Genomic DNA, 442,747 nt, shown 5'->3' with positions numbered 1-442,747 from the left:
ATTGTCGTTGCCCAGCCGGTCCAGCAGCGCGAACAGGTCCGCCGACCGCACTGCCATCAGCCCCGAATTGCACAGGGTGACCGCGCGCTCCTCGGGCGAAGCGTCCTTATACTCCACGATCTTCTCGATGCGCCCATCGCCATCGACGATCACCCGGCCATAGGCGGCCGCATCGGCGGGGCGGAAGCCAAGCACCACCACGCTGGGCGCGTCGGACTCGTGCAGCCGGCCGACCATCCGGCGCATCGTCTCCTCGGTCACCAGCGGCACATCGCCATAGAGGACCAGCACGTCGCCATCGAAGCCCGTCAATGCCTCGCGCGCCTGCATGACGGCATGGCCCGTGCCGAGCTGTTCGGCCTGCTGCGCGCTGACCACGCCATGCGGCGCCACCGCGGCCTCGACCTGCTCGCGGCGCGCGCCGACCACCACCACCGCCCGCTCGGGCGACAGGCTGGCGACGGTATCGATCAGGTGTAGCAGCATCGGTCGCCCGGCGATCGGGTGCAGAACCTTGTGCAGATCCGACTTCATCCGGGTGCCGCTGCCCGCGGCAAGGATGACGGCGGCGATGGGTGATGTGGTCATGGTCGAAATCGGCCTCCCGTCACGCGGCCCTGCCACGATCATCTTGCTATTTCCATAGCGCGGCGGGCATTTGGCGCGACATGACCAATTTCCCCTTCGACATTGTCGGCTTCGATCTCGACGGCACGCTGTTCGACACCAGCGCCGACCTCGCCGCCGCGACCAATCATGCGCTCGCGCTGGCAGGCCGGCCTCTGCTTTCCCTCGATACGGTCAAGTCGATGCTGGGCCGAGGCGCCAAGCATATGCTCGAACAGGGGCTCGAGGCTTCGGGCGGATATGATCCCGATACGATGGCGCGGGTCTATCCCGCGCTGCTCGAATTCTATGATGCCAATCTGACGCGCGGCACCGTCGCGTTCCCCGGATTGATGGCCGCGCTCGACGATCTCGACTCGCGCGGCGTGAAGATCGCGATCGTCACCAACAAGTTCGAACGCTTCGCGGTAAAGCTGGTCGCCGAGCTTGGACTCGATCATCGTTTCGCCTGCGTGATCGGCGGCGACACGATGGGCAAGGGCAACGCCAAACCCTCCGCCGCGCCGATCCGTGAAATGATCGCGCGCTGTGGCGGCGGGCGTGCGGCGTTCGTCGGCGATTCGATCTACGACATCCAGGCGGCGAAGAATGCGGGCATTCCGAACATCGCCGTCAGCTTCGGCTTCCTGATGCAGCCGGTCGAGGAGCTCGGCGCCGATGCGGTGATCGACGGCTATGACGAGCTGGTCCCTACGCTCATCCGGCTGGGCGATACCCTTTCCGCCACTTCGTCCACAAATGCCGCAACAGCATGAGCGGCGGCATGCGCAGCCAGTGGCCACGCAGGTAGAAGGCAAGCTCGGTCAGCTTGCGCGTCGGGCGGCCCCAGCCGTCGCGAGCGAGCAAACGGCGGACGTAGAGGCGATCCGCCAGCGTCAGTTCCGCGCCTTCGCCGAACAGGTGATCCGAAAGGCGTAGCGCCCGCTCCACCTCATGCGTCAGGCCATGCAACGCGGCGCAGGCGGCAAGCTTCAGCTCGAACTCGGTGTTCCCGAACTCCTCGGTCAGGCAGCGGATATCCCACAGGTTGCGCAAGCCGCCCTGCAGATCGCCGTCGGCGAACAGGTGCGCGGCAGCATGGACCAGCATTCCCTCGGGCGGCAGCACGAACAGCCCGTTCTCCAGCGCCAAGCGGCTGTCGATCAGCGCCGCCGCATCGGGCGTGATCCGCGCGGTGAGCGGGAGGATCGTGTGGTGGACGTCGATCATCCGGTCGCGCTCGCGGTGGATCAACGGCGGCAGCTCGTGCATCCAGCGGCGGTAATAGTCGTCGTCATAGGGATCGGGCTTCACCCATTCCCAGCCCGCCGCGATCAGCGCCGCCTCGGCCTCCTCGATCCGCTCGCGCGGGACGAGGATGTCGAGATCGCCGATCTGCCGCCCCTGCCCCGCCGACAGCCCCGCCGCGACGAACGCCGTCCCTTTGAGCAGCACCACGGGCATGCCGGTCGGGGCGAGCGCGCGCCGTGCCATCTCGGCTTCCCACAGTGCGACCAGTCGCCCCTGTTCGACCGTGGCGCGCGCGTCCTCCAGCACGCGCCGCGCCGCGCCCGGCATCGCCAGTCCCTCGGCGCGCCAGGCCAATGTGCCGATCAGCTGCTCCGCGCGCGCCGCTGCCAGCAATGCGGTCCAGCCGCTCGCGTCCAGCGCCTCGACCGAGGCCGGATCGCGCAGTGCCCGTGCGAGCAGCGCCCCGCTCATGCGAGCTCGCTCCACAGCCGCTCGACCGTCGCGATCGCGGTCTTCGTGTCGGGATAGTCGATCGCCCGCGCCGGCACGCCGCGCACCAGCCCCGTCAGCGCGTCGAACCCGGCCTCGCCCAGCGCAACATAGTTGGTCGATGCCTGGGTCAGGCGCACGAAGCATTCGCTCGGGAATACCTCACGCTCGGCGGCCTCGAAGCCGAAGGAGGGAAAGAGCAGCAAAGCGGGCTTGGCGGGTTCCGCCATCGCCGCGATCGATCGCGCGTCGGGCACCAGATGCCGGATCGTCCCCTTGGGTGTCCCCTCCAGCAACGGGCCCCAGCGCCCGCCGCTGGCTTCGCGTTCCATCACCGGAATCGCGTCGTTCTTGAGGCTGATGAGGCGCGGAAAGCCGTGTATCATGCCGGTGGCGGGGTCGAGCAAGGCGAACTCGTCGCCCAGCAGCCGCCAGCCGCGCGTCATCAGCAATGCCGCCAGCGTCGACTTGCCCGCACCCGACTCCCCGGTCATCAGCAGTGCCTTGCCGCCGCGCTCGACCGCCGAGGCGTGGAGGAGCAGATAGCGCCGCTGGCCCAGCGCCATCTGCAGGTTCATCGCCATCTCCGCCGCAAGCAGCCCCTGCGCCAATGGCAGCGGCGCCGCGTCGGGGATGACGAAATCGCCACCGATCTGCACCGACGGCCGCAACCAGCGCCGCCAGAAGCGCGCGGCGAACAGGCGGACGTTGAAGTCGGGGATGCCGTCCTGCGGCTGCGGGTAATCGTGGTAGAGGTCGTCCAGAAGCGCAACCGGCTCACGCCAGTCGCTGCCCACCCGGAATCCCACCGGACCGATGCGAAGCTGCGTCGAATGGCGCATCAGGCGGCCTCGACCAGACCTGCCGCGACCAGCTCGTCGAGCCGCGCCGCCAGCGCATCGCGATCCGGGTCGATCAGATCATGGGCCGCCGCGAGCGCCGCCAGCGTCTCATCCAGGGTCAGCGACGTGCTGCCCAGCACCTCGATCAACTCAGGCACCGGCGAATCCACCACATGTGTAATCCCGGAGGCGCGGTGATAGACCAGCGTCAGGACATCGAGTGGAACGATCCGGAGCGTCGCGGCGGGCGCGGCGCGATAGCGGGTCATGCTTGGGTCGCTCAGCATTGCCGAGCGGGCCGGCACCGCTACTCAGCATCGCTGAACAGACTCCTAGCCGCGCGGCATCTGGAGCGATGCGAAACAGGTGAAGCCGCTCGTCCCGCGCTGCAGGCGGCGGATATAGTTGGTATAGGCGCGGCTCTGGTCATAGCTCGTGCCCGGCAGGATCCCGCCGTTCATCGCCTTCTTGACCTCTTCGCCCCGGAAGGCGCGGACGGCGGGCGGAAACGCGCCCTTGGTTCCCGGCGGCACGACCTTGCCGTTGGAGTCGATATAGCTGCCCGCGCGGCCGGGATCGGGCACCGGAATCTCGCAGTTGAGCACCGACCCCGCGGTCTGCGCCAGCGCCGGCTTGATCGAGACGATCGCCGAAGCACTCGCAGCGCCCAGCATCAGCGCGCGGCGGCTGGGCCGCGAGGGCTCACCTGCGCCCGGCCCGCTATCCTGGGAATGTTCGTCGGCCATGCTCTACTCCCTGCCACATCTGCCTTTCACAAAGGTGAATCGGGCGCAAGCACCGAAGCGGTGGCGAAGTGTCCCGGATGTGGGCTAGAGCCGCGATATGTTTGGGCTTTCCCCATCCCGCACCGTCCTTGCGCTGGCGGCAGTGCTCGTCACAGCGTTCGCCGTCTGGCTCGCGGCGGGAATCGAGGCGGGCGGCATCGCGCTGATCGGTGCCGCGGTTGCCGCCGCGATCGCCGCCCCGCCCGCCGAATATGCTGCATCAGGGCTGCATCCGCCCGCGCCCGCCGACGACAGCATCGCGGATGCGATCGAGGCGATCTTCGAGCCCGTGCTGCTGATCTCCGACAATCGCGTGATCGCCGCCAACCAGGCCGCGCGCACCTTGCTCGGCGCGCATATATTGGGCGAGGACGTCCGCGTCGCGATCCGCCACCCCGCCGCCGCCGAACGCCTGCTCAATCCCGAGGATGCGTCCGGCACCCCGATCCAGCTGGTCGGTCTCGGCGCGCGCGATCAGCATTGGGAGATGCGCGTACGCACCCTGCCGGGCGGGCATCGCATCGTGCACCTGGGCGATCGCACCGGCAGTCACGCCGCCGACCGCATCCGCGTCGATTTCGTCGCCAATGCCAGCCACGAGCTGCGCACGCCGCTCGCCTCGATCCTCGGCTTCATCGAGACGCTCGAGGACGCCGCCGACGATCCCGAGACGCGCACCCGTTTCCTGCGGGTCATGGACAATGAGGCGCGCCGGATGCAGCGGCTGATCGACGACCTCATGTCGCTCTCACGGATCGAGGCGGAAAAATATCGCGCGCCCGACGATTCGGTCGACCTGCCCGAGCTGATCGACGAGGTGCATGGCGAGCTCGCCGCGCTGTCCCCCGATCGCGCCGGGGATATCGTCATCCATGGCGAGCCCGTCCCGTCCGTCCGCGCCGACCGCGTCCAGCTTTCCCAGCTGCTTCACAACATCATCGGCAATGCGATGAAATATGGGCGGCCCGGCACACCGGTTTCGGTGTCGCTCCGCGGTGCCGGCGAATCGATGGTACGCCTGTCGGTCACCGACGAGAGCGAAGGGATCGCCCCCGAACATCTCCCCCGCCTGACCGAGCGTTTCTACCGTGTCGATTCGAGCCGGAGCCGCGCCGCGGGCGGCACCGGACTCGGCCTCGCGATCGTCAAGCATATCGTCGAACGCCACCGCGGGCGGCTCGACATTGTCAGCACCGTCGGCGCCGGCACGACGGTGACGATTCTTCTGCCAACCGCGCCGCATCCGGGGTCGTTGTCATCATAACGTAACGCAACTGCAACACAGGCCGCGGCGGAACGGGACCGGCCGCCCGCCAGCGAATCGCTTCGGCCGAGGGGATATCAGATGCGCAGCTTCACTCTGATCGCGCTTACCGCGCTGGCACTTGCCGGCTGCGACCGCCAGGCCACCCGGGATCAGATCAAGGTGGTGGGCTCCTCCACCGTTTATCCCTTCACCACCGCGGTTGCCGAAGCCTTCGTCAACAAGAGCACCCAGGCCAAGGCCCCGGTGATCGAACAGGGCGGCACCGGCGCCGGCATGAAGCTGTTCTGCGGCGGCATCGGCGTCGCGCATCCGGACATCGTCAACGCATCGCGCCGGATGAAGAAGTCCGAGCTGGAGCTGTGCCAGAAGAACGGCGTCACCGAGATCATGGAGATCCAGATCGGCAATGACGGCATCGCGCTGGCCGAATCGAACGCCGGCCCCAAGCTCGCGCTGACCCGCAAGGACATCTATCTGGCGCTCGCCGCCAACCCGATGGGCAAGCCCAACACGGCCAAGACCTGGAAGGACGTCAACGCGTCGCTCCCGGCGATCCCGATCAAGGTGCTCGGCCCGCCCTCGACTTCAGGTACGCGCGACGCGTTCGCCGAGCTGATCCTTGAGAAGGGCTGCGAGGAAGCCAATCCCGAGGCCAAGGCGCTCAAGGATTCGGACAAGAACAAGTTCGAGAATCTCTGCCTGCTGATCCGCAGCGACGCCGCCTATGTGGACTCGGGCGAGAACGACAATTTGATCGTCCAGAAGCTGTCGACCGATCCCAACGCCCTCGGCATCTTCGGCTATTCCTATCTCGAGGAAAACGCCCAGCGCCTGCACGGCGTGCCGATCGACGGCGTGACCCCGACCTATGAGACGATCGCCGGCAACACCTATCCGGGTGCCCGCGCGCTCTACATCTACGTCAAGAAGCAGCATCTGAAGGCGGTACCGGGGCTCAAGGAATTCCTGACCCAGTATTCGCAGATGTGGGCGCCGGACGGTCCGCTGGTGAAGCGCGGCCTGATCGCCAGCCCGCAGGCTGCGCGCGACGCCGCGACCAAGGCGATCGACAGCGAGACGGTGCTCGACGCCGCGACGCTGAAGTAAGGCCGGACCCAGCCCCGTGAACCCCTACGCGCTTCTCTTCCTCGTCGCAGGGCTGGGCGTCATCGCCTGGCTCACCGGCCGTGCGCGCGCCGCACGGTTCGGTGCGGCCAGCAAGCACCGGCTCCATTCACTGCCCGGCCAGCACGGCCTCTACGTGGCAATGTGGACCGTCATCCCGGCGCTGATCTTCGTGATCGCCTGGTCGGTTATCACCCCCAGCCTTGCAACCGATGCGGTGCTGAAGGCGCCGCAGGCATCGGGCCTGCCGATGTTCGGGTACGAGCGCGACGCGATCCTCAACGAGGTGCGCGCGCGGGCCGCGGGCGGCAATTACGGCTTCTACCCGCTCGCCGAGCAGCTCGCCCCGGTCTATCTCCAGGCGAGCCGCTTCTATGGCTGGCTCGGGACCGGCATCGCGATCCTGCTCGCCTTCGCCGCCGGCGCCTTCGCCTATACCCGCGTGAAGGCGGATTTCCGTGCCCGCACCCGCGTCGAGCGCACGGTGATGCTCGCGCTGCTGGTCGCGTCGCTGATCGCGATCCTGACCACGCTGGGCATCTTCCTGTCGCTGCTGTTCGAATCGCTGCGCTTCTTCTCGATGGTCCCGGTCACCGACTTCCTGTTCGGGACGCTGTGGAGCCCGCAGGTGATCGACCCGGCCGATCCGGGTGCGACGCTGGGCGCGGTCCCGCTGTTCTGGGGCACCTTCTTCATCGGCGCGGTGATCGCGATGCTGGTCGCCATCCCCTTCGGGCTGATGAGCGCGATCTACCTGACCCAGTACGCCCGCCCCGCGGTGCGCCAGTGGATGAAACCGCTGCTTGAGATCCTCGCCGGCGTGCCGACCGTGGTTTACGGCTATTTTGCCGCGCTGACCGTCGGCCCGGCGATCCGCGACCTCGCCGTCTCGCTGGGCTTTACCTACGCTTCGTCCGAGAGCGCGCTGTCGGCGGGCCTCGTCATGGGCGTGATGATCATCCCGTTCGTCTCCTCGATGGCCGACGATTCGATCGCCGCCGTGCCCCGCGCGATGCGCGACGGCAGCCTGGCGATGGGCGCGACGACCAGCGAGACGATCCGCCGCGTGCTGCTTCCCGCCGCGCTGCCCGGCGTGGTCGCGGGCGTGCTGCTCGCAGTCAGCCGTGCGATCGGCGAGACGATGATCGTGGTGATGGCCGCCAGCGGCGCCGCCAACATCACGCTCAACCCGTTCGAGAGCGCGACCACCGTCACCAAGCAGATCGTCGACCTGCTGACCGGCGAGGCCGAGTTCGACAGCCCCAAGACCCTGGCCGCCTTCGCGCTGGGTCTGACGCTGTTCATGATCACCTTCCTCCTCAACATCGTCGCCCTGCGCGTCGTGAAGAAGTATCGCGAAGCCTATGAGTGAGCTTGTGAGCCCCCTCTCCGACCGTGCACCCACGGACTGGAAGACGGATGCGATGCAGAAGCGCATCCGCAAGCGCTATCGCGCCGAACGCCGGTTCCGGCTGATCGGCATGAGCGCGGTCGTCATCTCGGCGGCGTTCCTGTTCTTCCTGCTCGCGACGATGATCGGCAACGGTGCCGCCGGCTTCATGCGGACCGAAGTCTCGCTGCCGATCGACTTCAAGTCGGCGCCGCTGGAGGTCGACCGGGCCCAACTCGGCACCCGCGGTGCGGACCTCGCGCTCGCCGGTGCGGGGCTGGAGAATCGCGTACAGACCGCGGCCACCGCAGCGTTCGGCGCGAAGGGCGAGGACCTGATCGCCGAGAACGCCTGGACCGCCGTGCGCGACGCGATCAAGGAAGATCCCAATCTGCTCAGCCAGAGCACGCATATCTGGGTGCCGGCATCGAGCGAGCTCGATGCGGCCGCGGACGGCGGTGGCGAGCCGGAGTTCCGCACGATCGTCCAGCAGCTGCGCGAGCGCGGCGCGCTGCAGAGCGGATTCAACGCCGCCTTCCTCAGCCGCGCCGACTCGACCGATCCCACCGCGGTGGGCATCTGGGGCGCGCTCAAGGGCTCGATGCTGACGATGCTGGTGACGCTGCTGATCGCCTTCCCGATCGGCGTGCTCTCGGCCGTCTATCTGGAGGAATATGCCCCCAAGAACCGCTGGACCGACCTGATCGAGGTATCGATCAACAACCTCGCGGCGGTGCCCTCGATCATCTTCGGCCTGCTTGGCCTTGCCGTATTCCTCGGCACACTCGGCCTGCCGCGCTCGGCGCCGCTGGTGGGCGGCCTGACGCTGGCGCTGATGATCATGCCCGTGATCGTCATCGCCGGGCGCAACGCGATCAAGGCGGTGCCGCCGTCGATCCGCGACGCCGCGCTCGGCATCGGCGCGAGCCGGGTGCAGGTGGTGTTCCACCACGTCCTCCCGCTCGCGCTGCCCGGCATCCTGACCGGCACGATCATCGGCATGGCGCGTGCGCTGGGTGAGACCGCACCGCTGCTGCTGATCGGCATGCGCGCCTTCATCGTCACACCGCCTGGCGGCGTGTTCGATCCCGCCACCGTGCTGCCCGTCCAGATCTTTCTCTGGTCGGACGAGGTCAGCCGCGGCTTCATCGAGAAGACCAGCGCAGCGATCATCGTGCTACTGGCTTTCCTGCTCGCGATGAACGCCCTCGCCATCTATCTTCGCAACAAGTTCGAGACCCGCTGGTGATGACCTCAGTTATGACCCAAACCGACCTCGCAGAAACCGCCGATACCAGCGCCGCTCCGGCGCAACCGGCTGAACACTCCAAGATGGCGGCGCGCGGCGTCAACGTCTTCTATGGGGAGAAACAGGCGATCCGCGACGTCTCGATCGACGTCGACATGGAGAATGTCACGGCCTTTATCGGCCCGTCGGGCTGCGGCAAGTCGACCTTCCTGCGTACGCTCAACCGCATGAACGACACCGTCGCCAGCGCGCGGGTCGAGGGCGAGATCACGCTGGATGGCGAGAATATCTACGACAAGTCGATGGACGTGGTGCAGCTGCGCGCGCGCGTCGGCATGGTGTTCCAGAAGCCCAACCCCTTCCCCAAGTCGATCTACGAGAATGTCGCCTACGGCCCGCGCATCCATGGCCTCGCGCGCGCCAAGGGCGACATGGACCAGATCGTCGAGCGCTCGCTCCGGCGCGCAGGCCTCTGGGAAGAGGTCAAGGATCGCCTGGCCGACAGCGGCACCGCGCTGTCGGGCGGCCAGCAGCAGCGCCTGTGCATCGCGCGCGCCATCGCGGTCGATCCCGAAGTGATCCTGATGGACGAGCCCTGCTCGGCGCTCGACCCGATCGCCACGGCGAAGATCGAGGAGCTGATCCACGAGCTGCGCGGCCGCTACGCGATCGTGATCGTCACCCACAACATGCAGCAGGCGGCGCGCGTTTCGCAGCGTACGGCCTTCTTCCATCTCGGCACGCTCGTCGAATATGGCGAGACCGATCAGATCTTCACCGCCCCGCGTCAGGAGCGGACCAAGGACTATATCACCGGAAGGTACGGCTAATGGCGACCGGTCACGAACATACCGTCAAGGCGTTCGACGAGGACATCAAGCATCTGCGCGCGCTGATCTCGCAGATGGGCGGCCTCGCCGAAGAGGCGATCACCGACGCAATGACTGCGCTCCAGCGCAACGACACCGTGCTCGCCAAGGAAGTCCGCGCCAAGGACAAGGCGATCGACGCGATCGAGTCCGAGGTCGAGAAGCTCGCAGTGCGCGTGATCGCGCTGCGTGCGCCGATGGCCGACGACCTGCGCGAGGTGGTCGCCGCGCTCAAGATCGCCGCGGTGATCGAGCGGATCGGCGACTATGCCAAGAACATCGCCAAGCGCGTGCCGATGGTCCATACGCCCGACACCGGCCGGATCGAGGCGATCTCGCTGCTGCCTGCGATGGCGCAGATGGCTGGCGATATGGTGCACGACGTGCTCGACGCCTTCGCCTCACGCGATGCCGAAGCCGCGATCCGCGTGTCGGAGCGCGACAATCGCCTCGACGATTTCTATGACAGCATCTTCCGCACGCTGGTGACCTATATGGTCGAGAATCCGCGCACGGTGAGCGAGGTCGCGCACCTGCTGTTCGTCGCCAAGAATATCGAACGGATCGGCGACCACGCCACCAACGTCGCCGAGATGGTATATTTCGCTGCAACCGGGCAATATCTGGCCGATCGCGATACGGATACCGCGGAGAATTGATATGAGCCGCGCACGCATGCTGCTGGTCGAGGACGATGCAGCGCTCGCCGAACTCCTCACCTACCACTTCAAGCGCGAGGATTTCGACGTCCGCCACACGCCCGATGGCGAGGAAGCCTTGCTGCTCGCCAAGGAAAGCGCGCCCGACATCGTCCTGCTCGACTGGATGGTCGAGAGCCTGTCGGGGATCGAGGTGTGCCGCCGCCTGCGCCGGATGAGCGAGACGGCCAATGTCCCGATCATCATGCTCACGGCGCGCGGCGAAGAAGAGGACCGCGTCCGCGGGCTCGAGACCGGCGCCGACGACTATGTCACCAAGCCCTTCTCCCCGCGCGAGTTGGTCGCGCGCGTCGGCGCAGTGCTGCGCCGCGTGCGCCCGGCGCTGGCGGGCGAGGCGCTGACCTATTCGGACATCGAGATGGATACGGTCGGCCACAAGGTGCGCCGCGGCGGCGACGTCGTGCCGCTCGGCCCAACCGAGTTCCGCCTGCTCAAGCATTTCCTCGAGCATCCGGGCTGGGTCTTCTCGCGCGAACGGCTGCTCGACGCAGTGTGGGGCCACGACAGCGATATCGAGAGCCGCACCGTCGATGTGCACATCCGCCGCCTGCGCAAGGCGATCAATACCGGCAACCGTCCGGATATCATCCGCACGGTGCGTTCGGCCGGATACGCGCTCGACGCGGGATAGATTTCCGCCCTGACGCGTTGGCGGGACGAGCAAAATGCTCTGACCCGACCCAACGTCAGGAGAGAAATCATGAAGCTCCTCGCTGTTGCCGCGGCTGCCGCGGCGTTTGCGATGCCCGGTGGCATCGCGCTGGCCCAGGATACGGCACCCGCATCTACAGCGCCCGAAGCCGCTCCCCCCGCGGATCCCGTCGGGGGCTATCAGCCTTCGACGCCCGCAATTCAGGGCGACACCAGCAGCGGCCAGAAGCCGGTCTTCCAGCCCAATCCGCAGACGCCGACCCAGGCCTTCCCGCCCCCGCCGCCGCTGCAGAAATATCCGCTGTGCAAGAAAGGCCAGACCGACAATTGCCGCCAGCGCGGCGGCTGATGCCGAGGGCGCGGCGGTCCGCCGCCGCGCTCATCGTCAGCGGGGCTTCACGATCCAGTTCCGCTTGGAGAGCCGTAGCATCGGCACGCCGCAATAGGCGCATTTGCTTTCATAGGTGTCCCCGAGCGGGCGAACAGCCGACTCGGAGCGCGCGTGCTTCCCTCTGAGGCAATTCGACCAGCCCCTCAACCACTTGACCATTGATCCCCCCGCCAGTTGGCCGGAATAACATGGCTCAAAGCGGCCAATCCCGTCGAGTGCCATTTAGCACTTGTGTGCCGTTCACCCTCTTTCCGAGTCTCTTGCGAAAGTGACGCGCGCGCGCCACTAGCCGTACGAAGATTCGAGGAGAGGGTATGGCGATCAGGTTCGATGGGCGCGTAGCGATCGTGACGGGTGCCGGCGGCGGCCTGGGCCGCGCCTATGCGCTTGAGCTGGCACGGCGCGGCGCGAGGGTGGTCGTCAACGATCTTGGCGGCACGCGCGACGGCAGCGGCCATTCCGATGCAGCGGCAAAGGTCGTCGAAGAGATCGAAGCGCTGGGCGGCGAAGCCATGGCCAATGGCGGCAGCGTCACCGACTATGCCCAGATGGAAGCCATGGTCGCCGAAGCGAAGGCAAGATGGGGCGGCGTCCATATCCTGATCAACAATGCCGGCGTCCTGCGCGACAAGAGCTTCGCGAACATGGAGCCGGAGGACTTCCGTTTCGTCGTGGACGTCCATCTCAATGGTTCGGCCAACGTCACCAAGGCGGTCTGGGTGACGATGCGCGACCAGGCCTATGGCCGCATCCTGATGACCGCATCCTCGACCGGCCTCTACGGCAATTTCGGCCAAGCCAATTACGGGGCGGCGAAGCTCGGGCTCGCGGGCCTTGCCAAGACGCTCTACCTGGAGGGCGCGAAGTACGATATCCGCGTCAACACCATTGCCCCCACCGCTGGAACGCGGATGACCGAGGATATCTTCCCCGAAGCCGCCTTCCAGGCCTTCACGCCCGAAAGCGTCGCGCCTGCAGCCCTCTTCCTGGTGAGCGAGGATGCGCCGACCAACATGATCGTCGGTGCGGGCGCCGGCGTGTTTCAGGCCGCCTATATCACCCTGACCCCGGGCGCCCGGCTTCAGGGCGAGGAGTTGACGCCCGAGGGCGTCGCCGCCAACTGGAGCACGATCACGGACCGGATGGGCGAAATCGTCCCGAAGTCCGGCGGCGAGCAGGCGATGACGATCATGGCCAAGCTTCAGCGCTGATCCGGGCGGGAATCGGCGGAGAATCACCCTCCGTTCGCTGCCGGAACGATCCCGCGAAGCACCCGAACGGCCGGATTCCGGCCGTTCGGGTGCTTCGTTCCGCCCGAAACTACTCAAAATGACACGACTTCCCGCCCAATCGCGCAAAATGAGTAGCTGACACGTTGCGCATATTCTGAATTGCGCCTTCACTTCTCCTGAATTGGGGGATTTCAAGGCGTTGGTGCGTTGTGACTTCACTGCTGGAGAGGCGCCGAACCATGGCGTTTGAGCCAGCCCAACAGCATCAGGCTGCGGCGCCGCTGCAGGGACCGCTGTTCGAGGGATTGCTGGCGGAGTTCGCGGCGTCCGCCATGTCAGCCAGCATCGCAGCACTCGGGGCACCCAATCGTGCGCTGATCTTCGCGGCCGCGGCGCGCGCGTGCGGACCGTTCGATTCCGGACCCGGGCGATCCTATCCGGTCAGCGTCAACGCGCTCGCCGCATCGCTCACGCGCCCGTTCGAGACGATCCGCCGGCAGGCGAACCAGTTGATCGATGATGGTCTGCTGATCCGCGGCGAGACCGGCCTGTCCGTCCCGCTGCAGGTGATCTGCGACCCCCGGGTCGCGCTGATGGCGGATGGCTGCCACGATCTGCTCGTCCGGCTGGTCGAAGATGTCCGGGCCGCCAATCTGATGCTGCCCGAACCGCGGCCCGACACACCCTATGACCCGCGCGCCGGGATCGGGATCGCCTTCGACCTGCTGCTCGCGACGATCGAATGCCACCATCACCGCCGCGAGAACTGGACGCGGCTGGCGCTGATCTTCGCGATCGAATGGTCAAATCGCCGCTTCGCGCACGCCGCCGGACCCTATCTGGCGCCGGTCAAGCCAAGCACGGTCGCGCGTATCCTGGGCCTTCCCTACGCCACCGTCTCGCGCAACATCGAGGGGCTGGTCGCGACCGGGAAGCTGCGCCGCGTGCCTGAGGGGCTGGTGATCGCCCCCGATCTTGTCACAGCGCCCGCGGCGACCGACGCGAGGCTGGCGCTCGCCAATCGCGCGCGCCAGCTGCTCGGCCGTCTGGGTCAGGTCGGTTTTCCGCTCGACCAGCCGGCGCGCGCCTATATCGGCGCCCGGCCGGCGCTTCCCGCGCTTGGCTGAAACCGCTTCCGGGTTGCCAGCGCAACGAATCCCTCATTGCGCGGGCGGGCACCGACGGCTTACAGGCGCCTGACGCCGCCCGTTCCGGTAGCGGCCCCGACAGGATCGCCCGACACACTCCATGGCCGCTCACCCCTTCGCCATCCGCAACTATCGCGTCTACTGGATCTCCCGCCTCGCCTCGACGCTGGCGGGCCTGTCGATGGTCGTGGTGATCGGCTGGCAGGTCTATGACCTCGCGCGCGAGACGATGGGGATCAAGCAGGCCGCGCTCCAGCTCGGCCTTGTCGGCCTGGCCCAGTTCCTGCCGCTGCTCGTCCTCACCCTGTTCACCGGATGGGTCGCCGACCGGCTCGACCGCCGCTGGATCATCCGCGCAGCGATCGGACTCGAGGTCTTCTGCGCGCTGAGCCTTGCCTGGCTGACCTGGACCCACACCGTCACGCTGCCCGCGCTGTTCGGCGTCGCCGCGCTGCTCGGCGTCGCGCGCGCCTTCCTCGCTCCGGCGCAGCAGGCACTCGCACCCAATCTCGTCCCCGCCGCGTCGCTGCCCACCGCGATCGCGCTGAGCGCGCTCGCCTGGCAGGTGGGATCGATCGCGGGACCCGCGATGGGCGGTTATCTCTACGCCGCCGCGCCTGCCCTGCCCTACGCTGTTTCGGGCGGCCTGTTCCTGATCTCGCTGCTGATGATGTTCCTGGTGACGCCGGTTCCGCGCAGCCAGATCGCGCGCACCGGCAGCCCGCTGCGGCAGATGCTCGACGGGCTTCACTATGTCCGCCAGAACCGGCTTGTCCTCGGCGCGATCTCGCTCGACATGTTCGCGGTCCTGCTCGGCGGGGCGACGGCGATGCTGCCCATCTATGCCCGCGATATCCTGATGATCGGCGCCGACGGACTCGGCCATCTGCGCGCGGCGCCCGCGGTCGGCGCCGTCGCGGTCGGCCTCGTCCTTTCCTGGCGGCCGCTCAAGACCAATGTCGGCGTGAAGATGCTGTGGTCGGTGATCGGCTTCGGCGCGGCGACGGTGGTGTTCGGCTGGGCCGGCCCGCTGATGAGTGGCTGGTGGGGACCCTCCATGATCGGGAGCGATTTCGCCCCGGCGGTGATCGTCTCGCTCGTGGCGCTCGCGGCTTTGGGCGCGTTCGACATGATCTCGGTCTATGTCCGCTCCTCGCTGATCCAGCTCTATACACCCGACGCGATGCGTGGCCGAGTCGGCTCGGTCTCGACGCTGTTCATTTCCAGCTCGAATGAGCTGGGCGAGGCGCGGTCGGGCTTTCTCGCCGCAGCCATCGGCCCGGTGGTCGCGACGGTGGGCGGCGGCTTCCTGGCCATCTTGGTAACTGCGTATTGGGCGCGTATCTTCCCCGAATTGCGGCGGGCACGAACCTTCGACCCGCCGGTACACCTTGCGGAGCCTATTCCTGAGGAGACGAAAACGTGAAGGCCAACACCATCCTCGAGACGATCGGCAATACGCCGCACATCCGCATCCAGCGCCTGTTCCCGGGCGCCGAGGTGTGGGTAAAGTCCGAACGCTCCAACCCCGGCGGATCGATCAAGGACCGCATCGCGCTGTCGATGATCGAGGCGGCGGAAGCCGATGGCAGCCTGCAGCCCGGCGGCACGATCGTCGAGCCGACCAGCGGCAACACCGGCGTCGGCCTGGCGATGGTCGCCGCGGTCAAGGGCTACAAGCTGATTCTGGTGATGCCCGAGAGCATGAGCATCGAGCGCCGCCGCCTGATGCTGGCCTATGGCGCTACCTTCGATCTCACCCCGCGTGAGAAGGGCATGAAGGGAGCGATCGAGCGCGCGGTCGAGATCGTCGAATCGACCCCAGGCGCATGGATGCCGCAGCAGTTCGAGAACCCGGCGAACGTCGACGTCCATGTGAAGACCACCGCGCAGGAAATCCTCAAGGACTTCGCCGATGCACCGGTCGATGTGATCATCACCGGCGTCGGCACCGGCGGCCATATCACCGGCGTTGCGGAGACGCTCAAGAAGAGCTGGCCGAACCTCAAGGTCTATGCGGTCGAGCCCGAGCTTTCGCCGGTCATCTCGGGCGGCCAGCCTGGCCCGCACCCGATCCAGGGCATCGGCGCGGGCTTCGTGCCCAAGAACCTGCACACCGACTCGATCGACGGCGCGATCCAGGTCGATGCCGGCGACGCCAAGGACTATGCCCGTCGCGCCGCGCGCGAAGAGGGGCTGCTGGTCGGCATCAGCTCGGGCGCGACGCTGGCGGCGATCGCCAAGAAGCTGCCCGACCTGCCCGCCGGATCGCGCGTGCTGGGCTTCAACTACGACACCGGCGAGCGCTATCTCAGCGTTCCCGATTTCCTGCCCGAAAGCTGATCGAAGCGCCGGAGCGGCGGCACGCGCCGCCGCTCCGGATGCGGGCCGATGGTTCCAACTTCGTCACGCGTGCGTTATGGGCGGCGGCTCTTCGCTGCCAGAGGATAGCGCACGCCCGTGACCGACTCCGTTTCCCCCGCCGAAGCTGGACGCATCGCGCCCGGCCTGTGGGTTGCGCTCGCGCTCACCGCGCTCGCGGCGATTCTGGCACCGCTGCTGATCGTGCTCAACGCGCCGCACATCGTGGTCAAGGATGATCGCGTCACCCTGGCCGAGGTCCGCAAGCCCAAGCGCGTCGTTCCCCAGGCCGAATTGCCGGCGGTCGAACCGGTCCGCCTCGCGGAACTGCCGATGGACGAAGCACGGCGCTTCAATGCGAGCATCCCCTTTGCCACTGGCCCGAACCCGGCCGCGCGTCCCTTTTTCCTGAGCGGAGCCGCCGACGATCAGGCGCGCGCCGTGGACTGCCTCGCCGCTGCGACCTGGTACGAGGCCGGCGACGATGCCGTCGGCCAGCGTGCGGTGGCACAGGTGGTGATCAACCGCATGCGTCACCCCGCCTTTCCCAAATCCGTGTGCGGCGTCGTCTTTCAGGGGCAGGAACGAAGCATCGGCTGCCAGTTCACCTTCACCTGCGACGGCGCGATGGGCCGCACGCCGTCAGCCGCGGCGTGGAGCCGAGCGCGCGATATCGCCCGGCAAGCGCTGGCCGGATATGTCTATACAAAAGTAGGCCACTCGACCCATTACCACACCGATTGGGTGGTGCCTTACTGGAGCTCGAGCCTCGACAAGGTCGCGGAGGTCAATACGCACCTGTTCTTCCGCTGGACCGGGTGGTGGGGTACGCCGCCCGCCTTCCGCCTCTCCTATGCGGGTGCCGAGCCGGTGATCGCCAAGATGGCGCGTCTCTCGCCCTTCCACTCCACGGGCGGAGATCCCGCCGCACTGGCGGTCGAGGGCGTTGCCGTCCCGATCGATCCGGCGGCGATCCCCGAATCCGCGATCCCGCAGCCGGTGACGGGAGAGGCCAAGAACGTCTTCCACGCGGCGCTCGATCGCAATATGGGCGCCGACGCCTTCGCGGCGCTCGCGATCCGCACCTGTGGCGAGCGGCCCTTCTGCAAGTTCCTGGGCTGGACCGATCACGGCAAGGTACCGTCCGCCGGCGCCGCGCCCAATCCCGGACAGATCGAAGCGATGTCGTTCAGCTATCTGCGCGATCAGACGCAGGGCTTCGGCAAGGCGCTGTGGAACTGCAACGAGTTCAAGCGGCCGAGCCCGGTGCAGTGCATGCGCCGCATGCCCATGCCGCCCGCAGCCGTTCCCTCACCCCTGCCGGAGACCGACCCCAAGCGCGTTGCCGCACCCGAGGGTCTGACGGGTGTCCGCCGCAAGAGCGATGTCGTACCGCCGGTCATCACCGTGCCCGCGGCGCAGGCGACACCCGCAGCGCGCTAGCCGATCCGTTCAACCAGTCCCATCGCGAGCGCCTGTGCGTCGCCGCGGTTCAGATCGACGACATCGGGCGCCCCCCCGCCGCCCGCGCCTGCGGTATCGACAAGCACGCTCGCCACCCCCAGCCACCGCTGGATCAGCCCGGCACGCAGCGTGACGACCTGTATATTCTCGAACGGGACGATCCAGTCGCGCTGGGCGATCACGCCGCGCATCACCTGCAGGCTGGCGTCACGCAACGCATAGCGATGAAAGCGACGCTGGAGGAGCGCCGCCCCGGCCATCGGAATGAGCAGCAACGTCCCCAGCCAGGCAAGCGGGGTCACCGCGAGCGCCAGCACCAGGACGAGCACCGGCCAGGGCAGCGCGAACAGCACGCAGCGGATCACATGCCCCGCCGCGACCGGACGGAGCGGAAGACGCTCGAACTGCGGCAGGCCCGCGGTCTCGACGATCCGCGCCACCTCATGATCGCGCGCGAGCGGCGCCATCGCCTGACGCCCGCTGGGATCGTTGCTGCCGCCAAGCGTCTGGAAGCTGAGCGCATTCCAGCCCAGCGCCCCGCGCAGCGGGCCGCGCTGGACCATGGCGAGCTGGATGCGGCGCATCGCCACCACCACTTCACTGCGCGTCAGCAGGCCCCGGGTGCGGCGGAACCGCCCGCCACCGGCCCGAAGCGTGAAGCCATAATCCCGGAGCAGGGTACGGATGACCCCACTGACGACGCCCAGAGCCAAGGCAGCCGCGGCCACGGCAAGCGCGGCGGCGATGCTGAAGCGCGCCTGCACCTCATCCTTCGCGACCTCGGCCCAGTCGCGCGCGCGGTCGATGCCGAAATCGATGAACTGATCGAAGAATTGGAGCACACCGAACAGCGCCGCAATCCAGACCAGCGAGAAGCTGAACGCGCCGAGCAGCAGCACCCTGGGGAGCGGCATCCGGAAGATGACCGGAAGCGCTGCCGCATCTGCGGCTTCGACGGGGATGTCACCCGATTCGGGTGATGCCGTCGGGGTGCGATGGCCACGCAGCGCGGCGCGCAAGCGCTGCGCCTCGGCAAGCGAGACGCTGTCGAGCACCGCCTCGTCCTTCTCGCCGCTGCCCGTTTCCACTTTCACCTCGGCTAGGCCGAACAGGCGGGCGAGCGGTTTGCGCTCGATCGACACGTCCTGAATCCGGGCGAGCGGGATCGAGCGGCGGCTGCGGTTGAGCAAACCGCGCTCAATGATCAGCTCGTGCTCGGCAACCGTGTAGGTGAAACGCCGCCAGCCGACCCAGGTGATAACCAGCATCACGATGCCGAGCACTGCAGCTGCAAGCAGGATCCAGCCGATGCTGCGCCCGGACGTGTAGCCCGCAATCGCCGGAAGCCCGATCACCGTCTGCGGCGCGCGGCGCAGGAAATCGATGGCGATCGTGCCGGGATGGACGCGCTTCGGCCCGAGGTCTCCCGACTCGTTCACGCTATCGTTCAGGCTGGTGCTCACCAGGGGTCGCTCGACAGATGCTCGCGGATCGCGTCGCGGATCCCTTCCGCGGTCTCGCGCGAGATGCCGGGCAGATCGACCTCGCTGTTCGCAGTACCTGCAGTGTGCAGTACCAGCGTCGCTACGCCGAACAGCCGCTGGACCGGCCCCTGCGTCACGTCGATATGCTGGACGCGCGCGGCCGGAACGATGGTGTGGGATCGCACCAGCCAGCCCGAGGCGACGTGAAGCTCCTTGCCTGTCCAGGCCCAGCCCCACCGCGCCCAGCGCCGCGGCGCGAGCAGGATCATCCAGATGCCGAGCAACGCGATCGCGAGCGGTGCGGCCCAGACCGGCAGCCATTCCCAGCTGTTCGACAGCGCCCAGCCGGGGATGGCCGTGGCAATTGCCACCCCGCCGAAGCCGACTGCGCCGGTCAGGCGCATCACGTTGATCTGACCGCGCTCGAGCGGCTGGAGCGGTATATCGGGGAGCAGCATGCCCCCGGTTATGGCGCGCTTCCAGTCACGCTCAAGCCGAAACGATCACGCCGCGCGGAACATCTCGGGCGGGAGTGCCATGATGGCCTCCGAGCCGCCCTCGATCTTGCGGCGCAGCGCGCCCGCGTCGGGCATGATCCGCTCCGCATAGAAGCGCGCGGTGACGAGCTTGGCTTCGAGGAACGCCTTGTCCTCCGCTTCGCCCGAGGCGAGCGCGGTGACGGCGGCGTCGGCCATGCGCAGCCACATCAGGCCGATCGCGACGATGCCGGTGAGCTGCATATAGCTGTACGCGCCGGCGCCGACCTGATTGGGGTTCTGCATGCCATTGGCCATGAACCACATGGTCGCGGCCTGGAGCTGGCCATTCGCCTTTTCCAGCGCCTCGGCGAAGCTCGCCAGCTCGGGGTTTCCCTTCGCGGCGGCGACTTCCTCGCCGACCACCTTGAAGAAGGTCTGGATCGCACGGCCGCCATTCTGGGCGAGCTTGCGCCCGACCAGGTCCATCGCCTGCACGCCGTTGGTGCCCTCATAGATCATCGCGATGCGGGCATCGCGGACATATTGTTCCATGCCCCATTCGGCGATGTAGCCATGGCCGCCATAGACCTGCTGCGCGTCGGTCGCGATCTTGTAACCGGCATCGGTGCCGACGCCCTTGATTACCGGGGTGAGCAGGCCGACGAGATCGTCGGCGAGCTGGCGCTCCTCCTCGGTCGCGGCGAGATGGGCGAGATCGACCTGGAGGCCGCCCCACAGGCACAGCGCGCGCAGGCCCTCGGTCATCGCCTTGGCTTCCATCAGCATGCGGCGGACGTCGGGATGGACGAACAGCGTGTCGGCCTTTTCCTCCGGGTCCTGCGCACCAGTGAGCGCGCGGCCCTGGCGGCGGTCGCCGGCGTACTGGACGGCGTTCTGGTACGCGACTTCGCCGATGCCGAGACCTTGAAGCCCGACACCGAGGCGAGCGGCGTTCATCATGATGAACATCGCGGCGAGGCCCTTCATCTCCTCGCCGACCAGCCAGCCGGTGGCGCCATCATAGTTCATGACGCAAGTCGAGTTGCCGTGGATGCCCATCTTGTGCTCGATCGAGCCACAGGAGACCGCGTTGCGATCGCCGAGGCTGCCATCGTCGTTGACGAGGATCTTGGGCACCACGAACAGCGAGATACCCTTGCTGCTCTCCGGCGCGCCCGGCGTCTTGGCCAGCACGAGATGGATGATGTTGCTGGTGAGGTCATGCTCACCGGCCGAAATGAAGATCTTGGTGCCGGTGATCGACCAGCTGCCATCGGCATTGGGTTCGGCGCGGGTCTTGATGAGACCGAGATCGGTGCCGCACTGCGGCTCGGTCAGGTTCATCGTGCCGCCCCATTCGCCCGAGATCATCTTGGGCAGATACTTGGCCTGCTGCTCCGGCGACCCCTTGACCAGCAGCGACGAGATCGCGCCATGGGTCAGGCCCGGATACATGGCGAAGGCCATGTTCGAGCTGATCATGAATTCCTGGAACGCGGTCGAGACGACGTGGGGCATCCCCTGCCCGCCGAATTCCTCGGGTGCGGACAGCGTGCCCCAGCCGCTCTCGACGAACTGGTTATAGGCTTCCTTGAAGCCGTCGGGCGTGGTGACGCTGCCGTCGGGATTGCGCTTGCAGCCCTGCTGGTCGCCCGAATGGTTGAGCGGGAACAGCACTTCGGCGACGAACTTGCCGCCCTCCTCCAGCACCGCGCTGACCACATCGGGGGTCGCGGCGGCGAAGCCGGGCAGATTGGCGTAGCGATCGATCTTGAGAACCTGATCGAGCACGAAACGGGTGTCGCGCACGGGCGGCGTATATTGCGGCATCTCTCTGTCCCTGTCTTTTGCTTAGCGGTCTATTTCGCGGGTTGCGCGCGGCCTTCGAGGACCGCGACGAAATCTTCGAGCTCGACGATATGCGCGTCGATATCGACCTTCTGGCGCTCGAGCAGCTCGATGCGCGCGCGGCACTTGTCGAGCGTCACCTGATGCTGGGTCTTTCGGTCGTCGCCGACGTCGTAGAGGTCGATCATCTCACGGATCTCGGCGAGACTGAAGCCGACGCGCTTGCCGCGCAGGATCCAGGCGAGCCGCGCGCGATCGCGATGCGAGTAGATGCGGGCAAGGCCGCGTCGCTCGGGCGCGATCAGCCCCTCGTCCTCGTAGAAGCGCAGCGCCCGCGCCGTGACCTCGAACTCGGCGCACAGGTCCGAGATCGAGAAGCTCTCCTTGTCGGGCCGGGCTTCGGTCGGTGCGAAGCTGGCCACCGTCTTAATGGTCGTTGCCATGAACCGGGTTTTACGCCGACCTTACGTTAACGTCAATCTCCGCAAAGCCGCTTTCCTTCGGGACTGCGCAATGCACGCGCTTCGGCCGCCGAAGCGCTGAGCCGCTCGACCGACAAGGCTGCGAAGGAGGCACGCGGGCCGCAGAATTTCGCGCAGTCGGGCGGGACGGTGGCAGGGAAACGGATATGCTCGCCATCAAAGCGGGCGTCGAAGCTGCAGGTAAGGCCATTCTTGCCGGTCAGCGTCACCGACAGGGCCTCCCCTGCCCGCGAAACGGTACCGGTGCCGGTACAGGACAGACCGTCGCCATAATCGACGAAGGCGCCGATGCGGTAGCTGTCGCGGTCGCGAACCACACAAACCCGATCGGTATCGCGCGCATAGAGACCGGTAAGGTCGCTGTCGTCAGGATCGCTCACCAGCCCGCGCTCGATCGCGGCGGATTCGAGGTCCTTCGGAGCCGCGGCCTGATCGCTTCCACCGCCCGAGCAGGCAGCGAGGAGACCGCAGAGAACCGCGACCGCGGCCCTCATGCGTCGCGCACCAGCGCGCCATTCTCGATGCGGCGGAAAAAGCAGCTGCGTTCACCGGTGTGACAGGCGGGGCCGGCAGGTTCCACCTTGAGCCACAGCGCATCCTGATCGCAATCGATCCGCGCCTCGACCACGCGCAGGACGTGGCCTGAGGTCTCGCCCTTCTTCCACAGGCGCTGGCGGCTGCGCGACCAGAACCACGCCTCGCCGGTTTCGAGCGTCTTCGCCAGCCCGTCAGCATTCATATGCGCCAGCATCAGCAACTCGCCGGTCGCCACGTCAGTGGCGACGGCGGTGATGAGGCCGTTGGCGTCATAGTTCGGGTTGAGGTCGAGCGTGGAATCGCGGGTGTCGGTCATGCGCGTTGTCTAGCGCGGAATTCGGGGCGCGCCACTGGATAGCCTCATCGACCACGTGCCGTTGCGGCGATCTAGGCGATGACCTAGCCTCGTCCGATGGGGCTGTTCGATTTCCTTCGGCGGAAGCGGGGTGGGCCGGAGATGAGTCGGATCGACTATCTGCTGAAGCTCTATCACGACCAACTCGAAGCACGGGAAAAGGCCTATGACGGACTCAATTTCCTCCAGCTGATCGAACGACAGCTGGACGAGGGGCAGACCGACCTGGCGATCTGGAACCTCGGGGGCCAGGTCAAGCTGTGTTTCCAGCTGGCCAATCTCTATTGGGGACAAGGCGAGATAGCGCGGGCCGAGGCCTATCTGCGCCAGACGCTGGAGCGGCATGACCGGATGGTCCGCGCCTGTGCGGATCTGGGGATGGCGCGGCCATCCTATCCGGAGCTGCAATTCGCCAAATGCGCCGCGCGCCTGCTGGGTATCGAGGTCGAAGACCTGAAGCGCGCCGAGGCATTCGATCCGGGCTATGAGCCCTGGTTCAAGGACGTGTTGATGAGCCTTTGCATCGGCACGCACGCGTTCGATGCGTCGGAATGGCAGGCGAACTTCGATCTATGGACGCGCAGGCGGTTTGCGAAATACCGGATCGCGGAGTTCGATTTCTATCTGACTGCGCTGACCGGCGGGTTTGCGAGCACCGAAGCGATGTTCGATGCCCACCGCCGGCTGGTGGCCGGGCGGGCGAAACGCAATACCATGGATTGGGGGCTGCTCGACGGCTACCAGGACAGTGAGCTGGTCATCGACCATCTGTTTGCCGCGGTACTGAAGCGGATCGGGTGGGAGGGACAGTATCGGCATAGCTGGCCGCTGAGTGATGCGCCGGACGCCCCTGCCCTCACCACGCGGCAACCCGATGCGTTTGTGACGACGATCGCGGCGGAGGCGCCTGTCGCCGACGATACCGGGATCATCGCCGACGCCGCGGCGGCGCGGCGCTTCATCGACCAGCATGTGGCGAACCAGCGCGATGAGGAAGGCACGCCGGTCGACGCCACCCGCCCCGCGAAGGAGCGCGGCAAGGTAGCGGCGGCGTTGAAGGCGCTTGGCTGGGCGGCGGATGCCGCGAGCCTGGAGCTGATGCGCGCCTATCGGATAAGCGACGTGCTGAACGATAGCGCGGGCGGCCTGCGTCTATGCGACCCGGTGAGCCGGGATCCGGTGCCGCTTGCGGAATGGTCGCGCGTGATGCGCGACGACTTCGGGATGCACCCCGACTTCATCGCGATCGTCGAGAGCGAGGAGCGCAGCGACTATCTCGACCCGCAGGGCGGCTGGTATGTCCGGTGGCAGGCGGACGGCAATATCTACATGGTTCAGCGCGATAGCTGGGACCGGCCGGAGATCGCCACGCGCGATGCGCGAATGGGGCTGACCCGATGGCCGTCCTATACGAGCTTCGTCGCCTGGTGGGTGGCGGAACATGTGCGGGGGCCAAGGTAACGGGCAAAGGAAACGGCCGCGAAGGAGGTCCCTTCACGGCCGTTCTTTGCGAGGCAATGACTGCCCCTCCCCCGAAGGGGAGGAGTTGAGGTTTCTGCTTACGCCTTCAGGTCGAAGCGGTCGGCGTTCATTACCTTGGTCCAGGCGGCGACGAAGTCCTTGACGAACTTCTCCTCATGCCCGGTCTCGGCATAGACTTCGGCGACTGCGCGCAGCTCCGAGTTCGAGCCGAAGACGAGATCGGCGCGGGTGGCACGCCAGGTCTCGCCGCCACTCGTTCGGTCGGTCGCCACATATTCTTCGTCGTCCGATCCATCGACCGCCTTCCAGACATTGGTCATGTCGAGCAGGTTGACGAAGAAGTCGTTGGTGAGCTGGCCCGAGCGCTTGGTGAAATGGCCATGGCCACGCTCGCCGTGATTGGCGCCGAGCACGCGCAGGCCGCCGATCAGCACGGTCATCTCCGGCACCGACAGGCCGAGCAGCGATGCGCGGTCGAGCATCAACTCCTCGGTCTTTACCGCGAGCTTCTTCGGCAGATAGTTACGGAAGGCGTCGGCCTGCGGCTCCATCACCGCGAAGCTGTCGGCATCGGTCTGTTCCTCGGTCGCGTCGCCGCGGCCGCCGGTGAAGGGAACGTTGGTCGCACCGGCCTTTTCGAGGCCGACCACGCCGCCGAGCACGATCGCATCGGCGAGCGAAAGGTTGCCGCGCAGCCCGTCGAGCGTGCCGATCACCTTGGCCAGCGCCGCCGGCTCGTTGACCTCCCAGTCCTTTTGCGGCGCGAGCCGGACGCGCGCGCCATTGGCGCCGCCACGGAAGTCGGACTTGCGGAAGGTGCTGGCCGAGGCCCAGGCGGTCTTGACCAGCTGGCTGACCGTCAGCCCGCTCGACGCGATCGCTGCCTTCACCGCCGCGACATCGACATCCGAAGGCTTGGTCCCGGCGGGGATCGGATCTTGCCAGATCAGGTCTTCGGCGGGGACTTCGGGGCCGAGGTAACGGACCTTGGGCCCCATGTCGCGGTGGGTCAGCTTGAACCATGCGCGGGCGAAGGCGTCCTTGAACGCCTCGTGATCGTTGCGGAACCGCTCGCTGATCGCGCGATAAGCCGGGTCCCGCTTCAGCGCCATGTCGGCGGTGGTCATCATGGTCGGGACCTTGATGTTCGGATCCCACGCCGCCGGCGCCTTGTCCTCCTCTTTCTGGTCGATCGGCTGCCACTGGTTGGCGCCAGCCGGCGACTGAACCAGCTCATAGTCATAGTCGAGCAGCAGGCGGAAAAAGTTCTCGCTCCACTCGCGCGGGGTGTTGGTCCACGCGCCCTCGATGCCGCTGGTGACGGCATGTTCGCCGATGCCGCCGCTTTCATGGCTGCTGACCCAGCCAAAGCCCTGTGCAGCGAGATCGCCGCCCGCGGGCGCGGCACCGAGCAGCGAGGCATCGCCATTGCCGTGCGCCTTGCCGAAGGTGTGGCCTCCGGCGGTGAGCGCAACGGTCTCTTCGTCGTTCATCGCCATGCGCGCGAAGGTTTCCTTCATGTCACGCGCCATACCGGCGTCGTCATGCGGGTTACCCTGCGGTCCCTCCGGGTTGACGTAGATCAGGCCCATCTGGATCGCGGCGAGCGGGCCTTCGAGCCCATCCAGCCCCTTGTCGGGCGCGATGCGGGTCTGGACGCCCTCATTCACCCATTTGTCTTCCGAGCCCCAATAGATGTCGCGCTCGGGCTCGAACACGTCGGCGCGGCCGCCGCCGAAGCCGAACACCGGGCCGCCCATCGATTCGATCGCGACATTGCCGGCGAGGATGAAGAGGTCGGCCCAGCTGATGTGCTTGCCGTATTTCCGCTTGATCGGCCACAGCAGGCGGCGCGCCTTGTCGAGATTGCCGTTGTCGGGCCAGCTGTCGAGCGGCGCGAAGCGCTGCTGCCCGCTATTGGCGCCGCCGCGGCCGTCGGCAGTGCGATAGGTGCCGGCAGCATGCCAGGCCATACGGATGAAGAACGGGCCGTAATGGCCATAATCGGCCGGCCACCAGGGCTGGCTGTCGGTCATCAGCGCGGTGAGATCGGCCTTGAGCGCAGCATAATCGAGCTTCTTGAAGGCTTCGGCATAGTCGAAATCGGCGCCCATCGGGTTCGACGCGCCATTGGGGTTGAGGATTTCGGTAGCCAGCATTTCAGGCCACCAGTCGCGGTTGGTGCGCCCGAGCAGGGCGCGAACGCCGCCGTTAAACGGGCAGCCGCCGCCGTCGATCGATCCGGTCTTCGCGTCCATGTGCCTGATCCCTCCTTGTGGTGTGGTTCGAGGGAGAGGCTAGGCGAACCCCCGCCGCGTCCAAAACGAGTTAAACAGGTCAGTGCGAGCGGGAAAATCGATCAATACGCCTCGTTTTGACATATTCGTTCAATGACCGCGGATCGCATCGATCAGCTCAGCCTTGGCCATCTTCGATCGGCCTTCGATGCCGATCTCCTTCGCCTGATCGTACAGCGCCTGCTTGCTGCGATTCTCGAGATGCGTGCTGTTGTGGTCGAGCGTGCCGGCGGCATGCGCATTGGCAATGCGCGCCGCCTTCTCCTTCGACGCCCCCGCTTCCCGGAGCATCTCGTACATCGCATCGTCCTTGCTCGTCGGGCCGTGATCCTTCGCCATCGCGTGTCTCCTTACCGCTCCAGCAAGCCAACGTGTTTGGAAACAAAGGGGTTCTTCAGTTGATGTTACAAAAGGGCGACAAGTGGCATTCGAGCGCCTATATGCCCGCCCATCGACCACGAATCCCCCGCGAAGGGCCGATGCTGACCACGAATCCGTTTGATGACGACAAGCTGCGCGAAGAGTGCGGCATCTTCGGCGTTTCCGGCGCCGACGGTGCGGCCGCACTCGTTGCGCTTGGCCTCCACGCGCTCCAGCACCGCGGCCAGGAGGCCGCCGGTATCACGAGCTGGGACGGCGCCCATTTCCACAGCCATCGCGCGATGGGCCATGTCGCGGGCAATTTCGACCGCGACGAGGTGATGCGCACGCTGTCCGGCAGCGTTGCCTGCGGCCATGTCCGCTACGCGACGACCGGCGATTCGGGCATGCGCAACGTCCAGCCGCTCTATGCCGAACTGGCGAGCGGCGGCTTCGCGGTGGCGCATAACGGCAACATCTCGAACGCGCTGCATGTCCGCCGCGAGCTGATCCAGCGCGGGTCGATCTTCCAGTCCACCTCGGACACCGAGACGATCATCCATCTGGTCGCGACCAGCGGCTACAAGGACCTGCTCGACCGGTTCATCGACGCGCTCAAGCAGATCGAGGGCGCCTACTCCCTGATCTGTATGACCCCCGAGGGCATGATCGCATGTCGCGACCCGCTGGGCATCCGTCCGCTGGTGATGGGCCGCCTTGGCGACGCATACATCTTCGCGTCGGAAACGGTCGCGCTCGACGTGGTCGGCGCCGAGTTCGTCCGCGAGATCGATCCGGGCGAGCTGGTGATCGTTCAGGACGGCGAGCTCCGCTCGATCCGCCCCTTCACCGCGATCGCGCCGCGCCCGTGCATCTTCGAATGGGTCTATTTCTCGCGTCCCGATTCGATCGCTCAGAACCGTTCGGTCTATGGCGTCCGCAAGGCGATCGGCGCGCAGCTGGCGATCGAATCCGGGATCGACGCCGACCTCGTCGTGCCGGTGCCCGATTCGGGCGTGCCCGCCGCGATCGGCTATGCGCAGGAATCGGGCATCCCGTTCGAGCTCGGCATTATCCGCTCGCACTATGTCGGCCGCACCTTCATCCAGCCGAGCGCCGAAGTCCGCCGTCTGGGCGTCAAGCTCAAGCACAACGCCAATCGCGACCTGATCCAGGGCAAGCGCATCGTGCTGATCGACGATTCGATCGTGCGCGGCACCACCAGCCTGAAGATCGTCGAGATGATGCGCGAAGCCGGCGCCGCCGAGGTGCATATGCGCATCGCCAGCCCGCCGACGACGCACAGCTGCTTCTACGGCGTCGATACGCCCGAGCGCTCCAAGCTGCTCGCCGCCAAGATGGACGTTGCCGGCATGGCCGAGTTCATCAAGGCCGACAGCCTCGCCTTTGTGTCGATCGACGGCCTCTACCGCGCGCTGGGTGAGACCGAGCGCGGCGCCGTGCTGCCCAAATATTGCGATGCCTGCTTCACCGGCGAGTATCCGACGCAGCTGACCGACCATAATGAGCAGGCGGTGAGCCAGCTCGCCCTTCTCGACGAACCGGCCTGAACCTCATGACCCAGCAGAACCTCGCCGGGCGCGTCGCGCTCGTCACCGGCGCGAGCCGCGGCATCGGCGCCGCCACCGCGATCGCGCTTGCCGCGCAGGGCGCGCATGTCGTGCTGACTGCGCGGACCGCCGGCGGCCTCGAGGAAGTCGAGGAAGCGATCTTCGCCGCGGGCGGCTCCGCGACGATCGCGCCGATGGATCTGCTCGAGACGGATTCGATCCCGCGCCTTGCCGCGGCGGTGGCCGAACGCTGGGGCAAGCTCGACCTGCTGGTGCTCAACGCCGCGGCGCTGGGCACGCTGTCGGCGATCGGGGCATTCGACCCCAAGGAAGTCGCCAAGACGCTGGCGCTCAACGTCAGCGCCCAGGCGGCGCTGATCGGCGCCTTCGATCCGCTGCTGCGCAAGGCCGACAATGGCCGGGTGATCGGCCTGACCTCCACCGTCGCACGTACGCCGCGGGCATTCTGGGGCCTCTATGGCGCGACCAAGGCGGCGTTCGAGAATCTCGTGCTGAGCTATGGCGAGGAAGTACGCAACCTGACCAAGGTGCGCGTCGCTCTGCTCAACCCCGGCGCGACCCGCACCAAGATGCGCGCGCGCGCCTATCCGGGCGAAGCGCCCGAGAGCGTCAAGCCGCCCGAAGTCGTGGCCGAGCGGATCGTCGCGATGCTCGCCGAGGATTTCGAGACCGGAGCGTTCGAAGCGCTCGACTGATCGGCCGGGCCCAATCGGACTCGGTTCGTCGCAATTGCAACCGGCTCGCTCTTCCGATCTGCGGATCGCTTCCTAGCTAGTGCCCGAAAGGGAGAGCAGGAATGTATTCGCCGCCAGCGACCATCGCCCCGGAGATCATCGCCTGCATCGCCGAGGGGCGCCTCCCGACCATGCGCGAATTGCGGCGTGTCGCCGAACGCATCCGCAGCGAGCTGCACAGCGCACAGAGCGTGTTCCGCTGGGGCCGGTCGATCCCGGCACGGCTCGAACGGCGCCTGATGCTGCGCGCGGCGCTGGCCGCGCTTGCCGGCACCGGCGGCCGGATTGCGCAGCCCGTCGCGATCGAGGCCTGACCCCTACCCCGCAAGGAACGCCTTCACCTCGTTCTGGAAGAAGGGCGCGTTGTCCCACATGATGAAGTGCGCTGCGTTCGGCACCCGCTTGAGCACAGCCCCCTTCAACGGCGCGTAGGATGCCTGATAATAGCCGTCCATCTGCACGTCGGTGACCGGCGCGCCCCTGGGCGTGACGTAGAGCACCAGCGTCTTCGCGGTGATCTTCGACAGTTCGGGCACCAGGTTGGTCATGATCAGCTCGCCATAGGAGCGTGCCGCAACGTCACGGTCGGACTTCATCGAATCGTCGAGCGCGCCCGCGCGCATCGTCTCGGTCGCGACCATCGACGCGATCGTCTGTTCGAGCCGCTTGGCATAGGCATCGGCCGGCGTCGTCCGCATGCTGGTCATGATCCCGTCGGCGATCGGCTTGAGCGTCTCCGGGGTGGCGTTGGGGCCGCCGAACATCGCGCCCATGAAGGGGAACATGTCGACCACCATCAGCTTCGACACGCTGGCAGGGTGGCGCGCGGCAAGCATCATGCCCATCGTCCCGCCCATCGAATGGCCGATCACGGCGACCGGCCCCAGCTTCTTCTCGGTGATATAGCGGGCGATTTCCTCGGCCACCGGTGCAGCGACATTGCCTTCGGCATTGCCGCCCTTGTCGCTGCCCGCAAAGCCATGGACCAGCACCTTGTGCCAGCGATAGCCGGGAGTCGCGGCGATCATCTCCGTCCACACGCGCGGGCTCGACGTGAGACCCGGGATGAGGATGACGTCCTTGCCCTTCCCTTCGACCGTCACCGTGATTCGGGTGGAAGCGAAGTCCTTCGCCGTGGCGGGTGCCGCCGACAGCATGGCGGTGAACAGCAGCGCGACGAACGCGAACAGGCCGCGGCGGTGAATCATGGCAGTTCCTCCCGGTTTCGGGCGAAACTATCGGGGACGAATTGGCTCGTCCATCTCGATCACAATGTCCTCGTCCACCGCGGCTTCCTCGTCCAGCTCCTCGGCGCGGAAGGTCTCGCGGTTCATCACGAAGCTGCCGTGATAGCCCGAAAAGCGCCATTCGCCGGAGACTTCGGTACCGTCGTCGCTGATCGTGCCGGCATAGGCGACCGAATGGGCAAGCGGGCCGGCGGGGTCGTACTGCTTCATGAAGCGCAGCCGGCTTCCCATGCGGTCGCCATCGACAAAGGCCCGGCGGACCTCCTCCATGCCGGTGGTATCCGGCTCGGTGATCGTCCCGCTCACATCGCCCGCCATCTCGTCCAGATGCGCGATGAAGCTGTTCTCCTCGACCCCCGCAGAGGAAGCGAAATAGCGGCCGTACCAGACGCCCGTCACATCCTGGGGGTCGTTCATTGCGCCTCCACCAGCGTCTCCAGCTCCGCCAGCGCCAGCGGCTCGGCGCAGAGATAACCCTGATAGAACTGGCAGCCTTCCTTGGCGAGCAGCTCGAGCTGCTCCTGCGTCTCCACCCCTTCGGCGACGACCGCGAGGCCCAGCGAGCGGGCCATGTCGATCACCCCGCGCACCACCACCCGGTCTCGCGCCGAACCGGTGATGTCCTGGGTCAGCTTGCGGTCGATCTTGAGATAATCGAGCGGCAGCGCCTTCAGATAGGCGAGGCTGGAATAGCCGGTCCCGAAATCGTCGATCGCGACCCGGCATCCCGCCGTACGCAGTTCGGCAAGCAGGCGCGCGGCTTCGCTCAAGTCGCCGATCAGGCCGCCCTCGGTGATCTCGACCGTGAGGCGGCTGCGCGGGAATCCGCTCGCGTCCACCCAGTCGAGGAACAGATCGGCGAAATTGCTGCGCGCGACATCGGCGGCGGTGACGTTCACCGACAGGCGCAGCCCCCGCAGCGCCGCGGGCCAGTGCGCGGCCTGGTCGAGCGCGAGCCGCTGGACATGTTCCGACAGCGCAAGTTCGAGCCCTCCGCGCGCCGCCGCTGCGAACAGCATCTCGGCGCCGATCTCGCCCGAAGCGTGGCGCCAGCGGGCAAGCGCTTCGACTCCGACGATCGTGCCCGCCGAAACCGCGACCTGCGGCTGGAAGCGCAGCTCGATCTCTCCTGCCTCCATCGCGCGGCGCAGGTCGAGCGCGAGCGTATCGACCGGGACCGTGCCCGGCGCCGCATCATTTCCGGCCAGCGCATCGCTCGCGCGGCGCAGCAGTGCGGCTGCGGTATCGCCCGCTTCGGACAGCGCCACCGCGGTCCGCGCGCCGAGCGGCGTGATCTCGTCACCGATCACGAACGGCCGCGAGAGCGCTTCCCCCACCCGCGCCGCGACCGCCGCGAGCAACTCGGGCGCAGCACCTTCGGACGCGACGACGAACTCGGGCCCCGCGATGCGCGCCGCCACGAAATGACGGCCGAGGATCTCGCGCGCGGCTTCGCCGAGCCTGCCCGACGCGGCGCGCAGCAACGCATCGCCCGCCGCGCGGCCATAGGCGGTGTTGACCATCTCGAACCGGTTGAGCGCCGCAAGGACGACACCTACTTCCTGCCCTTCGCCCAGCCGTCGCTCGATCCAGCGGCGCACCCCTGCACCGTCATGCACCCCGGCCAGCGCATCGCGCACCGCCGCACTGGCGTCGATCTCGCCCAGCCGCTCGATCAGCGCATGGATCCGGCCCGTGCGCTGGTCGTGCTGCAGATGCTCGACGACGCGGCCCGCACCCTTGAGCTCGTGCGCAAAGGCGGTCGCGGAAAGCCCGTCGCGCAGGCGGCCGAATGCAGCGCGGAGCGCCCCGCGGTCGCTCGCCTCCACCCGCCGCAGCATGGCATGCACCGAAGGCTGCTCGCCCAGCCCGAGCAGCGCAGCGAGCGCGGGCGTGACCTGGATCGAGGCCAGCGCGGGATCGTAGCGCCAGCCCAGCGGCTCGGCATCGCCGACGATCACCGGCCCTTCCCCTCCGACGCGCTCGGCATGGCGCGCGGCAAAGCGGAGCGCCTGCACGAATTCGGCTTCGCGCATCGGGCTGGCGAGAAAATGAGTGGCGCCCGCCTCGTAGAATTCGCCCAGTCGCCCGGAATCATTGCGCGACACGAGCGCGAGCAGCGCGCCGCCGGTCGCTCCGGCGACACCCGCAAGCGCGCGCACCGCCGCCAACCCCTCTTCGACTGCCCCCCTCGCATCGACCACCGCCACCGCGGCCCCGCTCGCAAGCAGCCGGCGTTCGGCCCCATCCGCACGCCGCGCCGCGACGACCCGCCAGCCCGCACCCGTGGCAAGTACGGCAAGCTCATCACGTTGACGGAACGACAGCAGAAAAACTGGCCGTTCGCGCCCTGTCATCGGCGTGGCATGCGTGGGCGCGGGGTCGGTCATCCGAATCAACCTAACCCAAGGCTTGCTGCGAAGTCATCAACGGCTTAGCTGCTTATTTCATGGCGACCGCGCCCGCCCTGATCGACCGTCACGGCCGCACGATCCGCTACCTCAGGGTATCGGTGACGGACCGGTGCGATCTGCGTTGCCGCTATTGCATGGCCGAGAAGATGTCCTTCCTCCCGCGCAGCGAGCTGCTGGCGCTTGAGGAAATCGCGCTGATCGCCGAGCGCTTCATCGCGCGGGGTGTCACCAAGATCCGGCTGACCGGTGGTGAACCGCTGGTGCGCCGCGACGCGATCGATCTGGTGCGGCGGCTCGGCCGTCACATCGGGAGCGGCCTCGACGAACTTACCATGACCACCAACGGCACCCGGCTGGCCGACCATGCGGAAATGCTGGCACAGGCCGGGGTGCGGCGGATCAACGTCAGCCTCGACAGCCGTGACCCGGACAGGTTCCGCCACATTACCCGCCACGGCGATGTCGCGCAGGTGCTGGACGGGATCGCCGCGGCGCGCGCAGTTGGCCTGTCGGTCAAGATCAACATGGTCGCGCTCAAGGGCCTCAACGATGTGGAGATCGCGCCGATGCTGGCCTGGGCGGGCGCCAATGGCATGGACCTGACGCTGATCGAGACGATGCCGCTGGGCATGATCGACGAGGATCGTGCTGACCGTTTCCTCCCGTTGACCCAGGTGTTCGACGATCTGGCGCAGCGCTTCACGCTGACCCGCGACGATCATCGCAGCGGCGGTCCGGCACGATATTGGCGGGTTGCGGAAACCGGCGCGCGGCTTGGCCTGATCTCGCCGCTCACCGGCAATTTCTGCGAAAGCTGCAATCGCGTGCGGCTGACGACCGAGGGGAAGCTGTTCACCTGCCTGGGCCATGAGGATCAGGTCGATCTGAAGACAGCGATCCGCAGCGGCGGCCTCGCCGCAGTTGACGCCGCGATCGACGATGCGCTCGCCGCCAAGCCCGCGCGCCATGATTTCAGCGTCGCGCCCGGCGCCACGCCCGCCGTACGCCGCCATATGAGCGTGACCGGCGGATGAGCACTATCCGCCGGGCGCTCGTCGCCTCCCCGACCAATCCCGCCGAGGTCGCCGCGCACGAGCTGCTTGCGGCGCATGACTGGGTGCATCCGGACGAAGCCGAGATGATCGTCGCGCTGGGCGGCGACGGTTTCATGCTCCAGACGCTGCACATGCTGCTGGAGAAGCATCGCGCCCTGCCGGTGTTTGGCATGAACCTCGGCACGATCGGCTTCCTGATGAACGAGTGGCGGCCCGACGGGCTGGATGCGCGCCTTTCCCGCGCGCGGCCGTTCAAGGTGACCCCGCTGGTGATGACCGCAACCACGGTCGAGGGGGACACGCATGTCCTGCCCGCGATCAACGAAGTGTCGCTGCTGCGCGAGACGCGCCAGACGGCGAAGCTCGAAGTGACCGTGAACGATCGCGTCGTGCTGCCCGAGCTGGTCTGCGACGGCATCCTGGTCGCCACCCCCGCGGGATCGACGGCCTACAACCTCTCGGCGCACGGGCCGATCCTGCCGCTGGGCTCGCAGATGCTCGCGCTGACGCCGATCAGCCCGTTCCGGCCGCGGCGCTGGCGCGGCGCGATCCTGCCCGAAAAGACGCGAATCTCGCTTCAGGTGCTCGATCCCGGCAAGCGCCCGGTGAGCGCAGTCGCCGATCAGCGCGAAGTCCGCGACGTCGCCCGCGTCGATATCGAGATCGACCCCAAGCGCGATCTGACGCTGTTGTTCGACCCCGAGCATGCCCTGGACGACCGGATCACGATGGAGCAGTTCATCGCCTAGGACGATCTTTCTAAAATTGTTGCCCGGCCCGCTTGCCAAGCCCGAAACCCCCTCGTATAGGCGCCCCTCGCTGGTGTTCCCTGATAGCTCAGCGGTAGAGCTCTCGACTGTTAATCGAGCGGCCGTTGGTTCGAATCCAACTCAGGGAGCCAACCTTCTGGCGTGTAGCGCCAGCCGCAGAAAACTGCGGTTTCTGGGTTCGATAGTGATGAATTTTCATTCGTCGCCTTTCTAAATCACTGTTTTTATAGAGTTATTTTTTCGACTCCGTTGCGGGGCGTGGACACCTTTGGTTCGCGAATCAGAGGATCTGCGTCCTTCCTTCTATGTATGTCGGCAGCTCGGATTGATCGAGGTGACGCGTGCCGCCAGCTCTCGCCAAACGATCCACTTACGATCGAAATTGGGCCGGTTGCGGTCTGGCAGATTCCAGGCAGCCAACTTGGGATAGCCGCCATTCCCAAGCGCATCCTCGCATTGACGGCCTCCGACTAATGCCAGTCGTCCGCGCTGAACGTCTGGTTCTGACGGCAGCGTGCAATAACCGGCAATTGTGGCCAGCCCTATCAGTGACGGAGCTGGCCACAATCGATCAGGCCGCTTCCTCAGGCTCGGGCTGCTCGTTGCCCATGATTTCTTCCAGTGTTTTCCGCATTGCGATCTCTTCCTGGAGCTTCACGAGTGCCTTGCGCTTGGGGAGGTTCAGCTTGAACCGGATCATATCGCCGATGTGGCGAATGATGTCGTTATGCTTCGGACCGAAGCGCATCAGCCCACTGGTTGCATCGTAGTTGCCGAGGTCGAGATTGATACCGGCCTCCTCGGGGGTGACGGCGTCCGCCATGCCAGGGCAGAAACTGTCTTTCTCCTCCTGAGTCATTTCGAAGTACCGCCACATCGGATTGGTGTGAGAGAAATCAATCTCACCATCTTCGATGGCGGCGAACAGCCGCTCGAGATGCTCAGAATCCTGATCCCGGCCATAGGAGAAATCGTAGACCAGCTTCGCGAGCGACTTTAGAACCGCAGGCTGCGCTGCCACCGTATTCTTCTTAGCGCCTGCAGCACCCCAGTTCGGGATTTGAGCGATCGCCTCCCAGAAGCGCGTACCGTAGGATTCCTTGGCGTTGATATCAGCCGGCGTTGCACCATTGATCGTCGTCTTATTGAGGAAGAGCAGCGCGTTGATTGCGACCAGATCTTTCCGCGCAATAACACCTTCATCCTTGGCCCAGTCGCCGGCGTTATCCGAGTCGACCACGGTGGCCGTAAGGATTTCGTTGCCAATCAGCTGTTCTTTGATGAAGCGGTTGACCGGGTTCGAATTGTCGAACTCATAGGCCAGACCACCTTCGACGGTTTTGCCCAGGTTGTTTAGATCGTGGAACAGCTGACGCTCCTGATCGATGTCGAGACCCAGATGCGCCTCAACGACAATCGAACAGTCTGAACGAGCGATCTCGAACGCCGTCGCCCATACCTTGGCTTCTTCAGCCGTCGGTTCACGCCGCGGGTCGTCGGTCGGCACGTAGAGGACCGGCTTCCGGGGGTAGCGATTGTTGTTCACGACCGACTTCAGAAACTCGAAGACCATATCCATCGCGAACCGGCGATGTTGCCCGTCGATGATCCAGAGGACGTGCTTATCTGAAAGATAGACGGTGATGACCCCGCCGTTCTTCTCGAACCGCAACCCATCGCCTCCGAACTTGCAGTTGCGGATGTTGGCGGTCACCGGCTGCATCGAGATGTAGGGCTGTGATCCGATCTCCTTCAGCAGCCGCTGGAGCGCCGCCGGAATCGCTTGGCCAGCCTTTTCGAGAGACCGCCGCGCGGTATCGAGCAGGCCCTTGAGGATGAAAATCGCCAGCTTCTTAGCGTGCGCCTCGTCGAGGCGACGCTGGGCCACGGGCTGGTCATTATACGCAGGTACCGCTGCCAGATTTTGCTTATTGGCGACTTCGGAAATCTCGTAGAATGTCGCCATGGGCACGCTGAAGATCAGCGTGCGATTGCCCATATTGGAGCCGACCAGAACGTTAAAAGGGCGACCCGTATGGTCGCCGGTATCAAGGAGCGAGTCGAGACTGTTAGTGACAGTCGCGGCGCTTTTAGTTACGTCAGTAATCATCGCTAATTCCTTCTCGTCACGGGGATGGGTAGCGGTCTGCGCGACCGGCGGTTTTCCAGACACTTCCGGTCGCGCAACACCTCAGCGAGAGTCGGAGTCAGCCGCTCTCGCCATCCGATATCCTATTGATGCTGTGCCACGGCATACTTCCTCCTTCTCGCCACGGGCGGGTTTGAGCTTCTGCCGCTTGCGGTTTTCCAGACACTTCCAGCGGCACCGCTGGGCTAACACAATAATCATCCTGGCGTCAAGATAATTTGCCCTGGCGTATATTAAAAACAGCCAGGGCGTTTATAATTTTGTTTGAGGAAGTTGGTAGCCACGCTCGGGCCGGTGCGAGGACCTGATAGCTGACGGCCACCGAGAGCTGGATCCGGCGTGAAATCAAGCTTCTCCGGAACGCACCTTAGTGATACAAAGTGGTGCACTTTACATCATGGTGGGGCATGGCACGCAGATCGATCCGAACCTCTGTAACGCTTCCAGAGCGATCGTATGCCGAGGTTCAAGCGCTGGCGGAGGCGAATGACGTGTCGACGGCCTGGGTCATCCGCCAAGCGGTTCTGCAGTATCTGTCGGACGGTAGCGGCCAGCGCGAATTGCCGCTTGCTGCGCGGAGAGGCGGCCGATGACTGCGATCGAGCGCAAAATCACGCGCCTGCGTTCCGGGCGGCCATTGCGTGTCCTCGATCTGTTTGCAGGGTGCGGTGGTTTCTCGCTGGGGTTTCAGGCAGCTGGCTGCGAGATTTCTGCAGCCATCGAATTCGATGCCGATGCCGCCCGGTCGCATGGCGCTAATTTCCATCCGGGAGATGCGCGACACAGCATCGCGCGCGACATCACAACCACGCCGGCATCGGCGCTCACCGCAAGTCTCGGGCTTGGCGACGTATCGTTGGCCTTCGACATTCTGATCGGTGGGCCACCCTGTCAGGCGTTCGCGCGCGTGGGCCGGTCCAAGCTTCGCGAAGTGGCCGAGCACCCTGAGGCGTTCCGGCATGACCCGCGCGCACGTCTCTACATCGAGTATATGCAGTATGTCGCTGACTGCATGCCGCTCGCGGTGGTGATCGAGAATGTCCCCGACATGCTGAATCATGCCGGTCACAATCTCGCCGACGAGATTTCTGAAGTGCTGACGGGCAAGGGATACAGCTGCGGCTATACGCTGCTCAATGCAGCCTACTATGGTGTGCCGCAGATGCGTGAGCGCATGTTTCTAATCGCCATCCACAACAGCCTCACTGCCGACATCAGTTTTCCCGAGCCCAGCCACTGGATTGACTTGCCGCCCGGCTATGAAGGCGCGCGCTCGGTGGCGCTGAAGCTGCTGAACGGGATGCAGCTTTTCCGCCCCAATCCCTGGTACATCCAGCCGCCGGTGGCTGCCCCTGATCTACCGGCGGCGATCACGACGCGCCAGGCGATCGAAGATCTTCCCGCGATCGATGCCCGGGCGCAGCTTCGCGAAGGCACCTTGCGGCGTGGCGCGCGCCGGTTCGATCAGGCCGTCAGCTACGCTGCCGCCGGAGTCACCGCCTATGGCACGATGATGCGGAGCTGGCCGGGTTTCGCAGGTGCCGCTGACCTCAAAGATCATGTGATCCGTTACCTGCCGCGCGACTATGCGCTGTTCGCGCGGATGTCCCCCGGCGACCAGTATCCGCAGGCCGTGAAGAAGGCCGAAGAAATGTTTCGAGAGCGTCTCGAATTGCTCAAAGCACTGGGTAAAGCGCCTGCTGCAGGCACCGACGCGTGGGAGAAGCTGCACGCATCGATCGTGCCGCCCTATGATCCTGGCAAGTTTCCAAACAAGTGGCGCAAGATGGAAGCCGATGCCCCCTCCAGGACTTTACTCGCGCACCTCGGCAAAGACGGATACAGCCACATCCATTATGACAGCGCGCAGGCGCGCACGATCTCGGTGCGCGAAGCCGCGCGGCTGCAGTCTTTTCCTGACGGCTTCGTGTTCAGCGGGACTATGAACCCGGCGTTTAAACAAATCGGCAACGCCGTGCCGCCGCTGCTCGCCAAGGCGGTCGCCCGAAGCGTTCAGGCCCAGATCATCGCGGGCATCATGCAACCGCCCGTCCGGCTGGCTGGCGGTCAACGGTGAGCGGCGGGGACACGGAGATCATTGTCGTCCGGTCCCTGGCAGGATCGGACCTGGGCCTGTTCGCAGCGCATCGCGGTGAAGCGCGCAGCAAGCAGCGCGCTATCAATATCAACGTGCCGGTCGCACAAGCCATGCTGGATGAGGCAGGTTTCAAAGCCGGTGGCGCAACACTGCAGTGCACATGCCTGTTCGGCGACATCCGCGTCGAGGGGCCACGGCTGCTCAGCAAGGTGCATAAGAACTGGCGGCTTGGCGGCAGCAAGATCGAGGGCGCGGAGTTCGGCCAGCTGGACGCCCGCGACTTCGCGCTGATCCGTTCGCTCCGGCACAATGACGGGTCGAAGCCGGTGACGATCGCCTTCTATTCGCGCAACAGCGACCGGGTCATCCATGCCGGCATCGCCGCGATCGTCGAGCGCCATCTCAACCGCAGCACGGCGATGTTTGACGAAGGCAGCGATGCCTTTGCCGGACTGTCGCGCTACTGCCCGCCAGCTACCGCCCCCACGAGCAAAGGTGCAGGAGGTCCGCCACGGCCTGCGCCGCGTCCAGCTGCGCCGGCATCAAGTCCGCGTGCGAAAACCGTGCCTCCGATGCCCCGCGACGACGCTGGCGCTCAATCCCCGCGCACGATGGAAGAGAAATTGCGCACGCCGCATATTCTGGAGCGGATGCTGCAGGTCTCCGCCGATCTTTCGGCGCCCGCGCAGCTGCGCTTCATGGACACGGTGCAACAGCTTGCCGCCGGTTTGCGCGCAGTGCTGCTTGAAACTGGCGGCATCGTCAGGCTTACGCGGGATCATCCCGCGACGTGGCACGCAGTGCGTGGCAAGCCGGTCGGGTTCGTGGACGGGGGTCTCGCGAACCTCTCAATGCTCGGCTCGGCGCCGATCGCTGCGAGGGTTGGCGGCTATGTGGTGACGCCGGGCGACACCGCACCGTCGCGCGAATCCTTCCGCATGCTCAAATATCTGATCGACGAGCTTTATGCGACGGAACAGGCTGGCGTCTTCCGCGACAGCTTTCCGGACATCGGTGCGCTGCGCGATGCGGCTCGCATCTCGATCGAGGCAGCGGGTGCGGTGCGCTTGGTTAGCGAGCGGCCCGATCTGGGCTGGGTTATGGTCCATGGTGCGCTGGTCAATCCGGTGTCGCGCTACACCGATGTCATGCGCGATGAGCAGGTCCGGCACAAATTCCCCGACTTTTCGCAAGGCGCGCTGGCCGAACTGCTGCCGCCGGACGAGCCTCAGCGAACCGGACGCGACGCCAATTTCGTGAGCGTTTATCTGCGTCAGCTTGAACTGCTGCAGCAAAGTCCGGCGATCGTCTGCGGCGTGGTCGAACGCGAAAGCTCCACGACGTCGGTGATCCGCGCGGTCCTCGACAGTCTCGACGACCACCGTCTGCGTGATTTGCTGCCGATGCCGCCGCATGAATGGAAGCAGTGGTTCAGAAACGCAGTCGACCCGTCGGATGACGATGAGTTTGAAGGCCAGCGCATCACCGACCCACTGCTGTTTCGCTGCGTGCTGGAGCCGGGAGAAGCCCTGGTCCCGGTCACTATCGACCGCAACGAAATGCGCCGAGCTCCTAAAGCGTGGCATGACAAGATCGGGCAGTATCCGCAGCCACTCGTCTCTTATCTGCAGGCGACGCCGTGGACCGCTCCGGTCCGGATCGAAATGTTTGCGCGTGATCGCGAACGTTTCACAGAGACCGCCAACCTGATTTTCCACTGCGCCCTCCTGCTGCCGCGTTATGCGTTTCCGGTCGGCCTAGATATCGTCGACAAATTCGCAAAGGTGCCCGACTGGATGAGCCGGCCCGTAAACACGCGCACCGCCGTTGTTGCTTTGCGCCGGGCGCTCGACGATCAGGATGCAAAGCTGTTCGATACGTTGCGCACCATGCTGTGCGGCTCCGGCCGGGAGTGGATGCTGCGGCCGGGCGTGATGAGATAGATCTGGGGGGATAATGGCGGACGGAGCAGAGACAGAAACAGGCACCTGGCGGCCGGTCGGAACGGTGGTGGGAAATGCCGGCACGGCGGAGTTCACCTTCATTCTACGCCAGTTCCAGGCGAAGGTCGGCGATATAGTTGCGCTCGGCATGGACGTGCCCGACGGTTCCTATGCGGCGCAGAATCGTATCTATGTCTGGGCGCGGATCACCGACATCCGCCGCTTCAATCCGTTCTTCCCGTTCGAGGCTGCGCAGGAGATCGCGGGCGAAGGCATCTCGCTTGAGGATACGGTGCTGTCGGGAACGCGCGATCAGCTCGAAGCCAGCGCGCTGATCCTGGGCGCCACCAGCGAGGGCAATCTCGCCGCGCTGTTTCCGCTGACCTATCCGGTGAAGCCGGCGTCGACAGTGTTTCATCCTCCAGCAGAATCGATCCGCGAGCTGCTGCTGGGCGAGCATACCGAAGAGCGCAAGGTCGCCATCGGCTCGCTGATCGCGCGTAGTGACGTCGAAGTAACCCTCTCGGCGCCCAAGCTTGTCGCGCGCCATCTTGCCGTCCTCGCGATGACCGGCGGTGGTAAGACCGTGGCTGCGCGGCGTATCCTGCGCGAGCTGATCGCGCATGGCTATCCGCTGGTGATCCTTGACCCGCACGGAGATTATATCGGCCTGTCCCAATGTCGCGAGGCGCTGCAAGCCGAAGCACCCGGTTGCGACATCCGGCTGTTCTTCCCCGAGCTCCTGATCCAGAAGGATGGCGAAGGACTGGTCACCCGACTCATCGCGCAGATGACGAGCGGCGTCACCGACGCGCAGGGCGACTATCTGCGCGGGCTGTACGACCGCAAGCGCGCCGACGAGGGTGAAAAGGCGCTCTCCTACATCGGCAAGCTGCTGGCGCAGACGCAGACCGATATCAGCGGCACGTCTGCGCCCACTGGCACTGGTGCCGGCAACTGGCGCGGCACAGTCGGCGCCGTCGCGCGCGGACTGCGCATCGTGCTCGACCGGTTGCAACGGATGGAGCGCACCAGCGATCAGATGCGGGCGAGCAAAAAGCTCAGCGCGCTGCCCTGGGAAGCATTGCCCAATCCGTTCAGCGCGCCGGAAAAGATCGTGCGGCCCGGTCAGGTGTCGATCTTGTACCTCGGCGGCTACGACCATATCACGCAGAATTCGATTGCGGCGATCACGCTCGAAACGCTGTTCGAGCGCCGCGCAGACCTCTCTGACAGGATCCCGCCTTTTTTCGCAGTGATCGAGGAGGCCCATACCTTCATTCCGTCATCGCGCGAGGCGACCGACGAAGCGGTTGCGCTACCCGTCATCCGGCGGATCATCACCGAGGGGCGCAAGTTCGGCACTGGGCTGATGCTGATCTCGCAACGGCCGAGCCGTCTCGACGAGACGATCATCTCGCAGTGCAATTCCTTCCTGATCCTCCGGCTCGTTAATCCGCGCGATCAGTCCTTCGTCCGTTCGGTGATGGAGAATCTCACGGAGTCAGATGCGCGCATGATTCCCGGCTTTGGGCCAGGGCAAGGCATCGTCAGCGGTCAGGTCGTGCGGTTCCCGCTGCCGGTATCGGTAAAGATGGACCGGGATCTGCTACTGGCCGAGATCGGCGACGAAGATTTCTTCGATCAGGTCGCAGGCTGGACGCCCGATCGCGCGACTGGTGTGCGCGACGCCATTGCCGAGACTGTCACACGGGTCACGTCGACGCGCCGGCGCAGCAAGCGGAGCTGAGGGCGGACACCAGCTATGGCCGATGTACTCACGCCGGCGCAGCGGCAGCTTAACATGCAGCAGATTAGATCGCGCAATACGCAACCAGAAATCTACGTACGGCGACTCCTGCACCGGCACGGTTTGCGCTTCCGGCTCCATCGTCGGGATCTGCCGGGCCAGCCAGACATCGTGTTGCCGCGCCACCGGCTCGCACTCTTCGTCCATGGCTGCTTCTGGCACGGGCACATATGCGCGCTGTTCAAGGTGCCCGCAACGCGAACAGAATTCTGGCTAGCCAAGATTGCGGCCAACACAGCGCGTGATCAGCGCGCATTCGAGGCCCTCGGTGCGCTTGGCTGGCGGCGCGGCTGCGTATGGGAATGTGCATTAAAGGGGCCTGACCGTCTCAGCGAGGAAGTGCTCGGAAACATGCTCGCCGAGCTGGTCAGAAGCCATGTGCAGACCTTCGAGGTCCGTGGTGAGGTCGCGGCCGCCGGAAGGCAGAGGAGGCGTGACACGCGGCCTCTGCAATTCCGCCGATCCAGTGACGGTGATGACTGATACCGATCGGCTGCAGATGCGCCGTCGCGCGCGAACCAAAGCACCAGGTGCTGACCGGCAATGTCAGACAGATTGCCGACATTAACGTTGCCTCGCCAGAGCATCGGGGTCCCAATGTTGATCGTTCGGCGCATTGCTCTCAATAGGATGGACGAACGGCAGGTTTCAGGCTCGCGCGGAACCAAACTGATCGACCGCATTCAGGGCGCATTGCCGTCTGGCAGGTCGTATCAGACCAGACCAGTCGCAGCGGGGAGCTTTTTAGTGAGCCATTAGCTGGTCGGAGTTCTTAGTCGAACAAGGCCGAAGCGGCTGATCTTTCCTTGCCGGCAAATGAATTGTCTCCCTACCCGGCTAGACCATAATCGTTCCACGACATCTAGCTGCTGCGCGCTTGCGTTCGATTAAGTCGGCGCTAGCCTCTTTGAGGGAGAGGCAAGATGGCGGATGAGGACGGTGAAAAGGAGCTAGGCCAGATTTCGCTTTATCTAGCGAAGGAAGGTAGACCTTTTGAAAATGTGATCGATTTCGACACGCTGGCGAAGCGGCACCAGAGCACCGAACATCAGTTCGAAGTCGACGATGCTGCCTGCAGGTTCATTTATTTCGAGACCTCCACCAAAAAAGCCAATCCACCCTGGCTCGACTTCATCAATGTCCAGATTGCCGCGACCGATCAGAAAAACTTCGCTGCCTGGAGTCACAGCGCCAATGGCATCCTCGCAATAACCCTCGATAGCCGGCTTTTCATCGCGACGTTCGGCCGCAGCGCTGGATCTCTGATCCAGCGCAAAGAGCTCCAGACAGATTTCGGCATCCGGACAGCGATGAACCTATGCGGCAATGAGGAAATTCGCCAGACGCGGACACAGAGTCACTCGCTGACCCCGACGCATATTGACCGGCAAGTCGCGCGTCCGTCGCAGAGCTTTGTGTTCGGCCTCAGCGATTCTGAGGATCTTAAGTCGATCGCCGCGCACCTCAAAGGCAATCCGCTGGTCACGCTGCAGGGCCGTGACCATCTGACTATCAAAATTATCGGTAGCGAGAAGCTTAGCTGGGACAGGCTGATCGAGCAGTGTCGCGGCTTCGCGGCAGCCTATGACAGCGAGGATTTTTCCAGCCTCTTCCCCAATTACCGCAACTTCAAGCCTGCCGATGACGAGCAGATCAAGCTGCTCGACCAGGCGCTGATTAACACGTTGCGGGCAAAGGACCTCGAGCCCGTCCAGCTGTGGATCCCAGAGCTCATCGCCGACGACGATTACAGCTTCAGCTATTCTGACAACCCCAAGCGCGACAATCGTATCTACGCCTTTCTCGATGCTGCGCAGCTGACGCGCGCAATGAATCTCGACAAGGTCACGATCAAGATGCTCCACGCCCGGCGCATCTACGCTTATTCGCATCAGGAGGACCGGGTTCTCTCGTACAAATGGTGGTCGATCTACGACTGCGTGCTCTTCGAGCATAAGCTCGACGACAGCCATTTCATCCTGAGCGGCGGGGCTTGGCGCCAGGTCGAGGGAAATTTCTATCAATCGGTCACTGACTTCGTCGCAACCCAGGTGCGAGAAGAAGTGTGCGAGCCGCTTTATGCCGGTATCTCGATTGCCGACCTGACCGCGCGCAAGAACCGCGAAGCGGTGTTCAATACCCAGGCCTGCGTGCTGCGTCCGCAGAGCATCCGCTTCGACCAAGCAAAGCTGCGAATCGGATCAAGCCGGCAGGACAAGGAATTCTGCGACATTCTCGATCTGACCGACGACGGCACGATGCGGATCATCAATTGCAAGCCGTACAAGGGATCGTCATCGATCAGCTATCTGTTCGCGCAGACCCGATTCTACTGCGACAGCTTCCTGCACGATCCGGTGTTTCTGTCGGAGATTCTCAATTTCGTCGGGAAAGCGCCGACCCCGGCCAGGGCCGACTATTTGGCTCATATCAAGGCCGACATCCGCGAAGTGGTCGGGAGCGATTATCAGGTCTGCGTCTGGCTATTGTTCGACAACAAGAAGCCCCAGCCGACTCGCGCAGGCCTCCCGTTCATGGCGCAATACGAGCTAAAGCTGATGCAGGAGCATTTGCGCAACCATTGCAAGTTCGCAGCTGTCGTTCTTCGCTTTATCCCGGTCCAGTTTGTCAATTTCGAGCGCGATGCCAAGCCGACCAAGAAGCAGAAAACCACCGGCGGTTAATTTGTGTCCACGGGCAAGTCGTTCTTGTCCGCTGTTTTGCTGAATAATAGCAGGTGCATGAACATTGAGCCCGATCCTGAAACGGGGAGGAGTTAGGATAGTCCATGGCCAAATCGCCTCGAAGGAAACCGGCCGTGATCTCTCGCTCGCGGGTAAGTGCGCTCCCTTTCTGCATTTCCGCGACAGCATGGGTTGACCTGCTTGGCTACGGGTCGATGATCGCAGACGCTGAGTTGAACCCGATCGACCCGCGCGCGAAAGCGGCGGTGACGCGGCTTCGGACTTTCCACCGGATTGTCGCCGAGCATAGCGGTCGTTACTTCAAGACCCTGGTCATCAATGACGGCGCCGTCGCGTACCGTGACCTCTCGCTGCGGGACAACGGTGTTACACATGATTTTCTCCAGCGGTCACAACAGCTGTTTGATGCCATCTCGGAAAACGAGCGGCGAAATAACTGGCCTGGCGCTAGGATGGTTGTGGGACTTGGATTCCGTGCCCGAGGCAGTAGGCGCGGAATCGACGATGTCGAACGTCGTGTCGGCATGATCCTCGCCGAACTGGCCGCTGGCAATATCGGTGCTGCCGAGGCGGTGCGCCAAGCGGCGAGTATCCAGCGCTACTCAGACGGCATCCCGCAGTTGCAGGCAAACTTTGCGTTCACCCGCTCGTACGTAGCGGACAGCGCCGGTTCGCGCGCTGGCCTCGGAGGACCCAACATGTTCGTCGATACGGCGATGTTCGAAGACGGGATTCCGCCCAGCTGGGTACATTGCGGTGTCGCCATACCGTTTCGAGAAGAGCGCTTGGCTATAGATTGTAGCTTCGTGTCTGTGACCAGTCTCACAGCACCTGGAAAGATCGGTGATCGCATCCCAGGCCTAAGAGATGGCCTCGAAATCGGCGAAGCGATTGCGCCAACGATGGCACTCCGCACACTCCTGCGGACCTCGCGCTGATCACGTAAGTCGAGAACACGTCATAAAGCGCGTCTAGCTGTGCCCTATCATGGTCACCTAAGCCGACAACCGCTTTCAGGCAACGCAGTGATCCGACTGAACGTGCGCAATTGGGGCGGAAAGCCGCCACATATTTGGACGGCTGCCCCACCCGACAGCCGCACCATATAATTGGCCTCTAAGCCGCAATCGCGCTAATCCGCCAACCCTGTCGCTCGTCGTTCGCCCTTGGGCCGTGCGTCTGGTGTAATCGCAGCGATGCATCGTACCTCGCAAGCAATCGCTTCACAGTCCGATCAGGTGATTGGATCGCCATGACGAGCTGCGAAATTTCCGAAGTGGTCTCCGGTGTCAAAACGGCACGCCAGCTAGCTCCAGCAGCGACCTCAGCAAACAGATCAAATGGCTTCGCAAATACGCCTGTCAGCGTTCCGTGCGCCCAAGTGCAACGCGACAGCAACAGTTGCAAGATCAGGCGTTTCACCTCTGGCGTGAGTGCACCAAAGCCAGTGTGTGCGGTGCGTGCCATCGACAATAGAGGGATGGCCTGTTTGGTGAGATCGTGGGCTTCAGCGCACTCAATGGCCGACGCTCGGACGACTGGATCCCCAAGGTCAACCATTCGCGACTGGCCGCATAATTGCGCCCGCAACATCTCAAACGCCGCGTCGCTCATCCTCAGCTTTGCGAGCAACGCGATGAACTCCTCCTCGAGCCGCTCCTGCCGCACATAGGGTTCAGGACATTTCTGCCGATAGCCGGAGCAGTGGTAGTAGATGTACCTGCCTTTCTTGATCTCGGCGACGAGCGAGCATCCGCAATGGCCGCATTTTACCAGCCCGCGATACACAAATTCTGGAACCGTTGAGCCGACCGGCTCGTGGCTCCGCCTGTCGAGAATATCTTGAACCGCTTCCCAAAGGGCGGTCATCACGATGGCGGGATGCTCGCCCTGATATGTTACGCCAAGCCAATCGAACGCGCCGGTGTAGATGCGATTGCGCAGGATGTTGTGGACGGTCGCAACCGCAATCGGTTGGCCCGACTTGCGATACGATAGACCAGCTAGTCGCGCTTTGGCGGTGACGGTCTTGAGCGAATACTCGCCGGTACTGAACCAATCGAACAGCCGCGACACCAGAACCGCTCGCTCCGGGTCGCATGCGATCACTCGCCGTCCGCTGTCATCGACGGTATTCAGGTAACCGATCGGCGCTCGTGTCTGCTGCGCCTTTTGCCGCATGCCCTTGCTGCTCTCTTCGCCGAGGTTGTCGATGTACGCCTTGGCCATCAGCACCTTGATGCCGTGGACGAACTTTTCCGACGAGCGGCAGTCGTCGGACATGACGACATTCTCTTTGACAAAATGCACCGCGACACCGAGCTCGTCGATCGTCGCCCAGTCCTTGATGTTGCGGTAGAGTCGGTCAGTTTTCTCGACGAGGATCGAACGAACCCGCGGGTGCTTGCGCAGATATCGCAGCATCTCGCCGAAAGCCGTGCGCCCTGCCTTCCGTGCCGTCTCGACGTCGGTGTAACGCTGGACGATCCTGATCCCGTTCTCGTTAGCGTAGTCTTCGATCAGCTCGACCTGGGCCGGGATCGAGTACCCTTCCCGCTGCTGATCCGGCGTCGATACCCGGGCGTAGAGGACAGCCTCTAACACGGCGCTATCCCTGCGAACCTCACGCCGTCCAAATCGCCTGCCGCTATTCTTACTGCTCACTGTGTGCTCCGTTAAATGGGAGCGGACCAATGAGAGCAGCGAACGGCCAATGCCACACGGTGTGGCGCGTCTAACCCGACGCCGGGCAGCCCTCCGCACTCGGCATCGGGCTGATCGGCATGCCGAGCGTCACAGCATTGGCAATCCTGACCCGATTGGAACCGGAGACCCTGTAATCCACGATGAGGCTCGTGTAGAAACGGACAGCCGCCGTCAGCAATGGTGCATACTCCGACAGCCGTTGCAATAACTCGACATTTATTCTAAACGACTTCTAATCACTTGCGCTCCGCATCCTGCTTCACGCATTCAAGGCGCAACACAGAATCTCGGATCAATTTTCGATCTTCAATTAATGACTTTCGAATTACTTCCACGAACGGGAGCCAGCGAGATTTCCTCGAAAAATCGCCACCAGACCGCGCCGCGCCGATGTGCCCCGCGCGGTTACGGGTCTGCGCTTGCCGCTCCGTTCCCGAATGATCGTTCAGCGAATGGACATTTGCCTTATGCTGTTCGTTACAACCACATATCGGCACGAGTCGCCGCAAATGATTAGGAGGAAACTCATGCGCACCAGTCAGTCCCGCCGTTCGCGGGTCGCGGCGCTTGCCCTCGCCCTGGCGTCGGCGTCCGTGCTCGCATCCTGCGCGACGCCCACACCCTATCAGCCCGCCACAGGCAGCGGCTCCTACCGCACCGGCTATTGGGACGAGCAGATCGAGAGCGACCGTTTCCGGGTCACCTTCGCGGGCAACAGCCTCACCTCCCGCGAAACCGTCGAGCGCTATCTGCTCTATCGCGCCGCGCAGCTCACCGTCGAGCGCGGCTACGACTATTTCACGCTTTCCGACCGCGATACCGAGAAGAAGACGCGGACCTATGTCGATCGGCCGTTCAGCTCCGGCCCCTGGGGCTATTGGGGGCCGTCGTGGCGCTATTACAGCCCGCGCTGGGGCTGGCGCGGCTGGAGCCCCTTCTATGGCGATCCCTTCTGGGACCGCGACATCGATGTCCGCACGGTCGATCGTTATGAGGCGAGCGCCGAGATCGTCGTCGGCCGCGGCCGCAAGCCCGACAATGTCCGCGCGTTCAGCGCGCGCGAGGTGCTCGAGAATCTCGGCCCGTCGATCAGCCAGCCGCCGCGTCCGCGCTAAGGCGAGCTGAAGGCAAAGAGAAAGGGCCGTCCGGGCGACCGGGCGGCCCTTTTCTATTGTCCGAGAATGCCGCCCCGGCTTTCGCCGGGGTAGCAGCCGTGGAGCGCCCTTACAGCGCCCCGTGGCAGTGCTTGTACTTGTTGCCCGATCCGCAAGGGCACGGGGCGTTGCGGCTGACGCGGCCCGCCCATTGCGCGGGATCCTCACCCAGCGCCTCGGCATCGGGGCGCGGTATCTGCAGCGCGGGGAGTTCGTTCGAGATCAAACCAGCGGCACCCGCATCCCAATCAGCGCTGTTGTCGATCCCGGTCAGCGGATCGATGTGCGTGGTCAGGAAGTCCGGCAGCTCGGGAAGCTCGGGCGGCGGCGAGAACTGGAACTCGGCCCAAGCCAGGGTGCGGGTCACATCCTCGCGGATGTTGCCAAGCATCCGCTCGAACATCGCAAAGGCTTCCTGCTTATACTCGTTGATCGGCGTCTTCTGCGCATAGGCGCGCAGATGGACGACCTGGCGCAGCGCATCGAGCGTACCCAGATGCTCCTTCCAGTGATGGTCCAGATTCTGGAGCAGGATCGACTTTTCGATCTGCATCCAGGTCTCGGGGTCGAGATCGTCGGACTTGGTCTTCACCCGCGTATCGGCAAGCTCGCGGACGCGGTTCTCGACGTCCTCGGGCTCGATCCCGTCCTGCTCGGCGATCCAGGTCTCGATTGGAACCTCGATGCCCAGCGTCTTCTGGACATTCTCCTTGAGGCCTTCGACGTCCCACTGCTCGGGATAGGTCTCGGCCGGACAGAAGCGGCCGACCAGGTCGTTGACCGTCTCCGCGCGCATGTCCTCGACCACGTCGCCAACCGTCTCGGCGTCCATGATGTCCGCGCGCTGCTCGTACACCACCTTGCGCTGGTCGTTCATGACGTCGTCATACTCAACGACCTGCTTGCGGATGTCGTAGTTGCGCGCCTCGACCTTCTTCTGCGCGGTCTCGATCGCCTTGGTCAGCCACTTGCTGCCGATCGCCTCGCCATCGGCGATGTTGTTGCGCATCATCTTCGCGAACAGCGTGTCCGGACCGAAGATGCGCAGCAGATCGTCGTCGAGGCTCAAATAGAAGCGCGACAGGCCGGGATCGCCCTGACGGCCCGAACGGCCGCGCAGCTGGTTGTCGATGCGGCGGCTTTCATGCCGCTCGGTGCCGAGCACGAACAGGCCGCCGGCTTCGAGCACCTTGGTCTTTTCGGCCGAGACCTCGGCCTTGATCTGCTCGATCGCCGCGTCGCGTTCCGGCCCTTCGACCATGTCCTTCAGCTCGTCCTCGACGCGGAACTCGACGTTACCGCCGAGTTGGATGTCGGTGCCGCGGCCCGCCATGTTGGTGGCGATCGTCACTGCGCCCAGACGGCCGGCCTGCGCCACGATATGCGCCTCATTCTCATGCTGGCGCGCGTTGAGCACCGAGTGATCGACGCCTTCCTTGGCGAGATATTCGGACAGCAGTTCCGACTTCTCGATCGAAACCGTGCCGACCAGCACCGGCTGGCCCTTCGCCGCATGCTCCTTGATCGAGCGGGCGATGGCGATGAACTTGTCCTGCTGGGTCTTGTAGAACTCGTCGTCCTGATCGACGCGCTGCACCGGCTTGTTGGTCGGGATGGTGACCACGTTCATCTTGTAGATGTCGAAGAACTCGGGCGCCTCGGTCGCCGCCGTGCCGGTCATGCCCGACAGCTTGGGGTACATGCGGAAATAATTCTGGAAGGTAATGCTGGCGAGCGTCTGGTTCTCCGGCTCGATGTTCACGCCTTCCTTGGCCTCGACCGCTTGGTGCAGACCGTCCGACCAGCGGCGGCCGTCCATCATGCGTCCGGTGAATTCGTCGATGATGACGACCTTCCCGTCCTTGACGATATAGTCGATGTCGCGCTTGCGCATGACGTTCGCCTGCAGCGACTGATTGAGGTGGTGCACCACCTGGGTGTTCTCGAAATCGTAGAGATTGTCCCCCTGCAGCAGCCCCGCCGTCTCGAGCATGCGCTCGACGGTCTCGGTGCCTTCCTCGGTGAGGATGACGCTCTTCTGCTTCTCGTCCTTTTCGTACAGCTTCTCATCGAGCTGCTTCACCACCGCATCGACCTGCATGTACAGCTCCGACTTGTCGTCGGTCGGGCCCGAGATGATCAGCGGCGTACGCGCTTCGTCGATCAGCACCGAGTCGACTTCGTCCACGATCGCCATCGCGAAGGGACGCTGCACCATCGATGCACGCTCATACTTCATGTTGTCGCGCAGATAGTCGAAGCCGAATTCGTTGTTCGTGCCGTAGGTGATGTCGGCATGATACGCCTCGCGGCGCTGGTGATCGGCGAGGTTGGGGACGATCACGCCCACGGTCAGGCCGAGGAACTTGTAGATCTGCCCCATCCACTCGGCGTCGCGGCGGGCGAGATAGTCGTTGACGGTGATGACGTGGACGCCCTGCGCCGGCAGCGCGTTGAGATAGGTGGCGAGCGTCGCCACCAGCGTCTTGCCCTCGCCCGTACGCATCTCGGCAATCTCGCCGCGATGGAGCACGATGCCGCCGATCATCTGGACATCGAAATGGCGCATGCCGAGCACGCGGCGCGATGCCTCACGCACCGTGGCGAAGGCCTCGGGAAGGATCGAGTCGATCTTCTCGCCATTCGCGAGCCGCTCGCGGAACTTCACGGTCTGTGCCGAGAGCTCCTCGTTCGAGAGGGCTTCGAGCGCTGGCTCGAATGCGTTGATCTTCTGAACAATGGCCCCGAGGCCTTTGACGTAACGGTCGTTGGACGAGCCGAACAGGGATTTGGCCAAACCGCCGAGCATGATGGATTCCAGTCTGATGAAATTGCGGGATGCGCGCCCGCACGGCGGACGCAAGGATTCGGTATGCGAAGAGGGCCACCCGAGGGCGGCGGTGCGGCTATTCCAGCCGGCGCTCGCTCGTCAGGCGCGCGGGACGGAGCGCCGGCGCGTCGTGAATTGCGAAGAGCGCTGCCGCAGGCTGCTGCGGCATTGCGACGGGGATGGCGGTGCGGGCCTTGGCGACGGCAGCGACGGCCTCAGCCGCGACTTCGGCGGCGCGGGTAATCGCCGTCTCGCTCTGCCGCTGCGCCGCGCGCAGGTCGCGGTCGCCGGCGAAAGCACCGGTAAGACCCGCCAGCAGTGCGGAAAGAAACAGCAGCAATTGCACGATTCTAGCCTGTAGCATCCCCATGTTGCCCGCCGCTGAACGGCAGGCCGTTGCGGACATAGGGCGGGAGTCGGCTTCCTCCAACCCCAAAAGCGCGGAATGCTATTCCGCCAGTACCCAGCGGACGGGCAGGATCGCGGGAACGGCGACCGGCTGACCGTCCACCCGCTTCGGCTCATACCGCGCCTCTGCCGCAATACGGAACGCCGCCTGATCCAGATCCGGAGACCCCGAGCTGCTGTGCACCCTGCAATCGACGAGGCGTCCCGTCACCTCCAGCGTGCATCGAAGCTGGGTCAGCCCCTGTTCCTCGCGCGCCTTCGCCGCTGCGGGATAGAAAGGCTCGACCGGCGGCATGTAGATCTGGCGCGGCGGAGTCACTTCACCCGATTGCGGGGACGCTCCCGCCAGCAGCACGGAAAGGAGGAACGGGTTCATTCCACGATCTCCCAGCGGAAGCGCAATCGTTTGTTCTGCTCGACCGCCCGGCCCTCCGCATCGAGCGCCGGATGGTAGCGTGCACGCTCGGTAATCAGCGTGCAGGTGGTGCGATCAAGCGATTGCGATCCCGAACTCTGCACAACCTTGCAGTCCGAAATCCGTCCCTTTGGCGTAACGATGAATTCGATGCCGACCGCTCCCTGCTCGTTGTTGCGGAGCGCCTCGGCAGGATAGTCGTCATTCGTCACCCACGATGCCGGATTGGAGCTGGCGCGCGCACCTGCTGCGCCGCGCGCGCTTTCAGGCGGGGGCAGAAGAGTCTCCCGTTGCGGCACCTCGGACGGCGCCCCGGCATCGCGCGATTGCGGGGCCGTCTCGCGCATCTGGGTCGACAGGAAGATCCCCCCGCTCGCGATGACCAGCGCCAGGACGATCAGGCCGGGTACCCGCGAACCGCCGCCCGGCCGTACCGGAGCGCCGGGACCGCGATCGCGCAGTTGCTCGTCCAGCCGCATTCAGCCCCCTCTTCGGCGCACCACTTCGCACCCGACGCGTGCGTCGGGATAGACGTCGAGTTTCATCGAACGCACCTTGACTTCGCGCACCCGCGGGTCGGCGGCAAGCGCCAGCTGCGCGACGTCCTCGCACAGGGTCTCCTGCAACTCGATGTGCCGCTCCGAACTCAGGGCGCGGATGCCTTCGCGCAGATAATCATAATCAACCACCGCTCCGATCCGGTCCTCGGGCACCGCATCATAGGCACAGGTCAGCCACACGCTTACCGCCACTCGCTGCGGCGCGGCGCGCTCATGATCGTGGATGCCAAGGCCGATGACGACCTCCAGCCCTTCGAGCAGGATCGTATACTCAGCCATGCGGGCGCGCTCGGCCCTCGAACATCACATCCCCCTCGCGGCGCACGAAACGCTGGCCGCAATCGACGAAGACATTCTGCCCGGTAATGCTGCGCGCGGTGAGCAGGTGCCCGACCGTGCGTGCAATGTCCGCCACGTCCACCCGTCGCTCAAGCAGATTGCGCGATGCCACCGCAGCAAACTCGACTTCGCTCTGGTCGAGGCTCGGCAGCGAGATGCCGGGCGACACCGCATTGACCCGGATGCGCGGTGCCAGTGTCATCGCCAGCAGCCGCGTCGCCTCGGCGAGGCCGGCCTTGCTCAGCGTATAGGTCAGGAAATCGGGATTGGGATTGTCGAGCTTCTGGTCGAGCAGGTTGACGATCGCGCCGTCGCCGAGGCCGGTCTGCGCCGCCATCGCCGAGGCGAGCAGCAGCGGCGCGCCGAGGTTGACGTGCATATGCCGGTCAAGCCCGGCATAGTCGGCCACCGGCAGTGCGTCCCAGGCGAAGAGCGAGGCGTTGTTGACCAGCCCATCGACCGGCCCGCCCAGCGCCTCCGCTGCGGCCTGCACCAGCCCGCGCGTTTCGGCGGCATCGGCGAGATCGGCGGTGACGAGCGCGACACCGAGTTCCGCTGCCAGCGCCTCCGCCTCGTCATGCGAGTCATGATGGTGCACGGCGACCTTGTGTCCGGCGGACACCAGATGCCGCACGATCGCCGCACCGATCCGCCGCGCGCCGCCGGTGACGAGGACGCGCACTAGGATCTAAACCCGCTTGCAACGAGGTCGAGACGGAGGCGAATTGGGCGCCAGGCTAGGAGCAAGGAGGGAGCGATGGGGTGCATCGTGACCGACGCGCGACGACGCATGGCACCCAATTCGGCCCGCCGCTGCGCGGTCGCCCGTGGCAGGCCGCCGAACAGCGTCGCTTGCTTGCGCGTAGCTTCGGCTACGCGACTGCGCAGCGCTCCTTGTCGGCGGCCTTCCACGGGCGATCTCGATCCTCGTTGCAAGCGGGTTTAGACCCTTAGTAGCCCATCAGCGCCAGCACTTCCTTGCGGCTGCGCTCATCCTCGCGGAACACGCCCATCATCCGGCTGGTGACCATGCCGACGCCGGGGGTGCGCACGCCACGCGCGGTCATGCAGGCATGGCTCGCCTCGATCACCACCGCGACGCCGCGCGGATGGAGGTGGTTCCAGATGCAGTCGGCGACCTCCGCGGTCAGCCGCTCCTGCACCTGCAGCCGCCGCGCATAGGCATGGAGCACGCGCGCGAGCTTCGAGATGCCGACGACATGATCCTGCGGCAGATAGGCGATCGACGCCTTGCCGATGATCGGCGCCATGTGATGCTCGCAATGCGACTGGAAAGGGATGTCCTTCAGCAGCACGATCTCGTCATAGCCGCCCACCTCCTCGAAGATGCGCGACAGGTGATGCGCAGGGTCTTCACCATAGCCCTGGCAATATTCCTTCCAGGCGCGCGCGACGCGCTTGGGCGTATCGATCAGCCCTTCCCGAGTCGGATCGTCGCCGGCCCAGCGCAGAATCGTGCGCACCGCCTCCGCAACCTCGTCCGGAACCGCGATCTTGGGCGGCGAAGCGACGATATCGCCGTCATCGGGCTCATCGTGATCGTGACAGCTCATCGTCCTGCAAATCCTGTGTTTTTGTGCGTGACGCTACGGCAAGCACGCCTGCCTGTGTTGCGCTTCGGCAACAACCCTGCCTGAACCGGAATAGCAAGCATTTCCGCGGGATTCCTAGCGTGATTTGACGTTGACGTAAGGATTCGGGGAACGGTAGCTTCCGCAACAACACACACAGGTGACCGACAAAGAAGCGGCACCGCCCCAGAGAGGAGGCCTTTCATGCGGAAGTTCCAACTGCTCACCGCGTCTGCCATCGCGCTGATGGCTACAACCCCCGCCTTTGCACAGGATACCGCCCCGGCCGCACCCGCCGCCGAGGAGGATGAAGTCGTCGTCGTTACCGCCACCGGCCGCGCCCAGGCGGCGCAGGATGTGCCGATCGCGGTCAGCGTCGTCGGCGCCGAGCAGCTCGAGAATGCCGGCGTCAGCGACATTCGCGGCCTGCGCCAGGTCACACCGAGCCTTCAGGTGACCACGGGCCAGTCGGCCGCAACCGGCGTGGTGCTGCGTATCCGCGGCATCGGCACTGCGGGCGACAACCCCGGCTTCGAACCGGCGGTGGGCGTGTTCATCGACGGCGTGTTCCGCGCCCGCGCCGGCGTCGCGCTGTCCGACCTGCCCCCGATCGATCGCGTCGAAGTGCTGCGCGGCCCGCAGGGGACGCTGTTCGGCCGCAACACCTCGGCCGGCGCGCTCAGCATCACAACGCAGGGCCCGTCGTTCGACCTCGGCGGCTATCTCGAGGCGAGCTACGGCAACTACAACGAAATCGAAGTCAAAGGCGGCATCACCGGCGGCGTGACCGAGCAGCTCGCGCTGCGCGTAGACGGCGGCTATCACAAGCGTGACGGCTATATCACCGATCCAAACACCGGCCGCGACTTCAACAATGTCGACCGCTGGTTCGTGCGCGGCCAGGCGAAGTTCGAGACCGCGGATGTCACCTTCCGCCTGATCGGCGACTATGCACAGACGGATGAGGCGTGCTGCGGCGCGCTCAATTCCGGATCGGGCTTCGAACTGCTTCCGTCCGGCCGAGACACCACCACCACCGGCGGCGTCCTTGGCTTCATCACCAGCAACCTGATCGAAGCGCTGGCGGGCACTCCCGCGCTGGGCGGTGCGGTTGGCCGCGACGGCATCGTCCGGCCGTTCGATCGCAAAGGGCGGCAGATGGCGACATCGCCCAACCGTGACCTGACCGAGAAGGTCAAGGAATGGGGTATTTCGGGACAGCTCGACTGGAATCTGGGCGACATCACCCTCACCTCGATCACCGCCTATCGTGACTGGCGCGCAGTGCGTAGCCAGGACATCGACTTCTCGGGCGCCGACCGCGCCTATCGCGACGGCTATCGCACGGGCATCAAGGACTTCACCCAGGAACTCCGCCTCAAGGGCAGCGCCTTCGACGGCAAGCTCGACTGGCTCGTCGGCGGCTTCTACCTCAACGAGAAGCTGAACCTGACCGATGTGGTCCGCTACGGCACCCAGGCCGACCAGTTCGTCGATGGCATCTTCAGCCAGCTGACCCGGAACGCGCTGCTGCCCAACGGCGCGCAGCTGTTCGGGACCCTGGGTGCGGGCGTGCCGTTGTTCGGGCAGGTCGCCTTTTCGCAGATGACCCCGGCGCAGCAGGCGGCGATTCTTGCAAATCCCGGCGTGCGCGACACCTTCCTCCAGCCGATCCCGCGCACGCCGAACGGCGCCGGTCAGCAGGCCGATCGCTACAAGGTGGACACCCAGGCGTTCGCGCTGTTCACGCACAACATCATCAACTTCACCGACAATCTGTCGCTGACGCTGGGTCTGCGCTACAACCGCGAGACCAAGAAGATCGACGCCAACCTCAACGCGTCGGTGCCGTCGTGCAGCTTCTGGCTCAATCCGAATTCGGCTCTGTTCCGCCAGGCGCTGATGTCGCAGGGGGCGAGCCCGTCCAACCCGCTTGGGCTGTTCAGCCTCGCCCATCTCTACACCTGCAACCCGACCATCAACTCGGAGTTCAACGGCGCGTATAACGGCAAGCGGACCGAGGACGAGTTCACCGGCACTGCGAAGCTCGCGTTCAAGCTCTCCGACAACTATCTGCTCTATGGCGGCTATGACCGCGGCTACAAGTCGGGCGGCTACAACCTCGATCGCGGCTCGTTCGACTCGCGGCTGCTCGGCGGCAATGGCGCGCAGATCAGCGATCTCGAGTTCGGCAACGAGTTGGTCGACGCATTCGAAGTCGGTTTGAAGAGCAATCCGATCCGCGGCCTCCAGATCAACCTCGCGGGCTTCTATCAGGAGTTCAAGGGTTACCAGAACAACTCGTTCGAGGGCACGCGCTTCGTCACCCGCAACTTCGCCAAGGTGATCTCGAAGGGCATCGAGCTTGAATCGGTGATCCGTCCAAGCTCGAACCTGACCTTCGCGCTCAACTACACCTTGCTCGACACCGAAGTGAAGGATCCGCTCGCCGGTTCGGACAATGGCAAGCCGCTGACCAACTCGCCGCGCAACGTGATCACCGGCGCGGTGACCTGGACCCCGCAGATCAGCGAGAATGTCGGCGCGCTGTTCCATGTCGACTGGCGTACCAACAGCGATTCGAACACGATCAACAATCCGATCGCCCGGCCGTACACCACCAATGACGGCTACAGCATCGTCAATGCGCGCGTCGGTCTGAACTTCGGCGAAGGCGGCCGGTTCGGGATCGAGGCCTATGTCGAGAATCTGTTCGACACCTATTACAACATCACCTCGTTCCCGGTCCCTGAGCAGGGCGCCAGCTTCGCGGTCTACCCCGCGCCGCCGCGCTTCTACGGCGTGAAGGCACGCGTGAAGTTCTAAGGGCCCAAACCCGACCAGCCGGGCCATTCCGGCGACTGGAGGGCGCGTCCGGGCAACCGGGCGCGCCCTTCGCCGTTATGCCCCCTGTGGAGAGAATCGGCTCGGTATGCGTCCGTGGGGAACGCGTTGCGGCGTGCAAACCGTTCGAGGGTGCGCTCAGAGGGCGAGTTCTCCACAAACAAACGCCCGTTATGGTCTTGAAAGGCCATCAAGTACGTGCATCGCGTAAAGAACCACAGTACATCGTCTTCCAGCGACAACGGTGGGAACGCAGCCCACAAGCCGTCGGCGCTGGAGCATATCTGAGCCCGGGGGCTTGTCACCGGCTCACAGAGGAGAAGAAAATATGGCGGAAAAGAAGGCATCCGGCGGGGCCCGTGGCGGCATCGCGAAGCCCGTCACCCCCTCGGCCGACCTCGCCGCGATCGTCGGCGCTGGCCCGCTGCCGCGCAGCGAGATCGTCAGCAAGATGTGGGATCACATCAAGAAGAACAATCTCCAGAACCCCGCCAACAAGCGTGAGATCCTGGCCGACGACAAGCTGAAGAAGGTCTTCGGCGGTGACAAGGCGACGATGTTCGAGCTGAACAAGCACATCGCCAAGCACGTCAGCTAATCCACGGCCGGCATTTCTGCCGGCCAGGACAGCGGAAAGCCCCCGAGGTTCGTACCTCGGGGGCTTTTTCTATGGCTCCGCGCTTGGTCCGGAAAGCCGTCGTTAAGGCGCATGCATGGAGTGTCGCGGTTGGCCCATCCGCCCCGGGAGGATCGCATGTCACGCCTTCGCCTGCTTGCCACCGGCATTGCGCTGCTCGGATTGAGCGCACCCGCCCATGCCTGCCGGCTCAGCGTCCAATTGCAGCTCGACGACGTCCAATATGCAAGCACCGTCGTGGTCGGCCGCATCGTGAACTACCGGATCATTCTAGACCGGGAATTCCGCCGGAAGATGCTGGCATCCCCCAAACTTCCGCAGGATTTGCGCAAGATCTACGAGGGGCCGACGGGCATCCTGAGCGACTATGCGCGTTTCGACATCGAGGTGGATGAGGTGCTGGCGGGCAAAGCCGGCCGAACGATCGCCGCGACCTGGGACAATTCGACATTCGGAGAGCCCAAGCAGATGCCCAGCGGCCCCTTTCTGATCGCTCTGCGGGACCCGAGCGCGCCTTTACCGCCGCTACGCGGCCCCAGCGGAACCATTCTCCCGAACCGCGATCCGCAATCGCTCACGGTGCTTCAGGCGCCGTGTGCGGGCCCATTCATCCTCGAAGCCGGCAGCGCCGATGCGCAAAAAATCCGTGCGACCCTGTCCGCCTCGCAATAGGCCTTCGCTACCAGTTGAAGCGCAGCGATCCCGTCACGGTGCGTCCGGCACCGAAATAGCAGCTGTTGTTGAACGGACACGCGCTGACGTGCCGCGTATCGAACAGGTTCGCGGCGTTCACCGCCAGGCTGAAGCCGGTCAGCGCGCTGCTCGCCTTGCCAAGGTCGTAGCCCAGCATCGCATCGACCAGCGTGAACGAGTCCGTCGTGAAACGCTCGAAGATCGCGACCCCGTTTACGACCTTATACTGGGTGGTGCCGTCGGAACCGCCGACATAGCGCACGCCAGCGCCGAGCTTCAGCCCGCCGAGCGGCCCCGTCAGTGCGGCGTTGCGGCCAAAATCATAGGAGACAAAGCCCGAGGCGAGCCATTCGGGCGTCCCGAGCTGACGGGTACCCGTGGTGGTCGGAACCGCGCCAACCGTCGCGGTTGCCGCCTGCGCCTTGGTCCCCTGGGTGATAATCGCATCGGTGTAACTGGCCGCGACGATCACATCGAGCCCGCGAACGACCTCGCCCCGCCCTTCCAGCTCGACGCCGCGCACTCGCACCTCGCCGATCTGGATCTGCGAATTCGACGGCAGGCCGTTGGCGGGCGCGCCGGGGTCCGCGACCGGCACCTTGCGCCGCCGCAGGTCATAGACTGAAGCGGTGAAGATCGCATTGGTACCCCGGGGCTGGAACTTCAGCCCCGCCTCGTACTGCCGTCCGGTCACCGGCTCGAACGGCTCGGTCCGCAAGGGGTTGGTATCCGGCACATAGCGGGTCCCGGTCTGCGGCTCGAACGATTCCGAGAAGCTGAAATAGGGTGAGAGGCCGAATTCGAACTCGTAGAGCGCGCCCAGCCGCGCCGTGAAGGCGTTCTGCGACAGGAAGCTCGCGGCACCGTTGCTGCCAGCTGCAACCCGCTTGTTGCGTGTGGTCTGGTCGTACCAGTCGAAGCGGCCGCTCGCGATCAGCTGGAGCCTGCCGATCGCGATCTGGTCCTGCAGGTAGACCCCGACCTGGGTACGCTTGCCATAGGTGTTGACGTAGCCGGACGAGAGCAGGGTCAGGTCGAAGCTGGGCATCGCGCCGCCATAGACCGGGTTGGACAGGCTGAGGTTCGGGATGCTGGTCAGCGGATTCGTCGAGACGCCCGTATTGAACTGCTGGAAATTCTCACCCGTGATGCTCTGATAGTCGATGCCGGCCAGGACATTGTGCTGCACCGGCCCGGTCGCGAACTTCGCGGCGAAGTGATTGTCGAGCGTCAGCGTGTCAAAATCCTCGTCCGCGCCGCCGCCGCCGCGGATGATCGTCGAAAAGTCGCTGTTGTTCGCCGCCGTCCGCGCGAAGCCCGCGACATAGAGCTGGCGGTAGCTCAACTGGTTATTCTGGAAGCGGAAGTTCGAACGGAAGCTGAGATTGTCGTTGAATTCGTGGCGGAAGAAGGCGGCGATCGCCTTCTGCTTGTGGTCGTAGCGCTCATAGGCGGGATCGCCGGTATTGATGTCGCGCGGCAATTCCCCGAACGGGTTGGCCAGCACCGAGCCATAGGCCGGCACGCCCGAGTAGCCGCCACCCGAAGGTGAGCGCTGATAGGTGGCGATCACGGTCAAGCTGGTCCGGTCGGTCGGCGCGAAGGTGATCATCGGGCTGACATGATAGCGTTCGCTGAACGTGCCCTGCGTCAGCCCGTCCCCCTTTTGCCAGCCGCCGACGACGCGGAACAGCAGCCGCCCCTGGCTGTCGAGCGGCTGGTTGACATCGGCCACGGCGCGCAGCGTGTCGTAATTGCCGGCCTGCAGCTCGACCCGGCCGAACGCGGTCGCCTCGGGCATCTTGCTGACGAGGTTGACCAGGCCACCCGGGGTCGAGTTGCCGTAAAGAACCGATGCCGGACCCTTGACGATGTCGATCCGCTCGACGCGGTTGAAGTCGATCTGCGGGGTCGAATAGGGCCCAGCGATCAGCCGCATCCCGTCCTGATAGACGCCCGGCGCGAAACCGCGCAGGATCAGCTGGTCATAGCGCGTGACCATGCCGCCGCGCTGGTTGGGCGAAACGCCGGCGACATAGCCCAGCGCCTGATTGATCGACTGCGCGTTGCGCAGCGTCAGTTCATCACCGTCGATCACGGTGATGCTCTGCGGGGTCTCCATCAACGGCGTGTCGGTCTTGGTGCCCGATCCGGTACCTTTGGTGTTGACGCCGGTGATGACCACAGTTTCGCCGCGGCCATCTTCCGCCTCGTCGCCCTCGTTCGCAGCAGCGAGCATCGGCATTGCCAGCGCACAGGCGACCAATGCAGACCGTGACAGGCCGTTGAACGATTTTCCGGAACGGCGAACGATCTGCATCTTGCACCCCTGCTAATGATAACGATTCGCAGGCGCGTTAGAAGCATGAATGAGATGTTGCAAGCGCGAAGGGACGCGGCAGCTCCGGCACGACGGCGCGTACCGGAGCCGGGCCGCGATCGCTCAGGCTACGCTGGGCTGGCTGACGCGCACGATCGTCAGATTGCGCTCGCGGCCGTCGCGATCGGGCCACAGGATCTGCTGCCCCTCGCGCAGCCCGATCAGCCCGGCGCCGATCGGGGTGAGGATCGAGATGCGGCCCGCGGCGATATCCGCATCCTGCGGCCAGGCGAGCGTCACGGTGCGCGCGACGCCGCTCGCCTCATCCCGATACTCGACCTCGGCCCCCATCGTCACCACGTCCTTGGGCATTGCCGTCGCACGATGGGTCCTCGCCCGCGTCGTCTCGCGCAGCAGCAGCTCGCTGACCTGCGGCATCGCGGTTTCGATATTCATGGCCAGCTCCGAAAGCCGCTCGGCCTCGGTATCGATCATATGGATTTGCGGCCGCGTCCGGGCCGCGCGCGTCGCGCTCATTGTCATTTCTCCTGAAGGCAGAACACGCCCTTCCCGATGGAAAGACGGTGCGGATCACCGATCCTTGGCCCCGAGCTCCTCGGGACATGCCGGTGGAGAGCCCGGGGCTAGACGCCCGCCAGGAGTTGTCCCGCATGGGTGCGGTATCGCCGCCGATGTTCGGAACAAGACATAGCGCGAAGATGTGCGTGCCCGTCCACGAAGTCAAACCATCCGGCGGCTGAAGAAGGAAAAATGGTGACCCCGGCGCGATTCGAACGCGCGGCCCTCAGATTAGGAATCTGATGCTCTATCCTGCTGAGCTACGGAGCCACTCGACGCCCCAATAACCAGCTTTGGCAGCGGCGGCCAACCCCGTTTACAGGGGCGGCGGATCAATTGCGCTGTTCGGGCGGCACGACCGGCAGCGGCAGCGGCGCGACGGCCACGCCCTCCTCGATCAGCGCCTTCGCCTCTTCGGCGCTGGCCTGGCCATGGATCGGCGCGTGCACCTCCTCCCCAAGATGCATCGCGCGTGCCTTGTCGGCAAAGGCCATGCCCACCCATTGCGAGCCTTCGAGCATCTTCGCCTGCGCTTCGGCGAGTGCGGCCATCAGCTGCTTTGGGTCGGGTTTTGCGGACGGTGAGGTATCGCTGCGCCGGTTGCCCTTGGCCGCGACATTGGGCGCCATCACCGCTTTGTCGATCGCGTTGTCGCCGCACATCGGGCAGACGATCAGCGATCGCGTGCGCTGGCTTTCATAGTCCGCGCTCGATCCGAACCAAGCCTCGAACACATGGCCGCCGCCGCATTTGAGGTCGAACACGATCACGCGACCACCTCCACCGGCGGGATCGCGCGGCGATGGGCCAGCGCAGGAACGCGCGAACGCACGTCGGCGACACGCGCCGGATCGATCTCGGCAAAGCCGAGGCCCGTGCCTTCGCCCATGTCGAGCAGCACTTCGCCCCAGGGGTCGATGGCAAGGCTATGGCCATAGGTCGCGCGGCCATCCTCATGCTCGCCCGTCTGCGCGGCGGCGATGACATGCACCCCCGCCTCGATCGCGCGCGCGCGCAGCAGCACATGCCAGTGCGCCTGCCCGGTCGGGCGCGTAAATGCGGCGGGCACCGCCAACAAGGTCGCGCCCGCATCGGTGAGCGCGCGGAACAGGTCCGGGAAACGCAGGTCGTAGCAGATGGCGAGGCCAAGCTTGCCCAGCGGCGTTTCGACCACCGCCGCCCCCGCGCCCGGCGCATAGGCGTCGGATTCACGCCAACGCTCGCCAGTGGGCAGGTCGACGTCGAACAGGTGCAACTTGTCGTAGCGTGCGCGGATTTCGCCGCTGCCGTCGATCACGAAGCCGCGATTGACGAAACGATCGTCCATCTCGCCCTTGAGCGCGAGCGATCCCAGATGCACCCAGACACCATGCTTCGCCGCCGCCTCACGCACCGCCGCCAGGACGCGATCCTCGCCCTCACCGACGATATTCGCCGAGGCGCGCTCGCGCTGGCGATCGAGCAATCCGGACATCTCCGGCGTAAACAGCATCGCCGCGCCGCCCGACGCCGCCCGCGCGACGCCATCCGCCAGCGTGCGGGCATTGGCGAGCGGGTCGATCCCGCTCGTCATCTGGAGGATCGCAGCCTTCATTGGCCGAGCAGCGCGTCCAGCCTGCCCTCGCGCTCCAGCACCGCCAGATCGTCCGATCCGCCGATATGCGCGCCGTCGATGAAGATCTGCGGCACGGTGGTGCGGCCATTGGCGCGCTGGACCATTTCCGCACGTTTCGGCCCGCCCATCGTCAGGTCGAATTCCTCGTAATCGGCGCCCTTGCTGTCGAGCAGCGCCTTGGCCCGCGCGCAATAGCCGCAGAACGCCTTGGTATAGATTTCGATCTTTGCCATCGCCTTCCGAGGTGAGAGCGCAGAACCCGCTTGTCAATCTTCGGCATCGGGGTCGAGCACGCGCGCCCAGCACAGCACCGTCACCCTTGCCGCGCCCGCGCGCTTGATCACCCGCACACAGGCATCGGTGGTCGCGCCGCTGGTGTGGACGTCGTCGACCAACACGACCGCCTTGCCCTTGAGCATGTCGCGCGCATTCGGAGCAGCTGCGAACGCGCCCGCCACAGCCTTTACCCGCCCGCGGGCACCAAGACCGCGCAGCACCGGAGTCGCCTTCACCCGGCCAAGCAGATCGAAAGCGACGGGTATATTCGTGCGCCGCGACAGTTCGCGCGCGATCAGCGCCGCCTGGTTGAATCCCCGCCCCCAGATACGCCAGCGGTGCAGCGGCACCGGCACAAGGAGTTCAGCCTCTTCGGGCATCAATCGCTCCATCAGCCGGGCAGCGGTCGCGGCATAGGCGGTTCGGCGGCCATATTTGAGGCGGAGCGCGAGCGTGCGTGCCGCGGGGCCATAGGCGACCGCCGCGCGCACCCCGTCATGCACGGGCGGTATGGCGAGGCACTGACCGCATTGTGCCAACGGCCCGCGATCATAATCGAAGGGGAGGTTACAGCTCGCGCACCAGGGCGGCGCGATCAGCCTTAGCCCGCCCCAGCAAGCGGCACAGAAGCGGTGGTCAGCATCGACCACCTCGCCGCAGCCCGGGCAGCGCGGCGGGATCGCCAGTGCGACAAGCTTCCGGACCGGTTCGGCTACCCCCATCATGCTCCCCCGTCCCGCTTGTCGCGCGCGGACGAAATCGGCACAAGCCGCCGCGTGACCGCAACGACTCCCCCAGAGATCTTCGACCGCGTTCGCCGTCGTGCCCGCCGCGACCGCGCCGCCCCCCGTTTCGCCGATGCCGCGTTCATCCGCGACTGGATGCTGGAAGGGATAATGGAGCGGCTCGGCGCGGTGCGCCGCGACTTCACCGACATCCTCGACCTCGGCTGTTTCGACGGCAGCTTCATGCCCCCGCCGGGCGCGCGCGCGACCCGGATCGATGCGGGCGCACGCTTCGCCGCGATGGCCGGCGGGACGCAGGGGGAAGAGGATCAGCCGCATTTCCCCGAAGCCAGCTTCGATCTCGTCATCGCCGCGGGCAGCCTCGACACGGTCAACGACCTGCCCGGCGCGCTTAGCCTGATCCGCCGGGTACTTCGCCCCGATGGCCTGTTCCTTGGCGCCTTCCTGGGCGGCTCCACCCTCTCAACCCTCCGGTCGGTCTTGCTTGAAGCCGAGGCCGAGCGGCCCGCCGCACGCGTGCATCCGCAGGTGGATGTGCGCGCCGCCGGCGATCTGCTGATGCGCGCGGGCTTCGCGCTGCCGGTCGCCGACGTCGAAACGCTCAGCGTTCGCTATGCCAGCCTGTTCGATCTGGTGCGCGACCTGCGCGGGATGGCGGGGACCAGCCTGTTGCCGTCCTCTCCGCCGCTGAGCCGCGCGACGGTTGCGCGCGCCGCCGCCGGGTTCGCCGCACGCGCCGACGCAGAGGGCCGCACCACGGAGCGGTTCGACACGATCTTCCTGACCGGCTGGGCACCCGACCCTTCTCAGCCCCAGCCGGCCCGCCGCGGTTCGGCGACGGCATCGCTGGCGGCGGCCCTGAAACCCCGGGCCTAGCGCCCGGGTCTAGATCAACGCCTCGAGCAGCCCGATCAGCGGCTTGTCGGCAGGCGGCATCTCCAGCCGGTGCAGTTCGAGCGGGCGCACCCATTTGAGGCCGGTCGCGTGGTGCGCCTGCGGCACGCCGCTCCATTTGCGCAGCGCATAGAGAAGCAGCAGCAGATGCCGGTCGCCGAGCGATTCGCTCGCAAAGGTTGCGGGGGCAAGGCAGGCGCGCTCGACGCTGATGCCCAATTCCTCCTCGAGCTCGCGGCATAGTGCCGCCTCGGGCAGCTCGCCAGGGTCGACCTTGCCGCCCGGAAACTCCCACAGCCCTGCCATCGGCTTGCCCGGCGGGCGTTGCTGAACCAGCACGCGGCCATCGCCATCCACCAGCGCGGCGGCAACGACCATCAGGAGTTCACGCGGCTTAACCTCCGAATCGGAGTGGCTAGAATCCGGCATCGACATTTCGTTAATCTTGTTTCCCTAGTTTCCAGTAATTCAACTTGAACGAGGTTGTACGGATGCGAGTGCCGACAACAGTTTCCAGCCGTCTATTGCATTGCCGCCGCGCTGCAACCGCTGTTGAATACGGCCTTATCCTTGCGCTGGTCGTTCTTGCGGTGATGGCTGCGCTCATTGGACTCGCTGACGTCACAAGCTCCATGTGGACCAACGTCAGCGATGCTGTGCAGGCCGCTCGATGATTTGACGCGACTCGGCGCGTCTAAGTCCTTTGTTAACTTCCCACCCGTAATTTCCGTCCTTGCTGGACACGGGCTTTACCCGCGGACAGCCGGGTAACTGAAGCCAAGTGAACAGGATGGAGACCGGTATGAAGACGATCCGCAAGATTTTTGGCAACAAGAAGGGCGCGACCGCCATCGAGTACGGCCTGATCGCCGCTCTGATCGCCGTCGCCGCGATTGCCGCGATGCAGGGCCTGGGCAACCAGCTCAAGACCACCTTCGGCAACGTTTCGTCGAACATGAAGGCTGGCTAAGCCTTCCGACGAACGCGAAAGACGGGGCGGCGGACTCAAGGGTCCGCCGCCCTTTTTCGTGGGCGGCTGTGCAGCAGTGGCACCGCCCGCGCGCCGAAGCTGGAGCAGGGTTCAGGCGCGGCCCATTGCAAGGAACTTCGCGCGGCGGCTCTGGCGCAGCGATTCGGGGCTCTGCCCGGCAAGTTCCTTGAGCGCCGACTCGATCGCATCCCCCAACGCATCGATCGCCGCATCGCGATCGCGGTGCGCGCCGCCCAACGGCTCCGGCACGATCGTATCGATCACCCCGAGTTCCTTGAGGTGCTGCGCGGTGACCTTCATCGCCTCTGCCGCTTCGGGGGCCTTGTCGGCGGTGCGCCACAGGATCGACGCGCAGCCTTCGGGCGAGATCACCGAATAGACGGCGTGCTCCATCATCAGCACGCGGTTACCCGCGGCGAGCGCCACCGCGCCACCCGAGCCGCCCTCGCCCAGGATCGATGCGACCAGCGGCACGCCAGCGTTTAGGCACGCTTCGGTCGAGCGGGCGATCGCTTCGGCCTGGCCGCGCTCCTCGGCCTCCATGCCGGGGAATGCGCCCGAGGTATCGACCAGGGTGATCACGGGGATGCCGAACTTGCCGGCCAGCTCGACAAGGCGAATCGCCTTGCGATAGCCTTCAGGCTTGCCCATGCCGAAATTGTGCTTGAGGCGGCTGGCGGTATCGTCGCCCTTCTCGTGCCCGATCACCATCACCCGCTGCCCGCGGAACCGGCCGAGGCCGCCCTGGATGGCCGCATCGTCGGCAAAGGCCCGGTCACCGCCAAGCGGCATGAAATCGTCGATCAGCCGCGCGACATAATGCTTGAAGTGCGGCCGCTCCGGATGGCGTGCGACCAGCGTCTTTTGCCACGGGGTGAGACGCGCATAGGCGTCGCGCAGGAATTTGTCCGACTTGGCCTGAAGCTTCGCGACTTCGCTGTCGATGTCGACCTCGCCGCCGGCTGCGGCGTCGCGGAGCTCGTCGATGCGGGCCTGAAGCTCGGCAATCGGCTTCTCGAATTCGAGGAAAGTAGCCATCGCGGCGCCCTATGCCCCCTCTTTGCTCGCGTCAACGCGCGGTTTGTCGGCAAGCGGATGCCGCTCATTGACGAGCTGTACCAGCCGGCTGCTGTCGACATGGGTATAAATCTCGGTCGTGGCGATATCGGCATGGCCGAGCATCGCCTGCAACGCGCGCAGATCAGCCCCGCCTTCGAGCAGGTGCGTGGCGAAGGCGTGGCGCAGCACGTGCGGGCTGACCCGGTCGGGCGGGATGCCCGCCTCCGCCGCGATTGCACGGATCATCTGGTAGAGACGCACCCGGCTGAGATGCGCCTTGCCCGAAGGAAACAGCCATAGGCGTTTCGCATCGACATGGTCGCGCCACGCCGCAACCGCAGCGCGCGCGCGGTCCGACAGCGGCACCAGCCGCTCGCGCCCGCCCTTTCCGCGCAGGATCAGATAGGGCTTGTCGGGCTGGACGGCATTGCGCGGCAGCGACACCAGTTCGGTCGCGCGCAAGCCCGATCCGTAGAGTAGTTCGACCAGCGCCAACAACCGCAGGTCGCGCGGGTCCTTCGGCTCGCGATCGACCCGCGCCTGGATCGCGACGAAGATCCGGTCGACATCGGCGGCGGACAGTGTCTTGGGCAGCCCCCGCCCGTTGCCCGGCCGCGGCAGCGCCGCACCCGGATCGTCGGCGCGCAGGCCTTCGTCGGCCAGAAAGGCGAAGAAACGCCGCAACGCCGCCGATTTGCGCGCGACGGTGGCTCGCGACAGGTCGCGCCATTCATGCGCGAGCGTCTCGATTCGCCCGCGATCCGCGTCTGCCAGCCCTCCCGCCAGCGCGGTCGAGGCCAGACGCAGATCGGTACCGTAGGCAGCAATGGTGTTCGCGGACGCACCCGCCTCCGCCGCCATCATCTCCAGAAAGCGCTCGATCAGCGCGCGGTCCTCGCCGGTCGCCGCGGTGCTCAAGTGCGCGTGATCGCCTCGACGGCGATCATCCGCGCATAGCCGCCCAGCCCGACACGAGTGAGCGCGCGCGTGATATGATAGAGCGCCTCGGGCGGCACCCCGGCCCACACCCGCGTCTGCATCCCCGCCGCGGCGAGCAGCACCACCGTCCCCGGCTCGCCGCGCTGCGCGGCTTCGTCGATCGCACGCGTCCAGCCATTCGATGCTTCGAAGGCGACATTCGCGCTGCGCATCAACTGCGCGCCATCGCCTTCTGAAACCCGGCCCATGCCCGCCATCGCCGCCGCATAAAGTGCCGCGTTGTCGCCACGATAGGCCCCTGCGTCCCCCGCCGAAACCGCCCTGCCCGAAGGATCGGCGAGCAGCAGCAGCGCCGCCCCCTCGCTTCCGCGTGGGGCTACGCTGCTCCAGCGCATCGCCGCGCGATCGAGGCCGGCGCTCAGCATCGACGCGATCAGCCGGTCGGCATCGTCGCGCAACGCCGCATCCGGGTGAAGGCGCGCCGCGGCACGTGCGGTGAGGATCAGGCGGCTGTAGCGTCCGCCCGCGCTCTGCGGTTCGTCCCACAGCGCGCGCATCCGCTCGACCCGGTCGGCGGGCGTCGCTGCGGTGAAGGCCGAGCGCAGGTCACGAGCGACCGCGACCTCGGTCGTCGTCGCGTCTTCCTGCTCCTCGATCTCGCCATAGAGATCCGTCAGTGCCTGGCTGGAGAACACGCCCTGCCCGGCAGCCGCCTCCGCCGCCGCGATCCGGTCGCGCCAGCCGAACATCGGCGCAGTCGCGCGCCAGTAATTCACCTGCGGTCCGACACTGCCATAGAGCTCGGCCGGCACATCGGTCGCCGACGCGACCGCCAGGCCCCAGCGCCATGCGCTGAGCTGGTCGACGGCATCCCATTCGATCGTCACCGCGCGGCGCCCCGACACCCCCATGCCGACGATCTTCTCGGCGAGAAGCAGGTCGATCGAATTGTTCATGCGGCGGCGCGCTGCATCGATCAGCGGCCCGGCCTTGTTGGGATCGCCCTCAAGCCCCGCGCACATCGCCTCGGCGAAACGCCAGTTGCGGTCGGGCGCGACACGCAGCGCGGGCACCACCATCGGGCACATGCCGCCCGGATCGGCATTGGCGAGCATCGCCTGCATGCCGATCTGGAACAACTTGGGGGTGTAGTTCCCGATATCGACCGATTGCACCACGGCACGCGCGGCATCGGCCTCGCCCATGCGGATCAGCAGCCAGGCGCGCTCGGCAGCGAAGTCGGCGCCATTGAGTCCCGCGGGGGTATCGACCCGCGACAGCAAGGCACGGCGCAGCGCGATCGACAGCCAGCGCGACGCGACCGGCGCCTCCAGCCGGCGCATCAGCGTCTGAAGGAAGCCGCCATCGGCGCGGCCAAAGGCGTTGGCGGGCAGCCCGTCGCTCGCGGGCGAGGACGGCCCGACCTGCGCCAGCGAACGCCGCGCGAATTCCGGCAATTCGTAGCGCTGGATCACCGCATAATCGATTTCGCCCGGAACGCCGGTCGGTGTCGCGCCGGGTGTGGGCAGCGGCAGCGGTACGCCGGGCAGCGGGCTCGCGACGGCGGCGGGTGTGGCGGCGGGACGCGGCGCGCCCGGCTGCGCGGGCGCAGGTGCGGGGGCCGGCGCCGGAGCGGGCGCAGGTGCCGGATCGTTGAACCCGGGCGGCAGCAGCGATTCGGGGCGATCCTGGCCCAGCGCGGGAATGCCCATGCCGGCCGCCAGCACCACGCCGAGCGCGGTCAGCCCGAAACTAGTTGGCGAGATTTTCAAGCGGCACGACCTTCTCGACGGTCACCGGCTGCTTCTCGGTGTTGCGCCCGGACAGGAAGAACAGGCCGCCGATCAAAAGTACGGCAACCACGATGATGATGACGAGCGAACGGGACATCGACCCCCTCAAGGAACGGAATTCGGTACAGGCGATCAGGCCTTTTGCCCGAGCGCGGCCCTCGCTGTATAGCCCCCGCGACCATGCTGCAAACCCATGCCCCCAATCCCTTCATCCCGTCGCGCCCGATCGTGCTGATCGGGCTGATGGGCGTGGGCAAGACCACGATCGGCCGCCGCCTTGCGCAGCGGCTGCACCTGCCCTTTGTCGATGCCGATGTGGAAATCGAATCGGCCGCGGGGATGACCATCGCCGAAATCTTCGAACGGTTCGGCGAGGCGCATTTCCGCGATGGCGAACGGCGCGTGATCGCACGGTTGGTGGACGGCACCCCCAAGGTGATCGCGACCGGTGGCGGCGCGTTCCTGAATGCCGAAACCCGCACGCTCATCCTTGACCAGGCGACGACGATCTGGCTGGACGCACCGCCGCATGTCCTGGCGGAGCGCGTTTCCAAGCGCGACCACCGCCCGCTGCTTCGTGGAAAGGATCCGCTCAAGGTGCTCACCGAACTCGCCGCTGTCCGCAATCCGGTCTATGCGCTCGCGCCATTTCATGTGGTGAGCAAGTCCGCCCCGCACGATGCGACGGTCAGCGCCATTCTGGAAGCGCTGAACGCGTGAGGCCCGATACCATGCGAACTGTCCCGGTCGCGCTCGGCGCGCGCAGCTATGAAGTGCGGATCGAAAGCGGACTGCTGGATCGGGCTGCCGTCCAGCTCGCGCCGTTCGCGCGCAAACGCCCCTTCGTGATCATCACCGATGCGAATGTCGCGCCGCACGGCGAGCGGCTCGCCGCGACCCTCGCCGCCGCGGGGCTGGCAAGCGAGACGATCATCCTCCCCCCTGGTGAGAGCACCAAGAGCTGGAGCCAGCTCGAATCGCTGCTCGACCGGCTGCTTGATCTGGGCATCGAGCGCGGCGATCATGTCATCGCGTTGGGCGGCGGCGTGATCGGCGATCTGGTCGGCTTCGCTTCGGCGATCCTCAAGCGCGGCTGCAACTTTGTGCAGATCCCCACCACGTTGCTGGCGCAGGTCGACAGCTCGGTCGGCGGCAAGACCGCGATCAACAGCCGCGCGGGCAAGAACCTGGTCGGCGCCTTCCACCAGCCTTCGGTGGTGCTGATCGACCCCGATCTGCTCGACACGCTGCCGATCCGCGAACAGCGCGCGGGTTATGCCGAGGTGGTGAAATACGGCCTGATCGACGATGCGGACTTCTTCGCCTGGTGCGAGGGCAATGGCGGCGCGTTGCTGGCCGGGGATTCCGGCGCACGCGCCTATGCCATCGCACATTCGGTCGGTGCCAAGGCGCGGATCGTTGCCGACGACGAACGCGAGACGACCGGGCGCCGCGCACTGCTCAACCTTGGCCATACGTTCGGCCATGCGCTGGAAGCGGAAACGGGCTTTTCGGACAAGCTGCTGCATGGCGAAGGCGTGGCGGCGGGGATGGCGCTCGCCTTCGCTTTCTCCGCCCGGCTGGGCCTCTGCCCGGCAACGGATGCCGAACGGGTCGCGGCGCATCTCAAGGCGAGCGGACTGCCCTATGACCTCGCCAGCGCAGGAATCACCGCCGGCGGCGCGCGGCTGGTCGAGCATATGCTGCACGACAAGAAGATGGACGCCGGCACCCTGCCCTTCCTGCTCGCGCGCGGGATCGGGGCAACCTATCTCGACAAGCAGGTCAATCTCGCCGACGTCACGGCGTTTCTGGACGAGCTGCCGCGCTAGGGTCTGAACGCTGGGCCCTGCCGATCACGCCCAGGCCTTCGGCGAGCGCATCGAACACGGCGCGGCAGGCGGGATTGCTGCGCAGATCCTCGTGCATTGCGATCCACATGCCGAAGTCGAAGCTGACCTGCGTGTCCAGCACGCGCACCAGATCGGGGTCGCGCCGCGCCACCTGGACCTGACAGAAGCCGATGCCGAACCCGGCGCGGATCGCCGCCAGCTGGGCAATGTCGCTGTCCGCGCGCAAGGCGAAAGTCGCGCGGTCGAGTTCCGGAAATTGCGCGGCGATTGCGCGAATCCGCGGCGTTCCGGTGTCGAACCCGATCAGATTGTGGCCGCTCAGCGCCGCCAGGCTGCGCGGCACCTCGCGGCCCTCCAGATAGCGGCGGTGCGCGTGCAGCCCGACTTCGACCGCCCCCGCCCGGCGCACCACCAACGCCTGCTGCACCGGCTCGACCATCCGCACGGCAATGTCGGCATGGCGCTGGAGCAAATCGTCGACCGTATTGGACAGCACCAGCTCGACATGCAGTGCCGGGTGGCGCGCCCGCAATCGCGTCAGGATCGCCGGGAGATGCTCGGTCCCGACGATCTCGCTCGCGGTGATCCGCACGGTGCCGGCGGTCGCATCGGCTTCGTGCGCAACCGCCCTGCGCAACGCCGCTGACGTCGCCTCGAGCGATTCGGCATAGGGTTTGAGCCGGAGCGCCGCGCCGGTCGGCGAGAGGCCGCGCTGGGTGCGTACGAACAGGTCGACGCCGAGCGCCGCCTCGAGCGCATCGACATGGCGGGCGATGCTCGGCTGGGTCATGCCGAGCGCGCGCGCCGCGCCGGAAAGCGATCCGGTCCGCAGCACCGCGGCGAAGCTTCGATAGAGGTCCCAGCCAGGGTCACTGTTCATCTATTTTTGTATATCAGGCTGACAATTATATACAATTTCGTTCCGAATACCGGACCGCCATCTCTGCGCCATCAACGATGGAGGTTCGGATGGAACGGAAGACGGCACTAGTACTGGGCGCAACAGGGGGTATCGGCGGCGAGGTTGCGCGGCGCCTGCTCGCCGATGGCTGGCATGTGCGCGCTCTGGCCCGCTCGCCCGGCCGCGCGGAGCCCGCGACCGCCAGCGAGTGGATCGCCGGAGACGCGATGCGCGCAGGCGACGTCGCCGCAGCGGCGGCCGGCACCGAACTGATCGTCCATGCCGTGAACCCGCCCGGCTATCGGGACTGGGATCGGCTGGTGCTGCCCATGCTCGACAACAGCATCACGGCTGCCGCGATGAACGGCGCGCGCATCCTGCTGCCCGGCACCGTGTACAATTACGGCTCCGACGCCTTTCCTTCGATCGGCGAAGAGGCACCGCAGCATCCGCTGACGCGCAAGGGGCGCATCCGCGTCGAGATGGAGCGCCGGCTGGAGGCCGCGGCCCGGGCGGGCCAGGCGCGCGTCCTGATCGTGCGCGCGGGCGATTTCTTCGGGCCGCGGGCGGGGAATAGCTGGTTCAGCCAGGGGCTGGTCGCGCCGGGCGGGCGGCCGAAGAAAATCCAGAATCCGGCACGCCGCGGCATTGGCCACCAATGGGCCTATCTCTCCGACGTCGCCGAAACGATGGTACGGCTGCTCGCGCTCCCCACGCTCGACGATTTCGCACGCTTCCATATGGACGGTCACTGGGATGCGGACGGCACGGCAATGACCATGGCTATCCAGCGTGCGCTTGGCGCGCCGGCGATACCGGTCACGCCGATGCCGTGGTGGGCGATGCGACTGGCGGCACCGTTCGTCCCGCTGCTGCGCGAACTGATCGAGATGCGCTATCTGTGGGAACGGCCCGTGCGGCTCGACAACAGCCGACTGCGGGCCGCGCTGGGCGAAGAGCCGCGTACGCCGCTCGATGTCGCGGTGCACACCACGCTTGCCGCGATGGGGTGTGTCCGGTCCTGAATGCGTCCGGGGCGGAAGGTCCAAGACCTTCCGCCCCGCCCCCATTCCGCTCTGCGGAACGCTTAGGCTTCGAGCTGGCGCATTAGGTTGCGGACGGCGGTGTCGATTTCGCTGTCGGTGCCGCGCAGTTCCTCGATACGGCGGACGGCGTGGATCACCGTGGAGTGATCGCGATTGCCGAACTTGCGGCCGATCTCGGGCAGCGAGCGCGTGGTGAGGCGCTTGGCGAGGTACATCGCGATCTGGCGCGGACGCGCGATCGCGACGGCGCGGCGCTGCGACACCAGATCGAGCTGCTTGACGTCGAAATGCGACGACACCGCCTTCTGGATCTCGTCGATCGTGATGCGGCGCTGGCTGCCGCGCAGCGCCTCGCCCAGCACCGATTCGGCGAACGCGATCGTCACCGTCTCGTCATTCAGCTGCGCATAGGCGACGAGGCGGTTGAGCGCGCCCTCAAGCTCGCGGACGCTGCTGCTGATCCGCGCGGCGAGCAGGTCGAGCACCTCTGCGGGCACCGACGCACCCGGCATGTCCTCGAGCTTGCGGGCGAGGATCGCGCGGCGCAGGCCGAGCTCGGCAGGCTTGATGTCGGCGGCGAGGCCCGCCCCCAGCCGCGATGCCAGCCGTGCCTCGATCCCCTCGAGCGCCAGCGGGCTGCGGTCGGCGGCGATGACCAGGCGCTTCCCTTCGCGCATGAACTCGTCGACGGTGTGGAAGAATTCCTCCTGCGTCGATTCCTTGCCGGCGATGAACTGGAGATCGTCGATCATCAGCAGATCGACGCCGCGCAGCCGGGCCTTGAACGCGAACGTATCCTTCTCGCGCACCGCGCGGACGAATTCGAACATGAAGCGTTCGGCAGGCATGTAGATCGCGGTCGCCTCAGGCCGTGCCTCGAGAAAGGCATGACCGATCGCATGCATCAGGTGCGTCTTGCCCTGGCCGGTCGAGCTGTGGAGGTAGAGCGGGCTGAAACGCGGCTTGCCCGGTTCGGCGAGCGCCTTGGCGGCATTGAACGCGACACGATTGGACGTGTCGACCACGAACCGGTCGAAGGTGAAGCGCGAATCGAAGCGCGGGCGCTCGCCGGCGGGCCGGGGCGCGGCAGGCGATACCGCAGCCACGGGCGCGACCGCAGCGGGCGATTCGGCCTCGGGCGCGAGTTCACGCGATTCGCGCGCCAGCGTCTCGATCGAGACGGTACGCACCTCGGGCAGCTGCGAACGGAATTCCACCAGCAGCCGTTCGGCATAATGGCTCTTCACCCAGTTCGTCATGAAGGGCGAAGGCAGGCCGAGGCGCACGGTTTCGGGATCGCTGCCCTCGATCAGCACGATGGGCTTGAGCCACTGGTCGAACAGCCGCTGACCCGCAGAAAGCCGCAGGTTTCCGCGCACGCGTGTCCAGGCCTTGGCTTGATCCATTCCTTAGACACCCCTCTCAAATTACCGCCTGCGCGCGGACAAAAGCTTCCCCGATGCGGAAAAGCCCCCTCCTCCGCACCTCGATTCCAATCAGGCAAAAGCTACCCTCAGGCGGAATCGCATCCGCGCTGATCCGAAGCCCTTCGCTGAAACCGCCTGCGAGAAACACCGCGGCGGGAGGTCGTTTTAGGGATGGTTTTCAGAGTCGATCAAGAGGGCGGGATGTAAAGAATGTGAAATATGTAGGGTTGACTCGTCTGACGCCCGGATTTCCGCGATTCAAGTCACAAGTGACTGTAATCCATCCGGAAATTCGCAACGTTACAATGGCGTGACGACGCGACTCGCGCGAATCCGCCGATTCGCAGGTCCGGCATCGATCAAGCAGTTGAACAAGCACGAAAAACCCCGCCGGATCGTTCCGGCGGGGTTTCTAAATCGCTGAAATCGCGTGAGTTCAGGCGAGCGCGGCGAGGCGCTTCGTCAGACGCGAAAACTTCCGTGCAGCGGTGTTCTTGTGCAGGACGCCCTTGGCCACGCCGCGTGCCAGTTCCGGCTGCATCGCCTTCAGCGCCGACTCGGCCGCCGACTTGTCGCCCGACTCGAGCGCGCTCTCCGCCTTCTTGACGAAGGTGCGGATGCGGCTGACACGTGCGCCGTTGACTTCGGCGCGGGCGGCGTTGCGGCGGATGCGCTTCTTGGCTTGCGGCGTGTTCGCCATGAATGTTCGTTCCTGTTTTCGATGCGAAAAGAGGCGCGGAAATCTCATCCCCACGCCGGGAAAGCGCGCCCCTTAGCGACGGTGCGCGATTCGGTCAACCTTTGGACGCATCGTCACTTCTGACATTTCGCGCAGAAGAAGGTCGATCGCCCGCTATCGACACGCCGCTGAACGGGGGCGCCGCACAGGCACGGCTCGCCCTCCCGGCCATAGACGCGCCATTGCTTCGAAAAATAGCCGAGCTCGCCATCGGGCCGCACATAGTCGCGCAGGCTCGATCCCCCCGCCTCGATCGCCGAGGCCAGCACCGCGCGAATCGCGTCGACCAGCAGCACCAGCCGCGGCGTGGCGATTCTGCCCGCGGCGCGCGCCGGCGCGATCCCGCTCATGTGCAGTGCCTCGCAGACATAGATGTTGCCGAGGCCCGCAACGATTCGCTGATCGAGCAGCAGCGCCTTGACGGGCGCGACCCGCCCTTCGAACGCGGCGGCGAGGTGCGCGGCGGTGAAATCCGGCCCTAGCGGCTCAGGCCCCATCGCCGCGAAGGTCGGCCACGCAGCGATCCCCGCCGTCGGAACCAGGTCGACCGACCCGAATCGCCGCGGATCGTTGAGCGCCAGCGAGCGCCCTTCCTCAGTCTCGAGAATCAGATGATCGTGCGCCAGCACCTCGGACGGATCGACGCGCCAGCGGCCCGACATGCCGAGATGAAAGATCATCGTGTCGCCGCGATCGGTGTCGATCAGGCCATATTTGGCGCGGCGGCCAAGCGCGGTGACGGTCGCACCGGTGAGCCGCTGGCCCAGATCCTGCGGCATCGGGCGCCGCAGATCGGGCCGCCGCATCAGCACGCGGCGGATACGCCGCCCCTCCAGCGCGGGGGCGAGACCGCGGACGGTGGTTTCGACTTCGGGAAGCTCTGGCATCGGATTGAGCTATGTTGCGTTTGCTCCGTCCACAAGCCTTGGCTAGAGCGCACGCCATGACCGACACCGTCTCCTTCGGCTATGAAGATGTCGCCCCCGAGGACAAGACCCGCCGCGTCGGCGGCGTCTTCTCCAGCGTCGCCTCCAGCTACGACCTGATGAACGACGCGATGTCGGGCGGGCTGCACCGCATCTGGAAGGACGTGTTCGTCCGCCGGGTGAAGCCGCGCGAGGGCGAAGCGATCCTCGACATGGCGGGCGGCACCGGCGACATCGCCTTCCGCATGGCCGAATCGGGCGCGGCGGTGACCGTCGCCGACATCAACCCCGACATGCTCGCCGTCGGCATCGAGCGCGCGGCCAAGCGCGGCATCGACGGCCTGGTGTGGAGCGAGGCCAATGCCGAGACGCTGCAATGGCCCGACCGGTTCTTCGACGCCTACACCATCGCCTTCGGCATCCGGAACGTCACCGATATTCCAAAGGCATTGCGTGAAGCGCATCGCGTGCTCAAGCGCGGCGGGCGCTTCTTCGTCCTCGAATTCTCGACCACCGTCTGGCCGGGCTTTTCGGATGTGTACGACGCCTATTCGCACCATGTCGTGCCCAAGCTCGGCAAGCTGCTGGCGAATGACGAGGACAGCTATCGCTACCTGATCGAATCGATCCGCCGCTTCCCGGACATGCCGACCTTCGAACGCATGATCAAAGAGGCCGGTTTCGTGCAGACGCGCGTCGAACCGATGCTGGGCGGCCTGGTCGCGATCCATAGCGGCTGGAAGATTTGACCGCTCCCGCCGTCCATCTGTGGCGCCTCCTGAAATGGGGCCGCACGCTGGCGCGCCACGGCGCGCTGCGCGGGATCGAGCGCGACCGCAACACGCCGCGCCCGGTGCGGAGACTGGCGCGGCTGGCGCGCTTCGGCGCACGCGTGCCCGAGACGCCGCGGTACGCCGACGCGTTGCAAGCGATCGGCCCGGCCGCGATCAAGCTGGGCCAGACGCTCGCCACCCGTGCCGACCTGATCGGCGAGGCCGCAGCGCACGACCTGATGCGGCTGCAGGACGCCCTGCCGCCGGTCCCCTTCCCGGTGATCCGCGAGGCAATCGAGCGCAGTTTCGAGAAGCCGGTCAGCGAACTGTTCGCCGAGATCGAGGAAGTGCCGATCGGCGCCGCGTCGATCGCGCAGGTCCATCGCGCCACCACTACCGACGGCCGCACGGTCGCGGTCAAGGTGCTGCGCCCGGGAATCGAGGCCGAGTTCGCCAAGGCGATCGAAACCTATGAATGGGCTGCCGCGCAGCTCGAGGCGCAGGGCGGCGAGGTGGCGCGGCTGCGCCCGCGCCTTGTGATCGAGACGTTCAAGCGCTGGACCGCGCGCGAGCTGGACCTGCGCCGCGAGGCGGCCTCCGCCTCCGAGCTGTCGGAGTCGATGGAGGCGGAGCCCGATTTCACCGTGCCCACGATCGACTGGCAGCGCACCACCGGCAAGGTGCTGACGCTGGAGTGGATCGACGGCATCAAGCTGTCGAACCGCGATGCGATCGTCGCCGCGGGCTATGATACCGAGAAGCTCGCCAACACGCTGGTTCGCGCGTTCCTGCGCCAGGCGATCTCGGAAGGTTTCTTCCACGCCGACATGCACCAGGGGAATCTCTTCGCGCTCCCCGGCAACCACATCGCGGCGATCGACTTCGGCATCATGGGCCGGATCGACCGCCGCGCGCGCGTCTGGCTGGCCGAGATCCTCTATGGTCTGATCACCGGCAATTACCGCCGCGTGGCCGAGATCCATTTCGAGGCGGGCTATGTCCCCGCGCACCATAATGTCGCCGAGTTCGCCACGGCGTTGCGCGCGGTGGGCGAGCCGATGCGCGGCCTGCCCGTCAAGGACATGAGCGTCGGCATGATGCTCGACAGCCTGTTCAACATCACCCGCGACTTCGACATGCAGACCCAGCCGCATCTGCTGCTGCTGCAGAAGACGATGGTGATGGTCGAGGGCGTCGCGACGCGGCTGCACCCCGACATCAATTTGTGGGATTCGGCCGCGCCGTTCGTGCGCGAATGGATCCGCACCGAGCTGGGGCCGGAGGCGTTCATCGCGGATCGCCTGTCCGAGGACATCAAGACACTGGCCCGGCTGCCCAAGCTGATCCGCAATATCGAGCGCCATTTCCCCGATCCCGGCGGCGCCCCGCCTGCGCCGCCGCTCAGGGAGATCGAGGTGGTCCGGGTCGGTGGCGGGTGGCGCTATGCGGCGGTCGCGCTGCTTGCCGGCGCGGCCGGCGTTGCAGCGACGCTACTGCTCACCTGACAGCGCCAACCGGCTGCGGTAGAAGCCCATCGCAATGATCAGCATGAAGCCGCTCTGGCTTGGCCAGCCGTCTCGCCTCGCACAGCTTTCGCAGACCCGCGCGCGCCTTGCCGCGGCGTTGCTGGCGCTGGTGCTGATCGGCTGCCTCACCAGCCTTACGGCGCCGGCGCCGCCGCCGGCCGGAGCCGGGGCGGGCGTGCAAAGCAGCGCCGACGACCAGCGCGACATCATCCTGTACGAGAGCATCGTCGATGCCATCCGTCACGGCGGCACCTATTATCCGACGGCGGCAGAGGCGCTCCGCCTCGGCAATTATCCACTCCGCCCCTTCATCACGATGCGGATGCCGGCGCTTGCCATGATTCAGGCACATCTTCCGCATGCCGCGGTGCTGGCGCTGCTCTATTCACTGGTGCTCGCCGTTGCGCTGGCCTGGTATGCGCGGTTTCGCGACGCGCTTCCCGACTGGCCCGCGCGCGCAATCGCCCTCGCCCTGCTGGCAGGAGGGCTGATGGCCTTTGTACAGGCGGACCTCTGGGCCTTTCACGAGCTATGGGCGGGCCTGCTGATTGCCCTTTCGCTGGCGCTGCGGCGCCCCGGAAAGTGGATCGAAGCGGCGGCGGTCGGCCTGCTGGCGGCGCTCATCCGGGAAACCGCGGCGCTGTACCTCGCCGTGATGGCGGTCACTGCCTGGCTCGACCGGGAGCGGCGCGAGGCATTCGGCTGGGGCGCCGTCCTCGCCATTCTCGCGATCGCGCTGATGGCCCATGCCTTTGCCGTTGCGCGCGTGGTGAGCCCGCTGGATCCGGCATCCCCCGGCTGGTCGGGCATGCTGGGCATCGGGTTCTTCATCAACGCGATCAGCGTCTCGACCGCCCTGATGCTGGCACCCGCCTGGCTCGCCGCGGTGCTTGCGGGCCTTTCCCTGTTCGGCTGGACCGTGTGGCGCGACCCGCTCGCGCTGCGTGTACTGCTCACTTTCTGCCTCTATGCCGCGATGCTCGCCCTCTTTGCGCGGACAGATACCTTCTATTGGGTCTTGCTGATCGCGCCTGTCTTCCTTGTCGGACTGGTCTTCGTCCCCGACGGGTTGCGCGACCTCATGACCCGTGCCCTCGACAGGCGGGGCGTGCGGGTGCAGAGGATCACAAGATGAAGCGCATCCTATTGATCGTCGGCGGCGGGATCGCGGCCTACAAGGCGTGCGAACTGATCCGCCTTGCGCGAAAGGCCGGGATCGGGGTCACGTGCGTGCTCACCGCAGGGGGGCAGCATTTCGTGACGCCGATGACGCTGGCCGCGCTGTCGGAAAACCAGGTGTTCACGACCTTGTGGGACCTCAAGGACGAGGCGGAGATGGGGCATATCCAGCTCAGCCGGAACGCCGACCTTGTCGTCGTCGCGCCCGCGACCGCCGACCTGCTCGCCAAGATGGCGGCGGGGCATGCCGACGATCTGGCAACCACCTTGCTGCTCGCGACCGACAAGCCGGTGCTCGCCGCTCCCGCGATGAACGTGCGGATGTGGCAGCACGCCGCGACGGTTCGCAACGTCGCGCAGCTGCGCGCGGACGGCGTCACGGTGATGGAGCCCGATGAGGGGCCGATGGCGTGCGGCGAGTACGGTCCGGGCCGCCTGCCCGAGCCGCAAGCGATCCTTGACGCGATCCTGGCTGCACTGGCGCCGGAGGCGGGACCGCTGGCGGGCAAGCATGTGCTGGTCACCGCCGGGCCCACGCATGAGCCGATCGACCCGGTGCGCTACATCGCCAACCGCTCCTCGGGGAAACAGGGGTTCGAGATCGCCGGGGCGCTGGCCGAGCTGGGCGCGCGCGTGACGCTGATTGCCGGGCCGGTGACGCTGGCGACGCCGCGCGGCGTCGATCGCGTGGACGTTGAGACCGCGCGCGAGATGGCCGCCGCAGTCGATACGGCGCTGCCCGCCGACGCCGCGGTGATGGTCGCAGCGGTCGCCGACTGGCGCACCGGCGATGCGGCCGAGCAGAAGATCAAAAAGGGCACGGACACGCCTACGCTCAGCCTGACCGAGAATCCCGACATCCTCGCCACGCTGGGCCATAGCGCAGGCCGGCCGAAGCTGGTGGTGGGGTTCGCCGCCGAAACCGAACGGGTGATCGAACACGCTACCGCGAAACGGACTCGCAAGGGCGCAGACTGGATTGTCGCCAACGATGTTTCCGGCGATGTGATGGGCGGAGATGCGAACACCGTCCACCTCGTCACCGCAGGACGCACCGAAAGCTGGGAAAGACTGTCCAAGCAGGACGTTGCGCGCCGCCTTGCGCAGCGGATCGCCGATGCGCTCTAGCCTGACCGCGCTGCTGCTCGCGCCGCTGCTGCTCGCGGGCTGCGCCTCGATGCCCCGCGGCGCCGCCGACGCACCGCTGCCCGAGCCGCCGCTGTTCACCGAAGCCGCCGGCACGGCGACGCGCGACGCCGAGACGCTGTTCGTCATCGTCCATGGCGACGGCAAGGGCGGCACCGCGATCGACCTCAGGCCCTTCGCCCAGTCGCTCGCGGCCGCCGCGCCGGGAAGCGCCGTCGTCCGGCTGCTGCGCCCGGGCTTTGCCGACGGCGCGGGCAACCAGTCGACCGGCGTTCAGGGCGACGGCAATGGCGACAATTACACCGCCGACCGCATCGCAGCGGTCGCCGACACCATCACCGCGCTGCGCGCACGCTATCGCCGCGCGCGCGTCATCGCGATCGGCGAAGGCGGCGGCGCGGCGATCGTCGCCAACATAGCAGGTCTCAAGCCCGATCTGCTCGACGGAATGGTGCTCGTCTCCTGCCCCTGCGCGCTGCCCGAATGGCGCCGCTACATGGCCGGGCGCGAGAAACCCGCCGATCCCTGGCGCGCGAAGGTCGAGAGCCTCGATCCGCTCCAGACCGCAGGCGGCATCGCCCCCGATCTGCGCGCGGCATTGGTGAGCGGCGGCGACGACCAGAAGGTGCCCGCCCGCTTCGCGCGGTCCTATGCCGAGGCGCTGACGCTACGCGGCATCGCCACCGATTTCCGCATCCTGCCGGCGCGCGGCAGCAACATCCTCGACGATCCCCAGGTGATCGAGGCGGCACGCCGCCTTGCCGCCGCCCTGCCCCGGAAACCTGCATGACCGCTGCACCGATCACGATCCAGCTCACCCGCCTGCCCCATGGCGAGGGTCTGCCGCTGCCCGCCTATGCCACCGCAGGCGCGGCGGGAATGGACGTGGTCGCCGCGGAAGATCTGATTCTTGCGCCGGGCGCGCGCCACGCCGTCGCCACCGGCTTCGCGATCGCGATCCCCGAAGGCTTTGAGGTGCAGGTGCGCCCGCGCTCGGGCCTGGCGCTCAAGAACGGCATCACCTGCCTCAACACGCCCGGCACGATCGACAGCGACTATCGCGGCGAGGTGAAGGTGATCCTCGCCAATCTGGGCGGCTATCCCTTCACGATCACGCGCGGCGAGCGGATCGCACAGCTGGTCGCGGCGCCGGTGCAGCGCGCGGTCTTTGCCGAAGTCGCATCGCTGGATGACACGGCACGCGGCGCCGGCGGGTTCGGATCGACAGGACGCTGATGCCGGAAGCGCTGCTTCCTTTCCTGCTATTTGCCGCCGGGGTGCAGGAAACCCCGGCGCCCGCGCCTGCGCCCGAGCAAAGCGCGGGGATCGACTGGACCAAGCTTCCCGACCTACCCTATCGCCAGCCCCCGCAGATGACCCCGGCGATGAACGCCTATGTCGCCGGGCAGGCACGCGTGAACAAATGCCGCCAGCGCCGGACCATCGATGGCCGCCCCGCGATGCGCGTTGAGGTGGCCGTGCTGGTCCATCCCGAAGACGGCGTCCGCACATCGATCCCCCGCGCGATCGGCTGTGCCGCGGTCGAGCAATATGCCGCGGGCCTTGTCTCCAGCTTCGCGCGCAACAACCTCGCGCCGCGCACGGCCGCCGCAGAGCAATGGTATCGCGCGACCGTGACCTTTATCTGGAAGTGATGAAGCAGAACGACGGATTCCTGGGCGACGAAGAGCTCGAGCGCTACGCCCGGCACATCATCCTCAAGGAAATCGGCGGCGCCGGGCAGATGCGGCTCAAGGCGGCGCGGGTCGCAGTGATCGGCGCAGGGGGGATCGGATCACCGGCGCTTCAATATCTCGCCGCAGCGGGCGTGGGCCGGCTGACAGTGGTCGATAACGACCGGGTCGACCTCTCCAATCTTCAGCGCCAGACTCTTTTCGGTACCGATGACGCAGGCAGCGGCAAGGGCGACGCCGCCGCCCGAGCGCTGGCACGGCTCAACCCGCACGTCGAGGTCACCGTGCACCCCGTCCGGATCGACGCCGCCAATGCCGACGTCCTGCTCGCCGGACACGATGCCGTCCTCGACGGCACCGACAATTTCGAAACCCGCCTGCTCGTCGCCGAAGCGGCGCTGCGCCACCGCATCCCGCTGGTCAGCGCCGCGGTGGGCGAGTTCGAGGGACAGCTCGGCGTGTTCCGCGGCTGGGAGGCAGACAAGCCCTGCTATCGCTGCTTCACCGGCGGCACCCCGGAAACGCCCGGCATCAACTGCGCCGAACAGGGGGTGATCGGCGCGCTGACCGGGCTGATGGGCAGCCTTGCCGCGCTCGAGACGATCCGCGTGATCGTGCCGTTCGGCGAGGACAGCGCGGGCAAGTTGCTGATCGCCGACACGCTGGCGCTGCGCTTCCGCACGCTGACCCTGCCCAAGGACCCCGGATGCCCGGCATGCGCGGGCTGACGATCATCGCCGCGACCGCGGATGCGGAGCGCTTCCGCGCCGCGCTGTCGCTCGCCTGCGCGCATGCCGCACTGGGCGGCGCCACGCGCCTCTACTGCCATGAGGCGGCGGTGGCCTTGCTGGTTCCCGGCAGCGATCCCGGCGATGCCGGACTCGGCGCCAAGGGTCTCGCCAGCCGGGCGCAGCTGATCGCCGAAGCGCGGGAGAGCGGCGTTGCATTGATCGCCTGCCAGACCGGGCTCGCCGCCGCAGGAATCGCGTTCGAGACGCTGGTGCCGGGCGTCGAGCCGGGCGGGCTCGTCTCGTTGCTCGCCGCGCTGGGCGAAGACCGGCTGGTCACGCTCTAGGCGCACCAGCCGGAGCGCAGCGTCAGTCGGCGGGGAAAGCGCGCCGCTTGCCGTCCGCCTTGTGCACGACCCCGTGGCGCATCACGAAATCGACGCGCTCCATCCGCGTCACATCCTCGAGCGGGCTGCCCGCGACGGCGATGATGTCGGCATCCTTGCCCGGCTCGATCGTGCCGATCGATGCGGACCGGCCCAGCGCTTCGGCAGCGTTGATCGTGGCGGCCCTGAGCGCCTGTGCCGGGGACATGCCGGCCTTCACCATCATCGCGAACTCCGTGGCGTTGTCGCCATGCCTGGAAACGCCGCTGTCGGTGCCGAACGCGACCTTCACCCCGGCGGCAAAGGCTTTCCGATGGCTCGCCATCGCGGCGGCGGCGGCTTCCTCGGCCTTGGGGATCGTCGCGGGCGGAAGCATCCCGGCACGCGCCTGTTGAAGCGCCGCGACCGGCGCAATCATCGTGGGGACGAGCCAGACACCCTTGGCCTTCATCGCGGCGATCGCCTCGTCATCGAGGAACGAGCCATGGTCGATCGTATCGACGCCCGCCGCGATCGCCGCCTTCGTCCCCGCGACCGCATGGCTGTGCGTCGCCACCTTGCGGCCCAGGCCGTGCGCGGTGTCGACGATCGCCTTCATCTCCTCATCGGTCATCGCGCGGCCGAGCCCGCCCGAGACGTTGGAAAGCACCCCACCAGTGGACATGTACTTGATCACCTGCGCACCCAGCGACACCTGCTGACGCACCGCACGACGGCAATCGTCAGGACCGTTGCAGGTGTTGATCACATGCTGGTGCACCGCGTCGGCGAAGGTTTCGGCAAGGCCGTTGGTCGGATCGCCATGGCCGCCCGAGACCGAGATGGGGTTGCCGGCATTGACGACCGTCGGCCCGGCGACCGTGCCGCGCTCGATCCCCTCACGCAGCGCGCGCATCCCGCGCGCATCGCCGCCCAGATCGCGCACCGTCGTGAACCCCGCCTCGAGCGTGACGCGCGCATTGTCGATCGCGAGCATCATGTTGTCGCCGTCGTCGCGGTTGAGCGCAGTCATCCGGCTGCGCGCGGGATCGCCGCCAATGCCCCAGAGATGGACGTGCATATCGACCAGCCCCGGCATCACGAACCGGTCCCTGAGGTCGATCAGCTCGGCCCCGGCGTCGGGCGTGGCGTGACCGTCGCGGACCTCCGCCACCTTGCCGTCGCGCACGACGATCGTGCTCGGCCCGCGCGGCGCCTCACCCGGTCTGGCGAGCAGCGCGCCGGCATGGATGAACTTGACCTTGGGGACCGCAGGCGCTGCCGTCTGGGCCGCGAGCGGGGTGGCGGCAAGCAGGGCGGCGGTGGCGGCAGCGATACGGCGCATTTCAGAACTCCCCTTTGTTGCGCGCGAAACTAGCGGCAACCCCGTCTGCCGCCATCATTTTTTCGAGTCGGAGGCGGTCAGCGGCAACACTTCGCGGAGCAGCGCAGCGAAGGTGCGGCCGGGCTCTTCGATCATCGGCAGATGTGCCGAATGCTCGAACCACACGACCTGCTTGCGCGGCGCGGAGAGGCGCGCAGCCCAATCGGCGGCGAGCTTCGAATCGGTCGTCGTGTCGTGGCGGCCGAGGAACAGGATCACCGGGGTTTCGACCTTGTGCAGCTTCATGAAGCTGACATCGGCGAGCCGCGGCCACAAAGTGGTGACGGTGAACAGGCTGCCGTCGATCCAGGCCTTGCGATCGGCGGGGGTATATTCGGGCGAGAGGCGCGTCGAGCGGTGGTAGAAATTCGCGTCGGCGCGATAGGCCGCGAGCGAGCCGTAGCGGATCGCATATTTGCGCCATTCGTCGGCCTGCTGGATCGTGAAGCGGTCGCCATCGGGATAGGGTGCCAGCGCCTCCACCCCCTTCACCGCTTCGGCATCGCCCCGCTTCTTCGCCTGCGCCAGCGTCCAGGCCATGCCCGCGCGCTCATTCGCACGCCAGTCGATCACCTGGCCCATCCCGATATAGGCGTGGAGCAGGTCGGGGCGCCTTTCTGCGACCGCGAGACCAACGGCGGTACCCCAGCTGTGGCCGAGCACCACGACCTTGCGCTTGCCATAGCGCTTGCGCAGGTCGTCAATCAGCTCGATCGCGTCATCGACATAGCGATCGAAGGTCAGGGTCGGGGCGAGCTTGGCGGGATCGTTGAGCGGATAGGAGCGCCCCGCGCCGCGCTGGTCCCATTGCACGACGGTGAAATAATCCTCCCAGGGCCGCTGAAAGGTCCAGGCGATCGGCATTTCCACCGCGCCGGGCCCGCCATGGATGAACAGCAGGATCGGATTGTCGCGATCCGCGCCGCGGACGTTCACCACCTGCCGGGCCCCGCCGAGCGTCAGTTCGAAAGTCTCCTGCACCCCCTTGGGAGCCACGATCCGGCCGATATCGGCGACGATCGCGCGCGCCGGCGCATAAGGATCATCGGGCTGAACGGGGGTCTGCGCGGAGGTTTGGGCGGCGGCGGGAACGGCGGCGAGCAACGGCAAGGTCAGCGGAAGAATCCAGCGCATTCATCTCTCCTGTTCATGCCGCACAAGCTAGGACCGCCCCCGGTGCCCGGCAATCCGAACCGCCCTGTTTGCTGAACGAAACATGCAGCCGCCATTCATCGATGAAGGCGCACATCCCGTCACCGGGATGGTGGGGAGAGAGAAGATGCGCGGCATCGGACGACTGACCGGAATGGGACTCTGCAGCGCGCTGGCGCTGATGGGCACGCACCCTGCGTTCGCGCAGCCGGCGACCGTGCAGCTGCGCGAACAGGCGCCCGAAGACCTGCCCGCGGTGGACGATGCCGACTATCGCTGGATCGACGATGCCGACGCGCTGCTCGACACGATCGGCGATGCGCCGCCCGATTTCACCTTCGCCTTCGACGGCGCCGACATCTGGGGCTGGCGCACCGGCACGGGCCACCAGGTCTATGGCGAGCCGATCGGCGGCGGCATCCGCTATTATTATTTCGAGCCGGGCAGCCGCGAACCCTTTCTGGTGCAGGATACGGACTTCGCCTTCGGCTATCGGCCGGGCGGGCGGCTGATCGTCGTCTATGACGCCGATGGCCGGCTGCTGTCGCGCAGCGAGGGCGACCGCGAGGCGGATCTGGCTGAGGAACTCTATCGCCGCGGGCGGGCGATCCATGCTTCGGCACAGAATGACCGCGGCTGGGAGGCCGTCGATGCGGGATATTGGGCGCAGCAAATCCCGTTCATCGTCGATCTGCGGCTGCGCTGGTCCCATGGCCGCGACCGGCATCATGGCTGGAAGCGCTGGCACGGCCGCAACGGTGCCGGGAAATGGCTCGGGCCGCTTGCGGTGGAGCGCCAGCGGCGCTGGTCCGAGAGCGACCGGTTCCGGCGCTGGCAGCGCGACGGATTCCGCGGCCCGCCGCCGCGCTTCGGCGATGGCGGGACACGACCCGTGCCGGGCGTCCGCCCGCCGCGTCCGGGCTGGACGCCCCGCCCTGGCTGGACGCCTCGGCCGGGCTGGACTCCGGGCATGAACCGGCCACAGCGCCCCGACGACCGGCCGGGCTGGGTCCGGCCGCGACCGCCGGTGACCAGCATCCCGCCCACGACCGAACCGCCCGCCAATCCGGATGCGGAGCGGCCGCAGCGCCCCAACCACCCCGGCTGGGGGTGGCGGCGGCCGCCGGTCACGGGCGCGCAGCCGGGGGCGACGGCACCCGTCAACCCGGACCGGCCGGCTCGTTCGCCCGATGCGCGCCCGCGCTGGCGCTCCGACGGCGCGCCGCGCCCCGGCGTGACTCCGCCAGACGGTGCGTCACCGCAGCCACCGCGTGTCAGACCCGAGCGTCCGAATTTCACGCGCCCGCCCGATTTCGCGCCGACCGAGCGTCCCCATTCGCCGCCGCGCGCGCAGCCCGTGGAGCGTCCGCAATTCACGCCGCGGCCCGCACCACCGCCACCGCCACCGCCACCGCCCAAGGCGCCCATGCAGCTCGAACCGGCAACCGGGGATCCGCGCTAGGTCAGGCGATCCGGCCCGTCGAGGGAATGAAGGGCAGGATACCGCGATACTGCTCCAGCGGCGGCGCGCCGGGAACCAGCGCGCCCTGGCGGAGCAGGAAGACATGGCGGATGATCTCCGCCTGCTGCTCCAGCCCATAGCGTTCGAGCCGCCAGCCGGGCTTCAGGCTGTAGGCGTAGCGGCAAAAGGGATGACGGCGCAGGGGAAGGAAGATGCCCTTCTGATGCTGCCAGATATGCGCCATCTCGTGGATGAAGAGCCCCTGGAGGTGCAGCGGCGCAGTCGCGAAGTCATCGCGATAATCGCAGCCCTTGGGGTGGAAATGGATGCAGCCCATCGGCGCCATGGTGATCGTGCGCGGCTGGAAGAAGATCCATTTGCGGTTCGCGACCTGCGCGCGATCATAATCGATCGCATCGCCGAAGATGCCGGCGGCGAGCGCGATTTCCCCGGCGGTGAGCGGGCGGCGTTCCCCGCTGCGCGAAGGCTCGGTCACCTCAGATATCTTCGTGCACCATGTCGATCTCGCGCACCCCGCGCTCGCGCCGGGCGGCATTGACCAGCTCGCGCAGTTTCTCGCGCCGCGCGCGCGCCGCCGCGACATCGCGGATCACCAGCGGCCCAGCCTTGGTCGTCTCGTCCGACGAGTTGATCGTGATCGTGCCAATATCCGCCCATTGGTTGATCAGGCTGAAGTCGATGCGCACGTCCTTGACGCGGTAGAGCTCGATCTCGTCGATCGACTTCACGAAGATGCCCTTGTGCAGGATCAGCCGGTCCCCGGTCACCTCATAGGTGGTGGCAAGGTTGGCGATCCATTTGACCAGGATGATGATCAGCCCGACGCCGATCAGGCAGAGCAGCAGCGTCCCCCACCCCGCCAGCGTGCCGCGCAGCCAGCCCCAGGTCGAAGAGCGAAAGCGGTCGATCGATTGGGACATGCGGATTCCTTGTCGCTTCGGTACGCAAGCATAACGCAAAGACGGGGCACGGACAGCCCGTGCCGGTGCGGCGGGTTCGCGCATCTGATACCGTCAACGCAAGGACACAGCGGAGGGATTTCATGCGAATCATGTCGCGGGCCGTTCTGGCCATCACCCTGGCGACCGGTGCGGTTGCCAATGCAGCGCCGGCATCGCAGCAACCGGCACCGCCACAGCAACCGGAGGCAGCCGCCCGCCCGCTGTTCGCGATCGTCTATCGCGCGGGTCCGGCGTGGAAGCCGGGCGTGCCGATGAAGGATCAGGGGCTGCGCGACCATTTCTACTATGTGAAGGCGCTGCACGAGCGCGGCGGCATCGTCTATGCGGGGGCCATGGGGCCGGACGGCGGGCTGATCATCCTCCACGCCGCCGATCAGGCCGCAGCGGAAGCCGTCATCGCGGACGATCCCGCGGTCAAGGCCGGCATCTTCACCGGCGAAGCGCGCCGCTATACCCCGCGCTTCATCGGCACGGGCGCAGCGACCGCCGCCAATCCCTGATTTCCGTCTCAGTTCCCTCCCTGACGGGAGGATTCTTTCGTGCCCAACCTAGTGTGCGCCATGATCCGTGGCGTCGCCCACGCCGCGCGCGACGGCATTCACTTCGATCGTCTTGCCGTCGGCAAAGGACAGGCGCAGCGGAAGCGTGCCGCCCGAACGCACCGAGGGTGAGATGTCGAAGAGCATGACATGCTTGCCGCCCGACTTGAATTCGACCGTGCCGCCCGCGGGAATCGCGACGTCCTTGAGCGGCGTCATCGTCATCATCCCGCCTTCGTCCTTCATCTCGTGCATTTCGGCACGGATGACCGCGGGGCTCGAGACCGCGACCAGGCTGGCAGGCTGCGCCCCGCCCTTCACGGTGAAATAGGCCGCTCCTGGGCGCCCGCTGACCACCGGGAGCTGCACCGTGGCGTCCGTGACGGTGAGTTCGGCCTGCTGGCAGCCCGCCAATACCGCGCCCGCCAAAACCCCGGCCCCGACCAGCCTGAAAACCGCCCGCATCATGCCCTCTCCTCCCGATTCGGGAACCTTGGGGGCGGTCCTATGCCCCGCCCTGTCTTGCGACAAGGCGCAGTCCACCTATATCGCCACTGGTAATAGCCGGATTGCCGATTCAGGGATCCGGTAAATGGTTGAAACTTTTAGATTAGGACACGGGGGCCAGTAAGGACTCATGGCAAAGGTTATCGGAATCGATCTCGGCACCACCAACAGCTGCGTCGCAGTGATGGAGGGCGGCAAGCCCAAGGTGATCGAGAATGCGGAAGGCGCGCGTACCACGCCTTCGATCGTCGCATTCGCCAAGGACGGCGAGCGTCTGGTCGGCCAGCCGGCGAAGCGCCAGGCGGTGACCAATGGCGACAACACCATCTTTGCGGTGAAGCGCCTGATCGGCCGCCGCTTCGACGATCCGATCACCAAGAAGGACACCGAACTGGTGCCCTACACCATCACCAAGGGCCCGAACGGCGACGCATGGGTCAAGGCCGGCGGCGAGGATTATTCGCCCAGCCAGATCAGCGCCTTCATCCTTCAGAAGATGAAGGAAACCGCCGAATCCTATCTCGGCGAGACCGTGAGCCAGGCGGTCATTACCGTCCCTGCCTACTTCAACGACGCGCAGCGCCAGGCGACCAAGGACGCCGGCAAGATCGCGGGCCTTGAAGTGCTGCGCATCATCAACGAGCCGACTGCCGCGGCGCTCGCCTACGGGCTTGAGAAGACCGACGGCAAGACGATCGCGGTCTATGACCTTGGCGGCGGCACCTTCGACATCTCGATCCTCGAGATCGGCGACGGCGTGTTCGAGGTGAAGGCCACCAATGGCGACACCTTCCTGGGCGGCGAAGACTTCGATGCCAAGATCGTCCAGTATCTGGCCGACGGCTTCAAGAAGGACGAAGGCATCGACCTGACCAAGGACAAGCTCGCGCTCCAGCGGCTCAAGGAAGCCGCCGAGAAGGCGAAGATCGAGCTGTCGTCGGCCGCGACGACCGAGGTCAACCTGCCCTTCATCACCGCTGACCAGAACGGTCCGAAGCATCTGGTCCGGACGATCACCCGCGCCGACCTGGAGAAGCTGGTCGACGATCTGATCCAGCGTACGCTGGAGCCGTGCAAGAAGGCGATGGCCGATGCCGGCGTCAAGGCGAACGCGATCGACGAGGTCGTGCTGGTCGGCGGCATGACGCGCATGCCCAAGGTGCGCGAAGTCGTGAAGTCGTTCTTCGGCAAGGAACCGCACACCGGCGTCAACCCGGACGAGGTCGTCGCGATCGGCGCCGCGATCCAGGCCGGCGTGCTGCAGGGCGACGTCAAGGACGTGCTGCTGCTCGACGTGACTCCGCTGAGCCTTGGCATCGAGACGCTGGGCGGCGTGTTCACGCGCATGATCGACCGCAACACGACGATCCCGACCAAGAAGTCGCAGACCTATTCGACCGCTGACGACAATCAGCAGGCCGTGACGATCCGCGTCTTCCAGGGTGAGCGCGAGATGGCCGCGGACAACAAGATGCTGGGCCAGTTCGACCTGGTCGGCATCCCGCCCGCCCCGCGCGGCGTGCCGCAGATCGAGGTGACGTTCGACATCGACGCCAACGGCATCGTCAACGTCAGCGCCAAGGACAAGGGCACCGGCAAGGAGCAGCAGATCCGCATCCAGGCGTCGGGCGGCCTCAGCGACGCCGACATCGACCAGATGGTCCGCGACGCCGAAACCTTTGCCGAAGAGGACAAGAAGCGCCGTGCGGGCGCGGAGGCGAAGAACAACGCCGAATCGCTCATCCACACCACCGAGCGCCAGCTCGCGGAGAATGGCGACAAGGTCGATGAGGCGCTGAAGGGCGAGATCCAGGCCGCGATCGACGAAGCCAAGGCTGCGGTCGAGGGCGGCGACGCCGACGCGATGAACGAGAAGAGCCAGGCCCTCGCGCAGGTCGCGATGAAGCTGGGTCAGGCCATCTACGAGAAGCAGCAGCAGTCCGAGGCTTCGCCTCAGGCCGATGCGGCAGATACGGCGGAGACCAAGGCGGACGGCGACGATGTCGTCGATGCCGAATTCTCCGAGGTGGACGACAACAAGGCGTAAGCTATGCTCACCCCCGCCATTTTCGAATTCCGGGAATGGCGGGGGTACGGGCGGGGGCCGAGTGAATGACCACCCAGATTGATTATTATGAGCTGCTCGAAATCGAGCGCAGCGCTGACGAAGCGACCATCAAGTCGGCCTTTCGCAAGCTCGCGATCAAATTCCACCCGGACAAGAATGGCGGGTGCAAGGATCACGAGGCGAAGTTCAAGGCGATCAACGAAGCCTATGACTGCCTGAAGGACCCGCAAAAGCGAGCCGCGTACGACCGGTTCGGCCATGCCGGGCCGAACGGAATGGGCGGCGGCGGCCAGGGGCCGGGCTTCGACGCCTTCTCCGACATTTTCGAAAGCGTGTTCGGCGAGTTCATGGGCGGCGGCCGTGGCGGCCAGCAGGCCCAGCGGCGCGGCGCGGACCTGCGCTACGACATGGAGATCAGCCTGGAAGACGCCTTCCATGGCAAGCAGACCGACATCACCGTCGATGTCTCCGGCATCTGCGATCCGTGCGGCGGCACCGGCGCGTCGCCCGGCACCATGGCCAAGACCTGCGGCACCTGCCGCGGCCATGGCAAGGTGCGCGCGCAGCAGGGCTTCTTCATGGTCGAGCGGACCTGTCCGTCGTGCCATGGCGCGGGACAGACGATCACCGATCCGTGCCGCAATTGCCGCGGCGAAGGCCGGGTCGATCGCACCGTGACGCTGGCGGTCAACGTGCCACCGGGCGTGGACGAGGGCACACGCATCCGCCTGTCCGGCCAGGGCGAGGCGGGCGCACGCGGCGCGCCTCCCGGCGATCTCTACATCTTCCTCCACATCGCGCGGCACCCGATCTTCGAGCGCGAGGGCACAACCCTCTATGCGCGCGCGCCGATCAGCTTCACCACCGCGGCGCTGGGCGGGGAGATCGAGATTCCCGGGCCGGACGGCGAGCTCCACAACATCCGCATCAACCCCGGTACGCAATCGGGCCGCGAGGTGCGCCAGCGCGGCGCCGGCATGCCGGTGCTGCAGGGCCGCGGCCGTGGCGACCTGGTCGTCAAGATCGAGGTCGAGATCCCGACCAAGCTGTCGGTGGAGCAGCGCGAGCTGCTGGAGCAGTTCCGCACACTGGAGACCGGCGAGGAATGCCCGGCATCGACCGGCTTCTTCGACAAGCTCAAAAAGGCGGTGGGCGGCTGCTGAGGCCGCCCACCGGTCTCCCCATTTCAGCCTAGAGCATCGCGGATCGCCGTTTCGACCGGCTCCGCATCGGCGCGCCATGGGTCAAGCGGCACCGCCGGGAGCAAGGGCGGCTGGGCAAGGATGCGCGGTCGCGTGCCGCGATGCGGCTGCGCGGCGTGAACCACGAACGGGTGGCACAGATAGACGCTGCCCGCCGCCCCGGTCGCCAGCACTTCACGACGGTGCGCTGACCGCGCGAAGCCGTCGGCGGCAAGGTCGCGCAGCGTCAGCCCCGCCTCCCCCGCCGGCGCGAGCTGGCGAGCGATATCGAAATGCGATCCCGCGCGGATGCGGGTGGGCGCATCGTCCTCCCCCACATCGGTGAACAGGAACAGCATCAGCAGCGCGCGGCCGCGGCTGACGACGTTGGCGCGCCAGTCGAGAAAGTCGGGCGCTTCGGTGCCGAAACTGACATCGATGTGCCAGCCATCGTCACCGGGGGGCTGCGGCAGAGGAAAGCGAAGCACGAAGGTGCCGAGCGCAGGTGGCGGCAGCCAGCGGCCTGGGCCAGCGAGCTGGTCATAGGCGGCATGCAGCATCGGCGTGTTGGCAGCCGCACGGAACACAGGCTGGCCGTACTGGCCGAGGCGGATCACCGGCGCGCGCCAGCTGGCGGGGTCGCCGGGATCGCATCCCGCGTCGCGCCACAGGATCGCGGCGGCCTGTTCGGCAAGCTCGCGCGGAAAGGCGTTGTCGATGCGGACGAAGCCGTCCGCGACGAACGCGTCGATCTGGGCCGGGGTCAGGCCCGGCGCATCGGTATTGGAAGTCATGACGAAAGTTCCTCAGGCTGAAGGGCACGCCGGACGCGTCGTCCGGCGGCGTCGCACAGGCGAAGGACCGGCGGTGCCGGTCCGTTCAGCCGAGGAGCGGAAAGCCGTGAATGGTGCGGATGAACATCGTCATGAGGCGGAAGATAGGTTCGAGTCTGCCGATGGCAAGCGGGCGGCGCGCGGATCCTCGTCGCGCGGATCGGGACCGAAGCGGTTGGGGCCGGCGGTTCCCGACCGAAACAGAAAAGCGACCACGGTCAACCAGCACGCTATACTCGCAAGCCTGCCCCACCAGGGCAGGTCGTGCAGCGCCCTCACCCCGGTCTGTGAATCGATCAGAATGAACCGGAAGCGATCGTACGAGCTCATCGCCACGAACAGCGCCAGCGCCAGCGCCCACCAGCCAGTGCGATCCTGATCGTGCATCCGCCGCGCGAACAGCGCAAAGAACGGCAGGAACACCACCAGTTTCACTACCTCTTCGGCGACTTGACGGGCCTGCCACGACGGCCTGTCCACGACCTGCGGAAACAGGAGCTCCGTCAGCCAACCCAACAGCCACGACAGAAGCAAGGCCGCGAGCAAATAGTATAAAAGCTCGGCCCGTCGCGATCGCCCCTTCAACATCGCAACGCCAGTAAGGGCCCGCCATGCGAGCTTCAGGCCATAAGTTACTTCATTCGACGCCATACGAGGAAGCTAGCAGCGAGCCTGACGATGACAAACGCACTTTGGGGCCCCGGAATATTTGATGCCGGCGCGCTAGGGGAAAGAGCCTGGCTCCAAAACGGAAAAGGGGGCCGGCGTTTCCGCCAGCCCCCCGTGTCGCCGGACTTTTCGGCCATCGCGCCCACCACAGGGGGCGGCGCGCACCTTCATGTCGGCGGCATGCTCGGCCCGCGCCGGCAAGGGTTGCGGGCTTCGCGTCCTGGTCAACGCTTGGCGGACGCCTCCCGTTGGCCATCTCCGAACGGCAAGCCATCCGGAGGAAACCACCAGCGGCAAGCCGCACAGTGGGTTGCCCGTCCGGCGGCAAGCCGCCTTGGGGCAGGTCACCGGGGCGGGTGTGACCCCGAAGGATCAGCTTCCCACCTCGATGTCCTTTGCTCCGCCTTTGCCATGCAGCATCGGCTTCGCGTTTTCGGTCATCCAGAGTTGACGGCCCCGAAGGATCATCGTGTCTCGATGGCCTCGCCCGGTCCATTCCGCCCGAAGGCGTTCCGTTCCGAACGTTTGGTCATCCGGCCTGACCTGTGCCGAAGCACCTGCCTGCCCTGACAACCCGCTCCACTCCTGCCCGAAGGCATCGGCTTCGCGTTTTGGCCGCCTGGCTTGTCCACGCTCCGGGGGAGCATTTCCTGCCCTGGCAACCCGCCTTTCGCGTGCCGAAGCATGCGAGAGACGTTTTGGACGCCTGATCCGTTTCGTTTCCATCCCACCCGCTCTCGCGAGCGGGACAGGCCGTTTCCCGGGGTGGTGTCCCCGTACCGATTCGAGCCTTTCCCGAAGGAAGATGCGCGTTTCGATCCGTTGTAAACCTCTGATTTCGCTTTGATTTCTCGCTGCGTCACCGTCTGCTTACAAGGATGATGCTGTCATCGATTCCGAGTCGCGCAAACCCGCAATCGACGCGATACGACCTGTTGATAACGTGGATAACGGGGACCGATCGGGCGATTCAGAGGGAGGGCGGTACCCAATCGGGCGGGGCCATCTCGAACCCAGCGAAATCGAAGCCGGGGACGACGATGCAGCTGACCAGCGCCCAGCCATCCCCTGCTTCCGCCGCCTGCCAGCGAGTCGCGGGGACCAATGCCTGGGGCGTGTAGCCGCGGGTCACATCGCCGCCAAGCGTGATTCTGGCCGGATTTTCGTCATTTGCATCGGCGATCAACAGATCGAGCGGCGCGCCCGCATGCCAGAGCCACAGTTCGTCCGCATCGACCCGGTGCCAGTGCGAGCGGCATCCCGCCTCGAGCAGATAGAGGATCGCGGTTCCGGGCGATCGCGCGCCCTCCCCGCCCTCTTCGGCCGGCGGTGCGCGCCAGGTCTCGCGATACCAGCCGCCTTCGGGGTGCGGGACGAGTTGAAGGGTTTCGACGACGGATTGGGCGGGGGATTTCGCTTCCTGCATCGCGGCTAAATGACACGAAATGTTACGTTCATGAAACCGGCCCGATAGACAGGGCGTTGGGGGGACAAGGTTTCAGGTAGAGATGGAGTTTTACGATGCGTAATCTGATGATGGCTCTTGGCGCTGCGTCGCTGGCAATTCCAGCCGCGGCCGTCCTGCCCGCTTCGAAGGCCGAAGCAGGCGTGCAGAAGCGGAACCATTCGTACCGCGAGTGGCGCGGCCGTGACGGCCGCCGCTATTGCCGCAAGTCCGATGGCACGACCGGCCTGGTCGTCGGCGGCGTCGCGGGTGCATTGGTCGGCCGCACGATCGATTCACGCGGCGACCGCACGGTCGGCACGCTGCTGGGCGCCGCCGCGGGTGCGGTCGCGGGCCGCGAGATCGAGCGCGCCGGCAGCAAGGGCCGCTGCCGCTAAGCCGGTCGCAGCCAAGAAAGACGGGGCGCCGAGGGAAACTTCGGCGCCCCGTTTCGTTTGAGGAACGAGTCGGGGGGCATCCCGGAAGAGGAGATGCCCGATGAGGAAATGGATGATCGCAGCGAGCGCCGCGGCAATGACCGCGATCGGCGCCTGTGCCGACTATGGCGATGGCTATGACCGCCCCGGCTATGCGGGTGGCGACGATTACTGGGACGCGCCCCGTTATTATCGCGACGGACGCTATGAGGAGCGCGATCTGGGCCGCGACGAGCGCGTCTATCGGGGCCGCGACGGCCGCTATTATTGCCGGCGCAGCGACGGATCGGCCGGGCTGATCGTCGGCGGGCTTGCCGGCGGCGTGCTGGGCAGCATCCTTGCGCCGGGCGGATCAAAGACGCTGGGCGTGATCCTGGGCGCGGCCGGCGGCGCGGCGATCGGCAGCACTGCCGATCCGGCCGGCAAGGTGCGCTGCCGCTGAATTCGAGCGGCTGACCTAATCGCGCTTTAACCCGGGCGAGTGTAGCATGCGGGGCAATGCTTCGCGTGCTCACCCTCTCCTCGCTGTTTCCCGATGCCTCGCGCCCCAATTTCGGAGTGTTCGTCGAGCGGCAGACGCTCGGCCTTGCCGCGCATCCCGATGTCGAGCTGAAGCTGATCGCGCCGCTCGGCCTGCCGCCCTGGCCGCTCAGCCGCCGCGGTCATTATGCGCCGCTCGCCGCTTTGCCCCGGCACGAAACGTGGAAGGGCGTCGAGACCTGGCGTCCGCGCTTCCTCAACCTGCCCGGCACCGGCGGGCGTTTCCATGCAGCGATGCTGACACGCGCGCTGACGCCGCTGCTGGCGCAGATCCGCGGCGAGTTTGCGTTCGACGTGATCGATGCCAGCTTCTTCTTCCCGGACGGCCCCGCTGCGGTCACGCTGGGACGGCGCTTCGGCGTCCCGGTTTCGATCAAGGCACGCGGCGCCGATATCCACCATTGGGGACATGCCCCGGCGACCGCGGCACAGGTAATCGCGGCCGGGCGCGCGGCGGACGGCATCCTCGCCGTCTCGCAGGCGATGAAGGCCGACATCGCCGCGCTGGGCATCCCGGCAGAGCGGATTCGCGTGCATCACACCGGGGTCGACCTCACCCGCTTCGCGCCGCGCGCCCAGCACGCCGAGAAGGCCAGGCTGGGCATCGATGGGCCGCTGGTAGTCTCGGTGGGTGCGCTGATCCCGCGCAAGGGGCATGATATCGTGATCGACGCAGTGGCGGCGCTGCCCGGCGTTCAGCTGCGAATCGCGGGCGAAGGACCGGAACGCCTCCGCCTTGCCGCGCAGATCGCGCGGCTGGGGCTGGACGAACGGGTGAAGCTGCTCAGCAGCGTCGCGCATGCCGAACTTCCGCCCTTGCTCGCGGCCGCGGACGTGATGGCGCTGGCCTCGTCCTCCGAGGGGCTCGCCAATGCCTGGGTCGAGGCGCTGGCGAGCGGCACGCCGATCGTCATTCCCGATGCGGGCGGCGCAGCGGAGGTCGTCACCTCACCCGATGCCGGCCGGATCGTCGCTCGCTCCGCGCCGGCCTTCACCGCTGCGATCGGCGACCTGCTTGCAGCCCCGCCAGCGCGCGATGCGGTGCGTGCGACGGCGGCCGGCTTCACCTGGGAGGCGAACACCGCGGCGCTCTACGATCATCTTTCGGGGCTGGTCGCCGCGCGATCTCAGTCGAGCGGGTAGAGCGCGGCCGCGATCCAGCGCAGTTCGGCGCGCAGCACGCCCCAGGCGCGTGCGGCGGCGCGGCTGTCCATCACCTCGATCCCGAAGGGCAGTGCCGCCTCAAGCGCGGGCGGCGGGCGGCGCAGCCGGCTTCCGGTGCCGAGCAGCAGGAATTCGGGCTGCGGGTCCAGCGCCAGCAATGGCGCGAAGGCGTCCGCGGTCAGTTCCTCCAGCGGCGGCGGGATCCAGCCCTCGGCACGGCTGGGGGTGAGCAGCAGCCCGAGATAGACATTGTCATCGACCCGGAAGCCGCCGCCCGAGAACCCCGACACCACCGGACCCTCGATCCGGGTCCGGTCGATCTTCATCAGGGCATGTCCTTGAAGCTGACGCGTTCGGCGCCTTCGACGCCCTTCGGCCCCGCGGCTTCCTTGGGCAGGAAGCTGTCGGGCCGCAGCTTGAGCCACAGCAGGATCGCCGCCGAGACATAGACCGACGAGAAGGTGCCGATCACGATGCCGAGCAGCATCGCGGCGGTGAAGCCGAAGATCACGTCCGGACCCGCCACCAGCAGGATCGTCAGCACGATACCGATGGAGAGCGAGGTCACGACGGTGCGCGACAGCGTCTCGTTGATGGAGAGGTTGAGCAGTTCCTCCATCTCCATCTTGCGGTATTTGCGCATATTCTCGCGGATACGGTCGTAGACGACGATCGTGTCGTTGAGCGAATAGCCGATGATCGTCAGCACCGCGGCGACGATGTTGAGGTCGAATTCGAGCTGGGTCAGCGCGAAGAAGCCGAGCGTCAGCGCGACGTCGTGGAATAGCGCGAACAGCGCGCCCACACCGAACTGCCATTCGAAGCGGAACCAGATGTAGAGCGCGATCGCGAGCATCGCGAGGCTGAGGCTGATCGCGCCGTTGCGGAACAGCTCTTCCGACACCTTGCCCGACACGCTCTGCGCACCGGCGACCTGCGCCCCCGGATAGTCCTTGATCAGCGCAGCGCGGATCGCGCTCGCCGCCTTGTTCGCGGCTTCCTCACCGCCTTCGGGCAGCGGGGTGCGGATCGAATATTCGGTGGTGTCGGCCACCTGCTGCACCGTCGCCTCACCCACGCCGAGCGCCTGGATGCGCTCGCCCAGCGTCGGGATATCGACATGCTGGGTGAAGGTGACGCGCGTCTGCTGGCCACCGACGAAGTCGATGCCGAGGTTGAACCCCTTGATGAAGCAGAGCGCGATCGAACCGGCGATCAGCAATACGGACAGCGCCATCGCCACGTTCCGGTATTTCAGGAACGCGATGTTGGTGTTGTCGGGAACGAGCTTTAGCGGACGCATGACCGGCGGCCCTTAAATGTTGATCGTCTTCGGGCGGTTGCGCTTCAGCCAGTCCGCAACGAGCAGACGGGTGAAGGTAACGCCGGTGAAGACCGAAGTGACGATGCCGATGGCGAGCACGACCGCGAAGCCGCGGATCGGGCCGGAGCCGAACATGAACATGATCGCCGCCGAGATGACGTTGGTGATGTTCGCGTCGAAGATGGCGCGGCTGGCTTCCTTGTAGCCGAACTCGACCGCGGGAACCGCGGCACGATTTCGGATACGCTGTTCCTCGCGGATACGCTCGTTGATCAGCACGTTGGCGTCCACCGCCGCGCCGATCGTCAGCACGAAGCCGGCGATACCGGGCAAGGTCAGCGTCGCGCCGAAAAAGGCCATCACGCCGAACACCATCACCGCGTTCACCAGCAGCGCGAGCGAGGTGTAGACCCCGAAGCGCAGATAGGTGAACAGCATGAAGATGATCAGCGCCACGGTGCCGATCACGCCGGCAAGGATGCCCTTCTGAATCGATTCCTGACCGAGCTCGGCCGAAACGGTACGCTCCTCGACCACCTTCAATGCGACGGGCAGCTTGCCTGAACGCAGCGCGATGGCGAGCTCGTTGGCGCTTTCGACGGTGAACCCGCCCGAAATCTGGCCGCGGCCGCCCAGGATCGGTTCGTTGATATTGGGTGCGGAGATCACCGATCCGTCGACGATGATCGCGAACGGCTTGCCGGTGTTCTGCTGGGTCGTCTGCGCGAAGCGGCGCCCGCCCTGGCTGTCGAAGGTGAAGCCGACCACGACCTGCTGGTTCTGGTCGAATTCCTGCTTGGCGTCGATCAGCTGATCGCCGCTGACGATCGTCTGCCGCTTGAGCGCGATCATGGGCTGCTGCCCCTCGCGCGTCGGATAGGCGACATAGGGCATGCCCTGCGGCGCGTTCGGATAGGGCATCAGCTCGCTGCCGATCGGCGCATTGCCTGCCGCGATCTGCGCGGGGTTGGCAGTGATGTCGACCAGCTTGAACTCGAGCCGTGCGGTCTTGCCAAGCAGCTGCTTGAGCGCTTCGGGATCCTTGAGACCCGGCACTTCGACGAGGATGCGGTTGCGGCCTTCGAGCACGATCGTCGGCTCGAGCGTGCCGAGCGCGTTGATGCGGCGATCGACCACTTCGCGTGCGTCGGCCATCGCCTGCTTGACCGCCTGATCGAGGCCGGCATTGGTCTGGGTGACGATGAAGCGCGTCCCGTCGCGCACCTCGATCGTCCATTCGCGCTGCCCGGTCATGCCGGCGCCGCTGCCGGTCAGCTGGAGCAGCCGCTCACGCGCCGCGTCCACCTTGGCGACGTCGCGCACCATGAAGCTGATCGTCCCGTCGCGCATCGAGATCTCGCCGATATCGATTCGCGGATCCTGGCGGCGGAACTCGGTCTCGATCTCGTCACGCTTGGCGGCAAGCCGCGTGCGGGCGAGATCGGCGACGTCCGCTTCGAGCAGGATCGAACTGCCACCGGCAAGGTCGAGGCCGAGGTTGATCGAAGGCTGCGGGATCCAGCCCGGCCAGCGTTCGCGCATATTCTCGGGCACGAAGCTCGGAATGGCGAGCAGGAAGCAGGCGGCGATCGACAGCCAGACCGCCCACACCTTCCACTTCGGGAAATCGAGCATGGGTTAGTCGTTCGCCGGCTTGCCGCCGAGCGGCTGGACTTCGACGATCGTGGCCTTGACCACCTTGACCTTCACGGTCGGTGCGATCTCGACATTGGCATAGACGTCATCGACCGACACGACCTTGCCCACCAGGCCGCCCGCGGTGACCACGGTATCGCCCTTCTTCATGTCGCCGATCGATGCCTGAAGCGTCTTCATCCGCTTTTGCTGCGGGCGAATCATCAGGAAGTAGAAGGCGATGAAGATCAGGATCAGCGGAGCGATCGACAGAAACGATCCTGCTGCGCTTGCCGGTCCTGCCGCGCTTCCTGCGGCCTGTGCATATGCTGGTGAGATGATCATGGTTCCCCGGGGCCTTGCTGCTGGCCGAAATGGTGGGGGCTGGAGGCCAGCCGTTCAAGCGGCGCGCGCTACCATGCGTGCTGCGGACGTGCAACCATTGCCGGGACTGTGGCCTGGCTGCAACGCCCCGCCGCACCGGCAGACATTGGCCCCTTGCATCGCCTGTCCGGTGCGCCTAGAGGGCCGTGCCTCGGTCGGGGCGTAGCGCAGCCTGGTAGCGCATCACACTGGGGGTGTGGGGGTCGCAGGTTCGAATCCTGTCGCCCCGACCAAATCTTCTCGAAAATCCGTAATCGCCAGCGTGCGCCAGCCAGGGGCGCTGCGCGGATCGCCGATTACCTCACTCAATCGCGGGAAGCCGTTGCGAGCTGCCGCATCTCCGTGCTGGTCACCTCAGCCCAGGGTTTCGACTGGCCGCAGCTATAGTTGATCGAAAGCGCCCCCTTCGCTGCGGGCGGAAGCTTCTCTGGCCATGGATCGGGCGCCAGGAACAACAGATAGTCCCGGTCCAGATCGGGGCCGCCGCCATCGCCATCCAGATAGAAGCCGCCGCTGTTGCGCGCAGTGAAGAGCGCGAACCTCGGCTCGAGCCCGCCCTTGTAGGTTTCCACCACCCGCAGCCGGTACAGGGTCCAGGATTCGCCCTCGTCGGACCAATGATAGTCGGCGGAAACGACCCGGGCGCGCACGACCCATCTTGAATCGCGAAATTCCTGCGCGATCGTGGTCTTCGCATAGTCGACGCCGCGATAGATGCAGAGTGCGCTGGCCGGGTTGGCCCCGAGTCCGACGCAGCCGGCAATGACGAGCGCGCGAATCATGCCGTCAGCGTAGCGCCGGCCCGACAGACTGGCGATGTCCCGCGCTCCACAGCGCGGGACATCAGCGCAGATTCATCCGGTACGCCCCGTCGGGCTGGTTCACGAACACGGCGCGGCGGCCCGTGAAGCGCTCGATCACGTCGCGCGCCGTCAGGCTGTGCTGGCTGGGCTTGACCGTCGTGAAGCTGCCTCCCCCGGCCAATGCAAAGGGAAGCAGCAACTGGTCCTGCAGGTACGGCCCGGCAAAGGCCGCCGATTCGAGATAGCCGGCCATTCGCCCCGCCGCCTTGCGCGCCACCGCTTCGGCCGGCACGCCGAGCTGGCCGAAGCCGCTGACGATTTCGGTGACATTGTCGAACGCGGCCTCGATCAGCACGATGTTGCCGGGGCCCTGGTCGTCGGGAAGCTCACGCACCGCAAAGCTTTCCTCCGGCCAGTCGAGCGCCTTGCGCGCCGCCTTGATCTCACGATTGGCGATGTCGAACGGCAATGCCGCGAACAACGCGGTCACCGACCGTTCGCGCAGCGCGCCACGCTCCACGCATTCGATCGGCGTCAGTGGCGCCGGGGTGATATCCACCTCGATCCGCCCGCCGCCGCGCGGGTAGAAGCCATGCCGCACCAGCCGCGCCTCGACCGTCGGCCCCATCCGGTTGAGGATCGGCAAAAACGTGCGCGCGATGAACTCGAACGGCGGGGCGAGCATATTGTGCGTTCCGCCCTCCAGCACGAGGCGCGAGGGCGCGTCCGCCAGCACCAGCGGCATCAGCAGCGTCTGGAGCACAAGCCCGGTGCTGCCCGCCGTCCCCACGGCGAAGCGATACTCGCCGGGCACGACCGTGCCGGGGGTGAAGGCAATTTCCGATGCGCCGACCGCCAGCCCCTCGCACGCCGCATTGCCGAGCGCGCACGCGGCCTCGACCGCGGTGACGTGCTGACGCATCAGCCCCGGCTTGGAGCGCTTGCCGCGCGCATTGATGATACGGAAGGGCTGGCCGGTGATCAGCGACAGCGCGCACGCATTGCGCACGACCTGTCCCCCGCCCTCGCCTTCCGATCCGTCGATGACGATCATTGGTTCACCAGTTCCACAAAGAGGTCCGTCGCGCGATCGACAAAGCGATCGCGCAGCTTGCGCACCGGCAGGTCGCCCGCGCGGCCGAGTTCGCCGCGGATCAGCGCGTCGATCTCGGTCAGGCGGGTGCCGTTGGCGCGCTCATTGGTCCGCGCCTTGGCCTGGACGAGCTCGCCGATCTGCTCGACCAGCCCGGCAGGCAAATCGCTCGCCGCGATCAGCGCGGGCAGGTTCATCGGCGGGCGGCGCGACGGATCGAGCCGGATCGCACGGATCGCGAGCGCCGGACGCAGGGCGTAGAAATATTTCTTCACCGGCACGTCCCCGTCGCCGTCGAGCCAGCGGTCGGCGGCGGTCGTTCCCGACTTGGCATAGTGATAGGCAAGCGCACGCGGGTTGAGCAGCGCGTCCGCCAGCGCGGCGAGCTTCGCCACGAACGGATCGTCGGTGCGATAGCGGATCGGCGATTCGATCCACTCGCTGACCACCGCGTTCGATTTGAGCAGCAGGCCGAGCGCCTTGCGCACGTCCCAGCCGTTCAGGTCGATCTCGTCGAGGATCGGCCGCTCGATCACGTCGCGGCCCGGGCGCAGCCGGAGATACCAGTCGCGCGGGCGGACATAGAGGAAACGGATGTCGTAGTCGCTGTCGGGCGAGGGAAAGCCCCAGGCGCGCGAACCAGATTCGACCGCCATCAGCACGCGCACGCCGTCCTCGCGCTCGATCGCGGACAGGCGGCGCTCGATCTCGCGGCGGACGGGGCTGGGGATGGTAGCGTTCAGGTCGGTCATTCGTAGTTCCAATAGTCTTTTGCTCCCTCGCGCATCGTCGTGGCGCGAGGTTCGGGAATGAAGAAACTCGGTCCCATGCAATCCAGATGGAGCGTGCCGATCTCAGCCTCGCAGCGGCAAATCTGATTGGGGCCGCGATAGCCCGCTGTGCTGCAACAGCCGAGTAGTCGGCTGACATCGCTCGTATCGGTCACGGCATCGGTAATGTCGTCCGGATTGATCCAATATTGTGGCGCGAAGCTGAGTGGCCGATCCTGATAATGACCCATCCAGGGCACTGCCTCATCGGAAAGATAGGCAGAGCCGGGTTCTACGATATCGGCCATGTCCGCCAGACCCTGCCACGCCGTTCGCGCCGCGTCCGGCGACAGAATGTTCAGCGGAGCAGTCAGGCGCGCGCCGCATCGATTGCAATAGAGCGATTGCACCATGGCCGGACTTTCAGTGACGGCGGCGTGAAGGGTCACCCCTTCACGCACACCACCTGCTTGAGCGTGTGGACGATCTCCACCAGATCGGCCTGAGCGGCCATCACGGCTTCGATCGGCTTGTAGGCACGCGGCGTCTCGTCGATCACGCCTTCGTCCTTGCGGCACTCCACCCCCGCGGTGTCGCGGATATGCTCGTCGAGCGTCACCAGCTTCTTCGCCTCGGTGCGCGACATCACGCGCCCCGCGCCGTGCGAGCAGCTGTCGAAGCTCTCGGCATTGCCGAGGCCGCGGACGATGAACGACTTGGCGCCCATCGATCCCGGGATGATACCCATCACGCCCTTCGCCGCACGAACCGCACCCTTTCGCGTGACCAGCACGTTTTCACCGAAATGGTTCTCGCGCTGGACATAGTTGTGGTGGCAGTTCACCGCCTCGGCCTCCGCTTCGAACGGCTTGGCGATCTGGCCCCGGAGCGCGGTGATGACGTTCGCCATCATCACGCGCCGGTTCAGCGCCGCGAAGTCCTGGGCCCAGCCGACCGCCTCGACATAGTCGTCGAAATGGTCGGTCCCTTCCGGGAAGTAGGCCAGATCCGCGTCGGGCAGGTTGATGTGCCATTTGCGCATGTCCTGCTTCGCCAGTTCGATGAAGAAGGTACCGATCGCATTGCCCACGCCGCGCGACCCCGAATGGAGCATCACCCACACCCGCGCATCTTCGTCGAGGCACAGCTCGATGAAGTGGTTGCCGGTGCCGAGCGTACCGAGATGGACCAGGTTATTGGTCTTCTCGAGCCGCGGGTATTTGTCGACGATGCGCTGGAAGCGCGCCGCGAGCGTTGCCCATGCCTCGACGATCGGTGCCGGGGGCATGCCCCACGAACCCTTGTCGCCGCGCGTCCCGCGCCCGACCGAACGGCCGTGCGGAACGGCGCGCTCGATCGCGCTGCGGATGCCCTCAAGATTGTCGGGCAGATCATGCGCCATCAGCGAGGTGCGCGCCGCCATCATGCCGCAGCCGATGTCGACGCCGACCGCCGCCGGGATCACCGCGCCCTTGGTCGGGATCACCGATCCAACCGTGGCGCCGATGCCGACATGGACGTCGGGCATTGCCGCGACATGCTTGAAGACGAACGGCATCTTCGCCGCGCGCGCGAGCTGGTCGCGCGCCTTGTCGTCCACGGGCACGCCGCGGGTCCAGCTCTTGATCGGCACGCCGCCCTCGACATGCTGGTATTCAAACGTCGTCTGCTGGGTCATCGCGACCTCCTGCTTGCTATCATGGTGCCGGCGACGAGATGTGGCGAGACGTTTTCCCTGAGCTACCGACTTGCGTCGAGGCGGAGTCGAACCGCCGTCCTCCCGCCCTGCGGCGGGTGCTCTAACCCTGTAGTCCCACCGGCATTCGCCGGCCTGGCGTTGGTACTGGCGACGAGAATGGCGGGACGTCCGGGCCGAAGCCCGGCGGGGATTCGAACCCCTCGGCCCGAAGGCCTCTACCGATGTAGTCCCGCCGGCATTCGCCAGCTTTGTTCGTGGTCACGGCGACGAAATTGACCGGACGGTTACGCGCTCTACCGCTGAGCTACGGGCCCCCATTGGTGGACCCGGCGGGATTCGAACCCGCGGCCTCGGGAATGACAGTCCATGTAGTCCGATCGGCATTCGCCGTGAGTGTTCGTTCGGGCGACGAGTGGCGGCGAGACATTCCTCATGCTCTAACCGCTGAGCTACAGGCCGAAGCCCGGCCGGATTCGAACCGGCGACCCTGAGATCCACAATGTAGTCCCGCCGGCATTCGCCGGAAAAAATTCGTCGGCCGTGGCGACGAGAGTTGGTGAGACGATGCGTCCTTAAGCTACCTCCAATGGACGGGATTCGAACCCGCATCTCCCGGGTGCCTTGCAGCGATCCTGGGCGCTTTACTCTCCGGACTATCGTGGTGGATGTAGTCCCACCAGCATTCGCCACGGCCGTTCTTCAAACCTCCACTTGCTTGACGATGCTGACCCAGTCGCGCGTCTCGCCACGGGCGAAGCGTGCGACGGTGTCGAACACCGCGTCGGAGAAGCCTCCGACATTCAGGATGTCAGCCCGTCCGGTGGCCTGGGTGGTCCCGTAGGGCTGGATATCGATGCACACGAGCTTCGCGCCCGGGTTGCGCCGCTTGATCTTGTCCCACTGGCGCATCGTCTCGGTCGTGCCGCGGCGGTTTGCGTCCACCCACGACTCATTGTCCGAAACGATCACGACCAGATCGACCGCCGCATTCTCCGACACGAGCTGCGCCAGCGGTGCCGACACATTCGTCCCGCCGCCCCCAACCGCCGCCAGCTTCGCCGCGTTGACGGCGAGACGGGCACGCGGATCGAGGTTCAGGCGAACCACGCGCTGCTCGAACGGCAGCACGCGGGCCTTCGCGTTGGTCCGCAGCATCGCCGAGGCGACCAACGCCGCGATGTCGATGCAACGTACCTTGGTCGTGGCGCCCTTGCGGACCCCGGTGACCGGCGAGCTCATCGACCCCGAGACGTCGGGGCACACGACCACGTTTCCGCGGATCGCAGGAACGTTGCGAAGCGACGTTTCCAGCGCATCCTCGAGCGCGGCCTGGACCTTGAGCGGAACGCCCTCGCCGGCCGCGTTCAGCGCCACCATCAGCTGGTAGGGCAGAACCCGCGCCTTCGTCAGCGCCTCCGGATCGGCGAGCCGTGCGGCAACCGCCTCGGTCACCCCCTTCACCCCGAACGCACCGTTGCGCGCCAGCGTGTTGAGGTTGATCCGCAGCGCCTGCCAGCCCATCCGCCCGGCCAGTTCCCCCCACTGCACATCGCGCAGCGGAAAGGCAGTCAGCCATTCGAACGGCACCGGGGGCAGCGCGATCCCGCGGGGATTGCGCTTCCAGGTCTCGAACGCAGCGATCTCAGCCGGCAACGCGGCGACATCGTACGGCTTGCCGATCAGCCAGCCATAGAAGGCGCGCCGCTCCGCATCCGCAGGCTTGGGGTGCACCATCCGCACGATATCGGCGAGCGAGGGCGAATTGCCCGTCGCGGCCGCCATCAGGTCGCGCATCGACGCCTGCTCCAGCCAGCGCTGGACCAGCCGCTTCGGACGCGAGCCGAGCGAGGTACGCCCGACCTGACCCGAGCGCAGGATCTGCACGAAGTTGCGCAGCATCCGGCCATTGTCGATCACACGCCCGAAGACGCGAACCGACAGGTCCGGATCGGCAACCGTCAGCCATGCGGCGATCAGCGCGGGCATATCCTTCATCGCGCCCGCCTTGCGGGCATAGACCGCGACCTGCGCCGCGTAGAAGGGATCGACCGCAGCAAGCGCGTCGAGCGTCTGCTTCAGCTGCTCCTCGGCGGTTGCGTAATAGGCGTCGCCAAGAGTTCCCGTGGCCGCGAGCTGCGCAAGCAGCGCCTCCGGACCATAAGCATAAGCGGGCGCGCCCTCCCGGTTGACGGCATCCGCCGCCGGCAGGAGCTTCGCGATCGCAGTGGCGAAGAGGCCCTTGTTGGCCATGACACGTCCCTTTCAAATCCGTCGCAGGTTCCGGGGCGGCCGGCCCATTCCGGCCGCCCCTGCCTTTGCGCTGTCGGCCGATTGTGCCGACGGGATCAGAATTGCAGGCGGCGTGCCAGTTTCGGGAGCGGGAACGCGAAATTCATACAAATATCTGATTTCACGTTATTTATTTTCGACGCACTGTTGCGCGATTTCATTCTCCGGGTGCGAACGAGCCGGAATAAACTATCGGTTGCGATACGAATTTATACATTTGTATAAGATCGCCATGAAACCGCTCGTCGTCATCGGCTTCCTCGGCTCGACATTGGACGCGAGCAAGTTCGGCCCTTCGCGCTGGAGCAAGTGGCGCCCCTCCGTTGCGCTGACCATGCACGAGGATCTGCGCGTCGATCGCTTCGTGATGCTGCACAGCCGCAAGCACGGACGCCTCGCCGACTATGTCGCGGAGGATATCGCGGCGGTCTCGCCCGAGACGCGGGTCGAGCAGCAGCCGATCGAGTTCAACGACCCGTGGGACTTCGAGGAAGTGTACGGCAAGCTGCTCGACTTCGCGCGGGGCTATGCCTTCGATCCCGAGGCTGAGGATTATCTGATCCACATCACCACGGGCACGCACGTCGCGCAGATCTGTCTCTTCCTGCTGACCGAGGCGCGTTATCTGCCCGGCCGCCTGCTCCAGACCCAGCCCGCGGCGAAGCTCGAGAGCGGATCGGCCCCGGGCCGCTGGACGACGATCGACCTCGACCTCTCGCGCTACGACAGCATCGCGACGCGCTTCGCCGCAGCGAGTGCCGAGAGCAGCTCGTTCCTCAAATCGGGGATCGAGACCCGCAATGCCGGGTTCAACCGGCTGATCGACGAGATCGAGCAGGTCGCAGGCCGATCGCGTGCACCGATCCTGCTCACCGGCCCGACCGGCGCGGGCAAGAGTCAGCTCGCACGCCGCATCTACGAACTGAAGCGCCTGAAGCATCAGGTGAAGGGCGCGTTCGTCGAAGTGAACTGCGCGACGCTGACCGGCGATGGCGCGATGTCGGCGCTGTTCGGGCACAAGCGCGGCGCCTTCACCGGCGCGGCGGCCGATCGTCCCGGCCTGCTCCGCACCGCCGACAAGGGCATGTTGTTCCTCGACGAGATCGGCGAACTGGGGCTCGACGAGCAGGCGATGATCCTGCGCGCGATCGAGGAGAAGCGCTTCCTGCCCGTCGGCGCCGACAGCGAGGCGAGCTCGGACTTCCAGCTGATCGCGGGCACCAACCGCGATCTCGGCCGCGCCGTGGCGGAGGGACGGTTCCGCGACGACCTGCTCGCCCGCCTAAACCTGTGGACCTTTGCCCTGCCCGGCCTCGCCGAGCGCCGCGAGGATATCGCGCCGAACCTCGACTATGAGCTCGACCGTTTCGCCGAGCGCGAAGGCGTGCGCGTCACCTTCAACAAGGAAGCGCACCAGGCCTATCTGGCCTTCGCCACCGCGCCGGGCGCGCGCTGGCCGGGCAATTTCCGCGACCTTTCGGCGAGCGTCACGCGCATGGCGACGCTCTCGCCGCAAGGGCGGATCGGGATCGACGGGGTGCGGGCCGAGATTACACGGCTGCGCAACGCCTGGGAGGGCGGGACCGCGATGCCGGACCCGCTTGCCGGACTGCTGCCCGCGGCGATGCTCGACGCGCTCGATCCGTTCGACCGCGTCCAGCTCGCCCATGTCGTCGTCACCTGCCGCACCAGCCGGTCGCTGTCCGAAGCCGGGCGCACCCTGTTCGCGGCATCGCGCGCGCGGCGCGCCTCGTCCAACGACGCCGACCGGCTGCGCAAATATCTCGCGCGCTTCGACCTCGACTGGCAGTCGCTGGCTGCGGGCGGGCCGTCTGCGAGCGTATAGCAGCCACCGGAATGCGCTGCCGTTCGTGCGGACATGTTCATTGACATCATTGTTAATTTAAAGGAGCCTTGCGACCGGAATTCCCGCCGCTCCATGCAGGGCAGCGGGCCGCAGGAGGGGTCATGGCCATCAGGGGACGCGTGCGCCTGCTGCGCAGGATCGATGCCTTGCACAGGCCCGTATCGCCGCTCGGGGAACTGGAAACGCGCTGATGCGGCGGCGGCTCCAACCTATCCCCCTCCCCGCGCCGGACTCGCTGGACGCGTCGCTGTTCGACGCGCATTTCCGGCGGCCGCTGCTGCGCTTCTTCGGGCGCCGGGTCGCAACCGCAGCCGATGCCGAAGACCTGACCCAGGACGTGTTCGTGCGATTGCTCCGCCGCGAGGATGCGCTGCGCGAACCGACGGCCGATGCCTATGTCTTCCAGATCGCAGCCAATCTGCTGCGCGACCGCGCACGGCGCGACCAGTCGCATTGCACGGGTCATCATGTCAGCATCGACGCGGGCGACTCCGCAGCCGCGACGGTCGCGAGTGCGGATTTGGCCGCGGACCGCGTATTGGTGGAGCAGGAGGAACTGCGCGCGGCGCTCGCCGCTCTGGATGAGCTTGGCGAGCGCTGCCGCGACATCTTCCTCCTCTATCGCGTCGAGCGCATGAAACAGAAGGAGATTGCAGCGCTCTATGGACTGTCGGTGCGCATGGTCGAGAAGTACATCGTGAAGGCCGCCGCGCACCTTGCCCGGCGGCGCGACCGCGCATGAGCCGCCCGGCCGACCCCGCGCCGATCGGCGACGCGCTGATCGAGACCGCTGCGCGCTGGCAGCTGCGGCTTTCCGAAGATCCGGGCGCACGCCCCGCGTTCGAGGCATGGCGGGACGCGAGTCCGGCCCACCACGCCGCCTTCGAGCAGGTTGCGCGCGGCTGGAACCTGTTCGGCGGCGATGCCGGTTCCGCGCTGCGCGTCGCCGCCGCCGAAGCCCGTACCGCGGCCGAAGCAGAACGCCGGCGCAGGCGGTTCCGGCAAGGAGCCGGCGCCTTCTCCGCGATTGCCGCATCGCTGCTATTGGCGCTGTTCGTCTGGCCGGGGTTCGGCGCGGACGATGTCTACAGGACCGGGGTCGGCGAACGGCGGATGGTGACACTGGCCGACGGATCGAAACTGACGCTCGACGGGGCGACCGCGGTGCGGGTGCGCTATGGGCGCGGCGCGCGCGAATTGTGGCTCGACCACGGGCAGGCACGCTTCGATGTGGCGAAGGACGCCGCGCGCCCCTTTTCGGTGCACGCAGCCAACCGGATCGTCACCGCGACCGGAACCGCATTCAACATCGACCTGATCCGCAGCCGCGTCGTCGTCACGATGATCGAAGGACATGTCCGGGTGACCCCGGCCGCAGACACCTCCAGCGCACGGGCAGACGTCGCGCTGAACGCCGGCGACCGGCTGGCGGCACAGGGCGCCACGGAGCGGGTCGACCGGGCCGAGGTCGCGGGCGCGACCGCCTGGCAATCGGGCCGGCTGATCTTCGCGGATGAACCGCTCGCGCTCGCCGTCGAACGCGTCAACCGCCACGCGCGGCGCAGGATCGTCCTCGCCGACAGCGCGGCGGGCTCGCTGCGGGTCAGCGGTGTCTTCAAGACCGCCGAAGCGGACCGGTTCGCCGAAGCGGTCGCCGCCTATCTGCCCGTCACACTCACCGATCAGTCGCCCGGGCAGGTGACGCTCGCCACCCGGCACGCGCCCGGCGACTGAATTTTTCGTGCCTGCGGTTCGGCTTTTCGGATCGCCTGCGTAATCCTCCTCAGCGGACCGAAAACGGCCGCAGTCATGGGGAGGACAGGATGAGGAACGCCTATCTGCGTGCCGCGGCCCGCGCCGCATTGCTGAGCGCCACGGTGCTGGTTCCGTCCGCGGTGTTGCTGACACCAGCGGCGGCACAGGCCCAGGGCGTGCGCTTCGACATTCCGGCGCGCGATCTGGGCGGCGCCCTGCGCAGCCTGGCGGTCGCTGCTGACATCCAGATCCTGTTCGACGAGGCATTGGTGCGCGGCAAGCGCTCGCCCGCGATCCGGGGGGCGTTCAGTACCGACGCCGCGCTCAACCGCATGCTCGCAGGCAGCGGCCTTGTCGCCCGGCGCGGCGCGAACGGCGTGATGATGGTCGAGCGCGCGGCGGCGCCCGTTCAGGCGCCCGGCATGGGCGGGCCGGAGCGCGCCGGAGCCGGTGAGGGCGACGCCGAGCCCGAGATCATCGTCACCGCGCAGAAGCGCGAGGAGCGCATCACCGACGTGCCGATCGCGATCACGGCGCTGTCCAAGGCGGCGCTGGACGACCGCAAGATCGAGGGTGGGGCCGAACTGCTCCGCGCAGTGCCCAATGTGAACTTCTCCAAAAGCAACTTCAGCATGTACAATTTCTCGATCCGCGGGGTCGGGACCAAGGCGATTTCGGCGGCGAGCGACCCGGCTGTCGCAGTGAGCTTCAACAACACGCCGCTGGTGCGCAACCGGCTGTTCGAAGCCGAGTTCTTCGACATGCAGCGGGTGGAAGTGCTGCGCGGGCCGCAGGGCACGCTCTATGGCCGCAACGCCACGGCGGGTGTCGTGAACCTGATCCCGGCGCTTCCCGGCCCCGACTTCGGCATGGAGGCCAAGATCGAGGTCGGCAATTTCGACACGATGCGGGCGAGCGGCATGCTCAACGTTCCGCTCAGCGACACGCTGGGCATCCGCGTCGCAGGCGCGTTCACCAGCCGCGACGGCTATGACTATAACAGCTTCACCGGGCGCCGGGTGAACGGCCGCGAGCTGTGGTCGACCCGCGTCTCGGCGCAGTGGGAACCGTCCGACCGGTTCCGCGCCAGCCTGATCTGGCAGCATTTCGAGGAGGATGACGACCGCTCGCGCACGGGCAAGCAGCTCTGCACCAACGATCCCGGTCCGGAACGCGTGGGCAATGTCGCGGTGACCGATCCGGGCCTGCGCGGACGGATGAGCCAGGGATGCCTGCCCGGCTCGCTCTACAGCGACGCCGCCTATGGCGTTCCGAACGGACGCAGCCTGGTCTATGCGATCCTCCCCGCCGAAGGGATCAGCCTCGGCAACATGCCGCGGGTGAACAACCGCCCCGGCCCGCAGGTCTTCGCGACCAATTCGAGCGATCCGTTTGCCGGCGTCACCCAGTCCCGCAACCTGCGCGAGATCTCGACCAGCTACGATCCCAAGTTCCGCGCGACCAACGATGTGTTCCAGCTCAACCTTCAGTTCGAGCCTTCGGACGGCCTGCAACTGGTGTCGCAGACCGCCTTTTCGCGCGACCGCTATTACTCGACGCAGGACTATAACCGTTTCGTCAGCAACCCGCTGTTCAACAGCTCGACCCAGCCGCTGTTCAGCGGCAGCCGCCAGCTCGATACGGTTCAGTTTCCGGGACCTACGCCGGGCGGCATCTTCTGCGACCCCCAGCTCGGCTGTTCCGATCGCATGCTCTCGGCCGATCTCAGCCGTTCGCGCAACGAACAATGGTCGCAGGAGCTGCGCCTCCAGTCGAGCTTCGCCGGCCCGGTCAACTTCAACGTCGGGGTCAACTATCTCGATTTCAAATCGCAGGACGATTACTACGTCTTCAACAACCTGTTCACGATGATCGCCGACTGGTTCTACAGCAAGGTGCCGCCTGCGAGCCACCCGAACGCCGGCCAGAACGCGCTGCTTCCCTGCGAACGCGGCTTCGAAGGTCGCGAATGCGTCTATGTCGATCGCAACCCGCTCGACCGGCTCGATGATCAGGGGCACAATTACTTCCTCAGCCGCAACGGCGTGCGCATCAAGAGCTGGGCGGCCTTTGGCGAGCTCTACTGGAACGTCGCGGACACGGTGAAGCTCACGCTCGGCGCGCGCTACACCAACGACCAGAAGGTCTCGACCCAGATCCCGAGCCAGCTGCTGCTGGGCGGCGGGACCGGGACAACATATCCGGGCACGACGACAGGCGGCCGGGTCAACAGCGGCTATCCGGCCTTGCCCGATATCGAGCAGCAATGGGGCCGGTTCACCGGCCGTGCGGTGCTCGACTGGAAGCCTGATCTCGGCTTCACCGACGATACCCTGATCTATCTCTCGGCCGCGCGCGGCTACAAGGGCGGCGGCACCAATCCGCCGCGCGTCGATTTCAACCCGGAGGTGGTGCAGTATCAGTTCCTGCCGCAGACCTTCCGGCCGGAATATGTGAACGCGTTCGAGATCGGCACGAAGAACAGCTTCGACGGCGGGCGGTTCACCTTCAACGCCACCGGATTCTTCTATGATTACAAGGACTATCAGGTCTCGCAGATCGTCGATCGCATCGCATTCAACGAGAATTTCGATGCGACGAGCTGGGGCCTGGAGTTCGAGACGGCATGGCGTCCGTCACGCGCGTTCCGGATGGACGCCAATCTCGGCTATCTGCGGACGCGGCTGAAGAAGGGCGCGCAGTCGATCGACGTGATGAACCGGACGCAGAGCAACGCCGACTGGGTCGTGCTGCGCCCGTGGATCCAGGTGCCGTCCAACTGCATTGCGCCGCGCGCGTTCGTGGAGAAGATCCTGACCGGTCCCGCAAGCTTGCGAACGATCGCGCTTGCTTCACTGTGCCAGGGATCGACCCGGATGGGCGACTTCAATCCCGCAGCGCCAAACGGGCAGACCGCCCTGACGCTGCAGGCGCTCTACGGCTTCACCTACGAACCGACGGCGCCCTACAACCCCGCGACCGTCGGCCTGAACATGAACCAGGGCGGCAGCGGCGCCCCCAATGGCGGACGCGGTTTCGCAGCGGACCTGACCGGCAACGAGCTGCCCAACGCGCCACGCTGGACCGCCAATGTCGGGGCGCAATACACCTTCTTCCTCGACGGCGGGGATTGGGAACTGACCTTCCGCGGCGACTATTACCGCCAGTCGAAGAGCTTCGCGCGTGTCTACAACACCGAGTATGACCGGCTGCGGGCGTGGGACAATCTCAACCTGGCGGTGACGCTGGCGCGGCCGGCCTCCAACCTCATCTTCCAATTCTATGTGAAGAACGTGTTCGACGACGCGCCGATCACCGACTTCTTCACCAACGCCGACGATACGGGGCTTACGACCAACGTCTTCACGCTCGATCCGCGGATCTTCGGCTTCTCGGTCCGCAAGGCCTTCTGACGGACCCACGCTCCTGGGGACCTGGGGATGGCGTTCGCGCCGTCCCCATTTTCCGCACCCTCAGGCCGGCGGGACGAGGAACATCGGCAGCATCCGCGCGACCAATGCGCGCATCGCGTCGTCGGGCTCGCCGAGCATATCGCGGACATGCGGGCCGATCACCGCATCGCCGAACGCACAGACCGCCATCATCAGCACCGCGCCGCGCACCCGTTCCTCGGTTCCCGGATCGTCGGATTGCGCGGCGATCGCCGCGACCAGATCCCGCACCGCCTGACGTACCGGCTCGAGATGCCCGACCTCGCCCGACAGGACGATCCAGGCGGCAAGCGCCCCCGCCCCGCCCTTGTCGAACGCGTCGAACACCCGGTCGGCGATTGACCGGGGCGCGGCGGCGTCGGTCTTGAGATGGGTGACGACATCATCGAGCGCGCCGGTCAGGTCATTGATCATCGACCCCATCAGCGCGGACTGAAGCCCGGCCGCCGATCCGAAATGGTGGAGAACATTGGCATGCGACATGCCGATCTCCGCCCCCACGCTCGCCAGAGTCACCGCCGCCGGACCGCCCGCGAGCAGCAGCTTGCGCGCCGCCGCCAGCCCCTCCTCGCGAACTTCGGACCCCAGCCGCTTCCGCCGCTTCTGCGCGGGCTGCGCCTGCCTGTAGTTCCGGTTCATTCCTGGCCCTCGCGCCCCCTTCCCTTTCCCTTAGCCCAACGTGTGAAATTGTCACAACTGCCACTCCACCCGCCTTCGGATTCACCGGGTTGAACGCGGAACCTGTGGGATATATAAACATTGATGTAAATGTACGAATCAAGCGTGGAGAGCCCGATGACCGCCCTCACCCCCGGCGACCTTGCGATCGTGAAGCGCGACTGGAAGTTCGGACGCGACAATCCCAACCCCCGCTGGTGGCACAGCGGCGATCCCGGCCGCACGGCCTTTTTCAACGCGCTTTCCTCGACCTTCCCGCTCGGCGAGAAGTTCTTCATGACCGCCGTCCGCCACTATCGCGACGGGACGTCCGAGCCGCTGCGCAGCCAGATCGACGACTTCATCTTCCAGGAATCGATGCACTCGCGCGAGCATGTCGTCTTCAACCGCCAGGCTGAGGATGCGGGCTACGACATCGCACCGCTGGAGGAACGGACGCGCCGCACGATCGCCTTCGCGAAACGGCGATCGCCGCTCCAGCAGCTTGCCGCGACCTGCGCGCTCGAGCATTTCACCGCGACGCTCGCGCATGATGCACTCGCCAACCCGGCACACCTCTCCGGCGTCACCAGCGAGGCCCAGCGCATGTGGCGCTGGCATGCGATCGAGGAAATCGAGCACAAGGCCGTGGCGTACGATACCTGGCTCCACGCGACACGCGACCTGACGCCGCTGCGTCGCTGGCTCAAGCGCTGTTCGGTGATGACCTTCACCACCGTCCGCTTCCATTATGTCATCTTCCGCAACACCGCCGATCTGCTCAGGCAGGACGGGATCAACGACTGGGCGACCTGGCGGCCCTTGCTCGGCTTCCTCTATGGGCGGTCAGGATTGCTTCGCGCCCTGCTCCGCGGCATCGTCGGCTATATGAAGCCGGGCTTTCATCCGTGGCAGGAGGACGACCGGGAGTTGGTCGCCACTGCGCTCGCCACCTTCGTGCCCCCGGCAACTCCGGAGATTGCCGCATGATCCGTACCGTCACGACCCTTGCCTTCCTTACCGCGATCGCCCTCCCAGCGTCGGCACGCGACCTGACCGGCATCTGGGCGACGGGAACCGAGGGCGGCCGCGTCCAGATCTACCGCTGCGGCGCGGCGTTGTGCGGCAAGGTCGTCGATGCCGCCCGGCTGCGCACCAACCCGGACCTGACCGACCAGCGCAATTCGGACCCGAAGCTGCGCAATCGCCGCCTGAAGGGGCTCGTCGTGCTGGAGGGGTTCACCGGCGGCCCCGCCGAGTGGCAGGGGGGTCCGGTCTATGATCCGGAAACGGGCAGCGGTGCGCGCAAGGGCTATCTGAAGCTGCTTCCCGACGGCAAGCTCGAACTCAAGGGCTGCGTCGCCTTCTTCTGCCGCACCAAGATCTGGACGCGAACACGCTGACGCTACAGCTTCTTTCGGATCGACAGCCGGACGACGCGGCCCAGCGGATCGATCTCGTCACGGCTGTATCCGGCGGGCACGCTGCCATCCTCGAGCGTCACCCGGCGATAGCCGTTGAAGAGGTTCTGCACCTCGAACGAGATTTTGAGGTCGTGCATCAGGCCGCCTTTCTTGGCCGTACCGGAAAGGCGGTCAGGCTCGACGAACATCGACAGGTTGAGCGTGACGGGCGGCTTGACCTCGAAGGTCTGGTTCCCGCTGGGAACGCTGGATGCGCTGTTCCAGGTCCCCGCAAGGGTCGCACCCAACCCGCGCCGGCCCGCCGTAGCCTGGAGCGTCAGATTGTGCCGGGACTGGCCGCTCTCGGTGAGCTGATCGATCACCGGAAGGCCCGCTCGGGTCAGCAGCTCGCTCGTCAGCCGCCAGCGGTGCCGCAGCGAGAAGGTGAACTGCGGCGCATTCGACGCGCCCGCGGGCTGCTTTGCCGGAAAGCGCAGCGCGATACCCGATGCGAGTTCTGAATCGGTATTCCTGGCGATGTTGATCGCCCGCGCATCGATCGTCACCAGACGGCCCTGCGCGTCGCGTGTCACGCGTTCGGGAAAGTCCGCTTCGATGGCGGGGGTCAGCTCGGGGAATCCGGAGACGCCGCCTTTGGCATCCGTCCGCCGATAGCCGATGTTCAGCGATACGCTCTGGTCGCCAAGGGGCCGCACCGTTGCGGTCAGCGCCAGACTGTCACGGCTTCCGCGCGTCAGGGCCGGATTCCCGCCGAGGATCCAGACCGGTTCGGCAATCTCGCCGCGCACATAGTCGAAGATCCGGGTGACGGTCGTCACCAATGGCCCGTCCAGCTGCTCCAGCGTCGGCGCAGTCTCGCTATGGTCGATCGAACCGCGAAGCTGGACGATCGGTACCGGCGACCAGTTGAGGTCGGCGCCGAACCGCTTGCGCAGTCCGCTCCCCGTGACCGTCTGTCCGCCAGCGGTCAGATCGACGGAAATGTCCCCGAGGAACGCAACCAGCCCCTCCCCGCGGCGCGCAATCGGCAGGCTGGCCACAAGTGCGCCGTCGATCAGATCGCGCGTCATCCGGAGGATCGTGTCCGGAACGTCGGGACTGCCGTTCAGCCGGTTCTCGGTCCGGCTCCGGCTGGCATTGAGCGAAAGGCTGGCGACGAGCGGTCCGGCCGGGAGCGTCACGACATTCCGTCTGACATTGAACCGGCCGTTGAGCGCTTCGCCGTTCGAACGCGTGCGGCGAGCAAGCAGCAAGCGGTCGCTCCAAGGCGCATAAGGGTTGAAGCCGGGTTCGGCACCGTCGACCAGCGGCTGGATCCGCGCAACATCGATTCCGCTCTCGAGAAAACTGCGCGACCAGTTGCGCGAATAGCCCGCGGAAACATTGGTCTCCCAGCCGTCGATCACGCCGCCCAAGGTCAATGCGACACTCAGCATGTCGGCATCATTGTCGCTCCGGAGCGGCCGATCGCCCGCCAATGGCCGTGTCAGCATCACGTCGCCGGCGAAGGGAGACCAGGGGCTGGCACCGGGCAGGATGATCGATGCCATCGGCAGACCGCGCAGCCTGCGGCTCGTGCTGGTGCTGGCGGCGATGTTCAGCGAACCCGCCAATGCCGCGCCCACCGGCCGGGCTACGCCGAGGTTGAACGACATGCTCCGCCGCGACGGCAGCAGATCGTCGAAATCATTCGGATCGACCGGATCGATATCCCCCGCGGTGGCCACGAAATCGGCCAGCACAGGCGCCTGCGCCGCGCCCGGCGGCGGAAACCCCGCAATGGTGACGGCCTTCCCGGCGGCAAGGCTGAGCGCCGGATCGATCTCTCCGCCGCCGATCCCGGACACATGGCCGGTGGTGTCGAAAACACCCGGGCGCGGCGGAACATTCCTCGCGCTCCTGCGCAGCGCGCTGTCATAGCCCAGCCGCGCCTGGACGTTCCAGCGCGTCGGCCCGTCGATCATCACCCGGCCGGCGGCGAGATTGCCGCCATATTGCCCGCCGCCGGTCGCCCCGTCGGCGCCGAGATCGACGGTCAGGCTCGAAAAACGCTTCTTGAGCACCAGATTGACGACGCGCCGGCCGGACGGATGACCATATTGCCCGGCCGCCTCCGGCTTCAGCACGGCGACACGATCCAATGCTTCGGTGGGATAGGCGAGCACCGAGCGATCGAACCCGGCAGGCCGGCCGTTGATGAGCAGGACCGGTTCGTCGCCATCCCCGATCACGGGCTGAAGCCGCGTCAGCAGATCCCGGATGCTGTCGGCGCCGTGGCTGGAGATTTCGTCCTCGCCGAACTCGCTCTCGGACGCCACCTTGGCGTCGCCATAGCGCTGGCCGATGATGAGGATCTCGTCCTCTTTCGATAGATCGCCCGGCGGGGCAGGTTCCTGCGAACCCACCGCCGCACGGGCGCCCCCTTTATCTGTCTGAGCCCCTGCGTCCGGAATGAGCGTCAGGGGCAATAGGATAAGCGACGCGGCGAGCCGATGCAGGGTCATGGAAGTACGCCCGCTTTCCCCAAGCTACTCTCACCCTCCGAAATGGACGCTCCCGCTCTGCGGCGGTTGATCGATCATACGGAGGTCAGAAACACCGGCACCGATCCGATGACAAGAGCGTAACCGGACGGACCGGCGCATACATCCTCCACCCGCGATAAGACGGGCGCGCGAAATCGCGCGCCCGTCCGCCTAAGAGAGAATGAATGTTCCCACATCGGCAACGCGTCGCTGCGTTACGGAACAATCGTACCGCCCGACGGGCTGCTCAGCTGAACTTCCCCGTCGATGGTGCACGGCGGACCACCGTTGACCGGCGGCATCGTGCCCGAAGCGATGGTCAGGGTCCCGGTCCCCTGATCCCACGCACCCACGAGATCGCCCGAGCAATCGCCCAGCGTGATCGTGTGCGCATAGACGTCCTCGAACGTCAGCGTTCCCGAGCTGGAGGTGCCGCTGTACTTGACCTTGCCGGCGGGGATCGGGTCGATGGTGACCGCGCCGCACAGACCGCCTGCAAGCGTGATCGTCGCGCTCACATTGGAAAGATCGGTGTGGCTGATCGACAGGCCGTCCCCGTTATTGTCCGGACCGCTCAGCACGATCGTCACTGCGCAACCCGGCAGGAAGAGCCCCTTCGAGACGTCCGCCGAACCCGTGAAGGTCCACGGTGCCGCAGGGTCGAGATAAGGGCTGGTGTGCTGTGCCGCTGCGGTCTGCGCGGCCATGAGCGCGGTGCAAGCAACGAGGCTGGAAATCAACTTATTCATATTCCTCTCCTATAGTAATATATCGAAATAGAATAAACCAATCTTGGGACTTAAGGATCAATACAACTTCAACTCCATAGGCAAACTCCCCTGTATTAAACTCACATATTCTAGAATTTCTTTGAGACGTTGAACCCTACGATCCGCGGATCGAGCGTGAATACGTTCGTCGTCAGGCCGGTATCATCGCTGTTCGTGAAGAACCCGGTGATCGGCGTGCTATCGAGCAGGTTCTTGACATAGAGCTGGAAGGACAGTCCCGATTCCGGCCGCCGCAGCGTCAGCGCGGCATTGACGTTGTCCCAGGCCCGCAGCCGGTCATATTCGGTATTGTAGACGCGGGCGTAGCTCTTCGACTGGCGGTAGTAGTCGCCGCGGAGGGTCAGTTCCCATGCGCCGCTGTCGATGAACACGGTATATTGCGCGCCGATATTGCCGGTCCAGCGCGGCGCGTTGGGCAGTTCGTTGCCTGACAGATCGGCATAGAAGCCGCGACCGCCGTTGGGCGCGCCGCTGCCGCCCTGATTGATGTTCAGGCCGACCGTGTCCGGATTATAGGGCGCGAACGGATCATAGGTGATGCCGTACAGGTTCGCGAAATTCGGCCCGCGTGTCGGAACCGCCGGATTCCAGCCGCCGACCCGGGACGCGCCGGGGCACAAAGTCGCAAGGGCGATGTCGGGGACGAGACGCCGTGTCAGCACCTGCTCGACGATCTTGCGCGGTGCGATGCAGTTGGAGGGCACCTGCAGCCACGGGCGCAGCACGACCCAGTCGGGGTCGCCCTGGGTCCGGTTCATCACGTCGATCGACTTCGATCCGTCCTTGAGCCGCGTCTTGAGATAGCCGAAATTGGCATCGACCCGGAATGCGCGCGAGGGCCGCCATGCCGCCTCGAACTCCAGGCCCCAGCTGGTCGCATCGAAATTCTCGTTGAACGCGATGCGATCGACGATCTGCGAGACCTGATAGTCCTTATAGTCATAGTAGAACGCCGTTGCGCTCAGCGTGAACCGGCCGCCGGCGAAGCTGTTCTTCGTGCCGATCTCGAACGCGTTCACATATTCCGGCCGGAAGGTCTGCGGCAGGAACTGATACTGAACCACGGCGGGGTTGAAATCGACGCGCGGCGGATTGACGCCGCCGCCCTTGTAGCCGCGCGATGCCGAGGCGTAGATCAGCGTGTCGTCGGTGAAGCTGAGGTCCGGCTTCCAGTCGAGCACGGCACGGCCGGTGAAGCGGCCCCAGGTCTGCACGATCTCCGGGAGCGCGGGGTAGCCACTGTTCACCCGGCCGCCGGTGATGTCGCCCGCCGGCGAGCCGAAGGGATTATTGGCGCCGCCGCCAAGCAGCAGCTGGCTGGGGACCTGATCGGCGCGCTTCCGGTCGCGGGTGTAACGCCCGCCGAGGGTCAGCTTCAGGTTGCTGGCGACGTTCCAGTAGAACTCCCCGAAGATACCGCCCGATTTGATCCGCACGCCGTTCTGGCTGAGGAAATAGTTATGCCCCTTGTTGTTGAGGCTATCGATCGGATTACGGTCGACATAGACGCACTCGCGCGTTTCGTCGCCAAGCTCGCAAGGCAGGAGAAACATGCCCGGGTTCTGCGCCGACGCAACCCCGCGGCTGTAGAACCAGTCCGCGAGCAACGTGAACATGTTGTTGAAGACGTAATAGTCATCCTGCGATTTGAAATCGAGATAGTTGGCCCCGATCAGGAAATTGACCGGCCCGTCAAAGCTCGATTGCAGGCGGAATTCCTGCGACCATTGCCGGTTGCGCGACCGGCTGAGATCCGCGGACACCATGCGGTCCGAACAGCCGAGCTGCGGATCGCAATAGATGCCGCCCGGCGTCGATCCGGGAAACCGCACCGAATCCACCGGCCGGGTGCCGGTATAGAGATAGGGCTGCGACGAATCCCCGAACAGCGGCACCGTCACGAAGCGGTTATAGTCCTGCGTCGAGTAGAAGCGGTCGCGCGCATAGGCCGTCTGCGACACCAGCTGCAGGCCGTCGGCCGGCTCGAATTCCAGATTGAGCTGGAACACGTCGTTCGTCGCGCGGAACTTGGGATCATAGTTGGTCGAGATTTCGCGCAGGTCGCGGGACTGGGTCACGCCGGCGAAGGGGTCCAGAACGTCGACCATGTAGACATTCCGCCGCGGCGCGCCACCGGGAGGCCGCGTCTGCCCCACCGTCAGCGTGCTGGGCAGATACAGATAGACGAGGCTGATGCCATTGGGCACGCCGAACGCCGCATCGTTGTAGAGCGACCCGGGCAGACAGCCCTGGCTCATGCGCCCGCGCAGGACCGGATCGGTGACGGCGACATTGCCGACCTGCGTGGGACCGGGATCGTTGGTGCACAGCTGCTTGCCGGTGCGCGACCGGTTGTCGTCTTCCTCGAAATGCTGCCAGATCACATTGGCGCGGAACCGGTCGCTCGGTTCCCATGCAAGCGTGGCGCGCGTCGACCAGAGGTTGCGGTCGTTGACGTGCCGCTTCGTGAAGCTGTTGTAGTCGAAGCCTTCGCGGCTGGTATAGGCTCCGGCCAGACGCACGCCGAGCGTATCGCCGAGCGGGATGTTGAGCATCGCGTTCGCGCGCATGCTGCCATAGCTTCCCGCTTCCAGACGCACCTCGGCACCAAGGTCGCGGCCAGGCAGCGCGGGGATCATGTTGACCACGCCCGCGGTGGCGTTGCGGCCATAGAGCGTGCCCTGCGGCCCGCGCAGCACTTCCACCCGCGCCATGTCGAAGAATTCGGATTCGAACAGCCGGTTGCGCACCAGCGGCGTGTTGTTGAAGCTCACCGCAACCGCGGGATCGCTCGACGCCGAAATCGACTGGGTCCCGACCCCGCGGATCGAGAAATTGTACATGCTGAAGTTGGTCTTGGAGAAATTCACGTTCGGCACTGCGCGCAGCAGTTCCGATCCGCCCTCGATCTTGCGGTCGTCCAGCGCGCTCCCCGAAAGGGCGGTGATCGCGATCGGCACGTCGGTGATCCGCTCCTCGCGCTTCTGCGCGGTCACGATAATCTCGGCATCGCCCTCGGCCGCCGGCTCCTGCTGCGCGGGCAGCACGGGCGAAGCGGATGGCGACGTGGTCACCGCCGGGCGGCTCACAGTGCTCGTGGGCGTGATCACATAAATACCGCCGTCGCGGCGATAGTTCATCCCCGTGCCCCGCAGCAGGCTGTTCAATGCCGCATCCGGAGCCGCACGCTGGCGAAGGCGCAGGCTGCGCTTGCCCCGCATCGCGCTGCCGTCGAAGATCACCTGGACGCCGGACGTCCGGGCAAAGGCGCGCAGCGCGCTGCCAAGGTCCTGCGCCGGGATATCGAAATCATAGAGTTGCTGTGCATAGGCCGGCGACGCAGTCGCACTGGCAATTAACGCCACACTCGCCAATCCGGAAAGCAGGTACGGCCTTTGCGACATATCATCTCCCCCAATTTCTGAGGGGTCGATTGATACGCCCCTCTGTTTCTAGAGACGCGGTACGGGCGGATTCGCGCCCATCTATTTTATTTTGAAGCGAGCGGCTCCTTGCCGCTTACCAGCGTGACCTTCGTCCCGTCATATCTGGCCGACAGCGGGAACAATGCGGTCATCCCCCGGACGAAGCTCTGGGTATCCCCCGCATCGAACACGCCGTTCACCAGAAGCCGGCTCGCCGCGGCATCGCCGACGACGATCGGCGTATTGGTATAGCGATTGATGCGCTCGACCGCGCGCGCCAGCGGCTCGTCCACGAAGTCGAGCCTGCCATCCTCCCACAGCAGCGAACGGTCCAATTGTGCCGGGGCGATCCTGACCTTCCCCGACACCAGGCTGGAAACCAGTTCCTGTCCAGGCACGAGCTGCTCCATCGCACCGGCCGGCGGCGGCGGTGCCGCCGCTGTCGTCGCCTTGACCGACTTGACGGCAGCCGCCCGCCCGGCCGCCGCCGGCTGCGAGACCACCGCAACCTCGCCCTCATAGAGAAGGACGCGCATCTGATCGCGCAGCAGTTCGACGCTGAACGCGGTGCCGGTCGCCACCACGGTCTGATTGCCGGCAGTCACTGTGAACGGACGCAGCGGGTCCTTTGCGACATCGAACTTCGCGCGTCCCTGCTCAAGCCGGAGCGCGCGCCGGTCGTCCGAATAGGCGACGACGACCCGGCTCGACGCATCGAGCGACATGCGCGACCCGTCCTCAAGCTGCACGACCCGCCGCTCTCCGGTACCGGTGCCGTAGACGTCAGCGCCGTCCGAGAAATACCAGAAGCCGCCGAACACACCCAGGACAACCGCTGCGGCCGCCGCAAAGCGCCGGAACCAGTTCCTGCGCCCATAGGACGACACCTCGTTGAGATCGCGGGCGCTCTCCATCGTCGTCAGCGCGCGGGCGCGCAGCGACAGGAAGCCGGGCATTTCGGCGATCGTGTCGGTACCCTTCCAGACCGCCACCATCTCGTCGAACACCTGCTGGTGGCGCGGATCGGCCCGGATCCAGCGATCGAAGGCCGCCTGCTCCTCATCGGTGAGCGCACGCTCCGCGATCCGCCAGCACCATTCGGCGGCCTGCTCCTCATAGCCCATGGCGACACCGTCGTCGTCGGTCGGCGCGGTCATGCCCGGCCTCCCATGCGGCGCGCCAGAAACACAAGGGCGCGGGAAATATGCTTTTCGACGGTACGCACATTATATCCGAAATTATCTGCGATGGTCTGCTTCTGGATGTTCTCGACCCGGTACAGGATGAAGATCTGCTGCGTCGGTTCAGGCAGCGCCTGGATGGCGGCCCACAGGATGCCGATCGTCTCACGCGATGCCGCGATGCGGTGCGGATCGATCGTGTCGATGCCGATCCCGTCCTCCTGTTCGAAGGACGCGCGATAGGCGGCGCGCACGCGGTCCCGGCGCGATCCGTCGCGCAACAGGTTGGTCGCGACGCGGAAGATGAAGGCTTCGGTCGATTCAACGGCATCGATATTGGACTGCGCGAGTCGGACAAAAACCTCCTGAGTCAGGTCCTCGGCCTCGGCGGGACTGGCGACGCGGCGCGAGAAGAATGCGACCAGCGCCGGCCGGAATTGCCGGACCAGTCGTTCCAGATCGGAAACCGCTTCTGCAGCCACGTCCCCCCCAATCTCCTACGGCCCTGTTCTATTGACGCACGTATAGCCGGATCGCGCCCAGGAATCTTCAACCTGGCGATATCGATTTGACGCTGCGGAATCCTGGCCTCGCGCCGGATATCCCGGGCCCTGTGCAATGGATGACAAGGAAGTGGCGGAGAGGGTGGGATTCGAACCCACGTTACGGTTCCCCGTAAACCGCATTTCGAGTGCGGCGCGATCGACCACTCTGCCACCTCTCCGCGAGGGGATCCGGGGGACGGCAATTGCCGGTCCGGCCAGTCGAGCGGGCGCCTCTAGACCAAAGAATCGAGCCGCACAAGCGCCCTTCCTGCACTTCTTGTGCGGCGCGCAATCCGCACTAGATTGAGCATATGACTCGCGCCCATGACTTTCTCGATCTTTCCACCGCCGGGGTTCCCGTTCCGCCGATCGCGCATGCGCGCTTCAACGTGGGCGACGTGGTGCGGCACCGGATGTTCGATTTCCGCGGCGTGATCTTCGACATCGACCCGGTCTTCGCCAACAGCGACGAATGGTATGAGGCGATTCCCGAGGACGCGCGTCCTCGCAAGGACCAGCCCTTTTACCACCTGCTCGCCGAGAATGCCGAATCGAGCTACGTCGCTTATGTCAGCCAGCAGAATCTGGTGAGCGACGACAGCGACGAACCGGTCAACCACCCGGCGATCGGCGGCCTGTTCGACGAACTGGGCGACGGGCGCTATCGGCTGAAGCGCGAACACCGGCACTGATTTGGTAACGGCGCTCACGCGCCGTTGCGGTGCCAGCCCGCTCCCCCACCCGGCCACCCACTTCAGTGTATCTTGATGGGTGGCCGGGTGGGGGAGCGGGCTGGCACCGCCTCCGGGCGCTCCAAGCGAAAAGTCCGGCACAAAGGTTGACTTGAAACAGCGATTCGCTTAGGCGCGCCCTTCCTCCCGGCGGGTTTGTCCTGCGCGGGCACAAGCATTTGGAATTGAGAAAGAGCCATGTTCGCAGTCGTGCGCACGGGCGGCAAGCAGTATCGCGTTGCCGCAGGAGACAAGATCGTCGTCGAGAAGCTCGAGGGCGAAGCCGGTTCGACGATCACCCTCGGTGACGTGCTGCTCGCTGGCGAAGGTTCGGAGCTGAAGGCCACCGACGGCCTGACCGTTTCCGCCGAGATCGTCGCGCAGGCGAAGGGCGAGAAGGTCATCGTCTTCAAGAAGCGCCGCCGGCACAACTATCGCCGCAAGAACGGCCATCGCCAGAACCACACGATCCTGAAGATCACCGCGATCGGTGCGCAGGAGAAGAAGGCGAAGGCAAAGAAGGCCGATGCGGCACCGGCGGAAGCCGCTGCCCCGGCTGCGGAAGCGTAAGGAGTAACGCGAAATGGCACATAAGAAAGCAGGCGGCTCTTCGCGTAACGGCCGTGATTCGGAATCGAAGCGCCTTGGCGTGAAGCTGTTTGGCGGCCAGCAGGCCATTGCCGGCAACATTATCGTCCGTCAGCGCGGCACTAAGTTCTATCCGGGTGTCAATGTCGGCATCGGCAAGGACCATACGCTGTTCGCGCTTACCGACGGCCGCGTGCGATTCCACGACGGCAAGCTCGGCCGCAAATTCTGTTCGGTAGACATGATTGCGGAAGCAGCCGAGTAACATTGGGTAACCAGCCGGGTTGCCCGCCAGGGCGATCCGGGTCCCCGCTTCAGGGGACCGCATAAGGGAGACGGGTCGCCCCGGTCTCCCTTTTTTCTTGCTCCCTCCCATCCAGATCGTCGCTGTTCCGTCATCAAACGGGGCCAGTGGCGACCACGCGAGGAGAGTATGATGTTCGCGAGAACGCAAAGATTGATGCTGCGGCCCGGCTGGATCGAGGACGCCCCCGAACTGGCGCGCGCGATGGGCCATCACGAGGTCGTCCGCAACCTCGGCCGTGCGCCCTGGCCCTACACGCTCGGCGACGCGCAGGCATTCCTGTCCAGCCCCGAGCGGCAGCGCAAGACCAGCTTTCTGATCTGCGCGCTCGAGGACGGCACCAGCCGGATCGTCGGCGGGATCGGCTTCGGTCCCTATGACAATGAGCCGCACGAGATGGGCTATTGGATCACCCCCGACGCCTGGGGCCGCGGCTATGCGACCGAGGCGGGGCAGGCAGTGATCGCGATGGCGCGCACCTTGCGCGTCCCGCGGCTCGCGGCCGGCCACTATATCGACAACCCCGCCTCGGGCCGGGTCCTGCGCAAGCTCGGCTTCCAGGCCACCGGCCGCGTCGTGCCCCGCTATTCGCGCGGCCGCGGCGGCGAGGTGCAGTGCGTCGAGTACGAGCACCGCCTGTCGGGCGAGGATCGCAACGACGACCCGTGCGACCGAATGGCGGCGTGAGCTAGGTGGCCGGGACTGACGATGGCGCGCTGCGCGGATGCGCGGCGCGCCATATCGCAGGCCGGTCGAAACTGCCGCGCCAGATGCCACGCTTCGCCTCCCGGGCGGCTTGCTGCTCGGCGGTATAGCCCCCTTCCCGCTCGCCATCGCCACTGACCGCCCAGCCCTGCGCGACCAGCGCGGCACCGATATCCTCGACACCCGTGACCGAGCAGATCGACACCGCCCGGCCGAAAGTGTCGGTCGCCTGCGGCTCGCAGGCCAGCCCGCCCTTCCCCGTCAGCGCGGCGAGTGCCTTGCGCGCCTCCACCCCGCAGCGCCATTCCTTGCCGTCGGGCATGCGGCACGGCTGATGGAACTCGACCGCATCGATGCCCTGGAGCCGGACAGTCCGCTCGCCGATCCGCAGGCTGTCGCCATCGATCACCTGCACCGCTGCACCTTCGGCGGTGAGCCGCTCGGGTGGCGCACGCAGCTCGGCGATCACGAACATCAGCAGAAACAAAGCTACCAGCACGGCGATCTGCCGCAGCCAGCGCCGCGGCCTCATGCCGCCGCTTCCTCCCGCGCATAGGCAGCCGATAGCTGGCGATAGGCGCGCGAATTGAACGCCGCAAAGGCGACCAGCACGCCGATCACGCCGGCAATGCTGAACACCAGCGCCATCCCGCGCTCCGGCCCGCGGCCATACCAGTCGCCGATCATCTCCGCCCCCGCGCCGGTGGTCATGAAGGGGATGAAGACGAACTGCGCGAGCGGCGCGATCATGAATGCCGTGAGCGGCGAGGCCGCCTGCTCGATCGACTGGGCGAAACCGAACACCCTGCCCTGCCGCTCGAACGGCACCACCTTCTGCAGCGTCGTCTGCTCGGCCGCCTCGGCATAGGGACCGAGGAACAGCCAGATGAAACAGCCGCCCGCGAGCAGCGCGATCGACGACTGGATCGTGAATACCGCCGCGACCGCCCAGACGATCACATTCACCAGCAGCAGCGTCCTGAGCGGATTCTTGCCAAGCCCGGTGCGCGAGATCAGCAGCCCGGAAAGGATGAAGGCGCAGGAGACGAACGCCCAGAGCAGCCCCCAATGCTCGACCTTCATCAGCGACAGGCCATAGGCATCCATCAGCGCCATGAACACGCCGCCGAGCAGGTTGTTGAACGCGGCGAAGAAGATCAGCGCGAACAGCCCCGGCACGGCACCCACGACCCTGATCGTACCGGCAAGATCGACGCGCTTGGGTTCGTCATGCGTATCCGAAGCGACCTTCTCGTCGACCTCGATGAAGGCGAGATGGAGCATCGCCAGCGCCGATAGCCCGATCGCGAACGCCAGCGTCGCGACCATCCCGCCCCAGGCGACCAGGAAACCGCTGATCGCCGAAGTGGTGAGGAAGCCGATACCCGTCACCATGCCGACCAGCCCGTTGGCCTTGTCGCGCCGATCCTCGGGCACCAGCAGGGTCACCAGCGTCGGCAGTGCGATGCTGCGCAGATTGCCCGCGATCACCCCCAGCATCACCGTGAACAGGAACACCCATAGCGGTACCGCGGCGATCTTCGACATGCTCCCCTCGGGCGCCAGCCAGTATCCGGCCAGCGACAGCGCATAGAGGAGCAGCGACGCCGCGCTCGACACCATCATCACCCGCGTCTTGCGGTGATGATCGACCAGGCTGCCGAACCAGATTGCGAGCGACGCGGTGAGGACGAGGTAGATCCCCGCGATCATGCCCGTCGCGAACACCGACTTGGTCTCGAGGAACACCCAGAAGGTCACCGCGAACCACACGGTGAAGTTGGTGATGTTCGCGACCAGATTGTTGATCAGCAGGTGATGAAAGGGCGTCATACGGTCCTCGGTTCGGCACGATGGCGGTTTCCGCGCGCCACTACCACCCCCGAGGACGGAGCCGGACACCCACCACCGTCACGCTACACGGCGGGTGTCCGGCTCCTGGGGTTCAGGGCATTGCCCTAAGGGGTCGCGGCCGAAGCCTCGCGGCGTACCGGCGTGGGCGCGCCTTCCCAGCCGCCGCCCAGCGCCTTGAACAAGGCGACCTGTGCTTCGGCCAGCGCGGCGTTGGACTGGGCGAGCGCAGCACGCGCGCCGGCGCGGTCACGCTCGGCATCGATCCGCTGGAGCAGGCTGTCGCGTCCCGCGTCGAAGCGCAGGATCGCGATTCGCGCGGCGTTGGTCGCCGCAGTATCCGCGCGGCGCAGCGCAACGTTGCGCTCGATCTCGCCCGAATAGCGCGCCAGCGCCTGCTCGACCTCGCGCAGTGCGGTCAGCACCGTGCCGTCGAACGCCGCGAGCGACCCTTCGGCGCCTGCCTCGGCCTGGCGGATCTGCGCCCGTGCCGCAGTGATGTTGGGGAAATTCCAGCTGAGCAGCGGCCCGAGCGAGAAGTTGAACGACGAGCTCTTGCCCAGATCATCCAGATTCTGTGCGCCAAGCGACACCGAACCCAGCAGACGGATCGACGGATAGAGCGAAGCGGTCGCCACGCCGACACGCGCCGTGTCCGCCGCGAGCAGCCGCTCGGCCTGGCGCACGTCCGGCCGCCGCGCGAGCAGCGCCTGGCCGTCGCCCACCGGAATCAGGTCCGAAACGCCCGGCGGAGTCGCACACGCGCTCGCATCGGTATCCAGCTCGGCCGGCGGCTTGCCGGTCAGCGTCGCCAGCGCATAGAGCGCCGCACGCCGTTCGGCCTCGAACGCCGGAACCTGCGCACGCGCATTCTCGGTCAGCACGCGCGCCTGATCGATATCGCGCGCGGTGCCGCGCCCGGCTTCGACCAGCCGCTGGGTCAGCTCGAAGGTGCGGGTCTGGAGCCGCACCGTTTCACGCGCCACCTCGGCCTGTGCCGCGAACCCGCATGCCGAAGCATAGGTCCGCGCCGTTTCCGCCGCGACCGCCACGCGTGCGCCGTCGAGCGCAGCCTGCGCCGCCTCGGTATCGCCGCGCGACGCCTCGATCGAGCGGCTCACCCGCCCGAACAGGTCGACCTCATAGGACGCGTCGAACCCAAGCCGAAAGAAGTCGTTCTCGACCCCGTCGACGCCCGGCGGCAGTCCCTGAACGCTCTCCGCGCCGGTGCGCTGGCGGGTATATTGGCCCTGCAGCGTCGTGCCCGGCAGCCGCTGGCCGCGCGATTCCGACAGGATCGCCCGCGCGCGCTTGAGGTTCGCCGAAGCCTGGCGGATGTCGGTGTTGTGCGCCAGCGCCTCCACCACCAGCCGGTCGAGCACCGGATCCTTGAACAGCCGCCACCATTCGCCCTCGACCGCGCCCGGCGTCACCTTGGTGATACCCGGATCGACGAAGGCGCCGGCCGCCGCGGGCGGCGTTTCGGGGCGTTCATAGTTCGGCCCCACCGCACAGCCCGCGAGCAGCGAGCCCGCCAGCAACGGAGCAATCAGACTGAGGCGCTTCATTCTGCGGGCTCCACTACGGGGTCTTTGGGGTCGTGGGTCGGTTTGTGGCGCATCTTGGCGAACGTCGCGCTCGCCCAGTCACCCAGCTTGCGGCAGATCACGTAGAAGGCCGGGGTGAAGAGCAGGCCGAAGATCGTCACGCCGATCATGCCGAAGAACACCGCGACACCCAGCGCCTGGCGAAGCTCCGCCGCCGCGCCGCTTGCGATCACCAGCGGCAGCACGCCGAGGATGAACGCGATCGACGTCATGACGATCGGACGCATACGCTGGTGCGCCGCATGCTTCGCGGCCTCCCACATATCCATGCCCTCTTCTTCGTTCTGGCGCGCGAACTCGACGATCAGGATCGCGTTCTTCGCGGCTAGGCCGATCAGCACGATCAGACCGATCTGGGTGAGGATGTTGTTGTCCATCTTCATCAGATTGACGCCCAGGATCGCGGCCAGAAGACACATCGGCACGATCAGGATCACCGCCAGCGGCAGCACCACGCTTTCATAGAGCGCGGCGAGCAGCAGGAAGACGAACACCACCGCCAGGCCAAAGGCCAGCACGCCGGTATTGCCCGCCTGGCGCTGTTCGAACGCCAGCTCGGTCCATTCGAAGCCCATGCCGCGCGGCAAGGTCTTCGCAGCGAGCGCCTCCATCGCATCCAGCGTCTGGCCGGTCGAATAGCCGGGCTTGGTATCGCCCTGCAGTTCGGCCGCCGGATAGAGGTTGTAGCGCACCACGCGATACGGACCGCTGTCGTTCTTGAGCGTCATCACCGAGCTCATCGGCACCATCTCGCCCGCGGCCGAGCGCGTCTTCAGCATCTGGATGTCGGACGCATCATCGCGATAGGGCGCGTCCGCCTGTGCCGTCACGCGGAAGGTCCGGCCCAGATAGTTGAAGTCGTTGACATAGGCCGAACCCAGATACGAGCCGAGCGTCGAGAAGATGTTCTGCACCGGCACGCCCATCCGCTCCGCGCGCTCGCGGTCGACATCGGCGGTCAGGCGCGGCGTACCCGTGTTGAACTGGGTAAACGCGCTGGCGACGCTTTCCTGCTGGAACGAGCCCATCATCATGGCCATCGCCGAGCCGGCCAGCGCATGATAGCCCTGCCCGCTGCGGTCCTGGATCATCATCTTGAACCCGCCGCCATTGCCGATGCCCGGCACGGGCGGCGGCGGCACGATGAACAGCGTTCCGCCCTTGATCCCGGCGAACTTGGCTTCCAGCGCCGTCTTGATGTCCTGCTGCGTCTCCTTGCGGTCGGCATGCGGCTTGAAGCCGAGGAAGATCACGCCCGCGTTCGGTGCGGTCGAGAAGCTTGCCCCGTCAAGGCCGGCAAAGCCCACCGAATAGAGCATCCCCGGCACCTTGTTGGCCATACCGATCGCCTCGCGCACCACGGCATCGGTGCGCTGGAGCGACGAGCCCGGCGGCAGCGAGACCACGCCGATCAGATAGCCCTGATCCTGCGGCGGGATGAAACCCGACGGGGTCGAGGTGAAGCGCCAGCCCGCGACGAGGATCAGCGCGACATAGATCACGCCGACCACCATCAGCATCCGCACCAGCTTCGACGTGAGCTGGCCGTATTTCTCGGACAGCCAGTTGAAGCCCTGGTTGAATTTGAGCCCTGCACGTGCGGGCAGTCCGCGCCAGCCCTGCGGAATCTCCGAATGATGGCCCTTGTGCTTGAGCACCAGCGCGCAGAGTGCGGGCGAGAGCGTCAGCGACACGAAGGCCGAGATGATCGTCGCCGAGGCGATGGTGATCGCGAACTGCTGGTAGAAGGCGCCCGAAATGCCCGGGATGAACATGGTCGGGATGAACACGCCGACGAGCACGAGGCTGATCGCGATGATCGCGCCGGACACCTCGTCCATCGTCTCGTGCGCCGCCTCGCGTGGCGACAGCCCCTTCTCCTCCATCAATCGCTCGACATTCTCGACAACCACGATCGCGTCGTCGACGACGATACCGATGGCGAGAACGAGGCCGAACAGGGACAGCGTATTCAGCGAATAGCCGAAGATGAGCAGCACCGCGAAGGCGCCGACCAGCGACACCGGGATCGCGATGATCGGGATGATCGCCGCGCGCCAGCTCTGGAGGAAGATGATGACCACCAGAACCACCAGGATCAGCGCCTCGACCAGCGTCTGCTCGACCGCGTTGATCGACTGGTCGATATACTCGGTCGGGTTGTAGTCGATCGAGTATTTCATCCCCTGCGGGAACTGCTTGGAAAGCGTCTCCAGCTCGGCCTTCACCGCGTCGGCGGTCGCCAGCGCGTTCGAACCGGGCAGCTGGAACACGCCCACGCCGACCGCGCGCTTGTCGTTCAGATAGCCGTTGAAGCTGTAATCCTGCGCGCCCAGCTCGATCCGCGCGACATCGCGCAGATGGGTCAGCTTGCCCTCGGCATCGCGCTTGATCACGATGCTGCCGAACTCGTCGGGGGTGGTCAGGCGGCCCTTGGCCTGCACGCCCAGCTCGAAGGCGGGGCTGGCATTGCCATAGGGCGGCTGGCCGACCGAACCGGCGGCGACCTGGACGTTCTGCCCGCGGACGGCGTTGACCACTTCGTCGATGGTCATGTCACGCGCGGCAGCAAGGCCGGGGTCGATCCACAGGCGCATGTTGTAGTCGCGCCCGCCGAACGCGAGCGCCTGGCCCACGCCCGGGATACGCGCGATGCGGTCCTGCACCTGCAGGGTCACGTAGTTCGAGATATACTGGATATCGAGGCTGTTGTCGGGCGAGGTGAAGAACACGACCATCAGGAAGTCGGGCGAGTTCTTGTTCACCGTGATGCCCAGACGGCGCACATCCTCGGGCAGGCGCGGCTCGGCCTGCTGGACGCGGTTCTGCACCAGCACCTGCGCCTGATCGACGTTGGTGCCCTGCTTGAACGCGATGGTGATCTGCGTCTGGCCGTTACCCGTGGACGACGACGTCATGTACATCATGTTGTCGACGCCGTTGATCGCCTGTTCGATCGGCGCGGCAACGGTCTCCGCCAGCGTTTCCGCGCTCGCGCCCGGATAGGTGGCGGTCACCACCACCGTCGGCGGGGCGATGTTCGGATATTGGGCGATCGGCAGCGCCGGATAGGCGATGGCGCCGACGATCACGATCAGGATCGAGAGCACCGCCGCGAAGATCGGCCGCTCGATGAAGAAATGCGGAAATTTCATCGCTTCGGTCCTTTAGCGGACGGTGGCCTGGCCGGATGCCGGCTCCTCGGTCGGGGCGGTCGGTGCGGCCTGCTTGGTCGCATCCGGCTTGATCTCGCCCTTCTTCGGCGTGACCGGTGCACCCGGCTGGAGCATGCCCATCCCGGCGATGATCACGCGGTCGGTCGGGGCAAGCCCGTCGCGAACGATGCGCAGCCCTTCCACCTTGGCGCCGACCTCAATGACGCGCGGGGTCGCCTTGTTGTCCTTGCTGACGACATAGACGAGACGGCGGGTCTGGTCGGTGACGATCGCCTCATCGGGGATCAGCATCGCCTTGTAGGTGCCCGAACCGAGCAGGCGCGCACGGCCGAACATGCCCGGCGTCAGGAAGCGCGTCGGATTGGGAACCTCGGCATAGGCGCGGATGGTGCCCGAATTCGGATCCACCGCACTGTCGAGGAAGCGCATCCGGCCGTTCCAGCGATACTCGGTCTCGTCGGCGAGCTGGATCTGAACCGGGTTGGCGGTGTTGCGCGAGGAACCGCGCTCGCCGCGCTGATCCTGGCGCAGATTCTTGAGGTAGAAGCTCTCGGCGCCCTCGAACTCGAAGCGGATCGGGTCGATCGAAACGATGCGGGTCAGCACCGTCTGCCCGTCGGCAACCGAGTCACCCAGGCTGACCTTGCGGTCCGACATGCGGCCGCTGAACGGCGCCCGCACGGTGGTGAAGCCGAGGTTGAGCTGCGCCGCGTTTGCGGAAGCGCGGCCAGCCGCCAGATCGGCGGCGGCGCTGCGCTCGGCAGCGATGTTGGTCTCGAGCTCTTCCTTGCTCACCGCCTGCGCGCTGGCGAGCGCGCGGCTGCGCGCCGTCACCTGGCGGGCATTGGTCAGCGCCGCGTTCGCGCGGGCGATCTGTGCCTGTGCCTGGGCAAGCTGCGCCTGATAGGGGCGCGGGTCGATCGTGAAGAGCGGCTGGCCCTGAGTCACATCCTGACCGTCGCGGAAATGGATCGCGGTGATGACACCGTTGACCCGCGCGCGGATCTCGACGTCCTGCGGAGCGACGAAGCGGCCGGTATAATCGTCCCAGTCGACGACTTCGCGCTGCAAGGGGGTTGCGACCGTTACTTCAGGCGCGGCTTGCTGCGGCGGACCTTCCCCGCCTCCGCAAGCCGAAAGCAGAGTCAGAGCCACGATGGCGATTGCAGACCGCATTATTCTTTCCCCTTTGCTGCGCCGCGGCAATTGGGGGGACGAAGCGGAGGTTTCAACCCCGCAACGGATAATTTCTGAAATTTTCCGTTCAGTAATTCGGGTATGGTCTCACGCTGCTGCCACAACGTTGGGCATAAGTGCCTCTGCATACGCGCTTTCCGCCAGCTTGATCAGCGCGCGGTCGTCATGGTTCCAGGGATGGAATCCCGGCAGGAAATAGCTCGACCAGGCCGGGATCATGCGCCGGACGATGCCGGGCGAGGCCAGCAGATATTTCGCCAGCGCCGCCTTCGCGCGCCAGCCGGTAAGACCGTCCTGCGCCATCAGGTCCAACGTTCCTTCGATCCGGTGCTTCCAGAAGGTGCCGCTGATCAGCAGCATCGTCAGCGACTTGATCTTCCAGCGCTTCCAGCGGCTCATGTTCCGGGTCGCATGCAGGAAGGTGTCGTAGGCGACACCCTTGTGCTCGATCTCCTCCAGCGCATGCCAGCGCCACAGCTCGCCGCTCTCGGCATCAGCGCCCGCCAGATGCTTCGGATTGCTCAGCAGTTCGGAGGCGATGATCGCCGTATAATGTTCCAGCGCCATCGTCGCGGCGAGCTGGACGATCGCCGGCCGTGCGCGCGCAATCTCCAGCACCTGGTCGATCCGCGCTTCGAGCCGGCTGATGTCATAGCCGTGGTCGAGCACGCGCTTGTTGAACGCGACATGCTCGCGGCTGTGCACGACTTCCTGGATCGTGAATGCCTTGATCTCGCGCGCGAGCTTCTCGCTCACGCCTTCGCGGAACGCCTTCACGCTCTCGATGAAGAAGGCCTCGCCCTTGGGGAAGGTCACCGACAGCGCATTGTAGAAGGCCGTGCCCACGACATCGCCGCCCAGCCACAACCGGTCCTGCGCCTGCCCGCGTCCGAAGCGGCGATCGCGCGGATTGATCGTCAGATCAGCGGGAGTCTTTGCGTTCGCCACCATTTTCCTCCAAGGCAGTTACGAACGAAATTATGCCTTACTTACATCAATGTCAATAATACCCCTTCCCGAACGGAAGCGCCTCACTCCGGAGGAATCACGCGACGCCGCGCTTGAGGCTGCGCGCGCGATCCTGATCGAGGCGGGGCCGCAGGCGGTGACGCTCAAGGCGGTCGCCGCGCGTATCGGCCGCACGCACGCCAACCTCCTCCACCATTTCGGCTCTGCCGCGGGGCTTCAGCGCGCGCTGATCGAGCGCATGGCGGACTTCATCACCACCACCATCCGTGAGGCGGTGTTCCGCGCACGCGAAGGCGACCATAATCCGCGCGAGGTGGTCGATTTGGCCTTCGACGCCTTTGGCCAGGGCGGCGGCGGCGCGCTGGCGAGCTGGATGATCCTGTCGGGCAACGAAGATGCGCTCGATCCGATCCTGACGGCCATCCACGATCTGGTCGAAGAGCTTTCCGAGGATCATTCCAAGGAGGAACGGCCGATCCAGGACGAGACGCTCCAGCTGGTACTGATGGCGCTGGGCGACGCCCTGCTGGGCGGACCGATGGCGCGCGCACTCAATCTCCCCCGCGAGCGCGCGCGCGAGATCGCGCGCAACGCACTCATGCACAATCAGCAGAACTGAGATGCTGCTTGCCGCCGCTGCTCTCGCCGCGCAGGCGGCTGCCCTTCCGTGCCAGCCCGGTGCCTATACCGGCCCCGACGGGCACTTCATGGTCATCATGGAGCGCTCCGATACTGCGCAGACGGGCGCGTGGCGCTGGTGGGCGGACGACGGCCGTTTCGGCCTGACCAATGACGGCGGCGTCATCTGCAACGGCGACACGCTCGACGTGAAGCGCGTCGCGTACAGGAAGGTCGCGGTCCGCCTCACACCGACGAAGTTCAGGAGCGGCGACCTGATTCTCAACGGCCTGCTCATCGAGCCTCAGGTGAAGGCCGGGGCCAAACCGCCCCTCGTCATCACCGTCCACGGCTCGGAGCGGACCCCGGCGGTCAAATTCGCCTCCTACCCCTGGGTCCTCGCCGCGCAGGGCATCTCCGCCTTCGTCTATGACAAGCGAGGCACCGGCGAATCGCAGGGCAGCTACAACCAGAATTTCCACGCCCTCGGCGCCGACGCGGCCGCCGCTTCGAAGGAAGCGAAGCGACTCGCCGCCGGCCGCTATTCGCGCTTCGGCCTGCTCGGCGGCAGCCAGGGCGGCTGGGTCGCCCCGCGCGCGGCCAATGACGCGGGCGCGGACTTCGTCGCCATCGGCTTCGGCCTGTTGATCGACCCGCTTGAGGAAGACGCCTCGCAGGTCGCCGCCGAGTTGACCGAAGCAGGCTACAACGCCGACGTCCTCAAACAGGCGCGCGAGATCACCGACGCCACCGGCAACGTCATGGCCGAGCATTTCAGGCAGGGCTATGAGCAGCTGGCAGCTGTGAGGGCACGATACGGTACCCAGCCCTGGTTCGCGAAGATCAAGGGCGAGTTCACCGGCGATATCCTTGCACTCGACGAAACGACCCTGCGCCGCGAGGGCGCCTCGAAATTCGACAATCTCGAACTCGACTGGCGCTATGATGCGATGGGGTGGATGCGCAAGGTGAAGGTTCCCCAACTCTGGGTGATCGCCGCCGAGGACCGTGAGGCTCCGCCGCAGACCACCATCGACCGGCTCCAGACGCTGCGCCGCGAAGGGCATGACATCGCCATCGTCCGCTTCCCGGATACCGATCACGGCATGGTCGAGTTCACCCAGGACGCCAAAGGCGAACGCTCCTCCACCCGCGTCACCAACGGCTATTTCCGCCTGCTCGGCGACTGGATCAAGGGCCGGACGACCCCGCCCTATGGCCGCGGCGAATTTTTGACTAAGTAAAGCGGCACCGGCCCGCTCCCCAATTCAGGTACCTCCATGCATTTTCTCGACCAGGCAAAGATCTATGTGAAATCCGGCTGGGGCGGCGGCGGCGCCGTCGGTTTCCGGCGCGAGAAATATATCGAATATGGCGGTCCCGACGGCGGCGACGGCGGCAAGGGCGGCGACATCATCTTCGAGGCGGTACCCGGCCTCAACACACTGATCGACTTTCGCTACACCCAGCATTTCCGGGCACAGCGCGGCCATGGCGGGTCGGGCAGCAACAAGACCGGCGCGGGCGGCGACGATCTCGTCATCAAGCTCCCGGTCGGCACCCAGATCCTGGCCGATGACGACGAGCGCACCCTGCTCGCCGACCTGACCAAAGCGGGCCAGCGTATCGTCTTCCTGAAGGGCGGTGACGGCGGCCGCGGCAATGCCAGCTACAAGACCAGCACCAACCGCACCCCGCGCCAGCACGGTACCGGCTGGCCGGGCGAGGAAATGTATGTCTGGCTGCGGCTCAAACTGCTGGCGGACGCGGGATTGGTGGGGCTGCCGAACGCCGGCAAGTCGACCTTCATCAACGCCGTCACCAACGCGCAGGCCAAGGTCGGCGCCTATGCCTTCACCACCACCCGCCCCCAGCTTGGCGTCGTCCGCCACAAGCAGAATGAATTCGTGATCGCCGACATTCCCGGCCTGATCGAGGGCGCGGCAGAAGGCGCCGGTATCGGCGACCGCTTCCTCGGCCATATCGAGCGGTGCAAGGTGCTGCTCCACCTTGTCGACGCGAACGATGAAGACGTCGCCACCAGCTACCGCATCGTTCGCGACGAGCTCGAAGCCTATGGCGCCGGCCTGCTCGACAAGAAGATCATCGTCGCGCTCAACAAGATCGACATGCTCGACGACGAGCTGATCGCGGCGCTCTCCGCCGAGCTGGAAGAGGCCAGCGGCGCCGAGGTAATCCCGATCAGCGGCGCCAGCGGCGTCGGCGTCGACTGGGCGCTCGACAAATTGCTCGAAGCGATCGGCCCCGACCATGCGCGCGTCACCGATGACGACGAGGGCGAGGACGAGATCGAATGGTCGCCGATCTGACCGGGCGCCAACGTCTCGATCGTCCTTGCGGCGGAAGGACCGCAGGATCGTCGGTCTCGCATGCCCTGACATTTGTCGCCCTGGCCCTTGCCTTCCCGGCCGCCGCGCAAACCGATGTCCCGGAGCAGCCGCGCGAGCCGATGCGGACGCGAATCTTCATCGGTCCGCAGATCGCACCCGCGACGCCTGGCGCATCGAAGCTCTCGCTCGGTCCGTTCTTCGACGTCGCGCGCGCCCGCGGCGACCAGCCCTTCACCTTCGAGGCGCTAGACGAAAGCGAGGGCTTCGCCATCGCGCACATCGGCGCGGTCGAGTTCGGCCCGTCATTCAGCTTCGAAAACAAGCGCAAGGCGTCCGATATCGGCATGCCGCTGCATGGCGTCGGCTTCAGCCTCGAGCTCGGCGGCTTCGCTCAGGCCTGGCTCACCGACCAGCTGCGCGTGCGCGCGGAAGCCCGCAAGGCGGTGAGCGGCCATCGCGGCTGGGTTGGCGAAGTCAGCGCAGACTATGTCCTGCGCGACCGCGACGACTGGCTGTTGTCGATCGGGCCGCGCGTGACGCTGGCCGACGCCACTTATCACCGGGCATGGTATGGCATCACGCCCGCCGACAGCGTCGCGTCCGGTCTGCCCGGCTACACCCCCGGCAGCGGCATCGAGAGCGTCGGCGCCACGATCGGCTATCTGCGACAGCTCGACCGGCATTGGGGCATCGCCGCCTATGGCAGCTATTACCGGCTGGTCGGTGACGCGGCGGCGTCGCCCTATGTGCGTACTGCCGGCTCGCGCAACCAGCCATGGCTGGGCTTCGCGCTGAGCTACAGCTTTGGCGGCAAGCACCAAGAGTAAGATTGGCGGCGGGGGCGCCGCGCGCTAAGCGCGGTTCGATGCATCTCTTCCCGCCCGCCTCCTGCCCGCGTCTCGTCGTCAAAATCGGCTCGGCCCTGCTCGTCGATCCGGAGGGCGCGATCCGGCGCGACTGGCTGGAAGGGATCGCCGCCGACATCGCCGCGCGCGTGCAGGCGGGGCAGCAGGTCGCCGTGGTCTCATCGGGTGCGATCGCGCTCGGTGCGCGGCGGCTGAAGCTCGCCAAGGGCGGCCGCGCCAGCCTCGAGGATGCACAGGCCGCCGCCGCCACCGGCCAGATCGCGCTGTCGCAGGTCTGGGCCGAAGTGCTGGCCGCCAACGGCCTCACCGCCGCGCAGATGCTGGTGACGCTCGACGATCTCGAGGATCGCCGCCGCTATCTCAACGCCGCCGCCACCCTCGGCCGGCTGCTGTCGCTCGGCGTGGTGCCGGTGATCAACGAGAATGACAGCGTCGCCACCGCCGAAATCCGCTTCGGCGACAATGACCGGCTCGCCGCACGCGTCGCGCAGGCGGCGGACGCCAGCGGCGTGGTGCTGCTCAGCGACATTGACGGGCTCTACGATCGCAACCCGGCCCTCCCCGGCGCGGTCCATATCCCGGTGGTCGACCGGATCGACGGACGGATCGAGGGCATGGCCGACCGTGGCTCGGCTTCGGGCATGGGCTCGGGCGGCATGGTCTCGAAGATCGAAGCGGCGCGCATCGCCGCCTCCGCCGGGGTCAGCCTCGCCATCGCCAGCGGCCGGATCGACCGTCCGCTCTCCGCCGATGCCCGCCACACCGTCTTCCTGCCCGAGAAGCGCACGCGTGCGCGGAAAGCGTGGCTCGCCGGACGCCTCACTGCCAAGGGCAGCATCACCGTCGATGCCGGGGCGGCGCATGCGCTGACCGAGGGTCGCAGCCTGCTCGCGATCGGCGCCACCGCGATCCGCGGCGTCTTCTTCCGCGGCGATCTGGTGACGATCGAAGGACCCAACGGCCCGATCGCGCGCGGCCTCTCCGAATATGATGCGCCTGACGCCCTGGCGATCCTCGGCACCCGCAGCGACGATCAGGCCGGAATCCTGGGCTATGCCCCCCGGTCGACGCTGGTCCACCGCAATCATATGGCACTGCTGTGACCACCGTCGCGCTCACCGGCGCCACCGGCTTCGTCGGCAAGGCGGCGGTCGCACATGCGCTCGCCCGCGGCATCCATGTCCGCGCGCTCACCCGGCGCGAGCAACCGGCGCGCGAGGGCGTCAGCTGGATCGCCGGCGATCTGGAGCATGAAGAGGCGCTCGCCCGGCTTGCCAGCGGCGCCGATGCGGTGATTCACATCGCCGGGGTGGTCAACGCGCCCACGCCCCAGGGCTTCATCCACGGCAATGTCGACGGCACCCGCCGCATGACCGCCGCCGCGGCGTCGATGGGGGTCAGGCGCTTCGTCCATGTCTCGTCGATGTCGGCGCGCGAACCGCAGCTTTCGCAATATGGCCGCTCGAAGGCGCTGGCCGAGCAGGAGGTCAGCGATTCCGGCCTCGACTGGACGATGATCCGCCCGCCCGGCGTCTATGGCCCGGGCGATATGGAGATGCGCGACATCTTCCGCATGGCGAAGTCGGGGCTCGTGCTGCTGCCGCCCGCGGGCCGCATCTCGCTGGTCCATGTCGCGGACCTGGCGCGGCTGCTCGTCACCCTCGCGCTCACCGATCCCGGCCGCCATATCTATGAGTGCGACGACGGGATCGACGGGGGCTACACGCATGGCGAGTTCGCGCGTCTTGTCGGGCAGGCGGTGGGCAAGCGCCCGCTTCCCCTTTCGGTGCCCCGTGGCCTGCTCCATCTCGCCGCCCGCGCCGATCGTTTCTTCCGCGAGGCGAATGCCAAGCTGACCCCCGACCGCGCGGCCTATCTGAGCCACCCCGACTGGACTGCGGATCCCGGCCGCCGGCCACCGGCTGCGCTGTGGGCGCCTCAGATCGAGACTCCAGCCGGGCTCAAGCAGACTGCCGACTGGTATCGGGCGGAAGGATTGCTCTGACCGGCCTTGCAATGTTGGAATTCGCCTGTTCCGATCGGCTCATTCTCCGGCTCCGCCGATTGCTTGACACGAAACGCGAAAAACATGCGTTCTTCGTCAACTTCCCCTCCGGAGGCTGTAAACCAGCCCGGCTCAGCCTCGCCCCGGCTTCACCCCGTTTCCGCCGCAATCGCTTGGCACTTGGCGGCAAGCAAATTAAGGACCGCACATGAGCGACCGTACCCAGATCTTCGAAACCGTCTCCGGCCTGATCGAACCCTTCAACAAGAAGGGCATCGACCTTGCCGATTCCACCACCTTCGCCGGCGACCTGGAGTGGGACAGCCTGACCGTCATGGACTTCGTCGCGGCGATCGAGGACGAATTCGACATCATCATCACGATGAACATGCAGGCCGAAATCGAGACCGTCGGCCAGCTCGTCGACGCCGTCCAGAAGCTCAAGGCCGCCTGACATGACTGACTCGATCGCGACCCCGGATGCCCCCGACGTGCCCGTCGGCACGCAGGGCGACCTGATGAGCAAGTTCGACGGCCTGATCGCCGAGCGTCAGGCCCTGCTCGACAGCGGCGTCACCGATCCGTTCGCGATCGTGATGGAACAAGTCAAATCGCCGACCGAGGCGGTGATCAAGGGCAAGGACACGATCCTGCTCGGCACCTACAACTATATGGGCATGACCTTCGACCCGGACGTGATCCAGGCGGGCAAGGACGCGCTCGACCAGTTCGGCAGCGGCACCAATGGCAGCCGCATGCTCAACGGCACCTTCCGCGACCATATGGAGGTCGAAGAGGCGCTGCGCGATTTCTACGGCACCACCGGCGCGATCGTCTTCTCGACCGGCTATATGGCCAATCTCGGCATGATCGCCACGCTGGCCGGCAAGGGCGACTATGTCATCCTCGACGCCGACAGCCACGCCAGCATCTATGACGGCTGCAAGCAGGGCTATGCGGAGATCGTCCGCTTCCGCCACAACAGCGTCGAGGATCTCGACAAGCGCCTTGGCCGCCTGCCACCGGAAGCGGGCAAGCTGGTGGTGCTCGAGGGCGTCTATTCGATGCTTGGCGACGTCGCCCCGCTCAAGGAAATGGTCGCGGTCGCCAAGAAGCATGGCGCAATGGTCCTCTCGGACGAGGCCCATTCAATGGGCTTCTATGGCCCGAACGGCCGCGGCGTCTATGAAGCGCAGGGATGCGAGGGCGATGTCGACTTCATCGTCGGCACCTTCTCCAAGTCGGTTGGCACGGTCGGCGGCTTCTGCGTGTCGAACCATCCGAAGTTCGAGGCGATCCGCCTCGCCTGCCGCGCCTATATCTTCACCGCGTCGCTGCCGCCCAGCGTCGTCGCGACCGCCGCGGCGTCGATCCGCAAGCTGAAGCACGCGCATAACAAGCGCCAGCATCTGTGGGAAAACGCCCGGGCGGTCCATGCCGGCCTCACCGAAATGGGGTTCAAGCTCGGCACCGAGACCTGCGACAGCGCAATCATCGCGGTGATCCTGACCGATCAGGAACAGGCGGTGATGATGTGGCAGGCGCTGCTCGACAACGGCCTGTACGTCAACATGGCACGCCCGCCCGCCACCCCGGCCGGTACCTTCCTGCTGCGTTGCTCGCTCTGCGCCGAGCATACGCCCGAGCAGGTCCAGCGCATCCTCGCGATGTTCAAGGCCGCGGGCCAGGCCGTGGGCGTCATCGGCTAGGGCTGGCCACCGCGGCATTGCGGCCCTAGCATCGCCGCCATGAGCGAAACTAGCGGACTGGCGCAGCGTATCGCCCGGCTCGACTGGCGTGCCATGCTGATGATCCTGATCGCCATCCTGGGCATCGGGGTGCTCGCGGCGCTGATCACCAACCAGCGCACCGCCGACGCCGAGCGAGACGCTGCGCTCGCCCGCCAGTCGCAAAGCTATGAGGTGATGATCCTCGCCCAGAGCCTCGCCGGCACGATCGCCAGCGCGGAGGCGACGCTCGCACGCTATGTCGTCAGCGGCGATGACAGCGTCGGCCGCGACTATGTCGCCGAGTGGCAGCGGGCCGAAGGGCAGCTCACCCTCCTCGCCCGCCGCACCCGCGACCATGATCCGGAGAAGGGCCTGATCGCCGAACTGCGCGCCGCCGTGGCCGAACGCGGCAAGGAATTGTCGCAGATCGCGCTCAACACCCGGTTCAACCGCAACCAGGCCGCCTATGCCTTTTTCGACGAAGCGCGCCGCTCGCCCGTCCTTCCGCGCATCCGCACCCTGCTTGCCCGGATCGTCGCCGCCGAGCGGCAGTTGCTCAACGAGCGCTCGCGTCGTGCCCGCACAACCTCGGCGGAGGCACAGGAGGAAACGCGCAACCTGATCCTGTTCGGCATGCTGATCGTGATCGGCGCGATGGTCCTGGGCTGGCTCAACATCCGCGCGATCCGCGAGCGCGCCGCCGTCACCGCCGAGGCGCAGGCGCAGCGCGAACGTGCGATCGAGCTTGAGGCCGCGGTCGCGGCCGCCACGGCCGGCCTTCAGGAAGAAGCCCGCGAACGCGCCGCCGCCGAAGCGCAGCTGCGCCAGGCCCAGAAGATGGAGGCGGTGGGCCAGCTCACCGGCGGCATCGCGCATGATTTCAACAACATGCTCGCGATCGTCCTGGGCGGCCTCGAGCTCGCCAAGCGCCACTTGCCCGAAGGCGCCAAACAGTCCGCACGGCATATCGACAATGCCAGCGAAGGGGCCAGCCGCGCCGCGACGCTGACCCGCCGCCTGCTCGCCTTTGCCCGCGCGGAACCGCTGACCCCGCAGGCGATCGACCCTGCCGAGTTGATCGGCGGCATGACCAACCTGCTCGAACGCACGCTGGGCGAGGGCGTCGTCGTCAAGACCTGCGCCCAGGCCACAGGCTGGCACGTCTGGGCCGACCGGCACCAGCTCGAGAATGCGTTGCTCAACCTCGCCGTGAATGCGCGCGACGCGATGGAGAGCCGCGGTACGCTGACCATCTCGACCGGGCATACGACGCTGGAGGGCGAGGCGGCCACGGAGTGCGGTCCGGGCAACTACGTCACCATCGCCGTCTCCGACACCGGCGCTGGCATGGCGCCCGAGGTGGTCGAACGCGTCTTCGAACCATTCTTCACCACCAAGCCTGTCGGCAAGGGAACGGGCCTTGGGCTCAGCCAGATCTTCGGCTTCGTCCGTCAGTCGGGCGGCGAAATCCGCATCGACTCGGCACCCGGCGAGGGCACGACCGTCACGCTCTTCCTCCCCTGCCACGGCGCCGCGGAAACCAAAGCTCCGGATACTGCATACCGGATCGGACCGCTGGCCGAACCGCATCGGGCGCTCGACATCCTGCTGGTCGAGGATGACCCGCGGGTGCTTGCCGCGACGCTCGCGGCGCTGGAGGAACTGGGTCACCGGCCCGTCGCGTGCAACGACCCGCTCGCAGCGCCGCGAATCGTCGCCGGCCTCCGGGCATTGGATCTGATCGTCAGCGACGTCATCATGCCGGGGCAGACAGGACCGGAGATGATCGCTGCGCTCGACCCGCAACTCGATGGGGTCGCGGTTCTCTACGTCACCGGCTATGCCGGCGATGCCGCCGATCCGGATCGCTTCGGCGGTCGCCCGGTGCTGCGCAAGCCCTTCACTCTCGCCGGGCTGGAGACGGCGATCGCCGACGCAGTCGCAAACGGCAATGCGGCACACGCCATAACGGCCGCGGGGTAGATTTAACCGTGCCGTACGATATAGCGTTGGACTACAGCCGGTTCGCCGGCGCCAACGCGAAGATCAGGCCGCAGACCCTCCCCGCATGACCGCCCTTGACCGGTATATGGCGCGCCTGATCGCGGTTCCGCTGATCTCGACGCTGATTATCTCTGCGATGCTGCTCGTGCTCGACCGCATGCTGAAGCTGTTCGACTTCGTCGCAACCGAAGGCGGGCCGGTCAGCGTGGTGTGGCGGATGCTCGCCAATCTGCTGCCAGAGTATCTGGGGCTCGGCATCCCGATCGGGCTGATGCTCGGCATCCTGCTCGCCTTCCGCCGCCTCGCCACCAGTTCGGAACTCGACGTGCTGCGTGCGGTGGGGATGAGCTATGGGCGAATGCTGCGCGTGCCCTTCATGTTCGCAATCGCGCTCGCCGCGCTGAACCTTGCCATCGTCGGCTTCATCCAGCCGCTCGCGCGCTACAATTACGAAGGACTGCGGTTCGAGCTGCGCACCGGCGCGCTCGGCGCATCGATCAAGGTCGGCGAATTCACCAATCTGGGCGACCGCATGACCCTGCGGATCGAGGACAGCCGCAAGGAAGGCACCGATCTTTCCGGCATCTTCGTCAGCGCGCGCACGCCGAACGGCGACAGCGTGTCCGCGACCGCGGAGAAGGGCCAGTTCCTCCGGACCGACGATCCCGACGTCATCATCTTCCGCCTGACCAAGGGCTCGCTGATCCACCAGTCGCCACGGTTCAAGGTGCCGCGCGTCCTCACCTTCGACGCGCACGATCTGCCGATCGACCTTCCCAAGTTCGAGCAGTTCCGCCAGCGCGGCGAGAACAAGCTGGAACTGACCTTGCCCCAGCTCGCCAAGATGGGCAGCGATCCCAGGACGCCCGAGGCGGAACGCGCCATCAGCCGCTCGGCCTTCCATTTCCGCGTGGTGGAAGTGGCGACGATGCTGCTGCTGCCCTTCCTCGCGCTCGCGCTCGGCGTACCGCCCAAACGGTCGACATCTGCACTCGGCGTGTTCCTGTCGATCGTGATGATCGTGACCTATCACAAGATCAACGAATATGCGCAGGGCGTCGGCGCGCGCGGCGTGGTCGATCCGATCATCGCGCTGTGGGCGCCATTCGTGATCTTCGCCGGGCTGGTGTTCTGGATGTACTATACGATCGCCTATGTGCCCGGCGGCCAGCCGATCGGCGCACTCGAGAAATTCTTCGCCAAGGCGTGGAAGGCGATCGCCAAGCGGCTGCCCGGACGGCGGCGGAAAGTGGCGAGCGCATGAACCCGATCGCCGGCTTCTTCCCGTCGCGCACCATCTCGCTCTACATGGCGCGGTCGTTCCTGATCAGCACCTTCGCCTTCCTGTTCGGACTGGTACTGATCCTGCAGACGCTCGACCTGTTGAGCGAATCCAGCCGCATTCTCGCCCATGCGGGCAATGGCGACGCACAGATCTGGCGCTATGTCGGGCTACGCACGCCGCAGATCATCGCGACCTTCCTGCCCTTTTCGGTGCTGCTGGGCACGATCATCACGCTGTCGACGCTCAACCAGAACAGCGAAGTCATTGCGATGAAGGCTTCAGGCCTGTCGGCGCATCAGGTGCTTGCGCCACTGATGATCGCGGGGCTGGCCGTCGCCGCCATCTCCTTCACCTTCAACGACCGCGTCGTCACCCGCGCCAGCGCGACGCTCGCGCAATGGAAGAAGGTCGACTACGGCGTACTGCCGATCGACAGGGGCGACCGCAGCAATGTCTGGGTCCGCGACGGCAGCCATCTGATCCATGCCCAGCAGATCAAGGGCCGCGGCGAAACCGCGCAGCTCGCCGACGTCACCGTCTATGAGCGCGACGGTACGGTGCTCAAGTCGCTGGTGCGCGCGAAGACCGGCCGCCGCGAAGGCATGGGCTGGCGTGTCGACAATGCCGAACGCTTCGACGTCGCCAGCGGCCAGCTCACCCCGCTCGGCAGCACCATCGTCGGCGAAGGCGTGCGGCCTGACCAGTTCACCCTCTCCAACGTCGATGCCGATTCGATGTCGTTCGGCGCGCTCAAGGAAGCGATCGACGACCTGAAGGCCGCGGGCCGCCCGACCAAGGCACTGGAAGGCTCGCTGTGGCACAAGCTGTCCGGACCGCTCTCTGCGGTGCTGATGCCGCTGCTCGGCGCCGTCGCCGCGTTCGGCATCGCGCGATCGGGCAAATTGTTCGTGCGCGCGGTGATGGGAATGGGCCTCGGCTTCCTCTATTTCGTCGCCGACAATTTCGCGCTGGCGATGGGCAATCTCGGCGCCTATCCGCCCTTTCTCGCCGCCTGGGCGCCCTTCCTGCTGTTCGCGATGATCGGCGAAGCAGTCCTGCTCAAGACCGAGGAATAGCCTCAACACAAAGCAAAGCGGCGGCCGGCTCGTCGCCAACCGCCGCCTCTTGCCCGCGAACCGCTTGGGAGCGGATCAGCTCGCGCGCTGCTTCATCGTGCTCGTCGCCAGCCGCCCCATCAGCCCGCGCAGCGTGGGATAGTTGGCGCCTTCATAGATCGAATCCTTCCCCAGCGCCGCCGAGATGCGGCGGTGCGCCTCGGCCAGGGCATGATAGGGGATGCTCGGCAGCAGGTGATGCAGCGCATGGAAGCGCAGCCCCACCGGCGCCCAGATATAGGGCAGGAAACCGCCGGGCACGTTGACGCTGTCGAGGAACTGCGCGGTCACGGTCAGCGGTTCGCCGTCATTCTCCCACAGATGCGCCACCAGCGTGCGCACCTGGTTGAGCACCGCGGTGGCCGAGATGACGGCAAGGAAGATCGCGAACGCCTTCAGCGGGATCACGCCGGTGGCGACCAGCGCGATCAGCGCGATCGCCCACAGGCTCGCTCCGATCTCCTGCCAGCGCCACTGCTTGGCGAACTCGCCCTCGGGCGCACGGCGCTCATAGGCCGGATTGATCTGCAGGCCCGAATAGCGACCGACGACCAGCTTCCGCAGCCTGGGCGACAGCATCGACAGCGGGCCCAGCACGCCGAAGCGCAGCAGCAGGCCGATCGGCATCAGCACCGAAACCAGCAGGAACACCGGCAGCGTCCAGGGCTTCATCAGTGCGAGCGGCAGATATTCGGGATCCTCGACCGTGCCGTATTTGGTGCGGCTGTGGTGGATGGTGTGAATGCCCTCATACATGAACGACGGCAGCATCATCGGAATGCCGAGCATCAGGTTCCAGCCGACGCGGAACCCCGGCAGCAGCGAATGCTTGAGGTGCGTGATCTCGTGGATGAACAGGCTGGCGCGATAGAGCGCGATCACCGCCAGTACGCCGCTGGCGATCGCCCAGCCGACCGAGGGCAGCAGGATCGCACCGGCGAGCGCGGCATAGCCGACCGCCGCCGAGCCGAGGAAATCGCCCCAGTAGATCAGCGGGTTCGGCGTCTGCAGGTCGCGCGTCAGATCCGCAACCGCGCGCAACATCGCGCGGTCGTCGGCGACGCCGGACAGGCGAATCTTCGCGCCCTTGGCAGGCGCATCCGCGCCGGACGCATCGAGGGTAAGCGTATTCATGGGATCGGCCATTCGCATCAGATAGTGGCCATTGCGTGGCATTTCATCGGCCCGGACGTGAAGGCGCGCGTGACGATTGACTTGGCGGGCGCAATGCGTGACCGCTTCGCAGTCATCAACGACTTGCGCATCAACGAAAGGCGCCGCGCTTGGCCAAACCTGCCCTCACCGTCCGCCCGGTCAAGACCAAGACGGACACTCGCGACTTCATCGAGCTCGCCTTTCGGCTCAATCGCGGCGATCCCAATTGGGTGCCGCCGCTGCGCAGCGAGGTCGCGGGGACCATCGATCCCAAGAAGAATGGCTGGTTCAGCCATGCCGTTGCGCAGCTGTTCCTCGCCGAGCGCGAAGGGCGGATCGTCGGGCGCATCTCCGCGCATATCGACAAGCTCGCGCTCGAAATGCCCGCCGAGCAGGGCTTCGGCCCGGGCACCGGATTCTGGGGCCTGTTCGAGGCGGAGGACGCGACGACGGCAAAGGTGCTGATCGAGACCGCCGAAGGCTGGCTGCGCAACAAGGGCATGACCCGCGCGATCGGCCCCGTCTCGCTGTCGATCTGGGAAGAGCCCGGGCTGCTGATCCAGGGGCATGATCATCCGCCCATGGTGATGATGGGGCATCACCGCCCCGCCTATCAGGGCTGGATCGAGGGCGCCGGCTATCAGCCGGTCAAGCAGCTGCTGACCTATGAACTCGACATCACCAAGGACTTCCCGCCGCTGGTCCAGCGCATCGTCGCGATGGGCGAGAAGAGCGACCGCATCCGCATCCGGAAGGTCGACAAGTCGCGCTTCGATCAGGAAGCCGCGATCATCCTCGCCATTCTCAACGATGCCTGGTCGGACAATTGGGGCTATGTGCCGCTGACCCAGCCCGAAATCGACGATGTCGGCAAGAAGCTGAAGCCGCTGGTGTTCGAGGATCTGATCCGAATCGCCGAGCTCGACGGCGAACCGGTCGCGTTCATGATCACCCTCCCCGACCTGAACGAGGCGGTCGCGCCGCTCAACGGCAATCTGTTCCCGTTCGGCTGGGCGAAGCTGCTATGGTGGCTGCGCAAGCCCAAGGCGCGCGGGATGCGCGTGCCGTTGATGGGCGTGGTCAAGAAACTTCAGGGATCACGCATGGCGAGCCAGCTCGCCTTCATGATGATCGAATATATCCGCCGCTCGGCGACTGCCAATTACGGCGCGGTTCGCGGCGAGATCGGCTGGGTTCTCGACGACAATCAGGGGATGATCGCCATCGCCGACACGATCGAGAGCAAGGTCAATCGCGTCTATCAGGTCTACGCGAAGCCGCTCTGAACAAGCCCCTCTGAACGGGGGGTTGCGGCCCGGGGCATAGGGGAACCCCGGGCCGCCCCCTCATATCGAGGATCCGTTACTTCGGATCGAGGGGATCGAAACCGTCATTGAGCCACTCGGCGCGCGTCCTGCACTCCTTGCGCGCAAGGCGCGAGCCGGTCAGCGCGGCTTCCACGCAGTAGCGCTTGTCCTTGACGGGCTTGGCGTCGGGGGCCTGGGTCGCCGCGGGGGCCGGGGTGCCGGGCTTGGTCTCGGCATGGGCGGTGGCGGCAAGGCCGACGACGAAGACGGCAGCGGTGAAACCTTTGAACATCGTACGCATGATACAGCTCCTCTTCTGCACCTGTGCGGGTCGAAGGTTGGCTGCATCCTGCCCGCTCCCGTGTTAGTGCATTATGCGTGCCAAACACTAGAAGTAAGCAAAATCAATAAGTTAGCGTGTAGCAGATGTTACGATCTGGAAATGTTTCACCGAAAACTGGTGAAAAACACCAATCAGCAGGAAATCAGCCGCGGAGACTGACCCAGGTCGGCGCGTGGTCGCTGGCTTTCTCGCGGCCGCGATAGTCCTTATCGACTGCGGCGCCCGTCAGACGGTCTGCAGCGATCGGGCTCAGCAACAGGTGATCGATGCGGAAGCCCGCGTCGCGCTGCCAGGCGCCCGCCTGATAGTCCCAGAAGGTCCAGATACCGCCCACCGGAAAGAAGGTGCGAAGCGCGTCGGTCCAGCCCTGCGCGAGCAGCGCGCGGTAGCCGTCGCGCGATTCCGGCTGCATCAGCGCATCGTCCGCCATTGCCCGGACCGAGAAGACATCGTCGTCATTGGGAATGACGTTATAATCCCCTGCCAGCACGACCGGTTTTTCCTCGGCGAGCAGCGTGCGTGCGTGCGCCGAGAGGCGTTCGATCCAGCGCAGCTTGTAATCGAACTTGGGGCCGGGCACCGGGTTGCCGTTGGGCAGATAGATCGAGGCGATCACCACGCCGTTCACCTCGGCCTCCAGATAGCGGCTATGCTCATCCTCGGGCTCTCCGTCGAGCCCGCGACGGCGCTCGACCGGGTCCGCGCCCTTCGCCAGGATCGCGACACCGTTGAACCCCTTCTGACCGTGCCAGACCGCGCCATAGCCGGCTTCGCGGATCTCCCTTTCGGGAAAGCCCTCGTCCGCCGATTTCAGCTCCTGCAGGCAGACCACATCGGGCTGCTGCTCGGTGAGATACTCGATCAGACGCGGCAGGCGCGCCTTGATGCCGTTCACATTATAGGTGACGATCTTCAAGACGGTCAGACCGAAAAGCTGGTGCCGCAGCCGCAGCCCGACGCAGCATTAGGATTGGTCACGCGGAACGCCGCGCCGCCAAGCGATTCGACGAAATCGACGCTCGCGCCACGCACCAGGTCGAGGCTGACCGGATCGACCACCAGCTGCACGCCATCGGTCTCCGCAACCGCGTCGTCTGCCTCAGACCCGCTCGCCAGTTCGAACTTGTACTGAAAGCCCGAACAGCCACCGCCTTCGACCGACAGGCGCAGGATGGCGGGTTTACCCTGCTTGGCCGCGATCGCCGCGATGCGCGCAGCGGCCGGCGGCGTCAGGCCGATCTCTGAAGAAAGTGTGGTGACCATGCGACGGAGATAGGGGAGCATGGCCCGCCCCGCAACAGGAAGGGGCCGCCCGGACATGCCGGGCGGCCCCTCTCCCCTCTCCTGTTATCTCGTGAAGCTCAGTTGCCGGTCGCGGCGGTCAACTGGACGCGCGCTGCGCGCTGCTGAATCTGATCAAGGACATTGGCGTTCTGCATGAACGGCATCGGGTTCACCGCAGCACCATCGATCCGCACTTCATAGTGAAGGTGGCTGCCCGTCGAGCGGCCGGTCGAACCCATCAGGCCGATCAGCTGACCGCGGCGGACGCGGGTGTTGGCGGCGACGAGGATCTTCGAAAGATGCCCGTAGCGGGTCTCGATGCCCTTGCCATGGTTGACAGTGATCAGGTTGCCATAGCCGCCGAAGCGGCCCGAACGGCCAATCACGCCATCGGCGGTGGCATAGATCGGCGTGCCGATCGGGCCGGGAATGTCGACGCCGGCATGCATGGCGGCGCTGCCGTGGAACGGGTCCGAACGGACGCCGAAGCTGCTGGTCAGCTTGATATTCTCGACCGGCTGCATCGACGGGATCGCGATCACCGTCTGCTCCAGAACGTCGAGCTTCTGCCAGGTCTGGAAGAGCGAGCGGAACTGCGCGTCGGCGCTACCCTCGGCAGTGGCCGCGCCCGCCGCGGCAGCGGCGGCCTCGGCAGAAACCGGCTCGTACGGGCCACCCATGCCGCCGGCGACGTAGCGCTCGGGCTTGATACCCAGGCTGCGCAGGTGACGCGCGGTGAGGTGGAGACGGACTTGCGCGGTCTTGCGCGCCTGCTCGGCGAGCTTCGCCTGACGCGCCTCGACCGCGCGCAGCGGGGCCAGCACGTCGCGGGCCATCGCGTTGGTCTCGGAAACCTGAGCCGCAGGGACCGGCGCACCGACATCCTCGGGCGAACCCTTGCCGGTCAGCACGCCGGCGATGATCTTCTGGCGCTGCTCGACACGCGCGGCGTGGAGCTGGGCTGCCTGTTTCACTGCGGCAACATCAGCTTCCATCTGCGCGACTTCGGCGCGCATCTTCGCGAGCTTCGCTTCGGGGGTCGAAGCCTCACCCGCGATGCCGCTCGCCACCACGGCGCCGAACGCCGCCTGCGAAACGCCATAGGCCGAGAAGGTGACCGTGACGGCAGCGACGCCCGCCAGGATCGCCTGGGTGCGCCCGGCGACGCTGAAACGCTTCAGGTCGCGGCCGTCATGGAAAATGAAATCACGGGTCGTGAAGAAATTGCGGAACCGCGTTACGACGTTCGCGTTGAGTGCAGTGCTGACCATGAGTCCCCGGCAACCACAGACACGCGCCAACAGCGGCACACGCCTTCGTTAAAACCAACAACCTGTCGGGAGCAGCCCCTCCGCACCTGACGGAGGTCGTTAGAACGGCCCATTCAGCTGGGGGCAAGCGCTGCGTAGTAATCGCGCGTTAAACCGGCTGTCGCACGCGCCGAGTCGTTGAATGGCGGCTTAACCGAGCCCCCGAAATAGCGTTCGAGCAGCGATCGCCACTCCGCTTGAGGGGCGATTCGACGCGCTGCGCAGGAGGATTCGAACCAGCGCGTGCCGGCCGCGACATGGCGTATTTCGTCGCTCAAAATCCGCCGCAGAATCCGCGCGCTCGGCTCGTCACCGACCGCCTCGAAGCGATCGATGGTCACCGGTGTCACGTCGAGCCCGCGCGCCTCAAGCACCATCGGCACCACCGCCAGCCGCGCGGCGGCGTCCTGTGCAGTCGCATCGGCCGCTTCCCAGAGCCCGGCATGCGCGGGCAGCGCGCCATAATGGCTGCCCAGCTGCCGCAACCGCCGGTCGAGCAGCGCGAAGTGCATCGCCTCGTCCGCGCCCACCTGCATCCAGTCGTCGGTGAACTCGCGCGGGAATTGCGCGCCGAACCGCCCGGCCATGTCGAACGCCAGGTCGATCGCAACGAACTCGATATGCGCCAGCGCATGGATCAGCGCCGTCCGTCCACGCTCCGATCCGCCGCGGCCGCGTTTGGGCATGCGGTTGAACGGCAGCAACTCGGGCTCCGCTGGCCAGGCAGGCCGATCGGGCATCGCGACGTCGAAATCATGCGCCAGCCGCCCGAGCCGCCAGTCGCGCGCCGCCTTGCGCGCCGCCGCGACCTTCGCCTTCGGGTCTGCGGTCAGCAGGACCGCGCGGGCCGCCTGCGCCACCGTCTGCATCAGCGCGCGCCCAGATCCTTCGCCGCCGCCAGCACTGCCTCGACATGACCCGGGACGCGCACCTTGCGCCATGCCTGCACCAGCTTGCCGCCGGCATCGAACAGGAAGGTCGAGCGGTCGATCCCCATATATTTGCGGCCATAGAGCGATTTTTCGACCCAACTGCCGAATGCTTCCAGCACCTTGCCGTCGGGGTCGGTCGCCAGCGTTACGGTCAGATCGTACTTGGCCGCGAACTTGCGGTGCTTGGCCGCGGTGTCGCGCGATACGCCGAGCAACTGCACGCCCAGCGCATCGAATGCGGCCTTCTCCGCGCTGAACTCCTGCGCCTCGCGCGTGCAGCCCGCGGTATCGTCCTTGGGATAGAAATAGAGCAGCAGCGGCGCACCCGCATAGCGGTCGAGCGCGAAGGGCCTGTCGTCGCTGTCGAGCAGTTCGACCGCTGGAATCCGGTCGCCGATTTCGATCGTCATGCGTGTTTCTCCGATACGGCCGCCCAGGCCTGCGCCACCTCCTGCCGATGCCGGTCGAGCGCGGCAAGCACCGCGTCCCAATCCGCCGCGCCGACTGCATGCGCGACCACAGCACGGGTTGCCGGCGCCGGCGGCTGCGCATCGGGCGCGACCAGCCGGAGTGTCACCAGCAGACGGGTGAGGAACTCGAGCGCCGCTATAAGTTCCACAGGCAACAGATCCGCAGCCGCAAGCAGCCCGATCGCCCGCCGCAGCTCAGGATCGAACCCGGTGCGTCGCACCAGCTGTTGCGTGTGGACCGCGAATTCCAGATCGACCAGCCCCCCCGGCAGCAGCTTGGCGTCGAGCGGTCCGGCGGGCGGTTTGTGCGCCGCCATGTCCGCCCGCATCTTGCGCGCCTCGGCAACGACGTCGCGTTCGGGCCGCTCGCCGTGCAGCACCGCATCGATCACCGCCTGCACCTGCGCGCGCGCCGCCGCCGATCCGAACACCGGCCGCGCGCGGGTCAGCGCCATATGCTCCCAGGTCCAGGCGTCCTCGCGCTGATATTTCGCGAATCCGTCGAGCGAGACGACCAGCGGCCCCTGCCCGCCCGAGGGCCGCAGCCGCGTATCCACCTCGTACAGCGCGCCCGCCGCGGTCGCGACCGATAGCGCCGCGATCACCCGCTGCGCCAGCCGGTTGTAATAGGTCACCGCCCCCAGCGGCTTCTCGCCATCGGACTCGGCCAGATGGTCGCCGGTGAACAGGAAGATGAGGTCGAGGTCCGAAGCATGGGTCAGCGCCCCGCCTCCGAACCGGCCCAGCGCCAGCACCACCAGTTCGCTGTCCGGCACGCGCCCGTGACGCACCGCGAACTCGTCGATCGCCGCCCGCGTCAGCACCTGAAGCGCCGCCTCGGCGACGCGCGCATAGCCCGCCGACACGTCGAGCGGATCGCTTGCCCCGGCAACGATCTGCGATCCAAGTGCGAATCGCTTCTCGCCCACCAGCCGCCGCACGCGATCCAGCAGTCGCTGATAATCGTCCCCCGCCTCACCCGCGCCCAGTTCGTCGGCGAGCATTGCAACATCGCCTACCGGCGCCAGTGCGGTCGCGTCGATCAGCCCGTCGATCAACTCCACCCGCCGCGCCAGAGCCTCGGCCAGCGTGGGCGCGTGGCTCAGGATCGTGCTGAGCAGTTCGGTCAGCCGCGGGCTGGCTTCGAGCAGGTTGAACAGGTTGAGCGCGCTCGGCAGCCGCGACAGGATCGTATCGAGCCGGGCCAGTGCCTGATCGGGATCGGGCGCCGATCCGATCGCCGCGATCAGCCGCGGCAATACCGTCTCCAGCGCCGCGCGCGCAGGGGCGCTGCGCAGCGCCGGGTAGCGCGCGTCGCGCCACCCGGCGACCAGCCGCGCCGCCGCTTCGGTATCCGCAAACCCCGCCGCTGCGCATGCCTGCTCGACGCCCGATTCATTCGCCACCTGCGCGCCGGCTTCCGGCGCATCGTCGAGCGAATCATAGACGCGGCCGACAAACTCGACATGCGGACGGAGCAGGTCGAGCAGCGCCGCACCGTCCACCAGCCCATGCAGCCGCGCGACGCGGTCGAGCCCCTCACCGTCGGGCAGCTGGTGTGTCTGGCGATCGTCGATCATCTGCACGCGATGCTCGATCGTGCGCAGCAGGATATAAGCGTCGGCGAGCTTCGCCGCGTCCTCCGCATCGATCCGCCCCGCCTCGGCAAGCGCGGCCAGCGCATCGAGCGTCGCCGGCGCGCGCAGCGCAGGGTCGCGCCCGCCATGGATCAGCTGGTGGATCTGCGCGAAGAACTCGATCTCGCGAATGCCGCCGCGCCCGCGCTTCAGGTCATAGCCGGGCCCGAAGGCCTGGCCCTGCGCATGATGGTCGCGGATGCGGCGCGAAATGCCGCGGATCTCGCGGATCGTCCCGTAATCGAGCGCGCGGCGCCAGACGAAGGGACGGATCGTCTCGAGAAACTGGCGGCCGAGACCGGTATCGCCGGCGGCGGCACGCGAACGGATAAATGCCGCACGCTCCCAGGGCAGCGCCTGCGATTCATAATAGCTGATCGCCGCCTCAACGGGCAGGACGATCGGCGTCACCTCCGGCGAAGGGCGCAGCCGCAGGTCGATGCGCACCACATAGCCGTCGGCATCGCGCGCCTGCAGCAACTCGACGACGCGCCGCCCGACACGCACCGCCGCCTCACCGGCATCTTCGCGCTCGCGGTGCGGGAAGGTGTCAGGATCGAAGATCAGGATCGGATCGATGTCCGACGAATAGTTGAGCTCGCGGCTGCCCTGCTTGCCCAGCGCGATCGCGGCGAATCCCTCTGGTGCGGCGCCCGGAACACGCTCGGCCACCGCGGCGGCGATCGCCGCATCCAGCGCATAGTCCGCAAAGTCCGACAGTGCCTGCGTCGCGGTCCGGAAATCGAGCAGCCCGGCCAGATCGCCGAGCGCCACACTCAGCGCCAGCCGCCGCCGCTCGATGCGCAACCTTTTGCCAACCGGCATCGCGGGATCATCGATCCGCACCTGCGCCAGCGGATCGGCCAGCACCTGCGGCAGGCGCGCGAGCAGTTCGGTTTCGCGCTCGATCAGGTGCGCCAGAAAGGGCGACCAGACCCGCGCCCGCTCGATCGCGTCGCGCAGCGCGCCCGCATCGCCATTCATCCCGTCCATCGCGAACCGGTCAGGCGATGAAAGCGCATGATGTCAAGCAACAAAACCGGCGATCGGTCGTTTCAATGTTCATGGTTCGTCACGCCACCCCAGAGGGCAATGCGCAGCAGCCGGCCGGCTATCGCGTGGAATTGCCGCGTCCGCACGATGCGATCGGCGTCGTTCTGCGCGATTCCTATTTGCGCGATATCGAGCTGCCCGAAGACATGGCCGTATTACTGCGCCGGATGAACGGCGCCCGGAACGGCAGGGCGCACAACGACAAAGGCTGAACCCGGGGCTGATTTCGGAAACCGGCTTCGCCCCGCCGCGATCAGCGGTCGCGGCTCAGCTGATTGACCTCATCCATGATCGTGTCGAGCGCGGTGCGCCCGTCGCTCTCGGACTCGCGGCGCGACGGAAGGTTGCCGTCATTCATCAGCGCCTCGAGCGCGACGCGACCGCGCGCCACACGGCTCTTGATCGTGCCGACCGCGACCCCGCAGATCTCGGCCGCCTCCTCATAGGCAAAGCCCCCCGCGCCCACCAGGATCAGCGCCTCGCGCTGGGGTTGAGGCAGGTGCAGCAAGGCGCGCTGCATGTCCGCCAGATCGACATGCTTGTCCTGCGCCGCCGGTGCCGCCAGCAGGCGATCCGCGACCAGATCGTCCCATTCGCCGCGGAAGCGCGCACGGCGCATCTGGCTCAGATACAGGTTGCGCAGGATGATGAAGGTCCAGGCGCGCATATTGGTGCCCGCCTGGAACCGCTTGCGTGCCGCCCATGCCTTGAGCAAAGTTTCCTGGACCAGATCGTCGGCGACGTCGCGGCTGCCCGAAAGCGACCGCCCGAACGCGCGCAGATGCGGGATTACCAGAGCGAGTTGCTTCTTGAACTCCGGATCGGAGAGCGAAACATGCTCAGCCGGCGGCGCATCGTCCTCGCCTTCCTGGTTGGTATCGGTCATTCGGGTCCGTTCGTTCTCGCCCGCCAAATGCGGCTTCGCTTCAGATAGATACGCTGGTCGCACCCGCCCCTCAACCCGCACTGTAAAGCAGGTAGACGGCGTAGATGGCGATGATCAGCACCAGCGAGACCGACAGGATATAGCGGGTCATGTGCGGCGTGGCGCCGGCACGGACACGCTCGGTGTCGATGTGCATGGGTTCGTCGGGATCGACCATGCAGCATCAACACTTGAGAACCGTTTTGGCTCCGTAAGAAATGGAACCCGCGGTCGCTCCTTAGGTCGCCGGCACCGTCGACTGATCGAAGAATAGCGCCTGGCTGATCGCTGCCTTCACGGTCGATCGCTGGAAGGGCTTGGTGATCAGGAAGGTCGGCTCGGGCCGCTCGCCGGTCAGCAGCCGCTCGGGGAAGGCGGTGATGAAGATCACCGGCACGTTGAACTGGGCAAGGATGTCCTTGACCGCATCGATGCCCGAACTGTCGTCGGCAAGCTGAATGTCGGCCAGCACCAGCCCGGGCCGGTCGTCCATCGCCAAGGCGACGGCTTCATCGCGGGTCACTGCGACTCCGGTCACTTCATGCCCCTGGTCGCGGACGATCGTCTCCAGATCCATCGCGATCAGCGGCTCGTCCTCGATGATCAGCACGCGCGCGCGGGTCTGGCTGTCGATCTCGGCCAGCGCCTCGGCGACGAGGGTATCAACCGATTCCGGCGTTTCCTCGAGCAGATAGGCGGCGTCTTCAGCCGTGAAGCCTTCCATCGCGGTCAGCAGCAGGGCCTGGCGCGAGCGCGGTGCGAGCCGGGCAAGACGCGCGCGCGCAATCGCCTCATTGTCGCTCAGCGGGTCGGCATCCTCGACACGCTCGTCGGGATGGGTCGAACCCCAGATCGCCTGGAAGGTGCGGTAGAGGCCAAGTCGCGGATCGACCTCGCGCGGAAATTCGTCCGGCGCGGCGACGATCGCTTCCAGCGTGGCGCGGACATAGCGATCGCCCTCCATCTGGCTCCCGGTAAGCGCGCGACCATAACGGCGCAGAAATGGAAGGTGGGGGGCAAGCTGCTGTCCAAGCGACATGGTCTTTTCATTCTCCTTCGGATCGCTGCCCTTGTGCTGGCGGCGATTTCGCAATGCAAGTCATGCTGCGCTGTCCGAAGAATGCCCCTCCCCGGATTTCGCATCAGCCCTATGGAACCAACGAGCCGTAAATTGGTTTCACGCGACGCATACATGTGTACTTGTGTGTACCCGGCGGCTTGCGGCCGGCGGCGTTTTTGTGCATCCGCCCATTTCCCAAGGGCTTTGAGGGGGACGAAGTGCGTTCGGCCGATCAGAAGAAAAAGGAGCCGCTTGGGCGGACTGGCGGCGGGATGGCTACACGCAAGGACCGCAATATCGGCGAGGCGCTTCGCCGCGTCTATCAGGACGCCGCCGACGAACGGATCCCCGATGATCTGCTCGATCTTCTGAGCAAGCTCGACTAAACGCATGAACCCATGGACGGGGACGAGCTGACACACCGCACGCGCGGCCGCCCCCTTGCCGCGATCGCGCGGATGCCGACCGGCGCCAAAGTTTTCCTGATTCTCAGCGCGGGCCTTCTTCCGCTCGCGCTCATCGCCTTCTTCGCATCGCTGCAGACCACCCGCCTCGCCGATCAGGAGGTCCGCGGCCGCCTGCGCCTCGCCAGCGCCGAGTCCGCACGCGCCCTTCGCAGCGAAATCGCCTGGGAACTCCGCGAACTCCGCACTGCGCTCCCTGCGATCGAGGGTGCGCCGCCGAATTGCGGGCGGCTTGCAGGCGTGTTCGAGCCGCAGGCGATGAACGGCGTGCGTTACGCGCTGCTCGATACCGACAAGCGGCTGCTGTGCGGTACGCCGCTGCCCACCGCGGGCAACCAGACGCTCGCCCGTGGCGGCTCCGCAGTGCACCTGCTCCCCGATTCGGGCGCACAGATCGAGGTGACCGGATCGACCGGCTACATCGCACGCGCCTTCTTCCCCACACAGTTCCTCGCAGCGTCGGCTGAGCCGAGCGGGATGACGCGCGACTATGGCATCACGCTGGCGAGCAACGAGACATCGCTGGCGCTGCGCCGCCTGGCCGCAAGCGGCCCGCTCGACCGGCGCGAAGTGCAACGGGTCGATCTGGGGGTTCAGGGCCTGTCGCTCGAGATGACCGTGGGCAGCGCGCCCATCACCTCATCGATGGTGATCGCGGCGCTGTCGCCCTTCCTGATGTGGCTGCTGGCGGCGGGCATCGCCTGGTTCGTCGTCGATCGCCTGCTGATCCGGCCGCTGCGCCGCCTGCGCCGTACCGTCAGCGCCTATCAGCCGGGCGAGTTGATCGACCCGGAGGCCGGCAGCGACATCCCGGCGCAGGAAATCCGCGAGCTGGGCGAAACCTTCCGCGGCCTCAGCCGCACCGTCCAGGCGCACGAACTCGATCTTGCCGAGGCGCTGACGCGGCAGACCAAGCTGACGCGCGAGGTGCACCACCGCGTCAAGAACAACCTCCAGGTCATCGCCAGCCTGATCAATTTCCACGCCCGCGGCGCGAAGTCGGGCGAGGCACTGGGCGCATATGCCTCGATCCAGCGCCGCGTCGATGCGCTGGCGGTGGTCCATCGCCACCATTATGCGGGGTTCGAGGAAACGCTCGGCATCGAGATACGCCCGGTGATCGGCGAGTTGGCGTCGAACCTGCGCGCGACCGCGCCCGAGGATTCGCGGATCGGCATCGTGCTCGACGTCGATCCCTGGCTGGTGTCGCAGGACAATGCCGTCGCAATCGCGTTCCTGATCACCGAGATCGCGGAGCTGGCGATGAATGTGAGCCATGCGGCGCAGATCCATATCGCGATGAAGGCGAGTCCGCAGGATACGGGTCAGGCAGTCCTGCAGATCGGCTCGCCCGCGCTGTCGGATAGCCCCGAATTCCACGATCTCTACGACAATCGCTACGGACGCGTAATCGCCGGGCTGGTGCGCCAACTCCGCTCGCGGCTCGATCATGACGCGGCATCGGGCGCATTCGCGCTTTCGATCGCGGTTGCAGGCCGCCACTAAAAAAATCGAAAAAAGTTTCGGGGAACGCGGAACCGGCAGGTGCCGACCGCGTTCTGCACCTCGGATAGTGACCTTTTGCCCCCCCGCTCTCGCTATCCACGAAACAGGCCCGGACGCATCCACCCTCCCCCCCCCGGTGATGCGTCCGGGCCTAATTCGTCTTCAGGGCAAAGGATTTCGGCGCTGTTGCGGAACGAAGCCAGCCGCCGCACATTGATCCCCGGCAATTCGAGATGGAGACTGAAGATGCGTAAGCTGCTTGCGATGGCGCTGGTTGGACTGGCCCTGTCGGCGTGCAACACGATCGAGGGCGTGGGCAAGGACGTCAAATCGGCGGGTGACACCGTCGCCAAGACTGCCGACGGCGCCAAGTAATCAGGCCTGAAAGCCTATTCTCCGGCGGCGGCTTCGGCCGCCGCTTCCTTTTCGCTTTCCTTTTCCCGGCGGCGGCGCGTGAACCAGATCGCGACCAGCGAGAGGAAGTAAAGCCCGCACAGCGGGATGGCGAGCAGCAGCTGCGACCCGATATCGGGCGGCGTCAGCACCGCGGCGATCGCAAACGCCGCCACCACCGAATAGCGCCAGGCGCCCTTGAGCTGCTCATAGGTGACGATGCCTGCCCGCTCGAGCAGCATCAGCAGTACCGGCAGCAGAAACGAGATGCCGAACGCGAACAGGAACTGCATCACGAAGCCGAGATATTTCTCGGCATCGGGCAAGGCGACCTGTTCGACCCCTCCGCCAAGTTCGCCCTGATATCCCAGCAGGAAGTGCAATGCGGTCGGAATCGTCACCCAATAGGCCAGTGACGCACCCGCGACGAACAGGGCCGGGGTCGCGAGCAGGAAGGGCAACAGCGCCTTCTTCTCCTTGCGGTACAGACCCGGTGCGACGAACTGCCACAGCTGAACGGCGACGATCGGAAACGCGACCATCACCGCGGCGAAGAACGCGACCTTCAGCTCGACGAAGAAGCCGCCCATGATGCTGGTGAAGACCAGCTTGTCCTGCCCCGCCTGTGCGAGCGGATGGACCAGGAAACCGTAGATCGGCTTCACGAAATAGAAACAGACCGCGAACGCCAGCACCAACGCGAGCACGCAGTAGAGCAGCCGGCGGCGCAGCTCGATCAGATGTTCGAGCAGCGGGGCTTCGGTGCCTTCGAGTTCGTTGTCGCTCACGATGCGGCCTTCTTGCGCGGCGCGCGCGGCTTGCGGGCGGGCTTGGCGGGCGCTTCCTCGATCGCGGCGTCGGCCGCCTCCGGTTTCAGCGCGGGCGGCTCGACGGTCGCAGGCGGCGCATCCTCGGGTTCGACCGCCGCGGGCGCGGTGCCTTCGGGATTGGGGTCATAGACCGGCGCGGGCAGCGCCTTTTCGGGCGGATAGTCGCGCATGATGCGCGCATTCTCTTCCGCCCATTTCTTTTCCATCTCGGCCAGTTCGGCCTCGCGGACCATATTATCGAAGCCGCTGCGGAACTGGCGCGCGACGCCACGCGCCTTGCCGACCCAGTGGCCGACGAAGCGCATCGCCTTGGGAAGATCCTTCGGCCCGATCACCAGCAGGGCGACGATCGCCACCACCAGGAATTCAGGCGCGTTGAAATCGAGCATCTATCGACCGGCCCGGAAGGCCGCGGCACGGGGCCGCGGCGTTGAACTCAACGCTCTTCCGGCGTCGAACGCGTTTCGGCCGCACTATTCTGCGGCTGCGGATCGGCGACGCGCTTGGCCTCGATCTCGGCGGGCTTGGCGGGCGTCTCTTCCTCTTCCGCCATGCCCTTCTTGAACTGCTTGATGCCCTTGGCCACGTCACCCATCATGTTCGAGAAGCGGCTGCCCCCGAACAGAAGGATCACGAGAACACCGACGATCAGCCAGTGCATCAGACTCATACCACCCATCGGAACTCTCCGTTGATTCCCGGCCCATCTAGTCTTCTTCGTCGGCGGTTACCATGGTTTCCGCACCGGAATGCGCGGCCTCGAACGCGAGATCGACCGGGTCGAGCAACCCCGCCGCACGCAGATCGTCGATTCCGGGCAAATCGCGCCGGCTGGCGAGGCCGAAATGCGTGAGGAATTCCGCCGTCGTCGCGAACATCAGCGGCCGCCCCGGCACCTCACGGCGGCCCGCCGGGCGGATCCAGCCCGCCTCCATCAGCACATCGAGCGTGCCCTTGGAAATCTGCACCCCGCGGATCGCCTCGATCTCCGCGCGCGTCACCGGCTCGTGATAGGCGATGATCGCCAGCGTCTCGATACCCGCACGGCTGAGCTTGCGGCTGTCCTCGCGGTCGCGGCGCAGGAAATTGGCGAGATCGGCGGCAGTCTGGAAATGCCAGCGCCCGCCGCGCTCGACCAGTTCGATCCCGCGTCCGGCATAATGCTCGGCCAGCGCCGCCAGCGCCGCGGCGAGATCGACCTCTTCCCCGACATAGGCGCGGATGTCGGCGATCGTCATCGGCTGCTCGGCGGCGAACAGCACCGCTTCCACCGCACGCATCGTTTCGTCGGGCCGGGTCATAGCTGCGCAGCCTTGAGATAGAGCGGCGCGAACGCCGATTTCTGCTTGAGTTCCACCCGTCCCTGCCGTGCCAGCTCGAGCGCCGCAACGAAGGACGAGGCAAGCGCCGACTTGCGGTACAACCCCTCGGCCTCAGCGGGCAGGAAGCTTTCGATCGTGCTCCAGTCGATCCGCTCTCCGACCAGCTCGGAAACGCGCGCGATCGCATCCTCCAGCGTCATCACCGGCCGCACCGCGACGACATGGAACACCGGGCGGGTACGCGCGCTGATCTGCCCATAGGCCGAAATCAGGTCATAGATTTCCGCCTGCCAGCGCGACTTGCGGACAACCTTCAGTCCCTCGGGCGCGCCACGCGGAAAGACGTCGCGGCCCATCCGGTCGCGCGCGATCAGCCGGGCGCCTGCCTCGCGCATCGCGTTGAGCCGCTCCAGCCGCAATTGCAGCCGCAGCGCCAGCTCCTCCGGACTCGGCTCGATCTCGGGATCGCGCGGGAGCAGCAGCGCCGATTTGAGATAGGCCAGCCACGCCGCCATCACGAGATAGTCGGCCGCGACCTCCAGCTTCAGCTCGCGCGCCTCGTTCACATAGGTGAGATACTGGTCGACCAGCTGGAGGATCGACAGCTGGCGCAGATCGACCTTCTGGTTGCGCGCCAGCGCGAGCAGCAGGTCGAGCGGCCCTTCCCAGCCGTCGATATCGATGGTCAGGGCTTCGGCCGCTTCGCTCATCGGACGACGCCAAAAGTCCCAAAAGTCACACTGACACGCGCGCGAGCGCCACCGAGCCGCGCGACGCCGCGTGGAAGATCAGGCGAGCGCAAGCAGCTCGTCCCGCTTGGCGATCAGCGCGTCCATCGGCGCGTCCTCCGGCCGGATGCTGGCCATTGCGCGTTCGAGCCGGGCCAGCGTCGCCGCCGACGCGTCGCCGAGCCGCCCGGCGATCTCCACCATCTCGTCCATCCGCGCCCAGCAATCGAGCGCGACATCGCAGCCCGCGGCGATCGCCGCCGCCGCCTTTTCGCCCGCCGTGCCCGACAGCGCCTTCATGTCGATATCGTCGGTCATCAACAACCCGTCGAAACCGATCCGGCCGCGGATGACATCCGCGATCACCGTCGGTGAGAGCGTCGCGGGCCGCTCCGCATCCCATGCCTCGAACACGACATGGCAGGTCATGCCCATCGGCGCGTTGGCGAGCGTGCGGAACGGCTCGATGTCGCGCTCAAGCTCAGCGTCAGACGCCTTGACCACGGGCAGCTCGTAATGGCTGTCGACCACGCCGCGGCCGTGACCGGGCATATGCTTGACCACACCGACCACCCCGCCCCGCGCCATGCCGTCGAGCATCGCGCGGCCGAGCGCCGCGACCTGCATCGGGTCCGAGCCGAAGGTGCGCTCGCCGACCGCGGGGGTCGTCTCCGGCTGGCGCACGTCGAGCAAAGGTGCGCAGTTCACATTGACCCCGACCTCGGCCAGCATCAGCGCGAGCGCATGACCATTGGCGCGCGCCGCCTCGATCGCCGAGGAGGGGGCGAGATCATAGAGCCTGTCGAATGCAGGCCCGGCGGGAAAGGCCGGCCATTCAGGCGGCTGCATCCGCGCGACACGCCCGCCCTCCTGATCGATCAGGATCGGCACATCGCCGCGGCCCGACAGGTCGCGCAGGCTGTCGGTCAGCGCCAGCATCTGCGCGCGCGTCTCGCAGTTGCGCTTGAACAAGATATAGCCGAGCGGGTCCGCGTCTCGGAAGAAGGCACGCTCGTCAGCAGTGAGCGCGGTGCCCGAGAGGCCGAAGATGACAGGCTTCATGCCGCATCCCCAACATGACAGGCGGTTGACGAAGTTGACGCATATGCGCGGTTTTTCGCGCGGGCACAGGAACGGCTAGGCATCCGCCGACTAGATCAGGCGAAGTCCAACTTTTCCAGCGGAAAGCGTTGAGCTCCTCCCCTTCAGGGGAGGTGGCAGCGCAAAGCGCTGACGGAGGGGCCGCCGCGCAGACGGCGGTTTTCAACCGCCACCCCTCCACCACCGCCTTCGGCGGCGGTCCCCCTCCCCTGAGCAAGCTCAGGGGAGGACTATTAGTTCGGCGCGAGGAAGCAGGCTTCGCCCGCCGCCTTGAGCTTGCCGCACAGCTCACTCGCCTGGCTGTTGCTGCCGGTGTTGACGCGCAGGCGGTAGACGGTCTTGCCGTTCACCTCCGCCTTCTCGACCGATTTGCCGAGCGGCGCGAGATAGTTGAACCGCTTCGACAGCCGTGCCCATGCCGCGTTCGCGCCCGCTTCGGCCGGGAAGGAGCCGAGCTGGATGATCGCGCTGCCGGCTGATGCCCCTGGCGCGCGCTGCGACGGAGCCGCCGCCTTCGCGACAGCGGGTGCCGACGGCACGCTCGCGGTGACACGGCTGGTACCCGTCACCGGGGCCGGCGCCGCCTTGGGCGCTGCCTTGCCGGCGACCGGCGCCTCGGGCACCGCGCCGACATTGATCGATCCGTTGGTGGTCGCGCCCTCGCTCGCCGCGAAGACCGTGTCGCCCGCGCCATCGACCTTCATGCCGCCGGGATCGTCGGGCTTGACCTTATAGTCGCCCTCGGCGGCGTTGATCAGCGCGCCGCTGCCGCCGCCTCCGCCGCCGGTACGCTGGAACACCCACCAGCCGCCGCCGACCGCGGCGACGATCACTGCGAGACCGGCGATCGCGGTCAGCAGCTTGCCGAGGATCGGCGGCTTCTCTTCATAGTCATCATCGGCCGTTTCCAGCCAGGGCAGCCGGTCTCCGGTCTCGAGTTCGTCCGCGACGGCCTCATCGACCGCGCTTTCCGGCTTATCCTCTCCTGCGTTCATCAGTTCAGCTCCTGAACCGCCTCCACGCCCATGATGCTGAGGCCATTGCGGATAACCTGCCCGATCGCGTCGGCAAGGGAAAGCCGTGCGCATGTTACTTGTTGATTGTCGGGCAACAGGAAGCGGCGCGACGGATCGTCATTGCCCATATTCCACAGCGAGTGGAATTCGGCCGCCAGATCATAGAGATAGAAAGCGATCCGGTGCGGCTCGCGCGCCGCTGCCGCGCCTTCGACCGTGCGCGGGAACTGGGCCGCCAGCTTCACCAGCGCGAGCTCGCGTGTATCAAGCAGGGACAGATCGGGGGTACCACAGGTGATCCCCGCCTCCGCCGCGCGCCGGTGGAGCGATGCGATTCGCGCATGGGCGTACTGGACATAGAAGACCGGATTGTCCTTCGACGCCTCGACCACCTTGGCGAAATCGAAGTCCATCTGGGCATCGGCCTTGCGGGTGAGCATGGTGAAGCGGACGACGTCCTTGCCGACTTCGCTCACCATGTCGGCAAGCGTGATGAAATTGCCCGAGCGCTTGGACATCTTCACCGGCTCGCCCGCGCGGAGCAGGCGGACCATCTGGACGAGCTTGACGTCGAAGCGGGTCTTGCCCTCGGTCAGCGCCGCGACCGCCGCGACGATCCGCTTGACCGTGCCGGCATGGTCGGCGCCCCAGATGTCGATCAGCTGGTCGGCTGCCTGCGCCTTCTGGAAATGATAAGCGAGGTCGGCGCCGAAATAGGTCCATTGCCCGTTCGACTTCTTGATCGGGCGATCCTGATCGTCGCCGAACTTGGTCGAGCGGAACAGCGGCAACTCGACCGGCTCCCAATCCTCGGGCGTCTCGCCCTTGGGGGCTTCGAGTACGCCGTCATAGACCAGGTCGTGCTTGCGCAGCCACGCCTCGGCCGCCTCGGGCTTGCCCGCGGCCTGAAGCTCAGCCTCCGAGGAGAAGAGGTCGTGATGGATGCCGAGCTGGGCGAGATCGTCCTTGATCATCACCAGCATCGACGCGACCGCTTCCTTGCGGAAGAGTGCGAGCCATTCGCTTTCAGGCTGACCGACGAATGTGTCGCCATATTCGGCAGCGAGCTTTTCACCGACGGGCTTCAGATACTCGCCGGGATACAGACCCTCGGGGATCTCGATGCTTTCGCCGAGCGCCTCGCGGTAGCGCAAATGCGCCGAGCGGGCGAGGACGTCGACCTGCCCGCCCGCGTCGTTGACATAATATTCGCGCACGACCTTGTGCCCGATCGCCTCGAGCAGGCTGGCGAGCGCGTCGCCCACCACCGCGCCGCGGCAATGGCCCATGTGCATCGGGCCAGTCGGGTTGGCCGAGACGTACTCGACGTTGACGGTGATCCCGGCACCGGTGGTCGAGCGGCCATAGGCGTCGCCGTCGGCGTTGATTGCCTGAAGCTCGTCGCGCCAGGTGGCGTCGGTGAGGCTCATATTGATGAAGCCGGGGCCGGCGACCGACACGGCCGAGACCTCGTCGAGCTTCTCCAGCTCGGCGGCGATCTTCTCGGCCAGGGCGCGCGGGTTGGTGCCCGCGGGCTTGGCGAGGACCATCGCGGCGTTGGTCGCGAGATCGCCATGGCTGGCGTCGCGCGGCGGCTCTACCGTCACCGCGCGTCGCTCCAGCCCCGCCGGCAGGTCGCCCGACGCGACGAGCGCATCGAGGGCAGCATCCAGATGGGCGGCGAAACGGGTGTAGAGCGTCATTTGCTGGTCCGATGATTGCAGGAGGCGGGCGCTCTAGCGCACCCGCACGCGTTCGTCACGCGGCGCGCGTTTCCGCAAGTCGGCGGCGGCGCGCGGTGATCGTGCCGTGCGCGCCGAAGATGATCAGCCCGGTCCAGATGAACGCGAAGCAGATCATGTGCGCGGTGGTCATCTTCTCGCCGAAGAAGGTGATGGCGAGGATGAAGCCGATCGTCGGGGCAAGATACTGGAGCAGCCCCAGCGTCGAATAGGGCAGGCGGCGCGCAGCGGCGGCGAACAGCAGCAGCGGCACCGCGGTGACCACGCCCGAAGCGATCATCAGCAGCGTCGGCGCCCAGCCGGTGCCGAAGGTCAGCCCCTGCCCGCCGCCCAGCCAGGCAAGATAGCCGAGCGCGAGCGGCGCGAGGATCAGCGTCTCGAGCGCGAGGCCCTCGAGCGCGCCGACCGGGGCAACCTTGCGGACGAGGCCGTAGAAACCGAAGGTGAAGGCGAGCGTCAGGCTGATCCAGATGCCCCCGCCCGCACCGAGCGCGAGGACGGACACGCCAGCCGCGGCAAGCGCGACCGCGACGATCTGCGCGGCGTTGAGCTTCTCGCGCAGCACGACCACGCCGATCAGGACGTTGACCAGCGGATTGAGGAAATAGCCGAGGCTCGATTCGAGCACATGGTGGTTCTGGATCGCCCAGATATAGACCAGCCAGTTGGTCGAGATCAGCAGCGAGCTGGTGGCGAGGTAGAGCATCGTGCGCGGATTGCGCAGCGCCTCAAACACCGCCGGGCCACGCCGCACCGCGACGATCACGGCGGCGAGGAACGCCACCGACCACAGCACGCGCATCGCGACCACTTCGCCGACATCCGAGCCGGCGAGCAGCCAGTAGAAGAGCGGGAGCACGCCCCAGATGCCATAGGCGCCCAGCCCCTGGATCAGCCCGGTGCGGTCGAGGCGCTCGGGCGCTGGGGCAGGATCGGCACGGGCCATGGCGGGGAAGTAGGGATGATGCTGCGCTGCGCCAAGGTATCGCGCGCGCTATTTCGCCAATCGAAACTGTTGCTTGCGAAAGCTTACTTGTCCTTGCGCGAAGCCTCGACCTCTGCCGGGGTGACGCCGAGCAGCTTTGCCCAGTCGATGCGGACCAGCGCGACCAGTGCGGCGAGCATCGTTACCTGGAGGAGAATTCCCCAGGGGCTGCTGAGCGTTTCCATGAAGGCGTCGCCGATGCTCGACTGCTGGATCTTGCGCGCGGTCCAGCCATAGAGGCTGTAGGTGATCAGCCGCCCGACGAAGAAGGCTGCGGTAAAGCCGAGCAGGGGCACGCGCGCGAGGCCGACCGCCATGAACAATTGCGCCGACGGCAAGGGCGAGAGCAGGAACAGGCCGAGCGCGAGGATGACGTTGTGGCTGCGGCGGTGGAGCGCGATCCGCGCCGCCTCCAGATTGTCGCGAAGATGCTGCGGCAGCCGCGAGGCGAAGATACGGCAGCCCCAGGCCAGCGTGAACCGCCCCAGCGACGCCGCCACCGCCGCGGTCACCACCAGCGCCCAGAGCGGCAATTGGCCGTTGAGCCCGTAGAGCACGACGATCGACCAGGTCGGCGGCGCGAAGGCCGGCAACAGGTTCAGGCCGAAGACGAGGAAGAACAGGCCCACATAGGTCATGCGCCTTGCGTGAGGCCTGACCGGCGCTCAGGCAAGCCAAAGCTTCAGGCGCGGATCAGGCCGCCGATCGGTTTCGCGGACTGGCCGGGGAACAAGGCGGGCATCGCGCGCTGCGGATCGATCCCGAAGTGCCTCGCCACCGCGCCGCCGATCACGCTGTCGAGGCCCGCGGTCGGCTTGAGATCCCGGCCTTCATAAAGCGCGGCGTCGTCCAATCCGGGCCAGTCGGCGGCGACGCGTCCGCCCTGCACCGCGCCGCCGAGCAGCCACGCGACCGAGGCAGTGCCGTGATCGGTGCCCTGGGTGCCATTGATCTTGACCGTGCGGCCGAACTCGGTCGCGACCAGCACCAAAGTCTTGCTCCAGAGCGGCCCCAGCCCGGTCTTGAGCGCGGCGATCATCTGGTCGAGGCCATTCAATTGCCCCGCAAGCCGTCCGCGCTGCTGGGCATGCGTGTCCCAACCGCCGGTCTCGATCATCGCGATCCGCGCGCCATTGTCGGGCACGAGCAATTTGGCTGCGAGCGCACCGGTCGCCGCGGCGTTGCGGCCATTGTCGGCGGCGAGATCACTGGTGAGCGCACGCGTCGCCGTCGCCTGTTGCCAGATCGCGTGGAGTTGCGGATCCTGTGCGTAGAGCATCGACACGCGCGCGAGCAGGTCGTCCGACGCATCGGGCAGGCTGGACGGGGCATAGGACGACACCTCGACACGCCCGCGCATCGCCATCGGGATCGTCGCGGCGACCGCAATCGCCTTGCGTTCGTCGTTCGGGAGCACGCCGAGCAGTCGATTGAGCCAGCCGTCCTTGAGCTGGTACGCCGCCGTCCCGCCGCTCTCGAGCACATTCTGTGCGTCGAAATGCGAGCGGTCGCGATAGGGCGAAGCCACCGCATGGACGAACATCGCCTCCTTCGCGGCATAGAGCTGGGCGACATTCTGGAGGCTGGGGTGCAGCGCGAACATCGCGTCGAGCTTCACCGCTTCGGCGAAATCCTGCGTGAGCACGCCGCGCTGCGCGGCGAAAGCCGGGTCGCCGACCGGCGCGACGGTGGCGAGACCGTCGGCGGCACCGCGCTGGATGATGAAGACGAAGCGCCTGTCGGTCGCCGCCTGGGCAAAGGCGAGACGCGGGGCGAACCCCAAGGAAAGCGCGCCAGCGGTACCGGTGGCGATGAAGTTGCGGCGTGAAAGCATGACCTATCTCCGCAGGAATTCGGGCGAGACGAGCATCAATGCGACGCTTTGTGCCGGGCTTTCGGCACGGGCGATCGCCTGGGCCGTCGTCGCGCTCAGGGCATCGGGAAAGAGCTGCGCGGCGCGGGTGCGGCCGTCGATCGTCTCGCGGGTGCGCGAGGCGAAGCGTTCGGCCGCCTCGACCCGGCGCATCACCGCGTCGGGGCCGGCCCAACTCGCGGCGATATCGTCATAGCCGGCAGGCGATCCGGGCCGCCACACCGGCTGGCCAAGCTGGTTCATCAGCCCGAGCACGGCCTGCGCGGGAACTTCCTGCGTCCCGAGCGCGCGCATCGTCGAGATCGACCATTCCCACGGCGTCTTGAACTTGACCGGCTGGGGTACCCACGCCTCGGGCGCGTCGATCAGCGCGCGATAGACGGTGGGCAGGTCGCCGCCGGATTTGAGGAAGGCGGTTTCGAGCTTGCCGACCAGCGCCGCAGGCGGCTCGTCCCCCGCGAAATGGCGCGCGAGCTTGGTCGCGAGATGCTTCGCGGTGGCGGGGTGGACCGCGAGATCGTCGAGCACCGCGGAAGCCTGCGCCTCACCCTGCTGGTCATAGCGTTTGCCGATGATCGTCCGCGGCCCCGCCTCATGGATGCGCGGCGCGAAGGCAAAGCCGCCCGCTTCCCCGCCTGCCTGTGCCAGCCGTGCGCCCTGCCCGCGCCCCAGGCCCGCGACTGTCCAGCCGGTCATCGCGCGCGCGAATTCGGTGACATCGGCCTGAGTGTAGACGGAGCGGACGCCGAGTGTGTGCAGTTCCATGATCTCGCGCGCCAGATTCTCGTTGAGGCCGAGGCGCCGCTGGCCTTGCTCGCGCTGCGCGAAACGCTGGCCGATGGGACTGTTCGGCCCGACCGATTGCGCCTGATCGAGATAGAGCAGCATCGCCGGATGCCGCTCGACCGCGTGGAGCATGTCTCGGAACCTGCCCAGCACATGCGGGCGGATCGCGTCGAACTCGAACCCGCCGGTCAGGCCGACCATGATCTGCTTGTCCGCCGACACGGCGAAATGGTTGGCCCAGAAATGCACCAGCCGCTCGACAAAGGGCGTGTCGCTCGCGACCGCGGCCTGCGCGCGAACACCCACCGCCTGCGTATAATAGTCGCGGCCACGCTGCCGCGCAGCCTGCCGCGCCTCCTGCGTCACGGCATCGGCATTCTGGCCGTCGCGCCGCGCTGCGCGCGTCTGCATCTGGACGGCATCATAGGCGGCAGCCAGATCGGCGGCGAGCGCCGGGGTACGGGGATAGACCGACACAGCGGCGGGCAGCACCGCGAACCGCTCCATCTGCTCGATCAGCATCCGGCGCGGCGCGGCGGGAGGTGCTTCATTCGCGCGCGCGCCCATGCCGAACCGGTTCAGCGCGATACTGGCTTCGGACATGGCCCTCTCCGATCGTTCGCGGCGACATTATGCGCGCTTTGTCGCAAATCTTTGCCAGCAGCGCATTTTCGTCCCGCCGGGACAACGCCCGGACGGCTGCGCCGGACGCAATCGCACATGCATCCTTCGCGATTGGCGGTTGCTGCGTCGCAACATAACCTCGCTCACAGAACATAAGGGGATGTCGATCTGGCTCTGCAAACAGGGAGAAAGATCGTGATCAAGACCTTCATCAGCGCCGCCGTCCTCCTCAGCCTGCCGGTTGCAGCCTATGCCGGCGAGCGGACCTTCACCCGCGACGGCGTGACCTATGTCTACTCCAGCGAGCAGCGCGGCGAGACCACGGTGCTGAGCGGCAAGGCACTGCCCAACGGCTCGGCCTACACGCTTACCGTCCGCGGCCGGAAGGTGACGGGCCATGTCGGCGGCACCCCGGTGTCGTTCAGCATCGCCAAGCCGCTCGTCAAGAAGGTCGAGACGGCGCAGCGCTGAGCGTGCTTTCCGGTCCGGCCATGCCGGACCGGGTTCGGCACCAGCCCGCTCCCCCACCCGGCCACCCAACGCCAGTGTATTCTATGGGTGGCTAGGTGGGGGAGCGGGCTGGTGCCGCCAGCGAAGCCTAGAACCCTTCGGGCAGGTCGATCGGGCCGACTGCCTCGCGATAGCGCGTGATCGCGTACCGGTCGGTCATGCCGGCGATGAAGTCGGCGATGTGGCGGCTGCGCCAGGGCTCGTCCGCGGGCAGGCAATCGCCCCAGCCTTCGGGCATCAGCGCCGGATCGGCGCTATAGGCCGCGAACAGCCCGGCCACGATCCCCTGCGCCGTATCCGCCGCCGCGACCTGACGCGGATGATGGTAGAGATTGGCGTACATGAAGCGCTTGAGCGTCCGCTCCGCCTCCCGCATCTCGTCCGAGAACACGGCCAGCGCGCGGCCCGCGGCACGCACCTCTTCCACGGTTTCGACGCCCGCCTCGGCAACGCGGCGCTGCGTCTCGGCGATCAGGTCGTTGACCATCGTCCCGATCTGCGCGCGGACCAGCTCGCGCATCAGCCGCTTGGTGTCCGCTCCGGGAAAGCGCGCGCGCACCGCGTCCCAGCCCTGCGCGACGAGCGGCACGTCGAGAAGCTGGTCGAGCGTCAGCAGACCGGCGCGCAGCCCGTCGTCGATATCGTGATTATCATAGGCGATATCGTCGGCGATCGCGGCCACCTGCGCTTCGAGCGAGCTGTGCGTGCCAAGCTCGAGCGGAAATGCCGCATCCGCCGCCGCCAGCGCCCAGCCGGGATGCCGCACCGGGCCGTTATGCTTGGCCAGCCCCTCCAGCGTCTCCCAGCTCAGGTTCAGCCCGTCCCAGCCGGGATAGGGGCTGTCGATCACCGTCAATGCGCGCAGCGTGTTGCCGTTGTGATCGAACCCGCCCTGCCCCGTCAGCGCGTCCTTCAGCGCATCTTCCCCGGCATGGCCGAAGGGCGGATGGCCGATGTCGTGCGCGAGGCACAACCCCTCGGTCAGATCCTCGTTCAGGCCGAGCGTGCGCGCCACCGCGCGGCCGATCTGCGCCACCTCAAGGCTGTGGGTCAGGCGGACGCGGAAATGATCGCCGTCGGGCGCCATGAACACCTGGGTCTTGTGGCGCAGGCGGCGGAAGCTGATGGAGTGGATGATGCGGTCGCGGTCGCGCTGAAAGGCGTCGCGGGGGCCGCGCGCTGTACCGCTGCCTTCACCGTGCAGCCGGCCGCGGCTCAGCGACGGATCGCTGGCATAGGGGGCCAATGGCCTCATGCGGTGCAGCGCGGCGATACGGCTCGAATCGGCATCGCCGCGCGATAGATCATTTCGCTGCGAGTTTCTCGATCTTCTGTCCCGCCTCGCTGCTCCAGGCGAAAGCGGACACGCCCTTCTTGCCGATGGTGTTGACGAAGGCCTGTGCCTCCGCCGGCGTCTTGAACGGCCCGACGAGCAACCGGTTGGTGAAGCGCAGCGGCGTCGTCCAGGGCTGGCGCCCCTTCAGTTCCACAGGCGCCTTGGCGAGCAGCCCCCGCCACGCCTTGGGCAGGTCGCTCACATTGGCGCCGCCCGCGACCTGAACCCAATGGCGCACCGGATCGGTCTTTGCCGGATCGGGCTTGGCCTTTTCCTTTGCGGCCGCCTTGCCCTTGGGCGCAGCCTTGGGGTCTCCCGGCTTCGCCGCCGCGGCCTTGGGATCGGCTGGCTTCGCACCAGGGGCCTTGGGGTCCGCAGGCTTGCCGCGCACCAGCTTGCCGGTCTCGGCCTTGGCCGTTTCGGGCTTCGGCGCTTCCGCTTTAGCCTTGACCGGCTCAGGTTTCGGTTTGGCGGGTTCGGGCCTGGGGCGTTCGACCGGCGGCCGCGGGGCCGGGGTTTCGGCCTTGGCGACCTCGACCGGCGCGGGCGGCGGGGCAGGCTCGGGCTCCGCGCGGCCGGGCATGGGCGCGACGCCGAGTTCCGACGCCGGGATCGTGATCCCCGCGATGATCCGTGCGATGACATTGTCCTCACCGCCGATACGGGGCGGCGGCGGAGCCGCTTCCGCCATTCGGGCGGGCGGCACCTCGTTTGCTGCGGGCGTTGCCGCCGCAGCAACGGCAACCGGTTCAGCCACGGGAGCAGCCGGTTCGGCCGGCTGCGCTTGCGTCTCGGCAAGCCGCTGCGCCTCGGCGAGGCGCCGGGCCTCGGCAAGCCGTTCCGCCTCCGCGAGGCGCTTCGTCTCGGCTTCGCGCGCGGCGAGCTCGACCGCAGCGCGCTCACGGGCCTGTGCCTCGGCGACGCGGCGCGCCTCCGCTTCGCGCGCTGCCAGTTGCTCTGCGGCGACGCGTTCCGCCTCGCGCTGCCTTGCCGCCAGCGCCTCACGCTCCTGCTGCGCCTTGAGATCAGCAAGGCGCTTCGCCTCACGCTCGCGCGCCAGCCGCGCCTCGGCCTGCTCGTTCGTCCGCCATCCCAGCGGTTCGCGCACGCCCGAGTTGCGCGATCTGGCATTGCGGCGATCCGCCTGGCCGGAATCGGCCTGTGGCTCGCGGCGCGGCACGTCCGCCGCCGCGACGGCGACGCCCGACTCCTGCCCCAGCCGCGACAAGGGTGGCGCAAGCTGCGCGTCGGCGATGCGCGCGGCGGTACGGCGCAACTCGCCGAAATGAACCGCGAAGGCCTTGTCGGACGCATTGAGCGTCGGCAGCCGCCGGAAGAAGGGCGCGAGCGCCGTTCCGACGCCGCCCATCATGCTGGCCGCAATCTTGTCCGCCCCGGCCGCGTCGCCGCTCATCGCCAGGATGAAGGCGCGCGCGCGCCACCCAGCGCGGTCGCTGCGGCGGAGCAGCGGGTCGAGCACGCGCATCGCCTCCCCGGTCTGCCCGCTGATCCCGAGCGAGAGCGCATAGCGCCGGATCGTCTCGTCATCGGCCGCACCGCGCATCGCCGTGCGATATTCGCGCTGCGCATGGCCCTGCGCACCGATCAGATCATAGGCGAGACCGCGATCGGACGCATAGTCGTCCATCGCCAGCCCATGACGCTCAGCCTCCGCGAACAGGCGCAGCGCTTCGCCCGGCCGCTCCATCCGCACCATCACCATCGCCTGACCGGCCAGCACGCGCGGATTGGAAGGATCGACTGCCTGCGCACGGGCGAAGAACCCGGCCGCGGCAGCGGCATCGTTGAGCCGCGCGCTCATCTCCCCCGCCGTCAGCAGGGCACGGACGTTGCGCGGGTCGCGCGCCAGCGTCCGCATCTCCTCGGCCAGCCGGTCGGCGTTGGGGGTCGGGACCGGCGCTACTTCCTGCGCGGATGCCGGTGAGGCGGCGCAGACAGCGAGCGCGATCAAGGCGGCGCCCCAGCGGAATCGGATGCAAAGGCGAGGATCACGTTTCATGCGATGTCGCCGCTACACAGGTGCGCGCCTGAACCGATACTGTCGAACCGCGGCGTCATCGTCAGGACGAGACGCCGCAGCGACGAGACGCGCAGGTCAGGTTACTGGTTGTTCTGGCGGTTGAGGAAACGCGGGATATCGAGCGAGTCCTTGGCGTCGTCATCCTTCGACGCATTGCGTGCCGCAGCCATCCGCTCGAACAGCGTGCCGCCGGTCCGCGGCTTGGGCTCTTCGGCGGCCGGAGCCGGCTCATCGTCGCCGCCACCGGTCAGCCAGCGGCGCCGGATCGTCGGCTCGGGCGGAAGATCGTCGGCAGCCGGCGTTTCGGGCACAACCGCATCCGAACCCAGCACCAGTTCGTCGGCAGCTTCCTCAGCAGGGAGCGGCGCTTCGAGCGTCAGTTCGTCCTCGGCGGCCGGCGGGGTCGCGGCAACGGCCGGATCCTCGAACGAGGCAACCGGCTCGGCGGGCGTTTCGGCAACCGGCTCGGGCTCGAACGCCGGAGCAGGCTCGGGCGCGGCGGGCGCCAGCGGGCGGCGCACCGAACCGAAGGAGAAGCTGCGCGCGGCGTCGGCCGCAGGCGCTGCGACCGCAGGCTGTACGCCATCGGCCTCTATACCGGTCGCGACGACCGAGACGCGGATCTTGCCTTCCAGCTCGGTGTTGAACGCCGAACCCCAGATGATGTTGGCGTCGTCGTCGACCAGCTCGCGGATATGGTTTGCGGCTTCGTCCACCTCGAGCAGGCGCATGTCCTCGCCGCCGGTGATCGACACGATCACGCCCTTGGCGCCGTTGAGCGACACGCCGTCGAGCAGCGGATTGGCGATCGCCTGTTGCGCCGCCTCGATCGCGCGGCTGTCGCCCGACGCTTCGCCGGTGCCCATCATCGCCTTGCCCATCTCGCTCATCACCGAACGGACGTCGGCGAAGTCGAGGTTGATGAGGCCGGGCATGACCATCAGGTCGGTGATGCCGCGCACGCCCTGCTGCAGCACCTCGTCCGCCATCTGGAACGCTTCCTTGAAGGTCGTGTTCGCATTGGCCACCAGGAAGAGGTTCTGGTTGGGGATGACGATGAGCGTATCGACGTACTTCTGAAGCTCCTCGATGCCGGCATCGGCCGACTGAGCGCGCTTCTTGCCTTCAAAGGCGAACGGCTTGGTGACGACGCCGACCGTGAGGATGCCCATGTCGCGCGCGGCCTTGGCGATCACCGGCGCTGCACCGGTGCCGGTGCCGCCGCCCATGCCGGCCGCGATGAAGCACATATGCGCGCCGTTGAGCGCCTCCTGAACCTGCTCGATCGTCTCCTCGGCAGCGGCACGGCCGATCTCGGGACGCGAACCCGCACCCAGGCCCTGGGTGATCTTCGCGCCAAGTTGGATGCGGTGCGCCGCAGTCGATGACTTGAGCGCCTGCGCGTCGGTGTTGGCGACGAGAAACTCGACGCCCTGCACTTCCGCGTTGATCATGTTGGCGATCGCGTTGCCTCCGGCTCCGCCTACGCCGATCACGGTGATCCGCGGCGTCAGCTCGTCGAGGTCGGGCGGGAGGAAATCGATGCTCATCTTACCTATTCTCCTCAGGCCCCACGCCCCACGAGTGGCGCCTGCTTAATCCCTGTTTCTGCACGATGCCGATGAGCGGTGCCAGCGTAATTCACCAGTCATCAACAACATTTATTCAGTAATTGGCCCGAAATGCGGCGATCATCCGCTGGAACATCGCCTTTGGTGTCGCACGCGTAACGAGTTGATGGTTCTGTTGCAGCGCGCGCAGGTCGACCGGATCGGCCGCCGCGAAGCTGGCAAGCCCCGCCAGCGTCGCAAAGGCCGGCCCGGCATGCGCCTCGGGCAGCGCCGAAAGTCCGCGCGGACGGCCGACACGGACCGACCGGCCAAGCGCCTGCTGTGCATAGTCGGCGATACCTTTGAGTTCAGCACCGCCGCCGGTCAGCACGATTTGCCGGCCGACGGGATCTTCGAAATTCAACTTGGCGAGTTCCTTGCCGATCTCGACCATCAACCGGTCGAGACGCTGGCGGATCACCGCGATCAGCTGCGCGCGGGTGATGCGCCCGCCTTCGGCGGTTTCCTCGTCAGCGGCGATCGGGGCGACATCGATCATGTCGTGATTGTCGCGCGGCGTCATGTTGGCGCTGCCGTAGAAGCACTTCATCCGCTCGGCCTGGCCGCGGCGCGTGCCGAAGGCGCTGGCGATATCGTCGGTGATATCGGCCGACCCGCTGGGGATCGACGACAGGCCAGTGAGCACGCCATCCTTGTAGACCGAGACATTGGTCACGCCCGCGCCGATCTCGACCAGCGCGACGCCAAGTTCGCGTTCCTCTTCGCTGAGGCACGACAGGCCCGTCGCGACCGGCGCGGCGATGATCGACTTGACCTCGAGATGCGCCGAGCGGACGCAGAGGTCGAGGTTGCGCACCGGCGCCCCCTCGGTCGAGACGACATGGATGTCGACGCCCAGCCGTTCGGCATGGAGGCCGATCGGCTGCTTGACCCCGGCGAGCCCGTCGAGCGTGTAGCGCGTCGGCTGGGCATGGAGGACCATTCGTCCGCCCGGATTGATCGACTCCCGGCCGGCACGTAGCAGATCGTCGATGTCCGACTGTTCGACGCGATGTCCGCCCAGATCGACTTCGAGCCGCAGGATGTCGGAGACGAGGCCGCCGGCCGAGAAGCTGACCCAGACATCCTCGATATTGGTGCCCGCGATCCGTTCGGCCTGCTCGACCGCCTCGCGCACCGCGATTTCGGTCGCGTGCATGTCGGCGACATAGCCGCGCTGGACGCCGCGGCTCTCGCGCTGGCCGGTGCCGAGCACCACCAGCTCGCCGCCGTCCCCCTTTTGCGCGATCAGCGCCGACACCTTGGACGAGCCGATGTCCAGTGCGGTGATCAATCCCTCGGGCGCCGTCTTTGCCATTGTCCCTACCCCCTACTCACTCACGCCTGCAGTTTCGATCTGCTTGGGCGCCGCCTGTCCCGGCATCCGCACCACCAGCCGCGAAGGATCGCGCATGTCGAACTTCAGATATCCCCGGCCGAGCAGCCGGTCCGCCCCGTCCAGCTCGGCGAACTTCTTGAGCGCCTTGGCCGCTGCCGCCTCACCCTCGGGCAGCGCCAGCCGCTCTCCGGTGTTGAACGACAGATCCCAGCGCCGGTTCCCGATCCAGGTCGCCGCCTTGACCAGCGGCTTGAGCGCGGGCGCGGCGTCGAGCAATTGCTGATAAGCGGGCTGCTGCGCATAGGCACCGTCGCCGATCACCAGAGGCAGATCGGGCATCGCCTCAGCCGAGACGGGTTCGAGCAGTACGCCCTCGCTGTCGATCAGCATCAATTGTCCCTGATGCTGCCACACCGCCGCCGCCTTGCGCTCGACGATCTGGACGACCAGCGTGTCGGGCAGGCGGCGCGAGACACGCGCGTCGGCAACCCAGCCGATCGTCATCAGCTTGCCGCGCACTTCCTCCAGATCGACCAGCGGCATAGCCTGCGACTTCGGGCCGAAGGCATAGTCGAACACGGTTTCCTTGTCGGCGCGCTTGATACCGCTCACCGCGACATCCTCGACCCGGAAGCCCGCACGACCGATCCCCTCGGCCACTGCAGTGCCGATGATGCCGGGCACGCCGAACAGCGTCGCAACCCCGAGCGCCGTCGCGATGGCGACACCGGTGATGCCCCATACGGTGATCCTGTGGAGCGTCGCCTCGCTGACCGGCAGCGCCGCGACCGCGAGGTCGAGGACGTTGGCCTGCTTCTTCTTGGGCTGCTGTGCGCGCCGCTTGGGCTTGACCGCAGGACGCCTGGCCGGGCTGGGCTTGCGGCTCATCCCGCCGCCTCCACCGCCACGGGTGCATCGGCCATCGCCTCATCCACGATCGCCTGCACCAATTGCGCATAGCTCATGCCGAGATGCTTCGCCTGTTCGGGTACCAGGCTGAGCGGGGTCATGCCCGGCTGGGTATTCACCTCAAGCAGGAACAGCCCCTCGACGCCGAGATGGTCGTCCCACCGGAAGTCCGAGCGCGACGCGCCCTTGCAGCCGAGCAGCCGGTGCGCGTCGAGCGCGAGGCGCTTGCACGCCTCGGTGATCTCGTCGGGGATCTCCGCCGGACAGATATGGTCGGTCATGCCGTCGGTATATTTGGCGTCGAAATCGTAGAAGCCGCTCTTGGGCTTGAGCTCAGTCACCAGCAGCGCCTGGTCGCCCAGCACTGCGGTGGTCAGCTCGCGCCCGCGGATGAACGGCTCGGCGAGCAGTTCGTCGAACTCCTGCCAGGGGCCGGTCGCCTGGGGCGAGATCGGGTTGCCGTAATTGCCCTCCGCCGTGACGATCGCGACGCCGACCGACGAGCCTTCGTTCACAGGCTTGAGCACATAAGGGCGCGGCAGCGGGTCATGCTCGTACAGCGCCTCGGTCCGGACGATACGCCCGCCCGGCATCGGGATGCCCTGCGGCACCAGCGCCTGCTTGGTCAGCTGCTTGTCGATCGCGATGACCGAGGTGACCATGCCGCTATGGGTGTAGCGCAGGCCCATCAGGTCGAGCATGCCCTGTACCGTGCCATCCTCGCCCGGGGTGCCGTGCAGCGCGTTGAAGACGAGATCGGGGTTGGCGGCCGTCAGCTTCGCCGCGACGTCGCGGCCCATGTCGATCCGCGTGACCCTGTGCCCGAGCGACTCCAGCGCGTCGGCGATGCCGGTGCCCGACATCAGCGACACCGGGCGTTCGGCCGACCAGCCGCCCATCAGGACCGCGATGTGGAGGGGGCTCATTGGTGGTCTCCGCCGCTGAGACCGCGGACGCTAAAGCTTCCCTTTTCGACACTTTCCTCCACCGCGACGCCCCCGAACCGGTCGAAGGCTTCAAGCATCGAGAGCTCGAGGTCGGACGCCGTGTGTCGATAGCTACGCAGGTGATCTCCCGACAAAAAGAGTCGTTTGGATTCACCGGCCAGAACTTCTCGAACCAGCGCATGGGGTAGAATGTGGTCCAGCTTTGCCCGATCTTGACTATCGCAAATGCTAGCAAAGTCAGCCGTCCACGCGCCATAGGAGGTCCAATCGGAATGACGCGCGGCGACGTCGGAAATCGACGTTCGATCGGCTACGCTGAGCAATTGCCAGAAGCGCATGCTAGATTCTTCGGATCGCGGCTGTGTAGTCACTTCGCCACTCCCACGCGCTGGATTTCCCATTCCAGCTCAATCCCTGAACTTGCCTTCACCTTGGCCCGCACTTCCTCGCCCAGCTCCTCAATATCCGCGCTGGTCGCGTCGCCGGTGTTGAGCAGGAAGTTGGTGTGCTTCTCGCTCACCTGCGCGCCGCCCTTGCGCAGGCCGCGACAGCCCGCCGCGTCGACCAGCCGCCACGCCTTGTCACCGGGCGGGTTCTTGAAGGTCGAGCCGCCGGTCTTGCTGCGCAGCGGCTGCGATTCCTCGCGCGCGGCGGCGATGCGGTCCATCTCGGCCTGGATCGCGGCGGGATCGCCGGGTTCGCCGCGAAACGTCGCGCTCACCACCACCGCGCCCTCGGGCAGCTCGGAATGGCGATAGGTATAGCCGAGCGCGTCGACCGCCAGCGTGCGCCGCTCGCCCGAGCGCAGCACCACTTCGCACTCGACCAGGATGTCCGCGGTCTCACGGCCATAGGCGCCGCCATTCATCCGCACGAAGCCGCCGACCGTGCCGGGGATCGAGCGCAGGAACTCGACGCCGGTGATGCCCGCGTCGCGCGCGCTGGAGGAAACGAGGATGCCGCTCGCCCCGCCGCCGCACTTCAGCGTCGTCGCGTCGATCCGCTCGACCTTGGCGAAGGGCTTGCCCAGCCGCACCACGACGCCGGGCACGCCGCCGTCGCGCACGATCAGGTTGGAGCCGAGCCCGAGCGCCATCACCGGCACATCGCCGTCGAGATCGCGCAGGAAGTCGGCGAGATCGTCCACATCCGCCGGCTCGAACAGCCATTGCGCGGTGCCGCCGCTCTTGAACCAGACCAGCGGCGCCAGCGGCGCATCGGCGGTGAGCTTGCCGCGGACCTTGGGGAGCAGCGCGACGCTCACTTCACCCCCCATAGTTTCGCCCATTGCTTCCAGTATTTCAGGTTCGCCTCGGCCGCCTTCTGCCCGGCCTGCTGGAGCTCGTTCACCTGCTCGCCCGCATCGAGCAGCCGCTGGGCCGCGTCGAGATGCGCCTTTTGCGCGCGGATGATTTCGCGCTGCATGTCGGTGGCGAGGGTGAACCAGTCGCTCATGCAGCGACCTTCCGCTGCGCGTTGACCGCATCGGCGAGGCCCGCGGCCCATTTGGTGATGTCACCCGCGCCGAGGCATACGATCAGGTCGCCCGGCTGCGCGATCTCGGCGACCTTCGTGGCCAGCGCCGAGGCGTCGGCAATGGTCGCCGCCGATCGATGACCACGCTCGCTGGTGCGCGCGACCAGCGCATCGGCATCGACGCCCTCGACCGGGGCCTCGCCCGCGGCATAGACCGGGCTCACGAACACCATGTCGGCGTCGTTGAACGCCTGAGCGAAGTCGTCCATCAGATTGCCGAGCCGCGAGTAGCGGTGCGGCTGGACCACGGCGATCACCCGGCCCTCGACGCTCTCGCGCGCCGCCGCCAGCACCGCGCGGATCTCGACCGGGTGGTGGCCGTAATCGTCGATCACGATCGCCGGGTTGGCGCCGTCGAAGCCGATCTCGCCGACCTTGGTGAAGCGGCGCTTAACCCCGCCGAACTTGGCGAAGCCGTTCTGGATGGTCGCGTCGTCGATGCCCATCTCGAGCGCCACGCCGATCGCGGCGAGCGCGTTCTGGACATTGTGGCGGCCGGGCATCGGCAGGTCGATGCCCTCGATCGAGCGGGTGGTGCCGTCGCGCGACCGGATGATCGCCTCGAACCGGTTGCCGCCCGGATAGGGCTGGACGTTGACGCCGCGCACATCGGCGCTGGCGGCAAATCCATAGGTCACGATCCGCCGGTCGCGCACACGCGGGATGATCGCCTGAACCTCTGGATGATCGAGGCAGAGCAGCGCCGCGCCGTAGAAGGGCACATTCTCGACGAACTCGACATAGGCGTCCTTCGCCTTGTCGAAGCTGCCATAGTGATCGAGATGTTCGGGATCGATGTTGGTGACGACCGCGATCGTGCCGTCGAGCCGCAGGAAGCTGCCGTCGCTCTCATCGGCCTCGACCACCATCCACTCGCTGTCGCCGAGGCGCGCGTTGGAGCCGTACTGGTTGATGATGCCGCCGTTGATCACGGTGGGATCGACCCCGCCTGCATCGAGCAGCGCGGCGATCATCGAGGTCGTCGTGGTCTTGCCGTGCGTCCCTGCCACCGCGACGGTGGACTTGAGGCGCATCAGCTCGGCCAGCATCTCGGCACGGCGCACCACGGGGATGCGGCGGGCATAGGCGGCCTGCACCTCGGGATTGTCGCGCTTGATCGCGGTCGAGGTGACCACCACCGCAGCGTCGCCGAGATTGTCGGCGGACTGGCCGATCGCGATCGCGATGCCGCGCTTGCGCAGCCCTTCGACCACATAGCCTTCGGCGCTGTCGCTGCCCTGAACCTTGTAGCCGAGATTGTGCATCACCTCGGCGATGCCGGACATGCCGATCCCGCCGATGCCGACAAAATGGATGGTGCCGATATCCTTGGCGACGCCCTTCATGCGCCCAAGCCTCGCAAGAGGCTTACATCACGCATACGCTGCTCCTTCGATCTGCTGGGGTTTTGCGTGGCCCTGCCCCGCCGAAGCCCAGTCAGCGTCGATCGATTCAACAAGGTCGGCCAGGTCGCGCGCCGCATCGGGACGGCCGACGCTGCGCGCGCAGGCGGCGGCATTGGCGAGGGCGTCGGGCTCCAGCCCCAGTTTCTGCATCTGCTTGGCGAGTTCCTGCGCGGTGAAGGCGCGCTGCTGGATCGTCCGCGCGCCGCCCGCCTCGCTGATCTCGCGCGCATTGGCGGTCTGGTGATCATCGGTCGCCGAAGGCAGCGGCACGAGGATCGCAGGGCGGCCCGCCGCGGTCAGCTCCGCGATGGTCGAGGCGCCCGCGCGCGCGATCACCAGATGCGCCCAGGCCAGCCGCTCGGGCAGGTCGGGCAGATAGGTGGCGATCTCGGCCGGGATGCCGTGATCGGCATATTTGCGGCGCACCTCGTCGATATCCTCGACGCGCGCCTGATGCGTCACCTGAAGCCGCCGGCGGAAATGGACGGGGAGCAGCGCGAGGCCGTCGGGCACGACCTGCGACAACACCGACGCGCCCTGGCTGCCGCCGGTGACGAGCACACGGAAGATGCTGTCCTCGTCCAGCGGGGGATAGGGCCGCAGGCGCAGGTCGAGCACGGCCTGCCGCACCGGATTGCCCACCAGATGGGTCTTGGTCTCGTAGCTCTCCTTGAGCCGTTCGACATCGGCATAGCTCGTCGCGATCGCCGAAACCTTGCCGGCGACCAGCCGGTTCACGCGGCCGAGCACGGCGTTCTGCTCATGGATCACCGCCGGCACCCGGGCCGAGAAGGCAGCCATCAGCGCGGGAAGCGAGGCATAGCCGCCGAACGCGATCACCGCCGAGGGACGGAACTCGCGATAGAGCGCGCGCGCCTGCGCCCGCCCCTTGCGCATCGCATTGGCCGCCTTGAGCCAGCCGATCGGCCCGCCGGAAAAGCGCGAGGCGGGCACTACCCGCGTCTCGATCCCGTCGAACAGGTCGGGAAAACGCACCCCGCGCTCGTCCGATACCAGCGCAACCTTGTGCCCGCGCCGCATCAGCTCGGTCGCGAGCGCTGCCGCTGGGACCATGTGCCCCCCGGTGCCGCCCGCCGCCAATACGTAACGCTTAACCGAACTCATCAACCGCTTCCCCGAACCGTGTAAGGCGAACGCTTGAGATACGGATTCCGCCGCGTGAAGGCGAGCAATAGTCCCATCCCGATCGACAGCGCGACCATCGACGAACCGCCATAGGAAATGAAGGGCAAGGTCATGCCCTTGGACGGCGCAAGGCCGGTGTTCACCGCCATGTTGATCAGCGCCTGAATCCCGAATTGGGCCGCCAGCCCCGCCGCCGCGAGCATGCGGAAATTGTCTTCCTCGTCGAGCAGCTTGATCAGCACGCGCAGGATGATCGCGAGATAGAGGATCGCGATGCCGATGCACGCGATCAGCCCGAACTCCTCGCCGACGACCGAGAAGATATAGTCGGTATGCGCCTCGGGCAGCTTGAACTTGACCGTGCCGCCGCCGGGGCCGGTGCCGGTCGCGCCGCCGCCGGTGAGCACCGCGTGCGCCATGTCGGTCTGGTAATGCTCCGCCGCCGCCTTTTCGGGATCGGGGAAGAGGAAGCTGTCGATCCGCGTGCGCGCGGTATCGTAGAAGAGATAGGCCGCGATCACGCCTGCGACGGCGCCCCCGCCCAGCACACCCATCGCCCGCGTGGAGATACCCGCGAGCATCAGCAGCACGATCCAGACCAGGCCGAACACCATCGTCTGGCCGAAATCGGGCTGCTTCATCAGCAGCGCGGCGACCAGCGCGGTCAGGACACCGGTGAGCGGGATCACAGGCAGATCCGCATCCTTCGACCGCATCGACAGCAGCCACGCCGTGGTGACGATGAAGAAGGGCTTGAGGAATTCCGACGGCTGAACACTGGCGAAGCCGATGCCGATCCAGCGCCGGGCGCCGTTGACCTCGGCACCGAAGAAGGCAGCAGCGGCGACCAGCATGATGCACACCGCAGTGCCCAGGATCGCCATGCGCCGCGCATAGGCGACCGGCAGCATCGAGACGATGAGCAGCACCGGTACTGACAGACCGACCCAGACTGCCTGGCGCCAGAAATAGTGCATCGACGCGAACTGGGTGGCACCGTCCGAATAGCGAACCGCCGAGGCGGGCGAAGCTGCGGCGACAGCGACCAGCCCGATACCGATCAGCAGAACCGCGAGCAGCAGCAGGATTCGGTCGATTTCCCAGAACCACAGGCCGAAGCTCGAATTGCTTCCGCGGCTCAATTTGTCCTCGACCCGCGCGCGCCAGCCCTTGCTGCGCACGACGGGGAGGTTGCGCCTCACATCGGTCATTGCAACGCCCCCACCGCCGCGCGGAACTGCGCGCCGCGATCCTCATAGTCCCTGAACTGGTCGAACGAGGCGCAGGCGGGCGACAGCAGCACCGTCTCGCCCGGTCTGGCCTGCGCCGCTGCGGACTTCACCGCGGCATCGAGCGTGCCGCTCTTCTCGACCGGAAACTCGCCGTCGAGCAGTCCGGCGAACAGCTCGGTCGCGTCGCCGATCGTATAGGCACGCACGACATGGCCGAAGCCGGGACGGCACGCGTCGAGATCGCCGGTCTTGGCCTGCCCGCCCAGGATCCAATGGATGCGATCAAACGCCGCCAGCGCGGGCGCCGTCGAAGTCGGGTTGGTCGCCTTGCTGTCGTTGACGTAGAGCACGCCGCCCCGCGTCGCGACCCGCTCCATGCGGTGCGGCAGGCCGGGAAAGCTGCGCAGCCCCGCCTCGATCGCGTCCTGCGAAACCCCCAGCGCCTCGCACGCAGCGATGGCGGCGAGCGCGTTCTGGGCGTTGTGCGGCCCCTGCAGCGCGGGCCAGCGCGACTGGTCCATGCAGACGCCCGGTGCGATCTTGGTCAGATCCTCAGCCCGGCCCGAGCGCGACACCTGCTTCGCAATCGCCTGCGATGCCTCGTCACCGATGCCGATGATCGCGGCATGCCCCTTGGACTGCATCGCGAACAGCCGTGCCTTGGACGCGGCATAGCCCTCGAACCCGTCATAGCGGTCGAGATGATCGGGGGTGATGTTGAGCAGGATCGCGACGTCGCAGTCGAGGGTCCGGGTCAGGTCGATCTGGTAGCTCGACAGCTCGAGCACATAGACGCCACCTTGCGGCAGCGGCGCCTGATCGAGGATCGGGAGCCCGATATTGCCGCCGAGCCGCGCGGAGATGCCCGCGGTCTCGAGGATATGGTGGATCAGCGCGGTGGTGGTCGACTTGCCATTGGTGCCGGTGATGCCGGCCACCTTGTGGGGCGGCAGCTCGGCCCGCGCCTGCGCGAACAGCTCGATATCACCGATCAGCGGCACGCCTGCGTCACGCGCCTTGGCAGCGATCGGATGGCGGTTGATCGGCACGCCGGGCGACACGGCGACGCCCGCGAAGCCGGTCAGGTCGATCTCGACCGGATCGGCGAGCTTCACGCCCTCTCCCCAGAGGGGAGAGGGTTGGGAGAGGGGCCTATCCGCAGGCGATGCGCTCGGTGAGACACCGGCCCCCTCTCCCCGGCCCTCTCCCCAGAGGGGAGAGGGAGAGAGAGCAGCCCGCGCCGCCTCGTTCGAATCCCACGCAGTGACCTCTGCCCCGGCGCTCAGCAACGCGCGCACCGTCGCCTGCCCGGACCGCGCCAGCCCCAGCACCGCAAAGCGTTTGCCGCGCCAGGCGCTGCTGGCGATCATCGCAGCTTCAGCGTCGACAGGCCCGCAAGCGCGAGCACGAAGGCGATGATCCAGAAGCGGATCACGACGGTCGGCTCGCTCCAGCCCATCTGCTCGAAATGGTGGTGGATCGGCGCCATCTTGAACACGCGCTTACCGGTGCGCTTGTACCAGAACACCTGGATGATGACGCTCATCGCCTCGACCACGAACAGGCCGCCGATGATCCCCAGCACGAGCTCGTGATGCGCGACCACGGCGATGGTGCCGAGCGCGCCGCCGAGCGCGAGGCTGCCGGTATCGCCCATGAACACCGCCGCCGGGGGCGCGTTGAACCAGAGGAAGGCCAGCCCCGCGCCGACGATCGCGCCGCAGAAGATGGCGAGATCGCCCGCGCCCGGCACATGCGGGATGCCGAGATAATTGGCGTAGATCGCATTGCCGGCGAGGTAGACGATCAGCAGGAACGCCATGCTGGCGATGATCACCGGCATGGTCGCAAGCCCGTCGAGCCCGTCGGTGAGGTTCACCGCATTGCCGAACGCCACGATCGTGAAGGCGGCGAAGACGATGTAGAAATAGCCGAGATCGACGCTGAACTGGCTGAAGAAGGGCACGTACAGCACGGTGCCGTTCTGCTGGGTGATCACCCAGGCCGCCGCGCCCGCGATCACGAACTCGCCGAGCAGGCGGACCCGCCCGGAAACGCCCGCGGTGCTCGCCTTCCTCACCTTGTCATAGTCGTCGAGGAACCCGATCATCCCGAAGCCGAGCGTGACGAACATGCACGCCCAGACATAGGGGTTGTTGAGGTCCATCCACAGGAAGACCGACAGCGCCAGGCTGGTGAGGATCATCAGCCCGCCCATGGTCGGCGTGCCGCGCTTGGCGAGGTGGCTTTGCGGCCCGTCGCTGCGGATCGGCTGCCCCTTGCCCTGGCGGACGCGCAGCCAGCCGATGAAGCGGGGGCCGATGATCAGGCCGATGATGAGCGCCGTCGCCACCGCCGCGCCGATCCGGAACGAGAGGTAGCGAACCAGATTGAGGATGCTCGGAAAGCCCAGCCATTCGGCGATCTCGTACAGCACTTGCTATGCCCTTCCGGCCAGCGCCGCGACGACCCGCGACAGCCCGACCCCGTTCGAACCCTTGATGAGAACCGCGTCGCCCGGGCGGAGCATCGTTTCGATGCGCTCACGGGCGGTCGCGGCGTCGGGCACATGGACCAATTCGATCCGCCCCTCAAGCGCGCGGGCGAGCGGCGCCATCCCTTCGCCGACAAGCAGCAACGCTTCGACGTTTGCCATGGCGATCGGTTCCGCGAGCGCAGCGTGGAAGGCGGCCGACTGGTCACCCAGCTCGCGCATCTCGCCCAGCACCGCGAGCCGCCGCGTCGCCGGTGTCGCGGCGAGCACGGCGAGCGTCGCCCGCATCGAAGCGGGGTTGGCGTTGTAGCTCTCGTCAATCACCAGCGCCTCGCCGCCAGCTACCGCGGTCTTGAAGCGCGCGCCGCGTCCCGCGAGCCCGCCCATCTCGGCGAGCGCAAGGCCGGCCTGCTCGAGATCGCCGCCCGCTGCATCGACCGCGGCCAGCACCGCCATCGCGTTCGCGACCCAGTGATCGCCCGGCTGCGACAAGGTAAAGCCCAGGGTACGGTCCGGACCGATCTGCGCGGTGACATAGGTGCCGCCCGCCTGCCCCGGAACGATCTCCAGCGCGCGGACGTCCGCGCCCTCGCCAAGGCCGAAGGTAACGATCCGCGCCGCGTGCGGCTCCGCTGCAGCGATCAGCCGGTCGCGATGCGGACTGTCGAAGGGCACGATCGCGGTTCCGCCGGGCTCGAGGCCCTGGAAGATCTCGCCCTTGGCGTCGGCGATCGCTTCCTCGCTCGCGAAGAATTCGGTGTGCGCGGGCGCGATCGTCGTCACCAGCGCGATGTGCGGGCGGACCATATGGGTAAGCGCGAGCAGCTCGCCGGCATGGTTCATGCCCATCTCGAACACGCCGAACTTCGTCTCGCGCGGCATGCGGGCGAGGCTGAGCGGAACGCCGGTATGGTTGTTGTAGCTCTTGACCGAGCGGTGCGCGAAGCCCGGTGCGATCCGCTCGAGGCACTCGAACAGCGCTTCCTTGGTCCCGGTCTTGCCGACCGATCCGGTGACGCCGATCACGATGCCGGTCATCCGCTTGCGGCTCGCCCGCGCCAGATTCTCCAGCGCGACCATCGTGTCGCCGACCAATATGTGGGGGTGCGGCGTCTGGGAGGACACGACCGCACCCGCGGCCCCGCTCGCGAAGGCCTGATCCAGGAAGTTATGCCCGTCGGTAGTCTCGCCCGACAGTGCGACGAACAGCGCGCCCGGCCCGACCTCACGGCTGTCGAACGCCACGGCATCGACTTCGAACTCGGCGGAAGCGGTGCCGCCGGTCGCGGCGGCGATTTCGGCGGAGGTCCAGAGCGTTCCGCTCACGCCGCCGCCTCCCGCGCCACGGTGACGTCGTCGAAGGGCAGCACCAGATCGCCGACGATCTGCCCCTGCTCATGCCCCTTGCCCGCGATCAGCACGATGTCCTGCGGCTCCGCCTTGCCGACCGCGAGGAAGATCGCGCCGCGCCGGTCGCCCACTTCGAGCGCGCCGGGACAGCCCTTGAGGATCTCGGCGCGGATCGCCGCGGGATCCTCGCTGCGCGGATTGTCGTCGGTGACGATGATGATGTCGGCACCCGCGGCGGCCGCCTGCCCCATCGGCTCGCGCTTGCCCGGATCGCGGTCGCCGCCCGCGCCGAAGACGAGGATCAGGCGTCCGGCGGCATGCGGCTTCAGCGCCGCGATCGCTGCTTCGAGCGCGTCGGGCGTATGGGCATAGTCGACATAGACCGGCGCGCCGGTCCGGCTGATCGCGGCGCGCTCGAGCCGTCCGCGCACCGGCTGAAGCCGTGAGAGATTGGCAAGCGTCGTCGCGACATCGCCGCCGGTCGCGATCACCAGTCCCGCGGCGATCAGCGCATTGGCGGCCTGATATCCGCCGATCAGCGGCAGGCTGACGCGATGGTCATGCCCCTCGATCGCGACCACCAGCTTCTGGTCGAGCAGGGTCGGCTCACGCGAGACCAGGCGGATCGTGCTGCCATGCTCGCCCACGGTCATCACGCGGTTGCCGCGCATCCGGGCGATGTCGATCACGCGTTCGGAATGGGGATCGTCGGCCCAGACCACGGCGGTGCCGTCAGGGTCGAGCACATCGGCGAACAGGCGCAGCTTGGCGGTGAAATAGTCCGCCATGTCCTGATGATAGTCGAGGTGATCGCGCGAAAGGTTGGTGAAGGCCGCAGCAGCCACCGGCAACCCCTCGGTGCGGTATTGCGACAGGCCATGGCTCGATGCTTCGAAGGAGAGATGCGTCACCCCCTCACGCGCCAGCCCGGCGACATTAGAGAGAAAGGTGACGACATCGGGCGTGGTGAGCCCGGTCGACACGGCTTCGTCCGCGGTGGTTACGCCCAGCGTGCCAATCGAGGCGGCGTTGAAGCCCGCCATGCGCCAGAGCTGACGGACCATCTCGACCGTCGATGTCTTGCCATTGGTGCCGGTCACCGCGACCGCAGTTTCAGGGAAGGGCGCAAAGAACTTCGCCGCGATCCGCGCGAATTCGGTGCGCGGATGATCGGTCGCGATATGGACCGCGCCCTCGACCCGTGCCTCGGGCCGCGCGATCACCGCGATCGCACCGCTCGCCACCGCCTGCGGAATGAAATCCTCGCCGTTGAAGCGCGCGCCGCGGAAGGCGCCGAACACGGTGCCGGGGGCAACCTTGCGATGATCGATCGCGAACCCGGTGACGATCGTCTCTTCGGTGCCGCCGGTCAGCTCACCCAGTCTCACTCGCCCGCTCCCGGTGCGACGATAGGGGTCGCAGCGGCGGCGCCCTTGGGCTTGTTCTTCGGCTCGGCCTTCCAAAGCAGCGGCGTCAGGTCGGAGACATTCACGTCGCGCGTCTCGTCGGGCACCACGCCGAGCATCGCGCCGGTGCGCATGATGACGCGGTTGACGACGGGGGCGGCGGTCCAGCCCGCGGTCGAGAAACCGTGAGTCTGGGCGTTTCCGACAGGCGAATCGAGCATCACCAGCACCACATAGCGCGGCGCGTCCATCGGGAAAGCCGCTGCGAAGGTCGAGACGTTCTGATTGCGCTTGTAGCCGCCCGCGCCGGGCACCTCGGCGGTGCCGGTCTTGCCGCCGACGCGATAGCCGGGCGCATCGGCCTTGCCGCCGGTGCCGTAGGTCACGACCAGGCGCAGCAGCTGACGCATCCGCGCGCTCGTCGCTTCGGAGACGACGCGGCGGCCCGCCGGCGCCTTGCCCGGCTCGATCCTGCGCAGCGTCGCCGGGCGCCACACCCCACCATTGACCAAAGCGGCATAGGCGCTGGCAAGGTGGAGCGGCGTCACCGCGATGCCATGTCCATAGGCCGTGGTCATCACCGTCGTGCGCGCCCAATATTTGGGCCAGAGCGGTGCGGCCTTGCCGCCCAGCTCGATATCCGGGCGCTGGTCGAAGCCGAGCTTGCGGAACATGCTTTCCATCCGCTGCTGACCCAGTTCGTCGGCGATGCGTGCGGTGGCGATGTTCGACGAATGGATCAGCGTCTCCGGGATGTTGAGCCAGCGCTTCTGCGCATGGTCGTCGCGGATGCGGAAGCCGCCGACCTGGAGCGGCACGGTGGCATCGTAGCGCTTGGCCATCGAGGTCGCGACGCCGCTCTCGATCGCGAACGCCATGGTCAGCGGCTTGAAGCTGGAGCCGAGCTCATAGACGCTCTGCGTCACGTTGTTGCGGAAATGCTCGGGGTTCGATCCCTTGATGTTGTTGGGATTGAACGTCGGGAGCGATGCCATCGCCATCACCTCGCCGCTCGCGACGTCGAGGATCACACCCGCCGCCCCTCTGGCCTGGAAGGTGGTCATCGCCGCGCCCAGCTCGCTCTCCAGCGCCGCCTGCGCGCGCAGGTCGAGCGAGAGCGCAACCGGCTGGCCGCGCCGCGCCGGATCGGTCAGCTGCTTGTTCAGCGCCAGCTCCATGCCGGTGACGCCGTTGCCGTCGAAGTCGAGATAGCCGAGCACATGCGCACCGAGGCTGGCCTGCGGATAGAGGCGCTGCGGCTCGCGCGCGAACTCGATCCCCGGCTCGCCCAGCGCATGCACCGCCGCGACCAGTTCAGGCACCGCGCGCCGCTGGAGGTAGGTGAAACGCGAATCGCTGCTCAGCAGCTTGGCATAGTCGCCCTCGCTCTTGCCGGGCAGCGTTGCCGCGAGCATCCGCGCCAGCTCGCCCTTGTCACCGATCACCTTGTCGGGCCGGACGCCGATCGACCAGGCGTCGATGGTGCGCGCGAGCGGCGCGCCGTTGCGGTCGACCAGATCGCCGCGGAGCGGCACCAGCATCGCGTTGACGCTGGTCGCTACCGCCGGTTCGGCGAACAGCGCGAGCAAGGTCAGCCGCCCGACGATCACCGCGATGCCCGCCGCGAACACCAGCGCCAGGATCATCAGCCGCACATGCGCGACGGCAAGGCTCGCCTGCCGGTTTCCCGGCCGCGTGCGATTGCGGGGCGCAGGGGCGACGAGGACGGTCACCGGGCGCGTCGCGCCTCGGCACGGACGCCCTTCATCAGGTCGCCAAAGCTCGAATCGCGGAGCAGGCTGCGATCAAGCGAAGCCACGGCCTGTTCCCGGGCGGTCTTGGGCGCGGGCTTGGGCGGCTTGACCGCCGCAGCCGCGACCTGCTGGCGCGCGGCGGGCGCTGCGACCGGCGCCTTCACCGCGGCCAGCTTCGGCGCGACGGCCTTTTCGGCCACCGCCTTGAGCGGCGCGGACTTGACCGGCGCGGGCGCGACAGCGGCGACGGCATCGCTCGCGGTCGGCGCGGATCCGGCGATCGCGTCGGGAACGCCCTCCGGAACCACCATCGCCGCATAGCGCTCCGCCACACCCTCGGTCTCGAGCGCGCGCATCGACGCCAGCGCGGTATCGCTGGCAAGGAACTGCTGCGGCGTGGGCGCGGTGTAGCGCATCACCTCACCGTTCCAGCGCTCGAGCTGGGCAAGGTTGGCGCGCGTGTCGAATTCGGTTTCGAGCTGGCGGATGTCCTTCTTCGCCTTGGCGATGGCGCGCTCGACCGACTCGACGTGCGTGCGCTCGGCCGCGACCATCGACGAGACGAGGTAACAGCCCGGCGCCACGATCAGCCCCGCGGCGTACCAGCCCAGTCCGTTCAATGCCTTGATCGCCATGTCCGCCTCCTCAACTCACCCACGCCGGAGCCGCGCTGCGCCGGGCGACGCGGAGCGTCGCGGACCGGGCACGCGGGTTCGCCGCAATTTCTTCCTCGCTCGGCCGCACCGCCTTGGCCGGGGTCTCGAAGCTCGGCGCACGCGCCGCAGCCACCGCCGGGCGGTGCCGCGAGCCCGCCGGCTCGCTGCCCGAGCGTTCGCGCAGGAACTTCTTGACCATCCGGTCTTCGAGGCTGTGGAAGGTCACCACCGCCAGCCGGCCGCCGGGCTTGAGCACCCGCTCCGCCGCGGCCAGCCCCTCGGCCAGCTCGTCGAGCTCGCGGTTCACATGGATGCGGATCGCCTGAAAGGTCCGGGTCGCCGGGTCCTTCTTGTCGTGCGGCTTGTAGCCCAGCGCCTTGCGGACGACGTTCGCCAGCTCGCCGGTCCGCGTCAGCGGGCGCGCGGCGACGATCGCCTTTGCGACCCGGCGCGCGCGCGGTTCCTCGCCATAATGGAACAGCACGTCGGCGATCTCCGCCTCGTCCGCCTCGTTGACGAAATCGGCGGCGGTCATCCCCTCGCCCGCCATGCGCATCGACAGCGGCCCGTCCTGCTGGAAGCTGAACCCGCGATCGGCCTGATCGAGTTGCATCGACGAGACGCCGATATCCATGGCGACGCCGTCGACCGGCGCGAGGCCCCGCGCCTCAAGTTCGCTGTCCAGCGCCGAAAAGGGCGCCTCGATCAGCACCAGCCGGCCGCCGCTGGCCGTGACGATGGATTGGCCGCCTTCGATCGCGTCCGGATCGCGGTCAAAGGCGGCCACCTCGGCTCCCCGCTCGAGGAACGCCAAACTGTAGCCACCGGCACCAAAGGTTGCATCGACGATGCGCGAACCGGGCAGAATCGCCAGCGCATCGACGGTCTCGTCGAGAAGCACCGAGACGTGCGGGCGCGTGCCGGGCAAAGCGGCGCTCACAACGTCACCTTCTTCTCTTCGAGGTGATAACGGCACGCCGCCTTCATGCTCTCGGGCAGCGAAGGATGCGCGAGCAAGGTGGCCGGATCCCAGATCTCGACCACGGGACCGACGCCATAGAAGAAGGCGTAGCCCGACTTGCGGATGCCGGCATGCTGGCACAGCATCCCCGGCATGACGAAGCGGCCCGACGGATCGAAGGCGATATTCTCGCTGGGGCCGACGCCTTCGCGCCAGATGTTCGAATCCGCACGCCCGCGATCGCCGGCATATTCCAGCGAACGCGCGTTGAGCCGCTCCATCAGGGCATCGAAGTAGGGCTCGTCATAGGCGATCAGGCAGCGGTCGCTCTCATGGCTGGAGAGGATGGCGACGCGGGCATCCTTGGTGTCGGCGGGAAAGCCACTGTTCTTCTCGAGGGTGGCGCGCAGGGTCGAGGGGATGGCGACACGACCCTTGTCGTCCACCAGCTGCAACCCCACGCCTCTGTACCCCGTTCGGTTCACTCCCGCCCTCGCTTGCGGCGGGCAAACCTTTCCCGTCCCCGGAAGCGCACGATGCCGTGCGCCCCGGACCCGATTCCGGCTGACGATAAGGTTGCCCTGTTAACCAGCGGCGTATCTTAAGCGCCAATGGTTTTCAATGCCTGAACGTGGGAATCTACGGTAATCAGCCCCACTTTCTGCCTGAAATCGGGGCCGTACCAAAGCTATTCGATCTTTGGACCCGATCTGTTCCAAACGGATCCAGCCAGACGCAGCGCGCGAAATCGCACCGTCCGCAGCGGACGGGCAGTGTTTGGAGCGCGGTGGGGCAATTTCCCGCGGGACGGCGCCGCCGAGGCAGCCTGGCCCGTCATTTGTCGGGGATGGGATAGGGCGTGATGGCGGGCGCGGGGCTTTCGGCGGTGCGCGGGGCGATGCCCAGTTCCGCGATCGGCTCGTCCTTTTCGAGGCCGGCGTCGTTGACGATCACGCCGTCGGTCATGTTGGCGACCACTTCGGGCTTCGACCCGCCGTCAGCGACGACCGGATCCTCCTTGTTCGCCGACGAGAAGATCGCGCTCGCCACGCCGATGAGCAGCAATACGGTCGCCAGGCCGGTAAGGCCGACGCGGACGCGCTGCATGCTTTGTTTGGGATCGGTCGGGAGCGACTTCATAGCGGTGTGGCATAAATGTAACGCCCTTTCCGCCTTTTGCGAAGCCCCTGTTTTACGCTTGCGTCAGGCCCCGGCGAGCCAAGGGGGCACCGGCAGCCCTTTGGACTGAAGCCAGTCACGATTGTATAGCGTTGAAAGATAACGGAATCCGGTATCGCACAAGATGGTCGCGATTCGCTTTCCGGGGCCCAGTTCACGGCCCAGACGCACCGCGCCGGCGACGTTGATGCCCGATGACAGACCCAGGCACAGCCCCTCTTCGGCCAGCAACCGCTCGACCCACTCCAGCCCTTCCTCATCAGAGATGCGGAACTGGGTATCGATCGGTGCGCCTTCGAGGTTGGCGGTAATTCGTCCCTGCCCGATCCCTTCGGCGACCGAGGTTCCTTCGGCCTTGAGCTCGCCATGCGCATAATATTCGTAGAGCGCCGCGCCGTGCGGATCGGACAGCGCGATCGTCACGCGCTCATCCTTTTCCTTGAGGCCCAGCCCGACGCCCGCGATCGTCCCGCCGGTACCGGCCGCGCAGGTGAAGCCGTCGACCCGGCCCTCCATCTGCGTCCAGATCTCCTCGGCGGTGCCGATAATATGCGCCTTGCGGTTGGCGATATTGTCGAACTGGTTGGCCCAGATCGCGTTGGGCGTCTCTTCGGCGATGCGGCGGCTGGTGTGCACGAAATGGCCGGGGTTCGAATAGGGCGCAGCGGGAACCAGGACCAGCTCGGCGCCGAGCGCACGCAGCGTGTCCATCTTCTCGCGGCTCTGCGTCTCGGGCATGACGATGATCGTCTTGTAGCCCTTGGCGTTGCCGACCAGCGCCAGCCCGATGCCGGTATTGCCCGCCGTCCCCTCGACGATCGTGCCGCCCGGCGCGAGCAGTCCGCGCGCTTCGGCATCCTGCACGATGAACAGTGCAGCGCGATCCTTCACGCTGGCACCCGGGTTGGCGAACTCGCACTTGCCATAGATGTCGCAGCCCGCCGCTGCGCTTGGTCCCTTCAGCCGCACCAGCGGGGTGTTGCCGATCAGCGCGATGGTATCGTTTGCGACTTGCATGGCGCGACCATTTGCACGGCCTGCCGTGCACGGCAAGCAAGCGATGCTTGGCGCATGGCAACATCCTGACGCACTCGCTTGACCCGCTCCCGGCCACTGACTACAACTGTAGTCATAAGGTTGGGAGAAGCCGGATGACCCGTATTGCGTATCTTGCCATCGTATCCATCGCGGCATTTGCCGCCGCGCCGGGCAGCGCACGCGAGACCGCCGAAGAACGGCTGTCCGCAGCGGTCGAGCGCGAGATGACGGCGCAGGGACCGATCGTCACCGCGGAGGACAAGGCGCTGATCGCACGGAAATGCGGCTATGGCGCGAACGAGGCGAAGAGCGACAACATCAATATCAGCAACGACACGCTGCATTGCGCTAACGGCAAACGCATCCCGATGGATGGCGAGCTGCGCGCGATGTCCAACCGCATCTCGGAGCGGGCGAACCGCCATGTCGAACGCGCGATGAAGAGCGCCAAGGTCGCGCTCGCAACGGCCGAAGTCGCGCAGGAAGCGACGGAACGTGCGTTGAAGGAAATGCGCCGGTCGCTGAAGGAGCGCTAAGCGACCCCGGCCCGCTGCAAATGCGGGCCGAGCCGCCCGCTCAGCCACAAGAAGAACATGCGATAGTCGCTGACCAGCGACCAGAGCGGATAGGTGAAGGTGGCCGGCCGGTTCTTCTCCACCCCAAAATGCGCTGCCCAGGCAAAGCCGTAGCCGGCGAGCGGGACGGCGAGAAACCACCAGCTGTTGAGCCAGAGACCGGCCGCGAGCGCGACGAAGGTCAGCGTTGTTCCGGCATAGTGCAACGCCCGCGTCTCCGCCTTCGCATGCTCGCGAAGATAATAGGGCCAGAAATCGGCATAGCGGGTGATCGCGCGCGCCATCACCGGATGCTAGGACGATGGCGTGACGCAATCAACTCCGCGCAAATCCAGCTTCCCGCCCGTCGTCGATCCCGCAGTCCGCGTCCTCATCTGCGGCAGCCTGCCAGGCGACCGGTCGCTCGCCGCGGGGCAATATTATGCGCATCCGCAGAACCAGTTCTGGCGGCTGATATCGGCAGTGGTCGATCGCGACCTCACTGCCTTCGCCTATCCCGATCGCCTTGCCGCGCTGCTCGACGCACATGTCGGGCTGTGGGACGTCGTCGCCACCGCGCACCGGCCCGGCAGCACCGACGCGGCGCTCAGCGGTATCGCCCCGAACGACATCGCCGCACTTGCGACGACCTTGCCCGATCTGCGCACCATCGCCTTCAACGGCGGCACCGCGCTGAAACACGGCCTGAAGCAGCTGGGCGCAACCCGCTACGCGACCGTCGCCCTCCCCTCGTCCAGCCCGCTGCATACCGTCGGTTTCGACCGGAAATTGCCCGCCTGGATGGAACTGCGCGATCATCTCCGTCATTGAGCGCGGGCGGCGCCCGCCGCCCTACAGGAGAGAGCCATGACCCAACCCTTCGCGATGCGCGGACTCGACCATATCGTGCTGCGCGTCGCCGATCTGCCGCGCATGCTGGCCTTCTATCACGACGTCCTCGGCTGCACCGACGAGCGCGAACAACCCGAGCTCGGCCTCTACCAGCTTCGTGCGGGCGCCTCGCTGATCGATCTGGTCACGCTCGACGGCAAGCTCGGCGCGCGAGGCGGCGCAGCGCCCGGTGCGGAGGGCCGCAACCTCGACCATTTCGCACTCGCGATCGAACCGTTCGACCGGGACGCACTTGGCGCGCATCTCGCCGCCCATAGCGTCGATATCCTTGAGGAAGGGCCGCGCTACGGCGCCGAGGGCGAAGGTCCTTCGATCTATATCCGCGACCCCGAAGGCAATGTCGTCGAGCTGAAAGGCCCGAGTGACAATTAAAGATATAAAGAAGTCTTTATATCACGCTTGACACTCGGCCCCATCGGCGCGATGCTGATGGGGTCGAAGGTGCTGCGGCCGGCTTGTCCGCGCCGGAGCTAAGATGGGAAGCCGGTGCCAGTCTTCGGACTGAATTCCGGCGCTGCCCCCGCAACTGTAAGCGGAGAGCGGCGGTCGATACGTGTCACTGGGAGGCTCGCTTCCCGGGAAGGCCAGACCGTCCGCATTGACCCGTGAGCCAGAAGACCTGCCCGCGACACGATAACGTCCACCGGCGGGGTGCCCGGTCTGGCCGCATGCGCAATGCGCGGCCGGTTCCCTACCGCCCGTGCAGACCCGCACGCGTCCGGCTTCTCCCCGCCTTCTTCGGGGTAGAAGATCAATGACCGTCACCATCGCCACACTCGGCTTTCCGCGCATCGGCCCGCGCCGTGAATTGAAGCACGCTCTCGAATCCTTCTGGTCGGGCAAGACCGGCGAAGCCGCCCTGCTCGAATCCGCAGCGGGCCTGCGTACCGCCGCCTGGGCACGCCAGACCGCGCTCGGCGCCGACTGGCTGCCGTCGAACGATTTCTCGCTCTACGACCATGTCCTCGACTTGAGCGTGATGCTCGGCGCGATCCCCGCCCGCTACGGTGCGGCGGATGGCGAGGCGACGCTCGCCACCTATTTCGCCATGGCCCGCGGCACGACCGGCAGCCACGAAGGCTGCGCCCATTCGCACAGCCTCACCGCGTGCGAGATGACCAAATGGTTCGACACCAACTACCATTATATCGTCCCGGAACTGACCGCCGGCCAGAAGCTGGCGCTCGGCCGCCTCAAGATCGTCGAGGAATATCGCGAGGCGAAGGCGCAGGGCTATGAGACCCGCCCGGTCCTGCTCGGCCCGGTCACCTGGCTCAGCCTGGTCAAGGCCAGCGGCGTCGATCCCTTCGACTATCTCGACGAGCTGCTCGGCCTTTACGGCGTGATCCTCGGCCACCTCGCCCATGCCGGCGCGGAGTGGGTGCAGATCGACGAGCCGATCCTCGTCACCGACCTGACCGAACAGCAGCGCCGCGCCTTCACCCGCGCCTATGCCCGGCTCGCGCGCGCGACGCCGCAGATCATGCTGACCACCTATTTCGGCGGGCTCGGCGACAATCTCACCCTCGCCGCCGCGCTGCCGGTCGCGGGCCTGCACATCGATCTGGTCCGCGCGCCCGAGCAGCTCGCGCCCGTGCTCAAGGCCGCACCGAAGACGCTCGCTTTGTCTCTCGGCGTGATCGACGGCCGCAACATCTGGCGCGCCGACCTCGCGGCGCTGCTCGACCGGATCGGGCCACTCGCGGCCGAGCGCGACCTGATCCTCGCGCCGTCCTGCTCGCTGCTCCACGTCCCCGTGGACCTCCGGCTGGAAACCAAGCTCGACGACGAGGTCAAGCAGTGGCTCGCCTTCGCCGTGCAGAAGGTCGAGGAACTGGCGATCCTCAAGCGCGCGCTCAACGAGGGCCGCGCTGCCGTCGCCGGGGAGCTGGAAGCGTCATCACAGGCCGCCGCCAACCGCCGCACCTCGCCGCGCATCCACGACACCGCCGTCGCCGCGCGCATCGCCGCGATCACGCCCGACATGCGCGAGCGCCGCTCCGCCCATCCGGCGCGCATCGCCGCGCAGGCGGAGGTGCTGAACCTCCCGCTCTTCCCGACCACCACGATCGGCTCCTTCCCGCAGACCGCCGAGGTCCGCCGCGCCCGCGCCGAGTATAATCGCGGCAATCTCGACGCCGCGGCGTATGAGGCGTTCCTGCGCGCCGAGACGCTGAGCGCGATCCGCTGGCAGGAGGAAGCCGGGATCGACATGCTCGTCCATGGCGAGTTCGAGCGGAACGACATGGTCCAGTATTTCGGCGAGCAGCTCGCCGGTTTCGCCTTCACGGTGAATGGCTGGGTCCAGAGCTACGGCTCGCGCTGCGTCCGTCCGCCGGTCCTCTATGGCGACGTCTCGCGCCCAAACCCGATGACCGTCGAATGGTGGCGCTATGCGCAGAGCGTCACCGACAAGCCGGTCAAGGGCATGCTCACCGGCCCGGTGACGATCCTCAACTGGAGCTTCGTCCGCGACGACCAGACGCGCGAAGCCTCGTGCCGCCAGATCGCGCTCGCGATCCGCGACGAGGTGCAGGATCTGGAGGCGGCGGGCTGCCAGGCGATCCAGATCGACGAGGCGGCGCTGCGCGAAGGCCTGCCGCTGCGCCGCAAGGACTGGCAGCATTATCTCGACTGGTCGGTCGATTGCTTCCGCCTGTCCGCCGCCGGAGTTGCCGACGCGACCCAGATCCACACCCATATGTGCTATTCGGAGTTCAACGACATCCTGCCCTCGATCGGCGCGATGGACACCGATGTGATCTCGATCGAGACCGCGCGCTCGCAGATGGAATTGCTCGAGGGCTTCGCCGCCTATGACTATCCCGCCGCGATCGGGCCGGGCGTCTATGACATCCACGCCCCGCGCGTACCGGGCGAGGAAGAGATGGTCGCGCTGATGCGGCTCGCTCAGGCGCACCTCAAGCCCGCGCAGCTCTGGGTGAACCCCGATTGCGGCCTCAAGACCCGCAAATGGGAAGAGGTCCGTCCGGCGATCGACGCGATGGTCGCCGCCGCCCGTACCCTGCGTGCCGAAGTGACGGTGGCGGCGTAAGGCGAATGTCCTCTCCCCTCGGGGGAGAGGATACCGGAGCTTGGCGCTTCAGCGCCTAGCGCAGGTTGGTGAGGGGTAAGCGGCTGCACAGCGGCCGCGCGGAGCTTCGCTCCGCACACCCCTCACCCAGCTCCGACTAAGGCCTTGCTCCGCAAGACCTAAGTCTGCGCATCCCTCTCCCCTGAAGGGGCGAGGGAAGATTGACGGAACCCCAAATGCCCCCGACCGACACCCCCATCGTCCGCCTGATCGACATGGTCTTCCCGGGCGACACCAATCACCATGGCACGCTCTTCGGCGGGGTGGCGCTCGCGCATATGGACAAGGTCGCGTTCCTCGCGGCCAGCCTCCATGGCCGCGCACCCTTCGTCACCGCCGCCTCGCAGCGGATCGACTTCGCCGCCCCGGCGCGCGCGGGCGAAATGGTCGAGGCGTCGGGCCGCATCGTCCGCGTCGGCACCAGCTCGCTCGATGTCGAGATCGCGCTGGTCGCCGAGGCGCCGGTCAGCGGCGAGCGGCGGCTGTGCACCCGCGGCGTCTTCACGCTCGTCGCGGTCAAGGGGCCGGACACCCGCCTGCCCCTCCCCCCGCTCGCAGCGGGACCGGCCCCCGAACCCGGCGTGCTGCGCATGGCCGAAATGGTGTTCCCGCCCCAGACCAACCATTACGGCACGCTCTATGGCGGCGACGCGCTCAAGATGATGGGCAAGGCCGCCTTCATCGCCGCCACCCGCCATGCCCGCGCCGTCATGGTGATGGCCGCATCCGACCGCATCGATTTCACCTCGCCGATCCGCGCGGGGGAGATGGTCGAACTGGTCTCGCGCATCCGCATGCAGGGCCGCAGCTCGGTCGCGGTCGCGGTCGAGCTCTGGGCGGAAGATCTGCTCACCGGCAACCGCCGCCAGTCCGCCGCCGCGACCTTCACGATGGTCGCGGTCGGGCCCGACGGAAGGGCGACGCCGATTCCCGGCTGACGTCGCGAACCGGTCATCGCGCTGTCACCGTCCGGTCATCGCCCCGCCGCCAATGTGAAACCGGTTACCCCTAGGCCGCGCCGGCAGCCTCGCTGCCCGTAACATCCAAAGGGGACGACCATGACCATCCGCAAGGCGCTTGCCCGCGCCAGCGTTTCCGCGCTTCTGCTCTCCGTCAGCCTGCCCGCTTTGGCGCAGGATCAGGCGACCGACGCCGCGCCCGAAGCCCAGGATGGCGAGATCATCGTCACCGGCCGCGCCGGCGCCGGCGATCGCACCAAGCTCGACACCAGCTATGCGGTCACTACGCTCTCGAACGACATGCTGCGCTCGCGCGCGCCGTCCAGCGTGACCGAAACGCTGAAGTCCGTCCCGGGCTTCTGGGTCGAGGCATCGGGCGGCGAAGGTTCGGGCAACGTCCGCGCGCGCGGCATCCCGGTCGACGGCTTCGGCTCGATCAACCTGCTCGAGGACGGCCTGCCCGTTCAGCACGATCCGGCGCTCGGCTATCTCAATGCCGACCAGGCCTTCCGCATCGACGAATCGATCGATCGGATCGAGGTCGTTCGCGGCGGTCCCTCTTCGGTCTTCTACTCGAACGCCCCGGGCGGCGTGGTTAACTACATCACCCGCCGCGCGATGACCGAGACGACGGGCAATGCCCGCCTGCTCTATGGCCCGACCGCCGATCTCTATCGCTTCGACGGCTGGGTCGGCACGCCGATCGCCGAAGGCTGGTCGGTCGATGTCGGCGGCTTCTATCGCAGCGAGCGCGGCGTGCGCGATCCGGGCTATACAGGCAACAAGGGCGGCCAGATCCGCGCCGCGGTGCATGGCGAGTTCGCCGGCGGCCGCACCTCGATCAGCTACAAGCACCTCGCCGACAATGCGATCTTCTACACCGGCATCCCGCTGACCAAGGATGCGCAGGGCGAGATCGTCGGCCTGCCCGGCTTCGACCCGCATTATGGCACCACCGCCAGCCGCCAGACCCGCCGCCTGACGCTCAAGAGCGCCACCGGCCCGGTCGATTTCCGCCAGGAGGAAGGGTCGCGCATCCGGCTCGATCAGCTGAGCTGGATCACCGACTGGGAGTTCGGCGATGGCTGGAAGCTCAGCCACAAGCTGCGCTACCGGGAGTCGAACACGGTGCGCAACGGCGTCTATCCCGCCTCGATCAGCACCGCGACGGCGTTCCTCAACACCTATCGCCCGCAGGTCCTGACCGCCTTCCCGGGTGCGACCAGCGTCCAGCTCCGCTATGTCGATGACGGCACCGCGTTCAACGTCACCGGCCAGAACGGCAATGGCGACGTCTTCATCAACGCCGCGCGTCCGGTGACGATCGAGGAGAGCGAGCTGCTCAACGACGTGCGCATTGCGCGGCGGTTCGAGGCGGCGGGCACGCACGACTTTGCGGTCGGCGTCTACTACGCGCATATCGACGAGACCTTCCGCCGCTATTCGGCCTCGACCGTTCAGGACGTGTCGAACAACAGCCGCTTGCTCAACCTCGTCGCGCTCAACGCGGCGGGCCAGGTCGTCGGGTCGCTGACCGAGAATGGCGTCGCGCGCTATGGCTCCGAATTCGCCAATGGCTATGGCTCGCAGAGCACCTTTGCCGTCTACGCCTCGGACGAATGGCAGATCACCCCGGCACTGCGCATCGACGGCGGCCTGCGGTACGAGGAAGTGACCACCCGCGGCGCGCAGGAAGGCAGCCGCACCGTCAATCTCGGCAACGCCGCGACGCTCGCCGATGACAGCGTGCTGACCGGCAACGGCGTGTTCACGCCCTTCAACCGCAAGTTCGACAAGCTCGGCTGGACGCTCGGCGCCGACTGGAAGTTCATGGACAATGCCGGCGTCTTCGCGCGCTACACCTCGGCCTTCCGCCTGCCCAGCGTCGGCAGCTTCATCACCAGCGCCACCGCCCAGCCGGTGACGCAGGGGATCGACATGTGGGAAGCGGGCCTCAAGTACAGCTCGCGCTTCCTCAGCCTCTACGCGACCGCCTTCCTCACCGATTTCGACTCCTACGGCATCGGCAATACGCGGTTCGACACAGCGACCAACGGCTATATCAGCCAGACCGTCTACACCGACACCCGCGCCTATGGCGTCGAGTTCGAGGGCGTCGTGCGCCCCGCGCCCTGGTTCGACTTCACGCTCAACGCGACCTGGCAGGAGCCGACCTTCCGCAACCTGCGCTATGCCGAGCTGGGAACAAATAATTCGACCACGCCGCCGACTCCGACGCTGATCAACCGCGACTATTCGGGCAACCAGCTGCTCCGCGTGCCGCGCCTCGCGCTGCGCGCCACCCCGGCGGTGACCCTGTTCGGCGACCGCCTGCGTGCGCAGGCCGATCTCGAGCATTACAGCAAGCGCTATGCCGATGCGGCGAACACCTCGACGCTGCCGGCCTATACCGTGGTCAACGCCAGCGTCCGCCTGAAGGTCACCGAGAATATCCAGCTCTGGGCCTATGGCGACAACCTCACCAACACCATCGGCCTGACCGAGGGCAATCCGCGCGCGGGTGAGCTGACCAGCGGCCAGGCCAACGACCTGTTGTTCATCGGCCGCCCGATCCTCGGCCGCAACTTCCGCTTCGCCGTGGACTTCAAGTTCTGATGCGCCGCCTCCTGCTCGCGGCACTTGCGTGCCTGGCCACACCCGTCGCGGCGCAGGAGGCGGACCGCACCGTCACCGGCGAGATCACCGGTGCCGATCATCAGACCTACAAGGCGATCCCGTTCGACGTCCCCGCGGGCGTCGAACGGATCACCGTCCGCCTGACCTATGACAAGGCCAACAAGACCGTCGTCGACCTTGGCGTGTTCGACCCCGAACGCTTCCGGGGCTGGAGCGGCGGCACGCGCGACCGCTTCACCTTGAGCGCAAGCGACGCCACCCCCGGCTACCTCCCCGGCGCGCTGCCCGCCGGCCGCTGGCAAGTCCAGTTCGGCGTCCCCAATGCGCGCAAGGACGCCCGCAGCGCCTGGCGCGTCGAGATCTTCTTCGACCGCGGCACTGCCCGCAACGCCAGCGCCGCCATCGCCGACGCGCCGCTGAAGGCCAGCCCCGGCTGGTATCGCGGCGACCTCCACATGCACAACGCGCATTCGGACGGCAGCTGCGACAGCCAGAGCGGCAAGCGCGTCCCCTGCCCGCTCTACCGCACCGTCGAAGTTGCAGCGCAAGCAGGCCTCGATTTCATCGCGGTCACCGATCACAATACCAGCTCGCACTTCTCGGCGCTGCGCGAGCTCCAGCCTTTCCACGACAAGCTGCTGCTGATCCCCGGCGCCGAGATCACCACCTTTGGCGGCCATGCCAATATCTTCGGCCAGTCGCGCTGGGTCGACTTCCGCGTCGGCAGCCCGAGCGTCCCCGACATCGCCGCGCTCCAGAAGGATGTCGCGGCGGCGGGCGCGATCCTCTCGGTCAATCACCCTGCCTTGCCTTCGGGCGAGGCATGCATGGGCTGCGGCTGGGTCTGGCCCGGCACCGACTGGAGCAAGGTCACCGCGATCGAGGCAATCAACGGCCTCACCACCCAGCCCCCGCTCGCCGGGCTCGATTTCTGGTACGACAAGCTCAACCGCGGTTATCGCATCACCGGCATCGGCAGCAGCGACAATCACGACCCCGCCACCGCGCGTCCGGGCAGCGCGCCGATCGGCCGCCCCGCCACCGTCGTGCATGCCCGCGACCTCTCCCAGCCCGCCATCCTCGACGGCATCCGGGCGGGCAACGTGTTCATCGATGTCGAGGGCAGCCGCGACCGGATGCTCGAGGTCGCCATCATCTCGGGCAAGACGCGCGCGGCGATGGGCGAGACCATCACCGGCCCCGCCGCCACATTATCCGTCGAAGCACGCATCACCGGCGTTGCGGCGGGCACGGCGCAGCTGATCGCCAACGGCAAGGAACATGCCCGTACACCTTCGGCACCAACCGTCAGCTTCAGCATTCCCCGCGCTGCCGCCTGCGGCTGGATCGCGGTCAACATCCTCGGCCCCGAGGATCGCAAGCTGCTGATCGGCAACCCGGTCTATATCCAGTGCAAGGCGGCGCCCCGGCGCTGAGACCGGGGCGCCGCGCTCGTCAATATTCGTCGTGCAGCCGCACCCAGCTCATCGTGCCGCCGGTCTCGTTGCGGCCCTTGGGGGCGAGGTCGAGCCAGTTCATCGCGCCCATCAGCAGCTCGGTGCCGCGATGATAGGTCGAGTAGCTGTGGAAGATCTCGCCCGCGGCGTTCTTGGCGAACACGCTGACCCCGAACATGTCGGCGCTGCGCTGGATCGTCGTCAGCCCGTAATTATAGAGCGCAGTCCCCGCCTCGCGCTCCTCTTCGGTGAACGAGACGCAGAAGTCGTAGTTGAAATCGCTCTCGCCCGACGACACCCAGGGAAAAGTCCACCCCATCCGCCCCTTCGCCGCCTCGATCTGCCCGACCGGCGCGCGGGACACCGCGGCAAAGGCGAGGTCGGCATGCTCGAAATGCTGCCGCGCCGGATCGACATGATCCATCGTGTACGAGCAGCCCGGACAGAGGTGATCCTTCCCCGGCGTCAGCATGAAGTGATAGACGGCCAGCTGGCTGCGCTCCCCGAACAGATCGCTCAGCGAGCGCAGCCCGTCCGGCCCGTCGAACACATAATCCTTCTCGACCTTGACCCAGGGCAGCCCGCGCCGCTCGACACGCAGTTCGTCGAGCGCGTGGGTCATCGCGCGTTCCTTCTCGAACAGTGCCTTGCGCGCGCTCATCCATTCCTCGCGCGATACGATCTCATGTTGCATCGTCTTGCTCCTTCTTGAGGTCAGCCGCGCCGGTTCAGCCAGGGCGGCAGGTGAAACAGGCTCATCAGCAGGTACATCGCGGTCATGCCGTCGACCGGCAGCACCGTGGCGCCCGCCGCGCACAGCGACAGCGGCGGGGCATCGGTTGCGGAGATCAGCGCCATCGCCGCGAACACCGGCGCGGCGGCCAGGCGCAGCAACTGCGCTTGCTTGTCTGGTGCCATCGGCCTTGCCATGTTCGCGTCTCCGTCGGTTCGATCCTGAACCTAGGTCCGCGCGGCGCCGGGGTGAGAGTTACAAGTGTGACGCGATTATGGACTCGCTGATCAACGCCGCCGCCCGCGCGCTCGCCACGGGCCATCCGCTCGCCGCGCTCGACCGCGTCGCGCTGCGCGAGGATCCGCCCGCGCTGGCGCTGCGCGGCATCGCGATGGCGCAGCTTGGGGACCTGGCGATTGCGCGCGACCTGCTCCGCCGCGCCGCTCGCGCCTTCGGCACGCGCGAGCCGGTCGCCCGCGCCCGCTGCATCGTCGCCGAGGCCGAGATCGCGCTGGTCTCCCGCGACCTGGGCGAGCCGGCGCAGCGGCTGGACGACGCGCGGGCGACACTCGAAGCCCATGGCGACCGCACCAACGCCGCCCATGCCGCCTATCTCAAGGCAAGGCGGCTGCTGCTGATCGGACAGCTCGACGCGGCCGCGCGCACGCTCGAAGCGATCGATCCCGCCGCACTGCCGCCCGCCTCGCGCGCCGCCGCCTGGCTCGTTGCCGCCGGCATCGCCATACGCCGCATCGAGGCCACCCCAGCACGCGCAGCACTCGACCGCGCGGCGGCGGCGGCGGAACAGGCCGGCATTCCCGGACTGACAGCCGAGGTCGAGCGCGCCACCAACAACCTCGCCGCGCCGGCCGCCCGGCTGCGCACGCCGCACGGGGAAACACAGATCGATCTCACCGGAGTCGAAGACCTGCTGGCTTCGAACACGCTGGTCGTCGATGCCTGCCGCAACGTCGTTCGTACCGGCGCGACGACCATACCGCTCAGCAACCGCCCGATCCTCTTCGCTCTCGCCCGTACGCTTGCCGAGGCGTGGCCGCGCGACGTCGCCCGCCTCGCCCTGCTTCAGCGTGCGTTCCGCGCGCGCGAGGTGGACGAGTCGCATCGCGCCCGATTGCGGGTCGAGATCGGGCGCCTGCGCGCGGAGCTCGATCCTCTCGCCGGCATCAGCGCCACTGAGGACGGCTTTGTCCTGCAGCCCCGCGGCAACCGCCCCGTCGCCATCCTGATGCCGCCTCAGGAGGAGGCGCATGCCGACATCCTCGCGTTGCTCGCCGATGGCGAGGCATGGTCGAGTTCGGCGCTCGCGCTCGCGCTCGACGTCAGCCCGCGCACCGTCCAGCGCGCGCTCGAAACGCTGGCGTCGGCGAACAAGGCCGACAGTTTCGGGCGCGGCCGCGCCTGCCGCTGGATGGCGCGGCAGGTGCCGGGTTTCCCGACAAGCTTGTTACTCCCGGCGCTTCCGGGCGGCGGATAACCGTGGCTCCGCAAACACGGAGCGACGACATGACCAAACCCTATACCGGCGGCTGCGCGTGTGGCGCGATCCGCTATTCGATCGTAGGCGAACCCGCGGCGATGAACCTCTGCCAATGCCGCACCTGCCAGCGTGAGAGCGGCACCGGCCATGGCGCGCACCTCACCTTCGCCGGTGCGGAAGTGACGCTCACCGGGACGGCGGCGCGCTGGGAAACCACCGGTATCGACGGCACCCGCAAGCAGCGCGGCTTCTGCCCGACCTGTGGCGCCCCGGTCTTCATCGCCCTACCCGACATGCCCCAGATCTTCATCACCAGCGCGGCCAGCCTCGACGATCCGTCACGCTACCGACCGGAAGTGGTGTACTGGGCCAGCAGCGGCCATGTTTGGGACACGCTCGACCCCGCGCTCATCCGGTTCGCCAGACTCCCGCCGGAACTCACACCGGCCTCGACAGGAGAAAACGCATGAAACCCGCTACAGCCGAAATCCTCCGTGAGTACGGCCCCTTTCCCGGCGACGTTGGCGGAGTCAGCTTCGACGGCGCGCAGGTGTGGTTCGCCGCCGATGGCCGGATCAACGCGCTCGATCCCGAAAGCGGGGAGATCACCGGCGCGCTCGACGTCCCTGCGGATGCCGGGACCGCATTCGACGGAAAGCATCTCTTCCAAATCGCCGAGGCGGTGATCCGCAAGGTCGATCCCGCGACGGGAGAGGTCCTTGCCACGATCCCCGCGCCGGGCAATGGCGGCGATTCAGGGCTCACCTGGGCGGAAGGGTCGCTATGGGTCGGCGAGTATCGCGCCGCCCGCATCCACCGAATCGATCCCGAAACCGGCGCGGTCCTGCGCACGATCCAGTCCGACCGCTTCGTGACCGGGGTCACCTGGGTCGATGGCGAGCTGTGGCACGCCACCTGGCAGGATGACGAAAGCGGGCTGCGCCGCATCGATCCGGGAAGCGGCAAGATACTCGAACAGCTCGACATGCCGGCAGGCACGGGCATCTCCGGCCTCGAATCCGACGGCGCCGGCCGCTTTTTCTGCGGTGGCGGCGGAAGCGGCAAGGTCCGCGCGGTGCGCCGGCCGGGCCATGCCGTCGCCTGAACCGATTTTCCTGCTTTGCTAATGCCAAAGCACGTCAATCGCCGTCGAAACCTAATGACGCCGCCCGCTATCTGAAGCGGGCGGCGCATGGTGCGCTCGCGCCACGCGGCCGGTTTCGCGCCGCAGGACTCCAACCCATGAGTGACGACCATGAATGTCGCACTTCTCCAGTTCGGGCTGCTCGCACTGGGCATCCTCAATCTCGTGCTGCTGCTCCGGCTCAGCCAGCGGCAGCGGCGTCAGGCGCGGACCCACGCCGCGCTGGTCGAGCGGCTGCTGCGCCGCCGATCGCGGCTGGCCCGCGACGACGCTTTTCCGGGCCGCTTTCGCTGACCAGCTTCTGGCGCGCCGTCGATGGCGACGTCACGCCCCGCTCCTGATCTCCACTCCATCGGAGTCACATCCATGTCGTACCGTTTCGCCCCGCCGCTCGCCGGCATGGGGTCCGCCGATCCGCGCCCCGTCAGCGCGCGCCACGCCGCCGATGCCTATGACGCCACCGGCACCGCTTATCTCCACTATGCCGACGGCTCGAGCGATCAGCCGCTCGAATTCTCCAGCCGCTACGCCTTTGCCGACCGGACCCTGTGGAACCGGATCGAGGCCAGCCTGATCGCACTCCACGCCAGCGGACGCCGCGCGATCCGCATCCTCGACATCGGCTGCGGGCCCGGCACCTGGACGATGCGCACCGCCCGCCGCGCCGCGCAACTGGGCTTCACCGCGATCGAATGCCGCGGCATCGACCCGTCGCCGGGCATGATCGCGCTGGCGCGGCAGACGGCGGCCCCAGTCGAAAGCGCCGCGATCGGCCTGAGCTTCGAAGTCACCGACCTGCACAGCGCCCTCGCGTCGGAAGACGATCACGGCGCCGATCTGGTGCTGTGCCTCTATGGCGTCTTCAACCACCTCGCCGCCCCGCTCCGAGCCTCCGCCGCGCAGGCGCTGGCGCGGGTCAATGGCGGCACGCTGATCGTCACCGCGCGCAGCGTGGGCAGCCTGCCGACCATCTATGTCGCGGGGATCGAGCAGGCGGCGCATTATGTGCAGGACAATGACGCCGACCGGATGGAGGTCGATCTGACCGACGGCACCCATCTCGCCTTTGATTCACACCTGTTCCGCGCCCGCGAACTGGCCGCGCTGTTCAGTCCGCATTGCCCGGTACGCGAGCTGACCGGCCTCGACCTGTTCCACAGCCGCTTCGCATATAATCCGGCGTGGAACCCGGCAGGCGCGAACGGCGCGGAGACCGCGGAGCGGCTCGCCCGGCTCGAACAGCTCTGCGCCGCGGACGAGGTGCTGATCGACAGCGCCGCGCACATCATGCTCGTGGCGGAGCCGCACCTCTAGCCCCTAGCACTCCCACCCAACCGTCATCCCGGCCTTGTGCCGGGATCCACCGGGAGGAAGTCGCAGGACTTGAGCCCCTTGCACAGCCATCGCCGCTCTGTGGACCCCGGCACAAGGCCGGGGTGACGGCCAGAGGGCGGCGCGTGACTCTGCTGCGCCGTTCTATTATTGTTCCGGCATGGCATCCGCGCCGCTTCTCGACCTGCCCCCGCGGCCGCTGCGCTGGCTGTATCTCGATCTCAACAGCTTCTTCGCGGCGGTCGAGCAGCAGCTGAACCCGGACCTGCGCGGCAAACCGATCATCGTCGCGCCGGTCAACAGCGACACCACCGTCGCGATCGCCGCGTCGGTTCAGGCCAAGAAATTCGGCATCGGTACCGGCACGCCGGTGTGGGAGGCGAAGCGGCTGTGCCGCGACCTGATCGTCACGCCCGGCCAGCACGAGAAATATGTCGAATTCCACAATCTGATCGTCGACGAGATCTGGAAGCATATCCCGGTCACCTCGATCGGTTCGATCGACGAGGTCGCGTGCCGCCTGCTCGACAACGAGAATGATCCCGAAACCGCGATCGCGCTGGCGAAACGGATCAAGGCCGGGATCCGCGACCATGTCGGCGAATGCCTCACCTCATCGGTCGGGATCGCACCCAACCGTCTGCTCGCCAAGCTGGCCAGCGACATGCAGAAGCCCGACGGGCTTACCGTGCTGACACAGGACATGCTGCCCCACCACCTGTTCGCGCTCAAGCTCCGCGACATCGCCGGGATCGGCGCGAAGATGGAGAAGCGCCTTGCCCAGCAGGGCATCCTCGACATCGGTCAGCTGTGCGAGCGGCGGCCGCGCGATGCGGGTTCGGCCTGGGGTGGGGTCAATGGCGACCGGCTCTGGTATCTGCTCCACGGTTTCGACCTGCCCCAAAAGCCGACTCAGAACCGCACCATCGGCCACAGCCACGTCCTCAGTCCCCGCAAGCGCGGCCTAGAGCCGACCCGCCTCACGGCCCGCCGCCTCGCGCTCAAGTCCGCCAGCCGGCTGCGGCGCAAGGGCTATGTCAGCCGGCTGCTCGTGCTCCACGCCCGGTTCGAGGACGACAAGTCGACCTGGCGCACCTCGATCAAGCTGCCTTCGACGCAGGACAGCTTCACCGTGCTCCAGGCACTCGATTCGATCTTCCCGCGGCTGGCCGAAGCGGGCCGCGCCCGCGCGCATGGGTTCGCGATCCGCATGATCGGCGTGACCCTGGCCGAAATAGCACCGCTGGAGGGCGAGCAGGAGTCGCTGTTCGCGGCGCTCGACCCGAATGATCCGCTCGCACGCGAGACCCGTACGCTCTCGCTCAGCAAGGCGATGGACAGAATCAACGAGAAGTTCGGGCGTCACGCGGTGTCGGTCGGGCCGATGGACGGCAGCCGGACCGACCGGGTGGGAACGAAAATTGCGTTCGGGCGTATCCCGGACATGGATGAATTTCACGAGTGAATCCGGAAACTTCTCTGTTGCACTGCGAAACCGGTTTACCCGCGAGATAACGTAACTCTTGACGTTAAATGCTGCATAAGCAAAAGGAGCGGCCGCTATGAAGATGCGCCTCCTCCCCGCTGCCATCGCGATCGCGCTTCTGCCGCTCGCCGCCTGCAAACCCGAACCCGAAGTCGTCTCCGACCGCGCGCCCGACCCCATGGAGACCGCGCTCAAGAACGCGCCGGCCGTCGAGCTGCCGCCGTCGATCAAGGCGTCGGTCTCGATGCGCTGCCAGCCTGGCAACGCACTGGTGTTCGCGGAGTTCTTCCAGGGCGACAAGCTGGTCAAGGTTCGCACCGACAAGACCGCGCCGTGGACCGACCTCAAGGCGCCCGAAGCCGGCCAGCCCTTCACCGCCGACGGTGGCTACAAGCTCACCGGCAACGAGAAGTCGGCCACGGTCGAGCTTCCCGGCAAGGGCTCGCTCAGCTGCAAGGGCTAATCCTTCAGCCATTCTCCAGTTCCAGGGGCCGGCGGCACAAACCGCCGGCCTTTTTTACGCCCCCGCGCATTTTTTCTCGCGGGTCATGTCACATCCGCCGCGCACCGCTCGTCATGTCCATGCAACCCCGATGAGGAGCATGACCATGACCCCGAAGCTCAATCCCTACACCGCCGCCCCTGCCGTGATGCGTCCCTGGCTCGCCGCGTCCACCGCGATCGCCGCCAGCCTCGAGCCGTCGCTGATCGAGCTGGTCAAGATCCGTGCCTCGCAGATCAACCAGTGCGCCAACTGCATCAACATGCACACCGAAGAAGCACGCGCGCAGGGCGAGACCGAAAAGCGCATCTACCTCCTCTCCGCGTGGCGCGAAGCGCCCGGCTATACCCCGCGCGAGCGTGCCGCGCTCGGCTGGGTCGACGCCTTGACGCGGCTGTCGGAAGGTCACACCCAGCGCGAAGCCTATGAAGCGCTGGCCGCCGAATTCACGCAGGAGGAGCAGGTGAAGCTGACCCTGATGATCAACATCATCAACGGATGGAACCGCCTTGCGGTCGGTTTCGACCTGTGGATCGAGCCCGCTGCCCTCAAGGCGACTCAGTCGCAGAGCGCCGCGTGACGCCGAGCGATCATGCGGGCGCAGCGGAATCCTTCGATCCGCTGCGCCCGAAGCTCATCCGCGTCGCCTACCGCATGCTCGGCTCGGTCGCCGATGCCGAGGATGCGGTGCAGGAGGCGTTCGTGCGCTGGATGGGCACCGACCGGGCGGCGGTGCGCGAGCCGGAGGCGTTCCTGCGCCGTACCGTCACCCGCCTGTGTCTCGACCAGCTCAAGTCCGCACGGCACCAGCGCGAGACCTATATCGGCCCCTGGCTGCCCGATCCGGTGATCGAGGAAGAGCCGGAAGAGGATGTTACCCTCCCCCTCATGCTCGCGCTCGAGCGCCTTTCGCCGCTCGAACGTGCGGCCTTCCTCCTCCATGACGTGTTCGGAGTCGCGTTCGAGGAAATCGCGAAGACGCTCGACCGCGACGCTGCCGCCTGCCGTCAGCTCGCCGCGCGTGCCCGTTCGCATGTCCGCGAGGCGCGCCCGCGCTTTGCGGTCGAGCAGACGCGCGGGCTCGAAATCGCCGAAGCCTTCTTCAACGCCTCACGCACCGGCGACATGACCGCGCTCGGCGCGATGCTCGCGGCGGATGTCAGCATGCATTCGGACGGCGGCGGCAAGCGTGCGGCGGCGATCCAGCTGGTGCTCGGCTTCAAGCATGTGATGAAGCTGCACAAGTCGCTCGCGGTGCTGTTCGGCAAATATGGCTCGAAGCTCGTGCGGACCGGCTTCGTCAACGGCCTGCCCGGCTTCGTGACGATGGAATCGGACGGCGAGATCCAGACCACCGCGCTGGAGATCGAGGATGGCCGCGTCGTCGCGATCTATGTCACGCGCAACCCGGACAAGCTGCGGCATCTGCACTAGAAACGCAGCCGCTCCGTCACGAACCGCACGCGTTCCGCCACACTGGCCAGCGGCAGCGGCACGAGGTCATAGCCAAGCTCCGCATAGACCCGCGCCATCATGGCCTGCGTCGCCGCGGCCTCGGCTTCGTCCTGTTTCCGCTCGGCATCCTGCGCGTAGATGGCCGGCCAGTGTGGCGCGATGAACACGGTCCGATTGTAGCGGAACGCGACCGCGGCCCGTTCGGCATGCTCAGGCACGGGCAACCCGCACAGCCGCAGATAGCCGATCACATCGGGGATACCGCGGTCGAGCAGCACCGGCCCCGGCAGCACCCGCGCCTCGCCATGCGACCGCAATTCCCAGTCCAGCATCTGCTCCGCGAAGCCCGCACGACCCGCCCAGGGCAAGGCATCGCCGCCGATCGCCACCTGATCCTGGATGATCGCCCGCCCCGCTTCGGGCATCGTCGCGACCCCCTGTTCGGCCAGCCCCGCGATCAGGCTCGACTTGCCCGATCCCGGCCCGCCGGTGACCACGAACAGATGGTCTGTCCTCATCTTGTTATCTCCTTCAGGAACATTGATGATGGCCGCGCCGGAGCGTCATCCGGCGCGTTGGATTTCTCGGGCGGAGGCAAGGCTTGGCGACGATCGCGATCTACAGCCTGAAGGGCGGTGTGGGTAAGACCACGCTTGCGGTCAACCTCGCCTGGTGCGCAGCAACCCTCTCGGCGCGCCGCACCCTGCTCTGGGATCTCGATCCGCAAGCGGCATCGACCTTCCTGCTCGGCGGCGCCAGGGGCAAGGCGCAGGCGCAAGCCGTCTTCACCAAGGATGTCGAACCTTCGAAGCTCGCCCACACCACCGATATCGGGCGGCTCGACCTGATTGGCGCCGACGCGTCGCTGCGCGGGCTCGACCTGCTGTTCCACGAGCTCGACAAGAAGAAGCGTCTCGCCAAATTGCTCGGCCAGCTCGACAAGGCCTATGACCGGATGCTGCTCGATTGCCCGCCGGGCCTCACCGAAACCAGCGAGCAGGTGATGCGCGCCGCCGACCTGATCGTCGTCCCCGTCATCCCTTCCCCGCTCTCCGAACGCGCGCTGGCCGAGGTCGAAGCCCATCTCGGCAAGGGCAAGGTGCCGCTGATGCCCGTGCACTCGATGGTCGATCGCCGCCGCAAGCTGCATGCCGAGGCGCTGGAGAAGCATCCCGGCTGGCCGGTCATCCCGATGGCGAGCATTGTCGAATCCATGGCCGCCCGCCGCGCCCCGGTCGGCGCATTCGCGGGCCGTACGACCGGCGGCAAGGCGTTCACCGATCTGTGGCAAGCGATCGAAAAGCGCCTCGCCAAACCCCAGAAATCGAAATCGCAAAGGACATGACCCGCCCGGCGCCCCGCTCCTCCGATCTCGATCCCGATCTGGTGCTGCGCGCCTATGCGATGGGCGTGTTCCCGATGGCCGAGCATCGCGACGAGGACAGCGTCTTCTGGGTCGAGCCGCGCCAGCGCGCAATCATGCCGCTCGACGGCTTCCACCTGTCGCGTTCGCTGCGCAAGACGATCGCGGGCGACCGGTTCCGCGTCACCGCCGACGCTGCGTTCGAACAGGTGATCGCGCTCTGTGCCGAATCCGCGCCGGACAGGCCCGATACCTGGATCAACCCGGCGATCGAGAAGGTGTTCGGCGAGTTGCACCGCCGCGGCTTCGCGCATTCGGTCGAAACCTGGGATGGCGACCGGCTGGTCGGCGGTCTCTACGGCCTTGCGCTCGGCCGCGCCTTCTTCGGCGAATCGATGTTCAGCCGTATGCGCGACGCGTCGAAGGTCGCGATCGCGGCACTGGTCGCACGGCTGCGTATCGGCGAGTTCGAGCTGCTCGACTGCCAGTTCATGACCGACCACCTCGCCTCGCTCGGCGCGGTGGAGGTCCCTCGCGAAACCTATCTCTCGATGCTCTCCGACGCGCTCGGCGAAGGTGCTGCCGGGCTGGCCTCGGGCGCCGCCGGGGTCGCGGCCGATTTCGGCGCGCTCGACGCCTTCGCGGCGGCGCCGTTGCCGGACGGGCCGACTTCCTCGCCGCCCGTCTCCGGGAAGGTCATCGCGCAGCTCTTGACCCAGACGTCATAGACGGGGTGCTGTACCACATTGAGCGCCGGACGCTCCTTGTAGAGCCAGCCGGAAAAGGCGCGCTTCCACTTGCCGTCGGCCTCGCGCACATCGACCTGCGCGAACGCGCCGGTATAGGGCTCGCCCTCCCATGGCGCGGTCTTCTCGCACGCACGCAGCCGCAGGATCACGTCGCCCGCGCGCACCGCCTGTCCGGGCTTCAGGCTGATATCGCGCGCGTGTCCGTTGCGCTTGTTGAGCAGGCCCAGCACCGCGACCCGCTCCGCCATCGGCGTCGCCCCCGCGGTCATCGCGGCGCTGTTCGCCGTATCGGTCGTGACCACTTCCTCGCCCGGCCCCGCCTTGGGCGCGACCTCGACCGTGTCGGCCGCGGCGGTCTTGTTCTGCGGCGCGTCTCCACCGAACCAGCCGCACCCCGCCAGCGCGAGCGGCGCCAGCACGAAAGCGGCGGGACGGATCAGATTCATCAGGCGCCGGGCGTCCAGGCTTCGTAGTCGCCGGTCGCGCCGATCCGCTTGCCGCCTGCCTCCAGCGCGCCCGCGGGGCGATAGGCCTGGGCGGTGCCGGTCAGATTCGGGACTGCGGGCATTTCCCACTGGCGGACCGGCGGCAGCGCGCGATCGGGCACATCGTCGATCTGGTGGTGCAACCAGCTGAACCATTCGGGCGGCACGCGGCTCGAATCGTTCGCGCCCTTGTAGATCACCCAGCGCCGGGTCATGCCGTGCATGTCCTTGCCGCCCTGGAAATAGCGGTTGCCGAGCGAATCCTCGCCCACCTGTTCCTTGCCGCGCAGGCCGACCCAGGTGCCGAAGGTGGAGCCGTTCCACCAGGTGAAGATGTTCGCGAAGATACCCATGAACCGCGCTTTACGCGGCAACAGCGGCGGCGGCAACGGGGGTTGGACGCGTTGCGGGATTGACCCGTCGATATACGAACCATATACGTTTCGTATATTCCAACCATAGCGAGCTGAGTGATGGGTATCGTGAAGATCGGCGAGGAGATGCACGAGGAGGTGCGCCGGGCGAGTACGGTCATGTGCCGCTCGATCAACGCGCAGGCAGAATTCTGGATGAAGATCGGGATGCTCGCCGAAGCCAATCCGGGCCTCTCGTTCAGCGAGATCGTCCGGATGCAGCTTGCGGCCGCCGATGCGCTTCCCGCGGAACGCGAGGCCGCCTGACATGGTGAAGACCCCGGACGAGCTCGCGCTGATGCGCATATCGGGCAAGCTGCTGGCCTCGGTGTTCGAGATGCTCGACGCGCAGCCGCTCGCCGGCATGTCGACGATGCAGGTCAACGATCTGGTCGAGCGCTTCATCACCGTCGACCTCGCCTCCCGCCCCGCGAGCAAGGGGCAATATGGCTTCGAATATGTGCTGAACTGCTCGATCAATCAGGTCGTCTGCCACGGCGTGCCCGATCCCGGCGCGATCATCCGCGACGGCGACATCATCAATCTCGACATCACGCTCGAAAAGAACGGCTTCATCGCCGATTCGAGCAAGACCTACATGGTCGGCAATGTCGCGCCCGCCGCGCGGCGGCTGGTGCGCGTCGCGCAGGAGGCGATGTGGAAGGGCATCGCCCAGGTCCGCCCCGGCGCGCATCTCGGCGACATCGGCTTCGCGATCGAGCGCCATGCGAAGCAGAACGGCTATTCGGTCGTGCGCGACTATTGCGGGCACGGCATCGGCCGCGAGATGCACGAGGAACCCTCCGTGCTCAATTTCGGACGGCCGGGAACGGGCATGCAACTGCGCGAGGGGATGGTCTTCACCGTCGAGCCGATGATCAACCAGGGCAGCCGCAAGGTCTCGACGCTGGACGATGAATGGACCGTCGTGACCCATGACGGAAAGCTGTCCGCCCAGTTCGAACATACCGTCGCGGTCACCGCGACCGGCGTCGAGATCCTGACCCTGCGCCGCGACGAGACGCCCCAGCTCCCGAAACCCGCCGCCGCTCGTCCAGCAGGACCAAGGCAGGGTTCAAGGGCGTGATTTTGCCTGCTCAGGCGGGTTTGCAATACACCAGGCCGCGTCGAATTCCTTATCGGCAGTCGCAAGCCATGCTTGCCGCGTGGCTTCGGGAACCGAAGTCGCACGCTCGGCTATCTTGCTGATATAGGACAGGCAGAAAGAAGACGCAGGGCTACCGCCCACACAACCATCCAATGCGCCCAGGACGGGGGCTGGAAGCCCCATAAGAGCCTCAACGCCAAGATTATCATATTCGGCGCGAAGCAGTTCGTAACGATAGTGATCCAGCGCTGAGATCAGAGCGATGTCTCCCGGTGAGAGGCGCTTGAACGAAGCTGCACCACAGGCTTGCTGGGTGAGATGGTCATCATCCGCTTCAGCGGCTGGATTGAGCCGGGTTCGATCATATAGGCGCCCCGCGACTCCCTGCACATCGTTGGCGTCCGCGGCGGTCGACCAGAATAGCGAGGACACCGCCCCAACCGCAGGCGGACCGATCATGGCACCAGCGATCAGGCAGGTTGCCGCAATGGTCACTCGCTTCACTGCACGCCCCCCAAAGTCGCTGCCCGGAAACAGCAGCCCGCCTTTCTGACGGCCGCTAGCGCCAGCTCACCTTGTCGCCCGGCGAGATGCCCAGCTCTGCCGCCTTACCCCCGAGTATCTCGAGCACCGCCGAAACCGGCTCGCCCGAGCGGACCTGGTCCTCGGACAGCGGCACCGTATTCTCCGCGATGCGCGCAATCGAGCCGTCGGGGCGGATGAAGATGATGTCGAGCGCGGTCGGCGTGTCCTTCATCCAGAAGCTCGCCTCGCGCGGGCCGCTGCCGTCGGCGGGATAGGGCGCAAACAACATGCCGCCATCGGCCGGGATGTCGGTGCGGTACATCAGGCCCTGCTGCTGCTCGGCCGGGGTGCGCGCGACATCGACCTTGAAGACGTGCTTCGTCCCGCCGCTTTCGACCGTGACGATCGCCTTCGCTGCCTGCTGAGCTGCGGCGGAAGCGTTCCCCGCCTCGCCGCCCTTGCAGCCTGAAACCAGCGCCAGTGCAGCGAGCGCCAGCAGCGGCGCACCGAAAACCGGGCCCAAAACCGGACTAGTCCGCCGGCTCCACGACGACCGCGAGCGGCCCCTTGTCGCCTTCGACGATGCGGGCACGAAGCGGCTGATCGGGTTCAACGTCATAAATCTCCGCCCGGCGAAGTGTTTCCATATGCACGAATATATCGGCGGAATCGCCCTCGCGCACCAGAAAGCCATACCCCTTGAGCCGGTTGAACCATTTGACCGTCACCGGCTCGAACGGACCGGCGGATTCGATCAGTTGCAGCCGGTCGGCACGGTCGCCGCCGCCGTTGCGGGACTTGGGCGGTTCGACCGCATCGGTCAAATCGATTGACAGGATCTCCCGCGCCTGAAGCCCGCGCTCACGCCGCACCACCGTGCATTCGACGCGCGCACCCTCAGGCAGGCTACGGCGGCCATGCGGCTGAAGCACCGAAAAATGAATAAGGATATCGCCGACCGCCGCATCATCGGCGACCAGGAATCCGAAACCACGAGTCACGTCGAACCATTTGACCGTGCCCGAATATTGCTCCCCCGAACAATCTTCGCTGTCCACGACGGCATCGCCAACAGGCAACACCGCGCTGGCCGGCACGGGCACAAATTCGTTCGACGCTCGTTGCGGGTCGATACGCATCCAGACACTTCCCCCTGACCGGCAACATTAACACAGCATTTCCGGCAGATGCGAATCCTTTGTTACTAATCCTCGCCAAGCAACGTTTCGACGCTTTCACCGGGTTTCATCCGTGCGATTTTCCAGGCCAGTTCGGGAGAATGACCGGCGCGCACCATCGCCGCCACCTGCTTGGCGCGCTTGTCCCGGTCGGCTTCCACATCGGCGAAGGGACCGATCCGGCGCTTGCGCGCAAACGCGATGGCAGTCTCGCCAGCGCGGTCCGCGACCATCGGCGCCACCGCATCCGCGTCCCGTTCCTGAACACCCGCATGGCGAAGCGCGTCGTTCACGCGCCGCGCGCCGAGTCCCCGCCGCGTCATCGCCAAAGCCTTTGATTCGGCGTAGATTCGATCGTTGACGTAGCCCAATTCGGCGAACCGTTCCGCAATCGCGACGGGGTCCGCAGGCGCGCCTTCCCACCCCCGCTCCCGCACCTTGCGCGCCAGGTAAACCGCCAGTTTTCCGCGGGTCGTCGCGAAACGCTCGACATAGCGCAGCGCCAGCCGCTCCAGCGCAGCGGGGTCGAGCGGGGGCGGAGAGCGGCGTCCAGGGCGGGTATCACAGCGCATGCGCCTTGTTTGTGCCACAGTACCAACCGAATTTGAACGCCAGTGCGTAGCAGGGCGATCCGCATTTCTGATGTGGAGCCAGAGTCAATGAATTGACCGGCGGCCTGCCACGATCAGGGGCACGGATTTAGGATATGGTTTTGGACGTCAAGAACATGGTCGATGCAGGCGGCGCAGCGCTGCTTCCGACCCCGACCGAAGATGCACTCCCCCGCCGGCTCGCGGATTTCGCGACGCTCGGCGATGCGCTCGACTATGCCGCAGAAGGGCAGCGCGGACTCAATTTCCACGATGCGCGCGGGACGCTGACCCGCCCCTATCCGTTCCGCGAGATGCGCACGGACGCGCTGGCGCAGGCGCGCCGTCTGATCGCGGCCGGCGTGAAGCCGGAGGACCGGATCGCCCTGATTGCCGAGACGGGTGCCGATTTCGCGGCGCTCTTCTTCGGCGTCATCTATGCCGGCGCCTGGCCGGTGCCGCTGCCGCTGCCCACCAGCTTCGGGGGCAGCCAGCACTATATCGACCAGCTCGCCGTCCAGCTCGACAGCTGCGATCCCAAGATGCTGTTCTACCCGGCAGAACTGTCGGCGATGGCGGGCGAGGCCGCGCGCCTCAAGGGCGTCGAGGGCATCGACTGGGAGAGCTTCACGCAGCGCGCCGCGCCCGAAGCCGAACTGCCCCAGGCGAAGACCGACGACATCGCCTATCTCCAGTACAGCAGCGGCTCGACGCGCTTCCCGCACGGCGTCGCGATCACCCACCACGCGCTGCTCAACAACCTGTCGGCGCACAGCCACGGCATGAAGCTGCAGGAAAGCGACCGCTGCGTCTCGTGGCTGCCCTGGTATCACGATATGGGCCTGGTCGGCTGCTTCCTCTCGGTCGTCGCCAATCAGGTTTCCACCGATTACCTCAAGACCGAGGATTTTGCCCGCCGCCCGCTGGCCTGGCTCGACCTCATCACCCGCAATCAGGGCACGACCCTCTCCTATTCGCCGACCTTCGGCTACGACATCTGCGCACGCCGCATGTCGAGCCAGACCAAGGCAGCCGAACGTTTCGACCTGTCGCGCTGGCGCGTCGCCGGCAATGGGGCGGACATGATCCGTCCCGACGTGATGCAGGCATTCGTCGATGCCTTTGCCGATGCGGGGTTCAAGGCCAGCGCCTTCCTGCCCAGCTACGGGCTTGCCGAAGCGACGCTGGCCGTCTCGATCATGCCCCCGGGCGAGGGGATCGTGGTCGAACTGGTCGAGGAAACCCAGCTTTCGGGCGGCGCACATGGCGCAGACCGGCCGCAGCGCTTCCGCGCGATCGTCAATTGCGGCAAGCCGGTCAAGGACATGGACGTCGAGATCCGCGAGGAGGACGGCACCCCCTTGCCCGAGCGCGCGATCGGCAAGGTCTGGTGCCGCGGCCCCAGCGTGATGGTCGGCTATTTCCGCGATCAGGCATCGACCGACGCCTGCATGCAGGACGGCTGGCTCGACACCGGCGACATGGGCTACATGTCCGACGGCTACATCTATATCGTCGGCCGGGCGAAGGACATGATCATCGTCAACGGCCGCAACCACTGGCCGCAGGACATCGAATGGGCGGTCGAACAGCTCCCGGGCTTCAAGCAGGGCGATATCGCCGCCTTCGCGATCACCACGCCGGGCGGTGAGGAAACCCCCGCCGTGCTGGTCCAGTGCCGCACCAGCGACGAAGCCGAGCGCGTCAAGCTGCGTGAGGAAATCCGCGAGCGCGTGCGCACCGTCACCGGCATGAACTGTGTGATCGAACTGATCCCGCCGCGCACGCTGCCGCGCACCAGCTCGGGCAAGCTGTCGCGTGCCAAGGCACGCAACCTCTACCTCAACGGCGAGATCAAGCCCTACAGCATCGCCGCCTGAGTTTTTTCGGAAGTCGGCGCCAGCCCGCAGCATTCACACAGACTCCGGAACGGCGGAAAAATTTCGCCGTTCCGTGCGGCACCTAACCTCTCGCTAACCCAATCCGGTTATGCGTGAGGGCGTGACGAGCCAGACGACCTCTCAATTCGCGAGACCGCGCATCGATGTGCGCGCGTTGCTCGGTTTGTATGACCCCGCGGACACCACCGACTGGGGCCCGATTCGCGCAGCGCAGATGAACGCCGGCAGTCAGCTCGCGCTGTTCATGCTGGCCGCGAACGTGGTCGGCGCCGCGCTGGTCACGCTCAATTTCGCCGCGAATTTCCCGGTGTGGAAGCTCGCAAGCTGGAGCGCACTGGTCGCCGCCGTCGGCGTGACCGTCGCGTTCCGCCGCCTGGCGGTGCGCCACCGCACCGAACGGACCGCAAGCCTCAAGGACGTGCGCGAAACCGCACTCGACGGAATCTCGCTCGGCGCGGTCTGGTCGATCGCGCCGCTGTTCTTCGGCCCCTCTGCCAATGCCGATCAGGCCGCAGCGCTCTGGATCATCCTGTCGATCCTGATGGCCGCCTCAGCGGTCGCAATGGCCGCGCTGCCGCTTGCGACGATCGCCTTTCTTGCCGTGCTCGGCGGCTCTGCCGCGATCTCGCTCGCGCTCACGACCGCACCCGCGCTCGGCGCCGCGTCGATGCTGTTCACCGCGCTGCTCATCATCGCCTGCTTCTCCCGCGGCAAGGCGCTGGTGGTGATCCGTGCGAACGAGATCGCGCTTGCCGAACGCGACGAGACCGTCAGCCTGCTGCTGCGCGAGTTCGAGGACAAGGGTTCCGACTGGCTGTGGGAGACCGACGCACAGCGCCGCGTGGTGCGTGCCAATCCGCGCTTCGCGGTCTCGCTCGGCGTCGATCCCAAGGCGATCAACGGAATGCCCTTCCTCCAGGTGCTGGCCGGCACCGCATGGGAGAGCGGCAATTTCTCGCAAGGGCTGCGCGAGATGGCCGAGCGGCTCAAGCTGCGCGAGCCGTTCCGCGACCTGCTGCTTCCCGTCTATGTCGACGGGGTCGAGCGCTGGTGGGAGATGACCGGATCGCCGCGGTTCAACGAGGAAGGCGGCTATGTCGGCTTCCGCGGCGTCGGCTCCGACGTGACCGAAGCCCGCAAGTCGGCCGACCAGATCAGCCGAATGGCGCGCTACGATCCGCTGACCGGGCTGCCCAACCGTCTGCTGATCAACGAAGCGCTGAGCGTGGCGATGGCAGAGGCCGAGAAATGGGGCTCGCGCTGCGCCTTCATGATGATCGATCTCGATCGCTTCAAGGCAGTGAACGACACGCTCGGCCATCCGGTCGGCGACCGGTTGCTGATGCGCGTATCGGAGCGGCTCAAGCAGCTGATGACGGCCAACGACGTGATTGGGCGGCTTGGGGGTGACGAGTTCGCGGTGGTTGTACGGGACGCGACCGACAGCGCCGCGGTCGAACGGCTCGCGCACACGATCATCGACGTGCTCTCGCAACCCTATGACGTCGACCAGCACACATTGTTCATCGGTGCCAGCGTCGGCCTCGCGATCGGCCCGCGCGACGGGCGGACCGCAGAGATGCTGATCCGTTCGGCCGATCTCGCGCTCTACCGCTCCAAGGACGCAGGCGGCGGCGTCTATCACGCCTATGAGCCCGAACTGCACGTCCAGGCCGAGGAACGCCGGGTGCTCGAAATGGCGCTGCGCGGCGCGCTCGAGAATGACGAGTTCCACCTTCTCTATCAGCCGGTGGTGCAGGCGGGCAGCGGCACGCTGACCGGGTTCGAGGCGCTGCTGCGCTGGACCCATCCCGAGTTCGGCAACATCTCCCCCGTCAAGTTCGTGCCGCTGGCCGAGGAAGCGCGCCTGATCGCGCCGATCGGCGAATGGGTGCTGCGCACCGCCTGCATCGAGGCGGCGAAGTGGGACGACCCGATCCGCGTCGCGGTGAATGTCAGCCCCGACCAGCTCCACAACCCGGCCTTCGCCTCGTTCGTCGCCGCCGCACTGCGCGACAGCGGGCTGCGCCCCGACCGGCTCGAGCTCGAAGTGACCGAAAGCGTGTTCATGCGTGAGGGGACCGCGGCGGTCCGCACGCTGGAGGCGATCCTCGACATGGGCGTCCGCCTCAGCCTCGACGATTTCGGCACCGGCTATTCCTCGCTCGGCTATCTCAGCCGCACCCGCTTCTCGTCGATCAAGGTCGACCGCAGCTTCGTTCAGGGCGCATCCAAGGGCAGCAAGGAAGCGATCGCGATCATCCGCGCCGTCGTCGCGCTCGCCGACAGTCTGGGCATGGCGACCACCGCCGAGGGCGTCGAGACCGAGGACGAACACCGGCTGGTCCAGGCGCTGGGCTGCACCAAGGTGCAGGGCTATTATTTCGGCCGCCCGCTCCCCGTCGTCGAAGCCCGCGGCCTCGCCATCCGTGGCGACAGCAGCGGTGCCAGCGTCGCCGCCTGAACCTCCGGCACATCATCAGAACAATGACAGCGCGACGCCGCGGCGCCCTTCGTCAGGGCTAGGCTGCCGCCGAGCGCGCGGTTTGTGAGGCAGCCGCACGGTGCCGCGCCTCAGGCACAGCCAGCCCCGCCCATGCCTCGACCCAGCCGGCCGGGTCTGCGGCGGAGGCTTGCCGCTGGATCAGCACATTGCGCCTGTAGTCGGCGATCGGCCTCGGCATCCCGACCAGATAGCCCTGGATCTTGTCACATCCCTCGGCCAGCAAGAGCTGCATCTGCGCTTCGGTCTCGACGCCCTCGGCGATGATCGACATCCCAAGCCCCTTGCCCAGCCCGATCACCGCCCGGACGATCGCGAGCGATTCACGGCTGACCGTCACCTGCTCGATGAACGACCGGTCGATCTTGACCTCGTCGAACGGGAAAGCGCGGAAATAGGCGAGCGAGGAAAAGCCGGTGCCGAAATCGTCCATTGCGATCCCGACGCCGAGCGCCTTCACCCGGCGGAGCGCCGCCAGCGTCCCGTCCGGATCGCCGACCAGCAGCCCTTCGGTTACTTCGAGGTCGAGCCGGCGCGGATCGAGCTTCGCGCTCGCCAGCGCCGACGCGATCACCTCGGTGATATTGGTCTGCGCGATCTGCGCCGGCGAGAGGTTGACCGACAGCTTGAGCGGCTGGCGCCAGCGCCCCGCCTCGCGGCAGGCGCTGCGCAGCACCCATTCGCCGATCGGCACGATCATCCCGCCATCCTCCGCAAGCGGGATGAACTCGGCGGGCGGGATCTCGCCATGTTCGGGATGGGTCCAGCGCAGCAGCGCCTCGAACCCGATCACCGCGCCGGTGACCAGGCAGGCAAAGGGCTGGTAGACGAGACTCAGCTCGCCCCGCTGAAGCGCGAACTGCAGATCGTGCTCCAGTTCCAGCCGCCGTACCAGCTGTGCGTCCATAGTGGCGTCGAAGAAGCGCATCGTGCCACGCCCATGCGCCTTGGCCCGATAGAGGGCGAGGTCCGCCTTGGTATGCAGATCCTCCGCTGTGGCCGCGTGGTCGGGGTGGATCGCTATGCCGATGCTGGCCCCGGTGCGGATCGATCGCCCCGCGACCTGCATCGGCACCGCCAGCGCATCGAGAATCCGCCGCGCGAGCGACGCCGCGCGGTGCGGCTGGTCCCCACCGGGCTGGACGATGGCGAACTCGTCGCCGCCAAGCCGCGCCAGCGCCTCGTTCCCGGTCATGCACTCCCGGATGCGCCGCGTCACCTCGACCAGCAGCGCATCGCCCGTGCCGTGACCATGGATGTCGTTGACCGCCTTGAACCGGTCGAGGTCCAGGCAGAGCAAGGCGACCGGCGCCTGCTCGGTCGAGCGGGTCAGTGCATCGGCGAGCAGATGATTGAGGCTCAGCCGGTTCGCCGCACCGGTCAGCGGGTCGTGCGCGGCGAGATGCGCGATCCGCGCCGCCGCCGCGGTCTTTTCGGACACGTCGCGCAACACCACGAAGTCGCGATCGACGCCCAGCAGCTGACCGCGCCGGAACGCCATTTCGACATCGATCCGCTCGCCGTCGCGGGCGCGCAACAGGGTGTGGAAGAAGCCAGGCCCGTACCGCTGCGGCGCATCGCCGGACAGATCAGGCAGCAGTTCCGCCAGGTTCAGCCCCTCGGGCGGGTGGACCGGATCATAGCCCGCCAGCACCCAGAAGGTACTGTTGGCATCGACGATCACATCGTTCTCCAGGATCGCCAGCGCCTCCAGCGCGCTTTCGCTGAAGCTCTTGAGGCGATCTGTCTCGTGCCGGGCGTGGCTCGCGATCCGCGCTTCGGCCATCGCCGTCACCAGCCCGACCCCCAGGATCGCCGCTGCCAGCGTCGCGATCAGCAATGCCAGCGTCCCCGATTCGATCGTGCTCGGATCGATCGTCAGCCCCGATTCGGGGTAGATCGTCACCGCCGCCATCGCACCGAAATGGATGGCGCAGATCGCCAGCACCAGCCCCAGCGCCGGCAGGATCGGGATTCGCCGCCAGCGCAGCTTGGCGAGATGGAATCCGGCATAGCTGAACACGATCCCGACCGCGACGGAGCCGGCGATCATCGCGCCGTCATAGGTAATGCGCCCGGTGGTCTGGAGCGCGGTCATCCCGGTCTTGTGCATCGCCGCGACGCCGATCGCGAATACCGCCGGCGCGGCCCAGCGCCAGATCGCGCTCCTTGCGAAGAAGGCGCGCCAGGCCAGGCTCGACGCCAGCACCCCGACGCCGATCGACAGGACCGTGCGCAACGGATCATAGGCGGTGGGCAAATGCGGCTGATAGGCGAGCATCGCGATGAAATGCGTCGCCCAGATCCCGCCGCCGGAGACGAAGCCGAGTGCCGCGAGCCAGCGCAGGCGCCGCTTCGCGCGCATCTCACCGATCTGGGCCGCGAGCAGGAACGCGGTCACCATCGACAACAGGCAGACAATCCCCGCCACAAGGACGAGTCCGAAGTCATGCTCCGTCGTCAAGCAGGAAAGCACACGCAGCACGGCCCCTCCCCAAAAGACGGAGAAATAGTATCATGTCGTTATCAAGCCATGAAGACCCGATCTGGACTAGGGGCGTAATCTTTAGCTTCGGACCCTCTTGTTCGCGCGTATAGTAAATCATCTCGAAACCAAAGATGCCCGACACACTCCAAATCGTGCGGAAGCGGCGATGCATCCGCAAGATGCAGCTCAAGGCGCGTTGCTTTTGCCGCGCGGGCTTGTCACGCTTGACCTTTCCTCCACCGGAGACCGTCATGCGCCTTGCCCTGATCGCCGCCCTGCTCGCGTCCACTGCCCCCGCGCTCGCGCATGACGATGCGCCGCAGCCGCGCGCCGAATCGTCGAAGCCGGTGCCCAGGGAAGAGCTGCTCAAGCCGCCCGCGGACGCGGTGCACTATGTGGTGGTCTCCGAAGCGGGCAAGCATGGCGACCAATGGCGCTGGCAGCTGCCCGATGGCCGCACCGCCTATCGCTGGTCGCAGGAGCTTCGCGGCTGGATCACCGAGATGGACCAGGTGAGCAGCATCGCGCCCGACGGCACGATCACAGCCCTCACCGTTCGCGGCGTGACCATGTCGGGCGACGCCGCCGAGACGTTCCGCGTCGAGAATGGGCGCGCGATCTGGAAGACCGCGACCGATTCGGGCGAGGCGCCCGCACGCGGCTGGTACATCCCCGCGGGCGGCGTCGGCATCGCCGGTGCGCCGATGATCGACAAGCTCGCGGCGGCGGGTGACGCCGGTCTTGATTTCCTGCCAAGCGGCAAGGGTCGGCTGACCTTCGGCCAGACGCTCACCATCAACGGTCCTGCCGGGCCGAAGAAGGTCCAGCTCGCCTTCATCCGGGGCATGCTGCCCTCGCCGGATCCCGTCTGGCTCGACGAGAACAAGCGATTCTTCGCCAATATCGGCCATATCTCGGTGATGCCGGCGGGCTATGAGGGCGCGCTCAGGCAGCTGCGCGACGCGCAGGACGCCGCGACCGCCGCCGAGCTCAAGGCGATCGCGCAGCGCTTCCTGACCCCGGCCGCCAAGGCACCGGTGCTGTTCGACAATGTCCGGCTGTTCGACGCCGACAAGGGCATGTTCCTCGCCGATCGCGCGGTTCTCGCCCGCGACGGCAAGATCGTTGCGATCGGTGCCGCCGGTTCGGTCAAGGCCCCCGCCGGCGCCCGCACGATCGATGGCCGCGGCAAGACGCTCGTCCCCGGCATCTGGGACAGCCACCTGCATATCGGCGACGACTGGAACGTCCTCGCCAATGTCGCCAACGGCATCACCAGCTTCCGCAGCCCTGGCACGACCTTCGACCGCGCGGTGGACGCCACCAAGCGCCGTGCCGCGGGCACGCTGCTGATGGGTGAGCCCTTCATCTCCGCGATCATCGACAAGAAGGACCCGCTCGCAGCACAGGGTGCCGAGGTGGTGAGCAGCGAGGCAGAGGCGATCGCCGCGGTCCGCCGGATCAAGGCCGCCGGCCTGTGGGGCGTCAAATTCTACACCTCGATGAATCCCGCCTGGATCGCCCCCGCGGCAGCCGAGGCCCACAAGCTCGGCTTGCACGTCCACGGCCATGTCCCGGCGACGATGAAGCCAAGCGAGGCGGTGGCCGCGGGCTATGACGAGCTGACCCATCTCAACTTCGTCGTGATGGAATCGATGCCGCGCGCAGTGATCGACAAGGCCAATACCCGCCAGCGGATGGAAGGCCCGGCGCGCTACTTCAAGGATGTCGACCTGAACGGCCCGCTGATGACCGGCTTCGTCGCCGATCTCGCGAAGCGCAAGACGATCGTCGACCCCACCATCGTCATCTTCGAGGGCTTTCTGACACAGGACGGCGGCAAGCCCCACCCCGCCTATGCGCCCTATATGGGCATCGTCTCTCCGGTGATCGAGCGTTCCGCCTTCACCAGCGGCGGCTATCCGCTGGTCGAGGGGCTGACGCGCGACGATTACCGCAAAAGCTATGCGAAGATGGTCCAGCTGGTCGGCAAGCTGCACAAGGCCGGCGTGCCGATCGTCGCCGGAACCGATGGCTGGGGCATCGAGCTGATCCGCGAGCTCGAAATCTACCAGCAGGCCGGCTTCACCCCGGCCGAGGCGTTGCAGAGCGCGACGATCGTGCCTGCGCGCATCGTCGGCGCCGACAAGCGCACCGGATCGATTGCCGTCGGCAAGGAGGCCGACATGGTCCTGGTCGATGGCGATCCCTCGACCGAGATCGGTGCGCTCCGCCGCGTCGTGACGGTAGTCAGCGACGGCTATGTCATGGACGGCGACGCACTGCGCGAGGCGGCGGGCTATAGCGGCCGGCCGAAATAGGGGCCGTGCGCCGGCGGGCGTGCAACGCCGGAATCGCTTCGGCTAGGCCGGCCTAGATCTTTCCCAGGTTCTTGCGGGCCGAAAACCGCTTCATTGCCGTCAGCGCACGCCGGACCCGTTCAGATACGGATGCGTCGCGAAACCTCACCGGACCGGTCGCGGGTGGATATCCGCGCGAACGTCCGGCCTGCCATGGCGGGTCGAGCAGCAGCGTCAGCAAGGTGAGGGACGACCTGAGGCCGGGCCGGCGCAACTGGACGATACGGCGCCGAAGCTGAAGCCCCGTCCAGACGGGACGCTTCGGCGCCGGCACCGGCGCGCCGAACAGCAGCTCGAGCGTCGCCAGCTGCACATCGAGTGCATTTCGCGGGTATCCGCGGGGGAAATATGCTGCGAGCCGCTCCCAGTCGATGCCTGCGGGTGCCCGTGCGAGTTCCACGATGTCGAGCAGATGCCTGAGATCCATCAGACCTCGCCAATAGTCGCGATCCTGCAGCTGATCGTGGAGGACGAGGATCAGCGCCTGCGACGTCGGCGACGGAAGCCAGGCGCTCGCCATGCCAAGTCTCACCTCTGAACAATCGCCGGCCAGATCGTCATAATCGAAGCCGGGATATCGCGTCTTGGTCCGGCAATGCAGATCGATCATCCCCACGTCCTGGGCGCGGCAGAGGTTCATGGGCGCGAACGGGCCGTCTTCGTGCCCGTACAATCGATAGCCGATCGCCTCGAGACGCTCCCGCGCCATCGCCATCGACCGCGCCGGAACCATGACATCGAGGTCCGACAGGATCCGCGCGCCATAGCCGGGGGTCGCCGTGCTGAGCATGGCCGCCCCCTTGAGCAGGATCGGCCGGATGCCGGCGATGTCCAGAGATGCGGCCGCCTCTTCAAGCTGCCGTTTCAGCCGGGTGTTTCGTTCCAGCGCCCGCTCCTGGATCGTTCCGAGAAATGCCTGCACCTCTTCCGGAGCGCGGTCTCCGACCCGCGCGGCGAGGACGCCGGTCACCAGCGCCTGGTTCGCGGCCGCGAGCAGGGTCGCCCAGTCGATGTCCGCCGGCACCTCGCCTGCCAGACATGCGAGCAAGGCCGCGAGCGGCTCGACGTCAATCCTCGGCACAGATCACCGCCAGAGCGTCGATCGCGGCGTCGAGATCGGAATAGATCAGGTCGAAGCAGCGTGCCCCTTCGACCAGCGCGATCAGGGCCCGCATTTCGTCGATGGTCGCGGCGCCCGCGCTGGAATGTGCCTCGCCCATGAGCTGAACGAGCGCTCCGACAGGATCGAGCGTCCGAAGTTCGGGCCCTGCACCGGCAACTCTGTGCAGGTGCACGATCCATCCGCTATCCATCCACGCGCTCCGCGGGGGCCGGGGCACAGCAAGATAGCGCACCGGGACGTCATCGAGCCGCATGTGAACCGGTAAGGCCGCGATATCCGCGCAATGGCGATCCAGAAGCGGCCACGCCCCCTTCTTGATGGCGGGCGGAAAGGGTACGCCTTGCACCCGGCCGTCAGTACCCAGCAGCGTGATGTCGTCCGACACATAGTCGAAGCCCGATCGCGAAAGCGCGACCGTGAGCGTGGTCTTCCCCGCCCCGGGCGGCCCGCTCAACAGCAAGGCTCTGTTGCGATGTCCAAGGCAGGCAGTGTGCAGCGCGATATTCGGCGGCGCCGCCGCAAGCACCTCTTCGACGAGCAGCGCCTTGACGAAGGGGGCCGTCTGGCTGGCACCGATCACCGAAGCCGGGGCCCCGTTGCGGGACACAAAGGTCAGCCCGTCCGCTTCAATGACTTCTATACGGATTGCGGGCCTGCCGGCCGGGCGGGCCAGATGCGAGAATATCGGCGATATCCGCCCGCATTGGTCGATATTCGCATAGCGGATCGCAGCATCAACGCCGGCGATATGAAGATGCTGCTCCCGGCATCGGGGGGCATCGGACGCGGAGGGGATTGCCCGCACGATATTCTGCGCTGACCATTGGCAGAGCAGGTCCAGCACGGAGCCATCCGCGACGTCGCCGTCAAATCCATGGCGTGTCAGTGCCGCCGTCAGCGCGGCGAATGTGTTCCCTTCCTGCAGCATCGATGCCAGCAGCGCCGCCGTCGGATTGAGTTTGTAGAGCTTTTCGTTGCGGGTGGAGAAGAGCAGCGGGTGCCCATCCAGCGAAAGCGGATGGACACCTTCCGAAAGCTTGAAGAGGGCCGGCTCGGAAATATCCGCCTTGGCGAATTGGGGCGAACCAGGCTCCATGTCATTTCCGATAGTCTGTAAATATATTCACGATGTCATGAAGACTTCCATGGTCAAGCTATCGATAGTTTCGGCCGTATCTTTCGATATATTCGTGTAAACGCATATCGCGAGAGTCGCATTACGACTTTCCCTCAGCTTCCCTCAATTTTCTGCGTCAGATCATAGCCAGAACAATTGTTTCAAGCATAGGAGGTAACCCCTTTTTCCGCAGGCCGGCGAAGATCAACTGGAATATATTCCAGCGGCGTTGAGGAGAGGGATTCCAGGATGGAAAATTCAGACGAAAGGCTCGCAGCAAGCGACGACGATCGTCGAGACTTTCTGAAATCGTGCGGCCGCTTCGCCTTGACGGTCCCGCCGGTGATGACCGTGCTTCTGTCGACGTCGCTCAGCTCGGCAGCAATCGCCAAATCGACCGGTGGCGGTGGCGGTGGCGGTGGTCATGGCAAGGGTCACGGCAATAACGGCGTAGGAAACGGCCCCGATCCTCAGCCGCCGGGGAATCCGCCGATCAACGATGGCCCGGGCACCGGCCCCGGCGCGCCCGGCAATCGCGGCGGTCCGAAACGGACCAGGCTGATCTGAGCCGGACCAGGGTCCCGGCGTTGCCGATGCAGCCAAGGAAGCCTGCACGGCCTTGCTGCCGGACCGCGGCCGACCCGATTCGGCTCTGATCGCCCGAACCAAAAAGGCCGGAGCTCTCGCCCCGGCCTTTCGTATTCCATGATCGTATCGGCGTCTTACTTCGACCGTTCCACCTGGTCGAAGTCCAGTTCCACCGGGGTCGCACGGCCGAAGATCGACACGCTGACCTTGACCTTCGACTTGTCGAAATCGAGTTCCTCGACCACGCCGTTGAAGCTCGCGAAGGGGCCTTCCAGCACCTTGACCGCGTCGCCGATCTCGTAATCGACCTTGATCTGCGTCTTGGGCGCGGCGGCGGCTTCCTCCTTGGTGTTGAGGATGCGCGCGGCCTCGGCCTCGCTGATCGGCTGGGGCTTGCCCGAGCTGCCGAGGAAGCCGGTGACCTTGGGCGTGTTCTTGACGAGGTGATAGACGTCGTCGTTCATCGCCAGCTTGGCGAGGACATAGCCGGGGAAGAATTTCCGCTCCGACTGCACCTTCTTGCCGCGGCGGACCTCGGTCACGGTCTCGACCGGGACCTCGACCGCCTCGACCAGCGCGTCGAGGCCCAGCCGCGTCGCGTCGGACAGGATCTGGTCCCGGACCTTGTTCTCGAAGCCCGAATAGGCGTGAATGATGTACCAGCGCGCCATTGTCGTTCCGTTCTTTGGCTCTTGTTACGCGGCGAGGCCGAGCAGGTAGTTCACGATCGCGCCGAACATGCGGTCGACGCCGAAGAAGAAGATGCCCAGCAGCGACGCCATGATGAACACCATCACGGCGGTCATGACGGTTTCCTTGCGGGTCGGCCAGACGACCTTCTTGGTCTCTGCCTGAACCTGGCGCATGAATTCGAGCGGACTGGTCTTGGCCACCTGTTGCCTCGCAAATTGGTTGCCCGGCTTCGGGACAGGTTCCGCCGCCCGGCCCCTTCTGGAGAGACCCGGCGAACACCCATCACGCTGTCGGATTGGGGCTGGTATCTAGCGACTTGGGGACGGCGGGGCAAGAGCCGTGATACCCGCATGGCGGAGCCGCGATTCGCCAACGCAAACGGGCGCCCCAAGGGAGCGCCCGCTGCCGGCATTCCCGATGGCCGGGCTAGGGGCTGTCGGGATCGTCGTCGCCGCTCGCGAGCTCGACGATGCCCCAGATCATCAACCCGGCGACGATCGCGCCGATCACATAGATTCCTGCGCCAGCCCCGCTCTGCGCGTTGCTCGCGCCGGCTGCGGTCGATCCGCGGCTGATTTCGGGTGAATTCGCCAGGCTCAGCGATTGTGCAGGCGATGCCTGCGCCGCGGCGGCCGTCGACAGCGACAGCAATGCGAGCAGAATCGAGAGTGGTTTGAGCATATCCGTCCTCCTTCTACTGGATCCGCGAAGGCCAGCGGCCCGGACACGCCGGATTGCCTTCGGATGCGATCTGTCAGGAGGAGGCTGAACCGCCCGGGCCCGGGCACGTTCCGGCCGGGGCACGTCGAACGGGGCGAATGGCGGGGGATGCGGGGCGAGCCGTTCGCCCGGGCGGCGCAGCTGGCACCGCAAAGACAAAAAAAAATGGCGGCCGAAGCCGCCATTTCCTTCAACCGTAACGGTCGACAGCGACTTAGTTGCTGTCCGAATCGTCACCGAAGATGTTGATCGCGCCGGTGATCTCAAGGATACCAACGATACCGACGATACCGAGAACGATGAACAGCGGGTTCACTGCACCGATCTGCTTGTTCGACTCCGCATCAACGGTCGCGGCACGCGCCGGAGCGTTCTTCAGGCTGAGCGACTGCGCCGCCGAAGCATGAGCGACACCGCTCAGAGCCATCGTCGAAGCTGCAACCGCAAGGGCAATCTTCTTAAACACGTTATTTCCCCTTCGATATGCGCAAAGGCAATTGCTCGCTAGGCAAGTTTTCCAGATTTCGCAAGCGCAATAATTTCCAACACCACGCAGAAAATCGCTGGAAATGTAATGGAATATTCACATTGGGTAGTATTGTGGATGCAGTTAGCGTGAACAGTATTGCCGCTCCGCCGCGCTGCGCCACACGCTAGACCAGCGCCACCACCGCAAACCCGCCGATCAGCGCCGCCAGCACGAGCCAGCCGATCAGGTTGAGCCGCTCCTCCAGAACCTTCTGCACCGGCTCGCCATATTTCTTCAGCAGGAATGCGACGAGGAAGAATCGGGCGCCGCGGGTAATGGTGCAGAGCAAAATGAAGATGCCGAGCGGATAGTGCGAAAGGCCACTGGCGATCGTCACCAGTTTGAATGGAATCGGGGTCAGCCCCTTCACCAGAATCAGCGCCGCGCCGTATTTCTGATACGCCGCGGTGAAATCCTCGAACGCGCCGTGGCGGAAGAATTCGAGTACCTGGTGCGCGAAGCCGGTGAGAAAATAGCCGATCGCATAGCCGAACAGCCCGCCCAGCACCGACGCGGCCGTACAGATCGCCGCGATCCGGTATGCCTGGTCACGCCGCGCCAGCACCATCGGCACCAGCATCACGTCGGGCGGGATCGGAAAGAAGCTCGATTCGGCGAACGACACCGTCGCGAGATAGCGGTCGGCGTGGCGGTGACCGGCAAGCCTGAGCGTCCAGTCGTACAGCGCGCGGAACATGTGGGGGAGATCCTCGGAAAGGATGGCAGGGGAGCTCGGATTCGAACCGAGGGCCTTCGGTTTTGGAGACCGACGCTCTAACCAGCTGAGCTACACCCCTGTGCGGTGCAGCGCTTTAGCCGCGCTTCCCGAACGGGGCAAGAGGCCGAATACAGCCTTTCAGCTTGCCTTTGCCGCCCTCCCCCGCTATGCGCGCCGCCTTCCAGAGCGACAGCGTTGGAAATTTGCGGGAGCCCCGGATCATGTCCGGGGCGCATGAACCGCTAAACTTGAACCGGCCGGGACGCCTCCAGAAAGAGGCGGGCCGTCCAGCTAGAGAGTGAAACATGGCTAAGAAGATTACGGGCTATATCAAGCTCCAGGTGCCTGCGGGCTCCGCCAACCCCTCGCCGCCGATCGGCCCTGCACTGGGTCAGCGCGGCGTGAACATCATGGAATTCTGCAAGGCGTTCAACGCGGCGACCGATGGCCAGGAGAAGGGTACGCCCCTCCCCACCATCATCACCGTCTATGCCGACCGCAGCTTCTCGTTCGAGACGAAGCAGCCGCCCGCGACCTACCTGATCAAGAAGGCCGTCGGCCTGAAGTCGGGTTCGAAGGAGCCGGGCAAGGTTTCGGCCGGAAAGATCAAGCGCTCGCAGCTCGCGGAAATCGCGACCGCGAAGATGAAGGATCTGAACGCAAACGATCTCGACGCGGCAACGCGGATCATCGAAGGCTCCGCCCGCGCGATGGGCCTCGAAGTGGTGGAGGGCTGATCACATGGCAAAGCTGACGAAGAAGGCGAAGGCCATGGCGACCGCGGTCGACCGCGAGAAGCTGTACGGCATCGACGAGGCGATCGCGCTGGCGCAGAAGAACGCCACCGCCAAGTTCGACGAGACGATCGAAGTCGCGCTGAACCTGGGCGTTGACCCGCGTCACGCCGACCAGATGGTCCGTGGCGTCGTCACCCTGCCCGCCGGCACCGGCAAGACCGTGCGCGTGGGCGTGTTCGCCAAGGGCGCGAAGGCTGACGAAGCCCGCGAAGCCGGTGCGGACGTGGTCGGCGCGGAAGACCTGCTCGAGATCGTTCAGGGCGGCAAGATCGAGTTCGATCGCTGCATCGCGACCCCGGACATGATGGGCCTGGTCGGCCGTCTCGGTAAGGTTCTGGGTCCGAAGGGCCTGATGCCGAACCCGAAGCTCGGCACCGTCACCATGAACGTCGCCGAAGCCGTCAAGGCCGCCAAGGGCGGTCAGGTCGAGTATCGCGTCGAAAAGGCCGGCATCATCCATTCGGGCATCGGCAAGGCGTCGTTCTCGGCCGCCGACCTGCGTTCGAACTTCGACGCGCTGGTCGATGCGGTGGTCAAGGCCAAGCCGTCGGGCGCCAAGGGCAAGTATCTGCGCAAGGTCGCGGTCTCGTCCTCGATGGGCCCGGGCGTGAAGGTCGACGTCGCCGAGGTTTCGGCGGTCTGATCTTCGGTTCGACCGAACAATGCAAAGGGGTCGGTGGCAACACCGGCCCCTTTACGTTTATGGAGCCCGGCGTGACCCACCACCCGATCCGCGTCGTTGCGCTGTACCAGTTCACCCCCTTTGCGGACCTTGAGCAGATCAAGGCGCCGCTGGCGAAGCTCTGCTGCGCGCTGGGCGTGAAGGGTACGCTGCTGCTGGCGCGTGAGGGCATCAACGGCACGATCGCCGGGACCGACGACGGGATCGGGCAGGTGCTCGCGCATATCCGTACGCTGCCCGGCTGCGCCGAGATCGAGATCAAGGAATCGCGCGCGCCGGCCATGCCGTTCCACCGGATGAAGGTGCGGCTGAAGCAGGAAATCGTGACGATGGGCCAGCCGGACATCGACCCGCTCGACACCGGCCATTATGTCGCGCCCGCGGACTGGAACGCGCTGATCGACCAGCCCGGCACGATCGTGATCGACACGCGCAACGACTATGAAGTGGCGCTGGGCAGCTTTGCCGGCGCGATCGATCCGCGCACGCGCAGCTTCCGCGACTTTCCCCACTGGTTCCAGGCGAACCGCGAGAAGCTGCTGGACGGCGAGGTTAAGCCGAAGATCGCGATGTTCTGCACCGGAGGAATCCGTTGCGAGAAATCGACCGCCTTCCTCAAGGCGGAGGGCCTCGACGAGGTCTATCACCTCAAGGGCGGCATCCTCGCCTATCTGGAGACAGTCCCGCCCGAGCAGAGCCGGTGGGAAGGCGAATGCTTCGTCTTCGACGAGCGGGTCTCGGTCGGCCACGGGCTGGCGCCGGGCGACAATCAGCTTTGCCGCGCCTGCCGCATGCCGGTGACGCCCGAGCAGCGCGGCTCACCGCTGTTTGTCGAGGGTGTCAGTTGTCCCGCTTGTCACGGCGAACGCACCGACGAGCAACGCGCGCGCTATGCCGAACGCCACCGCCAGACGAGGCTGGCCGAGGCACGCGGCGAAGCCCATGTCGGCGCGGTCCATCCGGACCAGCCGTCGCGCTAGCTCGCTTGCCCCGGACTCAGGACCGGCTCTGCACCAGCGTTTCCGCCCGCGCGTCCATCGCGCCGGGATCGCCGTCGCCCGTCAGCGCATAGGACATGTCGTTGCGCCGCCAATAGGCCACCGACTGCAGCCCCTCACGCACCGCGCTGGGCCGCCTGGGCGCATCGCTGCGCGACTTGAGCGCGAAGAGCGACATCCGCTGCCCGTCGCCCGCCGTCACCGCGACCAGCAGCGCCGGCCCCTCGTCGGTGGGAAAGAGCTGGACATCGGTCACCCGCCAGTCGGCGGGCAGCACGGGCAGGTCGATGCTGGTGCTGTTCTCGATCTCCTTGGCGTCGAGCACAGGCGCCTCGATCTGCGAGGGCATGTTGGCGCGCATCATCGCGATGCGGTGCGAGCTGACCGCATAGTCGACATAGCCGGGCGTCCCCGCGGGCCAGGCCAGCACCAGCGACGCGGCGGCCGCGAGCGAGAGGCCGCCGAAGATCGCGCCCCGACGCACGAAGCGCTTCGACGGAGCTTCCGCCAGCCGCGCCATCTGTTCGATCGCCGCGGGTAAGGCGGGACGCGAATCCTCGGCCAGCAATTGCAGCGCGGTGCGGCTGCTCAGTTCGCCCATCACCCATGCCGCGCGCGCGGGATCGTGCATCAGCTGCGATTCGATCGCGAAGCGTCGCGCGGGGTCGAGCTGGCCGTCGACATAAGCGTGAAGCTCGAACTCGGACGGTTGTTCAGCCATTTCCCCCTCCAACGATCCGCAACGGCGAAGACCCCTGTTCCCGTTGCTTCAATGCTTCGCGCGCACGCGACAGCCGCGACATCACGGTGCCGACCGGTATGTCGAGCACATCCGCCACTTCCTGATAGGTCAGCCCCTCCACCGCGGTCAGGTGAAGCACCGCACGGTGATGCTCGGGCAGGCTCGCATAGGCGCTCGCGATGCGCGACAGCCGCACGCGCTGTTCCTGCTCGAGGTCGGGATTGCGCTCGAGCGTCTCGGCGAAGCGGTCGTTGCGGCGCGCTTCGGCCGCCTCGCGGCGCTTGCCCGAGATGAAGACATTGTGGACGATCGCGAGCAGCCAGCGGCGCCGGCTGAACTCGGGCTTGAAGCTCTTCTTGCGCTCGATCGCGCGGAGGATCGCATCCTGCACGACATCGTCGGCATCCTGATCGTCACGCGTCAGCGCGCGGGCGTAGCGGCGCATCGCGATCAGGTCGCCGGGGATGTCGGCATCCGGGTTCACGCCGCCAGTTCCTGCAGCAAGCGCGGCCAGGCGTCCACCTTGCTGCCCCGGCGGGCAAGGCAGCGGCGATAATCCGCCGCGACTCCGGCAAGGACATCGTCCCAGCGATAGCGTGATGCCTCCCTGCTCGCCGCCGCGGCGATCGCGTGGCGCAACGGTGCCTCTTGCATCAGCATTCGGGCGGCGCGCGCATAGGCGGCGGGCTTGTGCGCCTCGACCAGCCAGCCGGTCCGGCCGTCCGCGATCAGCGCGGACGCGCTCGGCACATCGGCCGAGACCACCGCGAGCCCGCTCGCCATCGCCTCGAGGTTCACATTGCCGAACGCCTCGGTCACGCTGGGGTTGATCAGGATATCGGCGCTCGCCACTGCGCGGCCCAGCGCAGCACCCTCAAGGTGCCCGGCGAACACCGCGTCGGGCACCCGCTTCTCGAACCAGCCGCGCGCCGGCCCTTCGCCGACGATCAGCGGACGCACCGCCTGTCCCGATGCGCGCAGCAGATCGATCGTGTCGGCGAAGACGCCAAGACCCTTTTCCTGCACCAGCCGCCCGAAGAAGAGGGGCACCACATCGCCAGGCGCATAGCCGAATGCGGCGCGGGTCGCTTCATCGCGCAGCGACGGGTGGAAGGCGGCGGGATCGATCCCCCGCCCCCACACCGACACGCGGCCGGCGCCGTGCTTGGCAGCAAGCTCATCCGCAATCGGCAGGGTCGGCGCGAGGATGCGATCGCAATCGCCGTAGAAGCGGTCGAGATAACGTTCGAGCATGGGCCTCAGAAAGCCCATGCCGTAATAGGCGGGATAGGTCTCGAACCGCGTATGCAGGCTCGCGACCACCGGAATCCGCCGGGCTCGCGCCCATTTCTGCGCCTGCCGGCCGAGCAGGTCCGGCGCGGAAAGATGGACGATGTCGGGCGCGAAGGCTTCAAGTTCCGACCGCGTCGCGCGGGTCAGACCCAGCGCCAGCCGATATTCGGGCCGCCCCGGCAGTGCGAGCGAGCGGACCGCGCGGACATCCCCCGCGGAAGCGAATGCCGGTTTCGGCGCGCGGGGCGAGTAGACCCGGACCTCCGCCCCTTCCTTCTCGAGCAGATATGCCACCAGCCGATTGAGCGCACGGTTGGCGCCGTCGCGGACGCAATCATAGTTTCCTGAGAACAACGCCACGCGAAGCTGCGGCACGGCGGGAGAACGGGACGCTACGGGTACAAACATGCCCGGCATACGCGTGCCGGGGCATGTTTATTCCCTTCGGCGGTTCAGCGTGGCGGGGCCCGGTGCTGCCGCCGTCTGCGCAGCCACAGCATCCAGCCGGTCACGACCAGCGCGGCGGTGACGATACCGGAAACGAAGACCAGCCAGCGCCCCGCCGCACCAAACGCCTTCCCCGAATGGAGCGGATATTGCCAGGCGAAGAACTCGTCGCCCGCGCTTGTCCCATTGTCGTGGCGCGTCGCGAGGATGCGTGCATCGGCCATCGCGACATAGGTCCATAGCCGCCCCTGATCATCGCGGTCGCGCGGGTCGAAGGTGCGGACGGCATAGGCGGCATGTTCGGGCAGGACGCGCAGGCTGTGCACTTGCGACCGATCTGTCCTCACCGCCGCCATCGCCGCCTCCAGCCCCACGGCATGCGCGGGCGGTTCAACATCAGGCCAATGTTCGTGAAGCCGCTCGTTGACCGGCGACATCAGCGCCACCGCGCTGCGGCTGTCGTCGGGCCAGGCGAGGGTCAGGCCGGTGAGCGCGAGCACGAAGGTGACGGGCCAGGCCCACATGCCCGGCGCGCGATGCCAGTCGAACAACCGGCGCAGGCTGCCCGGCCGCCCCGCAACGGCGAAGGCGGAACGCCACTTCGCCGGCGCCGGCACCGCCAGCCACAGCGCGATGGCGTGATCGATCAGCCAGGCAAGCGACACCAGCCCGAAGAACCAGGTCATCCACGCGCCCGCGAGCAGATCGACATGCAGCCCGTAGAGAACGTCCATCATATGCCGCCGGTCGAGCGAGACCTTCCCGCTCTCCCGCCAGCCGAGCACACGCCCGTCGCGCGGATCGGCGAAGAGCTGGACTGGACGCGGTTTCCCCTCCCCCACCGGCGCACGGCCGAGCATCCAGATCGTGCCGCGCGGGTGCGACGGCATCAGGATATTGTTGGGCGCGAACCCCGGCAGCGCCGCTTGGGCCCGGGTGACGGCGAGGTCCATCGACGCGTGCTGCTGTGCCGCCACCGGGATCGTCCGCAGGTCCGGGTTCAACCAGCTGTCTAGCTCGTCATAGAAGGTCACCGCCGATCCGGTGACGGCCAGCAACAACAGCCACAACCCGCCGAGAATCCCGAACCAGCGATGCCAGATCCGCGCGAACGGCCGCCACCGGCGCTTTGCGGCAGGTGGCAGCGCGTCCGTCAATTCTGCCATCAGTAGCGGAACGAGACGCTGAGGCGGACATTGCGGCCGGGCTCGGGCAGGCCGCGCACGATCTCATACCCCGCAACGCCGATCTGGCTGTAGTCGCCGACGCTGGCATGCGCGCGATATTGCTTGTCGAGCAGGTTGTAGACCGCCGCCTGCAGCTCGACCAAGTCGGTGCCGAACGGGCGCCAGGTGCCCGAGAGATCGACCACGGTGTAACCGGGCTTGTCGATGAAATAGGTCTTGTTGACGAAGCCGAGCTGCTTTTCGCGGAACAGCACCTCGATATCGTTCAGATCCTCGTAGCGGGTCACCGTCGCGCGCAGGCTGAGGTCGGACGAGGGTTCGAACGCGGCGGTCACCGCCCAATTGTCGCCCACCGAATTGCCGAGCGCGATCTGCTCATAGCCCTCGATCCGCTTGTCGTTGAGGCGCGAATCATAATGGTTGTAATAGCCCTCGATCGAGAAGGGGCCGGTGCGATAGCCGGCGCGCAGCTCGAAACCCTCGGCTTTGAAGTTGCCGACATTCTCGTAATAGACCGCGTCCTGGATCGTGCCCGGCGTGCGGACCGCGCCGAGCTGGTCAAGCACCACATCGCGGATCCTGGTACGGTAATAGACCGCCGATGCGGTGATGCCGCCCCGGTCATATTTCACGCCGCCTTCGATATTCTCGACCCGCTCGGGCTTGAGGCCGGGCGCGAGCGAGATGCGGCCGGGACGCTTTTCCAGCGTGAAGCCGTCGCCGATCTCCTTGCCGCGAAACGCCTCCGCATAGCCGGCATTGAACGACAGGCCCGGCAGCACATCGAGCGTCGCGCCCGCGTTGAAGCTGACACCGTCGCTGTCGATGCCCTTGCGATAGGTGACCTGGTCGAGGTCATAGGCGTCGTAGCGCGCGCCGAAGCTCAGCAGCAGCAGTTCGACCACACGCCAGCGATCCTGGATATAGACGCCCATCAGCGCGCCCTTCTCCTCGAACCGGCCGACCGCAGGGTCCCAGGCCCAGGCCTGCCACTGGGCAGGGGTGCCGAGATACTGGCCGACGACGCGATCCGAACGATGCTCGACCCCAATCGTCACGTCATGCCCGGCGCGGCGGATGCGCGCGCGCGCGTCGAAGCCCCAACTCTCGATATCCGCGCCGTACAGGCCCCAGCGATCGGAGCGGTTCTGGGTGAATTCGGTGCGCGTCCAGTATCCGGTCGCCTCCAGATCGATGCCGACGGCCGTCTCGAAGCCATAGTTGGCGATCGCGGTCTTGCGCTTGCCCTCGACCGCGAACAGCCGGTCGTTCGCCAGCACCGGCCAGTTGGGGCGCACGCCGAAATCGCCCTCTTCGTTACGCTGCTCATAGCTCAGCGTCAGGCGATGCCCGGCGCCGAGGTCGCCGCCGATCTTGACGAAGCCAAGCTGCTGCTTGGCGGCGGTACCGCGCAGCGTGGTGCCGTTGCCGTCCTTGAAGTCCTCCCGGTCGACATGCACGTACGAGGCGAGGATGCCGATATCGCCGGTCAGCCGCGCATAGACGGTGCCCGACAGCTTGTAGCCGTCATTGCTGAACCAGCCGCCCTTGGCCATCACGCCATAGTCGCGGCCGTTGCGCAGCAGGTCGGTGGGATCGACCGTGCGGAAGCGGATCGCGCCGCCGATCGCGCCAAAGCCCGAATCCGCCTCGCCCGCGCCGGCCTGAACCTGGACGCTCTTGAGCAGTTCCGGCTCGATGCTCACGCGGCCGACATGGTGGAACAAGGTGCCGCGCTGCGGGGCGCCGTCGATCGTCACGTTGAGCATCGAATCCTCAAGCCCGCGCACATAGATCTTCTGCGCGATGCCGAGCGACCCGCCGACCGCGACCGAAGGCACGTTGCGGAACAGGTCCGACAGGTCGTTCGCCTGGATCGCCTGGATCGCCTTGCGGTCCAGATCCACGTCGGTCAGCGCGCCGACCACGACCACCACTTCGTCGCTCTCCTGCGTCCCGGCGGCTTCGGGCGCGTCCTGCGCGTAAGCCTGCGGGGCGATCGCGATCGTGGCGGCGCCGAGCAACAGCGCCGCGTAAGCGGTTTCAGTTTTCATTGGAGTTCCCTGGATCGTTTCGCCGGTGCGGTAAATGTTATTGCGACTTAATGTCAATAATAATTGGGTATATTTTGGTCTCTAGCGCCGCGAAACGCGCGCCCCTCGCCAAACCCTCCATAATGCGCTATGGGGCCGCGCTTACCCGCGCCTTGCCCATTGGCCGCGCGACCATTGTGAGCTGCATGACCTTTACCCACCTCCCCACCAGCCTCGCCGAGGCGCTGGCCGCGCGCGGCTATACCGCCCTCACCCCGGTTCAGGCCGCCGTCACCGAAGACGAGGCCAAGGGCCACGACCTGCTGGTCTCTGCCCAGACCGGTTCGGGCAAGACCGTCGCCTTCGGCCTCGCCATGGCCGACGAGCTGCTCGAGGACGGCGCCCTGCCCGTGGCCGGCCTTCCCCTCGCGCTCGTCATCGCGCCGACGCGCGAGCTGGCGCTTCAGGTCGCCAAGGAACTGAGCTGGCTCTACGCATCGGCGCGGGCGCGCGTCGTCACCTGCGTCGGCGGGATGGATGCCGCGCGCGAGCGTCGCAACCTTTCCTATGGTGCGCATATCGTGGTCGGCACGCCCGGCCGCCTGCGCGACCATGTCGAGCGCGGTGCGCTCGACCTCAGCGAAGCGCGCGTCGCGGTGCTCGACGAAGCCGACGAGATGCTCGACATGGGCTTCCGCGAAGAACTGGAAGCGCTGCTCGATGCGACCCCGGCCGAGCGCCGCACCCTGCTCTTCTCCGCGACGATGCCCAAGCCGATCGTCGCGCTCGCCCGCCGCTATCAGCGTGACGCGCACCGCATCTCGACCGTCGGCGAGGATCGCGGCCATGGCGACATCAGCTATCAGGCGATCGCTGTCGCGCCGGCCGATATCGAGCATGCCGTGATCAACCTGCTCCGCTTCCATGAGGCGGAGACCGCGATCCTGTTCTGCGCGACACGCGACAATGTCCGCCACCTCCATGCCGGGCTTACCGAGCGCGGGTTCGCCGCCGTGGCGCTGTCGGGCGAGCACAGCCAGAACGAACGCAACGCCGCGCTTCAGGCGCTGCGCGATCGCCGGGCGCGCGTCTGCGTCGCCACCGACGTCGCCGCGCGCGGCATCGATCTGCCCACCGTCACGCTCGTCATCCATGTCGAGCTGCCGCGCGATGCCGAGACGCTCCAGCACCGTTCGGGCCGCACCGGCCGCGCCGGCAAGAAGGGCACCGCCGTCCTCATCGTCCCCTATCCGCGCCGCCGCCGGGTCGAGATGACGCTGAAGCAGGCGAAGATCGCGGCCGAATGGCTGCCGGTGCCGGGCGTCGAGGATATTCGCGCCAAGGATCGCGAGCGGCTGATGACCAAGCTCACCGCCCCGATCGAGGTCGAAGACGACGACCGCGAAATCGCCGAGGCACTGCTGGCCGAGAAGACCCCGCTCGAGATCGCCGCCGCGCTCGTCCAGGCGCACCGCGCGTCGATGCCCGCGCCCGAGGAATTGATCGACCGCGCGCCCGCCGAACGCGGCGCCCCGGTCCATCGCCCGGGCTTCGAGGACGTGGTCTGGTTCAGCATGAATATCGGCCGCCGCCAGAACGCCGATCCGCGCTGGATCCTGCCGCTGATCTGCCGCCGCGGGCACATCACCAAGTCGGAGATCGGCGCGATCCGCATCGGCGCGGGCGAAACCCGCTTCCAGATCCCGAGCAAGCTTGCCGACCGCTTCGCCAAGGAAGTCACCAAGACCGCCGAGCAGGATGAGGATGGCGTGCTGATCCAGATCGCCGACGGCCCGCCCCCGCCGGGAACGCGCGGGGATCACGCCCCCCGCCATCACAAGCCGCGCGACCATAGCCGCCCCGTGCACCGTGCCCGCCCGGCCAAGCCGCATCACCGCGGCAAGCCGCCGAAGAAGTAACGCGTTCTCCCCGCGATTCCGTCATCCCGGCCTTGTGCCGGGATCCACCGGGAGGCGAGCGCTGGATTGGAAGCTCTTGCCCGGCACTCAGGGCGCCGTGGACCCCGGCACAAGGCCGGGGTGACGGAGGAGTAGCAGGAAAACCATGACTCATCCCCTCCGCATCCTGGTCGATGCCGATGCCTGTCCGGTGAAGGACGAGGTGTACAAGGTCGCATGGCGGCGCGAGGTGCCGGTGACCATCGTCGCCAACGCCTTCATCCGCATCCCCGACCACCCGCTGATCGGGCGTGAGGTGGTTTCGGACGGCTTCGACGCAGCGGACGACTGGATCGCGGAACGTGCGGCGCCGAAGACGGTGGTGATAACCGCCGACATCCTCCTCGCCGACCGCTGCCTCAAGGTTGGAGCGACCGTGCTCTCACCCAACGGCAAGCCGTTCACCACCAGCTCGATCGGTGCGGCCATCGCGACGCGCGCGATCATGGCGGACCTGCGCGCGGGCGGCGATCAGGTCGGCGGGCCACCGCCGTTCCGCAAGGAAGACCGCTCGCGCTTCCTCTCCGCACTCGACGAGGCATTGGTCCGGCTGGCCCGCTGACGGGTACCCATATTGCATTCGCGCTCGTTACGGATGCGTGATAACGTTCTCCCTCCCTTCCACGGAGGCGCGCATGACCGAAGAGCGGATCACCCACCCCGATGGCACCGGTATCAATCTCCACAGCTGGCCCGCGAACGGCACACCCAAAGGGGTGGTCGTCCTCCAGCACGGCTTCAACGCGCATGGCGCGCACCTGAGTTGGGCCGCCGAGCAGCTCAATGAAGCCGGCTATGCCTGCTATGCGGTCGATCTGCGCGGACGCGGCAAGTCGGACGGCGAACGCTTCTACGTCGACAATTTCGACAAGTATCTGTCGGACCTCCAGCTCGCCTTCGACAAGGCGCGTACCGAGCATCCCGGCCTGCCGATCTTCCTGATGGGCCACAGCGCGGGCGGGGTGATCGCGACCAGCTATGCGCTGCGCAATCAGGCCGAGTTCAAGGGACTGATCTGTCACAGCTTCGCCTTCCGTGTGCCCGCGCCGCGGCTGGTGCTCAACCTGCTGCAATGGCTGAGCGGCCCCTTCCCGCGCCTCAAGGTGCTCAAGCTCAAAAATGCCGACTTCTCGCGCGACCCCGCCTGGGTCGCGATGATGAACGCCGATCCGCTGATCCATGACGAGAACCAGCCCGCCAAGACCGTCGGCGAGATGTGGAAGGCCGACAAGGTGCTGGAGGTCTCGTTCCCGAAGATCACTCTCCCGGTGCTGATCATCCACGGGACGCAGGATCATGCGACCCTGCCCGCGGGCAGCCAGATGTTCTTCGACAATGCCGGATCGGCGGACAAGACGCTCAAGCTCTACGACGGACACTATCACGACCTGCTCGCCGACACCGGCAAGGAAGGCGTGATGGCGGACATTCGCGGCTGGATCGACGCGCGGGCCTAGGAAAGCCCCTCCCTTGGAGGGGAGGGGTTTGCTCAACTATTGACTGTAGGCTGCGGCGCAGCCAAATGCGCCGCGCAACGCCGCTCGTCTGCGACCGGCTCCATGCGCCGCCTCTTTCGGGTTTCCGGCCTGCGCATGACGTTTCGAGCCCGCGACAGACTGGAAGTCTCATGGCGTGGGTTATCCTCGGCATTGCCGTTGTTACTGAAATCATCTGGGCGCTCAGCCTCAAATGGGCGGCGAGCGCCTCGACCTGGCACGCATCGCTGGTCCCGGTGACGCTCAGCTTCGTCAATATGGCGCTGCTCGGCCTCGCGATGCGCGATCTGCCCGCGGGCACCGCCTATGCGATCTGGACCGGTCTCGGCGCCGTCGGCGTGATCCTGATGGGGATCATGATCTTCGGCGATCGCGTGTCGCCAGTGCAGGCGGGGTTCATGACATTGATTGTTATTGGAGTCGCGGGAACAAAAGCCTTCTCTCCGGCTTGAGCATCCCGGGCTGGGGACGGGTGACTTTCACGGACGCGGCCTCTATCATTGGCCTTCGGTGAAAGGATGATGCTCTCGATGTTCGGACGATCGCGGTCGCATGGTGTTGCGGCGCTGCCCCTGTTTGGCCTTGCCCTTGGTGCGCCTGCCGTCGCGCAGCAGGTGACTCCGCCCGCGACCATCCCGGCGCCCGCGCAGACCGCGCCCCAGCCGGCGCCTGTGCAGATCACACCGGTGCAGATCCCGCTGCCCGTGCTCAGCCCTGAGCAGGCGCAGCAGGTCCGCCGCCTGATCGTGCAGGGCCGGATCGCGCAGGGCCTGCGCTATTCGACCGCAGAGGCCGAAGTGCTGCCCGCCGACGATCAGGGGCTGGTGCGCGCCGCGCTGGACTATGCCCGGGCGATTCATATCGGCCGCCTCGACACCGCGGACTTCCAGGAGGACTGGGCGCTGCGCCCGGCAGCTTGGGATCCGCTCCCCGGGTTCGCCAAGGCCGCCGCCGACAACCGCATCCCCCAGTGGTTCGCGGGGCTGACGCCGCAGTACGAAGGCTATGACAACCTCCGCAAGGGCCTGGCCAGCTATCGCCGGATCGAAACCGCAGGCGGATGGGGAACCATCCCCGCCGGCCCCGACCTGTCGGTGGGATCGAGCGGCCCGCGCGTCGCGGCGCTCCGCGCCCGCCTCGCGGTCGAGGATGGCGAGCTTGCGGGCGGCGGCGACAAGTTCGACGCCGCGCTCAAGGAAGCCGTGGTCCGTGCCCAGCGCCGCTATGGCCTCGCCCCGACCGGCACCGTCTCCACCGGCACGCTGACCGCACTCAACGTCCCCGTCTCCAGCCGCATCCGCCAGATCATGGCGAACATGGAGCGGTGGCGCTGGATGCCCAAGGAGATGCCCGTCGACCGCATCCAGGTGAACATCGCCGCCGCGCAGGTCGCGGTGTTCGAGGGGGATCGCCCGGTGATGTCGATGCGCGGCGTGACCGGCAAGCCCGGCGGCGGAGAGACGCCGATGCTTCAGTCGAGCATCCATTCGGTCGTGCTCAACCCGCCGTGGAACGTCCCCGCGGGCATCGCCCAGCGCGAGCTGTTCCCCAAGGGCGCGGCCTATCTTGCCCGCAACGGGTTCAAGGTGATCGGCACCGGCGCCAACCGCCGGCTCCAGCAGTCGCCCGCGCAGTCGGCGCTCGGCCGGTACAAGTTCGACTTCAACAATCCCTTTGCCGTGTATCTGCACGACACGCCGAGCAAGGGCACCTTCTCGCGCTATGACCGGCTCGCCTCGCATGGCTGTATCCGGCTCGAGCGCCCGGCCGATCTCGCCCGGCTGCTGCTCGAAGGCAGTACGCAGTGGACGCCCGAGGCGATCGACGGCGCGCTGGAAAAGGGCGAAACGGTCCGCGCCGCGCTGCCCAACCAGGTTGCGGTCTACCTGCTCTACTGGACGGCCTATGCGAGCAGCACCGGCACGATGAACTTCCGCGGCGACCCCTATGGCTGGGACAAGACGCTCGCGACCAAGATCGAGAAGCGGAGCGCCGCCCAGGCGCTCGCGGCTCGTTGAACCGACCCACACGGAGAATTTCATGACCCGTCGCCTGCCCCTCGCCGCCGCGCTTCTCGCTGCCACGGCGCTTGCCGCCTGTTCGGGCGGTTCGGACGCACCCGATGCGCCCGTCAACGACAACGACAATGCGGCCGTCGTGATCGACGAGACGCCGGTGCAGAATTTCGCCGAGCCCGAGCCCACGCCCAGCCCGACGCCGACCCCCACACCGGTTGTCCAGGACGATCGCGCAGTCGATGAGCAGGTACAGGACGATGCCGATGCGGTCGGCATGACCGCACGCCTTCCGCGCGAACAGGGCGGCAACGAGACCGCCCCGGCGGAGTGACGCCGCCTGCTACGGTTAACGAAATCTGGCCATTTGTCATTTGATACGCTAGCGACACGTCAATCGAGTTGAGCGGAACCGGTTCCGCTCGGGGGAATTGACGTGACGTTGATGGTGGCGCTCATCGTGATGGGCGCGAGTACATCGATCGGTTCGAACGGGCTGATTGCCGAGACGCGCGTACCGCCCGGCCAGCATGACGCGGTGGTCGCCCGCACCGTGGGCGGCATGATCAGCTATACCCGCTGGCCGGAGCCGCGTCCGGTGCAGCGGCTTTGCGTCAGCGGCGCCACGACCTACACCAAGGGCTTCGGCCGCATCGGCCAGAGCGCCGGCCGGCAGGTCCAGACTCAGGTCGTTCTGCCCGGCGGCCCGACGCGCGGCTGCGATATCCTCTATTTCGGCGCAATGGCCGATGCCGACCGCCTGCGGATGCTGCGATCGATCCGCGACCAGCCGGTCCTGTCGATCGCCGAAGACGATGCGGATTGCCGCGGCGGCACCATCTTCTGCCTGCGCGTGCTGCCCGACCGCGTCGGCTTCCGGCTGAGCATCGACGCCGCGTCGCGCAGCACTGTGCGGATCGACCCGCGCGTGTTGCGGATCGCGCTGCCGGAGGATGGCGCGTGATGAGCGGTAGCATGCCCCTGCCGACGCTGCGTCGCGTGCTCGCGCGGATGCATCTGCGGGTCACCCTATTCGCGGTCGGCCTGACCGGCCTGACCGTTCTGCTCGCCGGCTTTGCAGCGATCGGTGCCTATGCCGGACAGAATCTCCACCTGATCGGCCGTTCGGCGGGGTATTCGGCTGCCCCTTCGATCGTGTTCGACGACCCCGTCTCGGCACAGCAGGCCATCGCCCCGCTGCTTGAGCCCGGCGTGGCCGGGATCGCCCTGCTCAAGCCCGACGGCACCGTGCTCGCCACCGTCGAGCGCGAGGGGCAGGATGACTCGCTCGCCCGCTGGATCGCCGACCGGTTGTTCTTCGCAGCCCCAATCGACGAACCCGTGATCCATCTCGGCAGCCGCATCGGCACCGTGCGCGTGCGCGGTGAAGGCAGCGCCGTGGCAGCCTATATCCGCGACGGCCTGCTCGGCACCCTGGTCTGCCTGGTGCTGACCGGGCTCGCGGCCTGGCTGTTGTCGCGGCGGTTGCGCGCCGACATTGTCGAGCCGCTCAACGCGATCGCCGACGCCGCCCACAGCTTCCGCCGCGAGGAAACGCTCGACCCGAAGGTGCCACCGGCGTCGATCCGCGAGGTCGAGGCATTACGGATCGATTTCAACGCGCTGATCGCCGAGCTGGGCGACTGGCGCCAGCATATGCGGCGCGAGAACGAGACGCTCAGCCACAAGGCGAGCCACGACGTGCTCACCAGCCTTCCCAACCGCGCCCTGTTCGAGCGCCGGGCCGCCGAGATGCTGGCCGAGGCACGCGCGGGCGAGGCGAGCTTCGTGCTGCTTTATGCCGACGCGGATTCGTTCAAGCCGATCAACGACCGGCACGGCCACCCCGCGGGTGACGCAGTGCTGATCGAGACCGCCACGCGAATTCGCAGCTGCCTGCGCGCGCGCGACGTCGCGGCAAGGCTGGGCGGCGACGAATTCGCCGTCCTTCTTGCCGCGCCCAGCGGAAATGACGCAGCCGAACGCGTGACGGCCGAGATCGCCGCGCGCATGGCCGAACCGTTCCGTCTGCCTTCGGGCGAGACCGTCACGATGACGCTGAGTCTCGGCGCTGCCATCTATCCGGGCGATGGTCAGGATCTGACCACGCTCATCAATCGGGCCGACGCGGCGATGTATGCCGCCAAGGGAGACCTTCGCGCCCGGCAACAGGGAGTTTGATCGTCATGCCGTCGTTCGTGCGTACCGCTCTGTTCCTCGCCCTCGCCGCGCTCACCCTTGGCGGCTGCCAGATGTCGAAGGACAAGTCCCCCTGGACCCGTGCCCAGCGCGCGGTCTTCACGGAAGAGGGCTTTGCCGAAACCAATCGCGGCTGGGAATTCAGCATCAACGACCGGCTGCTCTTCGCGACGGACGAGAGCACCGTCCTCCCCGAACAGGCCGGATCGATCCGCCGGATTTCGGGCCGCCTGCTGGGCGTCGGTATCCGCCATGCAGCGGTCGAGGGTCATGCCGACGGATCCGGCGGCGCCGAACACAATCAGCGCCTTTCCGAACGCCGCGCTGCAGCCGTCGCTGAAGTCCTGGTCGGCACCGGCTTCGACAAATCCGCGGTTACCACCGCCGGCCTTGGCGATCGCTTTCCGGTCGAGAGCAACGCCACCGCCGAGGGGCGCCGCGAAAACCGCCGCGTCGTCATCCTCATCACCGCCCCCTGATCGGGACTATGGTTGACTTTCGCGCGCCAGCCGCTATTGGCGCGCCTTCGCGTGGCCGGCTTGCCGGTCATGCGTACCGTCCGAGACAGTGGGTGACCGGGTTTGCCGGTCTTAATTTCCCGCCAAGACGGGGACACAGATTTTACCGGCTCCTTCCATGCGATCGAGTCCGGGTCAGCCAGCCGGAGCCTATCCGCGCCCTGACGATCATGCCCCTCGGACATGAGGGTTGGGCATCCGCCCTGCCCTCGGCGTAACCGGCTCCAACCCTTTGGGTTGGGGTATTTTGAGGAGACCGGCATGGATCGTGCTCAGAAGACCGAGTCCGTTGCCGAGCTGAACCGCACCTTCAACGAGGTTGCCGTGGTGGTCGTCACCCGCAACCTCGGGATGACCGTCAAGCAGTCGACGGACCTCCGCAACAAGGCGCGCGAAGCCGGCGCGAACTACAAGGTCGCGAAGAACCGCCTTGCCAAGATCGCGATCGACGGCACCGACTATTCGGTGCTCGCGGACCTGCTCGTGGGTCCGACGGCGCTTTCCACTTCGACCGACCCGGTCGCCGCCGCCAAGGTGGTTGCCGAGTTCGCCAAGACGACCGACAAGATCGAGATCGTCGGCGGCGCGATGGGAAGCATGCTGCTCGACGCGGAAGGCGTGAAGGCGCTCGCATCGCTGCCTTCGCTCGACGAACTGCGCGGCAAGATCGTCGGCCTGCTTCAGGCCCCGGCATCGAAGCTCGCAGCCGTTACCCAGGCACCGGCGGCTCAGCTCGCCCGCGTGTTCAAGGCATATGCGGAGAAGGAAGCCGCTTAAGCGCGGCGTTCTTTCGCGACTATTTTCGAACCAATCTGACCAAAGGAAATTATCATGGCTGACCTGAACGCTCTTGTTGACCAGCTCTCCGAGCTGACCGTCCTCGAAGCCGCTGAGCTCTCGAAGCTCCTCGAAGAGAAGTGGGGCGTCACCGCCGCCGCTCCTGTCGCTGTTGCCGCTGCTGGCGGCGCCGGCGCCGCTGCTCCGGCAGCCGAAGAGAAGACCGAGTTCGACGTGATCCTCACCGGCGACGGTGGCAAGAAGATCAACGTCATCAAGGAAGTCCGCGCGATCACCAACCTCGGCCTGACCGAAGCGAAGGCTCTCGTCGAGGGCGCGCCGAAGGCCGTCAAGGAAGGCGTGTCGAAGGACGAAGCCGAGAAGCTCAAGAAGCAGCTCGAGGAAGCCGGCGCGACCGTCGAGATCAAGTAATCTCGATCGGCTGCACCCGCAGTCTTCAGGAAGGGGCGGTCCGGCAACGGGCCGCCCTTTTCTGTTGGCGCGACGCCGGGTGCGGCCTAGGCATCGGGCGATGACGGACGCCGCCCCCGCCACCTCTGGTCCCGCTACGCTCGGCCTCAACAGCAACAGCGACGAGTTCGCCGCGATCGAGGAGATCGAGGCCGAGTTCGGCGTGACGATCGACTATGCCGATGCGCCCAAATGGCGCACCGTCGGCGACCTCTTCCGATCACTCATCGTGCAATTGCCCGCAAGGGAGACCGGCGATCCCGAGATCTGGGAACGGTTTGCCCGGACCCTGTCTCAGGCAACGGACACCGATCCGGAAACCATCACGCCCGACATGCGCCTTGCCGACGAAATTCAGGCATGGCGCGGCCTTGGCACGCTGTCGGCGGCACTGTGGCTGTTGCTGATCGGCATGGCGCTGGTCGTCGTCCTCGGCGCCGTGCTGCTGGCGCGCTAGGCCTTGGGCGCGTAGCGCTTCGCCGCGAGCCGTCCGAAGCCCTCGCCCGCCCGCTCGACCCAGAGTGGCCCCAGCCGATCGCTGCCCGCGGCGGGCACAGTGCCGACCATGAAGGCGTCGCGCAGCGTACGGATGGAAAGGCCCGCATACCATTTGAGCGAAATCGGGACGATCGGCACGAACATCGGCTTACCCTGTACGTTCACCACCTGCATCTGATCGCCGGGGAGCGTGACCTGGGCGGTGAGCGTGTGGAGCGTGCCGGGCGCGATGCTGAACGGCTCGGCTCCTGCCGCGATCCGCGCAGCGGCGTGGAAGTTGGCGATCTGCACATCCTGTTCGGCATTGGCGCCCAGCAGTCCCAGGACGGCGCGAATATTGTCCGCGGATTCGTGCCCGCGATTCTGGATGAACAGCTCCAGATCGAGCGTGACCAGGCCATCCCGAATCGCCGCACGCATCGGCCGGATCTCGGTCACCAGCGGCCCTTCGGGCGGCGGGACCGGGGGCAGCGCGGGCTGCGGCGCGGCGGGTGCGGCCGGGGCAACGGGAGCGGCCGACGCCGCAGGCGCCTTGCGGCTCAGTGGCGGCGGCCCGGGAGTCGGCGCAGACGCCGGAACCGGCAATAGTTCGGGCCGAGCGTCCTCAGCCTCCTGCACGCGCCGGCGGCGGCCGAACCACCAGCCTGCAACGCCGCCAAGCAGCAGCACGCCGCCAAGTGCGGGCCAAAGCCAAGCGGGCAGGCTTTCGCCAGCGGCTGTCGGAGTAGCCGTAACTGCAGGAGATGGCTGGGTCTGCACTGGCGTCGGCGACAATGCCGGTGCCGGCGTGGGGCTGGCCGCGGGCGTCGGCGTTGCTGCCGGCGCCACGGCCGCCGGCGCGCTGGTTGCTGGAGCTCGTGCAGGCACCGGAGCGGGACGACCAGTCGCGGGACGCGCGGTGCCGGTCGCCGATGGTGTCGGGATCGGAACCGGCTGAACCACGGGAGTGGCGGTGGGAGCCGGCGCCGGCGCCGGGGTCGGCGTCTGCCCGGAGGGTGGCAGGTTGAAGTCGCGCACCGGTGGCGTGATCACAGCCGGTGCCTTGCTGTCCTGCGCGGCAACCGGCGCAGCGAGAAGCATGAAGGGGGTCAGCGCGGTGGTCGCGCGAAGGGAAAACGCAGTCACGCGGCGCGCGTTAGCATGATGCACGGGCAGCGGGGCACCAAAAAATGCGTACGGCCGGGCGCAAACGAAGCCCGCTCCACCGCTCGGGGTGGAGCGGGCCGTCGCTGCGCCCTCGCCTCAGACCTTGGCGGGGACGCTGTGCAGACGCGCCTCGATATCGGCATAGACCGCCGGATCGTCCTGCAAGGCGATCGGGACGAGATGCTCGCCGCCATTGATGCGGCCGATGGTGAAAGCCGCAGCCGTCCGCCCCTCGCCGCCATCCGGCAGGCGATAGCGCGCATCGGCGACCAGCACCGGAGTGAAGCCGTCATCGCCCTCCTGTGCGGCTGCCTCGACCAGTTCGCGCGGCAGCGTTACCGCGGCGTTGAGGCGCGTGCCGTCGCCGGGCTCGATCCGCTCGGCGGGCACGACCTGCTCCGCAGGCGGGTGCATCAGCAGCCGCTCGATCTCCGAAGGAACGGCCGCGCTGTCGCCCAGCATGAACGCGCCGATACGGACATCCTCCGCAGGGAGCGCGCCCGCATTGGCAACGGTCAGCTCGAACTCGACCATCGCGCCACGGCGGCTCATCCCGGCGCGGGTGGGGCGCATTGCGAGCTCGAGCACCGGGCGGCGGCCCTGCGGCTTCGCGCCGCCCAGCACCGCATCGATATCCGCGGCATCCGGCGCGACCAGCTCGGCATTCTCCAGCGCGGGCTGCGGCGTCGCGGGGATCACCTCCGGTTCGTGGCGCGGCGCGACGAAGATCGGCGCAGCGGCCACCGGGTCGGCGACGCGCGGCGTGGAAGCCGGCTCGCTCTGTGCGACAAGCGGTTCGGGTTGATAGGCCTCGTAAGCAAGATCTTCGTCCCGGCGGCGCGGGCGCAGCAGCAGGAAGGCGGCGATCGCAGCCAGGCCCAGACCAACGGCTGCAAGGATCAGCCGGAGACTGCCGCCCCCATCGCTGGCGGGCTGCGGAGCCTCAGCCACAGTCTCGGCGGGCAGCGGCGCGGTTTCCACAGGCGGAGGAGCGACCTCAACAGGCGGCGGAGTCACCGGCGCTGCCGCAACAGGCGCCACCGGTTCCGCCGCGGGCCGCACCGGCGCCCCCGCCCGGGGGGCGGGCCGTGCAGCGCGCTGCTGTTGCCGTGCCTCGGCGCGTGCAGCCTGACGGGCGGCGGCGCGCTCGCGCTCCTCCTGCTCGACCTGGGCAAGCGCGCTGGGCGCGACCGGCGTGCGGGACTCGCCCTGCGCGGCAGGCGCGGGAGCCGCAGGAGCCGGCGCCTGCTGGCTGGGCACCAGCACGGTCGGCGGGGTCACCGCCTCCTGCGCCATTGCAGTTGTGGGAAGGGCAACGGCCGCAAGCAGCACGGCGATCGCCCGGCTATGCGCATGACGCGCTTGATTGCTGTATCGGGTCATAACGGGGGTTCAATGAATGGAACCCGCAATTCGCCGCGTCACCGCCTCACAATTGCGGCGAGCCGTTGACTGACAAGGGTCAAATGAAACCCGTTCCGACCCCAAAACAAAAACGGGAGCGGCGTGCCACCGCTCCCGTTTCACTTGTCACTTCACCTGAATACGCGATCAGGGAACCGTAACGGTCTTGAACTCGATGCCCTTCAACTCCGGAAGTTCCTGAAGCTGTGGGGTAACGACCTTCAGGTCACCCACCACCACCAGCGTCAACTTGTCGATCGGGAAGTTCTTCGCCGCTTCGCTGATCTGCGCCGGAGTCACCGCGAGCGCGGCGGGGACGTATTTGTCCATCCAGTCACGCGGCAGCCCGAGCGAATCCCGCGTCGCCAGCGAGTTGACCAGCGCCCCCGGGGTCGAGTTCTGGATCACGAACAGGCCCGCCATATACTGGCGCATGCCGGCCGCTTCCTCATCACCCGGCGGGGTCGCCTGCAGCGTGCGGATCTCGTGGAACACTTCCTTGAGCGCCGGGCCGGTCACCGCGGTCGTCACGTCCGCATTGAACGTCCACACCGCGTTGGTCGGGTAAAAGGCCAGGCTCGATCCCGGCGAATAGGTATAGCCTTTCGCCTCGCGGATATTGCGCGTGATGCGCGAGCTGAACGCCCCGCCCAGCAACGCGTTCGACACCCGCATCGGGATGTCGCCCTGGCTCCCCGCATTCGGCGCAGGATAGGCGATGCTGAAGGTCGACTGCGGCGCGCCCGGCCGGTCGATCAGCAGCACCTGCGGACCCGGCTTGGGGCTCGGCGGCAGCGACAGCCGCTCCGGACCTGCGGCCCAGCCGCCGAATGCCTTCTCGACCGCCGCTTTCACCGCCGCCGCGTCGAACTTGCCGGCGATATAGAGGTGCGAGCGCTTCGCCCCGAAGTTGGCGGCGTGCCACGCCTTGAGCTGCGCAGTGGTGTACGCCCCGAATTGCTGCGGCGTCGGCAGCACCCGGCCATAGGGGTGATCGGTGCCGTAATAGGCGCGATCGAGCGCCGCATCGGCGAGCGTCCCCGGCTGGCTCAGCGCCACCGCCAGGCGTCGGTTCCAGTTCGCCTTGACCCGTGCCAGCTCGCTATCGGGATAGCCCGGCTTCTGCGCGACATCGGCGACCAGCGCGATCGCGTCCCCGGCCCGCTCCGACAGCACGTTGAGCGTCACCGACGAGCTTTCGAGCGTCGAGTTGGTGGCGAGCCCACCGCCCATCTCGGCGGCCTTCTGCGCGATCTGTGCGCCGGTCATCCCGGCGGCGCCTTCCTTCATCATGTCCACCGCCAGCAGCGCCAGCCAGGTATTCTCACCCTCGTTGAGCGACCCGGCAGAGGTCTGGAGCGACACCACCACCTTGGGCGCGACGCCATAGGGGACCAACGTCACCTTCATTCCGTTGGCCAGCGTCAGCGTCTCCGACGCCGGAACCTTGAACGCCTTGGGCGCCGGGATCGGCGGCGGAGTGGTCGGAAGCTCCTGCGCGGCGAGCGGGCCGGCGAGCAGCGTTGCAGCCATCAGGCTTGCGATCATGCGGCACATCTTACTTGGCTCCCGCGGGCTTGGGCGCAGCGGCGGGCGCCGCGCCGGGGTCGATCGCGTAGATCGAGCGGTTGGTGGAACGCAGATACTCCTGCGCGGTCTTCTGGATCAGCGCCGGCGTCACCTTGGCGAAGCCGTCCTCGATCGAATTGACCTTCTTCGGGTCGTTGTCGAACAGCGCATACACCGCGAGCAGGTCGATCAGACCGATCCGCCCGGTGCCGTCGATCGTCGAATAGAGCGACGAGCGCATCTTGGTCCGCGCCCGCGCCAGCTCCTCGGCGGAGACCGGCTTGGTGCGCAGATTCTCGATCACGCTGTCCACCGCCGCCTTGATCTCGTCGCGGCTGCGATTGGCGTCATGCGTGAAGTTGAAGCTCCACAGCATCGGCCCCTGATAGTTGAACATGGTGCCCAGCGGGAAGTTGATCCCCCCGCCCACTTCGCCGGCGATGCCGGTCTCGGCCACCAGCTTGCGATAGAGACGGCTGTCCTGCCCCTTGACCAGCATCTGGTCGATCAGGCCCATCGCATACCATTCGGGCGTGCCGCGCGCGGGGACATGATAGCCCGCCGCCCAGCCCGGCTTGGGCGCGAGGCGATCCACGCGACTCTTGAACTTCTCGGCGGTCTGGCGCGGCTCGCTGATGTCGGGCAGCTTGACTGGCGCCGACTTGGCCATCCAGCCGAAATATTTGTCGACCATCGCGCGGGTCGCCGCATAGTCGATGTCGCCCGCGACGACGAGCACGGCGTTGCTCGGCTTGTAGAAGGCGTCGTGGAACTGGGTGGCATCGGCCACCGTCGCCGCCTCGATCTCCTTGAGGTCGCCGTAGAAATTGTGGCTGTTGTACCAGTTGGTGTTGGCCAGCATCGGCAGATCGATCCACGGCCAGGTGCTGTACGGCTGGTTGAGGACGTTGACCTTCACCTCGTTGCCGACGACGCCCTGCTGGTTCTTCAGCACCTCGTCGTTGATCACCGGGCTCGCCATGCGATCGGCCTCGAGCCACAGCATCCGCTCAAGCGCGTTCGATGGCACCACCTCGAAGTAGTTGGTGAAGTCGAACCGGGTCGATCCGTTGAGGATGCCGCCCGCATTGCTGATCGTGCTGATGTGCACACCCTTGGGCGCGTTCTTCGATCCCTGGAACAGCAGATGCTCGAACAGATGCGCGAAGCCGGTACGCTCGCGCGGCTCGATCCGGAAACCGATGCCGTAATAGACGCCGACCGTGACGGTGGGCGAGATCGTGTCCTTGGCCAGCACCACGCGGAGGCCATTGGGCAGCGTGTAATATTGCATGTCGACCGACAGCTTCTGCGGCGCCTGAGCCGCTGCGGGCGCCGCCGCCAGGCCAAGCGGCAACGCCGCCCCGGCCAGCGCAAGCGCCGCCACCCATCGCTTCATCTTCATGAGAACCCCCTGACTGATACCGTGTGTTACGATATCAGCACAGCACGTCACGTAAAGGGGCTAGATACCCCCTTTGACGACCTCGTAGCCCGCTGCCGAAAGCCGCGCGCCCAGCTCGGTAGCGCACGCATCGACCAGCGCGGGATCGGTCGCGCGGACGACGAAATTGGCCCCCGTCCGGCCTTCGCGGAAAAAGGGATAGCTGCCGATCGCGACGCCCTCGAACGCCCGCTCGGTATCGCCGAGCAGCCCGGCGATCTCGCTCTCCGCCGCCCAGCTGCCGATCGTCGCGCTCACCACCGGACGGCCACCCTCGAGGGTGCCGGTCAGCGCGTCGAGCATCCCTGCGGTAATGTGCGGCACCCCGGCAAGGATGAAGAGGTTGCCAACACGGATGCCCGGCGCCCCCGACATCCGGTTCGGGATCAGGTCGGCACCCTCGGGCACGCGCGCCATGCGCAACCGCGCCTCGGTCAGCCCGCCGCGCGTCTCGTAATAGCGCTCCATCAGCGCGCGGGCTTCGGGATGGACCACCACCGGCACGCCCAGCGCGACCGCGATCGCATCGACGGTGATGTCGTCATGCGTCGGCCCGATCCCGCCGGTGGTAAAGCAATAGTCGTATCCGGTGCGGATCGCGTTCACCGCCTCGACGATGCGGGCCTCCACATCGGGCACCACGCGCACCTCGGCGAGCTGGATGCCCTGCACGTTGAGCCAGATCGCGATCTGCGCGACATTCTTGTCCTGCGTGCGGCCCGAGAGAATCTCGTCGCCGATCACCACAAGTCCCGCAGTCCAGATACGCTCGCTCATGGCGGTGGCATAGACGGATGCAGCCGCCCCGCCTAGCGTCACCGTCATGCTTTCAACGCTCGCCGCGCTCGCTCTCGCCGCCACCGCCAGCTGCCAGACCGAGCTGGTCGTGCTCGGCACCTCGCAGGATGCCGGCACGCCCCAGATCGGCCGCAACGCCGACCCCGCCTGGCGCGATCCGAAGCTGCGCGCCTGGGCCGCCTCACTCGCCCTGATCGACCATGACCGCGGCCGCCGCTACCTGTTCGACGCGACGCCGAACCTGACCGACCAGCTCCACTGGCTCGACATGCATCACCCGAAGCGGACCCCCGGTATCGGCATCGACGGCATCTTCCTGACGCACGCGCATATGGGTCATTATACGGGCCTGATGTTCCTAGGCCGCGAAGCCGCCAACACGCGCGGCGTGCCGGTCTATGCGATGCCGCGCATGGCCGGTTTCCTTAAGGGCAACAGCCCGTGGAGCCAACTCGTCGCACTCGACAATATCGCGCTCCGCCCCCTCGCCGCCGGCACGGCGACACAGCTGCCCGGCGGCATCTCGGTGACGCCCTATCTGGTGCCTCATCGCGACGAGTTCTCCGAAACCGTCGGCTTCGTCATCAGGGGAGCCGGGCGCAGCGCGCTCTACCTACCCGACCTCGACAGCTGGGAAAAATGGGACAAGCGGCTTGAGGACGTGCTGGCGGAGGTGGACGTCGCCTATGTCGACGGCACCTTCTTCGACGACAATGAGCTGGGCGATCCGGCCCGGATGAAGAGCGTGCCGCATCCGCGCGTCGCCGACACCGCCGCGCGTCTTGCTCGGCTCGGCTCCGCCCCGACCTCGCCGCCAAGGTCCGCTTCATCCATCTGAACCACAGCAATCCCGCCCGCTTCGCCGGTTCGAAGCAGCGCCGCGCGATCGAGCGCGACGGCCTTGGCTTCGCGCGGACGGGGGAGCGCTACTGCCTCTCGCAACCAGGCGCCAAAACGCCTATATCGCGCCGATGACCGAATATGTTGCCGTAACCGAAGACACGAATTTCGCCCGCGACGGGTCGATCAAGCTCTATGGTCCCGACGGGTTCGCAGGGATGCGCGCCGCCGGTCGTCTCGCCGCCGACATCCTCGACGCGCTGGTGCCGCATGTCGTGCCCGGCGTGACGACGGAGGAGCTGGACGACATCGTCCGCAAGATGACGATCGACGGCGGCGCGGTGCCCGCGACGCTCGGCTATCGCGGCTACACGCATAGCTGCTGCATCAGCATCAACCATGTCGTCTGCCACGGCATCCCAAGCCCCAAGACGCTCAAGGACGGCGACATCGTCAATATCGACGTGACGCCCTTGCTCGACGGCTGGCACGGCGACACCAGCCGCATGTACCTGGTCGGCGACGTGCCGCTCAAGGCGAAGCGCCTGGTCGACGTCACCTATGAGTGCCTGATGATCGGCATCGAGATGGCCAAGCCCGGCAACACGATGGGCGATATCGGCCACGCCATCCAGAAATATGCCGAGAAGCACCGCTACGGCGTGGTCCGCGATTTCTGCGGCCATGGCCTTGGCCGCGTCTTCCACGACGCGCCCGAAGTGGTCCATGTCGGCCGCCCCGGCACCGGCCCGGAACTGCGCCCCGGCATGTTCTTCACGATCGAACCGATGATCAACATCGGCCGTCCCGACGTGAAGCTGCTCGACGACGGCTGGACGGCCGTGACGCGCGATCGCTCGCTCTCGGCGCAGTTCGAACATTCGATCGGCATCACCGAGGATGGGTGCGAGATCTTCACGCAGAGCCAGCGCGGCCTGCACCAGCCGCCGTATCTCTGATGGCTGAGGGCAAGTTCGAGCGGCACCGCCAGCCCTGGCGCACCGACGAGGTGCAGAAGCTGCACACGCTCGCCAAGAAGGGCATGGCGCTGAAGGCGATCGCCAAGGCGCTGACCCGCAGCGAGGAATCGGTCAAGGACCGCGCCAAGGCCGACGGCCTGTCGATCGCGAAGCTGCGCTAGGCCGCCTTCCTCCCACACACACATCCGTCACCCCGGCCTTGTGCCGGGGTCCACGGTGCCGCAAGCATTGAACCAGAGGCTCACCGCCACCGCTCGCCTCCCGGTGGATCCCGGCACAAGGCCGGGATGACGAAGGAAGCGACGTGACCACCCAACCAGCCACCTACGACGCGATCATCCTCGGCGCGGGCGCCGCCGGCCTGATGTGCGCCCTCACCGCCGGTCAGCACGGCCGCCGGGTGCTGCTGATCGATCATGCCGATCAGGTCGGGAAGAAGATCCTGATCTCCGGCGGCGGGCGGTGCAATTTCACCAATCTCGGCATCGCGCCCGACCGCTATCTCTCGGCCAACCCGCATTTCGCCAAGTCGGCGCTGCGCCGCTACACCCAGCATGACTTCATCGCCTTGGTCGATCGCTACGGCATCGCCTGGCACGAAAAGACCTTGGGCCAGCTCTTCTGCGACGGCAGCGCAAGGCAGATCGTCGCGATGCTGCTCGCCGAATGCGAGGCGGGCGGGGTCGAGATCGCGCTTGGCCATGCGGTCCGCGACGTCAGCCATGCGGATGGCCAATACCGCGTGGCGGTCGGCGACCGCGAAGCCTCTGCGCCCGCCCTCGTCATCGCCACCGGCGGACCCTCGATCCCCAAGATGGGCGCCACCGGCTTCGCCTATGATCTCGCGCGCAAATTCGGCCTCAAAGTGGTCGAACCCCGCCCCGCGCTCGTCCCGCTGACGCTCGGCGGGGACGAAGTGCTGTTCCGCGAACTCTCCGGCGTCGCGGCCCCGGTCGAGGCGCGCGCGGGCAAGGCGAAGTTCCGCGAGGCCGCCCTGTTCACCCATCGCGGCCTGTCCGGCCCGGCGATCCTCCAGATCAGCTCCTACTGGCGCCATGGCGAGCCGGTCGAGATCGACTTCCTGCCCGGTCACGGCACGGGCTGGCTCACCGACGCCAAACGCGCCCATCCGCGCTCGACGTTGCGCAAACTACTTGGCGACGCGCTCCCAAATCGACTGGCGGATACGCTCGCCGACCAGTTGGCGCTCGATACTGAACTGGCCAATACCGCCGACAAGAAGCTGGCCGAGGCCGAACGCCGCCTTGCCGCATGGCGCTTCCATCCCAACGGGACCGAGGGCTACGCCAAGGCCGAAGTGACGATCGGCGGCATCAGCACCGCCGGCCTGTCATCCCAGACGATGGAAGCGCGCGACGTCCCCGGCCTCTATGCGATCGGCGAAGGGGTCGACGTCACCGGCTGGCTCGGCGGCTATAATTTCCAATGGGCCTGGGCCAGCGGCTGGGCGGCGGGGCAGGCGATCTGACCCGCCAGCTGCGCATCATTTCTGCGTAGCAATCCAGTCGTCGACCTTCTTCTCCAGCACCGGCATCGGCAGCGCACCGGTGTCCAGCACCACGGCGTGGAAGGCGCGGGGGTCGAACTTGGGGCCTAGTGCTGATTTCGCCTTCGCCTTCGCCTTGAGGATGGTGAGTTGGCCGATCTTGTAGGCCAGCGCCTGCCCCGGCATCGCGATATAGCGCTCGACCTCGGCGATCGCGTCGGTCCTGGGCATCGGCGAGTTGGCGAGCATGTAATCGATCGCCTGCTCGCGGCTCCAGTTCTTGGCGTGGAGGCCGCTATCGACCACCAGCCGCATCGCGCGCAGCATCTCATCCGAAAGGCCGCCCATCCGCTGGTACGGCTCAACCGCGACGTCCAACTCCTTGTACAGCGTCTCGGCGTACAGCGCCCAGCCCTCGACAAAGGCGGTATTGCCGCCGAAGCGCATGAAGGCGGGGAGCTTGTCATTCTCCTGCGCCAGGCTGATCTGGAAGTGATGCCCCGGCACGGCTTCGTGCAGGTACAAAGTCTCCATGCCCCAGGTGTAGCGCACCGGCAGGTCGTGGGTGTTGTAGAAGAACACGCCGGGCCGCGACCCGTCGGGCGTGCCCTGGACATAGCTGCCCGCCGCATCGCCCTCGGCGCGGTAATCGGGCACCGGGCGGATCTCGAGCGGGGTCTTGGGGATCAGCGAGAATTGCTCGCGCACGCGCAGGTCCACGCGCTTGCCAATCGCCTCATAGCCCTCACGCAGCGCATCGGCACTCTTGGGCTGGAAGCGCGTGTCGGTGCGCAGGAAGGTGAAAAACTCCGGCAGCGTGCCGGTGAAACCGACCGCCTTCTTCTGCGCCTCCATCTCGGTGAGGATACGCTTGACCTCGGACAGGCCGAGGTTGTGGACATAGTCCGCGGTCAGCGGCAGCGTCGTGTTGCTCTCGATCGCATAATTGTACACTGCCGCGCCGCCAGGCAGCGCCGAGGTGCCGACGCTGTCGCGCGCGGCAGGCAGATACGCGTTGGCCAGGAAGTCGCGCATCTTCTTGTGCGCCGGAATGATCACGTCCCTGATCTGCGCCGCATAGGCCGCGCGCAGCCGCGCCTGGTCGGCCTCGCTCACGCCGTCGGGGAACTTCTTGACCGGCGCGTAGAAGACCGACTCCTCGACGCCCTGCGCAATCAGCTTGTCGAATTGTCCAATCATGTTGCGCACGACCAGCTTGGGCTGGACGATCTTGCGCTTCATCCCTTCGCGGAACAGCCCGATCACGCGATCATAGGTCGCGGCATATTCGGCATTGCGCTTCAGATTATTGTCATAGTCGACAACGGTCTTGAACGGCGCCGCCCCCTGCCCCGACGCGAAGTCCGGGTAGAAGGTCTGAAAGCCGGTGAAGTGATCGATCGGCAGATATTTGCTCACGCCCATGATCGCGGGCGCGAAGCCCTTGAGGCCACGTTCCTGATCGGCCTTGAAGACGTCGTAAGCGATCTTGTTGACCGGGCTCAGCTTCGTCCGGTCGATGCCCTTGAGTGCTGCCAGATCCGCCTCGGTCGCAGCCTTCTCCGCCGCGGTGTAGGCATCGGTATAATAGTTGCCGAGCCGGTCGGCATAGCGCAGGTCGCCACGGAAGATCGCCATCAGCGGCTGACGCTTGAGCATCGCCTCGTCGCTGGCGTGGAACAGCGCCGTCAGCTTCGCATCCTCGGCGCTCACGCCCGGCTGCGCGGCCGGCGCCTGCTGTGCGAGCGCGGGAGCGGAAATGGCGGCGCTTCCGGCAAGCAGGCCGGCGAGCATCAGGCGGGAAAAGCGCATAGGTAGGAAACCTCTGAACAGGTGTGATAGCGAACCGCTACACCCGCCTCCCGCGTGCGGCAAGACTGCCCCGCAATCGCGCAGAATTCCAAGACATCTGCCCAATTGTTAGGCAGTCATTAACGCGCGCGCGCCGCTGCGACGCGGAATCCCTTGGGGGAGACCCGCAGGGGATTCTGGCACGCCTCGTGCAACCCGCGCGACAAGGGGCGTTTCGCTTGATCCTTGTCTCTGCCTTCGCCAAGCATCGGCGCGGGACCAGGCAAAATCGGGGCGAACCCCGCTTGAAACGAAGGAATGACAGGCCGTGAAAAAGATCGAAGCCATCATCAAGCCGTTCAAGCTGGATGAGGTGAAGGAAGCACTGCACGAGGTAGGGGTTTCTGGAATCACCGTGACCGAAGCCAAGGGTTTCGGGCGCCAGAAGGGGCACACCGAACTGTATCGCGGCGCCGAATATGTCGTCGACTTCCTGCCCAAGGTGAAGCTGGAGGTCGTGGTCGAGGACGCGCTGACCGACCGGGTGGTCGAGGCGATCGCCACCGCGGCGCAGACCGGCCGGATCGGCGACGGCAAGATCTTCGTCACCGCAATCGAAACCGCATTGCGCATCCGCACCGGGGAGCGCGACGACAACGCGATCTGATCGGGCCATCAGGCTGGCGCGATCCAGTTGATCATACGAATTTGACGCAGCGCAAAAATTTCACGAGACATCGCTGCAACGCAACATGATTCTCCGGCAACCGCCGGTTCCGACAAGCGAGAGAAAGGGCTTGGTTCCAATGGCTAACACCGCCGCCGACATTCTGCAGATGGTCAAGGATCAGGAGATCGAGTGGATCGACCTGCGGTTCACCGACCCCAAGGGCAAGTGGCAGCACCTCACCATGGTGGCGAGCATCCTGGGCGAGGACGAGCTGACCGACGGCCTGATGTTCGACGGTTCGTCGATCGAGGGCTGGAAGGCGATCAACGAGTCCGACATGATCCTGAAGCCGGATCTGGACGCCGTCTGGACCGATCCGTTCAGCGCAACCCCGATGCTGATCCTGGTCTGCGACATCGTCGAGCCCTCGACCGGTGAACTCTATGCCCGCGACCCGCGTTCGACCGCCAAGCGTTCGGAGGCCTATCTCCAGTCGCTCGGCATCGGCGACACCGTCTATGTCGGCCCCGAAGCCGAGTTCTTCATGTTCGACGACGTCCGCTTCGAGAACACCTATTCCTCGAGCTATTACCAGCTCGACGATATCGAACTGCCGGGCAACTCGTCCAAGCAGTATGAGAGCGGCAATATGGGCCACCGCCCGCGCGCCAAGGGCGGTTACTTCCCCGTCGCGCCGGTCGACAGCGCCGTCGACATCCGCGGCGAGATGGTCTCGACCATGCTCGAAATGGGCCTGCCCTGCGACAAGCACCACCATGAGGTTGCCGCCGCGCAGCATGAGCTGGGCCTGACCTTCGGCACGCTGGTCCAGACCGCCGACCGCATGCAGATCTACAAATATGTCGTGCACCAGGTCGCGCATGCCTATGGCAAGACCGCGACCTTCATGCCCAAGCCGATCAAGGAAGATAACGGCTCGGGCATGCACACCCACATCTCGATCTGGGATCAGGGCAAGCCGCTGTTCGCGGGCAATGGCTATGCCGGCCTCAGCGAAATGTGCCTCTACTTCATCGGTGGCGTGATCAAGCACGCCAAGGCGCTCAACGCCTTCACCAACCCGTCGACCAACAGCTACAAGCGCCTGGTCCCGGGCTATGAGGCACCCGTGCTGCTCGCCTATTCGTCGCGCAACCGTTCGGCATCGTGCCGCATCCCGTACGGCGCGGGCAGCAAGGCGAAGCGCGTCGAGTTCCGCTTCCCCGACGCGCTGGCCAACCCGTATCTCTGCTATGCGGCGCTGCTGATGGCCGGCCTGGACGGCATCCAGAACAAGATCCATCCGGGCGACCCGATGGACAAGAACCTGTACGACCTGCCGCCCGAAGAGCTGGCCGAAGTGCCGACCGTATGCGGTTCGCTCCGCGAGGCGCTCGACAGCCTCGAAGCCGATATGGACTTCCTGCTCAAGGGCGACGTCTTCTCGAAGGACCAGATCGAGGCCTATGTCGAGATCAAGCGTGCCGATGTCGCGCGCTGGGAAATGACCCCCAGCCCGGTCGAGTTCGACATGTACTATTCGTCGTAAGACGAAGCCGTTCCCAAGCGCCGCCTCCGACGGGACGCGGCGCCGGACAGCGAGACGCCCGGACCTAACGGTCCGGGCGTTTTCGTTTGCGCGCTCACGCGCGTTGGCGGACCCGACGATCCGGGCGTCTTCGCGTCAGTTGTTCAGCCGCCGCAAGCCGCACCAGCCGAGCATTCCGCCGCGCGCCGCCGCCTCCAGCGCCGCACGGTCCGCGCCGTCGCGCGCCAGGATCGACATGCCGGTCTGAACGCTCAGCAGGAACGCCGCAGCACCCGCGACGTCGAAACCAGCGGGCAATTCCCCATCGGCAACCGCGCGCATCAGCCGCTCGCCAATCTCGTCGAGGCTGGCGCGGCGGCGCGCGCGCAGCTCGCGGTGCACCGGATCGTTTTCGCCATCCTCATGCTGCGCACCCAGGACGATCAGGCAACCGCGCGGATCGCCCGGCGTCGAATAGGATCGCGCCGTCGCGTGCAGGAATCCCTCGATCGCCGCATCGATCGCCGGGGTATCGCGCAACGTCCGCCAGATCTCGATGCCGTGATGCTCGGAATAATGCGCCACCGCTTCACGAAACAGCGCATCCTTGCTGCCGAACGCGGCGTAGAGGCTAGGCGCGTTGATGCCCATCGCCGCGGTCAGTTCGGCGAGCGAGGTGCCCTCATAGGTCTTGCGCCAGAACAACCGCATCGCCTGTTCGAGCGCGGCATCGCGGTCGAACCCGCGCGGCCGGCCGCGCTCCGCTCGCGCATTCTCCGTCATGCCGCCTCCTTTCTGTAGCGATCGATATAGAAAGTGGTTGACGGGGCGACAAGCCGCTCCATATTTGTATCGATCACTACAGAAATGGAGTTTTGAAATGCGATTGGAAGGAAAGCGCGCGCTGGTGACCGGCGGCAGCCGCGGGATCGGGGCCGCGATCGCGCGGCGGCTGGCGGCCGAGGGCGCAGATGTCGCGATCACCTATGCCGCCGCCGCCGATGCCGCGGCGCGCGTCGTCGCCGAGATCGAAACGCTGGGCCGCAAGGGGCTGGCGATCTTAGCGGACAATCGCGACGCCGCCGCGATCGAGGCTGCGGTGGCGCAGGCCGCCGAGGCATTTGGGGGAATCGACATCCTCGTCAACAATGCCGGCATCTTCATCGCCGCCCCGGTCGAAGACCTCAGCCTCGAGGATTTCGACGCGACGATCGCGGTCAATCTGCGCGCGCCCTTCGTCGCAGCGCGCGCGGTCCTGCCGCATATGGGCGAAGGCGGGCGGATCATCGCGATCGGCAGCAACCTGGCGCTCCAGGCGCCCTCCCCCGGCCTCACCGCCTACAACGCCAGCAAGGCCGGAATCGCGATGCTGCATCAGGCGCTTTCGCGTGACCTGGCACCGCGCGGAATCACGGTGAACACGGTGAATCCGGGGTCGACCGATACCGACATGAACCCGGCATCGGGTCCGCACGCCGCCGATCAGATCGCGCGCACCTCGCTCGGCCGGTTCGGCACGCCGGACGACATCGCATCCGCCGTCGCCTATCTCGCCTCGCCCGAGGCGCGATCGATCACCGGCACCGCGATCCTCGTCGATAGCGGCGCCAACGCGTGAGCCGCGCCACGGCCGTGCCGCTCGTCTTCGGCGCGGCCGTGGTGGTGGCGGCGGAGTTCGTCGTGATCGGCCTGCTCCCGGCCATGTCCGCGGCGCTGGCGGTGGCGCCCGCGCGAGCGGGGTGGCTCATCACCGTGTTCGCGCTCGCTTCGGCGCTGTTCGGCCCGCCGCTCGTCGCCGCAAGCGCGCGCTGGCCCGCGGCGGCGATGCTCGCAGCATCGCTGCTGCCCTTCGCCGCGAACCTGTTGCTGCTCGCTTTTCCCGGCTTCGCCTTCGCGCTCGCCCTGCGCGTGCTTCAGGGTGCGGCGCTGCCTCTGTTCATGAGCGTTGCAAGCGTTCGGCTTGGCACGGCCCTTGGCACCGGTCGCGGCGTCGCCTTGCTCTATGCCGGCGTCACGATCGGCGGCACGCTCGCCCCGCCCGCGGGCAGCTTCATCGCCGAATGGACGGGCTGGCAGGGACCGATGGCGATGATCGGCTTGCTGGCGTTGCTGGCCGCCCTGGGGTGTCTTGCCCGCGGAGGCGACGGAGAACAGGGCCGTGCGGTTGCCGCGCAGAGCCCGTGGCGATTGCTTGCCCGGCCGGCCATGCAGGCCCAGCTTCTCCTCTCCACGCTCACCTTTGCGGCGATGTTCAGCGGGTTCAGCTTCATCGCGCTGCTGCTCGGCCATGCCGGGCTGGGACGTGAATGGATCGCGGTCGCGCTGTTTGGCTTCGGCATTGCCGGACTCGGTGGCAACTGGCTCGCCGGACACCTCGCCGGCCGGGCGCTACCCGCAACCGCCGGGGTTGCGCTCGCTGTGGCGGCGATGACCGGTCTGATCGCGGCCGCGCCCGGCGGCGCGGCCCTGGCGATCGCGGTTGCCGGTTGGGGCGCCGCCCACGCGGCCGGCTTCGTCTTTTGCCAGATCCGGGTCATGGCCGCCGCACCCGAAGCGCCAGGCTTCGCAAGCTCGCTCAATATCGCGGCGGCCAATATCGGCATCGCCCTTGGCAGCTTTGCGGGTGGCCGCGCCCTCGAATTCGGCGGTGTCCGGGCGCTTGCGGGGATCGCCTGCGCGCTCGCCATCCTCGCCGTGGCAACGGCATGGTTGTGTCGCCTGAGCAACGTCATGAAACAGTCATCGTTGCGCAATCGAAGTGAAACGGGAATCGCACCTGAGTGACACGCGCTACGCCTAGGCGCCCCCTCGACTCAATCGGGGGATCCCATGAACTGCAAATCGATCGTCGCCGCGCTTGCGGGCGCCAGCCTGCCCGTGATCGCACTCTCGCTCGCCGCACCGGCCGCTGCCCAGACTGCTGAGCCGAACACCGGGGCGCAGCCCGGGAGCGAGATCGAAACGGCCGCCGACGTCGTGGTCAACGGCACCATCGCCTATCGCAACCGCACCGAAGGCGCCGAGCCCGAGCTGGTCTATGATCAGGAATTCTTCCAGCGCTTCGAGCCGCTGACCGCGGGCGATGCGCTCAAGCGCGTGCCCAGCGTCACCTTCCTGTCCGACGTGATCGAGAGCGACGGCGCCCGCCTGCGCGGCCTCGACCCGGGCTATACCCAGATCCTGATCAACGGCGAGAAGGTGCCCGGCACCAACGCCGATCGCAGCTTCTTCCTCGACCGCATCCCCGCCGAGCTGATCAAGCAGGTCGAGATCGTCCGCTCCTCGTCCGCGCGCCGCACCGGCGACGCGGTCGCGGGCACGCTCAACATCGTGCTGCGTGACGGCTATCAGCTCGACGGCGGCTATGTCCGCGGCGGCGCGCTGTTCTTCGACGATGGCGAGGTGAAGCCGAGCTTCGGCGCGGTGCTGGGGACCAAGGTCGGGCCGGGCCGCCTGCTGCTCGGCGCCAACATGCAGGGCCGCTACAACCCCAAGAAGAAGTACAGCCTGCGCTATGCGGCGCCGGGCGCCGCGCTCGTCAACCGCGAGGATCAGTCGGACGTGCGCGACGGCACCGACTATGCCTTCAACGCCAGCTACACGGTCGAAACCGACAGCACCGATTTCGAGCTGTCGGGCTTCTACGTCCGCACCGACCGCACCGAGACCGAGCGCTCGTTCGAGTATAACAGCGCGACCGGCACGCCCGGGCCGACGGTCTTCCCGCTCAACGCCGCAACCCCCGGCCTGCTGACCGACAATTCGAACATCAACGGCATCAAGCAGGACAATTTCAGCATCAACAGCAAGCTCAGCCACAAATGGAGCCTGGGCGAGACCAAGCTGAAGGTCGGCTTTGCCAAGTTCATCGACAATCAGTGGGAAACCGAGACGGAGATCGAGTTCAATCGCGCCACGCCGCGCTTCACCGGCGACCGGTTCGACACCCATGTCGTCGACAAGGAATTTTCGGCCGGACTCGAGCATGAAGCGCCGCTCGGCAACGGCATCGATCTCGTCTTCGGCGGTTTCTACCAGAACAAGGTCCGCGACACCGATATCCAGGAAGCCGACCGTCAGCGCTTCAACCTGCCGGCCACCTTCCGCACAAGCTACAGTCAGTTCCAGCTTTCGCCGGACCTGAACGCGCAGGCCTATATGAGCTTCGACCCGATCCTCGGCGGCTTCAGCAAGATCAAGGAACAGCGCAAGGACGTGTTCGGCCTGATCGAGGGCGATTCCGGCCCGGTGAAGTGGGAAGTCGGCCTGCGCTGGGAGAACACCACGGTACGCATTGACGATCTGACCGCCGCAGGCGGCGCGATCGAGCAGGATTACAACCAGCTCCTGCCCAGCGCGTCGGCCAAGATCAGCGTCGGCAATGGCGGCCGCATCACCATCTCGGGCGCGCGCACCGTCCGCCGTCCGCGCTTCGACTATATCGCCCCGATCCTCCTTGAGGCGGAGCTGGGCGACAACGACCTGCTCGGCAACCCGCAGCTGCGCCCTGAAACCGCATGGGGCGCGGACCTTGGCTTCGAGCAGCGCATCGGCTCGACCGGCGTGATCGGCGTCAATTTCTTCTACCGCGACATCAAGGATCTGGTCGAGGTGTACAACACCCAGGCCGAAGGTTCGGAAGGTCCCGGAACCTTCGTCTATCAGCCGCGCAACACCGGCGACGGCCGGGTCTACGGCGTCGAGTTCGACGTTTCGACCAGCCTCGGCTTCCTCGGCCTGCCCGACACCGGCGTCTTCGGCAACCTCTCGCTGCTCGAAAGCGACATCACCGACGAACTGGGTGAGCGCCGCTTCAACGGCCAGTCGAACATCGTCTACAATTTCGGCTTCATCCAGAACTTCCCGAGCTTCGGCGCGGCGTTCGGCGCGACCTATCGCAAACAGGGCGCGGCGATCGACCGCAATGTCGGGGAAGAGGTCCGCACCACCTATGGCGCCGATCTCGAAGTCTTCGTCGAGAAGCGTTTCGGCAAGAACTTCACGATCCGCGCGGTCGGCTCGAACCTGCTCGACAGCGAGAAGCGCGAGGCGTTCAACAAGTTCACGACGATCGATGACCAGATCGACCGCAACTTCGACGAGTATGAGCTTGAGCGCGAGAATGCTGGCCCGGTGTTCCAGGTCATGGCACGTCTGGCCTTCTGATGCTGAAGAACGCCCTGATGATCAGCCTGCTGCCGTTCGCGGCGGCAGGCTGCGCCTCGAGCACGAGCGAGGTTCCGATCGTCCCCACCACTTCGGCGGCCAGCGTCCAGGCGCGCGGCGAGACCGAAGCGGTGGGCACCGCCAATGCCGACGCCGCGGACGATCCCGCAATCTGGCGCAACCCGGCAAACCCGGCCGCCAGCCTGATCGTCGGCACCGACAAGAAGGCCGGGCTGCACGTCTATGACCTGACCGGCAAGGACCGGTTCTTCATCGACGCGGGCCGGGTCAACAATGTCGACCTCAAGGACATGGGTGACGCGGGCGTGATCGTCGCGGCGAGTGACCGCAACGATCCGCGCAATGCGAAACTGGCACTGTTCCGGCTCGACACCGACAACGCCCGGCTGATCCCGCTCGGCACCGTACCGGTCGGCGCGGGCGAAGCCTATGGCGTCTGCCTCTATCGCACCGGGGGCAAGCTCCACGCCTTCAACGTGATCAAGGACGGCACGATCCGCCAGGTCGAGCTCGACCTGTCGGGCGCCGCGCCCACGGGCAAGCTGCTCCGCACGATGAAGCTCGCGACCCAGTCCGAGGGCTGCGTCACAGACGAACGCACCCACCGCCTCTATGTCGGTGAGGAGGATGTCGGCGTATGGCGCTTCGACGCGCGCGCCGACGGTCCGGTCGCGGGCACGAAGATCGCCGCCGCGGACACCCAGAAGCTCGTCGCCGATGTCGAAGGCGTCGCCATCGCCACGGAAGGCGACGGCAATGGCGGATATCTGCTGGTCTCCAGCCAGGGCGACCATGCCTATGCGGTCTATCGCCTGTCCGACGAAGCTTTTGTCGGCCGCTTCCGCATCACCCCGGGCAAGTTCGGTTCGACCGAGGAAACCGACGGGATCGAGCTGATCACCGGCGATTTCGGCCCGGACTATCCGGGCGGCCTGTTCATCGCGCAGGACGGCTACAACCCGCCCCAGGCGCAGAACTTCAAGTTCGCCGCCTGGGCCGACATCAAGGCGGCATTGAAGCTCGACTGAGATACTGCGGGCGCGGCGGCGGGAACAAAGCCGCGCTCGCGCGTTTCGCTCCTGTCACGGCAGGAGGGAAATGATGCGGCTCTGGGTCATCGGCGCAGCGGCGCTCGCCGTGGGGTGCAGCAGCGGGGGTGGCAACACCCCGACCCCCAGCCCGACACCGCCACCCGCCAATCGCGCGCCCGCCTTCACCTCCGCGGCAACCGCATCGGTGGCCGAGAACATCGCCGCGGTCCTTACTGCGACCGCGAGCGACCCCGACGGCAATCCGCTCACCTTCTCGATCGTTGGCGGCGCCGACGCGGCGCGCTTCGCGATCACCGCCGCGGGCGCGCTTACCTTCGCCCCCGCACCCAATTTCGACCTGCCGGGTGATGCCGATGGCGACAATGTCTATCAGGTCCAGTTGCGTGTCAGCGACGGCAGTCTTTCGGCCACGCAAGACGTCACCGTAACCGTCACCAACAGCCGCGAGGGGATCGCTGTCCGCCGGGTCGGCACCGGCTTCACCCAGCCGCTCTATGTCGCGCCGATCCCCGGCTCCGCCCAGGTCTATGTGGTGGAGAAGGGCGGCGGCATCTGGCGACTCGATCCTGCCAGCGGAACGAAAACGACGGTCCGTACCGTCACGAACCTTGCAACCGACGGCGAACGCGGACTGCTCGGCCTCGTGGTCAACACCAATATGCCTGCCACCTATGGCGAAGCGCTGGTGGTCGCGACAGCGCCCGATGGCGCGGTGGAAGTACGCTCGCTCTCGCTGAGCAGCCCGGCCACCCCCTACAATGTCGTGCTGCGCACGCCGCATCCGACCAACAACAATCATAATGGCGGCTGGCTGGGCTTCGGCCCGGACGGGCATCTCTATGTCGGGATCGGCGACGGCGGCGGCGGCGGTGATCCCGACAACAATGCGCAGAACACCAATGTCCGCCTCGGCAAGATCCTGCGGCTCGCGCAAAGCGGGGGAACCTATGTCGCTGCGCCAGGCAACCCGTACATCACCAGCGGAGGCGATCCCTATGTCTTCGCGCTCGGGCTGCGCAACCCGTTCCGTGCCTCGTTCGCGCCCGACGGCCGCCTGATCATCGGCGATGTTGGTCAAGGCGCACGCGAGGAGATCGACCTGATCCGTCCCAATCAGCCCGGCCTCAATTTCGGCTGGCGCTTCCTCGAGGGCACCCAGCCGTTCAGCGGCACCGCGCCCGCCGGGCTCACGCCGCCCGTCACAGAATACAGCCACGGCACCGGCCCGCGTCAGGGACGATCGGTGATCGGCGGCTATGTCTATCGCGGCCCGGTCGCCTCGCTCGCCGGGTCTTACGTCTTCGGGGACTTCATCAGCGGTAATATCTGGAGCGTTCCCTACGCCTCGCTTGTCGCGGGCAGCACGCTCGCCTCTGCAAACTACGAACGCCGAAACCCCGACTTCGCACCCGATGCGGGGACCATCAACCAGCTCGCGTCGTTCGGCGAGGACGCGGCCGGCAACCTCTTCATCGTCGATCTCGACGGTGAGATCTTCATGGTGACCCCGAGCTGAGGTCTTGCGAGGCGGGCGGCCAGCCGCTTTAACGTGCGCCATGCTCCGCACGTTCGCACCGCTCGCCCTGATCCTCACCCTTCCCGCCGCCGCGCAGAACGGCGCGGAACAGAAGATGGCAACCACCGTCCAGGCAGAAACCGAGCGCCACGTCGCGCTGCTCGAAAAGCTGGTCAACCAGAATTCCGGTTCACTCAATATCGATGGCGTGACCAAGGTCGGCGCGATGGTCCGCGCCGAACTTGAGCCGCTGGGCTTCAAGGTCGAATGGATCGACATGAAGGAGACCGGCCGCGCCGGGCATCTGATCGCGACCCACACCGGCAACGGCAAGGGCAAGCGCCTGTTGCTGATCGGCCATCTCGACACGGTGTTCGAACCCGAATCACCCTTTCAGAAATTCGTCCGCAACGGCGACCGCGCCAGCGGCCCCGGGATCGGCGACGACAAGGGCGGGGTCGTCGTGATCATCGCCGCGCTGCGCGCAATGCAGGCCGCAGGCACGCTGAAGGGCGCGGACATCAAGATCGTCCTGACCGGCGACGAGGAGCGCACCGGGAAACCGCTGGAGGTCGCGCGCCGGGACCTGATCGCTGCGGGCAAATGGGCCGATGTCGCGCTGGAATACGAGAATCTCGCGCGTGAGGAGGGTGGCGACAAGGGCACCGTCGCCCGGCGCAGCTCGGCGAGCTGGACACTCACCACGACCGGCAAGACCGGGCATAGCAGCGGGGTGTTCGGCGCCTCGCTCGGCTATGGCGCGGCCTATGAACTGGTGCGCATCCTCGATGAATTCCGCCGGACTCTGCCCGAGCAGAATCTGACCTTCAACATCGGTACGATGGCGGCGGGCACCCCCGCGACGCTGGCGCCGAACAATTATCAGGTCAGCGCCAGCGGCAAGACCAACATCGTCGCGGAGCAGGCCGTCGCGCGTGGCGATCTGCGCGCGCTCACGCCCGAGCAGGAGGCGAAGACCCGCGCCGCGATGCAGGCGATCGTCGCGAAGAGCCTGCCCGGCACGAGCGCGAAGATCGCGTTCGAAGAATCCTATCCGCCGATGGCACCGACCGCGGGCAACCGCGCGCTGCTCGCCAAGCTCAACGCGGTCAACCGCGACTTGAGGCTCCCCGAAATGACCGAGATGGACCCGGCCAAGCGCGGCGCGGCCGACAGCGCCTTTGTTGCGGCCGATGTCGACACGCTCGCCGGGCTGGGCGTCGCGGGCGGCGGTGCGCATGCAGAGGGCGAGTGGATCGACTTGACCTCGATCCCGCTCCAGGCACTGCGCAACGCCGCGTTCCTGACCCGGCTAAGCAAAGAGAAGCGCTAAGGGATCAGCAGCGTCGCACCGATCGTTTCGCCCGCCTCGATCGCGCGGTGGGCGGCGGCGGCATCCTCCAGCGCGAACCGCTGACCGATCTCGATCCGCAGAACGCCGCTGGCGACCAGCTCGAACACCCTCGCCACACCCGCCGCGCGCTCCTCGGGGCTCGCATAATAGTCGTACAGCGTCGGGCGGGTGACGAAGAGCGATCCGTGGCGGCTCAGCGTGCCCAGATTGACACCCTCGACCGGTCCGCCGGCATTGCCGAAGCTGACGATCAGCCCGCGCCGCGCCGCGGACTTGAGCGAGGCCTCCCAAGTCGATCCGCCGACGCCGTCGAGCACGACCGGTACGCCCGCTCCGCCGGTGATCTCGCGCACGCGCCCGGCAATATCCTCGCGCTTATACTCGATCACATGATCCGCCCCGAGCGCGCGTGCCCGCTCGGCCTTCTCGGGCGAACCGGCGGTGCCGATCACCGTCGCGCCGAGATGCTTGATCCACTGCACCAGCAACTGCCCCGTGCCGCCCGCCGCAGCGTGCACCAGCACCGTCATCCCCGGCTGCACCCGCGCGGCGCGCTCGACCAGATATTCGGCGGTGCAGCCCTTGAGCATCACCGCCGCGGCGACCTCGTCCGAAATCGCATCGGGCAGCTTCGAGAGGATCTCCGCCGGAACGTTGCGTTCGCTCGCATAGGCACCGAGCCCCGGGCCATAGGTCGCCACGCGATCTCCCGGAACGAGTGACGTGACGCCCTCGCCCACCGCCTCGACCACACCCGCCGCCTCGCTGCCGAGGCCGGTTGGCAATGGCATCGGGTAGAGGCCCGAGCGGTGATAGGTATCGATGAAGTTGAGCCCCACCGCGGTTTGCCGCACCCGCACCTCTCCGGGCCCGGGCGGCGGCAGGTCGCGCGTCTCCCACTGGATCACCTCGGGTCCGCCGGTCTTCTCGATCACCGCAACACGCGCCATGCACTCGCCTCCAGTTTCAGGTTGCAACCCTTGCTCCGCATGGCCATCTAGACCGCCATACCCGATGTTTGAAAACCGGAGGCCAGGATGCGGAGCTATTTGAAGCACTATATTGGTGGCGCATGGGTCGAAAGCGAGGGCGGTACCCGTCACGACGTGATCAATCCCGCGACCGAGGCGCCGGTGACCGAAATCACGCTCGGTTCTGAGGCCGATGCCGACAAGGCGGTCGCCGCGGCCAAGGCGGCGTTCGACAGCTTTTCGCGCACCAGCGTCGAGGAGCGCGTGGCGCTGCTCGAAGCGATCCTTGCCGAGTACAAGAACCGCGCGGGCGATCTGGCCGACGCGATCGCGGCCGAGATGGGCGCGCCGATCAGCCTCGCGAAGACCGCACAGGTCGGCAGCGGCGTCGGCCATTTCATGTCGACGATCAAGGCGCTCAAGGCGTTCGAATTCTCCGAGCAGATCGGACAGAGCCTCGTCGTGCACGAGCCGATCGGCGTGGTCGCGCTGATCACGCCATGGAACTGGCCGCTCAACCAGATCGTCGCCAAGGTCGCGCCCGCGCTCGCCGCCGGTAACTGTATGGTGCTCAAGCCCAGCGAGGAAGCACCGGGCAGCGCCGCGATCTTCGCCGAGATCATGGACAAGGCCGGCGTGCCCGCGGGCGTGTTCAACCTCGTCCAGGGCGATGGCCCGGTGGTCGGCACCGCGCTCAGCCGCCACAAGCATGTCGACATGGTGAGCTTCACCGGATCGACCCGCGCGGGCATCCAGGTCGCGAAGAACGCCGCCGAGACGGTCAAGCGCGTGCATCAGGAACTGGGCGGCAAGTCGCCCAACGTCATCCTCCCCGGTGCCGACCTGCCCAAGGCGGTACAGGTCGGGCTGTTCAGCGTCATCCTGAACTCGGGGCAGAGCTGCATCGCGCCGGCACGGATGCTCGTGCACGAGAGCCAGGCGGCCGAGGCCGCGCAGATCGCGAGCGGCGTGATGAAGGCGGTCGAGACCGGCGACCCTGCGCAGGAAGGCCGCCACATCGGTCCGGTGGTCAACAAGGCGCAATGGGAGAAGATCCAGGGCCTGATCCGCAAGGGTATGGAGGAAGGCGCGAAGCTCGAGACCGGCGGCCCCGGCCGTCCCGACGGCGTCGAGACCGGTTATTTCGTCAAGCCGACCCTGTTCTCGGGCGTGCGCAACGACATGACCATCGCGCGCGAGGAGATCTTCGGTCCGGTCGTGACGATCATCCCGTACAAGGATGAGGAGGAGGCGGTCCGCATCGCCAACGACACCGACTACGGCCTTTCCGCGGTGGTGTTCGGCAGCCCTGAGGAAGTGAAGCGCGTCGCGCCCCGTCTGCGCGCGGGCATGGTCTATGTGAATGGCGGCCAGCCCGATCCCAGCCTGCCCTTTGGCGGCTACAAACAGTCGGGCAACGGCCGCGAGCACGGCAAGTTCGGCCTCGCCGAATTCATGGAAGTGAAGGCGATGGTCGGCGCGCTGGCCTGATTCAGAAAACCCTCCCCGGTCGTGCCGGGGAGGGTCTGAAATTCAGTCGAACAATTCTTCGAGGAAGCTCTTCCGGCGCTTGTGCTTGTAGCGCGGGTCATAGCCATGCCCGTAACCCTGCTGCCCATAGCCCTGCTGCGGCGGATAACCACCCTGCTGCCAGGGGCTGCCCTGCGGCGGAGGCGGCGGAGCCTGAGGCGCCTGGGGCGCTGCGGGAGCCGCTGGCGCCTCGGCAACGCCGCTGCGCTCGATGATCTTGTCGAGTTCACCGCGGTCGAGCCAGATGCCGCGGCACTGCGGGCAGTAATCGATCTCGATCCCCTGCCGGTCGCTCATGTGGAGGCCCACCTTGCACACGGGGCACAACATTCCGGCAACGGCTTCGGGGGTTCGCATCGGTTACTCCTGTGGTGATCGATGCGTTCTAGCTAGGGAGCATCGCCGTCAGCCGCAATGACGATCGGCGCGGCGATCAGTGAACCGTGCCCACCGCGCGCTGCACGCTCATCAGCACGATCAGCCGTTCGATCTGGCGCCAGCGGCAGAAATTGATGTGGTTGCCAAGGTCGCGATATCGGTCCGCCCGCGCCGCCGCCTCGAACCCCGCATCGTCTCCGAACACCGCGATCAGCTCGGCGGCGTCGGTCACATGCGCGCGATCGGCGAGATAAGGGATGGTGGACATTGCAGGCGACATAAGCGGGGGGCGCTCCAGACGATGCTGCGTGAACAAGCATCGCCTGTGCCATGGCAGACTGAGTCTTACATTCCCGCGCATCACAAAGGTAAACCACCGGAAACCATAAGCTTTTCCTCCGTACCACGCGTTCCGCATCGGGACGGTGGCGTCCCGGCGCGGGACGTGGCAAGGGAGCGGCATGGACCGCAAGCCCGCCCCCAAATCCGGCAGCAGCGCCCCCGTTGCGGGCGGCGCACTGCTCGCATTCAGCCTGATCGCCGGCGCCGTGATCGGCGTGCGCAACGGCCAGCCCTCGCTCGGCTTCATCGGCGGGCTGGGCGTCGGCCTTGCCCTGCTGCTGATCGTCGCGCTGATCGACCGGGCCCGGCGCCGCTGACCGGCGCCTAGATCTTCCCGCAGTCGCTCGGCGCGCGCTGCCCCGCAAAGCGCGCATCGATCCAGTCCAGCGTTGCCTGTGCCTCGGTCCGTGCCACCGTTGCATGCTCCCCGCCGGTGATGGAGATGTAACGAACGGCCTTGCCCGCCCGGCAGGCGCGCTGCGCAAAATCCCGCACAACGGCGGGCGCCACGATCACGTCGGCGCTTCCCGTGGCGACGAGCAGTGGCGAGGGGACAGCCGCGGGCGACACGCTGTTCTCCCGCATCAATCGGGCCCAGGGCTGGTGCTTGCTCAAGTCGAGATTGCGGATCGCGCGCTGCACCGTGACGATGCCCAGGATCGTGCCGAGCTTGGGCTTCTTGTTCGTCTCGATACAGAAATTGTCGGCAAGCCGGCTCATCACATTCTGGGTCGAACGATTGCCGAGCGCGGTCATCGGAATACCATAGTGACGCGACCAGCTCACGCCGGTGTATGCCGTCAGCAACGCCCGTGCGCGCTTGTCACTGCTTTCCATCATGTTGCGCGCCAAATCAGTGGGCGGCACGATCGCAGCGACGCCCACCAGATTGAGCTCCGGTGCATAGATTCGCGCCAGTTGCCCGGTCCACAGCGCGGCATGCCCTCCCTGCGACTCGCCCCACACGGCAAAGCGCAGACTGGTGTTGGCGCCGCGAATGTCGCGCGCCGCGCGCACCGCATCGAGCACGGACCGCCCCGTGCTGACGCCGACCAGCGCAGGGTGAACCATGTCGGAGCCGAGCCCGGGATAGTCGGGCGCAACGACGGTGTAGCCCCGTCCGATCACGTCCGCGAGCGCCGGGATCATGGTGAAGTTGGTGTCATCCTTCGACGGTGCGCAACGCTGCGCGACGCCGATCATGCCATGCGTCCAGGCGATCACCGGACCCGGCCTGGCCGCGGGCCGGGCGGGCGCGATCACCATCCCGGTCACCTCGATCGGCTGGTTGCTGTCGCTCATCGTGCGGTAACGCACCCGCCAGGCACGCATCCCGTCGGGCGCGCTGCTCACCGGTTCGGCAGAGACCAGAGTCCCGGCACGTTGTGCGGAGGCGGTGGCCGGCATGGTGAGCAGGGCCGCCGCAACGATGCTGGCCAGACTGGCGCGTGCACGATGCATGGCGTTGAAATACCACAATCGCCACCGAAACGAAAAGCGCGGCAAAGGGTGAAGTGCGCATGCACCACTCTTGCGAACGGCTACCGGCTTAGCTGGGCTGCCCTCTTGTCCCCAGCGTGCAGGCGCGCCTTCAGCCAGGTCTCGATCAGGTCGAGCGCCCTGGGCTCCGTTAGCGGGCGTCCAGGTTGAGGCTCTGCGGTCGCCGATGGTTGAAACCAGTGGTTGGTGCCCGCCACCTCGATCACGGTCGCGTCGGGATTGCGCGCGAGCGCTGCCCTCGCGGCGGGGACTTCGTTCGTGCCGATAACCGTGTCGAGCGACGCGTACAGCGCCAGCACCGGCGCGCGCAGCGTGGTGAGGGTTGCATAGGGATTGAGCCGGTAGATCGAGAGCACTTGAGGCGTTTCGAATTCGGCAATCGCGCCGTCGGCCTGCGCACGGGTAAAGCCGCCGACCATGAATGCACCTGCCAGATCTTCCCGCAACGAACCGATGCTATCCTGCCTTGCATCACTGGTACGTGCGTCCATGAAGCCTTTGGTGGCGGCCAGCAGGCCAGCGATCGCTTTCTCCTGCATGCCCGCGCTTTGCAGCTTGCTTCGCATCAACGCCAGAAAGACACCCTCGGGCGCGCCAACCGGTCCGGCGAGCATCACGACGGCGCTGATCGCCGGATCGCGGCCCGCGACCGCCAGGGCGATTCCAGCGCCATGACTCACACCACCGATTGCGATCCGCTTGCTGTCGATGTCCCGACGCGTGCGCAGATAGGCGATGGCTGCCGCCGCATCGCGTTCGATCAATGCGAAATCATCGACATACGCACCGGTCGAGTGCCCCGTGCCCCGCTTGTCATAGTCGAGCGCCGCAATGCCTTGATCGACCAGCCTGTCGGCCACCAGATCGAAGGCGCCGCGTGGGTTCGGTCCGGAACCCGCCAGGAACAGCACGACCGGATAAGGTCCAGGGCCGCGAGGGGTCCGGAGCGTGCCTGCGAGCATCACCCCCTGCCCGGATGCAATGCGGACTTCCTCCGCCCTTCCCTTCTGTCCGGTCTCGGGAACATGGATGCGGGCCGGATCGGGATCGGACTCCCTTCCGATCGCTTCTGCGGGTTGTGCGGGTAACGCGACGGTCGTCAGGACGATCGCCGCAGCGATCCGATGCAAGGTCCACTTCATCCCAAGGCCCTCCCGTTTCGAGGATCACCAAAAGCGGACGTCTTGTAAACCAGCGCTACACCAGCGCCCGGTGCAACCACACTACCCGTCCGACCACATCGATCGCGCGCACCGGAACCACCTCGCGCCCGAAAGCGGGATTGTCGCTCACCACCTCGACCTCTTCCCCCATGGCGCGCAGGCGCTTCACCGATACCAGCCCGTCACGCCGGAAGACGTAGATCGCCGGACGCACGCCCAGCGCCCTCCGCGCGCCATCGACCAGGATTTCGTCGCCGTCGCACAGGTTCGGCTCCATCGATGCGCCCTCGACCCGGATCGTCGAAGCCATGTCCGCGCGCACGCCCAGCCGCCGCAGCAGCGCGGGATCGAGCAGCAACTCGCTGCGCAATTCGGTCTCGACCAGCCGCCCGCGCCCCGCTGCGGCGCCGGCATCCACCCGCGCGACGGGCACCAGCCCCTCGACCGCAGGTCCGCCCAGCGCCGCATCGCTGAGCCCCAGATAGCGCGCCAGCTTGCGCCGGTCCGCCTCCGCGAGCAGCCGCGGCGATCCGCGTGTCACGAACTGCTGCAGATAGGCGGCGTTGCGCCCGATCAGCCGCGACAGCGCCGCCAGCGACTCCCCCCGCGCCACCGCCGCACGCTCCAGCGCCTCGCGTTGTTCGATCGATTCCATGATCCGGATATAGACGTAGGATTTTTCCTAGACAAGTTGGAAATGAGAACATTTAATGAACAACCGGAAGCGAGCGAGTCGGGAGAACAGGAGTGATCGATGGCGATTTTGGGCAAGGTGGAACGGTATCTGCGCAAGCACAGCCTGCCGGCCACCAAATTCGGGCGGCTGGCGGTGCGCGACCCGCGGCTGGTCGGCGATTTGCGCAATGGGCGGGAATTGCGCGCAAAGACGCTGGCGCGGGTCGAGGCGTTTCTCGCCGAGCCGCCTCCGCCGACGCAACCATGAGCCGCTGGCCTGATCCGGGCACGCAGCTTGAGCGTGCCCTGGTGCGAGGCGCCGCCGATGCGGGAATCGCGCTGCATGCGGAATCGGCCGGGTCGGTGCCCTGGGCCAGCGTGACCTTCACCGGTGCACGTCATCGTTTGCGGGTCGCCGCCCCCGCCTCACCCGCCCTGGATGCCTGGTTGACCGCGCTACCCGAAGCCGAGTTCCACCTGCGCGGACACCTGGTTGCCGATCTGGCCGTAGCGGCGGAAGCGCATACCGGCGGACAGACCGAAGCGACGCTCGAGATCCTGACCGTCGAGGATTGCTAGGCGCGAACCGCCATCTTGCGGAGCGCAGCAAGCGCGCCTTCCAGCCCCGAAGCAGGTGGCGCGGGCTCGGGCGCCTCGGTCGGGGCCTGCGCCACCGGCTCGACCGGAGGCGCGGGTTCCGGTTGCGGCGCCAGTTCGGCGTGCGGCGCGTTGTTCACGCGCCGGGCAATGCCGCGCTCCAGCCGGTCGAGCAGCGCATGGACGCTGGCGTCGGTCTCGGGCGCGGCGAGGCTTTCGGCCTGGACGGCGGGCTCCGGAGGGGTTGCCGGGCGAATCGGCGGAGTCAGTTCGAACGTCTCGAACCGCTCACCCTCGGCCAGCTTCACCGGCGCGCGCACGAGCGGCGCGAGTGGCGGCGGCGGCGCCAGTGGCACATCGGGAATCGCCGCCGGATCGAACGCCGAGAGCGGCTGATCGAGATCGGCGGGCAAGGGCTGTGGCGCCGGGGGCGGTGAAGCTTCGATTTGCGCCCGCGGAATCGACACCGCCGGGATCGTCTCGACCGGCGGTGCCGGCGTGCCCATCGCGATGATCGGCTCCGGCGGAAGCTCGGGCAGATCCAGGTCGCGGACCTCGATCGCTTCCGCGCGATATGCGGTCACACGATGCACATCGGCGTCGATTGTCTCCGGATCGGCTTCCGCAACGGCCCCCTTCGGCCGGAAGGGCATGCCGAGGTCGCGGTTGGCGAGCAGCGGCGCGCGTGGCGGCGCGTCGGGATGGGCGTCGGCGCGGCGAATCACCGGAGCACGCTCTCCCGGCTCCTCCACGCGGCGCGAATCGCGCCACATCAGCAGTGCGGAGAGCAGGAACCATGCGGTCAGCGCCACGGCGCCGCCTGCGAATACACCGACGCAAATTCGCGCAGTGGCGCCCAGCGGCGGCTCGGCAGCCGGGATGAATGCGGCAACGCCGCTCGTCACGACGATGTCCTGAAGCAGCGCATAGGGAATCGCCAGCGTCGCCATCGCGGCGAGCACGCCCGCGCCCCCCGCGCCGGCCAGCGCGAGATTGGGGGTCAGACGTTGAAAGAGGTCGTGCGCAACCATTTCCCGGACCGTAAGCGCTCTTCGATGATCTTTTGGTAAACAGGTTCGTAGCGTGAAATGTTTGACGACCAGTTACGCTCTTTCTCGACGAATGCCCGCCCCCGTTCGCGCTGCGCGTCCCAGCCGCCGCGATTCCCGAACACGCCTGCCACCGCCTGTGCCAGCGCGGCCGGATCGTCGGGGGGAAACAGCGTCCCGGTCTCGCCGTCGCGAATCAGCTCGCGATGCCCGCCCACGTCGGATGCAGCCACCAGCCGCCGCTGCGCCATCGCTTCCAGCGGCTTGAGCGGCGTCACCAGATCGGTCAGCCGCATATGCTTGCGCGGATAGACCAGCAGATCGATCAGCGAATAATAGCGCTCGACCTGCTCGTGCGGCACGCGGCCGACGAAATGGATCGCATCCGCCGCGCTCGACGCCTTGGCCTGCGCGCGGAGTTTCTCTTCCATCGGCCCGCCGCCGACCATCAGCAGCCGCGCCTTGGGCCGCAGCGCGACCAGCGCCGGCATCGCGGCGATCAGATCGTCCAGCCCCTCATAATCATAGAAGCTGCCGATGAAGCCGATCACCTCGGCATCGTCGAGCCCCCATTCGGTCGACAGCGCGGCATCGCGCGCCGGCGGCTCGCCGAACAGATGCAGGTCGACGCCATTGGGCGAGACCATGATCTTGCCGCCGTCGATCCCGCGCGTGACCAGATCGCGCTTCAAGCCTTCACAGATCACCGCCACGGCATCGGCGCGCCTGCAGGCATAGGTCTCCAGCCCGCGGGTCGCGCGATATTTGAGCGATCCCTCGCTCCCGGTGCCGTTGCCCACCGCCGCATCCTCCCAGAAGGCGCGGATCTCGTAGAGCAGCGGGATCCCGTGTTTCTTCGACGCGCGCATCGCCGCCAGCGGATCGATCACCGGCGAATGGGCGTGGAGGATGTCGGGGCGGAATTGCTGCACGACCTGATCGATCCGCCGCGCGAATGCGGCGATCTCGGCCACCTCGCCCAGCACGGGCGGCAGGCGCCGCATCTGCTTGGTGCGGTGGAAGTCGATTCCGTCGAGCGTCTCGAACGGCGCGTCGCCGGTGTGATAGCGCGGCCCCGTGACCCCCGCGACCGTCCAGCCGCGCTCCATCTGCGCCTTCAGGATCGCGCGGGTACGAAAGGTATAGCCGCTATGGAGTGGCAGCGAATGATCGAGGACGTGCAATATGCGCATGATAGGGGCCCCTTGCCACGCCAGCACTTAACGCCGCGTCAACCTCGTCGCGCTAGGAAAAATGCGGTTTGGGGACCAGACGCGTGAAGGGACGGCAAGGATGATCGACAGTCTGGTGCTGGGCCTGACCCACGGGCTGCTGCTGCTCACCGCCTGGCGCCTGATCCACAGCCCCGCCCTCGACGACGAAAGCGCGCCGCCGCCGAACGAGGCACCCAAGAACCGCTGGGGCCGCAAGCGTGCGTGATCTTGCCTTCATCGCATTCCTGGCGGCGATCTTCGGTCTCGGCTTCCGGCGGCCGTTCGTCTTCGTGCTGGCCTATGTCTATATCGACGTCGTCTCGCCCCAGCGAATGAGCTATTTCCTGCTCAACGCCTTCCCGATCTCGGCGATGGCGGTGGGCTTCGCGGTCCTCTCCTGGCTCGCCTTCGACGACAAGAAGGACACCCGCGTCGCCCCGCGCCAGGGCCTGATGCTCATCCTGCTCGCCTATTGCTACTGGACCACCACCAAAGCGGACTTCCCGATCGACGCGATGTACAAATGGGACTGGGTCTGGAAGGCGCTGGCCTTCGCGATCTTCCTGCCCCTCACCTTGCGCACCAAGCTGCGGATCGAGGCGCTGCTGCTGTTCATGCTGTTGTCGCTCTCGACGATCATCATCAACGGCGGGCTCAAGACCGCGCTGGGCGGCGGCGGCTACGGCCAGCTCAAGCTCTATGTCGACAATAATTCCGGGCTGTTCGAAGGCAGCATCATCTCCGCCGTCTCGATCTGCGTGATCCCGCTGATCCTGTGGTTCACCCGCCATGGCACGATCTTCCCGCCCGACTGGCGCGTGAAGACCTTCGGCTATCTGCTCATCTTCGCCTGCCTGCTGATGCCGATCGGCACCCAGGCGCGCACCGGCCTGCTCTGCGTCGGCCTGCTCGCCGTGCTGATGCTGCGCGACGTCAAGCGGCGCATGGTCTATATCGGCGGCGCGGCGGCGCTCGCGCTCGTCGCGATCCCCTTCCTCCCGACCGCGTTCAGCGAGCGGATGGGGACGATCCGCACCTACAAGGCCGACGCCTCCGCCTCGACCCGGATCGCGGTGTGGCAGTGGACGCTCGACTATGTGAAGGACCACCCGTTCGGCGGCGGGTTCGAGGCGTATCGCCAGAACGAGATCAAGTACGACAAGATCGAGATGGTCGGCGAAGGCGCCAGCGTCACCGTCGTCCGCACGCCCGAGATCGACAAGTCGCGCGCCTATCACTCGGCCTATTTCGAGATGCTGGGCGAGCAAGGCTGGCCGGGTTTCGCGCTGTGGTTGATGATCCATCTCGGTGGCATCATCCGCATGGAGGTGCTGCGCCGGCGCTACATGAAGGCGCCGCCCGATCAGGCCTGGATCTCGCCGCTCGCCACCGCGCTCCAGCACGCACACATGATCTATCTGTTCGGAGCGACCTTTGTCGGCATCGCGCTCAACCCGTTCGTCTATATGCTGGTCGGCGCGCAGATCGGCCTCGACACTTATCTTGCCCGCAAGCGTGCCGAGGAAGGCATGAAGCCGATGCACGGGCGGCGCGATTCCCCCGCGCCAGCGCCGGCATGATCGGCTAAGGCGCTCAGATGTCAGGCCTGTTTCTAGCCCGTAACGACGGTTCCGGTTTCGCCGCCAGCGCATTGGAAGCGGCACGGCGCGCGTTCGCCGCACAGGATTTCCCTGCCCCTGCCGAACACGCCCTGCCCGGCTGGTCGCTGCTGCATTTCCCGTACATCGTCGGCGGGCCGGAGGGAGTGCTGGTCCGCGGCGACGATCTCGCCGCCGCTGCGGGTACCCCCGTCATCGACGGCAAGTTCGGCGCCGCGGCGCTCGAAGCCCTGCTCGGCATGGACCCGCTCGCGCTCGACTGGAGCCGGATCGGCGGCCAGTTCGTCGCCCTGGTCCGCCGCGAAGGCCGTATTTTCCTGTTCGGCGACTATTTCTCGGCCTTCCAGCTCTTCTGCGACACCGGCGACCGGCTCTTCTCGACCTCGCTGCTCGCCGCGGCAGATGCGAAGCCGCGGCTGAGCTTCGATCCCCAGGGCGTGTACGAGCTTGCCTTCAACGTCATGCCGATCGGCGACGACACGGTATTCGCCGAACTCAAGACGCTCTCGCCGTTCGCAGTGATCGAGCTGACGCCGCAGGGCATCATCCGCCACCGCGTCGAAAAGCCGCTCCCCACCGCGCCGTCGCGCGCGCCGCTGGCCGAGCAGATCGCACGCCACCGCGCCCCGCTCGCCGCCATCGTCGGCGCGCATGTCGCGCAGTTCGGCGACCATGTCCGCAGCCCGCTATCGGGCGGACTCGATTCCCGCCTCGTCCTCGCCGCGCTGCGCGAAGCCGGCTGCCGGCCGGAACTCTATGTCTACGGCCTCCCCGGCGACGATGACGTCGAGATCGCGCAGGCGATGGGCGAAGCCTGCGGCTTCGAGGTTGCCTGGACGGACAAATATGCCGAGACCCCGCCGCCCGATGCTTTCCCCGAGCTGGTGGCGCGCAACTTCCACCAGTTCGACGGGCTCCCGACCTTCGGCAACATCTTCGACAATGGCGGGCATGGCGAGGCGCAGCGCAACCGGCACGCGGGCGGCGCGCTCGCGGTATCGGGCGGTTGCGGCGAAATCTATCGCAACTTCTTCTACCTCCCCGATCGCCGCTTCACCGCACACGACATCGCCCGTACCTTCTTCGCGCGCTTCACGCCGAGCGATGCGACGGAGACGTTCGACGCGCACGCGTTCCTCGACGGCATCGCCGCGCGGATCCGCACCGCGATCGAGCCGCCCCCAGCCTCCGGCCGCCTGGACCGTACACGGATCGAGCAGATCTATCCGCGCATCCGCTGCCGCGCGCTGTTCGGGCGCGAGATCAGCCTGGAGGGCCGTTACAGCCCATATCTGATGCCCTTCCTCGACCATCAGGTGGTGGCACAGGCGATGACGATCCCGCTCGGCCTCAAGCATGCCGGCCGGTTCGAGGCGGCGTTGCTCAACGCGATCGATCCGCAACTCGCTGCCCAGCCTTCCGCCTATGGCCACGACTTCACCGGCCTGCCCAGCCGCAAGCACCGCTTCGGCGAATGGTCGACGCGCATCCGCCCGGTCTGGGTCCGCCAGCACACCTATGCGCTGCGCCGCCGCCTCGGCCCGATGGGCGACGAGCATGGCGGGCTGTTGTCGCCCGATTACATGCAGCGGGTGATCGACCCTGAATTTCCGGCGATGCGCCGCTTCTTCCAGATGGAAAGGGTGACCGATAGCGGCCTGTGGCGCCGCATCGCCAACCTCGAATATCTGGCGGCGAAACTGGGTTCGAAGCTCGCGGGCTGATCGCTCACCCAGCCTCCAACCTCAACTCCGTCATTCCCGCGAAGGCGGGAATGACGAGATTGGGCGGGGAAGTGTAGCTACCCCAACGCCTTGCCGAACAACACAAGCAGCCGGCCCCACGCCTTCTCCGCCTGCACCTGATTATAGGCGGCGCTGTCCGGCGGGCACCAGCCGTGCATCGCACCGGCATAGACCTCGATCTCCGCCGGAAGCTTCGCGTCGGCGAAGGCCTTGCGCACCAGTTCCTTCTCGTTCGGGTTGCGCTGGTCGTCATTCTCGGCGACCGCGAACAGGAAGCTCGCCTTCATCTTCGGCACCAGCAAATGCGGGCTGTCGGGCTTGTCGGTCGCGAGGCCGCCGCCATGGAAGGATGCCCCCGCACGGATGCGGCCGGGCAGCGCCGCCGCAGTCTGCATCACCATCGGCCCGCCCATGCAATAGCCGGTGGTGCCGATACCGCGCTTGGTATTCACTTCGGGCTGCTTGTCGAGGAAGGCGACGAACGCCGCCGCATCGCGCATCACCGCGTCGGGCGTCAGCAGCTTGCGCCATTCCATCAGCCGCGCACGCACCTCAGGCTGGCTGAATGCCTCCCCCTCCTTGAGGATCGGCAGCGGCGCGGAACGGTAGAACTGGTTGACCGTCAGCACCGCATAGCCCGATTGCGCCAGCCGCTCGGCCATCTTCCGGAAAGCGGGGCGAAGGCCCATGATATCGGGCCACACCAGCACCGCGGGATGCTTGCCCGTGGCGGGCGCCACGAAATAGGCCTGCACGACCCCGTCGGGCGTCTTGATGGTAATGTCGCGATGCTTCAGCGTCTGGGCGTTGGCGGGCGCGGGCAGCATCGCCGCAAGCGCCGCTGCGCCGGTCATCCCGGTGAAATCGCGCCGCGACACCTTGCCGAAGGCGCGCGCGTTGTCGGCATCGGTCAGTTCGTCACACATCGTCCTGCTCCCCGGGAATCGCGTTATCCCGTGAGCCTAGTTCACACCGCGCGATACCACCAGACGCCGTCGCGCACCTCACGCACCGCCCGCCCCTCGACCTCCAGCCGCCGCAGATGCGCCAGCGTCTCGCCGGTGGCGAGGCCGATCATGTCGCCCTCGATCTTCCGGCGGAACATCCGCCCGAAACAGTCGACCCCACGCCGCGGCTCGGCAAGATGGGCTTCGAGGATGTCGAGCCGCTTCAGATGCTCGTCGCGCAGCGCCGCGAGCCGCACATGCAACCCGGTGAACGGCTCGCCATGGGCAGGCAGCACCAGCAGATCGCCGGGCAAGGTCATCAGCTTGCCAATCGAGGCGAGCCATTCGCCGAGCGGGTCGGCCTCAGGCTCGGTCAAGCCCAGCGAAACGTTGGAGCTGATCCGCGGCAGCACCTGGTCGCCTGCGATCAGCACGCCCTCGGCCTCGTTCCACAGACACGCATGTTCGGGGCAATGGCCCGAAGCCGTCACCACGCGCCAGCTGCCCTCGCCGATCGCGATGGTCTCACCATCGACGATGCGCCGATATGAGAGCGGCAATGGCGCGATCATCTGCCGCATCCGTCCGAAGCCGCCGGCCGAGGCTTCGGCGATCTGCTCCGCGTCCCATCCCGCCGCGCGCCAGAAGGCGATCTGCTCGTCCGGGACCGCATCGCGCGCGTCCGCGGTGAGCACCCGCAAGGTCAGCCATTCGCCGCGCGTCATCCAGAGCCGCACCTGGAATTTGCGGCACAGCCAGCCGGCCAGACCGGCGTGATCGGGATGGAAATGCGTGCAGATCACCCGCCCCACCGGCCGCTGCGCAAGCGGCTCCGCCGCGAACAACGCGCGCCAGGCTTCGACCGCTTCGCCGATATTGAGGCCGGTATCGACCACCGTGGTCGCGCCGCCGTCATCGAGCAGCCAGCAATTGATATGGTTGAGCGGTCCCGGCACCGGCAGCCGGATCCAGCGCACCCCGCGCGCAATCTCCATGGCCTCGCCGATACCCGGCACGCGTTCGCCGAACGGATAGGTCAGGCCGCGATGGCTGGTTGCGACGAAACTCTCGTCCTGAGTCAGCGAAACATCGGGAGAAATAACCGGGCGATCCATACCCGAAACATTGACGGCGCGGAACTCGCTTGTCGAGTCGCCGCGCCGTCACGATACCGGAAAATGGAAAAGCGAATCAGCTACGGAAGATGCTGTCCGGCGTCGGCTCCGCCTCGCCCGGCTCGCGCGACGCGGCATCGCGCTCGGCGCGCAGCTGCTCGATCAGCGCCTCGCGGTCGCCTTCCAGGCGGGTGTCCACCGGCGCCTCGATCCCCGCGGCCTTCGCCGCCTTCGAAACCGCAGCGTCCAGCTCGCGCTGGCTGGTCAGGCCCAGGGTCACCGGGTCCTTCGGCACGATGTTGGCGATGTTCCAGTGGCTGCGATCGCGGATCGCGGCGATGGTGTTGCGGGTGGTGCCGATCAGCTTGCCGATCGCGCCGTCCGAGATTTCCGGGTGGTTGCGGATGATCCAGGCGATGCCGTCGGGCTTGTCCTGGCGCTTCGACACCGGCGTGTAGCGCGGCCCCTTGGTGCGGCGGACCTGCTCGGGGCCCTTGCTCATCTTGAGGCGGTAGTCGGGATCGGCCTGGCCCTTCTCGATCTCCTCCATCGTCAGCTCGTGCGCGCGGACGGGATCGCGGCCGGTCAGCTTGGTCGCGGCGGTGTCGTCCGCAATCGCCTGCACCTCAAGAATGTGCAGGCCGCAGAATTCGGCGATCTGCTCGAACGAGAGCGCGGTGTTGTCGACCAGCCAGGAAGCGGTCGCGTGCGGCATGAGCGGCTGGGCCACGTCAAAGTCTCCAGAAACAATAAGGGCCGCCCTCATCGGGCGGCCGTTCATACCTGCCGATTTAGGCGCATGGGGCGCCAGAGGCAAGCGTCTTGGGGCATATCGTCCTCCGCAACCGCTCAAACCTTGCCCCTCGCGGTGCGGGACCATAGGGTTGCGCCGGGTCCGCCAACAGGCTCCCGCCACGTCAGAGAGGAATCCGCATGAAACGAGCCCTTCTTCCCCTCGCCTTCACCGCAGCGCTTGGCCTCGCCGCCTGCAGCGACAAGGCGAAGAACGAGGCCGCCGAGGCAGCCAACGCGATCGGTGCCGACGTCAACGCCACCATGTCGGCGGCGGAGCAGGACGTCAAAGCAGCGACCGAAGGCGCGCTCGGCGACGCGCAGAACACCGCGGACAGCATCGGCAACAGCATGAACGAAGGCGCGGACAAGGTCGGCAACGCCGTCCAGGCCGCAGGCGACGAACTCAAGAAATAAGCTTCGGGGCCGCCGTCGCGGCCCCGCCTGTCCCCCTGCCCGATCGAGGTTCCGTGATGCGTGCCCTGCTCCTCCTTCCGCTGGCGCTGCTCGCCGCGTGCAACTCGGCCGACGATGCCACCGGCGTCACCCGCGACGAGGCGGCACAGCTCAACGCCGCCGCCGACATGCTTGACATCAACGCAACTGATCCGGACAAATCCGAACCCGAGAAACAGTGAGGGGAGGATGAACATGCGACGGCTAGGCACAACCGATATCTCGACCCCGCCGATGGTACTCGGCGGCAACGTCTTCGGCTGGACCGCTGACCGGGAGCGCAGCTTCACGCTGCTCGACCGGTTCGCGGATGCGGGCGGCACGCTGGTCGACACCGCCGACATGTATTCCAGCTGGGTGCCCGGGCATCAGGGCGGCGAGTCCGAGGCGATCATCGGCGAGTGGCTCAAGCGTTCGGGCCGCAAGGTCCAGATCGCGACCAAGATGGGGATGCTGAGCAGCGACAGCCACGCCCGGCTCGCCCCGCACAAGATCGCGGAGGCGTGCGACGCGTCGCTCCGCCGCCTCGGCGTCGAGACGATCGACCTCTATTTCGCGCATCTCGACGATCCCGACACGCCGCAGGAAGAGGTGCTGGCGGCGTTCGGCAAGCTGATCGAAGCGGGCAAGATCCGGAACCTCGGCGCGTCCAACTTCACCGCCGCCCGGCTCAAGTCGGCACTCGATATCGCAACGCGTGAAGGCCTGCCGCACTATCATGTCTTCCAGCCCGAATATAACCTCCTCGTCCGGACAGGATTCGAAGGCGAGCGCCAGGATCTGTGCGTGACGCACAATATCGGCGTGGTCCCCTATTTCGGTCTCGCCTCGGGCTTTCTCAGCGGCAAGTATCGCAGCGCCGCGGACATCGGCGACGCCGCGCGCGCCGGCCGCATCAATCAGGCGATCGATCTGGGCGGCCTCAGGATCCTCGAGGCGATGGACGGCGTCGCCGCGGAAACCGGCGCGTCGCTTTCGCAGATCGCGCTCGCCTGGCTCGCCGCGCAGCCCGGCGTCACCGCGCCGATCGCCAGCGCCACCAGCATCGCCCAGCTCGACGAACTGATCGCCGGCTGGGACCTCGAACTCTCACAGGACCAGCTCGACCGGCTCACCGCATCTGGAGTCTAGAATGGATCATGTCGCCGCGTACCGGGAACAGGGCTATGCCATCGTCCGGGGCGTCTTTGCACCGGATGAAGTCGCGGCGATCGCTGCCGCGGTCGATCAGATCCACGCCGAGGGCGTCGCACACGGCCGCAGCTTCCGCCACGGCAATCTCTTCTACAATGTCGCGCCCGATGCCGACGGAACGCCGCTGGTCCGCATGGTCCAGTGGCCGTCCTACCACAACGCCGCGCTCAACGCCGTCCGGCTCGACCCGCGCTATCTTGCGATCCTCGAGCCGCTGATCGGCGCCGACCTCAAGCAGATCATCAACCAGCTGCACTGGAAGGCGCCGGGCTCGCTCGGCGACTTCGCCTGGCATCAGGATTCGCGCTTCCGCAAGCCGGACAGCGTCTATCGCAACCTCGGCACCTCCTACATCCAGACCGGGCTCGCGATCGATCCGCACACGCCGGAAAGCGGGGCGATGCGCTTCATCCCGCGCAGCCACGCCGCGGGGTCGCTCGATCTCGACACCTCGACCGAGGTGCTCGGCACCGAGATGAGCGACGACGCCCTCATTGCCGCGGGAATCGATCCTGCACAGGTCGTCGATCTCGTCCTCGATCCGGGCGATGTCGCGCTGTGGAACCCCTATCTGGTCCATGGCTCCGGCCGGAACCGCGCGGATCACCAGCGCCGACTCTACATCAACGGCTATGTCGCCGCAGCCGATTGCGATCGCGGCGAATGGGCGTTCCGCGACGGCAAGCCCGTTCCGCTCGGCCCCGAACCCGCGCTGGTCCACTATGAAGAGCTGCGCGAGGATCCCGACCCTCATTATGTCTAGGCAAAACCCGTCAGGCTGACGCTTCAGGCGGCCAGCCGCACCCGCCCGCCGCCGCGCGTCTTCGCGCCATAGAGTGCGACGTCGGCCCGGCGCAGCGTGTCGCCGATCACATCGTCCTCGCCCATTGCCGCCGCGCCGACGCTCACCCCGACCCGCGCCGCGACACCGTCGAGGACAAAGGGTTCGGCCGCGATCCGTTCGACGATCCGCGCGCCGAACCGCTCGATGCCTTCCGGGCTGAGCACCGGCGCCAGCAGCGCGAACTCGTCGCCGCCCAGCCGCGCGGCCTGACCATGCCGGCCCGCCAGCCGCACCAGCCGTTGCGCAACCTCGCGCAGCACCTGATCGCCCGCCTCATGCCCGTGACAGTCGTTGACCGGCTTGAACCCGTCGAGGTCGAGGTAGAAGAGCGTCCCGCCGACGCCGCTGCGCCCGGCGGCTGCGTGCATGAACCCCGCACGGTTGAGCAGCCCGGTCAGCGGATCGTGTGCTGCGCGATGGGCATGCGCTGCTTCAGCTTCCATCGTCGCGATCATCATGCCGTTGAGCCGCTTTGCCGCCTGCGACATGCTGAACAGCGCCAGCGGCGCCTGGATGGTGGTAACAAACAGCACCGGATCGCCCGCGAACGCCGCCGCAACGGCCATCGGCCCCAGCGCGGCGCTGCACACCAGCAGCACGAAGCGCGGTGCGCCGAAATAACGGATGCTCATGCCCCCGGCGATACACGCGGTGGCGATGTTGACCACGATCGCTGCGGCATAGTCGCCGCTCAACGTCGTGATCGCCGCGCCATAGCCCAGCGTCGCCGCCCACAATGCCGTCATCAGCAGATACAGATCGGTTCCGGTCGCCGCGCCACGCCGCGCCGCGCGCCTGTCGCGGTTGAGCAGCGCGATCCGCAGCCCGATCGTTCCCAGTTCCAGCCCAAGCCAGATCGCGAACAGCGGCGTCTGATGCCGCCACCAGATCGCGGCGGCGCACATCAACGTCGCCAGCGCGGCGGAATAGAAGATCGCCAGCGAACTGTAGAGCGTGCTCACCTGCGCGACGTGAATCGCCCGGCTCACCGGACGGCCGGTGCGGGTGAGCCAGTTCATCACGCGCCAGCGCGGCAAGCTGTACTTAAGGTCGCCGTCCAAACCGTCCTCCGGCTGCTTCCGTTCCGCTACGGTAACGACACGGGGTTAACGTAGCGTTCGCCACGCTGCTTTTGCGCCAAGGTCATTGCTCCCGGCGCCCCGCCCCTTAAGATGGCGCGATGCGTTTCCGTCAGCTCGAAGTCTTCCACGCCGTCTATCTTCACGGTTCGATCAGCGCCGCGGCCCGCGCGCTCGGCGTCTCGCAACCCTCGGTTTCGAAGACGCTCCACCATGCCGAGGACAGCCTCGGCATCCCGCTGTTCCAGCTCTCGCGCGGCCGATTGATCCCGACCGACGAGGCGCATGCGCTGATGCGCGAAGCAGGCGACCTGTTCGAGCGGCTCGACACGCTGCAGCAGACCGCGCGCAATCTGGCGCAGGCGGGCGGCGGCCATATCCGGCTCGGCATTGTGCCCAGTCTCGCGCTCGACGTGGTGCCGCAGGCGATGGCGCAGTTCCGCCGCGAATGGCCGCGCGTGACGTTCGAGGTGCATACCCACCACCATGACGATCTCGTCCGCTCGCTGATCGGGCGCGAGATCGATCTGGCGATCGCCTATACCCCGCCCCCGCATCCGCGGCTGACGCATCAGGTTCTGGCCGAGGGCGAGCTGGTGGTGCTGTATCCCGACGGGATGTTCGCGCCCACCGGGAGCCGCTTTCCGCTCGATCTGCTTGCCGATCGCGACGTGATCGGCGTCGCCGCCACCGGCCCGATCGGCGACGTGCTGACCCGCGCGGCGCGCGAACGCGGGCTCGTCTTCCGTGAGACCGTGTCGGTCCAGACCTTCTTCATTGCCGCGCGGCTCGCCCAACTCGAAGGCGGCGTCACCGTGATCGACGAGTTTACCGCCCGCGCCTGGGCCGCGCCGGGCTTCCGCTGGCTGCCGACCGATCCGCCCCTGCGCTTCACCATTTCCTGGACGGCGCTGGAAGAACGCCAGCCCTCGCGCGTCGCGCGGCTGTTCCTGCGCACGCTCGAGAACACTCTGGTCGAGAGCCGCCGCCAGCCATAACTCCCGGCTATGGGAAGCGGATCGATTCCGGACTTCGCACGTCGCGGCGGAGCGACCATCTTTCTGCCGCGCCGTCGCAAGGACGATGCGCGGGGGAGTAGGCAGCCTGTTTCGATCGACCATCCTGAACCGGCATGATCGATGAGCCGTCGCGAGGAGATCATCGTGCTCGGCGCCGGTGTCGTCGGCATGGCGACTGCGCTGACGCTCGCCGGGCGCGGTCACCGCGTGACGGTGGTGGACGGTGCCGGCGGCCCCGGCCTCGGCACGTCCTTCGCCAATGGCGCGCAGCTCAGCTATGCCTATACCGATGCGCTGGCGAGCCCCTCGGTGCTGCGCCAGATCCCGCGCATCCTGCTCGGCCTCGATCCGGCACTGCGGTTCCAGCCGCATCTCGACCCGGATTATCTGCGCTGGAGCATCGCCTTCCTGCGCAATTGCAGCGCGGACAGCTTCCGCCGCAACACGCTGGCCGGCCTGGCGCTCGCTGCCCGGTCCCGACTTGCGCTCGACCAGCTGACCGAACGCTACGCGCTCGAATACGGCCAGAGCGTCCCGGGCAAGATCCATATCTACCGCACCGCCGCCTCCTTCGCCGCGGCCGAAACGATGGTCGCGCTCAAGCGTGCCAACGGCATCACCCAGACGTTGCTCGATCCGGATGCCGCCGTCGCGCTCGAACCGATGCTCGCGCCGGTGCGCGACGAGATCGCCGGCGCGCTGCACACGCCCGGCGAAGCAGTCGGCGATCCGCACCGCTTCTGCACCAGCGCGCACGAAGCGCTGATCCGCGCGGGCGGCAGCTCGATGTTCGATCTTCCGGTTCAACGGATCGAGACGCAGGGCAGCCAGCCCGCGATCGTCACCCGCTGCGGCACCCGCGTCCCGGCCGATCGTATCGTCCTCGCCGCGGGCCCCGGGGCACCGCGGCTCGCGCGCAGCCTGGGCGTATACCTCCCGGTTCAGCCGATGAAGGGCTATTCGATCACCGCCCCAACGGGTGCCGCCGCACCCCATGCGAGCATCACCGACGTCGCCAATCGCGTCGTCTTCGCCCGGCTGGGCAACCGGATCCGGATCGCCGGTCTCGCCGAAGTCGGCAGACGCGATACGCGCGTCGAGCCCAATCGGCTGAAAGCATTGACCGACAGCGCACGCGCGGCGCTGCCCCAGGCGGCGGACTATGACAGGATCGAATCGAGCTGGGCGGGGTTGCGTCCGATGACCCCGGATTCGCTGCCGATCACGCGGACCATTGCCCCCGGCGTGATCGCCAATACCGGGCATGGCGGCCTTGGCTGGACCTATGCCGCGGGATCGGCGGAACGGGTCGCGCAGATCATCGAGGGAACCGCCTGACGCCGCACAGGCCCGGCGGACACTGAGAGGGAGGGAAGCGACGATGAAAACCGAATCAGCCGCAGCTCTCCCGGCCGGGTCTTCAGCTGTCGCGCCGCACATGCATCCTGTTTCGCCAAACGCCGTTGATGACCTGGGCTGGTCCCGTTCCAGCCGTCCCGACTGACCGGAGTTGCGCGATGACCGAGACGACGCCCCCCGAGCCGATCGCCCCAAGCGCCCAGCTGCGCCCGTTCCATCGCGCGCTTGGCTGGTGGTTCGGCGTTGCCCTCTGGAAGCGCATCCTCGGCGCATTGGTGCTCGGCGCGATCGCCGGGGTCGCCTGGGGACCGGGCGCCACATCCATCGCCTGGATCGGCGAGCTGTTCGTGCGGCTGATCCGCATGCTGGTCGTGCCGCTCGTCTTCCTCACCATCGCCGCAGGTGTCGCCGCGCTCGCCGATCCCAAGCGCCTCGGCAGCATCGGCGTGAAGACGCTCGCCATGTACGTCTTCACCACCACGCTCGCGGTCACCACCGGCCTGATCGTGGCGACGCTGATCGGCCCCGGCATCGGCGCGACCTTTGCCGATGCCGTGCCGCGCGCGATGGGTACCCCGCCCGATACGGCGCGGATGTTCATGGAGATCATCCCCGACAACCCGGTCAGCGCGATGGCGGACGGCAAGACGCTGTCGGTGATCTTCTTCGCGATCCTGGTCGGTGCAGGCGTGATCGCCGCGGGCAAGGGCGCCGAGCCGGTGCGCGACTTCCTCAACGGCGCGTCGGACGTGATGCTCAAGATCGTCGGGTTCGTGATGGAGACCGCGCCGTTCGGCGTCTTTGCGCTGATTGCCGTGGTGATGGGTACCAGCGGCCCGGCAAGCTTCCTCGCGATCCTCAAGCTTGCGATCTGCGTCGTCGCCGGATCGGCGGTGGTCACGCTGCTGATACATGGCGTGATCGTCGTGCGGCTGATGGCATGGCTGTCGCCTTTGCCCTTCTTCCGCGGCATTGCCGACGCGATCATGGTCGGCTTCTCGACCTCGTCCAGCTCGGCCACCCTCCCGGTCGCGATCCGCGTCGCCCAGAACAATCTCGGCATCTCCAAGCCCGTCGCCTCCACCGTCCTCCCGCTCGGCGCGACGATCGGCATGGACGGCGCCGCAATGTATGTCGCGATGCTCACCCTGTTTTCGGCACAGGCCTTCGGCCTCGACCTGACATGGGCCGACTATCTGGTGATCGCCGCCACCACCACCATCGTCGCCATGGGCGTGGCGCCGGTACCGTCGGGATCGTTGTTCGTGCTCGCCGCCGTACTCCACGCGATCGGCATCACGCCCGAGCAGACCGCGCTCGTCGTCGGCTTCGTCCTGCCCTTCGACCGGATCCTCGACATGACCCGCACCGTTCCCAACGTCACCTCCGATCTCGCCATCGCCACCGCCGTCGCGCGCTGGGAGGGCGAGATGGACGTGAACATCTACAACTCGGCCAATGACGTGTGAGCGCAAGACCGATTGCCATCTTTTCAACCACCGCATGGTTGCGGCGTTCGCGGCAAAGGGCCATCGGATCGCGATCCGATGGGCGGCGCCCGCTCAACCCTGTGACCATCATCCCCGGCGCAAAGGCGATTGAACGATGAACCTACCGATGAAACCCCTCCTCGCCGCCTTCGCGCTCGCCAGCCTCGCCGCCTGTGCGCCGCGTGCCGCGCTGCCGCCGGCGGCAGCGCCGGCTCCGGTTGCGCCGGCCGCCGCGCCCGCCAAGGAACGCCAGGCCTTTGTCGCCGCCGCGCATCCGCTGGCGGTCGAGGCCGGGCTTGAGGTGCTGCGCAAGGGCGGCTCGGCAGTCGACGCCGCGGTCGCGGTGCAGGCGATGCTGAGCCTGGTCGAGCCGCAGAGCAGCGGGCTTGGCGGCGGCGCCTTCATGGTCCGCTACGATGCGAAGACCAAGGGGATCACCGTCTATAATGGCCGCGAGACCGCACCCGCCGGTGCCACCCCCGACATGCTGCTCGGCCCCGACGGCAAGCCGCTGTCCTTCGCCACCGCAGTCGTCTCGGGCCGCGCCACCGGCGTCCCCGGCGTCGTCCGGATGCTGGCACTGGCGCAGGAAAAGCACGGCAATCTCGCCTGGAAGGATCTATTCGGCGACGTCATCCGCACCGCCGATCAGGGCTTCACCGTCACCGAACGGCTGGCCGACATGATCGCCAGCCGCGCCCCGCAGGCACGCGGCGCCGACGCGGTCGCCTATTTCCGCAATGAGCGCGGCGAGCAGATCAGGACCGGCGATACGCTCCGCAACCCCGCCTATGCCGCCTTCGTCCGCCGCCTCGCCGCGCAGGGCCCCGACGCGATGTACAAGGGCGAGACCGCCCGCCGCATCATCGCCCGGCTGCGCGAAGGCGATCTCGCCAGCACCATGACCGAGGCAGACATCGCCGGCTACAAGCCGGACGTGCGGGACGCGGTGTGCAACCCCTACCGCATCTACATCCTCTGCGCGCCGCCCCCGCCCTCCTCGGGCGTCGGCCTGCTCCAGCTGATGGCGATGATCGAACGCACCGATATCGGCACGCGCGGTCCCAATGATCCCGTCGCCTGGGTCAAATATGCCGAGGCGAGCCGCGTCATGTATGCCGATCGCGATGCTTATGTCGGCGACGTCGCGACCGTCCCGGTCAAGGGCATGCTCGACCCCACCTATGTCGCGAGCCGCGCCGCGCTGATCGGCGACCGCGCCGGCCCCGCGCCGCAGCCCGGCACGCCGCCGGGCGCCGTCACCGCACGCATCGACGCCACCAACGAAGTCGCCGGCACGTCGCACTTCATCGTCATCGACGGCGAGGGCAACGCCGTGTCGATGACCACCACGGTCGAGAGCATCTTCGGCAGCGGACGTATGGTCGACGGCTTCTTCCTCAACAACCAGATGACGGACTTCTCCTTCATCCCCGAAGGCCCCAATGCGATCGCGCCCGGCAAGCGTCCGCGCTCGTCGATGGTGCCGACGATCGTCCTCAACCCCGACCGCAGCCTCGCCGGCGCGATCGGTTCGCCCGGCGGCAATGCGATCCTCGCCTATGTGTCCAAGGCACTGCTCGGCATCGTCGAGTGGAACATGCCCGTCGCCGACGCCATCGCACTCCCCAACCTCGTCGCCCGCGGCTCCAGCTTCAACGGCGAGGAAAGCAAGTTCGCCCCCTCCATCCTCGCCGGAATGGCCGAGCGCGGCGTGGTGGTGCGCGGCGGATCGGGCGAGAATTCGGGCCTGCACGGCGTGATGCTCCGCAATGGCGGGTTCGATGGCGGCGCCGATCCGCGCCGCGACGGCGTCGCCCGCTCGATCACTTTGCCTGCGAGGAAATGACCATGCGCCACCTGCTTCCCGCCGCGGTGATGATCGCGGCCTTCGCTCTCCCCGCCGCCGCGCAGGAGGTAAAGGTCGAGGAGGTCAGCTTCCTCAGCCGTGACGGGAGGACGCAGGTGAAGGCCTATCTGTTCAAACCCGCCAACGCCCCGGGCAAGCTCCCCGCGGTCGTGATGCTCCACGGCCGCGGCGGCGCCTATTCCTCGCTCGCCAAGGGCAAATACGATGCCTCCACCCTGTCCAGCCGCCACAAGGCATGGGGAGAGCTGCTGGCGAGGAACGGCTATGCCGCGCTGATGGTCGATGATTTCGGCGCGGTCGGCTTCCCTGCCGGGTTCGCAGCGGGCACCTACAAGGACCGGCCCGCTGCGGTGGACGAGGTCGATTTCCGCCCGCTCCACGCCTATGGCGCGCTCCGCTTCCTCCAGTCGCGCGCTGATGTGATCCCCAACCGCGTCGCCTTGCTCGGCTGGTCCAACGGCGCCAGCGCCACCCTCGCAGCGATGGCCGACGACAAGCCCGGCGACATGCGCAAGATCGGTTTCGTCGCCGGTGTCGCGCTTTACCCCGGCTGCGGTCTCAAGAAGCGATTCGAGAAGGACGGCTACAAACCCTACCATCCCGTCCGCGTCTTCATGGGCAGTGCCGACGAGGAGGTATCGCCCAAGCTCTGCGAGTCGCTGGTCGAGCGCAGCAAGGCCAAGGGCAACGACATCGCACTACGCATGTTCGAGGGTGCGACCCACAGCTACGATACACCGACCAAATCGCGTCAGTCGGTCGAGGCCAATGCCATCGCCAAGGCCGCGACCGAAACCGACGTGCTGGCGTTCCTGGCGGCGAAGCTGAAGAAGTAAATTCCTCCCCGGTACGGGGAGGTGGCATCGCGCAGCGATGACGGAGGGGCCGCCGACGCAGTCGGCGGGAACGCTCTCAGCAAGCACCGCCGTCTACGCGGCGGCCCCTCCACCGCCTTCGGCGGTCCCCCTCCCCGTACCGGGGAGGAATTTAATCGCTTCGCCCTTGCCCCCATCCCCTCCGATGCGCCAAAGCACCCGGCAATGACTGCCCGCATCGACATGGGACTCGACAGCGGCGGCAACCCGGTTGCCGTCGATCTGGAAGAGCTGCTTGCGACCCGTCTGCTCGTCCAGGGCAATTCGGGCTCGGGAAAGTCGCATCTGCTGCGCCGCCTGCTCGAGGGCAGCGCAGGCTATGTCCAGCAGGTAGTGGTCGATCCGGAGGGCGACTTCGTCAGCCTCGCTGACGCCTTCGGCCATATCGCAGTCGACGCCGCCGAATACAGCCTGACCGAGCTCGGCCGCGTCGCGATGCGCGTGCGTGAGCATCGCGCGTCGGTGGTCCTCAACCTCGAAGGGCTCGAGATCGACGGCCAGATGCGCGCCGCCGCCGCCTTCCTCTCCGCCCTGTTCGATGCCCCGCGCGAGCACTGGTACCCGGTCCTCACCGTGGTCGACGAGGCACAGCTCTTCGCCCCCGCCGCCGCGGGCGAAGTCTCGGAAGAGGCGCGCCGCACCTCGCTCGCCGCGATGACCAACCTCATGTGCCGCGGCCGCAAGCGCGGGCTTGCCGGGGTCATCGCTACCCAGCGCCTCGCCAAGCTCGCCAAGAATGTCGCCGCCGAAGCCTCCAACTTCCTGATGGGCCGCACCTTCCTCGATATCGACATGGCCCGCGCCGCCGACCTGCTCGGCATGGAGCGCCGTCAGGCCGATACGATCCGCGATCTCGCCCGCGGCGAGTTCCTCGCCCTAGGCCCCGCCATCACCCGCCGCCCGATCAGCGTGAGGATCGGCGAGGTGAAGACCGGCTCAAAGGCGGTCAGCCCCAAGCTGATGCCGCTCCCCACCGCTGCGGCGGAGGACATGCGCGACATGTTGTTCGCACCCGGCGCAGAGGAGGAGGTACCACCCCCGCCGCCGCCCGCGCCGGTCCCGATGGCGGACCTGATGCGGAGTATCGCGACCCCCGCGCCCGCGCCGGTCCCCGACATGCCGGTGCTTGAAGAAGGCGAGCAGGAAGCGGTCCGCCGCGCGATTCTCGCCGAGATTGCGGGCGAAGGCGCCAATGGGGAGGGGCGCCAGCCGCTCCCGACCGTGTTCCAGGACTACACCGTCCGCTGCCGGATGCGCGGCGTCGAGCCGGGCATGGACCTCGCCGCGTTCCGCTCGGCGCTCGCGCTCGCCCGCGCGGGCATCGCCGACGCGGAGGGTTGGGATGAAGCCCTTACCCTCGCCGCCTCCTTGCCGGAAGAAATGCTGACGCCCTTTCTCGGCATCGCTCGCGCCGCCCGTGCGAACGAGGCATGCCCGTCCGACGCGCAGCTCGCCGCGCTCTACGGCACCAGCTCGCTCGGCCGTGCCAAGCGGATGATGGCGCATATCGAGGAAAAGGGGCTGATCGTCATGCGCACCGACCTGTCGGGCAAGCGGACCGTCAGCCTGCCGCATCTCGGCTGGACGACCGCGCCATCCTGGCCCGATCCGGCCAAGCCGCCGCCCGTAGGACGAACGGTGGTCCGCGCAGCCGAACGCGCGCGCCTGCTCTAGCCCCCTGGGCCGAAAAGCGAGATGCCCGCGTAGACCAGCAGGCCACAGGCGGCGATCGCTTCGATATAGCAGAACAGCCTGCGCGGCGCGCGCGGCGTCGCCGCACCTTGGGCCGCATCGTGGAACGCCCCGGCCGCGTTATGATTCAGTGTGTTGCGCATTCCACCTCCCCCCAGAGCCAGACGGATGCTGCGCTCAGGCGTCACGCGTGTCGAGTCATTGTTTCGTCACACGACAGCCTGATTGTGCCGTTTACAGGCGCTCGGCCGGCTCGCCCGCCTTCCCGGACCGCGCCGCGACCAGAAACTCGACATTCCCTTCCGGCCCCGTAATCGGACTGCGCGTCACACCCTCGACCGCCCAGCCAGCGCCTTCCAGCCAGGCCACGACTTCGCCGCAGACCCGCTCATGCACCACGGGATCGCGCACCACGCCTCCCTTGCCCACTTCGTCGCGACCGGCCTCGAATTGCGGCTTGATCAGCGCCACCACCCACGCGCCTTCGCGCACGAAGGAGAACGGGCGCTCCAGCACCTTGGCGAGGCCGATGAAGCTCGCGTCGCAGACGACGATATCCACCGGCTCCGGAATATGCGCCGCAGTCAACACCCGCGCACTGGTCTGCTCATGCACCACGACGCGCGCGTCCTGCCGCAGCTTCCAGGCGAGCTGATTGGTCCCGCTATCAACCGCATAGACGCGAACCGCCCCGCGGGTCAGCAGCACATCGGTGAACCCGCCGGTCGAGGAACCGACGTCGATCGCCACCATGCCGGCAGGATCGATCCCGAAATGGTCGAGCGCATGCGCCAGCTTGACCCCGCCGCGCGAAACCCAGGGGTGGTCGCGGCCCTTCACCTCCAGCGGCGCGTCGGGCGCGATCGGCTGGCCGGGCTTGTCCACTCGCTTGTCGCCACTGAACACCAGCCCCGCCAGGATCAGCGCCTGCGCCCGCGTCCGGCTCTCGGCCAGCCCGCGTTCGACAAGCAGTTGATCGGGACGTGTCTTGGCCATGCGCCGCGCTGTAGCGCAACGGAATCCATTTTCCTACAACGAACCATATAGGTTATCTTGAGTCGCACAACAGGAGCGATTCGAACATGACCATCGACGAACTGATCGAGGAGGTGATCGCCCGTGAGGGCGGTTATTCCAACCATCCCGCCGATCGCGGCGGACCGACGCGCTGGGGCATCACCCAGGCGGTGGCGCGCCAGCACGGCTTTGCCGGCGACATGCGCGTTTTCCCGCGGGACGAAGCCGTCGCAATCTACCGCCGTCTCTACTGGCTCCGCCCGCGTTTCGCCGAGGTTGCCGACCACGCGCCTGCCCTCGCGGCGGAGCTGTTCGACACCGGCATCAATATGGGACCAGCGGTCGCGGCGCGCTTTCTCCAGCGCGCGCTCAACGCCCTCAACCGCAATGAGAAGGACTATCCGGACATCGCGGTGGACGGCGTGACAGGCCCGGCCACCCTCGCCGCGCTCAAGGCCTTTCTCGGCCATCGCGGCGCATCCGGGGAGGCCGTGCTGATCAAGGCGGTCGAGGCGCTTCAGGGCGAACGCTACCTCACCCTCGCCGAGCGGCGCCCGGCGAACGAAGCCTTTCTCTATGGCTGGCTCGCAAACCGGATCGGTTCGTGATTCACGTCAATCGTGTCAACTTCGTCAACTTGCACAGGAACCCGGACATGAGCATCATCGAAAGCATCATCGGCCCGATTGCGGGCCTGATCGACAAGATCATCCCCGACCCCAAGGCCCGCGACGCTGCCAAGCTCGAGCTTCTCAAGCTCGAGGGCACCCAGGAAATGGAGTCGATCCGGACGCAACTCTCGGCGATCGTCGCCGAGGCGCAGTCGTCCGATCCCTGGACCAGCCGCGCACGGCCCAGCTTCCTCTACGTCATGTACGCGCTGCTGCTCTGGGCGATTCCGATGGGCCTGATCGGCGCGGTCCAGCCCGAAATGGCGAAGGGGATCGCGACCGGCATGAACGCCTATCTCGCGGGTATCCCCGAGCCGCTCTACGCGCTCTTCGGCACCGGCTATCTCGGCTACACCGCCGCGCGCCAATGGGGAAAGATCAAGGGCGTCGAAAGGTGACGCCGTTGACGGAATGAAGTGCGTTCAGCGGAACTACGTCAACTTTGTCGGGGAGCATGGAACCGCTCCCCGACAGCGTCCCGCTCAATTGGCCAGCGCTTCCAGCTTGCCCAGGTCGATCGCACTGACCAGCGCCTTCAACGTACCGATATCGGGCGCACCACCCTCGGCCTCGACCAGGAACCGGTCCTTCAGCAGCACGCCATAGCTGCCGCGGCCTTCCTTGTTCCATTTTTCCATCGTGTAACGGCCGTCGATCAGGCCCGATTTCTCATAGCCCTGATCGTTTTCCTGGCTGGTCTCGACCTTGAACGCGCTGGCCATCGCGGCGAACGCACCCGCCGCGGCGAGGTCCGCCACCTTCAGGCGCACGCTCTGGCCGTTCGCTTCATACTGCCCCTCGGCCTGCGATCCGCCCATGCCGCCCGCACTGGCGCTCGAGCTTTCGAGCGCGGTGCGCGTCCAGCCGCCCGCCGATGCGGGCAGCAGGGCTGCAAGCGCCTGCCGGTCGACCGGCGTCGCGGTCTTGGCGCGCTCCGCCACCGCCTCCATCTTCTTGGACGCCTCTTCCAGCTTGCTCAGGTCGACCTTGCCGACACCGGGCACGCTGACCTCGCCGCTCATTGTGGCCGAAGTGATCGCCCGCGGCGCCAACATGCTGGTCAATGTGCCCGTGACGACGCTGACCACGAAGAACAGCACGATCGCGACGACCACCGTCACGATCGTATAGCCCATCGCCTTGTCCTCGGGCGCCTTCATCAGCCGCGGCAGCCCCAGATAGAGGAGGTAGAGGCTGTAGAGACCCAGGATGCCGAGAATGCCCAGCGCCGGGATGATCTGGAAGATCCCGGCCAGATAGGCCGCGGTGCCGCTGTACGCAGCTACCTTCATCGCCTGCACCGGGTTCTTCTGCCCGCCGAAGCTGGGGGCCAGTGCGTCGATGATCTTGGAGAACAGCCAGGCACAGAGCAGCGCCAGCGCATAGCCGATCACTGCCCCGGTCACCGCCATGGTCACGCTCGGGCGGATGGTGATGCCGAACATCCCGCCATAACCGAAGACCAGTCCGCCGATCAGGCCCGCAACCGGCCCGATCGCTGCCAGCGGGACGACCCAGCCGGTCATCAGCCCGCTAACGGTCGCCGGCTCGGTATCGATCCGTTCCCATTCTTCCTTGGGTTTCAACAGGATGCTCTTGATACGCTCGATCAGATTGCTCGAAGTCTCGCCGGTCATGCCGTGGCCCTCCCTGTCCGTGCTGCCTCGCTATACACGAAAAATCGCGATTGAACCCGGAAGACGCACCCCCAATATGCGGCGCCATGAGTGACAAGATGACGTGGCACGGCACAACCATTCTTTCCGTGCGCCGCAACGGCCGGGTGATCATCGCCGGAGACGGCCAGGTGAGCCAGGGCAGCACCGTGATGAAGCCCAATGCGCGGAAGGTCCGCCCCCTCGGAGACGGCAAGGTGATCGCCGGCTTCGCGGGCGCGACTGCCGATGCCTTCACCCTGTTCGAGCGGCTCGAAGCCAAGCTCGAACGCCATCAGGGCCAGCTGATGCGCGCCGCGGTCGAGCTCGCCAAGGACTGGCGGACCGACAAGTATCTCCGCAACCTGGAAGCGATGCTGATCGTCGCCGACAAGGACACGACCCTCATCATCACCGGCAATGGCGACGTCCTCGAACCCGAAGCCGGGATTGCCGCGATCGGATCCGGCGGAAACTTCGCGCTCGCGGCTGCCCGCGCATTGGTGGAGTATGAGCAGGATGCCGAGACGATCTGCCGCAAGGCGATGCAGATCGCCGCGGACCTGTGCGTCTACACCAACGACCGGCTGACCATCGAATCGCTCGACACGGCCGCGTAAGGAAGCTCGCGATGCTCTATTCCCGTCTCGGCGACAGCGGCCTCATCGTCTCGCGCCTGTCGCTCGGCACCATGACCTTCACCCGCGGCAGCGGCCCCACCGCCATCGCCAAGAGTGACCTCAAGGACGCCGCGGCACTGGTCGAGCGTGCGCTGGAAGCCGGGATCAACTTCTTCGACACCGCCGACGTCTATTCGGACTTCGAGTCGGAGGAGATGCTGGGCAAGATCATCGCTGGCCGCCGCGACGATCTGGTGATCGCGACCAAGGCCGGCTGGCGCACCGGCCAGCCGCTCAACCGTTCCGGCCTCTCGGCCGCGCACCTTCACTGGTCGATCGATCACAGCCTCAAACGCCTCGGCACTGACCATGTCGATGTCTATATCGCCCACCGCGACGACGTGAACACACCGCTGGAAGAGACGCTGCAGGCGCTCGACGCGATCGTCCGCGCGGGCAAGGCGCGCTATCTCGGCGTCTCGAACTGGCCCGCATGGAAGGTCGCCGCGGCGATGGAACTGCAGCGCGCCAATGGCTGGGCGCCCTTCACCCATGCCCAGATGCTCTATTCGCTGATGCACCGCGATATCGAGCAGGAATTCCTGCCGATGGCGCGCCGCTACGGTCTTGGCATTACGCCGTGGAGCCCGCTCGGCGGCGGCTTCCTGACCGGCAAGTACACGCGCGACAATGCCGGCGGCGCCGACGACCGGCTCGCCAGCCATGACGGCCTACCGCTCGACCGGGAGATGGGCTATCGCCTGATCGAGGTGATGCGCGGCATCGCCGACGGCCATGGCGTCAGCATCGCGCAGATCGCGCTCGCCTGGCTGCTATCCAAGGATCAGGTGTCGAGCATCCTGCTCGGTGCGACCAAGATGCACCAGCTCGACGACAATCTCGCCGCGGTCAACGTCAAGCTCAGCGACGGCGAGATCGCCGCGATGGATGGCGTCAGTGCGCAGCGCCGCACCTATCCCGGCTTCTTCGTCGACCGGATCGATCAGCCGATCGCAGCAGCGCTCGCCGCGCGTCCCGGCACCAACTGACTTCATCTCAGCAAAGAAACGACATGAACGACAATCTGACCCCCAAAGCCATCGTCGCCGCGCTCGACGCGCACATCATCGGCCAGAAGGAAGCGAAGCGCGCGGTCGCCGTCGCGCTGCGCAACCGCTGGCGCCGCCAGAAGCTGCGCGCCGATCTGCGCGACGAGGTGACGCCCAAGAACATCCTGATGATCGGCCCGACCGGCTGCGGCAAGACCGAGATCAGCCGCCGCCTCGCCAAGCTCGCCGACGCGCCCTTCGTGAAGGTGGAAGCCACCAAGTTCACCGAGGTCGGCTATGTCGGCCGCGACGTCGAGCAGATCGCCCGCGACCTGGTCGAGGAAGCGATCCGGCTCGAGAAGGAGCGCCGCCGCACCGCGGTCAAGGACAAGGCCGAGGCCGCGGCGATGACGCGTCTGCTCGACGCCCTGACCGGCAAGGACAGCTCGCAGGCGACCCGCGAGGCGTTCCGCGAGCGGCTCAACCAGGGCCATCTCGACAATAACGAGATCGAGATCGAGGTCGAAGCGGCGGGCGGCATGCCGTTCGAGATCCCCGGCGCAGGCCCGCAGATGATCAATCTGTCCGAGATGATGAAGGGCTTTGGCGGCCCGCAGCTCAAGCGCCGCAAGATGAACGTCCACGCCGCCTGGGCCAAGCTGGTCGAGGAGGAAGCCGACAAGCGTCTCGATCAGGACGATGTCGCGCGCACCGCGCTGGCGGACGCTGAAGCCAATGGCATCGTCTTTCTCGACGAGATCGACAAGATCGCGGTCAGCGATGTGCGCGGCGGATCGGTCAGCCGCGAAGGCGTGCAGCGCGACCTGCTGCCCTTGATCGAGGGCACCACCGTCTCGACCAAATATGGGCCGATGAAGACCGACCATATCCTGTTCATCGCCTCGGGCGCGTTCCACGTTGCCAAGCCGAGCGACCTGCTGCCCGAGCTTCAGGGCCGTCTCCCCATCCGCGTCGAGCTCAAGGGCCTGACCGAGGATGATTTCGTGTCGATCCTTTCGGACACCAAGGCGTCGCTGCCCGAGCAGTATAAGGCGCTGATCGGCACCGAGGGCGTCGACATCAGCTTCACCGAAGACGGCATCCGCGCGATCGCGCGCATCGCGGCGGAGGTGAATGCAGAGATCGAGAATATCGGCGCCCGCCGTCTCCAGACGGTGATGGAAAAGCTGCTCGAGGAAGTGAGCTTCGACGCCGAGGATCGCGGCGGCGCATCGCTCACCGTCGACGCCGCCTATGTCGACGGCCAGCTCGCCAGCATCGCGCGCAACACCGACCTCAGCCGCTACGTGCTGTGACCTCGCTTGCCGCCGCCCAGCCCAGACGGCAGGGTGGCGGCATGCACAGGGGGATCATCACGCTCGCGGCGCTTCTGCTCGGCTGGACCGGCACCGCCGCCGCGCAGGATCGCCCGCCCTGCCGCGAGGTCGGCGACCTGCCGCACATCACGATCGACCCGCAGGCCGCGACCCAACTCGCGCAGATCGGCCTCGACCGTGCCGAGATCTTCCGCCGGATGCGCGAAACCTCGATCCCCGAGACGATGGGCTGCTGGGCGATGCCGGTGGGCAATTTCGACAGCCAGCTGGTCTCGGTCGGCATGTCGCAATGGAATTACGGCACGGGCAGCCTCCAGCCGGTGCTCAAGGCGTGGCGCGACAGCTTCCGCAGCCGTGGCCGCTTCAAGCGCGAACTGAAATCGCTCGCCCCAATCTATGGCAAGCTGTTCTTCTCAAAGAACTGCCTCGACACCCCGGTCCGCGACAGATGCCGCACCGCGATCCTCGCCGCGCACGGCCCGGACGGCAAGCTCAACCCGACCGCCCTCGCCGAGCTTACCCGCATCTTCGAACATGACGCGATGCTTCAGGTGCAGACCGACACCTATGTCACGCTGCTGCTCGAGGTCCGCGCCGAGCTGTTCCGCCTCTGGCCCACCGGCCCGGTCACGGCGCGGAAAGTCCGCTGGGCGATCGACACGCGGGTCCAGCAGAAGACCCTGCCCAATGACGAGGACGCCGCGCGCCTGCGCCGCAAGCTCGCTGCCCTCCCCGACACCGAACGCCCGGCACGGCTCAAGGCAATGCTCGCCTGGTACAAGGGGCTCAGCGAAGCGGTCGATCAGGACGGCGTGTCGCGCGACTATCAATGGAACGTCGATCAATGGACCTGCCTGATCGACACCGGCCGGGTCGACGACGAACAGTTCGAGCTGCTCCACCTCACTTACCTGCGCAGCCGCACCGCCACCGGCAATTCGGGCCGGTGGCAGGCACTGACCTTCTCCCGCCGCGCCAAGATCATTCTCGACACCGGCAGCGTCAGCGGGGTGCGTGACGGCGGCTGCGCTTCCTGAGAAAGCCCCTCCCCTTCAGGGGAGGGGTTGGGGTGGGGCCGGCATGGCTGGCGTACCGTGCGACTTCCGCTAAAGGGTCCCGCAAAACAGACATGCAGGGACATGCACATGACCGTCACGATCAAGGCCGCCGATCTGATCGACAGCGTCGCCGACGCGCTTCAGTTCATCAGCTACTATCACCCGATGGACTATATCCGCGCGCTGGGCACCGCCTATGAGGCGGAACAGTCGCCCGCCGCCAAGGACGCGATCGCGCAGATCCTGACCAACAGCCGCATGTGCGCCGAGGGGCATCGCCCGATCTGCCAGGACACCGGCATCGTCAACGTGTTCGTCAAATGGGGCATGGACTGCCGCCTCGACGACACCTCGCGCAGTCTGCAGGAAGTGATCGACGAGGGCGTGCGCCGCGCCTACCTCAACCCCGAGAACAAGCTGCGCGCCTCGGTCCTCGCCGATCCCGCCTTCACCCGCCGCAACACCCGCGACAACACGCCCTGCGTGCTGCATGTCGAGATGGTCGCGGGCGACCATGTCCATATCGATGTCGCGGCCAAGGGCGGCGGCAGCGAGAACAAGTCCAAGTTCAAAATGATGAACCCCAGCGATTCGATCGTCGACTGGGTGATCGAGATGCTGCCCCAGATGGGTGCCGGCTGGTGCCCGCCGGGGATGCTCGGCATCGGCATCGGCGGCACCGCCGAACATTGCGTGCTCCTCGCCAAGAAGGCGCTGATGGAGCAGATCGACATGGCGACGCTGAAAGAGCGTGGCCCCCAGAACGATCTGGAAGCGCTGCGCATCGAGATCTTCGACAAGGTCAATGCGCTCGGCATCGGCGCGCAGGGTCTTGGCGGCCTCGCCACCATCCTCGACGTCAAGATCATGGACGCGCCGTGCCACGCCGCGGGCAAGCCGGTGGCAATGATCCCCAATTGCGCCGCTACCCGCCACGCGCATTTCAGCCTCGACGGCTCCGGCCCGGCCTATCTCGAGGCGCCCAAGCTCGACGAATGGCCCGACGTCAACTGGACGCCGGACAAGGCCGCGATCCGCGTCGACCTCGACGCGCTCACCCCCGAAGTGGTGCAGAGCTGGAAGCAGGGCGACCGCCTGCTGCTCAACGGCAAGATGCTCACCGGCCGCGACGCCGCGCACAAGCGCATCGCCGACATGCTGGCGAAGGGCGAAGAGCTGCCCGTCGAGTTCAAAGGCCGCGTCATCTATTATGTCGGCCCGGTCGATCCGGTGGGCGAGGAAGTCGTCGGCCCGGCCGGCCCCACCACCGCGACGCGCATGGACAAGTTCATGCGCATGATGCTCGACCAGGGCCTGCTCGCCTGTGTCGGCAAGGCCGAGCGCGGCCCGGCGGCGACCGAGGCGATCCGCGACGCGAAGAGCGCCTACCTGATGGCGGTCGGCGGCGCCGCCTATCTGGTGGCGCGCGCAATCAAGGGCAGCAAGGTGGTCGGCTTCGAGGATCTCGGCATGGAAGCGATCTACGAGTTCGAGGTGCAGGACTTCCCCGTCACCGTCGCGGTCGATGCCGAAGGCAACAACGTCCACCAGCTCGCTCCGCTGGTCTGGAAGGAAAAGATCGCCAAGGAAAGGCTGCTCGAAGGCGCCTAGGCCGCGAAGGCGGCCTTGACCATCTCGCGGTAGAGCCGGACCTGCCTGCCCAGCAGTGCCGGCTCTCCGAGCGCGCGGGCAAGGATGATCGCCCCTTCGACCATCACGGTGAACCCGTCGGCCAGCGCCTCGCGGTCGATCGGACGCGGTGGCGGGCGGCTCGCCTCGGCCTCCTCAAGCCAGGCAGTGAACCGCCCGCGCCATTCCAGCACCGCGTCGGCGTTCATCCGCCGTACTTCGGCATCGAACATCTGGTCCTGATAGGTGATCGCCGCGACCAGGCAGCCGGGATGCTGGTCGGGCATCGCGTCGAGCATCTCGGCATAGAGATTGAGGAAGATCAGCAGGCTGTGCAGCGGATCGTCGCTCAGCGCCCGCGCCCGCGCGCTCATCGCGTCCATGATCTCGCGATCCTCGGCGACGAACCGGTCGAGCAGCGTGCGGGCAAGCTCGTTCTTGTCCCGGAAATGGTAGAAGAAGCCGCTCTTGGTGATCTGCGCTGCCTCGACCAGTTCCTCGATCGACGTGCTGGCAAACCCCTTCCGCACGATCGAGTCATAGGCGATGTCGAGCAGCCGCTCGCGCGTCCTCGCGCCTTTCCCCGCCGCGTCGGGCTTCGCCGACTGTACCGCCGGTACGGTTTTCTTCGTCACTGCGTCTGCCATGACTTCCCTTCCGGCGCTCAACCTCAACAAAATACAGGTAAAAAAGCGACTCGCCAAAACAGACCGCGATCCGGCTATAGTGGAGCGAACTAGAACCGTAGCAATATACCGCACAGGGGCCAGGAGCGGATATGATCGGCATCTATCACTATATCGCGTTCGGGATGTTCATCGCCTTTTGCGTGCTGGACGGGCTGGCGCGTGCCCGCGCGTTTCCGAAGGTGACACGGTGGAAGATCAAGGGCGCGGCCTTTACCGCACTCTATTTCGCCATCGCGACCTATGCCCCGCTGATGTGGGACGAATTCCTCGGCCAGTATCAGCTCTTCAACGCATCGGCGCTGCCCTGGTGGGCACAGGTCGCGATCGGCTTCTTCGTGATCGAGGCGCTGATCTATGCCTGGCATCGCACGATGCATAACGTCCAGCCGCTGTGGCGCTGGTTCCACCAGATGCACCACAGCGCCGAACGCGTGGACATCTGGGGCGCCTTCTATTTCCACCCCTTCGACATGATCGGCTGGGCGCTGCTGGGCAGCTTCGCGCTGGTGCTCGGCGTCGGGCTGACGCCGGAAGCGGCGATCGCGGTCGCGGTCCTGTCGACCTTCTGCACCATGTTCCAGCACACGAATATCAAGACGCCGCAATGGCTGGGCTATCTCGTCACCCGGCCGGAAAGCCATTCGGTGCATCATGAGCGCGGGCACCACGCCCACAATTATGGCGACATCCCGATCTTCGACATCCTGCTCGGTACCTTCCGCAATCCGAAGAGCTGGCAGGGCGAGGCCGGCTTCTTCGACGGCAGCTCGAAGCAGGTCGGCGCGATGCTGATCGGGCGCGAAATCGCCTGACTTGCATTCGCCCCGTCCTTCACGGATGGGGCGAACCGCATGATCACCTCCCCCATCTGGCTTCCCGCGACGCTGGTCGCGGCGGTGTTCCAGCCGTGGCGCACCGCGGTGCAGCGGCGGGTGAGCAAGGATCTGTCGATCAATGCCGCGGGGCTGGTCCGCTACCTCTACGGCCTGCCCTTCGCACTCGCGATGATGGCCGCCTACCAGTTCGTCCTGTTCCCCGCCGCCTTCCCGGGGCTCGGTCCATGGTTCCTGGTCTATTGCCTCGCCGGCGGCCTCGCCCAGATCGTCGCGACGAACCTGTTGCTGATGGCGTTCGACCATCGCAACTTCGTCGTCGGCACCGCCTATTCGAAGACCGAGGCGGTTCAGGGCGCGCTGCTGTCGATCGCGCTGCTCGGCGAGCGGCTCAACCTGTTGAGCTGGATCGGCATCGCATTGGGCGTCGCCGGGGTGATGATCCTCTCGGCGGACAACAAACGCATGAGCCCGGGCGAACTGATCCGCGCGCTCGGCCAGCCTGGCGCGCGCTACGGCATCGCCTCGGGCTTCTTCTTCGCGCTCACCGCCATCGCGATCCGCAGCGCCACGGTTCAGGTCGAGACCGGTGACCCTATCCGCGCCGCGCTGATCGTGCTCGCGGTCACCGTCGCGCTCCAGACGCTGATGCAGGGCGGGTTGCTCGTCCTGCGTGAGCGCGATCAGGTCGCCGCCGTGTTCCGCACCTGGCGCGTCTCGGGTCAGGTCGGGCTGCTCTCCGCGCTCGGCTCGGCCTGCTGGTTCACCGGCTTCGCCACCGCGCCGGTCGCCCTCGTCCGCGTGGTCGGCCAGATCGAGGTCGCCTTCACCATGGCGTTCGGCCATTTCTACCTCGGCGAGCGCGTGTCGCGCGGCGAGATCGCCGGCCTCATCCTCGTCACCGCCGGCGTCGTCGCCGCGCTGGCCGGCAATCTGTGACCTTGAGTTAGGGCGCCGCAATCCGCATCTTGGCGGCGATGCCCTTCGTCCGCCCGGTCCTGCGCTGGACCTCAATCCTCCTGCTCTGGACCGTGGTCGCCGCCTGCCTCGCGGTGACGATCGTCCCGCGCTACCTCGACCGCATCTACTATCACGGCCCCGACAGCGGCCATTATGACGGCGAGCGCTTCTTCAACCCCGATGGCGAGGATACGGTGCGCGTCCCCGGCAACCGCCGCGGCGGACGCGCCGGATTCCTGTGGCGTCAGGCGACCGGCGCCGACGGCCGCCCCGCATGGCCCGATCGCATCGCGGTCCACAAGGACACCCCGCCTGCCCGCGTCGATGGGGGTGCAATGCGGGCGACCTGGGTCGGCCATGCCACCGTGCTGGTGCAGGCCAATGGCCTCAACATCCTGACCGATCCGGTGTGGAGCGAGGTCGCCGGTCCCTTCGGCCTTGCCGGTCCGCGCCGCACCACGCCGCCGGGGATCGACCTCGACGCGCTCCCGAAGATCCACCTCATCGTCGTCAGCCACAATCACTACGACCATCTCGACCTGCCCACGCTCAAGAAGCTGGCGGCGCGCGACGAGCCGCTGATCGTCACCAGCCTTGGCAACGATACCATCCTGCGCTCGGCCGGAGTCACGGCACATGGGCTCGACTGGGGCGAGCGCGTCACGCTGCGTCCCGGCGTCGATGTGATCGTCAACCGCAACCATCACTGGGGCAGCCGCTGGTTCACCGATCGCAACCGCGCGCTCTGGTCCAGCTTCGTCGTGACGCTGCCCGGCGGAAACCTGTTCTTCGCGGGCGATACCGGCGCGGGCGATTACAAATGGGCCGATCAGGCCGCGTCCTATGGCCCGATCCGCCTCGCGATCATGCCGATTGGCGCCTTCCGCTTTCAGGAGGGCGAGATGCGTACCGGCAGCCATATCGGCCCGGGCGAAGCGATCAAATTGTGGAACCGCATGGGTCGCCCGGTGACACTCCCGGCGCACTGGGGCACCTTCCGCCTGTCATGGGAAGGCTATTGGACCCCGCCGCGCATGCTCCGCGCGATTCAGGCGTGTGCGGGCGAGACATCGGGCCGCTTCGCGCCGCAGTCGATCGGCCGCCCTTGGGATATCCCAGCGCTCGGAACCTCGCCGCCACCGGTGGATGACGCCCGCGTCGACGCCTGCATGAAGGACCCCGCCGTCACCGCATTGCGCTGACGACGGGGCGCTTGGGTCAGTTGACGAAGCTGGTCGTGGTCACGCGGCTCAGCACCGCGACCTTGCCGGCCGGCAGCGTGAAGTCGCCCTCATCCTTGACCGTCGCCTTGAGAATGTAGCGCCCCTTCTCAAGCAGCGCGGGCAGCGCGACCTCGCCCTTGTCGTCGGTCTTGAGCGCCAGCTGCCAGCGGCCCGGCGACACCAGCGACACGTCCTCCTTCGCCAGCGGCTTGCCGTCGCGGGTCAGGACGAAGCGGTTGCCGTTCGCGCTCACCGGCGCCAGTTCCAGCGGCATCACCGCCTTCGCCTCGCTGCGGCCCGAGCGCGCATAATAGATCACGCCGGCCTTCTTGCCGTCCTCGTCCCACGGCTTGAATACATCGTCGTCCCAGGCGCGCACATCGCCCGCGGGCAGCGCGACCTCGATATAGCCCGGACCGCGCGTCTGCGTGCCGTTGGCGCCGATCAACTTGGGCGCCTTGAGCGACGGAAAGGCGGGATCGCCGCCCGCCGGGAGCGGCAGTTCGGGCTCGCCCAGCCAGATCTGCGCCGCGCCGTTCGCGCCGCGCTCGATCCACACCTCATGCGCCTGTGCGATACTCGCGGTCCCAAGCGCCAGCGCGGCGATCAGCAGCTTCTTCATCGTCTTTCCTCCCGGTTCATTTGCGGCCCGCAGGCGCGGGGATCAGGTTGAGTGCAAGGAACACCAGTCCCGCACCCAGCATCAACAGGGCTACCCAAAGGATCGGCCCGAATACCCATCCCTGCGCGCCGATCGCGAAGGGAAAGGCGGCGGCGACCGAGGCCCACGCGCCACCGCGCATCCGCAGCACGGTCACCGCATCGGGCCGCGCGCCCAGCCGCTTGCGATGATGCTCGTCGGTCGATAGCCCGAACAGCACGAAGGCCAGCGTGGCGAGGATGAAGGCGAGCGCGGTCATTCGGCCGGCTCCAGCTGGGCAGTTTCAACCGGCTGAACCGGCGCGGCCCGGCGCCTCACCCGCGGCGCCGCCGGCTTGTGCCGCGCCACTCGCCGCGCGAGCGCAAGGAAAGCGGCACCGAACACGAGCAGCGCGATGTCGATCCCGGCCAGCATCATGTCCCCGCTCCACAGGCTGGCGATCAGCCCGCGCTGCGTCCCGAAGAGGTTATAGACGGGCAGCGCCGCCAGCAGTGCGCCGGTCAGCCCGAGCAGCGCCACCCAGTTATGCTGCGGCTTGCGCACGATCGACAGGATCAGCGCCGCGCCCCAGGCAAGGAACAGGCAATGCACCTCCCACGCCGCGCGTCCGGCCATCTCGACCGGCAGCAGCCGGTTGGCCCAGAACATCACCGCGACGCCGAGCGGGAAGCCGCCGATCGCAGCGACGTTCAATCGCTCGACCAGCTTGAACCCGAAATGCGGCCGCGCCGGATCGGGCAGCTTCTCGCGCCGCTTCACAGTCCACAACACCATCCCGCTCGCCACCATCACCGATCCGGCGACCCCGCACAGGAAATAGAGGAAGCGCAGCCAGTCGCTCGAATAGCGCCCCGCGTGCAGCCCGATCATGCTGCCCGCGGTCACCACCGCCGCGCCGGTCTCGGGCGAGCGGCGCAGCGCCTTCCCGGTCACGCCGTCATAGGTGATCTGCGGGGTGCGTATCGACAGCATCGACGATCCCGAGCGGATCACGGTCACCCGCGCCGCCGCATCGCCCGGCTCGACCACCTCGACATAGCCCGCCTTGCCGCCCAGCTGCGTCTCGGCATCGCGAACGATCGCCGTCAGGTCGACCAAAGGCGCCGGCCGCCCGGTGTGCTCGACGGGAGGCCCCTCGGGATAGAGCGCCTCGAAGAACGCCCCTTCCTTGGGGAAGGTCACCGCCGTCGCCCAGGGCAACAGCATCACCGCCAACGTGACCAGCCCGGTATAGGTGATCATCAGGTGGAAAGGCAGCGCCAGCACCGCGGTGGCGTTGTGCCCGTCGAGCCACGAGCGCTGGCCCTTGCCCCGGCGCAAGGTGAAGAAGTCGCGGAAGATCTTCTTGTGCGTGACGATGCCCGACAGGATCGCGACCAGCATCAGCAGCGCGGCGACGCTCACCAGCCAGCGCGCGTAGATCACCGGCATGTAATAGAGGTCGAAATGGAAGCGGTAGAAGAACTCGCCGCCCCGCGTCTCGCGCACTTTGGCCGGTTCGCCATCGGCACCGATCGTCACCTGATTGTCGCTGCGGCGCCGGCGACGCGTCTCGCCTTCCTTGGGCTGCGGCACCCAGAAGGCGGTCGCACCATGCGCCGTCGCGCCGGGCATGGTGATGAACCAGCTCTTGGCGTCCGGGGCCTTGTCCTCAAGGAAGCGCTGCGCCCCGGCGAGCACCTTTTCCGGCTGCTCGACCCTGGCCAGTTCGGGCCGCATCCAGCGGTTCAGCCCTTCGCGATAATAGGCGATCGTGCCAGCGGCGAACACCGCGAACAGCACCCAGCCGAGCAGCAGCCCCGACCAAGTGTGCAGGAACGCCTGCGACTGGCGAAAGCCCTTATCGCCCAAATCACTCATGCCACGCCTCCCCCGCGCGTCATTATCCAGGTGAGTGCCGCGGCCACGCCGCCCGCCACCGCCAGGACCCACAGGGCCTTCCAGCCGCTCTTCGCCGCGAACGCCCACATCGCCGCCACCGCGCAGATCGCGAAGGCGACCAGCATCCCCACCGTCGTCGCCTGTTCCGGGCGCATCGGCAGCGTCACCGACAGCGCGATCGCCCACAACGTCGCCACCGCATAGCCGACCGGCAACGCGGCGAGGATGCGCAGGACCATGTCCCCGCGCTTCCGCCACGGCGAACCCGCCGCCGCATTGCCGCGCCCGCTCATGGGTAGCTTACCCGCAACGTCGCGAACACGGTGCGCGGGCTGCCATAGTAATTGCCGCGTCCGGTGGACGAGATGCGCGCATAGTAAGTGCGATCCAGCAGGTTGTTGACGTTGACCGAAAGCGAGATCTGGTCGTTGACCTTATACCCCGCGCGCAGATCGACCACCGCATAGCTGCCCTGACGCACGATGGTCGAGAGGGTCGTCACAGTCCCCGCCGCATTGCGCACCGCCGGGTTGCCGCCCCAGGTCTCGCTGAACCAGGTCACCCCGCCGCCGATGCTCGCGCCCTGCAGCAGGCCGCCGGGAGCGGTATAGTTGGTGAACAGCTTGACCATATGCTCGGGGATGATCGGCACCAGCGGCAGCCCCTCGAACGAGGCGTTGGCGTCCTCCAGATATTTGCTCTTGGTGTAGCTGTAGCCGCCATTGACCCGCCAGCCGGGCAGCACCTCGCCCGCCACTTCGGCCTCGATACCGCGCGCGCGGACCTTGCCGATCTGGAGCACGACGGTGGGATCGTCCGGGTCGTTGAACAGGCGGCCGGTCTGCTCGATCTGGTAGCCGGCGAGCGAGAGCAGCAGCCTGTCTCCGGCCAGCGACAGCTTGGTCCCCGCCTCGAACTGCTTGCCGGTCATCGGGCTGACCGGCTGGCCGTCCGGGCGGCGGCGGCCGGCAGGCGCCGTTTGCGGCGTGAAGCTGTCGGCATAGCTGACATAGAAATTGAGATTGTCCGTCGCGTCCCAGACGATGCCCGCATAGGGCGTGAAGCGGCCCTCGATCGACTGCGGGATCTCCCGTCCCGGCGTCGGCAGCAGGGCCTGGGTGGTGGTCTCCCACCAGGTGAAGCGGCCACCACCGACCAGAGTCAGACCCTCGAGCGGTGACAGACGCAACTGGCCGTAGATGCCGTACTGCTCGGTCCTGGTGTTGCTCGCCCCCCATGCCTGGATCACGCAATTGACGGGCGCAGGCGTTACCGGCGTGCTGACATTGGGGCAGGTCGCGCCCGTCCCCTGCACCGGATAATAGACCGACGGGCCATAGGGGTTGAGCGGCGGCTCGATCGGCGAGCGCGGATTGAACACATCGATCTTCGCGTAGTTCGACAGGCGGGTGTAGTAGCTGTCATAGTCCACCGCCTGATAATCGGCGCCAACAATCAGCGTCTGGTCGCGCCCGAACAGCGGGAAGGTGCCGACCCCGTTGAAGTCGAACGCCTTGGTCGTGGCGAAGCTGTCGCCGCGATAGGCGATGTGGTTGGTCACACCGTTGTTGGGCGCACCGGTCAGCGGCGGATTGGCGGTGGTGGTGACCGCCTGATTGCCGATGTACGAATAGACATCGATCCGCTCGACATCGGTGTAGAGGCCGCTCGCACGCAGCGTCCAGCGGTCGCTGATCCGGTGCGACAGTTCGGCCCAGGCGGTCCAGGTCTCCGACCGGAAGCGATTCCAGTCGGCGCCCAGATAGGTCGAGCGATCGACGCTGAGCAGCCGCCCCTCGCTCCCGTCGGCCTTGCCCAGATAGCCGGGCAAGCCCGACTGGATCGCCGGCTTGAACCGGTCATAGCTGCCGCCGAAGGTCAGCGTGGTGTCGGGGCCGATCTCGACCTTGGCGGTCGCGAACCCGGCGACGCGGTTGCGATGCCCGACATCGAAGAACTGGTCCTGGTCCTGCACCATCGCGCCCACGCGCAGTGCGACCCCGCCGGAAAGCGGCGCAGAGATATCGAACTCGCCGCGGACATTCTGGTAGCTGCCATAGCCGATCGACGCCTTGGCCTTGAACGCGTCGAACGGGCGCTTGCGGACCAGGTTGATGCTGCCCGCCGGATTGCCCGCGCCGCTGAACAGCCCCGCGGGGCCCCGCAGCACCTCGATCCGGTCATAGAAGAACAGGTCGGGCACCACCGCTGGAAAAGCGAACGCCATCGTCGCGACGCCGTCGACCAGATAATTGTTGATCGTGAAGCCGCGCGACATGAACGACGGGTCTTCGCTGCCGACACCGGTCACGGTGATGCCTGGGGTGGCGGTGATCGCATCCTCCAGCGTGAACAGATTCTGCGCCTCGATCTGGAGGCCGTCGATCACGGTGATGGTGTTGGGCACGTCCTTGAGCGGGGTGACGGTCTTGCCAACCTCCTGGCCATAGCTCTTGCCGAGGATCACGACATCGTCGTCATTGCTGGCGGCGGGCCCGCCTTCGGCGCCCGCAGCGTCCTTCGCGTGCGCCGCCGCGGGAATCCACAGACCCGCAGCTGCGGCACTCACCAGCAACGCCCCGAACTTACGCATGATTCACAACCCCTTGAATGATTCGGGGGCGCGATAGCCGCTACGTTGTTGCGAGTCACTAGCATTAGCGTCTTTTTATTGCGAATGACCCGCAGTGTACCACGGATTACCCGTTTAGCCAGTTGCGGAAGGCCCCTCCCCTGGAGTCACCCGCGCACGCAGGCGAATCACCATCAGATAGGCGGCGGTCGCGATGATCGTCGCATCGATCATCGGCACGGTGGTGAACGTCAGCCCCAGCCGCTCCATCCCAAGCGCGACGGCCAGTGACCCCAGCCAGGTCAGCACCGCGGGCCAGCGCACCGGCGGCAGCGTCGCGATCGTCTCCGCTGCGTCACGTCCGCGAAAGGTGATGAAGGCGTCGATCACATAGATAGCGGCGATCGGCGGGATCAGGATGCCGAGGAACAGCAGGAACGGGACGAAGGAATCGATGATCCCCATCACAGCGAAGCTCCCGCCCACCGCACCGCCGATGCAGATGAACACCCATTCGCGCACCTTGGGGAAGGTCGCGCTCATCGACAGGCTGGCCGAATAGAGATTGGCCGCGTTGATCGTCCAGATCGACAGGATCAGGATCAGCAGCACCGGCAAGCCGAAGCCCAGCATCGTCACCAGCTTCATGATGTCCGTCTCACCCGTCGCCAGCGCGGGCAGCGCCGCGGCGATCAGCAGCAGCGGGGTGGCAACCGGGAAAGACAGGATCATCGACGACAGCGCCCCGCGTGCGGTGCGGATGTAGCGTGACAGGTCGGGCATCGCCGCGACGGTCAGCATATTGCCCCCGACGATCGCGGAGAGGGCAATGCCGAAGCTCATCGGTACCGGCGGCTTGGCTGCAGGCGCCAGCTCGACACCGTACCGCCGCACCGCCAGGATCGCGACCGTAGCGAGGATCACGCCGAGCAGCGGCACCGCGACCAGCGCCAGCCGGTCGAGCGCGCGAAAGCCATAGATGGTCGAGACGATCATCAGCACGCTGCCCGCGATGACAAAGGCGGTGAAGTCGCCGGGGATCGCATAGCCCTGCCCCACCAGCGCCACGATCGCGCCGGCAAAGAAGGAGACATTTACCCCGAACCAGCAGTAATGGACGATCGCGACGACGATGTTGACCAGCGCCGCCCCCCAACGCCCGAACGATCGCTGGATCAGCAGATAGGTGGTGAGCCGGGTGCGCACGCTGGTCCAGGCGGTCAGGCACGCGCCCGCACACAGGATCAGGCCCGCCAGCAACGCTGCCAGCGCCGCCGGCCAGAAGCCCAGCGCCATGCCGGTCTGCGCGCCGTTGAGGAAGCCGGGCAGCGCGATGTTGAAGCTCGCGACGATCAGCGCGACCCGCCACCCCGCGACGGTCAGATGCTCCGGAAGCGGCGCGTTTGCATATTGTCCGCCCGGCGCGCCTGAACTCATCCCTTGTCCCACCCGTTCAATGTTTCGATCGGTTGATAGGCTTCGCCGAAGCCGAATGCCGCCGGCCCGACGAATGCCAGCGCTCGTGCCTCGCGTAGCATGGCGGGCGCTGCCGCGCCGACCACCTTCACGCGCTGGCCATATTTCAGGCGCTCGGTAGTGATCGAATCCGCGGTCTCGAGGTCCATCACGGTGATCAGGTCAGGCACCAGCGCCAGCACCGCCCCGTCGCGGCGGGCGATCAGGTTTTCGTTCTGGAACTCGAGCTCCATCCGCCCCCCATTTCCGGTTTTGCCCGCGCCGAACCCCTCGATCACCACGCGGCCGACCGAAAAGCCGCCGCGCGTCTCGCGCTCCAGGTCGACGATCTTGCCGTCGAACAGCCCGCCCGCGAACGGATAGAGGCCCGACGCCGCCAACGCTGCGTAGAGCGCCTCGAACGGGTCCTCTCCCTGTTCCCGCGCCACACGGATCGCCGCGCCCGCCGCGATCGCCGCCGACACGCTCCCGCCGATCGCATGCGCCTTGGCCTGCGCGCCGGTCAGCGGATATTCGACCATGTGCGCGATCCCGCCCAGCGCCACCGACAGCGCGCGCGCCACCCGCTCATGCACCAGATTGTCGTCGGTCTCGATCACGTTGAGCGATCCGCACGCCGCAGTCAGCACCGAGGGGCAGGCCGACAGGCCGTGAATGTTGAAGATCGCCATCTGCGATTCCGGAAAGGCCCGGCCCATGCCGTCGGCATCGACCACCGGCACGCCCAGCCGCGCCGCGCTCATCAGCGGGGCAAGGCCGTTGCCCCCGCCAATCTCGATCGGCAGCACCGCATCGATCCTGCGCCCCAGCTCCTTCTCGAGCCGCGCCAGCCCGGCCAGCGCCTCGCGCCCGCTGGGCAGTTTCTCGACTGAAACGGTCGGCGCGCCGATCCAGCCGCACGGCACGACCAGCGCGTCGTCGGCAAGGCTGTCGAGCGGCACCAGATCGAACGCCGCGCCGCGCGCCAGCTCGGCCTCGCCCAGCAACAGGCTGTAATAGGGATCGCCGCCGCCGCCCGATCCCAGGAAGGCGGCGCCGCGGGCAAGATCGGCAAGCGCCGTGCGATCAATGCGCATGCTGGACCGATCGCTTGCTCGCGGTTTTGCCCTGGGGCTCGGCAAGGTCGCCGACGGCGCGCACGCGCAGCTGTGCTGCACGGCCGGGTAGGTAGCTCAAGAACACTTCGTCCACTTCCACGATCTGAATGGTCTTCGGGTCGCCGCCCGCCGCCGCGACCCGCGCGGTGACGTCGGCGCGCATCTGCTCGATGGCGGTGGCGCGGGGCGTCTGGTCATAGGCGACGATCTGCTCGACCTGTGCGCCCACCTGCGCGATCGCCGCCCCGACCGCGTTGGCCACCGCGGCATGCGGCGGACGAACCACCTTCGCCGCGCCCTTCAAATTATCGGCGATCAGGAAATTGCCGCCGCCCACCGCCAGGATGGTGACGTCGCCGCGCGTCGTCTTCATCCGGTCGACGCCGTCCTCCAGCATCGCCTGGAACCGGTCCCACACCGCCGCGACCGTCGCCGCGCTGAGCCCGGGCAGCTTGCCCGGATCGCCGAACGCGGCCTTGCCCGCCGCGACCGCGACATCGCTCGCAGTCAGCGTATCGCCGCCGAACAGCATCGCCTCCTCCGCGATACGATAGCCGACCGAATCCGGCCCCACCCGCAACGCATCCTCAGGCAGCGCCCGCGCCCCGTACAGCGCCGGGTCGAGATGCACCCGCGTCCCTCCGCCCAGCCCGATGGCGAGGATATCGGGCATACGGAAATTGGTCCGCACCCCGCCGATATCGACCGCGACCGAGGATTCGCGCGGAAAGCCGTTGGCAAGCACGCCGATATCGGTGGTGGTCCCGCCGACATCCATCACGATCCCGTCCTGCACCCCGGTCAGGAACGCCGCGCCGCGCATCGAATTGGTCGGCCCGGATCCGATCGTCAGCACCGGATGCGCCGCCGCCTGCACCGCCGAGATCAGCGTACCGTCATTCTGCGAGATGTAGAGCGGCGCAGCGATCCCCAGATCCTTGAGCGCTGCCTCGAACGCGGCGACCACCGACGCCGCCAGCGTGGACAGCGCCGCATTGAGGATTGCCGCATTCTCGCGCTCGATGAAACCGATCCGCCCGATCGCGTTCGATCGCGTCACCGCCGCCTCGGGATATACCGCACGGACGATCTCCGCGGCCTGCTCTTCCATCGTCGCGTTGACCGGGGCAAAGGCGCTGGTGATCGCCACCGCCCTGATCCCGCGCGCCTTGAGCGTCTGCGCCGCGATGCGCACCTGCTCCGCATCGAACGGGGCGATCTCGCGTCCGTCGACCTCATAGCCGCCGGGCAGCAGGAAGACGTTTCCGCCGACGCAATCCGCAAGATCGGTCGGCCAGCCGGTCAGCGGTGGCAGCGCCTCGCCCGAGGGGCTCGCAAGCCGAAGCACCCCCACCGGTTCGAGCCGTTTGCGCTCCACCAGCGCGTTGGTGAAATGGGTGGTGCCGACCATCACCGATCGCACCGCCTTTGCCGCAATCCCGCCCTGCGCCAGCACCGCGGCGATCGCCGCGGCCACGCCCGAACTGACATCGGCAGTCGTCGGCTGCTTGGTGGAGGCGAGAATTTCGCTTCCGTCCATCAGCACGGCGTCGGTGTTCGTCCCGCCCACATCGACACCAATCCGCACGCAACACTCCCGGCCTGTTGGAAAATTCTTGGCCTAAAGGGTGCGGAGCCAAGCCCTTGTCCGCAACGCGTAAAACGGGTGCCGGGCCCTGCCGAACGGGTAACGGGGGACGGTTTCCGGGTAATCATCGAACCGCCGCTTGAGCGACATGATCGTGTAACATACGCTGCCCGGGCGCACCGCGAATTGCGATGGGCAAAGGACGGAGGCCGCAACGGGAAACGCCCGATGGATGCGCTGATCCATACCAAGCTTGCGCCGCCCATGTGGATGGGCAACCAGATACGGCGCGATGAGCTGCTCGCCCGCCTCGACGCGGCGCTGGCGCGGCGGCTGACGCTCATCCAGGCCCCGGCCGGCTATGGCAAGACCAGCCTGCTCTCACAGTGGAAGGACCGGCTCGACCCCGATGCGGTACGCGTCGCCTGGCTGACGCTGGAGCGCGACGATTCCGACCTGCGCCGCCTCACCCGCTACATCGTCCGCGCGCTCGACGGCGCCGGACCGCATGACGGCGAGGAGGGCGAGCCGCTCGCCGCTGCCCTGCCCCCGCGCGCCGCAGTCTCGGCGATCGTCAACCGGCTGGCGCAGGAAAGCCGCCGGGTGGTGCTGATCCTCGACGACTTCCACCGCGCCGAAAGCCCGGAGGTCGACGCCTTTGTCCGCACGCTGATCCAGCTCGCACCCGAACATTGCCATTTCGTCATCGCCTCGCGCGACTATCCCTGGCTCGGCCAGTCGATCCTCGCCGCCGAGGAGCAGCTGGTCGAACTGACCGCCGACGACCTCAAGTTCGAGACGCACGAGGCCGAGGCGCTGCTGTCGCGCTTCCAGGGACTGGGCGAAGCGGATGTACGCAGCATCGTCGAGCGGACCGAAGGCTGGGCGATCGCGCTCCAGCTCGCTTCGCTTTCGCTCAAGCGCGGCGCCGATCACCGCCGGCTGGTCGAGGAGTTTCACGGCCCCAGCTCGGACCTCGCCCGCTACCTCTCCGAACAGGTGCTGATGACGATGCCCGCGGAAACGCAGGAGATCGTGCTGCGCACCGCATTGCTCGACCGGCTGACCGGCGATCTCGTCAACCTGCTGTGCGACCGGCAGGACGGGTGGATGATCCTCGAACGGCTTGAGGAGCAGGGCGTGTTCCTCACCCCGCTCAGCGCCGAACGGAAGGCCTATCGCTACCACCAGCTCGTCGCGGAGCATCTGCGCGACCGGCTCGCCCGGCGCGACGCGGCACAGTTCCGCGCGCTCCACCGCCGCGCCGCGATCTGGTTCGCCGAGCGCGGCGAGACCGCTGAAGCGGTCAACCACGCGATCCAGTCCGGCGACGACGCGATGCTCGCCACGATCCTCGAGGATGCGGGCGGCTGGCGCCTGATCCCGCTGGGGCATCAGGCAATGGTCGAGCGCGGCCTGGGCAAGCTCCCCGCAACACTGATCGCCGCACGTCCGCGGCTGGCGCTCGCGCGGGTCTATCTGGAGATCAAGCGCGGCGAGATGGCGACCGCGCGCGCCGATTATGACCGCTTCGTCGCCGAAGCCGAGGCTGCGAGCCTTTCCGCCGATCAATGGACCGAGATCCGCGTCGTCGGCGATGTGCTGGCGGACTATGAGAATGAGCCAGTCACGCTCGACGTCCTGCTCGAACGCGAATCGCTGCTGCGCACCCTGCCCGCCAACGACCATCTCGTCCTCGCCAACATCAGCGAGACATTGGGCGCCAAATATTTCGAGGGCGGCTGGCTGGAGCGCGCGCTGGAGCCGACGATCGCCGCGCGCGACCATTATCTGGCGATGGGCTCGCTCTACAGCGACGTCTTCACCCGCTTTCTCGAAGCGCGTATCCGTCAGGCACAGGCACGGATGAAGGATGCCGCGGCTATCCTCACCGCGACGCGCGAACAGATCGAAGCGAATTTCGGTCCGCGCTCCGACCTCGCCGCCAATTGTGCGGCGTTCGATGCCGAGTTGCTCTACGAGCAGGATCAGCCTGCCGCCGCCCTCGCGCTGCTCGACTGGGCGGTTCCGCACATGGAATTGTCCGACGGCTGGACCGACGTCTACGCCGCTGCCTATCTGACCGCCGCGCGCGCGGAAGCGTCCGAAGGCACGCTCGACGCGGCGCAGGCGATGATCGCGCGCGCGCGCCGCCTTGCCGGAAGGCGCCGACTGCGTCAGCTCGATCTGCGCGCGGCATTGTGCGAGCTCGACCTGCTGATCCAATATGGCGACGATCCGGCGGAGGCGCTTGCCGCGGCGAAGGCACTCGACCTCGATGCGCTCGCCGACCGGGACGAGGAGGATTCGACCGTCCATCGCCCGGTCGTCACCGCCGCACGCCTGTGCCGCGCCCGGATGGCGCTGACCGGCGGCGATCACGCCCCCGCGCTTGCCGACCTCCAGAAGCTCAAGCGCTGGGCCGCGCAGCACGGCGCCGGGCGATTGCTGGTCGATGCCAACATCCTGCTCGCCTATGGCCATCGCGTGGCGGGCGACACTGCGAAGGCGCGTGCCTGTTTCGACGATGCGGTCGGCACCGCGATGTTCCAGAACATCGCCCGCCCCTTCATCGACCAGCGCCGCTTCGCCGAACCGCTGCTCAACGAGACGCTGGGCGGCACCGCGCAGCTCGATCGCTTCCGCGCGCAGTTCCTCAAGGGCATCGCCCGCTCGCTGGCGGCGCGCCCCGTCGCCGGCCCCGCACCCGGCCTGCTCAGCGATGCCGAGGCGGAGATCCTCGAGCATCTCGGCTTCGGCTATTCGAACAAGGAAATCGCGCGGCTGATCGGCATGTCGCCCGACACGGTCAAATACCGGCTCAAATCAGTGTTCCGGAAGATCGGCGTGCACAAGCGCCGCGACGCCGTGCGCGTGCTCCGCGAGCGCGGGCTCATCTCCAACGGCGCGGGTCAACCGGCCGCCTGAAACGGCTTTCCCCGTTGCCGCCTGCCCGCTTACCCGTCTTGCCCTTCTCTTACCCTGATAAACGCGTGGCTCGGCGCCCGATCCGGGTTTCAATGCAGTGGGAGGATCGAACCGCGCAATTAGGGTCCAAACTCGATCAGGACGTGGAGCATGATGGCGATCTGCAGGTTCGTGGATAGGAGCGGGGGCGAAGGCGGGCCGGTTGGCCCGTCGAGGCGCCGCGACGCAGCCACGGGCCTGCAGATCGCCACCCCGCGGGGGCAGGGCGAAAAAGCCCTCCGGACTGCGTTGGTCGCTCGTCAGGTAGCGCCGCTACCTGCCTTTGCGACCGCCTTGCCGGCGAACTTTTTCGCCGCTGTCATGCCCACGTCCTGATCGAGTTTGGACCCTAAATGCGGCGAGCGATCCGGCCGGACATAAAAATTTCGGGGAAGGGTTTTTGATCATGACCAAGCGGATCGGACTTATCGGCTCCAGGCACAGGCTGCGCGGCGCGCTGCTCGCGGCATGCTGCCTCGCGGCGCTGCCCGTGGCGGCGCAGGAAGTGGAGCCCGCCGTCGAGAATGACGACGTCACCGTCATCGGTACCCGCGCGCAGACCGGTACCAAGACCGACGCCGCACTCACCGAAATCCCCCAGTCGATCAGCATCATCACCGCGCAGGAGTTCAACGATCGCGCCGCGGTCAATCTGCAGGATGTGATCCGCTACAGCGCCGGCGCGGCGAGCGAATTGAACGGCGTCGATACCCGTGGCGATTTCCTCGCGGTGCGCGGCACCGGCGCCGAGCAGTATCTCGACGGCCTCAATCGCATGCCGGGCTTCATCTATGGCGGGCGGCTTGAGATCTTCACGGTCGAGCGCGCCGAACTGCTCCGCGGCCCCTCCTCGACCCTCTATGGCGGCGGCGGCGCGGGCGGCATCCTCAACTCGGTGAGCAAGCGCCCGAAGACGGTCTTCGGCGGCGAGATCGGGCTGATGTACGGCTCGGACGACCTCAAGCAGCTCCAGTTCGACATCACCGGCCCGCTGGCCGATGGTCTCTCGGCACGCTTCGTCGGCCTGGTCCGCGACGGCAATCTCCAGCAGGAATCGCAGCAGAACGATCGCATCACCGTGATGCCCGCAATCACCTTCAAGCCCGGACCCGACACCGAAGTCACCTTCATCGGCGTCTATCAGCGCGACCGCCTCGGCAGCCAGACCTACCTGCCCACCAGCAAGACGGTGGATGCCGCCAGCGACGCGGTGCGCATCTCGAACGACTTCTATCTGGGCGAGCCGGGCTTCAACCACACCTTCGCCGACTATTATGCCGCGACGATCCTGCTGACGCACAATTTCAGCGACCGGTTCAGCTTCAACAGCCGCAACCGCTTCTTCGAGCAGGACGTCGACTATCAGGAAGTGTTCGGCTTCACCGGCTTCGGCAGCGCCTATGCCGATGCGGCACGCACCATCGCCAACCGCGCCTGGTACCTCAACCGCGCCCAGTATAACGGCTTCAACAGCGACAATAATCTGGTGCTGAGCTTCGACACCGGGCCGCTGACCCACCAGATTCTCGCCGGCTTCGACTATACCAAGTTCCGCGAGGACAAGCAGGAAGGGTTCGGGGCGGCGCCGGGGCTCAACCTCTACAACCCGGTCTATGGCGTGCCGTTCACCAGCGGCGTGGGCTGGACCACCGATACCAAGAATTCGCAGCTCGGCTTCTATTTCCAGAACCAGATCCGCGCCTGGGACCGCGTCTCGCTCGTCTTCGGCGCGCGCCACGACAAGGTCCGCTCCAACGTCAACGGTGTCCAGCTCGAGGACAACAAGGCGTGGAGTTTCCGCGGCGGCATCATCGCCGATCTGGTCAAGGGCGTGTCGCCCTATTTCAACTATTCGGAGTCCTTCCTGCCGGTGTTCGGCTCGAACTTCTTCGGCGTTCCCTATGTGCCGCGGACCGGCCGCCAATATGAAGCGGGCATCAAGTTCCAGCCCAGCTCGCGCATGTTGTTCACGGTCACCGCCTACGACATCAAGGAACAGAATGTCCTGATCGCCGATCCGAACGAGCTGCAGAACTTCATCCAGGGCGGCTCGACGCGGTCGCGCGGCATCGAGGCGGAGGCGAATGTCCGTCTGCCCGGCGACTTCAACCTCACCGCCGCATACAGCTACACCCGTGCCGAATATCTCGTGGTCGATGGCCGCAGGCGCGGCGACCGGCGCGAGAATCTGCCCGAGCATCAGGCATCGGCCTGGGCTTCCAAGGGCTTCGACCTCGGCGGCGATTTGAACGCCAAGGTCGGCGCGGGCGTGCGCTACCAGAGCGACAAGGTGAGCTTCGACCAAACCTACCGTATTGCCCCCGTCACGCTGGTCGATGCGATGATCGAGCTTGGCTACCGGGATTGGACGCTGTCGGTGAACGGCGCGAACATCTTCGACAAGAAGGTCTACACCAACTGCAGCTACACGGGCGCACCGGTCAACGAGGGCTATTGCTACATGGGCAAGGACCGCACGATCATGGCTTCGCTCCGCCGAAAATTCTGAACCACGCCTCTGCGGGCCGGCCACACGCGCCGGCCCGTTTCCTGTCAGCGTACCCGGAGAGACCATGTTGAACCTGACCCGCCCCGCCCGCCTCACCGCGCTCGCGCTGTTGATGGCGGGGACCGCGCAGGCGCGCGAGTCCGTGACCGCGGACACGATCCTGACCAATGCCCGCATCTACACTGTCGACAGGAAACAGCCCTGGGCGCAGTCGGTCGCGATCCGGGACGGCAAGATCGTCGCGGTCGGCCCCGCCGCCGCCGTCGCGAAGAGCAAAGGGCCGGCGACGAAGGTCGTCGATCTCGGCGGCCGGCTCGTCCTGCCCGCATTCGGCGACGCCCATGCCCATCCGCTGTTCGGCGCGCTGTCCAAGACGCGCTGCTCGCTCCACGACGGCAAGTCGATCGCGGACTATCAGCGCATCATCGCCAAATGCGTCGCCGACACGCCGGGGACGGGCGCCGTCTATGGCGTGGGCTGGGAGGATTCACTGTTCCCGCCCAACGGCGTGCCCAACAAGGCGATCCTCGACGCCATCTCGACCACCCGCCCGCTGATCTTCGACTCCGTCGGCGGCCACACCAACTGGGTGAACTCCAAGGCGCTCGAACTGGCCGGGATCACCAGAGACACCCCCGATCCGGTCAACGGCACGATCGACCGCGATCCCGCGACGGGCGAGCCGGTCGGCAGCCTGCAGGAATCGGCGCAAGGCCTGATCGCCAAGCTGGTCCCGCCACCGACCGATGCCGACTACCAGAATTCGATCCTCTACACCGCAAAGCTGTTCAACAGCCTCGGTATCGTCGCGTGGAACGATGCCGGGGTCGAGTTCGACGATGCCGGCGGCAGCCGCATGGTCGACGCGTACAAGGCGGTGAAGGACGCGGGCAAGCTCACCACCTATGTCTCGGTCTCGCTCAAATGGCAGAATGAGCGCGGGATGGAGCAGTTCCCCGGGCTGCTCAAGGCGGCGGAGCGCGCCAACGCGCTCGGCATCCCGACCCACACGGTCAAATTCTATGTCGACGGCGTGATCCCGCAAAAGACCGCCTATATGCTCGCCCCCTATGAGGGCGACACCCAGCGCGGCGCCCCGCAGATCGCGCCCGACATGCTCAAACAGGCCGTCACCGCGGCCGACGCAAAGGGCATGCACGCCTTCCTCCACGCGATCGGCGACGGCGGCGTGCGCATCTCGCTCGACGCGGTCGAGGCAGCGCGCAAGGCCAATGGCATGAAGCCGGTCTACCACATGGTCACGCATCTCAACGTCGTCGATCCGGCCGACCAGCTGCGCTTCGGCAAGCTTGACACCTATGCCCAGTTCCAGCCGACCTGGTCGTCCTGGTACCCCTATATGGAGCTGACACAGACCGCGATCGGCAAGAAGCGGATGCAATATATCTACCCCGCGGGCAGCATCGTCCGCGCCGGCGGCAAGCTCGCCTACGGCGCCGACTGGCCCGTCGCCACCGCCAATCCGCTGGAAGGGCTCGAGGTCGCGATCACCCGCCAGGTGGCAGGCGATGCCAAGGCGAAGCCGCTCGTGGCGAGCGAAGGCGTGAGCCTCGCCGAAGCGATCGAAAGCCACACGCTCAACGTCGCCTATGTGAATGGCATGGCGACGTTCACCGGATCGCTGGAGACCGGCAAGAACGCCGACCTCGTCGTGCTCGACCAGGACATCTTCAAGCTGCCGGTGCACCAGATCAGCAAGGCCAAGGTGCTGGTGACTTTGTTCCAGGGCAAGCCGGTGTACGGCGATCTGGGGGCGCTGAAGCGGTAACGACGCCGGTCCACCGGGTTGTGCAGGCGGAGAGGGGAATGTCCGTTACTGGGCGGCTAGCGGACATTCGCTTCACATACAGAGCCTCTCAATCGGGGCTCGTGTATGCGGTCTTTGCCAGTGCCATGATGTAGCCCCATGCACCGCTCACGATGAGGCTTCCCTGCCAGCTGCTGAACTGCCCTTGGAAGACCAGCTTCGCCAAGGCGAAAGCGCCAAACATGGCAAGGCAAATATACGCACCCTCCACGACGGCGTGGAAGGGCCTGACAACGAGCTGGATCCGACGACCGGCGAGTCTGGCCTTGCGAATGCTGCGCCGGTTTACAACCCAAAGGACGCCCGTCGCAAATACACCGGCGAGACCAAGCGGCACGGCAATGGCCGCCCATGCCGACGTCTTGCCGAACAAACCGAAGTATTCCGTTACAAGAAGGCCGATCAGAACTCCCGGAAGAACCCCGGTCCAGCCCCACATCCAGTCTCTTGTCATGCCGCCCCTCGCCCCAATTAACGGCTCGACTTAGCAGCGCTTGCCGCCCGCGAGAATGTCCGCAACGGGATCGCTACCGGGCGTAGCTATTCTCCGTCATCCCGGCCTTGTGCCGGGATCCACCGGAAGGCCAGCGCAGAACAAGAGGCTCTATCGCATCGTCCGAGGCACCGCGGATCCCGGCACAAGGCCGGGATGACGGGGCGTACTCGCAGTCAGCAGAGTATCCGCAACCATGCGCCTACTCAGCGGCCCTCACGGCCAGTTCACCGCAAACCGCAACGTCGCGGGCACAGCGCGCACCGGCACGGTCATATGCCCCTCCCCCGCGAAGATCTCCGACCGCGTGCGCAACCCGTGGGCCGACAGCGGCGCCATGCGCTGGACGAAATCCTCGGCGTCCCAACGCTCGAGGATCGCTTCCTCGCGGTCGCCGGCGACCACCAGCAACCGCGCGACCTTGGGCACGCTCCCCGCCTGCAACCGCGCCGCGAAATCGCGCTCTTCCTTCAGCGTGATCGCCTCGTGCCAGAAGATCGACGGGCTCGCCGCGATGATCGCGTGGAAGGCGCCCGGCCGCGTGTAGAGCGTGTGGAGCGCAAACAGCCCGCCCAGCGAATGGCCGAACAGCGACTGGCGCTCGGCATTGGTCTTGTAGCGCTTGCCGATCTCGCTGCGCAGCTCGCCGGTCAGGAAGTCGAGGAACCGGTCCCAGCCGCCGCTCTTCTCCTTGGCGAACTTGGCATAGGCGCCCGATGTCGTCGGCGCGCCGGTGAAGTCGTCGATCCGGCGCACGTCATAGGCTTCGTCGGTGGGATAGCCGACGCCGACCACGATCGCCTTGTCCCCCGGCGACCATTCCATCATCCGCCGCGTCTCGGCGAAGGAGGCAAACAGCGCATTGCCGTCGAGCACATAGAGCACCGGATAGCCGCCCTCCGGCGGAGCCCCCTTGGGGAAGGACACGAAGATGCGATAGGTCTGGCCGTTCGCCGCCTTCATGTCCCAGGCCGCGGTCTGCGGCATGGTATAGCCGGGCGCCGGCGCGGACTTGTCCTGCGCCAGTGCGGGCGCGGCCAGCGCCACCATTGCCAGCATCGCAAGCGTCTTCACGGCCTTCATCGCCTGTCTCCCCGTTCGGTCCTGCCCACAGGCTAACCCCGCCCGGCGGCGCCGCCAAAGCGCATGCGCGGGTAAGCCGCGCACCGGACGGGTAAGGGCTAGCCCGCGAATGCCATCGGCGGCCAGCGATCGGCCCAGGGGCTCGCGACCTCGAGCTCCTCGCCCAGCCCGAGCAGCAGCTCGTCCCCGCCATGCCCGGCCGAGAACATCGCCCCCACCGGCAACCCGCTCTCTCCCGCGAACAGAGGCAGCGAGATGCTCGGCGTCCCGGTCATGTTGTGCAGCGGCGTGTAGTTCACATAACCGAACAGCGCGTCGAACAATTCGTCCACCGGCCGCGTCGGCGCGAGGTGGCCGAGCAGCGGCGGCACGCTCGCGGTGACGGGCGAGAGCACAACGTCGAACCGCTCGTGGAAGCCGGCCAGCGCCGCCGCGGCACGATCGACCTGCGCCAGCGCCTCGGCGAGCAGCTCGGGCGTTACGCCCGCGCGCCGCCCGGCGAGGCCGAGCGTCCATGGCTCGAGCACCTCGCACGCGCGGTCGCCATAATGATCGACGGTCTCGCCGCCGAGATAGTCCCACAGCGTCGTGAAGCCCGTGCGCAGCGCCGCACGGTCGATCGGCTGCGCGACCTCCTCGACCCGATGCCCCAGCGTCTCGCACAGTGCCGCCACACGCCGGACCACTGCCTCGACCTCAGGCTCCGGCCCGGCGCCGTCCATGCCGGTCAGGTCGAGCGCGATCCGCAGCTTCCGGCCCGGCGGTACCGTGGCGCCCTTCTCAACCGGGCGCAGATGCCGCGCCGCCCAGACGGTATCGCGCATCGACCGGCCATAAAGGCTGTCCGAGCACAGGATATCGTCGACCAAATTATACGCCCGCGCGCGGACGTTCCAGCCGCGGCTCGGCTTGAAGCCGATGATCCCGCAGTTGGACGCGGGGATGCGGATCGATCCGCCGGCGTCGCTTGCGGTGGCGAAGGGCACCAGCCCTGCCGCCACTGCCGCGCCTGCGCCGCTGCTCGATCCGCCCGAGCTGCGCGACAGGTCCCACGGGTTGCGCGTCGGACCGTAGAGCAGCGCCTCGCCACTCGCGTTCAGCCCGAATTCGGGCATGGTCGACATACCCACTGGCACCATTCCCGCCCGGTCGAGCGCCTCTGCCAGCGGAAAGGCGCGGCTTGCGATCTCCCCCTTCTTCGCCCGCGACCCTGCCTCGCACAGGAACCCGGGATATTCGAGCGAAGCCTTGAGCAGATACGGCACCGCCACCATCGGCGCGTCGCGATCTACCCGTGCCGCGGCTTCGCGCGCATGGCGGAAGGCGCGCACCGCGAGCGAATTGAGTGCGCCGTCCACGGCCTCGATCCGCGCGATCGCCGCCTCGACCAGTGCCTCAGGCGGAACCTCGCCGCGCCGGACCAGATCGGCCTGGCCATGCCCGTCGAGCCGCGCGATCGCGTCGGCCTGCGCAAGCGTCATCGACATGCTCATCCCTTCCCAAAACTACTGGTCGATCTGCACTGTGCGCTGGACGATTCGTCCAGCCTGCCACCCGTTTTCCCGGCCGTGTTACCCGTCAGGCCGCCTGCGCCGCCTCGACCGCCACCGGGGCGATTAGCCCGAACAGGTCGCGCGGATCGGCGGGGTTCGTGATCAGGTCGAGCGTTTCAAACTGCCCCGTCTCCGTCGCGAGATCGCGCAGCAGCCGCAGCGCCGCAAAATCCTCGACCGCAAAGCCGACCGAATCGAACAGCGTGATCTCGTCACGCCGTGTCCGCCCCGACGCCTCGCCACGGATCACCTGCCACAGTTCGGTCACCGGGAAGTCCGCGGGCATCTGCTGGATCTCGCCCTCGATCCGGGTCTGCTCGGTCAGTTCGACGAAGACGCTGGCGCGTGCGAGGATGTCCTTCTGCAGCTCGGTCTTGCCCGGGCAGTCACCGCCAACGGCGTTCAGATGAACCCCGGCGCCGACCATATTGTCGGAGAGGATCGTCGCCTGGACCTTGTCCGCGGTCACGGTGGTGACGATGTCCGCGCCCATCACCGCGCTGCCCGGCTCCTCGCAGGCGATCACGCGTACGCCGCGCCCGGCCATGTTGCGCACGAACTTGGCGGTCGCGGCGGGATCGACGTCATAGACGCGCACCGTCTCGATCCCCAGCACCGCGCGGAACGCCGCGGCCTGGAACTCCGATTGCGCGCCAAGCCCGATGATCGCCATCGTCCTCGCCTCGGGCCGGGCGAGATGCTTCGCCGCCAGTGCCGACATCGCCGCGGTGCGCAGCGCGGTCAGGATCGTCATTTCCGACAGGAACACGGGATAGCCGGTCTCGACCTCGGCCATCAGCCCGATCGCGACCACGGTCTGCAGCCCGCGCTCGAAATTATACGGGTGCCCGTTCACATATTTGAAGCTGTAGAGCGCATCGTCCTGCGTCGGCATCAGCTCGATCACCCCGCCTGGGCTGTGGCTGGCAAGCCGCGGGATGCGCTCGAACCGGTCCCAGCGGCGGAAATCGGCCTCCAGATAATCGACCATGCGCGCCAGCACCGCGTCGATGCCAACCTGCGCCACGATCCGCCGGATCTCGCTCACGCCCACAAACTGCACCATCGCCGCCTCCCTTGGTCTCTGGCCTTGATCTCCAGCGATGCTAGAGGGCGGGCGGGTGCAGGCGACAGGCACATGCTGCGCAACTTCGTGCGCTCATTTGATCAATCTGCTCACCCGATCCGCACAGATTGCGGACCCGTCGCCGTGCATGAACTGGCCCGTGACAGGCCTGCGCAAGACGTGTGGAGAATAGGCAGATGCACGAGCTCGATGATCTCGACCGGCGGCTGATCGCCGCGCTGCGCGAAGATGCGCGGATGCCGATCACCCGACTCGCCGCGGTGCTCAAGGTTTCGCGCACGACGGCGCAGGCGCGGCTCGACCGGCTACTGGAAAGCGGCACCGTGCTCGGCTTCACCATCCGCGCGCGCCAGTCGAACGATCAGGTCCGCGCGGTGATGATGATCGAGATCGAGGGCCGATCGACCACTGCGATCATCAAGCGGCTGCGCGGCTTTCCCGAACTGGCGGCGCTGCACACCACCAATGGCGGTTGGGATCTGGTCGCGGAGATCACCGCAGCGAGCCTCGCCGATTTCGACCGCATCCTGCGCGAGGTGCGCCAGATCGAAGGCGTGCTCAACAGCGAGACGAGCCTGCTGCTCAGCAGCCTTTAGGGGCCAGGCAATCCGATTTCCCGTTCGTCCCGAGCGCAGTCGAGGGACTTGACGCAACCCTAGTGTGTCTCGACTTCGCTCGACACGAACGGCCTCGGGTTAGGCGTGTGGTTCTCCGCGCCGCGCCCGGGGCAGCAGGAACACCATCGCCGCGGCGATCAGTCCGCCCAGACCCATCGTCAGCGAGACCGCGAACAGGCTGTTCCCGCTCGCGAACAGCGCGCCTGCAACCACCGGCCCGACTGCCGATCCGCCGCGCCCCACGCCGATCACGAACCCGGTCCCGCTCGCCCGCAACGCCGCGGGATAGGTCTGCGCAAGGATCGGATAGAGCCCGACCACCCCGGCATTGATGAAGAAGGCGGCAATGGCAGCCGTCACCGACAGCCGCACCAGATCCGCCCCCGCCAGCCCGAATGCACCGATCGCGACGAACCCCGCGAGCATCGCCCCGCCGACCAGCGGTCGCAGGTTGAAGCGCTGGCTCGCCAGCCCGATCAGCACCGCCCCGCTCAGGTTCCCGACATTGGCCCAGACCAGCACCCGCCCCGCCTGTGCCGCGTCGAACCCCAGATCGACCACGATCTTGGGGATCCATTTCTGGATATAATAGAAGAACAGGATCTGCGCGAAATACGCGGCCGTCAGCAGGATCGTCACCCGCGCATAGTCGCGCTTGAAGAGCGAGGCGATCGAGGGCTTCACCCGCATTTCGGGCAGCGCGGGCAAGGCCGCCACCGCGGCATGCCCCAGTCGCTTGAGCGTCCGGTTCACCTTCTCAAGCGCCCCCGCCGGCCGCCGTGCGATCAGCGATTCGATCGATTCGGGCAGGAAGAACACCGCCAGCGGGATCATCGCCGCGCTTGCTACCCCGCCCAGCATGAACACCGACCGCCAGTCCCCGGTCGAGGCGAGCAGCGCCGATGCGACCAGCCCGCCCAGGATCGCCCCGGTCGAATAGCCCGCAATGTTGAGCGCGACGTTGAGCCCCCGCCTCCGGTCATTGGAAAACTCGGCCACCATCGCACTGGTCGAGGACAACATCCCCCCGATCCCGATCCCGGTCAGGAAGCGGATCGCCGACAGCATCTCCACCCCGTTCGCGACGGTTGCAGCGAACATCCCCGCGGTCATCACGCTCAGGCAGCCAAGGATCGTCGGCCGCCGGCCGATGCGGTCGGCGACATTGCCGATCAGCACCGATCCTACCGCCATGCCGAGCAACTCCATCGACAGCACGATGCCCAGCGTCGCCTTGTCCACCCCCCATTCGGTGGCGATCCCCGGCGCCGCGAAGCTGATCGCCAGCACGTCGAAGCCGTCCAATGCGTTGAGCGCAATGCACAAAGCCACCACCACGATCTGCAGCCGGTGCATCGGCGCTGCGGCAATCACCGCGCGCGGGTCGTTGGTCATATGCCTCTCCCGCCGGCCACGGTCCGCATTGGCCGTCCGGTCGTCTCGTTGAACCTGATCGCCTGGCCTAGCTCAGCGTCGCGAGATGCTTCGCGACGATCGCCGCCATCTCCGGCCGCCGCTCGAGGCAGCGCGACACCGGCCCCACGACCACCACCGACAGCCGCCGGTCGCTGCCCGTCAGCGGCAGCGCCACCCCGGCCAGATCGGGCGTGTATTCGGTGTTGCTCTGGTGCCAGCCCATCTGCGCCGCCTCTGCCAGCCGCGCCTCGACCGCCTCCGGCCCGACCGGGGTGGTCGGCGCATAGGCGACGAAATCGATCTTGCGGTAGAGCTTCTCGCGCTCCTCGCGCGACATCTGCGCCAGCAGCGCGCGACCCGCAGACGTCGCATGGATCGGCACGCGATCCCCGACCTTGGCGAAGTAGCGCACCAGCTGGCGCGATTCCGCGACATCGACAAAGGTCGCAAAGATCCCCGCGGGCGCGGCGATCGCCACCGTCTCGCCGGTCGCTTCCATCAAGTCGCGCGCCAGCCGCTGGAATTTGGCGGGCAGCGGCTCGGCCGCGCTCACCGCCTCGGCCAGCACCAGCCAGCGCGGGCTCGGATAATAGGCACCCCGCCCGCGCGGCTCGTAGAGATAGCCCATCGACGCCAGCGTGCCGATCAGCTTGAACGTGCTCGACCGCGGCCAGCCCAGTTCGTCGGCCATTTCCGCGGGTGTCGCCGGGCGCAGGCGGCGCGCGAAATACTCCAGCACTTCGAGCGCATTGGCAGCCTGACGGACGGTGTTCATGCCGCCCATATGACGCAAGCACGGACTCTTTGCGAGCGCGCCTGACGGCGCGGCGCGGCACCGGCCCGCTCCCCCACCCGGCCACCCATAGGATACCGGCGCTGGGTGGGCGGGTGGGGGAGCGGGCCGGTGCCGCACTTGAATGCGTAAGCATTCAACAACAACTCAGCGCGCCGTGAAGCCGCCATCGACCGGCAATGCCACGCCGGTGACGAAGCTCGCCTCGTCCGAAGCCAGCCACAATGCCGCATCGGCAATCTCCCCCGCCTGGACCAGCCGCCCCATCGGCACATTCGCGATCAGCTTGGCCTCGTTCGCCGCCGCCTCGGCCGGGTCGCCGCTGCGGCCGGTGAAGCCGGTCTTCATTGGCGTGTCGGCAAGCCCCGGACACACCACGTTGACGCGGATACCGTCCGCGGCCAGCGCCAGCGCGAGGCTCTTGGTCAGCCCGACCACGCCCCATTTCGCCGCCGAGTAGATCGGACTCATCATCGATCCGACCAGGCCCGAGACCGATGCGGTGAAGATGATCGATCCGCCCCCGCGCTTGCGCATATACGCCGCGACCTGCCCCGCCCCAAGCGCCGCAGCGGTGACGTTGAGGTCGATCGCCTTGCGATAGGCGTCGAGGTCGAGGTTCTCGACCGACGCCGGCCCCGGCATCCCGGCATGCGCCCACAGGATATCCGCCCCGCCCAGCCACTCGGCCGCCTTGTGGATGCTGCCCTTGGCGTCCTCGGGATCGAGCAGGTCGGCAGTGATGCCCTTCACCTTGTCCGCGCCGAACTCCGCGACCAGCGCATCGAGTGCCTCCGGATTGACGTCGATCGCCGCCACCTTCGCGCCCTCGCGCACAAAGCGTTCGACCCCCGCGCGGCCCATGCCCGATGCGGCAGCGGTGACGATGGCGAGCTTGCCGTTCAGACGCATGTGTACTTCCTCAGCTTACGAAGGGATCGGCGAACTTGCCGGTGGTGGAGATGATCGTGGTCTTGGTTTCGAGGAACGGGTCGAGCCCCTCGATCCCGTTCTCGCGGCCCCAGCCGCTCGCCTTCACCCCGCCGTAAGGGGTGGACCAGCGGATGTAGCGATAGGTGTTGACCCAGACCATGCCGGCCTCGATCCGCGCCGCCACGCGATGCGTGCGTCCGGTGTCGGACGACCACAGCCCGGCGGCGAGGCCATAGGGGGTCGAATTGGCGATGCTTACCGCTTCGTCCTCGCCGTCGAACGGGATGATCGCCGCGACCGGTCCGAAAATCTCCTCCTGCGCGATCCGCATATCGGCGGAGACTCCGGCGAACACCGTCGGCTCGACGAAATAGCCGCCCGCAAGCCCGTCGCGCTCGATCCGGTTGCCGCCCGCGACCAGCTCGGCGCCCTCGTCCTTGCCGATGCCGACATAGGACAAGGTCTTGTCGAGTTGCTGCGCATGCGCCTGCGGCCCCATATGCGTTGCGGGGTCGAGCGGCATGCCGACCCGCACCCGCCCCGCCCGCTCGCGGAACGCTTCCACGACGCGATCATAGACCGGCCGCTCGACCAGCACGCGGCTGCCCAGCGCGCAACTCTGCCCGCACAATGCCCAGGCCGAACCCGTCGCAGCATTCAGCGCATTCTCGATATCGGCGTCGGCAAAGATGATGTGCGGCGCCTTGCCGCCAAGCTCGAAGGTACAGCGCGTCAGCGTGTCCGCCCCGGCTTTCAGGATCGTCTTCGCCGTCGATCCCTCGCCGGTGAAGCTGATCTTGGCGACGTCGGGATGCGCGACCAGCCGTGCACCCGCGACCGTCCCGTCGCCCGGCACGACATTGACCACGCCCGGCGGAAACCCTGCCGCCTCGAACAGCTTCGCCAGCGCCAATGACGACGCCGGAGTCGATTCCGCGGGCTTGAGCACGACGGTGCACCCCGCCGCCAGCGCCGGACCCAGCTTCCACGCCGCCGCCATCATCGGGACGTTCCACGGCGTGATCGCACCGACCACGCCCACCGGATGCCGCGTGGTGAAGGCATGGACGCTGTCGTCCATCGGGATCGTCCGCCCGCCCAGCTTGTCGGCGAGCGAGGCGAACCAGTGATAATATTGGCTGTGCAGCCCGATATCGCCGCGCGACTCCCGCACCGCCCGGCCATTGTCGCGCGTCTCGATCTGCGCCAGCGCATCGACTTGGGTCGCATAGAGATCGGCGAACTTGCGCAGCAATGCTGCACGCTCCCACGGCGGCATCCGCCGCCACGGCCCCTCGAACGCCGCTTTCGCTGCCGCCACTGCGCGGTCGATATCCGCCGCCCCGCCATAGGCGACATCGCCCCAGGGCTCCCCGGTCGCCGGATCGATGCTCGGCCGCACGCCGCCATCGATCGGCGCCACCCATTCTCCGCCGATGAACAGCCTGTCGAACGCAAACCCGTCGAGCATCCCGACTCCATAAATTTCTATTTGTGGACTTATTTGTCTCTGTATATGAATTTAAGTCAAGAAGGAGAGACGGGTAATGCTGCCGCTGCTGGAGGGGATTCGGGTCATCGAGGTCGGCGCCGTGGTGCTCGGCCCCTATGCGGGGCAGATCCTCGCAGACCTTGGCGCCAAGGTGATCAAGGTCGAGCCGCTCGAAGGAGACATCGCCCGCAACGCCCATCCCTCGGGCACCGGCGGCGGCGCGCTCTTCGTGAACAACAACCGCAACAAACGGATGCTCGCACTCGACCTCAAGGCGCCCGAAGGCCGCGCCGCGCTCGCCCGGCTGATCGGCACCGCCGACGTCCTCTTCCACAATATGCGCGTCGACGCCGCCGAACGGCTCGGCCTCGGCTTCGACGCGGTCGCGGCGATCAACCCGCGCATCGTCCATTGCGCCGCGATCGGCTTCGGCCAGCGCGGCCCCTATCGCGACCGGCCGGCGTTCGACGACATCATCCAGGCGGCAAGCGGCGTCGCGGGCCTCGCCACCGCCACCGGCGGCGACCCGCGCTTCGTCCCGACGATCCTCGCCGACAAGGTCGCCGCACTCCACGCCGTCTACGGCATCCTCGCCGCGTTGGTGGCCCGCGCCAACGGCCGCGAGGGTGCAATTCAGGTCGAGGTCCCGATGTTCGAGGCGCTCGCCGCCTTCCTGCTCAACGAACATCTTGCCGGCGCGACCTTCGCGACGGACGGCGCGGTGGGCTATCCCCGCCTGCTCTCCCCTGACCGCCGCCCGTTCCGTACCGCCGATGGCTGGATCGCTGTCCTTCCCTATACCGACCGCCAGTGGCGCGCCTTCCTGTCCGAAATCGGGCGTGAGGATGTCGCGGCGAAGGACTGGTTCGCCGACCCGCGCCAGCGTCAGGCGCGCATCGGGGAGCTCTACGCGCTCGTCGCCGCCGCCCTGCCCGCGCGGACTACCGCAGCATGGATCGCGGCGCTCGAAGCCCGTGACGTCCCCTGCTCGAAGGTCAGCGGGATCGAGGATCTCCTCACCGACCCGCACCTCACTGAAATCGGCTTTTTCGACGTGCCCGCCGGCTATCCCGAAGGCATCGTCCGCACCCTGCCCCAGCCGGTGCGCTACGACGGCATCGCGGCATCACCCGATACCGCACCGCGACCGCTCGGTGCGGATAGCCGGGCGGTGCTCGCCGATTGCGGTTTCGGTGCAGATGAGATCGACCAGTTGATCGCGGCCGGAGTCGTAGGCTCCGAGTAGTGGCGGCCAAATTCCTCCCCGGTACGGGGAGGGGGACCGCCGAAGGCGGTGGAGGGGCCGCCGCGCAGACGGCGGGGAACGCTGCCACCCGCACCGCCCTCTACGGAGCGGCTCCACCTCCCCTTCAGGGGAGGAATAGTCTCCCCGCCACGAACGCCGCGCCATCGGCGATCCCCTTGCGCGCTACCGCCGCGACCGACATCGCCTCCAGAAAGCTGTGCGTCGCGCCAGGATAGACGATCGCTTCGATCTCGACCCCCGCCGCGCGCAGCCGCGCTTCCATCGCCAGCGACTGTTCGGTCAGCAGGTCGCATTCGGGGATGACCAGCAGCACCGGCGGCAGCCCGGCCAGACCGGCGAGCAGCGGACAGGCCAGCGGGTCGCTGCGCTCGCGTTCGAAATCGGTCAGGTAATTGCCGTAATAGGCCAGCGCTTCGGCGCGATCCATGATCGACCCGGGCCCGCCGAACGCCGCCTCTGCCGCATCGGAAACCGTGGTGGCGAAATAGCCATAGTTGGACAGGATCGCCTTTACCAAGCCGGTCTCGCCCCGCTCGCGCAACCGCAACGCGGTGGCGAAACTCAGGTTCGCCCCGGCCGAATCCCCGCCCATCGCCAGCCGAGCGGGGTCGATCCCAAGTTCCGCGCCATGTGCCTTGAGCCACAGCATCAACGCCTCGATCCGGTCGAGCGCTTCGGGGTATTTGTGCTCCGGCGACAACGGGTAATCGACCCCGATCACCGCGAAGCCGCCTGCCGCTGCATATTCGCGCATCAGCCGGTCATGCGTGTCGATCGAGAAGAGCGTGAACCCGCCGCCATGCAGATAGACCAAAGCCGGTGCCGGCTCGCGCACCCCCTCGGGAAAATGCACTCGTAGGTGCAGCTTGCCTGCGCCCGGATCGAACACGCGCTCGATCGTCCGCGCCATCTCCGGCCCGCCCCCGGCCCAGCGCGCCCGCACCGCCTCGCACACCGCGCGCTGCCCGGGAAAGTCGAGCGTCTCGAACGGTGGATGCTGCGCCCAGCGCGCCTTCATCTCGGCAAGGAACGCCGCGATCTCGGGATCGAGCGTCACTTGACCGGCAACCACTGCGCATCCTTGCCTTGCGCGAACCAGGGTGCGGGCAGCTTGCGCGCCACCGGCCAGAGTTCGTCGAGCGTCTCCGCGTCGAACAACTGCCCGCCGCGCATTACCAGGCTGATCGAACGCGTGTTGCGGATATCGGCCAGCGGATCACGGTCGAACACCACCAGGTCGGCATATTTACCGACCTCCAGTGTCCCCATGTCGCCCAGCCGTCCGATCGTCTCCGCCGCACCCGCGGTCGCCGCGTGCAGCACCGCCATCGGCGTCATCCCGCCCAGCGTGTGCGCCTCCATCTCGTAATGGATGCCGATCCCAGGCTCGTCGCCATGCGATCCCATGCCGACCAGCGCGCCCGCCTCCGCCAGCCGCTTCACGTCCGCCGCCAGCGCGGGCATGCGCGAGGCGTCGAGCGAGCCCCAGTCGCGATGCGCCAGCTTGTGCGCGATCGCCGCGGGCGGCCAGAAGCGCTTCACCTTGGCGTCGAGCGCGGGATCATATTTCGCGACATAGTAATGCCGGCCCGACGGCCCGCTGGTGTTGATCAGCAGGGTCGAGACATAGCTGGTCCGGGTGAGCGCATAGAGCTTGAGCACGTCCTCCTGCAGCGGCGCGATCGGCAGCGCATGCTCGTTCCCGGCATAGCCATCGAGGATCTGGGTCAGGATCAGCTTGGGGTTGTGGCTGCCCTCGGTGGTCGGAACGATGCCCTGCTCGCGCGCGGCCATCGCGATCCATTGCCGCACCGTCCGGCTCTCGCCGCGATACTGCTTGATGTTGCGCAGGCCCCAGGCTTCGCGATAGCGCCGCAGGATCGCCCGCGCCTCGTCGAGCGAGGCGATCCGCTCCTTCGAGAACAGCGCCGGCCCGGTCGAGCGCAACCGCGGCCCGACGATCAGCCCGGCATCGATCAGATCCTGATAGGCAACCTGATCGATCCCCAGGGTCGAGGGATCGAACGACGTGGTGACGCCATAGGCCAGCCGCGCGCGCAGCCCCCATTCCTCATAGCCGATGACGTTGCGGCGCACCCCGCCGATATGGTCGTGATCGTCGATCAGGCCGGGCGCGACGGTCTTGCCGCCAAGCTCGCGCACCGGCGTCCCTGCAGGTACCGCGAAACTCCCGCGCGGCCCGATCTCGGCAATGCGGTCGCCGGTGATCAGGATGTCGGCATCCTCGATCGCCTTGTCGCCACCCGCCCCCGTTCCACCAGCCATCGTCAAGGCACGCGCGCCGCGCAGCAACAGGCTCCCCGCCGGCTTCGCGCGCGGCAGCTCGGCGACCAGCTCGACATGATCCTTCGGCACCGGCGCCTTCGCATCGGGCAGCATTTGCACATAGTTGCCCACCGACCAGATCAGGCTCCCGTCGCCGCGCCAGTCGAAAAAGTCGGCGCCCATATCGGTCACGCGCCGCCCCGGATTGCCCGGTGCGGTTAGGTCGATCTCCTTCGCCGGATCGGCGGGTGTGGGAACGACATAGAGCTGCTCGCTGGTCTGCGCCGCGATCCATTTGCCGTCGGCGCTGATCCGCATATCGTCCGCGGTCGCGGGCACATCGGTGAAATAATAGCCCTGCGCCTTGACCATCGCCACGCGCCGCTTCGCGCCGGACTTGAGGTCCACCGCCACCAGCCCGTCGTCGCTCATCAGATACGCCGTACCCGGCTGGCCGTTCACGAAATGCGGCTTCTGCCCCAACCGCCCGCTCGTCACCACCCGCGCCGCCCCGCCCGCCGCGGGAATCGCCACCAGCTCCGCCTGCCGCACCGTCCCGAATTCGAAGCTCGTCTGCTGCCGCGCCGCCGCCGGGGACCGCACCGCGAGGATCGTCGTCCCGTCCGGCGTAAAGGCTGGATGCGTATAGAAGGCAGAGACATCGCTCACCCGGACCGGCTTGCCCGATCCGTCGGCGGCGATGCTCCATACCGCCCCGCCCGCGCCTTCGCTCCAGGTGACATAGGTGATGCGCCTGCCGTCCGGGCTCCAGCCCGGCAGCGACGGCGGATCGCCCGCGATCGGCAGCCGCACCGCCGCGCCGCCGTCGATCGCCTGCACATAGACGCTGCCCAAAGCCGCGAACGCGACGCGCTTCCCGTCGGGCGAGGGCGTCGTCCCCTGCGGCAGCTTGGCGCGCACCGCGCCGGTCTCTTCCCGGAAGCCGATCCGCGTCCCCGGCCCGACCTCAAGGTCGAGCTTCGCCGTGAACGGAATCCGCACCGCCGCCGATCCGTCGACCGGCCGCCGTTCGATCTTGCCGTTCACCGCGATCAGGATCGCCTTGCCATCGGGGGTGAAGCTGTAGCGCGGGATCAGATCCATCCACGCCGCGCCGTTCATCAGGTCGAGCGGCGCCGGACCCAGGTCGCGATCGACCCCGGTGGTGAGGTCACGCACCCGCAGCCGCGTCTCCGCCATCCGCCGCGTGGCATAAACGAGCAGCCTGCCGTCAGGCGAGATCGCCGGACGGAAGAAGGTCTCGCCCCCCGCCTCACGCCCGCCCGAGCTGCCGATCACAATATCCTCGGTCCCGGTCGCAAGGTCCCGGCGCACGATCGTCCACGCCACCGGCTCGTCGAACGACAGGTCGCCCGTGCGCCGCGCGAAATAGAGATATTTGCCGTCCTTCGACGCCGCCGCGCCGAGCGTGCTCTGCCACGCACTGCGCGGTGCGTCGGGCTTCAGTTTCGCCGGCGCGACCAGTTCGCCCGGCCCGCCGTCGACCGGATGCTTCCACAATTCGTAGCGGTCCCAGCGGATCCGCACCCGGCTGACATAGATATGCTTCCCGTCCGCGCTCCATTCGGGCGAGGTGCGCACCGCGCCGTCATCCTCGTCGGTGATCCGCCGCGCGCCGCTCCCGTCCGCCCGCGCGATCCACACATTGTCGCCGCCCGACCGGTCGCTGACATAGGCGATCCACTTGCCGTCCGGGGAGAAGGCCGGCTGCACCTCGAACGCGATACCCTGCGCGATCGGCACCGCACGCCCGCCGGTCGCCGGCATCGCATAGAGTTCGCCCAGCATGTCGAACAGGATCGTCTTGCCGTCGGGCGAGACCGCGAGCGACATGAAGGTGCCGCTCGACACCTCGTAGCTCAGCGTGCGCCGCTCGGTCATCGGCAGCGCATCCTTGGCGAACGCAGGCGCCGCGAGCGCGACCATCGACACCAGACCCAGCAACGCCCGCTTCATTTCCATTCCCCCGAGAATGTGACCGGCAACCCTATCCCGCATCGGCTCACCCGCAACGGGCCAGTTCCGCCTTTTCGCGGCGGCCAGCCCTCAGTCCGGCTGCCAGGTTTCCACACGGAAGCTGTTCGGGTGATAGCGGTTCACCCCCGGCGCACCCGCAAACTCGGTGCTGTCGGCGCTGACGAGGTAGAGCCGCCCGGTGCGGTGGTCCAAGTCCATCATCCGCGCGCCCGGCCGGGTACGCACCGTCGCGACATGGCTCAGCGCATCCGGCCCCTCCCGTGCGATCACCGTCATCGTCCCGTCGCCATTGCTGCTGACGATGCGCTTGCGCGTGTCGTCGATCACCAGCGCGTCCAGCCCCTTGCCGATCGTCACGCGCGCCGTGACCTTGCCGCTCGCGGGATCGAGGATGAACACGCTCGGCCGCTCGCCGACGCATGCGCCGAGCAGGCGCCGGCTGTCCTTGAGGTACTTCATCTTCGACACGTTGCAGCCGACGTCCCAGCGCGCCTGTTCGGCCAGCGTGCGCGAATCGAGCTTGAGCACGATCCCGTCCATCCGCGCCGGGGCATAGAGGCTGCCCTGGCCGTCTGCGGCAGGATCGTCCATCTTGCGGAACGCAAAGCGCGTGGTGCGGATCAGCTTGCCGCTCGCCGCATCGATGCTGAACCAGGTCGCTTCCCGTTCGCGCGTGCCGGTGATGATGTGCAGCTGACCGGTCGCGGGGTCGAACGTCCCACTGTTCAGCCCGCCATCCTCCGCCAGCTTCGTCCGCGCGATCACCTTCAGCGTCTTGAGGTGAAAGCTCAGCAGCGACCCGTCGTCCATCGCGACATAGCCGCGGTCGAACTGCGGCAGCAGTACCGGCCCGTTGGCGCCTTCCGAATTGGGCAAAGTCGCCACCGCCCGCCCGCGATCGACGTCGTAGACGGTCAGCCCGTCCTTCAGCCGCGCCATGAACAGCCGTGCGCTTCCGGACTCGAACTTCACATAGTCCCATCCGGTATCGGTGCTGGGCAGCGTCACGCTTCCCGTCATCCGGTAGGGCAAGGGTTCGGCCTGCTGCGCCGCGGCGCTCCCGCACAGCAACGCCGCCGTCAGCGCGGCATGGAAAAGCTTCATCAAACCAGCTCCGTGTTTCGAAGGATCAGTGCAGATGGCCGTGCGCCCGCGGCTCGCGCATCCGCCACGCCACCACGAACGCCACCGCGCAGACGGCCGAGACGTACCAGGCGAACAGCCCCTCATGCCCGGCCTGCTTCAGCATCAGCGCCGCCCATTCGGCGGTGCCGCCGAAGATCGCCGAGGCGATGGCGTGGCCAAGCCCGACGCCAAGCGCACGGACATGCGCCGGGAACAGCTCGGCTTTGAACAGGCCGGAGACCGAGGTGTAGAAGGACAGGATCGCCAGCGCAGCGAACACCAGCAGCCCCGCACTCCACATCGTCTGCGCCTGCCCGATCGCGCCGAGCAGCGGCACCGCAAACAGCGTCATGCCGCCGCTGAAGATCAGCAGGTTGGTCCGCCGCCCGATCCGGTCCGAAAGCGTGCCGAGCACCGGCTGGAGCAGCAGAAAGGCAAAGGTGACGATCAGCATCGTCCGGCTCGCGCTCGCCACGTCCATGCCCGCGGTGTTGACGAGGTATTTCTGCATATAGGTGGTGAAGGTGTAGAGCGTCACCGCGCCCGCGGCGCTCAGCGCCATCACCACGAACATCGCGCGCGGATGCTGAAACAGCGTCTTGAGCGACCCCGCATCCCCGTCCTTGCCCGTGGGCTCGGCGGTCTCGTGCATCACGTCGCGGAACAGGATGAACACCCCCGCCAGCACCGCGCCGAGGATGAAGGGCAGACGCCAGCCCCATTCGCGGATCGTCTCCTCGCTCATCGTCGACTGCAGCGTGAACACCACCAGCAGCGCGAACAGCTGCCCGCCGATCAGCGTGACGAACTGGAACGAGGCGTAGAAGCCGCGCTTCCCCGGCTCTGCGATTTCGCTCAGGTAGGTCGCCGCCGCGCCATATTGCCCGCCGGTGGAGAAGCCCTGCATCAGCCGCGCGACCAGCAGCAGCGCCGGGGCCGCCGCGCCGATCGTCGCATAGGTCGGCAGCACGCCGACGAGCAGCGATCCTGCCCCCATCAGCACCACCGACGCGACCATCGCCGCGCGCCGTCCGTGGCGGTCGGCATAGCGTCCGAAGAACCAGCCGCCCAGCGGCCGGATCAGGAACCCTGCGGCATAGATCGCGGCGACGTTGAGCAGCTGCGCCGTGCGGTCTCCCGCCGGGAAAAAGGCCGATGCGAAGTACAGTGCCGTGTACGCATAGGCGTAGAAATCATACCATTCGATCAGGTTGCCGACCGATCCCGCCACCGCCGCCCGCGCACGAGTCTTGCGATCGAGCGGCACGGCCTGCGCCGGGCGCGTGTCGAGGGGGGCGTCCCCGTCTGCGGGCACGCCGATCATTCCGGGAATCCGGGTCATCATTCCTCTCCTGCGCGGGGAGCTAGCCCCGCAGCTTCGCTATCCGGCCAGCTCGCGTGATCGCGCCGCTGCCGCTTCGACGACCTTCCGGACCAGCCGGTCGATCGCATCCTCATCGTCCATCCGGGCAAGACCCGCCGCAGTGGTGCCGCCGGGGCTGGTCACCTGCCGCCGCAGCTCAGCCAGCTCGGCCGGGTCCGCGCCTGCCAATGCCGCAGCGCCGGTAAAGGTCGCGCGCGCCAGCTGCATCGCCAGCTCGGGCGGCAGCCCCTCCTCGGCGCCCGCCTTGGCCAACGCCTCGGTGAAGCGGAAGAAATAGGCCGGGCCACTGCCCGAAACCGCCGTCACCGCGTCGATCTGCGCTTCCTCGTCGATCCATACCACCTGCCCGGTCGGGCCGAGCAGCTCGTTGACCGTCGCGAAATCGCCCATCCGCACGTCGCGCCCGGCGACCGCGGCGGTGATCCCCTGCCCGATCGCCGCGGGCGTGTTGGGCATGGTCCGTACCGTCCGCCCGCTGCCCAGCGCATCGCTCAGCCCCTGCAGCGTGATCCCCGCCATGATCGACACGAATAGCGCATCGTTGCGGGCCAGCGGCCGCAGCGATTCGCCGATCGACGGGAACACCTGCGGCTTAACCGCCAGTACGACTGCCAGCTCGCCGCCCGCCTCGACATCGTCGAGCGAGTCCACCCGCTCGGCGCCCTCGGGCAATTCGGCCGCCATCGGATCGAACACCAGCACGCGATGCGCGCCCTTCCAGCCGCGCGCCATCGCGCCGCCCATCCGTCCGCACCCGACCAACAACACGTCCATCAGCGAGTATCCTTATAGCGTTCGGCAAGCAGATCCTGCCGCGAACGCGCCGATACCCGACGTCCCTCGATGATCACAGCCGCCGCGTTGGTCGACGGCTCCAGCGGATCGCCGTCCCACACCACCAGATCGGCGTCGGCGCCGGCGGTCAGCGTGCCGCCGCCCTTGCTCCAGATGCTCAGCGGATTGACCGTCACCGCGCGCAGCGCCTCGGCATAGGGCAGGCCATTTGCCACCGCGATCCCTGCGCCCTCGCGCAGCGCCATGCCGGCATTGTAGTTGGTGTGGATCTTGCCGCCCGCGAGGCCAAAGGCGACCTTCACCCCCGCCCGCGTCAGGATCGCGGCATTGTCCTGCCGCGCGCCCAGCTCGTCGAAGCCGCCGGGCAGGTTGGTCGACGGATCGAGCACTACCGGAATCTTCGCCGCGGCAAGCTGCTCGGCGGCGCGCCAGGCCTGCGCACCTTCGACGATGATCACACGGATGCCGAACTCGCTGGCCAGCCGGATCGCCTCGCGAATGTCGGACTCGCGATTGGTGTGGATCGCCAGCGGCGTCTCGCCCGAAATCACGCCTCGGATCGGTTCCTCGCCCACGCGACGCCCCCGGCCCGGCGGCGGACCGCGGCGGTCATGCTTCTTGGCGTCCTCGGCATCGCGTGCCGCCGCCGCACGCTTGGCGTCGCTCAGCGCCTTGCGCAGAACGGCCCATTGCTGCGCGCGCGACCCGACCCGGTCCCACGCGCCGCCGCCGATCACGGCATAGACCGCCACCTCGCGCTCACCCAGGATATCGACGCCCTCGCGGAACCGCGCGATCGCCGGCTCGCCCGCGAACACCGGGATGCGCGAGTTCGCCGGATAGATCAGCGCCCGGGTAATCCCGTCGGCGCGGATCAGGCTAACCAATGTCGAATTACCGTTGAGCGCGCGCGACGGATCGAAGCCGGGATTGCGCTCGTCCGCCGATCCCTGATCGCGCGTGTCTGCCGATGCGGTCTCGATCAGCCCGACCTGCGTCGCACCGTTCATCAGCCCCGGCGTCACCGGCCTGCCGCGCGCATCGATCACACTCGCGCCTTCCGGCACGCCGCCGCCCGGCGTGACCGAAACGATCTTGCCATTCTCGATCAGGATCGTGGCGTCCTTGACCGGCTCGCCCGATTCCATCGTCCAGGCCTCGGCATGGGTGACGGCAAGCGTCTGGGCCGCGGCGGGCGTGGCGGCGAGCGCCAGCAAGCAAGCGATCGTCCGGATCATCGCACGCCTCCCCGTCCCAGTTCGAAGTCGGATACCGGCGCTGCCGGCGGCTTCGACCGGTCCCACGCCACCGCGCCGTCGATCAGCACCAGATCGGCCTTGGTGTAGATGCTGAACGGATCGCCCGACCACAGCACGAGATCCGCCTGATAGCCGGGCTTCAGCGTACCCACCTTGCCTTCCAGCCCCAGCAGCTTCGCCGGATTGCTGGTCGTCCATTTGATCATCGTCTCGGGCGGGGTCTCGATGCCGATCCGCCGCCCCGCCGCTGCCGCCTTGGCCGCGGTGATGTTGAGCCGCTGGCCGTCCGCCGCCGAGTCCGAATGCATCATCACGCACACCCCGGCGCGCTCGAGCAAAGGCGCCTCGGCGCGCACCGCGTCCTGCGCTTCGATCTTGAAGCCCCACCAGTCGGCCCAGACCGCCGCGCAAGTGCCGCTCTCGCGCAACAGCCCGGGGATCTTGTACGCCTCGGTCGCATGGTGGATCGCGCCGATGCGGAAACCGAACTCCTTCGCCACCGCCAGCACCGACGCGATGTCGTTGGCACGGTAGCAATGCAGATTGACCCGGATGTCGCCCGCCATGATGCCGAGCAACACTTCCTTCTTGAGGTCGCGCCCCGCCTTGCCCGCCGCCCGCTCGCGGCCATAGGCCTGCGCGTCGAGAAAGGCCTGCCGCATATACGCGACCACGCCCTGCCGGCTGGTCGGTCCCTCATTGTCGTCGTCGGCACCCCAGCTCTTGGGGTTCTCGCCGCACGCCATCTTGAAGCCCTGCGCGCTGCCGGACACCTTCATGTCCCACACCGTCGCGCCGCGCACCGGCTTTACCACCACCGATCGCCCGGCAAAGATCGGCGTCGATCCCGGCAGGATCTGCATCGTCGTCACGCCGTTCATCAGGCCGCGGTCGAAGCCCATGTCCTGCGGATTGACCGCGGTCTCGATCCAGGTGTCGGCGCTGTTGGGGCTGCTCACTTCGGCGACATCGCTCGCCTCGCGGTCGATATCGGTCAGCGGCACGACGAAGGTGCCGTTATGCGTGTGCACATCGATCACCCCGGGCGTGACCCAGCGCCCCTTCGCATCCACCTCGCGCACGCCGGGATTGGCCAGCGCCTTGCCGACCGCGACGATCTTGCCGCCGCGCACCAGCACGTCGCCGCCGTCGATCCGCCCGCCCGCGCCGTCGAGGATCGTCGCCCCGCGCAGCAGCATGTCATCGGGAGCCGCGGGCGTGTAGCGACTCGGGAACGGATCCGCCTGCCACGGCGCGGGCCGGACCTGCGCCATGCCCGGCGTCGTCAGCAAGGCCGCCGCCGCGATCGCCGAGCCGAACCATGCCCCCGTCTTCATCTCAACGCCCCCCGTTGAACCGTTTCATCCACGCCACGCTGTCCGCGTCAGGCAGCGCGCCAAGGATCGCGTGCAGCGTCGCGCCATCCTCGTCCTGCCCCAGCTTGAACTTGCCCGAAAGCGCCGTGACGCGCGCCCGGAAACCGATGATCCGCTTCAGCATGCCCTGATAGCGTGGCCCCAGCTCCTCGACGCCCCAGGGCTTGGCGCGGCCAGCCTCCATCGCATCGATCAACACCTTGAGCGAATATTCCGTCAGCGCGTCATCGAAGCCGATCTCTGCCGACACCTTGATCTGCGCATAGTTCCAGGTCGGCGCCCAGTCGCGCCGCCCGGCATGCTCGGGGCTGACATAAGCGTCCGGCCCGCTGAACAGGATCGTCGCGCGCGGGTCGCCGGTCAGCGCGGCATAGAGCGGGTTGGACCGCATCAGATGCCCGATCAGCTCGATCAGCCGGCCCTCGCCGTCATAGACGCCGATCAGCGGCAACAGGCTCGCCTCGAGCGCCCCTGCCCCGCCGCCGCACACCCAGGCGAGCGGAAAGCCTTCGATCAGGGCACGCACATCCGCATCGCCGAACCGCTCGAACAGCGGCCGGTTTTCCTGCGTTTCTACTGCGCCCGTGCTTGCTTGAGCCCCGTCCATCTGCCCCGATGCCTGTGATTGATGGCCCCCTTCTTCCCCAGTGTTCGGGGAGCGACAAGCGCCAAGACCGAAAAGCATCGGGGTCCAGCCGGGCGTTGCCAGCGCCGATTTACCGCGTTAGCCTTGGCCCCCATCGTGTATTTCAATGATGGAAGGAACCGGTCCAATGCTACGTCCGTGGCAGGTCAGCCTGGGAGAGCGAATCGATCCCGCGCGCGACGTTCCGATCTATATGCAGATCATCCAGGCGCTGATTCGCGACATCGAACGCGGGCGGCTCACCTCAGGCACCTACCTCCCCTCCAGCCGCGAGCTGGCGCAGGTGCTCGGCGTCAACCGCAAGACCGTCGTCCTCGCCTATGAGGATCTGATCGCGCAGGGCTGGCTCGATTCGGCGGGTACGCGCGGGACGATGGTCTCCGCCTCGCTGCCCGAACCCGCGAACAAACAGCGGACCGAGGCCGAGGCGACGATGAGCAACGTGCCGGTCGATTACCGGTTCGCCGCCCCGCCCCAACGCCCGCTCGCTCTGCCCTCCGGTCCCGGGCTCAAGCTCGACGAGGGCGCGCCCGACGGCCGCCTGTTCCCGGCCGACCTGCTCGCCCGCGCCTATCGCTCCGCTGCTCACCGCGCCTCGCGCGAGAATCGCTTCCAGTACGGCAATCCGCGCGGCACTCCGGCCCTGCGCGAAAGCGTCGCGACGATGCTCAAGAGCCAGCGCGGACTGCCCGTCACCGCCGAGAATATCTGCATCACCCGCGGCAGTCAGAACGGCATCTTCCTCGCCGCACAGGTGCTGGTCCGCCCCGGCGACACGGTGATCGTCGAGGCGCTGACCTATGAGCCAGCGGTCGCCGCCTTCCGCGCGCTCGGCGCCAATATCGTCGCGGTCGGACTGGACGAGGACGGGATCGATATCGACGCGGTCGAGCATGCCTGCCGCCGGAACGCGGTGCGCGCGGTGTTCGTCACCCCGCACCACCAGTTCCCAACCACGGTCTCGCTCCGCCCCGAGCGCCGCCTGCGCCTGCTCGAGCTGTCGCACCAGTTCGGCTTCGCGATCATCGAGGATGATTACGACCACGAATTCCATTTCGAATCGCAGCCATTGCTGCCGATGGCCGGCTATGGCCCGGGGCACGTCATCTATGTCGGATCGATGTCGAAGCTGCTGCTTCCGGCGCTGCGCATCGGCTATGTCGCCGCGCCGCCCCCGGTGATCGACGCGATCGCGCACATGGTCTCGCTCACCGACGGCATGGGCAATGCGCTGACCGAGGACGCCGCCGCCGAGCTGATCGAGAATGGCGAGCTTAGACGCCATGCGCGGAAAGTGCGGCAGGTCTACGCCAAGCGCCGCGAGAGCTTCGCGGCGGAAATCGACCGCACGCTCGCCGGCATTGCCGATTACAAGATGCCCGACGGCGGCCTCGCCTTCTGGCTGCGCTTCCACACCGATCTCGACGCGATGGAGGCCCGCGCCGCCGCGATGGGGCTGCGCTTCGCCGCTTCGCGGTCGTTCATGACGCGCGACGACGCGCCGCGCGGCCTGCGTATCGGCTTCGCCAGCCTCAACGAACATGAGGCGAAGACCGCGGTCGCGGCGCTGCGCGAGGCGGCGGGGTGACTGGTCCCTTCAAAAACCACGGACTTGGATGTTCTCCGATCCATCGCAAAGGTTGAGCCTTGGCCGAAAGGGAGGACAAAAAGATGAAGTATCTCGCAATCGCCGCCGCAGCCTTGGCCCTGCCGCTGGTTCCCGCCGCGGCACAGGATGCACCCAAGCCCGCCGCCGCGCAGGAAGCCTGGCCGGAGGCATGGTTCGAAATCTTCAAGCTCGCGCCGGGCAAGCAGGAAGAGTTCATCCGCCGCATCGATCAGGCGGATCAGGTCGCCGCCGCCGGCGGCCAGCCGCCGATCCAGCTCTTCTTCCATGAGAATGGCGCCGATTTCGACGTCATCATCTTCAAGCCCGTCACCGGCTTCAAGCCGACCCCCGCGCAGGAAGCGGCGATGAACGCCAAGCGCAAGGAACTCGGCATGCCGAGCGGCCCGGCCTATTTCGTCAATATCCGCGAGCTGATCGCCGAACACACCGACTCCAAGACCTATGGCCCGCTCTCCGCGGCGAAGTGGCTCGCCCGGCTCGACAAGTGGCGCGCCGAAAATCCGCCGCGCAAGTCGGCGATGGGCAAGTGATGCCGGGCCGGCGCGCGTTCCTCGCGCTCGGCGCGGGCACGGCGGCCGCCGCGATGACGCGTGCCGCCTTCGCCGCCGAGGGTGACCTCGACACCGCGTATCTCAATGCGCGCGTCTGGACCGGCGCCGGCCCGACCACCCGCACCGACGCGATCGGGGTGAAGGGCGGCCACATCGCCGCGATCGGCACTGGCGCCGTCCGTGCGCGTACCGGCAAGCGGACGCGGGTGATCGACCTTCAGGGCGCGTTCGTCACGCCCGGCTTCATCGATCCGCACGTCCATTTCGTGAAGGCGGCGACGATGCTGTCGCAGCCCTCGCTGCGCGACGCCGCCGATCCCAAGGAATTCGTCGCGCGCATCGCCGCCGCGGCCAAGGCGCTGCCCAAGGGCGCCTGGCTCGAAGGCGGAAACTGGGATCAGGACCGCTGGGGCGGCGAGATGCCGCACCGCAAATGGATCGACGCGGTCACGCCCGACACGCCGGTCGCAGTGATCCGCTACGACCTCCATATGCTGTTCCTCAACTCGCTGGCGCTCAAGCTCGCGGGGATCGACCGCAACACCGTCTCGCCGCCGGGCGGGGTGATCGAGAAGGACGCCAGCGGCGAACCGACCGGCATCGTCAAGGATGCGGCCAAGGACCTCGTCCTGCGCGCGATCGGCGACCAGACTCCCGAACAGATCGACGCCGTCACCCGGCAGGGCATCGACCTCGCGCTCAGCAAGGGCGTCACCCAGGTCCACCCGACCGAGTTGGAGACGATCAGCTTCGATTCGACCCGCCGTCTGCGCGCGAAGGGCGAGACCGGGCTTCGCTTCCGCCACTATCTCCCGCTCAAGGATTGGGAGGCGCAGGCCGCGCTGATCGCCAGCGAAGGCCGCGGCGACGACTGGGTCCAGTGGGGCGGGTGCAAGGTGGTGTTCGACGGGTCGCTGGGCTCGCGCACCGCGCGCTTCTACGAACCCTATCTCGACGAGCCCGGCACGCGCGGCATCGTCGTCACCGATCCGAAGGATCTGCTCAACTGGATCACCGGCGCCGACAAGGCCGGCATCCAGGTCACCGCGCATGCGATCGGCGACGAGGCGAACGACATCGTCCTCGACACCTTCGCCGCCGTCGCCAAGGCCAACGGCCCGCGCGACCGCCGCTTCCGCGTCGAGCATGTCCAGCACATGAAGCCCGCGGCGATTCCGCGGTTCAAGGCGCAGGACGTCATCGCGTCGGTCCAGCCCTATCACGCGATCGACGATGGCCGCTGGGCGGTGCGCCGGATCGGCGAGGAGCGGCTCAAGACCAGCTTCGCCTTCGGCTCGCTCGTCCGTTCGGGCGCGCATGTCTGCATGGGGTCAGACTGGCCGGTCGCGCCGATCGATCCGCTCACCGGCCTTGAAGCCGCGGTCGATCGCGAGACGATCGACGGCAAGAACCCCAATGGCTGGTTCCCCGAACAGCGCATCACGCTGGCGCAGGCAATGCGCTGCTACACGCGTGAGGCCGCCTATGCCGGTTTCAACGACAGGAAGATGGGCCTGATCGCCCCCGGCTTCCTCGCCGACTTCGTCGTCTGGGACCGCGACCTCTTTGCGATTGACTCGCATTTACTGACCAAGGCAAAGGTGCTGCGTACGATCGTCGGAGGCGTACAACGCTTTGGCTGAACCCGCTTAGCCATTGCGGTCGCCAAATTACCCGTTTGGACCCTTGCACATCCCCAAACTGGATGTTTCGCGGACCAACCCCGACTCGCATGTTACCTTCACGATACAGAGCCTGGCTCAGATCAGGCCCGTATCGGGAGGGACACGCAACACCAGCTCGGGGGAGTATTTGAACATGGTTGCCCACCGTATCGCAGTCAGGGGAGCCGCCGTCGCCGCTCTCGCCACCGCGCTCGCCGCACCCGCCTTTGCGCAGCAAGCGGCAGAGGGCGAAGACGTCGTCATCACCGCCCAGCGCGACAACCAGACCCAGGTCAGCCGCAACGGCTCGCTCGGTGCGCTGGGCGACAAGGACGCGATGGACACGCCCTTCGCGGTCAAGAGCTACAACGAAGCGCTGATCCTCAATCAGCAGCCGCTGACACTCGGCGCGGTGCTCGAGAATGATCCCTCGGTCCGTACCACGCTCGGCTTCGGCAACATGTCGGAACAGTTCGTCGTCCGCGGCTTCAACCTGTTCGGCGAGGATATCGCGATCGACGGCCTGTTCGGCGTCACTCCGCGCCAGCTCGTCTCGCCCGAGCTCTACGACCAGATCCAGATCCTCAACGGCGCCAGCGCCTTCCTGTTCGGCGCCGCGCCGGGCGGCTCCGCGCTCGGCGGCACGGTCAACCTGACGCCCAAGCGCGCCAAGGACCGCAACACCAACCGCCTCACCGCCAACTGGCTGTCGGACTCGCACTTCGGCGGCGCCTTCGACTTCGGCCGCCGCTTCGGTTCGGGCAAGGCGTTCGGCTTCCGCCTCAACGGCGCCTATCGCTCGGGCGATATCGCGATCGATGGCGAATTCCGCCGCTCGGCGGTGGTCGGCGGCAGCTTCGACTATCGCACCGACAATCTGCGCGTCAGCCTCGATCTCGCCTATCAGAACGTCAAGGCGCAGCACATGCGCCCGATGGTCCAGCTCAACAACTTCTACGGTGGCGCGACCACGTTGCCGCGCGTCCCGCGCGCCGACAGCAACTACGGTCAGAACTGGTATAACCAGACGATCCGCGACGTCTTTGGCATCGTGAAGCTCGAATATGACGTCACCGACAACCTCATGTTCTACGCCTCGGCCGGCGCGCGCGATACGGCCGAGCGCGGTGTCTATCAGGGCTTCCAGGTCCTGAACACGACCGGCGGAACCTTCACCGCGACCGCCAACGGGCCTGCCACGCTGGCGTCGGGCGCCGCATTCGTCACCGGCTCCAACATCCCGCGCAACGACAATAACGAAGCCGCACAGGCCGGCCTGCGCTTCAAGGGTGAAGGCTGGGGCATCACCCACCAGCTCAACATGGGCTATTCGCACAGCCGCTACGTCAACCGGAACGCGTTCGAGTTCAGTTCGTCGGCGCCCGCCACCGCGCCCCGCAACAACCTCTACAACCCGATCCAGGTCACGCGCCCGCCGCTGACCTCTTTGGTCTCGGGCAACCTTGCCGATCCCAACCCGGCCAACCGCACGCGCCTCGACAGCATCTTCGTGTCCGACACGTTGGGCTTTGCCGACGACGTGGTGCAGCTGACGCTCGGCCTGCGGAACCAGAGCATCCACTTCCGCGCGTACAACATCACCACCAAGGTCCAGACCAGCCAGTATAAGGAAACCGCGACCACCCCGGTTATCGGTCTGGTGATCCGCCCGAGCGAGCATATCTCGCTCTACGCCAACCGCATCGAAGGTCTGGCGCAGGGTCCGGTTGCGGGTGCCGGCACGATCAATGTCGGGCAGGTGTTCCCGCCGTTCCAGACCGTGCAGTACGAGATCGGCGGCAAGGTCCAGTTCGGCCGTTTCAACGCCTCGATCGCCGCGTTCCAGACCGATCGTCCGCAGGCATTGAACGAGGTGACTCCGGCAGGCACGGTGTTCACGGTCAATGGCGAGCAGCGCAACAAGGGCATCGAGCTCAGCGTCGATGGCGAGCCGCTCAAGGGCCTGCGCATCATCGCCGGCGTCTCGATCACCGACGCCAAGCAGCGCCGCACCACCGGCGGGCTGACCGACGGCCGCGACGCGATCGGCGTGCCCGAATATACCGCCAACGCCAATGTCGAGTGGGACGTCTATGGCGGCCTCACCCTCACCGGCCGCGTGATGCAGACCGGCAAGCAGGCGTTCAACCTCACCAACACCATCGTCCTGCCCGAATGGACCCGCTTCGACCTTGGCGCGCGCTATGTCGTCGCCATCGCCGATGCGCCGGTCACCTTCCGCTTCAACGTCGATAACGTGGCGAACAACCGCTACTGGGCGTCGTCGCTCGGCGGCTATCTCGTCCAGGGCATGCCGCGCACCTTCAAGGCATCGGCGACGATCGACTTCTGATCCCCTCAACCTCGCAGGTCGCACCCTGGGGCCCGGCTGGCGACAGCCGGGCCTTTTTGCTGTCACACGCCGGTAACCGCGCGAGCGCACATCACGGCCCGACGGACGCATGTGTTTCTGCGCCCCCGGCGTACCGATGGGGAGGAAGTCCAATGCTTGCCCGCTTAGGTCTGCTTTCGCTCGCCTCGTTCACCCTCGCTTCGTGCGACGCGCTGTCCGCGCTCACCCCACGCGAGATCCGCGTGGTCGGCTCCTCGACCGTCTATCCCTTCACCAAGACGGTGGCCGACGCCTTTGTCGAGGCGAAGAAGGGCCGCCGCACCCCGGTGGTCGAATCGACCGGCACCGGCGGGGGTATCGCACGCTTCTGCGAGGGCGCCGGCTCCTCCCACGCCGATATCGTCAACGCCTCGCGCCGGATGCGCCGGGTCGAGTTCGACACCTGCAAGGCGAACGGCGTCGGCGACATCATCGAAGTGCCGATCGGGCTCGACGGCATAGCGCTCGCCGAATCCAATTCGGGGCCCAAGCTCGCGCTGACCCGCAAGGATCTCTACCTCGCCCTCGCCGCCAATCCGCTGGGCAAGCCCAACACCGCGAAGACCTGGAAGGACGTCAATCCGGCGCTCCCCGCAATCCCGATCCTCGTGCTCGGCCCGCCCTCGACCAGCGGTACCCGAGACGCCTTTGTCGAGCTGATCCTCGAGCAGGGCTGCCTCGCCGCCATGCCCGCCGCGGCCGATCTCAAGCGGACCGGCGACCCCGCCTTGTTCGAGAACACCTGCCGCAAGCTGCGCGGCGACGGCGCCTATGCCGAAAAGGGCGAGGACGACAATCTGATCGTCCAGGGCCTGGCCGAGAACCCGAACGCGGTCGGGCTGGTCGGCTACTCCTATCTCGACGCCAACCGCACCCGTCTCCACGGCGTGCCGATCGAGGGCGTGGCGCCGACCTATGCCGATATCGAAAGCGGCAAATATCCCGGTGTGCGCAGCCTCTACCTCTATGTGAAGAAGAAGCACCTCAACGCGATGCCCGATCTCAAGGAATTCCTGCACCTCTATGCGACGATGTGGGAGCCCGGCGGCGCGCTGACCAAACACGGGCTGATCGCAGTGCCCAAGAAGGTCCGCGACCGGTCGGCCGAGGTGATCGAGCTCGCACTGCCACTCGACACCACCGCCCTGCCCTGACCGGTCCCATCCGGCAGCGCCGGACGGGCAAGGCAACGGGTCCAATCCCGATTCGCGCCTGCTATCGCGAATAGGTCGCAACGCCTGTAAAACCCGTGGAGCAGGACGCCCGGCCGCCAGCGTCTTGGTCCCCAATCCTTTCCCGAAAGTGGATGTGTTGCGGTCCTGATCCGCGCGCCACACCCCCCGGATGACCGCCTCCGCTCCCTCCGCGCGGCCATCGCTGCGCCGCACCCTGCTCAAGGTCCATCGCTGGCTCAGCCTCGGCGCCGCCGTCTTCTGGCTGCTCCAGGCGCTCACCGGCATCCTGATCGTCTTCCACTGGGAGATCACCGACGCCGGGATCGCGGGCGCGCACCGCCCGACCGATCTCGCCGCGATCGAACGCCGCATCGCAACGATCGCACCGCGTGACAGCGGCGTGACAGTAAAATCGGTGTGGACTGCGGCCGGCTATGCGGACCGCTACAACATCATCGTCGAGGATGCCGAGGGCAACGGGCGCACCGTGCGCGTCGCCGGCGACGGCAGCGAGCTCCGCACCACGCGTGACGGCGAGACGACCTTGATGGGCTTCCTCGTCGGCTTCCATCACGATCTGCTCGGCAGCTGGGGCAGCTGGATCGTCTCGATCAGCGGCGTGCTGCTCTGCTCCAATCTGGTCCTCGGCCTGGTCGCCGCCTGGCCGAAGCGCGGCACCTGGCGGATCGCGCTCAAGCCTGCGACGCGCGGCCCCGCCGCCGCACGCCTCTACACCTGGCACCGCTCGGTCGGTCTCTGGGCCGTCGTCCCCGCGCTGGTCATTGCCGCCACCGGCACCCTGCTCAAGTTCGAGGACGGGGTCAGCGATCTGATCGGTGCAGAATCGGTCTCGCTCCCCGCCAACCCGCCCGCGGGCGATCCCGTGGGCTTCGCCACCGCCGGCCGCGCCGCGCTCGCCGCGATCCCGGGCAGCAGCCTCACCGCCGTCGCCTGGCCCAAGCCCGACGACGCGACCTACCGGATCCGCCTGCGCGCGCCGGGCGAGATCCGCCGCGCCTATGGCAACAGCATCGTGCTGGTCGACGCCAATAGCGGCGCGGTGCGCGGCGCCTATCCGATCGCGCAGGCCGAACCTGCGCGCGCGTTCATGAGCGCGCTCTTCCCGATCCACACCGGCGAGGCCGGCGGCATCATCGGCCGCATCCTCTCGATCGCGATCGGTCTCTGGCTGGTGACGATGATCGTCGCCGGCACTCTGCTTTGGTTCAAGCGCCGAAAACCGCGCGCAAGGGGGTAAGTCTATGCGTATCCGTTTCGTCCTTCTCGCCGCGACGGCGCTCGCCGCCGCGCTTCCCGCGCATGCCCAGGACAGCCGCCTCGACGCGCTCGAGCGCCGCCTCGCCGAACAGCAGGCGCGCATCGAACAGCTCGAAGCGCTGGTCGCCCGCCAGTCCGCGCAGCTCGCTCAGCCCGCCGCCAGCGCCGCGCCGCCGCCCCAGCTCGCCGCAGCGGCCCCCGCGCCTGCTGCCGCATCCACCGCGTCGGCAACCCCGGCCGCCTTCCGCATCCCCGGTCTCGACGTCAGCGGCGACCTGCGCGTGCGGCAGGAGTGGAATTACGGCACTGCACGCGACCGGTCGCGTTCGGTGCTGCGCGCCCGTATCCGCGCCAGCTATGCGGTCAACGACCGCATCTCGGTCGGCGCCCAGCTCGCCACCGGCGACCCCGACGATCCCAACTCGACCGACGTCACGCTCGGCAATTTCGTCGACGATCTCAATGTTTCGCTCGATCAGGCCTGGATCCGCTACGCCCATGGCGGCCTCACCGTTCAGGCGGGCAAATTCCCCCAGCTCTTCCAGCGCACCGACATGGTGTGGGACGGCGACGTCTCGCCGCAGGGCCTCGGCGCGACCTATGCGCTCGATCTCGGCAACGGCGCGAAGCTCGACGCCCGCGCGCTCTATTTCGTGATCGACGAGGCCTCGACCGCGCGCGACAGCGACATGCTCGGCGGCCAGATCAACGCCGCCGCGCCGCTCGGCTCCGATCTCAAGCTCGCGCTCGCGGGCAGCTATTACCACTATCGCCTCGGCTCGGTTGCCGGCGCGGATGCGGGCGACTTCCGCGGCAACCTCCTCTCCGGCGGCCGCTATCTCTCCGACTTCCATCTGATCGAGGGCCTTGGCAGCCTCACCTATGCCGGCCTGTCGCCGCGCTGGCCGCTCGCCTTCACCGCCGACTATGTCCGCAACCTCGGCGCCGCGGTGCCGGGCGATACCGGCTTCAACCTCGAATTCGCCGCGGGCCGCACCGCGCAGCGCGGCGACTGGCGCATCGCGTACAATTATTCGGAAGTTCAGGTCGACGCGGTCTTCGCGGCCTTCAGCCACGACAATCTCGATCTCTCGACCAACTATCGCCTCCACGGCGTCGGCCTCGGCTATGTCCCCGCGCCCAATCTGCTGATCGACCTCGCCTGGTATCACTACCGCCCGCTCGATCAGCGCTACACCACCGCGCCGCTCACCTGGCTCGATCGCGTCCGCCTCAACTTCATGGTGAGCTTCTGATGCTTCTGTCCGCCATCGCCCTTGCCGCCGGGGTCGCCGAGGCGCCGCCCGCGCAGGACGGCACCCGCCCGCACAGCCACACCCATGCCCCGGCCGAGATCGAGGAGGCGCACGGCCCCCTCCTCTTCCAGGTCACCTACACGTCGGAAGTGATCGGCAACGCCGCGGGGGGCGTCAAACGCGGCGCGCGCTATCTCGACAATCTCGACATCGTGTTCGAAGCCGATCTGGAGAAGGTCGCGGGCTGGACCGGCGCGCAGCTCCATCTCTACGGCCTTTACAATAACGGCAATTCGATCAGCGACCTGGTCGGCGACAGCCACGCCGTCAGCAATATCGAGACCGGCGTCCGCGCCTTCCGCCTCTATGAGGCATGGATCGACCAGAAGTTCGGCGACGCGGTCTCGCTGCGCGCAGGCCTGTACGACCTCAACTCCGAATTCGACGCGCTCGACGCCTCGGGCCTGTTCGTCGGCAGCGCACACGGCATCGGCACCGATTTCAGCCAGACCGGGCAGAACGGCCCGTCGATCTTTCCCTCGACCTCGCTCGCCGCGCGGCTTCAGGTCGAACCGGCCAAGGGCTGGGCGGTGCGCGCCGCGGTGCTCGACGCCGTCCCCGGCGACCCCGCCCGCCCGGGCCGCACCGTCATCCGCCTCAACAAGGACGAGGGCGCATTGCTCGTCGGCGAGGTGCAGGCGCCGCTCGGCGAGAGCGGCAAGCTGCTGCTCGGCCATTGGCGCTACACCGCGCGTTTCGATCTCACCGACGGAACCGGCACCGGGACCGGCAATAGCGGCACCTATCTCCGCGCCGAGCTCCCGCTCAGCGCCGCGCCCGGCCGCAAGCTCGACGGCTTCGCCCGCTTCGGCACCGCCAGCGGCCGCTTCAACATGTTCGATTTCTTCATGAGCACGGGCCTCAAATTCACCGGCTGGATTCCCGGCCGCGACGAGGACGAGTTCGGCATCGCGCTCGCCGCCGGCTTCACCGCCGAGCCGTACCGCACCGCCACCGGTGCCTCGGCCGCGGAGATCGCAATCGAGGCGACCTACCGCACCCAGCTCACCCCCTGGCTCGCGGTCCAGCCCCACGCCCAATATATCCGCCGCCCCTCGGCCGACCCGACGGTCGCCGACGCCCTGGTCCTCGGCCTGCGCACCGAAATCGGCGTCGATCTGTTCGGACTATAGCTGGCCGTCTGCAAGTAAACCCGGGCAAGTTGCTGCGCGATCAGCGGAAAATCGCCACGGTTGACCTTCGCTCGACCTGCGATATCGTTTCCGTAACGATCGGGGGAGGCAATCATGTCTACGGAACTCGAAGCAGCGACCATGCTCCGCGTGCATCTCAAGGCGCGATCGGATCAGGGCAGGAAGATCAGCGAGGCGATCGCATCGGCGGCAGCGGAACTGGGCCTCGATCTGCCGCACAGCTTCTACGAGAATCTGGTGATCGTCCATCAGAGCGAACTCGACACCGCTTTTGCGGTGGAACAGCTTCCGGTGGGCAGCCAGTGTGGATGGTGACGCCGCAGCGCTAAGCTACACGGCGCATGCCGGCTGCATCCGGCTCAGGGGCATTGCCCCGGACACATGCGACGCCATCGTCGAGCGGGCCGGCACGCTCGACTGGGCGCGGGCCAAGGTGGCGCAACGCTATGACGGCTTCCGCGTCCGCGAGGTCGTAGCCGACGAATATCGCGACGCGATGTCGCTCGGGCCGGTCCAGGCGTCCGGCCTCATGACCGACATCGTCGGCGCCGTCGATCCGGCGTGCCGCGATGCCGTCCAAAGCCACTGGCGGCTCGGCGTCGGCGGCATCTCCTCGCCGCAATTCACTCGCTACGAGCTCGGCCATTTCATCAAGTCGCATCGCGACAGCGGGGAGGCATTCCCCGACCGGCTGTTCACCGTCGTCTGTTACCTGACCGACGCGTATGACGGCGGGGAGATCGTCTTTCCGGCAACCGGCCTGCGGATGAAGCCGGACAAGGGCGATGTCCTCATCTTCCCGTCCGACATGGTCCATGAAGTGAACCCGGTGCGCTCGGGCAAGAAGCTGGTCTTCCTGTTCTTCTACGACCGGTAGGTGATCCGCACCTTGCCCGCCGCCTCCGCCGCCAGAGCCCGCGCCGCATCGGTATTCCCCGCCAGCGCCAGCGCGACGCCCATCCGCCGGTACGGCCGCGTCGTCGGCTTGGCAAAGATGCGCAGGTCGATCTCGCCGCCCTGAACCGCCAGCGCCTCGGCGACGCCCTCATAGCCGGGCGCCTCGCCGTCGCGGTCGGCCAGGATCACCGCCGATGCCGACGGCCCGTACAGCCGCACCTCGGGCACGGGCAGCCCCAGCACCGCGCGCGCATGCAGGTCGAATTCGCTGAGGTTCTGGGAGATCAGCGTCACCATCCCGGTGTCGTGCGGCCGCGGCGACAGTTCGGAGAAGATCACCTCCTCGCCCTTCACGAAGAACTCGACGCCGAAGATCCCGTAGCCGCCCAGATCGTCGGCCACTTTCCGGGCCATATCCTGCGCGTCGGCGATCGCCTGGGCGGACATCGCCGCCGGCTGCCAGCTTTCCTGATAGTCGCCGCGCTCCTGCCGGTGCCCGATCGGCGGGCAGAAGCGCACGCCCTCGCGCGACCGCACCGTCAGCAATGTGATCTCGTAATCGAAGTCGACGAATTCCTCGACGATCACCCGCGCGCGGTCGCCGCGCATATTGGCGACGGCATAGTCCCATGCCGCTTCGAGCGCCCCGGCCTCGCGCACCGTGCTCTGGCCCTTGCCCGACGAGGACATGACCGGCTTGATCACGCAGGGAAGGCCCGTGTGCCCGGCGCCCGCCAGCACCTCTTCCAGGCTCTCGGCATAACGGTAGCGCGAGGTGCGCAACCCCAGTTCGACCGCCGCCACCTCGCGGATACCGTCGCGGTTCATCGTCATCTGCGCCGCGCGGGCGGACGGCACCACCATCACCCCCTCGGCCTCGACCTGTGCCAGCACCTCGGTGCGGATCGCCTCGACCTCGGGCACGACAAAGTCGGGCGCGTGCTTCGCGATCGCCGCGCGCAGCGCCTCGCCGTCGAGCATCGAGAACACTTCAAAGCCGTCCGCGACCTGCATCGCCGGCGCGTTGGCGTAGGAATCGCACGCGATCACCTGAGCGCCCAACCTTTTGGCGGAAATCACGAACTCGCGCCCCAGCTCGCCCGATCCGAGCAACAGGATCTTCGCGGTGAATGCCATGGTCGTCACTTCCTTCTCGCCAGCGGTCAGATCACGCCACTGGCCGGAACGCGCCGCCTTGTCACCCCCCTGAGGTCACCCCGCCATTGGCCTTCACCGCCGCGCGCACCAGCGCCTTCAGCGCCTCGCCATCGACCGCATCATCCTCGCGAAAATCGATCGCGCGCCGGGTGCCACCGTCGAGGCTGGCGTTGAACAGCCCCTTGGGGTCATCCAGCTGCGCGCCCTTGGCAAAGGTCAGCTTGACCTTGTCCTTGTACGTCTCGCCGGTGATCAGGATGCCGCCCTTCGACCAGGTCGGCACGCCCGATGGGTTGCTGGGCTTGCGCCACTTCACCTCTTCAACGATCTCCGCGTCCGCCGCCTTCACCAGCGCACGAAGCTTCCCCAGCATCGGCCCGCGCCATCCGCCCATCGCCGCAATCTTGGCGTCGATCTCGTCCGACGCGCTCACTTCGTCCGCCATATGCTCTCCTACGGTTTCCAGCCCGGCAGCGCCGCCGCTTGCCGGACCCAGTCCATGATCTGCGCCTCGTCCCATTCATCCGTCTCATGAATGTGGAAGTAGCGCGTGTCCGGATCCTTCGACTCCACCGGCGGCTTGGGCTCCAGCCCCCCGCCCTTGAAGAATGCGACCTTGATGTATTTGGTGAAGCAATGGACGCCGAGAAAGAAGGTCCCGTCCCCGGCGCCATAGAGCGGCGAATTCCACTTCATCGCCTTGGCCACGCCCGGCACCGCCGCCGCGATCAGCCCGTCCAGCCGCTCGCCCGCCGCGCGCTTCCACCCCGGCATCGCGGCGATATAGGCCTGAACCGGCGCGTCGCCGTCACCCTTGGCGATCTGCGGATTGCCGCCTGAAAGCAGCTTCGGCTCGGTCACGCCGCGCGCCGCCGGAAATAGGGCCGGAAGAACATGTACAGCCCCGTCACCAGCAGAAAGGCGAGCGGGGGCAGCGGAAGATAGTATACCCACTCGACCGGCTGGTGCCCCAGCCCCAGCATCGCGAAGATCGCGATCACTATAGCCGCGAACAGCAGCGACACCCAGCGATGAACCACGCGGATCGGTTTGCTCAACCCCATTGCACCCTCCTGTTGTATCTCAGTCCAGCCCCGCCAGCACCGTCTCCAGCCGGTCGAGGAAGCGCGGCCACCCGGCCCGTGCGCCATGATAGGCCAGCTTCTGCTCGGGCAGGAATCCGGTCTGCACCATCGTCAGCCGCGTGCCGCCCTCAATAGGCGCCAACGTCCAGGTCACCACGCTGTCCAACCCCAGCGCGGCCCAGCGATAGGCCAGGGTCCGCCCGGCCTCGACCTCCAGCACCTCGCAATCGATCTCGCCCCATTCGGCCGTCAGCCCAAAACGATGTCCCACCTGCGGCACGAAATCATTCGCCATCAGCCATTCGGCGATCAGATGCGGCTGGGTCAGCGCGCGCCAGATCCGCTCGGCCGGATGCGCGATCTCGCGCTCCACCGTCACCGTCCGCGTCGCTTCGCTCATTGGTCCATCCTGTTCAGCAGATCCTCCAGCCCGTCGATGCGGCGTTCCCAGAAGCCCTTCATCTCGCGCGCCCAGGCGTCGAGCGGGTCGAGCGCGCGCAGCTCGGCGCGGTAATGCGTCTGCCGCCCCGCCTGCCGGTCGTGCACCAGCCCCGCCCGCTTGAGCACACCCAGATGCTTCGACACCGCCGGCTGCGATACCCCCGCCCCCGCGGTCAGCACGCCGACAGTCTGCTCGCCCTCCCGGCACAGCCGCTCGAAGATCGAGCGCCGCGTCGGATCGGCAAGCGTACGGAACAGCAGGTCGGGGGTCATCGCAGTCACGAACATATAACTCGCTGGCTATCGATTGGTCCGATAACCAGCGGGTTATGGGTAAGTCAAGCCGCCCGCTATTGACATGGATGTCAATATCATCCTTGATCGCATCACATAGACGGGGGTGCCGATGTCGATCTTCTTTCCCTTGCTCGCCGGTGCCGCCGGGCTCGTCGGCGGCGGCGCAGCCCTCGCCGCCGCCTTTTCCGCCCGAATCGCCCGTCAGGTCGAACGCAACATCCCGCCCGACGGCAGCTTCCACACGGTCCGCGGGCGGCGCATCCATGTCCGCGACATCGGCGAGGGCCCGGCGATCGTGATGATCCACGGCCTCGCGGGCCAGATGCGCAACTTCGCCGCCGTTGTCCCGCTGCTCGCGGCCGGCCACCGCGTCGTCCTCATCGACCGCCCCGGCAGCGGCCACAGCCCCGGGCGCGGCGACGACAGCCTGACCGATCAGGCCGCCATCGTCGCCGGCCTGATCGACCAGCTCGGGCTCGACCGCCCGCTCATCGTCGGCCATTCGCTCGGCGGCGCGGTGTCGATGGCGCTCGCGCTCAACCATCCCGGCAAGATCGCCGGCCTCGCCCTCATCGCCCCGCTGACCCAGGTCCAGGAAGAGGTCCCGGCCGCCTTTCGCGGGCTGGTGATCGAAAAGCCCGCCGTCCGCGCGATCATCGCCCATACGCTCGCCATCCCGATGATGCGGCTCAACTCGGCCAAGTCCCGTGTGGTGCTGTTCGCGCCCGAGCCGGTCCACCCCGCCTTCGACATCGACTATGGCGGCGCGATGCTCGCCCGGCCGCGCGCCTTCTACGCTTCCTCGTCGGAGCTGGTCGCGGTCAACGACGCGCTCGCCCCGCTCGTCGCCCGCTATGGCGAGATCGCGCTCCCGGTCCGCATCCTGTTCGGCGAGGGCGACCAGATTCTCCCCGCCCCCGTCCACGGCACCCGGACCGCGAGCGAGGTCCCCGGCGCGCAATGCACGATCCTTCCGGACGCAGGCCATATGCTCCCGGTAACCGAACCCGCGCGCGTCGCCGCCTTCGTCGCGGAGGCGCGCGCCGCCGCCTGAGCCCGCATGCTAGCCCGGCACCGGCCGCACCCAGCCGTCGCCATCGCCGCCGCCCGCCTCACGCTGCAGCCGCTCCCACGCCTCGGCCTCGGCGAGCTGTTTCGCCCGCGCCCTGCGCCGCGCCGCGGCGAGCAGCTTCAAGAGCTGCGCATTGGTCTCTTCGCGGGTCGCCGGGCGCGGCCCGCGCTTCCCTGCCTTTGCCTCCGCCGCGGCCTCGGTCCGCCGCGCCTTCTGCGCCTCGCCCAGCAGCATCCGCAGCAGCGATTCCGAATAGCGCCGCCGCGAGCCGACAACCTCGCCGCGCACCACGACCGGCTCTTCCCAGCCCTCGACCGCACGCTCCCACGCGACCTGCTCGATCATCGGCAGCGACCGTTCCAGCGCCGCGGCAAAGTCGCATGCGAAGCCCGGCGATCGCTGGCGCAACCGATAGACCGACGTGTCCGAAATCCCCACTCGCTCGCACGCATCCTTGACCCGGCCGGTCTCGGACAATGCCCGCAGAAAGGCCCGCCGCCGCAGCCGCGTCCACCCGTCGAAGCGCCCGCGCGCCTCCCCCGCCTCGGCACCCCGAGCGCTGATCCGCGCAGCCTCCCGCTCCGCCACCTCCGCGTCCCATCGCGCCCGGAACTCGGCCCGGCGCTGGCGCCGCTTATAGGCCGTCCCCAGCGGCCGCCCGATCGCCTCCGCCGCCCCGCGCACCGTCCCCGTGGCGCGCAGCGCCATCAGAAACGCGGTCTCGGTATCCGCCGTCCATCGTGAATAGAGTTTGTGCATCGTCCCCTCGCCCGCCTGCCCGCATCGAGGGGAATCCAGTTATACAAAACGGCGCGTGTAGGAAAGAACATTTTGGGAACAAACTTGTCCCAGCGGTGATCGCCCGCTGGGACAAGCCTCTAATGACCTTGCGTCAAGGCCAACTCATTGATCCGTTCTTCGATGCCCGGGCCTTCAAAGATAGTCGATGCCGACGACGCCCTTCACGACTTCGGGCGCACCCGTGAACTTGAGCTTCATGGCGCTGGACGGAATCTGGAAGCCGATCTCCTTCCCGATATATCCCCGGCCCTCCATCGCACCTGCGGCGAGGGTGACGGTCCCATAGACGATCGCGCCCGATGCGTCGGTCACGTCGATCTGCAGCGATTGCGATGCCGGCTCGAACCGCTTGCAGAAGACTTCGAGCAGCGCCGTATGCGGCGGAAAGACCGGCAGAACCGCCTCGGTGCCGCCATAGGGAAGCGAGCCCGTCGACCCGCGCCAATAGACCCGCTTGGCAAAGGCGAAGGACGGCACGTCAAGATTGGCCAGCCGAAGCTCGACAACGGGTTCCTTGGTACCCGTGCTGTTGTCAGGCACGATCGTGACATTGTGCTGATCGTGACTGTTCACGATGTCGGAGACATCTTCTTCGTAAGTGACGCCCATCACGTCCTCGATGACCACCGATGCATTGAGGCCGGCGGTCACCGCATCGATGACGCCCACCACCTTGCCGCTCTCACATTCGGCATTGGAAAGGGTCAGTGAACAGTTTCCCCAGACCCTGGCATAGGTGACGGTATCGGGGATGCTGCCGCGATTGATCAGGCTGAAATTCCGGAGCGAGGTCGTCGGGTGGTTCGACCCGTTGACGTACCCGGCATCGACACGGTCGATAAACGGGGCGTGGCCGGCCGGGCCCTCATCGTCGACCAGTTCGATGCGCACGCCGTCGAAGTCCACCTTGTGCGTCGTGCGCTGGAACGATCCGGCTGTGGTCAGATTGTAATAGACCAACCGGCCCCAGAAGATGAGCGATCCGCCCGTCCAGCGCGCAAAGGTGCCCTTGCGCAGATTGAAGACCGCCGATTCATTCTTGTCCAGGCTGGTCTCGAGGTCGTTATTCTCCCAGTTGCAGTTGACGAAGTTCCAGTTCACCGCCTGGTCGTTTTCGTTGTCCATCAGATAATAGCATTGGCTGAACTGGCACTCGAGGAAGTAGAATTCACTGCACATGGCCGATCCGGTCACGGCGAAGCACTTCCAAAAGAAGCTGAAATCGCAGCGCTCGAAGCGCCACGAACGCAGCGGGTTGCCGGTCTGATCGATCGTGAACGCGATCTGATTGTTGTCGATACCGGAGGATTCGAACGTGACGTCGCGGAAGGTGATCGAGCGGCTGCTCCGGCAAGCCATCGTCGCTCCTGCACCGTCATAGTCGATATAGGTAGCGCCTGCGCCCTCGCCCTCGACGATCAGGCCGACAAGGCCTCCGGTTGGCGCGAGCTCGAGCACGCCGCTCAAGGTATAGCGCCCGGCAGGCAGTTTGAGCGTTCGGGAGATCTTGCGGCCGATGCCGTCATCGGCCGACGTGATCGGCACCACAAATGCCCCGGGAAAAAGGGTTTCGGTCGTCAGTGTCATCGCTTTGCTCCTCTTTTGCGTTGATCGCGAATTGGAACAAATATGGAACAAACCAATTCCAACATTGCAAGCAGCCTCCGACTTTTCTGTCGTCCTTCCGCGCGCGCCTGCTATCAGGCTTGGAATCCCAGCGTTCGCGGCCCCAAGGAGTCCCCAAGCCTTCCCCCACCCCACCATCCTCTCGCTCAACACCGCCCCGGTCCGTCCGCTCGGCCCGAAGTCCATTCCCAGCGCGATCGCCAAGCAGCCTTCCGATCGCCCGCTCCGCCTCACCGCGCTCGGCTTGGCCGGTGACGAACAGGGCGACACCCGCGTCCATGGCGGGGTCGACAAGGCGGTGCATCACTATCCCCGCGACCATTACGCCGCCTGGCGCGGCGATCTCGGCGACCATCCCTTGCTCGACACCCACGGCGCCTTCGGGGAGAACATCTCGACCCTCGGCCTGACCGAGGGTGACGTCGCGATCGGCGACCGCTTCCGCATCGGCACGGCATTGGTCGAGGTGTCGCAGGGCCGCCAGCCCTGCTTCCGCCTCAACCTGCGCTTCGAGACGCCCGGGGTCGCGCTGCGCATGCAGGACAGCGGCCGCACCGGCTGGTATTATCGCGTGCTGGAAGAGGGGATGGTCGCCCCCGGCGACACCGTCGAGCTGACCGACCGGCTCGCCCCCGACTGGACGGTCGAGCGCATCCGCCGCGTCTTCTATGTCGACATGCTCGACCGCGACGCGCTGTGCGCCATCGCCGCACTCACCTTGCTTCCGGAACGCTGGCGCCAGCTCGCCGAGAAGCGGCTGGCATCGGGGGCCGTTGAGGACTGGAGCCCGCGCCTCAAGGGCGGATAGCCACCCCCAACGTTGCCTTCCGCGCAACCAATCACCGCTCCCCTTCCCCCCGGTGCCCTCCCCTGCTATCGGCCCTCGCGAATCTTCGCATTCGCTTCGCACCGGCGCGCCCGTGCGGCTCTGTTAGCAGCCGCTCCCCCCACGCCGCTCCGGTGGCACATAGATAGGGAAAGGGACCCGCACCAATGACAGCCATCGGCCAGGACAGCCTCGGAACGCGTGAAACGCTCACCGTCGGCGGCAAGAGCTACAGCTATTACAGCCTGGCAAAGGCCGCCGCGAAGCTCGGCGACGTCAGCCGCCTGCCCTTCTCGATGAAGGTGCTGCTGGAGAATATGCTCCGCTTCGAGGACGGCGTCACCGTCACCCCCGAGGATGCCCAGGCGATCGTCGACTGGCAGAAGAACCCCAACGCGCCCGAGCGTGAGATCCAGTATCGCCCCGCGCGCGTGCTGATGCAGGACTTCACCGGCGTGCCCTGCGTGGTCGACCTCGCCGCGATGCGCGACGCGATCACCAAGCTCGGCGGCGACGCGGCCAAGATCAACCCGCAGGTCCCCGTCCACCTCGTCATCGACCACTCGGTCATGGTCGACGAATTCGGCACGCCCAAGGCGTTCGAGGATAACGTCGAGCTCGAGTATCAGCGCAACATGGAGCGCTACGACTTCCTGAAATGGGGTTCGAAGTCGCTCGACAATTTCAAGGTCGTCCCCCCGGGCACCGGCATCTGCCATCAGGTGAACCTCGAATATATCGCCGACGCGATCTGGAGCTCGACCGCGGCTGACGGCACCACCGTCGCCTATCCCGACACGCTGGTCGGCACCGACAGCCACACCACGATGGTCAACGGCCTCGGCGTGCTCGGCTGGGGTGTGGGCGGCATCGAGGCCGAGGCCGCGATGCTCGGCCAGCCGGTGTCGATGCTCATCCCCGAAGTCGTCGGCTTCAAGCTGACCGGCAAGCTCCAGGAAGGCATCACCGCCACCGATCTGGTGCTCACCGTCACCCAGATGCTGCGCGCGCGCGGCGTGGTCGGCCGCTTCGTCGAGTTCTTCGGCCCGGGCCTCGCGACGATGACGCTCGCCGATCGCGCGACCATCGCCAACATGGCGCCCGAGTACGGCGCGACCTGCGGCTTCTTCGGCATCGACGACAAGACGCTCGACTACATGCGCCTCACCGGCCGCAGCGACGAGACCGTCGCGCTGGTCGAAGCCTATAGCAAGGCGCAGGGCATGTGGCGCCACGACGACATGGCCGATCCCGTGTTCACCGACACGCTCGAGCTCGACATGGCGACCGTCACCGCCAGCCTCGCCGGCCCCAAGCGCCCGCAGGACCGCGTCAGCCTCAACAAGGTCGACGAAGTGTTCAACGGCGACCTGTTCAAGGTCTATGGCAAGGAGAACGCTCACCGCGTCGCGGTCGAGGGCAAGGACCACGACATCGGCGACGGCGACGTCGTGATCGCCGCGATCACCTCGTGCACCAACACCTCGAACCCCTCGGTGCTGATCGCCGCCGGCCTCGTGGCGCGCAAGGCGCGCGCCAAGGGCCTGACGCGCAAGCCGTGGGTCAAGACCTCGCTCGCCCCCGGGTCGCAGGTCGTGACCGACTATCTCAACAAGGCGGGCCTCAGCGAAGATCTCGACGCGATCGGCTTCAACCTCGTCGGCTATGGCTGCACCACCTGCATCGGTAACTCGGGCCCGCTGGCCCAGCCGATCTCGGATGCGATCAATGGCAACGACATTGTCGCCGCCTCGGTCCTGTCGGGCAACCGCAACTTCGAGGGCCGCGTGTCGCCCGACGTGCGCGCCAACTTCCTCGCCAGCCCGCCGCTGGTCGTCGCCTATGCGCTCAAGGGCACGGTGACCGAGGACATGATCGAGACCCCGATCGGCGAAGGCACCGACGGTCCGGTGTACCTGAAGGACATCTGGCCCACGAACGAGGAAGTCCAGGGCGTCATCAACGCCAACATCGACTCCGACATGTTCCGTACCCGCTATTCGAACGTGTATCTCGGCGACGCCCATTGGCAGAAGATCGAGGTCGAGGGTTCGGACACCTATAGCTGGCCCGCCGCATCGACCTACATCGCCAACCCGCCCTATTTCGAGGGCATGACGATGACCCCGGCGCCCGTCGCCGACATCATCGAGGCGAAGCCCCTGGCGATCCTCGCGGACTCGATCACCACCGACCACATCTCGCCGGCCGGCTCGATCAAGGCTGACAGCCCTGCCGGCAAGTGGCTGATGGAGCGGCAGGTTTCGAAGGCAGACTTCAACAGCTACGGCGCGCGCCGCGGCAACGACAACGTCATGGTCCGCGGCACCTTCGCCAATATCCGCATCCGTAACGAGATGGTTCCGGGCGTCGAAGGCGGCATGACCTCGTACAATGGCGAGACCATGCCGATCTACGACGCCGCGATGCGTCACAAGGCCGACGGCACGCCGCTCGTCATCGTCGCGGGCAAGGAATATGGCACCGGCTCGTCGCGCGACTGGGCGGCCAAGGGCACCAACCTGCTCGGCGTCCGCGCCGTCATCACCGAGAGCTTCGAGCGTATCCACCGCTCGAACCTGGTCGGCATGGGCGTGCTCCCGCTGCAGTTCGCCGAGGGCGTCGATCGCAAGACGCTGAAGCTCGACGGCAGCGAGACCTTCACCATCACCGGCGTGGCGGGCCTCCGTCCGCGTCAGGATGTCGAGGTCACGCTGACCCGCGCCGACGGCTCGAGCGAGACCTTCCTCACCCGCTGCCGCATCGATACCGTCAACGAGCTTGAGTATTTCCTCAACGGCGGCATCCTTCAGTACGTGCTGCGGAATCTGGCCAAGTAAGGCCGATGAACATCGGGCGCAGGCACGCGATCGCCGGGGGACTGGCCATCGCGTTGCTTGCGCCCCATGTGCACGCGACGGAGAAGAACGGCATGTACGGACTGCTCGGCAAGATGCGTGCGCACCCCGGCAAGCGCGCCGAACTGATCGCGATCCTGCTCGAAGGCACCGGCGAAATGCCGGGCTGCGAGGCCTATATCGTCGGTGAAGACGCGAAGGAGCCCGACGCGATCTGGATCACAGAGGTGTGGGACAAGGCCGAGAGCCACAAAGCCTCGCTCCAGCTCCCCGCCGTTCAGGCCGCAATCGCCAAGGGCCGCCCGCTGATCGCCGGCTTCGACAGTCAGGTCGAACTCAACGTCGCCGGCGGCGTGGGGCTCTAAGAACGCACGATTGCGTCCGCTGGCAGCCCGGTCAGCGCTGCTTCTTGCTGATGGTCGCGGTGAAGTCCGGATCCTTGTTCGCCACCCAATCCACGAATTTGCGCACATTCGGATTGTCCAGCAGGCCCGCCACGTCCATCCCGTGACGCTGCAGTTCGGAATTGGTGAAATTGGCGACCAGCGTCTGCTGGCAGATCGAATGCATTGGCACGACGTCGCGCCCGCCCCGGCTCTTCGGTACCGGGTGGTGCCAGACGATGGTCGTGCCGGTTGGACGGCCGCATAGCCAGCAGAGCACGGGCGCAGCCGGCGCTTCGTCTTCCCGAGGCAAATGGTCGTAGGGGTCGTATTTCGAACTTTTGCGGCCCATGGATCGATCCGGCTGTCTGAATTGTCGTTGGCCTATAGCGATGTGAGCGGCTCCATCACATCGGCAATTATCACGTCAGGAGATTGGAAGAACGATGACGAATCCGTCGAAACCCTGGGATGGAGAGCAGGTCCGCAAATGGCTTGAACGCCGCTTCGAGGTATCGCGGCTGGATCAGGCGGCGGCGGACCGGCGCGGCTATGAGGCCCGGGACGATTACGACAAGGCCGCAGCCGAGGAATGGGCCTGCCGCGCGCTCAAGGGAGCGGAGAGTGTCAACGATCAGGCCGCATTCGCGAGCCAGCTGAAGGAACTCATCGGTCGGGACGACTATCCCGCGACCGGCATCTACGACGATGTCCGGTTCGAACGGCATGTCCGCACCTATCTTCGCAAGCTCGCCAAGATGACCAAGGCAAATGAGGGGTTCGAGAAGATGCTGCGCCATCAGTGAGATGGATGAAATGCCGCCATCGGCGTGCTAGGGTCGCGCCATGCGTGATCTTGGTGGAACCGTCGAAGTCGACGGATTCAAATATGATTGGGAATTCCTGAGCGAACCCCAGCTGTCCGATGGCGATGGCTGGAAGGGCATGACGGTCTTGCTGCGACAGCACGACATGCCGCGCGAGGCGGTGCTGGAGTTTCCGACGCCCAAACGGCTTATCAAAGGACTGCCCAAGGGGCGTTCCCACATCAACGACACGATTGCCGCAAGAGGGGTGCGCGCGGCGTTGCTGGCGGGATGGGATCCGGCATCGCGCGGCAAGACCATGGTTTTCATGGTCGATGCCAACGGCGACTAGCGAGTCAATGCGGCTGGACTGCACGCCGCAGCATGATCGGCGAGCACTGGTCCGGAGTGTGGAAATTGGGCCGGCGGCTTCAGCGCCATTAATCCTTGAGCCAGCGGACGGCCGCTTCAATGATCGTTTCTGGAAAATTGCCAGGACGAACGGATAGTTGGCCTTTCTCCAGAGTTGAATAACTCAAATCATCTAGGTCAAAATCAAAATAATATACCTCAGCGGTTCTAGTCGCAAAGCAACCTGTGACCGTATCATCCCCATCTGGGCATATCGACAAAATCACTACATCCGTGCGCGCAAAGCCGAAATGCTCAAGATTTCGATACAAATCCTCTGCGTTATTTTTTCCTGCGTGGTTGCCGTAGAATATTGAGCCCGTGCGGATTCGCTCGTTAAGGGCGATGACCTCGGAGACAGTATCCTTCATGCCCCACCCTTACCTCACATCTGAATGACCGCAACGGGTCCGCCCACCGCCAATCCGCCTCGCTGTCGGATAACGAACCCTATCGCTGCGCAATCGGCGCGATCCGGTCGGCCAACTCGTTGCCCCGCAGCACCACGGTATCGCGTGACCAGTTGCCCACAAACGTCGTCCGCTCCTTGAACGCGGGCGACAGCCACGCCTTGTTGTTCTCGATCAGCAGGCCGCCCGAGCTCTGCTTGGCCCCTTCCGGCGCCACTGCGATCATCGTCGAGTAATTGTCCTTGTTCGGCCCCTGCTCGAACGAATTGCCCGCGATCCGTCCGGTCGCGCCGTTGGAGATGTCGATCGAGTAATTGGTGTTGCGGCCCTGGCTGTCGTCGAAGCTCGAATCGAGGATCTCGATCCGCGGCGCACGCACCTTCACATAATGCCCGCCCGTCCCGCGCTCGAAGCGCGACTGGACGATGCGCAGGCTGCCATAGTCGCCGATATACAGCGCATGCGCGCCATTGCCGGTCGGGTCCTTGCCCAGCCCCGCAAAGGTCGAGCGTTCGATCGTGATCTTCCCTTGCGGGAAGCTCGCGGTCAGGATGCCGCACTGGCCGTCGATGAACATCGCGTTGGTGACGTGGAGGTCGCCGGTCTCCAGCCGGATGCCCGCGCCATTGCCGTCCTCGACCAGCGTGCGCATGAACACGATGCCGTCGACCTTCGCCCCGCGTCCGCGCAGCACCAAAGTCGCCTTGCCCTCGCAGATCGCGCGGTCGAAGATCGCCTTGCCCGGCACTTCGGAGACGAAGCTGATCTCGCCCGAATCCTGCACCGCGCAATCGCCATAGCGGCCCGGCGCAATACGGATCGTCCCGCGCCCGTCACCGATCGCCGACACGGCTTCCTGCAGCGAACCATAGGAACGGCCGCTTTCCTGCACGGTGAACGGTCCGCTGCGCGCCTGGGGCAACGCAGACGCGGAGGTGGCGAGCAAAGCGGCAACGGCAAGGACGAGGCGCATGGAGAGACTCCGATGGTTTGGCGCGACTATGCCTCAACCGGCGCCGCGGCGCGCCACCTTGCGGGCACGGCCCCTGTCCCGCTTCGGAACGATGCGCGAAGACACGCATTCTCAAGCACATGAAGCGCGGCCTGCGATATTGCGACGACAGCCGGCCGGGCATCACGCGGCGCAAGCTGCGGCACGGCTGGAGCTATTGGGATGCTGGCGGCAACCGCATTTCCGACCGCGAGGAGATCGACCGGCTAAACGCCGTCGGCCTGCCCCCAGCCTATACCGACGCCTGGTATTGCCCCCATCCCAACGGCCATCTCCAGGCTACCGGCATCGACGATCGCGGGCGCAAGCAATATCGCTATCACCCCGAATTCCGCGCCGGGCAGGAGGCTGCGAAGTACGACCGCTGCGCTGCCTTTGGCCATCTGCTTCCCAGGCTCCGCGCCCGGATCGAAACGGATCTGCGCAAACGCTCGCTGGCGAAGGAACGCGCCGTCGCCGCGGTGGTCCGGCTGCTCGACCATGGCCATGTCCGCGTCGGGAATGAGGGCTACACCAAAGCCAACAAGAGCTTCGGCGCGACCACGCTGCGCAAGCGGCATGCGAAACTCACTCCCGGCACGCTCCGGCTCCAGTATCGCGCCAAGTCGGGCAAGCTGCGCACCCTCACGCTCACCGACGCCAGCCTGCGCAACTTCGTCAAGCGATGCCAGGACCTGCCCGGCCAACATCTGTTCGGCTGGCTCGACGACGCGGGCGAGGCACATCCGGTGACCTCCACTGACGTCAACGCCTATATCCGCGACGCGATGGGCGACGATTTCACCGCCAAGCATTTCCGCACCTGGGGCGCGAGCGTGATCGCGTTCGAGGCGCTGGTGGCTGCCGAATCCCCGATCGGCCTCAACACGATGCTCGAGCCCGTGACGGAAGCACTCGGCAACACCCCCGCCATCGCCCGCAAATCCTATGTCCACCCCGGCCTGATCGATCTCGCCAAGGATCGCGACGCGCAGCAGGCGTTCCGCGACACGCTCGCCCTGCCGCGCGCCACCCGCCACCTCACCCGCGGCGAACGCGGACTGATCGCCTTTCTCGAGAGCAATGCTATGGCTGCGCCACGCGCCCGGAACGCCGCCTGAAGGACCCGAATGACCAACAATAGCACCGCCGCCGCTGACAAGGCCGCCGGAATCGACGCCGACGCCATCCAGGCGCAGACCAGCGCGTTCTTCGCCGATGGCATCGCCTGGCTGCAAAGCCACTGGCTCCAGATCCTGATCGCCGCCGGCATCGCCGCGCTGATCGTCGGCGCGCTGCATCTGCTGCGCCGCTGGGGGATGAAGCTGTGCGAGAAGTCTGACGGTCCGGCTGGCTGGGGCACGATCCTCGGCCGCACCGTCGCCAAGACCGGCCATTTCTTCATCATCATGGTCGCAGCCAAGCTGGTCAGCGGCTACGCCAACCCGCCCGAGATGATCTGGAAGACGATCAACTTCCTCTTCACCCTCGCCGCCGTGTTCCAGGCCGCGATCTGGGCGCGCGAGGTGATCCTGGGCGCGATCGAGAAACGGACCGAGAGCGAGAATTATCATGGCGAGGCCCTGCTCTCCGCGCTCGGTCTGATCCGCCTGCTCGTCACCTTCGCGCTGTTCGCGATCGCCTTGGTGGTGGTGCTCGACAATCTGGGGGTGAACGTCACCGGCCTGGTCGCAGGCCTTGGCGTCGGCGGCATCGCGATCGGTCTCGCGGCGCAGGGTATCTTCGCCGATCTGTTCGCGGCGCTCGCGATCATCTTCGACCGCCCGTTCCGCCGCGGCGACAGCATCGCCTATGATCAGACCAAGGGCACGATCGCCGAAATCGGCCTGAAGTCGACCCGCATCCGTGCCTTCACCGGCGAAGAGCGGATCATCGCCAACCGCCGCCTGCTCGACAAGGAGATCCAGAACAACAGCGGGCGCGACCATATCCGCATCAGCCTGCCCGTCGGCGTCGCCTATGAAACCCCGCCCGAAACGCTCGAACGCATCCCCGCGATGCTGCGCTCGATCGTCGAGGCCGCGGGCGCAAAGGTCGCCCGGGCGAGCTACAACGCGTTCGGCGCCAGCTCGGTCGACCTCGTGCTCGACTTCGACGTGCCCGGGCAGGACTGGGACAAGGCGCACGCGGCACGCGACCGGGTGGTGATCGGCATCCTGCGCAAATTCGCGGCGGAAGGGATTTCTATCCCCTACCCCACCCAGACCGCGCTCACCGCCGGCCCCGACGGCAAGCTCATCTATCCCTACCCCCCGGAACCGTCGGAGAAAGCCGATGCGTGACCAGGACGATATCGCCGCGATCATCACCCGCTTCGAGCACGCCGTTCTCGCCCGCGATGCCGATGCGGTCTTCGCCGACTATGCCGAGGACCCCGTCGCCTATGATCTCGCGCCGCCGCTCGAGATCCATGGCGCGCGCGTGACCGATCACGAGGGACTGCGGCAATGGTTCGCGACCTGGGACGGCCCGATCCGGATGACGTCCCTGCCTTCCACCGTGCTGGTCGATGGCGATCTCGGCGTGCTCTTCACGCTCCAGAACATGAAGGGCATCCGCAAGGACGAAGGCGAGGTCGATCTCTGGTTCCGCTGCACCCTCGCCGTTCGCCGCATCGCCGGCGCGTGGAAGATCGTCCATATCCACACCAGCATACCGATGGCGACCGACGGCAGCGGCAGGGCGGAAACCGGCCTGATCCCGGACTAGTTCACACTTTTAGAACATCGGGTTTGCCGATATTTACCGCCGTTACGTTACGTCACGCATCATTTTCGCGTTTCCAGTAGGCTTCCCCTTGCGGAAGGCGCCGCGTTGCGCCTACATGCGCCGCGAGGATGCCAACAGGAGCCTTCATGGCCGACGCGGAAACCGTGACGATCCAGCAGCTCGCCGCCCGCACGGGTGAGGAGCGCGTGTCCGATTGGGTCGAGGTGACCCAGGCGATGATCGACAAATTCGCCGAAGCGACCGGCGATCACCAGTTCATCCATGTCGATCCTGCCAAGGCCGCGATGACGCCGTTCGGCGGCACCATCGCGCATGGCTTCCTGACGCTGTCGCTGATGCCTTTGCTCAACTCGCTCACCCCGCAGCCGCGGATCGAGGGGGTGAAGATGGGCGTCAACTATGGCGGCAACAAAGTCCGCTTCCTGACCCCTGTCCGCTCGGGCAAGCGCGTGCGCGGCCGCTTCAAGACGCTGGAGCTGGCCGAGAAGCGCCTCGGCCAGTGGCAGCAGACCGTCGAGTTCACCGTCGAGATCGAGGGCGAGAGCAAGCCCGCGATGATCGCCGAATGGATCAGCCAGATCTTCGTCTAAACGATCATAACAAAAGGATAGCCACCCCATGCGTTCCGCCGTCATCGTCTCCACCGCCCGCACCCCGATCGGCCGCGCCTATCGCGGCGCGTTCAACGCGCTGCCGGCCCAGACGCTCGCTGCCCGCTCGATCGAGGCCGCCGTCCAGCGCGCCGGGATCGACGGCGGCGAAGTGCAGGACGTCGTCTTCGGCGCCGCGCTCCAGCAGGGGCACCAGGCCGGCAACATCGCCCGCCAGGCGGCGCTGCGCGCGGGCCTGCCCGTCAGCGTGTCGGGCATGTCGGTCGACCGCCAGTGCGCCAGCGGCCTGATGGCGATCGCCACCGCCGCCAAGCAGATCATCGTCGACAATATGGACATCACCGTCGGCGGCGGCGTCGAGAGCGTCAGCCTGGTCCAGACCCCGCAGATGCGTATCGCTGCCGATCCCGAGCTGCTGGCGATGCACAACGACATCTATATGCCGATGCTCCAGACCGCCGAAGTGGTCGCCGCGCGCTACAACATCAGCCGCGAGGTTCAGGACGAATACGGCCTCCAGTCGCAGCAGCGCACCGCCGCCGCGCAGGCCGCAGGCAAGTTCGATGACGAGATCATTCCGGTCACCGCGACGATGAACATCGTCAACAAGGAGACCAAGGAAGTCACCCAGAAGGAAGTGACCCTCACCAAGGACGAGGGCAACCGCGCCGACACCACGCTCGAAGGGCTCCAAGCGCTCCAGCCGGTCATCCCGAACGGCGTGATCACCGCGGGCAATGCCAGCCAGCTCTCCGACGGTTCGTCGTCGTCGGTGCTGATGGAAGAGAAGGTCGCCGAGAAGCGCGGCCTCACCCCGCTCGGCCGCTATGTCGGCATGGCGGTCGCGGGCACCAAGCCCGACGAGATGGGCATCGGCCCGGTCTTCGCGATCCCCGCCTTGCTCGAGCGCTTCAACCTCAAGATGGACGATATCGGCCTGTGGGAACTCAATGAGGCATTCGCGGTCCAGGTCCTCTACTGCCGCGACAAGCTCGGCATCCCCAACGACCTGCTCAACGTCAATGGCGGCTCGATCTCGATCGGCCACCCCTATGGCATGACCGGCGCGCGCTGCACCGGCCACGCGCTGATCGAGGGCAAGCGCCGCGGCGCCAAATACGTCGTCGTGACGATGTGCGTCGGCGGCGGCATGGGCGCGGCGGGACTGTTCGAAGTCCTTTGAGCCCGCCTATTTGAGATAGCCTTTGAAATAGTCGAGCGAAGACATGCCGTCCGCTTCGAGATTGGCTTCGACCGCGCGAGTCGCGGCCTGGCCGAACTCGAGCGGACTCATGCTTCGCGGCGCGGCGCCGAGGTCGGCGACCAGCGCGTCGAAGCCGTGGCGGAAGCGCTGGTCCTCACGGCGCATCTCGAACGGCAAGGGGTAGCGCACCACGTAGCGGAAGTTGCCGACCGGCTTGCCGATCATCGGGATGCGCCCGATGACGCGGTGACGCTCCCCGTTCGAGATCGCGAACAAGCGCGTAAGCGTCTGCGCCACCGCACCGCGATCATCGTGGCCGCGCCGGTCGCGGTCGATGATATCGATCAGGATGCGCCCAGGCTCGGCGCATATGCAAAGGACCGCGTCGGGCGAAACGGGCGGTGGCCAGCGCTCGCCGCGCCGGCGGGCCTTGAACAGCTCCCATCCAACGAAGACCGGCATGCGAAGGGCCATGCCGCGCTCTACCTCGCAATCCTTATCAAATTGCGCATCGCCTCCCGCCTAGCGAACCCGCGTGAAATGGTTGGTCCGCATCACCGGCTGGCCGTCGCGGAAATAGACCGCGACCTCGGTCATCGTCTTGCCGTCGGGCGCGACCGCATAGATACGGGTCGATGCCGGGATGCCGCCCTTGGCCAGCGCCATGATCATCACGTTCGCCTCGGGCAGGCGTGCGGCAGTCGTGTCCGCCTCGAAATTGCCCGCCACCGGCACCGGGGTACCGTCGAGCGGATAGACGCTCTCGGCATGATCCTTCGTTCCATCCGGGCGCAGCACGACCACATCGGCGCGCCATTTGCCGCCGCCGGCATCGCTATAGGTGATGGTGACGCTCTTGGGCCGCGCTTCGGGAGGCATCGGCAGGCGCGTGAGATCGACGGACCAGCTGCCCAGTAGCGGCGAAGCGGTCTGCGCCGAAGCCGGCGCCGCCATGGCCGTACCGGTCAGCAACAGGGTTGCTACAAACGCCTTCATATGCTCTCTCCTAAGTGACTCGACTCGATGATATATTGTATCATCACTCAAATCAATGGATCGCTCAACCTTCGTACGCGATTATTCGATCGGCAGCGTCAGCCCGACCTTGGTCCGTCCCATCACCACCGAGGTGCGGAACCGCCGCACATTCTCGTCGCCGAAGAACAGCCGCCGTGTCAGCTCCTCGAACTCGGCCATATCGCGAGTAACGCAGACCAGCACGAAATCCGCCTCCCCCGTCACATAATAGCATTGCTGGACATGCGGCTCGCGCAGCGCCTTGCGGCGGAACGCGTCCAGCTGGTCGATCCGCTCACGCTCGAGCTCGACCATGATGACGAAACTCATGCCCAGCCCGACCGCCAACGGGTCGATCACGGCCACCTCACGCGCGATCACCCCATTCTCGCGCAACCGCCGCAACCGCCGCTGCACCGACGCCGGCGAAAGGCCCGTCTCATCCGCCAGCGTGTTGATCGCGATGCCGCTGTCCGCCTGAAGCAGCGCCAGCAACTTGCGGTCGGCGAGGTCGAGATCGATGGCCATGATCGGTTCCAATCAATATTCGGCAGATTCTGATCTCAATCGATCAAACTTTGCCACTGATCGCTCATCCCACGCGATCATGGGCCATTATCTGCATGTCTCAACGCAAGGAGACAAGCATTGCTCGACCATCTTGAGATCAAGACCCCCGACCTCGCGCGTACGCTGCACTTCTATGCCACGCTGCTCGCCCCCCTCGGCTACCGGCTGACGGTGGATGGCGCAGCAAAGGGCTTTGGCGATGGCAAGTCGCTCGACTTCTTCCTCGTGGAAGGCGACGCCTCGGAAAATGTCCATTTCGCCTTCACCGCGCCCGACCGGCCCGCAGTCGATGCGATCTATGCCATCGGACGCGATGCCGGCTTCGTGCTCGACCGCGCACCCGCGCTCGCCCCGCATATCCACCCCGACTATTATGCCGGTTATCTGCGCGATCCCGACGACCGGCTGGTCGAATTTGTATGCCACGCCCCGGTCTAGCGCCGGGGCATCACCCTATTGTGCCGCCGGGCACCCCGTCGCATCGGCGCCACGCTTGAGGACGATGTTGCCCCATTTGGTGTTGCCCTTCGGCGCGGGGACAGCGTCATGCTGCTCTCCACCGGACTTGCGCACGGTGAGCGTGGCCTTCGGTATATGCTTGCCCGATCCGCTCGGCGTCGGCGTGGGGCTCGGCGTCGGCGTTGCCTTGGCGAGCATGCAGCCTTCGTCCTTGTCCGCCCGTACCGTATCCTGGGTCATTGCCAGCCCCGCAGTGCCGGTCGTCGCCATCAGCCCGATCAGAAATGCCGTTCGCATCGCATCCTCCCGATTGACCGCCACCCGCATATCACAGTGCCCACCCCGCCGCGATGCTTGACCCCGGCGCCGCGCCGGACGATTCCAGGCCCATGGGGCAATCACTCGCGCAGCGCATCCGCATCGAATCGCACACCGTCTGGCTGGCCGCGCGCGATCCCCGCACGCCGCTCTTCGCCAAGCTCGTCGGACTGCTGGTCGCCGCCTATGCGCTCTCGCCGATCGACCTGATCCCGGACTTCATCCCGGTGCTCGGCCTGCTTGACGATGCGGTGCTGATCCCGGCTGGCGTGTGGCTGTTCGCCCGCCTCGTCCCGCCGCAACTGATGGCGGAACATCGCGCAACCGCCGAAGCCGCAGCGTCACGCCCGGTGAGCAGATGGGGCATCGCCATCGTCCTCGCCATCTGGGTCCTGAGCGCTCTCATCGCCTATGAATTCGTGATGCTGAGCTACGACTGAATCCGCGGCCCCGGCCATTCGGGGCGCGGATCGGCGCATTCCAGCGTCATGCTCTCGCCCTCGGTCGCGCGGACCGGCAGCCGCCCCGGGTCGAAGCCGTCGAGGCAGAAGATGTTGACGCCGAAATGGTCGGGGGCCGCGCGCTTGCGGTGAAAGACATAGATGCCACAGCGGCCGCAGAAATAATGCTTCGCCCGGCGGGTGTTCCACTCATAGAGCGTCAGATGTTCTTCCCCGGCGTCGATCCGCAAATCGGCCTCGGGTATTTTGGTCATCAGCGCGTTACGCTTGACGCACAGCGAGCAGTCGCAGGTGGTCAGCTCGACCGGATCGCTCAGCAGGGTGAAGCGAACCGCTCCGCAATGGCAGGAACCGGGATGCGCGATCTCGCTCATCCCGCTCCCTCATTCGCCGTGCTTGGCGATCCATTCTTCCAGCACCGGTGCGATCTTGGTGCGCCACTTGCTGCCGTTGAAGATGCCGTAATGGCCCACCGCGGGCGCCATATGATATTTCTTCATCTTCGCGGGCAGGCCGGTGGCAATGGTCAGCGCCGCCTTGGTCTGGCCGAGGCCCGAGATATCGTCGCGCTCGCCCTCGACCGCCAGCAGTGCGGTGTCGGTGATCGCACCCGGATCGACCCGGCGGCCGCGATGCATCATCTCGCCCTTGGGCAGCGAATGCGCCTGGAACACGACATCGATCGTCTGGAGGTAGAATTCGGCGGTCATGTCGCAAACGGCGCGATATTCGTCATAGAAGCGCATCGTCGAATCCGCGCTCTCGCCGTCGCCCTTCACCAGATGCTTGAACATCTCCCAGTGCGAAATCATGTGGCTGCCCAGATTCATCGTCATGAACCCGGCGAGTTGCAGGAAGCCCGGATAGACCCGCCGTCCCGCGCCCGGATAGGTCGCCGGCACGGTCGCGATGACGTTCTGCGCGAACCAGGCGTGCGGACGCTCGGTCGCCAGCGTGTTGACCGCGGTCGGCGCCTCGCGCGTGTCGATCGGCCCGCCCATCATCGTCAGCGTGCGCGGACGGTTGGGATGCTTGTCCGCGTTCATCAGCGCGACTGCGGCGTAGACCGGGACTGAGGGCTGGCACACGGCCAGGACGTGCGGGCGCGCATCACCCTCTGCCCCGATCGCTTCCATGAACTCGATCACATAATCGACATAGTCGTCGAGGTCGAAGCGTCCGTCGCTGAGCGGCACCTGCCGCGCGTCGCGCCAGTCGGTGATGTAGACGTCGGCGGTCGGGAGCATCCGCTCGACCGTACCGCGCAGCAGCGTCGCGAAGTGGCCGCTCATCGGTGCGACGATCAGCAGCTTGGGACCGCCTTCGACGCCATCCCGGACGAATCGCTTGAGCTGGCCGAACGGCTTGCGCAGCACGATCTCCTCGCGAACAGCGATTCGCTGGCCGTCGATCGTCGTGAAATCGAGCCCGAAATGCGGCTTGCCGCGCGGCGCGGCGGCGTGGGCGAACACCTCCAGCGCTGAAGCGACGATCGGTCCGCCGCCGAAATAAGCAAAGGGATTGGCGGGATTATTCAGCAGCCCGGCACTGAAATTGGCCAGCGCGCTGGCGCCGGCCAGCATCGAACGCTGCATCTCATAAGCATCATACAACATCGGTCGTTACTGTCCCCGCCCGGTCCCTACCGTCTGACAACGGTGGCAGCGGGTTATAGCGGCCGGGTGCTGCGGTGCAATGTCCATCCATACCCAATGTTCGAGGTGGGAAGGATGTTCCCTTGTCGTCCAGTTCCCGCTACGCGCCGCGCATGGCCGAGCCTGCCCCGAAGCCCGCGACTCCCTCCACCCCGCGCAAGCTGTCGAGCCTGCGCATCGTGTGGCAGCATACCACCCGCTACCCGCTCCAGCTCGGATTCGCGATTGTCGCGCTGATCCTGGCAGCGGGCGCGACCTTGTGGATCCCGCGCACCTTCAAGGAGGTGGTCGACAAGGGCTTCGGCGCCAACGCCGACCCCAGCCAGATCGGCGCCTATTTCCAGGGGCTGCTGCTGGTCGTCGTGGTGCTCGCCTTCGCGACCGCGATGCGCTTCTACTTCGTCTCCTGGCTGGGCGAGCGCACCGTCGCCGACCTGCGCGCCGCCGTCCATCGCAACCTGCTGCGCCTTCCGCCCAAATGGTTCGAGGAGAACCGCCCGTCCGAGATCGCCAGCCGGCTCACCGCCGACACCGCGGTAGTCGAACAGATCGTCGGCACCACCGTCTCGGTGGCGTTGCGCAACCTGCTGATCGCGATCGGCGGCACCATCTATCTCTTCGTCCTCGCGCCCAAGATCGCCGCCTATCTGATCATCGGCATCCCGGTGATCGTGCTGCCGATCATGTGGCTCGGCGGCCGCGTGCGCCGCTTCTCACGCACCAGCCAGGATCGCGTCGCCGATATCGGTGCCATCGCCTCCGAAACCCTTGGCGCGATGCGCATCGTCCAGGCCTTCGGGCAGGAAAGACGCGAGGGCGAGCGCTTCCAGACCGCCGTCGATGCCGGCTTCGCGACCGCACGCAAGCGCTTCGCCACCCGTGCGTTGATGACCGCGCTCGTCATTTTCGCGCTGTTCACCGCGATCACCCTCATCATGTGGGACGCGGTCTATGGCGTGGCCGAGGGCCGCATCTCGGGCGGCTCGATCACCGCCTTCGTCATCACCGCAGGCCTCGTCACCGGCGCATTCGGCGCGCTGACCGAAGTCTATGGCGACCTGCTCCGCGCCTCAGGCGCCGCCAGCCGCCTCGCCGAACTGCTCGCGCAGGAACCCGACATCGCCGCCCCCGCCAATCCGGTCCCGCTGCCCGTCCCGCCGCTGGGCGGACTCGATTTCGAGAACGTCACCTTCCGCTACCCCACCCGTCCCGAAGTCTCGGCACTCCACCAATTCACCTTGTCGGTGGCGCCGGGTGAAACCGTCGCAGTCGTCGGCCCTTCGGGCGCCGGCAAGTCGACGCTCTTCCAGCTCGTCCAGCGCTTCTACGATCCCGAGGGTGGCGAAGTCCGCGTCGACGGGGTCCCGGTCCGCTCCGCCGATCCTGGCGAAGTGCGCGCACGCATGGCGATGGTCCCGCAGGAGACGGTGATCTTCGCCGCCACCGCGCGCGATAATCTCCGCTACGGCCGCTGGGACGCTACGGAAGAGCAGATCTGGCAGGCCGCCGAGGCCGCCAACGCCGCCGAATTCCTGCGCGAGCTGCCCGACGGCCTCGACACCTTCCTCGGCGAAGACGGCGCACGCCTGTCGGGCGGCCAGCGCCAGCGCCTCGCCATCGCGCGGGCACTGCTGCGCGACGCGCCGATCCTGCTGCTCGACGAGGCGACCAGCGCGCTCGATGCCGAAAGCGAACGCCTGGTCCAGAATGCGCTCGAGCATCTCATGCAGGGCCGAACCACCCTCGTCATCGCCCACCGGCTCGCCACTGTCCGCGCGGCGAAACGCATCATCGTGATGGACGAGGGGCGCATTGTCGAAACCGGGACGCATGCGGAACTGGTAGCGCAGGGCGGTCTCTACGCGCGGCTGGCAAGTCTGCAGTTCAGCGAAACGGCCTGAGGCGCGGCACGCGACGCGTGCGCGTCAGATATGGGTCGACAATGGAGGCGTCGATGCGCCGGCATCATTGACAACCCGTTCACGATGTTCATTCTTTCCCTTCGGTACCTGCGTTCTTGGGGGATGACGCATGACCGATTCGTTTCCGGAACAATATCGCGGCCGCATAGGCCATCGGCGTCTCGGCCGATGCGCCGGCCTGTTGCTTCTGCTTACCGCTCTGTCCGCCTGCGCCTCGATCAAGGGACGTCCTGAGGCGATCACGACCGCGGACGCGACGGGCAGGGTGTGTCCATCGGACGCACAGATCACCAGCTTCAACGCAATGGACCCGGGCGAGGCACGGGCAGCCTATCGCGACTATGTCATCGCGATGTGCATCAGCGCCTATAACAAACGCTACAGCGCGTTCACCTCAGCGCTGTCCCAGGAATCGGTGTCGACCAACCTGGCCGTCAACATCGCATCGGCCACGCTGACGACCTTGTCGGGTATCGCCGCACCCAAGACGGCAAAGCGGTTGGGCACCGGCGCCGCGGTGGCGCTCGGGATCGGTGCCGCAGTGAACAAGGACGTGTTCTACAGCGCCACTCTGCCGGCACTGCTGACCGCGATCGATGCCAAGCGATCGACAATCCTCAGCCAGATCGTCGCCGCGCAAAAGGCGGACCGCGCGGGCATTTCCTATTCTCTCTCCCGTGCCGTCATCGACCTTGATCGCTACGAAGACGCCGGCACGCTGAACGCGGGGCTCAACGAACTCAACAAGGCCGCAGCCGCTGCGGCTCAAGCCGCCGGAACCGAGCTCGCCGCGGCGCAGGAATTCACCGCAGTGGTGCTCAAGGACGATGTGACGACCCGGGCCGCGGCGCTGACCAGAAAGGTACGCGCGCTCAAGACGGATGCCGACAAGCCGAAGCTGGATATACTGGCAAGCAAGCTTGGCCTGACGCCCAACGCTGCCGATACGCCAGCGACCAAGATCGGAAATATCGTCCTCGCCATCGTCACGCGCGTGAACACGCCCGTCGAAGCCGATCAGGTCGCAGCCATCGCAAAGCTCGAGACAGACCTCAACCCGCTGTTCTGACAGGAGCATCCCATGTCCGTGGAGAATGCAGTCGAGATCGTCGCCAAGGTCGCCGCGTCGGCGACGCTGGACGACATCAACCGCATCGTCGGCCAGAATGAAGAGATCATCGGCCCCCTGACCAATATCGGTAATGAAAAGGGGATGACGACCCTTAATTTTGCGGTGGGTGACGCGCCTGCGACGCGCGCGGCGATCCGACCCGACAAGGAAGGCAAGCCCGACCTGCCCGATGAAGCCAAACTCATCGATACGGACCTGATCTTCGTGGTCGGTACGCTGACCCTCTGCTCCGCGAGCCGCGCTTAGCCCCGCCGCGAGCAAGCCCAGAACCTCAGGCTATGGGCCCAGAACCTCTCGCGCGTTGCTGCCCTGCCCCCCGCCCTGCATAGTCCCGGCAGGGTTTGGCGGGGGTATCCATGAACCAGAATCTGTCGCGCCGGCAGCTCATCGGCGGCGCACTCGCAAGCGGCCTCGCCGTCCGGACGGCCTCCGCCGCGAGGCCCGCCACCCTGTTCCGCGAAGTCATGCTGGTCGACGGCACCGGCGCCCCGCCGCGCCTTGCCGACGTCCTCGTCAGCGGAGACCGCATCGCCGGTATCACCCCGCCTTCGCCAACCCCCGTCATCGGCGCGCGCGTCGTCGCGGGCGAGGGCCGCATCCTCGCCCCGGGCTTCATCGACACCCACACGCATGGCGATCCGCTGACCGACTCCTATGACGGCTTTCTCGCCATGGGCGTCACCACGATCACGCTCGGCGTCGATGGCGGCGGCCCGCGGATCAAGGACGATCCGGACCTGCGTGGCTGGATGCGCGCCGCCGACCGCGCCCAGCTCGACCTCAACGTCGTCACCCTCGCCAGCCACGGCACGCTGCGCCGCGCCGCCGACATCCCGGACTCGGTGCGCCGCCCCGATGCCGCCGCCCTCGTCCGCCTCGAAGCCCAGCTCGACGCCGAGCTCCGCGCAGGCGCCTTCGGCCTCACCTATGGCCTCGAATATGTCCCCGGCATCTATTCGGAGACCGCCGAACTCGCAGCACTTGGCCGCGTCGTCGCGCGTCATGGCGGCGTGGTGATGAGCCATATGCGCTCCGAGAATGACGAAGAGATCGAGACATCGATCGACGAGCTGATCGCCTCGGCAGGCCCCGCGCGCCCGCATATCTCCCATCTCAAGGTGGTGTTCGGCAAAGGCGAGGCCCGTGCCCGCGCCCTGCTCGACTTCCTCGCCGCCAAGCGCCGTGCCGGAATCGATCTCACCGCCGACGCCTATCCCTATAGTGCCGGCTTTACCGGCATCGCGATCCTCTTCCCCGAATGGGCGCTGCCGCCGACCGATTACGGCGCCATCCTCGCCACCCGCCGGCAGGAGCTGCGCGACTATCTCGAAAAGCGGATGATCCGCCGCGGCGGGCCGGAGAAGCTGCTGCTCGGCACCGGCAAGCATGCCGGCAAGACGGTGGCGCAGGCATCGCAGGAAGCGGGCCTCGCCTTTCCCGACTTCCTGATCCAGCTCGGCCCCCGCGGCGGATCGGGCGCGCATTTCACGATGGATCAGGCGCTGCAGGACGTGCTGCTGCTCGATCCGATGGTGGCGATTTCGACCGATGGCGGCCCGGCCCAGCGGCACCCGCGCTCGACCGGCACCTATGCGAAGCTGATCGAGGACTATGTCGTGAAGACCCGCCGGCTCCCGATCGAGGAAGCGGTGCGCAAGGCCACCAGCTTCCCCGCCCGCATCCTGCGCCTGCCCGATCGTGGCACGATCCGCCCCGGTACAAAGGCCGATCTGATCCTGTTCGATCCTGCCAAGGTCCATGCCCGCTCGACCTATCTCGATCCCTTCGCCCGCGCGCACGGCTTCGATCTGGTGATGGTCAATGGCCAGGCCGCGTTCGAGAATGGCCAGCGCGTGGGCCGCCCCGGCCGCCTGCTGCGCGCGACACCGAAAGGCTGAACGCTTCGGCTTGACGTTTCTATATTTCGAGAATAATCGAATTATAGAAACACCGGAGACCAGCCATGAAGCGCCTTCACCTGCACGTCAGCGTCCCGGAGATCGAGCCCGCGATCGCCTTCTACAGCACGTTGTTCGACGCCCCGCCCTCAGTGGTGAAGGACGATTATGCCAAGTGGATGCTCGAGGATCCGCGCGTCAATCTCGCCATTTCCTCGCGCGCCCGCGCCACCGGCATCGATCATGTCGGGGTCCAGACCGACAGCGCCGCCGAACTCGGCGAACTCGCCGCGCGGCTGAAGGCTGCGGGTGCGCAGACCTTCGATCAGGAAGCGACCACCTGCTGCTACGCCAATTCGGACAAGTCCTGGGTGACGGACACTGCAGGTGTCCGATGGGAAACCTTCTTCACCCATGGCGACGCCACCGCCTATGGCGAAGATGAGGTGATCCCGGATGCCTCCGGCGCCTGTTGCGCGCCCAGGGCCGCCTCCAAGCCGGCCTGCTGCTGATGCAGCTGCCAACCGCCGTCGATGCGCTGTCCGCGCTCGCTCATGCCAGCCGCCTCGCCGTATTCCGCCTGCTCGTCCGCGCCGGTGCTGAAGGTCTTCCCGCGGGGGAGGTCGCGCGCGAGATCGGCCTGTTGCCCAACACCCTCTCCACGCATCTGACGATCCTCGGCAACGCCGGACTCGTCCGATCGCGCCGAGAGGGCCGGTCGGTCATCTATTCGGCCGACTATGACGGAATGCGCGATCTGCTCGGCTTCCTCGTCGCCGATTGCTGCGGCGGGCGCCCGGAGATCTGCGGCGATCTGTCGCTGTCGGTCTGCTGCGAACCGGAGCCGCAGGCATGAGCAACGAGGCCAAGCCAGGCATCGGGACATTCGAGCGCTATCTGACCCTGTGGGTGGCGCTCTGCATCGTCGCCGGTATCGCGCTGGGGCACTTCGCTGCCCCGATCTTCGCAGCGATCGGCGCGGCAGAAGTAGCAAGCGTCAATCTTCCGGTCGCCGTTCTGGTCTGGCTGATGATCGTCCCCATGCTGCTGAAGATCGACTTCGGCGCCCTCACACAGGTGCGGCGCCAATGGCGCGGGGTCGGCGTCACCCTGTTCGTGAACTGGGCGATCAAACCGTTCTCGATGGCACTCCTCGCGACCCTGTTCATCGGATGGCTGTTCGCACCGCTGCTGCCCGCCGGCGAAATCCCATCCTATATCGCCGGACTGATCCTGCTTGCCGCCGCACCCTGCACCGCGATGGTCTTTGTGTGGTCGAACCTCTGCGGCGGCGATCCCGCCTATACGCTGAGCCAGGTTGCCCTGAACGACCTGCTGATGGTCGTCCTGTTCGCGCCGATCGTCGGACTGCTGCTCGGCATCGCATCCGTTACCGTGCCCTGGGCGACCCTGTTGCTGTCGGTCGCGCTCTACATCCTTGCTCCGGTGTTGATCGCCCAGCTTCTGCGCCGCACCGTGCTTGCGAGCGGTGGCCAGCCCGCGCTCGACCTGCTGCTCGCGCGGCTTGGCCCCCTGTCGCTGGCCGCGTTGCTCGCAACGCTGGTGCTGCTCTTCGGATTTCAGGGAGAAGCGATCGTCGGACAACCGCTGGTCATCCTATTGCTCGCGGTTCCGATCCTGATTCAGGTCTATCTGAATGCCGGCCTTGCCTATGTGCTGAACCGCATGACGGGCGAAGCGCATTGCGTTGCCGGCCCTTCCGCGCTGATCGGCGCGAGCAATTTCTTCGAACTCGCCGTCGCCGCTGCAATCGGGCTGTTCGGCCTCAAATCCGGCGCCGCGCTCGCCACCGTGGTGGGCGTACTGATCGAAGTTCCCGTCATGCTGTCCGTCGTCGCGATCGTGAACCGCTCCAAGGGTTGGTACGAACGCGGCACGGCCGTCACCCGGTCCGATACTGTGTTGAAAGCCTGAGCCATGACCGGCGCCTTCCCCATTACCATCTATCACAACCCCGATTGCGGCACCTCGCGCAACACGCTCGCGATGATTCAGGCGGCCGGGTACACGCCACGCGTCATCGAGTACCGCACCGCCGGCTGGACGCGGCCGCAGCTTGACGCGCTGCTCGCGGCGATGGGTGTGACCCCACGCGATATCCTGCGCGAAAAGGGGACGCCCGCGGCGGAGCTTGACCTGCTCGGCGGCTCGGTGCCGGACGAAACGATCCTCGAAGCGATGATCGCGCATCCGATTCTGGTCAACCGGCCGATCGTGGAGACGCCGCGGGGCACGAAGCTGTGCCGCCCGTCCGAAACCGTGCTCGGCCTTCTGGATCGCAAGCCCGGCGTCTTCACCAAGGAAGACGGGGAAGTGGTACGCCCCTAACCCCGCGCCAGCAGGATCGCGAGAATGGCGAGGAGGGTCCCCAGCACGATCGCGATCACCTGTTTCGGGTTCCGCTTGCGCTTGCGGCCATGCCCCATGCGGTCGAGATCGAACCAGTAATAGGCCGGCTGCGCCTCGCGGATCACGCCCGTCGCACGCAGCTGATCGAACGCCTTGCGCTCCACCGGGCCCGACGGCGCATATTCGATCGCATCGCCGGGCGCGAACGCACGATGATCGGCGAAATGCCGCTGGACCCGAAACTGCCCCAGATCTGACGAACCGCCAAGCGGCATCCCTACGCTTCCTTCGCTTTCACGCCGCCGATAGTCGGGAACCCGCCGGGCGGTTTCAAGAGCGATGAAGCATCGGGCCGGTCCCAGCTTGAGCAGGCGAAAGAATCTGCTGCTCTCGCCTGGCGGCGCAATGCGGCTAAAGGCTGTCCGCGATGCCCTTTCGCTTCTTCCGCCCGATCCTTGCCGGCGCACGCCCGGTCGACCGCATCGTCGCCTGTGTCGGCGCGGCAATCTGCCTTGCGCTCACGGTGTTCATCTGTGCGCAGCTTCCGCTCGCGGCGGCGGATCTGCCGCTGATCGTCGCGCCGATGGGCGCGTCGGCGGTCCTGATCTTTGCCGTGCCCGCCAGCCCGCTCGCCCAGCCCTGGCCGGTGGTCGGCGGCAACACCATCTCCGCGCTCGTCGGCGTCGCGGTGTTTCAGCACATTCCCGATCCGATGCTCGCCGCGGGTCTTTCGGTCGGGCTCGCGATCCTCGCCATGTCGGCCTGCCGATGCCTCCACCCGCCGGGCGGCGCCGCCGCGCTCACGGCGGTGATCGGCAGCCAGGGCATCCATGCCGCGGGCTATGCCTTTGCCTTCGCGCCGGTCGCGATCAACTCGATCGCCCTCGTCGCGCTGGCCATGCTCTTCCACCGCGTGTCGGGGCACAGCTATCCGCACGTCCCCGTTCCGGTCGACGCCAGCGCACAGGGTCTGCACCTCGACGATATCGACAAGGCGCTCGCCGAATTGCCGGACAGTTTCGACATCAGCCGCGCGGATCTCGATGTGCTTCTCTCCAAGGCGGAATCCCACGCGATCACCCGCCGCCGCAAGCGCTGATCCTTCCTATTTGCGATATCGGGTATGGATGGACCAACCTAGCCGTGCCATAAACTTTGGGAACAAAGGTACGCCCCAGAGGAGAGGGTAATGGCACGCGAATTCGATCTGATCGTCTATGGCGCCACGGGCTTCACCGGCCGCCTCGTCGCCGAATATCTGGCACAGCGCTACGGTGACGGCAGCGTCAGCTGGGCGATGGCGGGCAGATCGCTCACCAAGCTCGAGCAGGTGCGCGACGAGATCGGCGCGCCGGCCTCGACCCCGCTCATCGCCGCCAATGCCGACGATCCGTCGGCGCTTCGCGCAATGACCGGGCGGGCCAAGGTCGTGATCTCAACGGTCGGCCCCTATCAGCTCTACGGCAACGATCTGGTCGCCGCCTGTGTCGAGACCGGCACCGGCTATGTCGATCTGTGCGGCGAGCCCAACTGGATGCATGACATCATCGCGCGGCACGATGCCGCAGCGAAGGCGAGCGGCGCGCGCATCGTCCTGTCGTGCGGCTTCGATTCGATCCCCTTCGACCTTGGCGTCTGGACCGTGCAGCAGGCGGCAAGGGCGAAGTTCGGCCAGCCTGCGCCGCGCGTGAAGGGCCGCGTGCGCAAGATGCAGGGCACCTTCTCGGGCGGCACCTTCGCCAGCGGCAAGGCGACCGCAGCCGCCGCAGCGAAGAACCCTGCGGTGTTCAAGGTGCTGCTCGATCCCTTCGCGCTCACCCCCGGCTTCACCGGCCCTGATCAGCCCAAGGGCATCATGCCCGAATATGACGAAGCGGTCGGCGGCTGGGTTGCGCCGTTCATGATGGCGGTGATCAACACCAAGAACATCCACCGCACCAATTTCCTCGCCCACCACCCCTATGGCCGCGACTTCCGCTATGACGAGATGATGGTCGCCCCCGGGCTCGGCGATCTCGGCAAGGCCGCAGCCGAGGCGATCGCGAAGATGAATCCGATGAACTCGGACAAGGGCCCTGCGCCGGGCGAAGGCCCGTCGAAGGCGGAGCGCGAGGCCGGTTTCTACGAGATCGACTTCATCGCCGAAATGCCCGACGGCCAGCGCCTGACGGCCACCGTCACCGGCGACCGCGACCCCGGCTATGGCTCGACCAGCAAGATGATCGCTGAGGCGGCACTTTGCCTGCTGCGCGATGTCGATGGCGGGGGCGGCGTCTGGACTCCGGGCGCGCTGATGGCCGAGCCGCTCAAGGCCCGGCTCGAGGCCAATGCCGGGTTGACCTTCAGCGTCGCCTAATCGGCGTAGAACAGCATCGCGACCGCTGCGAGCAGCACCGACACGGCGATCGCCACCGGCACCAGCTTGCGCCGCCGCTGCTCGACTGCCGCCTCATAGGCGCGCAGGTCGAGCCAGTAATAGGCATGCCCCTCCTTGCGGATCAGCCGCTCGGTGAGCAGCCGGTCGAACGCGGGCTTGAGCTCGGCTGGCGGGGTATAGAGGATCGTATCGTACGGCGTGATGGCATGCTGGGCGCAGAAATGATCGACCAGCTTGCGCCGCGCCCGCCCTGCCGCCGTGATCGCGACCGACTCAACCGCCATACCCCGCCCCCGTCTAGCGCTTCTTGCCCTGATGCTTGATGTTCGCCGGGCGCCCGCGATGCTTGATCACCCGCTTGGGCGGCCCGCCGCGCCGCCGCTCCGGCCCCGATCCGCTGCCCTTGCCGTCGGGCAGTTCGAAGCGCAGGGCGCCCGACACCGGGTTCGCCTCCACCAGCCGCAGCGGCAGCCGCTGGCCCAGCGAGAATTCCTCGCCGGTCTCCTCGCCGACCAGCTTCTGCGCCGCCTCGTCATAGCGGAAATATTCGCGGCCCAGGTCGCGTGCCGGCACCAGCCCGTCGCCGCCGACGCCGTCGACCGTCGCGAAGAAGCCGAAGCTCTGCACCCCGGTGATCCGCGCTTCCATCACCTCGCCGACATGGGCGGAGAGATAGGCGGCGACATAGCGGTCGACCGTCTCGCGCTCGGCCTCCATCGCCCGCCGCTCGAGCTGGCTGATGACTTCGCCGGTCTTCGCCATCTCGGCATCGGTCGGCAGTTCCCCGCCCGGCCCGAGCTTGTTCGATTCGACCAGCGCGCGGTGCACCACCAGATCGGCATACCGCCGGATCGGCGAGGTGAAGTGCGCATAGCTGCCCAGCGCAAGGCCGAAATGCCCCGCATTTTGCGGGCCGTAATAGGCCTGGGTCTGGGTGCGCAGCACCTGGATCATCACCTCTTCGCGGAACTCGGCATCGGCCACGCGCGCGATGACATGGTTGAAGGTGCCGGGCTTGATCACCTGCCCCAGCGTGAACTCGACCTCCAGCGTCTTCAAATACTCCTTGAGCGCGGCCAGCTTCTCGCGGCTCGGCGGCTCATGGACGCGGTACATCACCGGCGCCTTGCGCGCTTCCAGCGCCTTGGCCGCCGCGACGTTCGCCGCGATCATGTAATCCTCGATCAGCTTGTGCGCATCCAACCGCTCGCGCGGCGCGACCGACAGGATTCGCCCCTTCTCGTCGAGCATGATCCGCCGCTCGGGAAGATCAAGGTCGAGCGGCTCGCGCTTCTCGCGCGCCTTGTTGAGCGCGCGCCAGCACGCCCAGAGCGGGCGCAGCGTGCTGTCGACCAGCTTGGGGTCGACACCGGCCAGCTCCTCCGCCGGCATCGCGCAGGGCGAGGAGGCGACATCGACCTTCTCCCCGGCCGCGTCGATCGCGGCCTGCGCGTCTTCATAGGCGATGTTCGCCGCCAGCCGCACCACGGCGCGGGTGAAGCGCCAGCCCTTGATCTCACCCCTGGCCGAAACCTGCAGGTGGCACGCCATGGCCGCGCGATCGACGTCCTGCTTCAGCGAGCACACGTCCGCCGACAGCACTTCGGGCAGCATCGGCACGACGCGATCCGGGAAGTACACCGAATTGCCCCGCTTCCGTGCCTCGCGGTCGAGCAGCGATCCAGGCCGGACGTAGAAGCTGACATCGGCAATCGCGACGATCGCCTTCCAACCACCCTCGTTCTTGGGATCGTCGTCGGGTGCCGCCCAGACCGCATCGTCATGGTCACGCGCATCGGACGGGTCGATCGCCACGATCGGGATGTGGCGCAGGTCTTCCCTGCCCTTCCCGAGGTCCTGCTTCGCGACCCGCTCGGCCTCGGCCAGCAATTCCTCCGAAAACACGTTCGGGATGCTGTGCTTGTGGATCGCGATCAGGCTGAAGCTGCGCGGCGCGAAGGGATCGCCCAGCACCTCGGTCACCTTGGCGAAGATGCGCGGGCCACGCCCGCTCTTCTCCGCCATCACCAGATCGCCCGGCTCGGCGCCGTTGCGCTCGGAGATGACGAAGCTGTTGCGCTCCTTCTTCTCCAGGCCGTGGAGGTAGAGCCGTCCGCCCTCCTCCTTGACCACGCCCAGCACGGCTTCCTCGCCTCGGGCGAGCTTCTTCATCGGATGCGCGATCAGGCCGTTCCCGGCCTCTTCGGTGCGCGCCAGGATGCGGTCGCCCACGGCCAGCGCACTATGCTTGCTCCGCTCGCGCACACGCAGTCGCGGCACGGGCACGCCTTCGGCTTCCCAGCGCTCGGGCACCGCCCAGACGGTATCGCCATCGGCGTCGGTGATCCGCAGCACCGTCACCTTGGGTACGCCGCCCATCTTGTGGAAGGCGCGGCCGGGCGCACTGTCGATCAGCCCTTCGTCGGCCATGTCGCGCAGCAGCGCCTTGAGCGTGATCTTCTCTTGCCCCGCCAGGCCAAAGGCGCGCGCAATCTCGCGCTTGCCTGCGGGCTGGTCGGAAGAGGTGATGAAATCGAGAATCTGTTGCCGCGTCGGCATGCCGGGCGCGGGCTTCTTTGCTTTGTTCTGTTTTGCCATTGGCCCTGAATATAGGGGCTGTCCGCCCGATTCCCAACCGAATAGGCTGGGGCGTGACCTACGACCTTCTCATCGCCGGCGGCGGCATCAACGGCTGCGCGATCGCGCGCGAGGCTTCGCTGCTCGGCCTGTCTGTGCTGCTGGTCGAGAAGGACGCCCTTGCCGCCCACACCTCCTCGGCCTCCAGCAAGCTGATCCATGGCGGGCTGCGCTACCTCGAAACCTATGAGTTCCGCCTGGTGCATGAGGCGCTGCGCGAGCGCGAACGGATGCTCGCCACCGCGCCGCACCTCATTCACCCGATGGCGTTCGTGCTGCCGCATGCGCACAGCGTCCGTCCCTGGTGGATGGTCCGTGCCGGGCTTTACCTCTACGATCTGCTCGGCCTCGGCTCGTCGCTGCCCCGCTCGCGGGCGCTGCGCCGCGACGATCCCCGCCTTGCCCCGATCGCGCATAACGTCGGCGGCTTCCTCTATTGGGACGCACAGGTCGACGACGCCGCTCTGGTCCGCGCCAACGCCGCCGACGCCATCGCCAATGGCGCGCAGATCGAGACCGGCATCGGCGTCACCGGTGCGGAGCGTGGCGGGGCGAGCTGGACCGTCTCCCTCAGCGATGGGCGTAGCGTCGAAGCACGCGCCATCGTCAACGCCACCGGGCCATGGGTGAAGGACTTTCTGAGCAGGATCCGGATCCAAAGCGACAGCGGGCTTCAGCTCATCAAGGGCAGCCACATCGTCGTGCCGCCGCTGTGGGAAGGCGACCAGGCCTATATCCTGCAACAGCCCGACCGCCGGATCGTGTTCGCGACGCCCTGGCGCGGCGGCACGATGATCGGCACCACCGACGTGCCGGTGACGCACCCGGGCGATGCAGGGATCACCCCGGAAGAGATCGACTATCTCTGCGCCGCCGCGAACCGCTATTTCAAGCACCGGATCACCGCTGACGACATCACCGCCACCTGGTCTGGCGTCCGGGCGCTCTACGACGACGGTGCGGGCGAGGCGCGCAAGGTCACGCGCGACTATGTGCTGGAGGCCGATACAAGCGGCGCGCCGGTCCTGTCGGTGTTCGGTGGCAAGATCACCACTGCGCGCGCGCTCGCCGAGCACGCCATGGCGAAGCTCGCCCCCACGCTGCACGTTACGGCGCGGCCAGTCACACGCGACCGCCCGCTGCCCTGACCTGCATTCGCGGCGCCCGCGAAACCCCCGTTTCGGAGCCTGTTCACGTTGCGCGCAGCGGACGCCGGGCCGAGCATCGCCGCCGCCGGTGGGGGCTTACAGGCACGCAGGAAACCGGCCCAAGGCCGTCTGCGCCCTTCCCGGCAGGCAACAGAGGGAAAGGAAGCAGAACATGCAGAAGATCGGCGCCTTCTACTTGCGGAACAATGGCGGGTTCGTGTGCGCGCCCGCAGCGAACTACATCGACGAGAACGGCAATTTCAACACATCCAGCAATGGCGGGCATATCGCGCTGGGCCAGGGGGTGATGTTCTCACCGGCCGATCATGGCGTCCCCGACGGCAGCACGATGCAGCTCTATATCTGGATCGAGGCGGGCAGCGACCGCACGGGATCGCCCTTCTTCGAATATGATTCCACGTCTAACCTGTACGCCGAATACGACATCACCGGCACGACGCTGAAGAGCGACGTCCATTTCGACGGCGTGAAGAGCAACTGATGCGTCCGGGCGGGGTACCGGCGGGTCGAGCCGCCGGTACCCCGCTCAGCCATAGGCGATCCAACGGCCCAGCGTTCCCGCCGCCAGCCACAGCGCGATCGACGCCAGCGCGACCGCCCGCGCGCCACCCGGCGGCCGGTCGCGCCACCCGGCGATATGCCGTCCCCAGCACAACCGGAACAGCATTGCATTGATCAGCGCCACCGCGATCAGCACCAATTTGGCGTGGAAGATGCCCGATCCCGCCAGCGAGCGCCCATCCGCCGCGAACAACAAAGTCCCGCTCGGCACCATGATCAGCAATCCGGTGATCGCCACCGGCGTGAGCGCGCGCGACAGCGGTTCGAGGGGCAGGCTGCGCCACAGCCCGGCAATGCGCAAATCGACGACGCCGATCCCGCCGACCAGCATCACCAGCCCGAGCAGATGGACGCTGTTCGCAACCGGATAGACGAGTCCGGAGCCACGCGCCCATGGGCCGATGCCGGCTGCATCGAGCCATCCGGCCGCCGCGAGAAGCACCCCCTCCAAGCCCGCGCCTCAGCGCAGCTCGACGGTCTTGCCGTTCACGGTGACCCGCTCGATCCGCATCTCCGCGGTGCCGTCGCGGCGCGCATAGCCGGTAAGGCCGATCTTCTTGCCCGGCGCCACCTCGGCCTGGGTCAGCCCGCGCGCCTCCATCCGCCCGGTCGGCGCCAGGACGATATCCCAGACCTTGCCCTTCCACCGCATCTTCGCGGTGCCGTGCGGATTGCCCCAGCTGAGCTGGGTGAAAGTCCCGTCGAGCGTGATCGGCTTGGTCTCGTCATAGGATGACCAGCCATGATGCGCGGCGGCCGGCAGCGCGATGGCGGCGGCCGCAGCAGCGAACAGCGTGAGCGTACGCATGGTTCATCTCCCGGTGTGGATGCGGGAAGATACACACGAACGCCCGCGCGGTTCAAATCACCCGCGCGGGTTCGATCAATAAGCCCGCGCCACCAGGATCCGCTCGACCGCAGGGCGGCCGGTGAAGATGCAGGTCCCGTCCGCCGGTGCCGCGTCGAGCGGCACGTTGCGGAAGGTGAGCTTGAGCGCCTTGATCCGCTCGACCGCCTTGTCCAGCTCTTCGCCGGTCGGCTTGGCCCACTGCACCTCGACCCAGCCCGGATATTTGTTGGGGCTCTCGAAATGGGCCTTGAGCGCGTCGAAACTGTCGACCCCGCGCACGATGTTGGCTTCCAGCTTGGCGCGCGCCTCCGCGTGCAACACGCCCTGGATCTCTTCCAGCAGCCCTGCCGCCTGCCCGACAAAATCGCCCTTGGCCAGGATCGCGCTGTCGAGCTTGCCGTCCTCGCGGTACAGCCGGTCGCGGCGGATCACCGAGACGTTGCCGCCCGCCATGTCGCGGCCGCCGACCTCGATCACCACCGGTGCGCCCTTCTTGACCCAGCCCCAGCGCTTGGTCGCCGCCTTTGACGCGCGGCTGTCGAGCAGCACGCGCACCCGCTCGCCGAACGCCGACTGCGCGGCCAGCTGCGCCTGCAGCTCCTTGCAATACTCCAGCAGCGCCGCGTCCTCGTCGCTGTCGCGCAGCATCGGCACGATCACCACCTGCCACGGCGCCAGCTGCGGCGGCACGCGCAGGCCGTCATCGTCGCCATGCGTCATGATCAGCCCGCCGATCATGCGCGTCGACATGCCCCAGCTGATCGTGTTGGCATGCTCGAACTCACCCGAAGCATTCTGGAATCGGATGTTCTGGGCGTGCGCGAAATTGGTGCCGAGGAAGTGGCTGGTGCCGGCCTGCAGCGCCTTGCCGTCCTGCATCATCGCTTCGATCGAATAGGTCGCGACCGCGCCGGGGAAGCGCTCATTCTCGGGCTTCTCGCCCGCGATCACCGGGATCGCCGCGACGTCCTCGGAAAAGCTGCGATACATCTCCAGCGCCTTGAGCGTCTCTTCCAGTGCCTGTTCGGGCGTCGCATAGGCGGCATGGCCTTCCTGCCACAGGAATTCGGTGGTGCGCAGGAACATGCGCGTGCGCATCTCCCAGCGTACGACGTTTGCCCATTGGTTGACCTGCACGGGCAGGTCGCGCCACGACTGGATCCAGCGCGAGAAAGCGGTGCCGATCACCGTCTCCGACGTCGGCCGCACGACCAGCGGCTCTTCCAGCTTCGCCTCGGGATCGGGCACCAGCCCGCCCTCGCCGTCGCCGATCAGCCGGTGGTGCGTGACCACCGCCATTTCCTTGGCGAAGCCTTCGACATGCTCCGCTTCCTTCTCGAAATAGGACAGCGGGATGAACAGCGGGAAGTACGCATTGTCATAGCCCGCGGCCTTGATCCGGTCGTCGAGCAGGCGCTGGATGCGCTCCCAGATGCCGTAGCCCCATGGCCGCATGACCATGCAGCCGCGCACCCCCGATTCCTCGGCCATATCGGCTTCCGAGATGACGGCCTGGTACCAGGCGGCGAAATCCGCTTCGCGGGTGAGGTTGAGTGCGTGCTTGATCATGGCGCGGCGGATAGCGCGTCGCGAACCGCGCGTCACCCCGCTTCGCGGCTTGCCCCCCGCGGCATGCGCTCCTAGGCGGGAGTGCATGTCATCGGATCGCATCATGCTCGGGCTCGGCCTGCGTCTGGTTGCGATCCTGATGCTCTCGACGATGGGCGCGCTGATCAAGCTGGTCGAGACGCACGGCGCGCATCTGGTCGAGATCATGTTGTTCCGCCAGTTCTTCGCCATCCCCTTCGTCCTTGCCTGGGTGATGATGGGGCCGGGCCTCGCCTCGCTGAAAACCCGGCATTTCGGACTGCATGTCAGCCGCTCGGCGGTGGGCCTCACCGGCATGGTGTTCAACTTCGGCGCGGTGCTGCTGCTCCCGCTCGCCGAAGCGACGACGTTCGGCTTCACCGTGCCGATCTTTGCCACGATCCTCGGTGCGCTGGTGCTCAAGGAACCGACCGGCTGGCACCGCTGGGGCGCCGTCCTTGCGGGGTTCATCGGCGTGCTGATCGTCACTCAGCCGGGCAGCAGCCACATTCCGCTCGGCGGCGCGCTGGTCGGGCTTACCGCTGCGCTGTTCGTCGCGATCGTCGCGATCCAGCTGCGGCAGATGGGCCGCACCGAAAGCCCGGCCACCACCGTCTTCTGGTTCTCGACCCTGTCGGTGCCGCCGCTCCTGATCGGCTATGCCTTCGTCGCCGCGCCGCACGACTGGCAGACCTTCGCGCTGCTGATCCTGATCGGCATCGTCGGCGGCGCCGCGCAGCTCGCGCTGACCGCCGCGCTGCGCTTCGCTCCGGTCTCGACCGTGGTGCCGATGGACTATTCCAGCCTGATCTGGGCGACGCTCTACGGCTATCTGCTGTTCGGCGCGCTGCCCGGCCCATGGACCTGGGTGGGCGCGCCGATCATCATCGCAAGCGGGCTCTACATTGTCTGGCGCGAGCGGCGGCGCGGCCTCGTCCGCGCCACGCCGGTGACTACGGCGGACGAGCCCGCGACCTAGCGGCGATAGACCAGCACGATATTGTTGGCAGGCATCTCGACCAGCCGCTCGAACGACACGCTGCGCGCGCCTGCAGCTGCGGTGACATCGGCCACGTCACGCAACCCCCATCGCGGATCGCGCGCCTTGAGCGACGCATCGAACGCTTCATTGGACGGCGCCGTCTCCACCTCCGCACGGCGATACGGCCCGTAGAGGATCAGCGGCGCACCCTCCGGCAACATCCTCGCCGCGCCGTCGAGCAACCCCAAAGTCGCTTCCCACGGGCTGATATGCACCATGTTGATGCACAGCAGCGCATCGGCGCGCTCGACCGGCCAGCCCGCCGCGGCCGCATCGATCGCCACCGGCGCGGCGACATTGCCCAGCCCCGCGCACCACGACGCGATCGAGGTCAGCGCCGACGGCTCGGGATCGCTCGGCTGCCAGCGGAGATCAGGAAACCGTTCCGCGAAAAAGGCGCAATGCTCCCCGCTCCCGCTCGCCACCTCCAGCACCAGTCCCGTTTCCGGCAGCACCTGCGCCAGCACCACCGCGATCGCCTCGCGGTTGCGCAAGGTCGCGGGGGCATGCTTGCGCGCCGCGCCTCTATCCTCGGCGGCGATCCAGGGCGTCGGGTCGGCCATCGTCAGTTCGCTGCGAACAGCTCGAGGAACTTGAGCGCCAACGGGCTCTTCTCGACCTCCGCCACCTGCGGACGATTACCCCAGTGCACGCCGTCGGTATTGCCCAGCACGACCAAAGTCAGCCCCTTGCCCGGCACCTTGAGCAACAGACCGGCATAGGCGTCGGGCCACCAGCCGCCATGCCAAACCACTTGCTGCCCGCGCCAGCTCTGCGTCCACCAGCCATAGGCATAGCCGGCGGGTTTGCTATCGGGATCGGTCGGCGGCGTCCACATGGTCTTGCGCAGCGCGGGTGACAGGATCCGCCCCTGATCGAGCGCCAGCGAATATTCCGCCAGGCTCCGCGCGCTGGCGATGATCCCGCTCGACGCGTTCATCTCGGGATTGGGCAGCGGCGTCGGCGCCAGGCTGTCCCACCCGTTCTTGCCGCTGGTGAAGGGCGGGGCGAGGTTGAGCAAGGCCGCACCGCCCTTGGGGTCGCGCCAGCCCGCGGCGATGTCCTTCAACCCCGCCTTGTCGAGCACATAGAGCCGCACCCAATGCTCCAGCGGCTTGCCGGTCTTTTCTTCCACCCAGTTGGCCAACCGCCCGAACACCACCGGATTATACATGAAGTTGCTGCCCGGCGTGCCCAGCACGCGCATCTGCAGCACCTGCCGCACGCTGATCTTCGCCGCGCAGTCGAGCTTGGGCGGGACATAGCCGTCCTCCAGCTTCACCCCGCCGCCGAACATGTTGCCGCTCTTGGTCAGCCGGTCGCACCGCGCCTTCCAGTCGGACAGCGTCGTGAAATCGTCGTCGAGGCGGATGATCTTGTCCGCGTCCATCTGCAGCAAGGTCGCGCCGGTGAAGGTCTTGGTGATCGACGCGACGAGATAGCTCGTATCCCCGGTCGTCCGCTCCTCGGCATCATGATCCTGCCAGCCGATCCCCTCGGCCGCAACGATCTTGCCGTCCTTGACGATGGCGTAGGACAGGCTGAGCACCGCGCGCTCCTTGCGGAACTCGGTCGCGAACGCCTTGAACTCGGCGAGCTTGGCCGCGTCGCCGGCGGGCTGTGCGTAGGATGGCGCCGCGAACAGCAGCGCGGCGAAGATCAGAACCCGGCGAATCATGCGACGTCCCCCTGTTTCGCCCCAGACTAGGCAAAACAGGGGGCTTGTCATCTCGCGGCTATTCCGCCGCTTCGGCCTGCGCCGGTTCCTTCCACACCAGCACCGGCTTGCGCGCGGCCTGGGTCTCGTCGAGGCGGCGGCGCGGCGCGAAGTGCGGCGCTGACTTGAGCGCAGCGTCGCCCGCCTTGGCCCGCTCGGCGACCGAACGGAACGCGCCGATGAACTGGTCCAGCGCGGCCTTGCTCTCGGTCTCGGTCGGCTCGACCAGCATCGCGCCGTGCACCACCAGCGGGAAATAGACCGTCATCGGGTGGAAGCCCTCGTCGATCAGCCCCTTGGCGACGTCGAGCGTCGAGAAGCCCTCGGGCAGTCCCTTGTCGCTGAAGATCGCCTCATGCATGCACGGCCCGCTCTTGGCGAAGGGCGCGTCGAGCACGTCTTCCAGCGCGCGCAGCACGTAATTGGCGTTGAGCACCGAATCCTCGGCGACCTGCTTCAGGCCATCCGCGCCGTGGCTGAGGATGTACGTCAGCGCGCGCGTGAACATGCCCATCTGGCCATGGAACGACACCATCCGGCCGAAGCTGTCGGCATGATGCTCACCCGCAGTCTCTTCCTCGATCAGCTCGAAGCGGTCGCCCTGCTTCTCGACGAACGGCAGCGGCGCATAGGGCGCCAGCGCCGCCGACAGCACCACCGGCCCCGAACCCGGCCCGCCGCCGCCATGCGGGGTCGAGAAGGTCTTGTGCAGGTTGATGTGCATCGCGTCGATGCCCAGGTCGCCGGGGCGGACCCGGCCGACGATCGCGTTGAAGTTGGCGCCGTCGCAATAGACGTATCCGCCCGCCGCGTGGACCGCATCGCTGATCGCCTTCATGTCCGGCTCGAACAGCCCGCAGGTGTTCGGGTTGGTGATCATCACCCCCGCCACGTCCGGCCCCAGCCGCGCCTTGAGCGCTTCCAGATCGACGCGCCCGGCCTCGGTCGCCGGAATATCCTCGACGGTGAAGCCCGCGAACGCCGCGGTCGCCGGGTTGGTGCCGTGCGCGCTCTCGGGCACCAGCAGCACCTTGCGCGCCTGCTCGCCCTTGGCGTCGAGCGCCGCACGGATCGCCAGCACGCCGCACAGCTCGCCATGCGCGCCCGCCTTGGGCGACATCGCGACCGAATGCATGCCGGTCAGCGTCGTCAGCCAGTGGGCGAGCTGGTGGATCACCTCGAACGCGCCCTGCACCGTGTCGACCGGCTGCAGCGGGTGGACGTCGGCGAAGCCGGGAAGCCGGGCCATCCGCTCGTTGAGGCGCGGATTGTGCTTCATCGTGCAGCTGCCGAGCGGGAACAGGCCCAGGTCGATCGCATAATTCTGGCGGGACAGGCGCGTGTAATGGCGCACCGCTTCCGGCTCGGACAGGCCGGGCAGGCCGATATCCTTGTTACGTGCAAGGCCGCCGATCCGCGACGCCGCCTTGGGCGCCTCGGCGAAATCGACGCCCGTGGTGTCGAGCGAGCCGATCTCGAAGATCAGCGCCTCGTCGAGCATCAGCGCGCGGTTGCCTGTAAAGGTCGCGCTGTCGCTGCGCTCGCCGGCATTCATCTCGGGGCGCCATCCGGACTGGTTGATGCTCATGCCAGCACCTCCTGAAGCGCGGCGGCAAGCGTCTCGACGTCCTCCGCGGTGGTGGTTTCGGTGACCGCGACGACCAGGCCATTGGCCAGTGCGTCCGCACCCGGATAGAGGCGGCCCAGCGACACGCCCGCAAGGATGCCCCTGTCGGCCAGCTCGCGCACGATCGGGCGCGCTTCCTTCGACAGCTTCAGCGTGAACTCGTTGAAGAAGGCCGGCGTCACCAGCTCGACCCCTGGCACCTTGGCCAGACGATCCGCCGCCGCGCTCGCGCCCGCATGGTTGAGCGCGGCAAGCTGCCGCAGCCCCTTCTCGCCCAGCAGGGTCATGTGGATCGACCAGGCGAGTGCGCACAGCACCGAGCTGGTGCAGATGTTCGACGTCGCCTTTTCGCGGCGGATATGCTGCTCGCGGGTCGACAGCGTCAGCACGAAGCCGCGCTTGCCCTCGGCATCGACCGTCTCGCCGGTGAGGCGGCCCGGCATCTGGCGAACGTATTTTTCCTTGCAGCCGAACAGGCCCACATAAGGGCCACCGAACTGCAGGCCGACGCCGATCGACTGGCCTTCGCCGACGACGATGTCCGCGCCCATCTCGCCCGGCGACTTGATCGCGCCCAGCGCCACCGGCTCGGTGACGACGGCAACCAGCAGCGCCTTCTTGGCCTGGCAGGCGGCGGCAAGGTCGGACAGGTCCGAAATGCGGCCGAGGATGTCGGGATACTGGACGACGACACACGAGGTCTCGTCGTCGATCATGCCGATGAGCTTGTCCGTATCCGGCTCGGCGGTCAGCTCGGGCAGCGCCGTCACCAGCTGGTCGCCGGTATATTTCGCCATCGTGTTGGCGACCGAGACATAATGCGGGTGCAGCCCGCCCGACAGGATCGCCTTGGCGCGCTTGGTGATGCGCCGCGCCATGCCGATCGCCTCCCAGCACGCGGTCGATCCGTCATACATCGACGCGTTGGCGACATCGGTGCCCAGCAGGCGCGCGACCTGCGTCTGGAACTCGAACATCACCTGCAGCGTGCCCTGCGCGATCTCGGGCTGGTACGGCGTGTAGGCGGTCAGGAACTCGCCGCGCTGGATGATGTGGTCGACGCTCGCCGGCACATGATGGCGATACGCGCCGCAACCGAGGAAGAAGGGCGCTTCCCCCGCCGACAGATTCTTGCGGGCCAGTGCGGTCATGTGCCGCTCGACCGCCAGTTCGCTGGCGTGCGGCGGCAGCCCCGCGATCGGGCCGCTCAAACGGGCGCTTTCGGGCACATCGACGAACAGATCGTCGATCGCCGCCGCGCCGACCGCGGCGAGCATCGCCTGCCGGTCGTTGGGAGTCAGGGGAAGATAGCGCAATTGAGTTCTCCGGCCGCTGGCCACTAACCAAAACCGTCACCCCGGCCTCGTGCCGGGGTCCACCGTGCCGCGCGGAACGCCCTTGAGCTTCTTGCCCATCGCCCGCGGCACCGTGGATGCCGGCACAGGGCCGGCATGACGGCGAAAATCAAAGCTTCGAGACGAAGTCCTGATACTTGCCCTCGTCCATCAGGCCGTCGAGCTCGCCGGTGTCGGACAGGGTCATCTTGAAGAACCAGCCCTCGCCCTCGGGGTCCTCGTTCACCAGCGCGGGCTCGTCGGCCAGCGCCGGGTTACCCTCGACGATCGTGCCCGAAACGGGGGCATAGACATCGCTCGCGGCCTTGACGCTCTCGACCACTGCGGCGTCGTCGCCCTTGCTCACCTGCTTGCCCTCATCGGGCACCTCGACGAACACGATGTCGCCGAGCTGGCTCTGCGCATAGTCGGTGATGCCGACGGTCGCGATCTCGCCGTCGAGTTCGATCCACTCATGATCTTCGGTGAAATAACGGCTCATTTGGGTCCTCCCTCACGGACGTAACGGTGAGCGACGAAGGGCATGGGGACCACTTCGCCATGATGAATCTTGCCGCGCTGGCTCAGCGTCACGCGGGTACCGACCTCAGCCATCGCGACCGGCACATAGGCCATCGCGATCGGCTTCTGCACGGTCGGGGCAAAGCCGCCGCTGGTGACGCGGCCGACCTCGTTGCCCTCATCATCGAGCACCAGCGCGCCTTCGCGCACCGGCTGGCGTCCTTCGACGATCAGGCCGACGCGGCGCTGGATCGCGCCCTGCTCGCGCTCAAGCAGGATGCGCTCGGCGCCCGGGAAATTGGCTTCCTCGCGCCGGCGCTTGCTCGCGACCGCGAAGTTCAGCGCCGCCATGATCGGCGTCGTGTCGGTGTCGAGGTCATGACCGTACAGCGGCAGATCCGCCTCGAGCCGCAGCGAATCGCGCGCGCCCAGACCGATCGGCTTCACTTCGGGCTGCGCGGTCAGCGCATCGGCCAGCGCCGCGGCCTTGTCCGCCTCGACCGAAATCTCGAACCCGTCCTCACCGGTATAGCCCGACCGGCTGATCCACAGGCTGGTGCCGTTCCAGTCGAACCGCCCGCCGCGCATGAAGATCAGCGCGTCGACGCCCGGCACAACGCGGCTCAGCGCATCGATCGCCTTCGGCCCCTGCAGCGCGAGCAGCGCATGCTCGTCCATGTGGTTGATCTCGATCTCGTCGGCCAGATGCTCGCGCAGATGGGCGATATCGTCCCATTTGCACGCGCCGTTGACGACCATGTACAGACCGTCTTCCCAGCGGGTGAACATCAGGTCGTCCAGGATTCCGCCATTCTCGGCGAGCAGCAGCGAATATTTCTGCCCGTTGACCTTCACGCCGGTGACATCGGCGGGGATCAGCGCCTCGAGCGCCGCGTCAAGCCCTTCGCCCGACAGGAACAGCTGGCCCATGTGCGAGACATCGAACAGGCCCGCACTCTCGCGGACCCACAGATGTTCGGCCATGATGCCTTCATACTGGACCGGCATCTCATAGCCCGCGAACGGCACCATCCGTCCGCCCTTGGCGCGGTGCCATGCGTCCAGAGGCAGCAGCGCCAGTTCCTCGGTGATTTCGGCTTCGGGGGCTTCTGCGGCGTCGCTCATGGTCCGGTCTCCAAAGGAATCGACGGAATCGCCGCAGGATGCGGCATCTTACCGTCGCCCCCTCTGTCACGGAACCTGAGAGCTTTCCCCCGGATCAGGTCCGGGGTTACCCCTTCGGTGGCCCGGACATTCGCCCGCGCGCTTTCCAGAGTGTCGTGGCCCCGCGCGGTCCTGGGTGCCTGAGAGATTCCGGGGCGGTTGCTCCTTCGGCGGGGGTGTTTGTTGCCCAAATCGGACCGCTGGCAAGCCAGCTACGATTTGGGTGCGCCCACCCCAACTCTCCCGCGCGTGCCTTCAACGGTTGCCCGCTGCTGACCCGTCCCATCTGCTGCGGCGGACCAAGCGAGTCAATCGCGATGTTGGTTTGTCCACGTGTTTGCGGTTCCAGCCCGCTCCCCCACCCGGCCACCCATCAAAGATACCCTGAAGTGGGTGGCCGGGTGGGGGAGTGTTGGGTCGGCCATGCCCCCGGCATGGCCTGAACAGCGCGGGGCGCTGTTCACCCGAACACTGGCTGGAACCGCGCGCCGCGCGAGCGGCGCCTGAAAACTCAGCGCGTCGCGTTGTACTTGAGCTGCTCGTCGGTCAGCTGGAAGCCGACCAGCGCCTCGAACGTCGCGCGCAGCACCGCCTGGCGCACTTCCGGCCGGGCGAGCGGATCGACCGCCGCGGTCTCGTCGCCCGCCTTGCGCTTGGCGAGGATCTGTTTGCGGATATCGTCCGGAAGCGTCGCGGCCGAACGCGATACGATCGCATAGCCGGTGCCCGTCGCCGACGCGCGGCTCTGGCCCTCGGCGAAGTTCAGCGTCACCTGCCCCAGCCGCTTCGACACGACCGAGCTGCCGCCCTGCACCACCGCGACATAATAAGGCAGCGTCACCTGACGCGCTTCGCTGCCGAAACGGCGGCTGCCCAGCACCTCGAAATTGATCGTCGTCTGGATGTTCTCGGCGGCGTCGTCACAGACCGAGGTGACGTTGGTCAGCACCGCCGTCACATCGATCGCATTGGCGTCGCGGCTGGTCGGCGAATTGAACAGGGTGACGTCCCCGGTATGCGCCGCCACGCCCACGCGCGGGCAGGCCGAACGGACCTGAGTGATGCCGCCTTCGGCGATGTCACCCGTTTTCGCGCAGCCCGCGAGTGCCAACATCGTCGTCGCGGCGAGAGCCAGATTGCGGATACGCAAGGGGGGACACCTTTCCTGAAACCTTGATACGGCCGCGCTTCGCTTAAGAAACCGGCGCGGCCCGTCATAGGAACCGCCTTTCGCCCGCGCAAGCAATCGCGTAGAGCCGCCTCGACATGAGCATTGCCGAAAAACCCGTCCTCGAGCTCCTGATCGCCGCGCCGCGCGGTTTCTGCGCGGGCGTCGATCGCGCGATCCAGATCGTCGAGCGCGCGATCGAAAAGCACGGCGCCCCGGTCTATGTCCGGCATGAGATCGTCCACAACCGGTTCGTCGTGGATTCGCTCAAGGCCAAGGGCGCGATCTTCGTCGACGAGCTGGATCAGGTGCCCGACGGCGTCCCGGTAGTCTTCTCCGCGCATGGCGTGCCCAAATCGGTTCCGGCCGAGGCGGAGGACCGCGGCCTCGCCTATCTCGATGCCACCTGCCCTTTGGTGTCCAAGGTCCATCGCCAGGCCGAACGGCTGGTCGCCGCCGACCGCCACATCCTCTTCATCGGCCATGCCCGGCACCCTGAGGTGATCGGCACCTTCGGTCAGGTGCCCGAGGGCAGCATGACGCTGATCGAGACCGAGGCGGATGCCGAAGCGGTCACGGTTGCCGATCCCGACAACCTCGCCTTCCTGACGCAAACCACGCTATCGGTGGACGATACCGCCGCGATCCTGTCGATCCTCCAGCGCCGCTTCCCCGGTATCGTCGCGCCGAAGGCCGACGATATCTGCTACGCGACCTCCAACCGCCAGGCCGCGGTGCGCGCGATCGCCCAGTCGTGCGATCTGGTGCTGGTGATCGGCGCGCCCAACTCGTCCAACTCGGTCCGGCTGGTCGAGGTGGCAGAGCGCGAGGGCACCGACGCCCGGCTGATCCAGCGTGCCGACGAGCTCGATTTCGACTGGCTGCGCGGCGTCGGCACGCTCGGCATCACGGCGGGCGCCTCCGCCCCGGAGCTGCTGGTGCGTGAGGTGGTCGACAAGCTCGCCACCCGCTTCGAGGTCAACGAGCGTCAGGTCGAGACGGCGCAGGAAACCATCATCTTCAAACTGCCCCGCGACCTCGAAGCGGCCTGACCGATGGCAGTCTACACGCAGGTCTCGGCGGAAGCGCTCGCCGGTTTTCTCGCACGCTATGACGTTGGCGAGCTGGTCTCGGCCAAGGGCATCGCCGAGGGGGTGGAGAACTCCAACTACCTCGTCGAGACGACGCGCGATCGTTTCATCCTGACGCTCTACGAGAAGCGCGTCGAAGCCGCCGACCTGCCCTATTTCATGGGCCTGCTCGATCACCTCGCCGCCAAGGGCCTGCCGGTGCCGCCCGCGATCAAGGATCGGAACGGCGTCGAGATTCAGGAGCTGAACGGCCGCCCGGCATGCCTGATCAAGTTCCTGTCGGGCGTCTCGCTCTCGCACCCCACCCCGGCCCAGGCCGAGGCAGCGGCGCGCGCGATGGCGGAGATGCACGCCGCGGTCGCCGATTTCGAACTCGACCGGCCCAACTCGATGGGCTTTGCCAGCTGGGAACCGCTCTTCGACAAATGCGGCCGCAGCTTGGATGAGATCGCGCCCGGTCTGTACGACGCTCTCGGCTTTGCGATCGAGGACGTGACCAGCGACTGGTGGACCGAGCCGTTCGATCAATGCGCGATCCATGCCGACCTCTTCCCCGACAATGTCCTGATGCGCGGCGATCAGGTGACGGGTCTGATCGACTTCTATTTCGCCTGCACCGACATCCGGGTCTACGATCTGGCCGTCATGCACAGCGCATGGAGCTTCGACGCGCATGGCCGCAACTACGATGCCGCGATCGGCGACGCCCTGATCCGCGGCTATGAAAGCCGCTTCCCGCTCACCGATTTCGAGCGCGGCAAGTTCACTATGCTCGCCAGCGGCGCCTGCATCCGCTTCGCGCTCTCCCGCGCATGGGACTGGCTCAACACCCCGGCCGACGCGCTGGTAATGCGCAAGGACCCGCTCGCCTATGTCCGCAGGCTCAAGCACTATGATCCGGCACTGGTGAAGCACGTCGCATGACCGAAGAAATGCCGCTGGTCGAAATCGCCACCGATGGCGCGTGCAAGGGCAATCCCGGCCGCGGCGGCTGGGGCGTGCTACTGCGCATGGGTAGCACAGAGAAGGAACTGTCGGGCAGCGAAGCGCACACGACCAACAACCGCATGGAGCTGATGGCGGCGATCCAGGGCCTCAACGCGCTCAAGAAGCCGTGCCGGGTCAAGCTGTCGACCGACAGCCGCTACGTCATGGACGGCCTGACCAAATGGATCAAAGGCTGGCAGCGCAACGGCTGGAAGACCGCCGACAAGAAGCCCGTCAAGAACGCCGATCTGTGGCAGCAGCTGCTCGACGCGGCCAAGCCGCACCGGATCGAATGGGTCTGGGTCAAGGGCCATGCCGGCCACCCCGACAACGAACGCGCCGATACGCTGGCGAGTGATGCCGCACTGCGGGCCTAGAGGTCCGCTCCGCCGGCACCCGATTCCGGAATCCGCCTGCGCTGCGCTCCGCACTCGTCCGCCAGAAAGTCGAGCAACGCCCGCACCGAGGGAAGCAGCCCGCGCCGCGACGGGAAGACGGCATGGACGATCTCGTTCGCCGGCCGCCAGTCCGGTAACACCGTAGCCAGCCGCCCGCTCTGAAGATCGTCCCACACGACCAGAGTCGGAAGCCGGACCGCACCGGCACCCGCGATCGCGGCGGCGCGCAATGCCGCCATGTCGTCGGTCACCAGCCGCGGCTGGTGACGCACCTCGGCCACGCTGCCATCGGTATGGATCAAGCGCCAGCGATGCTCGCCTCCAGCCGGACCGAAATCCAGGCTGGGCAAGCCGGCAAGATCGGCGGGCAGCGCGATGCTGCGGGTCCGCAATAGCTCGGGCGCCGCGACGATCCGGATCGTGCGCTCGTCGAAGCGGCGCATCACCAGCTCGCTCTCGGTGAGCGGCGGCGGGCGGACGCGGATTGCAAGATCGAATCCTTCGCCGATCACGTCGACGCGGCGGTTGGTGCTTTCGACATGCAGCTCGACTTCGGGGTGAAGCGCCATGAAGCGCCCGAACAGCTCCCCGAACTGGAACGCGATCAGGCCGGTGGGACAACTCAGCCGGATGACGCCGCGGGGCGTCGCGCGGGACTGATCGATCGCCATCTGCGCGGCCTCGGCCTCGACCAGCATGGCGACGCAGTGGCGGTAATATTCGCGGCCGATCTCGGTGACGGAGAAGCGGCGGGTCGATCGCTGGATCAGCCTGACGCCCAGCCGCTCCTCGAGCAGTCCGATGCGCCGGCTGAGCTTCGACTTCTGCATCCCCAGCGCCCGCGCCGCCGCGGCGAAACCGCCATGATCGACCGCCTGGACGAAGAGATAGAGGTCGTTGAGATCCTGCATCGTCCTATTTCTAGGACGCTGAGTCCGTTTTCACAATCTTCTGCGCTGATTGTCTCATGATTATTGTGTTCTCCAACAGGCGCACTCCCCTCGGAGGGCGCAGGAGAGACACCATGAAGACGATCCTCGGCACCTACAGCAACCCGAACCAGCATTGGGTCGGCGATGGCTTTCCGGTCCGCTCGCTCTTCTCGTACAACAGCCTCGGCGGCCAGGTGAGCCCCTTCCTGCTGCTCGACTATGCGGGCCCGTATAATTTCGCGCCGACCACCGACCGGCGCGGCGTCGGCCAGCATCCGCATCGCGGGTTCGAGACGGTCACGATCGTCTATGACGGTGAGGTCGAGCACAAGGATTCGGCCGGCAACGGCGGCATCATCGGCCCCGGCGACGTCCAGTGGATGACCGCCGCAGGCGGGATCCTGCACGAGGAGTATCACTCCCCGGCGTTCGGCAAGACCGGCGGCCCGTTCCGCATGGTCCAGCTCTGGGTCAACCTGCCTGCGAAGGACAAGATGGCACCGGGCGGATATCAGGGCATCACCGCGGCGGACATCCCGACCGTCGAGTTGCCCGGCGGCACTGGCCTTGCCCGGGTGATCGCAGGCGAACTGCTCGGCGCGAAGGGACCTGCACGGACCTTCACCCCGATCAACGTCTGGGACGTGCGCCTCAACCGCGACGCCGACCTGACGCTCGACCTGCCCGAGGGGCACACCGCGATGCTCGTGGTGCTCGGCGGCCATGTCACCGTCAACGGCAGCGAGGGCGTGCGCGAGGCGGAGATGCTGCTGCTCAGCCGCGAGGGCGACGGCGTCGCGATCCATGCGGACGGCGATGCAATGATCCTCGTCCTCACCGGCGAGCCGATCGACGAGCCGATCGCGGGCTACGGCCCGTTCGTGATGAACACCGAAGCGGAGATCCGTCAGGCGATCGACGACTTCAACAGCGGCAGGTTCGCCGCGGCCTGACGCGGACCCGGCTCCCCTCTTTCCCCCTCAGGGAGCCGGGTCCCCCTTTCCCTGGACGGCTTGGCGTCCGGCCGTCGCAGCCCCCTCCACAGGACGCAACATGAAAGGAACAGTCATGGCCAGCGAGGCTATCCGCGATCCGCTGACGGATCATCTGTTGACACCGCAGAATTCGGCGTTCGTCATCATCGACTATCAACCGGTTCAGGTGAACTCGATCGCCTCGATGGACCGCCAGCTGCTGGTCAACAACATCGTCGGCACCGCCAAGGCGGCGGTCGCCTACGGCCTGCCGATCGTCCACTCGACCGTGAACGTCGAAACCGGCCTCAATCACCCGCCGATCCCGCAGGTCCGCAAGGTGCTGGCCGATTATCCCACCTATGACCGCACCACGATCAACAGCTGGGAAGACGTCGAATTCCGCAAGGCGGTCGAGGCCACCGGCCGCAAGAAGCTGATCATGACCGCGCTGTGGACCGAGGCGTGCCTCACCTTCCCCGCGCTCGACGCGCTGGCGGCAGGCTATGAGGTCTATGTCCCGGTCGATGCCGTCGGCGGCACCTCGCTCGCCGCGCATGATGCGGCGCTGCGCCGCATCGAACAGGCGGGCGGCAAGATGATCTCGGTGCCCCAGCTCTTCTGCGAACTCCAGCGCGACTGGAAGCGCAGCGAGACCGTCCCTGCCTTCATGAACCTGTTCATCGAGACGGGCGGCACTGCCGGAATCCAGTTCTCGTACGACAAGGCCGATTGACCTGCCTCGCCCGCCGGCGCGCGACCATCGCCCCGGCGGGCAACCCCAAGCTCAAGGAAATTACCCCATGTCCGCCCCCGCAAACTTCGATGGCGCCCGTCCCGTGATCGACCCCGATGACGCCGTCATGCTGCTGATCGATCATCAGAGCGGTCTGTTCCAGACCGTCGCCGACATGCCGATGCCCGTGCTGCGCAACCATGCCGCCGCACTCGCCCGGATGGCGACGCTCGCCGGCATCCCGGTCATCACCACCGCATCGGTGCCGCAGGGGCCGAACGGCCCGCTCATCCCCGAGATCCACGAGAACGCCCCGCACGCCACCTATGTCGCGCGCAAGGGTGAGATCAACGCGTGGGACAATCCCGACTTCGTCGCCGCGGTGCGCGAGACCGGTCGCAAGACCCTGATCATCGCCGGCACGATCACCAGCGTCTGCATGGCCTTTCCCTCGATCAGCGCGGTGCAGGACGGCTACCGGGTGTTCGCGGTGGTCGATGCCTCAGGCACCTATTCGAAGATGGCGCAGGAGATCACGCTGGCGCGGATCGTCCAGACCGGTGTCGTTCCGATGGATACCGCCGCCGTTGCATCGGAAATCCAGAAGAGCTGGCATCGCGACGATGCCGCCGACTGGGCGCAAGTCTATACGAAGATCTTCCCGCCCTATCAGCTGCTGATCGAAAGCTACGCCAAGGCGCAGCAGGTCGCGACCGAGCATGAACTGCTCGATTCACAGCGCGACTGAGGCAAGCTGCATAGAAGAACCGCTCCGGAAGGCATAGCTTCCGGAGCGGTCATTCCACTGACTGAGAAGTCAATCGAGCGAAAACCCGGTCAGCCTTCCTCGACCGGCGCACCCGGGCCGTTCTTCAGGATCGACTCGATCGCGTTCTTCGCCGAAGCCTTGCTGGTATAGCCTTCGGTCCAGAAGATGATTTCGCTGTTGTATTTGAACTTGGCGACATACTCGCCAGCCTTGTTCTGCTCGATCACGAACTTGTGCGCCATACGGGCCTCCATCGTTGCGGCATCCGAACGATAGTCATTCCGCGCGGTACGTCTAGCCGCGGAATCGCCGGATCGAATAGGTGGCTGGGTCGATATGCGCGATCGCCGGATCGGGCGCGGTGCCGAGCAGCATCGATGCTGCCAGTGCCGACGCTGCGGGGGAGGTCTGGATACCGAATCCGCCCTGCCCCGCGCACCAGAAGAAACCGGGCACTTCCGGATCGAAACCATAGACCGGCTTGCGGTCCGGCGCGAAGCTGCGCAGCCCCGCCCATTTCCGCTCGACCGCCTCGATCCGCCAGTCGACCGCGCTCTGCAGCTTGTCGATCGCGATCGCGACGTCGAGTTCATCGGGTGCCGCATCGCACGGCGCGCTCGGAATCTCGTCATGCGGAGAGAGCCAGAGCCGCCCCGCCTCGGGCTTGAAGTAGAAGCGGTCGCGCGCGTCGGTCACCAACGGCAGCGCCGCCGTCGCCGGCGGATCGACGCGCAGCTGCACCATCGTGCGGAGCAGCGGCGTGATCCCGATCGCCGAGGCACCCGCCAGCTGCGCCACCGGATCGGCCCAGGCGCCTGCCGCGTTGACCAGAACATCGCCCTCGAACACGCCGGCACGGGTCTCGACTCGCCAATGCTGGTCGCGCTTCGCGCCGGTCACATTGGCGGAACACACCAGCTCCGCTCCGCCGCGCCGCGCCAAGGCAAGCCAGGCCGCGTGCAACCGCGCGACGTCGATATCGGAACAAGTCGGGTCCCACAGTCCCTCGGTCCATTCGGGGCGCAGGCCGGGACAGCGCGTCGCCGGGTCCGTTTCGGTGAGCGTCACCCCTGCCGCCGCGAACGCCTCTGCAAACCCGTCCAGCACATGCCGGTCGGCGCGCGTCGCGATGAACAGCTGCCCGCGTGGTGTCAGGAAGCTCTCACCGCCCATCTCAGCAGGCGGATCAAGCAGGAACGGGTGCGATGCAATCGACAGCGGCTGGATATCCGGCCCGCCATAGGTTTCGGACCAGAAGGCGGCCGAACGGCCGGTCGCGTGATAGCCCGGCTGCGTCTCCGCCTCGATCATCAGCACGCGCGCATGGGGAGCAACCCGCGCGGCAAGGCTGGCGCCGGCAATCCCTGCGCCGATGATCACGACGTCATACCGGCTCATTTCTTCGGCGCTCTAGGGTCCAAACCCGGCCATGACGTGGGCATGACAGAGGCAAAGGAGCGCTCCGGCGAGGCGGTCGCGAAGACAGGTAGCGGGGCTACCTGACGAGCGGCCAACGAAGTCCGGGGCGCTCCTTTGCCCTGCCCCTGCGGGGTGGCGATCTGCAGGCCCGTGGCTGCGTCGCAGCGCCTCGTCGGGCCAACCGGCCCGCCTTCGTCCCTGCTCCTAGCCACGAACTTGCAGATCGCCATCATGCTCCACGTCATGGCCGGGCTTGGACCCTCGCCTCCAGAAAGCCGTCGATCTCGCTGATGGCGCGGTTGCGCACGGAATCGACCTCCCGCAAAATCTCGTGCGCGCTTTCCTTGCCGAAGCGCACGACGCGCGCATCGGGGAGTTTGGCGAGCGTGGCAAGCCCCGCTTTCGCATCGACCAGCCCGTCCGCCTCTGCGACCAGCGCGAGCAGCGGCACGTCCATCGCAGCCAGCGCCGGGCTGTCGCGCAGTTCACGGGTCGATCGGAACCCCTCGATCAGCCATTTCCAGCTGGGCGGGCCGGTGACATTGGCCGGATTGGCCTTCTGCCACCACAATTCGTCCTGATAGCGGTCGCGGTCATGGGTCAGCAGCGACTGGCGCGACTCGATCGTATAGGGCCGCTCATTGTCCTTCCACGCGGCACGTGCCGGGTTGCCGAGGCCGCCCATGAAGCGCGCGAACCGCTCGCCGACCGAGGCGAGGCCGAGCGGCGATTTGAGACCCAGCATCGGCGCGACCAGCACCGCCGCATCGGGCTTGATCGCCCGCTCGGCCAGCGCGCGCAGCACCAGATGCCCGCCCATCGAATGCCCCATCACGACATGCGGCCCGGGGGTCGATGCCTGCCACTCGCGGGCAAAGCTGCGGTAATCGGCGATATAGTCGGCGAAGTCCCGGATATGGCCGCTGGTCGCGCCGTCGATCCGGCCCGATCCGCTCTGCCCGCGCCAGTCGAACCAGCTGATGTTCCAGCCCTGGGCGTGCCAGTGCGCCAGCGTCTCGAGATACTTCTCGACGACATCCCCGCGCCCGCCCTGGAACAGGATCGACCCTCGCGGGGTGCCCTCTGCCGGCCAGTCGAACCGGCGCAGCGGCCAGCCGTCCTCGGCATGCCAGACCCCGATTGCAGCCCCAGCCGGAATCGCCCGGCGATCGAATGGTGAAGACGCCATTTGGGCTGGTTACGTTTTGGAAAGCCCGCTCGTCTAGGCATTAGTGGAAATGGGGGCGGTTGCATCTTTGATTCTGCTGGCCGTGCTGGGCCTGCTTCTCGTCTCCGCCGGGATCGAGGACGCGCGCAAGCGTGAGATCGCCAACTGGAAGAATGGCGCCATCGCCCTGCTTGCAGTGCCGTGGTGGATCGCGAACGGCCTGTCCTTCTGGCCGGACATCGTCATCCAGATCGGCATCGCGCTGGCGGTCTTCGCGCTGTTCGCAGCGGCCTTTCACTTCGGGATGATGGGCGGGGGCGACGTCAAGATGATCGGCGCGCTCGCTCTTTGGTTCCCGTTCCAGCCGCTGGTGACGATGCTGATCATCATGTCGCTCGCGGGCGGCGCCATCACCTTGCTGATGCTGATCGACAAATGGCTGCGGCGCCAGACCGCCCAGCCGGAGGTGCCGTACGGCATCGCGATCGCCATCGCAGCACTGCTCACAATTCGCGAACCGATTCTTAACCAGTTCTCGTGAATGATTAACGCCGGTGAAACCCGGTCCTGAAGACTGAAAGGCCTGATACGTCATGGATGGACGGAAGATCATTTTGCTGGTGGGCGCGCTGATCATCGCCGCCGTCACCGCATTCATGGCCCGGACCCTGATGGTCGGGACCCCTGCCCCCGTTGCCGATGCGGCGCCCAATGCCGGCGGCCCGCCCCCGATCCAGGGGGTCGAGGTGCTGGTCGCGACCAAGGCGCTGCCGGTCGGCACGATCCTGGGGCCGGAATCGATCAAGTTCGTTCCCTGGCCCGAAGAGCTGGTCGAGGGTGCCTATTACCGCAAGGCGGATACCGATCTCAAAGCGCTGCAGGGCACCGTGGTCCGCTTCGCGGTCCCGGCCGGCCAGCCGATCACGCAAGGCGGCCTGGTCAAGCCCGGCGACCGCGGCTTCCTCGCCGCGGCGCTCGGCCCGGGCATGCGCGCCGTGACGGTGCCGGTTTCGGCCCAGAGCGCGGTCGCCGGCTTCGTCTTCCCGGGCGACCGGGTCGATCTGCTGCTGACCCAGACCGTGCCCGGCGGCGGCGACGGCCCGCCGCTCAAGGCATCGGAGACGGTGCTGCGCAACCTGCGCGTGCTCGCCACCGACCAGAAGACCGACAAGCAGACCGACGAGAGCGGCAACACCGTCGTCACCACCTATTCGACCGTCACGGTCGAAGCGACGCCGCGCATCGCCGAGAAGATCGCGGTCGCGCAGACCCTGGGCTCGCTGTCGCTGTCGCTGCGCTCGATCGCCGACAATAACGGCGAACTCGAGGAAGCGATCGCGGCCGGTGACGTTTCGGTGCCCGAGGGCAATGACCCGAAGGCGGAGAAGGCGATGCTCGCCCGCGTGGCCGCACGCCCCGTGGAAGGCCGTTCGACCTTCTCGACCGGTGCCGACGTGTCGCGCTTCCAGCGCAGCTCCGTGCCCGGACGCCCGGTGGAGCGCGGCGTGGCCGCATCCGGAGGGGCCTATCCCGGCGCCGCGCCGAAGGGCGAAGGGCCGGTCGTCAAAATTGCTCGGGGCAATAACGTTACCATTGTCCCGGTTGGGGGGAAGAACTGAGATGCGTTTGAGGGGGAAGCTTGGAGCGCCGCTCGCGCTGGCCGCCGTGGCGGGAATGACCGCCGCCGTGCCGATGCCGGCCATCGGCCAGACCGTTCACGCCGCACCGCGCGAAATGGTCCAGATCGCGACCGGCCGGGGACGGATGGTCACGCTCAACACGCCGATGTCGGACATCTTCGTCGCCAATTCGGAAATTGCCGACGTCCAGGTCCGCTCGCCCACCCAACTCTGGGTGTTCGGCAAGAAGGCCGGCGAGACGACGCTCTATGCCACGACCAAGTCGGGCAAGGTGGTCTATTCGGCGACGGTCCGCATCGGCAACAATTTCGACACCGTCGATTCGATGCTGGCGATGGCGATGCCCGAAGCCGATATCGTCGCGACGCCGATGAACGGCTTCGTGCTGCTCACCGGTACGGTCGCGACGCCCGGCGACGTCGCCGAAGCCGAGCGGCTGGCGCAGGCCTTTGTCGGCGAAGAGACCAAGATCATCTCGCGCCTGCGGACTGCGACCCCGCTTCAGGTCAACCTTCAGGTCCGCTTCGCCGAGGTCAGCCGCAGCTTCGTCAAGAATATCGGCGTCAACTTTGCCACCAAGGATTCGACCGGCGGCTTCCTCTTCGGTCTCGGCCAGGGCCGCGCTCCGGGAGCCTTCACCGCCGCGGACCTCAGCAAATTCCCGGTCGCGACACTCCCGGTGCCGGGCGGCGGCTCGGTTACGGGGCCTTATGATCCGTCGACCGGGAAGTTCCTGAACCCCCGTGCCACCGGCATCACCGACATCACCCGCGGATCGGACCATGCGACCATGGGCCTGGCCGGACGACTGCTCGGTCTCGATGTGCTCGCCGCGATCGATCTGGGCGAGACGATCGGCCAGGTGACGACGCTCGCCACCCCGAACCTCACCGCGCTTTCGGGCGAGACCGCCAGCTTCCTGGCGGGCGGTGAAATCCCGATCCCGGTGGCCCAGGGTCTCGGCACCACCACGGTCGAATTCAAGCAATATGGCGTCAGCCTTGCCTTCACCCCGACGGTGCTGGCGGATGGCCGCATCTCGCTGCGCGTCCGGCCGGAGGTTTCACAGCTTTCGTCATCGGGTGCGGTTCAGCTCAACGGCGTCACCATTCCCGCGCTGACCACGCGCCGCAGCGAGACCACGGTCGAGCTCGGTTCCGGCCAGAGCATGGTGATCGGCGGCCTGCTGCAGAACGCGCACAACAACAGCATCTCGAAGACGCCGGGCCTCGGCGACATGCCGATCCTCGGAACGCTGTTCCGCTCGAACGGCTTCCAGCGCAACGAGACCGAGCTGATGATCGTCATCACCCCCTATCTGGTGAAGCCGGTCAACGCGAACGAGATCGCGCTGCCCACCGACGGCTACAAGTCGCCCGGCGACATCGAGCGCGTCCTGTTCGGCCAGCTGAGCGGCAGCGACAAGACCAAGGACCGGCCCAAGCCGACCATGGCCGCACCGGCAGGCGCCGTACCCTCGCTCGGCGCCATGACGCCGGCGGTACCGGCCGCCCCGCAGCCCCAGGACCAGCAGCCCAAGGCGGTGCCGAACGCGCGCGACTCGAAGAAGAAGAAGGACGACGGCGCGGCTCCGGGCTTCGGCTTCTGACGCGCGGTTGAGGAGACAGAGATGTTCAAGCATATCGCCCTTCCCCTGCTCCTGGTGCCGGCGGCCCTGCTGAGCGGCTGTGGCACCTACAATGGCGGGATGGAATCGCTCCACCAGCCGGTCGTTCAGCGCACCGACTATGCGCTCGACCTGACCGCCACCGACACCTCGCTTGCGCCCGGTGAGAGCGAACGCCTTGCCGGCTGGCTGCGCGCGATGCGCCCGGGCTATGGCGACCGCATCGCACTCGACGACGGCGCGGGTGGAACCACGGGCCGCGAGCAGGTTGCGGCAGAAGCCGGCCGCTACGGCCTGATGCTCAGCGACAGCGCGCCGGTCACCACGGGCGCGATCGCGCCGGGCACGGTTCGCGTCGTGGTGACGCGGATGAGCGCAAGCGTACCGAGCTGCCCCGATTTCTCGCGGGTCTACGAGCCCGACTATCAGGCGAGCACCACCTCGAACTTTGGCTGCGCGACGAACAGGAATCTCGCTGCCATGATCGCCAATCCGGCCGATCTGGTGCGTGGCGAGCCGGGATCGGGAACCTCCGATCCGGGCCAGATCACCAAGGCGATCAAGGCGTATCGCGAGGCCCCTCCGACGGGCGGCGGCGGCACCGCGGTGAAGGCCGAGAGCGCGGGAGGCAAGAAGTGAACGCACCCTTTAGTGGCGCACGCACCGCGCATCGCGAGCCATTCGTCGCCTTTGTCTGCGACGAGTCGACGGCGGAAGCGCTTCGCCCGATCGCGATCGAACAGGGCTGGAACCCCGAACGGGTCAACAAGGGCGGGCTGCGCAACGCGGTGCAGACGCTCTCGGTCTCGGCCAGCCCCAATGTGCTGTTCGTCGACCTCTCCGAAAGCGGCGATCCGCTGAACGACATCAACGCGCTTGCCGAAGTCTGCGAGCCGGGGACCGTCGTGATCGCATCGGGCCAGGTCAACGACGTCCGCCTGTACCGCGACCTCGTCGCCTCGGGTATCCAGGACTATCTGCTCAAGCCGCTCAACCCCGATGTGCTGCGTGAGACCTTCGTCCAGGCGCAGGCGGCGCTGAGCGCGCCCAAGCAGGCCGATGCCAGCTCGGACCGGCCGCATTGCGCGGTTGCCGTGATCGGCACGCGCGGCGGGGTCGGCGCATCGACGCTCGCGACCTCGATCGCGTGGCTGCTGAGCGAGAAGAGCGGCCGCACGACGGCGCTGCTCGATCTCGACGTGCATTTCGGGACCGGCGCGCTCGCGCTCGATCTCGAGCCGGGCCGCGGCCTCACCGACGCGATCGAGAATCCGAGCCGCATCGACGGGCTGTTCATTGAACGCGCGATGGTGAAGGCATCGGACAAGCTGGCGGTGCTGTCGGCCGAAGCGCCGATCAACTCGCCGGTGATGACCGACGGCGCAGCCTTCTTCCAGCTGCAGGAGGAAATCCGCAGCGCCTTCGAATGCACCGTGGTCGATCTGCCGCGGACGATGCTGGTCAACTATCCGCATCTGATCACCGATGTGCAGGTTGCGGTGCTGGTCACCGAGCTGACGCTGGCGGCGGCGCGCGATGCAATCCGCATCATCTCGTGGTTCAAGTCCAACGCACCCCATACCCAGGTGATTGTCGTCGCCAACCGCGTTCCCCCGGGGCAGCTCGAGATCAGCCGCAAGGACTTCGAAGGCTCGATCGAGCGCAAGATCGACTATCTCATCCCGTACGACCCAAAGACCGCAGTGCAGGCCGCCAAGCTGGGCAAGCCGCTGGCCGAAGCCGGCAAGGGCGTTAAGGGCCTGAGTTCGCTCGCCGAGATCGCCGAGCGCGTCGTCGCCTATACCGATGCCGGCGAGAGCGCGACGAGGGACGGCAAGGGCAAGGGTGACGCAGGCAAGGGCGGCTCGCTGCTCGGCAAGCTTTCGAGCCTGTCGATCAAGCTGCCCAGCAAGAAGAAGTAAGACGCGCCGGCCCACGCCGGCACGTCCAGGGTTCGGAGTCGTAGCAAGGCATGGATATGCTGCCGATCATGCTGCTCGCAGGAGGCGCCTTCACGGTGCTGCTGCTGCTCGTCCTCGCATTTTCGGGGCCGTCGGTTCAGAAGGCCAGCTCGCGCCGCCTGACCTCGGTCCGCGACCGCCATGCCGGGGTCGTCGGCACCGGTGCGGTCGAGGCGCAGATGCGCAGGATCTCGACCGCCCGTGCGAGTAACATGGACAAGGCGGCGGCGCGCCTCCTGCCCAATCCGGCGCTGCTCGGCAAACGGCTGGACATGACCGGCAAGGGGTGGTCGGTCGGCCAGTACGGGCTCGTCACGCTCTGCCTGACGCTGGTCGTCACCGCCGGCGTGGTGGTCCAGGGGCTGCCGCTCCTGCTCGCGCTGCTGGTCGGTCTGGTCATCGGGGTCGGCCTGCCGCACTTCATGGTCGGCTTCTTCATCAACAGGCGTATCGACAAGTTCACCGCCAAGTTCCCGGACGCGATCGAGCTGCTTGTGCGCGGCCTGCGCTCCGGCCTTCCGATCACCGAGACGATCGGCGTGGTCGGCGCCGAGGTCGAGGGGCCGGTGGGTGAGGAGTTCCGCTCGATCTCCGACAAGATGAAGATCGGCCGCACGCTCGACCAGGCGCTGCAGGAAACCGCGGACCGGCTCGGCACCCCCGAATTCCAGTTCTTCTGCATCACCATCGCGATCCAGCGTGAGACCGGCGGCAACCTCGCCGAAACCCTCGCCAACCTTGCCGATGTGCTGCGCAAGCGTGCGCAGATGAAGCTCAAGATCCGCGCCATGTCCTCGGAATCGAAGGCCTCGGCCTATATCATCGGATCGCTGCCCTTCATCGTGTTCGCGCTGATCTGGTTCATCAGCGGCGAATATATGCAGAAGTTCTTCGTCGACGAGCGGTTGATGATCGCCGGCGGCGGCGGCATCGTCTGGATGGGCATCGGCGCGCTCATCATGGCCAAGATGATCAGTTTCGAGATTTGATGCGATGATCAGCTCCCCTGACGGCCCCACCCTTCTTGGCGTCGATGTCATCTACGTCGCGACCTTGCTCGCGGGCGTTGCGGCGTTCTGCGTGCTCCTCGCCATCTATGCGGCGACCACGGTGCGCGATCCGATGGCGAAGCGTGTCAAGGCGCTCAACGAACGCCGCGAACAGCTCAAGGCCGGTATCAGCGCATCGACCAGCAAGCGCCGCGCCAAGCTGGTCCGCCAGAACGACACGACCGACCGCATCCGCTCGTTCCTGTCCTCGCTCAAGGTGCTTCAGGACGAGCAGGTCAAGGTCGCGCAGACCAAGCTGCTCCAGGCCGGCATCCGGTCCAAGGACTATGCCTATGCGGTGATCTTCGGGCGGATGGTCCTGCCGATCGTGATCGGCGGGCTCATGATCTTCCTCGTCTACGGCACCAGCATGTTCGCCGACTGGTCGCCGCTCAAGGCCTATGGCCTCGTCGCGGGCAGCCTCATCCTCGCCTATAAGGGCCCGGATATCTACCTCAAGAACAAGATCCAGAAGCGCAGCGACGCGATCCGGAAGGGCATTCCCGACGCACTCGACCTGCTGGTGATCTGCGCCGAGGCGGGTCTGACCGTCGATGCCGCGTTCGGCCGCGTCTCCAAGGAACTGGGCAAGGCCTATCCCGAGCTGGGCGAGGAATTCTCGCTCACCGCGATCGAGCTGGGCTTCCTCACCGATCGCCGTCAGGCGTTCGAGAATATGGCGCACCGCATCGACCTCGATTCGGTGCGCGGCGTGGTCACCACGATGATCCAGACCGAGAAATACGGCACCCCGCTCGCCTCGGCGCTGCGCGTGCTGTCGAACGAGTTCCGCAACGAACGCATGATGCGCGCCGAGGAAAAGGCCGCGCGCCTGCCCGCGATCATGACCGTGCCGCTGATCCTGTTCATCCTGCCCGTGCTGTTCGTCGTGATCCTCGGTCCGGCGGCCTGTTCGATCAACGATGCGCTGATGAGTGGCTAGGGCGCGGCCGGTGCGCACAAGCCGCTGGTCACGCCGCCCGCGTTGCAGCTAGGAAGTCCCGATGCCGTTCACCTCTCCCTTCGGATGGGTCCTGCTCGCCGCGGCGCTGGCGGCCGGATGGCTGCTTGGCGCCATGACCAGCCCCGAAGGGCGCAGATGGCGCAAGCGCTTTCGCGAGCGTGAGGTGATCATCGCCAAATACCGGCGCGAGATGGAGAAGGCGCTGGTCAAGGCGCGCGAACGCGTCCGCAAGCTCGAGCGCGACGCCGGCGGCGGCCCGCCTGAGGATTAGGCCGTGAACCCATAAACGACTGTTTTCGGCAAGGGGCTAAACGTCCGGAAATGGGTGGTTAGCTGCCGCTCCGGCGCTTCAGATAATCCTGCTGTTCCTCGAGCTCTTGCTCGGTGAAGAAGTGCTCTGGAAGCGTTTCGTCCGGCTCCCATTCCGCCTTGCCTTCCCAAGCATAAAACTGGCGCCAGAAGTCTCGGTCCGAATACGCGGTCAATGTGTGCACAAGAACCGCTCGCGGCATCGTCGAAACACGCACTTTGTCATTCTGCTGATGCACGACGCCAGCCTGCTGAGACTCTGCTCCCTCATCGCGCCAGACTTCGAATAGGAGCTTGTTCATGGGACGGGGCTAGCATCTTCCTGACGTGATGCGAATGTCCGCAATGGGGTCGCTTCGGGACAGTCCGCTTTTATGAGTCTGCGGCCTGGGCTCCGGTCACCAGCACGGCGCGGTAGTTCTCGATCACCTCGGCCAGCGGCTGGCCTTGCGCATCGACCACCAGCGCGCGATGCCGCAGGATCGTCGTGGGCGCCGCGCCTTCCCCGTCCCACAGGATACGTGTCGAAACCGTGCGGCGGCTGGGCGACAGCGGCAGGATCACGCGGCCGAACGGCACATCGCTGGTCTCCAGCGCCGCGTTCATCTCGGCGGTCAGGCGGCTGGCGACATACCAGTTGACCGCCTCCGACAGCACATGCTCACCACACATCAGGTGGACGCGGCGATAGGCGAGCCGCTCCCCCTCCGCATTCAGACGCCGGCGCGCAGCGGCCTCGCCCGCGACCAGCCGGTCGCGCCGCACCTGCGCATGCACGCGCGGCGCTCCTGCAAGCCCCAGCGCCGCGCAGCGCTCCTCGAGCACTTCGGTGGCGGTACGGCCATTCAGGAGTTCAGCGTTGAGGCGATCGACGGGATTCATTTCAAGGCGCGGTTTCAGACTTGCCGCGCCACCCATCGCCGCCACCCGCGTCAGCTCCCCCCGTTCGTTCGGGCCAGCGCCGCCTGCGCAGCGGCGAGCCGCGCGATGGGCACGCGATAGGGCGAGGCGGAGACATAGTCGAGACCTGTCTGCTCACAGAAGGCGATCGATGCCGGATCGCCGCCATGCTCGCCACAGATGCCGAGCTTGATCCCCGGCCGCGCCTTGCGCCCGCGCTCGGCCGCGATCTCGATCAGCTCGCCGACGCCCTCGACATCGATCGAGACGAACGGGTCGCGGGCATAGATGCCCTTCTCCACGTACGTCGTCAGGAACCGGCCGGCATCGTCGCGGCTGACACCCAGCGTCGTCTGGGTCAGGTCGTTGGTGCCGAAGCTGAAGAACTCGCCGACCTCGGCGATCTCGCCCGCGCGCAGCGCGGCGCGCGGCAGCTCGATCATCGTGCCGACCAGATACTCGATCGTGCGGCCCTTTTCGGCGAACACCGCCTGCGCGGCCTTGTCGACCACCGCCTTCATCAGCTCGAGCTCGCGCCGGGTCGCGACCAGCGGGATCATCACCTCGGGCACCGGCGCGGCACCGGATTTCTCCGCCACCTCGCACGCCGCCTCGAAGATCGCGCGCGCCTGCATCTCGTAGATTTCGGGATAGGTGACCCCAAGGCGGCAGCCGCGATGGCCGAGCATCGGGTTGAACTCGTGCAGCTCGGCGGCACGGCGGCGCAGCGTCTCGACGTCGAGGCCCGCAGCGGCCGCGACCTCGGCGAACTCGGCCTCCTCATGCGGCAGGAACTCGTGCAGCGGCGGATCGAGCAGGCGGATCGTGCAGGGCAACCCCGCCATCACCTCGAAGATCTCGGTGAAGTCCTTGCGCTGCTCGGGCAGCAGCTTGTCGAGCGCGGCGCGGCGGCCCTTCTCGTCCGCCGCCAGGATCATCTGGCGCACCGCGGTGATCCGCGCCGCGTCGAAGAACATATGCTCGGTGCGGCACAGGCCGATGCCCTCCGCGCCGAACTCGCGCGCGGTGCGGCAGTCGAGCGGAGTCTCGGCGTTGGTGCGCACCTTGAGGCGGCGGACCTTGTCGGCCCATTCCATCAGCGTGCCGAAGTCGCCCGCCAGCTCGGGCTGGATCGTCGGGACTTCGCCCAGCATCACCTCGCCGGTCGACCCGTCGATGGTGATCACCTCGCCCTCGCGGATTTCCCGCGTGCCGACCCGCATCAGGCCCTCTTTCGCGTTGATCGACAGCGTGCCCGCGCCCGAGACGCAGGGGCGCCCCATGCCGCGAGCGACGACCGCGGCGTGGCTGGTCATGCCACCCCGCGCCGTCAGAATGCCCTTGGCGGCATGCATGCCGTGAATGTCTTCAGGCGACGTCTCAACACGGACGAGGATCACGGCGTCACCGGCAGCAGCGCGCTTCTCGGCGGTATCGCTGTCGAACACCGCGAAGCCCGATGCCGCGCCCGGGCTGGCGGGCAGGCCCTTGGTCAGCACATCGCGTGCTGCTGCGGGATCGAGCGTCGGGTGGAGCAGCTGGTCGAGCGCCGCCGGGTCGACGCGGGCGATCGCTTCTTCCTGCGTGATCAGGCCTTCGCTCGCCATGTCGACCGCGATCTTGAGCGCCGCCTTCGCGGTGCGCTTGCCGCTGCGGGTCTGCAGCATCCACAGCTTGCCGCGCTCGACGGTGAACTCGATGTCCTGCATGTCGCGATAGTGGCGCTCGAGCTGGTCGAATACGCGCGCCAGCTCGCCATAGGCCTCCGGCATCGCCTCTTCCATCGACGCGGGCTTGGCCCCCGCCTTCTCGCGCGCCGCCTGGGTCAGATACTGCGGCGTGCGGATGCCCGCGACCACGTCCTCGCCCTGCGCGTTGATCAGGAACTCGCCATAATAGGCGTTCTCGCCCGTCGCCGGGTCGCGGGTGAACGCCACGCCCGTCGCCGAGGTGTCGCCCATATTGCCGAACACCATCGCCTGGACGTTGACCGCGGTGCCCCAATCGCCCGGAATGTCGTTGAGACGGCGATAGACCTTGGCGCGCTCCGACTGCCACGAACCGAACACCGCGCCGATCGCGCCCCATAGCTGGTCGTGCACATCCTGCGGGAAGGCCTTGCCGTCCCACAATTCGACCACCAGCGCCTTATACTCGGCGACCAGCGCCTGCCAGTCGCTCGCGGTCATCTCGGTGTCGAGATGATAGCCGCGATCCTCCTTGGCGATCTCCAGCGCTTCCTCGAACCGGCCATGGTCGAGCTCGAGCACCACGTCCGAATACATCTGGATGAAGCGGCGATAGCTGTCCCAGGCGAAGCGCGCGTCGCCGCTGATTGCGGCCAGCCCTTCGACGGTCGCATCGTTGAGGCCGAGGTTGAGGACGGTGTCCATCATGCCCGGCATCGACGCGCGCGCGCCCGAACGGACCGAGACCAGCAGCGGATCGGCGGCAACGCCGAACTTCTTGCCGGTGATCCCTTCGATATGCGCGACGCCATTGGCGACCTCAGCCTTCAGGCTGTCGGGGAAGGTCCCGCCATTCTCGTAATAGAGCGCACACACGGGGGTCGAAATCGTGAAGCCGGGGGGCACGGGCAGGCCGATCGAGGCCATGCCGTCGAGATTGGCACCCTTGCCGCCGAGCAGATTCTTGTCGCCGGCGCCGCCGTCCGAAACATCGCCGCCGAAGCGATACACATAACGAGTCATTCAAACCCCTTCCGTGGCGCCCTCCCCGGCGCGTTGGGCGCGCCTACCGCAGGTGCGAAGAAGGGGGAAGACCCTGTCCAGCGCTGTCACCGAACAGATTTGCTTGTGTTGCGGAAAATCGCGTGCGGTTGGGGGCCAAATCCTCCCCGGTACGGGGAGGATTTCGAATCCTACCGTCTACCCCTCGATCTTCCCGAAATCGGCCACTCGATGCACCGCATCGCGCATCCGCGCCAGCAGCGCGAGCCGCGACTCGCGCTTGGCCGGATCGGCATCGTTGACGGTCACATCGGTGAAGAAGGCGTCGATCGGCGCGCGCAGCGTCGCGAGCGCGGCCATCGCCTCCTCGAACCGCTCGCCCTCGACCGCCGCGGCAGCCTTGGGCTCCGCCGCATCGAGCGCTTCGATCAGCGCCGCCTCGGCGGGTTCGGTCGCATAGGTCGGCGCGGACCAGTCGGAGTCGGTGACGCCCTCCTTCTTGAGAATGTTCGCCGCGCGCTTGTACCCGGCGAGCAGGTTGGCACCGTCGTCGGTGGCCATGAACGCCTGCAACGCATGCACCCGCGCGAGCAGCCGGACGAGATCGTCTTCGCCGCCGAGCGCGAACACCGCATCGATCAGGTCGTGACGGACACCGGCTTCGCGCTGCTGGACCTTGAGGCGGTCGGCGATGAATTCGCCGACCCTGGTATCAAACCCTTCGAGATCATGGCCAGCGTATCGCAGCCACATGCTGGAGAAGCGCAGTGTTTCGACGAGCTTCATTCGAAGCTGATTACCCATGATGAGCGCGAGCACACCGATAGCTGCTCGACGAAGCGCAAACGGGTCCTTCGACCCAGTCGGCAGCAGGTTCACGCCGAAGAAAGCCGACAAGGTATCCAGCTTGTCCGCCAGCGATACCGCCACCGTGACCGGCGCAGTCGGCACGTCATCGCCTTGCCCAACCGGCTTGTAGTGGTCACGCACCGCCTCCGCGACCGCCGAATCCTCACCTTGCGCTGCGGCGTAATAGCCGCCCATCAGGCCCTGAAGCTCGGGGAATTCGCCGACCATGCCGGTGACGAGATCGGCCTTGGCCAGCCTCGCGGCGCGCTCGGCCTTATCGGCGAGCGAATAGCCCTCTCCCCCCTGGGGAGAGGGTTGGGAGAGGGGCCTGTCCGCGGGCGATGCGCTCGGTGAGACACCGGCCCCCTCACCCCGGCCCTCTCCCCGATGGGGAGAGGGAGAGGAACCGACAATCCCCTCTTCTACCAGCCAGCGCGCCAGCTTCGCCACCCGCTCGACCTTGTCGGCGACCGTGCCCAGCTTCTCGTGGAACACGATCTTCTCGAGCTTCCTCGCCTGCTCCTCCAGCGGCACCTTCAAATCCGTCTCGTAGAAGAAGCGCGCATCGCTCAGCCGGGCCGCGAGTACCTTCTGGTTGCCCTCGACGATCTTGGCGCCGCCATCGGCCGCGTCGATATTCGCGGTGCACACGAACGCGTTCGCCAGCTTCCCGGCGGTGTCCTGACACACGAAATATTTCTGGTTCACGCGCGCCGTCAGCTGGATCACCTCGGGCGGCACATCGAGAAACGCTTCGTCGAAGCGGCCGAGCAAAGGCACCGGCCATTCGGTCAGGCCGGCATTCTCGATCAGCAGCCCCTCGTCCTCGATCAGCGTGAGGCCGGCCTTGTTCGCCACCATCTTGGCGCCGAGCGCGATGGTGACGCGGCGTTCGGCCTGGTCGACCACGACATGGCAGGCACGCAGCTTCTCGACATAATCCGAAGCCGACCCGATGGTGATCGCACCCGGATGGTGGAAGCGATGACCCACCGTCGCCGCGCCCGAACGGACGCCCGCGACCTCGAACTCTACCACGTCGTCGCCGAACAGCGCGACGATGCCCTGCAGCGGACGCACCCAGCGCAGGCTTTCGGTCGACAGCGACGCCTCGCCCCAGCGCATCGACTTGGGCCAGGGGAAGGCGCGGACGATCGCCGGAACCGCCGTCGCCAGCACTTCCGCAGTCGCCTGACCCGGCTTGTCGATCACCGCGAACAAAGTCGCGCGGCCCTTGACGTCGCGCGTCTCCAGCGCGTCGCGGGTCAGCCCGGCCTTGCGCAGGAAGCCGTCGATCGCCGCATCGGGCGCGTCGGCGGGCGGCCCCTTCAGTTCCTCGCTCACCGCCTGCGTCTGCGCGGGCAGGTCGCGCGCGATCAGCGTCAGCCGCCGCGGGGTGGCATAGGTAACGATCTCGCCGGCCTTGAGACCGGCCTTGTCCAGCTCGGCCGTGAACAGACGCGCAAGGTCCTCTCGCGCCTTGTCCTGCATGCGGGCGGGGATTTCCTCCGAGCGGAGTTCGAGCAGGAAATCACTCACAGCGACCACTCCGGATATTTGGCGGTCCAATCGGGGGTCATGTGCGCGATCCACGCCTCGCAGCTGCCCTTGGCCAGGTCGCGGACGCGGCCGATATAGGCCTGGCGCTCGGCGACCGAGATGACGCCGCGCGCTTGCAGCAGGTTGAAGATGTGGCTCGCCTCGATCGCCTGCTCATAGGCCGCGATCGGCACATTGTTGGTCAGGCAGTTCTCGCACTCGGCGACCGCCTTGCGGAACGAATCGAACAGCGTCTCGGTATCGGCGACCTCGAAGTTGTACTTCGACATCTGCTTTTCGTTCTCGAGGAAGACGTCGCCATAGGTGAACTGCGCCTGCCCCTCACCGGCGTCATTGAACGCCAGGTCGTACACGCTGTCCTTGTTCTGGATGTACATGGCGAGCCGCTCGAGCCCGTAGGTCAGCTCGCCCGCGACCGGCTTGCAGTCGAAGCCGCCCATCTGCTGGAAATAGGTGAACTGGGTCACCTCCATCCCGTCGCACCACACTTCCCAGCCCAGGCCCCAGGCGCCGAGCGTCGGCGATTCCCAATCGTCCTCGACGAAGCGGATGTCGTGCCTGGTGAAATCGATCCCGATCGCGGCAAGGCTACCCAGGTACAGTTCCTGCAAATCGGGCGGGCTCGGCTTCAGGATCACCTGATACTGGTAATAATGCTGCAGCCGGTTGGGGTTCTCGCCATAGCGGCCGTCGGTCGGGCGACGGCACGGCTGGACGAACGCCGCGTTCCACGGATCGGGGCCGAGCGCGCGCAGCGTCGTCGCGGTATGGAAGGTGCCCGCGCCCATGCGCATGTCATAGGGCTGAAGGATCAGGCATCCCCGCTGGCTCCAGTAATCGTGGAGCTTGAGGATCATGCCCTGGAAGCTGAGCGGCTGGGTCATAGGGTTCGCGCTTTGGCGCAGGGGCCATGCACGGTCAACTGCTCGCACCTGTCCCGCCGGAAACCTGTGGCATCGGGAACAGGACCGGCCTCCACTGGTTAACGGCGCGACAGTTGACGGCCCGGTGACATATGGGCTTGGTAGGACCCAGATGCTCCGACGCACATTTCCCATCCTCTCCGCCTTCCTCCTCTCCAGCTGCTCGCTGTTCGGCACCAATGCCGATCCGGCCTTGTGGGTGGTGAAGGATGACGACACGACGATCTATCTGTTCGGCACGGTCCATGTGCTCGAGCCGGGCACGCGCTGGTTCGACGACGGCGTGCGCGAGGCGTTCGACGCCAGCGACGAGCTGGTGCTGGAAATCGCCAGGCCCGATCCGGCCGCGATCGCCGCGCTCACCGCCCAGCTCGGCACGCGCGGCGGCCCGCCCTTCGCGCCGGAGGTCGACGAAGCCGCGCAGAAGCTCGGCATGGCCAAGGGCGAGATCGACAGGATGGAGCCTTGGCTGGCGGCGCTCACCCTGAGCCAGCGCGCGGTGGTGAAGGCGGGCTATTCCTCCGACGACGGCGTCGAGGCCGCGCTGTCGAGCGCAGCGGAAAGCGCAGGCAAGCCGGTCAAGGCGCTGGAGAGCGCGCGCGGCCAGCTGATGCTGTTCGACAACCTCTCCGGCGCGGCGCAGAGCGCAATGCTCGGCGCGACGGTCAAGGAACTGCCAAGCGCGGGCGAGCGGCTCGGGCGCTTCGTCAAGGCGTGGGGCGCGGGCGATGCCGAGAGCGTGGGCGCCGAGATGAACCGCGTGGCGCAGGCCTCGCCCGAGCTGGCCGAAACGCTGGTCGCGCGCCGCAACGCCCATTGGGCGGACTGGGTCGCGGCGCGGATGGCGCAGCCCGGCACCGTCTTCGTCGCGGTCGGCGCCGGGCATCTGGCGGGCAAGGGCAGCGTCCAGACGCTGCTCGGCGAGAAGGGCCTGACGGTCGAGCGAGTGGCGTACTAGGTTCCCCAAAACTCCTCCCCGGTACGGGGAGGGGGACCGCCGCGAAGCGGTGGTGGAGGGGCCGCCGCGCAGACGGCGGTGCGTGCGGCCAGGTTCACCGCCCTCTGCGGGGCGGCCCCTCCGTCATCGCTGCGCGATGCCACCTCCCCGTGCCGGGGAGGATTGGGTTGCCTTTCCCCTCCCCCTCCCCTATAGGCGCGCGCTTCGATCAGGGTCATCCCTGGAGGCCTGGTCGAAGATGAACCAATTAGCGCACAGGAATTCGACACATGAGCGATACGCTTACGCTGTCGGCCGAGACGCGCGACCGGGTTGGCAAGGGAGCCTCCCGTGCGCTTCGTCGTGAAGGCCGCGTACCCGCCGTTATCTACGGCAACAATCAGGAACCGCTGAGCATCCACCTTGAAGAGCGCGCGCTCACCAAGGCGCTGAACACCGGCCACTTCTTCAACTCGGTCATCATGATCGAGGGCGCTGACGGCAAGCCGGTCCGCACCCTCGCCAAGGATGCCGCACTTGACGTCGTGACCGACCGCCCGGTCCATGTCGACTTCCTGCGCATCTCCGAGCACGCCAAGGTCCACGTGAACGTGCCCGTCGCGTTCTCCGGCGAAGACGCTTCGCCCGGCCTCAAGAAGGGCGGCGTGCTCAACATCGTCCGTCACGAGCTCGAACTGGTCTGCGACGCGGCCGAGATCCCCAGCGAGATCACCATCTCGCTCGACGGTCTCGACGTCGGCGCCTCGATCCACATCTCGAACATCACCCTGCCCAAGGGCGTCGAGAGCGCGATCGAAGACCGCGACTTCACCATCGCCACCATCGTCGCTCCGTCGGCGCTGAAGTCCGAGGAAGCCGAAGCGGCTGCCGAGGCGGAAGCTCCGGCTGAAGCCGAAGCCGAAGCGCCGGCCGAAGAGGCTGCCGCCGAGGGCGAGACCGAGGCGAAGGAAGGCGAGTAAGCCTTTCCCGCCCTTTCGGGTTATTCTAGAGCGCCCTCGCACCCCGGTGCGGGGGCGTTTTATTTGGTTGCGGTGCCAGCCCGCTCCCCCACCCGGCCACCCAACGCCAGTATATTCTATGGGTGGCCGGGTGGGGG

The 442,747-nt window shown here is 66.8% G+C and carries 437 protein-coding genes, 5 tRNA genes, 1 pseudogene and 2 riboswitches (1 of these 445 cut by a window edge); of the genes and pseudogenes, 216 read left to right on the top strand and 227 right to left on the bottom strand.

Translation table 11 applies throughout. The features are described 5' to 3' along the window. Positions 1-588, bottom strand: partial view of a bifunctional UDP-N-acetylglucosamine diphosphorylase/glucosamine-1-phosphate N-acetyltransferase GlmU gene (gene glmU, locus AC07TU_RS07605; RefSeq protein ID WP_495187314.1) — the 5' portion only. 768 nt of this gene lie to the left of the window's left edge; 588 of the gene's 1,356 nt are visible here — the first part of the coding sequence; its start codon is at positions 586-588; its stop codon lies off the left edge, out of view. Between the two features lie 80 nt (positions 589-668). On the opposite strand from glmU, the gene AC07TU_RS07600 reads away from it, so the two are divergent. After that, positions 669-1,382 (top strand): HAD-IA family hydrolase, encoded by a 714-nt coding sequence (locus tag AC07TU_RS07600; protein WP_495187313.1) that lies wholly within the window; start codon positions 669-671, stop codon positions 1,380-1,382. On the opposite strand, the gene AC07TU_RS07595 is transcribed toward AC07TU_RS07600, so the two are convergent. The 4 genes from AC07TU_RS07595 to AC07TU_RS07580 all read right to left on the bottom strand — a co-directional run bounded on the left by AC07TU_RS07595 (position 1,324) and on the right by AC07TU_RS07580 (position 3,934). After that, positions 1,324-2,328, bottom strand: a complete 1,005-nt coding sequence (locus AC07TU_RS07595; protein ID WP_495187312.1) for a nucleotidyltransferase domain-containing protein — start codon at positions 2,326-2,328, stop codon at positions 1,324-1,326. The two genes, AC07TU_RS07600 and AC07TU_RS07595, sit on opposite strands and share 59 nt — an antisense overlap. Further along, positions 2,325-3,188: an HprK-related kinase A gene (locus AC07TU_RS07590; protein WP_495187311.1), complete on the bottom strand. Its 864-nt coding sequence runs from the start codon at positions 3,186-3,188 to the stop codon at positions 2,325-2,327. The genes AC07TU_RS07595 and AC07TU_RS07590 overlap by 4 nt, the downstream gene beginning before the upstream one ends. Continuing rightward, on the bottom strand, positions 3,188-3,457 hold the full coding sequence (locus AC07TU_RS07585; RefSeq protein ID WP_495187310.1) for an HPr-rel-A system PqqD family peptide chaperone: 270 nt from the start codon (positions 3,455-3,457) through the stop codon (positions 3,188-3,190). The genes AC07TU_RS07590 and AC07TU_RS07585 overlap by 1 nt, the downstream gene beginning before the upstream one ends. Positions 3,458-3,520: 63 nt before the next feature. Continuing rightward, complete coding sequence (locus AC07TU_RS07580; RefSeq protein ID WP_495187309.1) at positions 3,521-3,934, bottom strand: hypothetical protein; 414 nt, start codon at positions 3,932-3,934, stop codon at positions 3,521-3,523. A 97-nt stretch (positions 3,935-4,031) separates the two neighbouring features. On the opposite strand from AC07TU_RS07580, the gene AC07TU_RS07575 reads away from it, so the two are divergent. The 13 genes from AC07TU_RS07575 (at position 4,032) to AC07TU_RS07515 (ending at position 17,818) form a co-directional block, all read left to right on the top strand. Next, positions 4,032-5,237 carry an ATP-binding protein gene (locus AC07TU_RS07575; RefSeq protein ID WP_495187308.1) on the top strand — a complete coding sequence of 402 codons (1,206 nt, stop codon included), beginning with the start codon at positions 4,032-4,034 and terminating at the stop codon, positions 5,235-5,237. A gap of 81 nt (positions 5,238-5,318) precedes the next feature. Continuing rightward, positions 5,319-6,347: a substrate-binding domain-containing protein gene (locus AC07TU_RS07570; RefSeq protein WP_495187307.1), complete on the top strand. Its 1,029-nt coding sequence runs from the start codon at positions 5,319-5,321 to the stop codon at positions 6,345-6,347. A gap of 16 nt (positions 6,348-6,363) precedes the next feature. Next, a complete protein-coding gene (gene pstC, locus AC07TU_RS07565) occupies positions 6,364-7,737 on the top strand; it encodes a phosphate ABC transporter permease subunit PstC (protein ID WP_495187306.1) in 1,374 nt (457 codons plus the stop codon). Further along, on the top strand, positions 7,730-9,004 hold the full coding sequence (gene pstA, locus AC07TU_RS07560; protein ID WP_495187305.1) for a phosphate ABC transporter permease PstA: 1,275 nt from the start codon (positions 7,730-7,732) through the stop codon (positions 9,002-9,004). Before pstC ends, pstA begins: the two co-directional genes overlap by 8 nt. An 83-nt stretch (positions 9,005-9,087) precedes the next feature. Further along, positions 9,088-9,834: a phosphate ABC transporter ATP-binding protein PstB gene (pstB, locus tag AC07TU_RS07555; RefSeq protein WP_495187667.1), complete on the top strand. Its 747-nt coding sequence runs from the start codon at positions 9,088-9,090 to the stop codon at positions 9,832-9,834. Then, entirely contained in the window at positions 9,834-10,532 is a 699-nt protein-coding gene (phoU, locus tag AC07TU_RS07550) for a phosphate signaling complex protein PhoU (RefSeq protein WP_495187304.1), read from the top strand. Before pstB ends, phoU begins: the two co-directional genes overlap by 1 nt. Before the next feature lies 1 nt (position 10,533). After that, entirely contained in the window at positions 10,534-11,223 is a 690-nt protein-coding gene (gene phoB, locus AC07TU_RS07545) for a phosphate regulon transcriptional regulator PhoB (RefSeq protein WP_066574681.1), read from the top strand. 69 nt (positions 11,224-11,292) lie between these two features. After that, the gene (locus AC07TU_RS07540) at positions 11,293-11,592 is read left to right on the top strand and encodes a hypothetical protein (RefSeq protein ID WP_495187303.1); all 300 of its coding nucleotides are present in this window, start codon (positions 11,293-11,295) and stop codon (positions 11,590-11,592) included. Positions 11,593-11,948: 356 nt separating this feature from the next. Then, positions 11,949-12,845, top strand: a complete 897-nt coding sequence (locus tag AC07TU_RS07535) for an SDR family NAD(P)-dependent oxidoreductase (protein ID WP_495187302.1) — start codon at positions 11,949-11,951, stop codon at positions 12,843-12,845. 260 nt (positions 12,846-13,105) lie between these two features. Then, positions 13,106-13,993: a hypothetical protein gene (locus AC07TU_RS07530; RefSeq protein WP_495187301.1), complete on the top strand. Its 888-nt coding sequence runs from the start codon at positions 13,106-13,108 to the stop codon at positions 13,991-13,993. Positions 13,994-14,114: 121 nt separating this feature from the next. Continuing rightward, on the top strand, positions 14,115-15,440 hold the full coding sequence (locus tag AC07TU_RS07525) for an MFS transporter (RefSeq protein ID WP_495187300.1): 1,326 nt from the start codon (positions 14,115-14,117) through the stop codon (positions 15,438-15,440). Then, positions 15,437-16,357, top strand: a complete 921-nt coding sequence (cysK, locus tag AC07TU_RS07520; RefSeq protein WP_495187299.1) for a cysteine synthase A — start codon at positions 15,437-15,439, stop codon at positions 16,355-16,357. Before AC07TU_RS07525 ends, cysK begins: the two co-directional genes overlap by 4 nt. A gap of 117 nt (positions 16,358-16,474) precedes the next feature. Then, a complete protein-coding gene (locus tag AC07TU_RS07515; protein ID WP_495187298.1) occupies positions 16,475-17,818 on the top strand; it encodes a cell wall hydrolase in 1,344 nt (447 codons plus the stop codon). Here the strand turns inward: AC07TU_RS07515 and AC07TU_RS07510 are convergent. The 6 genes from AC07TU_RS07510 to hisI are packed head-to-tail and all read right to left on the bottom strand — an operon-like array spanning position 17,815 to position 22,985. Beyond that, complete coding sequence (locus AC07TU_RS07510; protein ID WP_495187297.1) at positions 17,815-19,302, bottom strand: PH domain-containing protein; 1,488 nt, start codon at positions 19,300-19,302, stop codon at positions 17,815-17,817. The genes AC07TU_RS07515 and AC07TU_RS07510 overlap by 4 nt on opposite strands. Next, a complete protein-coding gene (locus AC07TU_RS07505) occupies positions 19,299-19,781 on the bottom strand; it encodes a PH domain-containing protein (RefSeq protein WP_495187296.1) in 483 nt (160 codons plus the stop codon). The genes AC07TU_RS07510 and AC07TU_RS07505 overlap by 4 nt, the downstream gene beginning before the upstream one ends. Before the next feature lie 45 nt (positions 19,782-19,826). Further along, a complete protein-coding gene (locus AC07TU_RS07500) occupies positions 19,827-21,632 on the bottom strand; it encodes an acyl-CoA dehydrogenase C-terminal domain-containing protein (protein ID WP_495187295.1) in 1,806 nt (601 codons plus the stop codon). A 29-nt stretch (positions 21,633-21,661) separates the two neighbouring features. Next, positions 21,662-22,093, bottom strand: a complete 432-nt coding sequence (locus AC07TU_RS07495; RefSeq protein WP_495187294.1) for a MerR family transcriptional regulator — start codon at positions 22,091-22,093, stop codon at positions 21,662-21,664. Positions 22,094-22,125: 32 nt separating this feature from the next. Further along, the gene (locus AC07TU_RS07490) at positions 22,126-22,626 is read right to left on the bottom strand and encodes a hypothetical protein (RefSeq protein ID WP_495187293.1); all 501 of its coding nucleotides are present in this window, start codon (positions 22,624-22,626) and stop codon (positions 22,126-22,128) included. Then, positions 22,623-22,985, bottom strand: coding sequence for a phosphoribosyl-AMP cyclohydrolase (gene hisI / locus AC07TU_RS07485; RefSeq protein ID WP_495187292.1), 363 nt, complete (start codon positions 22,983-22,985; stop codon positions 22,623-22,625). The genes AC07TU_RS07490 and hisI overlap by 4 nt, the downstream gene beginning before the upstream one ends. A gap of 141 nt (positions 22,986-23,126) precedes the next feature. Here hisI and AC07TU_RS07480 point away from each other — a divergent pair, with 141 nt between their 5' ends. Beyond that, on the top strand, positions 23,127-24,485 hold the full coding sequence (locus AC07TU_RS07480) for a tetratricopeptide repeat protein (RefSeq protein ID WP_495187291.1): 1,359 nt from the start codon (positions 23,127-23,129) through the stop codon (positions 24,483-24,485). Positions 24,486-24,583: 98 nt separating this feature from the next. Here the strand turns inward: AC07TU_RS07480 and katG are convergent, their stop codons facing one another. Then, positions 24,584-26,764: a catalase/peroxidase HPI gene (katG, locus tag AC07TU_RS07475; protein WP_495187290.1), complete on the bottom strand. Its 2,181-nt coding sequence runs from the start codon at positions 26,762-26,764 to the stop codon at positions 24,584-24,586. A 129-nt stretch (positions 26,765-26,893) separates the two neighbouring features. Beyond that, the gene (locus AC07TU_RS07470; RefSeq protein ID WP_495187289.1) at positions 26,894-27,142 is read right to left on the bottom strand and encodes a DUF7218 family protein; all 249 of its coding nucleotides are present in this window, start codon (positions 27,140-27,142) and stop codon (positions 26,894-26,896) included. Positions 27,143-27,282: 140 nt separating this feature from the next. On the opposite strand from AC07TU_RS07470, the gene purF reads away from it, so the two are divergent. The 3 genes from purF (at position 27,283) to AC07TU_RS07455 (ending at position 29,803) form a co-directional block, all read left to right on the top strand. Continuing rightward, positions 27,283-28,734 carry an amidophosphoribosyltransferase gene (gene purF / locus AC07TU_RS07465; protein WP_495187288.1) on the top strand — a complete coding sequence of 484 codons (1,452 nt, stop codon included), beginning with the start codon at positions 27,283-27,285 and terminating at the stop codon, positions 28,732-28,734. Positions 28,735-28,739: 5 nt separating this feature from the next. Beyond that, positions 28,740-29,450 (top strand): SDR family NAD(P)-dependent oxidoreductase, encoded by a 711-nt coding sequence (locus AC07TU_RS07460; RefSeq protein ID WP_495187287.1) that lies wholly within the window; start codon positions 28,740-28,742, stop codon positions 29,448-29,450. Positions 29,451-29,551: 101 nt separating this feature from the next. After that, positions 29,552-29,803, top strand: coding sequence for a hypothetical protein (locus tag AC07TU_RS07455; protein ID WP_495187286.1), 252 nt, complete (start codon positions 29,552-29,554; stop codon positions 29,801-29,803). 3 nt (positions 29,804-29,806) lie between these two features. On the opposite strand, the gene AC07TU_RS07450 is transcribed toward AC07TU_RS07455, so the two are convergent. Genes AC07TU_RS07450 through AC07TU_RS07440 form a run of 3 tightly spaced genes read right to left on the bottom strand, consistent with a single transcriptional unit; the run spans position 29,807 to position 33,126 of the window. Then, positions 29,807-30,697, bottom strand: coding sequence for an alpha/beta fold hydrolase (locus tag AC07TU_RS07450; protein ID WP_495187285.1), 891 nt, complete (start codon positions 30,695-30,697; stop codon positions 29,807-29,809). A 27-nt stretch (positions 30,698-30,724) separates the two neighbouring features. After that, positions 30,725-31,153, bottom strand: coding sequence for a hypothetical protein (locus tag AC07TU_RS07445; protein ID WP_495187284.1), 429 nt, complete (start codon positions 31,151-31,153; stop codon positions 30,725-30,727). After that, positions 31,150-33,126, bottom strand: coding sequence for a putative bifunctional diguanylate cyclase/phosphodiesterase (locus tag AC07TU_RS07440; RefSeq protein WP_495187283.1), 1,977 nt, complete (start codon positions 33,124-33,126; stop codon positions 31,150-31,152). The genes AC07TU_RS07445 and AC07TU_RS07440 overlap by 4 nt, the downstream gene beginning before the upstream one ends. Positions 33,127-33,185: 59 nt before the next feature. Here AC07TU_RS07440 and moaA point away from each other — a divergent pair, with 59 nt between their 5' ends. The 3 genes from moaA (at position 33,186) to AC07TU_RS07425 (ending at position 35,106) form a co-directional block, all read left to right on the top strand. After that, positions 33,186-34,184 (top strand): GTP 3',8-cyclase MoaA, encoded by a 999-nt coding sequence (gene moaA, locus AC07TU_RS07435; RefSeq protein WP_495187282.1) that lies wholly within the window; start codon positions 33,186-33,188, stop codon positions 34,182-34,184. Next, entirely contained in the window at positions 34,181-34,954 is a 774-nt protein-coding gene (locus AC07TU_RS07430) for an NAD kinase (protein ID WP_495187281.1), read from the top strand. The genes moaA and AC07TU_RS07430 overlap by 4 nt, the downstream gene beginning before the upstream one ends. A gap of 77 nt (positions 34,955-35,031) precedes the next feature. Beyond that, positions 35,032-35,106, top strand: a tRNA-Asn gene (locus tag AC07TU_RS07425). Positions 35,107-35,546: 440 nt separating this feature from the next. Here AC07TU_RS07425 and AC07TU_RS07420 read toward each other — a convergent pair. Continuing rightward, the gene (locus AC07TU_RS07420; protein WP_495187280.1) at positions 35,547-37,085 is read right to left on the bottom strand and encodes a DNA sulfur modification protein DndB; all 1,539 of its coding nucleotides are present in this window, start codon (positions 37,083-37,085) and stop codon (positions 35,547-35,549) included. A 446-nt stretch (positions 37,086-37,531) separates the two neighbouring features. Here AC07TU_RS07420 and AC07TU_RS07415 point away from each other — a divergent pair, with 446 nt between their 5' ends. The 7 genes from AC07TU_RS07415 (at position 37,532) to AC07TU_RS07385 (ending at position 46,618) form a co-directional block, all read left to right on the top strand. Next, positions 37,532-37,717 (top strand): ribbon-helix-helix protein, CopG family, encoded by a 186-nt coding sequence (locus tag AC07TU_RS07415; protein ID WP_495187279.1) that lies wholly within the window; start codon positions 37,532-37,534, stop codon positions 37,715-37,717. Further along, the gene (locus tag AC07TU_RS07410; protein WP_495187278.1) at positions 37,714-39,201 is read left to right on the top strand and encodes a DNA cytosine methyltransferase; all 1,488 of its coding nucleotides are present in this window, start codon (positions 37,714-37,716) and stop codon (positions 39,199-39,201) included. Before AC07TU_RS07415 ends, AC07TU_RS07410 begins: the two co-directional genes overlap by 4 nt. Then, the gene (locus tag AC07TU_RS07405; RefSeq protein WP_495187277.1) at positions 39,198-41,165 is read left to right on the top strand and encodes a DNA double-strand break repair nuclease NurA; all 1,968 of its coding nucleotides are present in this window, start codon (positions 39,198-39,200) and stop codon (positions 41,163-41,165) included. Before AC07TU_RS07410 ends, AC07TU_RS07405 begins: the two co-directional genes overlap by 4 nt. A 13-nt stretch (positions 41,166-41,178) precedes the next feature. Beyond that, positions 41,179-42,915, top strand: a complete 1,737-nt coding sequence (locus tag AC07TU_RS07400; RefSeq protein WP_495187276.1) for an ATP-binding protein — start codon at positions 41,179-41,181, stop codon at positions 42,913-42,915. A 15-nt stretch (positions 42,916-42,930) separates the two neighbouring features. Further along, positions 42,931-43,458 (top strand): very short patch repair endonuclease, encoded by a 528-nt coding sequence (locus AC07TU_RS07395; protein ID WP_495187275.1) that lies wholly within the window; start codon positions 42,931-42,933, stop codon positions 43,456-43,458. A 440-nt stretch (positions 43,459-43,898) separates the two neighbouring features. Further along, on the top strand, positions 43,899-45,659 hold the full coding sequence (locus tag AC07TU_RS07390) for a DUF6119 family protein (RefSeq protein WP_495187274.1): 1,761 nt from the start codon (positions 43,899-43,901) through the stop codon (positions 45,657-45,659). A 215-nt stretch (positions 45,660-45,874) separates the two neighbouring features. Further along, positions 45,875-46,618, top strand: coding sequence for a hypothetical protein (locus tag AC07TU_RS07385; RefSeq protein WP_495187273.1), 744 nt, complete (start codon positions 45,875-45,877; stop codon positions 46,616-46,618). Positions 46,619-46,796: 178 nt separating this feature from the next. Here AC07TU_RS07385 and AC07TU_RS07380 read toward each other — a convergent pair whose 3' ends face one another. Continuing rightward, positions 46,797-48,344 (bottom strand): recombinase family protein, encoded by a 1,548-nt coding sequence (locus AC07TU_RS07380; protein WP_495187272.1) that lies wholly within the window; start codon positions 48,342-48,344, stop codon positions 46,797-46,799. A gap of 569 nt (positions 48,345-48,913) precedes the next feature. Here AC07TU_RS07380 and AC07TU_RS07375 point away from each other — a divergent pair. Further along, a complete protein-coding gene (locus AC07TU_RS07375) occupies positions 48,914-49,501 on the top strand; it encodes a CC0125/CC1285 family lipoprotein (protein ID WP_495187271.1) in 588 nt (195 codons plus the stop codon). A gap of 109 nt (positions 49,502-49,610) precedes the next feature. On the opposite strand, the gene secA is transcribed toward AC07TU_RS07375, so the two are convergent. From secA to folE, 7 genes are all read right to left on the bottom strand, one after another. Beyond that, entirely contained in the window at positions 49,611-52,349 is a 2,739-nt protein-coding gene (gene secA, locus AC07TU_RS07370) for a preprotein translocase subunit SecA (protein WP_495187270.1), read from the bottom strand. 97 nt (positions 52,350-52,446) lie between these two features. Beyond that, on the bottom strand, positions 52,447-52,716 hold the full coding sequence (locus AC07TU_RS07365; protein WP_495187269.1) for a hypothetical protein: 270 nt from the start codon (positions 52,714-52,716) through the stop codon (positions 52,447-52,449). A 102-nt stretch (positions 52,717-52,818) separates the two neighbouring features. Beyond that, entirely contained in the window at positions 52,819-53,154 is a 336-nt protein-coding gene (locus AC07TU_RS07360) for an energy transducer TonB (protein ID WP_495187268.1), read from the bottom strand. Then, positions 53,151-53,672, bottom strand: coding sequence for an energy transducer TonB (locus tag AC07TU_RS07355; protein WP_495187267.1), 522 nt, complete (start codon positions 53,670-53,672; stop codon positions 53,151-53,153). The genes AC07TU_RS07360 and AC07TU_RS07355 overlap by 4 nt, the downstream gene beginning before the upstream one ends. Beyond that, a complete protein-coding gene (locus AC07TU_RS07350; RefSeq protein ID WP_495187266.1) occupies positions 53,673-54,032 on the bottom strand; it encodes a dihydroneopterin aldolase in 360 nt (119 codons plus the stop codon). Beyond that, a complete protein-coding gene (locus AC07TU_RS07345; RefSeq protein ID WP_495187265.1) occupies positions 54,025-54,774 on the bottom strand; it encodes an SDR family oxidoreductase in 750 nt (249 codons plus the stop codon). Before AC07TU_RS07345 ends, AC07TU_RS07350 begins: the two co-directional genes overlap by 8 nt. Positions 54,775-55,042: 268 nt before the next feature. After that, a complete protein-coding gene (gene folE, locus AC07TU_RS07340; RefSeq protein ID WP_495187264.1) occupies positions 55,043-55,666 on the bottom strand; it encodes a GTP cyclohydrolase I FolE in 624 nt (207 codons plus the stop codon). Positions 55,667-55,888: 222 nt separating this feature from the next. Here folE and AC07TU_RS07335 point away from each other — a divergent pair, with 222 nt between their 5' ends. The 3 genes from AC07TU_RS07335 (at position 55,889) to AC07TU_RS07325 (ending at position 59,837) form a co-directional block, all read left to right on the top strand. Further along, entirely contained in the window at positions 55,889-58,510 is a 2,622-nt protein-coding gene (locus tag AC07TU_RS07335) for a TonB-dependent receptor (protein ID WP_495187263.1), read from the top strand. Between the two features lie 346 nt (positions 58,511-58,856). Further along, positions 58,857-59,126, top strand: coding sequence for an SWIB/MDM2 domain-containing protein (locus tag AC07TU_RS07330; protein WP_066574787.1), 270 nt, complete (start codon positions 58,857-58,859; stop codon positions 59,124-59,126). A gap of 156 nt (positions 59,127-59,282) precedes the next feature. Then, positions 59,283-59,837, top strand: a complete 555-nt coding sequence (locus AC07TU_RS07325; RefSeq protein ID WP_495187262.1) for a hypothetical protein — start codon at positions 59,283-59,285, stop codon at positions 59,835-59,837. Positions 59,838-59,844: 7 nt separating this feature from the next. On the opposite strand, the gene AC07TU_RS07320 is transcribed toward AC07TU_RS07325, so the two are convergent. From AC07TU_RS07320 to AC07TU_RS07290, 7 genes are all read right to left on the bottom strand, one after another. Further along, positions 59,845-62,178, bottom strand: a complete 2,334-nt coding sequence (locus tag AC07TU_RS07320) for a TonB-dependent siderophore receptor (RefSeq protein WP_495187261.1) — start codon at positions 62,176-62,178, stop codon at positions 59,845-59,847. A 123-nt stretch (positions 62,179-62,301) separates the two neighbouring features. Continuing rightward, positions 62,302-62,715, bottom strand: a complete 414-nt coding sequence (gene rnk, locus AC07TU_RS07315) for a nucleoside diphosphate kinase regulator (protein WP_495187260.1) — start codon at positions 62,713-62,715, stop codon at positions 62,302-62,304. Between the two features lie 235 nt (positions 62,716-62,950). Next, positions 62,951-63,027, bottom strand: a tRNA-Arg gene (locus AC07TU_RS07310). A gap of 62 nt (positions 63,028-63,089) precedes the next feature. Further along, positions 63,090-63,527 carry a DUF1178 family protein gene (locus AC07TU_RS07305; RefSeq protein WP_495187259.1) on the bottom strand — a complete coding sequence of 146 codons (438 nt, stop codon included), beginning with the start codon at positions 63,525-63,527 and terminating at the stop codon, positions 63,090-63,092. Beyond that, positions 63,524-64,351 carry a carbon-nitrogen hydrolase family protein gene (locus AC07TU_RS07300; RefSeq protein ID WP_495187258.1) on the bottom strand — a complete coding sequence of 276 codons (828 nt, stop codon included), beginning with the start codon at positions 64,349-64,351 and terminating at the stop codon, positions 63,524-63,526. Before AC07TU_RS07300 ends, AC07TU_RS07305 begins: the two co-directional genes overlap by 4 nt. After that, complete coding sequence (gene grxC, locus AC07TU_RS07295; protein ID WP_495187257.1) at positions 64,348-64,605, bottom strand: glutaredoxin 3; 258 nt, start codon at positions 64,603-64,605, stop codon at positions 64,348-64,350. The genes AC07TU_RS07300 and grxC overlap by 4 nt, the downstream gene beginning before the upstream one ends. Positions 64,606-64,638: 33 nt before the next feature. Further along, entirely contained in the window at positions 64,639-65,373 is a 735-nt protein-coding gene (locus AC07TU_RS07290) for a double zinc ribbon domain-containing protein (protein WP_495187256.1), read from the bottom strand. Positions 65,374-65,424: 51 nt separating this feature from the next. Here AC07TU_RS07290 and AC07TU_RS07285 point away from each other — a divergent pair, with 51 nt between their 5' ends. Next, entirely contained in the window at positions 65,425-66,270 is an 846-nt protein-coding gene (locus AC07TU_RS07285) for a methyltransferase domain-containing protein (RefSeq protein WP_495187255.1), read from the top strand. A 9-nt stretch (positions 66,271-66,279) separates the two neighbouring features. Here AC07TU_RS07285 and AC07TU_RS07280 read toward each other — a convergent pair whose 3' ends face one another. Then, entirely contained in the window at positions 66,280-66,666 is a 387-nt protein-coding gene (locus tag AC07TU_RS07280) for a (deoxy)nucleoside triphosphate pyrophosphohydrolase (protein WP_495187254.1), read from the bottom strand. 424 nt (positions 66,667-67,090) lie between these two features. On the opposite strand from AC07TU_RS07280, the gene AC07TU_RS07275 reads away from it, so the two are divergent. Beyond that, positions 67,091-67,258, top strand: coding sequence for a Flp family type IVb pilin (locus AC07TU_RS07275; protein ID WP_066574808.1), 168 nt, complete (start codon positions 67,091-67,093; stop codon positions 67,256-67,258). A gap of 111 nt (positions 67,259-67,369) precedes the next feature. On the opposite strand, the gene AC07TU_RS07270 is transcribed toward AC07TU_RS07275, so the two are convergent. From AC07TU_RS07270 to AC07TU_RS07255, 4 genes are read right to left on the bottom strand one after another with little or no spacing between them, the layout of a single operon-like run. Further along, positions 67,370-68,317, bottom strand: coding sequence for an acetyl-CoA carboxylase carboxyltransferase subunit alpha (locus AC07TU_RS07270; protein WP_495187253.1), 948 nt, complete (start codon positions 68,315-68,317; stop codon positions 67,370-67,372). Between the two features lie 9 nt (positions 68,318-68,326). Further along, entirely contained in the window at positions 68,327-69,256 is a 930-nt protein-coding gene (locus AC07TU_RS07265; RefSeq protein ID WP_495187252.1) for a tyrosine recombinase, read from the bottom strand. After that, positions 69,253-71,049: a hypothetical protein gene (locus AC07TU_RS07260; RefSeq protein WP_495187251.1), complete on the bottom strand. Its 1,797-nt coding sequence runs from the start codon at positions 71,047-71,049 to the stop codon at positions 69,253-69,255. The genes AC07TU_RS07265 and AC07TU_RS07260 overlap by 4 nt, the downstream gene beginning before the upstream one ends. Then, complete coding sequence (locus AC07TU_RS07255; RefSeq protein WP_164519405.1) at positions 71,030-71,167, bottom strand: hypothetical protein; 138 nt, start codon at positions 71,165-71,167, stop codon at positions 71,030-71,032. The genes AC07TU_RS07260 and AC07TU_RS07255 overlap by 20 nt, the downstream gene beginning before the upstream one ends. 83 nt (positions 71,168-71,250) lie before the next feature. Between AC07TU_RS07255 and AC07TU_RS07250 the strand changes: the two genes are divergently transcribed. Then, positions 71,251-71,790: a shikimate kinase gene (locus AC07TU_RS07250; protein WP_495187250.1), complete on the top strand. Its 540-nt coding sequence runs from the start codon at positions 71,251-71,253 to the stop codon at positions 71,788-71,790. A gap of 11 nt (positions 71,791-71,801) precedes the next feature. Beyond that, complete coding sequence (gene aroB / locus AC07TU_RS07245) at positions 71,802-72,902, top strand: 3-dehydroquinate synthase (protein WP_495187249.1); 1,101 nt, start codon at positions 71,802-71,804, stop codon at positions 72,900-72,902. Here aroB and AC07TU_RS07240 read toward each other — a convergent pair. Continuing rightward, complete coding sequence (locus AC07TU_RS07240; RefSeq protein ID WP_495187248.1) at positions 72,871-73,803, bottom strand: LysR family transcriptional regulator; 933 nt, start codon at positions 73,801-73,803, stop codon at positions 72,871-72,873. The two genes, aroB and AC07TU_RS07240, sit on opposite strands and share 32 nt — an antisense overlap. Positions 73,804-73,892: 89 nt before the next feature. Between AC07TU_RS07240 and AC07TU_RS07235 the strand changes: the two genes are divergently transcribed. Continuing rightward, a complete protein-coding gene (locus AC07TU_RS07235; RefSeq protein ID WP_495187247.1) occupies positions 73,893-74,849 on the top strand; it encodes an SDR family NAD(P)-dependent oxidoreductase in 957 nt (318 codons plus the stop codon). 62 nt (positions 74,850-74,911) lie between these two features. Here AC07TU_RS07235 and dnaA read toward each other — a convergent pair whose 3' ends face one another. The 3 genes from dnaA to mutM form a co-directional block, all read right to left on the bottom strand. Next, positions 74,912-76,276 carry a chromosomal replication initiator protein DnaA gene (dnaA, locus tag AC07TU_RS07230; RefSeq protein ID WP_495187246.1) on the bottom strand — a complete coding sequence of 455 codons (1,365 nt, stop codon included), beginning with the start codon at positions 76,274-76,276 and terminating at the stop codon, positions 74,912-74,914. A 457-nt stretch (positions 76,277-76,733) separates the two neighbouring features. Next, positions 76,734-76,997, bottom strand: a complete 264-nt coding sequence (gene rpsT, locus AC07TU_RS07225) for a 30S ribosomal protein S20 (RefSeq protein ID WP_495187245.1) — start codon at positions 76,995-76,997, stop codon at positions 76,734-76,736. 113 nt (positions 76,998-77,110) lie between these two features. Then, positions 77,111-77,923 carry a bifunctional DNA-formamidopyrimidine glycosylase/DNA-(apurinic or apyrimidinic site) lyase gene (gene mutM, locus AC07TU_RS07220; RefSeq protein WP_495187244.1) on the bottom strand — a complete coding sequence of 271 codons (813 nt, stop codon included), beginning with the start codon at positions 77,921-77,923 and terminating at the stop codon, positions 77,111-77,113. A gap of 56 nt (positions 77,924-77,979) precedes the next feature. Between mutM and AC07TU_RS07215 the strand changes: the two genes are divergently transcribed. Genes AC07TU_RS07215 through AC07TU_RS07175 form a run of 9 tightly spaced genes read left to right on the top strand, consistent with a single transcriptional unit; the run spans position 77,980 to position 85,355 of the window. Then, entirely contained in the window at positions 77,980-78,711 is a 732-nt protein-coding gene (locus tag AC07TU_RS07215) for a class I SAM-dependent methyltransferase (protein WP_495187243.1), read from the top strand. Then, a complete protein-coding gene (ubiB, locus tag AC07TU_RS07210) occupies positions 78,708-80,240 on the top strand; it encodes a 2-polyprenylphenol 6-hydroxylase (RefSeq protein ID WP_495187242.1) in 1,533 nt (510 codons plus the stop codon). Before AC07TU_RS07215 ends, ubiB begins: the two co-directional genes overlap by 4 nt. 34 nt (positions 80,241-80,274) lie before the next feature. Beyond that, on the top strand, positions 80,275-81,396 hold the full coding sequence (locus AC07TU_RS07205) for a hypothetical protein (protein WP_495187241.1): 1,122 nt from the start codon (positions 80,275-80,277) through the stop codon (positions 81,394-81,396). Beyond that, positions 81,393-82,568, top strand: coding sequence for a bifunctional phosphopantothenoylcysteine decarboxylase/phosphopantothenate--cysteine ligase CoaBC (gene coaBC, locus AC07TU_RS07200; protein ID WP_495187240.1), 1,176 nt, complete (start codon positions 81,393-81,395; stop codon positions 82,566-82,568). Before AC07TU_RS07205 ends, coaBC begins: the two co-directional genes overlap by 4 nt. Beyond that, entirely contained in the window at positions 82,558-83,376 is an 819-nt protein-coding gene (locus tag AC07TU_RS07195) for an alpha/beta hydrolase family protein (protein ID WP_495187239.1), read from the top strand. Before coaBC ends, AC07TU_RS07195 begins: the two co-directional genes overlap by 11 nt. Beyond that, entirely contained in the window at positions 83,373-83,822 is a 450-nt protein-coding gene (gene dut, locus AC07TU_RS07190; protein ID WP_495187238.1) for a dUTP diphosphatase, read from the top strand. Before AC07TU_RS07195 ends, dut begins: the two co-directional genes overlap by 4 nt. Further along, on the top strand, positions 83,822-84,241 hold the full coding sequence (locus AC07TU_RS07185) for a hypothetical protein (protein ID WP_495187237.1): 420 nt from the start codon (positions 83,822-83,824) through the stop codon (positions 84,239-84,241). The genes dut and AC07TU_RS07185 overlap by 1 nt, the downstream gene beginning before the upstream one ends. After that, the gene (locus AC07TU_RS07180) at positions 84,241-85,008 is read left to right on the top strand and encodes a HesA/MoeB/ThiF family protein (RefSeq protein WP_495187236.1); all 768 of its coding nucleotides are present in this window, start codon (positions 84,241-84,243) and stop codon (positions 85,006-85,008) included. Before AC07TU_RS07185 ends, AC07TU_RS07180 begins: the two co-directional genes overlap by 1 nt. Beyond that, positions 84,987-85,355 (top strand): DsrE family protein, encoded by a 369-nt coding sequence (locus tag AC07TU_RS07175; RefSeq protein WP_495187235.1) that lies wholly within the window; start codon positions 84,987-84,989, stop codon positions 85,353-85,355. Before AC07TU_RS07180 ends, AC07TU_RS07175 begins: the two co-directional genes overlap by 22 nt. A gap of 22 nt (positions 85,356-85,377) precedes the next feature. Here the strand turns inward: AC07TU_RS07175 and AC07TU_RS07170 are convergent, their stop codons facing one another. Both AC07TU_RS07170 and AC07TU_RS07165 read right to left on the bottom strand, forming a co-directional pair. After that, entirely contained in the window at positions 85,378-86,718 is a 1,341-nt protein-coding gene (locus tag AC07TU_RS07170) for a metal-dependent hydrolase family protein (RefSeq protein ID WP_495187234.1), read from the bottom strand. 54 nt (positions 86,719-86,772) lie between these two features. Continuing rightward, on the bottom strand, positions 86,773-87,891 hold the full coding sequence (locus AC07TU_RS07165) for an alpha/beta fold hydrolase (protein ID WP_495187233.1): 1,119 nt from the start codon (positions 87,889-87,891) through the stop codon (positions 86,773-86,775). 145 nt (positions 87,892-88,036) lie between these two features. Between AC07TU_RS07165 and AC07TU_RS07160 the strand changes: the two genes are divergently transcribed. Beyond that, a complete protein-coding gene (locus AC07TU_RS07160) occupies positions 88,037-89,371 on the top strand; it encodes a hypothetical protein (RefSeq protein WP_495187232.1) in 1,335 nt (444 codons plus the stop codon). Between the two features lies 1 nt (position 89,372). Here AC07TU_RS07160 and AC07TU_RS07155 read toward each other — a convergent pair whose 3' ends face one another. Next, a complete protein-coding gene (locus AC07TU_RS07155; RefSeq protein WP_495187231.1) occupies positions 89,373-89,867 on the bottom strand; it encodes a vgr related protein in 495 nt (164 codons plus the stop codon). Between the two features lies 1 nt (position 89,868). Further along, positions 89,869-90,312 (bottom strand): PH domain-containing protein, encoded by a 444-nt coding sequence (locus AC07TU_RS07150; protein WP_495187230.1) that lies wholly within the window; start codon positions 90,310-90,312, stop codon positions 89,869-89,871. A gap of 131 nt (positions 90,313-90,443) precedes the next feature. On the opposite strand from AC07TU_RS07150, the gene AC07TU_RS07145 reads away from it, so the two are divergent. Then, the gene (locus tag AC07TU_RS07145) at positions 90,444-90,854 is read left to right on the top strand and encodes a YciI family protein (RefSeq protein WP_495187229.1); all 411 of its coding nucleotides are present in this window, start codon (positions 90,444-90,446) and stop codon (positions 90,852-90,854) included. A gap of 48 nt (positions 90,855-90,902) precedes the next feature. On the opposite strand, the gene AC07TU_RS07140 is transcribed toward AC07TU_RS07145, so the two are convergent. Then, a complete protein-coding gene (locus AC07TU_RS07140) occupies positions 90,903-91,361 on the bottom strand; it encodes a copper chaperone PCu(A)C (RefSeq protein ID WP_495187228.1) in 459 nt (152 codons plus the stop codon). Between the two features lie 169 nt (positions 91,362-91,530). Here AC07TU_RS07140 and dnaK point away from each other — a divergent pair, with 169 nt between their 5' ends. Together dnaK and dnaJ are read left to right on the top strand one after the other, a co-directional pair. After that, complete coding sequence (dnaK, locus tag AC07TU_RS07135) at positions 91,531-93,447, top strand: molecular chaperone DnaK (RefSeq protein WP_495187227.1); 1,917 nt, start codon at positions 91,531-91,533, stop codon at positions 93,445-93,447. A 65-nt stretch (positions 93,448-93,512) separates the two neighbouring features. Continuing rightward, positions 93,513-94,631 (top strand): molecular chaperone DnaJ, encoded by a 1,119-nt coding sequence (gene dnaJ / locus AC07TU_RS07130; RefSeq protein ID WP_495187226.1) that lies wholly within the window; start codon positions 93,513-93,515, stop codon positions 94,629-94,631. A gap of 23 nt (positions 94,632-94,654) precedes the next feature. Here the strand turns inward: dnaJ and AC07TU_RS07125 are convergent, their stop codons facing one another. The 3 genes from AC07TU_RS07125 to AC07TU_RS07115 form a co-directional block, all read right to left on the bottom strand. Beyond that, positions 94,655-95,443 (bottom strand): phytanoyl-CoA dioxygenase family protein, encoded by a 789-nt coding sequence (locus AC07TU_RS07125; RefSeq protein WP_495187225.1) that lies wholly within the window; start codon positions 95,441-95,443, stop codon positions 94,655-94,657. 129 nt (positions 95,444-95,572) lie between these two features. Further along, positions 95,573-96,133 carry a DUF805 domain-containing protein gene (locus tag AC07TU_RS07120; protein ID WP_495187224.1) on the bottom strand — a complete coding sequence of 187 codons (561 nt, stop codon included), beginning with the start codon at positions 96,131-96,133 and terminating at the stop codon, positions 95,573-95,575. Positions 96,134-97,121: 988 nt separating this feature from the next. Then, on the bottom strand, positions 97,122-97,577 hold the full coding sequence (locus AC07TU_RS07115; RefSeq protein ID WP_495187223.1) for a cupin domain-containing protein: 456 nt from the start codon (positions 97,575-97,577) through the stop codon (positions 97,122-97,124). Between the two features lie 95 nt (positions 97,578-97,672). On the opposite strand from AC07TU_RS07115, the gene AC07TU_RS07110 reads away from it, so the two are divergent. From AC07TU_RS07110 to AC07TU_RS07100, 3 genes are all read left to right on the top strand, one after another. Beyond that, positions 97,673-97,993, top strand: coding sequence for a glycine zipper 2TM domain-containing protein (locus AC07TU_RS07110; protein WP_495187222.1), 321 nt, complete (start codon positions 97,673-97,675; stop codon positions 97,991-97,993). A gap of 100 nt (positions 97,994-98,093) precedes the next feature. Beyond that, the gene (locus tag AC07TU_RS07105) at positions 98,094-98,474 is read left to right on the top strand and encodes a hypothetical protein (RefSeq protein WP_495187221.1); all 381 of its coding nucleotides are present in this window, start codon (positions 98,094-98,096) and stop codon (positions 98,472-98,474) included. A 56-nt stretch (positions 98,475-98,530) separates the two neighbouring features. Next, positions 98,531-99,715, top strand: coding sequence for a glycosyltransferase (locus AC07TU_RS07100; RefSeq protein ID WP_495187220.1), 1,185 nt, complete (start codon positions 98,531-98,533; stop codon positions 99,713-99,715). On the opposite strand, the gene AC07TU_RS07095 is transcribed toward AC07TU_RS07100, so the two are convergent. From AC07TU_RS07095 to yajC, 4 genes are read right to left on the bottom strand one after another with little or no spacing between them, the layout of a single operon-like run. Then, on the bottom strand, positions 99,700-100,062 hold the full coding sequence (locus AC07TU_RS07095; protein ID WP_495187219.1) for an Mth938-like domain-containing protein: 363 nt from the start codon (positions 100,060-100,062) through the stop codon (positions 99,700-99,702). The two genes, AC07TU_RS07100 and AC07TU_RS07095, sit on opposite strands and share 16 nt — an antisense overlap. Beyond that, on the bottom strand, positions 100,062-101,039 hold the full coding sequence (gene secF, locus AC07TU_RS07090; RefSeq protein WP_495187218.1) for a protein translocase subunit SecF: 978 nt from the start codon (positions 101,037-101,039) through the stop codon (positions 100,062-100,064). Before secF ends, AC07TU_RS07095 begins: the two co-directional genes overlap by 1 nt. Before the next feature lie 12 nt (positions 101,040-101,051). After that, entirely contained in the window at positions 101,052-102,695 is a 1,644-nt protein-coding gene (gene secD / locus AC07TU_RS07085; RefSeq protein WP_495187217.1) for a protein translocase subunit SecD, read from the bottom strand. A 3-nt stretch (positions 102,696-102,698) separates the two neighbouring features. Next, the gene (yajC, locus tag AC07TU_RS07080) at positions 102,699-103,040 is read right to left on the bottom strand and encodes a preprotein translocase subunit YajC (RefSeq protein WP_495187216.1); all 342 of its coding nucleotides are present in this window, start codon (positions 103,038-103,040) and stop codon (positions 102,699-102,701) included. 195 nt (positions 103,041-103,235) lie between these two features. On the opposite strand from yajC, the gene AC07TU_RS07075 reads away from it, so the two are divergent. Beyond that, a tRNA-Pro gene (locus tag AC07TU_RS07075) sits at positions 103,236-103,312 on the top strand. Between the two features lie 72 nt (positions 103,313-103,384). Here AC07TU_RS07075 and AC07TU_RS07070 read toward each other — a convergent pair. The 6 genes from AC07TU_RS07070 to AC07TU_RS07045 form a co-directional block, all read right to left on the bottom strand. Continuing rightward, positions 103,385-103,861 carry a hypothetical protein gene (locus AC07TU_RS07070; RefSeq protein ID WP_495187215.1) on the bottom strand — a complete coding sequence of 159 codons (477 nt, stop codon included), beginning with the start codon at positions 103,859-103,861 and terminating at the stop codon, positions 103,385-103,387. Positions 103,862-103,922: 61 nt separating this feature from the next. Then, on the bottom strand, positions 103,923-104,936 hold the full coding sequence (gene rtcA, locus AC07TU_RS07065; protein WP_495187214.1) for an RNA 3'-terminal phosphate cyclase: 1,014 nt from the start codon (positions 104,934-104,936) through the stop codon (positions 103,923-103,925). Then, positions 104,933-105,727, bottom strand: coding sequence for a nucleotidyltransferase domain-containing protein (locus AC07TU_RS07060; RefSeq protein WP_495187213.1), 795 nt, complete (start codon positions 105,725-105,727; stop codon positions 104,933-104,935). Before AC07TU_RS07060 ends, rtcA begins: the two co-directional genes overlap by 4 nt. Continuing rightward, positions 105,724-106,158 carry a hypothetical protein gene (locus AC07TU_RS07055; protein WP_495187212.1) on the bottom strand — a complete coding sequence of 145 codons (435 nt, stop codon included), beginning with the start codon at positions 106,156-106,158 and terminating at the stop codon, positions 105,724-105,726. The genes AC07TU_RS07060 and AC07TU_RS07055 overlap by 4 nt, the downstream gene beginning before the upstream one ends. Positions 106,159-106,190: 32 nt before the next feature. Next, the gene (locus tag AC07TU_RS07050; RefSeq protein WP_495187211.1) at positions 106,191-107,423 is read right to left on the bottom strand and encodes an RtcB family protein; all 1,233 of its coding nucleotides are present in this window, start codon (positions 107,421-107,423) and stop codon (positions 106,191-106,193) included. A gap of 720 nt (positions 107,424-108,143) precedes the next feature. Continuing rightward, entirely contained in the window at positions 108,144-109,694 is a 1,551-nt protein-coding gene (locus AC07TU_RS07045; RefSeq protein WP_495187210.1) for a vWA domain-containing protein, read from the bottom strand. A gap of 271 nt (positions 109,695-109,965) precedes the next feature. On the opposite strand from AC07TU_RS07045, the gene rtcR reads away from it, so the two are divergent. From rtcR to AC07TU_RS07025, 4 genes are all read left to right on the top strand, one after another. Then, positions 109,966-111,579 carry an RNA repair transcriptional activator RtcR gene (gene rtcR, locus AC07TU_RS07040; RefSeq protein ID WP_495187209.1) on the top strand — a complete coding sequence of 538 codons (1,614 nt, stop codon included), beginning with the start codon at positions 109,966-109,968 and terminating at the stop codon, positions 111,577-111,579. A 211-nt stretch (positions 111,580-111,790) separates the two neighbouring features. Then, positions 111,791-112,342 (top strand): RNA polymerase sigma factor, encoded by a 552-nt coding sequence (locus AC07TU_RS07035; protein WP_495187208.1) that lies wholly within the window; start codon positions 111,791-111,793, stop codon positions 112,340-112,342. Then, positions 112,339-113,334: a FecR family protein gene (locus tag AC07TU_RS07030; RefSeq protein ID WP_495187207.1), complete on the top strand. Its 996-nt coding sequence runs from the start codon at positions 112,339-112,341 to the stop codon at positions 113,332-113,334. Before AC07TU_RS07035 ends, AC07TU_RS07030 begins: the two co-directional genes overlap by 4 nt. An 89-nt stretch (positions 113,335-113,423) precedes the next feature. Further along, the gene (locus AC07TU_RS07025) at positions 113,424-116,768 is read left to right on the top strand and encodes a TonB-dependent receptor (protein ID WP_495187206.1); all 3,345 of its coding nucleotides are present in this window, start codon (positions 113,424-113,426) and stop codon (positions 116,766-116,768) included. Between the two features lie 60 nt (positions 116,769-116,828). On the opposite strand, the gene AC07TU_RS07020 is transcribed toward AC07TU_RS07025, so the two are convergent. Beyond that, positions 116,829-117,446 (bottom strand): TetR family transcriptional regulator, encoded by a 618-nt coding sequence (locus tag AC07TU_RS07020; protein ID WP_495187205.1) that lies wholly within the window; start codon positions 117,444-117,446, stop codon positions 116,829-116,831. A 156-nt stretch (positions 117,447-117,602) separates the two neighbouring features. Between AC07TU_RS07020 and AC07TU_RS07015 the strand changes: the two genes are divergently transcribed. Together AC07TU_RS07015 and AC07TU_RS07010 are read left to right on the top strand one after the other, a co-directional pair. Further along, entirely contained in the window at positions 117,603-118,454 is an 852-nt protein-coding gene (locus tag AC07TU_RS07015; RefSeq protein WP_495187204.1) for a metal-dependent hydrolase, read from the top strand. Further along, complete coding sequence (locus tag AC07TU_RS07010; protein ID WP_495187203.1) at positions 118,451-118,867, top strand: DUF2147 domain-containing protein; 417 nt, start codon at positions 118,451-118,453, stop codon at positions 118,865-118,867. Before AC07TU_RS07015 ends, AC07TU_RS07010 begins: the two co-directional genes overlap by 4 nt. Positions 118,868-118,869: 2 nt before the next feature. Here the strand turns inward: AC07TU_RS07010 and AC07TU_RS07005 are convergent, their stop codons facing one another. The 6 genes from AC07TU_RS07005 to AC07TU_RS06980 all read right to left on the bottom strand — a co-directional run bounded on the left by AC07TU_RS07005 (position 118,870) and on the right by AC07TU_RS06980 (position 127,534). Beyond that, positions 118,870-121,293, bottom strand: coding sequence for a porin family protein (locus tag AC07TU_RS07005; RefSeq protein WP_495187202.1), 2,424 nt, complete (start codon positions 121,291-121,293; stop codon positions 118,870-118,872). Between the two features lie 335 nt (positions 121,294-121,628). Next, entirely contained in the window at positions 121,629-122,162 is a 534-nt protein-coding gene (locus AC07TU_RS07000) for a PraA/PraB family alkane oxidation protein activator (RefSeq protein ID WP_495187201.1), read from the bottom strand. Positions 122,163-122,272: 110 nt separating this feature from the next. Then, on the bottom strand, positions 122,273-125,569 hold the full coding sequence (locus AC07TU_RS06995; protein ID WP_495187200.1) for a TonB-dependent receptor domain-containing protein: 3,297 nt from the start codon (positions 125,567-125,569) through the stop codon (positions 122,273-122,275). Between the two features lie 125 nt (positions 125,570-125,694). Further along, positions 125,695-126,786 carry a FecR family protein gene (locus tag AC07TU_RS06990; RefSeq protein WP_495187199.1) on the bottom strand — a complete coding sequence of 364 codons (1,092 nt, stop codon included), beginning with the start codon at positions 126,784-126,786 and terminating at the stop codon, positions 125,695-125,697. Further along, on the bottom strand, positions 126,783-127,292 hold the full coding sequence (locus tag AC07TU_RS06985) for an RNA polymerase sigma factor (protein ID WP_495187198.1): 510 nt from the start codon (positions 127,290-127,292) through the stop codon (positions 126,783-126,785). Before AC07TU_RS06985 ends, AC07TU_RS06990 begins: the two co-directional genes overlap by 4 nt. Positions 127,293-127,444: 152 nt before the next feature. Further along, positions 127,445-127,534, bottom strand: a tRNA-Ser gene (locus AC07TU_RS06980). A 132-nt stretch (positions 127,535-127,666) separates the two neighbouring features. Between AC07TU_RS06980 and hspQ the strand changes: the two genes are divergently transcribed. From hspQ to AC07TU_RS06960, 4 genes are all read left to right on the top strand, one after another. Then, positions 127,667-128,047, top strand: coding sequence for a heat shock protein HspQ (gene hspQ, locus AC07TU_RS06975; RefSeq protein ID WP_075152644.1), 381 nt, complete (start codon positions 127,667-127,669; stop codon positions 128,045-128,047). 237 nt (positions 128,048-128,284) lie between these two features. Further along, on the top strand, positions 128,285-128,656 hold the full coding sequence (gene rplU / locus AC07TU_RS06970) for a 50S ribosomal protein L21 (protein WP_066576444.1): 372 nt from the start codon (positions 128,285-128,287) through the stop codon (positions 128,654-128,656). Positions 128,657-128,669: 13 nt separating this feature from the next. After that, positions 128,670-128,939 carry a 50S ribosomal protein L27 gene (gene rpmA / locus AC07TU_RS06965; RefSeq protein ID WP_495187197.1) on the top strand — a complete coding sequence of 90 codons (270 nt, stop codon included), beginning with the start codon at positions 128,670-128,672 and terminating at the stop codon, positions 128,937-128,939. A gap of 171 nt (positions 128,940-129,110) precedes the next feature. Continuing rightward, the gene (locus AC07TU_RS06960; protein WP_495187196.1) at positions 129,111-129,665 is read left to right on the top strand and encodes a GNAT family N-acetyltransferase; all 555 of its coding nucleotides are present in this window, start codon (positions 129,111-129,113) and stop codon (positions 129,663-129,665) included. Between the two features lies 1 nt (position 129,666). Here the strand turns inward: AC07TU_RS06960 and AC07TU_RS06955 are convergent, their stop codons facing one another. From AC07TU_RS06955 to AC07TU_RS06930, 6 genes are all read right to left on the bottom strand, one after another. Then, complete coding sequence (locus AC07TU_RS06955; RefSeq protein WP_495187195.1) at positions 129,667-130,215, bottom strand: thermonuclease family protein; 549 nt, start codon at positions 130,213-130,215, stop codon at positions 129,667-129,669. After that, entirely contained in the window at positions 130,212-131,516 is a 1,305-nt protein-coding gene (locus AC07TU_RS06950; RefSeq protein WP_495187194.1) for an MFS transporter, read from the bottom strand. Before AC07TU_RS06950 ends, AC07TU_RS06955 begins: the two co-directional genes overlap by 4 nt. 125 nt (positions 131,517-131,641) lie before the next feature. Next, positions 131,642-133,102, bottom strand: coding sequence for an efflux transporter outer membrane subunit (locus AC07TU_RS06945; protein WP_495187193.1), 1,461 nt, complete (start codon positions 133,100-133,102; stop codon positions 131,642-131,644). Beyond that, the gene (locus tag AC07TU_RS06940) at positions 133,099-136,296 is read right to left on the bottom strand and encodes an efflux RND transporter permease subunit (RefSeq protein WP_495187192.1); all 3,198 of its coding nucleotides are present in this window, start codon (positions 136,294-136,296) and stop codon (positions 133,099-133,101) included. Before AC07TU_RS06940 ends, AC07TU_RS06945 begins: the two co-directional genes overlap by 4 nt. A 12-nt stretch (positions 136,297-136,308) precedes the next feature. Then, positions 136,309-137,493, bottom strand: coding sequence for an efflux RND transporter periplasmic adaptor subunit (locus AC07TU_RS06935; protein WP_495187191.1), 1,185 nt, complete (start codon positions 137,491-137,493; stop codon positions 136,309-136,311). A gap of 108 nt (positions 137,494-137,601) precedes the next feature. Continuing rightward, a complete protein-coding gene (locus AC07TU_RS06930; RefSeq protein WP_495187190.1) occupies positions 137,602-138,465 on the bottom strand; it encodes a metal-dependent hydrolase in 864 nt (287 codons plus the stop codon). A gap of 46 nt (positions 138,466-138,511) precedes the next feature. Here AC07TU_RS06930 and AC07TU_RS06925 point away from each other — a divergent pair, with 46 nt between their 5' ends. From AC07TU_RS06925 to lptG, 11 genes are all read left to right on the top strand, one after another. Continuing rightward, positions 138,512-139,102: a TetR family transcriptional regulator gene (locus tag AC07TU_RS06925; protein WP_495187189.1), complete on the top strand. Its 591-nt coding sequence runs from the start codon at positions 138,512-138,514 to the stop codon at positions 139,100-139,102. Between the two features lies 1 nt (position 139,103). Beyond that, positions 139,104-140,345 (top strand): alpha/beta hydrolase family protein, encoded by a 1,242-nt coding sequence (locus AC07TU_RS06920; RefSeq protein ID WP_495187188.1) that lies wholly within the window; start codon positions 139,104-139,106, stop codon positions 140,343-140,345. Between the two features lie 36 nt (positions 140,346-140,381). Then, positions 140,382-141,431, top strand: coding sequence for a GTPase ObgE (gene obgE, locus AC07TU_RS06915; protein WP_495187187.1), 1,050 nt, complete (start codon positions 140,382-140,384; stop codon positions 141,429-141,431). 140 nt (positions 141,432-141,571) lie between these two features. After that, a complete protein-coding gene (locus tag AC07TU_RS06910) occupies positions 141,572-142,279 on the top strand; it encodes a MipA/OmpV family protein (RefSeq protein ID WP_495187186.1) in 708 nt (235 codons plus the stop codon). A 38-nt stretch (positions 142,280-142,317) separates the two neighbouring features. Continuing rightward, positions 142,318-143,421, top strand: coding sequence for a glutamate 5-kinase (gene proB, locus AC07TU_RS06905; RefSeq protein WP_495187185.1), 1,104 nt, complete (start codon positions 142,318-142,320; stop codon positions 143,419-143,421). Then, complete coding sequence (locus AC07TU_RS06900) at positions 143,418-144,323, top strand: NAD-dependent epimerase/dehydratase family protein (protein ID WP_495187184.1); 906 nt, start codon at positions 143,418-143,420, stop codon at positions 144,321-144,323. The genes proB and AC07TU_RS06900 overlap by 4 nt, the downstream gene beginning before the upstream one ends. A gap of 208 nt (positions 144,324-144,531) precedes the next feature. Continuing rightward, positions 144,532-144,777 (top strand): acyl carrier protein, encoded by a 246-nt coding sequence (locus AC07TU_RS06895; protein ID WP_495187183.1) that lies wholly within the window; start codon positions 144,532-144,534, stop codon positions 144,775-144,777. Between the two features lies 1 nt (position 144,778). Continuing rightward, positions 144,779-146,032, top strand: a complete 1,254-nt coding sequence (gene spt / locus AC07TU_RS06890; protein WP_495187182.1) for a serine palmitoyltransferase — start codon at positions 144,779-144,781, stop codon at positions 146,030-146,032. Positions 146,033-146,071: 39 nt separating this feature from the next. Next, complete coding sequence (locus AC07TU_RS06885; protein ID WP_495187181.1) at positions 146,072-148,036, top strand: ATP-binding protein; 1,965 nt, start codon at positions 146,072-146,074, stop codon at positions 148,034-148,036. Between the two features lie 85 nt (positions 148,037-148,121). Continuing rightward, positions 148,122-149,321: an LPS export ABC transporter permease LptF gene (gene lptF / locus AC07TU_RS06880; RefSeq protein WP_495187180.1), complete on the top strand. Its 1,200-nt coding sequence runs from the start codon at positions 148,122-148,124 to the stop codon at positions 149,319-149,321. Continuing rightward, the gene (gene lptG, locus AC07TU_RS06875; protein WP_495187179.1) at positions 149,318-150,418 is read left to right on the top strand and encodes an LPS export ABC transporter permease LptG; all 1,101 of its coding nucleotides are present in this window, start codon (positions 149,318-149,320) and stop codon (positions 150,416-150,418) included. Before lptF ends, lptG begins: the two co-directional genes overlap by 4 nt. Positions 150,419-150,493: 75 nt before the next feature. Here the strand turns inward: lptG and AC07TU_RS06870 are convergent, their stop codons facing one another. Beyond that, positions 150,494-151,603: a fatty acid desaturase family protein gene (locus AC07TU_RS06870; protein ID WP_495187178.1), complete on the bottom strand. Its 1,110-nt coding sequence runs from the start codon at positions 151,601-151,603 to the stop codon at positions 150,494-150,496. A 137-nt stretch (positions 151,604-151,740) separates the two neighbouring features. Here AC07TU_RS06870 and AC07TU_RS06865 point away from each other — a divergent pair, with 137 nt between their 5' ends. Further along, a complete protein-coding gene (locus AC07TU_RS06865) occupies positions 151,741-152,898 on the top strand; it encodes an N-acetyltransferase (RefSeq protein ID WP_495187177.1) in 1,158 nt (385 codons plus the stop codon). 76 nt (positions 152,899-152,974) lie between these two features. Here the strand turns inward: AC07TU_RS06865 and AC07TU_RS06860 are convergent, their stop codons facing one another. The 7 genes from AC07TU_RS06860 to AC07TU_RS06830 all read right to left on the bottom strand — a co-directional run bounded on the left by AC07TU_RS06860 (position 152,975) and on the right by AC07TU_RS06830 (position 159,888). Beyond that, positions 152,975-153,220, bottom strand: coding sequence for a hypothetical protein (locus AC07TU_RS06860; RefSeq protein WP_495187176.1), 246 nt, complete (start codon positions 153,218-153,220; stop codon positions 152,975-152,977). Positions 153,221-153,404: 184 nt separating this feature from the next. Further along, complete coding sequence (gene xth / locus AC07TU_RS06855; RefSeq protein WP_495187175.1) at positions 153,405-154,178, bottom strand: exodeoxyribonuclease III; 774 nt, start codon at positions 154,176-154,178, stop codon at positions 153,405-153,407. A gap of 5 nt (positions 154,179-154,183) precedes the next feature. Next, a complete protein-coding gene (locus AC07TU_RS06850; RefSeq protein WP_495187174.1) occupies positions 154,184-154,525 on the bottom strand; it encodes a HesB/IscA family protein in 342 nt (113 codons plus the stop codon). Positions 154,526-154,623: 98 nt separating this feature from the next. Further along, a complete protein-coding gene (locus AC07TU_RS06845; protein ID WP_495187173.1) occupies positions 154,624-155,817 on the bottom strand; it encodes a M23 family metallopeptidase in 1,194 nt (397 codons plus the stop codon). Positions 155,818-155,930: 113 nt separating this feature from the next. Then, on the bottom strand, positions 155,931-156,725 hold the full coding sequence (locus tag AC07TU_RS06840; protein ID WP_495187172.1) for a ferritin-like domain-containing protein: 795 nt from the start codon (positions 156,723-156,725) through the stop codon (positions 155,931-155,933). Further along, positions 156,725-157,198: a peroxiredoxin gene (locus tag AC07TU_RS06835; RefSeq protein ID WP_495187171.1), complete on the bottom strand. Its 474-nt coding sequence runs from the start codon at positions 157,196-157,198 to the stop codon at positions 156,725-156,727. Before AC07TU_RS06835 ends, AC07TU_RS06840 begins: the two co-directional genes overlap by 1 nt. Next, positions 157,195-159,888, bottom strand: coding sequence for a bifunctional [glutamine synthetase] adenylyltransferase/[glutamine synthetase]-adenylyl-L-tyrosine phosphorylase (locus AC07TU_RS06830; protein ID WP_495187170.1), 2,694 nt, complete (start codon positions 159,886-159,888; stop codon positions 157,195-157,197). Before AC07TU_RS06830 ends, AC07TU_RS06835 begins: the two co-directional genes overlap by 4 nt. Before the next feature lie 17 nt (positions 159,889-159,905). On the opposite strand from AC07TU_RS06830, the gene AC07TU_RS06825 reads away from it, so the two are divergent. Continuing rightward, positions 159,906-160,160: a hypothetical protein gene (locus AC07TU_RS06825; RefSeq protein WP_495187169.1), complete on the top strand. Its 255-nt coding sequence runs from the start codon at positions 159,906-159,908 to the stop codon at positions 160,158-160,160. Between the two features lie 41 nt (positions 160,161-160,201). Here the strand turns inward: AC07TU_RS06825 and AC07TU_RS06820 are convergent, their stop codons facing one another. From AC07TU_RS06820 to AC07TU_RS06810, 3 genes are all read right to left on the bottom strand, one after another. After that, on the bottom strand, positions 160,202-160,834 hold the full coding sequence (locus tag AC07TU_RS06820) for a sigma-70 family RNA polymerase sigma factor (RefSeq protein WP_495187168.1): 633 nt from the start codon (positions 160,832-160,834) through the stop codon (positions 160,202-160,204). Positions 160,835-160,904: 70 nt separating this feature from the next. Continuing rightward, positions 160,905-161,030, bottom strand: coding sequence for a hypothetical protein (locus tag AC07TU_RS06815; RefSeq protein ID WP_495187167.1), 126 nt, complete (start codon positions 161,028-161,030; stop codon positions 160,905-160,907). An 81-nt stretch (positions 161,031-161,111) separates the two neighbouring features. Then, positions 161,112-161,912: a response regulator gene (locus tag AC07TU_RS06810; protein ID WP_495187166.1), complete on the bottom strand. Its 801-nt coding sequence runs from the start codon at positions 161,910-161,912 to the stop codon at positions 161,112-161,114. Positions 161,913-162,205: 293 nt separating this feature from the next. Between AC07TU_RS06810 and AC07TU_RS06805 the strand changes: the two genes are divergently transcribed. The 3 genes from AC07TU_RS06805 to AC07TU_RS06795 all read left to right on the top strand — a co-directional run bounded on the left by AC07TU_RS06805 (position 162,206) and on the right by AC07TU_RS06795 (position 164,278). After that, on the top strand, positions 162,206-162,319 hold the full coding sequence (locus AC07TU_RS06805) for a NepR family anti-sigma factor (RefSeq protein WP_495187165.1): 114 nt from the start codon (positions 162,206-162,208) through the stop codon (positions 162,317-162,319). A gap of 12 nt (positions 162,320-162,331) precedes the next feature. Next, positions 162,332-163,903: a sensor histidine kinase gene (locus tag AC07TU_RS06800; protein ID WP_495187164.1), complete on the top strand. Its 1,572-nt coding sequence runs from the start codon at positions 162,332-162,334 to the stop codon at positions 163,901-163,903. Between the two features lie 246 nt (positions 163,904-164,149). Next, complete coding sequence (locus tag AC07TU_RS06795; RefSeq protein ID WP_495161606.1) at positions 164,150-164,278, top strand: entericidin A/B family lipoprotein; 129 nt, start codon at positions 164,150-164,152, stop codon at positions 164,276-164,278. A 14-nt stretch (positions 164,279-164,292) separates the two neighbouring features. Here the strand turns inward: AC07TU_RS06795 and tatC are convergent, their stop codons facing one another. From tatC to AC07TU_RS06735, 12 genes are all read right to left on the bottom strand, one after another. Beyond that, complete coding sequence (gene tatC / locus AC07TU_RS06790) at positions 164,293-165,087, bottom strand: twin-arginine translocase subunit TatC (RefSeq protein ID WP_495187666.1); 795 nt, start codon at positions 165,085-165,087, stop codon at positions 164,293-164,295. Continuing rightward, positions 165,081-165,515, bottom strand: coding sequence for a Sec-independent protein translocase protein TatB (tatB, locus tag AC07TU_RS06785; RefSeq protein ID WP_495187163.1), 435 nt, complete (start codon positions 165,513-165,515; stop codon positions 165,081-165,083). The genes tatC and tatB overlap by 7 nt, the downstream gene beginning before the upstream one ends. 47 nt (positions 165,516-165,562) lie before the next feature. Further along, a complete protein-coding gene (locus tag AC07TU_RS06780; protein WP_495187162.1) occupies positions 165,563-165,805 on the bottom strand; it encodes a twin-arginine translocase TatA/TatE family subunit in 243 nt (80 codons plus the stop codon). 28 nt (positions 165,806-165,833) lie between these two features. After that, entirely contained in the window at positions 165,834-166,427 is a 594-nt protein-coding gene (gene scpB, locus AC07TU_RS06775) for an SMC-Scp complex subunit ScpB (RefSeq protein WP_495187161.1), read from the bottom strand. Continuing rightward, the gene (locus AC07TU_RS06770) at positions 166,424-167,158 is read right to left on the bottom strand and encodes a segregation and condensation protein A (RefSeq protein WP_495187160.1); all 735 of its coding nucleotides are present in this window, start codon (positions 167,156-167,158) and stop codon (positions 166,424-166,426) included. Before AC07TU_RS06770 ends, scpB begins: the two co-directional genes overlap by 4 nt. Before the next feature lie 78 nt (positions 167,159-167,236). Next, positions 167,237-168,238, bottom strand: a complete 1,002-nt coding sequence (nagZ, locus tag AC07TU_RS06765; protein ID WP_495187159.1) for a beta-N-acetylhexosaminidase — start codon at positions 168,236-168,238, stop codon at positions 167,237-167,239. 272 nt (positions 168,239-168,510) lie between these two features. Next, positions 168,511-169,272 carry an SPOR domain-containing protein gene (locus AC07TU_RS06760; protein WP_495187158.1) on the bottom strand — a complete coding sequence of 254 codons (762 nt, stop codon included), beginning with the start codon at positions 169,270-169,272 and terminating at the stop codon, positions 168,511-168,513. Beyond that, complete coding sequence (gene argS / locus AC07TU_RS06755; protein WP_495187157.1) at positions 169,272-170,996, bottom strand: arginine--tRNA ligase; 1,725 nt, start codon at positions 170,994-170,996, stop codon at positions 169,272-169,274. The genes AC07TU_RS06760 and argS overlap by 1 nt, the downstream gene beginning before the upstream one ends. Before the next feature lie 55 nt (positions 170,997-171,051). Next, positions 171,052-171,981, bottom strand: coding sequence for an EamA family transporter RarD (gene rarD / locus AC07TU_RS06750; protein WP_495187156.1), 930 nt, complete (start codon positions 171,979-171,981; stop codon positions 171,052-171,054). Positions 171,982-172,064: 83 nt separating this feature from the next. Next, a complete protein-coding gene (locus AC07TU_RS06745; RefSeq protein WP_495187155.1) occupies positions 172,065-172,658 on the bottom strand; it encodes a hypothetical protein in 594 nt (197 codons plus the stop codon). A gap of 44 nt (positions 172,659-172,702) precedes the next feature. After that, positions 172,703-173,854, bottom strand: a complete 1,152-nt coding sequence (locus AC07TU_RS06740) for a DUF1501 domain-containing protein (RefSeq protein WP_495187154.1) — start codon at positions 173,852-173,854, stop codon at positions 172,703-172,705. Positions 173,855-173,857: 3 nt separating this feature from the next. Continuing rightward, entirely contained in the window at positions 173,858-175,282 is a 1,425-nt protein-coding gene (locus AC07TU_RS06735) for a DUF1800 domain-containing protein (protein ID WP_495187153.1), read from the bottom strand. 216 nt (positions 175,283-175,498) lie between these two features. Between AC07TU_RS06735 and AC07TU_RS06730 the strand changes: the two genes are divergently transcribed. Further along, on the top strand, positions 175,499-175,774 hold the full coding sequence (locus tag AC07TU_RS06730) for a hypothetical protein (RefSeq protein WP_495187152.1): 276 nt from the start codon (positions 175,499-175,501) through the stop codon (positions 175,772-175,774). A 127-nt stretch (positions 175,775-175,901) separates the two neighbouring features. Here the strand turns inward: AC07TU_RS06730 and AC07TU_RS06725 are convergent, their stop codons facing one another. The 22 genes from AC07TU_RS06725 to AC07TU_RS06620 all read right to left on the bottom strand — a co-directional run bounded on the left by AC07TU_RS06725 (position 175,902) and on the right by AC07TU_RS06620 (position 200,132). Beyond that, complete coding sequence (locus AC07TU_RS06725; protein WP_495187151.1) at positions 175,902-177,068, bottom strand: deoxyguanosinetriphosphate triphosphohydrolase; 1,167 nt, start codon at positions 177,066-177,068, stop codon at positions 175,902-175,904. Positions 177,069-177,117: 49 nt separating this feature from the next. Beyond that, on the bottom strand, positions 177,118-179,121 hold the full coding sequence (locus AC07TU_RS06720) for a tetratricopeptide repeat protein (protein ID WP_495187150.1): 2,004 nt from the start codon (positions 179,119-179,121) through the stop codon (positions 177,118-177,120). A gap of 149 nt (positions 179,122-179,270) precedes the next feature. Beyond that, complete coding sequence (gene ftsZ / locus AC07TU_RS06715) at positions 179,271-180,740, bottom strand: cell division protein FtsZ (protein WP_495187149.1); 1,470 nt, start codon at positions 180,738-180,740, stop codon at positions 179,271-179,273. A gap of 115 nt (positions 180,741-180,855) precedes the next feature. Further along, positions 180,856-182,118 (bottom strand): cell division protein FtsA, encoded by a 1,263-nt coding sequence (gene ftsA / locus AC07TU_RS06710; protein WP_495187148.1) that lies wholly within the window; start codon positions 182,116-182,118, stop codon positions 180,856-180,858. A gap of 12 nt (positions 182,119-182,130) precedes the next feature. Further along, the gene (locus AC07TU_RS06705; RefSeq protein WP_495187147.1) at positions 182,131-183,027 is read right to left on the bottom strand and encodes a cell division protein FtsQ/DivIB; all 897 of its coding nucleotides are present in this window, start codon (positions 183,025-183,027) and stop codon (positions 182,131-182,133) included. Then, positions 183,024-183,974, bottom strand: coding sequence for a D-alanine--D-alanine ligase (locus AC07TU_RS06700; protein WP_495187146.1), 951 nt, complete (start codon positions 183,972-183,974; stop codon positions 183,024-183,026). The genes AC07TU_RS06705 and AC07TU_RS06700 overlap by 4 nt, the downstream gene beginning before the upstream one ends. Further along, complete coding sequence (locus tag AC07TU_RS06695) at positions 183,971-184,333, bottom strand: hypothetical protein (RefSeq protein WP_495187145.1); 363 nt, start codon at positions 184,331-184,333, stop codon at positions 183,971-183,973. The genes AC07TU_RS06700 and AC07TU_RS06695 overlap by 4 nt, the downstream gene beginning before the upstream one ends. A 29-nt stretch (positions 184,334-184,362) precedes the next feature. Then, on the bottom strand, positions 184,363-185,259 hold the full coding sequence (gene murB / locus AC07TU_RS06690) for a UDP-N-acetylmuramate dehydrogenase (RefSeq protein WP_495187144.1): 897 nt from the start codon (positions 185,257-185,259) through the stop codon (positions 184,363-184,365). Further along, complete coding sequence (locus tag AC07TU_RS06685) at positions 185,256-185,450, bottom strand: hypothetical protein (protein WP_495187143.1); 195 nt, start codon at positions 185,448-185,450, stop codon at positions 185,256-185,258. Before AC07TU_RS06685 ends, murB begins: the two co-directional genes overlap by 4 nt. Further along, on the bottom strand, positions 185,447-186,877 hold the full coding sequence (gene murC / locus AC07TU_RS06680) for a UDP-N-acetylmuramate--L-alanine ligase (protein WP_495187142.1): 1,431 nt from the start codon (positions 186,875-186,877) through the stop codon (positions 185,447-185,449). Before murC ends, AC07TU_RS06685 begins: the two co-directional genes overlap by 4 nt. Positions 186,878-186,904: 27 nt before the next feature. Further along, entirely contained in the window at positions 186,905-188,062 is a 1,158-nt protein-coding gene (gene murG / locus AC07TU_RS06675; RefSeq protein ID WP_495187141.1) for an undecaprenyldiphospho-muramoylpentapeptide beta-N-acetylglucosaminyltransferase, read from the bottom strand. Continuing rightward, positions 188,062-189,294 carry an FtsW/RodA/SpoVE family cell cycle protein gene (locus AC07TU_RS06670; RefSeq protein ID WP_495187140.1) on the bottom strand — a complete coding sequence of 411 codons (1,233 nt, stop codon included), beginning with the start codon at positions 189,292-189,294 and terminating at the stop codon, positions 188,062-188,064. The genes murG and AC07TU_RS06670 overlap by 1 nt, the downstream gene beginning before the upstream one ends. Beyond that, positions 189,291-190,685 (bottom strand): UDP-N-acetylmuramoyl-L-alanine--D-glutamate ligase, encoded by a 1,395-nt coding sequence (gene murD, locus AC07TU_RS06665; protein ID WP_495187139.1) that lies wholly within the window; start codon positions 190,683-190,685, stop codon positions 189,291-189,293. The genes AC07TU_RS06670 and murD overlap by 4 nt, the downstream gene beginning before the upstream one ends. Then, positions 190,682-191,752, bottom strand: coding sequence for a phospho-N-acetylmuramoyl-pentapeptide-transferase (gene mraY, locus AC07TU_RS06660; RefSeq protein WP_495187138.1), 1,071 nt, complete (start codon positions 191,750-191,752; stop codon positions 190,682-190,684). The genes murD and mraY overlap by 4 nt, the downstream gene beginning before the upstream one ends. 3 nt (positions 191,753-191,755) lie before the next feature. Next, the gene (locus tag AC07TU_RS06655; protein WP_495187137.1) at positions 191,756-193,135 is read right to left on the bottom strand and encodes a UDP-N-acetylmuramoyl-tripeptide--D-alanyl-D-alanine ligase; all 1,380 of its coding nucleotides are present in this window, start codon (positions 193,133-193,135) and stop codon (positions 191,756-191,758) included. After that, positions 193,132-194,547 (bottom strand): UDP-N-acetylmuramoyl-L-alanyl-D-glutamate--2,6-diaminopimelate ligase, encoded by a 1,416-nt coding sequence (locus tag AC07TU_RS06650; protein ID WP_495187136.1) that lies wholly within the window; start codon positions 194,545-194,547, stop codon positions 193,132-193,134. Before AC07TU_RS06650 ends, AC07TU_RS06655 begins: the two co-directional genes overlap by 4 nt. Further along, the gene (locus AC07TU_RS06645; protein WP_495187135.1) at positions 194,544-196,298 is read right to left on the bottom strand and encodes a peptidoglycan D,D-transpeptidase FtsI family protein; all 1,755 of its coding nucleotides are present in this window, start codon (positions 196,296-196,298) and stop codon (positions 194,544-194,546) included. The genes AC07TU_RS06650 and AC07TU_RS06645 overlap by 4 nt, the downstream gene beginning before the upstream one ends. Beyond that, the gene (locus tag AC07TU_RS06640; protein ID WP_495187134.1) at positions 196,295-196,954 is read right to left on the bottom strand and encodes a hypothetical protein; all 660 of its coding nucleotides are present in this window, start codon (positions 196,952-196,954) and stop codon (positions 196,295-196,297) included. The genes AC07TU_RS06645 and AC07TU_RS06640 overlap by 4 nt, the downstream gene beginning before the upstream one ends. A gap of 10 nt (positions 196,955-196,964) precedes the next feature. Then, complete coding sequence (rsmH, locus tag AC07TU_RS06635) at positions 196,965-197,915, bottom strand: 16S rRNA (cytosine(1402)-N(4))-methyltransferase RsmH (protein WP_495187133.1); 951 nt, start codon at positions 197,913-197,915, stop codon at positions 196,965-196,967. Beyond that, on the bottom strand, positions 197,912-198,382 hold the full coding sequence (locus AC07TU_RS06630) for a division/cell wall cluster transcriptional repressor MraZ (protein ID WP_495161576.1): 471 nt from the start codon (positions 198,380-198,382) through the stop codon (positions 197,912-197,914). Before AC07TU_RS06630 ends, rsmH begins: the two co-directional genes overlap by 4 nt. Before the next feature lie 388 nt (positions 198,383-198,770). Continuing rightward, the gene (locus AC07TU_RS06625; RefSeq protein WP_495187132.1) at positions 198,771-199,076 is read right to left on the bottom strand and encodes a hypothetical protein; all 306 of its coding nucleotides are present in this window, start codon (positions 199,074-199,076) and stop codon (positions 198,771-198,773) included. A 63-nt stretch (positions 199,077-199,139) separates the two neighbouring features. Then, on the bottom strand, positions 199,140-200,132 hold the full coding sequence (locus tag AC07TU_RS06620; RefSeq protein WP_495187131.1) for a cysteine synthase A: 993 nt from the start codon (positions 200,130-200,132) through the stop codon (positions 199,140-199,142). Between the two features lie 134 nt (positions 200,133-200,266). Here AC07TU_RS06620 and AC07TU_RS06615 point away from each other — a divergent pair, with 134 nt between their 5' ends. Next, positions 200,267-200,689, top strand: a complete 423-nt coding sequence (locus AC07TU_RS06615) for a hypothetical protein (protein ID WP_495187130.1) — start codon at positions 200,267-200,269, stop codon at positions 200,687-200,689. Here AC07TU_RS06615 and AC07TU_RS06610 read toward each other — a convergent pair. Then, on the bottom strand, positions 200,686-201,012 hold the full coding sequence (locus AC07TU_RS06610) for an Mpo1-like protein (protein ID WP_495187129.1): 327 nt from the start codon (positions 201,010-201,012) through the stop codon (positions 200,686-200,688). The two genes, AC07TU_RS06615 and AC07TU_RS06610, sit on opposite strands and share 4 nt — an antisense overlap. Before the next feature lie 22 nt (positions 201,013-201,034). Between AC07TU_RS06610 and AC07TU_RS06605 the strand changes: the two genes are divergently transcribed. From AC07TU_RS06605 to AC07TU_RS06580, 6 genes are all read left to right on the top strand, one after another. After that, complete coding sequence (locus AC07TU_RS06605; protein WP_495187128.1) at positions 201,035-201,538, top strand: DNA-deoxyinosine glycosylase; 504 nt, start codon at positions 201,035-201,037, stop codon at positions 201,536-201,538. A gap of 36 nt (positions 201,539-201,574) precedes the next feature. Continuing rightward, a complete protein-coding gene (locus AC07TU_RS06600; RefSeq protein WP_495187127.1) occupies positions 201,575-201,991 on the top strand; it encodes a VOC family protein in 417 nt (138 codons plus the stop codon). Positions 201,992-202,041: 50 nt separating this feature from the next. Continuing rightward, positions 202,042-202,260, top strand: a riboswitch (cobalamin riboswitch). A gap of 113 nt (positions 202,261-202,373) precedes the next feature. Next, positions 202,374-204,674, top strand: coding sequence for a 5-methyltetrahydropteroyltriglutamate--homocysteine S-methyltransferase (metE, locus tag AC07TU_RS06595; RefSeq protein ID WP_495187126.1), 2,301 nt, complete (start codon positions 202,374-202,376; stop codon positions 204,672-204,674). Between the two features lie 215 nt (positions 204,675-204,889). Continuing rightward, positions 204,890-205,651, top strand: coding sequence for an acyl-CoA thioesterase (locus tag AC07TU_RS06590; protein ID WP_495187125.1), 762 nt, complete (start codon positions 204,890-204,892; stop codon positions 205,649-205,651). A 120-nt stretch (positions 205,652-205,771) separates the two neighbouring features. After that, complete coding sequence (locus AC07TU_RS06585; protein ID WP_495187124.1) at positions 205,772-208,288, top strand: TonB-dependent receptor; 2,517 nt, start codon at positions 205,772-205,774, stop codon at positions 208,286-208,288. Then, entirely contained in the window at positions 208,288-209,745 is a 1,458-nt protein-coding gene (locus tag AC07TU_RS06580) for a CehA/McbA family metallohydrolase (RefSeq protein WP_495187123.1), read from the top strand. The genes AC07TU_RS06585 and AC07TU_RS06580 overlap by 1 nt, the downstream gene beginning before the upstream one ends. Positions 209,746-209,764: 19 nt before the next feature. Here the strand turns inward: AC07TU_RS06580 and AC07TU_RS06575 are convergent, their stop codons facing one another. Together AC07TU_RS06575 and AC07TU_RS06570 are read right to left on the bottom strand one after the other, a co-directional pair. Further along, complete coding sequence (locus AC07TU_RS06575; protein ID WP_495187122.1) at positions 209,765-210,460, bottom strand: DUF899 domain-containing protein; 696 nt, start codon at positions 210,458-210,460, stop codon at positions 209,765-209,767. Between the two features lie 20 nt (positions 210,461-210,480). Continuing rightward, on the bottom strand, positions 210,481-210,696 hold the full coding sequence (locus AC07TU_RS06570; protein ID WP_495187121.1) for a hypothetical protein: 216 nt from the start codon (positions 210,694-210,696) through the stop codon (positions 210,481-210,483). Positions 210,697-210,773: 77 nt separating this feature from the next. On the opposite strand from AC07TU_RS06570, the gene AC07TU_RS06565 reads away from it, so the two are divergent. From AC07TU_RS06565 to AC07TU_RS06525, 9 genes are all read left to right on the top strand, one after another. Beyond that, positions 210,774-211,994: a helix-turn-helix domain-containing protein gene (locus AC07TU_RS06565; protein ID WP_495187120.1), complete on the top strand. Its 1,221-nt coding sequence runs from the start codon at positions 210,774-210,776 to the stop codon at positions 211,992-211,994. Positions 211,995-212,023: 29 nt separating this feature from the next. Beyond that, positions 212,024-212,467 (top strand): GFA family protein, encoded by a 444-nt coding sequence (locus AC07TU_RS06560; protein WP_495187119.1) that lies wholly within the window; start codon positions 212,024-212,026, stop codon positions 212,465-212,467. Continuing rightward, the gene (locus AC07TU_RS06555) at positions 212,464-213,102 is read left to right on the top strand and encodes a Vgb family protein (protein ID WP_495187118.1); all 639 of its coding nucleotides are present in this window, start codon (positions 212,464-212,466) and stop codon (positions 213,100-213,102) included. The genes AC07TU_RS06560 and AC07TU_RS06555 overlap by 4 nt, the downstream gene beginning before the upstream one ends. A 150-nt stretch (positions 213,103-213,252) precedes the next feature. Beyond that, positions 213,253-213,435: a hypothetical protein gene (locus tag AC07TU_RS06550; protein WP_495187117.1), complete on the top strand. Its 183-nt coding sequence runs from the start codon at positions 213,253-213,255 to the stop codon at positions 213,433-213,435. 72 nt (positions 213,436-213,507) lie between these two features. Then, the gene (locus AC07TU_RS06545; protein WP_495187116.1) at positions 213,508-214,455 is read left to right on the top strand and encodes a class I SAM-dependent methyltransferase; all 948 of its coding nucleotides are present in this window, start codon (positions 213,508-213,510) and stop codon (positions 214,453-214,455) included. A gap of 178 nt (positions 214,456-214,633) precedes the next feature. After that, on the top strand, positions 214,634-215,938 hold the full coding sequence (locus tag AC07TU_RS06540) for a Y-family DNA polymerase (RefSeq protein ID WP_495187115.1): 1,305 nt from the start codon (positions 214,634-214,636) through the stop codon (positions 215,936-215,938). 97 nt (positions 215,939-216,035) lie between these two features. Next, on the top strand, positions 216,036-216,422 hold the full coding sequence (locus AC07TU_RS06535) for a hypothetical protein (RefSeq protein WP_495187114.1): 387 nt from the start codon (positions 216,036-216,038) through the stop codon (positions 216,420-216,422). A gap of 145 nt (positions 216,423-216,567) precedes the next feature. After that, positions 216,568-217,041 carry a carboxymuconolactone decarboxylase family protein gene (locus tag AC07TU_RS06530; RefSeq protein WP_495187113.1) on the top strand — a complete coding sequence of 158 codons (474 nt, stop codon included), beginning with the start codon at positions 216,568-216,570 and terminating at the stop codon, positions 217,039-217,041. Beyond that, entirely contained in the window at positions 217,038-217,895 is an 858-nt protein-coding gene (locus AC07TU_RS06525; RefSeq protein ID WP_495187112.1) for a sigma-70 family RNA polymerase sigma factor, read from the top strand. Before AC07TU_RS06530 ends, AC07TU_RS06525 begins: the two co-directional genes overlap by 4 nt. On the opposite strand, the gene AC07TU_RS06520 is transcribed toward AC07TU_RS06525, so the two are convergent. Continuing rightward, the gene (locus AC07TU_RS06520) at positions 217,892-218,434 is read right to left on the bottom strand and encodes an AAA family ATPase (RefSeq protein WP_495187111.1); all 543 of its coding nucleotides are present in this window, start codon (positions 218,432-218,434) and stop codon (positions 217,892-217,894) included. The genes AC07TU_RS06525 and AC07TU_RS06520 overlap by 4 nt on opposite strands. A gap of 83 nt (positions 218,435-218,517) precedes the next feature. Here AC07TU_RS06520 and AC07TU_RS06515 point away from each other — a divergent pair, with 83 nt between their 5' ends. Together AC07TU_RS06515 and aat are read left to right on the top strand one after the other, a co-directional pair. Beyond that, positions 218,518-219,261, top strand: a complete 744-nt coding sequence (locus AC07TU_RS06515; RefSeq protein ID WP_495187110.1) for a ParA family protein — start codon at positions 218,518-218,520, stop codon at positions 219,259-219,261. Continuing rightward, a complete protein-coding gene (gene aat, locus AC07TU_RS06510) occupies positions 219,258-220,007 on the top strand; it encodes a leucyl/phenylalanyl-tRNA--protein transferase (protein WP_495187109.1) in 750 nt (249 codons plus the stop codon). Before AC07TU_RS06515 ends, aat begins: the two co-directional genes overlap by 4 nt. Positions 220,008-220,042: 35 nt before the next feature. Here aat and AC07TU_RS06505 read toward each other — a convergent pair. Beyond that, a pseudogene (locus AC07TU_RS06505) lies at positions 220,043-220,276 on the bottom strand (DUF2155 domain-containing protein); the annotation flags it as partial. Between the two features lie 197 nt (positions 220,277-220,473). After that, positions 220,474-220,866, bottom strand: a complete 393-nt coding sequence (locus AC07TU_RS06500; RefSeq protein ID WP_495187108.1) for an NADH:ubiquinone oxidoreductase subunit NDUFA12 — start codon at positions 220,864-220,866, stop codon at positions 220,474-220,476. A 120-nt stretch (positions 220,867-220,986) separates the two neighbouring features. Between AC07TU_RS06500 and AC07TU_RS06495 the strand changes: the two genes are divergently transcribed. Together AC07TU_RS06495 and map (AC07TU_RS06490) are read left to right on the top strand one after the other, a co-directional pair. Next, positions 220,987-221,193: a ParD-like family protein gene (locus AC07TU_RS06495; protein ID WP_495187107.1), complete on the top strand. Its 207-nt coding sequence runs from the start codon at positions 220,987-220,989 to the stop codon at positions 221,191-221,193. A 1-nt stretch (position 221,194) separates the two neighbouring features. Then, positions 221,195-222,013, top strand: coding sequence for a type I methionyl aminopeptidase (gene map / locus AC07TU_RS06490; RefSeq protein ID WP_495187106.1), 819 nt, complete (start codon positions 221,195-221,197; stop codon positions 222,011-222,013). Here the strand turns inward: map (AC07TU_RS06490) and AC07TU_RS06485 are convergent. From AC07TU_RS06485 to AC07TU_RS06470, 4 genes are all read right to left on the bottom strand, one after another. Further along, on the bottom strand, positions 222,002-222,538 hold the full coding sequence (locus tag AC07TU_RS06485) for a hypothetical protein (RefSeq protein WP_495187105.1): 537 nt from the start codon (positions 222,536-222,538) through the stop codon (positions 222,002-222,004). The genes map (AC07TU_RS06490) and AC07TU_RS06485 overlap by 12 nt on opposite strands. A gap of 55 nt (positions 222,539-222,593) precedes the next feature. Next, positions 222,594-223,082 carry a DUF192 domain-containing protein gene (locus tag AC07TU_RS06480; protein WP_495187104.1) on the bottom strand — a complete coding sequence of 163 codons (489 nt, stop codon included), beginning with the start codon at positions 223,080-223,082 and terminating at the stop codon, positions 222,594-222,596. Positions 223,083-223,089: 7 nt separating this feature from the next. After that, a complete protein-coding gene (locus tag AC07TU_RS06475; RefSeq protein WP_495187103.1) occupies positions 223,090-223,698 on the bottom strand; it encodes a cold-shock protein in 609 nt (202 codons plus the stop codon). A gap of 65 nt (positions 223,699-223,763) precedes the next feature. Then, on the bottom strand, positions 223,764-224,309 hold the full coding sequence (locus AC07TU_RS06470) for a regulatory protein RecX (protein WP_495187102.1): 546 nt from the start codon (positions 224,307-224,309) through the stop codon (positions 223,764-223,766). Positions 224,310-224,443: 134 nt separating this feature from the next. Between AC07TU_RS06470 and AC07TU_RS06465 the strand changes: the two genes are divergently transcribed. Both AC07TU_RS06465 and AC07TU_RS06460 read left to right on the top strand, forming a co-directional pair. Beyond that, a complete protein-coding gene (locus AC07TU_RS06465) occupies positions 224,444-226,207 on the top strand; it encodes a fatty acyl-AMP ligase (RefSeq protein ID WP_495187101.1) in 1,764 nt (587 codons plus the stop codon). A 109-nt stretch (positions 226,208-226,316) separates the two neighbouring features. Then, positions 226,317-228,692: a putative bifunctional diguanylate cyclase/phosphodiesterase gene (locus tag AC07TU_RS06460; protein ID WP_495187100.1), complete on the top strand. Its 2,376-nt coding sequence runs from the start codon at positions 226,317-226,319 to the stop codon at positions 228,690-228,692. 58 nt (positions 228,693-228,750) lie between these two features. Here the strand turns inward: AC07TU_RS06460 and AC07TU_RS06455 are convergent, their stop codons facing one another. Beyond that, positions 228,751-231,195: a putative bifunctional diguanylate cyclase/phosphodiesterase gene (locus AC07TU_RS06455; protein WP_495187099.1), complete on the bottom strand. Its 2,445-nt coding sequence runs from the start codon at positions 231,193-231,195 to the stop codon at positions 228,751-228,753. A 275-nt stretch (positions 231,196-231,470) separates the two neighbouring features. Between AC07TU_RS06455 and AC07TU_RS06450 the strand changes: the two genes are divergently transcribed. Further along, complete coding sequence (locus AC07TU_RS06450) at positions 231,471-233,540, top strand: amidohydrolase family protein (protein ID WP_495187098.1); 2,070 nt, start codon at positions 231,471-231,473, stop codon at positions 233,538-233,540. Between the two features lie 52 nt (positions 233,541-233,592). Here the strand turns inward: AC07TU_RS06450 and AC07TU_RS06445 are convergent, their stop codons facing one another. Both AC07TU_RS06445 and AC07TU_RS06440 read right to left on the bottom strand, forming a co-directional pair. Next, the gene (locus AC07TU_RS06445) at positions 233,593-234,603 is read right to left on the bottom strand and encodes a nucleotidyltransferase family protein (protein WP_495187097.1); all 1,011 of its coding nucleotides are present in this window, start codon (positions 234,601-234,603) and stop codon (positions 233,593-233,595) included. 43 nt (positions 234,604-234,646) lie between these two features. After that, the gene (locus AC07TU_RS06440) at positions 234,647-235,798 is read right to left on the bottom strand and encodes a PqqD family protein (protein ID WP_495187096.1); all 1,152 of its coding nucleotides are present in this window, start codon (positions 235,796-235,798) and stop codon (positions 234,647-234,649) included. Positions 235,799-236,164: 366 nt separating this feature from the next. Here AC07TU_RS06440 and AC07TU_RS06435 point away from each other — a divergent pair, with 366 nt between their 5' ends. Next, entirely contained in the window at positions 236,165-236,386 is a 222-nt protein-coding gene (locus tag AC07TU_RS06435; RefSeq protein WP_495187095.1) for a hypothetical protein, read from the top strand. Between the two features lie 155 nt (positions 236,387-236,541). Here AC07TU_RS06435 and nusG read toward each other — a convergent pair whose 3' ends face one another. The 6 genes from nusG to AC07TU_RS06405 all read right to left on the bottom strand — a co-directional run bounded on the left by nusG (position 236,542) and on the right by AC07TU_RS06405 (position 239,146). Then, complete coding sequence (gene nusG / locus AC07TU_RS06430) at positions 236,542-237,078, bottom strand: transcription termination/antitermination protein NusG (RefSeq protein ID WP_066576721.1); 537 nt, start codon at positions 237,076-237,078, stop codon at positions 236,542-236,544. Between the two features lie 24 nt (positions 237,079-237,102). Further along, a complete protein-coding gene (secE, locus tag AC07TU_RS06425) occupies positions 237,103-237,300 on the bottom strand; it encodes a preprotein translocase subunit SecE (protein WP_495187094.1) in 198 nt (65 codons plus the stop codon). A 226-nt stretch (positions 237,301-237,526) separates the two neighbouring features. Then, on the bottom strand, positions 237,527-237,781 hold the full coding sequence (locus AC07TU_RS06420; protein ID WP_495187093.1) for a hypothetical protein: 255 nt from the start codon (positions 237,779-237,781) through the stop codon (positions 237,527-237,529). Positions 237,782-238,034: 253 nt separating this feature from the next. Next, positions 238,035-238,286, bottom strand: a complete 252-nt coding sequence (locus AC07TU_RS06415) for a hypothetical protein (RefSeq protein ID WP_495187092.1) — start codon at positions 238,284-238,286, stop codon at positions 238,035-238,037. Between the two features lie 187 nt (positions 238,287-238,473). Next, positions 238,474-239,046, bottom strand: coding sequence for a YqaA family protein (locus AC07TU_RS06410; protein ID WP_495187091.1), 573 nt, complete (start codon positions 239,044-239,046; stop codon positions 238,474-238,476). Between the two features lie 23 nt (positions 239,047-239,069). Then, positions 239,070-239,146, bottom strand: a tRNA-Trp gene (locus AC07TU_RS06405). A 226-nt stretch (positions 239,147-239,372) separates the two neighbouring features. Here AC07TU_RS06405 and rplK point away from each other — a divergent pair. From rplK to trhO, 3 genes are read left to right on the top strand one after another with little or no spacing between them, the layout of a single operon-like run. After that, positions 239,373-239,804, top strand: a complete 432-nt coding sequence (gene rplK / locus AC07TU_RS06400) for a 50S ribosomal protein L11 (RefSeq protein WP_495187090.1) — start codon at positions 239,373-239,375, stop codon at positions 239,802-239,804. Between the two features lie 4 nt (positions 239,805-239,808). Beyond that, entirely contained in the window at positions 239,809-240,507 is a 699-nt protein-coding gene (gene rplA, locus AC07TU_RS06395) for a 50S ribosomal protein L1 (protein WP_495187089.1), read from the top strand. Positions 240,508-240,566: 59 nt separating this feature from the next. Then, positions 240,567-241,526, top strand: a complete 960-nt coding sequence (gene trhO, locus AC07TU_RS06390; protein ID WP_495187088.1) for an oxygen-dependent tRNA uridine(34) hydroxylase TrhO — start codon at positions 240,567-240,569, stop codon at positions 241,524-241,526. Between the two features lie 16 nt (positions 241,527-241,542). Here the strand turns inward: trhO and AC07TU_RS06385 are convergent, their stop codons facing one another. From AC07TU_RS06385 to AC07TU_RS06365, 5 genes are read right to left on the bottom strand one after another with little or no spacing between them, the layout of a single operon-like run. Next, the gene (locus tag AC07TU_RS06385) at positions 241,543-242,265 is read right to left on the bottom strand and encodes an anti-sigma factor family protein (RefSeq protein ID WP_495187087.1); all 723 of its coding nucleotides are present in this window, start codon (positions 242,263-242,265) and stop codon (positions 241,543-241,545) included. Continuing rightward, a complete protein-coding gene (locus AC07TU_RS06380; protein ID WP_495187086.1) occupies positions 242,258-242,770 on the bottom strand; it encodes a sigma-70 family RNA polymerase sigma factor in 513 nt (170 codons plus the stop codon). The genes AC07TU_RS06385 and AC07TU_RS06380 overlap by 8 nt, the downstream gene beginning before the upstream one ends. After that, entirely contained in the window at positions 242,767-243,996 is a 1,230-nt protein-coding gene (locus tag AC07TU_RS06375) for a glycosyltransferase family 4 protein (protein ID WP_495187085.1), read from the bottom strand. Before AC07TU_RS06375 ends, AC07TU_RS06380 begins: the two co-directional genes overlap by 4 nt. Before the next feature lie 35 nt (positions 243,997-244,031). Then, positions 244,032-245,192 carry a PepSY-associated TM helix domain-containing protein gene (locus AC07TU_RS06370; RefSeq protein ID WP_495187084.1) on the bottom strand — a complete coding sequence of 387 codons (1,161 nt, stop codon included), beginning with the start codon at positions 245,190-245,192 and terminating at the stop codon, positions 244,032-244,034. Continuing rightward, positions 245,192-247,267, bottom strand: coding sequence for a TonB-dependent receptor domain-containing protein (locus AC07TU_RS06365; protein WP_495187083.1), 2,076 nt, complete (start codon positions 247,265-247,267; stop codon positions 245,192-245,194). Before AC07TU_RS06365 ends, AC07TU_RS06370 begins: the two co-directional genes overlap by 1 nt. 185 nt (positions 247,268-247,452) lie before the next feature. Between AC07TU_RS06365 and AC07TU_RS06360 the strand changes: the two genes are divergently transcribed. The 12 genes from AC07TU_RS06360 (at position 247,453) to AC07TU_RS06305 (ending at position 257,137) form a co-directional block, all read left to right on the top strand. Next, positions 247,453-249,165 (top strand): DEAD/DEAH box helicase, encoded by a 1,713-nt coding sequence (locus tag AC07TU_RS06360; protein ID WP_495187082.1) that lies wholly within the window; start codon positions 247,453-247,455, stop codon positions 249,163-249,165. A 145-nt stretch (positions 249,166-249,310) separates the two neighbouring features. Continuing rightward, positions 249,311-249,766 carry a YaiI/YqxD family protein gene (locus tag AC07TU_RS06355; RefSeq protein ID WP_495187081.1) on the top strand — a complete coding sequence of 152 codons (456 nt, stop codon included), beginning with the start codon at positions 249,311-249,313 and terminating at the stop codon, positions 249,764-249,766. Positions 249,767-249,839: 73 nt separating this feature from the next. Next, positions 249,840-250,661, top strand: a complete 822-nt coding sequence (locus AC07TU_RS06350) for an alpha/beta hydrolase (protein WP_495187080.1) — start codon at positions 249,840-249,842, stop codon at positions 250,659-250,661. A gap of 170 nt (positions 250,662-250,831) precedes the next feature. After that, a complete protein-coding gene (locus tag AC07TU_RS06345) occupies positions 250,832-251,152 on the top strand; it encodes a DMT family transporter (protein WP_495187079.1) in 321 nt (106 codons plus the stop codon). 78 nt (positions 251,153-251,230) lie between these two features. Then, positions 251,231-252,718, top strand: a complete 1,488-nt coding sequence (locus AC07TU_RS06340) for a L,D-transpeptidase family protein (RefSeq protein ID WP_495187078.1) — start codon at positions 251,231-251,233, stop codon at positions 252,716-252,718. A 22-nt stretch (positions 252,719-252,740) separates the two neighbouring features. Beyond that, positions 252,741-253,049 carry a hypothetical protein gene (locus AC07TU_RS06335; protein ID WP_495187077.1) on the top strand — a complete coding sequence of 103 codons (309 nt, stop codon included), beginning with the start codon at positions 252,741-252,743 and terminating at the stop codon, positions 253,047-253,049. Between the two features lie 111 nt (positions 253,050-253,160). Further along, positions 253,161-253,679, top strand: a complete 519-nt coding sequence (gene yfiR / locus AC07TU_RS06330; RefSeq protein WP_495187665.1) for a regulatory sequestration protein YfiR — start codon at positions 253,161-253,163, stop codon at positions 253,677-253,679. Beyond that, positions 253,679-254,896, top strand: coding sequence for a diguanylate cyclase DgcN/YfiN (gene dgcN / locus AC07TU_RS06325; protein ID WP_495187076.1), 1,218 nt, complete (start codon positions 253,679-253,681; stop codon positions 254,894-254,896). Before yfiR ends, dgcN begins: the two co-directional genes overlap by 1 nt. A gap of 5 nt (positions 254,897-254,901) precedes the next feature. After that, entirely contained in the window at positions 254,902-255,393 is a 492-nt protein-coding gene (yfiB, locus tag AC07TU_RS06320; RefSeq protein WP_495187075.1) for an outer membrane lipoprotein YfiB, read from the top strand. 300 nt (positions 255,394-255,693) lie between these two features. Then, positions 255,694-256,209 (top strand): 50S ribosomal protein L10, encoded by a 516-nt coding sequence (rplJ, locus tag AC07TU_RS06315; RefSeq protein ID WP_495187074.1) that lies wholly within the window; start codon positions 255,694-255,696, stop codon positions 256,207-256,209. A 54-nt stretch (positions 256,210-256,263) separates the two neighbouring features. Then, a complete protein-coding gene (rplL, locus tag AC07TU_RS06310; RefSeq protein ID WP_495187073.1) occupies positions 256,264-256,641 on the top strand; it encodes a 50S ribosomal protein L7/L12 in 378 nt (125 codons plus the stop codon). 100 nt (positions 256,642-256,741) lie between these two features. Next, positions 256,742-257,137: a hypothetical protein gene (locus AC07TU_RS06305; protein WP_495187072.1), complete on the top strand. Its 396-nt coding sequence runs from the start codon at positions 256,742-256,744 to the stop codon at positions 257,135-257,137. Here the strand turns inward: AC07TU_RS06305 and AC07TU_RS06300 are convergent. The 5 genes from AC07TU_RS06300 to AC07TU_RS06280 all read right to left on the bottom strand — a co-directional run bounded on the left by AC07TU_RS06300 (position 257,134) and on the right by AC07TU_RS06280 (position 263,518). Further along, positions 257,134-258,303 (bottom strand): hypothetical protein, encoded by a 1,170-nt coding sequence (locus AC07TU_RS06300; protein ID WP_495187071.1) that lies wholly within the window; start codon positions 258,301-258,303, stop codon positions 257,134-257,136. The two genes, AC07TU_RS06305 and AC07TU_RS06300, sit on opposite strands and share 4 nt — an antisense overlap. A gap of 117 nt (positions 258,304-258,420) precedes the next feature. Beyond that, complete coding sequence (locus AC07TU_RS06295; RefSeq protein ID WP_495187070.1) at positions 258,421-259,656, bottom strand: hypothetical protein; 1,236 nt, start codon at positions 259,654-259,656, stop codon at positions 258,421-258,423. Between the two features lie 219 nt (positions 259,657-259,875). Next, entirely contained in the window at positions 259,876-261,276 is a 1,401-nt protein-coding gene (locus AC07TU_RS06290; RefSeq protein ID WP_495187069.1) for a M16 family metallopeptidase, read from the bottom strand. A 10-nt stretch (positions 261,277-261,286) separates the two neighbouring features. After that, positions 261,287-262,702 (bottom strand): M16 family metallopeptidase, encoded by a 1,416-nt coding sequence (locus AC07TU_RS06285; RefSeq protein ID WP_495187068.1) that lies wholly within the window; start codon positions 262,700-262,702, stop codon positions 261,287-261,289. 60 nt (positions 262,703-262,762) lie between these two features. After that, positions 262,763-263,518 carry a competence/damage-inducible protein A gene (locus AC07TU_RS06280; protein ID WP_495187067.1) on the bottom strand — a complete coding sequence of 252 codons (756 nt, stop codon included), beginning with the start codon at positions 263,516-263,518 and terminating at the stop codon, positions 262,763-262,765. A gap of 46 nt (positions 263,519-263,564) precedes the next feature. On the opposite strand from AC07TU_RS06280, the gene AC07TU_RS06275 reads away from it, so the two are divergent. The 4 genes from AC07TU_RS06275 to AC07TU_RS06260 all read left to right on the top strand — a co-directional run bounded on the left by AC07TU_RS06275 (position 263,565) and on the right by AC07TU_RS06260 (position 266,848). Next, entirely contained in the window at positions 263,565-264,377 is an 813-nt protein-coding gene (locus AC07TU_RS06275) for an MBL fold metallo-hydrolase (protein WP_495187066.1), read from the top strand. Positions 264,378-264,510: 133 nt separating this feature from the next. After that, complete coding sequence (gene map, locus AC07TU_RS06270) at positions 264,511-265,338, top strand: type I methionyl aminopeptidase (protein ID WP_495187065.1); 828 nt, start codon at positions 264,511-264,513, stop codon at positions 265,336-265,338. After that, a complete protein-coding gene (locus tag AC07TU_RS06265; protein WP_066576812.1) occupies positions 265,338-265,520 on the top strand; it encodes a hypothetical protein in 183 nt (60 codons plus the stop codon). Before map (AC07TU_RS06270) ends, AC07TU_RS06265 begins: the two co-directional genes overlap by 1 nt. A gap of 143 nt (positions 265,521-265,663) precedes the next feature. Further along, positions 265,664-266,848, top strand: a complete 1,185-nt coding sequence (locus AC07TU_RS06260) for a BaiN/RdsA family NAD(P)/FAD-dependent oxidoreductase (RefSeq protein ID WP_495187064.1) — start codon at positions 265,664-265,666, stop codon at positions 266,846-266,848. A 15-nt stretch (positions 266,849-266,863) separates the two neighbouring features. Here the strand turns inward: AC07TU_RS06260 and AC07TU_RS06255 are convergent, their stop codons facing one another. After that, complete coding sequence (locus tag AC07TU_RS06255) at positions 266,864-268,678, bottom strand: DUF885 domain-containing protein (RefSeq protein WP_495187063.1); 1,815 nt, start codon at positions 268,676-268,678, stop codon at positions 266,864-266,866. A gap of 307 nt (positions 268,679-268,985) precedes the next feature. Between AC07TU_RS06255 and AC07TU_RS06250 the strand changes: the two genes are divergently transcribed. Next, complete coding sequence (locus tag AC07TU_RS06250) at positions 268,986-269,324, top strand: P-II family nitrogen regulator (RefSeq protein WP_495161501.1); 339 nt, start codon at positions 268,986-268,988, stop codon at positions 269,322-269,324. Positions 269,325-269,463: 139 nt separating this feature from the next. After that, entirely contained in the window at positions 269,464-270,876 is a 1,413-nt protein-coding gene (gene glnA / locus AC07TU_RS06245; protein ID WP_495187062.1) for a type I glutamate--ammonia ligase, read from the top strand. A gap of 135 nt (positions 270,877-271,011) precedes the next feature. Here glnA and AC07TU_RS06240 read toward each other — a convergent pair whose 3' ends face one another. Continuing rightward, the gene (locus tag AC07TU_RS06240; RefSeq protein ID WP_495187061.1) at positions 271,012-271,638 is read right to left on the bottom strand and encodes a TetR/AcrR family transcriptional regulator; all 627 of its coding nucleotides are present in this window, start codon (positions 271,636-271,638) and stop codon (positions 271,012-271,014) included. A 97-nt stretch (positions 271,639-271,735) separates the two neighbouring features. Between AC07TU_RS06240 and AC07TU_RS06235 the strand changes: the two genes are divergently transcribed. The 6 genes from AC07TU_RS06235 (at position 271,736) to AC07TU_RS06210 (ending at position 279,943) form a co-directional block, all read left to right on the top strand. Next, on the top strand, positions 271,736-272,473 hold the full coding sequence (locus AC07TU_RS06235) for an SDR family NAD(P)-dependent oxidoreductase (RefSeq protein ID WP_495187060.1): 738 nt from the start codon (positions 271,736-271,738) through the stop codon (positions 272,471-272,473). Continuing rightward, positions 272,470-273,639 (top strand): MFS transporter, encoded by a 1,170-nt coding sequence (locus tag AC07TU_RS06230; RefSeq protein ID WP_495187059.1) that lies wholly within the window; start codon positions 272,470-272,472, stop codon positions 273,637-273,639. Before AC07TU_RS06235 ends, AC07TU_RS06230 begins: the two co-directional genes overlap by 4 nt. Before the next feature lie 45 nt (positions 273,640-273,684). Beyond that, complete coding sequence (locus AC07TU_RS06225; RefSeq protein ID WP_495187058.1) at positions 273,685-276,021, top strand: TonB-dependent receptor plug domain-containing protein; 2,337 nt, start codon at positions 273,685-273,687, stop codon at positions 276,019-276,021. Then, positions 276,021-277,070 (top strand): phytase, encoded by a 1,050-nt coding sequence (locus AC07TU_RS06220; RefSeq protein WP_495187057.1) that lies wholly within the window; start codon positions 276,021-276,023, stop codon positions 277,068-277,070. The genes AC07TU_RS06225 and AC07TU_RS06220 overlap by 1 nt, the downstream gene beginning before the upstream one ends. Before the next feature lie 73 nt (positions 277,071-277,143). Next, positions 277,144-278,610: a PQQ-dependent sugar dehydrogenase gene (locus AC07TU_RS06215; protein ID WP_495187056.1), complete on the top strand. Its 1,467-nt coding sequence runs from the start codon at positions 277,144-277,146 to the stop codon at positions 278,608-278,610. A gap of 40 nt (positions 278,611-278,650) precedes the next feature. Further along, positions 278,651-279,943 (top strand): M20/M25/M40 family metallo-hydrolase, encoded by a 1,293-nt coding sequence (locus tag AC07TU_RS06210; RefSeq protein ID WP_495187055.1) that lies wholly within the window; start codon positions 278,651-278,653, stop codon positions 279,941-279,943. Here the strand turns inward: AC07TU_RS06210 and AC07TU_RS06205 are convergent. Beyond that, positions 279,940-280,914: a quinone oxidoreductase family protein gene (locus tag AC07TU_RS06205; RefSeq protein ID WP_495187054.1), complete on the bottom strand. Its 975-nt coding sequence runs from the start codon at positions 280,912-280,914 to the stop codon at positions 279,940-279,942. The two genes, AC07TU_RS06210 and AC07TU_RS06205, sit on opposite strands and share 4 nt — an antisense overlap. A gap of 87 nt (positions 280,915-281,001) precedes the next feature. Here AC07TU_RS06205 and AC07TU_RS06200 point away from each other — a divergent pair, with 87 nt between their 5' ends. Beyond that, positions 281,002-282,426, top strand: a complete 1,425-nt coding sequence (locus AC07TU_RS06200; RefSeq protein WP_495187053.1) for an aldehyde dehydrogenase family protein — start codon at positions 281,002-281,004, stop codon at positions 282,424-282,426. A gap of 42 nt (positions 282,427-282,468) precedes the next feature. Here the strand turns inward: AC07TU_RS06200 and AC07TU_RS06195 are convergent, their stop codons facing one another. Together AC07TU_RS06195 and AC07TU_RS06190 are read right to left on the bottom strand one after the other, a co-directional pair. After that, on the bottom strand, positions 282,469-282,822 hold the full coding sequence (locus AC07TU_RS06195) for a TFIIB-type zinc ribbon-containing protein (RefSeq protein ID WP_495187052.1): 354 nt from the start codon (positions 282,820-282,822) through the stop codon (positions 282,469-282,471). 76 nt (positions 282,823-282,898) lie between these two features. Beyond that, the gene (locus tag AC07TU_RS06190) at positions 282,899-283,111 is read right to left on the bottom strand and encodes a hypothetical protein (protein ID WP_495187051.1); all 213 of its coding nucleotides are present in this window, start codon (positions 283,109-283,111) and stop codon (positions 282,899-282,901) included. 193 nt (positions 283,112-283,304) lie between these two features. Between AC07TU_RS06190 and AC07TU_RS06185 the strand changes: the two genes are divergently transcribed. Beyond that, positions 283,305-283,502, top strand: coding sequence for a hypothetical protein (locus AC07TU_RS06185; RefSeq protein ID WP_495187050.1), 198 nt, complete (start codon positions 283,305-283,307; stop codon positions 283,500-283,502). Positions 283,503-283,509: 7 nt separating this feature from the next. Here AC07TU_RS06185 and AC07TU_RS06180 read toward each other — a convergent pair whose 3' ends face one another. The 3 genes from AC07TU_RS06180 to AC07TU_RS06170 form a co-directional block, all read right to left on the bottom strand. Beyond that, positions 283,510-284,646: a lipase family protein gene (locus tag AC07TU_RS06180; RefSeq protein WP_495187049.1), complete on the bottom strand. Its 1,137-nt coding sequence runs from the start codon at positions 284,644-284,646 to the stop codon at positions 283,510-283,512. 80 nt (positions 284,647-284,726) lie between these two features. Continuing rightward, positions 284,727-285,827, bottom strand: a complete 1,101-nt coding sequence (locus AC07TU_RS06175; protein ID WP_495187048.1) for an alpha/beta hydrolase family protein — start codon at positions 285,825-285,827, stop codon at positions 284,727-284,729. 55 nt (positions 285,828-285,882) lie between these two features. Next, a complete protein-coding gene (locus tag AC07TU_RS06170; protein ID WP_495187047.1) occupies positions 285,883-286,503 on the bottom strand; it encodes a S24 family peptidase in 621 nt (206 codons plus the stop codon). 99 nt (positions 286,504-286,602) lie between these two features. On the opposite strand from AC07TU_RS06170, the gene AC07TU_RS06165 reads away from it, so the two are divergent. Together AC07TU_RS06165 and AC07TU_RS06160 are read left to right on the top strand one after the other, a co-directional pair. After that, on the top strand, positions 286,603-286,791 hold the full coding sequence (locus AC07TU_RS06165) for a hypothetical protein (protein ID WP_495187046.1): 189 nt from the start codon (positions 286,603-286,605) through the stop codon (positions 286,789-286,791). Then, positions 286,788-287,102, top strand: coding sequence for a hypothetical protein (locus tag AC07TU_RS06160; RefSeq protein ID WP_495187045.1), 315 nt, complete (start codon positions 286,788-286,790; stop codon positions 287,100-287,102). The genes AC07TU_RS06165 and AC07TU_RS06160 overlap by 4 nt, the downstream gene beginning before the upstream one ends. Here AC07TU_RS06160 and AC07TU_RS06155 read toward each other — a convergent pair. After that, on the bottom strand, positions 287,099-288,151 hold the full coding sequence (locus AC07TU_RS06155) for a hypothetical protein (RefSeq protein WP_495187044.1): 1,053 nt from the start codon (positions 288,149-288,151) through the stop codon (positions 287,099-287,101). The genes AC07TU_RS06160 and AC07TU_RS06155 overlap by 4 nt on opposite strands. Continuing rightward, positions 288,121-289,362 carry a TIGR04063 family PEP-CTERM/XrtA system glycosyltransferase gene (locus tag AC07TU_RS06150; RefSeq protein WP_495187043.1) on the bottom strand — a complete coding sequence of 414 codons (1,242 nt, stop codon included), beginning with the start codon at positions 289,360-289,362 and terminating at the stop codon, positions 288,121-288,123. Before AC07TU_RS06150 ends, AC07TU_RS06155 begins: the two co-directional genes overlap by 31 nt. Positions 289,363-289,462: 100 nt before the next feature. Here AC07TU_RS06150 and AC07TU_RS06145 point away from each other — a divergent pair, with 100 nt between their 5' ends. From AC07TU_RS06145 to AC07TU_RS06135, 3 genes are read left to right on the top strand one after another with little or no spacing between them, the layout of a single operon-like run. Next, the gene (locus AC07TU_RS06145) at positions 289,463-289,609 is read left to right on the top strand and encodes a hypothetical protein (protein ID WP_495187042.1); all 147 of its coding nucleotides are present in this window, start codon (positions 289,463-289,465) and stop codon (positions 289,607-289,609) included. Further along, positions 289,602-290,963 carry a DUF5935 domain-containing protein gene (locus AC07TU_RS06140; RefSeq protein ID WP_495187041.1) on the top strand — a complete coding sequence of 454 codons (1,362 nt, stop codon included), beginning with the start codon at positions 289,602-289,604 and terminating at the stop codon, positions 290,961-290,963. Before AC07TU_RS06145 ends, AC07TU_RS06140 begins: the two co-directional genes overlap by 8 nt. A 17-nt stretch (positions 290,964-290,980) precedes the next feature. After that, entirely contained in the window at positions 290,981-292,726 is a 1,746-nt protein-coding gene (locus AC07TU_RS06135; RefSeq protein WP_495187040.1) for an asparagine synthetase B family protein, read from the top strand. A 77-nt stretch (positions 292,727-292,803) separates the two neighbouring features. Here AC07TU_RS06135 and AC07TU_RS06130 read toward each other — a convergent pair whose 3' ends face one another. The 3 genes from AC07TU_RS06130 to AC07TU_RS06120 form a co-directional block, all read right to left on the bottom strand. Continuing rightward, positions 292,804-293,673, bottom strand: coding sequence for a dienelactone hydrolase family protein (locus AC07TU_RS06130; protein WP_495187039.1), 870 nt, complete (start codon positions 293,671-293,673; stop codon positions 292,804-292,806). A 41-nt stretch (positions 293,674-293,714) separates the two neighbouring features. Beyond that, positions 293,715-294,809, bottom strand: coding sequence for an MBL fold metallo-hydrolase (locus AC07TU_RS06125; RefSeq protein WP_495187038.1), 1,095 nt, complete (start codon positions 294,807-294,809; stop codon positions 293,715-293,717). Between the two features lie 76 nt (positions 294,810-294,885). Continuing rightward, complete coding sequence (locus tag AC07TU_RS06120) at positions 294,886-295,539, bottom strand: DUF1013 domain-containing protein (protein WP_495187037.1); 654 nt, start codon at positions 295,537-295,539, stop codon at positions 294,886-294,888. Positions 295,540-295,742: 203 nt separating this feature from the next. Here AC07TU_RS06120 and AC07TU_RS06115 point away from each other — a divergent pair, with 203 nt between their 5' ends. Genes AC07TU_RS06115 through AC07TU_RS06100 form a run of 4 tightly spaced genes read left to right on the top strand, consistent with a single transcriptional unit; the run spans position 295,743 to position 298,014 of the window. Then, on the top strand, positions 295,743-296,018 hold the full coding sequence (locus AC07TU_RS06115) for a hypothetical protein (RefSeq protein WP_495187036.1): 276 nt from the start codon (positions 295,743-295,745) through the stop codon (positions 296,016-296,018). Between the two features lie 56 nt (positions 296,019-296,074). After that, positions 296,075-296,239: a hypothetical protein gene (locus AC07TU_RS06110; RefSeq protein WP_495187035.1), complete on the top strand. Its 165-nt coding sequence runs from the start codon at positions 296,075-296,077 to the stop codon at positions 296,237-296,239. Positions 296,240-296,246: 7 nt separating this feature from the next. Beyond that, the gene (locus AC07TU_RS06105) at positions 296,247-297,188 is read left to right on the top strand and encodes an aldo/keto reductase (RefSeq protein WP_495187034.1); all 942 of its coding nucleotides are present in this window, start codon (positions 296,247-296,249) and stop codon (positions 297,186-297,188) included. A gap of 1 nt (position 297,189) precedes the next feature. Then, positions 297,190-298,014, top strand: a complete 825-nt coding sequence (locus tag AC07TU_RS06100) for a phytanoyl-CoA dioxygenase family protein (protein ID WP_495187033.1) — start codon at positions 297,190-297,192, stop codon at positions 298,012-298,014. A 23-nt stretch (positions 298,015-298,037) separates the two neighbouring features. Here AC07TU_RS06100 and AC07TU_RS06095 read toward each other — a convergent pair whose 3' ends face one another. Continuing rightward, a complete protein-coding gene (locus tag AC07TU_RS06095) occupies positions 298,038-299,156 on the bottom strand; it encodes a GGDEF domain-containing protein (RefSeq protein WP_495187032.1) in 1,119 nt (372 codons plus the stop codon). Positions 299,157-299,275: 119 nt separating this feature from the next. On the opposite strand from AC07TU_RS06095, the gene AC07TU_RS06090 reads away from it, so the two are divergent. From AC07TU_RS06090 to AC07TU_RS06065, 6 genes are all read left to right on the top strand, one after another. Beyond that, entirely contained in the window at positions 299,276-300,172 is an 897-nt protein-coding gene (locus tag AC07TU_RS06090; RefSeq protein ID WP_495187031.1) for a LysR family transcriptional regulator, read from the top strand. A gap of 141 nt (positions 300,173-300,313) precedes the next feature. Next, a complete protein-coding gene (locus tag AC07TU_RS06085) occupies positions 300,314-301,531 on the top strand; it encodes an FAD-dependent oxidoreductase (protein WP_495187030.1) in 1,218 nt (405 codons plus the stop codon). Positions 301,532-301,710: 179 nt separating this feature from the next. Further along, on the top strand, positions 301,711-303,021 hold the full coding sequence (locus AC07TU_RS06080; protein ID WP_495187029.1) for a dicarboxylate/amino acid:cation symporter: 1,311 nt from the start codon (positions 301,711-301,713) through the stop codon (positions 303,019-303,021). 136 nt (positions 303,022-303,157) lie between these two features. Then, a complete protein-coding gene (locus AC07TU_RS06075; RefSeq protein WP_495187028.1) occupies positions 303,158-304,891 on the top strand; it encodes a gamma-glutamyltransferase family protein in 1,734 nt (577 codons plus the stop codon). Between the two features lie 2 nt (positions 304,892-304,893). Continuing rightward, positions 304,894-305,748 carry a dienelactone hydrolase family protein gene (locus tag AC07TU_RS06070; RefSeq protein ID WP_495187027.1) on the top strand — a complete coding sequence of 285 codons (855 nt, stop codon included), beginning with the start codon at positions 304,894-304,896 and terminating at the stop codon, positions 305,746-305,748. Between the two features lie 204 nt (positions 305,749-305,952). Continuing rightward, positions 305,953-307,461 (top strand): helicase HerA domain-containing protein, encoded by a 1,509-nt coding sequence (locus AC07TU_RS06065; RefSeq protein ID WP_495187026.1) that lies wholly within the window; start codon positions 305,953-305,955, stop codon positions 307,459-307,461. On the opposite strand, the gene AC07TU_RS06060 is transcribed toward AC07TU_RS06065, so the two are convergent. Then, positions 307,458-307,622, bottom strand: a complete 165-nt coding sequence (locus AC07TU_RS06060) for a hypothetical protein (protein ID WP_495187025.1) — start codon at positions 307,620-307,622, stop codon at positions 307,458-307,460. The two genes, AC07TU_RS06065 and AC07TU_RS06060, sit on opposite strands and share 4 nt — an antisense overlap. 91 nt (positions 307,623-307,713) lie before the next feature. Then, positions 307,714-308,475, bottom strand: a complete 762-nt coding sequence (locus tag AC07TU_RS06055; RefSeq protein ID WP_495187024.1) for a TlyA family RNA methyltransferase — start codon at positions 308,473-308,475, stop codon at positions 307,714-307,716. Positions 308,476-308,561: 86 nt separating this feature from the next. Between AC07TU_RS06055 and AC07TU_RS06050 the strand changes: the two genes are divergently transcribed. Beyond that, positions 308,562-309,104 (top strand): glycoside hydrolase family 108 protein, encoded by a 543-nt coding sequence (locus tag AC07TU_RS06050; protein WP_495187023.1) that lies wholly within the window; start codon positions 308,562-308,564, stop codon positions 309,102-309,104. Between the two features lie 47 nt (positions 309,105-309,151). After that, positions 309,152-309,565 (top strand): holin family protein, encoded by a 414-nt coding sequence (locus AC07TU_RS06045; RefSeq protein ID WP_495187022.1) that lies wholly within the window; start codon positions 309,152-309,154, stop codon positions 309,563-309,565. A gap of 84 nt (positions 309,566-309,649) precedes the next feature. Here AC07TU_RS06045 and AC07TU_RS06040 read toward each other — a convergent pair whose 3' ends face one another. Continuing rightward, positions 309,650-310,804 (bottom strand): Yip1 family protein, encoded by a 1,155-nt coding sequence (locus AC07TU_RS06040; protein WP_495187021.1) that lies wholly within the window; start codon positions 310,802-310,804, stop codon positions 309,650-309,652. 86 nt (positions 310,805-310,890) lie between these two features. Between AC07TU_RS06040 and hslV the strand changes: the two genes are divergently transcribed. From hslV to AC07TU_RS06015, 5 genes are all read left to right on the top strand, one after another. Further along, positions 310,891-311,442, top strand: coding sequence for an ATP-dependent protease subunit HslV (gene hslV, locus AC07TU_RS06035; RefSeq protein ID WP_495187020.1), 552 nt, complete (start codon positions 310,891-310,893; stop codon positions 311,440-311,442). An 11-nt stretch (positions 311,443-311,453) separates the two neighbouring features. Further along, positions 311,454-312,491, top strand: a complete 1,038-nt coding sequence (locus tag AC07TU_RS06030) for an aldo/keto reductase (RefSeq protein WP_495187019.1) — start codon at positions 311,454-311,456, stop codon at positions 312,489-312,491. 23 nt (positions 312,492-312,514) lie between these two features. After that, a complete protein-coding gene (hslU, locus tag AC07TU_RS06025; RefSeq protein ID WP_495187018.1) occupies positions 312,515-313,807 on the top strand; it encodes an ATP-dependent protease ATPase subunit HslU in 1,293 nt (430 codons plus the stop codon). A 41-nt stretch (positions 313,808-313,848) separates the two neighbouring features. Next, positions 313,849-314,865, top strand: coding sequence for a hypothetical protein (locus AC07TU_RS06020; protein ID WP_495187017.1), 1,017 nt, complete (start codon positions 313,849-313,851; stop codon positions 314,863-314,865). A gap of 108 nt (positions 314,866-314,973) precedes the next feature. Beyond that, complete coding sequence (locus AC07TU_RS06015) at positions 314,974-316,497, top strand: fumarate hydratase (protein ID WP_495187016.1); 1,524 nt, start codon at positions 314,974-314,976, stop codon at positions 316,495-316,497. Here AC07TU_RS06015 and AC07TU_RS06010 read toward each other — a convergent pair. Continuing rightward, entirely contained in the window at positions 316,494-317,162 is a 669-nt protein-coding gene (locus AC07TU_RS06010) for a TetR/AcrR family transcriptional regulator (protein ID WP_495187015.1), read from the bottom strand. The genes AC07TU_RS06015 and AC07TU_RS06010 overlap by 4 nt on opposite strands. A gap of 131 nt (positions 317,163-317,293) precedes the next feature. Here AC07TU_RS06010 and AC07TU_RS06005 point away from each other — a divergent pair, with 131 nt between their 5' ends. From AC07TU_RS06005 to AC07TU_RS05995, 3 genes are read left to right on the top strand one after another with little or no spacing between them, the layout of a single operon-like run. After that, positions 317,294-318,016: a sterol desaturase family protein gene (locus AC07TU_RS06005; RefSeq protein WP_495187014.1), complete on the top strand. Its 723-nt coding sequence runs from the start codon at positions 317,294-317,296 to the stop codon at positions 318,014-318,016. Positions 318,017-318,055: 39 nt separating this feature from the next. Further along, the gene (locus AC07TU_RS06000) at positions 318,056-318,976 is read left to right on the top strand and encodes a DMT family transporter (RefSeq protein WP_495187013.1); all 921 of its coding nucleotides are present in this window, start codon (positions 318,056-318,058) and stop codon (positions 318,974-318,976) included. A gap of 38 nt (positions 318,977-319,014) precedes the next feature. After that, entirely contained in the window at positions 319,015-320,199 is a 1,185-nt protein-coding gene (locus AC07TU_RS05995; protein WP_495187012.1) for an MBL fold metallo-hydrolase, read from the top strand. A 16-nt stretch (positions 320,200-320,215) separates the two neighbouring features. Here AC07TU_RS05995 and AC07TU_RS05990 read toward each other — a convergent pair whose 3' ends face one another. The 8 genes from AC07TU_RS05990 to AC07TU_RS05955 form a co-directional block, all read right to left on the bottom strand. Then, positions 320,216-320,842 carry a DUF4198 domain-containing protein gene (locus AC07TU_RS05990; RefSeq protein WP_495187011.1) on the bottom strand — a complete coding sequence of 209 codons (627 nt, stop codon included), beginning with the start codon at positions 320,840-320,842 and terminating at the stop codon, positions 320,216-320,218. A gap of 16 nt (positions 320,843-320,858) precedes the next feature. Then, positions 320,859-321,140 carry a DUF3325 domain-containing protein gene (locus tag AC07TU_RS05985; RefSeq protein ID WP_495187010.1) on the bottom strand — a complete coding sequence of 94 codons (282 nt, stop codon included), beginning with the start codon at positions 321,138-321,140 and terminating at the stop codon, positions 320,859-320,861. Next, complete coding sequence (locus AC07TU_RS05980; protein WP_495187009.1) at positions 321,137-322,741, bottom strand: PepSY-associated TM helix domain-containing protein; 1,605 nt, start codon at positions 322,739-322,741, stop codon at positions 321,137-321,139. The genes AC07TU_RS05985 and AC07TU_RS05980 overlap by 4 nt, the downstream gene beginning before the upstream one ends. Beyond that, a complete protein-coding gene (locus tag AC07TU_RS05975) occupies positions 322,738-323,001 on the bottom strand; it encodes a hypothetical protein (protein WP_495187008.1) in 264 nt (87 codons plus the stop codon). The genes AC07TU_RS05980 and AC07TU_RS05975 overlap by 4 nt, the downstream gene beginning before the upstream one ends. Positions 323,002-323,051: 50 nt before the next feature. Further along, positions 323,052-325,355: a TonB-dependent siderophore receptor gene (locus AC07TU_RS05970; RefSeq protein ID WP_495187007.1), complete on the bottom strand. Its 2,304-nt coding sequence runs from the start codon at positions 325,353-325,355 to the stop codon at positions 323,052-323,054. Between the two features lie 114 nt (positions 325,356-325,469). After that, positions 325,470-326,771, bottom strand: a complete 1,302-nt coding sequence (locus AC07TU_RS05965) for a cytosine permease (RefSeq protein WP_495187006.1) — start codon at positions 326,769-326,771, stop codon at positions 325,470-325,472. Then, on the bottom strand, positions 326,768-327,886 hold the full coding sequence (locus AC07TU_RS05960) for an S-methyl thiohydantoin desulfurase family protein (RefSeq protein ID WP_495187005.1): 1,119 nt from the start codon (positions 327,884-327,886) through the stop codon (positions 326,768-326,770). The genes AC07TU_RS05965 and AC07TU_RS05960 overlap by 4 nt, the downstream gene beginning before the upstream one ends. Further along, positions 327,876-329,495: a hydantoinase/oxoprolinase N-terminal domain-containing protein gene (locus AC07TU_RS05955; protein WP_495187004.1), complete on the bottom strand. Its 1,620-nt coding sequence runs from the start codon at positions 329,493-329,495 to the stop codon at positions 327,876-327,878. The genes AC07TU_RS05960 and AC07TU_RS05955 overlap by 11 nt, the downstream gene beginning before the upstream one ends. A gap of 228 nt (positions 329,496-329,723) precedes the next feature. On the opposite strand from AC07TU_RS05955, the gene AC07TU_RS05950 reads away from it, so the two are divergent. The 3 genes from AC07TU_RS05950 (at position 329,724) to AC07TU_RS05940 (ending at position 336,760) form a co-directional block, all read left to right on the top strand. Further along, positions 329,724-332,423: a helix-turn-helix transcriptional regulator gene (locus AC07TU_RS05950; protein ID WP_495187003.1), complete on the top strand. Its 2,700-nt coding sequence runs from the start codon at positions 329,724-329,726 to the stop codon at positions 332,421-332,423. Between the two features lie 445 nt (positions 332,424-332,868). Beyond that, positions 332,869-334,971: a TonB-dependent siderophore receptor gene (locus tag AC07TU_RS05945; protein WP_495187002.1), complete on the top strand. Its 2,103-nt coding sequence runs from the start codon at positions 332,869-332,871 to the stop codon at positions 334,969-334,971. Positions 334,972-335,035: 64 nt separating this feature from the next. After that, positions 335,036-336,760: an amidohydrolase gene (locus tag AC07TU_RS05940; protein WP_495187001.1), complete on the top strand. Its 1,725-nt coding sequence runs from the start codon at positions 335,036-335,038 to the stop codon at positions 336,758-336,760. Positions 336,761-336,848: 88 nt separating this feature from the next. On the opposite strand, the gene AC07TU_RS05935 is transcribed toward AC07TU_RS05940, so the two are convergent. The 4 genes from AC07TU_RS05935 to ocd form a co-directional block, all read right to left on the bottom strand. Next, a complete protein-coding gene (locus AC07TU_RS05935) occupies positions 336,849-337,238 on the bottom strand; it encodes a hypothetical protein (RefSeq protein ID WP_495187000.1) in 390 nt (129 codons plus the stop codon). A 270-nt stretch (positions 337,239-337,508) separates the two neighbouring features. Further along, entirely contained in the window at positions 337,509-338,375 is an 867-nt protein-coding gene (locus AC07TU_RS05930; protein WP_495186999.1) for an alpha/beta hydrolase, read from the bottom strand. 98 nt (positions 338,376-338,473) lie between these two features. Beyond that, positions 338,474-339,862: an amidase family protein gene (locus tag AC07TU_RS05925; RefSeq protein ID WP_495186998.1), complete on the bottom strand. Its 1,389-nt coding sequence runs from the start codon at positions 339,860-339,862 to the stop codon at positions 338,474-338,476. Between the two features lie 91 nt (positions 339,863-339,953). Then, positions 339,954-340,994, bottom strand: a complete 1,041-nt coding sequence (gene ocd, locus AC07TU_RS05920; RefSeq protein WP_495186997.1) for an ornithine cyclodeaminase — start codon at positions 340,992-340,994, stop codon at positions 339,954-339,956. Positions 340,995-341,191: 197 nt separating this feature from the next. Between ocd and AC07TU_RS05915 the strand changes: the two genes are divergently transcribed. Beyond that, the gene (locus tag AC07TU_RS05915; RefSeq protein WP_331027705.1) at positions 341,192-341,611 is read left to right on the top strand and encodes an Lrp/AsnC family transcriptional regulator; all 420 of its coding nucleotides are present in this window, start codon (positions 341,192-341,194) and stop codon (positions 341,609-341,611) included. 99 nt (positions 341,612-341,710) lie between these two features. Here the strand turns inward: AC07TU_RS05915 and AC07TU_RS05910 are convergent, their stop codons facing one another. The 4 genes from AC07TU_RS05910 to AC07TU_RS05895 all read right to left on the bottom strand — a co-directional run bounded on the left by AC07TU_RS05910 (position 341,711) and on the right by AC07TU_RS05895 (position 346,245). Beyond that, positions 341,711-343,027, bottom strand: a complete 1,317-nt coding sequence (locus AC07TU_RS05910; RefSeq protein ID WP_495186996.1) for an MFS transporter — start codon at positions 343,025-343,027, stop codon at positions 341,711-341,713. 67 nt (positions 343,028-343,094) lie between these two features. Beyond that, positions 343,095-343,823, bottom strand: a complete 729-nt coding sequence (locus AC07TU_RS05905) for an IclR family transcriptional regulator (RefSeq protein ID WP_495186995.1) — start codon at positions 343,821-343,823, stop codon at positions 343,095-343,097. 165 nt (positions 343,824-343,988) lie between these two features. Beyond that, positions 343,989-344,753 carry an SDR family NAD(P)-dependent oxidoreductase gene (locus AC07TU_RS05900; protein WP_495186994.1) on the bottom strand — a complete coding sequence of 255 codons (765 nt, stop codon included), beginning with the start codon at positions 344,751-344,753 and terminating at the stop codon, positions 343,989-343,991. Positions 344,754-344,763: 10 nt separating this feature from the next. Further along, entirely contained in the window at positions 344,764-346,245 is a 1,482-nt protein-coding gene (locus AC07TU_RS05895; RefSeq protein ID WP_495186993.1) for an aldehyde dehydrogenase, read from the bottom strand. A 76-nt stretch (positions 346,246-346,321) separates the two neighbouring features. Between AC07TU_RS05895 and AC07TU_RS05890 the strand changes: the two genes are divergently transcribed. After that, complete coding sequence (locus tag AC07TU_RS05890) at positions 346,322-347,512, top strand: CaiB/BaiF CoA transferase family protein (protein WP_495186992.1); 1,191 nt, start codon at positions 346,322-346,324, stop codon at positions 347,510-347,512. Positions 347,513-347,636: 124 nt separating this feature from the next. Here AC07TU_RS05890 and AC07TU_RS05885 read toward each other — a convergent pair whose 3' ends face one another. The 8 genes from AC07TU_RS05885 to AC07TU_RS05850 form a co-directional block, all read right to left on the bottom strand. After that, positions 347,637-348,605, bottom strand: a complete 969-nt coding sequence (locus AC07TU_RS05885) for an alpha/beta hydrolase (protein WP_495186991.1) — start codon at positions 348,603-348,605, stop codon at positions 347,637-347,639. Further along, the gene (locus AC07TU_RS05880; protein ID WP_495186990.1) at positions 348,587-351,796 is read right to left on the bottom strand and encodes an amidohydrolase family protein; all 3,210 of its coding nucleotides are present in this window, start codon (positions 351,794-351,796) and stop codon (positions 348,587-348,589) included. The genes AC07TU_RS05885 and AC07TU_RS05880 overlap by 19 nt, the downstream gene beginning before the upstream one ends. 90 nt (positions 351,797-351,886) lie before the next feature. After that, positions 351,887-352,921, bottom strand: coding sequence for a hypothetical protein (locus AC07TU_RS05875; RefSeq protein WP_495186989.1), 1,035 nt, complete (start codon positions 352,919-352,921; stop codon positions 351,887-351,889). 25 nt (positions 352,922-352,946) lie between these two features. Then, positions 352,947-354,284 (bottom strand): MFS transporter, encoded by a 1,338-nt coding sequence (locus AC07TU_RS05870; RefSeq protein WP_495186988.1) that lies wholly within the window; start codon positions 354,282-354,284, stop codon positions 352,947-352,949. A 39-nt stretch (positions 354,285-354,323) separates the two neighbouring features. After that, positions 354,324-355,100: a pyrroline-5-carboxylate reductase gene (gene proC, locus AC07TU_RS05865; RefSeq protein WP_495186987.1), complete on the bottom strand. Its 777-nt coding sequence runs from the start codon at positions 355,098-355,100 to the stop codon at positions 354,324-354,326. After that, on the bottom strand, positions 355,100-356,359 hold the full coding sequence (locus AC07TU_RS05860) for an amidohydrolase family protein (protein WP_495186986.1): 1,260 nt from the start codon (positions 356,357-356,359) through the stop codon (positions 355,100-355,102). The genes proC and AC07TU_RS05860 overlap by 1 nt, the downstream gene beginning before the upstream one ends. Continuing rightward, on the bottom strand, positions 356,356-357,717 hold the full coding sequence (locus tag AC07TU_RS05855) for an amidohydrolase family protein (protein ID WP_495186985.1): 1,362 nt from the start codon (positions 357,715-357,717) through the stop codon (positions 356,356-356,358). The genes AC07TU_RS05860 and AC07TU_RS05855 overlap by 4 nt, the downstream gene beginning before the upstream one ends. Before the next feature lies 1 nt (position 357,718). After that, positions 357,719-358,363 carry an FMN-binding negative transcriptional regulator gene (locus tag AC07TU_RS05850; protein ID WP_495186984.1) on the bottom strand — a complete coding sequence of 215 codons (645 nt, stop codon included), beginning with the start codon at positions 358,361-358,363 and terminating at the stop codon, positions 357,719-357,721. Positions 358,364-358,529: 166 nt separating this feature from the next. Between AC07TU_RS05850 and pdxR the strand changes: the two genes are divergently transcribed. The 10 genes from pdxR (at position 358,530) to AC07TU_RS05800 (ending at position 370,439) form a co-directional block, all read left to right on the top strand. Further along, positions 358,530-359,990 carry a MocR-like pyridoxine biosynthesis transcription factor PdxR gene (gene pdxR, locus AC07TU_RS05845; RefSeq protein WP_495186983.1) on the top strand — a complete coding sequence of 487 codons (1,461 nt, stop codon included), beginning with the start codon at positions 358,530-358,532 and terminating at the stop codon, positions 359,988-359,990. A gap of 83 nt (positions 359,991-360,073) precedes the next feature. Further along, positions 360,074-360,562 (top strand): hypothetical protein, encoded by a 489-nt coding sequence (locus tag AC07TU_RS05840; RefSeq protein WP_495186982.1) that lies wholly within the window; start codon positions 360,074-360,076, stop codon positions 360,560-360,562. Next, entirely contained in the window at positions 360,562-362,226 is a 1,665-nt protein-coding gene (locus AC07TU_RS05835; protein ID WP_495186981.1) for an amidohydrolase, read from the top strand. Before AC07TU_RS05840 ends, AC07TU_RS05835 begins: the two co-directional genes overlap by 1 nt. 175 nt (positions 362,227-362,401) lie before the next feature. Next, entirely contained in the window at positions 362,402-364,600 is a 2,199-nt protein-coding gene (locus AC07TU_RS05830; protein ID WP_495186980.1) for a TonB-dependent receptor, read from the top strand. Between the two features lie 152 nt (positions 364,601-364,752). Beyond that, positions 364,753-365,793 carry a substrate-binding domain-containing protein gene (locus AC07TU_RS05825; RefSeq protein WP_495186979.1) on the top strand — a complete coding sequence of 347 codons (1,041 nt, stop codon included), beginning with the start codon at positions 364,753-364,755 and terminating at the stop codon, positions 365,791-365,793. Positions 365,794-365,983: 190 nt separating this feature from the next. After that, a complete protein-coding gene (locus tag AC07TU_RS05820) occupies positions 365,984-367,072 on the top strand; it encodes a PepSY-associated TM helix domain-containing protein (RefSeq protein ID WP_495186978.1) in 1,089 nt (362 codons plus the stop codon). 4 nt (positions 367,073-367,076) lie between these two features. After that, positions 367,077-368,348, top strand: coding sequence for a putative porin (locus AC07TU_RS05815; RefSeq protein WP_495186977.1), 1,272 nt, complete (start codon positions 367,077-367,079; stop codon positions 368,346-368,348). Then, on the top strand, positions 368,348-369,541 hold the full coding sequence (locus AC07TU_RS05810) for a carbohydrate porin (protein ID WP_495186976.1): 1,194 nt from the start codon (positions 368,348-368,350) through the stop codon (positions 369,539-369,541). Before AC07TU_RS05815 ends, AC07TU_RS05810 begins: the two co-directional genes overlap by 1 nt. 114 nt (positions 369,542-369,655) lie before the next feature. Further along, a complete protein-coding gene (locus tag AC07TU_RS05805; protein WP_495186975.1) occupies positions 369,656-369,877 on the top strand; it encodes a hypothetical protein in 222 nt (73 codons plus the stop codon). Next, complete coding sequence (locus AC07TU_RS05800) at positions 369,867-370,439, top strand: 2OG-Fe(II) oxygenase (RefSeq protein ID WP_495186974.1); 573 nt, start codon at positions 369,867-369,869, stop codon at positions 370,437-370,439. Before AC07TU_RS05805 ends, AC07TU_RS05800 begins: the two co-directional genes overlap by 11 nt. Here AC07TU_RS05800 and purT read toward each other — a convergent pair. The 6 genes from purT to AC07TU_RS05770 all read right to left on the bottom strand — a co-directional run bounded on the left by purT (position 370,427) and on the right by AC07TU_RS05770 (position 373,416). Beyond that, the gene (gene purT, locus AC07TU_RS05795) at positions 370,427-371,596 is read right to left on the bottom strand and encodes a formate-dependent phosphoribosylglycinamide formyltransferase (protein ID WP_495186973.1); all 1,170 of its coding nucleotides are present in this window, start codon (positions 371,594-371,596) and stop codon (positions 370,427-370,429) included. The two genes, AC07TU_RS05800 and purT, sit on opposite strands and share 13 nt — an antisense overlap. Positions 371,597-371,657: 61 nt before the next feature. Further along, positions 371,658-372,062 (bottom strand): DUF1801 domain-containing protein, encoded by a 405-nt coding sequence (locus AC07TU_RS05790; RefSeq protein WP_495186972.1) that lies wholly within the window; start codon positions 372,060-372,062, stop codon positions 371,658-371,660. An 8-nt stretch (positions 372,063-372,070) separates the two neighbouring features. Further along, the gene (locus tag AC07TU_RS05785; RefSeq protein ID WP_495186971.1) at positions 372,071-372,478 is read right to left on the bottom strand and encodes a DUF1801 domain-containing protein; all 408 of its coding nucleotides are present in this window, start codon (positions 372,476-372,478) and stop codon (positions 372,071-372,073) included. Beyond that, entirely contained in the window at positions 372,475-372,681 is a 207-nt protein-coding gene (locus AC07TU_RS05780) for a hypothetical protein (protein WP_495186970.1), read from the bottom strand. The genes AC07TU_RS05785 and AC07TU_RS05780 overlap by 4 nt, the downstream gene beginning before the upstream one ends. Before the next feature lie 19 nt (positions 372,682-372,700). Beyond that, entirely contained in the window at positions 372,701-373,102 is a 402-nt protein-coding gene (locus AC07TU_RS05775; RefSeq protein WP_495186969.1) for an SRPBCC family protein, read from the bottom strand. Next, positions 373,099-373,416 carry an ArsR/SmtB family transcription factor gene (locus AC07TU_RS05770; protein WP_495187664.1) on the bottom strand — a complete coding sequence of 106 codons (318 nt, stop codon included), beginning with the start codon at positions 373,414-373,416 and terminating at the stop codon, positions 373,099-373,101. The genes AC07TU_RS05775 and AC07TU_RS05770 overlap by 4 nt, the downstream gene beginning before the upstream one ends. Positions 373,417-373,549: 133 nt before the next feature. On the opposite strand from AC07TU_RS05770, the gene AC07TU_RS05765 reads away from it, so the two are divergent. Next, positions 373,550-374,494, top strand: a complete 945-nt coding sequence (locus AC07TU_RS05765) for an alpha/beta fold hydrolase (RefSeq protein ID WP_495186968.1) — start codon at positions 373,550-373,552, stop codon at positions 374,492-374,494. Positions 374,495-374,503: 9 nt separating this feature from the next. On the opposite strand, the gene AC07TU_RS05760 is transcribed toward AC07TU_RS05765, so the two are convergent. Both AC07TU_RS05760 and AC07TU_RS05755 read right to left on the bottom strand, forming a co-directional pair. Beyond that, a complete protein-coding gene (locus AC07TU_RS05760) occupies positions 374,504-375,271 on the bottom strand; it encodes a hypothetical protein (protein ID WP_495186967.1) in 768 nt (255 codons plus the stop codon). A 174-nt stretch (positions 375,272-375,445) separates the two neighbouring features. After that, complete coding sequence (locus AC07TU_RS05755; RefSeq protein WP_495186966.1) at positions 375,446-376,900, bottom strand: hypothetical protein; 1,455 nt, start codon at positions 376,898-376,900, stop codon at positions 375,446-375,448. 283 nt (positions 376,901-377,183) lie between these two features. Here AC07TU_RS05755 and AC07TU_RS05750 point away from each other — a divergent pair, with 283 nt between their 5' ends. From AC07TU_RS05750 to AC07TU_RS05740, 3 genes are all read left to right on the top strand, one after another. After that, a complete protein-coding gene (locus tag AC07TU_RS05750) occupies positions 377,184-377,747 on the top strand; it encodes an MOSC domain-containing protein (RefSeq protein ID WP_495186965.1) in 564 nt (187 codons plus the stop codon). A 185-nt stretch (positions 377,748-377,932) separates the two neighbouring features. Further along, positions 377,933-380,605 (top strand): aconitate hydratase AcnA, encoded by a 2,673-nt coding sequence (gene acnA / locus AC07TU_RS05745; protein ID WP_495186964.1) that lies wholly within the window; start codon positions 377,933-377,935, stop codon positions 380,603-380,605. Positions 380,606-380,610: 5 nt separating this feature from the next. Then, positions 380,611-380,988, top strand: coding sequence for a putative quinol monooxygenase (locus tag AC07TU_RS05740; RefSeq protein ID WP_495186963.1), 378 nt, complete (start codon positions 380,611-380,613; stop codon positions 380,986-380,988). 31 nt (positions 380,989-381,019) lie between these two features. Here the strand turns inward: AC07TU_RS05740 and AC07TU_RS05735 are convergent, their stop codons facing one another. Further along, positions 381,020-381,358 (bottom strand): hypothetical protein, encoded by a 339-nt coding sequence (locus tag AC07TU_RS05735; RefSeq protein WP_495186962.1) that lies wholly within the window; start codon positions 381,356-381,358, stop codon positions 381,020-381,022. 94 nt (positions 381,359-381,452) lie between these two features. Here AC07TU_RS05735 and AC07TU_RS05730 point away from each other — a divergent pair, with 94 nt between their 5' ends. Together AC07TU_RS05730 and AC07TU_RS05725 are read left to right on the top strand one after the other, a co-directional pair. Continuing rightward, a complete protein-coding gene (locus AC07TU_RS05730) occupies positions 381,453-381,812 on the top strand; it encodes a hypothetical protein (RefSeq protein WP_495186961.1) in 360 nt (119 codons plus the stop codon). A gap of 40 nt (positions 381,813-381,852) precedes the next feature. Beyond that, positions 381,853-382,164, top strand: coding sequence for a hypothetical protein (locus tag AC07TU_RS05725; RefSeq protein ID WP_495186960.1), 312 nt, complete (start codon positions 381,853-381,855; stop codon positions 382,162-382,164). 88 nt (positions 382,165-382,252) lie between these two features. Here the strand turns inward: AC07TU_RS05725 and AC07TU_RS05720 are convergent, their stop codons facing one another. Together AC07TU_RS05720 and AC07TU_RS05715 are read right to left on the bottom strand one after the other, a co-directional pair. Beyond that, entirely contained in the window at positions 382,253-382,594 is a 342-nt protein-coding gene (locus AC07TU_RS05720; protein WP_495186959.1) for a hypothetical protein, read from the bottom strand. Positions 382,595-382,673: 79 nt separating this feature from the next. Continuing rightward, the gene (locus AC07TU_RS05715) at positions 382,674-383,606 is read right to left on the bottom strand and encodes a right-handed parallel beta-helix repeat-containing protein (protein ID WP_495186958.1); all 933 of its coding nucleotides are present in this window, start codon (positions 383,604-383,606) and stop codon (positions 382,674-382,676) included. 119 nt (positions 383,607-383,725) lie between these two features. Here AC07TU_RS05715 and AC07TU_RS05710 point away from each other — a divergent pair, with 119 nt between their 5' ends. The 5 genes from AC07TU_RS05710 (at position 383,726) to AC07TU_RS05690 (ending at position 388,169) form a co-directional block, all read left to right on the top strand. Beyond that, on the top strand, positions 383,726-384,745 hold the full coding sequence (locus AC07TU_RS05710; protein WP_495186957.1) for a DNA topoisomerase IB: 1,020 nt from the start codon (positions 383,726-383,728) through the stop codon (positions 384,743-384,745). Positions 384,746-384,754: 9 nt separating this feature from the next. Further along, positions 384,755-385,927: a mechanosensitive ion channel family protein gene (locus tag AC07TU_RS05705; protein WP_495186956.1), complete on the top strand. Its 1,173-nt coding sequence runs from the start codon at positions 384,755-384,757 to the stop codon at positions 385,925-385,927. Next, positions 385,920-386,354 (top strand): YybH family protein, encoded by a 435-nt coding sequence (locus AC07TU_RS05700; RefSeq protein WP_495186955.1) that lies wholly within the window; start codon positions 385,920-385,922, stop codon positions 386,352-386,354. Before AC07TU_RS05705 ends, AC07TU_RS05700 begins: the two co-directional genes overlap by 8 nt. Positions 386,355-386,500: 146 nt before the next feature. Then, complete coding sequence (locus tag AC07TU_RS05695; RefSeq protein WP_495186954.1) at positions 386,501-386,965, top strand: MaoC family dehydratase; 465 nt, start codon at positions 386,501-386,503, stop codon at positions 386,963-386,965. 28 nt (positions 386,966-386,993) lie between these two features. Beyond that, on the top strand, positions 386,994-388,169 hold the full coding sequence (locus tag AC07TU_RS05690; protein WP_495186953.1) for an acetyl-CoA C-acyltransferase: 1,176 nt from the start codon (positions 386,994-386,996) through the stop codon (positions 388,167-388,169). 6 nt (positions 388,170-388,175) lie between these two features. On the opposite strand, the gene AC07TU_RS05685 is transcribed toward AC07TU_RS05690, so the two are convergent. The 3 genes from AC07TU_RS05685 to AC07TU_RS05675 all read right to left on the bottom strand — a co-directional run bounded on the left by AC07TU_RS05685 (position 388,176) and on the right by AC07TU_RS05675 (position 389,735). Further along, entirely contained in the window at positions 388,176-388,664 is a 489-nt protein-coding gene (locus AC07TU_RS05685) for a hypothetical protein (protein WP_495186952.1), read from the bottom strand. A 48-nt stretch (positions 388,665-388,712) separates the two neighbouring features. After that, the gene (locus AC07TU_RS05680; protein WP_495186951.1) at positions 388,713-389,186 is read right to left on the bottom strand and encodes a hypothetical protein; all 474 of its coding nucleotides are present in this window, start codon (positions 389,184-389,186) and stop codon (positions 388,713-388,715) included. 81 nt (positions 389,187-389,267) lie between these two features. Continuing rightward, positions 389,268-389,735: an Lrp/AsnC family transcriptional regulator gene (locus AC07TU_RS05675; protein ID WP_495186950.1), complete on the bottom strand. Its 468-nt coding sequence runs from the start codon at positions 389,733-389,735 to the stop codon at positions 389,268-389,270. A gap of 120 nt (positions 389,736-389,855) precedes the next feature. On the opposite strand from AC07TU_RS05675, the gene AC07TU_RS05670 reads away from it, so the two are divergent. Next, the gene (locus tag AC07TU_RS05670) at positions 389,856-390,215 is read left to right on the top strand and encodes a VOC family protein (protein ID WP_495186949.1); all 360 of its coding nucleotides are present in this window, start codon (positions 389,856-389,858) and stop codon (positions 390,213-390,215) included. Positions 390,216-390,230: 15 nt separating this feature from the next. On the opposite strand, the gene AC07TU_RS05665 is transcribed toward AC07TU_RS05670, so the two are convergent. Beyond that, positions 390,231-390,533, bottom strand: coding sequence for a hypothetical protein (locus tag AC07TU_RS05665; RefSeq protein WP_495186948.1), 303 nt, complete (start codon positions 390,531-390,533; stop codon positions 390,231-390,233). A 92-nt stretch (positions 390,534-390,625) separates the two neighbouring features. On the opposite strand from AC07TU_RS05665, the gene AC07TU_RS05660 reads away from it, so the two are divergent. Further along, on the top strand, positions 390,626-390,994 hold the full coding sequence (locus AC07TU_RS05660) for a YkvA family protein (protein WP_495186947.1): 369 nt from the start codon (positions 390,626-390,628) through the stop codon (positions 390,992-390,994). Here AC07TU_RS05660 and AC07TU_RS05655 read toward each other — a convergent pair. Together AC07TU_RS05655 and AC07TU_RS05650 are read right to left on the bottom strand one after the other, a co-directional pair. Further along, positions 390,985-391,389, bottom strand: a complete 405-nt coding sequence (locus AC07TU_RS05655) for a GFA family protein (protein ID WP_495186946.1) — start codon at positions 391,387-391,389, stop codon at positions 390,985-390,987. The genes AC07TU_RS05660 and AC07TU_RS05655 overlap by 10 nt on opposite strands. Before the next feature lie 9 nt (positions 391,390-391,398). Further along, positions 391,399-392,631, bottom strand: coding sequence for a polyhydroxyalkanoate depolymerase (locus tag AC07TU_RS05650; RefSeq protein ID WP_495186945.1), 1,233 nt, complete (start codon positions 392,629-392,631; stop codon positions 391,399-391,401). A gap of 152 nt (positions 392,632-392,783) precedes the next feature. On the opposite strand from AC07TU_RS05650, the gene AC07TU_RS05645 reads away from it, so the two are divergent. The 8 genes from AC07TU_RS05645 (at position 392,784) to arsC (ending at position 399,971) form a co-directional block, all read left to right on the top strand. Then, a complete protein-coding gene (locus AC07TU_RS05645) occupies positions 392,784-394,571 on the top strand; it encodes an ABC transporter transmembrane domain-containing protein (protein ID WP_495187663.1) in 1,788 nt (595 codons plus the stop codon). 202 nt (positions 394,572-394,773) lie between these two features. Next, on the top strand, positions 394,774-395,661 hold the full coding sequence (locus tag AC07TU_RS05640) for a hypothetical protein (RefSeq protein WP_495186944.1): 888 nt from the start codon (positions 394,774-394,776) through the stop codon (positions 395,659-395,661). 12 nt (positions 395,662-395,673) lie between these two features. Next, complete coding sequence (locus AC07TU_RS05635) at positions 395,674-395,970, top strand: hypothetical protein (protein WP_495186943.1); 297 nt, start codon at positions 395,674-395,676, stop codon at positions 395,968-395,970. Positions 395,971-396,080: 110 nt separating this feature from the next. Further along, complete coding sequence (locus AC07TU_RS05630; RefSeq protein ID WP_495186942.1) at positions 396,081-397,622, top strand: N-acyl-D-amino-acid deacylase family protein; 1,542 nt, start codon at positions 396,081-396,083, stop codon at positions 397,620-397,622. A 65-nt stretch (positions 397,623-397,687) separates the two neighbouring features. Further along, the gene (locus AC07TU_RS05625; protein ID WP_495186941.1) at positions 397,688-398,134 is read left to right on the top strand and encodes an ArsI/CadI family heavy metal resistance metalloenzyme; all 447 of its coding nucleotides are present in this window, start codon (positions 397,688-397,690) and stop codon (positions 398,132-398,134) included. Continuing rightward, complete coding sequence (locus AC07TU_RS05620; RefSeq protein WP_495186940.1) at positions 398,134-398,478, top strand: ArsR/SmtB family transcription factor; 345 nt, start codon at positions 398,134-398,136, stop codon at positions 398,476-398,478. The genes AC07TU_RS05625 and AC07TU_RS05620 overlap by 1 nt, the downstream gene beginning before the upstream one ends. Next, positions 398,475-399,557, top strand: coding sequence for an ACR3 family arsenite efflux transporter (gene arsB / locus AC07TU_RS05615; protein ID WP_495186939.1), 1,083 nt, complete (start codon positions 398,475-398,477; stop codon positions 399,555-399,557). The genes AC07TU_RS05620 and arsB overlap by 4 nt, the downstream gene beginning before the upstream one ends. 3 nt (positions 399,558-399,560) lie before the next feature. Next, positions 399,561-399,971, top strand: a complete 411-nt coding sequence (gene arsC / locus AC07TU_RS05610; RefSeq protein ID WP_495186938.1) for an arsenate reductase (glutaredoxin) — start codon at positions 399,561-399,563, stop codon at positions 399,969-399,971. On the opposite strand, the gene AC07TU_RS05605 is transcribed toward arsC, so the two are convergent. Next, entirely contained in the window at positions 399,968-400,267 is a 300-nt protein-coding gene (locus tag AC07TU_RS05605; RefSeq protein WP_495186937.1) for a hypothetical protein, read from the bottom strand. The two genes, arsC and AC07TU_RS05605, sit on opposite strands and share 4 nt — an antisense overlap. Before the next feature lie 152 nt (positions 400,268-400,419). Here AC07TU_RS05605 and AC07TU_RS05600 point away from each other — a divergent pair, with 152 nt between their 5' ends. Beyond that, positions 400,420-401,091: an HPP family protein gene (locus tag AC07TU_RS05600; RefSeq protein WP_495186936.1), complete on the top strand. Its 672-nt coding sequence runs from the start codon at positions 400,420-400,422 to the stop codon at positions 401,089-401,091. Positions 401,092-401,181: 90 nt separating this feature from the next. Next, positions 401,182-402,348: a saccharopine dehydrogenase family protein gene (locus tag AC07TU_RS05595; RefSeq protein WP_495186935.1), complete on the top strand. Its 1,167-nt coding sequence runs from the start codon at positions 401,182-401,184 to the stop codon at positions 402,346-402,348. Here AC07TU_RS05595 and AC07TU_RS05590 read toward each other — a convergent pair. Together AC07TU_RS05590 and rnr are read right to left on the bottom strand one after the other, a co-directional pair. After that, complete coding sequence (locus AC07TU_RS05590) at positions 402,345-402,653, bottom strand: hypothetical protein (RefSeq protein ID WP_495186934.1); 309 nt, start codon at positions 402,651-402,653, stop codon at positions 402,345-402,347. The two genes, AC07TU_RS05595 and AC07TU_RS05590, sit on opposite strands and share 4 nt — an antisense overlap. 13 nt (positions 402,654-402,666) lie before the next feature. Beyond that, positions 402,667-404,967, bottom strand: coding sequence for a ribonuclease R (rnr, locus tag AC07TU_RS05585; RefSeq protein WP_495186933.1), 2,301 nt, complete (start codon positions 404,965-404,967; stop codon positions 402,667-402,669). Between the two features lie 53 nt (positions 404,968-405,020). On the opposite strand from rnr, the gene glpD reads away from it, so the two are divergent. Both glpD and AC07TU_RS05575 read left to right on the top strand, forming a co-directional pair. Next, positions 405,021-406,154 (top strand): glycerol-3-phosphate dehydrogenase, encoded by a 1,134-nt coding sequence (gene glpD / locus AC07TU_RS05580; protein WP_495186932.1) that lies wholly within the window; start codon positions 405,021-405,023, stop codon positions 406,152-406,154. 172 nt (positions 406,155-406,326) lie between these two features. Further along, complete coding sequence (locus AC07TU_RS05575; protein ID WP_495186931.1) at positions 406,327-406,656, top strand: hypothetical protein; 330 nt, start codon at positions 406,327-406,329, stop codon at positions 406,654-406,656. A 45-nt stretch (positions 406,657-406,701) separates the two neighbouring features. On the opposite strand, the gene AC07TU_RS05570 is transcribed toward AC07TU_RS05575, so the two are convergent. From AC07TU_RS05570 to AC07TU_RS05560, 3 genes are all read right to left on the bottom strand, one after another. Then, entirely contained in the window at positions 406,702-407,178 is a 477-nt protein-coding gene (locus AC07TU_RS05570; protein ID WP_495187662.1) for a DUF6644 family protein, read from the bottom strand. 18 nt (positions 407,179-407,196) lie between these two features. Continuing rightward, positions 407,197-407,544, bottom strand: a complete 348-nt coding sequence (locus tag AC07TU_RS05565; RefSeq protein WP_495186930.1) for a DUF6152 family protein — start codon at positions 407,542-407,544, stop codon at positions 407,197-407,199. A gap of 75 nt (positions 407,545-407,619) precedes the next feature. After that, positions 407,620-409,155, bottom strand: a complete 1,536-nt coding sequence (locus AC07TU_RS05560) for an aminoacyl--tRNA ligase-related protein (RefSeq protein ID WP_495186929.1) — start codon at positions 409,153-409,155, stop codon at positions 407,620-407,622. An 85-nt stretch (positions 409,156-409,240) separates the two neighbouring features. On the opposite strand from AC07TU_RS05560, the gene AC07TU_RS05555 reads away from it, so the two are divergent. Then, entirely contained in the window at positions 409,241-410,152 is a 912-nt protein-coding gene (locus AC07TU_RS05555) for a DMT family transporter (protein WP_495186928.1), read from the top strand. Here AC07TU_RS05555 and AC07TU_RS05550 read toward each other — a convergent pair. From AC07TU_RS05550 to AC07TU_RS05520, 7 genes are all read right to left on the bottom strand, one after another. Then, positions 410,149-410,778, bottom strand: a complete 630-nt coding sequence (locus AC07TU_RS05550; protein WP_495186927.1) for a DUF938 domain-containing protein — start codon at positions 410,776-410,778, stop codon at positions 410,149-410,151. The two genes, AC07TU_RS05555 and AC07TU_RS05550, sit on opposite strands and share 4 nt — an antisense overlap. Before the next feature lie 2 nt (positions 410,779-410,780). After that, positions 410,781-411,893, bottom strand: coding sequence for a serine hydrolase domain-containing protein (locus tag AC07TU_RS05545; protein WP_495186926.1), 1,113 nt, complete (start codon positions 411,891-411,893; stop codon positions 410,781-410,783). 58 nt (positions 411,894-411,951) lie between these two features. Beyond that, on the bottom strand, positions 411,952-413,520 hold the full coding sequence (gcvPB, locus tag AC07TU_RS05540; protein ID WP_495186925.1) for an aminomethyl-transferring glycine dehydrogenase subunit GcvPB: 1,569 nt from the start codon (positions 413,518-413,520) through the stop codon (positions 411,952-411,954). Continuing rightward, a complete protein-coding gene (gene gcvPA / locus AC07TU_RS05535; protein WP_495186924.1) occupies positions 413,517-414,875 on the bottom strand; it encodes an aminomethyl-transferring glycine dehydrogenase subunit GcvPA in 1,359 nt (452 codons plus the stop codon). The genes gcvPB and gcvPA overlap by 4 nt, the downstream gene beginning before the upstream one ends. Positions 414,876-415,023: 148 nt before the next feature. After that, complete coding sequence (gene gcvH, locus AC07TU_RS05530) at positions 415,024-415,395, bottom strand: glycine cleavage system protein GcvH (RefSeq protein WP_495186923.1); 372 nt, start codon at positions 415,393-415,395, stop codon at positions 415,024-415,026. Beyond that, the gene (gcvT, locus tag AC07TU_RS05525) at positions 415,392-416,540 is read right to left on the bottom strand and encodes a glycine cleavage system aminomethyltransferase GcvT (RefSeq protein WP_495186922.1); all 1,149 of its coding nucleotides are present in this window, start codon (positions 416,538-416,540) and stop codon (positions 415,392-415,394) included. Before gcvT ends, gcvH begins: the two co-directional genes overlap by 4 nt. Before the next feature lie 156 nt (positions 416,541-416,696). After that, a riboswitch (glycine riboswitch) is annotated at positions 416,697-416,835 on the bottom strand. A 255-nt stretch (positions 416,836-417,090) separates the two neighbouring features. Further along, a complete protein-coding gene (locus tag AC07TU_RS05520) occupies positions 417,091-417,729 on the bottom strand; it encodes a hypothetical protein (protein ID WP_495186921.1) in 639 nt (212 codons plus the stop codon). Between the two features lie 116 nt (positions 417,730-417,845). Here AC07TU_RS05520 and ispH point away from each other — a divergent pair, with 116 nt between their 5' ends. The 3 genes from ispH to rnhA are packed head-to-tail and all read left to right on the top strand — an operon-like array spanning position 417,846 to position 420,202. Further along, entirely contained in the window at positions 417,846-418,799 is a 954-nt protein-coding gene (ispH, locus tag AC07TU_RS05515) for a 4-hydroxy-3-methylbut-2-enyl diphosphate reductase (protein WP_495186920.1), read from the top strand. 3 nt (positions 418,800-418,802) lie between these two features. After that, entirely contained in the window at positions 418,803-419,762 is a 960-nt protein-coding gene (gene thrB, locus AC07TU_RS05510; RefSeq protein WP_495186919.1) for a homoserine kinase, read from the top strand. Beyond that, positions 419,759-420,202, top strand: a complete 444-nt coding sequence (gene rnhA, locus AC07TU_RS05505) for a ribonuclease HI (protein WP_495186918.1) — start codon at positions 419,759-419,761, stop codon at positions 420,200-420,202. Before thrB ends, rnhA begins: the two co-directional genes overlap by 4 nt. Here the strand turns inward: rnhA and AC07TU_RS05500 are convergent. After that, entirely contained in the window at positions 420,199-421,134 is a 936-nt protein-coding gene (locus AC07TU_RS05500) for a LysR substrate-binding domain-containing protein (protein WP_495186917.1), read from the bottom strand. The two genes, rnhA and AC07TU_RS05500, sit on opposite strands and share 4 nt — an antisense overlap. A gap of 113 nt (positions 421,135-421,247) precedes the next feature. On the opposite strand from AC07TU_RS05500, the gene AC07TU_RS05495 reads away from it, so the two are divergent. From AC07TU_RS05495 to AC07TU_RS05485, 3 genes are all read left to right on the top strand, one after another. Then, on the top strand, positions 421,248-422,108 hold the full coding sequence (locus AC07TU_RS05495) for a pirin family protein (protein ID WP_495186916.1): 861 nt from the start codon (positions 421,248-421,250) through the stop codon (positions 422,106-422,108). A 115-nt stretch (positions 422,109-422,223) separates the two neighbouring features. Next, a complete protein-coding gene (locus AC07TU_RS05490) occupies positions 422,224-422,865 on the top strand; it encodes a hydrolase (RefSeq protein ID WP_495186915.1) in 642 nt (213 codons plus the stop codon). Positions 422,866-422,932: 67 nt separating this feature from the next. Continuing rightward, positions 422,933-423,613: a hydrolase gene (locus AC07TU_RS05485; RefSeq protein ID WP_495186914.1), complete on the top strand. Its 681-nt coding sequence runs from the start codon at positions 422,933-422,935 to the stop codon at positions 423,611-423,613. Positions 423,614-423,702: 89 nt separating this feature from the next. Here AC07TU_RS05485 and AC07TU_RS05480 read toward each other — a convergent pair whose 3' ends face one another. The 3 genes from AC07TU_RS05480 to AC07TU_RS05470 form a co-directional block, all read right to left on the bottom strand. Further along, positions 423,703-423,876 (bottom strand): YegP family protein, encoded by a 174-nt coding sequence (locus tag AC07TU_RS05480; RefSeq protein WP_075153369.1) that lies wholly within the window; start codon positions 423,874-423,876, stop codon positions 423,703-423,705. A gap of 52 nt (positions 423,877-423,928) precedes the next feature. After that, positions 423,929-425,032, bottom strand: coding sequence for an NAD(P)/FAD-dependent oxidoreductase (locus tag AC07TU_RS05475; RefSeq protein WP_495186913.1), 1,104 nt, complete (start codon positions 425,030-425,032; stop codon positions 423,929-423,931). Positions 425,033-425,294: 262 nt separating this feature from the next. Beyond that, positions 425,295-426,242 (bottom strand): alpha/beta fold hydrolase, encoded by a 948-nt coding sequence (locus AC07TU_RS05470; protein WP_495186912.1) that lies wholly within the window; start codon positions 426,240-426,242, stop codon positions 425,295-425,297. A gap of 49 nt (positions 426,243-426,291) precedes the next feature. Between AC07TU_RS05470 and AC07TU_RS05465 the strand changes: the two genes are divergently transcribed. The 8 genes from AC07TU_RS05465 to AC07TU_RS05430 all read left to right on the top strand — a co-directional run bounded on the left by AC07TU_RS05465 (position 426,292) and on the right by AC07TU_RS05430 (position 433,733). After that, entirely contained in the window at positions 426,292-426,762 is a 471-nt protein-coding gene (locus AC07TU_RS05465; protein ID WP_495186911.1) for an A24 family peptidase, read from the top strand. Positions 426,763-426,814: 52 nt separating this feature from the next. Continuing rightward, positions 426,815-427,840: a Flp pilus assembly protein CpaB gene (gene cpaB, locus AC07TU_RS05460; protein WP_495186910.1), complete on the top strand. Its 1,026-nt coding sequence runs from the start codon at positions 426,815-426,817 to the stop codon at positions 427,838-427,840. Position 427,841: 1 nt separating this feature from the next. After that, entirely contained in the window at positions 427,842-429,470 is a 1,629-nt protein-coding gene (locus AC07TU_RS05455; RefSeq protein ID WP_495186909.1) for a type II and III secretion system protein family protein, read from the top strand. A 21-nt stretch (positions 429,471-429,491) separates the two neighbouring features. Further along, the gene (locus AC07TU_RS05450; protein ID WP_495186908.1) at positions 429,492-430,127 is read left to right on the top strand and encodes a CpaD family pilus assembly protein; all 636 of its coding nucleotides are present in this window, start codon (positions 429,492-429,494) and stop codon (positions 430,125-430,127) included. Beyond that, positions 430,124-431,410 carry a CpaE/TadZ family protein gene (locus AC07TU_RS05445; RefSeq protein WP_495186907.1) on the top strand — a complete coding sequence of 429 codons (1,287 nt, stop codon included), beginning with the start codon at positions 430,124-430,126 and terminating at the stop codon, positions 431,408-431,410. The genes AC07TU_RS05450 and AC07TU_RS05445 overlap by 4 nt, the downstream gene beginning before the upstream one ends. Before the next feature lie 50 nt (positions 431,411-431,460). Next, positions 431,461-432,438, top strand: coding sequence for a type II secretion system F family protein (locus AC07TU_RS05440; RefSeq protein WP_495186906.1), 978 nt, complete (start codon positions 431,461-431,463; stop codon positions 432,436-432,438). A 4-nt stretch (positions 432,439-432,442) separates the two neighbouring features. Beyond that, entirely contained in the window at positions 432,443-433,441 is a 999-nt protein-coding gene (locus AC07TU_RS05435) for a type II secretion system F family protein (RefSeq protein ID WP_495186905.1), read from the top strand. Positions 433,442-433,502: 61 nt separating this feature from the next. After that, entirely contained in the window at positions 433,503-433,733 is a 231-nt protein-coding gene (locus tag AC07TU_RS05430) for a hypothetical protein (RefSeq protein WP_495186904.1), read from the top strand. A gap of 58 nt (positions 433,734-433,791) precedes the next feature. Here AC07TU_RS05430 and AC07TU_RS05425 read toward each other — a convergent pair whose 3' ends face one another. The 5 genes from AC07TU_RS05425 to AC07TU_RS05405 form a co-directional block, all read right to left on the bottom strand. Further along, positions 433,792-434,073: a hypothetical protein gene (locus AC07TU_RS05425; RefSeq protein WP_495186903.1), complete on the bottom strand. Its 282-nt coding sequence runs from the start codon at positions 434,071-434,073 to the stop codon at positions 433,792-433,794. Positions 434,074-434,143: 70 nt separating this feature from the next. Beyond that, the gene (locus AC07TU_RS05420) at positions 434,144-434,653 is read right to left on the bottom strand and encodes a chorismate--pyruvate lyase family protein (protein WP_495186902.1); all 510 of its coding nucleotides are present in this window, start codon (positions 434,651-434,653) and stop codon (positions 434,144-434,146) included. A gap of 50 nt (positions 434,654-434,703) precedes the next feature. After that, the gene (gene ppdK, locus AC07TU_RS05415) at positions 434,704-437,382 is read right to left on the bottom strand and encodes a pyruvate, phosphate dikinase (RefSeq protein ID WP_495186901.1); all 2,679 of its coding nucleotides are present in this window, start codon (positions 437,380-437,382) and stop codon (positions 434,704-434,706) included. A gap of 177 nt (positions 437,383-437,559) precedes the next feature. Continuing rightward, entirely contained in the window at positions 437,560-439,749 is a 2,190-nt protein-coding gene (gene glyS / locus AC07TU_RS05410) for a glycine--tRNA ligase subunit beta (protein ID WP_495186900.1), read from the bottom strand. Then, positions 439,746-440,654, bottom strand: coding sequence for a glycine--tRNA ligase subunit alpha (locus tag AC07TU_RS05405; protein WP_495186899.1), 909 nt, complete (start codon positions 440,652-440,654; stop codon positions 439,746-439,748). Before AC07TU_RS05405 ends, glyS begins: the two co-directional genes overlap by 4 nt. A 151-nt stretch (positions 440,655-440,805) precedes the next feature. Here AC07TU_RS05405 and AC07TU_RS05400 point away from each other — a divergent pair, with 151 nt between their 5' ends. Together AC07TU_RS05400 and AC07TU_RS05395 are read left to right on the top strand one after the other, a co-directional pair. Beyond that, entirely contained in the window at positions 440,806-441,651 is an 846-nt protein-coding gene (locus tag AC07TU_RS05400) for a TraB/GumN family protein (protein ID WP_495186898.1), read from the top strand. A gap of 269 nt (positions 441,652-441,920) precedes the next feature. Further along, complete coding sequence (locus AC07TU_RS05395; protein ID WP_495186897.1) at positions 441,921-442,610, top strand: 50S ribosomal protein L25/general stress protein Ctc; 690 nt, start codon at positions 441,921-441,923, stop codon at positions 442,608-442,610. The last annotated feature ends 137 nt before the right edge of the window (positions 442,611-442,747 follow it).

The sequence above is a fragment of the Sphingomonas sp. GW821-FHT03E12 genome (assembly GCF_059420685.1).
Note: the sequence above shows the minus strand (reverse complement) of the source record. Positions and strands in the feature narration are given on the sequence as shown.

What these genes read in the sequence shown, in the direction of transcription:
- AC07TU_RS07600 (WP_495187313.1), top strand. Translation starts at nt 669, where the DNA reads ATGACCAATTTCCCCTTCGACATTGTCGGCTTCGATCTCGACGGCACG.
- AC07TU_RS07595 (WP_495187312.1), bottom strand. Translation starts at nt 2,328, where the DNA reads ATGAGCGGGGCGCTGCTCGCACGGGCACTGCGCGATCCGGCCTCGGTC.
- AC07TU_RS07590 (WP_495187311.1), bottom strand. Translation starts at nt 3,188, where the DNA reads ATGCGCCATTCGACGCAGCTTCGCATCGGTCCGGTGGGATTCCGGGTG.
- AC07TU_RS07585 (WP_495187310.1), bottom strand. Translation starts at nt 3,457, where the DNA reads ATGACCCGCTATCGCGCCGCGCCCGCCGCGACGCTCCGGATCGTTCCA.
- AC07TU_RS07580 (WP_495187309.1), bottom strand. Translation starts at nt 3,934, where the DNA reads ATGGCCGACGAACATTCCCAGGATAGCGGGCCGGGCGCAGGTGAGCCC.
- AC07TU_RS07575 (WP_495187308.1), top strand. Translation starts at nt 4,032, where the DNA reads ATGTTTGGGCTTTCCCCATCCCGCACCGTCCTTGCGCTGGCGGCAGTG.
- AC07TU_RS07570 (WP_495187307.1), top strand. Translation starts at nt 5,319, where the DNA reads ATGCGCAGCTTCACTCTGATCGCGCTTACCGCGCTGGCACTTGCCGGC.
- pstA (WP_495187305.1), top strand. Translation starts at nt 7,730, where the DNA reads ATGAGTGAGCTTGTGAGCCCCCTCTCCGACCGTGCACCCACGGACTGG.
- pstB (WP_495187667.1), top strand. Translation starts at nt 9,088, where the DNA reads ATGGCGGCGCGCGGCGTCAACGTCTTCTATGGGGAGAAACAGGCGATC.
- phoU (WP_495187304.1), top strand. Translation starts at nt 9,834, where the DNA reads ATGGCGACCGGTCACGAACATACCGTCAAGGCGTTCGACGAGGACATC.
- phoB (WP_066574681.1), top strand. Translation starts at nt 10,534, where the DNA reads ATGAGCCGCGCACGCATGCTGCTGGTCGAGGACGATGCAGCGCTCGCC.
- AC07TU_RS07540 (WP_495187303.1), top strand. Translation starts at nt 11,293, where the DNA reads ATGAAGCTCCTCGCTGTTGCCGCGGCTGCCGCGGCGTTTGCGATGCCC.
- AC07TU_RS07535 (WP_495187302.1), top strand. Translation starts at nt 11,949, where the DNA reads ATGGCGATCAGGTTCGATGGGCGCGTAGCGATCGTGACGGGTGCCGGC.
- AC07TU_RS07530 (WP_495187301.1), top strand. Translation starts at nt 13,106, where the DNA reads ATGGCGTTTGAGCCAGCCCAACAGCATCAGGCTGCGGCGCCGCTGCAG.
- AC07TU_RS07525 (WP_495187300.1), top strand. Translation starts at nt 14,115, where the DNA reads ATGGCCGCTCACCCCTTCGCCATCCGCAACTATCGCGTCTACTGGATC.
- AC07TU_RS07505 (WP_495187296.1), bottom strand. Translation starts at nt 19,781, where the DNA reads ATGCTGCTCCCCGATATACCGCTCCAGCCGCTCGAGCGCGGTCAGATC.
- AC07TU_RS07500 (WP_495187295.1), bottom strand. Translation starts at nt 21,632, where the DNA reads ATGCCGCAATATACGCCGCCCGTGCGCGACACCCGTTTCGTGCTCGAT.
- AC07TU_RS07495 (WP_495187294.1), bottom strand. Translation starts at nt 22,093, where the DNA reads ATGGCAACGACCATTAAGACGGTGGCCAGCTTCGCACCGACCGAAGCC.
- AC07TU_RS07490 (WP_495187293.1), bottom strand. Translation starts at nt 22,626, where the DNA reads ATGAGGGCCGCGGTCGCGGTTCTCTGCGGTCTCCTCGCTGCCTGCTCG.
- hisI (WP_495187292.1), bottom strand. Translation starts at nt 22,985, where the DNA reads ATGACCGACACCCGCGATTCCACGCTCGACCTCAACCCGAACTATGAC.
- AC07TU_RS07480 (WP_495187291.1), top strand. Translation starts at nt 23,127, where the DNA reads ATGAGTCGGATCGACTATCTGCTGAAGCTCTATCACGACCAACTCGAA.
- katG (WP_495187290.1), bottom strand. Translation starts at nt 26,764, where the DNA reads ATGGACGCGAAGACCGGATCGATCGACGGCGGCGGCTGCCCGTTTAAC.
- AC07TU_RS07470 (WP_495187289.1), bottom strand. Translation starts at nt 27,142, where the DNA reads ATGGCGAAGGATCACGGCCCGACGAGCAAGGACGATGCGATGTACGAG.
- purF (WP_495187288.1), top strand. Translation starts at nt 27,283, where the DNA reads ATGCTGACCACGAATCCGTTTGATGACGACAAGCTGCGCGAAGAGTGC.
- AC07TU_RS07460 (WP_495187287.1), top strand. Translation starts at nt 28,740, where the DNA reads ATGACCCAGCAGAACCTCGCCGGGCGCGTCGCGCTCGTCACCGGCGCG.
- AC07TU_RS07455 (WP_495187286.1), top strand. Translation starts at nt 29,552, where the DNA reads ATGTATTCGCCGCCAGCGACCATCGCCCCGGAGATCATCGCCTGCATC.
- AC07TU_RS07450 (WP_495187285.1), bottom strand. Translation starts at nt 30,697, where the DNA reads ATGATTCACCGCCGCGGCCTGTTCGCGTTCGTCGCGCTGCTGTTCACC.
- AC07TU_RS07445 (WP_495187284.1), bottom strand. Translation starts at nt 31,153, where the DNA reads ATGAACGACCCCCAGGATGTGACGGGCGTCTGGTACGGCCGCTATTTC.
- AC07TU_RS07440 (WP_495187283.1), bottom strand. Translation starts at nt 33,126, where the DNA reads ATGACCGACCCCGCGCCCACGCATGCCACGCCGATGACAGGGCGCGAA.
- moaA (WP_495187282.1), top strand. Translation starts at nt 33,186, where the DNA reads ATGGCGACCGCGCCCGCCCTGATCGACCGTCACGGCCGCACGATCCGC.
- AC07TU_RS07430 (WP_495187281.1), top strand. Translation starts at nt 34,181, where the DNA reads ATGAGCACTATCCGCCGGGCGCTCGTCGCCTCCCCGACCAATCCCGCC.
- AC07TU_RS07420 (WP_495187280.1), bottom strand. Translation starts at nt 37,085, where the DNA reads ATGATTACTGACGTAACTAAAAGCGCCGCGACTGTCACTAACAGTCTC.
- AC07TU_RS07415 (WP_495187279.1), top strand. Translation starts at nt 37,532, where the DNA reads ATGGCACGCAGATCGATCCGAACCTCTGTAACGCTTCCAGAGCGATCG.
- AC07TU_RS07410 (WP_495187278.1), top strand. Translation starts at nt 37,714, where the DNA reads ATGACTGCGATCGAGCGCAAAATCACGCGCCTGCGTTCCGGGCGGCCA.
- AC07TU_RS07400 (WP_495187276.1), top strand. Translation starts at nt 41,179, where the DNA reads ATGGCGGACGGAGCAGAGACAGAAACAGGCACCTGGCGGCCGGTCGGA.
- AC07TU_RS07395 (WP_495187275.1), top strand. Translation starts at nt 42,931, where the DNA reads ATGGCCGATGTACTCACGCCGGCGCAGCGGCAGCTTAACATGCAGCAG.
- AC07TU_RS07390 (WP_495187274.1), top strand. Translation starts at nt 43,899, where the DNA reads ATGGCGGATGAGGACGGTGAAAAGGAGCTAGGCCAGATTTCGCTTTAT.
- AC07TU_RS07385 (WP_495187273.1), top strand. Translation starts at nt 45,875, where the DNA reads ATGATCGCAGACGCTGAGTTGAACCCGATCGACCCGCGCGCGAAAGCG.
- AC07TU_RS07375 (WP_495187271.1), top strand. Translation starts at nt 48,914, where the DNA reads ATGCGCACCAGTCAGTCCCGCCGTTCGCGGGTCGCGGCGCTTGCCCTC.
- secA (WP_495187270.1), bottom strand. Translation starts at nt 52,349, where the DNA reads ATGCTCGGCGGTTTGGCCAAATCCCTGTTCGGCTCGTCCAACGACCGT.
- AC07TU_RS07360 (WP_495187268.1), bottom strand. Translation starts at nt 53,154, where the DNA reads ATGAACCCGTTCCTCCTTTCCGTGCTGCTGGCGGGAGCGTCCCCGCAA.
- AC07TU_RS07355 (WP_495187267.1), bottom strand. Translation starts at nt 53,672, where the DNA reads ATGCGGCTGGACGAGCAACTGCGCGATCGCGGTCCCGGCGCTCCGGTA.
- AC07TU_RS07350 (WP_495187266.1), bottom strand. Translation starts at nt 54,032, where the DNA reads ATGGCTGAGTATACGATCCTGCTCGAAGGGCTGGAGGTCGTCATCGGC.
- folE (WP_495187264.1), bottom strand. Translation starts at nt 55,666, where the DNA reads ATGAGCTGTCACGATCACGATGAGCCCGATGACGGCGATATCGTCGCT.
- AC07TU_RS07335 (WP_495187263.1), top strand. Translation starts at nt 55,889, where the DNA reads ATGCGGAAGTTCCAACTGCTCACCGCGTCTGCCATCGCGCTGATGGCT.
- AC07TU_RS07330 (WP_066574787.1), top strand. Translation starts at nt 58,857, where the DNA reads ATGGCGGAAAAGAAGGCATCCGGCGGGGCCCGTGGCGGCATCGCGAAG.
- AC07TU_RS07325 (WP_495187262.1), top strand. Translation starts at nt 59,283, where the DNA reads ATGTCACGCCTTCGCCTGCTTGCCACCGGCATTGCGCTGCTCGGATTG.
- AC07TU_RS07320 (WP_495187261.1), bottom strand. Translation starts at nt 62,178, where the DNA reads ATGCAGATCGTTCGCCGTTCCGGAAAATCGTTCAACGGCCTGTCACGG.
- rnk (WP_495187260.1), bottom strand. Translation starts at nt 62,715, where the DNA reads ATGAGCGCGACGCGCGCGGCCCGGACGCGGCCGCAAATCCATATGATC.
- AC07TU_RS07300 (WP_495187258.1), bottom strand. Translation starts at nt 64,351, where the DNA reads ATGAAGGCTGCGATCCTCCAGATGACGAGCGGGATCGACCCGCTCGCC.
- grxC (WP_495187257.1), bottom strand. Translation starts at nt 64,605, where the DNA reads ATGGCAAAGATCGAAATCTATACCAAGGCGTTCTGCGGCTATTGCGCG.
- AC07TU_RS07290 (WP_495187256.1), bottom strand. Translation starts at nt 65,373, where the DNA reads ATGATGGGGGTAGCCGAACCGGTCCGGAAGCTTGTCGCACTGGCGATC.
- AC07TU_RS07280 (WP_495187254.1), bottom strand. Translation starts at nt 66,666, where the DNA reads ATGGTCGTTGCCGCCGCGCTGGTGGATGGCGATGGCCGCGTGCTGGTT.
- AC07TU_RS07275 (WP_066574808.1), top strand. Translation starts at nt 67,091, where the DNA reads ATGAAGACGATCCGCAAGATTTTTGGCAACAAGAAGGGCGCGACCGCC.
- AC07TU_RS07270 (WP_495187253.1), bottom strand. Translation starts at nt 68,317, where the DNA reads ATGGCTACTTTCCTCGAATTCGAGAAGCCGATTGCCGAGCTTCAGGCC.
- AC07TU_RS07255 (WP_164519405.1), bottom strand. Translation starts at nt 71,167, where the DNA reads ATGTCCCGTTCGCTCGTCATCATCATCGTGGTTGCCGTACTTTTGATC.
- AC07TU_RS07250 (WP_495187250.1), top strand. Translation starts at nt 71,251, where the DNA reads ATGCTGCAAACCCATGCCCCCAATCCCTTCATCCCGTCGCGCCCGATC.
- aroB (WP_495187249.1), top strand. Translation starts at nt 71,802, where the DNA reads ATGCGAACTGTCCCGGTCGCGCTCGGCGCGCGCAGCTATGAAGTGCGG.
- AC07TU_RS07240 (WP_495187248.1), bottom strand. Translation starts at nt 73,803, where the DNA reads ATGAACAGTGACCCTGGCTGGGACCTCTATCGAAGCTTCGCCGCGGTG.
- AC07TU_RS07235 (WP_495187247.1), top strand. Translation starts at nt 73,893, where the DNA reads ATGGAACGGAAGACGGCACTAGTACTGGGCGCAACAGGGGGTATCGGC.
- dnaA (WP_495187246.1), bottom strand. Translation starts at nt 76,276, where the DNA reads ATGGATCAAGCCAAGGCCTGGACACGCGTGCGCGGAAACCTGCGGCTT.
- rpsT (WP_495187245.1), bottom strand. Translation starts at nt 76,997, where the DNA reads ATGGCGAACACGCCGCAAGCCAAGAAGCGCATCCGCCGCAACGCCGCC.
- mutM (WP_495187244.1), bottom strand. Translation starts at nt 77,923, where the DNA reads ATGCCAGAGCTTCCCGAAGTCGAAACCACCGTCCGCGGTCTCGCCCCC.
- AC07TU_RS07215 (WP_495187243.1), top strand. Translation starts at nt 77,980, where the DNA reads ATGACCGACACCGTCTCCTTCGGCTATGAAGATGTCGCCCCCGAGGAC.
- AC07TU_RS07205 (WP_495187241.1), top strand. Translation starts at nt 80,275, where the DNA reads ATGATCAGCATGAAGCCGCTCTGGCTTGGCCAGCCGTCTCGCCTCGCA.
- coaBC (WP_495187240.1), top strand. Translation starts at nt 81,393, where the DNA reads ATGAAGCGCATCCTATTGATCGTCGGCGGCGGGATCGCGGCCTACAAG.
- AC07TU_RS07195 (WP_495187239.1), top strand. Translation starts at nt 82,558, where the DNA reads ATGCGCTCTAGCCTGACCGCGCTGCTGCTCGCGCCGCTGCTGCTCGCG.
- dut (WP_495187238.1), top strand. Translation starts at nt 83,373, where the DNA reads ATGACCGCTGCACCGATCACGATCCAGCTCACCCGCCTGCCCCATGGC.
- AC07TU_RS07185 (WP_495187237.1), top strand. Translation starts at nt 83,822, where the DNA reads ATGCCGGAAGCGCTGCTTCCTTTCCTGCTATTTGCCGCCGGGGTGCAG.
- AC07TU_RS07180 (WP_495187236.1), top strand. Translation starts at nt 84,241, where the DNA reads ATGAAGCAGAACGACGGATTCCTGGGCGACGAAGAGCTCGAGCGCTAC.
- AC07TU_RS07175 (WP_495187235.1), top strand. Translation starts at nt 84,987, where the DNA reads ATGCCCGGCATGCGCGGGCTGACGATCATCGCCGCGACCGCGGATGCG.
- AC07TU_RS07170 (WP_495187234.1), bottom strand. Translation starts at nt 86,718, where the DNA reads ATGCGCCGTATCGCTGCCGCCACCGCCGCCCTGCTTGCCGCCACCCCG.
- AC07TU_RS07165 (WP_495187233.1), bottom strand. Translation starts at nt 87,891, where the DNA reads ATGCGCTGGATTCTTCCGCTGACCTTGCCGTTGCTCGCCGCCGTTCCC.
- AC07TU_RS07160 (WP_495187232.1), top strand. Translation starts at nt 88,037, where the DNA reads ATGCGCGGCATCGGACGACTGACCGGAATGGGACTCTGCAGCGCGCTG.
- AC07TU_RS07150 (WP_495187230.1), bottom strand. Translation starts at nt 90,312, where the DNA reads ATGTCCCAATCGATCGACCGCTTTCGCTCTTCGACCTGGGGCTGGCTG.
- AC07TU_RS07145 (WP_495187229.1), top strand. Translation starts at nt 90,444, where the DNA reads ATGTCGCGGGCCGTTCTGGCCATCACCCTGGCGACCGGTGCGGTTGCC.
- AC07TU_RS07140 (WP_495187228.1), bottom strand. Translation starts at nt 91,361, where the DNA reads ATGATGCGGGCGGTTTTCAGGCTGGTCGGGGCCGGGGTTTTGGCGGGC.
- dnaK (WP_495187227.1), top strand. Translation starts at nt 91,531, where the DNA reads ATGGCAAAGGTTATCGGAATCGATCTCGGCACCACCAACAGCTGCGTC.
- dnaJ (WP_495187226.1), top strand. Translation starts at nt 93,513, where the DNA reads ATGACCACCCAGATTGATTATTATGAGCTGCTCGAAATCGAGCGCAGC.
- AC07TU_RS07125 (WP_495187225.1), bottom strand. Translation starts at nt 95,443, where the DNA reads ATGACTTCCAATACCGATGCGCCGGGCCTGACCCCGGCCCAGATCGAC.
- AC07TU_RS07120 (WP_495187224.1), bottom strand. Translation starts at nt 96,133, where the DNA reads ATGGCGTCGAATGAAGTAACTTATGGCCTGAAGCTCGCATGGCGGGCC.
- AC07TU_RS07115 (WP_495187223.1), bottom strand. Translation starts at nt 97,577, where the DNA reads ATGCAGGAAGCGAAATCCCCCGCCCAATCCGTCGTCGAAACCCTTCAA.
- AC07TU_RS07110 (WP_495187222.1), top strand. Translation starts at nt 97,673, where the DNA reads ATGCGTAATCTGATGATGGCTCTTGGCGCTGCGTCGCTGGCAATTCCA.
- AC07TU_RS07105 (WP_495187221.1), top strand. Translation starts at nt 98,094, where the DNA reads ATGAGGAAATGGATGATCGCAGCGAGCGCCGCGGCAATGACCGCGATC.
- AC07TU_RS07100 (WP_495187220.1), top strand. Translation starts at nt 98,531, where the DNA reads ATGCTTCGCGTGCTCACCCTCTCCTCGCTGTTTCCCGATGCCTCGCGC.
- AC07TU_RS07095 (WP_495187219.1), bottom strand. Translation starts at nt 100,062, where the DNA reads ATGAAGATCGACCGGACCCGGATCGAGGGTCCGGTGGTGTCGGGGTTC.
- secF (WP_495187218.1), bottom strand. Translation starts at nt 101,039, where the DNA reads ATGCGTCCGCTAAAGCTCGTTCCCGACAACACCAACATCGCGTTCCTG.
- secD (WP_495187217.1), bottom strand. Translation starts at nt 102,695, where the DNA reads ATGCTCGATTTCCCGAAGTGGAAGGTGTGGGCGGTCTGGCTGTCGATC.
- yajC (WP_495187216.1), bottom strand. Translation starts at nt 103,040, where the DNA reads ATGATCATCTCACCAGCATATGCACAGGCCGCAGGAAGCGCGGCAGGA.
- AC07TU_RS07070 (WP_495187215.1), bottom strand. Translation starts at nt 103,861, where the DNA reads ATGATTCGCGCGCTCGTCATTGCCGGCTGCGTCGGACTCGGGGCCAAC.
- rtcA (WP_495187214.1), bottom strand. Translation starts at nt 104,936, where the DNA reads ATGATCGTCATCGACGGATCGGAAGGCGAGGGCGGGGGACAGGTCGTG.
- AC07TU_RS07060 (WP_495187213.1), bottom strand. Translation starts at nt 105,727, where the DNA reads ATGACCGACCTGAACGCTACCATCCCCAGCCCCGTCCGCCGCGAGATC.
- AC07TU_RS07055 (WP_495187212.1), bottom strand. Translation starts at nt 106,158, where the DNA reads ATGGTGCAATCGCTCTATTGCAATCGATGCGGCGCGCGCCTGACTGCT.
- AC07TU_RS07050 (WP_495187211.1), bottom strand. Translation starts at nt 107,423, where the DNA reads ATGACCCAGCAGACGACGTTTGAATACCAGCATGTCGAGGGCGGCGTG.
- AC07TU_RS07045 (WP_495187210.1), bottom strand. Translation starts at nt 109,694, where the DNA reads ATGGCCAACAAGGGCCTCTTCGCCACTGCGATCGCGAAGCTCCTGCCG.
- rtcR (WP_495187209.1), top strand. Translation starts at nt 109,966, where the DNA reads ATGAAACCGCTCGTCGTCATCGGCTTCCTCGGCTCGACATTGGACGCG.
- AC07TU_RS07035 (WP_495187208.1), top strand. Translation starts at nt 111,791, where the DNA reads ATGCGGCGGCGGCTCCAACCTATCCCCCTCCCCGCGCCGGACTCGCTG.
- AC07TU_RS07030 (WP_495187207.1), top strand. Translation starts at nt 112,339, where the DNA reads ATGAGCCGCCCGGCCGACCCCGCGCCGATCGGCGACGCGCTGATCGAG.
- AC07TU_RS07025 (WP_495187206.1), top strand. Translation starts at nt 113,424, where the DNA reads ATGAGGAACGCCTATCTGCGTGCCGCGGCCCGCGCCGCATTGCTGAGC.
- AC07TU_RS07020 (WP_495187205.1), bottom strand. Translation starts at nt 117,446, where the DNA reads ATGAACCGGAACTACAGGCAGGCGCAGCCCGCGCAGAAGCGGCGGAAG.
- AC07TU_RS07015 (WP_495187204.1), top strand. Translation starts at nt 117,603, where the DNA reads ATGACCGCCCTCACCCCCGGCGACCTTGCGATCGTGAAGCGCGACTGG.
- AC07TU_RS07010 (WP_495187203.1), top strand. Translation starts at nt 118,451, where the DNA reads ATGATCCGTACCGTCACGACCCTTGCCTTCCTTACCGCGATCGCCCTC.
- AC07TU_RS07000 (WP_495187201.1), bottom strand. Translation starts at nt 122,162, where the DNA reads ATGAATAAGTTGATTTCCAGCCTCGTTGCTTGCACCGCGCTCATGGCC.
- AC07TU_RS06990 (WP_495187199.1), bottom strand. Translation starts at nt 126,786, where the DNA reads ATGACCGCGCCGACCGACGACGACGGTGTCGCCATGGGCTATGAGGAG.
- hspQ (WP_075152644.1), top strand. Translation starts at nt 127,667, where the DNA reads ATGACTCGCGCCCATGACTTTCTCGATCTTTCCACCGCCGGGGTTCCC.
- rplU (WP_066576444.1), top strand. Translation starts at nt 128,285, where the DNA reads ATGTTCGCAGTCGTGCGCACGGGCGGCAAGCAGTATCGCGTTGCCGCA.
- rpmA (WP_495187197.1), top strand. Translation starts at nt 128,670, where the DNA reads ATGGCACATAAGAAAGCAGGCGGCTCTTCGCGTAACGGCCGTGATTCG.
- AC07TU_RS06960 (WP_495187196.1), top strand. Translation starts at nt 129,111, where the DNA reads ATGTTCGCGAGAACGCAAAGATTGATGCTGCGGCCCGGCTGGATCGAG.
- AC07TU_RS06955 (WP_495187195.1), bottom strand. Translation starts at nt 130,215, where the DNA reads ATGAGGCCGCGGCGCTGGCTGCGGCAGATCGCCGTGCTGGTAGCTTTG.
- AC07TU_RS06950 (WP_495187194.1), bottom strand. Translation starts at nt 131,516, where the DNA reads ATGACGCCCTTTCATCACCTGCTGATCAACAATCTGGTCGCGAACATC.
- AC07TU_RS06945 (WP_495187193.1), bottom strand. Translation starts at nt 133,102, where the DNA reads ATGAAGCGCCTCAGTCTGATTGCTCCGTTGCTGGCGGGCTCGCTGCTC.
- AC07TU_RS06940 (WP_495187192.1), bottom strand. Translation starts at nt 136,296, where the DNA reads ATGAAATTTCCGCATTTCTTCATCGAGCGGCCGATCTTCGCGGCGGTG.
- AC07TU_RS06935 (WP_495187191.1), bottom strand. Translation starts at nt 137,493, where the DNA reads ATGCGGTCTGCAATCGCCATCGTGGCTCTGACTCTGCTTTCGGCTTGC.
- AC07TU_RS06930 (WP_495187190.1), bottom strand. Translation starts at nt 138,465, where the DNA reads ATGGTGGCGAACGCAAAGACTCCCGCTGATCTGACGATCAATCCGCGC.
- AC07TU_RS06925 (WP_495187189.1), top strand. Translation starts at nt 138,512, where the DNA reads ATGTCAATAATACCCCTTCCCGAACGGAAGCGCCTCACTCCGGAGGAA.
- AC07TU_RS06920 (WP_495187188.1), top strand. Translation starts at nt 139,104, where the DNA reads ATGCTGCTTGCCGCCGCTGCTCTCGCCGCGCAGGCGGCTGCCCTTCCG.
- obgE (WP_495187187.1), top strand. Translation starts at nt 140,382, where the DNA reads ATGCATTTTCTCGACCAGGCAAAGATCTATGTGAAATCCGGCTGGGGC.
- AC07TU_RS06910 (WP_495187186.1), top strand. Translation starts at nt 141,572, where the DNA reads ATGCGGACGCGAATCTTCATCGGTCCGCAGATCGCACCCGCGACGCCT.
- proB (WP_495187185.1), top strand. Translation starts at nt 142,318, where the DNA reads ATGCATCTCTTCCCGCCCGCCTCCTGCCCGCGTCTCGTCGTCAAAATC.
- AC07TU_RS06895 (WP_495187183.1), top strand. Translation starts at nt 144,532, where the DNA reads ATGAGCGACCGTACCCAGATCTTCGAAACCGTCTCCGGCCTGATCGAA.
- spt (WP_495187182.1), top strand. Translation starts at nt 144,779, where the DNA reads ATGACTGACTCGATCGCGACCCCGGATGCCCCCGACGTGCCCGTCGGC.
- AC07TU_RS06885 (WP_495187181.1), top strand. Translation starts at nt 146,072, where the DNA reads ATGAGCGAAACTAGCGGACTGGCGCAGCGTATCGCCCGGCTCGACTGG.
- lptF (WP_495187180.1), top strand. Translation starts at nt 148,122, where the DNA reads ATGACCGCCCTTGACCGGTATATGGCGCGCCTGATCGCGGTTCCGCTG.
- lptG (WP_495187179.1), top strand. Translation starts at nt 149,318, where the DNA reads ATGAACCCGATCGCCGGCTTCTTCCCGTCGCGCACCATCTCGCTCTAC.
- AC07TU_RS06870 (WP_495187178.1), bottom strand. Translation starts at nt 151,603, where the DNA reads ATGGCCGATCCCATGAATACGCTTACCCTCGATGCGTCCGGCGCGGAT.
- AC07TU_RS06860 (WP_495187176.1), bottom strand. Translation starts at nt 153,220, where the DNA reads ATGCGTACGATGTTCAAAGGTTTCACCGCTGCCGTCTTCGTCGTCGGC.
- AC07TU_RS06850 (WP_495187174.1), bottom strand. Translation starts at nt 154,525, where the DNA reads ATGGTCACCACACTTTCTTCAGAGATCGGCCTGACGCCGCCGGCCGCT.
- AC07TU_RS06845 (WP_495187173.1), bottom strand. Translation starts at nt 155,817, where the DNA reads ATGGTCAGCACTGCACTCAACGCGAACGTCGTAACGCGGTTCCGCAAT.
- AC07TU_RS06840 (WP_495187172.1), bottom strand. Translation starts at nt 156,725, where the DNA reads ATGCAGACGGTGGCGCAGGCGGCCCGCGCGGTCCTGCTGACCGCAGAC.
- AC07TU_RS06835 (WP_495187171.1), bottom strand. Translation starts at nt 157,198, where the DNA reads ATGACGATCGAAATCGGCGACCGGATTCCAGCGGTCGAACTGCTCGAC.
- AC07TU_RS06830 (WP_495187170.1), bottom strand. Translation starts at nt 159,888, where the DNA reads ATGGACGGGATGAATGGCGATGCGGGCGCGCTGCGCGACGCGATCGAG.
- AC07TU_RS06825 (WP_495187169.1), top strand. Translation starts at nt 159,906, where the DNA reads ATGAAAGCGCATGATGTCAAGCAACAAAACCGGCGATCGGTCGTTTCA.
- AC07TU_RS06820 (WP_495187168.1), bottom strand. Translation starts at nt 160,834, where the DNA reads ATGACCGATACCAACCAGGAAGGCGAGGACGATGCGCCGCCGGCTGAG.
- AC07TU_RS06815 (WP_495187167.1), bottom strand. Translation starts at nt 161,030, where the DNA reads ATGCACATCGACACCGAGCGTGTCCGTGCCGGCGCCACGCCGCACATG.
- AC07TU_RS06810 (WP_495187166.1), bottom strand. Translation starts at nt 161,912, where the DNA reads ATGTCGCTTGGACAGCAGCTTGCCCCCCACCTTCCATTTCTGCGCCGT.
- AC07TU_RS06805 (WP_495187165.1), top strand. Translation starts at nt 162,206, where the DNA reads ATGGCTACACGCAAGGACCGCAATATCGGCGAGGCGCTTCGCCGCGTC.
- AC07TU_RS06800 (WP_495187164.1), top strand. Translation starts at nt 162,332, where the DNA reads ATGGACGGGGACGAGCTGACACACCGCACGCGCGGCCGCCCCCTTGCC.
- AC07TU_RS06795 (WP_495161606.1), top strand. Translation starts at nt 164,150, where the DNA reads ATGCGTAAGCTGCTTGCGATGGCGCTGGTTGGACTGGCCCTGTCGGCG.
- tatB (WP_495187163.1), bottom strand. Translation starts at nt 165,515, where the DNA reads ATGCTCGATTTCAACGCGCCTGAATTCCTGGTGGTGGCGATCGTCGCC.
- AC07TU_RS06780 (WP_495187162.1), bottom strand. Translation starts at nt 165,805, where the DNA reads ATGGGTGGTATGAGTCTGATGCACTGGCTGATCGTCGGTGTTCTCGTG.
- scpB (WP_495187161.1), bottom strand. Translation starts at nt 166,427, where the DNA reads ATGACCCGGCCCGACGAAACGATGCGTGCGGTGGAAGCGGTGCTGTTC.
- AC07TU_RS06770 (WP_495187160.1), bottom strand. Translation starts at nt 167,158, where the DNA reads ATGAGCGAAGCGGCCGAAGCCCTGACCATCGATATCGACGGCTGGGAA.
- nagZ (WP_495187159.1), bottom strand. Translation starts at nt 168,238, where the DNA reads ATGAAGCCTGTCATCTTCGGCCTCTCGGGCACCGCGCTCACTGCTGAC.
- AC07TU_RS06760 (WP_495187158.1), bottom strand. Translation starts at nt 169,272, where the DNA reads ATGAACGCAGGAGAGGATAAGCCGGAAAGCGCGGTCGATGAGGCCGTC.
- argS (WP_495187157.1), bottom strand. Translation starts at nt 170,996, where the DNA reads ATGACGCTCTACACCCGTTTCGCCGCCCATCTGGATGCTGCCCTCGAT.
- rarD (WP_495187156.1), bottom strand. Translation starts at nt 171,981, where the DNA reads ATGGCCCGTGCCGATCCTGCCCCAGCGCCCGAGCGCCTCGACCGCACC.
- AC07TU_RS06745 (WP_495187155.1), bottom strand. Translation starts at nt 172,658, where the DNA reads ATGACCTATGTGGGCCTGTTCTTCCTCGTCTTCGGCCTGAACCTGTTG.
- AC07TU_RS06740 (WP_495187154.1), bottom strand. Translation starts at nt 173,854, where the DNA reads ATGCTTTCACGCCGCAACTTCATCGCCACCGGTACCGCTGGCGCGCTT.
- AC07TU_RS06735 (WP_495187153.1), bottom strand. Translation starts at nt 175,282, where the DNA reads ATGTCCGAAGCCAGTATCGCGCTGAACCGGTTCGGCATGGGCGCGCGC.
- AC07TU_RS06725 (WP_495187151.1), bottom strand. Translation starts at nt 177,068, where the DNA reads ATGAGGCCATTGGCCCCCTATGCCAGCGATCCGTCGCTGAGCCGCGGC.
- ftsZ (WP_495187149.1), bottom strand. Translation starts at nt 180,740, where the DNA reads ATGAGCATCGATTTCCTCCCGCCCGACCTCGACGAGCTGACGCCGCGG.
- ftsA (WP_495187148.1), bottom strand. Translation starts at nt 182,118, where the DNA reads ATGGCAAAGACGGCGCCCGAGGGATTGATCACCGCACTGGACATCGGC.
- AC07TU_RS06705 (WP_495187147.1), bottom strand. Translation starts at nt 183,027, where the DNA reads ATGAGCCGCAAGCCCAGCCCGGCCAGGCGTCCTGCGGTCAAGCCCAAG.
- AC07TU_RS06700 (WP_495187146.1), bottom strand. Translation starts at nt 183,974, where the DNA reads ATGAGCCCCCTCCACATCGCGGTCCTGATGGGCGGCTGGTCGGCCGAA.
- AC07TU_RS06695 (WP_495187145.1), bottom strand. Translation starts at nt 184,333, where the DNA reads ATGCGCTTCTGGCAATTGCTCAGCGTAGCCGATCGAACGTCGATTTCC.
- AC07TU_RS06685 (WP_495187143.1), bottom strand. Translation starts at nt 185,450, where the DNA reads ATGAGCGACTGGTTCACCCTCGCCACCGACATGCAGCGCGAAATCATC.
- murC (WP_495187142.1), bottom strand. Translation starts at nt 186,877, where the DNA reads ATGAAGGGCGTCGCCAAGGATATCGGCACCATCCATTTTGTCGGCATC.
- murG (WP_495187141.1), bottom strand. Translation starts at nt 188,062, where the DNA reads ATGAGTTCGGTTAAGCGTTACGTATTGGCGGCGGGCGGCACCGGGGGG.
- AC07TU_RS06670 (WP_495187140.1), bottom strand. Translation starts at nt 189,294, where the DNA reads ATGACCGATGTGAGGCGCAACCTCCCCGTCGTGCGCAGCAAGGGCTGG.
- murD (WP_495187139.1), bottom strand. Translation starts at nt 190,685, where the DNA reads ATGATCGCCAGCAGCGCCTGGCGCGGCAAACGCTTTGCGGTGCTGGGG.
- AC07TU_RS06640 (WP_495187134.1), bottom strand. Translation starts at nt 196,954, where the DNA reads ATGGCGATCAAGGCATTGAACGGACTGGGCTGGTACGCCGCGGGGCTG.
- AC07TU_RS06625 (WP_495187132.1), bottom strand. Translation starts at nt 199,076, where the DNA reads ATGAAGTCGCTCCCGACCGATCCCAAACAAAGCATGCAGCGCGTCCGC.
- AC07TU_RS06620 (WP_495187131.1), bottom strand. Translation starts at nt 200,132, where the DNA reads ATGCAAGTCGCAAACGATACCATCGCGCTGATCGGCAACACCCCGCTG.
- AC07TU_RS06615 (WP_495187130.1), top strand. Translation starts at nt 200,267, where the DNA reads ATGACCCGTATTGCGTATCTTGCCATCGTATCCATCGCGGCATTTGCC.
- AC07TU_RS06610 (WP_495187129.1), bottom strand. Translation starts at nt 201,012, where the DNA reads ATGGCGCGCGCGATCACCCGCTATGCCGATTTCTGGCCCTATTATCTT.
- AC07TU_RS06600 (WP_495187127.1), top strand. Translation starts at nt 201,575, where the DNA reads ATGACCCAACCCTTCGCGATGCGCGGACTCGACCATATCGTGCTGCGC.
- metE (WP_495187126.1), top strand. Translation starts at nt 202,374, where the DNA reads ATGACCGTCACCATCGCCACACTCGGCTTTCCGCGCATCGGCCCGCGC.
- AC07TU_RS06590 (WP_495187125.1), top strand. Translation starts at nt 204,890, where the DNA reads ATGCCCCCGACCGACACCCCCATCGTCCGCCTGATCGACATGGTCTTC.
- AC07TU_RS06585 (WP_495187124.1), top strand. Translation starts at nt 205,772, where the DNA reads ATGACCATCCGCAAGGCGCTTGCCCGCGCCAGCGTTTCCGCGCTTCTG.
- AC07TU_RS06580 (WP_495187123.1), top strand. Translation starts at nt 208,288, where the DNA reads ATGCGCCGCCTCCTGCTCGCGGCACTTGCGTGCCTGGCCACACCCGTC.
- AC07TU_RS06575 (WP_495187122.1), bottom strand. Translation starts at nt 210,460, where the DNA reads ATGCAACATGAGATCGTATCGCGCGAGGAATGGATGAGCGCGCGCAAG.
- AC07TU_RS06570 (WP_495187121.1), bottom strand. Translation starts at nt 210,696, where the DNA reads ATGGCAAGGCCGATGGCACCAGACAAGCAAGCGCAGTTGCTGCGCCTG.
- AC07TU_RS06565 (WP_495187120.1), top strand. Translation starts at nt 210,774, where the DNA reads ATGGACTCGCTGATCAACGCCGCCGCCCGCGCGCTCGCCACGGGCCAT.
- AC07TU_RS06560 (WP_495187119.1), top strand. Translation starts at nt 212,024, where the DNA reads ATGACCAAACCCTATACCGGCGGCTGCGCGTGTGGCGCGATCCGCTAT.
- AC07TU_RS06555 (WP_495187118.1), top strand. Translation starts at nt 212,464, where the DNA reads ATGAAACCCGCTACAGCCGAAATCCTCCGTGAGTACGGCCCCTTTCCC.
- AC07TU_RS06550 (WP_495187117.1), top strand. Translation starts at nt 213,253, where the DNA reads ATGAATGTCGCACTTCTCCAGTTCGGGCTGCTCGCACTGGGCATCCTC.
- AC07TU_RS06545 (WP_495187116.1), top strand. Translation starts at nt 213,508, where the DNA reads ATGTCGTACCGTTTCGCCCCGCCGCTCGCCGGCATGGGGTCCGCCGAT.
- AC07TU_RS06540 (WP_495187115.1), top strand. Translation starts at nt 214,634, where the DNA reads ATGGCATCCGCGCCGCTTCTCGACCTGCCCCCGCGGCCGCTGCGCTGG.
- AC07TU_RS06535 (WP_495187114.1), top strand. Translation starts at nt 216,036, where the DNA reads ATGAAGATGCGCCTCCTCCCCGCTGCCATCGCGATCGCGCTTCTGCCG.
- AC07TU_RS06530 (WP_495187113.1), top strand. Translation starts at nt 216,568, where the DNA reads ATGACCCCGAAGCTCAATCCCTACACCGCCGCCCCTGCCGTGATGCGT.
- AC07TU_RS06520 (WP_495187111.1), bottom strand. Translation starts at nt 218,434, where the DNA reads ATGAGGACAGACCATCTGTTCGTGGTCACCGGCGGGCCGGGATCGGGC.
- aat (WP_495187109.1), top strand. Translation starts at nt 219,258, where the DNA reads ATGACCCGCCCGGCGCCCCGCTCCTCCGATCTCGATCCCGATCTGGTG.
- AC07TU_RS06500 (WP_495187108.1), bottom strand. Translation starts at nt 220,866, where the DNA reads ATGGGTATCTTCGCGAACATCTTCACCTGGTGGAACGGCTCCACCTTC.
- AC07TU_RS06495 (WP_495187107.1), top strand. Translation starts at nt 220,987, where the DNA reads ATGGGTATCGTGAAGATCGGCGAGGAGATGCACGAGGAGGTGCGCCGG.
- map (WP_495187106.1), top strand. Translation starts at nt 221,195, where the DNA reads ATGGTGAAGACCCCGGACGAGCTCGCGCTGATGCGCATATCGGGCAAG.
- AC07TU_RS06475 (WP_495187103.1), bottom strand. Translation starts at nt 223,698, where the DNA reads ATGCGTATCGACCCGCAACGAGCGTCGAACGAATTTGTGCCCGTGCCG.
- AC07TU_RS06470 (WP_495187102.1), bottom strand. Translation starts at nt 224,309, where the DNA reads ATGCGCTGTGATACCCGCCCTGGACGCCGCTCTCCGCCCCCGCTCGAC.
- AC07TU_RS06465 (WP_495187101.1), top strand. Translation starts at nt 224,444, where the DNA reads ATGGTTTTGGACGTCAAGAACATGGTCGATGCAGGCGGCGCAGCGCTG.
- AC07TU_RS06460 (WP_495187100.1), top strand. Translation starts at nt 226,317, where the DNA reads ATGCGTGAGGGCGTGACGAGCCAGACGACCTCTCAATTCGCGAGACCG.
- AC07TU_RS06450 (WP_495187098.1), top strand. Translation starts at nt 231,471, where the DNA reads ATGCGCCTTGCCCTGATCGCCGCCCTGCTCGCGTCCACTGCCCCCGCG.
- AC07TU_RS06440 (WP_495187096.1), bottom strand. Translation starts at nt 235,798, where the DNA reads ATGGAGCCTGGTTCGCCCCAATTCGCCAAGGCGGATATTTCCGAGCCG.
- AC07TU_RS06435 (WP_495187095.1), top strand. Translation starts at nt 236,165, where the DNA reads ATGACCGTGCTTCTGTCGACGTCGCTCAGCTCGGCAGCAATCGCCAAA.
- nusG (WP_066576721.1), bottom strand. Translation starts at nt 237,078, where the DNA reads ATGGCGCGCTGGTACATCATTCACGCCTATTCGGGCTTCGAGAACAAG.
- AC07TU_RS06420 (WP_495187093.1), bottom strand. Translation starts at nt 237,781, where the DNA reads ATGCTCAAACCACTCTCGATTCTGCTCGCATTGCTGTCGCTGTCGACG.
- AC07TU_RS06410 (WP_495187091.1), bottom strand. Translation starts at nt 239,046, where the DNA reads ATGTTCCGCGCGCTGTACGACTGGACGCTCAGGCTTGCCGGTCACCGC.
- rplK (WP_495187090.1), top strand. Translation starts at nt 239,373, where the DNA reads ATGGCTAAGAAGATTACGGGCTATATCAAGCTCCAGGTGCCTGCGGGC.
- rplA (WP_495187089.1), top strand. Translation starts at nt 239,809, where the DNA reads ATGGCAAAGCTGACGAAGAAGGCGAAGGCCATGGCGACCGCGGTCGAC.
- trhO (WP_495187088.1), top strand. Translation starts at nt 240,567, where the DNA reads ATGGAGCCCGGCGTGACCCACCACCCGATCCGCGTCGTTGCGCTGTAC.
- AC07TU_RS06385 (WP_495187087.1), bottom strand. Translation starts at nt 242,265, where the DNA reads ATGGCTGAACAACCGTCCGAGTTCGAGCTTCACGCTTATGTCGACGGC.
- AC07TU_RS06375 (WP_495187085.1), bottom strand. Translation starts at nt 243,996, where the DNA reads ATGCCGGGCATGTTTGTACCCGTAGCGTCCCGTTCTCCCGCCGTGCCG.
- AC07TU_RS06370 (WP_495187084.1), bottom strand. Translation starts at nt 245,192, where the DNA reads ATGGCAGAATTGACGGACGCGCTGCCACCTGCCGCAAAGCGCCGGTGG.
- AC07TU_RS06365 (WP_495187083.1), bottom strand. Translation starts at nt 247,267, where the DNA reads ATGAAAACTGAAACCGCTTACGCGGCGCTGTTGCTCGGCGCCGCCACG.
- AC07TU_RS06360 (WP_495187082.1), top strand. Translation starts at nt 247,453, where the DNA reads ATGACCTTTACCCACCTCCCCACCAGCCTCGCCGAGGCGCTGGCCGCG.
- AC07TU_RS06355 (WP_495187081.1), top strand. Translation starts at nt 249,311, where the DNA reads ATGACTCATCCCCTCCGCATCCTGGTCGATGCCGATGCCTGTCCGGTG.
- AC07TU_RS06350 (WP_495187080.1), top strand. Translation starts at nt 249,840, where the DNA reads ATGACCGAAGAGCGGATCACCCACCCCGATGGCACCGGTATCAATCTC.
- AC07TU_RS06345 (WP_495187079.1), top strand. Translation starts at nt 250,832, where the DNA reads ATGGCGTGGGTTATCCTCGGCATTGCCGTTGTTACTGAAATCATCTGG.
- AC07TU_RS06340 (WP_495187078.1), top strand. Translation starts at nt 251,231, where the DNA reads ATGTTCGGACGATCGCGGTCGCATGGTGTTGCGGCGCTGCCCCTGTTT.
- AC07TU_RS06335 (WP_495187077.1), top strand. Translation starts at nt 252,741, where the DNA reads ATGACCCGTCGCCTGCCCCTCGCCGCCGCGCTTCTCGCTGCCACGGCG.
- yfiR (WP_495187665.1), top strand. Translation starts at nt 253,161, where the DNA reads ATGGTGGCGCTCATCGTGATGGGCGCGAGTACATCGATCGGTTCGAAC.
- dgcN (WP_495187076.1), top strand. Translation starts at nt 253,679, where the DNA reads ATGAGCGGTAGCATGCCCCTGCCGACGCTGCGTCGCGTGCTCGCGCGG.
- yfiB (WP_495187075.1), top strand. Translation starts at nt 254,902, where the DNA reads ATGCCGTCGTTCGTGCGTACCGCTCTGTTCCTCGCCCTCGCCGCGCTC.
- rplJ (WP_495187074.1), top strand. Translation starts at nt 255,694, where the DNA reads ATGGATCGTGCTCAGAAGACCGAGTCCGTTGCCGAGCTGAACCGCACC.
- rplL (WP_495187073.1), top strand. Translation starts at nt 256,264, where the DNA reads ATGGCTGACCTGAACGCTCTTGTTGACCAGCTCTCCGAGCTGACCGTC.
- AC07TU_RS06305 (WP_495187072.1), top strand. Translation starts at nt 256,742, where the DNA reads ATGACGGACGCCGCCCCCGCCACCTCTGGTCCCGCTACGCTCGGCCTC.
- AC07TU_RS06290 (WP_495187069.1), bottom strand. Translation starts at nt 261,276, where the DNA reads ATGATCGCAAGCCTGATGGCTGCAACGCTGCTCGCCGGCCCGCTCGCC.
- AC07TU_RS06285 (WP_495187068.1), bottom strand. Translation starts at nt 262,702, where the DNA reads ATGAAGATGAAGCGATGGGTGGCGGCGCTTGCGCTGGCCGGGGCGGCG.
- AC07TU_RS06280 (WP_495187067.1), bottom strand. Translation starts at nt 263,518, where the DNA reads ATGAGCGAGCGTATCTGGACTGCGGGACTTGTGGTGATCGGCGACGAG.
- AC07TU_RS06275 (WP_495187066.1), top strand. Translation starts at nt 263,565, where the DNA reads ATGCTTTCAACGCTCGCCGCGCTCGCTCTCGCCGCCACCGCCAGCTGC.
- map (WP_495187065.1), top strand. Translation starts at nt 264,511, where the DNA reads ATGACCGAATATGTTGCCGTAACCGAAGACACGAATTTCGCCCGCGAC.
- AC07TU_RS06265 (WP_066576812.1), top strand. Translation starts at nt 265,338, where the DNA reads ATGGCTGAGGGCAAGTTCGAGCGGCACCGCCAGCCCTGGCGCACCGAC.
- AC07TU_RS06255 (WP_495187063.1), bottom strand. Translation starts at nt 268,678, where the DNA reads ATGCGCTTTTCCCGCCTGATGCTCGCCGGCCTGCTTGCCGGAAGCGCC.
- glnA (WP_495187062.1), top strand. Translation starts at nt 269,464, where the DNA reads ATGGCTAACACCGCCGCCGACATTCTGCAGATGGTCAAGGATCAGGAG.
- AC07TU_RS06240 (WP_495187061.1), bottom strand. Translation starts at nt 271,638, where the DNA reads ATGACGGAGAATGCGCGAGCGGAGCGCGGCCGGCCGCGCGGGTTCGAC.
- AC07TU_RS06235 (WP_495187060.1), top strand. Translation starts at nt 271,736, where the DNA reads ATGCGATTGGAAGGAAAGCGCGCGCTGGTGACCGGCGGCAGCCGCGGG.
- AC07TU_RS06225 (WP_495187058.1), top strand. Translation starts at nt 273,685, where the DNA reads ATGAACTGCAAATCGATCGTCGCCGCGCTTGCGGGCGCCAGCCTGCCC.
- AC07TU_RS06220 (WP_495187057.1), top strand. Translation starts at nt 276,021, where the DNA reads ATGCTGAAGAACGCCCTGATGATCAGCCTGCTGCCGTTCGCGGCGGCA.
- AC07TU_RS06215 (WP_495187056.1), top strand. Translation starts at nt 277,144, where the DNA reads ATGCGGCTCTGGGTCATCGGCGCAGCGGCGCTCGCCGTGGGGTGCAGC.
- AC07TU_RS06210 (WP_495187055.1), top strand. Translation starts at nt 278,651, where the DNA reads ATGCTCCGCACGTTCGCACCGCTCGCCCTGATCCTCACCCTTCCCGCC.
- AC07TU_RS06205 (WP_495187054.1), bottom strand. Translation starts at nt 280,914, where the DNA reads ATGGCGCGTGTTGCGGTGATCGAGAAGACCGGCGGACCCGAGGTGATC.
- AC07TU_RS06200 (WP_495187053.1), top strand. Translation starts at nt 281,002, where the DNA reads ATGCGGAGCTATTTGAAGCACTATATTGGTGGCGCATGGGTCGAAAGC.
- AC07TU_RS06195 (WP_495187052.1), bottom strand. Translation starts at nt 282,822, where the DNA reads ATGCGAACCCCCGAAGCCGTTGCCGGAATGTTGTGCCCCGTGTGCAAG.
- AC07TU_RS06190 (WP_495187051.1), bottom strand. Translation starts at nt 283,111, where the DNA reads ATGTCCACCATCCCTTATCTCGCCGATCGCGCGCATGTGACCGACGCC.
- AC07TU_RS06185 (WP_495187050.1), top strand. Translation starts at nt 283,305, where the DNA reads ATGGACCGCAAGCCCGCCCCCAAATCCGGCAGCAGCGCCCCCGTTGCG.
- AC07TU_RS06180 (WP_495187049.1), bottom strand. Translation starts at nt 284,646, where the DNA reads ATGCATCGTGCACGCGCCAGTCTGGCCAGCATCGTTGCGGCGGCCCTG.
- AC07TU_RS06175 (WP_495187048.1), bottom strand. Translation starts at nt 285,827, where the DNA reads ATGAAGTGGACCTTGCATCGGATCGCTGCGGCGATCGTCCTGACGACC.
- AC07TU_RS06170 (WP_495187047.1), bottom strand. Translation starts at nt 286,503, where the DNA reads ATGGAATCGATCGAACAACGCGAGGCGCTGGAGCGTGCGGCGGTGGCG.
- AC07TU_RS06165 (WP_495187046.1), top strand. Translation starts at nt 286,603, where the DNA reads ATGGCGATTTTGGGCAAGGTGGAACGGTATCTGCGCAAGCACAGCCTG.
- AC07TU_RS06160 (WP_495187045.1), top strand. Translation starts at nt 286,788, where the DNA reads ATGAGCCGCTGGCCTGATCCGGGCACGCAGCTTGAGCGTGCCCTGGTG.
- AC07TU_RS06155 (WP_495187044.1), bottom strand. Translation starts at nt 288,151, where the DNA reads ATGGTTGCGCACGACCTCTTTCAACGTCTGACCCCCAATCTCGCGCTG.
- AC07TU_RS06150 (WP_495187043.1), bottom strand. Translation starts at nt 289,362, where the DNA reads ATGCGCATATTGCACGTCCTCGATCATTCGCTGCCACTCCATAGCGGC.
- AC07TU_RS06145 (WP_495187042.1), top strand. Translation starts at nt 289,463, where the DNA reads ATGATCGACAGTCTGGTGCTGGGCCTGACCCACGGGCTGCTGCTGCTC.
- AC07TU_RS06135 (WP_495187040.1), top strand. Translation starts at nt 290,981, where the DNA reads ATGTCAGGCCTGTTTCTAGCCCGTAACGACGGTTCCGGTTTCGCCGCC.
- AC07TU_RS06130 (WP_495187039.1), bottom strand. Translation starts at nt 293,673, where the DNA reads ATGTGTGACGAACTGACCGATGCCGACAACGCGCGCGCCTTCGGCAAG.
- AC07TU_RS06125 (WP_495187038.1), bottom strand. Translation starts at nt 294,809, where the DNA reads ATGGATCGCCCGGTTATTTCTCCCGATGTTTCGCTGACTCAGGACGAG.
- AC07TU_RS06115 (WP_495187036.1), top strand. Translation starts at nt 295,743, where the DNA reads ATGAAACGAGCCCTTCTTCCCCTCGCCTTCACCGCAGCGCTTGGCCTC.
- AC07TU_RS06110 (WP_495187035.1), top strand. Translation starts at nt 296,075, where the DNA reads ATGCGTGCCCTGCTCCTCCTTCCGCTGGCGCTGCTCGCCGCGTGCAAC.
- AC07TU_RS06105 (WP_495187034.1), top strand. Translation starts at nt 296,247, where the DNA reads ATGAACATGCGACGGCTAGGCACAACCGATATCTCGACCCCGCCGATG.
- AC07TU_RS06100 (WP_495187033.1), top strand. Translation starts at nt 297,190, where the DNA reads ATGGATCATGTCGCCGCGTACCGGGAACAGGGCTATGCCATCGTCCGG.
- AC07TU_RS06090 (WP_495187031.1), top strand. Translation starts at nt 299,276, where the DNA reads ATGCGTTTCCGTCAGCTCGAAGTCTTCCACGCCGTCTATCTTCACGGT.
- AC07TU_RS06085 (WP_495187030.1), top strand. Translation starts at nt 300,314, where the DNA reads ATGAGCCGTCGCGAGGAGATCATCGTGCTCGGCGCCGGTGTCGTCGGC.
- AC07TU_RS06080 (WP_495187029.1), top strand. Translation starts at nt 301,711, where the DNA reads ATGACCGAGACGACGCCCCCCGAGCCGATCGCCCCAAGCGCCCAGCTG.
- AC07TU_RS06075 (WP_495187028.1), top strand. Translation starts at nt 303,158, where the DNA reads ATGAACCTACCGATGAAACCCCTCCTCGCCGCCTTCGCGCTCGCCAGC.
- AC07TU_RS06070 (WP_495187027.1), top strand. Translation starts at nt 304,894, where the DNA reads ATGCGCCACCTGCTTCCCGCCGCGGTGATGATCGCGGCCTTCGCTCTC.
- AC07TU_RS06065 (WP_495187026.1), top strand. Translation starts at nt 305,953, where the DNA reads ATGACTGCCCGCATCGACATGGGACTCGACAGCGGCGGCAACCCGGTT.
- AC07TU_RS06060 (WP_495187025.1), bottom strand. Translation starts at nt 307,622, where the DNA reads ATGCGCAACACACTGAATCATAACGCGGCCGGGGCGTTCCACGATGCG.
- AC07TU_RS06055 (WP_495187024.1), bottom strand. Translation starts at nt 308,475, where the DNA reads ATGGCCAAGACACGTCCCGATCAACTGCTTGTCGAACGCGGGCTGGCC.
- AC07TU_RS06050 (WP_495187023.1), top strand. Translation starts at nt 308,562, where the DNA reads ATGACCATCGACGAACTGATCGAGGAGGTGATCGCCCGTGAGGGCGGT.
- AC07TU_RS06045 (WP_495187022.1), top strand. Translation starts at nt 309,152, where the DNA reads ATGAGCATCATCGAAAGCATCATCGGCCCGATTGCGGGCCTGATCGAC.
- AC07TU_RS06040 (WP_495187021.1), bottom strand. Translation starts at nt 310,804, where the DNA reads ATGACCGGCGAGACTTCGAGCAATCTGATCGAGCGTATCAAGAGCATC.
- hslV (WP_495187020.1), top strand. Translation starts at nt 310,891, where the DNA reads ATGAGTGACAAGATGACGTGGCACGGCACAACCATTCTTTCCGTGCGC.
- AC07TU_RS06030 (WP_495187019.1), top strand. Translation starts at nt 311,454, where the DNA reads ATGCTCTATTCCCGTCTCGGCGACAGCGGCCTCATCGTCTCGCGCCTG.
- hslU (WP_495187018.1), top strand. Translation starts at nt 312,515, where the DNA reads ATGAACGACAATCTGACCCCCAAAGCCATCGTCGCCGCGCTCGACGCG.
- AC07TU_RS06020 (WP_495187017.1), top strand. Translation starts at nt 313,849, where the DNA reads ATGCACAGGGGGATCATCACGCTCGCGGCGCTTCTGCTCGGCTGGACC.
- AC07TU_RS06015 (WP_495187016.1), top strand. Translation starts at nt 314,974, where the DNA reads ATGACCGTCACGATCAAGGCCGCCGATCTGATCGACAGCGTCGCCGAC.
- AC07TU_RS06010 (WP_495187015.1), bottom strand. Translation starts at nt 317,162, where the DNA reads ATGGCAGACGCAGTGACGAAGAAAACCGTACCGGCGGTACAGTCGGCG.
- AC07TU_RS06005 (WP_495187014.1), top strand. Translation starts at nt 317,294, where the DNA reads ATGATCGGCATCTATCACTATATCGCGTTCGGGATGTTCATCGCCTTT.
- AC07TU_RS06000 (WP_495187013.1), top strand. Translation starts at nt 318,056, where the DNA reads ATGATCACCTCCCCCATCTGGCTTCCCGCGACGCTGGTCGCGGCGGTG.
- AC07TU_RS05995 (WP_495187012.1), top strand. Translation starts at nt 319,015, where the DNA reads ATGCCCTTCGTCCGCCCGGTCCTGCGCTGGACCTCAATCCTCCTGCTC.
- AC07TU_RS05990 (WP_495187011.1), bottom strand. Translation starts at nt 320,842, where the DNA reads ATGAAGAAGCTGCTGATCGCCGCGCTGGCGCTTGGGACCGCGAGTATC.
- AC07TU_RS05985 (WP_495187010.1), bottom strand. Translation starts at nt 321,140, where the DNA reads ATGACCGCGCTCGCCTTCATCCTCGCCACGCTGGCCTTCGTGCTGTTC.
- AC07TU_RS05980 (WP_495187009.1), bottom strand. Translation starts at nt 322,741, where the DNA reads ATGAGTGATTTGGGCGATAAGGGCTTTCGCCAGTCGCAGGCGTTCCTG.
- AC07TU_RS05975 (WP_495187008.1), bottom strand. Translation starts at nt 323,001, where the DNA reads ATGGTCCTGCGCATCCTCGCCGCGTTGCCGGTCGGCTATGCGGTGGCG.
- AC07TU_RS05970 (WP_495187007.1), bottom strand. Translation starts at nt 325,355, where the DNA reads ATGCGTAAGTTCGGGGCGTTGCTGGTGAGTGCCGCAGCTGCGGGTCTG.
- AC07TU_RS05965 (WP_495187006.1), bottom strand. Translation starts at nt 326,771, where the DNA reads ATGAGTTCAGGCGCGCCGGGCGGACAATATGCAAACGCGCCGCTTCCG.
- AC07TU_RS05960 (WP_495187005.1), bottom strand. Translation starts at nt 327,886, where the DNA reads ATGCGCATTGATCGCACGGCGCTTGCCGATCTTGCCCGCGGCGCCGCC.
- AC07TU_RS05950 (WP_495187003.1), top strand. Translation starts at nt 329,724, where the DNA reads ATGGATGCGCTGATCCATACCAAGCTTGCGCCGCCCATGTGGATGGGC.
- AC07TU_RS05945 (WP_495187002.1), top strand. Translation starts at nt 332,869, where the DNA reads ATGACCAAGCGGATCGGACTTATCGGCTCCAGGCACAGGCTGCGCGGC.
- AC07TU_RS05940 (WP_495187001.1), top strand. Translation starts at nt 335,036, where the DNA reads ATGTTGAACCTGACCCGCCCCGCCCGCCTCACCGCGCTCGCGCTGTTG.
- AC07TU_RS05935 (WP_495187000.1), bottom strand. Translation starts at nt 337,238, where the DNA reads ATGTGGGGCTGGACCGGGGTTCTTCCGGGAGTTCTGATCGGCCTTCTT.
- AC07TU_RS05930 (WP_495186999.1), bottom strand. Translation starts at nt 338,375, where the DNA reads ATGAAGGCCGTGAAGACGCTTGCGATGCTGGCAATGGTGGCGCTGGCC.
- AC07TU_RS05925 (WP_495186998.1), bottom strand. Translation starts at nt 339,862, where the DNA reads ATGTCGATGACGCTTGCGCAGGCCGACGCGATCGCGCGGCTCGACGGG.
- ocd (WP_495186997.1), bottom strand. Translation starts at nt 340,994, where the DNA reads ATGGTGCAGTTTGTGGGCGTGAGCGAGATCCGGCGGATCGTGGCGCAG.
- AC07TU_RS05915 (WP_331027705.1), top strand. Translation starts at nt 341,192, where the DNA reads ATGCACGAGCTCGATGATCTCGACCGGCGGCTGATCGCCGCGCTGCGC.
- AC07TU_RS05910 (WP_495186996.1), bottom strand. Translation starts at nt 343,027, where the DNA reads ATGACCAACGACCCGCGCGCGGTGATTGCCGCAGCGCCGATGCACCGG.
- AC07TU_RS05905 (WP_495186995.1), bottom strand. Translation starts at nt 343,823, where the DNA reads ATGAACACCGTCCGTCAGGCTGCCAATGCGCTCGAAGTGCTGGAGTAT.
- AC07TU_RS05900 (WP_495186994.1), bottom strand. Translation starts at nt 344,753, where the DNA reads ATGCGTCTGAACGGCAAGCTCGCCATCGTCACCGCTGCCGCATCGGGC.
- AC07TU_RS05895 (WP_495186993.1), bottom strand. Translation starts at nt 346,245, where the DNA reads ATGCTCGACGGGTTTGCGTTCGACAGGCTGTTCATCGGCGGAGAATGG.
- AC07TU_RS05890 (WP_495186992.1), top strand. Translation starts at nt 346,322, where the DNA reads ATGCTGCCGCTGCTGGAGGGGATTCGGGTCATCGAGGTCGGCGCCGTG.
- AC07TU_RS05880 (WP_495186990.1), bottom strand. Translation starts at nt 351,796, where the DNA reads ATGAAGCGGGCGTTGCTGGGTCTGGTGTCGATGGTCGCGCTCGCGGCG.
- AC07TU_RS05875 (WP_495186989.1), bottom strand. Translation starts at nt 352,921, where the DNA reads ATGAAGCTTTTCCATGCCGCGCTGACGGCGGCGTTGCTGTGCGGGAGC.
- AC07TU_RS05870 (WP_495186988.1), bottom strand. Translation starts at nt 354,284, where the DNA reads ATGACCCGGATTCCCGGAATGATCGGCGTGCCCGCAGACGGGGACGCC.
- proC (WP_495186987.1), bottom strand. Translation starts at nt 355,100, where the DNA reads ATGGACGTGTTGTTGGTCGGGTGCGGACGGATGGGCGGCGCGATGGCG.
- AC07TU_RS05860 (WP_495186986.1), bottom strand. Translation starts at nt 356,359, where the DNA reads ATGATCCGGACGATCGCTTGCTTGCTGGCGCTCGCCGCCACGCCCGCC.
- AC07TU_RS05855 (WP_495186985.1), bottom strand. Translation starts at nt 357,717, where the DNA reads ATGAAGACGGGGGCATGGTTCGGCTCGGCGATCGCGGCGGCGGCCTTG.
- AC07TU_RS05850 (WP_495186984.1), bottom strand. Translation starts at nt 358,363, where the DNA reads ATGGACGGGGCTCAAGCAAGCACGGGCGCAGTAGAAACGCAGGAAAAC.
- pdxR (WP_495186983.1), top strand. Translation starts at nt 358,530, where the DNA reads ATGCTACGTCCGTGGCAGGTCAGCCTGGGAGAGCGAATCGATCCCGCG.
- AC07TU_RS05840 (WP_495186982.1), top strand. Translation starts at nt 360,074, where the DNA reads ATGAAGTATCTCGCAATCGCCGCCGCAGCCTTGGCCCTGCCGCTGGTT.
- AC07TU_RS05835 (WP_495186981.1), top strand. Translation starts at nt 360,562, where the DNA reads ATGCCGGGCCGGCGCGCGTTCCTCGCGCTCGGCGCGGGCACGGCGGCC.
- AC07TU_RS05830 (WP_495186980.1), top strand. Translation starts at nt 362,402, where the DNA reads ATGGTTGCCCACCGTATCGCAGTCAGGGGAGCCGCCGTCGCCGCTCTC.
- AC07TU_RS05825 (WP_495186979.1), top strand. Translation starts at nt 364,753, where the DNA reads ATGCTTGCCCGCTTAGGTCTGCTTTCGCTCGCCTCGTTCACCCTCGCT.
- AC07TU_RS05820 (WP_495186978.1), top strand. Translation starts at nt 365,984, where the DNA reads ATGACCGCCTCCGCTCCCTCCGCGCGGCCATCGCTGCGCCGCACCCTG.
- AC07TU_RS05815 (WP_495186977.1), top strand. Translation starts at nt 367,077, where the DNA reads ATGCGTATCCGTTTCGTCCTTCTCGCCGCGACGGCGCTCGCCGCCGCG.
- AC07TU_RS05810 (WP_495186976.1), top strand. Translation starts at nt 368,348, where the DNA reads ATGCTTCTGTCCGCCATCGCCCTTGCCGCCGGGGTCGCCGAGGCGCCG.
- AC07TU_RS05805 (WP_495186975.1), top strand. Translation starts at nt 369,656, where the DNA reads ATGTCTACGGAACTCGAAGCAGCGACCATGCTCCGCGTGCATCTCAAG.
- purT (WP_495186973.1), bottom strand. Translation starts at nt 371,596, where the DNA reads ATGGCATTCACCGCGAAGATCCTGTTGCTCGGATCGGGCGAGCTGGGG.
- AC07TU_RS05790 (WP_495186972.1), bottom strand. Translation starts at nt 372,062, where the DNA reads ATGGCGGACGAAGTGAGCGCGTCGGACGAGATCGACGCCAAGATTGCG.
- AC07TU_RS05780 (WP_495186970.1), bottom strand. Translation starts at nt 372,681, where the DNA reads ATGGGGTTGAGCAAACCGATCCGCGTGGTTCATCGCTGGGTGTCGCTG.
- AC07TU_RS05775 (WP_495186969.1), bottom strand. Translation starts at nt 373,102, where the DNA reads ATGAGCGAAGCGACGCGGACGGTGACGGTGGAGCGCGAGATCGCGCAT.
- AC07TU_RS05770 (WP_495187664.1), bottom strand. Translation starts at nt 373,416, where the DNA reads ATGACCCCCGACCTGCTGTTCCGTACGCTTGCCGATCCGACGCGGCGC.
- AC07TU_RS05765 (WP_495186968.1), top strand. Translation starts at nt 373,550, where the DNA reads ATGTCGATCTTCTTTCCCTTGCTCGCCGGTGCCGCCGGGCTCGTCGGC.
- AC07TU_RS05760 (WP_495186967.1), bottom strand. Translation starts at nt 375,271, where the DNA reads ATGCACAAACTCTATTCACGATGGACGGCGGATACCGAGACCGCGTTT.
- AC07TU_RS05755 (WP_495186966.1), bottom strand. Translation starts at nt 376,900, where the DNA reads ATGACACTGACGACCGAAACCCTTTTTCCCGGGGCATTTGTGGTGCCG.
- acnA (WP_495186964.1), top strand. Translation starts at nt 377,933, where the DNA reads ATGACAGCCATCGGCCAGGACAGCCTCGGAACGCGTGAAACGCTCACC.
- AC07TU_RS05740 (WP_495186963.1), top strand. Translation starts at nt 380,611, where the DNA reads ATGAACATCGGGCGCAGGCACGCGATCGCCGGGGGACTGGCCATCGCG.
- AC07TU_RS05735 (WP_495186962.1), bottom strand. Translation starts at nt 381,358, where the DNA reads ATGGGCCGCAAAAGTTCGAAATACGACCCCTACGACCATTTGCCTCGG.
- AC07TU_RS05730 (WP_495186961.1), top strand. Translation starts at nt 381,453, where the DNA reads ATGACGAATCCGTCGAAACCCTGGGATGGAGAGCAGGTCCGCAAATGG.
- AC07TU_RS05725 (WP_495186960.1), top strand. Translation starts at nt 381,853, where the DNA reads ATGCGTGATCTTGGTGGAACCGTCGAAGTCGACGGATTCAAATATGAT.
- AC07TU_RS05720 (WP_495186959.1), bottom strand. Translation starts at nt 382,594, where the DNA reads ATGAAGGATACTGTCTCCGAGGTCATCGCCCTTAACGAGCGAATCCGC.
- AC07TU_RS05715 (WP_495186958.1), bottom strand. Translation starts at nt 383,606, where the DNA reads ATGCGCCTCGTCCTTGCCGTTGCCGCTTTGCTCGCCACCTCCGCGTCT.
- AC07TU_RS05710 (WP_495186957.1), top strand. Translation starts at nt 383,726, where the DNA reads ATGAAGCGCGGCCTGCGATATTGCGACGACAGCCGGCCGGGCATCACG.
- AC07TU_RS05705 (WP_495186956.1), top strand. Translation starts at nt 384,755, where the DNA reads ATGACCAACAATAGCACCGCCGCCGCTGACAAGGCCGCCGGAATCGAC.
- AC07TU_RS05700 (WP_495186955.1), top strand. Translation starts at nt 385,920, where the DNA reads ATGCGTGACCAGGACGATATCGCCGCGATCATCACCCGCTTCGAGCAC.
- AC07TU_RS05695 (WP_495186954.1), top strand. Translation starts at nt 386,501, where the DNA reads ATGGCCGACGCGGAAACCGTGACGATCCAGCAGCTCGCCGCCCGCACG.
- AC07TU_RS05690 (WP_495186953.1), top strand. Translation starts at nt 386,994, where the DNA reads ATGCGTTCCGCCGTCATCGTCTCCACCGCCCGCACCCCGATCGGCCGC.
- AC07TU_RS05685 (WP_495186952.1), bottom strand. Translation starts at nt 388,664, where the DNA reads ATGGCCCTTCGCATGCCGGTCTTCGTTGGATGGGAGCTGTTCAAGGCC.
- AC07TU_RS05680 (WP_495186951.1), bottom strand. Translation starts at nt 389,186, where the DNA reads ATGAAGGCGTTTGTAGCAACCCTGTTGCTGACCGGTACGGCCATGGCG.
- AC07TU_RS05675 (WP_495186950.1), bottom strand. Translation starts at nt 389,735, where the DNA reads ATGGCCATCGATCTCGACCTCGCCGACCGCAAGTTGCTGGCGCTGCTT.
- AC07TU_RS05665 (WP_495186948.1), bottom strand. Translation starts at nt 390,533, where the DNA reads ATGCGAACGGCATTTCTGATCGGGCTGATGGCGACGACCGGCACTGCG.
- AC07TU_RS05660 (WP_495186947.1), top strand. Translation starts at nt 390,626, where the DNA reads ATGGGGCAATCACTCGCGCAGCGCATCCGCATCGAATCGCACACCGTC.
- AC07TU_RS05655 (WP_495186946.1), bottom strand. Translation starts at nt 391,389, where the DNA reads ATGAGCGAGATCGCGCATCCCGGTTCCTGCCATTGCGGAGCGGTTCGC.
- AC07TU_RS05650 (WP_495186945.1), bottom strand. Translation starts at nt 392,631, where the DNA reads ATGTTGTATGATGCTTATGAGATGCAGCGTTCGATGCTGGCCGGCGCC.
- AC07TU_RS05645 (WP_495187663.1), top strand. Translation starts at nt 392,784, where the DNA reads ATGGCCGAGCCTGCCCCGAAGCCCGCGACTCCCTCCACCCCGCGCAAG.
- AC07TU_RS05635 (WP_495186943.1), top strand. Translation starts at nt 395,674, where the DNA reads ATGTCCGTGGAGAATGCAGTCGAGATCGTCGCCAAGGTCGCCGCGTCG.
- AC07TU_RS05630 (WP_495186942.1), top strand. Translation starts at nt 396,081, where the DNA reads ATGAACCAGAATCTGTCGCGCCGGCAGCTCATCGGCGGCGCACTCGCA.
- AC07TU_RS05625 (WP_495186941.1), top strand. Translation starts at nt 397,688, where the DNA reads ATGAAGCGCCTTCACCTGCACGTCAGCGTCCCGGAGATCGAGCCCGCG.
- AC07TU_RS05620 (WP_495186940.1), top strand. Translation starts at nt 398,134, where the DNA reads ATGCAGCTGCCAACCGCCGTCGATGCGCTGTCCGCGCTCGCTCATGCC.
- arsB (WP_495186939.1), top strand. Translation starts at nt 398,475, where the DNA reads ATGAGCAACGAGGCCAAGCCAGGCATCGGGACATTCGAGCGCTATCTG.
- arsC (WP_495186938.1), top strand. Translation starts at nt 399,561, where the DNA reads ATGACCGGCGCCTTCCCCATTACCATCTATCACAACCCCGATTGCGGC.
- AC07TU_RS05605 (WP_495186937.1), bottom strand. Translation starts at nt 400,267, where the DNA reads ATGCCGCTTGGCGGTTCGTCAGATCTGGGGCAGTTTCGGGTCCAGCGG.
- AC07TU_RS05600 (WP_495186936.1), top strand. Translation starts at nt 400,420, where the DNA reads ATGCCCTTTCGCTTCTTCCGCCCGATCCTTGCCGGCGCACGCCCGGTC.
- AC07TU_RS05595 (WP_495186935.1), top strand. Translation starts at nt 401,182, where the DNA reads ATGGCACGCGAATTCGATCTGATCGTCTATGGCGCCACGGGCTTCACC.
- AC07TU_RS05590 (WP_495186934.1), bottom strand. Translation starts at nt 402,653, where the DNA reads ATGGCGGTTGAGTCGGTCGCGATCACGGCGGCAGGGCGGGCGCGGCGC.
- rnr (WP_495186933.1), bottom strand. Translation starts at nt 404,967, where the DNA reads ATGGCAAAACAGAACAAAGCAAAGAAGCCCGCGCCCGGCATGCCGACG.
- AC07TU_RS05575 (WP_495186931.1), top strand. Translation starts at nt 406,327, where the DNA reads ATGCAGAAGATCGGCGCCTTCTACTTGCGGAACAATGGCGGGTTCGTG.
- AC07TU_RS05565 (WP_495186930.1), bottom strand. Translation starts at nt 407,544, where the DNA reads ATGCGTACGCTCACGCTGTTCGCTGCTGCGGCCGCCGCCATCGCGCTG.
- AC07TU_RS05560 (WP_495186929.1), bottom strand. Translation starts at nt 409,155, where the DNA reads ATGATCAAGCACGCACTCAACCTCACCCGCGAAGCGGATTTCGCCGCC.
- AC07TU_RS05555 (WP_495186928.1), top strand. Translation starts at nt 409,241, where the DNA reads ATGTCATCGGATCGCATCATGCTCGGGCTCGGCCTGCGTCTGGTTGCG.
- AC07TU_RS05550 (WP_495186927.1), bottom strand. Translation starts at nt 410,778, where the DNA reads ATGGCCGACCCGACGCCCTGGATCGCCGCCGAGGATAGAGGCGCGGCG.
- AC07TU_RS05545 (WP_495186926.1), bottom strand. Translation starts at nt 411,893, where the DNA reads ATGATTCGCCGGGTTCTGATCTTCGCCGCGCTGCTGTTCGCGGCGCCA.
- gcvPB (WP_495186925.1), bottom strand. Translation starts at nt 413,520, where the DNA reads ATGAGCATCAACCAGTCCGGATGGCGCCCCGAGATGAATGCCGGCGAG.
- gcvH (WP_495186923.1), bottom strand. Translation starts at nt 415,395, where the DNA reads ATGAGCCGTTATTTCACCGAAGATCATGAGTGGATCGAACTCGACGGC.
- gcvT (WP_495186922.1), bottom strand. Translation starts at nt 416,540, where the DNA reads ATGAGCGACGCCGCAGAAGCCCCCGAAGCCGAAATCACCGAGGAACTG.
- ispH (WP_495186920.1), top strand. Translation starts at nt 417,846, where the DNA reads ATGAGCATTGCCGAAAAACCCGTCCTCGAGCTCCTGATCGCCGCGCCG.
- thrB (WP_495186919.1), top strand. Translation starts at nt 418,803, where the DNA reads ATGGCAGTCTACACGCAGGTCTCGGCGGAAGCGCTCGCCGGTTTTCTC.
- rnhA (WP_495186918.1), top strand. Translation starts at nt 419,759, where the DNA reads ATGACCGAAGAAATGCCGCTGGTCGAAATCGCCACCGATGGCGCGTGC.
- AC07TU_RS05500 (WP_495186917.1), bottom strand. Translation starts at nt 421,134, where the DNA reads ATGCAGGATCTCAACGACCTCTATCTCTTCGTCCAGGCGGTCGATCAT.
- AC07TU_RS05495 (WP_495186916.1), top strand. Translation starts at nt 421,248, where the DNA reads ATGAAGACGATCCTCGGCACCTACAGCAACCCGAACCAGCATTGGGTC.
- AC07TU_RS05490 (WP_495186915.1), top strand. Translation starts at nt 422,224, where the DNA reads ATGGCCAGCGAGGCTATCCGCGATCCGCTGACGGATCATCTGTTGACA.
- AC07TU_RS05485 (WP_495186914.1), top strand. Translation starts at nt 422,933, where the DNA reads ATGTCCGCCCCCGCAAACTTCGATGGCGCCCGTCCCGTGATCGACCCC.
- AC07TU_RS05480 (WP_075153369.1), bottom strand. Translation starts at nt 423,876, where the DNA reads ATGGCGCACAAGTTCGTGATCGAGCAGAACAAGGCTGGCGAGTATGTC.
- AC07TU_RS05475 (WP_495186913.1), bottom strand. Translation starts at nt 425,032, where the DNA reads ATGAGCCGGTATGACGTCGTGATCATCGGCGCAGGGATTGCCGGCGCC.
- AC07TU_RS05470 (WP_495186912.1), bottom strand. Translation starts at nt 426,242, where the DNA reads ATGGCGTCTTCACCATTCGATCGCCGGGCGATTCCGGCTGGGGCTGCA.
- AC07TU_RS05465 (WP_495186911.1), top strand. Translation starts at nt 426,292, where the DNA reads ATGGGGGCGGTTGCATCTTTGATTCTGCTGGCCGTGCTGGGCCTGCTT.
- cpaB (WP_495186910.1), top strand. Translation starts at nt 426,815, where the DNA reads ATGGATGGACGGAAGATCATTTTGCTGGTGGGCGCGCTGATCATCGCC.
- AC07TU_RS05455 (WP_495186909.1), top strand. Translation starts at nt 427,842, where the DNA reads ATGCGTTTGAGGGGGAAGCTTGGAGCGCCGCTCGCGCTGGCCGCCGTG.
- AC07TU_RS05450 (WP_495186908.1), top strand. Translation starts at nt 429,492, where the DNA reads ATGTTCAAGCATATCGCCCTTCCCCTGCTCCTGGTGCCGGCGGCCCTG.
- AC07TU_RS05440 (WP_495186906.1), top strand. Translation starts at nt 431,461, where the DNA reads ATGGATATGCTGCCGATCATGCTGCTCGCAGGAGGCGCCTTCACGGTG.
- AC07TU_RS05435 (WP_495186905.1), top strand. Translation starts at nt 432,443, where the DNA reads ATGATCAGCTCCCCTGACGGCCCCACCCTTCTTGGCGTCGATGTCATC.
- AC07TU_RS05430 (WP_495186904.1), top strand. Translation starts at nt 433,503, where the DNA reads ATGCCGTTCACCTCTCCCTTCGGATGGGTCCTGCTCGCCGCGGCGCTG.
- AC07TU_RS05425 (WP_495186903.1), bottom strand. Translation starts at nt 434,073, where the DNA reads ATGAACAAGCTCCTATTCGAAGTCTGGCGCGATGAGGGAGCAGAGTCT.
- AC07TU_RS05420 (WP_495186902.1), bottom strand. Translation starts at nt 434,653, where the DNA reads ATGAATCCCGTCGATCGCCTCAACGCTGAACTCCTGAATGGCCGTACC.
- ppdK (WP_495186901.1), bottom strand. Translation starts at nt 437,382, where the DNA reads ATGACTCGTTATGTGTATCGCTTCGGCGGCGATGTTTCGGACGGCGGC.
- AC07TU_RS05405 (WP_495186899.1), bottom strand. Translation starts at nt 440,654, where the DNA reads ATGACCCAGCCGCTCAGCTTCCAGGGCATGATCCTCAAGCTCCACGAT.
- AC07TU_RS05400 (WP_495186898.1), top strand. Translation starts at nt 440,806, where the DNA reads ATGCTCCGACGCACATTTCCCATCCTCTCCGCCTTCCTCCTCTCCAGC.
- AC07TU_RS05395 (WP_495186897.1), top strand. Translation starts at nt 441,921, where the DNA reads ATGAGCGATACGCTTACGCTGTCGGCCGAGACGCGCGACCGGGTTGGC.